Genomic DNA, 461,373 nt, shown 5'->3' with positions numbered 1-461,373 from the left:
CCTGTGCTTGCTGACCCTGATCATCCTGGCCTCGGCGATGATGCGGCTCCAGCTGTACATCGACGTGTTCGGCCTGACCCGGATGCGGGTGGCCGCGGAGGCATGGATCGCATGGAGCGCGCTGCTGTTCGGGCTGATCCTGGTGGCGGGCGCGCTCAACACCCTGGGCCGCCGGACCCGGTGGCTGCCGCGAGCCACCGTCGCCCTGGGCGCCGTGGCCCTGGCCGTGTTCGCCTACAGCAACCCGGACCTGCGCATCGCCGAGAGCCACCACCACCTCGACCTCGAGGCGGTGGACACCCGGTACCTGCGCGGGCTGTCAGCGGACGCCGTGCCGGGGCTGATCGACCTGGAGGGCGAGGACCGCGCCTGCGCGCTGGACCGGATCGGCGAACGCCTGTGGAGTTCCGACGCGTTCGGCGCGCGGAACCTGTCCCGGGAGCGGGCCCGCTCCCTGCTGGCCGAGCACGACCTCTTCGGATCGGTGTCCCCAGACGGCGCCGACCGCTCCCACTGCACGCCCCCGTACCGCTGATGAAAACGCACGGCGGGGGCGCGCCCGGATCGGCACGCCCCCGCTCTCCTCGGCTCCCCTACTTCGCGAAGCGGTCGGTGGCCTCGATCAGCTGGTCGAGAATGCCCGGCTCACTGAAGGCATGGCCGGCGTCGTCGATGATGTGGAACTCCGCTTCCGGCCAGGCGCGGTGCAGGTCGTAGGCGGTACGCACCGGGGTGCACACGTCGTAGCGGCCCTGGACGATCACGCCCGGGATGTGCCGGATGCGCTCCGCGCCCTCGATGAGCTGCTCGGGGGTGAAGAACCCCTTGTTGTGGAAGTAGTGGTTCTCGATCCGGGCGAAGGCCAGCGCGTAGTCCTCGTCCGCGTGGTGCTCGCGCAGCGCCGGGTTGGGCCGCAGCGTGACCGTCGACCCCTCCCACACGCTCCACGCGCGGGCGGCCGCCAGCCGCACCTCCCGGTCCGGGGACTCCAGGCGGCGGGCGTAGGCACCGATCAGGTCGTCGCGCTCCTCCTCGGGGATGGGTTCCAGGTAGGACTCCCACAGGTCCGGGAAGAGGTACGAGGCGCCCTCCTGGTAGAACCAGCGCAGTTCCTGGTCGCGCAGGGTGAAGATGCCGCGCACGATCAGCTCGGTGACGCGTTCGGGGTGCTTCTGGGCGTAGGCCAGGGCCAGGCAGCTGCCCCAGGAGCCCCCGAAGACCTGCCAGGCGTCCACGCCGACCATCTCGCGCAGGCGCTCGACGTCCTCGACCAGCGCCCAGGTGGTGTTGGTGGACAGGTCGACGTCCATCCTGCTGGCGTGCGGGGTGGAACGACCGCAGTTGCGCTGGTCGAACAGGAGGATGCGGTACTTCTCCGGGTCGAAGAGCCGACGGTGGTCGGCTGTGCAGCCGCCGCCCGGGCCACCGTGCAGGAACACCACGGGCTTGCCCGCGGGGTTGCCGCACAGCTCCCAGTAGACGCGGTGTCCGTCGCCGACGTCGAGCATGCCCGAGTCGTACGGCTCGATGGGCGGGTACAAGGTGCGCAAGGCTGATGACCTTTCTTCGCTGTTCGTGGCCGTGTCGGCCGTGGCCGTGTGCATGGCTTTCGCCTGGGACCGGGGTCAGAGCCGGTCCAGGAGCTCGGCCTTCTTCGTGCTGAACTCGCTGTCGGTCAGCAGCCCCTCCGAGTGCAGACTGCCCAGCTCCCGGATCTTGGCGAAGATCGCCGCGCTGTCGTCGGCCGGGCGCGGAGCCGTCAGCTCGGCGGGGGCGCCAGCCGTCTCCTGCGAGGCGCCCCTCCCCGCCAGGGCGATGTGGGTGTTGACGGTGGCCGCCATCAGCAGGCTCTCCTCGCTGCCCTTCAGACCGTGCGAGGCCAGGGTGCAGAAGTCGTTCTCCAGTTCCGGCTTCTCGGGTACGGTCACCCCGCGCGGGACCACACGGAGGTATCCCTCCTCCAGACCGACCGAGGGAAACCACTGGAGGGACTCGATCTCCTCGAAGGGAAACTCGCGCGCCTCCTCCTCACCCTTGGGGATGCTCGCGATCCATCCGTCCCACTGGAGCCGCAGCCGCTCCCCGTTGAAGAAGGCGGACCCCTCTCCCGTCCGTGCGTGGAAGGGGAACCGGGCCACCAGCCCCTTGGCGGCCTGTACGGGGTCGAGCGGTGTTTCGAGGAGCTCGCGGGCATACTGCACGGACTCCGTGAGCCGTTCGGCGCAGTACTCGGCGACCAGTTCCCGGTCGCGCGGCCCGGTCAGGAGCAAAGGCGTGAAGTCCTCGGCGTGGCCCGTGGTCTTCAGGGGAAGATAGGGGTCGGCCCCTTCCAGCAGGCGAAGCCGGAGCCGCCAGCCGTGTTTGCGGTTGCCGGGGTGGAAGTCCACCTCACGCACGGCGGCCAACGGAACCGAGCACTGGCCGAGCGCCCTGAGCAGGCCCGGCACCTTGCGTCCGCTACCGAAGCGGATGCGCAGCGTCTCCAGGTCGAAGCGCCAGGTGCCGTGATGGCCGCGAAGTTCCTCCATGGGAAGCCATTCTAGGCGGCCGATTCACGGCGAACGCCCTGACCGGTTCTCCCCCTCTCCCCAGCCCAGTGCCTCCTGAAGCCCAGGTCCGGGGCGGGTCGCCTCGGGTCGAGGGGTCGGGACGGCGCGGAGCGGGTAGAACCGCAGAGGCACACCCCGTCCAGCCACCCGTCCGGTGGCTGGGGTCCCGTGGGCGGTGCGCCCGGCGCGCCGTCCCCGAACCGGAGGACTTCGATGTCGAAAGAGATGTCCGAGGGGGCACGGGAGTTCCGCGCCGCGCGGGACCTGCTCCTACAGCACCGGGAGGACCAGGAGGCCGCGCACCGGGAGTTCACGTGGCCCCGGCCGGAGCGGTTCAACTGGGCTCTGGACCACTTCGACCACGTGGCGGCCACCCGCCCGGACCGGACGGCGCTGTGGTTGGTGGAGGAGGACGGCACCGAGGTCCACCACACCTACCGGCAGCTGTCGGAGCGCTCCAACCACGTGGCCAACTGGCTCATCGGCCAGGGCGTGCACCCGGGGGACCGGATCATGCTCATGCTCGGCAACCAGGTCGAACTGTGGGAGACCCTGCTCGCCGCGATCAAACTGGGCGCCGTGGTCTGCCCGACCCCCACCAACCTCTCCGAGGGCGACCTGGTGGACCGGCTGGACCGGGGCGACGTCGCGCACGTGGTCTGCTCCCCCGCCGACACCGAACGGTTCGAGCACCTGAGCGGGCACTGGACGCGCATCTGCGTGGGCTACATGGACGGGTGGCTCAGCTACCCGGACTCCGAACACGCCGGGTTGGACTTCACCCAGCCCCACCCCACCTCCCCCGACGACCCCCTGTTGCTGTACTTCACCTCCGGCACGAGCGCGCGCCCCAAACTGGTCACGCACACCCAGAGTTCCTATCCGATCGGGCACCTTTCCACCATGTACTGGCTGGGCCTGCAACCCGGCGACGTGCACCTGAACGTCTCCGCGCCCGGCTGGGCCAAGCACGCCTACAGCAGTGTGTTCGCGCCGTGGAACGCCGAGGCCACGGTGCTGGTGGTCAAGCAGGACCGGTTCGACCCGGCGGCCCTGCTGGACGCGGTGGTGCGCTGCGGAGCCGACTCGCTGTGCGCGCCGCCGACGGCCTGGCGGATGCTGCTCCAGGCCGACCCGGGCGCCTGGAAGGTGGGGCTGCGCGAGGTGGTCTCGGCCGGTGAGCCGCTCAACCCGGAGATCGTGGAGCGGATCCGCGAGGCCTGGGGGCTCACCGTGCGCGACGGGTTCGGGCAGACCGAGACGACCCTGCTCATCGGCAACGGCCCCGGCCAGGAGGTGGTCGCTGGTTCGGTGGGACGTCCCATGCCCGGCTACGACATCGTGCTGCTCGACCCGGAGACCGAGGAGGTCGCGGACTCGGGGCAGATCTGCGTGGATCTGGCCAACGAACCCGTGGGCGCGATGCGCGGCTACTCGGACAGCCCCGAACGCACCCGGGAGGTGACCCGGCTCGGCCTGTACCGCACCGGCGACTTCGCCACTCGGGATTCGCGCGGTTACATTACCTATATCGGTCGATCCGACGATGTGTTCAAGGCCTCGGATTACCGCATCTCACCATTTGAACTGGAAAGCGTTCTGGTCGAGCACGAATACGTGACCGAGGCCGCGGTGGTGCCCTCCCCCGACTCGCTGCGGCTGTCGGTGGCCAAGGCGTACGTGGCCCTGGCCGAGGGCGTGGCGCCCGACGCCGAGACCGCGCGTGCCGTCCTGGAGTACGCCCGCGGCCGCCTCTCCCCGTACAAGAGGGTCCGCCGCCTGGAGTTCACCACCCTGCCCAAGACCGCCTCGGGTAAGATTCGACGAGTGCAGCTGCGCCAGGCGGAGGCCGAGCGCGGCACGGTCACCGACGGCACGCGCAACGCGCGCGAGTTCTGGGAGGAGGACCTCCCGGGGCTGCGGGACTGAGCCCGCACCTCGCGCCGGGTTTCGGCGGGAATGGCCACCGCGCATTTGCGTCTCAACCAATGAGACACACTCTTCGGCAATGCGCGAATGTGGCCTTTCCCATCCCCGGCCCCCGTCGAATTTGCCGACGCGACCGCGTCCGGCGTGCCCGGCCGCGCTACGGTTCTGTTGCCACACGATCGACATGACGGGACCTAGGGGAGACGATGACGAGCACCAACGACACACGGGTGGCGAGCTACAAGCCACTCATCGCCCCCCAGGACCTGCTCGCCGAGCTTCCGTTGGGCGAGGAGAGCGCGACCCTCGTCGAGAGCTCCCGCTCCGAGGTCAAGCGGGTCCTGGACGGCGAGGACGACCGCCTCCTGGTCGTCGTCGGCCCCTGCTCGGTGCACGACACCGAGTCGGCCCTGGACTACGCCCGCCGCCTCAAGGCCCTGGTCCCGTCGGTCAGCGACGAGCTGTGCGTGGTCATGCGCGTGTACTTCGAGAAGCCGCGCACCACGGTGGGCTGGAAGGGCCTGATCAACGACCCGGGCCTGGACGACACCTACGACGTCCACCGCGGCCTGCGCACCGCCCGCAAGCTGCTCATCGACATCGACGCCCTGGGGCTGCCCGCGGGCACCGAGTTCCTCGACCCGATCACCCCGCAGTACATCGCCGACGTCGTCTCCTGGGGCGCGATCGGCGCCCGCACCACCGAGAGCCAGGTCCACCGCCAGCTCAGCAGCGGTCTGAGCACCCCGGTCGGTTTCAAGAACGGCACCGACGGCGACGTGCAGGTGGCCGTGGACGCCGTGGGCGCGGCGGCCGCCTCCCACACCTTCTTCGGCGTGGATCCGGCCGGCGCCGGTTCCGTGGTCGTCACCGAGGGCAACCCGGACTGCCACGTCATCCTGCGCGGCGGCCGCAGCGGCCCCAACCACGACCCCGCCTCGGTCGGCGCGGCCCTGGACGTGCTCGAGAAGTCCAAGCTGCCGCGCCGTCTGATGATCGACGCCAGCCACGCCAACAGCGGAAAGGACCACGTCCGCCAAGCGGAGGTGGCCCGCGAGATCGCCGCCCAGGTCGCCGAGGGCCAGAAGGGCATCATCGGCGTGATGCTGGAGAGCTTCATCGAGGAGGGCGCCCAGAAGCTGGGCGACCCGGCTGAGCTCACCTACGGCCAGTCCATCACCGACAAGTGCATGAGCTGGGACACCACCGAGGGCGTCCTGGAGAACCTCGCCGAGGCCGTCCGCCAGCGCCGCAAGAACGCCGCCTGACGCACGACCGACGCGATGGGCCTACGCGGATACCGCGTAGGCCCATCGCTCGTGCACGGGTTCAGGCCCGGGTGTCCTTGACGACCTCGCCGCCCTGGACGACCAGCACGATGTTGGCGCGCTCGCCCAGCAGGGCGATGTCCGCGAGCGGGTCGCCCTCGCACACCACGAGGTCGGCGAGCTTGCCCGCCTCGACCGTGCCCACCCGGTCGGCCGCGCCCAGCAGCTCGGCGGCGTTGCCCGTGCCCGCCACGATCGCCTGCGTGGGCGAGAGCCCCACGGACACCAGCTGGGCGAGTTCGCGCAGGTTGCGGCCGTGCTCGGAGATACCGGCGTCGGTGCCCATCGCCACCCGCACCCCGCGGCTCACCGCGTGCGCGATGCGCTCGTAGGTCTCGTCCGCCAGGGCGCGCTTGGTGTCGATCGACTTCTGCGACATGAGGTGGATACGGTCCTCGAAGTCGAACGTGGTCAGGGTCGGCACCAGGAACGTGCCGCGCTCCAGCATGAGGTCGATGCCCTCGTCGTCGATCAGGTAGCCGTGCTCGATACTGGCCGCCCCACCGCGCACCGCGTTGCGGATCCCCGCCGCCCCCTGGGCGTGCGCGGCGACCGGTCGCCCGCCGTGCTTGGCGGTCTCGTCGACGATCACCCTGATCTCCTCCTCGGTGATCCCCTCGTCCGTGGGGCCGTCGGAGGGGCTGGACAGCCCGCCGGTCGCGCACACCTTGATCACGTCCGCGCCGTCCCGGACCAGCCGGCGGGTGGCCACCCGGACCTCCTGCGGAGAGTCCGCGATCTCGGCGGCGGTGTGCTCGCAGTCGTGCGAGTTGGCGCCCGAGGGCAAGGTGAAGTCGGCGTGGCCGCCGGTGTGGCTCATCAGGCGCAGCGCCATGCTCAGCCGCGGGGCCCGGATCAGGCCCCGCTCCTGGGCGATCCGGAACCCCGCGTCGGCCCCGCCGAGGTCGCGGGCGCCGGTCACACCCGCATCCAGGGTGAGGCGCATCCGTTCAGCGGACTCGAAGGCGTGCAGGCTGCGCGAGATCCCGGAGTTGTTGGCGGCCAGGGCACGGCCGTCGGCGAACCCGAAGTGCACGTGGGTGTCGATGAACCCGGGCAGCAGCGTGCGCCCGCCCAGGCTCTCCACGGTGTCCTCGGGCCGGGGCTCCGGCGCGCCGGCCGCGGGCCCCGCGTAGGCGATCACACCGCCCTCGACCAGCACCGCGGCGTCCGCGACCGGCGCGGAACCGGTGCCGTCGACGAGGGTGAGGTCCCGGTACAGGGTCCTGGCGCCGGTCATGGAAGGTCTCCTTCGGAGTCGGTGTGGATCAGATGTGCGAGTACATACCCGGGCCGACCGGCAGGCCGGCGAAGTAGAAGACCGCGAGCACGGTGGTCCAGAGCGCCAGGAAGGTCAGCGAGAAGGGCAGGGCCCGCGCGATGACGGTACCGATTCCGGCCTTGGGCTCGTACTGGCGAAGGAAGCCAAGGATGATCACCACGTAGGGGCTGAGCGGGGACATCACGTTCGAGGTGGAGTCCCCGATCCGGAAGGCCGCCTGGACGAATCCGGGTTCGTAGCCGATCAGGGCGAACATCGGCACGAACACGGAGGCGAACAGGGCCCACTGGGCCGAGCCCGAGATGATGAAGAGGTTGATCAGGAACGCCAGCAGGATGAAGCAGACGATGGCGCCGAAACCGGTGAACCCGGTGGCCTCCAGCCCTTCGGCGCCCCGGATGGCGATCCAGGTGGACACACCGGTCCAATTGAACAGTTCCAGGAACTGGGCCATGACGAAGGCCAGCACGATGAACCCGGACATCTCCTTGACGGTGTGGCCCATCATGCGCGCGATGTCGGAGCCCTGGGTGATGGTGCGGGTCATCAGGCCGTAGACGACGGCGGGGACGGCAAGGGTCAGGAAGACCAGGAAGACCACGGAGCTCAGCAGCGGGGACGACGGCAGGAAGGCGCCGTCCTCGTTACGCATGGGAGCGCCCGCGGGCAGGGTCACCAGCAGCACGGCCGCGACGGTGACCAGCAGGGCCACCCCGGACCAGCGCAGACCCAGCTTCTCCGAACGGGTCAGGACCGGGTCCGTCTTCAGGTCGGGGCGGTCGGCGTCGTCGGGGACGTCCTCGACGGCGACCTGTTCACGGGAAGCCCCGCGGCGTTCCAGGGCGGGTTCCAGAACCCTGTCGATGAGCAGACCGCCGACCAGGCTGAGCAGGACCGCGATGGTGAACGTGAGGAAGTGGTTGGAGACCGGGGTGACCTCGGTGCCCATGTCCACCGAGGCGGCCGCGGTCTGGGTGATGCCGGACAGCAGGGCGTCGGTGCTGGTGATGAAGGGGCTGCAGCTGAATGCCGCGGTGGCCACCGCGAACCCGCCCAGGAGCCCGGCGACGGGGTGGCGTCCGGCCGCCTTGAACACCATCGCGGCCAGCGGCGGGATCACCACCATGGCGGCGTCGCTCATGATGCTTCCCGAAACGGCGACGAGCGCCACCACGTAGGGCAGCAACCAGTCGGGGGCTCCGGCGAAGACCTTCCGCACGAGCGCGTTGAGCAGACCGGTGCGCTGGGCCAGACCGACACCGAGCAGCACGGTGAGGACCACGCCCAGGGGCGGGAAACCGATGAAGTTGGCGACCAGGTTGGTGGTCAGCCAGGTCAGGCCCTCGGCGGTGAAGAAGCTGTTGATGCCCTGCTCGCCCTCGTCGCTGCCGGGCACCTCGTAGGTGGTGCCGACCGACGACATCGCCGTGGAGGCCACCGCCACGATCGCGAAGAGGATCAGGAAGAGGATGAACGGGTCCGGGATCCTGTTGCCGACCCGTTCGATGCCGTCCAGCAGCCGCGCGAGGAAACCGGGACGCGGTTCGGTCGACCCGTCGGAACGGGACTTCTGGTTGTCGGTGCTCATGGCGTCACCTCGGGGAGGTGTCTCAGGGGGATCGGGGGGTCAGCGGAAGGTGTCCGCGCGGGGGGCGGCGGTGCCCTTGTGGACCCTGCCGTCCTTGATCACCGCGGTGATGTTGTCGGGGTCGCCGGGCAGGGTGATGTCGGTGAGGGGATCGCCCGCGCAGACCACGACGTCGGCCCGCTTGCCGGGTTCGAGGGTGCCGATCTCGTCGGCCAGGCCCAGCAGCGCGGCGGCGTCGCGGGTTCCGGCGAGCAGGGCGCCCATGGGTGTCATGCCGTGCTCCACCAGCAGGGCGAGTTCGCGCAGGTTGCGGCCGTGTCGGCAGATCCCGGAGTCGGTGCCCAGGGCGACACGCACCCCGGCGCGGATCGCGGCGGTGATGTTCTCGCTCAGGTGTTCCTGGAGCTTGAGCTTCTTGGCGACCGCGTAGTCGGCCGATGTGGCGGGGTCGGGCGGGGTGGTGGCGGTGGACAGCGTGGGCACCAGGTAGGCGCCGCGGTCCAGCATCAGCTCGACGCCGCGCTCGTCGATCTCGTAGCCGTGCTCGACGCTGGTGACCCCCGCGGTGAGAGCGTTACGGATGCTGCGGGCGCTCTGGGCGTGCGCGGCCACCGGCACGTCGTGGCTGGCGGCCTCGCGCACGATCACCGCCATCTCCTCGGTGTTGAGCCCGTCGTGCCAGGGGGTGTCCTGGGGACTCCACACGCCGCCGCTGGCCATCACCTTGATGACCTTGGCGCCCTTGCGCATCACCTCGCGGGTGGCGCGCAGGGCCTCGGCGGGGCCGTCGGTGTTGACCGAGACCGCGCCGTCCGGGCCCAGGACCGTGCCGTAGTCGAAGCCGCAGCAGGTGCGGAAGTCGCCGTGGCCGCCGGTGGGGCCCAGCGCCCGGTAGGCGGTGGTGATCCGCGGGCCGGGGACGATGCCCTCGTCGACGGCGCGGACCACGGCCTGGTCGAGTCCGGCCAGGTCGCGGACGCTGGTGACCCCGGCGTCGAGGGTGGCCTTCAGCCGCGGGATGGCGGTGAAGTAGCCGTAGTGCGGCGGCTGGTTGATCAGGTCGGCGGGGTTCATGCCCTCGCCGGACATGGTCATGTGCACGTGGGCGTCCACGAAGCCCGGGAGGATCGTGCCCCCGTCTGCGTCGACCACGCGGTGCGGGGCGGAGATCTCCGGGATCTCGGCCGCCGGACCGACCCAGTCGATCCGGCCGTCGCGCAGCACCAGGGCCCGGTCCGGGCGGGGACCGGTGCCGGTCCCCTCGACCACGCTTCCGTTGCGGACCACCAGAGTCCTGTCAGCCGAGGCCATCGCCGTCACCCTTCCTCCGCGCACGCCGCTGTTCCGCGAGACCAGACCCCGGGCGCACCGGCGCGCAATCCACCAGAAAAACGCAGTTCAGAGCCGCGTTCTTGATCTTGCGGCAACCTATTGCCGGGTTTGGGTAACCTGCTGGAATCGCCGGAAAACAGTTCTCAGGGGGCAGATGTTGCCGGAATCCAACATGCCCAACGAGTTCGACCTGTCGTTGATCAACGCGCTCCAGCTCGCGCCCAGGGCCACATGGGCCGAGCTCGCGCCCGTCCTGGACGCGGACCCCACCACACTCGCCCGCCGGTGGAAGCGGTTGGAGGACGACGGGCTGGCCCGCATCGCCGCCTTCCCGCGCCGCCGGGTGATGGCCCGCAGGCACCTGAGCTACGTGGAGCTGAGCTGCCGCAACGGCACGGTGGAGCGGGTCGCGGCGATCCTGGCCGAGGACCGCGACACCCTCAGCATCCAGTTCGTGGCCGGGTCCCACCAGCTCATGCTCACGGTGGTCCCCGGCGGCGGACTGGCCGACTACCTGCTCAACTGGGTGGGCGGTATCCCCGACGTGGTCTCCTACCGGGTGCACGTGGTCACCGAGGTGCCCCGTGAGGCCTACCTGTGGCAGGTCCGGGCCCTCTCACCCGGGCAGCGGCGCCGGTTGCGCGCCCTGGCCCCCGCCCGCCGGGACTCCCCCGGCAACGAGCACGTCACCGAACTCGACCAGGGCATCGTGGACCTGCTGTGCGCGGACGCCCGGCTGGGCTACCAGACCATCGCCGAACGCCTGGAGATCGCTCCCACAACCGCCGCGCGCCGGATCAACCGGCTGCTGCGCGACGGCCTCCTGGGGCTGCGCTGCGACATCTCCCGTGCGCACATGGGCTGGCCCAGCGCCGCCACCCTGTGGGGCACGGTCGAGCCCGAGGTGCTGGACAGCGTCCCCGACCTGGGGGACCGCGTCCCCGAGGTACGGCTGTGCACGACCATCGCGGGCCCGGAGAACACCCTTTTCATCCTGTGGCTACGCGACGCCCCCGACCTGACCCGGGTGGAGCGCCGGCTGCTGGAGGAACTGCCGGGGCTGCGCATCGCCGACCGGCGGATGACCCTGCGCACCTTCAAGTTCATGGGCGGGGTCACCGACGCCGACCAGCGGTTCGTGCGCTCGGTCCCGGTCCAGCTCCGCTCCCCCGACGACCGCTGACCGCGTTCGCGGTCCCCGGGGCCCGGGGGCGGTCTACTCCGCGGGCAGGACCTCCAGGGCCACCAGGAGTTCGCGGCCCAGGGACTCGCGCTGCTCGGCGTCGTCCTCCCCCTCGACCTCCAGGCGCAGGGCGAACGTGTGCAGCTCCTCGCCCTGCTCGACCCAGCCGACCCACCAGCCCGGCACCGGGTCCACGTTCACGCCCAGGCCGGTCCGGCCGAAGAGCTCGTGGTCCGGGCCTTCCTCCACCTTGAGCAGCTCGCGCAGGGCCTCCTGGTGCTCGACGTCCACGGGCAGTTCCGCGCGGGCGAGCTCGGCGACGAAGGTGGCCTGTTCCAGCGCGGAGATCTCCAACGGACCCTCCAGCCAGAAGCGGCCCATCTCGCCCTCTTCGCCCACCTGGCGGTTGCCGTAGTCGAAGCGGTCCACCCAGGTGGACATCCGCTCGTGCCCGATCCGGTCGGCGACCTCCTGGTGCACCGGGACGTCGGTGGTGGGCAGGGCCTCGCGCAGGCTCAGCTCCTCGCCGTCCTCGGGGGAGATCACCTCGTCCACGTCGGCCACCTCGCCGGTCTGGAGGGCGATCAACGTGTTCGGCAGCTTGAACGTGGAAGCCGGCACCGCGCGCTCGCGCGCCCCCTCCGGGTTCACCACGACCGCGGAGCGGTCCCCGGCGTCGAAGAGGACGAACGTCCCGGTCACCCCCGCCTCGGCGAAGACCGCTTCCAGGTCCTCGCGTTCCACGGTCTGAACGTCGCCCAGGTGGATGGGGTTGCCGACGGTCCCCTGGTCGGGGCCGTTGTCTTCCTCGGAACCTCCGCAGGCGGCCCCGGCCAGCAGGGTGATGGCACACCCGGCCGCGCCGACGGCGAAGAGGCCGGGGGCACGCCCCGGCCTCGCGGTAGCGCGTTCGGTGTCGGTGCGCACTCGTCTCCTCCACAGGCTGATCGACGGAACGTCCACCCACAAAGCTAACCCGTGCGGTTACCCACTGGGGCTGGGTTCGGTCGGTTGGGCGGCGGTTGCGCGCAACCGGCTGGCCAGTCTTGGGCGCCCTGTGTCGCCGCTGCTAGGCTGAACGTGTTGCTGACCCCGTACGGGAGAGAGTCCGCGTATCCAGCGTGGGCCGCCGAAGGAGCAATCCCTCCCCGATGACAACCTCTCAGGCACACCGGACCGTACGGGCGAGACCACTCTGGAAAGCAGGGACGCGTTCCCTCGCCGAAGGTGCAAACCACGCCGAGCGCGCGGTGAAGCTCTCAGGCACCCATGACAGAGGGGGAGGATGGCAACGCCTATCGCACGACACGACGCCCATCCTCTCGGGAGTGCCCATGTCAGAGCCCAGCTCCGCGCCGCGCCTCACGGCGCTGCACAAGATCCACGAAGAGGCCGGGGCCACCCTCGTCGACTTCGCCGGGTGGCTGATGCCGCTCCGCTACGCCAGCGAGACCGCCGAGCACACCGCGGTCCGTGAGGCCGCCGGGCTCTTCGACCTCTCCCACATGGGTGAGATCCGGCTGGTCGGCCCGCAGGCCGCCGAAGCCCTCGACTACGCCCTGGTCGGTTTCCTGTCCAAGGTGAAGGTGGGCCGCGCCCGCTACACCATGATCACCGCCGAGGACGGCGGGGTCCTGGACGACCTCATCGTCTACCGGCTCGGCGAGCAGGAGTACCTGGTCGTGGCGAACGCGGCCAACGTGCCGGTGGTCGCCTCCGCGCTGGCCGAGCGCGCCGCGGGCTTCGACGTCGAGGTCACCGACGAGTCCGCCGCCTACTCGCTGATCGCGGTCCAGGGCCCGCGCGCGGTGGAGATCCTCGCCCCGCTCACCGACGCCGACCTCGACGACATCCGCTACTACGCCGGATACGAGCACACCGTGGCCGGGGTGCCGGTCCTGCTCGCCCGCACCGGCTACACCGGCGAGGACGGCTTCGAGATCTTCGTCAAGCCCGCCGACAAGGCACCCGAGATCTGGGCCGCCCTGATGGCCGGGGGCGCCCGGCACGGGCTGGTGCCGGCCGGACTCTCCTCCCGCGACACCCTCCGCATGGAGGCCGGGATGCCGCTGTACGGCCAGGAGCTCAGCGCCGACCTCACCCCCTTCGACGCCGGTCTGGGCCGCGTGGTCAAGCTCGACAAGCCGGGCGACTTCGTCGGCCGCGCCGCCCTGGAGGAGGCCTCGCGCACCTCCAGGGAGCGGCGCCTGATCGGGCTCGTCGGCCGTGGCCGCCGCCCGCTGCGCAAGGGCCAGGACGTGCTGCGCGACGGAGCCGTCATCGGAGTCACCACCAGCGGCGCCCCCTCCCCGACCCTGGGCCGCCCCATCGCCATGGCCTACGTGGACGGCGACCTCGACACCTCGACCGGCACGTTCACCGTGGACGTGCGCGGCCGGGGCGAGGAAGTCGACGTGGTCGAGCTGCCGTTCTACAAGCGACAGCCGTAGGAAACGGGGGCCGCCACCGCGCGGCCCCGACGACCTGCACGCACCGACGGCTGGATTCCCACGAGGAACCGGCACGGCCGGGGCGTGACCAGGCGTAGGCCGGGCCGGGCCGCCGTACGGGCGCACGGCAGACAAATGGAACACCTCCAAGGAGAGTTGAAGTGAGCGTTCCCACGGAGCTGGGTTACACCGCCAAACACGAGTGGATCGCGGTCGAGGACGGGATCGCCACCGTCGGTATCACCGCGTTCGCCGCCGAGGCGCTGGGCGACATCGTCTACGTCGAGACCCCCGAGGTCGGCAGCGAGGTCACCGCCGGGGAGACCGCGGGCGAGGTGGAGTCCACCAAGTCCGTCAGCGACATCTACTCCCCCGTGAGCGGAGAGGTCGTCGAGGTCAACGAGGGCCTCGAGAACGCCCCCGAGACCATCAACTCCGAGCCCTTCACCGGTGGCTGGCTGTTCAAGGTGCGCGTCTCCGAGGAGCCCGCGGACCTGCTCTCCGCCGAGGAGTACACCAAGCTGACCGAAGGCGAGAACTAACATGACCAGCGACAACCTGCTCAACCAGACCCTCGGTGAGCTGGACCCCGAGGTGGCGGCGGCGGTCGACGCCGAACTCGGCCGTCAGCGCGATACCCTCGAGATGATCGCCTCGGAGAACTTCGCCCCGCAGGCGGTCCTGGAGGCCCAGGGCACCGTCCTGACCAACAAGTACGCCGAGGGCTACCCCGGCCGCCGCTACTACGGCGGCTGCGAACACGTCGACGTCGTCGAGCAGCTGGCGATCGACCGCGCCAAGGAGCTGTTCGGCGCCGAGCACGCCAACGTGCAGCCGCACTCCGGTGCCCAGGCCAACACGGCCGTGTACTTCGCGCTGCTCAAGCCGGGCGACACCATCCTGGGCCTGGACCTGGCCCACGGCGGTCACCTGACCCACGGCATGCGCATCAACTACTCCGGCAAGATCCTCAACGCCGTGGCCTACCACGTGCGCGACGAGGACGGCACCGTCGACTACGACGAGGTCGCCGCCCTGGCCAAGGAACACCAGCCCAAGATGATCGTCGCGGGCTGGTCCGCCTACCCGCGCCACCTGGACTTCGCGCGCTTCCGCCAGATCGCCGACGAGGTCGGCGCGCTGCTCATGGTGGACATGGCGCACTTCGCCGGCCTGGTCGCCGCCGGGCTGCACCCCAACCCGGTGCCGTTCGCGGACGTGGTCACCACCACCACCCACAAGACCCTGGGCGGTCCGCGCGGCGGCATGATCCTGGCCAAGGCCGAATACGCCAAGAAGATCAACTCCGCGGTCTTCCCCGGCATGCAGGGCGGCCCGCTGGAGCACGTGATCGCGGCCAAGGCGGTCTCGTTCAAGGTCGCGGCGAGCGAGGAGTTCGCCGACCGCCAGCGCCGCACGGTGGCGGGTGCGCGCATCCTCGCCGACCGGCTGAACCAGCCGGACGCGGCCAAGGTCGGCGTCAAGGTCCTGACCGGCGGCACGGACGTCCACCTGGTCCTGGTCGACCTGGTCGACTCCGAGCTCAACGGCCAGGAGGCCGAGGACCGGCTGCACGCGGTGGGCATCACCGTCAACCGCAACGCCGTCCCCAACGACCCGCGCCCGCCGATGGTGACCTCGGGTCTGCGGATCGGTACCCCGGCCCTGGCCACACGCGGCTTCGACGACGCCGACTTCGCCGAGGTCTCCGACGTCATCGCCGAGGCGCTCAAGCCCGGGTTCGACGAGGCCGCCCTGCGCGACCGCGTCAGCGCTCTGGCCGCCAAGCGCCCGCTCTACCCCAACCTGTAGCAGTGCCCGCCGTGTGGGCCGCGAAGGCCCACACGGCGCCGGTCACCACGGCCCCATCCCCTGTGCTCAATGAGGAGGACAGCTATGGCCATCAGCGTCTTCGACCTGTTCAAGATCGGTATCGGACCGTCCAGTTCGCACACCGTCGGACCGATGAAGGCGGCCCGGACGTTCGTGTCCGGGCTGCGTACCGAAGGCCTGCTGTCGCGGGTCTGCCACGTGCGGGCGGAGCTGTACGGCTCCCTGGCGCTCACCGGCAAGGGGCACGGCAGCGACACGGCCGTGATCCTGGGGCTGATGGGGCACACCCCCGAGCTCGTGGACGTGGACTCCGTCCCGCGGCTGGTGGAGGAGGTGCGGACCGCCAGCACGCTGTTCCTGGGCGGCCCGGACGGTCCGCGGGTGGCCTTCGACCCCGCCGTCGACGTGGACTTCCGGCGTAAGGAGAGCCTGCCCGACCACCCGAACGGGATGCGCTTCGTGGCGCTGGACGCCAAGGGCGTCGAGGTGGCGGCCAAGGTGTACTACTCGGTGGGCGGCGGTTTCGTCGTGGACGAGCGGGCCGCGGGCGCGGACCGGATCAAGGCCGACGACACCGAGGTCCCCTACCCCTTCGCCTCCGCCGAGGAGCTGCTGGAGCTGTGCGACCAGACGGGCATGTCGATCAGCGCCCTGATGCTCGCCAACGAGCAGGCCTTCGGCCGCACCCCGGCCCAGATCCGCGCCGAGCTGCTGGAGATCTGGACGGCGATGCGCCAGTGCGTGCGCCGCGGGGTCACCACCGAGGGCAGCCTGCCCGGCGGCCTGAAGGTGCCCCGCCGGGCGCACCGGCTCTACCGCCAGCTCGGCGGCAACTGCGACGACCACGGCCTGCTCGCCCCCACCCACGTGGACCCGGACCCGATGCGCGGCAGTGACTGGATCACGCTGTACGCCCTGGCGGTCAACGAGGAGAACGCCGCGGGCGGCCGCGTGGTGACCGCACCGACCAACGGCGCGGCCGGGATCGTCCCGGCGGTCCTGCACTACTACCTGCACTTCAGCCCGGGCGCGGGCGACGAAGGCGTGGTCCGGTTCATGCTGACGGCTGCGGCCATCGGCATACTGTTCAAGCAGAACGCGTCCATCTCCGGCGCCGAGGTGGGCTGCCAGGGGGAGGTGGGTTCGGCCTCCTCGATGGCGGCGGCCGGGCTGGCCGAGGTCCTGGGCGGTTCCCCGGCCCAGGTGGAGAACGCGGCGGAGATCGCCATGGAGCACAACCTGGGCCTGACCTGCGACCCGATCGGCGGCCTGGTTCAGATCCCGTGCATCGAACGCAACGCGCTGGCCTCAGTCAAGGCGATCAGCGCCACCCGCATGGCCCTGCGCGGCGACGGCAGCCACTTCGTGAGCCTGGACAAGGTCATCAAGACGATGCGCGACACCGGCCGGGACATGCACGACAAGTACAAGGAGACCAGCCGCGGCGGCCTCGCGGTCAACGTCATCGAGTGCTGACCGGACTAGCGGTTCAGTTCAGCGCGTGAAAAGTGCGCAGGGCAGCGGCGATGGCCTCGATATCGCCGAGTTTTCCCTCGGCGACGTCGAGGACGAAATGCTCGGCGCGATCCACATCGACAGGTTCCGCCAGGGGCCACCCGTTCACTTCGAGGAAGGTCGCCGCGGAGTTCCACGCGGCTCGCTTGTTGCCGTCGAAAAACACATGGTTTCTGGCCAGGGAGTGCATCAACGCAGCGGCCTTCTCAAAGATGCCCGGGTAGTGCTCGTCCCCGAACGAAGACCCCATCGGGCGGTGGACCGCACTCTCCAGCAGCCCGGTTTCGCGAACCATGGCAGGGCCCTGGCCTTCCTGGGCCAGGGCCATGGTGGTGATTTCGATGACCATCGCCGAGTCCAGGTAGAAGACGTCGTCCACCTACTTGGCGAGCCTTTCGTTGAGCTCGGCGGAGAGGGTGGTGACGCGCTTTGCCGCAGCCTCGAAGCGGCGACGACGGACATCGGCGAGCACGCTCTCCCGCATCTCCTGGACCAGCTCCTGCGGTGACCGCTGCTCAGCGGCAGCTGTCTGCCGAATCTGTTCCGACTCCGCCTCCGTGAACTCGATACCGAGCGCGGACATGCTCACCCCCTGTAGTACACGTCTGGCTACCAGAGTACACACAGGCGCCGAGAGACGGATCTGATCTTCCCAACGGGAATCACCTGGGGACATCTCGGGTTGTACCAGGCGCACGGTCGACAACCGGGCTTGAGCCTCCCACCCGCTCGCCCCGTCGACCGTCACCCCGGGTCTGGTGGCTTGAGCTCAGCTCGCCACCAGACTCGCCCCTTTGACCGCATCCGGCCATCGCGCTCGGACCGGGCCGTCCGAGTTCGGATTTCCAGCGGATCGGCCTGCCCCGTCCGCCTTTCACGAAGAACGCCGGGGATTTCTCACTTCAATTCCGAAAACCCCGCGAATTCACACCATCCGCGAATGGTATAGATTTCGGCCGTGACCTCCAGAACCCTTTCCCCAGTTATGCGCGTGCTCGCCCCCACCGCCGCGCTGTCCCTGTTTCTCTCCGGCTGCGGCCTCGTCAACGGTTCCTCGGGCGAGGAGGAAACCACCGCGGCCTCGGCCGAGTCCCCCGCCGAGGAAGAAGCCCCTCAGGAAGAGGAGACCGAGGAGGAGTCCGGGGAGGAAGCCTCGGACACGCCTTCCCTGGCCGACCCCGGGATCCTCACGGCCAACTGCGGTGTGCGGGAGGGGTGGGTCGAGTACACCCTGTACTCCGACACCGCCGAGCGGATTCTCCATGCCCGCTTCGACATCCTGGGCGTCGACCGCGCCGAGTCCCCGGACCTCTCGCACGGCCGGGCGGTGGACGCCGGTATCGCCCTGGGCACCTCCTGTCACCAGGACGCGCCGCCGCTGTTCCCCGAGCGGCACCTCGTCCTGGTCACCTTCAGTGAGGAGGTGAACGGTAACGACGTCAAGGGGTTCGGGGTCCTGTCCGAGGACGGCGTGTTCACGGCGCTCAGCCCCGAACAGGAGGTCGGCGACTTCGCCACCCCGATCAACTACGACCACCCGGTGGCCGACCCGGAGCGCGACAGAATCCTCTTCGTGCAGGACGAAGGCGGGAGTGAGCACACCATCCACGCGATGGACCTGGAGAGCGGGGAGATCACCGACCTCGACGGCACCTGCGCCAGGATGCGCTGCGACCAGCTCACGGTCGTGCCGGGGATCGACGCCGCCGTGCTCTACGGGCACCACTTCGTCGGCATGGCCGTGACCGACGACGGCGCGGGGTTGGTCGGAAGCGTCGACTCGCACCTCGCGCACTACTACGACCTCAGTGACCAGGTCGGCGCCGACGTGGTCGATCTGACCCGTGACGGCATCAACTCGAACCGCTCCTCCGACGTGCGGGTGGACCCGACGGCCTCCTTCCAGGCCTTGGACGACGGGACCCTGATCTTCGACGACAACGTGCTGAGCGTCATGGAGTTCACTTCGCAGACCCCCGCGGAGTACGAGGCGGCGAACGAGGGCGTCATCTACATCGAACAGGAACCGCTGCCCGCCGACCGGACCCTGATCCCCGAGGGCACCCGGTCCAACTCCGCCGCCTTCGTGTCCCACGACTCCTCCGAGGTCCTCTTCCGCTCCAAGGCGCCGAACGGCGACACCAGCTGGTACCGGGTTCCCGCAGACGGATCCAGTGAACCTGAGGAGTTCCCCGGGCTGCCCGCGGACCTCAACGCGATCCTGTCCTGGACATAGCACGCGAAAGGGGTCGGCGCGCGGTGCGCGCCGACCCCCGCTGTATCCCGGAGCGCCTCAGGCCAGGCTGCGCCTGGGGTTCTTGGCCGGGGCGGTCATGGACATCCGGATGACCGTGGGGACCTGGTCCAGTTCGAGGGCGCCGCGCAGGTTGGCGATCGCCTCCGAGCGGACCCGCTGCCACACGCTCGCCACGTCGGCGTCGTCCTCCAGGGTCAGCGCCAGCCGCAGGTGCGGCCGGTCGCTGGACTCGGTGAGGCGGGCTCGGGCGCGGCGAACCCCCGGGTAGTCGGCGACTTCCTGTTCCAGGGCGCCGCGGGCCACGCTCTCGGTCATCTCGACGTTGCCCGCGTCGTCGCGCTCCAGGAAGAGCCGGCCCACCGTGTCGTTCATGCCCTGCACCATCAGCCACCGCAGGGCCAGGAAGCCGGCCACGAAGGCGACGGCCACCGCCGCGTAGGGCACCCACCGCTGGGCGAGCAGCTCGTTCACCTGGTCCCCGAGCAGGGGCGAGGCGGCCAGGTCACCCCCGAACAGCCCCTGCCCCACCGCCAGGGCGGACAGCCCCCCGGCCAGCAGTACCGATCCGACGATCACCAGGCCCAGGCGATTGCCCCGGGCCGACCTCCGAGACCTGTCGCGCGCCATGGTCAACCCTCCGCGTATCGAACGTGCGTGGCGATCCGCATGCTGCGCAGCGGTGCCAGTTCCTCCAGACGGTGCTCCACGGCCGCGGTCACCTCGGCGGGCAGCCCGCGTGACTCGCGCATACCGGTGCGCACGTGCACCCGGAGCTTGTTGCCGCGCACGGCCACGTTGACGCTGTCGACCCCGCTCACGTCCTGGGCGGCGGCGGCCACGGCCCGGCGCAGCGCGGGCCGGGTCAGGCCGACCACCAGCGCCGGGTCGTCGGTGCGCAACGCGGTCCACCGGCTCTGTCCGGGGGCCAGCGCGACCACGATCAGGGCCAGGCCGATCAGTGCCAGGACCCCCGAGGCGATCTGCACGGAGGGTTCCGACCAGGTGGTGGCGGCCGCGTAGTCGGTGGCCGCGCCGACCGGGATCAGGCGTAGCGGGTTACCCGCGAGAGCGGCGATGACCTCGGCGGCGGCGACCACGGCCACCACCAGGATCACGAGTCCGGTGAGCACCGCGGGCCAGGAGCGGCGCGGCCGGAACGTGTGGACTGCGACCCGCTTGGCGCGGCGGTCGAGCCCCTGGCTCGGACGACCGAGCACCTCTTCCACGGTGGTCATGTCAGCGCACCAACTCCGCGATCTCGATGTCGATGTGGTGGACCTGTTTGCCGGTGATCCACTCGAGCCGGTTCTTGACGTGTTCGCGTACCGCCTGGGCGACCTGGCGGGTGGGCCGAGGGTAGTCCACCTCGACGCGCAACCGCAGGAGGACGACCTCCCCGCTGACGCGGGCGCGGGCCGCCCTCGAACGCGCGGCCCGCGCCCCGGGGACCTCTCCGACGGCCCTGGCGGCCGCTTTCTCGATCACGGCCCCCGGGATGTCGGTGCGGCCTCCGGGGTCCCGCGTGTGGGCGTGCTTTCCGGGCCCCTCCCACGGGGGCGCGGCCACCCGTTGGCGGGGGACCGTATCGCTCCGAACGCCGACCACGACCTCACCCCTGTCTACGCCGACCGCCGTGTGAACATCTCGGCGAGGTCGATCTCACCCTCCATCGCCCGGCCCGCGACGAACCCGACGAGGCCGAGGACCAGAACCAGCGCGAAGGCGGGGAACCCGCCGAACGCCGCCGCGAGCCCGAGCACCGTCCCGTAGGACAGTCCAACAATGGGCCACATGGCTACCCCCTCTAATCAGAACACCCTGCTTGTAGGTCTGTGTTCAGCTGGCGGTGGTGCGTGCGCCGTCACCGAGGCCGGCGACCACGTCCTCCACGGACACGTGGACGGCGCGGCCGCCGGACAACGGGGCCAGGCCCCGGCGGATCTCGGTGGCGATCTCCGGCAGCGGACGCCCGTAGCGCACGACCACACCGACCTCGACGTAGCCGTCGCGTACCGTCACCCCCCGGATCCGTCCCCCCGGCACGGCCGTGCTCAAGGTTCCGAAGGCCCCGGAGGACAGTTCGACCACGTCGGGAAAGCCCGTGGCCGCCTCGGCGATGGTCCGTGCGGTCTCGCTGCGGGCGTCGCTGCCGGCCACGGCTAGCGGACCCTGGGCTCGGAGTCGCCCTCGTCGGCGGACTCCTCGTCCCCGGGCAGGTGGATGTCGTCCACCTTGATGTTGATCTCGGTGACCTCGAGGCCCGTCATCCGCTCGACCGCGTTGGTGACGTTGCGGCGCACCGCGGCGGCCAGGTCCTGGATGGCGGCGCCGTACTCGACGACCACGTCGATGTCGACGGCGGCCTGGCGCTCCCCGACCTCGACCGAGACCCCCTGGGCCACCGAGCCGGAGGAGCTGCCGCCGCTCACGGCGTCGCGCACGGCCCCCACCATGCGGGCGGTCCCACCGCCCATGGCGTGGACACCGCCGATCTCACGGGCCGCCATCCCGGCGATCTTGGCCACGACACCGTCGGCGATCTGGGTGTGGCCTTGCTGCTCGTCCCGGTTGGCGGCGTTGCGCTTACCGGCGGCCTCGCGGGCGCTCGGCACCGCGGCTTCGGTCTTCATGTCCGACACTGGTCCCCCTACGCAGTGTGCAAAACAGTGTGCAAACCGTCCTGGAGCCTTCTACTTCTTCTTGAAGACGTCCTTGATCTTCTCCCCCGCGGACTCGAACGCGTCCTCGGCCTTGTCCTTGAGCTCCTCGGCCTTGCCCTTGGCCTTGTCCGCGGCGTCCTTGGCCCCGGCCTTGGCCTGGTCGGCCTTGCCCTCGAACTCGGTACCGCGGTCGCCGGTGACCTTGCCGAAGGCTTCCTTGCCCTTGCCAGCGGCGTCGTCGAAGTGCTTGCCCATTTGTGCCCCCTGATCAGAGTCGGTTCGACTCAGGGTTGATGGACCGAAACCCAGGTCGGCCCGGGTCGGGACGACCGGAGAGGTTTCGACCTCATCACACCATATACGCACTCTATGTAGCCAACAAGGTACTGAGAGGCATAAATTGCTGGTAGAGAGGGTCATGGTCTTACCATCCTTGCCCCAAAACCCCCTCCGGAACCCCGCCTGGGCCAGAAAAACGTCAAGGGTGCCAGAAGGCACCCCTGAGCGTCCGAAATCAAGTTGTCCCCGGCCGCGTCGCCGGGTCGTCGGTCCTGGTGGCCCTAGTCGAAGATGACCGTCTTCTCGCCGTTGAGCAGGACCCGGCGCTGGGCGTGCCAGTTGACGGCGCGCGCCAGGGCCACCGACTCCAGGTCGCGGCCGATCGCGGTGAGCTGCTCCGGGCTGTGCGTGTGGCCGACCCGGGAGACCTCCTGCTCGATGATCGGGCCCTCGTCCAGGTCGGCCGTGACGTAGTGGGCGGTGGCGCCGATCAGCTTCACCCCGCGTGAGTGCGCCTGGTGGTAGGGGCGGGCGCCCTTGAAGCTCGGGAGGAAGGAGTGGTGGATGTTGATGATGCGCCCGGACATCTTGGTGCACAGCTGCTCGGAGAGCACCTGCATGTAGCGGGCCAGCACCACCAGGTCGACGTCGTAGGAGTCGACCAGCTCCAGGATCCGCCCCTCCTGCTCGCGCTTGGTCTGCGGGGTGATCGGCAGGTGGTGGAAGTCCACGCCGTAGGAGTCGGCCAGGAACTCCAGGTCGGGGTGGTTGGAGACCACCGCGGCGATGTCGATGTCCAGCAGCCCGCTGCGCTGGCGGTAGAGGAGGTCGTTGAGGCAGTGCCCGAACTTGGACACCATCACGATCATGCGCGGGCGCACGTCCCGGGCCTGCAGGTCCCACTCGACGAACGAGTCGCCGGGGCCGCTGCCGAAGTCCCCGGCCAGGGAGGCGAAGGCGCCGCGCAGCACGTCCTCGTCGACCGCGCCGGAGGTCCCGGACTCGGCCACGAACTGCATCCGAAGGAAGAAGCGACCGGTGAAGTGGTCGCCGTACTGCTGACTCTCGGTGATGTTGCACCCGTGGTCGGCCAGCAGGTTGGCCACCGCGGCCACAATGCCCCTGCTGTCGGGGCAGGCAAGGGTCAGGACGTACTCGCGCTCGCTCATGAAAGGAACCACTCCCGGGGTCGACCGGCCGATCAGCCGTGACGCCCCAGGATATCGAGCGCACGGAACCGGTGAAGTCGTTCCCGGGGTATCCCGTGTCACCTGCGGCTACGGCGGAAGTTCTCCGAAGGCCGCAAAATCGGACCCTTCGGTCAATATGAAAGACATTCATGTTCTGGCATCCTCAAGACATGACTAGCCTGCGTGAGAAGTACGAGGCCGCCACGCGCGAAATCCAGGCCCCCTTCGCCATGGTCGACCTGGCCGCCTTCCGCGCCAACGCGGCCGACCTCACCCGCCGCGCCCACGGGCGCCCCATCCGGGTGGCCAGCAAGTCCGTGCGCTCCAGGGAACTGCTGCGCACCGCCCTGGCGCTGCCCGGCTACGCGGGCGTCATGGCCTTCACCCTGCCCGAGGCGCTCTGGTTGGCCACCGCGGGCCCCGAACCGGTCAGCGACGACATCCTCGTCGCCTACCCCACCGCGGACACCGACGCCCTCACCGAACTGGCCTCCGACCCCGCCGCCGCACGCGTGATCACACTGATGGTGGACGGCACCGCTCACCTCGACCTCATCCGCGCCGCCGTGGCCAAGGCCGACCGCGGCCCCGACGCCCCGCCGGTCCGGGTCTGCCTGGACATCGACACCAGCTGGCAGCCCCTGGGCCCCGGCGTGCGCGTGGGCGCCTACCGCTCCCCCGTCCGCACCCCCGCCCAGGCCGCCGCGCTGGCCCGCGCCCTCGTGCTCCGCCCCGAGCTGGAACTCGACGGGATCATGGCCTACGAAGGGCAGATCGCCGGAGTGGGCGACGCTCCCCCCGGCCGCCCCCTGTACGGGCGCCTGCTACGCGCCGTCCAGCGCCGCTCCGCCCTGGAACTGGCCAGACGCCGGGCCGCGATCACCCGCGCGGTACGCCGGGTCGCCCCGCTGCGCTTCGTCAACGGCGGTGGCACCGGTAGTCTGCACACCACCGGACGCGAACGGGCGGTGACCGAACTGGCCGCCGGTTCCGGCCTCTACCAGCCGCACCTGTTCGACCAGTACCGGTCCTTCAGCGGCCGCCCCGCCGCGCTGTTCGCGCTCCCCGTGGTCCGTCGGCCCGCCCCGAACGTGGCCACCGTCCTGGGGGGCGGCTACCCGGCCTCCGGTCCCGTCGACGCCCACCGCGCCCCGGTCCCGTACCTGCCCGCTGGCCTGTCCTACAGCGCCACCGAGGGCGCGGGCGAGGTCCAGACCCCGCTGATCGGCGAGGCCGCCCGGGACCTGGCCGTCGGCGACCGGGTGTGGATGCGCCACGCCAAGGCCGGTGAGCTCTGCGAGCGCTTCGACACCCTGCACCTGATCGACTCCGACACCGGGACCTACGAGGGCGCGGTGCCCACCTACCGGGGCGAGGGCCAGACCTTCCTCTGAGGCCCGCCTCTGACCGGCAGAGCCCCGACACGACCGAACCGGGGCAACGGGACGGGGCCCGCGCGATCCCTCGCGCGGGCCCCGTTCCGGACTGTCGGGGGTCGGTGCGGTTACTTCCGCTTGCGGCGGACCGCCCAAGCGACGACACCCACCGCGATGACCGTCCCGACCCCGGCCACGAGGATCAGCGCCTCGGGCGGCAGCTGACCGCGTGACTGGTAGGTGGTTACCACCTTGTCGTCACCCTTGATCACGATGCTGCCCTCCTCGGGCCGCACCAGGTGGCTCTCCACACGCACCGCGCCGCCGCCGAGCACGAGCGCCCGGGCCTCGTCGAAGATCCGGGTCCCCCGCTCCTTGGCCTTCGCGACCTGGCGCCGGGCGATGTTGGCCGGGCGGGCCTGCACGCTGAGCTCGTCCAGGGTCTCCGCCAGCCGACGCTGCTCCCGGTTGATCTCAGCCTGGATCTCGTCGGGGGTCTGGCGCGGTTCGGTGTCGCTCTCCGCCATTCGGCTGCCTCTCTCCACTAGCGCACGGTTGTCTGAGAGTCCGAGTCCGAGCCGGTGTCCCGACCCTGTTCCTCCGCGCCGTCGGACGGACCGGAGAATCTCAGCGCGCCATCGATTCCGTCGACCACACGGAAGAAGTCCCGCGTGGACAACCACAGTTTATAGATGATGGCGATCTCGAAGGCGAGCAGCAAAACGCCGACAAACGCCGTGATCCAGCCGATAATCCACGGACCGAAGAGAGCCGCGGCGACCGGGGCGACCATGAAGACCGCCATCTGGAACTCGATCCCGCCGACCAGGTGGGTCCGGATCCGGCGGGCGTTCAACGCCGCCCAGAACCGCTGGTACCAGGGAAAACGAGTCCGGAACTCCTGGTGCAGGTCCACCTTGGGCAGGGTCAGGTCCGGCTGCTTGCCCGCGGTGCGCTGGTTGCGCGCCTCCCGCTCGTTCTGGCTGCGCAGGATCTGCTCCAGCACGCCGATGCCGTGTCGCAGCACCGCCTGCTCGCCGCCGTCGCTCATCGTCCGGCGTCCGCCGCCGGTCGCGTCACCGGTGGCGTCACCACTGGCGTCGCCCTCAGGCTCCAGCATGGACAGCGCCGCGCGGGCCCGCTCCAGGGCCGCCGCCAGGTGCGACCGCATCTCCCGGCGGACCTTGTACACCTGGAGCGCGTTCAGATAGCGCAGCATGTCCAGGAAGACCACGGCCAGCGCCAGCCAGACGAACGCCACGTGCTCGGTCTCCCGGTACTGGCCACCCATCAGGGCGACCACGCACACCAGGACCCGGAAGCGGTCCGAGACGTAGTCCATCCAGGCACCGAAGAGCGATTCGGAGCCGGTGAGCCGGGCGAGCTTGCCGTCCGTGCAGTCCACGAGGAAGCACACGTAGTACAGCAGGGCACCGAGGATGAGCAGCTGCCAGTAACCGAAGGCGAAGCACACGGCCGCGCCCAGGCCCAGGAAGAGGGCGACCACGGTCAACTGGTTGGGGGTGATCGACGTCCGGTTGGCGATCTGCCGCACGAGCCGGACCGCGATCGGGTCCACGAGGTAGACCGTCAGCCAGGAGTCGCGTTCCTTGAGCGTACGAGCCCTGACCTCGTCGAGTGTGAATCCAGGCATCGTGGCGAACTACTCCCAAAGCGAAGCGGATGTGTCCCGGTCGGCGGCCGCCGGACACATCCTGCGGGTCACGGGCGGCCCGCGCACGCTACGCCATGTCCCAGGGGGCGGCCAACCTATAGCACATGGTCAACAATAGGTGATCGAACCGCTGGTCACTCCCAAAGCGGATGAACCGAACCGGAATCGCAACCGAAGAACCACCACCTCGCCGACCAGCGCCGACGAACCGGCCCCCGGCAGCGAGAACGTGAGACTCGGTACTGTGTGCCATGAACATCCGGACCGGTACACCCGGTCCGCCAGCCGCAGACAGCCGTTCCGCCAAGAATAGACAAGAGGGAACAACAGCATCGTGAGCGAGCCCATCCGCCTCGAGCCCGGCGACCAGGCACCCGACTTCACCCTCGACGACGCCGACGGTCGGCCCGTCAGTCTGAGCAAGGTGCTGGCCGACACCGGCAAGAGCGTCGTCCTGTACTTCTACCCGGCCGCCATGACGCCCGGGTGCACCACCCAGGCCTGCGACTTCCGGGATAACCTCACCGAGTTCGCCGCCGCGGGATTCACCGTCCTGGGCGTCTCCCCGGACAAGCCCGAGAAGCTCGCCCGGTTCCGGGAGAAGGAGAGCCTGACCTTCACCCTGCTCGGCGACCCCGACAAGGACACCCTGAGCGCCTACGGGGCCTTCGGTGAGAAGAAGAACTACGGCCGCGTCGTTCAGGGCGTCATCCGCTCCACCGTCATCGTGGGCGCCGACGGCAAGGTCCAGAAGGCCTTCTACAACGTGAAGGCCACCGGCCACGTGGACCGCATCAAGAAGGAACTGGGAGTCTGACCCGGTTGATCGGTCGTCCGGTAACCACGGGGCCGGACGACCGGTCGTCTCCCGAATCCCGGTAGAGTGGCCCCGTCGGGGCCGTAGTCCAACTGGCAGGAGACGGCAGCTTTAGGTGCTGTACAGTGCGGGTTCGAATCCCGCCGGCCCCACGAGAAAGGGATGACCTCGCAGTTCGTGCGAGGTCGTCCCTTCTTACTTGCCGAGCTATGTCTCCAGACCGAAGAGCGCCCACATGACCAGGGCCAGCAGGGCGATGATGCCCAGCCCCACGGCCGCGGCCCGGGTGAGGTGGCTGCGGTCGGAGTGCTTGCCCGACTTGGTCAGGCCCAGCGTCTCGGAGGACTCGCGGATGGACAGCATGATCGAGTTCATCGTCTCCGGGCTGTGCCGCAGCCGTTCGCTGATGGACTCGGCCAGGGCGTGCGCGCCCGCGCGGAAGTGCTCCCGGGCGGACTCGCGCTCCTCGGTCTGCTCGCCCTCGGCCGCGGCGGGACCCGCCACGGCGCCGTCGGGTCCGCCGACCGGGGTCTCGCCGGGGGCGGACTTCTCCGGGGCCCAGGGGGCCAGGGCGGCGATGCGCAGCATCTTGGCGGCGTTCTCCGCGCTCAGCCGCTCACCGGGCTCGACCCGCAACATCCCGGCCAGCACCGGTGCGAGCGGACCGGCGTTGGCGGCCGCCTTCGGCTCGTCCAGCTGTTCCTGGCGCAGGATCTTGATGTAGCCCTTGCGGTCGTAGGGCGGGTAGCCCTCGACGGCGGCGTACAGGGTGGCGCCCAGGGACCAGATGTCGGACTCGGGTCCTACCGGGCCCGCCTTGGCGCGCTCCGGAGGGATGTAGGCGGGTGAGCCGATGATGCGCCCGGAGGAGCTCAGCGCGGACTCGCCGTTCCAGGCGGCCAGTCCGAAGTCGGTCAGCACCACCCGTCCGGCCTCGCTGATCATCACGTTGTCCGGTTTGACGTCTCGGTGGACGATGCCCTCGCCGTGCGCGACCTTGAGCGCGTCGATCAGGTTCAGCCCGATCTCGGCCACCCGCTGATAGGGCAGCGGGCCACCGACCTGGATGATCTCCTCCAGGGTGGAGGCCTCCAGCAGTTCCATGACGATCCACGGCCGCTCGTCCTCGTCCACGACGTCCAGCACGGTGACCAGGCTGGGGTGGGTGAGGCGCCCGGCGACCCGGGCCTCGCGGGTGGTGCGCTGGACCAGCGACTCGCGCTCGGCGCGGCTCAGGTCAGCGGGCAGGCGGAGCTCCTTGACCGCGACCTCGCGCTTGATGACCAGGTCCATGGCGCGCCAGACGGTGCCGACACCGCCGCGGGCGATCTCGGAGGTCAGCTGGTAGCGACCCATCAGCAGCCGCCCGCCAGCCTCCGGCTCAGCCACGGACGCCTCTGGACGCGCGGAATCGGGCGACGTCTGGGGCCGCTGCGTGTGGGGGTTTTCTAGGGAGGACACGGTTATCCACGGGTCCATTCACCGGCCATGGTGGCCTCCTGCGGAGCATTGCGGTCGCTGTCACCACGTAGGTGCACGGATCACTCGTTATACCAGCATGACGCAATGTCCACGCTGGTGGTTGCCTGATGGCTGACACATAGGTTCGGTTTCGTTATGTCCGAGGGAGAGCCACACATGCCGTGACAAGGCTCTCCCTTGCCAATCCTTGACCTGAACCGGGTTTCGTGCACGTGCCTCGGCGCGTGCACGAAACCCCTGGCGGTCAGCTCCAGAGGGACTCGGGAGAGCGCACCTCGACCGGGCCGACCTCGGTCTTGGCGAGTGGTTCGCGCAGGCTGTCGGCGTCGCCGACCACCACCACGACGGCCTCCTCCGGTCGAAGGTACTCGACCGCGGCGCCGTTCAGGTCCTCGGCGGTGAGTTTCTCGTACCCGGCCCGGTTGCGGTCCACGTAGTCGTCGGGCAGGTCGTGCACCACCATGTCGACCAGCGCCCCGGCCATGGCCCGGGCGGTCGAGTAGGTGACCGGCAGGCCCACGGTGTTGGACTCGCGGACCGAGGCGAGCTCGTCCTCGGTGACGCCCTCGTCGCGCAGCTTGTTGATCTGCTCCAGGGAGGAGGTGACCGAGTGCGCGGTGGTACCGGCCTCCACCTGAGTGCTCATGAAGAACACCCCGCTGTCGCGGCGCAGGTCGAAGCGGCTCCCGGCACCGTAGGTGTAGCCCAGGCGCTCGCGCAGCTCCATGTTGAGGCGGGAGGTGAACATCCCGCCCAGGACGTCGCTGACACCCTCGGCGCGCGGCAGGTCCACCTGCGAGCGCGAGGGGGCGCGGTGCGCGATGACCAGGGCCGACTGGACCGAGCCGGGGCGGTCCACGATCAGTACGCGGGGCAGTTCGCCGGGCGGCGGGGCGGGCGCGTTGACCTGCCGTTCGGGCGTGGGCGCGGCGTCACCGAAGACGATCCGGCCCAGTTCCTCGAGGTCGACGTTGGCCAGGTCGCCGACGACCACGAGGGTGCCGGCGACCGAGGCGATCGAGTCGGCGTGGAAGCGGGCGACGGTCTCGGGGGTGATGTCGGCCAGCTTGACCGGGCCGCCGGCCAGGGGCGTGGCGTAGCGGCCGGTGAACAGCTGGCCGCCGAGGCTGCGCATGGCCAGGGTGGAGGCCGAGGAGGCGTCCAGCCAGAAGCGCTCCAGGAGCTGGTCGCGGCGGCGCACGACGTCGTCGGCGGTCAGGGCGGGGCGGCGCACGGCGTCGGCGAACAGGTGGACGGCGTCGCCGAGGCGGCTGGTGGGCGCGTCCAGGCCGGTGATGAAACCGTCCCAGTTGACGCGGGAGATCCACTCGGCGCCGTAGCGCTCCAGGGCCGGGGCCAGGGAGCTGTTGCCGTCGGGGCCGTCTTCCAGGGCCTCGCTGGTCAGGGCGCTGACGCCCATGGCGTCGAGCGGCTCGACGGCACCACCGAAGGGGTGCACGAGGCGGAGGGAGGCCAGCTGCTGGCCGGGCACGTCGATGGCGACGACGGTGCCGCCGCCGACGCTGACGCGCTGCGGCTTGGGAAAGGTGAAGGACGCGGGGGCGCCGAGGTCCGGGCGGGTCTGCTGCATGCTCTGCGGCTCTTTCTGCGCTTGGCGGGAACGGGCGGTGACGCCTGAGGGGCGGTTGCGCCTGCGGGACGGTGGGGCCGGTTCGGCGGCTATCCCCGCGGTGCGTCGGCCGCGGCGTCGGCCTCGGCTTCCACCTCGAGCGTCTCGGCGGCGGACTCGGACTCGGGGTCGAACCGCACGACCAGCATGTTGTCGTCGACCAGCAGGCGCTCGGCCGCGGCCCGCACCTCCTCGGCGGTGACGTCCGCCCAGCGCTCGGGCCAGGTGTAGGCGAGCTCGGGGTCGCCGAGCAGCTGGGTGCAGCTGCCGATGGAGTCGGCCAGCCCGGAGGGGCTGGCGATGGAGTGGAGGTGCTCGCGCTCCAGCACGGCGCGGGCCCGGTCCAGTTCCTCGTCGGTGATCCCGGAGGCGAGCTTGGCGACCTCCTCGCGGATGGCCTGCTCCAGGACGTCACCGGCCACGCCCTCGCGGGCGAGCATGTTCACCAGCAGCAGGCTGTCGGTGTAGCGGAAGGGCAGGATGTCGGCGGAGCCGCCGCCGTCGTCGGCGGCGATGGGCCGGTCCACGACCAGGGAGCGGTACAGGCGGCTGCCCTGCCCCTGGCCGAGGACGGCCGCCGCCAGCTGCGCGACGTCGTGCCCGCGCTCACCGTAGGCGGGGACGCGGAAGCCGATGAACACCCCTGCGGCCGGGACCGTCTCGGAGACCGAGTCCCGCACCGGACCGCCCAGCGGGGCGCGCAGGGTGGGGTCGGGGGTCTCGGGGATGAAGTCGCGGGCGGGGATGGCGCCGAAGTACTTCTCGACCCGCGCCAGGACGTCCGCGGACTCCAGGTCGCTGACGATGGTCAGGACGCAGTTGTCCGGGCCGTAGTGCGCCTTGTGGAAGGACTTGACGTAGTCCAGGTCGGCGGCGTCAAGGTCGGCCATGGAGCCGATCGTGGAGTGGTGGTAGGGGTGGCCCTCGGGGTAGGCCAGGCGCAGGATGCGTTCCAGGGCCGTGCCGTAGGGCTGGTTGTCGTAGCGCTGGCGGCGCTCGTTCTTGACCACGTCGCGCTGGTTGTCCAGGACCTCCTGGGTCATGCCCTCGCGCAGGGTCGCCAGGCGGTCAGCCTCGAGCCACAGGATGGAGTCCAGGGCGTGCGTGGGGACCGTCTCGAAGTAGTTGGTCCGGTCGGTGGAGGTGGAGGCGTTGATGTCCCCGCCCAGCCGCTCGACCACGTCGAAGTGCTCGCCCTTGGCGACGTTGCCGCTGCCCTGGAACATCAGGTGTTCGAAGAGGTGCGCGAACCCGGTGCGGCCGGGCACCTCGTGTCGGGACCCGACCCCGTACCAGAGGTTGACCGAGGCGACCTGGCCGGTGGAGGCCGGAGCCGTCACCAGACGCAGTCCGTTGTCCAGTTCGTACTGTTCGACCCGACCCGACGTTTCCATGGTGGTCACCAGCGCATGCACCCCATCAAGTTCCGTTGACTGCTTGACCGGTTACGAGCCTATGGCCTCAAAGCACCGCGGGGACACTCGGTTCCAGTAATCCACAGGGGTTTTGACGGAGTTTGTCAGGTGATGTCGGAACAGAATGGAATTCCCGGTCGGGCACCGGGGAGGGCCGGAACACCGGGACGGACGCAGGACCGGAGCGCTAGGACGCGTTGCGGTACTCGGTGGTGTCCATGGACGCGGCGATCTCGTCGTAGACGGCGCTGTACTGGGCGTCCGCGGACCACACGTAGAGCATCACGTCGCTCTCGGGCAGGAACCACATGCGCACCTCGAAGGTGTCGTCGTTGTCGCAGGTGACCGACCAGACCGAGTGGTGGGACTTGAGGCCGTCCGCGTGCTCGAAGATCTGTCCGTGGTCACTGGTGAGCGTGGCCTTGTCCACCCCGATGTTGCCCGAGGCGGCGGTGTTGAGGCTGCGGCAGCTGTCGGTGTTGTCCGCCCAGCCGTCGTCGTCGTAGAAGGCGTCGCCCTTCTTCGGCCAGTCCTGCGGGTGGTTGGCCGCCTGTTTGGGGACCAGCTGGACCGAACCGTAGGCGCAGGCGCTCTGACCGGGCGGGGTCATGCACAGCTGACCGCCCTCGTTCTGGACCTCCCAGCCGTCGGGGGCGTCGATGCTCACCCCGCCGACCTCGGCGCTGTCGAAACCCTCGGGGCCGGGCGGCTCGATCGCGGGCATCATGCCGCTCTCGCCGCGCTCCAGTTCGATCTCGCCGGCCGACTCACCGGCGCAGGCGCTCAGCGCCAGCAGGGCCACAGCACTCACCGCGAGAACACGACCACTTCCCGCCCGGTGCCGGACCTCGCCCGTCGTGCGCGCCATGGATCGTTCCGCCCTTCTCTACAGGTCTGCCCCGACCACGCGTCTGACAGATCGGAGCACAGTCGACCATAGCGCCCCCGACACACCCGCCGCACCGGGGAACCGCCGCCACTACCCTGGGCCCATGGTGGACCTCGCGAAGATCACTGAGCCCTTGTCCCTCAACCGGTTCGGCCCCAGGCCCCGGGGCCCGTTGGTGCTGGAACTCGACCTGACGGAGGGTGTGGCCGACGATTCACCGGGCGACCCCCTCAGCCAGATCATGAACCGCCGCAAACAGCAGTACCTGGAAGTACTGGAGGGAATCCGCCGCGGCGCCCGCGACCCCGAGGTGGGCGCGCTCATCGTGCGCGTGGACGCCCGTGCCCTGGGTATCGCCAAGATCCAGGAGCTGCGCGACACTGTCGCCGATTTCCGCGCGACCGGCAGGACCGCCGTGGCCTGGGCGGACACCTACGGAGAGGCCGGAGACGGCAACCTCCCCTACTACCTGGCCACCGCCTTCTCACGGATCGTTCTTTCGCCCACCGGCCTGGTGGGCCTGAGCGGCCTGAGGTCGCGCACCACCTTCCTCAAGGGCGCCCTGGACAAGCTCGACGTGAAGTTCGAGGCCGGGGCGCGCCACGAGTACAAGAACGCGATCAACCAGTACACCCAGACCGAGTACACACCGGCCCACCGCGAGGCGATGGGCCGGATCGTGCAGTCCATGAACGACCAGATCGTCACGGCGGTCGCCAAGAGCCGCGACCTCACCGAGGAGCGGGTACGCGAACTCATCGACACCGCCCCGATCCTGGCCCGGGAGGCTCTGGACGCCGGGCTGGTCGACCAGCTCGCCTACCGGGACGAGGTCTACGCCGAGCTCACCAAGGAGGTGCGCGACAAGGGCGAGGCCTCCCCCGAGCCCGGACTGCAGTTCGTCACCCGCTACCACCGCAAGCACGCCCGCGCGCCCAAGCCGAAGTTCGCCGGCGGCGGCGAGCACATCGCCCTCATCTCCGCCAGCGGCGGCATCACCCTGGGCAAGAGCCGCCGCTCGCCGCTGGGCGGCGCGGTGATGGGTTCGGACACCGTCTGCGCCGCCTTCCGCGCCGCCCGCCAGGACCCCCGGGTCCGGGCCGTGGTGTTCCGGGTGGACAGCGGCGGCGGCTCGGCCATCGCCTCGGACCTGATCCGCCGCGAGAGCCAGCTGACCCGCGAGGCGGGCAAGCCGGTCATCACGACCATGGGCGACGTCGCCGGGTCCGGCGGCTACTACGTCGCCCTGGGTTCGGACGCGATCGTGGCCCAGCCCGCCACCATCACCGGGTCCATCGGCGTGCTCACCGGCAAGCCGGTCCTGGGCGAGCTCAAGAAGCGGTTCGGGATCACCTCGGACTCGGTGAGCGAGGGCGCGCACGCGGGCATGTTCGACCCCGAGCAGGGGTTCAGCGAGTCCGAGTGGGAGCGGATCAACCTGCTCCTGGACACCATCTACGACGACTTCGTGACCAAGGTCGCGGCCGCCCGCGGGCGGACCTGGGACGAGATCCACGAGGTCGCCAAGGGCCGGATCTGGACCGGGGCCGACGCCCAGGAGCGCGGGCTGGTCGACGAACTGGGCGGGGTCGAGACGGCCGTACGGCTGGCCCGGGCCAAGGCCGGGGCCGGGGCGCTGCCGGTGCGTGCCTTCCCGCGCCCGCACCCGCTGGACCGGTTCCGCCAGCACGAGTCCAGTGAGGACCTGGCCTCGTCCGAGCCGCAGACCGTGCTGAGCGCCTGGGGCCCGCTGGAACACCTGGCGGTCCGGATGGGCCTGCCCGTCGGCGGTCCGCTGAGCATGCCGGGTGCGTGGGAGATCCGTTGAGCGTTGACGGTGGCGCCTACCTGGAGGCCATGGCGCTGTTGCCGACCGGGGTGACCGTGGTGACCGTCGCGGACGGCCGCGACGACATCGGGGCGACGGTGAGCGCCCTGGTGTCGGTCTCCGCGGATCCCCCGGTGGTGATGCTGAGCGTGGCCGGGGACGGGTACGTGGCCGAGGTGGTCGAGGAGGTGGGCGCGTTCGCGGTGAGCGTGCTCGCCGCCGACCAGCGCGCCATCGCGGGCCGCTTCTCCGCGGAGGGGCGGCCCAGCGCCCGGCTCCTGGTGTCCGGAGTGCCCCACCACCGGGGTGAGCGCACCAGGGCGATCGTGCTGGACGAGGCGCTGTCCGCGCTGGAGTGCTCGGTGCGGCAGCGCGTGGAGGTCGGCGACCACGTGGTGTTCTTCGCCGACGTGGTGGGCCTGCCCGAGGTGGGTGCGGAGCGGCGCTCAGCGGCGGCGATGGTCCGCTGGGACGGGCGCTACCACGCGGTGGACTGACGGGGCGCAGACAAGGCGGGCCCCGGAACCGAGGGTTCGGGATGCTGCTGGCGAATCCGCAGCGCCGGGGCCCGGAGAAGCGGAGGGGCTGACCCGCGAAGGCTTCTCTGCGTCAGGCTCAGGCTCGGTTAGGGCGTCCGGGGCGGGGCTGTGTGCGGCCTGGGGCTGTGGCTCTGGGGTTCGGGTTGCGGTCGCGGTTCCCCGTTTCCGGACGCTCGATGGTGGCCGTCTGCGCTGCGCGCGTCAAGGTCGTTCGTCCTCGCTTCGCTGCGGGCGCTCCACCTTGACCCGCTTCGCTACGACGGCGTTTGGCGGCTATCGGGAAACGGGGGGAGTGTGGTCGGGGGCGGGGCCCCAAGAGGGCCCAACCACCCCGGCCTTCGGCCGGAGCCTTCCCCAGCCCGGGGCGGATCGGGCCGCGTGTCGCGGCCGGTCACCCGTGCCAGCGAACACCACCAGCAGCCCACCAGCCCCCGGGCACAGTTTCGGCCCCCCTTTCAAAGATGATCTTGCTACCAGGGGCAACTTCGGCGCCGAACTTGCCCCTGGTAGCAAGATCACCGGGAATGAAGGGGTTTCGGAAGCAACGGACCACCCCAGACGCAGGTTACGGACACCCCGGCCTGCCCAGAGCCGACACCGCAGCGCTGAACCCCACCTTCACCACCGCCGCTCCGATGGCACGCATGACCGGCCGCGACACGCACCCCGATCCCCGCAGGGCTGGGGAGACTGCTTCCCTCGCCGCCGCTTGTCCGTTCGGGCGAATGACCGGCCGCGACACGGCCAGGCGTTGCGCTCCGGCCGGGGGAAGGCACCGGCCGAAGGCCACGCAGTTGCCGTTGGGCCCCTTTAGGGGCCCGCCTGCCGCCCCGACCACTCCTCCCCCGTTTCCCGATAGCCGCCCACCGCCGTCGTAGCGAAGCGAGTCAAGGTGGAGCGCCCGCAGCGAAGCGAGGACAATGCCGTTTAGTTAGCGCTTCAGGCCAGATGTCAAGCCTGTAACACCACCCGCAACCACCCAGCACAAAGAACGGGACCTCCGATAGAAGCAGGAAATCGACCAAGATCCACCTGCGCCCGGAGGCCCCGTTGCCCGACCAGTATGCCACCACCACAACCTCTGCCACCCGCACGATCACCGTGGCCGCTGGAATCTACGCCCCCGGCCACCTGGGCGAGCTCACCCGCTACCTCCCCTTCGACCTCATCGACGCCGCCCTGGAACACACCCGCACCCAGCAACAACGACTACGCCGCCTGCCCTCACGGGTCGGCGTCTACTTCGTGCTCGCCCTCACCCTGTTCCCCCACCTGGGATACGCCCGCGTCTGGGACACCCTCGTCGCAGGCCTGCACGGCCTACCCGTGCCCCGCCCCAGCCAATCCGCCCTCAGCCACCTACGCCGACGTTTGGGAGCCGGCCCGTTCAAAACCCTCTTCGAGACCCTCGCGGTTCCTTTGGCCCAACCCGCGACCCCCGGCACCCGCTACCGGCACTGGCGCACCGTGGCCTTTGACGCCTGCCACTCGATCAAAGCCCCTGACAGCGAACGCAACCTCACCTGGCTCCGCAAAATCCACTACCAGCAAGGCGTGGAAGGCTACCCCCGCCTGCAGATCACCACCCTGTGCGAGACCGGCACCCGCTCCCTGCTGGGAGCCACCCTGACCCGAGCCCCCAGCGGCGAACCCGACCAGGCCCGCCCCCTGCTGGGCCTGCTCACCCCCCAGATGCTGGTCCTGGCCGACCAGGCCTACCAAGGCAACACCTTCCTGGGCGAGCTCGCCACCACCGGAGCCCAACTCCTGATCCGTTTGCACCCACGCCGCCGCCCCCGGGTGGAAACCCTGCTACCGGACGGCTCCTACCTCACCCACCTGGACGGGCTCAAACTCCGCGTCATCGAAGCCCGCATCACCGCCACCACCCAGGACGGGCAGCAGGCCAGGGGCGTGTACCGGCTGGCCACCACCCTGCTCGACCACCGCACCGACCCCGCCCCACAGCTGCTGGCCCTCTACCACGAACGCTGGGAGATCGAATCGGCCTTCTACTCCCTGCGCCATACCCTGCTGCACCGTCGCGTGTTGCGCTCCCAGGACCCGGTCGGCCTGGAGCAGGAGGTGTGGGCCCTGTTGGCGCTCTACCAAGCGCTGCGCATGGCCATGGTCGAGGCGGTGGAGTCCCGGCCGGGCACCCACGCCGATCGGGCTGGGTTCACCACTGCCCTGAACACCGCCCGATGTCAGGTCATCACTGCCCAGCAGGTGCTGCCCGACGATGACGATCCCGGCCGGGGCGGAAGCATCGTTCAGGCGGTGTTGGACAACCTGCTCCCGGCCCGCCGTGCTCGGATCAGCGCGCGCAAGGTCAAGTGTCCTCAGTTGCGTTACGGCTACGCCGATCCCGAGCGGCCGCTCGCCACCCACCAGGTGCAGAAAGTGGAGTTGGAGATCTTGGCCCCTGCGCCTGGGGCCGTGGTGGGCCCCAAACAGTCCGCAGCTCAACCGCTGGCACCTGGAATCCGCCCTGGTGGGTCCAAGGAGCGCACGATGCGCCTGTTGGGTTCTGGTCCAGACCGAGGTTGGAGCCCGATCGAGGTGGCTCGGGCTTTGGGTTATCCCCATTACCGGAGTCTGGCCACGCAGATGGGCGTGTGGGTCCAGGAAGGGTTCCTGCAACGGATCGCTCGAGGCCGTTACACCCTGGCGCCACGGTGGGCGAGTTCGGGGTTGACAGCTCAGCCTGTCCCTTAACTAAACGGCATTGGAAGCGAGGACGAACGACCTTGACGCGCGCAGCGCAGACGGCCACCATCACGCGGCGGGAAACGGGGAACCCCAACCCGAACCGCAGACCCCAGGCCCCAGACCGCAGACCCCGGACCCCAGGCCGCAGACCCCAGACCCCAGGCCCCGGACCCCAGGCCCCAGGCCGCACACAACGACAACCGCAGGCCGCACACGGGCCCCGCCCCGGAACCAACCAACAGCCTCCCGAGAGTTCGGTTCCGGGGCCTCTACTGTCATAGCTGGAGGGTCAGGCCGCTGGTCAGGCCAGGCCCTGTTCCTCGAGCCACTCCTGGGCGACGTCCGCGGCGTTCTCGTTCTGGATGATGACGCGTTCGTTGAGCTGGGTGAGCTCCTCCGTGGTCAGGGCCGCGGAGACGGCGTTCAGGGCGGCGCGCGCGGTGTCGTCGACCTGGTCGCTGTTGATGACCGGGGTGATGTTCTGCGAACCGAAGAGGTTCTCCGGGTCCTCCAGGACCACGAAGTCCTCCACCGCGATCTGCGGGTCGGTCGTGAACAGGTTCGCGGCCTGGATGTCGTCGTCCAGGAGCGCCTGGGTCAGCAGGGCGACCTCCAGCGAGCGGAACTCGCCGAACTCGACCCCGTAGACCGACTCCAGGCCCACCACGCCCTGGTGGCGGGTCTCGAACTCGGGCGGACCGCCCAGGACCAGCCCGTCGGCGGCGTCGGCCAGGTCGGCGAGGGTGGTCAGGCCGTACTCGTCGGCGACCTCGCTGGTGACGCTGACGGAGTCCTTGTTCTCCGCGCTGGAGGAGTCCAGGATCTCCAGACCGTCGGGCAGGGCCTCCTCGACCAGGCGGTTGGTCTCCTCGGGGTCGGTGCTGGGCGCGTCGTCGTCGAGGTAGGCCAGGGTGGCACCGTTGTACTCGGGGAAGACCGACAGGTTGCCCGACTCGATCTGCGAGTAGTACACCTCGCGGCTGCCGATGTTGAGCCGGTACTCGACGTCGACGCCCTCGGCTGCCATGGCCCGGCCGTACAGCTCGGCGAGCAGGCTGCTCTCGGGGAAGTCGGCCGAACCGATGACGACCGTGCCCCCTTCGCCGCCCTCCTCCTCGAAGGGGTCGCTGCCACCGCACGCGCTGAGGAGCACCACGAGTGGAAGCCCAATGAGGGCGAGCTTCTTGTGCATGTCCAAACCTTCTCTCTGGGAACCTTCGCTTGTCGGGTGGTGTCCGAAGGCCACCCGGTCAGCGCGCCGCCGCGGCTTCGGAGCGCAGTCCGGGAGCGACGAGGAGCCGTCGCAGCCCGGCGAACAGGAGCGTGGTGACCACGGCCAGCGCCACCACGAGCACGGAACCGCCCAGCATCATCGTCAGGTCCTGGCGGGCCTGGCCGTCGACGATGTAGCGGCCGAGGCCGCCCACCCCCACGTAGGCGGCGATGGTGGCCGTGGCCACCACCTGGACGGCGGCGGTACGCATCCCGATCAGGATGAGCGGTGTCGCCACCGGGAGTTCGAGTTTGAACAGGACCTCGTGGCCGCGCATGCCCATGCCCAGGGCGGCGTCCTTGAGTCGGGGCTCGACGCCGCGCACCCCCTCGTGCGTGTTGACCAGGATCGGCGGTACGGCCAGCGCCACCAGCGCGGCGACGACGGGGACCAGGCCGATCCCGGCGGCCAGCACGATCAGGAACAGCACGCCGATGGTGGGCAGGGCGCGGGCGAAGTTGGCCAGGCTCGCGCTGAAGAAGCCGCCCACCCCGGTGTGTCCGGTGAGCAGGCCGATCGGTACCGCGATGGCCGCCGAGATCAGCAGGCCCAGCAGCGAGTAGTAGACGTGTTCGCCCATACGGGCGGGGATGCCGGCGGGGCCGGTCCACTGCGCGGGGTCGGCGAACCACGCCGCGAGTTCGTTCAGGATGTCCATGTCACTCCCCCGCGGTGGCTTGGTTCGGGCCCTGTGCCGTGGCGGTGCGGGCGGTGGCGCCCCGCACGGCGGCGGCCCTGGCGCCGACGGGGGTCCCGGTGGCCACCACGGCCCGTTGGCGCGAGCGTCCGCGGCCCGGCCGCCGCGCCCGGCCCGATCCACCGTTACCCCGGTTCCAGGGGGTCAGCAGGTACTGGGCGACCACCAGCAGGGCGTCGGTGACGAACGCCAGCAGGACCACCAGGACGATGCCGACCACGATGGGCGCGTCGAACTGGCGGCGGAACCCGTCGCTGAGGATGAGCTGGCCCAACCCGCCCAGTCCCACCAGGGAGGCGACGCTGACCATGCTGATGGTGGCCACCGAGGCCACCCGCAGCCCGGCGATGACCACCGGGACCGCCACCGGCATCTCCACGGTGAGCAGGCGCCGGAGCGGGCCGAAACCCATCGCGACCGCCGCCTGGCGCACGTGGTCGGGGACCTGGCGCAGCCCGTCCACCACGTTGGGCAGCAGGATGACCAGTGTGTACAGGGACAGCGGCACGATCGCGGTCCAGTCGCTGAACCCGGTGTAGGGCAGCATGAGGAAGAACAGCGCGATCGAGGGCACCGCGTAGAGCACGTTCACGCCGGTGAGCACCGGCGGGTACAGCCGCCCCCAGCGCGCGCACGCCAGCCCCAGGGGCAGCGCGACGGCCAGGCCGATGAGGATGGAGAGGTAGGCCAGGCGCATGTGTTCGAGCAGCCGGGGCCAGATGCCCCGGTTGGGCTCGTCGGGGTAGCTCCAGTTGGCCGCACCCCACTCGGTGACCCGGGTGATCCACTCCCAGGCGCCGAGCGCCCAGTTCCCGCCCTCCACGGCGATCACTCGGACACCGACCAGATGGCGGCGCCCAGGTCGTTCTGGGAGACCACGCCGACCACCCGGCCCTCCTCGTCCACGCCGACCGCCCGGCCCGCGGGTGAGAGCACCGCGGCGTCCAGGGCGGCCCGCAGCGAGTCCGCGCCGACGTCGAAGGTGTGGCCGTAGGGCGCCAGGTCCAGCGAGCCCAGGGGCACCCCGCTGGGGGCCCGGTCGAGCTGCTCGGCGCTGACCCACCCCTTGGGCATGCGTTCGGCGTCCACGACCAGCGCCCAGGGCTCGTTCTCCCCGGCGACCAGGGTCTGGGCCCGCTCCACCCGGTCCTCGTCGTCGAAGACCACGTCCTCGCGCAGGGAGAGCCCGCTGGCGGGGAAGAAGGACAGGCGGCGCACTCCGCGGTCGTAGCCGATGAAGGACTCCACGAAGGCGTCCACGGGTTCGGCGAGCAACCGCTCGGGGGCGTCGTACTGGGCGAGCTCCCCGCCGGGCCGGAAGACCGCGATCCTGTCGCCCAGCCGCACCGCCTCGTCGATGTCGTGGGTGACGAACACGATGGTCTTGTGCAGCTCCTGCTGGAGGCGGATCAGCTCGTCCTGGAGGCTGGTGCGCACCACCGGGTCCACGGCGCTGAAGGGCTCGTCCATGAGCAGGATCGGCGGGTCGGCCGCCAACGCGCGGGCGACGCCCACCCGCTGCTGCTGTCCGCCGGAGAGCTGGTGCGGGTAGCGCTTGGCCTGGGCCGGTTCCAGCCCGACCAGGTCCATGAGTTCGAGAGCCCGCGCGCGGGCCCTGGAGCGCCGCCAGCCCAGCAGCAGGGGCACCGTGGCGATGTTGTCCAGGACGGTGCGGTGCGGGAAGAGGCCCGCCTGCTGGATGACGTAGCCGATGGAGCGGCGCAGCTGGGCCGGGTTCTGGTCACGGATGTCGGCGCCGTCGACGCGGATGGTACCGCCGGTGGGCTCGACCATGCGGTTGATCATCCGCAGGGAGGTGGTCTTGCCGCTGCCGGAGGGGCCGACGAAGACGGTGGTCTTGCCCGTCTCCACGGTGAGGTCCAGGTGGGCGACGGCGACGGTGCCGTCCGGATAGAACTTGGCGGCGCCCTCGAATGTGATCATCGCGGGGTCGTCTCCGTTCGGGGGCCGGTGCGTGTTCCCGCTGGGGAGCATGCGCAGATGTGCACTGTTTCCCCCAGGATTGGGGATCAAACGGGCAGCATGGGGAGTCAGCCGCCACTGGGACGTGCTGGGAGGGTACCGGGGAGGCCCCGGGACGGGGCGCGACGACACGCGGGTCAGCCGCGGGCGGTGAGCCAGTCGGCGAGCTGGTGGAGGTCGTCGGCGACGACGTCGGCGCTGCGGGCCTCGGGGGTGGCGGAGTGGCGGTAGCCGTAGATGCCGCGGCGCAGCAGGGCGGTGGCCATCCCGGCCCGACCGGCGGGCAGGACGTCGTTGTCGACGCGGTCGCCGACGTAGAGGATCTCCTCGGCGGCCAGTCCGGGGCGGCTCCGCGCGGCCAGCTCCAGGGTCCGGTCGAAGAACTCCGGCTGGGGCTTGGCCACCCCCCAGTCGTCGGAGATCCCGATGCCGTCGACCCCCAGGTCCATGGCGGCCAGGGCCGGACCTGCCTCGGGCGGCTGGTTGCCCGCGATCACCAGGGACAACCCGGCCGCGCGCATGGTCTTGAAGGCGGAGCGCACGTCGGGGTAGAGGTCGCGTTCGGTGAAGTGCTCGCGCTCACCGTCGGGCTCCTCGGCCCGCCAGCGGGCGCTCTCGGCCTCCAGGTCGAACCCGGGCACGAGCAGGCGGAACCCGTCGGTGAGGGTGCCGCCCGAGGCGATCACACCGCCGATGGTGCCGAAGAACGCCATGTGCGGGATCGCGAAACGGTCCGCCCAGCGCGCGAAGATCCGCGTCTCGTCGATGAGTGTCTCGCCGACGTCGAACACCACAGTACGAATTGCCACGGTTAGGGAGTTTACACAGCGCTCCCGACCGGGGACCCGGGCCGAGGTGAGGCGGTCGCCGGGTCAGCCGTCGGAACCGCCCCCAGGTCAGCCGACCGGCGGGCGCAGCACGGCGAAGGCGTCGGTGACCTCCAGCTCCCGTGCGCGGAAGCGGAAGAGCGCGGCGGGCCGGCCGCCCGAACGCCCCGAGGGCACCGAGCGCCCGGTCTCCTCGATCTGTCCGCGCCGCAGCAGGACCCGGCGCAGGTTGGTGGCGGCCACATCGTGCCCGAGGGCGGCCCGGTAGTGGGCGGACAGCTCCGACATGGTGAACTCCGGCGGCGCCAGCGCGAAACCGAGGTTGGTGTAGCTGAGCTTGGAGCGCAGGCGACGGCGGCCCGAACGGACGATGGAGGCGTGGTCGAAGGCCATCGGGGGCAGGTCGGCGGCGGGGTGCCACCCGGTGTCGTCGGGCACCACCGGGTCGATGTGCGCCGGGACCAGGCCCAGGTAGGCGGTGGCCAGGGTGCGGCGCTGCGGGTCGCGTTCGGGGTCGCTGCGCGTCTCCAGCTGTTCCAGGTGGCTCAGGTCGCGGACGTCGACCTTCTGGGCGAGCTGGCGGCGGATGGAGGCGCCCAGGCTCTCGTCGGCGCGGAGGCGGCCGCCGGGCAGCGCCCATTCCCCCTCGCAGGGCGGCAGGGCCCGCCGCCACAGCAGCACGCACAGTTCACCGCCGCGGATCTGGAGGACGACGGCGAGCGCCTCGTGTGCCGAGAGCACCGTTCCACCTCCCCCTGCGACCGCTCCGGCCCCGCGCGGGGCGGCCGTCGCGGCCACTCCCGCTGCGGTGCCCGTTCCGACCACCGTGGCCTGTCCGTTTGCTTCCGGGATATCCACCCTGTCCCTTCCGTTCCACGACATGTTAAGCTTCACCAGGTTTGTGCCTACAAGACAAAAACTAGTCCACCGCACTGACCTCCCACGGCACGGCGCCCGCACGACGTGCCCACAGCCTCAAGGAAGTAGTAGGACATGGCAACGGTCACCGCGACGGCGGACACCATGACCAGGCAGGAATGGGCCGCTGAGGTCCGCCGCCTGGCAGACGAGCGCGACGCTGTCATCCTCGCGCACAACTACCAGCGTCCGGAAATCCAGGACGTCGCCCACCACACCGGCGACTCCCTGGCGCTCTCCCGGCTCGCCGCGAGCGTGGACGCCAGCACCATCGTCTTCTGCGGTGTGCACTTCATGGCCGAGACCGCCAAGATCCTCGCGCCGGAGAAGACCATCCTCCTGCCCGACCCCAACGCCGGGTGCTCGCTGGCCGACACCATCACCGCCGAGGACGTGCGCGCCTGGAAGGCCCAGCACCCCGGCGCGGTCGTGGTCGCCTACGTGAACACCACGGCGGCGGTCAAGGCCGAGACCGACATCTGCTGCACGTCGTCCAACGCCGCGGACGTCATCCGCTCCATCCCGGAGGACAAGGAGATCCTGTTCCTGCCGGACCAGTTCCTGGGCGCCCACGTCAAGCGGGTCACCGGCCGCGAGAACATCCACATCTGGATGGGCGAGTGCCACGTGCACGCCGGGATCGACGGCCACACCCTGCGCGAGCGGGTCGCGGCCGAGCCCGACGCCGAGGTGTACGTCCACCCCGAGTGCGGCTGCGCCACCTCCGCCCTCTACCTGGTGGGCAGCGGTGCGGTCCCCGAGGACCGGGTCAAGGTGCTCTCCACCGGCGGCATGCTCAGCGCCGCCGAGAACACCAGCGCCAAGAAGGTGCTGATCGCCACCGAGACCGGCATGCTGCACCAGCTGCGCAACGCCAACTCCACCACGGAGTTCGAGGCGGTCAACTCGCGCGCCGAGTGCCACTACATGAAGATGATCGACGCCGACAAGCTGCTGAACTCTCTGCGCCACGGCACCACCGAGATCCTGGTCGACCCCGAGACCGCCGAACGCGCCCGCCGCTCCGTGGAGCGCATGGTCTCGATCGGTCAGCCCTCCCGGGGCGGCGAGTAGCGGCCTCTCAGGGCTTTCGAAGCCTTGCGGGGCCTGTCGGAACCCGCCGGGGGACGGTCAGAGCGCGCGTTCGGAGTGACGCCGGACGCGCCTGGACGGTAACAGAAGTCTCACCTTCCAGATACAGCTGATCGATTCACCCACGCCAGACGCCTCCCCTCGCTAGCGTCACCACAGAAGCGGGGGGAGAATCGTGACCAGAGGTAACGAAACAGACGTACCGGCGGCAGAGGTCGTCGAGGCGCTGCACGACACCTTCGCGCCGTCGCTGTACCTGTACGCGTGGTCCCTGCTGGGCGACCCCGAACGGTACGTCGAGGGCGCGCGGGAAACGGACGCGGCAGAGCCAGGCTCGGGGGGATCGGGCGAGGACCCGGTGACCGACGCCGTGCACGAGGCCCTGGTCGCCGGGGTGGGGCTCCAGGCCAGGCTCACCGACCCCGCGGACCGCGGGCCCTGGCTCTACGCCCTGGTCCGCTCCGCCTGCCAGCGCCGCGGCTTCTCGCTCACCTGCCCCTACACACGCCTGGCCACCGTGCCCGCGGAGGTTCCGGTCGCTCGGATGTTCTCCCGGCTGCCCGCCAGCCACCGCGAACTGGTCGAACTCAACCTGCGCCACGCGCTGTCCACCTCCGCTGTCGCCCGTGTCCTGGGCCTGGATCCGCGGATCTGCGGCGAGCTGTCCCGCTCCGCGATCCGCCGCGCCGCCGAAGGGATGGAGGACCTCGGCGAGGCCGACGCCGGGAGCGGCTCCGAGGCGGACACCGCCACCAACACCTGGCGCACCCAGGTCCAACAGGTCTCCTCCGCCCTGGCCCTGCTGCGGCCACCGGGCCCGCCACCCGGTCTGCGCGCGCGGGTCGTGCACACCTGCACCTCACCCGAGGCGGCCGGGGACCGCAGCCGCATCGCCGCCGCCATGCAGCCGCTCACCGCGGACGGCTACCCGGTCCACCGCTCGCGCCCGCCCGGCGCGCCCGTGGCCGAGACCCCGCAGGAGGGCGGCACGGTCGAGACGCCGCTCCCCCGGGCCCTGCCCGGCGACCGGCTGACCACCGCCGACCACTCCCTCCACGAGGACGTGCGCGCCCCACTGCCCTCCCCCGACCACGACCCGCTCGACGAGGTCACCGGACCGGGACGGCGGCGCTGGCCGCTGCCGGCGGTCTCGGGGCTGGCGACGGTCGCGGTGGCGTTCGGTCTGTGGTGGTGGGCCAGTTCCATGGGCGACCCCTCCACCATGATCGACGCGGGTCCCGCGCTACCGGGGCAGCGTCCGGGCCTGTCGGAGGTGGAGGCGGCCTCGACCGCCTCCGACGGCAAGCCGGGGACCGAGCAGACCGGGACCTCGGCCTCGGGCGACTCACTCCAGGAGGACTCGGAGGCGGCGGAGCCACCGGGCGAGGAGCCCGGCGACCCCGCGGAGGCCCCCGAGGACGAAGGGGTTTCCGCGGGCGAGGAGCGGACCAGCGAGGGTTCGAACGAGCAAGCCCCGGAACAGCCCGGGGACGAGCCGCTTCCGCCCCGGGCCCCCGGGGAGGGCGGCGGCGAACCGGCTCCGGGCGAGCCGGAGGAGACCCCCGAGACCGACCCCGGAAACGGGGGCTCCGGTGGCGGAGGGGGATCGAACGGCCTGCTCGGCGGCCTGCTGGGCCTGCTGTTCGGCAACGGCCAAAGCGACCAGGGAGACTAGGGCGACCGGGCGGGTCGCGGGTGCGGGGAGCGGCTAGAAGGAGACGAGCAGGCGCTCGGCCGCGGTCTGGAGGCGACCCGCGACCTCGTCGACGTCGCGGCGGCCCTTGAGGATCTCGACCAGTTCGAAGATCCACACGCTGGTGAGCGAGCTGACCAGGACGTACCCGGTGCTGCCACGGTCCACCCCGGCACCGGCGCCCGCGGACTCCTCGTCGGCGGCGGTGGTGTCCGCGCCCTCCAGGTTGCCGGTGGCCACCCGCCACACCAGGTCGCTGATGCGTACGTCGAGCTCGATCTTGACCTCGGCCATGATCAGGGAGCGCACCAGGGCGTCGGCGAGCTCGGGCTCGCGCATGAGACCCCGGGTGGCGCGGAGCAGGACGTCGACCGCCCTGCCGGAGGGGGAGTCCGCGGTGGGCGGGCGGCGGACGATGCCGCCTTCCAGGAGGTCGAGCTCCTCGGTGACCACGGCCACGACGAGGTCCATCTTGGAGGGGAAGTAGCGGTAGAGCGTGCCCAGGGCGACTCCGGCGCGCTCGGCGACCGAGCGCATCTGCATGGCCTCCACGCCACCGCGCACGGCCAGGGCGGCCGCGGTCTGGACGATGCGCCGACGACGCTGGGTCTGACTCCGCGTCATCGTTCCGATAGGTGCCTGCACCGCCACAGGGTCTCTCCCATTCGTCACCGGTTCCGCGCGCGCCGTCGAGCGGCGGACCGAGGCCAACTGCGCCGGGCTGGTGCGTACCCCTGCCAGCCAGGCTTACGAGAACACGTTATCCAACGGCTTCCCACCATCGCAGCGCTTCGCGCCCATGATCCGTGCCTCATCGCCCGATGTAGTGAAGGCAATACGAGAACTTGACCCGGGCTTTCAGGTGACCCGTTCGACCTTAGTAGAATATGTTCTATTTTGCTCGGGCGATATGGCCCAGGCCACACCCGGCCACGCAAATCGACCCCGGACCGACCCGAACCGGATCCGGAGCGGACCCGTAGGGCACCCACCGCCCGCAGGCCCCGCCGGGCCCTTCCCTAGAATCGAATCAGATTCGGTTTCCAGTGGAGAGGTCGGCCCAGGATGCGTGAAGTCCCCCCGGTAGAGGACCTAGGCGAGGGATTGTGGAGCATCCCCGTACCCGTTCCCCACAACCCGATCGGGTTCACCTACGTCTACACGCTGTCCGCGCCCGGCGGCCCCGTCCTGATCGACACCGGCTGGGACCACGATGACTCGTGGGACGCACTGGTCAGCGGCCTCAAGCAGGCCGGACACGGCGTCGACGAGGTCCAGGGCGCCGTGCTCACCCACTTCCACCCCGACCACTCCGGCCTGACCGGCCGCCTGCGCGAGGCCTCCGACGCCTGGGTCGCCATGCACCCCGCCGACATCGAGGTCCTGCGGCGGCTGGAGGAGCGCACCCCCGACGAACGCGGCGCCTCCGTCCTGGAGCAGATGACCCGCGCAGGCTTCCCCGAGCAGGACCTCGAGGCCTTCCGCGCCGCCCCCAACGTCTTCCCCTCACCCGCGCTCCCCGACCGCGCGCTCGGCGACGGCGAGCGCCTTGACGTCCCCGGTCTGGACCTGCGCCCACTGTGGACCCCCGGGCACACCCCCGGCCACCTGTGCCTGCACCTGGCCGAACGCGACCTGCTCTTCACCGGCGACCACGTACTGCCGCGCATCACCCCGCACGTGGGCCAGTTCCCCCTCGACTCCGCCGACGGCGACCCCCTCGGCGACTTCATCGCCTCCCAGGCCCGCGTCGGCCGCATGCCCGAGGCCGACCGGCTCCTGTGTCTTCCCTCACACGAGACGCGCTTCTGGGGTCTGACCGCACGCGCCGCGGAGATCGTCGACCACCACGAGGAACGCCTGGACTTCATGGCGCGCCTGCTCGAGCAGGGCCCCACCACCCTCTGGGAACTCACCTCGCGCCTGGAGTGGCGCCGCCCCTGGGCGGACATGCGGCTCCTGGCCAGACACATGGCCGCCTCCGAGACCGCCGCGCACCTGCGCCTGCTGGAGGAGCGCGGCCTGGCGGCCCGGAGCGGCCCGGACGACCTGCCCCGCTGGGCCAGCGTCGCCCAAGCGCAGCACCCCGAATAGGATCCCCTATACCCGAAGCCCGGCGCCGACCCCGAATGAACTCGCGAGTAACATATGGGGGCGCGCAACTATCCCAGCGGCCGCCCCACCAGCGGCTCCGACCACACCGGAGCCCGCAAGGCGCAACGGCGGCGACCGGGCACGCGACCCAACGAAGAGGTGGACTCTTGACCCAGTCGGGCACAAGCACGGAACCGACCCCACGGCCCTCCGGCGACCGCCCCCTGCGCGTCGCCCTCCTGTCGTACCGCAGCAAGCAGCACGTGGGCGGACAGGGCGTCTACGTCCGCCACCTGTCCCGCGAACTGGCCGCGCTCGGTCACGAGGTCACCGTCTTCTCCGGACAGCCCTACCCCGTCCTGGACGAGGGCGTCACCCTGGAGAAGCTCCCCTCCCTGGACCTGTACAACGACGTCAACCCGTTCGTCGCCCCGCCCGTGCGCCAGTGGCGCGACTGGATCGACGTCCTCGAGGTCGTCACCATGTGGACCGCCGGGTTCCCCGAGCCGCTCACCTACTCCCTGCGCGCCAACCGCGAACTCCGCCGCCGCCTGGGCGACTTCGACGTCGTCCACGACAACCAGACCCTGGGCTGGGGCCTGCTCGGCGTCAAGTCCGCCGGGATCCCCCTGGTCACCACCATCCACCACCCCATCAGCGTGGACCGCCGCATCGAGCTGGAGGAGGCCAAGGGCCTCCAGAAGCTCTCCAAGCGCCGCTGGTACGGGTTCGTGAAGATGCAGGCCAGGGTCGCGCGCAAGCTCGACCCGATCCTGGTGCCCTCCCAGTCCTCCGCCGACGACATCGCCCGCGAGTTCGGCGTCGCCCCCGCCACCATGGAGGTCACCCCGCTGGGCGTGGACACCCGCTACTTCCACCCCCGCACCGAGGTCGAGCGCGTCCCCGGCCGCATCGTGTGCACCGCCAGCGCCGACAGCCCCCTCAAGGGCGTCAGCGTCCTGCTGCGTGCCGCCGCCAAGCTCGCCACCGAACGCGACGTCACGCTCACGATCGTCAGCAAGCCCAAACCCGGCGGCCCCACCGACCAGCTCGTCGACGAACTCGGCCTGCGCGATCGGGTGGAGTTCGTCAGCGGCATCGGCGACCGGGAACTGGGCGAACTCATCTCCAGCGCCCAGGTCGCCGTCGTCCCCTCCTTCTACGAGGGCTTCTCCCTTCCGGCCGTGGAGGCCATGGCCTGCGGCACCCCGCTCATCGCCAGCCACGCGGGCGCCCTGCCCGAGGTCGTGGGCACAGACGGGGTCGCCGGCCGGCTCATCCCGCCCGGAGACCCCGAGCTGCTGGCCGCCGAACTCACCTCCCTGTTCGACGACGACGCCGAACGCGAGCGGATGAGCGCCGCCGCCTGGCGCCGCGTCCAGGAACGCTTCACCTGGAAGGCCGTGGCCGAGCTGACCGCCCAGCGCTACGCCTCCACCATCGACGCCGTCAAGGGGACCGGTGCCGGTACCGGCGGCGACACCCGACCCGCGCCCGTGCGGGCCCGCGCGAACGGTGCCTGACCCGGCAGGCCGCGCACTCCACGACCCGCAGCACCACCCCTAGGGAGCCTCCACTGATCACCGTCGACTTCAACCTGTTCCCCGTCGGCCCGGGCGACCGCGTTCTCGACCTCGGCTGCGGCGGCGGCCGCCACGCCTTCGAGATCTATCGCCGCGGCGCCGACGTCGTCGCCTTCGACCAGAACGAGAACGACCTCGCCGAGGTCGAGACCATGTTCGCCGCGATGGCCCACGAGGGTGAGGCGCCCGCCGAAGCCAAGGCCGAGACCGTCAAGGGCGACGCGCTCGACATGCCCTTCGACGACAGCAGCTTCGACCGCGTCGTGGCCGCCGAGATCTTCGAGCACCTGCCGCACGACACCGCCGCCATGAAGGAGCTGTACCGGGTCCTCAAGCCCGGGGGCATCGCTGCCGTCACCGTGCCCAGCTTCCTGCCCGAGCGCATCTGCTGGGCCCTCTCGGAGGAGTACCACACCAACGAGGGCGGCCACATCCGCATCTACACGCGCGCCGAGCTGGAGGCCAAGCTCAAGGCCACCGGCTTCGTGATCGGCCCGCACCACCACGCGCACGCCCTGCACGCGCCCTACTGGTGGATCAAGTGCGCGGTGGGCACCGACAACAACGACCACCCGGCGGCCAAGGCCTACCACGACCTGCTGGTCTGGGACATGCTCCAGGCGCCGAAGGTGACCCGCGTGGCAGAGAAGCTGCTCAACCCGGTCATCGGCAAGAGCGTCATCGTGTACGTGCGCAAGCCGCACACCGACGCGGCCTCCTGATGGCGCCCGCCCCAGAAGCCCTGTACCTGCCAGGAGTCCTGAGCACCGAGCAGCTCCACCTCTCCGCCCACTACATGGCGCGGTCCCAGGAGGCCGAGGGGGTCATCCCGTGGTTCCCCGGCGGCCACGCCGACGTGTGGGACCACGTGGAGTGCGCGATGGCCCTGACCGTCACCGGCCGGCTCGTCCCCGAGCACGCCGAGGCGGCCCGCCGCGCCTACCTGTGGCTGGACGGCAGCCGCCACCCGGACGGCGGCTGGTACGCCAAGTACCGCCAGGGCCGGGCCGTGACGGAGCTGCGCGAGGCCAACCACGCCGCCTACCCGGCGGTGGGCCTCTTCCACCACCTGCTCGTCACCGGCGACACCGCGTTCGCCGAACGCATGTGGCCGGTGGTGGAGAGCGGCCTGGAGTTCGTGCTGGCCCTGCGCGGCGAGCAGGGCGAGGTTCTGTGGGCCCGCTCCGAGGACGGCTCCCCGGGCGACCACGCGCTGCTCACGGTGTGCGCGAGCGTGCACCACGCCCTGCGCTGCGGTGCCGCCCTGGGCGCCCGTCTGGGCCGTGAGCGGCCGGAGTGGTCGGCGGCCGCGGACAGGCTGGCCGAGCTCATCCAGAACGACGAGGGGCTGTTCTCGGACCGCTCCCGGTTCTCGATGGACTGGTTCTACCCGATCCTCGGCGGCGCGGTGCGCGACGAAGCCGCCAAGGCCCGGATCGCCGAGCGCTGGGACACCTTCGTCATGCCCGGCCTGGGCGTGCGCTGCGTGAGCGACCAGCCGTGGGTGACCGCGGCGGAGTCCTCGGAGCTGGTCATGGCGCTGGCCGCGATGGGCGAGACCGAGACCGGGGTGCGCATCCTGCGGGACGTCCAGCACCTGCGCGACGCCGACGACGGCGTCTACTGGACCGGTTACCAGTTCGCCGAACAGGTGCGCTGGCCGGTGGAGCGCAGCACCTGGACCTCGGCGGCGGTCATCCTGGCGGTGGACGCGCTCACCGGCACCACGCCCGGCTCCCGGGTCTTCCTGCACACCTGGGAACAGGAGCCGGTCGGCGTCTGACCCGCCGGAACGGCTTCAGATGAGAACACGAGGAGGGCCTTGGTACCGATTCCGGTACCAAGGCCCTCCTTTCGCTATCCGGCCGTCGTCATCAGCCCTCGTCACCGCGGCCCGGTGGGAAGTCGGGAATCCCCGGATCCTCCGTCTCGCCCGGCCCGCCCGGCTCCTCCGGTTCGACCGGAACCTCGGGCTCCACCGGAACCTCCGGCTCCACCGGGACCTCGGGCTCGGGGTTCTCCGGCTGCTGCGGCTCCTGCGGCTCCCGGGGTTCCTGCGGCTGCTGGGTGGCCGGGTCCGGGGCCCAGTTCTCCGTGTTGCCGCTGAACTCGGGGCCGGGGAAGGACTCGCGTTCGTAGCCCTCCATGGCGCGGCTCATGTACGAGTTCCACATCGAGGCGGGCAGACCGCCACCGGAGATGTTGTGCCCCGGGATGCTGAAGCTCTCGTTGTTACCGCTGTAGACCCCGACCGCCGTGGACAGTTGCGGGGTGTACCCCACGAACCAGGCCGCGACGCCGCCGTCGGTGGTACCGGTCTTACCCGCCACCGGGTGGTCCCACAGCCGCGCGGCCGTACCGGTACCGCCGTTGACGGCCTGCTCCAGGGCGTAGGTGACGTCGGAGGCGGTCGACTCCTTGAGAGCGCGCTCGCCCTCGACCTCGGGCCGCTCGTTCTCGCCCTCCTGGTTCACGACCTCCTTGATGACGTGCGCCTCCATGTGCACACCGCCGTTGGCGAAGGTCGCGTACCCGCTGGCCTGGTCGATCGGGCGGACGCTGGTGGCGCCCAGCGGCATGACCGGGACCAGCTGGTTGTCGTCGATACTGCCGTCCGGCAGGCCCACGTCATAGGCGGTCTGTCGGACCTCCTCGAAACCGACCTCCTGGGCCAGCTCGATGAAACCGAGGTTGTTGGACACCGTCGTCGCCTGGGTGAGCGTCATGACGCCACCCGGGGCGTTGCCCGCGTTCTGCACCCGGGAGCCCGCGATGTCCCTCGGCCCGCGGCCGTCCACCGTGGAGTTGAGGCCGTAGCCCTGCTCCAGTGCGGTGGCCAGCACGTAGGGCTTGAACGCCGAACCCGCCTGCGCGGCGCCGAGGAAGGAGCTGTCGTACTGGTTCTGCACGTAGTCGTGTCCACCGTAGAAGGCCAGCACCTCACCGGTCTTCGGGTCGATGGTGGTCAGCCCGATGTTGACGCCCTCGGGGAGGTCCTCCGGCGGGACCATCTCCTCCACCGCCTCGTAGGCGGCGTTCATCATGTCCTCGTCGAAGGTCGTGACGATCTTGTAGCCCTGGCGCTGGATGTGGTCCTCGGTGAAGCCGAGGTCGGCCAGCTCACCCATGGCCTCCTGGAGCATGTACCCGCGGTACCCGGAGATGTTCTCCACGGTCTTCTCCGGCTCGGGCGCCGGGAACTCCATCGCGTCGGCCTCGGCCTGGCTGATCGCCCCGGTCGTGACCATGCCGTCGACGACGTACTGCCAGCGGTTCTCCATCGCGGGCGTGGTCTCCACGTCCGCCTGGCCGAACCGGGTCGGCTGCTGGATGGCGGCGGCCAGGAACGCGGCCTCCTCCGGGGTGATCTCGTCTACGTCCTTGTTGTAGTACGCCTGCGCGGCGGCCTGGACGCCGTAGGACATGCGACCGAAGTAGATGGTGTTGAGGTACTGCTCCATCACCCACTCCTTGTCCTCGCTCTGATCCACCTTGATGGAGATGATGATCTCCTGGATCTTGCGGGACACGGTCTGTTCCAGGGAGACGCCCTCGTAGTAGTTGCGGACCATCTGCTGGGTGACGGTCGAACCGCCCTGCACCTGCTCACCGGTGACCGTGGACCACACGGCACGCATGGTGCCGCTCAGCGAGACACCGGGCTCGGTCCAGAACCCGCGGTCCTCGGCGGAGATGACCGCTTCGACGACGTGGTCGCCACCGGCCACCATCTCCTCGTAGGTGATGACGTCGCGGTCGGTCCCCCGGTAGGCGAACTCGGTCTCACCGTCGGCGAAGTAGAAGGTCGAGCCCTGCTCCACGGCGTCGGCCTTCGCGGCGTCGGGCACCTCGACGGTGCTGTAAAGGAACGCGAAGGCGCCGCAGGCCAGGATGATGAGCAGGCCGGTGACCACGAGGAAGGCACGCAGCAGCCGCAGCCAGAGCGGCTTCTTGCCCTTCTTTTTCTTGCCGGACTTGTCGCCGGGCCCCTTGGGGCCACCGGGACCACCGGGCGGACCCTTGGGACCGCCGGGGCCACCAGCCGCACCGCCTGCGCCGTGTGCAGCCGCCGGGCCCCGCTGCTGTCCGCCGGAAAACCCCTGAGGGTCACCGGAAGTACCAGGAGGCGTGGCACCGCCTGGCGGAATGGCCGCCGCGGCGGCAGCGCCGGGCACCGATGCACCGGACTCGCTGTCGGAGGACTCGGAGCCCTCCGACGAGGGTCTGTCCGAGACGTAGTCGGACAGCCGCCGGGGCTCGGGCCACAGGGCAGCCGTCTCCGCGTCGGCGCTCTCCCCCGCCGACGCGGACTCCGCGCGGTGCTCGGCCTCGGGAGGAGCAGCCGCGAAGGGCACCGTACCCGGGGCGGGCGCGGGCATGGCCTCGGTCCGGGGCTCGTCGGAGTCCGTCGGGGTGTGCTCCTGGTCGTCGTCCTCGTCCGGGAGCTGGAAGGGCTGGGTCGCGGGTCCGGTCTCGGCCACAGCGGCAGCCGCGGCCACCGGGTCACCGACGGACTCGTCCTGCCCCCGCGCCGGGATCTTCTCCGTGGCGGGCTCGGAGTCCGGCTCAGGTTCGGAGGAGTCCGGCTCAGACTCGGAGTCCGGCTCAGCGGAACCCTGGGGTTCCTCGGCCTGAATCCCCTCCGTCCGGGGCTCCTCGGGCTCGGCACCGCCATCGCTGTCGTCCTCAGCCGCCGCGTCCGCGGTCTCCGGGGTATCGCTCGGCGGAGTCTCCGACTCCAGGGAGCTCATATCACCGGTTTCGAAGCCTTGTTCAGCCAAGGTCTGCGCTACGCGGTCACGGAAGAAGGTGCCACTCGTCTTGAAGGCGATCGGCCCGGCGATGAATTCCGGTTCGGGCAGGCCGTCGTCCTCCTTCTCCTCAGCCGACGCCTCCCCTGTGGATTGATCCTCACCAGCGGTGGGTACGTTGTCACCCTGGGGGGTCGCATGACTGGACAGCTCCTCAGCAGAGGTGTCGTTCGTCTCCGGCGTGTTCGAGTCAGGACGCTGTCCATCCGTCCCGCCACTGCCGTGTGTGCTCTTGCTCAGCTCCCCGCCCCCAAGGCAAATCACGTCCGGCACTGTGCCGTCCTGGTGTTTGACGCGCGAGTGCCCCTGATCGGTTCAGTTCAATTCGGGACTGAAGCGGTATTCACAGGGAAATCGCCACCATCGCTCCACCCTCACCGCCACGATACCCGCACGTAATCGTGTCAAGGTCAGATACGTAACCACGCGGTCACTTCTTACCGAAGGCTTACCCTTCGAAGGCGTGTCTCAGGCAGGGTGTTGAGTCACCCGCATTAGCGACCCCTGACACAACGGTGACCAGGGAAAATCACCGAGCGTACACAGAAGGGGCCGGGGGCGTATGGCAGGCCCCCGGCCCTGGGATCAGGCGACGCGCTCCAGGACCCGCATGGAGCCGACCGCACGAACCTCCTTGAAGTTCCCGGAGTCGAGGGCGCGACAGTAGATGTTGTAGGGCGGACGACCGCCGTCCTCGGGGTCGGGGAACACGTCGTGGATGACGAGAGCACCCCCGACAGCGACATGCGGGGACCAGCCCGCGTAGTCGTTCTGGGCGGCCGTCTCGCTGTGCCCGCCGTCGATGAAGAGCATGCCGAGCTGGGTGCCCCAGACCGCGGCGACGTCGACGGAGGCCCCGGCGATCGCGATGACCTCGTCGTCCAGGCCCGCCTTGGTGATGGTGTGCCGGAAGTGCGGCAGGGTGTCGAACTTCCCGGTCACCGGGTCGATGAGCGAGGCGTCGTGGTACTCCCAGCCCTCCTGGTGCTCTTCGGACCCGCGGTGGTGGTCCACGGTGATGATCTTCGCCCCGGACAGCCGAGCAGCGGCTCCCAGAAACACGGTGGACTTTCCACAGTAGGTACCGATCTCGACGACCGGCCCACGGTCGGCGTATTCCAACGCGGTCTCAAAGAGGGCCAGCCCCTCATCAGTGGGCATGAAGCCCTTCGCGGCCTCAGCAGCAGCCAGCAGATCCGCGGGGATTGTCTTCGTCATACCGAAATTCTCCCACCGCCAGAATCCCCCCTCACCAGCGCCCCAACTCCAATCACCCGCAAGGCCCGATCATGCGCTGCTGTCAGCCGCACCCCACCCCCACCCCCGCATTCACATGTTCACAAACCCCCACAACAAAAAAGGAAGGGGCCCGCTCCGAAGAACGAACCCCCTCCCCTCAAGAAAAACCGTGGCAGCGACCTACTCTCCCACCCCATCACAGAGCAGTACCATCAGCGCAAGGAGACTTAACGACCGGGTTCGGAATGAGACCGGGTGTGACCCTCCTGCTAAAACCACCACGGAAACCAACAACCACCATGACTCAACCCCGAAAGGGAATCACGACAGCCAAGCTTTCGTGAACAAGCGTGCGCGAACATCCAATTATCTGCAGCGGACAAGCCCTCGGCCTATTAGTACCGGTCAGCTCCACCCCTCACAGGGCTTCCACATCCAGCCTATCAACCCCGTCGTCTACAGGGAGCCTTACCCTCTCAAAGGAGGCAGGAGACCTCATCTCGAAGCAAGCTTCCCGCTTAGATGCTTTCAGCGGTTATCTCTCCCGAACGTAGCCAACCAGCCATGCCCTTGGCAGGACAACTGGCACACCAGAGGTTCGTCCGTCCCGGTCCTCTCGTACTAGGGACAGCCCTTCTCAAGTCTCCAACGCGCACAGCGGATAGGGACCGAACTGTCTCACGACGTTCTAAACCCAGCTCGCGTGCCGCTTTAATGGGCGAACAGCCCAACCCTTGGGACCAACTCCAGCCCCAGGATGCGACGAGCCGACATCGAGGTGCCAAACCATCCCGTCGATATGGACTCTTGGGGAAGATCAGCCTGTTATCCCCGGGGTACCTTTTAGCCGTTGAGCGACACCGCTTCCACACGCCGGTGCCGGATCACTAGTCCCAGCTTTCGCTCCTGCTCGACACGTCCGTCTCACAGTCAAGCTCCCTTGTGCACTTACACTCAACACCTGATTACCAACCAGGCTGAGGGAACCTTTGGGCGCCTCCGTTACTCTTTGGGAGGCAACCGCCCCAGTTAAACTACCCACCAGACACTGTCCCCGAACCGGATCACGGTCCAAAGTTAGATGCCCGAAACAGTCAGAGTGGTATTTCACCAACGCCTCCACCGCCACTAGCGTGACAGCTTCACCGGCTCCCACCTATCCTACACAAACCATCCCAAACACCAATGTCAAGCTATAGTGAAGGTCCCGGGGTCTTTCCGTCCTGCTGCGCGAAACGAGCATCTTTACTCGTAGTGCAATTTCACCGGGCCCATGGTTGAGACAGTGGGGAAGTCGTTACGCCATTCGTGCAGGTCGGAACTTACCCGACAAGGAATTTCGCTACCTTAGGATGGTTATAGTTACCACCGCCGTTTACTGGCGCTTAGATTCCTAGCTTCGCCGGGGCGAACCCCAACTAACCAGTCCTCTTAACGTTCCAGCACCGGGCAGGCGTCAGTCCGTATACAGCGTCTTACGACTTCGCACGGACCTGTGTTTTTAATAAACAGTCGCTTCCCCCCGCTATCTGCGACCCCACCCAGCTCAGGATGCAAGATCCGTCACCAGACAGGGCTCCCCTTCTCCCAAAGTTACGGGGACAATTTGCCGAGTTCCTTAACCATGGTTCACCCGAACGCCTCGGTATTCTCTACCTGACCACCTGCGTCGGTTTAGGGTACTGGCCACACACGAACTCGCTAGAGGCTTTTCTCGACAGCATGGGATCACTCACTTCACCGAAAACGGCTCGGCATCACGTCTCAACCTTCACGAGAGGCGGATTTGCCTACCCCTCGGCCTACACGCTTACCCCCGGACAACCACCGCCGGGTAGAGCTACCCTCCTGCGTCACCCCATCACTTACCTACTACAAGCTCGGGTCCCAGACCAGCTCAGAGGCGCTCCCCGAAGGGACCACCAAGAACCAGCGTGGTTAGCATCACCTGATTCGGTACTGGACGCTCGTGCACGGGTACGGGAATATCAACCCGTTATCCATCGACTACGCCTGTCGGCCTCGCCTTAGGTCCAGACTCACCCTGGGCGGATTAACCTGCCCCAGGAACCCTTAGTCAATCGGCGGCAACGTTTCTCACGTTGCTTTCGCTACTCATGCCTGCATTCTCACTCGCACACCCTCCACCACTCGATCACTCGGCAGCTTCACTGGATGCACGACGCTCCCCTACCAACCCAAGTCTAAACTTGGACTTCACAGCTTCGGCGGTGTACTTAAGCCCCGCTACATTATCGGCGCAGAACCACTTGACCAGTGAGCTATTACGCACTCTTTAAAGGATGGCTGCTTCTAAGCCAACCTCCTGGTTGTCTCAGCAACTCCACAACCTTTCCCACTTAGCACACGCTTAGGGGCCTTAGCTGATGATCTGGGCTGTTTCCCTCTCGACTACGAAGCTTATCCCCCGCAGTCTCACTGCCACGCTTCACTTAACCGGCATTCGGAGTTTGTCTGACGTCAGTAACCTTGTAGGGCCCATCAGCCAAACAGTAGCTCTACCTCCAGCAAGAAACACGTGACGCTGCACCTAAATGCATTTCGGGGAGAACCAGCTATCACGGAGTTTGATTGGCCTTTCACCCCTACCCACACCTCATCCCCCAGATTTTCAACTCTGGTGGGTTCGGGCCTCCACGAGGTCTTACCCCCGCTTCACCCTGGACATGGGTAGATCACTCCGCTTCGGGTCCACAGCATGCGACTCAAACGCCCTATTCAGACTCGGTTTCCCTACGGCTACCCCACCCGGGTTAACCTCGCCACACACCATGACTCGCAGGCTCATTCTTCAAAAGGCACGCCATCACCAAAGACAAGCTTCAGCTCTGACGGCTTGACAGCACACGGTTTCAGGTACTATTTCACGACCCCTCACCGGGGCACTTTTCACCTTTCCCTCACGGTACTAGTGCACTATCGGTCATCAGGACGTATTTTGGCTTAGCAGGTGGTCCTGCCAGATTCACACGGAATTTCTCGGGCTCCGCGCTACTCGGGAGAACATCAACACCTAGACTCTTCCTTCACCTACGGGACTCTCACCCACTCCGGTACCGCTTCCCAACGGATTCAGCTAGAAAAATCATCGGCGCTCCAGGCCGACAGACCTGAAAAGATGCATCCCACAACCCCGCACACGCAACGACTGCCGTCTATCACACGCATGCGGTTTAGCCTCTTCCCCGTTCGCTCACCACTACTAGGAGAATCACTGTTGTTTACTCTTCCTACGGGTACTGAGATGTTTCACTTCCCCGCGTCACCACCAACTACCCTATACATTCAGGTAGCGGCAACCCGACACAACTCGGGCTAGGTTTCCCCATTCGGACACCCGCGGATCAAAGCTCGGTTGACAGCTCCCCGCGGCCTATCGTGGCCTCCCACGTCCTTCATCGGCGCCTGATGCCAAGGCATCCACCGTGTGCCACTATCACTTGGCCACTACAGATAATAAGATGCTCGCGCACACTATTCACAAATCAAAACACCAACCACAAACTCCCCTACCTCAAACCACAACCCCGATCCCCACAAGGAGAACCAGAGCCATGGGAGTTACTGGAGGTGGTAGCGGGATGCAACCCACAAAGGATTGCTTCCTCAGATACCCAACAGCGCGCCCCCCGACGCTTCTAGTCGCCAGGGGTCAAGTCCGATTTCACTTCAGCCACTCCCGAGTCGCACCAGACCCTCAAGGCCCGGACGCTCAGGTCCACTTTCGAGTCCGGCCGGCTGTAGAAAAAGCGCCGACCTGTAAAGACTCCTTAGAAAGGAGGTGATCCAGCCGCACCTTCCGGTACGGCTACCTTGTTACGACTTCGTCCCAATCGCCAGCCCCACCTTCACTCATTCCCTCCCCGAAGGGTTAGGCCACAAGTTTCGGGTGTTGCCGACTTTCATGACGTGACGGGCGGTGTGTACAAGGCCCGGGAACGTATTCACCGCGGCGTTGCTGATCCGCGATTACTAGCGACTCCACCTTCATGGGGTCGAGTTGCAGACCCCAATCCGAACTGAGACCGGCTTTAAGGGATTCGCTCCACCTTACGGTATCGCACGCCCATTGTACCGGCCATTGTAGCATGTTTGCAGCCCAAGACATAAGGGGCATGATGACTTGACGTCGTCCCCACCTTCCTCCGAGTTGACCCCGGCAGTCTCCTATGAGTCCCCACCATAACGTGCTGGCAACATAGAACAAGGGTTGCGCTCGTTGCGGGACTTAACCCAACATCTCACGACACGAGCTGACGACAGCCATGCACCACCTGTCACCCACCAACTAAATGACCCTGTATCTCTACAGGTCCACGGGTGATGTCAAACCTTGGTAAGGTTCTTCGCGTTGCGTCGAATTAAGCAACATGCTCCGCCGCTTGTGCGGGCCCCCGTCAATTCCTTTGAGTTTTAGCCTTGCGGCCGTACTCCCCAGGCGGGGCGCTTAATGCGTTAGCTACGGCGCGGAAACCGTGGAAAGTCCCCACACCTAGCGCCCAACGTTTACGGCATGGACTACCAGGGTATCTAATCCTGTTCGCTCCCCATGCTTTCGCTCCTCAGCGTCAGGTAAGGCCCAGAAACCCGCCTTCGCCACCGGTGTTCCTCCTGATATCTGCGCATTTCACCGCTACACCAGGAATTCCAGTTTCCCCTACCTACCTCTAGCATGCCCGTATCCACTGCAGAACCGGAGTTAAGCCCCGGTCTTTCACAGCAGACGCGACACGCCGCCTACGAGCTCTTTACGCCCAATAATTCCGGACAACGCTCGGACCCTACGTATTACCGCGGCTGCTGGCACGTAGTTAGCCGGTCCTTATTCCCCACCTACCGTCAACCCCACGAAAACGTGGAGCCTGCGTTGGTGGTAAAAGAGGTTTACAACCCGAAGGCCGTCATCCCCCACGCGGCGTCGCTGCATCAGGCTTTCGCCCATTGTGCAATATTCCCCACTGCTGCCTCCCGCAGGAGTCTGGGCCGTGTCTCAGTCCCAGTGTGGCCGGTCGCCCTCTCAGGCCGGCTACCCGTAATCGCCTTGGTAGGCCGTTACCCCACCAACAAGCTGATAGGCCGCGAGCCCATCCCTGACCGACAAAACTTTCCACCCGCCACCATGAGGTGACAGGTCATATCCGGTATTAGACGGCGTTTCCACCGCTTATCCCGGAGTCAGGGGCAGGTTGCTCACGTGTTACTCACCCGTTCGCCGCTCGTGTACCCCGAAGGGCCTTACCGCTCGACTTGCATGTGTTAAGCACGCCGCCAGCGTTCGTCCTGAGCCAGGATCAAACTCTCCATAAAGGTCAAACAACCCATCCCGGCGACCGCGAGGGTCAGCCTGGGGTGAGTAAACCTAGAAGAAATCCTGACCGATCATCTTGCGATGACCAATCAAAGGAACCCTACGCACCGAAGTGCGTCGGGGCCAAAACAAACATGGCTTAAAGAAAATCAAACACGCGCTGTTGAGTTCTCAAGAAACAATCACTCTTCCCGTACAAGCGCCGGAACCAGCTGGTTCCGTCTGCTCTTCCGTGGAAGGCTTTTCTTTTCTGCGTCCCGTTCGCTTTCGCGTCCGGCTCGCTTCGTTGTGTCTTTACTTTATCAGGTGTTCCGCGCCCCGCCAAATCGGCGGTTTGTGTTGTTCCTGATCGGGGTAAAGCCCCTTGTGCTTTTCCCAGCCTAGCGTTTCCTCGGCGGTGTTTTCACCGCGTTGTTTCCGCTGGTCTGTTCGAAGCAACTCCCCGAGCCTACATGCTCCGAGTGTGTGCTCGGACCATCTGGCTTGGAAGAGGATGTCTGTGATCGCGGCACGGTGCTGAGCCAGAACCCAAACAGGGCCTGCTCGCCGTCCCGCAGCGACTCAGTGAGTCTAGGTAACTGATCCGAAGACGTCAACTCGGCCCGGACCGTGGGTAAAACCCCGATCTGCCCGGACGGTCCGCGTTGGCCTGGGAGCCCCCGTCAACTGCGGGTTCTCGCCCTGGTCCGCGGAGCGACGCCTCGATCTACCCGGCTCCCACACACGGGAACCAGTGCTTCGCGTGGCTTGCTTGTCAGACAACAGCAATCCTCCCCAAGCGGCGCGGGGGCAAACACGGGGGCGAGGATTTTTTCTCGCCGACCGTCTTGCCGGTGCCCTCGCCGTCTGCCGTCCGCCTGCCGGTGGAACGGCTGAGGGGGTGGGCGCCGGGTCCGGCGCCCACCCCCTCAGCTGTTCAGAGACCACTCAGATCATTCGGGCGAGTTCGCCAGCGAGCTTCCGGAAGGCGATCCCCCGGTGGCTGATCGCGTTCTTCTCCTCGGCCGACAGCTCCCCGGCCGTACGGCTCTCCCCTTCGGGAACGAAGACCGGGTCGTAGCCGAACCCGTTCTCGCCGCGGCGTTCGCCGACCAGCCGTCCACGCAGCACACCCTCGGCGACGACCTCGGTCCCGTCCGGCATGACCAGGACCGCCGCGCAGACGAACTCCGCTCCCCTGCGCTCGGCGGGGGTGTCCGCGAGCTGGTCGAGCACCAGGTCCAGGTTGGCCCGGTCCTGGTCGCCCGCGCCGAAGCGCCCGGCCCAGCGCGCGGAGAGCACGCCCGGCATCCCCCGGAGCTCGTCCACGCTCAGGCCGGAGTCGTCCGCGACCGCCGGCAGTCCCGTATGGGCCGCGATCGCCCGAGCCTTGAGCAGGGCGTTGCCGATGAAGGAGGGCTCGGTCTCGGGGACCTCGGGCGCGTCCGGGAACCCGTCCAGGGACAGAACCTCGGCGTCCACCCCGGCCTCGGCCAGGATGGCGCGCATCTCCGGGACCTTCTTCGCGTTGCGGGTGGCGAGTACGAGCTTCAATGTGCCTCCTCCGGGAACGCCGCCGATACGGTCTCCGGTCCGGAAACCGACGCCGTTCGCGCTCCTCACTCGGACAGGGCCTTCTTCTGGATGGCGGTCAGCTCCTCGCACCCGCCCGCGGCGAGGTCGAGCAGCTTGTTGAGGAGTTCGCGGTCGAAGGCGGCGCCCTGGCCCTCGGCCGTGCCCTGCACCTCGACGAACTTGCCGTCTCCGGTCAGCACGACGTTCATGTCGGTGTCGGCGACCGAGTCCTCCAGGTAGTTCAGGTCCAGCCGGGGCTGGCCCTGCACCACACCGACGCTGACCGCGGCGACCGAGCCGGTCAGCGGGTTGTTCTTGAGCTTGCGGCGCTTGCGCAGGTACTTCATGGCGTCGGCCAGGGCCACGTAGGCACCGGTGACCGCCGCGGTACGGGTACCGCCGTCGGCCTGGAGCACGTCGCAGTCCAGGGTGATGGTGTGCTCCCCCATCGCCTTGAAGTCGACGACGGCGCGCAGCGAACGGCCGATCAGGCGGGAGATCTCGTGGGTCCGGCCGCCGATCTTGCCGCGCACCGACTCGCGGGAGCCGCGGGTGTCCGTGGAGCGCGGGAGCATCGCGTACTCGGCGGTGACCCACCCCTCGCCGGTACCCCGGCGCCAGCGGGGCACGCCGTCCTCGACGGTGGCCGCGCAGAGCACGCGGGTGTCCCCGAACTCGATGAGCGCGGAGCCTTCCGCGTGGCGGAGCCAGTTGCGGTGGATGTTCACGGGGCGGAGTTGGGTCGGAACGCGTCCGTCAGGTCGGGCCATGGACACGAGCGTATATCCGGACGGTGCCGAGCGGTGCTGCCGCGGACCCGCGCCCGGTGGGACCCGCGCCACAGCCTCCAGTTTCCAGCGCCAGTCACAGGACCCCAGCCCACCCCCGGCCCAGACCTCGGCTCCGCCAGCTCAGGCGCCGATCTCGCGGACCTGTCCGCCGCGGGCCAGTTCGATGGGGCCGTCGTAGGTGCTGCGCGCCTCGGTCATCGTGATGTCGTCGTCGTTCCACGGCACCAGATGGGTGAGCAGGAGTTTGCGCGCCCCCGCCCGGGTGGCGTGGTCGCCCGCCTCACTCCCGGTGAGGTGCATGTCCTTGGGGTGTTCGACGTGGTCGTGGAAGGCCGCCTCGCACAGGAACAGGTCGGTGTCCCGGGCCAGTTCGACGAGCGAGTCGCAGGAGCCGGTGTCACCGGAGTAGGTGAGGCTGACGCCCCCGTGCTCCAGGCGGATGCCGAAGGCGTCGACGGGGTGGTTGACCCGGGCCACGCGCGCGGTCATCGGGCCGATCCGGAACTCGCCGGGGGTGAGCTCGTGGAAGTCGAAGACCTCTGTCATCCCGGGGTCCGGCGCCAGGCCGTAGATCTCGGCGAGGCGGTTGGCGACGCCCTCGGGTCCGTACACGGGGATGGGGTCCTTGGACCCGCCGGGCGCGTACATGCGGGCGACCCAGTAGGCGCACATGTCCGCGCAATGGTCCGTGTGCAGGTGGCTGAGGTAGACGGCGTCCACGGAGTAGAGGTCGGCGTAACGCTGGAGGGGACCGAGCGCGCCGTTGCCCAGATCGAGCAGCAGGCGGAAGCCGTCCGCCTCGACCAGGTAACAGGAGGCCGGGCTGTCCGGCCCGGGAAAGCTCCCGGAGGACCCGATAATCGTGAGTCGCACGTCGTCGTCGCCTTTTCGATCGGCCGCACTGCCTGTGGCCCCCTGGGTGACTGTGCGGGGAGAGCGGTGAGCGGCTGGTTCTGCGGATGTCCCGTTGTTACGGGTGTACCCCAATGGCCGCCCAGGTGGTACAAAATGTGGCCCGCATCTCAGGCGACGTGCATCACGTGTGAATTTTTCACACCGATTGACCAGCTTTGACCGATTTCTCGACTCGGGTTCGGGTCACAGCAGGGATCACACGCCACCGTGCCGGAATCGGGTAGGAGGGCCGGGTCGCCCGGCCCTCCCCCCACACCACCGGACATGCGGGCCCGCATCCGGCGGTTCGTCAAACTGATCTCAACCGCTGCCAGGTCGGCTTGAGCATCCGCAGACCAAAGCCCTCCCAGTAGGAGTTGGGCAGCGCCTGCTGAAGGACGACCGAGCCACCGATCCGCCAGTACCCCTTGCTGCTGATCACCCAGTCCCGGGCCACACGATCCGAGATACCGAGCGAGCGCAACATCCGGCGGCGGGTCCTGGCCCGCTTCCATTCCTTCCAACGGACCTGCCGCATCCTGCGGCGGAGCCATTCATCCAACCCCTGGAACACCCTGGGGGTGTCCGCGAGCCGGAAGTAACCCATCCACCCGACGATGAACCGGTTCAACCGGCCGATGCGATACTCCATCGCAACCGACCACCGGCGCGAGGTCAGCTCCCGGATCCGCACCTTCCAGCGCCTGAGCGCCTTGGGATCGACCCGGATACGCACCCCGGCCCGGGTGAAGTAGAAACCGAACCCCAGCAACGTCGCGACGGATGCCGGAACCACCTTCGACTTCTCCCGGTTCACCTTCAGCTTCAACCGCTGCTCGACCACGACCGTGATCGAGTCGAGCACCCTGTGAGCGGCCCGCCTGCTACGCGTGAAGACACGGATGTCATCGGCGTAGCGCACGAACCGGTGACCGCGACGCCACAGCTCCCGATCCAGGTCGTCGAGCATGATGTTGGACAGGACCGGCGAAAGCGGAGACCCCTGCGGGGTCCCCTGCGCGCTCGGCATCTTGACCCCGTCCGCCATGATCCCGGCTTCCAGAAAGGACCGGATCAGTCGCAGCACCCTGCGGTCGTCAACCCTGCGCGCCACCCGGGCCATCAACACATCGTGCTGGACCCGGTCGAAGAACCGGTCCAGGTCGATGTCCACGACCCATCGGTGGCCGTCCTCAATAGCCCGCCGCGCGACCCGCACCGCCTGATGGGCGGACCGGCCGGGACGGAACCCGAACGAAGACCCGGAGAACTCCGGGTCGAAGATCGGGGTGAGGACCTGCGCGATGGCCTGCTGGATCAAACGGTCCAGCACCGTGGGAACACCCAGCATCCGCTCGCCGCCCCCGGGCTTGGGGATCATCACCCGGCGGACCGGCGAGGGCCGGTATCTCCCCGCGTCGAGTTCTTCCCGAACGCCCTCCCAGTGCTCGCGCAGCCATCCCCGCAGATCAGCGGTAGTGACTCCATCCACACCCGGGGCACCCCGGTTGGTCTCGACCCGTTCGAGCGCCGCGGCCAGGTTCGCGCTGGACAGCATTCGCTGCCACAGATCCCCCTGGCCGTGGTGGACATCGTCTCCAGGCCGCGCCGACAGGTCACTACGCTCTACGGCGGTACTCAACGGAAATGCACCGTCCCCTCCCACCGCAGGCCCGCCTTCGGCGGGGTGGCTGCGATCTGTGTGACCAGCACGAGCGGCACCGGTTCCTCTGTCCCATTTGACGTTCGGCCCTTCCCAGCCCACGAGCGATCCCGGCTGGTACTACGACCTCTGCTGACTTCTGCCCGGTCAGCCGCTCCCTTGCGGTCGCGGCCGTCGGCGCGGCGACATACTCAGCACAACCGACACCCGGACAGACCTCCCCAGGTAAGAACAGCTACTTTCCCCCTACGCCTGCCGCATCTACACCCCGGCCGTCTTGGCAGTGACGGGCTTCGCCATCCATGGCTGGCTCACCCCGACCGGACTGCCTTGTATGCGGTTCGTGTTCCTCAGTGCAGGGTTTCGCCTCGGGCTTCCTCCCGACCCCACCTCGCGGTGACGCCGTTGCCTCCGGCTCAGAGTTAGCACTGCCGCTTCCTCTAGCTTGGCGTTTAACCTCGAGCCCGTGACCGGATACCGTCCCGGTCACGGGCTTCGTTGTTTCCCGGACAGCACAACGGCCTTCGCGTGATCATGTGCTTCAACCACGAACACACCTGATCACAACGAAGGCCGTCACCATGAGTCTGCTGCACCAGCACACCCCTGTCGAGCCACTGTCGACATTGGCCCGATTCCGCTCCCAGTTCCACGCCTGCCTGACCACACGTGCTGACGCCCTCTTCGAGGTCTGCGAAGCCCTGGTCAGCACCCCGACCCCCGTGCGCCACCTGGCACAACTCTCCCTGGAGCCCGAACACCACCGCGGCCACGGCTCGGCCTACGCCGCCCTGGCCCACGGAAGCATCGACACCACCCAACTGCGATCGATCCTGGCCTCGCTGCCCCTGCCCCGCTTCCACGGGCGCATCGTGTTGGCCTGCGATGTCTCCCCCTGGCTGCGCCCGGACGCCTGGACCAGCCCTGACCGGGCCTGGTGCCACACCTACGGGCGCGGCACCGGCCAGGCCGAGATGGTCCCGGGCTGGCCCTACTCCATGATCGTCGCACTGGAAGAGGGCTCCACCTCCTGGACCGCGCCCCTGGACCTGCGCCGCCTGCACAGTGACGAGGACCCCACCACCGTCACCGCCCACCAAGTCCGCCAGCTGATCGCCCGATTGATCAGGGCTGAACACCACCAGCAGGGCGATCCCGACATTGTGGTGGTGGTTGACGCGGGCTATGACAGTCCTCGTCTGGCCTATCTGCTCGCTGATCTGCCCGTTCAGGTGGTGGGCCGGTTGCCCTCCAACCGGGTGCTCTACGGCCCAGCCGAGCACCGACCGATCTCAGCCAACGGGCGCCCGCCCAAACACGGGGCTGCCCTACGGATGGCCGCCCCCGATACCTGGCCCGAGCCGGAGACGGTGACCACCGCTGCCACCCGCCGCTACGGCAGTGCCACCGCGCGCTCCTGGGATCGGATGCATCCCCGGCTGACCCACCGCTCAGCCTGGGCCGAGCACCCCGGTGAGCTACCGGTGATCGAGGGCACCCTGGTGTTGTTGCAGGTGCAGGCTTTGCCCTCGCGGCGCGATCCCAAACCGTTGTGGTTGTGGTCCTCAGCCACCGGCATGCGCTCAGAGCAGGTCAGTCAGATGTGGTGGGCTTATTTGCGCCGGTTCGACATCGAGCACACCTTCCGCTTCCTCAAACAGTCGTTGGGGTGGAACGCACCCCGGCTACGGGACCCGCGATCGGCGGACCGGTGGTCCTGGCTGGTCGTGGTGGCCTATACCCAGCTACGTCTGGCCCGGTTGTTGGCGCGTCAGGTCAGATTGCCCTGGCATCGGCTGGTGGAAGCGGACCGGATGAGTCCGGCGCGGGTGCGTCGGGGGTTTCGGTACATTCGCGCTGACCTGCCGGTGTGTGTGGGTGCACCGAAATCCTGCGGGCCTGGTCCGGGGCGTCCGGTGGGGAGCCAGAACAAGCGTCCAGCTCCCCGATACGGGGTTCCCAAGAAGAACAAAACGGGCACTACGGGGCACCCCGGAGCCAAGCAAGCAGGTTAAACGCCAAGCTAGAGGACTTCCACCTCCAAGCAACTGCCCATGCTGGGCACACCACGACGGAGGCCAGCTCCCCGGTGGGGAACCGGCCTCCGCGATGCTTCGGGCCCGGGGCTCGAAGGCCCAGGATCCAAGGCCCGGTACTCAGCGGCCAGGCTCCGGCTCAGGCCCAGAGCTGCCCGTCCAGGCGCTCCTCCGCCTCCTCGAGGGTTCCCTCGTAGGCGCCGGTGGAGAGGTACTTCCAGCCGGCGTCGGCGATGACGAACGCGATGTCCGCGCGCTCACCAGCGCGCTCCGCCTTTCGGGCCACCCCCAGCGCCGCGTGCAGGGCACCGCCCGTGGAGACGCCCGCGAAGATGCCCTCCTTGTCCAGGAGTTCACGGGTCCGCTTGAGCGCGGCGTCCGAGGGCACCGAGAAGCGCGTGGTGAGCACGGACTCGTCGTAGAGCTCGGGGACGAACCCCTCGTCGAGGTTGCGCAGCCCGTAGACCAGCTCGCCGTACCGGGGTTCGGCGGCGACGACCTGGATCCCGGGCCGCTGCTCACGCAGGTAGCGGCCCACACCCATGAGGGTGCCCGTGGTGCCGAGCCCCGCCACGAAATGGGTGATCTCCGGCAGGTCGGCCAGCAGCTCGGGCCCGGTGGTCTCGTAGTGGGCCCGGGCGTTGGCCGGGTTTCCGTACTGGTACAGCATCACCCAGTCGGGATTGGCCGAAGCCATCTCCTTGGCGACGCGGACGGCCTCGTTGGAGCCGCCCGCCGCGTCGGAGTAGTGGACCTCGGCACCCCACATGGCGAGCAGCTGCTTGCGCTCGGCGGAGGTGTTCTCCGGCATGACGCACACCATCCGGTAGCCGCGCAGCTTGGCGACCATGGCCAGCGAGATACCGGTGTTCCCCGACGTCGGCTCCAGGATGGTGCACCCCGGTGAGAGCAGCCCGTCCTTCTCGGCCTGCTCGATCATGAAGAACGCGGCGCGGTCCTTGATCGAGCCGGTGGGGTTGCGGTCCTCCAGCTTCGCCCACAGCCGGACCTCCGGCGAGGGCGAGAGCCGGGGCAGGCCGACCAGCGGCGTGCCGCCGAGGGAGTCGAGCAGGGAGTCGTAGCGCATGGCTTCCTTAGCGGGAGCCGCCGGCGACGGCGGGAAGGATGGTCACCTTGTCACCGTCGGAGAGCTTGGCCTCAAGCCCGCCGACGAAGCGGACGTCCTCGTCGTTGAGGTAGACGTTGATGAAGCGGCGCAGCTTGCCACCGTCCACCAGGCGTTCGGCGATGCCGGGGTGGTTGCTGTCCAGGTCGGCGATGAGCGCGCTGATGTTGTCGCCGGAACCCTCGACGACCTTGGCGTCGCCGGTCAGGTTGCGCAGGATGGTGGGGATGCGGACCTCGATGGCCATGAAGGGGACTCCGTAAACGGTCGTTGTTGTGCGTTCATGTCCAACAGGCGCCTCGTCACTCCCATTCCGGGGACGTCCCGGAGTGTGGCGTGGACAACAGCCCTGCTGGGGTCCTGCCCGGTCGTCAGCGGGACCGGTCGGTCACGCGTGCCTACCGGCCTACCGGCGTGCTGGCCTACCGGCCGCCGTCGGCCCCGACGATCTCCACCGGTTCCTCGGTGACCTCGCCGTCGATGATGCGGAAGGAGCGGAACTCGGCGGTGTCGGCCTCACGGGTGGACACGAGGACGTAGTGGGCCTGGGGCCACTGGGCGTAGGTGATGTCGGTGCGCGAGGGGTAGGCCTCGGTCGCGGTGTGGGAGTGGTAGATCACCACGAACTCCTCGTCCAGGTCCCACAGCTCGTCGTAGACCTTCTTGTACTCGGTCGAGTCGAACTCGTAGAACGTCGGGGAGCGCGCCGCGTTCAACATCTCGATGACCCGCTCCGGACGGTCGGAACCCTCCGGGCCCGCGACGACACCACAGGCCTCGTCGGGGTGGTCGCGGCGCGCGTGGGCGACGATCTGGTCGTGGATGGAGCGGTCGATCCTCAGCATGGGACCAGGGTACCCACAACTTCTTCTCTACCAACCAGGTGGGTATTAATGAACGGCAATGCGGCGGAGGTCACTCCGACAGCCCTCCCGAAAGCCCTCCTCCGAGCCCCGCCCGGCGCAGGTGGGGCACCCGCACCGGCCGTGCCCCGAACACGTAGGCTCGCCCCTATGAGCGAGGACAGCAGCAGCGCGCTGCTCACCGATCACTACGAACTGACGATGCTCCAGGGAGCTCTGCACAGCGGGGCCGCCGCACGCCGGTCGGTGTTCGAGATGTTCGCCCGACGCCTGCCCGAGGGCCGCCGCTACGGGGTCGTGGCGGGAACCGGGCGTTTCCTGGACCTGCTGGAGCGCTTCCGCTTCGGCCGCGAGGAACTGGACTTCCTGTCCGACCACGGCGTCGTGGACGAACCCACACTGGATTGGCTCTGCGAGTACCGCTTCTCCGGGAACGTGTGGGGCTACGGCGAGGGCGAGGCCTACTTCCCGGGTTCGCCGATCCTGGTCGTGGAGGGCACCTTCGCCGAGTCCGTGATCCTGGAGACGCTCGCGCTGTCCGTGTACAACCACGACAGCGCGATCGCCTCCGCCGCCACCCGGATGTCCGTGGCCGCGGGCGACCGCCCCCTGATCGAGATGGGCTCGCGCCGCACCCAAGAGCGCTCGGCCGTGGCCGCGGCCCGCGCCGCCTACGTGGCCGGGTTCGCGACCTCCTCCAACCTGGAGGCCGGGCGCAGCTTCGACGTACCGACCGGCGGTACGGCCGCGCACGCCTTCACCCTGCTGCACGACAGCGAACGGCACGCGTTCAAGGCTCAGCTGGAATCCATGGGCGAGGGGACCACGCTGCTCGTGGACACCTACGACGTCGAGCGCGCGGTGCGGCACGCGGTGGAGCTGGCCGGGCCCGAGCTCGGCGCGGTCCGGCTCGACTCCGGCGACCTCGCGGCGACCGCCTCCCGGGTCCGTACCCAGCTGGACTCCCTGGGCGCGACCCAGACCCGCATCGTGGTCACCGGCGACCTGGACGAGCACTCGATCCAGGCCCTGGCGGTGGCACCGGTGGACGGGTACGGAGTGGGTACGTCCCTGGTGACGGGTTCGGGCGCACCGACCGTGTCGCTGGTGTACAAGCTGGTGGCGCGGGCCCGCGGCCTGGAGCCGCAGGCCCCGTTGGAACCGGTCGCCAAGCGTTCGGTCGGCAAGCCCAGCCGGGGCGGGCGCAAGTGGGCCCTGCGGCGGCTGGACGACAAGGGGATCGCGGTGTCCGAGGAGGTCTATCCGCACGAGCCGGCCGAAACGGTCGGGACCCGCCCGCTGCTGCGGCAGCTGGTCGCCGACGGTGAGGTGGTGGGGCGCGAGACCGTGCACGAGGCTCGCGCACGCCACCGTGCGACCGTGGCAGAGCTCCCCGAGCAGGCACTGCGGATGTCCCGGGGCGACGCCGCGTTGCCGACGGTCTTCCACTAGAACTCCAACCAGACCGCATCCTCTGAGAAGAAGGCAGGTGCCGACATGACCAGGGCACTCATCGTGGTGGACGTACAGAACGACTTCTGCGAGGGAGGGAGCCTGGGTGTGAACGGCGGGGCCCGTACCGCGGCCGCCGTCACCGAGCACGCGCGCACGGGCGGCTACGACCACGTGGTGGCCACCCGCGACCACCACATCGACCCCGGTGCGCACTTCTCGGAGAACCCCGACTTCGTGGACAGCTGGCCCCGGCACTGCGAGGTGGGCACCGTCGGCGCGGAGTTCCACGCCGACTTCGACGCCTCCGTGGCCGAGGAAGTCTTCAGCAAGGGCCAGTACACGGCGGCCTACAGCGGTTTCGAGGGCACGGCCGGGGACGGCGAGACGACCCTGGCCGGGTGGCTGCGTTCGCATGGCGTGGACGAGGTGGACGTGGTGGGGATCGCCACCGACCACTGCGTCCGCGCGACCGCCCTGGACGCCAGCGGCGAGGGTTTCCGGACCAGGGTGCTGCTGGGTCTGACCGCCGGGGTGGCTCGGCCGACGGTGGACTCGGCCCTGAACGAGCTGCGCGAGGCGGGTGTGGAGCTGACGGGCGAACCGCTGGTCGGCTGAGCCCCACCCCGCTCGCACGACGGAGCGGCCGTGACCCGAGGGGTGACGGCCGCTCCGTGCTCTTGCCCGGGAACCGGGAACTAGTCGATGCCGATGGCCGCGCGGACGTTGGTCAGCACCCGGCGGGCCCGCTCGCGGGCGCGCTCGAGGCCGGAGGCGAGGATGTCGTCGAGCTCGGTCTCGGAGGCCATGAGCTCCTCGTAGCGCTCGCGCTTGGGACCGAGTTCGGTGTTGACCGCCTCGAAGAGCTCCTTCTTGAGGTCGCCCCAGCCCATGCCGCCCGCTTCCAGGCGTTTGCGCACGTCGGCCACCTTGTCGGCGTCGGCGAAGTGCGTGAGCAGCTGGAAGGGGATCGAGGTGTCCGGGTTCTTGGGGTCCTCGACCGGGGTGGAGTCCGTGGGGATCCGGTTGATGGCCTTGCGGAGCCTCTTCTCCGGCAGGAAGAGCGGGATGTGGTTGTCGTAGGACTTGCTCATCTTGCGGCCGTCGGTGCCGGGCAGGATGCTCGCTTCGCTGTCGTCGATGACGCCCTTGGGGATGGGGAAGCTGTAGCTGTCGCCGTACCGGTGGTTGAAGTACCCGGCGATGTCTGCGGTGTACTCGATGTGCTGGGACTGGTCGCGGCCCACGGGGACGCGCTGGCCCTCCATGATGAGGATGTCCGCGGCCATCAGCACGGGGTAGTTGTACAGCCCCATGTTGATTCCGGCGTCGAGCTCGGTGATCCCGGCCTCGTTGTTGCGGTCGCGCGCGGCCTTGTAGGCGTGCGCGCGGTTCATGAGGCCCTTGGGGGTGAGGGTGCTCAGGATGGTGGTGAGCTCGAAGGTCTCGGGGATGCTGGACTGCCGGTAGAAGACGGTGCGCTCGGGGTCGAGTCCGCAGGCCAGCCAGGTGGCAGCGCCCGACCGGATGCTCTGACGGAGTTCGTCCGCGTCCTTGATGATGTTGAGCGCGTGGTAGTCCGCGATGAAGTAGAAGGTGTCGTAGACCTCGGCCGCCGCCAGGGCGGGCTTGATCGCGCCGATGTAGTTGCCCAGGTGGAAATCGCCGGTGGGCTTGATCCCGGTCAGATAGGTGCTCGCTGCCATGCGTCCAGCCTATCGACGCCCGCCACCGGATTCCCGCCCGCCGCCCGGCCCCCCACGCCCGGCCGCCTCCGTCCGACCCGGTCAGGCGTTCCACGAGGGCGCCAAGGCGCGCCTGGCGCTCGCTCTCCCACATCCGCTGGTCCCGGGTGAGGGCGGCCAACCCGTGCACGGCGGCACGGGCGTGGCCATGGTCGCGGCCGGCGTGGTCCTGGCGAAGGGCCGCGCCGGCAGAGGCACCGGGCTCGCTGACGTCAGCGAGCCCGTACGGTCGTCATGAAGGCGTGAGCGAGACGGATACCGAGGCAGCGGGGCCCTGGGCCGGGGTACGCGGGTGCAACGCGAGCCCCACCGGAGCGGAACGACGGGCCTACCCGCACGGACGCACCCTTCAGGACGACCTCGCCGACCGGCGGGACGACAGGCTGACAGGGACGGATGCCTGGTAGCTGAAGGCGGCGCCCCCGGGGTTCCGGGGGCGCCGCACTCGTGCGCTCGGATCAGGCGCGGGCGTCGGAGCCGCGGAACGCGGCCCAGTGGTCGATCATGCGGCGGGCCTGGCCCTGGGTGAAGTGGGTCATGCAGAGGTCGTCGCTGTAGTTCATGAAGTTGGTGACGGGGTCCTTGCCCGGCAGGTGGGGGCAGGAGTTCCGGCCCTTGGGGCAGCCCGCCGCGGCCTCACGTTCGTACGGGGTGTCGTCCACGTAGTCGCCCGGGCTCTGGCAGCCGTTCTGGAACGTGTGGAACAGCCCGAGCCAGTGGCCCACCTCGTGGGTGCCGGTGTGGCCCTCGTTGAAGCGGTCGCGCTCACCACCGGGGAGGGTGTCGTACGCGATGACCACGCCGTCCTGCGCCGGGTGGTTCGCGTAGCTCTGCGGGAAGGTCGAGTAGCCGAGCAGCCCGGAGTCGAGTGCGGTGGTGTAGACGTTCAGGGTCTCGGGGCCGCCCTGGCGCAGGCGGGACCGGATGGTCTCGCGGTGCCGGTTGAAATCGCCGAACCAGGCGTTGTCGGCGTGGCGGGTGACGGCGGACAGCTCGAAGCGAAAGCCCGTGTCGGTACCCTCGGAGCCGCGCGCGTAGTCCCCCCGGTAGGCGCGGTTGAGCACGTCGATCTGGTCCCGGATCCGCCGGTCGCTCACGTCACCCCGGCCGTCCTCGGCGGAGATCACGTGGACGACCACCGGAACCGTGTACGGCGGGGCGAGCTCGCGGCCGCGCTGGGCGACCAGGGCCTCGCGAAGCTGTTCCTCGTACTCGGCGGCCTGCTCCGGGGTGACCTCCACCCCCTCGGCGGCGCCCGCGCCGGGGTCGGCGACCCGGGTCTGCGACTCCCGGGCCGCCGTGTCGGCGCTGTCGGGCGCCCGGGGCTCCTGCACGGGAGGGCAGTGGTCGTCGAACGCGGCCACCGCTCCGGGCCCCGGGGGCTCGGGGTCGGCGGGTTCCGGCAGCGTGGTCGCCACCAGACCGGTCAGCGCGAGTGCGCACAGGGTCAGGCCGGACCAGGTCGCGGCTGAGCCTCCGCGCGGGCTTCGTCCAATCACCTGACGGACTGTAGTTGTCCGATTGCTTTGTGATTGGGAGCCTTGCGCGGTCTTGCTAAGTATTTGCCCGATTCGACCAACGGGTGACTACTTTTGGCCCTACCGCCGTCCCCGGCCTCGGAACCTACTTCTGGCCCACGGCCCAGGCACGCAGCTTGGCGATGCGCTCACGGATCTGCGACGGGCTGGCCTGCGCGACCGGCGGCCCCCCGCAGGCCCGGCGCAGTTCGTTGTGGATCACCCCGTGCGGCTTCCCGGTGCGGTGGTGCCAGGCACCGACCAGGTTGCTGAGCTCCTTGCGCAGCTCGGCGAGGACCTCGTGGGTGGGCCCCGAGTCCTCCTCCGGCTCCGCCTTGCCCTTGGCCTTGCGCTGGCTGGCGTGGATGTCGGCCTTGCGCTTGCGCAACAGCTGGGAGACCTGTTCCGGGTCGAGCAGCCCGGGCAGTCCGAGGAAGTCCTCCTCCTCGCTGGAACCGGCCGCGCCGCCGCCGTACTCCAGGCCGTCGTAGAGCGCGCGGTCGAACTCGGCCGCGGACTCCATGGTCTCGAAGGGGAGCTCCTCCCCCGCGTCCGGAGTGTCCTTCTTCTTGTTGGCCTCCTTGAGGAGGTCCTCCTCCGGGTACTCGTCGTCCGAGGGCTGCTTGTCCAGGACGTGGTCGCGCTCGCGCTCCATCTCCCCCGCGTACTCCAGCAGGGTCGGCACCGACGGCAGGAACACCGACGCCACCTCGCCTCGTTTGCGCACGCGCACGAAGCGGCCGATGGCCTGAGCGAAGAACAGCGCCGTGCTGGTGGAGGTCGCGTACACGCCGACCATCAGGCGGGGCACGTCCACGCCCTCGGAGACCATCCGGACCGCGACCATCCACCGGTCGTCGCTCTTGGAGAAGCGGGTGATCTTCTTGGAGGCGGTGGGGTCGTCGGAGAGCACCACGGTGGCGCCCTTGCCGGTGATCTGGCGCAGGATGCGCGAGTAGGCGCGGGCGTTCTCGTGGTCGCTGGCGATGACCAGGCCGCCCGCGTCCGCGTGGGTCTTGCGGACCTCTGTCAGGCGGCGGTCGGCGGCCTGCAGGACCTTCTTGATCCAGTCGCCCTTGGGGTCCAGGGCGGCCCGCCAGGCCTGGGAGAGCGCGTCCTGGGTGAGGGGCTCGCCGAGTCTGGCCGCGAGCTCGTCGCCCGCCCGGGTCCGCCAGCGCATCTCACCGGAGTAGGCCATGAAGATGACCGGGCGCACCACGCCGTCCTCCAGTGCGGGCCCGTAGCCGTAGCTGTAGTCCCAGGAGCAGCGGCGCACCCCCGCGGAGTCCTGGACGTAGTCCACGAACGGGATGGGGTTGATGTCGGAGCGGAACGGGGTTCCGGTCAGCGACAGGCGGCGCGTGGCCGGGTCGAAGGACTCGCGGACCGCGTCGCCCCAGGACAGGGCGTCGCCCGCGTGGTGGACCTCGTCGAAGATCACGAGGGTCTTGCGCGCTTCGGTGCGGTTGCGGTGCAGCATCGGGTGCGCGGCGACCTGGGCGTAGGTGACGGCCACACCGATGTACTGGCGGCCGAGGGCGCCCTGCCCGTTCTTGAAGTCGGGGTCGATGGCGATGCCGAACCGGGCCGCCGCCTCGGCCCACTGCTTCTTGAGGTGCTCGGTGGGGCAGACGATGGTGATCGCGCGTACCGCGTGCTGCCGGAGGAGTTCGCTGGCCAGCGTGAGGGCGAAGGTGGTCTTTCCCGCGCCGGGCGTGGCCACGGCGAGGAAGTCGCGTGGCTGCCTGCGGAAGTACTCCTCGAAGGCCTCCCGCTGCCAGGCCCGAAGGCCGCTCAGGCGATCCTCCGCCGTGGTCTGCGTCACCGTCATTCGTTCCGTCCCCCGTTGCTCACCTGCTTGAGGTTAGCGGCCGCCGGAGACCGATCCGGGAGCCCCGGCAGTGGTGCCGCGCACAACGCCCGTCCCCGGGCGTATCCGGCAGGACACGCCCGTGCCGTCCCGGTACCGGCTGCCGCCTCGCCCGACGGCAAACGGCACGGTGCTTGCCGCACCGCGCCGCGCCGTCGTTCGAGAACCGTCTCGAAAGCCTTGCTCCAGGCCTACCTCAGCCCTCGTCCGCCACGTCCGTTCTAGGCCCCGTCGCCTTCCGCCGACACCTCTTCCGCCCCGGCGCCCTCCTCGGCCCCAGGCTCCCCCTCCACATCGACAGCGTCGGGGGCGACCTCGCCCTCGGGTACCTCGGCGCCGCCGATCCCGGTCGTGTCCACCGCGCCGTCGTTGAACGGCATGTGCGGGGAGATCGCCGGGAAGGCGAAGAACCACAGCAGCGCGGCTCCACCTGCCAGCAGGCCCACCGCCATGATGAACTTGGAGGCCCAGGGGCCGGGCAGGATGCGCCAGATCAGTCCGTACATTCGTGTGTCCCTTCCCCTACGCGTCCGGCGCCATGTGCGCGATGCTGTCGGGCATGCCCTCGGACTTGGGCGTGGTCTCGGTCAGTTCCGCCCACACGATGAGCCGGTGCGTGTTGTTCAGCTTGGGGGCACAGGTGGTGAGGGTGAGCAGGGCCCGGCCGGGCTCCTCCTCGGAGGCCTCCTCGAAGGGGTCCGGGGTGACCACCCAGAAGTCCTCGGGCAGGACGGTCTGCTCGCGGAAGACCTCGTAGGTGTAGAAGTTCTCGCCGTCCTCCAGCACCATGACGTCGCCCTCGTTCAGCAGGTCGAGGTCCCAGAACAGGCCGGGGGTGCGGTGCGCCGCGACCCCGTAGTTGCCGAGTTCGCCGGGCGCGCTGTCGTACTGGGTGTAGCGGCCGGGGCTGTAGCGGATGTCGTCGGGTTCGGTGCCGTTGACGACTACCCAGTCCAGGTCCAGGTCCGGGACGTACAGGCGGCTGTCGGCGCTGCCCGGGAGGGGCTCGGAGTCCGGTCCCCGTTCCTCGGCGGCGGCCCAGGCCTCGTCCAGGCCGTCGGCCAGACCCTGCTGTTCCCGGTCGGTCTCCCACTGGGAGCCGTACACCTCGTAGGCGGCGTAGAAGAGCATCAGCAGACCCGCCGTCAGGAGGATCTCGCCGAAGAACCGGACGAACCCGCGGACGACGTCGCCCGGAGTCGTCCTCGGTTTGCGGGCACGACGCCGTCGGCCCCGGGGGGCCCGCTCCCGGTCCTCGTCCGAGGGGTGGGGCTCATCGTGGAACTGCCGTTCAGTTGTGGACACCAATACGACCTACTCCTGTGGACGCTTTCGTGTGCACCCGGGTGACCGGAGGGGGACGACGAGCGGGACCCCCGTACGCGGATGCGGCAGGACTTCGACCTCGTGTTGGTACACAGCGCTGAGGAGCGACGCACTGAACACGTCGGCGGGGGTTCCCTGCGCGGCGACCTGTCCTCCGGAGAGTACCGCCACACGATGGGCGTACGCGGCCGCAAGCCCCAAATCGTGCAGGACCACGATAACCGCCCCACCGTGGGACGCCAGCGTACGCGCGATGGAAAGCACAAGTTCCTGGTGACGGATGTCCAGCGCGGCGGTGGGTTCGTCGAGCAGCAGCAGGCCGGTGTCCTGGGCCAGGACCCGGGCGAGCATCACGCGCGCCCGCTCACCCCCCGAAAGCGTGGGGAAGCGCCGGTCGGCCAGGTGGGTGACGCCGACCCGTTCCATCGCGGAGCGGGTGAGGGCGTCGTCCTCGGCCGGGGAGCTGAGACCGGCCCAGGGCGCCCGGCCCATGGCGACGAGTTCGGTGACCGAGAACGGGAAGCTGACCGCCGCCTCCTGGGGCAGGACTGCGCGGCGCAGGGCGAGTTCGGGCGGGTTCCACTCCCCCAGCTCGCGGCCGAACAGGCCCACCGTGCCCGAATCCCGCTCGCCCTTGGCGGGGCCGCCGGTAACGTCCCCCGACAGCGCGGAGAGCAGGGTGGACTTGCCCGCGCCGTTGGGTCCGACCAGGGCGAGGAGTTCTCCCGCGCGGACGGTGAGGTCCACGCCGTCGAGCAGGGCGCGTCCGCCCCGGCGGACGGTGACGCCCTCGGCGCGGACCACCTCGGCACCGGGTCCGACGGGTTCGGGGCGGGCCGGCGCCCGGGTCAGCGGCGCGACGGCGGTGCTGAACCGCCGCCGGAGCCGCTGGCGCAACGGCGAGGCGGCCGGGGTGGTGGCGGTGCCGGTCACGACCAGCCTCCTTGCTTGGCGCGGGTGCGGTGCAGCAGGTAGAAGAAGAACGGCCCGCCCAGGGCCGCGGTGACGACCCCGAGCGGGATCTCGGCCGGGGCGGCGACGGTACGGGCCAGCAGGTCGGCGGCGAGCAGCAGCAGGCCCCCGCCGAGGGCGGAGGCGGGCAGCAGAACACGGTGGCCGGGCCCGGTGATCATGCGGATGATGTGCGGGACGACCAGGCCGACGAAGGCGACGATCCCGGCGAAGGCGACCGCGGCCGAGGTGAGCAGGGCCATCGCGCCGATGAGCGCCAGGCGCATGCGCTCGACGTCCACGCCCAGGTGGCGGGCGGGTCCCTCGCCGAGCGCGAGCAGGTCCAGGCGGCGGGCGTAGACCGGGATGACCAGCAGGCCCAGGAAGAGGCACGGCGCGATCGCGGCGACCTTGGGCCAGGTGGCGGTGGAGACGCTGCCCAGCTGCCAGAAGGTGATGGTCTGGATCTCGGCGTCCTGGGAGAAGTTGGTCATCAGTCCGATCGCGGCCCCGGCGATGGCGTTGACCGCGATCCCGGTGAGCAGCAGGGTGACGACCTCGGTGCGGCCGCGCGAGCGCGCGAAGACGTACACGAACAAGGTCGTGGCCAGGCCGAAAACGAAGGACGAGGCGATGATCGTCCAGTGGCCGAAGACGGTGAGTCCGGTGAAGATGACGACGATGGCGCCGACGGCGGCCCCGGAGGAGACACCGATCACACCGGGTTCGGCCAGCGGGTTGCCGAAGACGCCCTGCATCATGGCGCCCGCGCTGCCCAGGGCGGCGCCGACCATGATCGCGAGGACGACGCGGGGCAGGCGCACGTCCCACAGGACGGTGTGCGCGATCTGGTCCGGGGCGGTGCCCACGTCGAGGCCCATGGCCCGCAGGATCGACGCGGCGACCTGGCCCGCGGGGATGGGGTAGGCGCCGACCCCGGCGGCGATGACGGCGACGGCCACGAGGGCGACCGTGAGGCCGCCCAGGAGGAGTCCGGCGCGTAGTCGGCGCAGGGCACGGCCGCCGCTGTCCGGGGCGGGTTCGGTGGTGGTGCCGCTGCTCGCGGAGCGTTCGGAGAGGGCGGTCACGGGGTGTCGTCCTCTGAATCCGTGCCCCCGGCGTCCGGGCCCTCGGCGTTTTCGACTCCGCCGGTGACGGCCGCGAGTTCCTCGGCCATGGCCGTGATGACCTGGGGTGTACGGGGGCCGAAGTTGAGCAGGACCCCGTCCTCGAAGTCGATGACGGCGCCGTTGCGACCGGCCGGGGTCTGGGCGACGCCGGGGATCTCGACCAGCCCCTCGACGCCGCCGACGGACTCCAGGCCCTTGGTCATCACCAGCAGGACGTCGGGCTGGGCCTCGATGAGCGCCTCGGTGGTGATGGGGGTGAAGGCCACGTCCAGGCCCATCTCGACCCCGGCGTCGCGGGCGCCGATCTCGGCGAGCATGGCGTCGGCGCCGGATCCCCGCCCGCCCAGGAGGTAGACCCCCGCGGTACCGCGAAGGTAGAGGAAGGCGACCAGGGGTGAACCGCTGGCCTCGACGGAGGTCTGGCGGACCGAGGCCATCTGCTCCCGGGTGCGCTCGACCAGCCGGGTGCCGGACTCGGGGACTCCGAGCGCCTCGGCGACGCGTTCGAAGCGCGGGTACATCTCGTCGAAGGACCAGGCCTCCTCCACGACCACCACGGGGATGCCGCTCCCCTGGATCTGTTCGATCGTCTCGGGGGGACCGGTCTGGGTGTCGGCGAGGATCACCGTGGGCTGGAGGGCGAGGACGGACTCGGCGGAGACGTCGTGGCCCTCGCTGATCACCGGCAGGTCGGCGGCCTCGTCGAAGGTGGCCGCCACATCGCGGCCGACCACGCTCTCGCCGAGGCCGAGGGTGAAGACGATCTCGGCGAGGCCGCCGGTGAGGGGCAGGATCCGGCTGGTGTCGGTGACCTCCACCTGCTCGTACTCGAGGGGGTCCGAGCTGGTGCGGTAGGGGTCCAGGACCACCGAGTCGACGGTGACCGGGAGCTGGGGGGTTTCGGTCTCATCCAGGACCTGGAGGCGGTTCTCGGAGAGTTCGGGGATGCCCGCGTCAGCGGGTTCGTCCACCGGAGCGACCGCGCCGGTACAGGCCGTGAGGGCGAGGGCGCAGACCGCGGCCAGCGCGGTGGCGGCCTTGCGGCCCGGTCTGGGACGTCCCCGCAGTGGGGGACGGGGGACGGCGTGGGGCATGGCGGTCGCTTTCGGTTGATCCGTGTACCGGGGCGTCGCTGGGGAGCATGGGCGCGACACGACCTTTTATATGACAGATCGTCATCATCTTGACAATCCTGACGGTTCAGTGGTCAACTGTTCCGGCGCGGGATCGAGTTAGGTAAGGCTCACTTCGCCAAGGTAAGCATAACCTAAACCCATTCCCCAGGTCTCGCGGGTGACGGAACGCCGTCTGACCCGCACGAACGCGAAGGCCCCTGATGCACGCAGCGGTTCCCCTCCGTGGGCTTCTCCCACCAATGGCCGCCGTGGCGGCGGCGATGGTTCTGTCCGCCTCCGTCCCCGCGACGGCGTTCGCCGACCCGGTCGACGACACCGTCCACCCCCGCATCACCACCGTGAACCGCACCGACGGGCTCGACCCCGAGGGCGACACCGTCACGGTCTCCGGTATCGGACACGACCCCGGCAGCTGGATCCAGGTCACCACCCGGGCCGTGCCCGCCGAGGCGGCCGACACCGAGGACGCCGACGAGTCCGCGGTCCTGGACACCGAGAACACCGTCCTGACCGAGGTCGACGAGGACGGGCTCTTCACCGTGGACCTCGACACCGGCGTCGGCTTCGCCGCCGAGGCCGGTCTGGACGCGACCGAGGACCCCTTCGAGATCGTCCTGACCGAGGCAGAGGACGGCGACGCCGAATCCGGCGAGGGCTCCGAGTCCGCCCCCGAGCGGGGCGGGTGGGCCGAGGGCGACTCCCCGGTCGAAGGCCCTGAGGAGAGCACGGCGCGAGCCGAGCCCTCCCCGGACGAGGTCGTCTCCGCCCCGGGCCCCGGCCGCAGCGCGCCCGTGCTCGCCCCGGCGGCACCCCGGAACGCTCCGGCACAGGCCGCCCCGGTCGTCGCCGTGGTTCCGGTGAGCTTCGCCGCCCCGGTGAACGCGCCCCAGGCCCAGCCGCCGACCACGAACCCGCCCCAGTCACCGAACGCTCCGCAGACCCAGGCCGCGCCGCAGATGCCGCCGCAGAACCCGGCCAACCTGACGCTGACGGTCTCCAAGACCAGCGGGCTCAACCCCGACGGTGAGAGCGTCACCGTGACGGGCAGCGGTTACGACACGTCCAAGGGCGTCTACGTCGCCCTGTGCGACACCGCCAACGCCAGTGCCACCCAGGCCCCCAGCCCCTGCATCGGCGGCGTGGACATGGACGGCGAGGGCGGGGCCTCCGCCTGGATCTCCAGCAACCCGCCGCCCTACGGCGAGGGCCTGGCCACCCCCTACACCGGCGGCGGCACCAACGGCGGGTTCACCGTCGAGCTGACGGTCAAGGCCTCGGACGAGCACACCGACTGCCTCTCCGCAGCCACCGACTGCGCCGTGGTCACCCGGAACGACCACACCCGGTCCAGCGACCGCGGCCAGGACAAGTTCGTCCCGGTCACCTTCAGCGGCCAGACCGGCGACCCCGGCCCGGGCGGTTCAGGCGGTTCGGGAAGCGGCTCGGGCAACGGCTCCGGTGACTCCGGCAACAACAGCACCGGCAGCGGTTCCGGCGGTAGCTCCAGCGGCTCCGGCGGCTCCGGCAACGGCAGCAGCGCGGGCGGTTCGGGTTCGGGCGGCGGCAGCTCCCTGCCCACCACCGGCGCGGCCCTGACCGGTCTGGTCCTGGCCGCCGCGGTGGCCGCCCTGACCGGCGCCGTGGCGATGTTCGCCGCACGCCGCCGCACCGGCGAGGCCCCGGCCGCCACGGACTAGGCACCCCCTCAACCAGCCGCATCCGCCCCGGTCCCGGGTCCCCTCGTCCCGGGCGCCCACTGGGCACCCTCCGACCGCGCTCTCCCTCGGCGGCCCCACCGCTCCCGTTCCGCACGGGGCCGCCGCCCCACACCCCGCTCGGCCCCGGTGCGCGACCGGGTCCGGCTCCCGTCCATCCCCCGACACGAACAGGAACACCCATCTCATGAACACCACCACCAGCCGTCAGGGCGCGGCCACGGGCAGACCCCGACAGCTGCGCTCCCTCACCGCCCTGGCGGGAGCGGCCGCCCTGGGCGCCTCGCTCGCCCTGGGCGCCGCACCGGCCCTGGCCGACGAGGCCCCCGTCTCCGTCGAAGGCGGCTCCGCCGCCTGGGGTGTCAAGCAGTCCTTCCGCAACTACGTCTCCGGTCCCATCGCGGGCGGCGGCTACGAGGCGGTCGACGGTGCCTCCGTCAACGCCGACGGAACCCTGGCCTTCCCCACCGCGGAGGGCTCGGTCTCCAAGGAGGACTCCTCCGGCGAGGTGAGCTTCTCCGGAGGAGTGGTCTTCACCGGCCACGACTACGGCCAGGGCCCGGTCCTGGAGATCCGCCTCAACGATCCCCGCGTGGAGTTCGACGGCGCGGGTTCGGCCACGGTCTACGCCGACATCACCAGCCGCGAGTTCAAGGGCGCCAACCCGGCACTGCCCCCGGGCGAGCTCATCTCCTACGGCGAGGTCGCGGTCACCGAGCTGACCGGCGCCGAGGTGGAGGTCGAGGGCGACGAGATCGTCTTCACCTCCGCCGCGGGCACCATGCACGCCGACGCCGTGGAGCCGTTCGCGAGCTTCTACGGCGCCGGCGAGGCGATGGACCCGTTCTCCTTCAGCACCCTGGCCGTCGAGGGCACGGACCCGACCGACCCCACGGACCCCGAAGAGCCGGTCCACAACCCCCAGGTCCGGGTCAGCCAGACCACCGAGCTCGACCCCGAGGGTCAGGTCGTCCAGGTCGACGGCACCGGCTTCCGCCCCGGCGCGGGCATCTACGTCGCCCTGACCGGCATCGCCCAGTCGGACAGTTCCCACCCCGCCCACTGGTACGGCAGCGGCGTGTGGCTGCGCGACGGCTCCGCCCCCGCCGCGGACGGCACGTTCAGCACCGACCTCGACGTCGTGGGGGCCTTCGACAAGAGCGGAAACGCCTACGACTGCGTCGAGGACCAGTGCTACGTCGCGGTCTTCAACGACCGCCACGACCTGGCCAACCGCGACCAGGACGTGTGGACCCCGGTCTCCTTCGCCACCCAGGACGGCGACGGCGACGGCGACGGCGAGACCCCCGAGGGCGACCTGACCGTGCACAACGGCCGCGCCGACTGGGGCGTGAAGGAGTCCTTCCGCAACTACATCGTGGGCAACATCGCCAAGGGCGAGATCCGCACCAGCGACGGCGCCAGCAAGAACGACGACGGCACCTTCGCCTTCACCGACGGCAGCGGCACCGTGAACCTGGACGAGTCCGTCGCCCAGATCGACTTCGGCGGCACCGTGCTCTTCGAGGGCCACGTCTACGGCGGCGCCGACCCGCTGCTGTACATGACCGTCTCCGACCCGCGGGTCGAAATCGAGGGCGCAGGTGGCACCCTCTACGCCGACGTGGTGAGCAAGTCCCTGAGCAGCGAGGAGCTCGTCACCTACGAGGACGTGGCCTTCGCCGACCTGGACCTGTCCGGTGTGGAGTACGAGCTGGCCGAGGGCGTCCTGTCCTGGGACCCGATCCCGGCCGCTCTGACCGCTGACGGCGTCCCCGCCTTCGCCGACTTCTACGCCGCGGGCGAGCAGCTCGACCCGATCACCCTGACCGTGAGCGTGGACGAGAACGTCCAGGTTCCCGGCGGCGGCACCGGCAACCCCGGTGGCGGCGACGACAAGCCGACCCCCGGCCCGGGTGACGGCGACGGCAAGCCGACCCCCGGCCCGGGTGACGGCGACGGCAAGCCGACCCCCGGCCCGGGTGAGGGCGGCGGCAAGCCCGGTCTGCCCAACACCGGTGTGGCCCTGACCGGCCTGCTGGCCGCCGCCGCGGTGGCCGTGGCCGCGGGCGGTACCGCTCTGGTCGCCGCCCGCCGTCGCGCGGGCGCCGAAGAGGGCGCGCAGGTCTGATCCTCCGCTCCGGCCCCGGGGGCTCGGCTCCCGGGGCCGGGCTCCCGGCCCCCGCACCGGACACGACAAAGGCCTTGGCTCACCCGGAAGGGTTGGGTCAAGGCCTTTCGCGTACGGCCGAGGGGCCGTTCGACCGCGAGGTCGTTACTTCATCATCTCCTCGTAGGTGCGCTTGCAGTCCGGGCACACGGGGAACTTCTTCGGGTCGCGGTTGGGCACCCAGACCTTGCCGCACAGGGCGATCACCGGGTCGCCGGTCACCGCGCTCTGGGTGATCTTGTCCTTCTGCACGTAGTGGGCGAACCGTTCCCGGTCACCGTCGTCGTGCGAGATATCCGGCCGGGTCTCGCTATCGGGAAGAACCTTGTTCAGGACATCCATCGCCATCGTCCTCACACCTTTCAACGTCTGCGTTCCACGGTATAGGGTGTCGCGCTCCACCCCATCAGTTCATGGTGGGATCGTCAGGATAGGTCGACAACAGGGCCAACTCACCCCCCTGCCGACGCAGCACCCGTGACCAGAGGGTTTCCGGGGAGCCGCCGAAGAGGTCGTCGGCGAGGGCGTCGACCACGAACCAGGCGCCGTCCCCGATCTCGCCCTCCAGCTGCCCGGCGCTCCATCCGGCGTAGCCCGCGAACACGCGCAGGGCACTCAGGGAGGCGCCGAGGACCTCGGTGGGGGCGTCCAGGTCCACCATCCCGACCCCGGCCAGTGCCGGTCCCGGGTCGGCCCCCTCCAACGGGGCCCAGCCCAGCGGCGCGTCTTCCGGGGCGGCGGCGCCGAGGGCGAGCCCGGAGTCGGTGCCCACCGGCCCGCCGGAGAACATCACGGCGGGCGCGCTCGCGTAGGCGCCCCAGTCCGTCACCACCTCGTCCACCGGGAGTTGCAGCGGACGGTTGAGGATCACCCCCAGGGTGCCGTCGTCGGCGTCGTCCACGACGAAGACCACGGAGCGACGGAAGGTGTCCTCCTGGAGAAGGGGGGCGGCCACCAGCAGGCGCCCGGTCAGAGTCGACTGGTCCATGGTCGATCCTTACCCGGAAAACCCGCCGGTGGTCGCCCCCTCGGCACGATCTCCCCAAAATCCCCTGTTCGTCCGTTACTCGGCCTGGCCGCGCTGGGCGACCTCGCGCACGGCGGTGGCCACGTGGTGGGACAGGTCGGAGTGGAAGACGCTCGGGATGATGTAGTTCGGGCCCAGCTCGTCCTCGGTGACCACGTCGGCCAGGGCCTCGGCGGCGGCGACCATCATGTCGGAGGTGACGTGGTGGCTCTGGGCGTCCAGCAGGCCGCGGAAGAACCCGGGGAAGACCAGCACGTTGTTGATCTGGTTCGGGTAGTCGCTGCGGCCGGTCGCGACCACGCCCGCGTGCAGGTGCGCGACCTCGGGGTCGACCTCGGGGTCGGGGTTGGCCAGCGCGAAGATGATCGAGTCCTCGTTCATCTCGGCGATGTCCTCGCCCGAGAGCACGTTCGGGGCGGAGACGCCGATGAAGACGTCGGCCCCGGCCACCGAACCCTTGAGGTCGCCGCTGTAGCCCTGGGGGTTGGTGTTCTCCGCGATCCAGCGCAGGTTGCTGTCCAGGTTCTCGCGGCCCGTGTGTACGGCGCCGTGGACGTCACTGACGATGACGTCGCGCGCACCGGCGTGCATCAGCAGCTTGAGGATGGCGGTACCGGCCGCTCCCGCGCCGGACATGGCGATGCGGACCTCGGACAGCTTCTTGTTCACCACGCGCAGGGCGTTGCGCAGGGCGGCGAGCACGACGATCGCGGTGCCGTGCTGGTCGTCGTGGAAGACGGGGACGTCCAGCAGCTCGCGCAGGCGGGCCTCGACCTCGAAACAGCGCGGAGCGGAGATGTCCTCCAGGTTGATGCCGCCGAAGCCCGGGGCGATCAGCTGGACGGTGCGGACGATCTCGTCCACGTCCTGGGTGTCCAGGGCGATGGGCCAGGCGTCGATGTCGGCGAAACGTTTGAACAGGGCCGCTTTGCCCTCCATGACGGGCATGGCGGCCTCGGGGCCGATGTTGCCCAGGCCCAGCACCGCCGAGCCGTCGGTGACCACGGCGACGCTGTTGCGCTTGATGGTCAGGCGGCGGGCGTCGTCCTTGTTGGCAGCGATGGCCTGGGAGACTCGGGCCACACCGGGGGTGTAGGCCATGGAGAGCTCGTCGCGGTTGCGCAGCGGCACCTTGGACTTCATCTCGATCTTGCCGCCGAGGTGCATGAGGAAGGTGCGGTCGCTGACCTTGTGGACCACGACCCCCTCGACCCCGCCGAGGGCGTCGACGATGGCCTGGGCGTGCTCGGTGTCGCGGGCGGCGCAGGTGACGTCGATGCGGATGCGCTCGTGCCCAGCGGCCGCCACGTCCAGGGCGGTGATCATGCCGCCGACCTGCTCCACCGCGTTGGTGAGACTGCCGACAGCGCTGCCTCCGGCGTCCAGTTCGAGTCGGACGGTGATGGAGTACGAAACGCTGGGAAGGGTGGCCACGTATTGCTCCTTGGCTTTTGCTGATGTCATGCGTCCGCGGGGCACACCGGCGGCCCCTCCCGTGGACGTACGGACCGACGTCGGGACTCTTCCACCGGGTGGTCGGGCGAACGGCCTGCACTCCGTGGCCTGGCCCGGTGGAAGCTCGTCGGCGCCTGCGCGCCGATCGGACCCGGGTCCGTGACGGTTGCGCGTCCCGCCCTGGAACACCCTGTCATCGGGTCTCCGGTACGGGCCTCGGCCAGCGGGCGGGGGCGGTACCTGGAGCCCACGACCGAGTCGCCTCACCTTACCCGAGTCAAGCAGGTATCGTCAGCACAAGGTGACAATTAACGCTTTGGGAAAAAATCGCATAAATTCCCACTAAGGTTCGGTGTCCGCCGGGTGCCTGTCGGGTTCTATCCGCCCCTCGCACCCTGAGCCCGGTCGGTCGCCGCGCGCACCACGACGTCGGCGCAGGCGTCGGTGGAGAGGGCGGTGGAGTCGATCACCAGGTGGTAGTGGTCCGGGTCGGCCGGGTCCGCGCGGTAGAAACGGCGCACGTAGGAGGCACGGGCCCGGTCGTTGTCGTCCAGCAGCCGCAGCGTGGGCGGGTCGGTCCCCCAGCCGTGGCCGCCGCACTCCTCCCGGTCGCCCGTGTCCCACAGCTGCCGCGCCCTGCGCAGCCGGGCCTCCCGGTCTCCGTCCAGCCGCACGTGCAGTGCGCCCGGGTGGTCGGCCAGAACCACCGCGGCGGCCCGGCCCAGGATCACCCCGCCGTCGCGGGCGACGTCGCGGATGACGCGTTCGGTCTGCTCGACGAACTCGTGGTCGTAGAGGAGCCGGCCCTCGTCGTTGGTGGTGCCGATGAAGGCGGTGTCCACACTGCCCAGCGTGACGGTGGGCAGGCGGGCCGCGCTGGACAGGAGCCGTTCGAGCCCGCCGGGGGCGCGGTCGTCGCGCTGGAGGACCTCGTCCAGGGAGCAGCCGATCTCGGCCGCCACAGCACTGGGCACCGCCCGGTTGAGGAAGGGGCACCGCCCGGTTGAGGAAGGGGACGTGCAGCCGGGCGGCGACGGCGGGGCCGACCACGCTCCCCCCGGCACCGAAGGTGGCCGAGATCGTGACCACGGGTTCGCCGCCGTGCGCGCGTGGTGCTTCATTCGTCGCCATGGGGCACCTGCCGGGGTCGCCGTGCGGGCCGGTGGCCCGCTGTTGCGCATCTTGTACCCGGTGAACGGGTCCCTATCCCCGTCATCTTCAAACCAGTAAATACGTGCTGTTTTCCCACTCATGGGCATGAGATGGGATAAAGCACCCCGGAACAACCGGAATCAACCTGGTCGTTCCGGGGCCTGGATGATAGGGCTCAGACCAGCACCGGTCAGAACAGCGCCGAGGTGAGCTTGCGGCGGGCCGCGTTCACCCTCGGGTCGCCCGCGGGCAACAGCTCGAAGAGGGAGATCAGGTGCTCGCGCACCCGGTCGCGGTCCTCGTCAGCGGTCTGCTTGACCGTCTGGATGAGCCGGTCGAAGGCGTCATCGAACTTGCCGCCGTACATGTCGATGTCGGCGACGGTGATCTGCGCGTCCACGTCCGCCGGGTTGTCGGCCGCGGCCTGTCGCACGGCGGGTCCGTCCACGTCCTGGAGGCGGCCGATCAACCGGATCTGGGCGAGCTTGGCCCGCAGGTCGCCGTTTTTCGGGTCGGCCTCGAGCGCCTTCTCGAAGACGGCCGCGGCGGCCTCGAAGTCACCGCGCTCCAGGGCCTCCTGGGCCTGCGCGCTGATCGGGTCCGCCTCGGGCTCGGACTCACCGCCGAAGTCCTCCTCCGGCGCCGCGGAGGGGTCGCCGTCCACCGTGCCGGGGTGCCCGGGGGGCAGCATGCCCTGCTGGGCGAGCGCGCCGAAGACCTGCGTCAGGGCCTCGCGCAGCTGATCCTCGGTGGCCGGACCCTGCATCAGGGGCATGACCTGGCCCTGCACGGCGATGATGATCGTGGGGGTACCGGAGACCCGGAGCGCCTGCACCAGCTGCGGGCTGGCGTCGCTGTCCACCTTGGCCAGGAGCCAGTTTCCGCCGGAGCCCTGGGAAAGCTTGTCGAGGACCGCCTCGACCTGCTTGGACTGCTCGGACCAGCTCGCCAGCACCGCCAGCACGACCGGGGCGGCCATCGACCGCTCCAGTACCTGCTGGAAGTTGGACTCGTCGGCGTTGACGGAGTAGGGGTTGGATCGACCGGCCGACTCCTCGGCGCGCTGCTTGGCCTCACGCTCCAAGGCCGCCTTGCGCGCCCCGAGGTCAACCGCACTGTTCGGTGAAAAGTCCGAAGGCTGCATGTTCCCTATCCTGCCGCATCCCGGGACGGCGCGAGGACCGCCCCGGGGAAGCCCTAGTAGTACTTTGTTAACTCGTGTCGGGTGGGTGCTGCTGTGCGAGTGGCCGTTGGCAGGTGGAACACACGCCGGTCCAGCACAGCAGCACCCCCTGGAGCGCCTCCAGGACCTGGTACAGACTCAGACCGACGTCTGCGTTTTTGGGTCGAGTCTTCGCAGGGTGAGGAAGGCCTGAGCAGCGGTGACCAGGGTGACGTGGTGGTGCCAGCCCCGCCAGGTCCGCCCCTCGTAGTGATCCAACCCCAAACCGTGCTTGAGCTCGCGGTAGTCGTGCTCGATGCGCCACCGGATCTTGGCCAGACGCACCAGGTGCCGCAACACGGTGTCCGCGGGCAGACTGGACAACCAGTAATCAGTCGGGGCTTCGTGATGGGGCGGCCATTCAGCGATCAGCGTCTCGGGCGGCAACACCCCGTCCCACCCCGACCGGCCGCCCGCTTTCTCCAGTGCGGCCTTGTGAGCTGCGGCCCCAGCGGGACGCACCGCCATGACCAGGAACCGGCCCCGCATCGATCCACGAGACCCCTGCCGCCAAGTGCACCGCCGCAACGCACCACGCCCCTGTTCCAGAGCCAGCTCCTTAAGCGAGCGGGCCGGGGTGCGGTAGCGCGGCTGAGGCGGGCATCCCCTGCCTTTGCGCCGTTCAGGGAGGTGGGGAACCGCCTGGCCGGGGTGGGCGTTGACGTCTTCACGCACCGCGACCACGTAGTCCAAACCACGCTCGGCCAGCCCCTCGCGGAAAGCGTGGTTTTGCCCGTATCCCGCGTCGGCCACTACTACCTGGTCCTGGAGCCCCCAGGAGCGGGCCTGGTCGATCATGTCCAGGGCCAGACGCCATTTCTCCCGATGCCCCACTCCGTCGGGGATGCCGGTCTTGGCTCGGCGGGCATCGGCCGGATCAGCCCACTCCTTGGGCAGGAACAACCGCCAGTCCAAGGGGACCGAGGCGGCGTCGGTGACCGCGTGCAGGCTCACCCCCACCTGGCACAACGACTTCTTGCCCAAAGCACCGCACCACTGGCGCACCGCCCCCGCTGAGTGGTTCCCGGCCTTGGGAAAGGAGGTGTCGTCGATCACCCACGCATCGGGGTTGATGGCCTGGCTCACCTTGGTGGCGATCCGACGCCGGACCGGGGTGTGCTCCCAGGGGGAGGAGGCCACGAACTGCTGCAATGCCTGCATATTGCCGTCAGGGAGCCGTTCGGCCATGGGTTGGATGGACTTACGGCGTCCGTCCAGCATCAGTCCACGCAGGTAACACCCGCCCCACTGACGGCTATCACGGCGAGGGATGGAGGCGAAGACCTCGGCGCAGAAAGCGTCGAGGTCTTCGCGGAGTTCTTCCACAGCGTCCAGGTCCACCCGTCCATCATGGCGGAGCCACGCTGGAAAATCAGGTACTTAACAAAGTACTACTAGATCGTTGATGGGGGTTTGGTGTCCTGGTCAGTGGTCGTAGGCGATCAGGGACCGCTTGACCGGGGCACCGATCAACCAGTTGTGCCAGATCGCGGCGTTGAGCGCGCAAATCCTCTGACAGGTGCGCGCCCACAACCCTTCCGTGGTGCGGGCCGCGTGGCGCTCCAACCCCAGCTGGTTCTTCAACGTCCAGATCACCGCCTCAACGCGTTGACGCAGCCAGGACGGGAACACCTCCACCTCGGGTTCGGGCTCATCCTCGCGGATCGGGCGGATGAGTAGATAACCCAGCTCAGCCGCATCAGCCTCGATCTTGGCTCCGGCGAAGCCCTTGTCACACACGATCGGGCCCGGCCCGGGAGCGCAGGCCTGAACGTGCAGCAGGTGCAGGGCCTGAGCACGCTCGTCCAGCTCTTTGGGATGAGCCAGGCTGAACGCGCACACCGCTCCCTCGGTAGTGGTGATGAGCATGAGCTTGGCGCCCCAGTAGAAAGCGTGGTGGGAGACATCGCGTCCATATCCGGCGATCTCGCCCAGCATCGAGCGGTTGACCGTGGTGCGCGAAGCACCGCAGCGCAGCGGGGTGCCGTCCATCAACCGCAGCCGCTCCCACCAGGTAGGCACGGCCCTGGCCAACCACATCGCTGCTGTGAACAGGGCCGGTGCCAGATCACGCAGGTGGCGGTTGTACTCGGACTGGCCGGGCAGGCGGGGGAAGAGGTGGCCGATCCGGGCCGGTGCGGCGCGCAGCCAGTGGCGCTCTGAGTCATGGCGCAGCAGGACTTGCGCGATGGCCACGCACACGAGTTCTGCGTCGGTGAGCAGCCTTTTGGGGCCGCGTTTGCGGGGTTGTTCACGCGAAGGCAGGACGTGGTCGTCCAGATGGACGTAGAGTGCGGTCAGAAGGGCGTCAAGGTTGGTCGTCACACACCGATCCTTGACGCCCTTCGTCATGGGCGCAGGAGTTCCAGAAAACTCCCATCAACGATCTAGGCGAACATCAGAACTGCGGGTCCTCCGTGTAGGTGCCGAACTCCTGACCCATCGTGGCGCAGATCTCGCCGAGGGTGGCCTCGGCGCGGGCGGCGTCCATGATGAGCGGGATGAGGTTGCCGTCGTCGGCGCGCACGCCCTCGAGGAGGCGGGCCAGGGCGCGGTCGACGGTGCCGGTGTCGCGGGCGGAGCGGCGTTCGGCCAGGACGCGCTTCTGCTCGTGCTCGACCTCGTGGCTGATCTTGAGGATGTCCAGCTCGCCGGAGACGGTCTCGGTGTGGCAGTTGACGCCGACGATGCGCTTGTCGCCCTTCTCCAGTGCCTGCTGGTACTGGAAGGCGGATTCGGCGATCTCGGAGCTGAAGTAGCCGTTCTCGATCCCGGCGAGGATGCCGGAGGTCATCGGGCCGATGCGGTGTTCGGCGTCCGCTCCCCCGCCCATCTGGAGGATGTGCTCGAAGATCCGCTCGGCCTCGGCCTCGATCTCGTCGGTGAGGGCCTCCACGTACCAGGAGCCGCCGAGGGGGTCGGCGACGTTGACGACGCCGGTCTCCTCCATCAGGACCTGCTGGGTGCGCAGGGCGATCTCGGCGGACTGCTCGGTGGGCAGCGCCAGGGTCTCGTCGAGGGCGTTGGTGTGCAGGGAGTTGGTGCCTCCGAGCACCGCGGAGAGCGCTTCGACGGCGGTGCGCACGACGTTGTTGTAGGGCTGCTGGGCGGTGAGGGAGACCCCGGCGGTCTGGGTGTGGAACCGCAGCCACTGGGCCTTCTCGGTCTTGGCCCCGTAGGTGTCGCGGATCCAGCGGGCCCAGATGCGGCGGGCGGCGCGGAACTTGGCGATCTCCTCGAAGAAGTCGATGTGGGCGTCGAAGAAGAAGGACAGACCGGGCGCGAAGCGGTCGATGTCCATGCCTCTGGACAGGCCGAGCTCCACGTAGCCGAACCCGTCGGCCAGGGTGTAGGCCAGCTCCTGCGCGGCCGTGGCCCCGGCCTCGCGGATGTGGTAGCCGGAGACGGAGAGCGGCTTGAAGGCGGGGATGTGCTCGGCGCAGTACTCCATCAGGTCGCCGATGAGGCGCAGGTGGGGTTCGGGCGGGTACAGCCACTCCTTCTGGGCGATGTACTCCTTGAAGATGTCGGTCTGGAGCGTGCCGTTGAGGCCGCCGATGTCCACGCCCTGGCGCTCGGCGGCGACCAGGTACATGCAGAAGGCCGGGATGGCCGGTCCGCTGATGGTCATGGACGTGGTGGTCTCGCCGAGGGGGATGCCGTCGAAGAGCAGGTCCATGTCGGCGACCGAGTCGATGGCCACGCCGCAGTGGCCGACCTCGCCGAGGGCCTGCGCGGAGTCGGAGTCGTAGCCCATGAGGGTGGGCATGTCGAAGGCGACCGAGAGCCCGCCGCCGCCCTGGGCGAGGATCATCTTGTAGCGCTCGTTGGTCTGCCTGGCGTTGCCGAAGCCGGCGAACTGGCGGATGGTCCAGGCGCGGCCTCGGTAGCCGGTGGGGTAGAGGCCGCGGGTGTAGGGGTACTCGCCGGGCCAGCCGATCCGCTCGAAGCCGGGGACCTCGGCGCCGGGCCGGGGGCCGTAGGCGGGTTCGAGGGTCCGCCCGGACAGCGTGGTGAAGTCGGCGTCGCGCTTGCGCGCCGAGTCGTAGCGGCGCTGCCAGCGGTCGCGTCCGGCCTCGATGCGGTGGGCCCCGCCGCCGTTGGTGGGGTCTCCTGTGGTGTTCGCCATACCAAGATAGTAGGACGTCCAACTAAATATGTACAGAAGAGGCGCCCGTGGCGCCTGCGCGCCCGGACCGCCCCTGGTCAGCGCCCTTCTGCTGCCCCGGCGACCGGGGCGGGGAAGTCACCGAAGTCCACCCGCAACCGGGTGAACATCTCGTGCATGCGCCAGAGTTCCTCGTCGGAGTAGCAGCCCAGGCCGAAGTCCATGCCCAGGAGCGCCTGGGTGGCCTCCTCGGTGACCTCGCGTCCGGCGCCGGTGATCTCCGCCAGCACGCCGCGGCCGTCGCTCGGATTGGGGCGGCGGAGCACCAGGCCCTGCCCCTCCAACCGGTCGATGGTGTTGGTGACGCTGGTGGGGTGCACCATCAGGCGCTCACCGATCTTGCCCAGCGGCAGCGAGCCGGAGGAGCTGAAGGTGAGCAGGACCAGGGCTTCGTACCGGGCGAAGGTCAGACCGAACGGCTTGAGGGCACCGTCCAGCTCGCCGATGAGGATCTGCTGCGCGCGCATGAGGGAGGTGACCGCCGCCATGGCGGGCGAGGCACCCCATCTCTGACTCCAGTTGTCGTGAGCGCGCTCGATCGGGTCGAACGGAAGGTTCAAAGGGTTTCCCACGCCGTCACTCTAGGCCGTGTTCCGCGGACGCCGAACGGCGCCCGTGTTCGGGACCGGGCTTCGAAAACGCCTTCCACGCACATCAACACCTCCTCGTCAAGAGCTTTCCATGGCCACAAGGGGACAGAAGCCCGCCGAGGCGACTGGTCCGCACCCCCACCTCGGAAACGCCGCTGGTAGCGCACCTCACACGGGTCGAACACGAGGCACACGTGAAAAAAGCCCGGTGGAGCTCATTGACGAGCCCAGAAACTATTAGTTAAGTTTCCTAAAAATTTAATTCCCCATGTCAGAGGCTTCGAGATGACTCAGCGCCCCCGCCGGTCCCGCTCACCGCCCCCGCGTCCGCGGCCATGTCCCTGTGCACCCGAACCCCGCTGTCGGCATCCTCTCGCCGACGGTCGGCACCCCTCCCCCACTGCCGCTCACGCACCAGGAGACCTCACAACGTGAGAACCCCACGCATCAGAAACCCGCTCGCGGCACTGTTCGCCGCGCTACTCGTCATCCCGCTCGCGCTGTTCGCCGCCCCCGCCTCCGCCGACACCTCGGACGTCACGGTCACCTACGTGGAGTCCGGGCGCTGGGAGAGCGGCTACGGCGGCCAGCTCACCATCGACAACGCCTCCGACGCACCGCTGTCCGACTGGACCGTCCGGTTCACCCTCCCCCAGGGCAGCACCATCACCAGTCTGTGGAACGCCTCCCACTCGGTCTCCGGCGGCGTCCACACCGTCACCCCGCCCTCGTGGGGAGCCACCGTTCCCGCCGGAGGCAGCTACTCCATCGGCTGGAACGGTGCGCACACCGGCGGCGAGACCATCCCGCAGGACTGCACCGTGAACGGCAGCCCCTGCTCGGGCGAGCCCGGCGATCCGGACGAGGAACCGCCCACGGCTCCCGGCGACCTGACCGTCACCGGGGTCACCGCCAGTGCCGTCTCCCTGTCCTGGGGCGCGGCGACCGACAACGTCGCCGTGGCCGGGTACGAGGTGATCTCCGACGACGAGGTGGTCCGCGCGGTCGGCGCCCAGACCCTGAGCGCCACCGTCAGCGGCCTGGCCGCCGAGACCGAGTACACCTTCACCGTCCGCGCCTACGACACCTCCAACAACCGCGGCCCGGAGAGCGAACCGGTCACCGTCACCACGGAGGAGGGCGACGGCGGTGGGCCCATCGACCCGAACGAGGACCTGCGGGTCGCCTACTTCACCCAGTGGGGCATCTACGACCGCGGCTACCTGGTGAACAACCTGGAGACGTCGGGCACCGCCGAGAAGCTCACCCACATCAACTACGCCTTCGGCAACGTCAACGCCGGCGGTGAGTGCTTCATGGCCAACCAGCTGGGCCAGGGAGACGCCTGGGCCGACTACGGCCGTTCCTTCAACGCCGCCCAGAGCGTGGACGGGGTCGGGGACGTGTGGAGCCAGGACCTGCGCGGCAACTTCAACCAGCTCCGCAAGCTCAAGGAACTGCACCCGGACCTGAAGGTCAACATCTCGCTGGGCGGCTGGACGTGGTCCCAGCACTTCTCCGACGCCGCGCTCACCCCCGAGTCCCGCGAGCGCATGGTCAGCTCCTGCATCGACCTGTACCTGAAGGGCAACCTGCCCATCTTCGACGGCGCGGGCGGCCCCGGATCGGCCAAGGGCGTCTTCGACGGCATCGACCTCGACTGGGAGTGGCCCGCCTCCTCCGGCCACGAGCACAACGTGGTGCGCCCCGAGGACAAGGAGAACTTCACCGCCCTGGTCCAGGAGTTCCGTGACCAGCTCGACGACCTGGAGGCCGAAACGGGGCGCGACTTCGAGCTCACGGCCTTCCTGCCCGCCGACCCGGAGAAGATCGAGCTGGGCTTCGAGATGGACCAGCTCATGCCCAACTTCGACTTCGTCACCATCCAGGGCTACGACTACCACGGGGCCTGGGAGGACACCACCAACCACCAGTCCAACCTGCTCGAGCACCCCGACGACCCGGGGCCGAACGTCTTCGCCACCGACACCACCATCCAGGCCTACCTGGACCGCGGGGTCGACCCGGCCGACATGGTGCTGGGCCTGCCCTTCTACAGCCGCGGCTGGACGGGGGTCCCGGCCGGACCCAACGGTGACGGCCTCTTCCAGGACGGCACCGGTCCCGCTCCCGGCAGCTACGAGCCGGGCATCGAGGACTGGAAGGTCGTCAAGGACCTGCCCGGCTTCGAGCTGTACCGTGACAACGACCTCGGTACGGCCTGGCTGTACGACGGCAACACGTTCTGGACCTACGACGACGAGATCGCCCTGACGCAGAAGACCGACTGGGCCGTGGACAACGGCCTGGGCGGGGTCATGATCTGGTCCATCGACGGCGACGACGCGGACGGCAGCCTGATGGCCGCCGTGGACGCCGCCCTCGGCGGCTAGACCGCTCACACCGCCTCCCCCGCGTCATCGACCACATGAGAAACCGGAGCCCCGACCACTTCGGTCGGGGCTCCTATCCCTCAAGCCGTCCGAAGTCAAGGCCCTCTGATGGCCGCAAGGGGACAGTTCCGGGCTCAGGCCACTGGTCCAGTCCGCCAACTCGGCAGATCCACTGGAAGGGCGGGGCGCCATCGTGAAAACCCGAGATCCGGCGAAGAAACTTCCCCGCAGGGCGTTGACGCCGCCTCTAATTATTAGTTAAGTTTCCTAAAAATTTATCCCCCCACGTCAGGGCAGCGAGAAGCGCTCAGGCCCCTGACTCTGACTCCGCCCCCCACAGGAGACTCGCGACGTGAGCTCACGACGACTCAGAAACCGCCTCGCGGTGGTGGCCGCCGCCGTAGTGGTGGCGCCGATCGCCCTCTTCGCGCCACCCGTGACCGCGGAGGAGGCCGACGCCGCCGACCTCCGGGTCACCTACGTGGAGTCCGCCCGCTGGAACACCGGCTACACCGGCGAGATCACCGTCCACAACGCCTCGGGCACGGAGCTGTCCGACTGGACCCTGGAGTTCGACCTCCCCGAGGGCAGCGGCGTCCACCAGCTGTGGAACGCCACCCTGGAGGGCTCCGCCGAGGACGGCTACACCGTGACCCCGCCGCACTGGGGCGCCACGATCCCCGCCGGGGGCACCTACGAGTTCGGCTTCAACGGGATCCACACCGACGGCAACAGCCACCTGCTCAACTGCACCATCCAGGGCTCCCCCTGTGCCGGTGAGCCCCACCAGGGCCTCCAGCACGGAGACCTCAGCGTCGCCTACTTCACCCAGTGGGGCGTCGAGGAGCGCGGCTACCAGGTCCGCGACCTCATCGACTCCGGCAGCGCCGAGAAGCTGACGCACATCAACTACGCGTTCGGCAACGTCAGCGCCGACGGCGAGTGCTTCATGACCAACGAGCCCGAGCAGGGCGACGCGCAGGCCGACTACGGCCGGGTCGTCCCCGCCTCGGAGAGCGTCGACGGCGCCGCCGACGGCCCGAACCAGCCCCTGCGCGGCAACTTCAACCAGCTGCGCAAGCTGAAGGAGCAGTACCCGAACCTGCTCGTCAGCGTCTCGCTGGGCGGCTGGAACTGGTCGGAACACTTCTCCGACGCCGCGCTCACCGCCGAGTCCCGCGAGCGCTTCGTCCGCTCCTGCGTCGACCTTTACCTGAAGGGCGACCTGCCGCTGATCGACGGCGCGGGCGGCGAGGGCGTCGGCTACGGCGTCTTCGACGGCATCGACCTCGACTGGGAGTGGCCCGCCTCCGACGGCAACCCGCACAACGTCGTCCGTCCCGAGGACAAGGAGAACTTCACCGCCCTGGTCCAGGAGTTCCGCGACCAGCTCGACGAGCTCGGCGAGGAGACCGGCCGCCACTTCGAGCTCAGCTCGTTCATGCCCGCCGGCCCCTGGCGGATCGACACCGGCTACGAGCTGGACGAGATCATGCCGAACTTCGACTTCATCACGGTGCAGGGCTACGACTACCACGGCACCTGGGAGAGCGTCACCAACCACCAGTCCAACCTGGCCCCGGACCCGCGCGACCCGGGCGACGTGATCTCCACGCAGACCACCGTGCAGGCCTACCTGGACCGCGGGGTCGACCCGGAGAAGATCGTGCTGGGCGTGCCCTTCTACAGCCAGGGCTGGACTGGCGTGGAGCCCGGCCCCGAGGGCGACGGGCTCTTCCAGCCCGCCCAGGGCCCGGCGCCGGGCACCTACGCCGACGGCACCGAGGATTACCGCAACCTCAAGGAGCTCTCCGGCTTCGACCTCTACCGCGACGACGACCTCGGCACCGCCTGGCTCTACGACGGTGAGACCTTCTGGACCTTCGACGACGAGGTCTCCATGACCCAGAAGACCGACTGGGTGACCGACAACGGTCTGGGCGGGGTCATGATCTGGTCCATCGACGGCGACGACGCCGAGGGCAGTCTGCTGAGCGCCATCGACGCGGCGCTGGGGAAGTAGCGCCCACAGACCCCCGTCTCCGGCCTCGGCCGGAGCGGGAACCAGCGGCGTCGGTGCTCTGATCCGGGGAGCACCGCCGCCAAGGCCGGGACGGACCGACGTGCGACGGTCCGCCCCGGCCGCCTTTGTGTCGAAGGCAGTGTCTCCACACCGGAACGGCGCTGGCCCGGACTAGGCTCCCGGGTCGGCGCCCAGTTCCTTCAGTAGCAGGTCGGCGGCGGCGTAGGGGTCGCGCTCCCCCGCCGCGACCTCCCCGGCCAGGCCGTCCAGACCGCTGTCCGCGCCCACCCCGCCCATCCGGGCGCGCAGCAGGTCCAGCACGATCGCCTGTACCTCGTGGCGGGCGCGTTCGCGACGCCTGGTCGCGAGCTCGCCGGACTCCTCCAGGTGGGCGTAGTGGTCCTCGACCCGCCCCCAGAGCTCGTCGACGCCCTCGTCCTTGGCGGCGACCGTCATGACGATCGGCGGTTTCCACTCCGCCTCGTCGCGGTCCTTCATCGCGACCATCTGGCGCAGCTCGCGCAGGGTGACCTTGGCGCCGTCGCGGTCGGCCTTGTTCACCGCGAACACGTCGGCGACCTCCAGCACCCCGGCCTTGGCCGCCTGCACCGAGTCGCCCATGCCGGGAGCGCACAGCACGACGGTCGTGTCCGCCTGACCGGCGATCTCCACCTCGGCCTGGCCCACGCCGACGGTCTCCACCAGGATCACGTCGAACCCGGCCGCGTCCAGCACCCGCAGCGCGTGCGGGGTGGCCCAGGAGAGCCCGCCCAGGTGCCCGCGGTTGGCCATGGACCTGATGTACACGCCCGGGTCGGTGGCGTGCTCCTGCATCCGAACCCGGTCGCCGAGCAGGGCACCGCCGGTGAAGGGCGAGGAGGGGTCGACCGCCAGGACCGCGACGGTCAGGCCCTTGGCCCGCACCGCGCGCACCACGGCGTTGGTGGTGGTGGACTTGCCGACCCCGGGCGACCCGGTGAACCCGACCACGCGGGCCCGGCCGGTGTGGAGCGCCAGCCCCGCCATGATCTCGCGCAGTTCGGCGGCACCGTTCTCGACCAGGGTGATCGCGCGGGCCAGCGCCCGGCGGTCACCCCCGCGAACCCGTTCGACCAGCTGGGGGGCGTTCATGCGACTCCTCGATTGTGACGGGCGGAGAAGAGGAGGGGCGAGGGCTTGTGGCCCTCGCCCCTGTGTTCTACCAGGTACGACTCGGCGTCGGCAGGCACCGGCGCCCCTGCGCGAACTACTTGGCAGGCACCGTGAACAGCAGGGCGTCGCCCTGCCCGCCGCCACCGCACAGGGCGGCCGCGCCGAGCCCGCCGCCACGGCGGCCGAGCTCGTGGATCAGGTGCAGGGCGATGCGCGCGCCGGAGGCGCCGATCGGGTGACCGATCGCGATGGCGCCGCCGTTGACGTTGACGATGTCCTCCGAGACCCCGAGGTCCTTGGTGGACTGGATGCCGACCGCGGCGAAGGCCTCGTTGATCTCGATGAGGTCGAGGTCGCCGATCTCCTTGCCCGCCTTGGCCAGCGCGTGCTTGATGGCGTTGGAGGGCTGGGAGTGCAGCGAGTTGTCCGGGCCCGCCACGTTCCCGTGCGCGCCGATCTCGGCGAGGATCGGGGCGCCGAGCTCCTCGGCCTTGGCGCGGCTCATCACGACCACCGCGGCGGCGCCGTCGGAGATCTGCGAGGAGGAACCCGCGGTGATGGTGCCCTCGCGGTCGAAGGCCGGGCGGAGCTTGCCCAGGCTCTCGGCGGTGGTACCGGGGCGGATGCCCTCGTCGGCGGAGAAGCCGACGGGGTCGCCCTTGCGCTGCGGGATCTCGACGGGGACGATCTCCTCGTCGAACAGGCCCTTCTCGGCAGCGGCGGCGGCGCGCTGGTGGGAGCGGGCGGCGAACGCGTCCTGCTCGGGGCGCTCGATGCCGAGCTTGCTGTTGTGGCGCTCGGTGGAGGCGCCCATGGAGTCGCCCTCGAAGGCGTCGGTGAGGCCGTCGTGCGCCGTGGCGTCCAGGACCTCGATGGAGCCGTACTTGTAGCCCTGTCGCGACTTGGGCAGCAGGTGCGGGGCGTTGGTCATGGACTCCATTCCGCCCGCGACCACGATGTCGAACTCGCCCGCGCGCACGAGCTGGTCGGCCAGGGCGATGGCGTCCAGGCCGGACAGGCAGACCTTGTTGATGGTCACGGACGGGACGTCCATGGGGATGCCCGCCTTGACGGCGGCCTGGCGGGAGGGGATCTGACCGGCGCCCGCCTGCAGCACCTGTCCCATGACCACGTATCCGACCTGTTCGCCGCTGATGCCGGCGCGCTCCAGCGCGGCCTTGATCGCGAAGCCGCCCAGGTCTGCGGCGGAGAACCCGGCGAGGGAGCCGAGGAGTCGGCCGGTGGGGGTACGAGCCCCACCGACGATGACGGAACCGGGCATCTTAACTGGCCTCCAAGTGATGGGTGACGCACCTGGTCTGCAACGATACCCACACACATCACATCGAAGTTCGGGAGGTTCGCCAGTGAGTGACGCACCCAGCCCCACCGGCCCGTTCTCCGGTCTGAGCCGGTTGGACCACGTGGGGATCGCCTGCCACGACCTCGACGCGTCCATCGAGTTCTACCGGAGCACGTACGGCTTCGAGGTGGAGCACGAGGAGGTCAACGAGGAGCAGGGCGTCCGCGAGGCGATGCTCCGGATCAACGGCACGGACGACGGCGGCGCCACCTATCTGCAACTGCTGGAGCCGACTCGGGAGGATTCCCCCGTCGCGAAGTTCCTGGCCCGCAACGGCGAGGGCGTGCACCACATCGCGTTCGGCACCGGTGACGTGGCCGCGAGCGCGAACGGGATCGGCGAGCGCGGGGTGCGGGTGCTGGACGCCGAGCCGCGCACCGGCACAGCGGGTTCGCAGATCGTCTTTCTGCACCCCAAGGACTGTGGCGGCGTTCTCACCGAGTTGGTACAAAGCACCCACTAGGGACACGCCGAAGGCGTGATTCGCCCGATTCACGTCACGGGGACGTTCCGGACACATCACAGCTTGAGTTCCACCGGTGCGGCTGACCATAGACCCCACCGGAAGTTACCCGAAACCCCCTTCCCAGGGGTTCCACGCTTGATAAAGTCGGCTAGCTGCCGGATGTGCTTTTCTTCCGGCGTTGGTCCATGTCTTGCAGTCCGGTCAGTGAGCCGGGCCAGTCGTACCCGCACGTGCCCACCGCACCGGGACGACCGTCGGAGGCGGTCAGGGCCGCTCGAGAGCCCGTCGCACCAATCCGCCTGCGCCTCGGCCCGCACTTCCCGGGCACAACCCGTCCACCGGGGGCACAGCAGCCGCCCTCCTGTCTGCCCCTGGCAAGTTCGCAAGTAGCCGTCTCGCACCCGTTCAGGATTCCGCCACATGTCGTCAAACAACATTGACACCCAGCTCAACAACATCTTCGACGAAGACAACACTCCGCCCGAGTTCGACGTGGTGCTGCGTGGCTTTGACCGCACCCAGGTGCAGGACTACCTGGACGGCCTGCGCAACGAGGTCAAGCAGTCCAACAAGCAGCTCGAAAAGGCCAAGAACGAGCTGAACGCCAAGAACCGTCAGCTCCAGGAGCGGGAGCGCCCCTCCTACTCCGGTCTGGGCTCGCGTATCGAGGAACTGCTGCGCCTGGCCGAGGAGCAGGCCAACGAGCTGGTCCAGAGCGCCCAGATCGACGCCAACGACATCCGTTCGGCCGCTCAGATCGAGGCCGCCGAGATGCGCGCCGCCGCCGAATCGGAAGCCACCGAGGTGCGCACCCTCGCCCAGCGCGAGGCCGACGAGCAGCGCCAGGCCGCCGAGGCCGAGGCCGAGGAGATCAGCACCACCGCCCGCCGCGAGGCCGACGAGCTGGCCTCGACCACCGAGCGCGAGGTGCAGAAGAAGCGTTCGGCCGTCGACCACGAGATCGCCGAGAAGCGCGCCACCTTCGAGGGTGAGATCGCCAAGCTGCGGACCACCACCGAGCGCGAGTGCGCCCAGGCCCGCGCCGCCGCCAAGCGCGAGCGCGACGAGACGATCCAGTCGGCCAAGAGCCAGGCCGAGGAGCTGCGCAAGAACGCCGAGCGTGCTTTCGCCGAGTCCGAGGCGCGCCGCACCGAGACCGAGGACCAGTTCGAGCTCCAGCTGGCCGACCGCCGCGCCGAGGCCGAGCGCCAGGACGCCGAGCGCCTGGCCGCCGCCCAGGCCGCCACGCAGAAGATGGTCAACGAGGCCGAGGAGCGCGCCGCCAGCGCCGAGCAGCGCGCGACCAACGCCAGCCAGCAGGCCGAGCAGACCCGCCGCGACGCCGAGAACCACGCCAAGCAGCTGGTCAGCAACGCCAAGAAGAACGCTGGCCAGATCGAGGCCGAGGCCAAGTCCAAGGCCGAGCACCAGCTCAGCGACGCCAAGTCCGAGGCCAACCGCATCCTGACGGCCGCCAAGAAGGAGGTCGACGAGCTCAACCGCCAGCGGGACAGCATCCAGTCGCACCTCCAGCAGCTGCGCCAGCTGCTCGGCGGTGGCGGCGCCCCGGCGGCTCCGGCCGCGCCCGCTGCCCCCGCGCCCGCCGCGATCCAGCAGGAGGCCCCGGCGGCTCCGGCCGCCCCCGCCATGCCCGCGGCGGAGGAGCCCAAGCAGCCGGCCCACTCCGGCAAGGGCTCCGACGACGAGGACTGGTGGCAGGAGTAACGACCGGCCGTCCCGGCTGAGTCGTTCCGACACGACGAAGGGCCCGGCCCCAGGATTCACTCGGTGGATCCCAGGGGCCGGGCCCTTCGTCATGGCGAGAGGAGGATGGGTCGCGCGGTTCAGCGGAAAGGGCGGCGGACCTGGTCGCGGGCCCACAGGTGGGCGAGCAGGTTGTCCCAGTCCCCCGCCTCGTACAGGCCGCCGCTGGAGGCGACCCAGTAGGACTGGGTGGACTCACCGAAGTAGATGATCAGGTTCCGGTACCGCTGCTGGAGGAGCGCGGCCCGGGTGTGCTCGGTGGAGAACTCGGCGCGGTGGCCGCCCAGGCGGGGCAGGCCCTGCGCCCGGCAGGCCCGGCAGGAACGGTGCGCGCAGGCGGGACAGGTAGCGCCGATCACGCGGTTCTCCTGCGAGGCCCGGGGCATGGGGATAGGATTCATCGTTGATCCTGCTTTCTTACTTTTCAGAGCGTGGAAATCAGGGATTGTGGGGCTCAGAAGACGTGGCAGCGTCTCCTGAGCCCTCTTGCGTTCGCAGTACTTCTCAGGACTTCTCAAGGCTGTTCCAGCGGCTCTCGCTCAGGTCATAGGCGAGGAAGAACCAGACGCTCCGGTACTCCGGGTGCCCGTTGTCGCCCCAGCGGGTGGAGAGGGCGTCGACCATGGCCAGCCCCCGCCCCGCCTCCGAGTCGAGGTCGAGCCCGCCCGGGTGCGGGACCAGCGGCCCGTGCGGGACCGGTCGCAGACTGCCCTGGTCCCGGCAGGTCAGAAGCATTCCGTCGCTGGTGCGCTCGACCACGAGGGTGTAGGTAGCCCCGAACTCACTGGAGCGCGAGTGGGCGACCGCGTTGTTGGCCAGCTCGGCACCCAGGAGGGTGAAGAGGTGGCGGTAGTCGGTGGACTGATCCGCCCCGCAGGTGCTCAGGAACATCCGAACCAGGGGGAGCAGGGACGCGTTCCCGGGGAAGCTGTGCTGACGCTTACGGAAGTAGGCCCCCTCCATGCCCCCGGAGAAGTAGTGCGCGCAGTAGGGCTTGATGAAGCTGGCCAACGGGACCGTGACCTCGCTCCGCGCGAGTTCGGGGGCGAACGTGGGCATAACGAACACACTCCTTGGCATGACAAAGCACGAACAGGGGTGGGGGAAGCTCGCCCGTTGGAAATTTCGTGAACCCACGACGCACGGAACGGGCTGGGCATAGCCTGACCAGTAAGAACCTGAGGATTCTGATGGTGCACTCGTCCTGGCTACAACTTCATCTTGTAACTGCGATTCTCAGTTGTCAACGCATAACTGAGAATCGGCGAACAATTTGCTAGGTTGTCCCATATGCACCGGCCATACAGCCCCACCATCCGACGCAGGCGACTGGGCTTCGAGCTGCGCCGCCTCCGCGAAGAGCACGGCCTGACCCTGGATGAAGCCGCCAAAGGCTCGGGGGTCCCACGGGCAACCGTGGGAAAGATCGAAACCGCCGAGTCTCGCCGAACACGGACCCGTGACCTGGACGCGTTGGCAGACCTCTACCAGGTTGACCAGGAAAAGCGCGAGGCTCTACACCGTCTTTCAGCCGAGTCCAAGATGAAGGGCTGGTGGTCTCGCTACAAGGACGTCTTCAGCGAGCACACCCTTCCCGACTTCGAGGCCGAGGCGTCCGCTTTGCGTACTTATGAGGCACAAGTAATGCCGGGACTGTTTCAGACCCCCGAATACGCAGAAGAGGTCTTCAAGGGCGGTCGAGCCACCAATGACACCGGTATCGCACGTCAGGTTGAGGCCAGAATCGCACGCCAGCAAATTCTGTCGCAGGTCAGAGCTCCTCATGTGACCGCCGTGATCGATGAGGCGGTACTGCGGCGTATCGTGGGGGACCGCAGCATCATGACAGAGCAACTGGAGCACCTTGAGCACCTGGCGCTGCGCCACAACATTGACATCCAGATCCTCCCCTTCACCAGCGGCGCACACCTGGGCATGGCGGGAGCGTTCACCATCTTGGACTTCCCAGAGCCTCGGGACCCCTCGATCGTCTACGCAAGCACAGCGGCTGACGGCCTGTACTTGGATCAGGCAAGCGACATCGACCACTTCAACGTCTCCTTCAGTAACGTGCAGGGGGCAGCGCTATCGTCAACAGCGTCAATGCGGCTCATCGCTGGCGTCAAAGCATCGATAGAAAGCGAAAGCGAATGATCCTGGAGTTCCGGAAGAGCAGCTACAGCGCGCAGGATGTCAACTGTGTAGAGGTTGCTCAGATCCCCACTACCTTCCGGAAGAGCACCCACAGCGGCCGGGACCAGAACTGCGTCGAGGTCGGCTCGCTCCCCGGGGGTGCCGCCCTCCGGGACTCGAAGCACCCCGACGCCGGTCACCTGCCCTTCCCCAAGAGCGAGTGGGCGTCCTTCCTCACCACCGCTCTCACGTAGCCCTCACCCCGAAGACCCGCCAAAGAACGAAGCCCGGCCGCGACCACCTTCAGGTCGCTGCCGGGCTTCGTCGCCGGTAACCCGGCTCAGCCGGGACCAGCCACAATCAAGCAGGATCAGGCACGATCAGGCCGTGTCCTTCTCCCACGGGCCGTCCCACTCCGTCGGCAGCGGGTAGGCCTCGGGGTTGACCACCTTGACGATCTCGTCGAGGACGCGGCGCACGTAGGGCTCACCGACCCACAGGTGCTTGGCTCCGTCCACGCCGATGATCTCGGCCTGGCTGAGCGGCGCGAAGCGTTCGCGGGCCTCCTCTGGCCTGAGGTAGTCGTCGTGTTCGGGGACCAGTGCCACGACCGGCTTGCCCGAGTCCGCCCACACCCTCATGTCCGCCTCACCGGCGCGGTGCAGCGGCGGGGACAGCAGCAGCGCCCCCTGGACCTGCGGGTCGCAGCCCCACTTGAGGGCGAGCTCGGTACCGAAGGACCAGCCCAGCAGCCAGGGTTCGGGCAGGTCCTCGAACTCGGTGAACTCGATGGCGGCGAGGACGTCGTGCTTCTCGGTCTCCCCCTCGCCGAACTCGCCCTCGCTGGTGCCGTGGCGGGAGGTGGTCCCGCGCGTGTTGAAGCGCAGCACCGCGATGTTGGCCAGCGCGGGCAGCCGGAAGGACGCCTTGCGCATCACGTGGCTGTCCATCATGCCCTCGGCGGTGGGCAGCGGGTGCAGGCAGATGATGGTGGCGGCGGGCTTGCGGCCTTCGGGGAGGGCGAGCTCCCCGATCAGTTCCAGACCGTCGGCGGTGTGCAGCGTGACGGGTCGTCGCACGGCGGGCAGCACCGTGGTGGCTCGGATCTGCATGACTCCTCTTCCGTATGGTCCGGGTCAGTGTCTGGGAGACCTGGGAGAGCGCTGGGAACGCCGCTCCCAGCAGGAGGAGTGCCAGTGGCGCCGGTCGCCGCCGTCGCCGTAGGGGCGCCAGGCGACGACGTGGGGCATGCCCGTGGGGATCTCCTGGGCGCAGCCGGGGCAGCGGTAGACCTTGGTGGCGGCGGCGCCGGAGATCCGGCGGGTCACCCACTCACCGTCCGAACCCGTCTCTCTGCGCTGCCCTCCGGTGACGCGCAGCATGAGGGCGTCCTCGTCGGGGGGACCACCGGGGGCGTTGTTGCCCCGGGCGGCTTTGCGGCGGGGGCTGTTACGGCGCGGGCTCACCCTTCAAGGGTAGGAGAAAACAGACAGTGGCCGCCGTCACACCACGAGGGTGTGACGGCGGCCACCGGTCACTCGGAGAGCGAGGAGAACCCTCAGCCGTGGCAGGCGCAGCCGCCGCCACCGCCGTGGGAGGAGTCCTCCTCGGCGTCGGGGAGCATGTCCATGAGCAGCGGGGCGGGCACCAGGACGCTGGTGAGGCTGTACTCGCCCATCGCCACCAGGGTGGTGATGACGCTCTCCGCGCCTCGCTCCTCCAGGAGCTCGGTCGGGCCCTTCGGGTAGCCGCAGCCGAACCGCATGGCGGTGTCGACGTCCTTGGCACTGGCGTAGCCGTCGCCGATCATGCGCATGGCGTCGTCGATCTGCGGCGCGATGAGCATCTCGCCCAGGTCGAGGGTCTCCTCCTCGCGCACGATCTTGGCGAGGCGGCTGGTGCGCGGGGGCTCGGGGGCCTCGTCCCTGCCGCCGTAGAAGCCCTGGCCGGTCTTGCGGCCGAGACGGCCCGCGGTGACCATGCGGCGCAGCAGCGGGGAGGCGGAGTAGCGCGGATCGCGGAACTCCTCCCAGAGCACGTCCATGACGGCCAGGCAGATGTCCAGGCCGACCAGGTCGGCGAGGGTGAGCGGGCCCATCGGAAGACCGGCGGCCTTCTTGACGGACTCGTCGATCTCCTCACGGGTGGCGATCCCGCGCTCGTAGAGGCGGATCCCGTCGTTGATGTAGGGCACCAGCAGCGCGTTGGCGACGAAGCCGCCGCGGTCGCCGATCGTGATCGGCGTCTTGCCGATGCGCTTGGCGACCTCGGTGACGACGTCGACGGTCTCGGGGCTGGTGGAGACGGTGGTGATGACCTCGGCCAGCTTCATGACCGGGGCCGGGTTGAAGAAGTGCAGACCGACGACCTTCTCGGGGCGGTCGGTCAGCGCGGCGATCTCGGTGACCGACAGCGATGAGGTGTTGGTCGCCAGGATCGTGCCGGGCGGGCAGATCCGGTCGAGGTCGCTGAACAGGTCGCGCTTGATCTCCATGCGCTCGGGGACGGCCTCGATGACGAAGTCCGCGTCCGAGAGGTCCTCGCGGGACGTGCTGAACGTGAGGCGGGACTCGATCGCCGAGCGCTCCTCCTCGGTGAGTTTGCCCTTGCTGACCGCACGCGAAAGGGACTTGTCCACGTGACCACGGCCGCGGTCGAGGGCGGCCTGGTCGATCTCGACCCCGACGACGTTGAACCCGGCCCGAGCGAACACCTCAGCGATGCCCGCACCCATCGTGCCCAGTCCTACGACGCCGACCTTGTCAAATTCCTGCACCATGGGCCCCACCTTAGACGCCCCTCGCACCCGGCTCGCGCACCGGGACCAGTTCTTTACTACTGGCCGGTAGCACCGCTTTCCCGCCCCTCGGCCCGGACCGGCACCACGACGACGGCCAGCGCCGAGAACACCGCGCCCACCGCGAACACCGCGGGCAGCCCGGAGAGGGTGATCACGGCGGCCATCAGCACGGGGGTCAGCGTCGTACTGACCGCCTGGAGCCAGTTCTGCACTGCCAGGGCGCGCCCGGCCCAGGCCGTCCCGGCGATCTCCGCGACGGAGAGGAAGGTCAGGCCGTTGTGCCACATCGTCAGAACCAGGCAGAGCAGGACCAGCGGAACGGCCGACCACCCCCAGGCGTTCGGCAGCAGGGTGAGCAGGACCAGGGCGAGACCGGACACCACCGCCAGCCACCGCACCGGCCGCATGCGGTTCCCGGTCCGGTCCGACCACGCCCCGAGCAGCAACCGCCCGGCCGCCCCGGGGACCTGCGCGGCCGCGACCACCGCCCCGGCGGCGGGCGGGCTCCAGCCCTGCTCCTGGACCAGGTAGATGACCGTGTAGACCATCAGGGTGACCTGGGGAACGCCGAGGAGCATGCTCAGGCCGTGCACCCGCCAGATGGTCCACCGGCGGTACGGGGACCCGGACCGCGCGGGAGCGGGCCCTGATACCGGAACGGCCTTCCCGGACCGTTCCGTACGGCCCTCGGCTCCGCCCCGGGGCGGAGCGCTCGCCATGGCCAGGACCAGGGGGACGGCTACCAGTGCGAGCGCCCCGGGGAGCAGCATCGCCCCGACGAAACCCCACGCGTCCGCCGCCCGGGGCAGCACCAGCGCGGAGAGCCCCACCCCCAACGGCAGCGCCGACTGGCGGATCCCCATGGCCAGCCCGCGTTCAGTCCGCTCGAACCAGGTCAGCACCAGGCGTCCGCTGGCCGCGTTGACCGGGCCGCCCACCGCGCCCACGAGGAACAGCACCGCGGCCACGCTCCACAGTTGCGAGGCCGTCCAGAGCAGGCCGAGCGCACCCGCCGTGAGTAGCAGGCTCAGCGCCATGGTGGCCCGCTCCCCCGCCCGGTCGATCACCACGCCCCACAGCAGCAGGGTCAGCAACAGCCCGAACGAGGGCAGCCCGGCGAGCATCCCCGCCTGCGCCGTGGTGACCCCGAAGGCCTCGCGCAGCTGCGGCAGGACGACCGGTACCCCGAACATCGCCGAGACACTGGCCACCTGCGCCACCATGCTGACCGACAGGATCATCCAACGGTTGCGAACGAGCATCCCGACAGCGTAGGGAGAACCGGCCCGGCCCGGCCCTGCCCGCCGCCCCCGCCCCTCCCGGTTCGGGCTCCGGCCCCCGAACCGGCCTCGCGGGCCCGGCGGAGGCGGTAACGTGACGTCCCGTGCGTCTTGTCATCGCGCGGTGCAGCGTCGACTATGCCGGCCGGCTCACCGCCCACCTGCCCATGGCTCCCCGCCTGATCCTGATCAAGGCCGACGGGAGCGTGTCCATTCACGCCGACGACCGGGCGTTCAAGCCGCTGAACTGGATGAACCCGCCGTGCAAGCTGCGCGAGGAGACCGTCGAGGACGGCCCCGACGTGTGGACGGTCACGCACAGCAAGTCCGGCGAGAAGCTCGTGCTGACCATGGAGGAGATCCTCCACGACTCCTCACACGAGCTCGGCAAGGACCCCGGCCTCCAGAAGGACGGCGTCGAGGCCCACCTCCAGGAGCTGCTCGCCGAACACATCACCACCCTCGGCGAGGGATACACCCTCATCCGCCGCGAGTACCCCACCGCCATCGGTCCCGTGGACATCCTGTGCCGCGACGGCGAGAACCGGACCGTCGCGGTGGAGCTCAAACGGCGCGGGGACATCGACGGCGTCGAGCAGCTCACCCGCTACCTCGAACTCCTCAACCGGGATCCCTCCCTGGCCCCGGTGACCGGTGTGTTCGCGGCACAGGAGATCAAACCCCAGGCCAAGGTCCTGGCCGAGGACCGCGGGATCACCTGCGTGGTCCTGGACTACGAGGAACTGCGCGGCATCGAGCCGGACACGCTGCGCCTGTTCTGAACCCGGGCCCGCCCTCACCCCAGGTTTGCCCTCAACCCTGAGCCTGTTCCGGGCCGAACCCCGAGCCCGTGTCCTCCGAGTGGAGGACACGGGCTCGTCTTCGCGGCGGATACCCCCGTTCCCGGCCCCGCGGGAAGCTCGGCGCATGAACCAAGCAAGCGACACCGTGATCGAGGTCAACGGACTCAGGAAGAAGTACGGCGACACCGAAGCCGTCGCCGGGATCGACCTGAGTATCCGACGGGGCGAGATCTTCTCCTTCCTCGGCCCCAACGGCGCCGGGAAGAGCACCGCCGTCGAGATCCTGGAGGGCTTCCGCCACCGGGACGGCGGTAGCGCCCGGGTGCTGGGCGAGGACCCCGGGAAGGCCGGGCGGGCCTGGCGCTCGCGGGTCGGCATCGTCTGGCAGAAGGAGACCCAGGTCCCCAAGTTGCCGGTGCGCGACGTCGTCCGGCACTTCGCGGGTTACTACCCGCTCGCCCACGACCCCGACGAGGTCGTCGAGCGGGTCGGGCTCGGCCCCAAGGCCAAGGAACTGGCCGAGTCCCTCTCCGGTGGGCAGCGCCGCCGCCTGGACGTGGCCCTGGGCATGGTCGGCCGACCCGAACTCCTCTTCCTGGACGAGCCGACCACCGGTTTCGACCCCAAGGCCCGACGCGAGTTCTGGGGCCTGATCCGGGACCTGGCCGACGGCGGCACCACCGTCGTGCTCACCACGCACTACCTGGAGGAGGCCGAGGAGCTGGCCGACCGGGTGTGCGTGATCGCGCGCGGCCGGATCCGGGCCGTGGACACACCCGCCGCGCTCGACGGGCGCGCCTCCGCGCAGGCCACGGTGGGCTGGCTGGAGGACGGTCAGCGCCGTGAGATCCGCACCGACGAACCCACCCGAGCCGTCTCCGAGCTGGCCACGCGCTTCGTCGGGGAGGTTCCGGAACTGAGTGTGCACCGCCCCACCCTCGAGGAGACCTACCTCGGGATGATCCAGGACGACGAGGCCGAGGAGGCCGCGGTATGAGCACCCCCGCCACCGACCCCACCGCCCCCGCCACGGCACCGGACCCGACCGGACCCCGCGCCCGCCGCGCCGCCGTTCCGACCGGTTCGCGGGGCCGCCTGCCCGGCCCGCTCCGGGTGGGCCTGTCCCGCGGCTGGATGGAGATCCGCACCTTCGCCCGCGAGTGGGAGAGCGTGATCTTCACCTTCTCACTGCCCGCCCTGATCCTGGTGATGTTCGCGTCGATCTTCGACGGCCTCTACGACATGGGCATCCCCACGGTCGACTACTACCTGCCCGGCATCATCGCCATGGGCCTGATGTCGGTGAGCTTCCAGACCCTGGGCACGGCCATCGCCGCCGAACGCGAGTACGGCACGCTACGGCGTCTGCGCGGCACCCCGATGCCGCCCAGCGCCTACTTCGTCGGCAAGACGGTCCTGGTGCTGTTCCTCGCGTTCGGCCAGCTGGCCCTGCTCCTGGCGGTGGCCGGTCTGTTCTTCGACGCCAACCTGCCCTCGACCGCGCAGGCGTGGGCCACCATCGCCTGGGTGCTGCTGCTCGGTACGATCGGCTGTTCCCTGCTGGGCATCGCGATCAGCTCGCTGGCCCGCACCGCCCAGGCCGCCTCCGCCGTGGTGGTCGTGCCCTTCCTCATCCTTCAGTTCACCTCCGGCATCTTCGTACCGGTGATGGTGCTGCCGGACTGGGTGCTCAACGCGGCCTCCCTGTTCCCGCTGCTCTGGATGGCCCAGGGCATGCGCGCCGGGTTCTTCCCCGACGAGATGGCCGCGCTGGAGCAGTCCGGAGCCTGGGATCTGCCCATGGTCGCCCTCGCCCTGGGGGCCTGGTGTGTGGTGGGCTTGGTACTGACCCTGCTGACGTTCCGCTGGAAGACGCGTAAGGACGGATGACCGCGATGACGAACCGGGCTCCGGACACGGGCACGGCTCCGGAGCCCGCCCCCGGCGGTGAGGACCGCTCGGCCCCCGAGCCTGCCGGGCCCCCCACGGACCTCTCCGCGTCCGCGGCCTCGGCCCGGCACGCCTTCGACGTGGGCATCTGGTGGGACGTGTACTTCACCTTCGCGATGTGCGGTCTGATCGTGGTCGCGCTGCTCACCGGGCCGCCGGAGTGGCGGTTGACGACAGCGGCGCTGATAGCCTCGGTCATCGCCGTCTACTACGGGGTGGCCAGGAGCTACGTCAAGACCGACGGAAAGCGTCCGGGCTGGGCCAGCCCGCTGGTGCTGGCGTTGCTGCTGCTCGCGCCGGTCCTGCCCGCGGTGGTTATGAACCCCACGCTGACCTTCGTCCTGGTGGCGTTCGGCCCGCTCGCCTTCATGTCGTTGGGCAGTCCGCTCGCGGTGTCCGCCATGGGTACGATCCTGCTCCTGCCCGGCCTGATCCAGGGCTTCCTCGGGAACCGGGAGTGGTCGGATGTCGGACTCAACTTCCTGTTCAACGGGGTGATCCTCGGCTGCGCCCTGTGGTTCGGCACCTGGTTCGAGAAGATCGTCGTGCAGAGCGTCGAACGGTACGAGCTCATCGAGAAGCTGCGCCGCAGCCAGGAGGAGGCCGCGCGCCTTTCCGAACAGGCCGGGGCGCTGGCCGAACGCGAACGGCTGGCCCGCGAGATGCACGACACCCTCGCCCAGGGGTTCACCAGCATCATCACGCTCACCCAGGCGGTGGAGTCCGAACTGGACAGCGACCCGGCGACCGCCCGCCGTCACCTGGCGCTGATGCGCGAGACCGCCGCCGAGAACCTGGCCGAGGCGCGCGCGATGGTCGCCGCCCGGCAGGCGGTCCCGGTGGTGAGCGGCGACCTGGACGGAGCGCTGACCCGGATCAGTGAGCGGCTCGGCCAGGAGCTCGGCATCGAGGTGACCGCGACCGTCACCGGCACCCCCGAGGAACTCCCCAACGACCTGCGGGTGTGCCTGCTGCGCACCGCCCAGGAGGCCCTGGCCAACATCCGCAAGCACGCCGACGCGAGCCGCGCCCGGGTCACCCTGGCCTACACCGACGTCGGGGTCGCGCTCACCGTCGCCGACGACGGTCGGGGCTTCGACTCGTCCGTTCCCTCCGACGGCAACGGTCTGGCCAACATGCGCCACCGCGCGGAGTCGGTCGGCGGGCTGCTGGACCTGGAGAGCAGCCCCGGCCTGGGCAGCACCATCCGCCTCACCATCCCCCACGACGACGCGGACGAATGATCCGCCCGAAGGAGAAGGACCCCGCCATGATCCGTGTCCTGCTGGTGGACGACCACCCCGTGGTCCGCGAGGGCATCCGAGGCATGCTCAGCGCCGAACCCGACCTGGACATCGTCGGCGACGCCGGTTCGGGCCCCGAGGCGGTGGTCCGGGTGGCGACCCTGGCCCCCGACGTGGTCCTGATGGACCTGCGCATGCCGGGCGGCGACGGCGCCCAGGCCACCGAGCGCATCCGCGCCGAGCACCCGGGTGTCCACGTGCTGGTCCTGACCACCTACGACACCGACACCGACATCCTGCGCGCGGTCGAGGCGGGTGCCACCGGCTACCTGCTCAAGGACACCCCGCGGGCCGAGCTGGCGGACGCGGTGCGTTCGGCGGCGCGCGGCGAGACGGTGCTCAGCGGCCGGTTGGCGGGCAAGCTGCTCACCGGAGTGCGGCAGCGCACCGAACCAGAGGGACCCGCGCTCTCCCCGCGCGAGGCGGAGGTGCTGCGGCTGGCCGCGGACGGGCTCACGAACGCGGCGATCGGCCGAACCCTGCACATCAGCGCGACGACGGTCAAGACGCACCTGATGCGGGTGTACGAGAAACTGGGTGTGGGTGACCGGACCTCCGCGGTCTCCCAGGCGATCCGCCGGGGACTCCTTCCGGAGAAGTAGGGGTCGGTTGGGGGACTTCCCCGATGTCCGGCCCCTGCCCCTCGGGGAAGAATCAGAATATGGTGGAACCGATGAGCGAGCTCACCCCCCAAGAAGGCGGGAACGGTCGGATGCGCGCCTCCGACGCCGACCGCGACACGGTCGCGCACCTGCTCCGGGAGGCCCTGGCCGAGGGCCGTCTGGACCCCGACGAGCACAGCGACCGGTTGGACGCGGTGTACCGCGCCAAGACCGTCGGTGAGCTCGTCCCGATCACCGAGGACCTGCCGGACACCGGCTCGACGCACACCCGTGCCCCCGCACCCTCGGACTTCCGCTCGCCCCGCCCGGTGTACGGCGCGAGCCGGATCGTCAACGAGCGCCCCACCAGCCACAGCGCCATCGTCGTCATGGGCGCTGCCGACCGCTCCGGGAACTGGATCGTGCCCAAGCGGTTCGTCTCCCTCGCGGTGATGGGCGGTGCCGAGATCGACCTGCGTGAGGCCCGGTTCACCGCGCGCGAGACCACCATCTGGGTCGGTGCGGTCATGGGCGGCGTGGGGATCATCGCGCCCGACGACATTCAGGTGCGCGTGCACGGGCTGCCGGTCATGGGCGGTTTCGGCATCGACGGGAACACCCCGAGCGTGGTGGACCCGGACGCGCCGATCGTGCACATCCGCGGTCTGGCGATGATGGGCGGGGTCGTGGTCGAGTACCGGGCGCGCAAGCACCAGCAGCAGGACGAGGACGACTAGGGCGTACCCCCCGGAAAACACCACGGCGTCACAACCCGGGCACCTAAGACGTTCTTGACACTTCGGGCCGTTCATCCAATCACATTGCACACCTTTACGTAAGGTCCATGGCTGATTGTGGCAATGTCCCGTGCCATCCCTTGCCGCGGCCCCGGCCTCCTGCGAGGCTTCTCCGGTATCTCGCCCACCCCAGGTGTCCATCCCCCAACACCACGGAGCGATGGACCCCCGTGAACCGGAGGAAGATCGTGCATCCGAGCAACCCTGGGAACCCGCCCGAGAGAGCTGGTTCGTCCCCCACCAGGCGGCGCACCGCCGTCACCGCCGGGCTCGCGGCCCTGCTGATGACCGCGGGCGCCCTGGCGGCCTCCCCGGCCCACGCCGACGAGGTCCCACTGCCCGACCTGGTGACCGCCGAGGCCATCGAGGCGCACCTGGCCAACCTCAACACCATCGCCGAGTACAACGGCGGCAACAGGGCCACCAACACCCCCGGCTACGACGTGGCCGCGCTGTACGTCGAGGACCAGCTCAAGCGGGCCGGGTACGCGCCCTACCGCCACGAGTACGACTACGAGGCCTGGCGGGAGAACTCCCCCGCGGTGCTCTCCCAGACCACCCCGGAGAAGATCGACTACGAACTCGGGGAACACTTCGAGACCATGTCCTACTCCGGGGCGGGCAGCGTCCGCGGCAGCAAGGTGACCGCGGTCAACCCCGACGCCGGGGACAGCGGCTGCACCGCCGAACAGTTCGCCGACTTCCCCGAGGGCAACATCGCCCTGATCAAGCGCGGTAGCTGTCCCTTCGGGGAGAAGGTCCAGAACGCCGCCGACGCCGGAGCCTCCGCCGCCCTGGTCTTCAACAACGAGGACGAGGTCTTCCTCGGCACCGTGAGCGAGCTGTCCGACATCCCGGCGATCGGTGTCTCCGGGGTCCTCGGCGAGGAGCTCGCCTCGCTCACCCGCCACCTGCGCCTCAAGGTCGAGGTGGACTCCGAGGTCAACGTGGAGAGCTCCTACAGCATCCTCGCCGAGACCCCCGGCGGCCGTGCCGACAACGTGGTGGTCGTGGGCGGCCACCTCGACAGCGTCGAGGAGGGCCCGGGCATCAACGACAACGGCAGCGGCTCGGCCTTCCTGCTGGAGACCGCCATCCAGATGGCCAAGCAGGAGGACCCGAACAACAAGGTGCGCTTCGCCTTCTGGGGCACCGAGGAGTCCGGGCTGGTCGGCTCCAACGAGTACGTGGCCGATCTGACCGAGGGAGAGCTCGACGACATCGCGCTCTACCTCAACTTCGACATGATCGGCTCGCACAACTACGGCCGCTTCGTGCTCGACGGCCGGATGGAACTGCCGGGCTCCGGCGGCGCCCCCTCCGGCTCCGGCGCGATCGCCAAGGTCTTCGAGGACTACTTCGAGGATCAGGGCCAGGTCAGCGAACCCGGCGTGCTCAGCGGCCGCAGCGACTACTTCGCCTTCATGCAGGCCGGTGTGCCCTCCGGCGGTCTGTTCAGCGGCGCCGACGGCATCAAGTCCGAGGAACAGGTCGAGTGGTACGGCGGTACCGCGGGCGAGATGTTCGACCCCTACTACCACACACCCGAGGACACGCTGGAGAACATCAACTGGGACTCGGTGGCCGAGCTGTCGGCCGCGGGCGCGCACGGCGTGGAGTTCTTCGCCGAGAGCACCCTTGCGGTCAACGGCGTGCTGAGCCTGTCCGCGGTCCAGGTGGACCTGCCCCGCAAGGGCGACGCCTGGCTCCGCTAGTCCGCCCGCGCGCTTGGGGCCAGCCGTGACGTGAGGTCCCGGAAAGAGGTGTGAGGGCGGCGTGAACCCCCCGGTTCCACGCCGCCCTCATCACGCGGTGCCTCCCCCTCGCAGGCCCTCCCCGGACGTCCCCCCTCAGTTCCGTCCGGGTGTCCATGCGTCAACACCGCTGGCAACTACTGTGTGTAGCTCCCTTGCTCCACAAGGTATCAGTGGTACAGGTCACCTTCACCCCCTGATACTGAACAGTTATCCTCCGTGACGCGGTCGAGTTCAGAGCGGCTGCGATCTCGCCCGCACAGGGCCCTCGAAAACACGCTCTAGGGTGAGGGCATGACCAAAAGGGACACCGACAAGCCGGTAGTGCTGTCGAAGATCTACACCCGCACCGGTGACGCCGGAACGACGGCGCTCGGCGACATGAGCAGGACCTCGAAGAACGACACCCGCCTCATCGGCTACGCGGACACCGAGGAGGCCAACGCCGCCATCGGTGTCGCGCTGGCCCTGGGCGAGCTCCCCGAGGACGTGAGCGCCCTGCTGCGGCGCGTCCAGAACGAACTCTTCGACCTCGGCGCGGACCTGTCCACCCCGATCGTTCCCGACCCCGAGTACCCGCCGCTGCGCGTCCTGCCCGAGTACGTCACGCGCCTGGAGGAGGCCTGCGACACCTACAACGCGGACCTGCCGACCCTGCGCAGCTTCATCCTGCCCGGCGGCTCCCCGACCGTCGCCCTCGTGCACACCGCCCGCATCGTGGTCCGCCGCGCCGAGCGCGCGGTCTGGGCCGCGATCGAGGAGCACGGGGACAGCGTCAACCCGCTCACCGCGCAGTACCTCAACCGTCTCTCCGACCTGCTGTTCATCCTGGGCCGCTACGTCGCCGAGGACGGTGACGAGGTCCTGTGGAGGCCCGGCGGCGAACGGTAGGGCGCGCTACCAGCCGAAAGCCCGGATCACGGGCACCGGGGGCGCGTCCTCTCGTCCGCGAGAACGGGACCGATTCCGGCGAACAGGTGTCAACGGCGGGAAAACGGCTAGGGCTCTGAGTGAGCTACTCCCCTATCAGGAGAGGAAGAAGCCACATGAACACGAGAGCCAAGCCCGGCAGTGTGGTCACCGTTCTGGTGCTGCTGATCCTGATCGCCGTCTACCAGATCTTCTACGGGCTCTTCAGCCTCGTCGGGGCGGCGGCCATCGAGTCGGGAGCCCTGGACGACATGCTGCCGCCGGGTCAGGCCGAACAGATGGAGGAGCTCGGCGAGTACGTCTGGGCCGCCTACCTGGGGGCCGCCTTCGCCCTGGCCTACGGCATCGCCGCCGTCGTGCTCGCGGTGCTGGTCGGCAAGGGCCGCCCCCAGGCCCGAACCGCCTCCATCGGCGTCAACGCCGCCGCCGGAGTCATCATCCTGGCCCTGCTGATCGCCCCCGCCTACAGCCTGGGCGCGATCATCTCGGCCCTCTTCGCCTTCACCGTGGTGGCCCTGCTCTACAACAGGTCCGCGAAGGAGTACTTCACCGCCCGCGCGGCTGATCCCGTGGTGGGTTGATCCGCAAGGGGACGGCACCCGTGCTCGCCGGGTGCCGTCCCCTCTGGTTCGCCAAGGAGCTACTGGAGGCCGTCGAGTTCGCGCTCGACGGCCTCCACCTTGCTGTGCAGGCCGTCGGTGACGCCCTCACGGACATCCACCTTCAGGGTCGCGCTCACCCTGGACGCGCCCTCGCCCGCGGCCTGGACGGCTCGCTTGACCACGTCCATGACCTCGTCCCACTCACCCTCGACGGTGGTGAACATGGCCGAGGTCTCGTTGGGCAGACCACTCTCGCGCACGACCTTGACTGCACGGGCCACGGCCGGGGCGACGGACTCGCCGGAGCCGAGCGGGGAAACGGAGAAAGCCACGATGGTACTCATGGGCCCATGCAAACACACCGCGTGCGCCCCTGTGAACCGCCGCGCCCGGCCGGTCGGACACTCCTGCCCTCATTCACGGGTCAGGCCTCCCAGCGGGTCCCCGGGGGCATCGACTCGATCCAGGACAGGAACCCGGTGAGAGCGCTCTCACCCATGGCGACCTCGTGGGTCGCCTCCTCGGGGTCGCTGCCGTCCGCGGCCGTCCAGCCGATCTCCAGGACCGTGACGTGCGCGGGCAGGTTCGCGTCCGCGGGCGGGTGAACGTCGCCCGGGCCCGGGGAGCGGCGCCCCACAACGACAAGACCGCGGCGCGACAGCCTCGCTGTCGGCCGCGGTCTGAGCGAGAGGATCGGGAACCAGCCGAAGGCATCCGAACCGTACCGGCCGAAGCCGATCCGCCAGGAGCCCCGACGCCCTTTCCCCCCGCGTACACGCAGGTAGCACTCGACGGCACCGCCGCTGCGCAGCAGCACGAACCGCCGCATCACACCGGCGCCCAGCACCAGAGAGAGGGTGACGAGCAGGGCGATGACCACCCACCCCAAGGACTCCAACCACGGCGTTCCCTGAAGCGGTTCCACACCCACGTCCCGTGCCTCCCGGCTTCGCTAGGCGACTTCCTCGCCAATGGCACGCAGGCGGCTGCGCGCACGGGCCGCGGCCTGGCTGTCGCCCGACTCGCCCGCACCCCTCAGCGCCTCGCGCGCACGGTCCACATCGATGTCCTCGGCGAGCTCCGCGGTCTCGGCGAGGATGGAGATCCGACCCTCACCCGAAACCGAGATGTACCCGCCGTGGGCGGCGGCCCGGATCTCTCCGGTCTCACGCGCGCCCAGAACGCGAACGACCGCGTCCTCGGCCAGAAGCGACAGCACCGGGACGTGCCCGGGCTGAACGCCGATCTCGCCCTCGACGGTCTTCGCGATGACCATGTCGCCCTCGCCCGCCCAGACCTGACGGTCCGGAGAGACGATCTCGACGAAAAGCTTCTTCGACACTGCCACAAACTCCTCGGCTAGCGGGTGGGTTCGGCGGAGCCGAGTACGAACCGATACTCGGCCCCGCCCGAGAACTAGACCCGCCCGTCACCCCCGACCGCGCGGCCGACCCTGTCGGTCAGCCGCGCGGTGCGGGGGCATTGACGCGCAGTCCTAGCCTTCCTGCAGCTTCTTGGCCTTCTCCACGACCATGTCGATGTTGCCGACGTCGAGGAAGGCCTGCTCGGGAAGGTGGTCGTACTCGCCGTCGCACAGACCCTTGAAGGACGCGATGGTCTCCTCGAGGGGCACGAACACACCCGGGGTGCCGGTGAACTTCTCCGCCACGAACATGTTCTGGGAGAGGAAGCGCTCCAGGCGACGGGCCCGGTTGACGATGATCTTGTCCTCTTCGGACAGCTCGTCCATACCCAGAATGGCGATCTGGTCCTGCAGGTCGTTGTTGCGCTGCAGGATCTCCTTGACGCGCTGGGCCACCTGGTAGTGCTCCTCACCCACGTACTGCGGGTCGAGGATACGGGAGGTGGAGGCCAGCGGGTCGACCGCCGGGTAGATGCCCTTCTGCGAGATCGGGCGGGAGAGCTCGGTCGTCGCGTCCAGGTGGGCGAAGGTGGTCGCCGGAGCCGGGTCGGTGTAGTCGTCCGCGGGGACGTAGATCGCCTGCATCGAGGTGATCGAGTGACCACGCGTCGAGGTGATCCGCTCCTGGAGCTGACCCATCTCGTCAGCCAGGTTGGGCTGGTAGCCCACGGCCGAGGGCATACGGCCCAGCAGCGTGGAGACCTCCATACCCGCCTGGGTGAAACGGAAGATGTTGTCGATGAAGAGCAGCACGTCCTGGCCCTGGACGTCACGGAAGTACTCCGCCATCGTCAGAGCCGAGAGCGCCACGCGCAGACGGGTGCCCGGGGGCTCGTCCATCTGGCCGAAGACGAGCGCGGTGTCCGGAAGGACGCCCATCTCGTCCATCTCCAGGAAGAGGTCCGTACCCTCACGGGTGCGCTCACCGACACCGGCGAACACGGACACACCACCGAAGTTACGGGCGATACGGGTGATCATCTCCTGGATGAGCACCGTCTTGCCCACACCCGCGCCACCGAAGAGGCCGATCTTCCCACCGCGCACGTACGGGGTGAGGAGGTCGATCACCTTGATGCCCGTGACCATCATCTCGGTCTTGGACTCGAGCTGGTCGAAGGCAGGGGCCTTGCGGTGGATCGGCCAGCGCTCGGTCACACCGAGCTCGGCCGTGGGCACGTCCATGGACTCGCCCAGGGTGTTGAACACGTGGCCCTTGACGACGTCGCCGACGGGCACGCTGATCGGCGCGCCGGTGTCGCGCACCTCGGCGCCACGGACCATGCCGTCCTGCGGGGCCAGGGAGATGGCGCGGACCAGGTTGTCACCCAGGTGCTGGGCGACCTCCAGGGTCACGACCTTCTCCGTGCCGCCGATGCTCACATCGGTGTGCAGGGCGTTGTAGATGGCAGGCAGGGAGCCGACGGGGAACTCCACGTCGACGACCGGGCCGGTGACCCGGGCGATCCGGCCGGTGGCGGTGCCAGCGCCGGCCGTACCTTCAACTGTCGCAGTCACTTCTCTTACTCACTTCCCGCGCTGGACCCAGAGAGTGCATCGGCACCGCCGACAATCTCACTGATCTCATTGGTGATCTCGGCCTGACGGGCCTGGTTGGCCAGACTGGTCAGGTTCTTGACGAGCTCTTCCGCGTTGTCGGTCGCGGCCTTCATGGCCGCGCGACGGGACGCCTGCTGGGAGGCGGCGGACTCGAGGAGGGAGGCGTAGATCCGGTTGACCACGTACTGCGGGAGCAGCTGGTCCAGGACCTCCTCCGCGGAGGGCTCGAACTCGTAGAGCGGCAGCGCCTGGCCACCGTGGCTCTCCTCGAGTTCCTCGGCCTCGACCTCTTCCACCTCCAGCGGAAGGGCGCGAACCGCCCCGGCCCGCTGGGTCAGCATCGACACGAACTCCGTGGAGACCACGTGGATCTCGTCGACACCGCCCTCGGCGGTGTCCTGGGAGAACCTCTCCATGAGAGCGGAGCCGATCTCCTGGGCGTGCGCGTAGGTCGGACGCTCGGTGAAGCCTTCCCAAGACTCCTCGACCTTGCGGTCGCGGAACTTGTAGAACGCCGCACCCTTGCGGCCCACCATGTAGGTGAGGACCTCCTTGCCCTGCTCCCGCAGGAGCTGGGTGAGGGCCTCGGCCTCCTTGATGACGTTGGTCGAGTAGGCGCCGGCCAGACCCTTGTCACTGGTGATGACCAGGACGGCCGCGCGGGTGGGGTTCTCGGCCTCGGTCAGCAGCGGGTGATCCGTCACCCGGCTGGCCAGGGCCGACACCGCCCGCGTGATCTCCCGTGCGTAGGGACCGGCAGCCTCGGCCGCGCGCTGCGCCTTGGTGATGCGCGTGGCGGCGATCAGCTCCATCGCACGGGTGATCTTCGCCGTCGCCTTCGTCGCACGGATCCTCCGGCGATAGACGCGAAGCTGTGCACCCATGGGTTACTTCCCGCCCTTGGCGACCTTGATGGTCTCCTGGCCGACCTTCTCCTCGGTGAGCGCCTCGGTCTCGGCCTCGGTGCCCAGGAGGGTGCCGGCCGAGGTCTGGAAGCTCTGCTTGAACTTCTCGATCGCGGCCTGCAGGGTCTTCTGGCTGTCGTCCTCGAACTTGCCGCTGTCCCGGATGGTGTCGAGAACGGCCTTGTGCTCGCGGTCCAGGTAGGAGAGGAAGTCGTCCTCGAAGCGGCGCACGTCCTCGACCGGGACCTCGTCGATCAGACCGGTGTTACCCATCCAGATCGAGACGACCGTCTTCTCCATGGAGAAGGGCGAGTACTGGCCCTGCTTGAGGAGCTCCATCATCCGGGCACCGCGCTCCAGCTGCTGCTTGGAGACGGCGTCCAGGTCCGAACCGAAGGCGGAGAACGCCTCGAGCTCGCGGTACTGGGCCAGGCCCAGACGCAGCGTGCCGGAGACCTTCTTGGTGGCCTTGGTCTGCGCGGCGCCACCGACTCGGGAGACGGAGACACCGACGTCGATCGCCGGACGCTGGCCCTGGTTGAACAGGTCCGAGTTCAGGAAGACCTGACCGTCGGTGATCGAGATGACGTTGGTGGGGATGTACGCCGAGACGTCGCCCGCCTTGGTCTCGATGATCGGCAGGGCCGTCATCGAACCGGCACCCAGCTCGTCGGAGAGCTTCGCGCAGCGCTCCAGGAGACGGGAGTGGAGGTAGAAGACGTCACCCGGGTAGGCCTCACGGCCCGGCGGGCGGCGCAGCAGGAGGGAGACGGCGCGGTAGGCCTCGGCCTGCTTGGTCAGGTCGTCGAAGACGATGAGGACGTGCTTGCCCTCGTACATCCAGTGCTGGCCCAGGGCCGAACCGGTGTACGGGGAGAGGTACTTGAAGCCGGCCGGGTCGGACGCCGGGGAGGCGACGATGGTGGTGTACTCCATCGCGCCGGCCTCTTCGAGGGCCCCTCGCACGCTGGCGATGGTCGAGCCCTTCTGACCGACCGCGACGTAGATGCAGCGCACCTGCTTCGCGGGGTCACCGGTCTCCCAGTTCGCCTTCTGGTTGATGATCGCGTCGATACCGATCGCGGTCTTGCCGGTCTGTCGGTCACCGATGACCAGCTGGCGCTGGCCGCGGCCGACCGGGGTCATGGTGTCGATCGACTTGATACCGGTCTGGAGCGGCTCGTGAACCGGCTGGCGCTCCATCACGGTCGCGGCCTGGAGCTCCAGCTCGCGGGTCTCGGTCGCCTCGATCTCACCCTTGCCGTCGATGGGGTTGCCCAGGGGGTCCACCACACGGCCGAGGAAGTTGTCGCTCACCGGGACCGAGAGGAGCTTGCCGGTGCGACGCACCTTCTGCCCCTCCTCGATACCGGTGAAGTCACCCAGCACCACGACACCGATCTCGCCGATCTCAAGGTTCTGGGCCATGCCCAGGGTGCCGTCCTCGAACTCCAGCAGCTCGTTCGCCATCGCCGAGGGAAGGCCACCGACACGGGCGATGCCGTCACCGGAGTAGGTGACGGTTCCGACCTCTTCCGCGCGGGTGGCGTCAGGCTCGTACGACTGGACGAAGCGCTGTAGCGCGTCCCGGATCTCATCCGGCCGGATCGTCAGCTCCGCCATCTCTACGTTGTCCTTGCTCTCAAATGGCGCCGGGCTGGCGCCGTGCGTGCTTGCCTTGCGTTTTTCGCGTGTGTCAGCTAGCCAGACGGCGCTGGACCTCAGCGATGCGCCCGGCGATGGTGCCGTCGATGACCTCGTCGCCCACCTGGATGGAGAGTCCACCCACGATCTCGGGGACGACCTCGGTGTTCAGATGGATATCGCGGCCGTACTTGCGCTGGAGGAGCGCCCGGAGACGGTCCTGGTGCGCCTCGCTCAGCGGAACCGCGCTGCGCACCACTGCGACGTAGCGCTGAGCGCGCTCGGCGACCAGCTGCCCGAAGTTGTCGAGCGCCTGCTCCAGGGTACGTCCCCGGGGGCGGGTGACCGCTTCGCCGACCAGGGCCAGCGTCGCGGAGCTCACCTTGCCCGAAAGCAGGTTCTCGATCAGGGAGTGCTGGTGCGAGGCGGCCACGCCGTCACGGGTGAGCGCCGCACGCAGGTCCGGCTGCGCGATGACGATCCGCTGGAAGCGGAACAGTTCGTCCTCGAGCTCGTCCAGGCGGGTGCCCTCGACGGAGGCCACGGTCGCGTAGACCGCGAGGCGCTCCAGAGCGTCCACCATGTCGCGGGGGGCCGCCCACGGCTGGGACACGACGTCGTTGACCACGATGACCGTGGACGGCGACACCTTGCCCTCGAGGATCTGACCGATCAGGCCGGTCTTCTTCTCGACCGGGTTGGCCGGGTCCGCGAGCCAGCGGCGCAGCGAGTGCTCGCCGCCGAGCAGGGCGACGACCTCGAAGAGTTCGCCGCCGAGCGAGACCGCGTGCTGAGAGGCGTCCGCCGACGCCAGGACGTTCTCGTCCAGGCGCCGGGTCGCCTCAGCCAGGGAGTTACGGCTGATACCACGCATCAGCGCACCTCGGCTTGCTTCGCGCTCTCGTCCTGCTCCAGCTCCGCCAGGAACCGGTCAACCACACGCGTCTGAGCGGTGCTGTCGCTGAGCGTCTCGCCGACGATGCGGCTGGCGAGCTCAGTGGACAGGGTGCCGATCTCGCCGCGCAGCTGGACGAACGCCTGCTGCCGGTCGGCCTCGATCTGCGCCTTGGCGGACTCGATGATCCGGGCCGCCTCGGCCTGGGCCTCCTCGCGAGCCTCGGCGATGATCGCCGCGCGCTGCTCCTTGGCCTTCTCGAGTTCCTGTGCGTACTCGCGGTGAGACTCTTCGAGCTTCTCGCGGTACTGCTGGCGGATCTCCTCGGCCTCGGCCTCGGCGCGCTTGGCCCGCTCGATGCCGCCCTCGATGGCGTCGTGACGCTCGTCGAGGACCTTCATGACCTTGGGGACCGCCTTGCGGGCCACAAAGAAGTAGACCACGGCGAGCGCGATCGCACCGAAGGCGGCCTTAACCGGGTCGATCCGCAGAATGTTGTAATCGGCTGCCAGCTCCAACAACATGGTCAGCCCTCCTTCGCGTCAGTTGCCATCAGAAAACGGTTGGCAATGCCCGATTAACCGATGGCGAACGCGAGCACGAAGCCCAGAATGGCGAGGGCCTCGATGAGCGCGAAGCCCAGGAAGATGTTGGTCTGGAGCGGGCCGCGGGCCTCGGGCTGGCGGGCGATGGCCTGCATACCCATACCGAACACGAGACCGACACCGATACCGGCGCCGATGACGCTGATGCCGTAGCCGACGGTGTTGATGCTGCCTTCGATAGCGGCGATGTCCATGGTGTTTCCCTTTACTCGACGTCCGGCGTCGCGCTTGTGCGATGAGTCAGTGCGCCGGGGTGGGCGGGTCTTTACACCTTTACCGTCTCCCGGCGGGATTGCCGGGGTGGGTGAAGGGGTCCTTTAGTGGGCGGCTTCGAGAGACTGGTTGATGTAGAGGCTGGCCAGGAGCGTGAAGATGAACGCCTGGACGACCATGATCAGGATCTCGAAGACGAAGAAGAGGATGTAACCGAGCAGTGCGGCACCGGAGTAGACCACGGACAGGGCGGCCAGGGCCGGCTCGGCAGAGATGTTCAGCATGTACCAGCCGCCGTAGGCGAACACGGCCAGCAGCAGGCTGCCCGCGAACATGGTCGCGAACAGACGCAGGGCGTGCGTCACGGGGCGGATGACGAAGACGGAGAGAATCTCGATCGGGGTGACCAGCAGATAAATCGGCTTGGGCATCCCCGGGGGGAAGATCTGGTTCCTGATATAGCCCCAGCCGCCCTGCCTCTTCATACCGATGATCAGAGTCAGGATGAAGATGAATCCGGCGAGCATCGCGGGGAACGACAGGTCGCTGTTGACCGGGAGACCACCGGGGATCAGGCCGGTGAAGTTCATCAGCAGGATGAAGCTGAAGATCGCGGTCATCAGCGGGATGAAGCTGTCACCCTTGGCACCCATGGTGGGCCGGGTGATCTGGTCCCGGATGAACAGCACGAACATCTCACCGACGCTCTGCCTGCGCCCGGGGACGAGGGTCAGCTTCTTGCTGAACCACGACCACAGGAGCAGGACCGCACCGAGAGCGATCAGCAGCAGAACCAGGTACAGGTCGATACCTGCGGTACCGGGGATGCCGGTGATCCACGGTTCGGGGAAGAACATCCCGATGGTGGGGGCCTCGAACCCGCAGCCGCTGAAAAGATGGCAACCCGGTTCGGCCGCGAGAATGCGCACGTCAGCACTCACGGCGAATCCTTTCGTCGTGACGCAAGAAAGCCTCGTTGATGGTTGTGGCAGAGCTACGCACCACGGTCACCCGTGGTGCCATCGCTCTAGCGGAAGAGTTCAGACCTGGCGGGTCTTGGCGACGATCAGCCAGATCGCGCCGACCAAGCCCAGAACCGCCCCGATGGGCAGGAAGAGCGCTTGGAATCCCAGAAGGTGATCCAGGCCCCAGCCGATCCCGCTCCACACGAGAACGCCCGCGAGGAGGGTGGAGAAGAGCGCCCAGCCGTCGGACTCGCGTGGCACCGAGGGCACGTCCGCTTCCGTCTTCCTGGCTGCTTCGCTGCTCATCTCGCTCCGGAATATAGCATGTGGGGCTGGGCTGGAACGTGGCTGCCCGCCTAACCTGGAACAGGTTATAACGCCCGTTGCCACGGGCCACGGCGGGGCACCCCATCACGTGTTCCCCGAACCTTCGGACGGGTCCACGTGCAGCATCTTGGTCTTGGCGATCCCGCGCATCTGACCCCCGAGCCAGACCAGGACAACAGCCAACGCGCTGTATACGAAGGCGTTGCTGTCGAGGTCTGCGATGAAGGCGCTACGGCCCAGAGTCACCAGGAGAACTCCCAGCACCGCCATCTTCACGACGAAGCCGAGCATGTTCGCAGCGAGGAACAGGTCCTCGTTGCGCCGGGTGACCAGGATGACCGCCCACTGTCCGAGCCCGAAACAGGCAAGGATGATCGCGACCGCGAGGGCCGAGCTGAGAGCTCCGGCGGCGCCGCTGAACAGAGCCGAGACCGCAATGGCCAAGGCCCCGACAACAGCCGCTGGAAGCGCGGCGCCGCGGAAAATCCGGGCGTCGTGTTCCTGCATGACGAAGCTCCGTGGGGTTCAGTGGTTACCTGCTCGTGAAAGCTATCACAAGGTGTTTGGTGCCAAATCCAGGGGTTCCTTAACGCGCTCTTAACGCCTCGCGAAAGGCCCGTTCTGCGGCCGCTTCGGACCTTGTGTCACCTTGACCACACTGGCAGCGGCCTTCACACCAGCGCACATTCGACGACCGGAACGGGACCTCGGTCCCGAACGTGACCGCGCATTTATCCATCGGTTGGCTGATGGTGATCTGACCTCGCCGCGGATTCCCTCTCCCTGCCCCAGGGCAACAGCCCGCGACGGCGCAGTCGCGGCAGGGCGATGAGACCCACCGCACAGGTGGCCACCAGCACCGTGACCGTCAGCACGATGAACGCCGAGTCGAAGATGGACAGCGACACCGCGGCGAAGGCGACGATCCCCGCCCACAGGTACATCAGCAGCACCGCGCGGGTGTGCGTGTGGCCCATGTCGAGGAGCCGGTGGTGCAGGTGTCCCCGGTCCGGGGCGAACGGGGACCGCCCGGACAGCGTCCGCCGCAGCACCGCCAGGACCAGGTCGGCCAGCGGCAGCGCGATCACCAGCAGCGGCAGCGCGATCGGCAGGAAGACCACCAGACCGGAGGAGTTGAACTCCTCGCGGGCGGTGTTGGCGTCGAACTGCCCGGTCACCGTGATGGTGATGGAGGTGAGCAGCAGCCCGAGGAGCATCGAGCCGGTGTCGCCCATGAACACCCGGGCCGGGTGGAAGTTGTGGAAGAGGAAGCCCACACAGGTACCGGCCAGGATGATGGCGATCATCGCGGGGTAGGACTGGCGGACGAAACCCTGCTCGACCGCGACCACGTAGTAGTACGCGAAGAACGCCAGCGACGAGATGCCGACGATGCCCGCGGCCAGCCCGTCCAGGCCGTCCGCGAAGTTGACCGCGTTGATGGTCACCACGATGAGCAGGATCGAGATCATCGCGCCGAGCCAGGGGCCCAGGGAGAGCTGGGTTCCGGGGAGCGGCAGCCACAGCAGCTGCACCCCCTGCCAGACCAGGATGCCCGCGGCGGCGATCTGCCCGGCCAGCTTGCTGAGGGCGTCCATCCCCCACCGGTCGTCGATGACGCCGATGACGGTGATGAGACCGCCCGCCAGCAGCAGTCCGATCCACGTCTTGGCCACGAACACGTTCTGCAGGTGCGGCAGCTGCGCGGAGATCAGCAGCGCCGCCGCGAACCCGCCGTAGATGGCCAGCCCGCCCAGCCTCGGGATGGGTTCGGTGTGCACGTCGCGGTCGCGGACCGCGGGCGCGGCGCCGAAGGCGATGGCCAGGCGGCGTACCAACGGCACCAGCAGGTAGGTCACCGCGGCGGCGATGACGAAGGTGAGCGCGTACTCCCGCACGGCCTGATCCCTCTAGCTCTCGGAGCGGTCGGTGCCCTGGGACCCGTCGGTCTCCGGTTCGGTGGCCGCGGCCCCGGCCTGGTGCGCCTCAGGCTTGGATGCCTCGGACGCGGAAGTCCCGGACGCGGGCGCTTGGGCTCCGGTGGTCTCGGCTCCGGTGGTCTCGGCCGCCTGCTCGGCGTCCTCCTCCCCCTCAGCCTTCTTCGGCCTGGTGCGCCCCTTGCGCAGCTCACCGATCACGGTGCCGCACACCGCGCGCAGCTGCTCGATGGAGATGGCACCGGAGCGCAGCACCCGCGGGACCGCGTAGGTGAGGTCGACGATGGTGGAGGCCACCGGGCTGTCGGTCTCCCCGCCGTCCAGGTAGACCGCTACGTCCTCGTCACCGAGCTGCTCGATCGCCTCGCCCGCGTTGACCGCGGCGGGCTGACCGGACTTGTTGGCGCTGCTCACCGCCATCGGGCCGGTCTCCTTGAGCAGTTCCAGGGCCACCGGGTCCATCGGCATCCGCACGGCCACGGTGCCCTTGGTGTCGCCCAGGTCCCAGGACAGGCTGGGGGTGGCGGTGCACACCAGGGTGAGCGGTCCGGGCCAGAACTCCTCCATCAGGTCCCGGCCGTGGTTGCCGAGGTCGTCGATGAGAGCGGTGGCGGCGCGCATGGAACCCACCAGGACCGGCGGCGGCATGTCCCGGCCGCGGCCCTTGGTCTCCAGCAGGTTGGCCACGGCCTTCGGGTTGAAGGCGTCGGTGCCGATGCCGTACACGGTGTCCGTGGGCAGCACCACCAGATCGCCTCGGCGTACCGCGGAGGCGGCGTCGGCGATGCCGTCCTTGCGGGCGGTCTCGTCCGCGCAGTCGTAGATGCGGCTCACCTGCGTTCACCTCGATCTCGGTCGACCGGCCTCGGCTGCCGGTCCAGCGGTGGGTATGGGGGGCGGGTTTCTACTGGCACGGCGCCGGCTAACCGTCGCCGTCGGCACGGCGCATGACCACGAAGCGGTCGCGCCTGGCCATGTCCTTGCGGTTGAGGACGTCGCGCCAGCCCTTGTCCTCGGGGAACAGCCAGGGGATGTCGATGCCCTGGCCGTCGTGGTGCTCGACGGCCATGGCGCCGCCGGGGCGCAGCAGCCTGCGGCCGACCGCCTCCAGGTCGCGGATCATGTCCAGGCCGTCCGCTCCGGACCACAGGGCGGGCGCCGGGTCGTAGTCGCGCACCTCCGGCGGGATCGCGCCCGCGGCGTCGGTGGGGACGTAGGGCGGGTTGCTGATGAGCAGGTCGACGCGGCCGTTGAGCTCGGGCAGCGCGGTGCGCATGTCGCCCTCGTGGGCGGTGACGCGGTCGGCGTGCCCGCTGGCCTCGATGTTGCGCCGGGCCCACTCCAGGGCAGCGGGGTCGATCTCCACGGTGTGCACCCGCGAGCGCGGGACCTCCTGGGCGATGGAGATCGCGATGGCGCCCGAACCCGCGCCCAGGTCCACGACCAGGGGGTCGGCCACGTCCATGGAGCGCAGGGTCTCGATCGCCCAGTCGACCATGATCTCGGTCTCCGGCCTGGGCACGAAGACGCCCGGCCCGACCTGGAGTTCCAGGTACCGGAAGTAGGCGCGCCCGGTGATGTGCTGGAGGGGTTCGCGGGCCTCGCGGCGGGAGACGCATTCCCAGTAGCGCGCGTCGAAGTCGGCGTCGGCGACGGCGTGGAGTTCCCCTCGACGGACACCGTGCACGAACGCCGCGAGTTCCTCGGCGTCCGTACGTGGTGAGGCCACGCCCGCTTCCGCGAGCCTCAGCGTGGCGCGGGCGACCTCGTCGAGCAGGAAGTTCATGATTGCGCGGCTTCGAGCCTCTCCTTGGTGTCCGCGTCCACCAGGGCCTTGACGACCCCGTCCAGTTCCCCGTCGAGGACCTGGTCGAGGTTGTAGGCCTTGTAGCCGACCCGGTGGTCGGAGATGCGGTTCTCCGGGAAATTGTAGGTGCGCACGCGCTCGGAGCGGTCCACGGTGCGGACCTGGCTCTTGCGCTCGGCGGAGGCCTCGGCGTCCGCGCTGGCCTGGGCCTCGGCGTAGATGCGGGCGCGCAGGATGCGCATGGCCTGCTCCTTGTTCTGGAGCTGGCTCTTCTCGTTCTGGCAGGAGGCCACGATGCCGGTCGGCAGGTGCGTGATGCGCACCGCGGAGTCGGTGGTGTTGACGCTCTGACCGCCGGGGCCGGAGGAGCGGTAGACGTCGATGCGCAGATCGTTGGCGTTGATGACGATCTCGACCTCTTCGGCCTCGGGCACCACGAGGACCCCGGCCGCGGAGGTGTGGATGCGGCCCTGGGACTCGGTGACCGGGACGCGCTGGACCCGGTGGACCCCGCCCTCGAACTTGAGCTGGGGCCACACGCCCGCGCCGGGTTCGGGGGTGCCCCTGTTCTTGAAGGCGATCGTGATGTCCTTGTACCCGCCCAGGTCCGAGTGGGTGGCGTCGATGACCTCGGTCTTCCACCCCTGGCGCTCGGCGTAGCGCAGGTACATGCGGACCAGGTCGCCCGCGAACAGGGCGGACTCCTCGCCGCCCTCACCGGCCTTGACCTCCATGGTGAGGTTCTTGTCGTCGGCGGGGTCGCGCGGGACGAGCAGGACGCGCAGGCGCTCGGTGAGCTGCTCGGCCTGCTCGGTCAGGCGGTCGGCCTCCTCCGCGAAGGAGGAGTCCTCGGCGGCCAGCTCACGGGCGGCGTCGATGTCGTTCTCGACCTCCTTGAGCTGACGGTAGGCCTCGATGATCGGGGTGAGCTGTGAGTAGCGCTTGCCCAGCGTGCGCGCCTTGGTCTGGTTGGCGTGCACCTCGGGGTCGGCGAGCTGCTGTTCCAGCTCGTAGTACTCCCCAAGGAGGTCGTCCAGCTTCACTTTCCCACGTTCCCGTCTTGTCGCTCGCCCTGTCCGTCGTCTCCCCCACCCGAGGGACCGCCTGATCCGGTGGCGCCGCGCACGCCCCCGCGGGGAGGCGGCGCCACCGGACGAAGGGCAGCGCTACTGGCGCTTGCCGAAGCGCTTCTCGAAGCGGGCGACCCGGCCACCGGTGTCCAGGATCTTCTGCTTGCCGGTGTAGAACGGGTGGCACTCGGAGCACACGTCGGCGCGCACCTTGCCCTCGGGGTTCGTGCTGCGGGTCACGAACTTGGCCCCGCAGGTGCAGGTCACCTCGGTCGGGACGTACGTGGGGTGAATGTCGGCCTGCATGTGTGTCTCCTTCTCAGGGCGCGACCGCCGGACGCATGACGACCGCACCACCGTCGGGGGTGGGGCGGTGTGTTGACCATGCGCGAACCGGTGCCGCGGCGATCCAGGTAAGAGGGCGGCGTGCTCTCCGCGAGCGCGGAGGACTGCCGTTCCCTGATACCAGTTTGCCAGACCAACAACCATGCCGGGACCAGTACCTATTCCCGACCCCCTTTCAGTTCCGCCGCGTCGCGCATAGTGCTGGGCAGGGGCTTGTTCGCGTCCGCCCTGCGCATGAGCAGGACCAGACCGGCCAGGGTGGCCAGGAGCAGCGCGAGCACGACCGTTCCCGTGTTGGCTCCGAGCCCGTGGACGAACACGTAGCTCACCGATCCGGCCATGAGTACGTAGTAGGTCATCGGGATGATCGTCTGGCGGATGAGGTCGCCCTCGCGGCCGACCAGGCCGACCACGGCGGAGGCGGCCACGATGTTGTGCACCGTGATCATGTTCCCGGCGGCTCCGCCGACGGCCCCGGTGGCCACGACGGTCTCCGGCGCGATGCCGATGCGCTCGGCGGTGGAGAACTGGAAGAGCGAGAACATCAGGTTGGAGACGGTGTTGGAGCCCGCCACGAAGGCGCCCAGCGCACCGATCCAGGGGGCGAGGAGGGGCCAGTTGGTACCGCCGACCTCCGCGGCTCCGATGGCCAGGGTGAGCGGCATGCTCTCCAGGGCCGTGTCACCGAACCGGGCTCCGGTGTTGATGAAGACCCGGACCAGCGGGACGGCGAAGAGCAGGGCCACGGCGGCCCCGGCCAACTGGGATCCGGCCATCTTCCAGGAGGCGAGGATCTCCCGGCCCTTCATCCGGTGCAGGCCGTAGGTGATGAGGCAGACCAGGATGAAGGTGGCGCCGGGCGAGTAGAGCGGCTCGATGGTCTGGGCCACGGAGGTGCCGAGGATGTCGCCGGACCCGACGGAGATGCCGCTCAGCCACTCCTGGAGGGGGCCGATGGTGCGGGTACCCACCAGGACCGCGGCGACCAGCAGGTAGGGCGCCCAGGCCTGGAGCAGGCCCATACGGCGCCCGGCCACCTCCTCGCCGTTGCCGGATTCGATCTTTCCGGTCCAGCGGGCGAGCCAGTCCTCCCGGGGCGGGAAGTCCCAGATCTTCTTCGGCATCAGGAAGCCCCTGCGGGCGGCGAGGACCACGATGACCAGTCCGGTGAGCCCGCCTAGGAGGCTGGTGAACTCGACCCCGAGGAAGTAGTTGTACAGGATCGACGGGATGGTCATGGCGAAGGCGCTGAACAGGGCGAACTTCCAGACGCCGAGACCGTCGGAGAAGCGCCGGTTATCGCCGTAGAAGCCACAGAGCATGACGCAGATGATCAGCGGGACGAAGGTCCCGGCGACGGCGTGCAGCAGCACGGTCTGGAACCCGATGGTGTTGACGAACTCGGGCAGGGTGAGCCCGAGGACGGAGGCGCGTTCGGCGACCTGGTCGGATCCCTCCAGACCGCCGGCGACCCCCACCAGGATCGGGGTACCGACGGCGCCGAAGCTGACGGGGGTGCTCTGGATGACCAGACCGACCATGACGGCGGCCATTGCGGGGAAGCCCAGGGCGAGAAGAAGGGGTGCGGCCACGGCGGCGGGGGTGCCGAACCCGGAGGCGCCCTCGATGAAGCTGCCGAACAGCCAGCCGATGATGATCGCCTGGACGCGGCGGTCGGGGGTGATGTCGGTGAAGGTGGCGCGGATGGTGGCGACGGCACCGCTCCTGGTGAGGGTCGAGAGCAGGAGCAGCGCGCCGAAGATGATGTAGAGCAGGCCCGCGGCGAGGATCAGGCCCTGGAGGGTGGAGGCGGCGACGACCATCCAGTCGGTCTGCCAGAAGACGACGGCGATCCCGACCACGACGACGTACCCGGCGGGCATCGCGTACATGGCGGGGAGTCGGAACCCGACCAGCAGGATTCCGACGAGCAGGATCGGGGCGAGCGCGAGAAGGCTGAGTAGTGCGAGGTTGTCCATCCAGGCGGCTCCCTGGTCGGGGGGTTGCACTCTGGTTCGCGCGACCCTACGCACGCGGGAGCCCTCCCACCAGCCCCCGAATGTGATCCGAGACATACTGGTGACATGGGGCTTCCGGAAGACGGAAACCAGGCCGGCGAGTGCCCCGGAGAACACGAAAAGGCCCCCTCCCCGGGTGGGGAGGGGGCCCTGGAAGCCTCGTGGTTACCGCTCAGGGCCCACGGTGGTCTTCTGGATCTGCATCAGGAACTCCGCGTTGCTGTTGGACTCCTTCATCTTGTCCAGGAGCAGCTCGATGGCCTGCTGCGTGTCCAGCGCGTGCAGCACCCGGCGGAGCTTCCAGACGACGCCCAGTTCCTCGGGCGACATCAGGATCTCCTCCTTACGCGTGCTGGAGGCGTCCACGTCCACGGCCGGGAAGATCCGCTTGTCCGCCAGGGACCGGTTGAGCTTGAGCTCCATGTTGCCGGTGCCCTTGAACTCCTCGAAGATCACCTCGTCCGCGCGCGAACCCGTCTCGACCAGTGCGGTGGCCAGGATGGTCAGCGAGCCGCCGCCCTCGATGTTGCGGGCGGCACCGAAGAAGCGCTTCGGCGGGTAGAGGGCGGTGGAGTCCACACCACCGGACATGATGCGTCCGCTGGCCGGGGCGGCGAGGTTGTAGGCACGGCCCAGGCGGGTGATGGAGTCGAGCAGGACGACCACGTCCATACCCATCTCCACGAGCCGCTTGGCCCGCTCGATCGCCAGGTCGGCGACGACCGTGTGGTCCTCGGCCGGGCGGTCGAAGGTCGAGTGGATGACCTCGCCCTTGACCGTGCGCTGCATGTCGGTGACTTCCTCGGGACGCTCGTCCACGAGGATGACCATCAGGTAGCACTCGGGGTTGTTCTCGGTGATCGCGTTGGCGATCGACTGCATCACCATCGTCTTACCGGCCTTGGGCGGCGAGACGATCAGGCCGCGCTGGCCCTTACCGATCGGCGCGACGAGGTCGATGATGCGCGTGGTGAGGATGTTCGACTCGGTCTCCAGGCGCAGGCGCTCCTGGGGGTAGAGCGGGACGAGCTTGGAGAACTCCTGGCGGCCGCGGGCCTGGTCCGGCGACATGCCGTTGACCGAGTCCAGGCGCACCAGCGCGTTGAACTTCTCGCGGCGCTCGCCGTCCTTGGGCTGGCGGACCGCACCGATGATGTGGTCGCCCTTGCGCAGGCCGTGCTTGCGCACCTGGGCCAGCGAGACGTAGACGTCGCTCTGGCCGGGCAGGTAGCCGGTGGTCCGGACGAAGGCGTAGTTGTCCAGGATGTCCAGGATGCCCGCGACCGGCAGGAGGACGTCGTCCTCGTTGATGACCGGCTCCGGCTCCTGGCCCCCGCCGCGTCCGCCGCGGCGGTCCCGGCGGTCCCGACGGCGGCCGCGGCGGCGGCCGCCGAAGTCGTCGTCCTCGCTCTGGTTGTTGCCGCCCTGGCCGCGGCCCTGGTTCTGGCCGCCTCCGCCACCGCCGCCCTGCTGGCGGTCCTGCTGGCGGTCGGAGTTGTTGTTCGTGTTCTGGTCGTCACCGCCGCGGTTGCGGTTGCGACGGTTGCGCTGGCGCTCGCGACCCTGCCCGGACCTGGTGTCACGGTCCTCGGAGTCGGGGCCGTTCTTCTGGGGGGTGCTGGATGTCTTGGTCACGCTGCTCGCGGAGGTTGAGGAGTCGGTGCCGTCCACCGAGCGGGGCTGCTCACCGGACTCGTCGCCGCGCCTGCGGGACGAGCGGCGGCTACGGGAGGGCTTGTCGCCCTTCCCACCCTGTGTCTCGGTCACGGCCTGGTCCGACGACCGCTCTCCCGCGCTCTTGCGCGGGGCCTCGTCCGTGCCCGACTGGGCGGGAGACTGGGCTTCGGCCGGGCCGTCAGTTGCCTCGACCTTACCGGCCTTGGGCGCGGTGTCGGCTTTCTTTGCGGTTTTGGCCTTCGCCGGGCCGCCGACAGGGCCGCCCGACTTGGCCTCGATCGCGGCGATCACGTCGCTCTTGCGCATGCGCCCCGTGCCGGTAATACCCATGCTCGACGCGAGCTTCTGGAGCTCGGGGAGCTTCTGGGCGGCGAGACCGGTACCGCGCGAGGCCGTGCGGGGCCGGGTGGCGGACGCGGCTTCGCCGGCCTCCGAGGAGGCGTCGGCACTTTTCTTGCTGTCGACCGCCGCGTCCGTTCGGAGTTCGGTGGTGTCGCTCACTAAGGGTCCTTCCCAAGGAGCGGGCTTCGGCCGTCAGCGGATTGCTTGATCGGCCGGCCCGATGGTGCGAACCGGCAGGGGCCGGGTAGGGCGTGCCCCACGTGGATGTTGGAAACCGGCGAAAACGGTCCCCTACCCAATCGCGGCGGGCTCTGGGTACAGCCAGACGTCGGGGCGGGTGGCTCGGAGGTGATGCCCGTCGACCGCGCTGACACACTCATCCAAGGAGGAGTGGACTGTGGAGACGTGGGCACAGCGGGGATCCCGCTGACTCGACACTTGGGCCACCGCTTCCGACAGGTCGAGAGATCGGACCGCCGGATTATGGGACGCGGAAGCCGTTGTGGCGGATGAGCACACGCCCCGCAACGGGGCATCTGGTGCTTCACCCAGCCTAACATCACCAGAGGCCACGGCTATTCCTCGACACAGATGCTACGGATGGGGAGATGGGGTCCGCACCCCCGCCGGCTCGATGTGCAGGGGGCGTATGTCCCAATCATTACCCGCCCGCTGACGGATCAAATCAATCTGCCGGACGATTTCCGGTGAATCCTCCCGCGCCGAACCCTCCGAAACCGAGCACAGCACGAGCACCGTGGGCCCCGCGCCGGAGACCACGGCCGGAAGTTCCCCGTGTTGACGCAGGTCACCGATGAGCTCCAGGGTTCGGGGCATCGCGGGGGCCCGGTAGGCCTCGTGTAGCCGATCCTCGGTGGCCGCGTACAGGGATTCGGGTTGGCCACAAACGGCCGCCGTCATCAGCGCGGCACGGCCGGCGTTGAAGGCCGCGTCGGCATGGGAGACGGTTTCGGGCAGGAGACCGCGGGCGCGTTCGGTGGACAGCTTCCACCCCGGCACGCACAGCACGGGCAGGATCCGCGCGTGGGGGGTGAGCCGGGCGGCAGCCCAGGAGTCGCCGTCGCGGTAGGCCACGGTGTAGCCGCCGTGGACGCACGGAGCCACGTTGTCCGGGTGGCCCTCGATGTCCGCGGCGATCTGGTAGATCCAGTCCCGGTCCGGCCCACCGCCGGGACCGGTGCGGCCCAGCAGCGCGGCGGCCGCGGCGACCCCGCCGACGATCGCCGACGAGGACGAGCCCAGGCCCCGGGCGTGCGGGATGCGGTTCACGCAGCGCAGGTCCAGGCCGGGCAGTCCCTCCCCGACCCGCTCGAAGGCCTCGCGCATGGCCCGGACGACGAGGTGGCGCCGGTCCAGCGGTACCTCGCCCGAGCCCTGCCCCTCGACCCGGATGCGGAGCTCGCCGTCGGCGCGGACCGCGACGTCGAACTCGTTGTACAGCTGGACGGCCAACCCGAGGGCGTCGAAGCCCGGGCCGAGGTTGGCGCTGGTCGCCGGTGCCCGGACGGACACCCGGTCGGGGCGCGGAGAGGTCACAGTGGGCTCCATACAGGCGATGATCTTGCTACCAGAGGCGCGGTACCTCTGGAACCCAAGGCGCCGAGATCGCCTCTGGTAGCAAGATCATCCGGTGGTCGGCAGTGGTGGCTAGGCGAGGTCGAGGGCCTTGGCGGCGGCCTGGGCGTCGACGGGGACGGTGGTGGCGGAGGAGGCTCCGGCCAGCGCCCAGTCGGGGTCCTTGAGGCCGTTCCCGGTCACGGTGCACACGATCCGGCTGCCCTTGGGGACCTGCCCGGCCTCGACGGCCTGGAGGAGCCCGGCCACGCTCGCGGCGGAGGCGAGTTCGACGAACACGCCCTCCTCGGCGGCGAGGAGCTTGTAGGCGGCCATGATCTGGCGGTCGGTCACCTTGTCGATGAGGCCGCCGGACTCGTCGCGGGCCTGTTCGGCGAGCTTCCAGGAGGCCGGGTTGCCGATCCGGATCGCGGTGGCGATGGTGCTCGGGCTGGTGACCGGTGCGCCGTTGACGATCGGGGCGGAACCGCTGGCCTGGAAGCCGAGCATGCGCGGGGCCCTGGTGGAGATCCCGTCCTTGGCGTACTCGGTGTAGCCCATCCAGTAGGCGGTGATGTTGCCCGCGTTGCCGACGGGGATGCAGTGGATGTCCGGGGCGTCGCCGAGGGCGTCCACGATCTCGAAGGCGGCGGTCTTCTGCCCCTGGAGGCGGTAGGGGTTGACCGAGTTCACCAGGGCGACGGGGTAGTCGACGCTGAGCTTGCGGGCCAGTTCCAGGCAGTCGTCGAAGTTGCCGTCGACCTGGAGCAGGCGGGCGCCGTGCACGAGGGCCTGGGCGAGCTTGCCCATGGCGATCTTGCCCTGGGGCACCAGCACGGCGCAGGTCATCCCGGCGCGGATGGCGTAGGCGGCGGCGCTGGCGCTGGTGTTGCCGGTGGAGGCGCAGATGACCGCCTTGGCGCCGTCCTCGGCGGCCTTGGTGATGGCCATCGTCATACCGCGGTCCTTGAACGAACCCGTGGGGTTGAGGCCCTCGACCTTGAGGAAGACCTCGCATCCCGTGAGTTCGGATACGCGCGTGGCAGGCAGCAGGGGGGTGCCGCCCTCCTGGAGGGTGACGACGGGGGTGTTCTCGTTGACGGGAAGGCGGTCGCGGTACTCCTCGACGATGCCTCGCCACGCCCGTGCCATGCTCACGACGGTGTCCCTTTCGGGTGGATGCGGTTGCGCTTGACGCGCGGCCGGACTCGGCGCGCGCGGGATGCGGGCGGGGCGTCGCGGAGGCGATCCGTCCCCACCAGCTACGAGTCTATGGCCCTGCCCGAGTCGTCTTGCATCCCGGGCATACTTTTCTCACCATGTGGACATTCGGTGGATTTCCCGACCGGCTCACGACCGGGCGCCGGGGCCGTGCGCACACGGGCCCCGGCGGGGTCCGGCTACTCCTGGAAGGTCTCCACCCGCATGACGCTGGCGACGTCGCGGACCATCGGGTGCACGCTGAGCTCCTCGACGGTGCCGCTCAGCGCGGAGTCCGGGGCGGGGTGGCTGACCAGCACGAGCTGGGCGTCGTCCCCGGTCCCCTCCTGGCGCACGTTCTTGATGGACACCCCGTGGTCGGCGAAGATCTCGGCGACCTTGGAGAGCACACCGGGGCGGTCGGCCACGTCCAGCGCCACGTGGTAGCTGGTGATGGTCTGACCCATGTCGTGCACCGGCAGGCCGGTGTCGTGGGCGCCCTCCCCCACCGACGTGTTCGCCAGGCGGTTGCGGGTCACCGCCACGATGTCGCCGAGGACGGCGCTGGCGGTGGGCGTGCCGCCGGCCCCGGCTCCGTAGAACATCAGGCGGCCGGCCGACTCGGCCTCGACGAACACCGCGTTGTAGGCCTCCTTGACGCTGGCCAGCGGGTGCTCGACCGGAAGCATCACCGGGTGGACGCGCACGCCCACCGACTCGCCGTCCTCCGAGCGCTGGCAGATCGCCAGGAGTTTGACGACGCAGCCCATCGCGCGGGCGCTGGCGATGTCGGCGGCCGACACCCCGGTGATGCCCTCGCGGTGGACGTCGGCGGCGGTGACCCGCTGGGTGTGGAAGGCCAGCCGGGCCAGGATCGCGGCCTTGGCGGCGGCGTCGAAGCCCTCGACGTCGGCGGTCGGGTCGGCCTCGGCGTACCCGAGGGCCTGTGCCTCCTCCAGGGACTCGGTGAACCCGGCGCCCAGGGAGTCCATCCGGTCCAGCACGTAGTTCGTGGTGCCGTTGACGATGCCCAGGACCCGGTTGACCCGGTCCCCGGCCAGGGAGTCGCGCAGCGGTCGCAGCAGCGGGATCGCCCCCGCCACGGACGCCTCGTAGTACAGGTCGACCCCGGCGTCACGGGCCGCGGCCTGAAGTGTCTGACCGTCCTCGGCGAGCAGGGCCTTGTTGGCCGTCACCACGGACTTGCCCGCCTTGATCGCGGCGAGCATCAGCGAACGGGCCGGTTCGATCCCGCCGATGACCTCCACCACGACGTCGATGTCCGGGCGGGTGACCAGCGCCGTGGCGTCGGTGGTCAGCAGCGCCGGGTCGACGCCGCGGTCGCGGTCCAGCCGGCGGACCGCGATGCCGCCGATCTCGATCGGCGTGCCGATCCGCGCGGCCAGTTCCCCGGACTGCTCGTTGACCAGGCGGACGACTTCCGAACCCACAACGCCGCATCCGAGCAGCGCCACCTTCATCGCCATTTGGGCGTGACTCCCACTTCTCTCGTGTCCGAACCCTGCCGGGCACCGGTGCGGCGCCCGTGGTGCGGACGGTTCAGCCTACGTCGAGGCGGAGGAGGTCCTCCTCGTTCTCCCTGCGCACGATCACCCGTGCGTTCGCGTCCCGGACCGCCACCATGGCGGGGCGGGGCAGGTGGTTGTAGTTGCTCGCCATGGAGTAGCAGTAGGCGCCCGTGGCGGCGACCGCCACCAGGTCGCCCGGCCGCAGGTCGGCGGGCAGGTAGAGGTCGTGCACGATGATGTCACCGCTCTCGCAGTGCTTGCCGACCAGGCGGGAGAGCATCGGCTCGGCGTCGCTCTCCCGGGACACCAGCTGGCCGGTGTACTCCGAGCCGTACAGGGCGGTACGGATGTTGTCGCTCATGCCGCCGTCGACACTGACGTAGGTGCGGATGCCCTCGACGTCCTTGACGGTTCCGACCTCGTAGACGGTGATCCCGGCCGGACCGGCCACGGCCCGGCCCGGCTCGACCGCGATGCGCGGCATGGGCAGCCCCGCGTCGGCGCACTCGCGGAGCACGATGGCGGTGAGGCTGGCCGCGATGGTCTTGGGGTCGAGCGGGTCGTCACCGGCGGTGTAGGCGATGCCCAGGCCGCCGCCGAGGTCGAGTTCGGCGAGGGTGACGTCCAGTTCCTCGTGGATCCGGGTGAGGAACTTGGTGAGGCGGCGGGCGGCGACCTCGAAGCCCGAGGTGTCGAAGATCTGCGAGCCGATGTGCGAGTGCAGGCCGACCAGCTCCAGGTGCTCGGCGGCCAGGACGCGGCGGACCGCCTCGGCGGCGGCGCCGGTGCTCAGCGCGAAGCCGAACTTCTGGTCGTCGTGCGCGGTGGCCACGAACTCGTGGGTGTGCGCCTCCACACCGGTGGTGACCCGGATGAGCACCTTGGGGCGGGCGCCGGACTCGGCGGCCACGGCCTCCAGGCGGCCGATCTCGTCCAGGGAGTCCAGGATGATCCGGCCGACCCCGGCCTGCACGGCGCGGCGCAGCTCGGCCACCGACTTGTTGTTGCCGTGCATGGCGATGCGGTCGGCGGGGACCTCGGCGGCCAGGGCCACGGCCAGTTCGCCGCCGGAGCAGACGTCGAGCTTGAGCCCCTCCTCGACCACCCAGCGGGCGACGGCCTTGGTCAGCAGGGCCTTGCCCGCGTAGTAGACGTCGGCGTCGGCGAAGGCGGTGGCGTAGTCACGGGCCCGGGCGCGGAAGTCCTCCTCGTCCATGACGAAGAGCGGGGTGCCGTACTCGGCGGCGAGGGCGCGCACGCCGACGCCGCCGACGGTGACCTCACCGTTCGAGCGACGCGTGGTGGCGGGCCAGACCCGCGGGTTCAGCGCGTTGAGGTCCTCGGGCGGCAGCGGCGGGTTCTCCTCCGGCAGGACCTCCGCGTGGCGGGATCCGGCGGGGTGGGCGTAGCGGCTCATGACGGTCTTTCGGCTGGGACTTCGATAGTTCTGGCTGTGCTGTGTTGACCGGCGGTCGGCGCGGGAAGGCGACCGGGGCATGTTCCGGTACTCATTGTCCACTAAGCCGATCGGAACACAGGGGTTGGGCTGGTCCCATCGGGTCCGTGGTGCGGGCCCGCCGCAGCAGGGGTGTCTACAGCCTTGTGGGCGCTGACACCCCGAGCAGGAAGAGTCCGGTGCCGATCACACCGGCGACGGCCGCGGGCAGCGCCGGGTCGAGGGCGGCCCACGTCGGCTCCGGCCCCTGGGCCGGTTCGGCGGCCGTGGTGGAACCCGTCCGCCACTCATCGTAGGCACTGGTCAGCGCCTCCAGGTATCTGACCAGGATATGGGGTTCCTCTCGGCGGGCCGCGGTGTCCAGGACGCTGGGGCCGTCGAAGAGGAGTCCGCGCACCTTCGCCCCGTGCCCGTGGTGGCAGCCGCGCGCGCCGGGGGCGGGGGTCCGGTCCGCCCAGCGCAGGCTGCTCAGGGCGTGCGCGTGGGCGTAGCGCATCCGGAAGGCCGGGTTGGCGTCGGTGAGCCGGACCCAGGCCCCGGGTTTGTCCGCCGAGGGCAGGACCGGCAGGTCGCGCCCGGTGGTCTCGCTCTCGCGGGGGTGTTCGGGAAGTGAGCGGCAAAAGGCCACGCGGGCGCTGTCCTCCCCGATCCGGCCGAGCACGCGGCCCGCGGGGGTGAACAGTTCCGCGTGGCCGGTGTCCAGGTAGCGGTCCCGCCAGGAGGCCTCGCCCTCGGGACCGGGCGGTGGGGCCTGCTCCCCCACGGCCAGGGCGATGCGGGCCCGGGCGTCGGCGCGGGCGTACCGGCGGGCCTGGGCCAGGGGTCCGGCCTCGTGCAGTTCGGAGCGGGGCCACTCCCCCGTCCCGGTCCAGGGACGGCCGGTGAGGTAGCGCGGCCCGTCGGCGGCGGCGCGGAGCAGGTTCTGGCGCTGCTCGCAGGTGAAGGTGACGTTGGTGAAGCCGCGCTTGTCCGCGAGGACCCGCGCGAACCCGGCGTCGGGCTCGCCCTCCTCGGCCATCGCGTCGACCTCGTCGGAGATCCGCTCGCAGACCACGCGCCGGTGGCTGTCCTCCCGGCCCTTGGGGAGGGTGTCGCGGACCCGGCCGACCAGGCGGGGGGCCAGGGCGACGGCGGCGTCGGCCCCCTCGGCCGCGTGGTCGTTGCGCGGCCACACGAAGGGGACGTCCGCCTCGGACAGGTCGAAGGCGCGCAGGGCGGCGCGCCGCAGGACCGCTTCCAGTCCGCGTGGGGTCACGCCGTTCCCCCGATCCCGCCGTCGCCCTCCCCCAGGAGGGCACGGATCAGGTCGACCAGTTCGTCGGGGTCGAAGGGCTTGGTCAGGTACTCGTCCACGCCGATCCGCTCCCCGCGTCTGCGGTCGTCGGCCTGGGCTCGGGCGGTCACCATGACGATGCGGCGGTCGTAACCGTCCGAGCGCAGGCGCTCGACCGTGGACCAGCCGTCGAGCCGGGGCATCATCACGTCCATGGTGATCACGTCGGGTTCGACGTGACCCACGCGGTCCAGGCAGTCCTGACCGTCCATGGCGGTGAACACCTCGAACCCCTCCAATTCGAGGTTCAGGCGGATGAGTTCGCGGATCACCTCGTCGTCCTCGACGACGAGAACCCGTGTGGGAAGGGCGTTCACGACCGTGACACTACCGCCGTCGAGCGCGGCGGCACCACTGGAATCCAGCATCCGGCGGGGTTGGGCGGCGTGTGCCCCCGACGTGTGGTCGAGCGGCCCGCAACCCCTGCTACAGTTGTTCACGCGGCAGCGCGCCCCCATAGCTCAGGGGATAGAGCACCGGCCTCCGGAGCCGGGTGCGGAGGTTCGAATCCTCCTGGGGGCACAGCGAGAACGCGGCGAAAAGGCATCCTACGGGGTGCCTTTTCTGCTTTTCGGTGACTTCTCGCCCGTTGGGCCCCTACGCTCCCCCAGCCTCCCCTGCCTCTCCTTTTCCTCGTTACGGTCCGTCCTGGCGGGCGGATACACCCTGCCCACTGAATCTTTCCATTGACAAGATGAGGGCGTCTCGAGTTGACTTTCCAGTGGAAAGATTTGCGGGCCCGGAGAGGGCCGCACCGAGCTGGAGAGAGGGAGAGCAGTCATGGCACCCCTGATCACCCTGGTCGGCACCACCGCGCTCCTGGCGGTGCTGGGGCTGCTGGGCGTCCGGCGCCTTCGGCCCTGGCCGGTGCCGCTGCGCGGCGGGCTGGCCGCCATGTTCACCGTGACCGGCGTCGCGCACTTCGTGGGGATGCGGGACACCCTGGTCGCCATGGTCCCACCGGCCCTGCCCGCACCGGAACTCCTGGTCACCGTCACCGGGGTCCTCGAACTCGCGGGGGCCGCCGGGCTGCTCTGGCACCGTACGGCGCCCTGGGCGGCGGCGGGGCTGGCCCTGATGCTGGTGGCGATGTTCCCGGCCAACGTGTACGCCATCACCCAGGGCGTCTCGACCGGCCTCACCGAAAGCCTGCCCGTACGCACCGCCATGCAGGCGGTGTTCGTGGCGGCGACCACCATGGTCCTCGTCCCTTGCGTAGGCGCCTGGCGCGGCCGTCGTCGGCAGACGCCCGCGGAACGCCAAGCCGTGCCGCGGGCGTGACCGTGACCGCGGTCTCGGCCGGGAGCGGTCAGCTCAGGTGGCGGGGACCAGCGGCCAGGTGCCGTCGACCACGGCTTCGGGGTTGCGGCGGCGCAGGTACTCCTGGAAGCTGGCGGACTGCTCGGCCTTCCACTTGACCTGGGCCCGGTGCAGGTCCTCGGCGGACATCTCCGCGATCTCGGGGTGGGCGGCGGCGATCCGCCAGGCCAGGCGCGCGGCGGCCAGGGCGTCGGCGGCCGCCCCGTGCGCCTCCTCCTGGGCGAGGGGGACGTCGTAGTGGGCGCAGACGTCGACGAGCTTCCTGGAGCCCCGGCGGTAGGTGTCCACGTGCTTGTCCAGGACGAACGGGTCCACCACCAGGGGCTGGGCGGCCAGGGGCGCACCCGGGCGGTGGAGCGCGATCTCGCGGTCCAGGAGGGTGAGGTCGTAGGGGGCGTTGTAGACCACCACGGGCATGCCCTCGGCGGTCACGGCCTCCAGCGCGGCGGCGATCTCGGTGACCACCTCGGCCGCGGGACGGCCCTCGGCGCGGGCCCGCTCGGTGGTGACGCCGTGGATCTCGGCCGCCTCCGCCGGGATCTCGATCCCGGGATCGGCCAACCAGGTGGTGACCTCCTTGGCGCCCCGCGCGGGGTCGATGCGCCACAGGGCGGCGGTGACGATCCGGTCGCCCTCGACGTCCAGGCCGGTGGTCTCGATGTCGAAGGCGGCCATGGGCCGGGTGTGCCAGGGAGTGTTCACGTGCTTCCTCTGTTCGGTGCGGTGGTGTGGTCGGCGCCGGCGGCGCTGCCTTCGATGGTGGCGCTGGTGCTGCTGGCACCGCTGTCGGTCCTACTGGCGATGTCGGTGAGCGCGGTGACGCAGGCGCGGATCGCCGGGGTCTCGGCGTCGGCCCGCCACACCGCCTCGATGGTCCTACGAAGCGGCGGTTCCGTGGGCAGGAACCGCACACCTACGGGTGCGGTACGCCGCCCCAGGTCCGGGACGAGCGCCATGGCGAGCCCGGAGGCCACCAGCTCCAGCTGGGAGGGGATCTCGGCGAGCGTGTACCTGATGTCGGGCTCCACGCCCCGGGCGCGCAGGGCCTGGAGGATCGCCTCATGGGGTTCGGTGCCCGCCGGGCAGCTCGCCCACGGCAACCCGGTGGGGGCCTGGGAGCCCGGGGGCGCGAGGTCAGCGAGATCGACCGCGCCCCGGTCGCCGAAGGGGTGGTCGGACGGCAGGGCCAGGCACACCCGCTCGTCCAGGAGCCGCACCGTGCGGACCCCGGCCGGGAGCGCGACCGGGCGGCTGGACCAGCTCTCGGCCATGACCAGGTCCAGTTCCCCGCGCAGAAGCGGCGGCAGCAGGGACACCGCCTCGCCGTCGCGGACCGTGGGGGTCAGCCGGGGGTGTTGGGCGAGCAGGGCGGACAGCGCGCCGGGGAGCAGGGTGCGCACCGCGCTGCCCACACCGCCCAGGCGCAGCGGCCCGAGGATCTGGCTCTCCAGGGCGGCCAGGTCGGTCTGCGCCTCGGCGACCTGGGCGAGCACCCGGTCGGCGTGCCCGGCCAGAACCCGGCCAGCGTGGGTGAGTCGCACGGTCCGGCCGTCGGGTTCGAGCAGTCGCTGGCCCGCCTCCCGCTCCAGTTTGGCGAGCTGCTGGGACATCCCCGAAGGGGTGAGGTGTAGAACCCTCGCCGCGCGCGCGATGGAGCCGTGGGTCCGTACGGCGGCCAACGCCCGCAGTCGTTCGATGCTGAACACATCAGCAATGCTACTGAGTAAGTCAGACAAATCATCGCTTTTCTTTCTGAGTCGTGGGCGGCAGGCTGATTCTCAGGAAAACGAGGGGAGCGACGGTGAGGAGCGCGGAGCCGGTGGCGGGCACGGAGGCGAAACGGGAGCCCCGACGGGGTTCGGTGTTGGACCGGATCAACCCCGTGGCCTTGGCCGTGGCGGGTTCGGGCTGCACCTCCGCGACGGGTGTCTTCGTCAAGCTCTCGGGGGCCAACACGGGAACCGCCGCCTTCCTGCGGTGCGCGCTCGCGCTTTTCCCGCTGGTCCCGATGGCCGCCGTCGAACTCCGCCGGGTCGGCCCGCGGGCACGACGGCTGCTGGGCCTGGACGCGGCGGCGGGGCTGCTGCTCGGCGTGGACTACGTGTTCTGGGCGGCGAGCATCCAGCACGTGGGCGCGGGGATGGCGACCGTCCTGCTCAACGTCCAGGTGGTGGTCTTCCCCCTGCTGGCGTGGGTGCTCCTGGGTGACCGCGCACCGCTACGGTTCCTGCTGGCGGTGCCAGTGATGCTGGTCGGGGTCGCCCTGACCGCCGGGGTGTTCAATCCGGCCGGCGCCACGGGCGCGGTTCCCGACGGGGACCCGTGGCTCGGCCTGGCCTACGGCTGCGCGGCCGGGGTCGCCTACGCCGGGTACCTCTTCCTGTCCCGGCTCGCGGGCGGCCAGGGGCACACGGTGACCCCGGTGTGCGTCTCCACCGCCACCGCGGCGCTGGCCGCGGGTGTGCTGGGTGCGCTGTGGAGCGGGATCGACCTGGCGTCACTGGACGCACGGGCCTGGATGTGGTCGGCGCTGTTGGCTCTGACCGGACAGGTACTGACCTGGCTGATGATCGGCTCGGCACTGCCCCGGCTGTCGGCGAGCACCGGCGCGGCGATCCTCGTGCTCCCACCGGTCCTGGCGGTGGCCATGGGCGCGGTCTTCCTCGGCGAGCGGGTCACCCCCGTCCAACTGGCGGGCTGCGTGCTGGTGGTTCTGGCGATCTGGCTGTCCCAACGGCGAAGCCCCCAGTCCGGTCAGAGCACCTGAACCGGCTCCGGGGCGGGGCGGGCGTACTCCCCTCCGCGCAGGCGCACCGCGACCGCGATCACGGCCAGCCCCACCAGGGTGATCAGGGCGCCCGCCCACAGGGGCGAGGTGTAGCCCAGACCGGCGGCCAGGCCGAGGCCCCCGGCCCAGGCGCCCAGGGCGTTGCCGACGTTGAACGCGGCGATGTTGGCGCCCGAGGCGAGCGTCGGAGCCTTGGCGGCGAAGTCCATGATGCGCATCTGGAGCCCCGGCACCGTCGCGAAACCGACGAAGCCCATGAGCAGCAGGGCCACCAGGGCGGCCCACTTGAGGTGCGCGACCAGCGCGAAGCCGGACAGGACCAGGGTGAGCAGGGCGAAGAGCACCAGCAGGGTCCGGCCGAGGTTCCGGTCGGCGGCGCGCCCGCCGACGATGTTCCCGGCGAACAGGCCCACGCCGAAGAGCACCAGGAGCCAGGGCACGGCGGTGGCGGCGAATCCGCTCACCTCGGTGAGGGTGAAGGCGATGTAGGTGAACCCGCCGAACATGCCGCCGAAGCCGAGGACGGTGGCCACCAGGGAGAACCAGACCTGGGTGCTGCGAAAGGCGGAGAGTTCGGTGCGCAGGCTGGGCGCGGAGGCCGACGGAGCGGCTTCGGTCGCGCTGGTGGCGCCCCGAGCGGCGGGCACAGCCGAGGTGGCGGCGGTCTTGGTGGCCGGGACCAGGGCGGCGATACCCGCGAAGGCGACCACGCCGATCACGGTGATGGCCCAGAAGGTGGAGCGCCAGCCGAAGGCCTGGCCGAGGAAGGTCCCGAAGGGCACGCCGAGGACCGTGGCGGTGGTGAGCCCGGCGAACATGATCGAGATCGCGGCGGCCTTGCGGTGCACGGGGACCAGCCCGGCGGCCAGGACCGCGCCGATCCCGAAGAACGCGCCGTGGCACAGGGCCGCGAGGACGCGTCCGGCGAGCATGACCTCGTAGGTGGGCGCGAGCGCGGAGGTCAGGTTGCCCGCGATGAACAGCACCATCAGCAGGAGCAGGGCGCGTTTGCGGTCCACCCGGTTGAGCAGCGCGGTCAGGCCGACCCCGCCGACCGCGACGGCGAGGGCGTAGCCGGAGATGAGGTACCCGGCGACGGTGGGCGTGACCCCGAAGTCGGCGCCGACCTCGGGCAGCAGACCCATGATGACGAATTCGGTGAGTCCGATACCGAAGCCCCCGATGGCGAGGGCGTAGAGCGCGAGCGGCATGAGGAGTACTCCTCGGAGAGAGAAGGGTAGTTGCGCGTGCACTAGTTGCACGCGCAACAGAAATAGTTGCATGCGCGTTCTACATGCGCAAGCTAAGATGATGTGCGACCAGCCACGAGGAGGTGGGGCGGCCATGGGGATCGCCGACGACGCCGTAGAGATCCGCGCGCACGGATGGCGTACGCTCGCCGCCGTCCACGGACTCATCGAGACCGCCCTGGAGCGCGCGCTCCAGTCGGAGCACGGGATCTCCGTCGTGGAGTACACCGTCATGGACGCCCTGAACCGGCAGGACGGCTGGCACATGAGGATGCGCCAGCTCGCCCGCGCCGCCGCGCTGTCCAGCAGCGCCACCACCCGCCTGGTCACCCGGCTGGAGGAGCGGGGGCTGCTCACCCGCATCCTGTGCGCCGACGACCGGCGCGGGATCTACACGGAGCTGACCCCCGCCGGCATGGAGCTCCTCACCCGGGCCCGGCCCACCCACGACGAGGTACTGCGCCAGGCTCTGGACGACGCGGCACAGACCCCTGAACTCGCCCCGCTGGTGGGCGCCCTGCGCGAGCTCACCCCGGAGCCGGGGCAGGTCGCACGGGAACAGGGACCGGCTCAGCCCGCGACCTGACCGCCCAGAGCGCGGCGAGGCGAGGGATCCCGCACAACCGTGGTTCTGGTGGCCGAAATCGGGATCTACTAGCGTCGTGTCATGAAATTCCTGGTACGTGAACGCGTGTTCGACATCGGCGACGATTTCTGGGTGACCGACGAACAGGGCGCCAAGGTGTTCTGGGTGGACGGCAAGGCGTTGCGGGTGCGCACCACCTTCGAGCTCAAGGATCCCAAGGGCGAAGTCCTCATGGTGATCCGCAAGAAGCTCTTCAAGGTCCGCGACCAGATGCGGGTCGAGCACGAGGGCAAGATCGTCGCGACCGTCCGCAGGAGACTGTTCAATCCCATCCGGGACAAACTCACCGTGGAGGTCAGGGGCGGCCCCGACTGGGAGGTGGTCGGGAGCTTCTTCGACAAGGAGTACTCGATCAGCGACAAGGAGGGCACCGTCGCGGTGGTCTCCCGTAAGTGGTTCCGGATGCGCGACACCTACGCGGTGGACGTCAACACCCATCGCAAGGACATCGCCGGGGACCCGGCGCTGGTGATCAGCGTGGCGGTGGCGGTCGACGCCCTCACCAACGACGACGGCGACGGCAGCTAGGCCGTTGCTCCACTCCCCCTTCCGTACCGGACCGGGCTGGGACGGCCCCCAGCGCCGAAGCTCGGCGCGGTCAGGGCGCGCCGCCCTGACCGGGGTGGAGCAGTTCGCGTTCCCAGGGCAGCGGTGGGCGGGTCCCGGGCAGCATCAGCGGGTGGGGCGCGCGGCCTTCACGCAGGCAGGCGGTGATCTCGGCTGCCAGGTACTCGCCGACCGCCCCGAAGGAGATCGGGTTGGAGTCCACGGGGTGCCAGCGGGCGTCGGTGACGCGGACGCGGACGGCATAGGGCGGTCTGGGCCCGTCATCGAGCGTCCAGGCCCTGTGCGCACCGTCGCCCAGGGCTGCCAGGTACTCCTCGGGGAAGCTGTCGCCCTCCACCCGGTGGGTCACCTCGTCGACGGTCTCGACCCCGCTACGGCCGGGCCCGAGTGGCAGGGCCTCCGCCCACACCACGGCGAATTTTCCGCCGCAGCCCTGTCGGATGATCCTGCCGTACAGGCCATGCACGGCGCGGGGCAGGGGGAGCGCGTCAGGTAGCGGGTGGTGGATCGGTGGACGGGTCGGGGGGTCTGCGGGCACGGGGCTCCGCCTTCCTCTCGGGGTCGGTCACACTCCGGTGGCGCCGTCGATGCTCTCTCTCAGCAGATCAGCGTGGCCGTTGTGACGGGCGTACTCGGCGATGAGTTTCACCAGGACCGATCTGAGTTGGATGGGCTCGCCGGAGCGTGACTCCGTCCCCGTCCGTCCAGCGATCCCGCCGCCGCGACGATCTCCCGGGATCGGTCCACCTCGGCCCGCCAGGTCGCGAAGGCCTCGGCCGGGTCGCCGCCGAGGTCGTCGAAGTCCTGGTCGGGGTCGTCGTCGGTGTAGTACGGCAACGGCAGGTCCTCCCCCGCGAACTGGATCCGGAACCACCAGCGCTCCACCCCCGCCAGGTGGCGGACCAGCCCGTGCAGGCTGAGCGTGGAGGCGGGGACGGCCCGTGCGGAGAGCTGCTCGGGGCTCAGCCCTTCGCACTTGGCCTCCAGGGTGGCGCGGCGCCAGTCGAGGTAGGCGGTGAGGACCTCGGCCTCCGTCCCCGCCCGGGGCGGTGCGGGACGGTCGTCGGCGGGCCACACACCCGAGAAGTTCTGCGGCGGGATCTGGTTCATGCTTCCAGTCTGCGCCGGGACGGCGACGAACGGGAGGGTGATCCGCGGGCTGTGGACAACTCCGGACGGAGCGGTGGCCGGGTTCCGGGTTCCGGGTTCCGGGTTCCGGGTTCCGGTAGCCAGCTGTAGTGTCCGGCGCGATCGGGATACCCCAGAATGTTCGGTGTCGACGCAGCCGGGTCGGCGCGAACAAGATCGAGGGGTGCGGGATGCGGGACGTCTGGGGTCGGGCATTACGAGCGTGCGGCTACCTGCTGCTGGCGTTGGGAGCCGGAATGGCCACCCTCCTGGTGCTTCCGTTCACCCTTGTCGTGGCGTTGACCATCCCGGTCAGCGGGGTGGGGCTGTTCGTGTTTCCCAGGTGGCTGCGGCTGGTGGCCGGATGGGCCGACTGGAACCGGCGGCGGGCCGCCCGGCTGCTCGGGGTCGAGGTCCCCGAACTCTCCCTGCCCGCGGAGCGGAGCGTTCTGGCCCTGCTGCGCCGACCGGCGGTGCTCCGACTTCTACTCTGGACTCCGGTGTTCGCGCTGGTGAGCATGGTGTTCGGTCTCCTGGGACTGCTCGGTCCGGGCATGATGCTCAACCCGGTGCAGATGCTGATGTGGTGGGCCTTCCCCCCGGACCTGCAGCCGATGCAGCTCGGGCTCACCATCGACGGTTGGGGGATCGCGCTCGGTGTCGCCGCCGTGCAGCTGGTGGCGGGGACGGTGATCACCGTGTGGGTCGTCCCGCCGGCCGCGAGAGTCCACGCCCGGCTGTGCGTCCGGCTGCTGGCGCCCTCCGAACGGGAGCGGCGGGAGGAGCTGGCAACTCGGGTCGACGAGCTCCAGCGCACCCGGGCCGGTGTGGTGGACGCCCACGGCGCGGAGCTGAGGAGGATCGAACGCGATCTGCACGACGGCACCCAGGCGAGGCTGGTGGCGATCGCGATGCAGCTGGGTGTGGCGAAGGAGGCGGTGGCGGACCCGACGGTCGCCGCTCTCCTGGAACAGGCCCACACGGGCACGGAGGAGGCCATGTCCGAGCTGCGCGACGTCATCCGGGGCATCTATCCGCCCATCCTCGCCGACCGCGGGCTGCCCGGGGCGCTCGCCGCGCTGGCCGGTCGGACCACGCTGCCGGTGCGACTGGACGTCACCGACCCCGGAACGCTTCCGGTGGCGGTGGAGACGGCCGCCTACTACGCGGTCACCGAGTCCGTCACCAACGCGGTCAGGCACAGCGGTGCGGACTCGGTGACGGTACGGCTGTCCCGGGAGGGGAAGGCGGGGGCGGAGGAGAAGCGGGGGGACCTGCTGACGCTGACCGTCACCGACGATGGACGGGGCGGGGTGGACGAGACCGCCGGAAGCGGGATCCAGGGCCTGCGCAGGAGGGTCGCGGCCTTGGACGGACGTGTGTCCGTGCACAGCCCCGAGGGCGGACCGACGGTGATCGGGGTGGAGCTTCCGTGCGGATCGTGATCGCCGAGGACAACGTGCTGTTGTCCGAAGGCCTCAAGCTCTTGCTGTCCACCCGCGGCCACGAAGTGGTGGCGGTGGCCCAGGACGTCCCCGCCTTCGCGGAGGCCGTCGACCGGCACCGGCCGGACCTGGCCCTGGTGGACGTGCGCCTGCCCCCGGACTTTCGCGACGAGGGCATCCACGCCGCCATCGCCGCCCGCAGCGCCCACCCCGGGCTGCCGGTACTGGTGCTGTCCCAGTACGTCGAACGCGACTACGCGGGTGAGCTTCTCTCGGACGGCCAGGGCGGCGTGGGGTACCTGCTCAAGGACCGGGTCGGCCGGGTGAGCGAGTTCGTCGACGCTCTGAGGAAGGTGGCCGAGGGCGGCACGGTGATGGACCCGGCGGTCGTCCAGCAGCTGCTGGCCCGCAGGGAGCGGGACCCGCTGGAGTCCCTGACCGCCCGGGAACGCGAGGTGCTCGCCCTCATGGCCGAGGGGCACGACAACACCGAGATCGCGGAACGGATCGTCGTCACCAACAACGCCGTGCACAAGCACATCGGCAATATCTTCCAGAAGCTGGACCTGGCCCCCACGGACACCGGCCACCGCCGGGTCCGAGCGGTCCTCACCTACCTGAGCCACCGGAGCTGAGGCGGACCTCCCGGGCAGCGGGGCTGGGACGGGGCTCGAAGCCACCGCGGCCGGGTCAGGCGCCTGACCCGGCCCGCCGGGACCGCTGACCGGCTACACGGTCTCCGCCTCGGCCTTGGCCTCCCGGGCGTCGCGGCGGGTCAGCAGGACCCCGGCGGCGGCCGCGGTGAAGAACATCAGCACGCCGTAGACCGCCGAGGGAATCGCGATCTCGGTGCTGCCGAGAACCGTCACGGCGATGGTCAGCGACAGGGTGGTGTTGTGCAGGCCGATCTCCATGCAGGAGGCGATGGCCTCGGGGCGCCCGGTACCGACCGTGCGCGGGGCCCAGTAGCCGATGATCAGGCTCACGATGTTGAAGACGAGGACCATCAGGCCGACCGAGACGATGTACTGCGGCAGGTTGGCCCACTCCGCGGCGATCGCGCCGACGATGACGGCGACGAGGACGAGGACGGATCCGAGTTTGACCGGCTTCTCCATGCGTTCGGCGAAGGAGGTCATCCTCGCGCGGATGAACATGCCGATGGCGACGGGGACGAGGATGACCGCGAAGACCTGGATCATCTTGTCGGTCTGGAGCCCGATGGACCCGCCCTCGGTGAAGTAGCCGAGCGAGAAGCCGGTGATCAGCGGCAGGGTCACCATGGCGGTGAGCGAGTTGATCGCGGTCAGGGAGATGTTGAGCGCGACGTTGCCCTTGAACAGGTAGCTGTACAGGCTCGCGGTGGTTCCGCCCGGGGAGGCGGCCATCATCATCATTCCCACCGCCAGCAGCGGTGAGAGGTCGAAGTAGTTGACGAAGACCAGGACCAGGCCGAAACAGAAGATCGGCAGCAGGACGATCTGGCAGCCCAGGATCAGGACGATGGTCCAGGGCATGGAGATCAGCCGGGTGAAGTCCTTGACGGTGAGGGACAGACCCAGGCCGAGCATGATGATGCCGAGGGCGATCGGGAGGCCGATCGTCGTGAGGGCGGAGTCCATGGGGCACCTTGGGGGACGGGCCGCGGGGAGAGCGGCACGGGCGGTCGGGACAATCGCGGACCGCGTTCGGTGAACGGTGCCTGCGCACAGGTGACCTGTGCCGCCCGGAGTGTCCCGGAAACGCCCGGAGCATCCCGGAGACGTCCGGCAGGGTGACGGAATCGCGCCGATCCGTGACCCACGCCACAAAGTTACCTGTAGGTAGGAAATAGTGGCACGCGTCACGCGCACTGGCAAGGGCGCGAGCGCCTTCGCCCCTGGTCAGGCGGCGGGCCAGGAGCTGCCGGTCATGTCGTAGGCCAGGTGGAACCACACCTTGCGGATACTCGGGTGCCCGTTGTCGCCCCAGGCGGTGGCGAAGCTGTCGATCAGTGCCAGGCCGCGCCCGTCCTCGGCGGTCAGCCTCTCCTCCGGCGGTGACGCGAACAACTGACCGCCCTCGCCCTTGAGCGCGCTGACGGGAGTCCCGTTGTCCCGGCAGGTGACCGTCAGCCCGTTCGGTCCCCGGTCCACGCGGACCACGAAGGTCTGGCCCGGCTCCCCCGATCGGCTGTGCCGGATGGCGTTGGTGGCCAGCTCCGCGCCGAGCAGTGTGAGCACGTACTGGTAGTCCGGGTCCCGCCCGGCCGCGCAGGTCTCCAGGAAGGCCCGGACCATGGGCACGCTCACCGGCTCGCCGTCGAACTCCCAGCGGCGTTTGGTGAACGGGACCGGTACTCGTCCGTTGAAATAGTGCCGGTACTCGTCCGGGACCCGCTCAAGAACTCTGTCCTCGTTCTTGATGAGAGTGGGCACGGCAACGAGCGTGGGCATGGCTGACTCCTTCGGCGGGGCGGCTCAGTGGGCGGGCGAGCCGAAACGGGGGCGGCTGCGGGAGTGTCCGAGGAGGGAGGCTCGAACCGGTATGACCTTACGCGATCACATCGTCTCGGAACAGGGGAGGCCGGTGTGGTGAGTTCCCCGAATTCACCGGTGGACTCTCGCCGCACCGGCTCCGCCTCACGCCCCCGTTCGTTCGGCCCAGGCCAGGGCCTCCTTGGCGGCGGTCTCCGCGAGGTCGCGGTCGGTGTCGACCAGGGCGATCCGGCTCCGGCGCTCCAGCAGGTCATCGGTGTTCAGGGCGCCCTCGCGGCTCACCCCGAAGCGGAGCTCGGCCGGGGTGATGCCGCGCACGACCGGGACCAGCAGGTCGGGGTCTCCCCCGGCGGTGGAGAGCACCTCGGCCGCCTCGGTCCCGTACCTGGCCACCAGGTGGCGCGGGGCGTCCAGGGCGTCGAGCTCCTCGGGGGAGGCGGCTCCCACCAACGGGATCTCGCGGGTGCGGCAGGGCCCGGCGGGCAGGCGGTGTACCGCGGCCAGCGCGTCGACGGCCTCCTCCGCCATCGCCCGGTAGGTGGTGAGCTTGCCGCCGACCACGGTCACCGAACCGTTGGGGGCGACCGAGACCGAGTGCTCCCGGGACAGGTTGGAGCTGTGTTCGTCGCCGCGCAGCAGCGGGCGCAGCCCGGCGAAGGAGCCGATGACGTCCGCCCTGGTCAGCTCGGTTGACAGCGCCCGGTTGAACTGGGCGAGGAGGAAGTCCACGTCCTCCTCGGGGACCTCCGGGACGCGCGCGGCCGGGCCGTCCACGGGTTCGTCGGTGAGCCCGGCGAAGATCCGGCCGTCGGGTTGCGGGAGCGCGAACACGAACCGGCTGGTGCTGCCCTCGATCGGCACGGTCAGCGCGGCCTTGGGACGGCCGAGCGTCGCCGCGTCCAGGACCAGGTGGGTGCCGCGGCTGGGGCTCAACCGGATGCCGGGGTCGAGGGCGTCGGCGTGTACCCCGGTGGCGTTGACCACCGCGCGCGGCCGCACCGGGATGATCCGGCCGGTGGTCCCCTCGCGCAGGACGACGCCGTCCGCGGTGATGCTCTCGGCCGAGCAGCGGGTGATGATCCGGGCGCCCTGACCGGCCGCGGTGCGGGCGATCCCGATGACGAGCCGGGCGTCGTCGACGAGCTGACCGTCGAAGGACAGGATTCCGCCGAGCAGTCCGTCCGTCTTGACGCCGGGCAGGAGGCGGGTGGTCTGGCGGGCGTTGAGGATGCGGGGCGGGCGGAGCACCGAGGCGGGGGTGCGGGACAGCACGCGCAGGAGGTCGCCCATGCCCATCCCGGCCCGGACGAACAGGGCTCGGGCCAGGCCGGTGTCCCGGTGGACGGGGACCACCATGGGCATGGGGCGGACCAGGTGGGGCGCGGTGACGCGCATGAGGACGTCTCGTTCGCGGGCGCTCTCGTAGGCGATCCCGACCTGGCCCTTGGCGAGGTAGCGCAGCCCGCCGTGGACCAGTTTGGAACTCCAGCGGCTGGTGCCGAAGGCGAGGTCCTCGCGTTCGACGAGCACGGTGGACAGGCCTCGGGAGACGGCGTCCAGGGCGACTCCGGCGCCGGTGACTCCCCCGCCGACCACCAGGACGTCCACCTCGGGACGTGCCTCCAGTGCGGCGAGGTCGGCGGTGCGCCGGGCGGTGTTGAGTGAGGTGGACCGGGTGTGCTGACGCATCGGGGCGTCCTTTCCGGAGAGGGTGGGTCAGGGCCGCAGGTAGCCGTCGAGCAGGGCGGACAGCTCTTCGACCAGTCCGTCCTGGTCGAGCACGTCGGTGAAGAGGCGGCGGGAGGTCACGGTGTTCTGCACGGTGACCATGAACAGGTGGGCCAGGACCCCGGGGTCGCCCTCACGGACCGATCCCTCGGCCTGGCCCGCCGCGATGGCGGGTTCGAGCAGTTCGAGGGCGGCGCGGTGGCTGCTGCCCAGGCGGTGGAACGTGTAGGTGGCCAGGAGCTCGGGTTCGGTGTCCACGATGCGGTTGACCAGCGGGTGGGCGAGCATCGCGCGGGCCACCCCGGTGGCGTGCCGGACCAGCCGGGTCCGGGTGTTCTCCCCCGTGTCCGTCTCGCGCTCCGCCTCCACTTCTTCGGCGATGAGGATGCGTCTGAGTTCGCGGGTGAGCAGGTCGGCGACCAGGGCGGTCACGTCCGGCCAGCGCCGGTAGACGGTGGGGCGGCTGACCCCGGCCCGCCGGGCCACGTCGGTCAGGGTGGTCCGGCGCACCCCGAAGGCTTCGACGCAGGCGCGGGCCGCGTCCAGGATCTCGTCCTCTACATTACGTTTTGACGCCATGTGTAAAACTGTAGAGCATGACCCACGATCCTCGCACTGAACCCACCGCCGTCAGCCTCGCCGACACCGCCGGTACCGCGCCGGACATGAGCTGGTTCGCCTGGGGCGACCCCGCCCGGGCGAAGGAGCTCGAACCCGGGCTGCGCGACCTCATCTCCCAGGTGCTACGCGCCCGGACCGAGGACATGCCCCCGGTGGCCGAGGCGGACGTGGCCCTACCCGCCTCCCGCCTGGACGGCGGCCCGCTGGAGGCCTTCACCGAGCTCCTGGGCGCCGAACACGTGCTCATGGACGACGCGACCCGCCTGATCCACAGCGGCGGCAAGAGCACCCCGGACCTGCTCGCCCGCCGGGCCGGCCGGGCCTCCCCCGCTCCCGACGCCGTGCTGTACCCGGCCGACCACGACCAGGTGGAGCGGCTTCTGGAGCTCTGCTCGGCCGAACGCGTGGCCGTGGTGCCCTTCGGCGGCGGTACGAGCGTGGTGGGCGGGGTCTCCCCGCTGGACGGCGGCTTCCATGCCGTGGTCGCCCTCGACCTGCGCCGGCTGAACCGCCTGGTGTCCTTGGACACCACCTCGCTGACCGCGGTGCTCGGCGCGGGCGTGCGCACCCCGCACGCCGAGGCGATGCTGGCCGAGCACGGGCTCACCCTCGGCCACATGCCTCAGAGCTACGAGTACGCGACCATCGGCGGGTACGCGGCCACCCGCTCCAGCGGGCAGGCCTCCGCCGGGTACGGGCGGTTCGAGGACATGGTGGTGGGCCTGAAGGTCGCCACCCCGCGCGGCACCCTGGACGCGGGCGGCCCCCCGGCCTCGGCCGCCGGGCCGGACCTGCGCCGCCTCCTCGTGGGCTCCGAGGGCACGCTGGGCGTGATCACCGAGGTGGCCGTGCGGGTGCGCCCCGTTCCGGAGCGGGTACTGGACGAGGCCTGGTCCTTCCCCGACTACGCCAGCGGGGTGGACGCCCTGCGCGCTCTCGCGCAGTCGGACACCCGGCCCACCATGGCACGGCTCTCGGACGAGACCGAGACCTTCGTCAACGCCGCCATCGGCGGGCGCGAGGCGGTCCCGGGCTGCCAGGCGGTGCTGGGCTTCGAGGGCACCGACGCCGAGGTCGAGGCCCGCGCGGCCGCGGTCCGGAAGGTGATGGAGGCCGCGGGCGGCACCGCGTTGGGCCCGGACCCGGTGGCGCACTGGCGCGAGACCCGCTTCCACGCGCCCTACCTGCGCGACACCCTGCTGTCTGCGGGCATCCTCACCGAGACCCTGGAGACCGCCGCGTCCTGGAGCGACCTGCTGCCGCTGTACACGGCCGTGGTGGGCGCGCTGACCGGCGCCCTGGATGACGACGAGAGCGGCGCCGTGGTGCAGTGCCACATCTCGCACACCTACGCGACCGGCGCCTCGCTGTACTTCACCGTGGCCACGGGTGCGGGCACGGACCCGGCCGCGCGCTGGGACCGCGCCAAGCGGGCGGCCTCGGACGCGATCGTGGCCAACCGCGGGACCATCACCCACCACCACGCGGTGGGCACCGACCACCGCCCGTGGATGGCGGCGGAGCTCGGCCCGCTGGGCGGCGAGGTGCTGCGCGCGGTGAAGTCGGCGCTGGACCCGCAGGGCGTGCTCAACCCGGGCAAGCTCATCCCCGAGGCGTGAGCGCGCGGCCGCTGGCCGGGGTCACTCCCCGGCCAGCTCCGGCAGGCGCTCCACCAGTTCCTCGGCGAGCGCCTCCAGGGCCTCCAGGCTGTCCAGGGGCTCGACCGGCTCAGCGGTCTGGTGGAAGAGGCTCACCCGCACGTTGGCCACCGAGTACTCCAGTGAGGTCCACAGTTCGGGGTCCTCGCCCTCCTGGCCCCGGGAGACCGTGGCGTAACCGCCGTCACCCACCGAGAGGGAGCGCCACTCCACCGCGCGCATGGGCGGGTTCGAGTACTCCAGTTCGAAGTCGTCGGCCTCCCGCTCCAGTTGTCCCTCGGCGACCATGGCCTGCATCCGGCGCACGCCCTCGCGTTCCTCGGGGTCGTACAGGACGGCCTGGAGGCTGAAGTCGGCGGGCCCGCCGTCGACCGGCACCGCCGCCTCGCAGTGCACCAGCCGGAGCACCCCGTCCTCGCCGGGGTCGGCGGCGCCGCCGCGGAGGTCGAAGTCACCGGTTCCGGGCAGCCGGTCGGGCAGGTCGTCCGGGAGCAGGTCCTCGCAGTCCCCGGTCAGGCTGGTGTAGCCCCCGGTCGCCCGGTCCCACACGAACACCCCGCCCGCCACCAGAACCGCGGCGGCCGCCGCGCCCCCGATCAGTGGCAGGACGCGCGACCGGCCGCGGCGTCCTTCCCGCTCCGGGGCCTGCTCTGCCTCGGTCACGCCGGTTCCGCCTCTCGGGTGATCTGTCCGTACAACTGCTCGGAGAGCAGTTCCATGTAGTCGAGGACATCGGACTCCTCGTAGGGGTCGTAGAGGCTGTAGTAGCCCCAGACGGTCAGGTTGTCCGTGACGAAGTTCAGGATCGCCTGGGTGTCACGGCCGAAGTCTTCCGTCCCGTCCTCGTAGAACCCGACCATCCCGCCGTCGCCGGTCGAGGTCTCCCGCCAGCCGCGCCCGTTCCGATCGGGAACGGTGTCGCGCATCTCACCGTCCGCCCAGTCCTGACGGCGCTCCTCCATCTCCCCGACCAGGTACTTGTTGAGTTCCCCGGCCGCCTCCCGGTCCTGGCCGTGGGCCTCGTGCAGGTAGATCGAAAACCGCAGCACCTCGCGGTAGTCCCGGCCGATGGCCTTGCATTGCAGGTAGCCGAGGAGCTCCCTCTCCTCGATGTCCCGCTCGTCCAGGTGGCGCAGCTCCTCCACGTCGACGAACTCACCGGAGACGCTCGGGTTGACCGGGGTGGGCACGACGCCGAGGATCTCCTCGGACACGAGGGGGCCGCACTCGGGCAGTGCGGTGTAGGGGCCGTTGGCGCCCGAGAGCGACCAGACCACCACCCCCGCGGACACCAGGAGCAGGGCCGCGGACCCGATCGCGCCGAGCAGCGGTGCCCGCCGCCGGGGCCTCGGCTGCAGGTCTGGCGGCGGGCACCCCCGCGGGTTCCGCGGAAACGGCTGCCGGGCGTAGGGCTGCCGGGGCGGCAGGAACCCGCCGTGCGGCGGTGGGTTGTGCGGCGGCTGGTCGGGGCGGCCGGGGAACGGCGGCTCTCCCGGTCGCCCGGGGAACCCGTCACTACCAGGGGGATGTCCGGTCATCAGTGTCGCGGCGTCCCTCCCCCACAGACGGGCGGACCCGGGCGGGCCACGGGGAGCTCGCGCCACGCCTCCTTACAGGCAGGTCGAAAGCGGTCGATACATCGACAGAATAGGACTTCCCCATCTGAGACGGCCACGAACCGGACCCGTTCCCGGTACCGAACCGCCCTAGCGCTCGGCCACGCGCGGGATCTGTTTGACGACCGAACCCGCGACCGACGTCACGGTGTCGTAGAGCTCCTCGACGTCCGGCGTCCGCGAGGACCCCGAGTAGTCGACGTTCACCACGATGACGGCGTTGTTCTTCTGGACGATCGCCACCCCGAACTCCGACTGGTAGCTGCGGCCCCTGCCGTCGTCCACCCCGACGGCCATGCTCCGGTCACCGATCGAGGGGGTGTCCCAGTAGCCCCGGGCATCGTCGCCCCCGTAGCCGAAGTCGCGGTCGACGACCTCACCGCGCGGGACGATCCCATCGGTCAGGTCCTCGAACTCCTCCAGGGCCTCCTCGAAGTAGCGATCCACGTCCCAGCTCGACCGTTCGCGGTCGATCAGAAGGGCGGCGAGGGTCAGGTCGACGTCGTCGTTCCCGGCGGCGCAGGCCAAGGCTCCGTGGAAGCTCGCTCCGAAGAGGTCGAAATCGGAGGCGTCCCTCTGGAACGTGCCATCCAGCCGCGGCGGTGAGCCGTCGAAGAGGTCGTCGAGGACGTTGTCACCGACCACCTCGGCGCAGTCCCTGGGCAGGGAGACATAGTCCCGGCCGGAGTTGACGGACACCAGGGTGCCGACGATGATCAGCAGCACCGCGGCGCCGATCGCACCGCCGATGATCAGGCCGGTCTTCTTCTTCGGACCGCCGGGGCCGGGACCCTGGGGCCCGAAACCGGGCGGCTGCTGTCCGGGCGGCTGCTGTCCGGGCGGGAAGTGGCCGGGAGGACCCTGCGGCGGGAACTGCCCGAACCCGGGCGGCGGACCCTGGGGCTGCTGGCCGGGCTGGCCCGGGAAGGGGCCCTGCGGGCCGTGCGGGGGTTGCGACCCCTGCGGGCCGTGCGGGGGTCGCGGCCCCTGGGGGCCGTACGGGGGCTGGGGCTGTCCCATGAATGGTGCCTCGCAGATCCATGTCACTGGAAGATCCGCGTCAACCGACGACCGGAGTCTTCAAAAGAGGAGGAAACGAACCCCCCACTTCTACCGGACACCCGAGGTACCCGAACGACCACAGGCCCCCAACGGCCACTCCTGGCCACCCGGCACCCCTACGGTCCCCGCACGGCCCCGCGGGTCACGTCTCTACTTGTCGGCCACGCGCTTGAGCTGGTTGGCCAGGTCACCGCTGGCGAAGTCGATCGTGTTGAACAGATCCTGCACGTCGCGCCCGCCCTCGCTGTCGTTCACGATGATGCCGCCGGCGATGTTGTCCGTGAGGAAGACGCCCATGGCGAAGTTGTTCGAGGCGCCGGGGACGTCGGAGAAGTCCTCACCGGCGTCGCTGGCCATGGCCAGCGCGATGCTCTGGTCCCCCACGTTGGTCTGGTCCCAAAGGTAGGAGGCGGTCATGCCGAAACCGAAGTCCTCCTCGTGGATCTCACCGGGCTGGGCCTGCTCGTCCATGAACTCGTCGTTGAACTGGGTCCCGTCGAAGACCTCCTCGAACTCCTCCAGGGTCTGCGGGTCCTCGAGGTCGACCAGCTCCGCGTTGATCTCGACGGTGACGCCACCGGACTCACCGCTGCAGCTCAGGGTCCCGTAGGAGGAATCGATGCTGCGGTCGTCCGCGTCGAAGCCACCGCTCAGCGCGGGGGGTCCGTCCTCGAAGAACGGTTCGAGGAACGAGCCGTCGACCGCCTCGGAGCAGTCGTTGGGCAGGGAGACGTACTCACCGCCGGAGTTGGCGAGGACCAGCACACCACCGACCACCACGATCAGCAGCACCGCCGCGGCCGCACCGCCGATGATCAGACCGGTCTTCTTCTTCGGAGCACCGGCACCGGGCCCCTGAGGGCCGTGGCCGGGAGGGTACTGCCCGGGAGGGCCCTGCGGCGGGAACTGCCCGGGCGGGCCCTGCGGAGGCTGCGGTCCGAACCCGGGCGGCGGGCCCTGGGGCGGCTGCTGGCCATATCCCGGAGGCTGCTGGCCGTAACCGGGCGGCGGCCCCTGCGGGGGCATCCCCTGCGGCGGGTACTGCCCGGGCGGGCCCTGGGGCGGCTGCTGTCCGAACCCGGGCGGCGGGCCGGGCTGCCCCGGGTAGGGGCCCTGCGGGCCGTTCGGGGTCGGGGGCTGTCCCATGGGGTTACCTCGTGGTCTGCTCTGTTGGAAAAGGGCCCTTCAGTTTTACCGGACACAAGCCGCGAAGAGTCATCCTCAGTCCTGTTCCGGTCACCTCCCAGTGCACGGATCACGAAGGAACAGGGCCGGGATCACACCGCAACGGCGGCGGACCGGCCCGCCAGGTCCGCGCCGGACCCACAATGGGGACGTGAAAGGAACTCTCCGTATCCACCTGGGTTCGGCCCCGGGCGTTGGAACCACACACCACGCGCTGGCCGAGGCGCGGCGCCGGGCCGAACGCGGGGTGGACGTCGTGGTCGGCGCGGTGCACACCCATCGCCGAATCCACACCTCGGCGCTGCTCGAAGGCCTGGAGACCGTCCCGCCGCTCCCCTCGGGGGCAGTGGACACCGCCGCGGTGATCGCCCGGGGCCCCCGGGTGGTGCTCGTGGACGACCTGGCCCGGCCCAACGGACCCGGCTCCCCCAACTCCGCGCGCTGGCAGGACGTGGAGGAGCTGCTGGCGGCGGGGATCGACGTGCTGTCCACGGTGGGTATCCACCACCTGGACTCGCTCTACGACGTCGTCCACCAGATCACCGGTGCCCGGCCCGAGTACACCGTCCCGGACCGCGTGGTGCGCGGGGCCGCGGAGATCGAGCTGGTCGACGTCACGCCCCAGGAGCTGCGCCGCCGCATGGCCCACGGCGACCTGCACCCGGCGGAGCGGGTCGACGCGGCGATGGCCGACTACTACCGCGAGGGCAACCTGGCGGCCCTGCGCGAGCTCGCCCTGCTCTGGACCGCCGACCGGGTCGAGGAGGGGCTCACCCGCTACCGGGGCGAACACGAGATCCGCAACACCTGGGAGGCCCGGGAACGGGTGGTGGTGGCGCTGACCGGCGGGCCCGAGGGCGAGACGCTGATCCGCCGCGCCGCCCGGGTGGCGGCCCGCTCCAGGGGCGGCCGCCCCCAGCCGAGCCACCTGCTCGCGGTGCACGTGGTGCCGCCGAGCGGGATCGGTGAACAGCCCACCGGGGAGCTGCTGCGGCAGCGGCACCTGCTCGCGGAGCTGGGCGGCACCTACCACCAGGTGGTGGGTACCGACGTGCCCTCGGCCCTGCTGGAGTTCGCGCGCGGCGCACACGCCACCCAGATCGTGCTGGGTTCCTCCCGCAGGCGCCCCTGGCAGTACGTGTTCGGGCCCGGGGTAGGCACGATCGTGTCCCGGGAGTCCGGCGACATCGACGTGCACATCGTCACGCACGAGGAGGTGGGCCGGGGCCGCTGGCCGCTTCCCGCGGTGGGCCGGGGCCTGAACGAGCACCGTCGGCTGTGGGGGTGGGCGCTGGCCCTGATGGCCCCGCCGTTCCTCACCCTGGTGCTGGCGCTTCCGGTCTTCGTACAGGTCGGACCTGCCTCGGACCCCTTGTTGCTGCTGTTCATCACGGTGGCCACGGCGGCGGTCGGCGGTCTGCCCCCGGCACTGGCCTCGGCGCTGTGGAGCGCGCTCCTGCTCACCGTGCTGCTGTCACCGCTGCACGGGCGGCCGTCGATGTCCCTGGACAACTTCCTGGCGATGGCGGCGTTCGTACTGGTGGGCGCGTTGGTGGCGGTGATGGTGGAGACGGCCGCCCGCCGGTCGGCCCAGGCGGTGCGCGGCCGGGCCGAAGCGGACGCGGTCACCCTGCTGGCGGCGAGCGTGCTGTCCGGGAACGAACCTCTCCAGGCGCTGCTGCGGCGGATCCGGGAGACCTTCGGGCAGCGGTCGGCGACCCTGCTGGAGCGGTTGGACGACGGCCGCTGGCACGCGGTGCACAGCGTGGGCGCCCCGGCCTGTGAGACGCCCGAGGAGGCGGACGCCCTGGTGTCGGTCTCGGACACGGTGGCGCTCGGACTGCGCGGCCGGATGCTGCCCGCCGCCGACCGGGGCGTGCTGGGGGCTTTCGCCACCCACGTGGGGATCGCGCTGGAACACCGGCGGCTGGCCTGGGACGCGGCCGAGGCCCGGGGCCAGGCGGCGGGCAACCGGATGCGCACCGCGCTGCTGGCTGCGGTCTCGCACGACCTTCGTACCCCGCTGACCTCCATCAAGGCGAGCGTGTCCAGTCTGCGGGCCACCGACATCCGGCTTTCGGAGGAGGACCGCGCGGAGCTGCTGGAGACCGTCGAGGAGTCCGCGGACCGGCTGAACCGGCTGATCGGGAACCTGCTGGACATGAGCCGGGTGCAGACCGACAGCGTGCGGCCCCACCTCCATGCCGTGGCGCTGGAGGAGGTGCTTCCGGCAACCCTGCTGGGCGTGCCGACCGACGCGGTGGTGGTGGACGTCCCAGGCGACCTGCCCCGGGTCCGGGTGGACGCCGGCCTGCTGGACCGGGCCGTGGCCAACGTGGTCACCAACGCGGTCCGGTACAACCCCGATCCCCGGACCCCGGTACTGGTGGCGGCCAGCGCGCACGGGGACAGCGTGCAGCTGCGGGTGGTGGACCGGGGCCCGGGCGTCTCGGACGAGGCCAAACAGCGGATGTTCGAGGCCTTCCAGCGCCTGGGTGACGCTCCCCAGGGAACGGGGGTCGGTCTGGGACTGGCGGTGGCACGTGGTTTCGTTGAGGCGATGCACGGCACCCTCGCCCCCGAGGACACCCCGGGCGGCGGACTGACGATGGTGTTCACCCTGCGTGCGGTGGACGAGGGCGAAGACGAAGAGGAGAGCCATGCGGGTCCTGGTCGTTGACGACGACGTGCAGATCATCCGAGCGATGCGGATCAACCTGAGGGCCCGCGGCTACGACGTGGACACCGCGGCGAACGGGGCGAGCGCGCTCCGGCTCGCCTCGGAGCAGCACCCCCACGTGGTGCTGCTGGACCTGGGGCTGCCGGACATGGAGGGTGTGGAGGTCATCCAGCGGCTGCGCGGGTGGTCCCAGGTGCCCATCATCGTGCTGTCGGCCCGGCATTCGGCCGGGGAGAAGGTGCGCTGCCTGGACTCGGGCGCGGACGACTACGTCACCAAGCCGTTCGGGATGGACGAGCTGCTGGCCCGGATGCGCGCCGCCGAACGCCGGGCGACCCCGGTCGAGGAGGCCCCGGTGGTGCGCACGGACTCCTTCGAGGTGGACCTGGGCGCCAAACGCGTGGTCCGCGACGGCGAGGAGGTGCGGCTCACCCCGACCGAGTGGCACATCCTGGAGCTCCTGGCCCGCAACACCGGGCAGCTGGTCAGTCAGCGCCAGATCCTGCACGACGTGTGGGGGCCGAGCTACCAGAACGAGACCAACTACCTGCGGGTCTACCTGGCCCAGCTGCGCCGCAAGCTGGAGCCGGATCCGTCCCACCCGCGCTACCTCATCACCGAGGCCGGACGCGGATACCGCTTCGAGCGGGAGGGCTAGTCTCCCGGTGGAGGACGGCGCTTTGAACAACAGCGTGTACGTGGGTAACGCGGGCAGGGACGCGGCCCTGGACCGGGGCTGGCTGCTCGGGCACTTCAAGGATTCCGGCGATCCCCGCCACAGCGGGGATGTCGAGATCAAGTGGGGTGTGCACGAGGCGGGCGAGGAACGGTCCGTCTGGGTCAGCGCGGAGGAGCCGGTGGTGCTGACCGTCCGCTGGCCCTCGGCCCCGGGCTACCGCGTCCCGGAACAGTAGGTGTGGGGCGGCCCCCGCCGGGGCCGCCCCACCGCTCCGGTCGCCCTACACGTTCACCCCGCACAGGCTCATCATCAGATCGAACTCGAAGGAGTCGGTCTGGCCGCGGTTGGCCTTGGATACCGCGAAGCAGGGAGCGAAGGCGCGCACCCACTCCATCATCCGCTCGCCGTCCACCCCCATCACGCTGGAGAGCACACCCACGCGGTGCTCCACCTCGGTGATGCTGTCGGCCTTCCACACGGCCCACTCGACCGCGTCCGCGGCGCTGTCGCCCAGGCAGGCGCGCGGGTCGAGGACGACCAGCCCGCGCGCGCCGCCGTCGATCACGTTGCCGGGGTGCAGGTCCCCGTGCAGCGGGACCACGTCGACCTCACCGATGGCCAGGTCGCGGGCCTTGGCCGCGCCCCGGTGCATCATGGCGGCCGGGACGAGGTCCGCGGCGGGGCCCTCCTCGCGCTCGCGGCCCCACATCTCGAACACGAACTGCACCCGAGCCGAGAGCGGGCGCAGCTCCATCCGCTCGGCCGGACTGACCTGGACGGCGTGCAGCTGGGCGATGAGGCCGCCGATGGTCTCCATCGGCGGGACCACCCCCTTGGCCGAGATCGTGTCGCCCTCGATCCGTTCCATCAGCACGGCACCGCGTTCGGCGTCCACGCCCCACACGTCGGGGACGCGGTGGGAGGATTCCCACATCCGCAGGAGTCCGGCCTCGGAGACGGCCAGGCCGCTGTCCGGGGAGATCTTGAGGACGCCCTCGCCGTGGTCGGTGTGACGGACGTAGAGGACCACGGACGTGCGGCCGTGCGGGGCGGGCCCCTCGATGGTCAGCCCCCACTCGGCGGCCAGTTTCTCGACGATCGCGGGCAGCTCCGCCAGCCACTCGGTGACCTGGCTCCCGAAGCGCCGTTCCAGGCGGCGGCGCTGCCGGTCATCGACGAACTGCGCTGTGACGTCGTTCATACATCCACCTTCGGTTCGCTCACGTCGATGCCTGCCGGAGCTGGCCCCGTCCCGGTTCGGCGGACGGGGAGGTCCGCGGCGGGAGAACGTCTTCGGGGCATGGGCCGGCCGCGGGGGGAGCTCCACACCGGGCTGACATGCACGAACCTTCGCGAAGGGGCGTGCCCGAACCGTCACCGCACCGCGTGTGTGTCGCTACGGCGTCGGATTCCGCACTGTGGGTGCGGGGAGTTCCCGCCCGTGGGGCACATACCCATCCTCGTGGTCCGGGTAACGGTGTCTCGGCTGATCTCGGCGACGAGATCACGGTGGGTTCCCGCGCGGACACTTCAGGTGAGCCGCCCCTTCACCGCCCGGTGCTGGGCGAGGAGTGTGTCCACGACCAGGTCAGAGGGCCACAGCGGGGCCGTGATGGCGGTGGCGTCCAGCCCGCGGAGCAGGTCGAAGTCGGGGCCGTCGACCAGTCGCCACGCGGCGACCGCGACCCGGTCGCGGTCATCGCGGCGCAGCCGGTCGACGGCGTCGAAGACCGAGGGCGCCCAGGTGCGCAGGTAGCCGACCTGGACCGGGGAGGACAGCCGTCGGCTGAGCATCCGGGCCACGTCCATGACCACCTGCCGCTCCTCGGTTCCGGTGGTGCCGTCGGCGGCCAGGACCACCCCGTCCTCGGATTTCCAACCGGAGTCGGCGAGACGGCCGGCGAGGTCGGCCACGATGGAGGGGACAGCGCCCAGGGGTGAGGTCTGGCAGGAGTTCGCCAGGCCGGCGGGGTCGAGCCGGGAGAGCAGGTGGGAGCTGGCCACGTCGCCGCCGGCGACGTAGGCGGGCACGACCACCTTGGGGCCGCGGACGGAGTGGAGCGTGGCGTTGACCTCGTCGGGACTACCGAAGGCCGCCTTCACGGGCGCCTCGCCGCGGTCGGCCACCGCCTCCGCCAGCCCGCACAGGGCCTCACGTCGGTGGGCGTCACGCGAGTCATCGGCTACGAGAACCATCGTGGGGACCATGCACGGCTCCTTGGAATCGCTGAGAGTTCTGCCGTTGTCCATCGAGCGTAAATCTGTGTAGTTTCAGGCGGGTTCCCACGTGTTACGCGGAGGAAAACAGCAGATAATGGCTGGGATGGCTATCACCTGGGGAAGACTTGGTGAACCACCACAATCCCCGAAAAAGTACGGCGTGTCCACTTATCTCGAGGGTGGCGTGCGTCTCCCAACAAGAGCCAGAGAAGATAGACAAAAACCCACTCTTTCCGCACCAGACCCGCTGACCTCGCAGGACCACCCAATTCTCCGTCCAGCTACGCCACCGCCAATGGGCAGAACGCGCCAGAGACCACTTTCCCGGATACCCGGAGCGACAAACCCGCAGAATTCACGGAAGCTCTCCAGAGAAATCCCCTCAGGACAGCCGATGCGAATGCACGCGACAAGTGCACGGGGCAGGTGCACGTGACAGTTGCATGCGGCAGGTGCACGTGCGTCCGAATACGCAACCGCCCGGCGCTCCGGCCGGAACTCCGACGAACGGGAAACCGGAGCGGCGCCCCGAGTGGACTTCGCCGCGCCGTGGCCCGGGGCGCGCACGACCCGAACCACGACCCCTTGCCATACCGCTCACCCCTTTGTCAAGGGTGCGAGCTCCCCCTCCTCCGTATAACCGCACACCACTTGACGTGGGGAGACAGGGTGCGAGTCCGGCGTGATCACTTGCCATCGCCCCGCACCCGGACCACACTTGGAAACCGACGGAAGGGACTTCGGGTCCCACCAGCACCCCGCTGTCCCTCCCGCACGCGATTCGGACGGCCTCCCCACGGCCCCGTCACCGCGCGGCACCGAAACCCACCGAACCGCCCCCCAGACTGGAGTTGAGCATGGTCGTCCACCCTCGGGTGCGGACGCTTACCCAGGCTTTCCTCGCCAACGCTGATCAGGAGGCCCCCGGGCTGGTCCAGGGTCTCTACCTGACCGGTTCGGTCGCCCTCGGCGACTTCCGCCCGCACACCAGCGACGTCGACTTCGTCATCGTGACCGGCCGCCGCTCCGGGGAGGACGTCGACGCCCTGCGCCGCATCCACGCGCGCACCCGCGGCGAGGTCCCCCGCCCCCAGTTCAACGGCGTCCACGTCACCTGGGACGAGCTCAACCAGGCCCCCGGCGACTGCGGTCCCGTCCCCTCCGTGATCAACGGACGCTTCCGCACCAGCGCGTCCGTCGACGTCAATCCGGTCACCTGGCACATCCTGGCCGAGCGCGGCGTGACCGTCCGCGGCCCGCACCCCGTGGAACTGGACGTGTGGGACGAGCCGGAGAGCCTGCGCGACTGGTCCCTCGGCTCGCTCGACGAACACTGGTGCCGCTGGCGCGAGAAGGCCGGTCGGCTGGTCACCCCGCGCGGTCTGGCCGTCCTCGGCTCGCTGGCCCCGTCGTGGAGCGTGCTGAGCGTCAGCCGCCTGCACTTCACGCTCAAGACCGGTGAGATCACCTCCAAGTCCGGCGCGGGCGCCTACGCCCTGCACGCCTTCCCCGAGCGCTGGCAGCGCATCGTCAACGAGTGCCTGCGCGTGCGCCGCGGCGCCCAGACCCCTTCCCTGTACGAGAGCGCCCTGGCCCGCCGCCGCGCCGCCCTCGACTACATCGAGATGGTCCTGGACGATTCCCTGCGCCCCGGCCTGGCCACCTGACCCCTCCCCCGTGCCCCTGTCCACAGGTTGCCCACAAGGACGGGCGAGCCATGACGTCGGGGAACTAATCTGGTTTCATGACCATGCGCCCCATCGTCCGCTTCGGCGACCCCGTTCTCGTGACCAAGACCGCCCCCGTGACCACCTTCGACCAGCGCGCGGAGAAGCTGGTCCGCGACCTCCTCGACACCGTGGACGCCCCCGGGCGGGCCGGGGTGGCCGCCACCCAGATCGGTGTGGGCTCACGCGTGTTCAGCTACGCCGTCGAGGGCCGGATCGGGTACGTGATCAACCCGGAGATCGTCGAGCTCTCCGAGGAGCTCCAGGACTGCGACGAGGGCTGCCTGTCCATCCCGCGGCTCTGGTACCGGACCAAGCGCGCCGAGCGGGCCGTGGTCAAAGGTGTGGACCTGCGCAACGAGCCGGTCACCGTCGAGGGCACCGGACTGATGGCCCAGTGCCTCCAGCACGAGACCGACCACCTGGACGGCATGCTCTACATCGACCGCCTGGACTCCGAGACCCGCAAGCGGGCGCTGCGGGACATCCGCCGCTCGGACTGGTTCCTGCCCTCCGAACAGCCCGCGCCCACCACCTCCGTGCGCCTGCCCAGCGCCTTCGGCGGAAACGGCTGAATCCTCCCGGCCCTGCCCCCGCAGCCCCGCGGCGGCCGACCTGCGGGTGACCGGACCGATCCCTCCCCTTGACGTTCGGTCCGGTCACCCGGTCCGGGTATCTTCTGGACAGATCCCCGCTCAACCCCCACAGCAACGCGAGTCAACTCACTGTGCACGTAACGCCAAGATCTCGTATGGTCTGCTGAGTAACTCCTCTCCCGTGACGGCACAGCCGTCCCCCGGCGATGCGGATGATCTCAGACCATCCACGGAGCAGACATGACTTCCACTCCTCGCAACTCCCCCCGTCGCGGCCGGTTCACCGCGTCCCTCGCCGTCGTCACCGCCGTGATGCTCACCGGCCTGCCCGGTGTCGCCCATGCAGACCCCGACGACGTCGACATCGACGAACTCACCGAGCGCGCGGAGGAGCTCGAGGAGACCTACGACGGCGAGCTGCTCCAGTACACCGAGATCAAGGACCGGGCGGAGGCCGCCGAGGCCGAACTCGAGGAGCTCGAGGAGCGCCTGGAGAAGTCCCGCGGCGGGGTGTCGGCCATCGCCGCCGCCAGGTACAAGGGCGACGGCTTCGACCCCACCCTCCAGGTCGTCTTCTCCAGCGACCCCGAGGACATGTTCGTCGACGCCGCCAACGTCGACTACCTCGGGCAGAACCAGGCCGAGCAGATCTCCGAGCTCATCGCTCTGCGCGACGAGCAGGCCGAGCTCACCGAGGAACTCCAGGGCGAGCTGGCCGAGGCCTCCGATCTGATCGACGAGCTGGAGGAGCAGCGCGAGGAGGTCGAGAAGCGGATCGAGGAGTACGAGGCCGAGCAGGTCCCGGCGGAGCCGGAGACCCCCGGTGCCGGCGGAGGCGGCGGCAACGGCACGGTCCCCGACAGCGCGCGCGGCGGCGGCTGGGAGCAGACCCAGCCCCGGATGGCGGCCATCCGCGACGAGATCATCATGGAGTTCGGCGCTCCCTACCCGGTGGGCTGCTGGCGGCCGAGCAACGACGACCACGGCACCGGTACCGCCTGCGACTTCATGATGAGCGCCAACGGCGCCGCGCCCTCAGCGGAGAACAGGGCCCTGGGCCAGGCGATCTCCGACTACGGCATCGCCAACGCGGACCGGCTGGGCATCAAGTACATCATCTGGGAACAGCAGATCTGGCAGTCGACCTCGCGCCAGTGGACCTGGATGAACGACCGCGGCGACCTCACCCAGAACCACTACGACCACGTGCACATCAGCTCGTACTGATCCACCCGGGGTCAGGGCGGCACAGGGTTCACTTCCGGCGCAGGGCCAGTGGTAGGACCGCGGCCAGGGACACGGCCACGATCGCGAAGGCCGGTCCGTAACCCATGAGCTGGATGACCAGGCCGAGGCCGATCGCCCCGGCCCCGGTACCCGCGTCGTAGCCGATGTTCCACCACGCGCTGGCGCGCCCGTAGCCGGTCGGTCCGGCGCGTTCCAGCATCACGGTGACGGCCTCGTTCTGCACCGCGCCGAACCCGAGCCCGAACAGCGCCGTCCCACCCAGCACCAGCAGGGCCACGCCCGCCCCCGGCGAGCCGTCGCCGTTGGCCCACAGCCCGGCGGTGAGCAGCCCCGTGCCCGCGACCGCCGCGAGGGTTCCGGGCAGCAGTAGGACGGTGCGCCGGTAGCGGTCGTACAGGACCCCGGCGGTCCACCTGCCGGTGACGAGCATCAGCGCGTAGGCGGCCAGTAGTGCGCTGACCAGCCAGGCCGCCTGTTCGAACGGGATGGCCAGGAAGGTGACGACGGCGCTGGCGGCCGAGGACACCACCAGCATGATGATCAGCGGCGCGGCCAGGGCGCTCAGGAGTGGGAGGCCGCGCGGGGCGCTCGGCGCCTCGGCGGTCCCCTTCCCGGCCTCGGGGCCCGCTCCGCGCAGCGCCGCGCGGTTGCGGCCGCCGTCGGCGAACCAGATGCCGGAGGCCAGCGCCGCCGCCAGCACGCCGCAGATCCCGGTGAGCCAGAAGGCGGTGTCGAATCCGATGCTGAGCGCCAGCGCCACCCCGCCGGGCAGGATGACGATCTGCGGGAGCCCGACGGCGAGGCCGTAGTAGCCGGTGGCCCGGCCGACCTGTTCCTTGGCGACCAGGCGGGCGGCGAGCGCCGTCCCTGCCACGGTCACCATCCCGAAACCCACCCCGCGCACCGCCGAGACCGCCACCAGCGGCCCGAGGTCGGTGGTGAGGGCGAACAGCGGCATGGGCAGGCCCATGATGAGGGATCCGACCGGGAACGCCCACCGGTAGCCGCCCGCGTGGTCCAGCAGCCAGGGCATGGCCAGCTGGGTGATGACGGTGGTGAGCATGAACGCGGCGGTGGTGGCGCCCGCCCCGAACTCGCCCGCGCCGCCCCGGCTGGCCCACAGGGGCACGAGGGGCAGGACGGCGGCGAACCCGCACAGTCCGGCCGCGGTGGCCAGGATGAGCAGGGCGAAGCCGCGCCCCCTCAGGCCGGGGAGGTCGGCCTCGGTGAACTCGGGGTCACCTTTCCCGGCGGCGGAGGAGCGAGATCGGATCATCCGTCCTTTCTAGCCGAGTCGCCGTGGCCTGTCGATGCGGGTCACCTGCCCCGGTGGCTGAGGCCTGGTACCCGCACCCGACCCGGTCGGAGCCTCAGGCGGGTCGCTCCCTCTGCGGCAGCCGCTCGCCGAGCCACTCGCGCAGGCGGGCCACCAGGTCGGAGCTGACGGCCCTCTCCGCGTGGCCCATCTCCGGGATGATCCACAGGTCCTTGGGTTCGCGGGCGGCGTCGTAGATGGCGGTGGCGTGCGAGACCGGGAAGTAGGCGTCGGCGTCGCCGTGCACGACCAGCAGCGGGGCCGGCGCGACCTCGCCGGCGATCTCACGGGGTTCGGCCGGAGTGGGGTTCCATCGCTGGTCGGTGACCCGGACCTTGCGGAAGCGCTTCAGGAAGGCGCGGCCGAAGGTCTTGCCGATCCCGATGTGCAGCAGGCGCATCGCCCGGGTGCCCTGGTAGTGCCAGCGGCTGGGCCCGCTCACGGACACCACGGCACTGGTGCCGCCGTAGATGGCGGCGTGCCGGATCGCGACCGCCGCGCCCATCGAGAAGCCCACGGCGGCGATGTGGGTGTAGCCGAGCTCGCGCAGGCGGCTCACCACCGCTTCGAGGTCGTGGATCTCGGCGTTGCCCACCGTGCTGCGGCCTCCGGAGCCGTGGTGGCCCCGGAAGTCGAAGGTCATCACGTCGCCCACGGACAGCAGGCCCTCGGCGATGGCGCGGGTGTGCGGGCTGCGGTAGGTGCCGATGAAGCCGTTGGCGAGGACCACCGCGGTGGTGCGGGGCTGGGCACGGCGCAGCAGCACGGCGTCGATCCCCACGCCGTCCGAGGTGGTCAGCCAGAAACGGTTCTCCTGGGGCTGGGCGATGGGGTGGTCAATGGCATCGGACACCACTCCATCGTGCACGATCAGTCGCGGGGCGGGGAGCCCGGCCCCGGTGTGTCGCCCTCGGGGCCGTGGTGGCGGTCGATCCACTCGTCCGGGTAGAGGCGGTGCCCGCCCTGGTCAGCTGCGGGTCCGGGACCGGAGCGGAAGTCACCGCCGTCCGACGAGGGCGGAGCGGACGGGTGGGGGTAGGCGGGCGGCGGGCCCTGTGGAGGCTGCGGTGGCTGCTGCGGTGGCTGCTGACCGTAACCGGGTGGCGGCCCCTGCGGGAGCCCCTGCGGCGGCCGGTGCTGAGGCGGCTGCTGGGGGGTCGGCCGGTACGGGGGCGGCGATGCCTGCTGGAAGTGGCCCGGCCCGGGCTGGGGCGGCCGGGGGCCCGGGTTGTGGGGGTTCGGGTTGTGGGGCCCCGGATAAGGCGCGGACTGCCCGAACGGCGGGGTACCAGCGGAAGGCGGACCCTGCTGAAGCGGCGGCGCGGGCGGGCCGGCCGGTACGGCGGCGGCCATGGGCTCGTTCTCGGTCCGGTCGGCCTCGACCGCCTCGAACTCCCCCGTCCGACCGTAGTCGTCCTCGCCGTACTCCGTGTCCCCGTGACCCCGGTCCTCGTACCCGTCGCCCTCGTACCCGTCGTACTCGTACTCGTCGTACTCGTCGTCGTAGCGGTCCCCGGAGCGGTAGGCCTCGTGCGCCGCCTCCCGGTCCGCCGCGGGCGGGAACACCACCGAGCGCAGGTTCAGCGCCACGTGGACCAGGACCGGGATGACCAGGCTGCCCGTCCCCAGGTACAGGATGGTGAACAGGGTCCCGGAGAAGCCCGCGCTGAGCAGACCCCACCAGCCCTGGTAGGCGTGGGCCACGGCGAAGACCACGATGGACAGCACGGCGGCGATCCACAGCGGGACCCCCATGCTGGCCACCAGGGTGATGAACAGCCCCCGGTAGAGGAGCTCGCCGAACACGCCTCCGGTGACCGCCATGCCCGCGGCCAGGCCCCGTTCGCGGCCGGTGCGCGGCAGGAGCAAGTACTGCTCTCGGCCGGGTTCGGGCAGGGTCATCGGCTTGGCGGCGCCGCGGCGCCCCCGGTGGCCCTTCCTCCCCCTGCCCTCGGTGCCCTCCGCGTCCGCGTCACCCGGCTTCGCGCGGCGCCCGGGCTTCCCCCTGCCGCCCTTGCCGCCGGACAGCTTGCCCAGGACCGGAAAGCGTTCCCTGGTGGGCAGGCCGTTGACCAGCACCCAGAAGGCGGCCAGCGCGATGAGCCCGCCGATCGCGGCGCCCACGATGGGCCCGAACGCGTCAGGGGTGCGCAGTCCCAGATCGACCAGGTTCAGCGCGGGCGAGACGAGCAGCACCACGAGGACCATCAGGCCCCACAGGACGTGGATCGCCACCGTGACGGCGTACAGCAGTCCGAGGGCTCGCTCGTCGCCGTCTCTGCGGCGTGACAGCCACGAGAACGCACGCCGACCGAGCAGGGGCTCGCCGAACGCCGCGAAGAACAGCAGCAGGACCGTCAGAAGGGTCCCGGCGAGACTGAATTGAGGAAGACTTTCCGACCATGGCACGGGCACAGCCTAGAAGAACATCCCGGGTCATAGATCCCGAAGGGCCCCATCCGGGATATCGACCGGGTGACCTCTTGTTATCGGGGCTGCGAGGAGCGACCGTAGAGAGTGTCACAGGTCACACTTTCGGTGGTCTTGGTCGGCCACCGCCAAACCCCGAAGGGCTGGGCAGGCAAGGATGGTAGACCGAGCCGTAGCCGTACCGAGGGCCGCCAGGCCCCAGGACATCCGCAACATCGCGCTGGTCGGGCCGACCGGCGCGGGCAAGACGAGCCTGGTCGAGGCGCTGCTCCTCGCCGCCGGGGAGATCAAGCGCCCCGGCCGTGTGGAGGAGGGCACGACCGTCAGCGACCACGACGAGGTCGAGGTCCGGCAGAAGCGCTCCGTGCACCTGACCGTCAACCCCGTGATGGTGGGCGATGTCAAGGTCAACCTGCTGGACACCCCCGGTTACGCCGACTTCATCGGGGCGATGCGCGCCGGACTGCGAGGCGCGGACGCCGCCCTGTTCGTGATCTCCGCCCTGGACGGCGTGGACGGGCGCACCCGCATGCTGTGGGAGGAGTGCGCCGCCATCGGCATGCCGCGGGCGGTGGCCGTCACCAAGATCGACCACCCGCGAGCCGACTTCGACGAGGTGGTCGCACAGTGTCAGGACGCCTTCGGGTCCGGGGTACACGCCGCCTACGTCCCCGCGGTGGAGGGATCGGGCGACCAACGCGAACTCGTGGGGCTCTGGGGTCTGGTCTCGGAGCGCTACTACGACTACTCCGACGGGGGCGGGATGGAGTCCGCCCCCGCTTCGTGTCCGGCACCCGACTGGCTGCGTGAGCAGGCGGGACCGCTGCGGGAGACCCTCATCGAGGAAGTCATCACCGAGAGCGAGGACGAGGCGCTCATGGAGCGCTACATGGAGGGCGGCGAGCTGGATCCGGACCTGCTCATCGCCGACCTCAAGAAGGCGGTGGCCGCGGGCGGCTTCCACCCGGTGCTGGCGCTGAGCCCGACCCGCGGCGTGGGCGTGCGCGAGCTGCTGCGCGAACTCCCGCTCTCCTGCCCGGACCCGACCCGGTGCCCGTTCCCGTCGGTGAACCGCCCCGACGGCCACCCGGTCGAGGGCCTGTCCTGCGATCCGGAGGGGCCGCTGGTCGCCGAGGTGCTGAGCACCACCACTGACCCGTACGTGGGCCGGGTCAGCCTGGTACGGGTGTTCTCCGGGACGCTGGTGCCCGACGTCGACGTCCACCTGCACGGCCACGGGGTGCGCACCGGACTGGGCAACTCCGATGAGCTCGACCGCAGCGGGGACGAGGAGCGGCTGGGTTCGCTCTCGGTCCCGCTCGGTCGCCAGGCCCGCCCGGTGGGCGAGGTGATCGCCGGTGACCTGTGCCTGGTCTCGAAGCTGCCCGCGGCCCGGACCGGGGACACCCTGTCCGCGCCCGAACTGCCGTTCCGGGTCCCGCCGTGGCGCTTCCCCGATCCGATGATGCCGGTGGCGATCCGCGCCGCCTCGGCCTCCGACGAGGACAAGCTGTCCCAGTCGGTGTCCCGCCTGGTGGCGGAGGACCCGTCGCTTCGGGTACGGATCAACCCCGAGACCCACCAGATGGTCCTGTGGAGCCTGGGCGAGGCCCACCTGGACGCCGCCCTGGACCGGCTCGAACACCGCTACGGGGTCCGGGTGGAGACCGAGGAGGTCCGTATCCCGCTGCGGGAGACCTTCACCGGCCCCGGCCAGGGCATGGGCCGCAACGTCAAGCAGAGCGGCGGGCACGGCGAGTTCGGGGTGTGCCGGATCCGGGTGGAGCCGCTGGAGTCCGGTGCCGGACTGGAGTTCGTGGACAAGGTCGTGGGCGGCGTGGTCCCCCGCCAGTACGTGCCCTCGGTGGAGAAGGGCGTACGCGCCCAGATGGCAGACGGCGTGGACCACGGCCACCCGCTGGTGGACCTGCGCGTGACCCTGTACGACGGCAAGGCGCACTCGGTGGACTCCTCGGACATGGCCTTCCAGAAGGCCGGGCGCCTCGCCCTGCGCGACGCCGCGTCCACCTCGGAGCTGGCCGTCCTGGAACCGGTGGACACGGTGACGGTGGAGGTCGACGACGCCTACCTGGGCGCGGTCCTGAGCGATCTGTCCGCCCGCCGCGGCCGGGTGGTGGGCACCGAGGCGGCGCCGGGCGGCCGGGTGGTGATCAGGGCGGAGGTACCCGAACTGGAGATCGTGCGCTACGCCGTGGAGCTGCGCTCGGTCTCCCACGGCACGGGGGTCTTCACCCGCGACTACCTCCGCCACGAACGCCTCCCCGAGCAGGTGGAGCGCCGCCTGGCCAAGGAGCGCTCGGAGGCCTAACCCGCCCTCCCTCCCCCGATGACGCTTCTATGTCAAGTGGCGGGTTGAAGACAGACCTCAGCCCGCCCTCTCACCACTTGATCAGCGACCATCGCCCGATACACCACATCCACCAGATGCCGCTTCAAAGCCCGATACGCACCCTTGGTGCCCTTGGCCCCCTCCCGGGAACGCACGAACTCCCGCGCTGGCTCACCCAGCCGGACCTGGACCACCCCGATCGAGTGCAACGCCCGATTCACCTGCCGGTTCCCACCCCGGTGCAACCGGTGCCGATCCCGCCCCGAGGAAAACACCGGAATCGGCGCGCTCCCCGCCCACCGCGCCATCCTCGCCGAGGTCGCAAACCGCGACACATCCCCCACCTGCGCAAGCAACACCGCAGCCCAGACCACACCCACACCACGAATCCCCAACAGGTTCGGCGCCAACGGCTCCACCAACTCCTTCAGGCGCCGCTCCACCTCGGCCGCACGCACGAACAGGGTGTGGATCTCCTCCAACTGCTCCAGCAGAGCCCACCGCACCATCTCGTCCAACCCGGCCCCCTCCACCAGCGCACGCACCCGCCCCACCTTGGCCCGGGTGGCCAACGCCCCCTGGCCCAGACGGTGGTCCAGCTCGATGTGCACCGCCGCCAGCACCCGGTTGGTCAGGGCCACACGCTGATCGGTCAGGTTCTGGCGCAGGTTCACCAGCACACGCACCTGCCGCACCTGCGGGTCGATCCGGTGACGGGCCAGGCCAGGGTCGGCCAGGGCCGCACGCGCGATGGCCACCGCGTCGATCACTGATGTTGCTTCAGTTCGGTAGACACCTGTGAGCTGGGGTTTTACGCGGCCTGAGACAGCGCCGCAAGCCTGTCTTGAGCAACTTCGGTGTGGCGACGTTCATACTCAGCCGGGCTGAGCTGACCATTGGCCGAATGCCGCCGCCAGGGGTTGTAGAACCCCTCGATATAGGAGAACACCTCCCGCTCCGCATCCGCCCTGGTGGCGAAACGGGTGCGGTCGATCAACTCGGTCTCCAACGACGCGAAGAAGCTCTCGGTGACGGCGTTGTCGTAACACGACCCCGTCCGCCCCGTCGAGGGAGCGATCCCTGCCTCTTCGCAGCGGCGACCAAAGGCCAGACTGGTGTATTGCGATCCCTTGTCCGAGTGATGGATCAGCCCCGGACCGGGACGGCGGGCGGTCACCGCCATGGCCAGCGCGTCGCAGACCAGATCGGCGCGCATGTGAGGGGCCATCGCCCAGCCCACGATGCGGCGCGAGAACAGGTCCATCACCACCGCCAGGTACACCCACCCCTGGTCGGTGGGCACGTAGGTGATGTCCGCGCTCCACTTGGTGTTGGGGGCATGGGCGGTGAAGTCACGACCGACCAGATCCGGTGGGGCTGTGGCCATCCGGTCCTGGGAGGTCAGGCTTTTGCGGCCGGTGCGGCGGTGGACCCCGACCAGGCCCTGGCGGCGCATCAGCCGGGTGATGCGGTTGCGTCCAGCGCGGATGCCGTCGAGCTCGGCCAGGTCGGCCTGGAGCCTGGGGGAGCCGTAGGTGCCGCGGGAGCGCTCGTGGTGGCCCTGGATGCGCTCGGACAGGTCAGCGTCGGAGCGTTCCTTGGCCGTGGGGCCGTCCTGGATTCGGTGGTGGTGTTTGTAGTAGCCCTGCCGCGATACGCCGAGCAGCCGGGACATCAGGGAGACGGAGTGGCGTGTCTTTTCTTCGTCGATCAGCCGGAACATCACCGACTGGTCTCCCGGACGAAGAAAGCCGTGGCCTTGCGCAGGATCTCGCGCTCTTCGCGCAGCTGGGCGTTCTCTCGGCGAAGGCGGGCCAGTTCGGCCTTGTCATCGCTGGTGGTGCCCTCTGCCTGGCCGGAGTCGATCTTGGCCTGATTGATCCAGGTGCGGATCGTCTGGGCCGAGGGTTCGAACTCAGCTGCCAGGTCCTCGGGGCTACGGCCGGAGCGGGCCAGCGCGATGATCTGATCGCGGTACTCCGGCGGGTACGCAGGGCGGGTCTTGGGCACTTCAATCTCCTCGTTCAATGACAAAGTATCCGAAAGCGGACACCTGTCCACCGAACCGAAGCAAGATCACACGTCGGACTTGGCGCCCACCGGCCCGCCCAGGCGGCGGTGGGCGGCCATGGCGCGCGGTGGCACCCACACCACCTCCTGGCCCGCCCCCAGCAGAGCGTCGGCCAGGGCCCGGCCCAGGCCGGGGCCGCCCTCGATGGCCCACAGCACCGGGCTGTTTGCGGCCAGGGCACGGATCCAGGCCAAGAGCTGGCCCAGGGCCTGGGGGCCCGTGTTGACCTTCTTGGCCCTGCCCAGGCGGGTGCCGTCCTGGGCCAGCGCGACGGCCTGGTGCATGTCCTTGTGCGGATCGATACCCACTGTCACCATGGTGGTGTCCTGCTTCCTCTTGGTCAGGAACGGGACGACTACCAGGGCCCTGGCCCGGGGGACAGATCTACTGTGAGTTATCGGCTGCACAGGCTTCTATGAGGTCACTCCCGCGGCCAGGGCCTTGGCCTGCGAGCGCTGGTGGACAGGTCATCGATAGGTCCACGCGGGACAGATCTTGCTGGAGTCACCCCAGCGCCGCTGCCGGGCGGCTCCCGTCGAAACCCTCCCGACACCCACCATGGTGAACCAGTAGATCTTGCTACCAGGAGCAAGTTCGGCGCCGAACTCGCTCCTGGTAGCAAGATCACGGGTGTTAGAGGACCCGGCCCGGGGTGGAGCGGTCGGCCAGGGCGGCGAACCTGAACGTGTTCACCGGGTGGCTGGACAGGAGGTTGACCAGCAGCACGAAGAAGCCGGTGTCGGTGTGGGCGCGGGCGGCGATGTCGTCGAAGTCCACGGCCGGGTAGAGGTACTTGCCCGCGGCCAGGACGCGTACGCCCTGCACGCCCTCGGGGCAGAACTCGTAGGCGTGGTTGTCGGCGGTGTACTCCTGGGCGCGGCCCAGGGTGCTGCCCACGCCCGGGATCACCTGGGCGATGGAGATGGCGAACTGGCGCCAGAACGAGGTGTGCCCGGCCGCGATGTGGCCCACCTCGTGGCCGATCACGAACCGCAGTGCGTCGGGGTCCCCCAGGCGTCCGCCCACCTCGAAGAGGTCGCTGTGGATCGCCACGTAGCGGCGGAATCCGTGCCCGGAGGCGAAGGCGTTGATGGTGCCGTTGCCCAGCACGATGTACGCCTCCGGGACGCGGCGCATCCCGAAGGACTCCGCGGCCTCGGCGACCATCCGGTGGGCCTCCGGGAACTGCGCCTCGGTGATGCGCACCCCGTTGACGCGCTGGCGGGCGTAGAGCTGCCCGCGCACGAAGTACACCACCACGGGGATGCTCAGGAGCAGCAGCGGTTGGTTGGGGTCCCCGGACAGGGCCCGGCTGACGGCCCCCACGACAGCGAGCAGCGTCACGAGGACGCAGCCCACCAAAAGGGGGGTTTCCCGGTGATGTCGCAGGGAGCGACGCACACGGGGGTCACCCCATTGCCAAGGGATGTCCCCCACGTGTGGTCAGAGCCGGTACTGGGCGTCGGGCAGATCGTCGTCCGGCCCGGGGGGCGGCGGCGCGGAGTGCGCGTTGCCCGCCGGCGGCGGTCCGCCGTAGGACGGCCCGGCGGGCGGACCCGAAGGTGAGGCGGGGGCCTCGTCCTCGTCCATGATCGCGGCCATGTCGGCGGACAGGGTCGACTCCTCGGCCTTGTCACTGCGCCACTCGTCGCGGATCTCCTGGTCCTGCCGGTCCATCACCGAGTCCATGTCGGCGTCGTGGGTGGAGTAGGCGGACTGGGCGGGTTCCTCCGGCCAGGCGCCGGCGGCCAGGAACGCGCTGTCGTAGGCGTCGTTGGCCTCCTCGGAGAAGCTGGGCTCCGCGGGGCGCGGCCCGGTGAGCGGGTCCGGGAACGGGTCGACCGGCGTGTTCGCGGGTGTGGGCATCGGCGGCGGCACGTCCGACAGCGGGTCGCCGCCGAAGCTCGCGCTGGGGTCGGTGTTGCCCCGCGGGTCCGCGGCCTCGGTGGGTGCCGGCCCCGGGAAGGAGTTGCCCATCGGGGCGGCCGCGGGCGCCGAGGCCATGGCGGCCGGGTTCTTGTTCTCGCTGCCCAGGTAGGACAGGGCGGCCACGGTGAGCGCGGCGAGCCCGGCCCGCAGGGTGGGTTCGCGGTCGGGTGCGAAGAACGGCGAGTGGTTGCTCGGGACGTTGCCCATCTTCTCGTAGGGCGTGTCGCCGGGGGCGTTGTCCCACACGTCGTGCGGGGTGGCTCCGACGAACCAGAACACGTACGGGATGGGCTGCGGGTCCTCGGGCAGGCCGAAGCGGCAGAAGTCCTCGGTCGCCGGGGAGGGGTCCGGCAGGTGGATCACGTAGTCCGGACCGAAGTAGGCGTGGTGGGCGGCGGCCACGTCCCCGGTGGCGATCGGGTCGTTGTGGGTGACCCCGCTGCCCTGGAAGCGCTCGACCTCGGGTTCGCGGCCGGCACCGGAGGCGGCGGCCTCCGCGCGCACGATCCGCTCGATCGACTGCTCCAGCTGCTGCGCGACGTTCTCGTTGAGCGCGCGGGTGCTGATCTCCAGGTAGGCCTCGTCCGGGATGATGTTGGCCTTGGTGCCCGCCTGGATCTTGCCGACGGTCAGCACCGCCATCTCGCTGGGGCTGATCTCGCGAGAGACCACGCCCTGCAGGCGGGTGACGATGTTGGCGGCGATGAGCACCGGGTCGACGGTGGTGTGCGGCTGGGAGGCGTGGCCGCCCTCGCCGAAGATCCGCACCCGGTAGGCGTTGGCCGCGCCGAGGATGATCCCGGCCCGGTGGGAGATGAGCCCGGCGGGCTGCGGGCCCAGGTGCTGGCCGAGGATGACGTCGGGGCGGCCGAAGCGGTCGTACAGACCGTCGTCGATCATCCGCTGGGCGCCGTCGAGGGTCTCCTCGCCCGGCTGGGCCACCACCATGACCGTTCCGGCCCACTCCTCACGGGTCTCCGAGAGCAGGTCGGCGACACCGATCAGGCAGGCGGTGTGGGCGTCGTGGCCGCAGGCGTGCATGACCGGGACCTCGACGCCGTCGGGGCCCGGGGCCTTGGCGGTACTGGCGTAGGGCAGACCGGTCTTCTCCTCCAGGGGGAGGGCGTCCATGTCCGCGCGGAGCATCACCGTGGGGCCGGGGCCGTTGCGGAGGATGCCGACCACACCGGTGCCGCCGACGCCCCTGTGGACCTCGTAGCCGGTTCGGTTCAGCCATTCCGCGACGACGCTGGCGGTGCGCTGTTCGGAGTGGGAGAGCTCCGGGTTCTTGTGCAGGTCGACGTAGACCCCCTCCACGAGCGGGAAGAGCTCGTCGAGGAGTCGCATGACCACGCTGCCGTGCTGAGCTGCACGGTTCGGGTCCACCGCGTGCGGCACGGTTTCCACCGCCTTCTTCGTTCTCGGCTGCGGGCGCTGAAAGGATGAATGGTTGTCAGGGGGTTCAGCCGCCTGGGAGCAGCCTATCGGCGAGGCCGCCGCCGGTTCACACTGCCACATTCGTGCCGTGGTGTCCCCTGGCGGAACCCATGGGTTAGGGTCTGCGCACGGTAAGCCATCACACGCCCGTCCCCACGGGCCCCGAGCCCTCACGAGCCCCGCCCCGGGCCTGAGCGCGCCCCTGGAACCTTTACCTGATTTGTGCGAACTACTGGCATACCGCAATATGTCTCAGTAGCGTAACGGAAGCACGTTCGCCGAACGGCTTCGCCCGGCGCCCCGGGCACCGCCCGGCACCGCGCCACCCGATCCCCGCCCTCGACCGGCCGGACGGCCCCCATCCCGCACGGAGGGTAGCGGAACCCATACCCATAGCCCCGAAACATGATCTCGGAGTCCTCTGTGGCCTCATCCATGACCAGTCCTGCACCGCAGCCCCCGGAGAACGGGTACGGCGCGACCGCCCGGGTCTCCGCGGCCACGGCCAAGGCCGCGCAGGAGAAGCCGCCGGGCCGTGACGCCCGCCTGGACAACGCCAAGTTCATCCTCATCGCGCTGGTCGTCGTCGGCCACGCGATCGAGCCGCTCACCGACCACGGGCCCACCAGTGCCCTCTACTACTGGATCTACTTCTTCCACATGCCCGCGTTCATCCTGATCAGCGGCTACCTCTCCCGGTCCTTCGACGCCTCGTCGAACCGGGTGGAGAAGCTGGTCCTGACGCTGGCCGTCCCCTACCTGATCTTCTGGACCGCGCACCAGGCGATCTACACGGTCGAGCGCGGCGGGCTCCCGGACTCCCTGTCCGTGCTGCAGCCCACCTGGACCCTGTGGTTCCTGGTCGCCCTGTTCCTGTGGCGCCTGAGCGTGCCGGTGTGGCAGCGGCTGCGGTGGCCGGTGGCGATCGCGATCATCGTCTCCCTGTTCGCCGCCACGGCGGACCTGGGCACCACCCTGTCCCTGGGCCGGGTGCTGAGCTTCCTGCCGTTCTTCGTGCTGGGCCTGAGCCTGCGCCGCGAGCACTTCGCCTACCTGGACAAGCTCTGGGTGCGCGTCGGCTCCGTGCTGGTGCTGGGCGTCACGGCCGTCCTGGCCGTACCGATCTCGGACCACCTGAGCCGGGACTGGCTGTTCTGGCGGGACAGCCTCACCGACCGCGACATCGACCCGCTGCTGCCGAGCATCGGTCTGCGGCTGGCCTTCATGGGTCTGGCCCTGGCCATGACCATCGCGGTCCTGGCGCTCACCCCGAAGCGGCAGACCTGGTACACGCCGCTGGGCGCCTACACGCTCTTCGTCTACCTGGGCCACTCGGTGGTCCTGCTCATCCTGAAGAACACGCCCTGGTACGACGTGATGGCAGGCCCGGTGGGGCTGGCCGTCACACTCGCGGCGGGCGTGGGGCTGACCCTGCTGCTGTGCACCCCGTTGGTGCGCGGGTGCCTGCAGTGGGCGGTCGAGCCGCAGCCGACCTGGTTCCTGCGCCAGGACGACAAGGGCCTCGCCAGGAAGGAGGCCGACGCCGGGAAGCGTGCGGCCGGGAGCGGGGCCGAGCGGGAGAAGGGTTCCGTCTAGGCGGACCCCCCCCGACACCTCCCGACCCCCGTGGAAGGCACAGCGGAAGGGGCGTCCCGCGCCGCGCGCGGAACGCCCCTTCCACATGTCAGAAGAGTCGGCCCAGCTCACCTCGGACCGCCTCGGCTCAGCTGCCGCCGCCCGCGGTGGCCGGGGTCGCGGTGGCCAGCTCACGGCGGCGCGCCTCGAAGCGCCTGGACTCCTTGTACAGGCGGGCCACCAGCACGATCTCGAAGAAGGCCAGGGCCAGCACGGAGAACACCGCCACCGGGATGATGAGGCTGTTCAGCGGGGTGAAGAAGGCCACCAGTACCGTCACCGGCGCCACCACGCACAGGAACATCTCGAATTCGATGCCGCTGAACAGGTGCGGGCGCACCCGGTGCCGGAGCAGGAAGTTCCGTACCCGCGGGTAGAGGCCCTCGGGCGCCGGGGTCTCCGCGTTGGCCGGGGCGTCCGACATCTCGTCGTCCTCGGGGTCGGACACGTCGGGGTTGGCGGCCTCCGCGCGCAGCCCGTCGGTGTCGCCCGAGGCGACCGCCAGGGCCTGCTTCATGCTCTTGCGCGTCTTGGCGACCTGCGACCCGTTGAGGTAGCGCAGCAGGTCGAAGAAGACCACCACCGGGGCGACGATCAGGTAGGCGGCGTTACCCGTGACCAGCCACTGGCCGATCAGCAGCGCCATCACGCAGCCGAAGAAGCGGATCCGGTCGAAGACGAAGTCGACCCAGCTGCCGAAGACCGACCCGTTGTGCTTCAGCCGGGCGATCTTGCCGTCCATGCAGTCCAGGACGAAGCTCAGGTGGAACAGCAGCGCGCCGACCAGCAGCCACGCCCAGCCCAGGTCACCCGCCCAGACGGGGGCCGCGAAACAGATCGCGGACAGCAGGCCCAGTACACCGGCGCCCAGGGTCAGCTGGTTCGGTGTGATGTTGGTCCGGTTCGCCGTCCACACCACCAGCCGACCCGCCAGCGGATCGACCAGGAAGACCGTCCACCAGGCGTCCTTCGCCTTGTAGGTCTCTTCCTTGACTTGCGCGAGAGTGAAACGCGACATGCGGGAGTTCTCCTGGAAAGCACAGAGCCCGAGAAAGCCTACGGCGCACTGGATGCGGTCACCGATTCGAGGCAGGGGCCAGGGCCGGGTAGAGGTGGGATCGAGTCATCATGCCAGACGGGGGTACCCCCAACCTAATCGGTGACGGCATACTTGACTGGTAAGAGGGGGATCAACAGGGTGCCGCCAGCGGTGACGCGGCGGAGTGGTCCACCCCCTTCGGTCTCGACCGAGGTAGAGGCATTGCGTTTTCTCAACGACCAGGTCCCCAGCCAGGACCTGACCTACAGCGACGTGTTCATGGTCCCGGGCCGCAGCGCCGTGGGTTCCCGGCTCAGCGTCGACCTGTCGTCCCCGGACGGCACCGGCACCACGGTGCCGCTGGTCGTCGCGAACATGACCGCGGTGGCGGGCCGCAGGATGGCCGAGACCATCGCGCGCCGCGGCGGTATCGCGGTCATCCCGCAGGACATCCCCTTCGAGGTGGTCTCCGACGTCATCGCCTGGACCAAGCAGCGCGACCTGGTCTACGACACCGCCATCACCCTGAACCCGGCCAGCACCGTCGGTGAGGCCCTCAACCTGCTGCCCAAGCGGGCGCACAACGCCGTGATCGTCGTCGACGACGAGCGCCGCCCGGTCGGCGTGGTCACCGAGGCCGACTGCGCGGGCGTGGACCGCTTCGCGCAGCTGCGCGACGTGATGTCCACCGAGCTGCTGACCATCCCCGCGGGCACCGAACCGCAGGAGGCGTTCGGGATACTGCACGACTTCCGGCACCGGCTCGCCCCGGTCGTCGACGACGGGGGCGCCCTGGTGGGTGTGCTCACCCGCACCGGCGCGCTGCGCTCCACCCTGTACAAGCCCGCCGTGGACGGTCGGAACCGGCTGCGCGTCGCGGCCGCCGTGGGCATCAACGGCGACGTGGCGGGCAAGGCCGCCGAGCTGCTGGCCGCCGGTGTGGACACCCTGGTGATCGACACCGCGCACGGTCACCAGGAGAAGATGATCTCCGCGATCGAGAAGGTCCGCGCGCTCTCGCCGGACGTGCCGATCGTCGCGGGCAACATCGTCACAGCCCAGGGCACCCGGGACCTCATCGAGGCCGGTGCCGACATCGTCAAGGTCGGCGTGGGCCCGGGCGCGATGTGCACCACCCGGATGATGACCGCCGTGGGCCGCCCCCAGTTCTCCGCCGTGCTGGAGTGCGCGGCCGCCGCCCGTGAGATGGGCAAGCACGTGTGGGCGGACGGCGGGGTGCGCCACCCGCGCGACGTCGCCCTGGCCCTGGCCGCCGGTGCGTCCAACGTGATGGTGGGTTCCTGGTTCGCGGGGACCTACGAGTCGCCCGGCGACGTCATGCGCGACGCCCAGGGCCGCCAGTACAAGGAGAGCTTCGGGATGGCCTCGGCCCGCGCGGTGCGGCTGCGCACGTCCGAGGACTCCCCGTTCGACCGGGCCCGCAAGGCGCTGTTCGAGGAGGGCATCTCCACCGGCCGGATGTACCTGGACGCCGAGCGTCCCGGGGTCGAGGACCTCATCGACCAGATCATCGCCGGTGTGCGCAGCTCCATGACCTACGCGGGCGCCACGTCGCTGGCGGAGTTCCAGGAGCGCGCCGTGGTGGGCGTGCAGAGCGCAGCCGGGTACAACGAGGGCCGCCCCGTGGAGAACGGCTGGTAGTCCGAGCAGGTCAGGAACCGTGACGGGGAGGGGCTTTCGGGCCCCTCCCCTCTGTTCCGGTGGGCTAGAGGGGCTCGATGCCCTCCACGATCAGCAGGACCTCGTCCGGGTACCCCTCGACCTCGCCGTCGGGGTGCTCCAGCAGTTCGTCCAGCACGGCCTCGTCCATGTAGGAGACCTCGATCACCACTCCGGGTTCGGGGACGAAGAGCGCCCCGGCGCCGTTGTAGTAGCCGGTCCCGTCCGGGAGCTCACTGATGCCCCCGCCGGGCAGTGCCTCCTCCAGCGTGGTGCCGTCCTCGGCCCCGGGGTCCAGGTAGGCGTCGACGTCGGTGAAGTCCTCCAGGCGCAGGACGGTGACTGACACGTCGGAGGGTGTGAACGCCTCGCGCTCGGCCAGAACCTGGCCGTCGTCGTCCACGAGGTGGTCCACGTCAATGGTGTCGGGCAGCCACGACCGTTCGACCTCCTCGTCGTAGGGCAGGGCCGCCCCCTCGCCCAGCTCCTGGATCAGCCACGCGTTGACGTCGTGGTCGTAGGGGGTGCCTTCCACGGCGTCGGGCAGGTAGGTGACCTGGTAGCCGCTGAGGTCGCCCTCGGCCGGGGCGTAGCCCTGGGCCCGCAGGAACGGAGCGGCCTCCTCCAGGGTCATGCGTTCGGACGGCGCGCTGCCGTCCGGGTTCAGCTCGGGGAGCTCCTCCGCGGCGGAGGAACCGGGTTCGATCTCCGGGGCGGTCCCGCACCCTGCGGTTCCGACCATGAGGGCCATCGCGCCGAGGGTCATGGCGAGGACGGGGGTGGAGGGGGTGTACTGCTTCCAGAAGGTCATGCCCCATCTTCAGGGCCGCTGCCCGTGCCGCGCCTGAGTACGAGTACTCAACCTCCCGCCACCGCGGGGATTCAGCCCTCGCCCGAGCCCTCCTGGCGCTCTTGGCGCTCCTTGTGCCGCTTGCGGTACTGGCCGCAGAGGCGGTCCGCGTGCCGGATGGGTTCGGGGATCCGGTACTTGGGCGAGAGCCGCAGGACGAGGTCGGCCGAACCCGCCAGGTCCACGCGGTGACCCACGGACACGTAGACGGGTTTGGTCCTGGCGCGGGTGCGCAGGACCCGGCCGATCACCTCGGCCCCCTCCGCGGCGAGGCTCTCGGTGTCGTCCACGAGCTCGGAGCGCCCGGCGATCATGGGCGTCCATGAACCGCGCTCCTCCCCCGGCATGGAGTTCTTCCCGTAGAGCACGGACTTGGCGGAGCCGACCACCGGAGCGTCGAGGAGGACGCCCAGGTGGCTGGCGATCCCGAACCGGCGGGGGTGGGCCAGGCCGAAACCGTCGCAGACGAACACGTCGGGGGCCACGGACAGCCCCTCGATCGCCCGGAGCACCGGGGGCAGCTCCCGGAAGGCGAACAGCCCGGAGATGTAGGGGAAGGAAGGGGTGTCGGCGACCAGGGAGGTGTCCACGACCTCCAGGGTGCGGGCGTCCAGGACCACGGCGGCCGCGGCGAGTTCGGTGTCGCCCACGCCGTAGCTCACGTCCAGCCCGGCGACGTAGCGCACGGAGCCGGGGTCGAGGGGTTCGGTGCGCACCCGCTCGGCCAGCAGGCGCTGGCGGACCACGGCCTCCTTGGGCTCGGCTGGCCAGTTCTCCGGATCGTCCAGGGCCTTGGCCGCCCGCTCCGCGATGTCGCTCACGCGTTCCCCCCGTTTGCCTGGTCCGTACCCTGCCCGACACCCTCTCAACGCGCAGTCTAGGACGGGGACGCCCCGGTCCGCGTCCCGTCCACGGACGCGGACCGAGGCGGTTCGGAGGGGGCTTCGGTGGGCGCTTCGACGAGCGCGGTCAGCGGGGCGCGGGCTCGGGCGGGGTGAAGGGCTTTCCGGCTCCGGGGACGCCGACCCCGGTCCACCGGAAGGGGATGCCCGTGGCCCGGCGGATCTCGGGGTGGTCCATCAGCTGGAAGTGCAGGTGCGGCTCACTGGAGTTGCCCGAGTTCCCGCACAGGCCGATCCGCTGGCCGACCGTGACCCGGTCCCCCGCCGCGACCTCGACCGAACCCCGCTTCAGGTGCGCGTAGGCGGCGTAGACGCCGTCGCCCAGGTCCAGGATGACGTGGTTGCCGAAGATGAAGCGCCACCCGGCGTTCCCCCGGACGATGCCCTCGACCACGTACATGTAGGCGAGCCCGGGCCAGCTGTTGCGGCTGAGGTGGTCGCGCTGCCCGTCGGACACGTGCACCACGGTGGCGTCGGCGACCGCCAGGATCGGCTGGCCGAAGGCCGGGAAGCCGTCGTCGGGTCGGCGCATGGCGGGCCACCAGCCGTCGATGACCGGTCGACCGGAGTCGACGAAGACGTCGATGGCGTACTCCTGGCCGGAACCGCGCGCCCCGTGGCTGGGCACCTTGTCGGCCGGGCTGTTCACCGCGATCCACTCACCGCTCACCGGCGCGGCGACCTCGACGGCCTCCCGCTCCTGGAGCTTCGGTTTTGGCCAGAACGCCGATCCGAAGACCAGAGCCAGGGAGAGCCCGAGCAGGACGAACGCGGGCGGCGCCGAGAGCTCGAGTGCGGGGACCTGGAAGAGAAGGACCAGGTAGACGACGTAGACGAGCAGGAAGCAGTAACCGAGGGCCGAGAACTTGTGACGCATGCGGGCCTTTCTGGGGCGCGGTGTGGGCACGACACTCGTTCGAATTATTACGTAATTACGTATCAACGTACCTCAAACCCCATCCACGGGAAAGCCCGGACCAAGTTCGACCGCCGATCCCGCCATCCCCTGGTGCGCCTCGTTGTGCCAGAGGCCACAGGCCCGAACGCTCGGGACCACCGCCCCGGGCCAGTACCGTGGAGCCGAGAATTTGTACTGACTGGTCAGTTCAAAATGGGGGAGGCCGCAAGGATGCGTCGGGCCACCGGAGCTCGCGTGCACGCAGAAGGCGTCACACTCACCACCCGCGAGGGGCCCGTCTACACGGGGGTCGACTTCACCGCCCGCCCGGGGACGCTCACCGTCTTCCAGGCCGATTCCGGGGGCGGTCGCAGCGCGCTGCTGCTCACGCTCTCCGGCCGGATGAGACCCACCGGGGGCACCCTGCACGTGGACGGATACACCCTGCCCAAGCAGGCGCGGAAGGTACGGCGGATCAGCGCGCTCGGGCTGATGGACGACGTCAACGCCCTCGACGAACGCCTGCGGGTCAGCGAACACCTCTCCGAGGCCCGCCTGCTGCGGCTGCGGCCCTCGGCCCGATCGGTGTCGGACGCGGCGATGAGCGCCGCCGGGCTGGCCGACCTGGACCGCCGGACCATGGTCAAGGAGCTCTCCATGCTGGAGCGGCGGCGCCTCGGCGTGGCCCTCGCCCTGGTCTGCGAACCCCGCCTGCTCGTGGTGGACAACGTGGACAGCGGGCTCAACGACGAGCACCAGGCGCAGATGTGGCGGTCGCTGAAGGACCTCGCCGACGAAGGGCTGACCGTGATCGCCACCTGCGCGGACTCCCGGGAGCTCGGCGCCGTGGCCGACCGGGACACCCAGGGCCCCCTGCAGATCAGACAGGGCGAGGACGGCAGGGACGCCGAGGGAGACAAGGACAACGCAGCCGGCGAGCAGGACCAGGTCGGAACCGGCGGCGCGGAGACGGAGGGCACCGAGCGCGTGATCGGTATCGACGAACTGCTGGCCCCCGAGGGCTCGGGGACGGAGAACACCGGCGGGGGTGCGCACCGTGAAGACTCGTAGGAAACCCGGCGCCCCCCGCTACCGTCCCCTGGCCGTCCCCCGGCTCGGACTGCTCACCATGCGGTCCTTCCTGCGGTCACCGCTGCCCACCGCGGCGCTCGCCGCGCTCATGCTCATCCCCCTGCTCTACTCCGGCATGTACCTGTGGTCGTTCTGGGACCCCTTCGACCGGATGGAGAACCTGCCGGTCGCCCTGGTGAACGCGGACGAGGGCGCCGAGGTCGACGACGAGGAGGTCAACGCCGGCGACGAGCTCACCGAGACCCTCCTGGACCGCGGGGACCTCGACTGGCACCTCGTGGACGCCCAGGAGGCCGCCGTCGGCCTGGACGACGGCACCTACTACGTCACCCTCACCATCCCCGCGCACTTCAGCGAGGCCATCACCTCGCCCTCCCGCGACCGCGAGGAACCGGTCCCCGCGCTGCTCGTCGCCAACTACAACGACTCCAACAGCTACATCGTCCGCCAGCTCGCCGGGAGCGCCTTCAAGGAGATCCGCGAGGCGGCGGCGACCTCCGCCATCAGCGACTACCTCGACCAGATCTTCCTGGGCTTCAACGAGATCCACAGCAAGACCGAGGAGGCCTCAGAGGGGGCCGACCAGATATCGACCGGCGCCGACGACGCCGAGGCCGGCTCCGGGGAGCTGTCCGAGGGGATCGACAGCGCACACGAGGGCGCGGGGTCGCTGAGCGGCGGGATCGGCCAGCTCTACGAGGGTTCGAAGACCATCGCCACCGGTGCCACCGAGGCCTCCAACGAGGTCAACGAGAAGGTGGGCGCGCTCGACGACCTCGTGGACGAGTGGCTGCCCCAGCTCGAAGAGGACATCCCCGACATCCAGGAGAAGGCCAGGGAGGCCGCGAAGGTCTCCGGTGCGGTGTCCGAGGCCCTGGGCGAGCTGCCCGAGGAGATCGACGTCACCGCGCTGACCGAGGTCGACGGCCGGCTCACCGACTACCTGGGGGACCACCCCGAGTTGGAGGAGGAGCAGCCCGAGCTGTACGAGTTGCTCACCGACCTCCAGGGGGCCATGGCCACCGCCCTGGAGGTGTCCGGGTTCGTCAACGACAACCGCGAGGACATCGATTCCGCCGCGGCCGAGGCGGCCGCCCTCAGCCAGAAGGCGGTGAGCCTGTCCGAGGACCTGCCAGACATCGTCGAGGACGCCGAGGACGCCCGGGAGCAGATCGACGAACTCGCCGAGGGCCTGGCGGAACTGGCGGAGGGCACGCGCAACCTGCGCGACGGTCTCTCCGGCGCCGCCGAAGGGGCCGGAGAGCTCGACACCGGACTGGGCACGCTCAGCGGCGGTGCCGGTGACCTCCATGACGGCCTGGGGCAGCTCTCCTCGGGTACGGACGAGCTCGCCGAGGGTCTGGCCGACGGGGTGGAGGAGATCCCCACCTACTCCGACCAGGGCCGGGTCACCGCCTCCGACATGATGAGCGAGCCGGTCCGGCTCGACAGCGAGGTGGACAACGAGGTGCCCAACTACGGCACCGGGTTCGCGCCGTTCTTCGTACCGCTGTCCCTGTGGGTCGGCGCCATGATGGTGTTCATGGTGCTGCCCGCGCTGTCCAGCCGCGCGCTGGCCTCCTCCGCCGCCTCCTGGCGGGTCGCCCTGTCCGGGCGGATCGTCCCGCTGATCCTCGGCTGGGCCCAGGTGGCGGTCATGCTGACCGTCCTGCGCCTGGCGCTGGGTCTGGACTCCCAGAACTGGCTGCTGCTGATCGCCTTCCTCCTGCTGACCTCGGCCGCGTTCACCGCGACCGTGCAGTACCTGAACGTGAAGTTCAACGCCGCGGGCCGGGTGGTGGCGCTGGTGCTGCTGGTCCTGCAGCTGACCTCGGCGGGCGGTACCTACCCGATCGAGACCAGCCCGGCGTTCTTCCAGGCCATCGGCCCGTACCTGCCCCTGCACTGGGGGGTGACCGCCATGCGGCACCTGGTCGGCGGCGGCGACATGACCGTGGTCGCGCAGGCGTTCGGGGTGATGGCGCTGTGGCTGGTGGTACCCATGCTCCTCACCTGGCGCGCCGTTGCCAAGAAGCGCGAATGGACGATGTCCACGCTCTACCCGGCGCTGAAGATCTGACGGGTGACCCGGTCACGGGCACAATGGGAGGAATGAACGTGAGCACCCCCGAACCGGGGCGGCCCCTCAGCGGCCGCCGTGAAGCCACCCGGCGCAAACTCTTCGAAGCGGCCGTCACCCTGATCTCGGAACAGGGGTACGGCGCCACCACCGTCGACGAGATCGCCGAACGGGCCGGCGTCGCCAAGGGCACCGTCTACTACAACTTCGGGGGCAAGAACGAGCTGTACGCGGCCCTGATGGAGTGGGGCGTGACCCGCCTGGCCGACACGCTTCGGGACTCCGTGCCCGACCCCGGCCAGGGCGCCGCGCCCCGCGAAGCCCTGGCCGAGGTACTGCGGGCCGGGGTGGTGTTCATCAGCACCCACGAGGCGCTGGCCCGGCTGCTCATCGCCGAGGCCTGGCGCACCAACCGGGCCTGGTACGAGGCGGTCCGACAGATCCGCACCGAGGCGATCGGGGTCATCACGGACCAGCTCGACGCCATGGTCGAACGCGGCCTGACCCGGCCGGACCTGGACACCTCCCTTGCGGGATCCGCTCTCTTCGGCATGGTGGTCACAGTGGCTCTGGACTGGCGTACCCTCCAGCCAGAGCGTCCCGTGGAGGACATCCACACCACCCTGGCGCACATGGCCGACGGTCTCATCGGCCAGCCTCCCCGCGCTGATCCCCCGCACGAAGAACCCCGGAGAGGACTCCCCCGCCATGGCTGACCTTTACCCGCTGCTGCCGGTGATCGTCGGTGCCGTCCTGCTGTGGATGGTCACCCGCGACACCCGGATGGAACTGCGCCTGGTCCGCAACGGCGTCCGCGCCAAGGGAAGGGTCATCGGCTACCACGAGACGTCGGTGGCCTCCCGGATGATCGTGCAGTTCCAGACCGAGGACGGCAAGGAGATCCACGCTGAACACGAGAACACCGGCTGGATGGCCTCCCGCGCCGGAGAGATCGTCACCGTCTCCTACGACCCCGAGGTCCCCGAACACGCCCGCATCGTCTCCGCGCCCTGGCTCAGCCACTGGGTCCGCGGCATGTTCGGCTCCCTCGGCCTGCTCCTGGTCCTCATCGGAGCGTTCCTGGGCTACCTCCACTGGACCGTGTAACCTCGCGCCTGCGCCCGCCCGTCGCCCGCCACCACCCTCAACAGAAGCCTTCGGCGCGGCCCTTGCTCCAGCTCGTTCCTCGCTAGCGGCTTGTCTCGTCTCGCGCTGTGTTCCGGAGGATCGGCCGCCCCGGCGCACGAACGGAAGGGCCCCCTGTGGCTCAGGACGGAGCGGGGACGTCCTCCTTGGGCGGGACGTAACGAACCAGGCGCTGGGGAAGGGACCCGGTCAGGCTGGAGCGGGTGCGGACGCGGGTGCGGCAGATGAGGTCGGCCAGGCCTGCGCCGTCCGGGCGGACCACCGCGGTGCAGGCGTGCAGAACGGCCACCGCGAGGGCGAACCACGGCAGGCCGAACGCGACCAGCGCGGTGACCGGGGCGTAGAGCAGTGCCGCGCGGGCCAGGACGCGGCGGCGGACGGCCGGGCGGGGCAGGCTCCACTCGGTCAGGGCCAGGTGGACGGCGGCGCGGCCCAGGGTGCTGCGGTCGCGGCGCAGCAGGGGCAGGAAGAGGCCGAAGAGCAGGGACAACCCCAGGAGGGTGCCGGTGAGGACCTGTTCCTGGGTACCCGGGCGGATGATCCCGTAGGCGTTCAGCAGGGCGACGAGCGTGGCCGCGCCGAACCACCACAGGCCCAGGTCGATCAGGGTGCCGAACATGCGCCGGGCCAGGTCCGGGGCGACCCGGTCGGGGACGGCCACGGGCCAGGAGCGGTGCGGGCCGAACGGCCAGAGGGCGGGCACCCAGCGGGCGAGCAGCCAACCCAGGAGGGTCCCGGCCGCGGCGATCCCGGCGATCTCGAGGGCGGCGGCGTTGTAGGCGCACGGGTAGAGGCCGAGCACACCGGTGGCGCGGACGGCGTGCACCGCCACGGCGAGGCCGGTGCCGATGGCCACCGTGGTGAACACTCCGCGACGGAACCTGGAACGGGCCAAGATCCCCACCGGCAGGAAGATCCCCAGGGCCAGGGCGGCGTCACGGAGTTCCAGTGGCGGGGCGGGGGCGGGTTCGACGGGGCAGAGCCCGTCGGCCGAGGCGGGCAGCGGCCACACCGCGTACACCGCCAGGCCGAGCCCGGCAAGCAGGGTGGCGAGGGTGAGCTGTCCGGGCCAGCCCACCAGGCGCCCGTAGCGCCGGTGCTGACCGCGCAGGTAGAGCGCGGATCCGATGACCATCAACAGCGGTATGGCGGCGACCGCCACCTCGATGGCGGCCTGACCTCCGCCGAACGGTTGCCCCATGGCGTGTGCGTTCCCCTTGCTCGTTCCCGGGGCGCCAGGCTAGTACGCCCCGCGCCGGTGTGGGGAGGGAACGGCGACATCACCTCCCAAGAGCAGTTCGGCGGGTATCCGGTAGCGCCTCGCAAAGCGGAACCGGGAACCACGTGTGACGTTTGCCCTATAGGACACGGGCCTCTCCTGGAACACCGTCCCCACAAACGTCATACGCGCCCTTGGATGAACATTTCGCAACTTCATGGCAGACTGCCAGCGGTACCCGGATAATCCGCTGTTTCCCAGGCGAGATACCACCCCCAACGCCGAAACCCCCGTTTATGGTTACTCTGCGGTAGGCCCGGCCTCGACCACCCCATGACGGGACGAGCACGGCCCGCGGGGTGGAGCCCCCACGTGCGAGCGCGCCGACCGCCCAAGAAGCGGAAACTGGCGGCCACGCGGCACCGCAACCACCCCGAGAAGACTTTGACGCGGATCGACAGGAGAACCGTGCAGGCAGTACCGAAGAAACGTGGGCGGACGATCACCGCCCGTATCCGCGCCATGGTCATGATCCCCACCACCGCGCTGGTCGCGCTGTGGCTGATCCTCACCTTCGCCCTCGGCGGCGACGCGGCCCTGAAACTGATCCGGTCCAAGGCCACCGACGAACTGGTCACCCCGGCCGCCGTCGGCCTCGTGGACGCGATGACGGAGCGGTCCGCGACGATCGCCTACATCGAGAACCCCGACGACGCCGACCTCGTCCAGCAGCTGGAGCAGACCCGGCAGGCCACCGACGACTCCCTGGGCGCCGTCGTCGAGGACCTCATCGGGTTCGCCGACCTCGCCCCCGGCGACGCCGGCATGCACATCGAGATGCTGCACGGCATGTACCAGGAGATCGGCGAGTTCCGCGAAGCCGTGGACAACGGTGACGCCGGCCGCGCCGACGTCCTGGACTACTACAACGAGCTCGTCCTGCACGGCGCCGACAGCTTCGACAGCCAGGGCCGTGAAGGCAACGAGGGTGACGCCGTCAGCCCCGGCTTCACCGCGGTGTACATGTTCCGCACAGTGGACGTGGGCGCCAAGCTGGACGCACAGATCGCCCGCGCCTTCGCCACCGGCGACCTCTCCCTCGAGGACCAGCGCGAGTTCACCGCCCTGCTGGGCGCCTTCGAGACCCTCCTGGACGCCAACGCCCCCTACCTCGCGGGCGAGGGCCACCTGGAGCGCTACGACGCCGTGATGGAGAGCCCCGAGTTCGCCACCCTGACCCGGCTCTCGGACGAGATCGTCGAGCGCGAGATCGAGTCCACCACGGTCACCGACCCGATCACGCTGGCCCCGGAGACCGTCGACGACCTGACCATGCCGGTGGACAAGGCCGAGTGGGACGCCGCCTACGACCACGTGCTCACCGAACTCACCGCTCTGGGCGCGGACGAGGCACTGCACTCGGCGCAGATGAGCCGTGAGGACGCCAACAGCGCCGTGGCCCTCGCTGTCGGCGGCAGCCTCGGTGTCGCCGCCGTCATCGCGGTGGCGTTCTTCCTGGCCCGCCGTTCCTCCCGGAACCTCACCGAGCGCCTGCTCACGCTGCGCACGGAGTCCCAGGACATGGCCGAGAAGCGGCTGCCGGAGATCATGGACCGCCTGCACCGCGGCGAGCGCGTGGACACCTCCACCGCGCTGCCCGAGCTCAAGGCCGGGGACGACGAGATCGGTGACGTCGCGCAGGCGTTCAACACCGCCCAGCGCGCAGCCATCGAGGAGGCCGTCCAGCAGACCGAGCTGCGCCAGGGCGTCAACCGCGTCTTCCTCAACATCGCCCACCGCAGCCAGACGCTGGTCCACCGCCAGCTGCGCCTGCTGGACAAGATGGAGCGCGAGCAGGAGGACCCGGACCAGCTCGCCCAGCTGTTCAAACTGGACCACCTCGCGACACGCTCCCGCCGTAACGCCGAGAACCTGCTGATCCTCGGCGGTGAGGCCCCGGGCCGCACCTGGCACCGCCCCATGCCGCTGATCGACGTCCTGCGCGGCGCGATCTCCGAGTCCGGCGACTACACCCGGGTCAAGCGCGAGCGCATCGCCCGGGTGAACCTCAACGGCCCGGCCGTCGCCGACGTCATCCACCTGGTCGCCGAGCTGGTCGACAACGCCGCCATGTTCTCGCCGCCGCACACCCAGGTACGCCTGAGCAGCGAGGACGTGCCCAACGGTGTGACCATCGAGATCGAGGACCGGGGCCTGGGCATGACCGACGGCGAGCTCGCCTCGGCCAACGCCCTGTTGGCGGACCCGCCCGAGTTCGACGTGATGCGCCTCAACGAGAAGATGCGCCTCGGCCTCTTCGTGGTCTCGCACCTGGCGCACCGCCACGGCATCCGCGTACACCTGCGTTCGTCGCCGTACGGCGGCGTGCAGGCCATCGTGCTGCTCCCGCAGGGCCTCATCTCGGGTGACCGCACCCCGCTACCCGCGGGTGAGGACACCGGCGAGGACATCTGGGAGGTGCGCGAGATCGTCGACCGCACCCCCGGCGCCGCACTGGAGGCGAGCCGCACCAAGCGGCCCGGGAAGCCGCTGCTGACCTCGGTTTCCACGTCGCCGACGCCCGAGGGCGACCGGACCGGCGAAGACAGGGCTGACGCTGACAGGGGCGACGGCGCCAAGGCGCCGTCCCAGGCTTCGACCGCGCCCGAGGCAGCGTCCCAGACCCCCGCACCGTCCCCCGCCCCGGCCGAGGCGCCCGAGAGCGACCTGCTCAGCACCCCCGCCAAGGACGACGACCGCCGTCCCTCCCTGCCCACCCGCAACTCCCGGATCAGCGCGGTTCCGGACTCCCCCGCGGGGTCCCCGGCCGAGGACCCCGAGCCGGCCGAGAAGGTCCAGGCCGGCGGCGGCCGCCCCGCGCTGCCCAAGCGTCGTCCGCAGGAGAACCTGGCCCCCCAGCTGGCGACCGATCCCTCCGACACGGGGAACTTCGGACCCGCGGCCGGTGGCGGTCCCTCCTCCGAGCCGACCCTCGACGGCAAGGAACGGCTGGCCCGGCTGCGCCGGAACATGTCCGCGTTCCAGCAGGGGACGGACCGCGGACGGCGCGACGGCCAGCAGAACACCAACGACACCGACAAGGACGCGTAACCGTGACGAGTACCGAAAGCGCCGAGCGCGGCAGCGGAAACGCCGCGGGCAAGAAGGACATCGACTGGCTGCTCGACGAGTTGCTCGACCGCGCCGTGGGATCCCGCCACGCGATCGTCCTCTCCGCTGACGGCCTGCTCATCGGCCGCTCCCGCGAACTGGTCAAGGAGGACGCCGAGCACCTGTCCGCGGTGGCCTCCGCCTTCCAGAGCCTGGCCCGGGGCACCGGCCGCCACTTCGGCGGCGGCGAGGTCCTGCAGACCGTCGTGGAGATGGAGAGCGCCTACCTCTTCGTCACCGGCGCCGGCCGCGGTGCCTGCCTGGCCGTCCTGGCCGAGGAGAGCTCCGACGTCGGCCTCATCGCCTACGAGATGAACGTCCTGGTCGAGCAGGTCGGCCGTTATCTCGACGCCGCGCCCCGCCACGAGGGCGCTTCCGGGGAAGCCACGCGTTAGGGGTCGGTATGCAAGCGCACAACGAGTTCGATCCGGGCATACCGTCGCACGGCCTGCCGCATCGCGACGCGATCGGCGGCTACGGCGACGACGCCCCGGGAGCCGAGGAGGCGGGACCGCTGGTCCGGCCGTACGTGATCGCGCAGGGCCGCGACCACGCCGACGCCATCCAGCTGGACATGATCAGTGTGGTGATCGCGGCCAAGCGCGCCGAGGTCGACGAGATGGCGCTCGAACCGGAGCAGCTCCGCATCCTGGAACTGTGCCGCCGCCCCCAGTCGGTGGCTGAGGTGTCCGCCCACCTGGACATCCCGGTCGCCGTCGTCAAGGTCCTGCTCAGCGACCTGCTCAACCGCGGCCTGGCCCTGGCCCGCGCCCCCTACACAGCAAAGAGCCCGGTCAGCCGGGACGTACTCCAGGCGGTTCTCGATGGCATCCAGAGACTCTGAACCGGGCCCCGAGGCCCCCGTCCCCTCGGCACTGAAGATCCTGGTGGCCGGTGGTTTCGGCGCAGGCAAGACCACTCTGGTCGGCGCGGTGAGCGAGATCGCCCCGCTGAGCACCGAGGAGGTGATGACCGAGGCCAGCTACGGGGTCGACGACCTGTCCGGCGTGGAGTCCAAGACCACCACGACCGTGGCGCTGGACTTCGGCCGCATCACCATCAGCGAGAGCCTGGTGCTGTACCTGTTCGGCACGCCCGGGCAGGAGCGCTTCTGGTTCATGTGGGAGGAGCTGTCCGAGGGCGCCCTGGGCGCGATCGTGATCGCCGACACCCGACGCCTGGAGACCTGCTTCGCCGCGGTGGACTTCTTCGAGCGGCGCGGGGTGCCGTTCGTGGTCGCGGTGAACTGCTTCGAGGGCGCCCACCAGTACGAGGCGGACGAGGTGCGTGAGGCTCTGAGCCTGAGCCCCGACATCCCGGTGGCGCTGTGCGACGCACGCCAACGCGAGTCCGCCAAGCAGGTGCTGCTGACCCTGGTGAACCGGGTCGCGGAGCGCGTGACCGCGTAGGAACGCGGAAGGCGTCACCGCTCGGCGGAACGTGTCACCGCGCAGGTGTGCGGGCATGGGCGGGTGAGGAGGGTTCCGGAGCCTCTCCTCGCCCGCCTTTCCGTGTTTTTTGGGAACATTCCGGACACGGTTCGGTGCCCGGGGCAGGACAGCGCCCCTCCATCAGCTGTACACACGAAGCGTCCAGGTAAAGTGCCAGGCGGTGAAACGTCTTCCCGGCGGGCGTTTCGCGGTACCGACGACCATGGACCCGTCTCGGGCGGGCCCGGACGAGGTGGAGTTCAGATGAGGCGTTTCGAGTGGCGCGACAGGATCCACAGCCTTGACGCCGAGGCCGACTGCGAGCGGATCGTCCAGATCCTGGGCACGCACGAATTCCCCTGGGACATCGAGCAGGCCCTGGGGCTCGCGCTGTACCGCACCTACGCCGTCCCCTCCATCGGCGAGCTGCTCGGGCACACCCTCGAGTTCACCGAGCGCACCCAGCACCGCTACGACGACACCGCGCTCATCCTGAACGACATCCTGGAGCACGGCTTCGGTCCCGGCCGCGGGCGCGACGCGCTGCGCCGGATGAACCAGATGCACCGGTCCTACGACATCAGCAACGACGACTACCGGTACGTGCTCAGCACCTTCGTGGTCATGCCGGTGCGCTGGCTCAACGACTACGGCTACGGCTGGCGCGAACTGAGCGACCACGAGATCGCGGCCAGCACCAACTACTACCGCAAGCTCGGCCAGCACATGGGGATCAAGGACATCCCCGAGACCTACGAGGAGTTCCGCGAGCTCATGGACTCCTACGAGGCCGAGCACTTCGCCTACTCCGAGGGCGGCCGCGCCGTCTCCGACGCCACCCTCGAACTGATGGTCGGCTTCTACCCGGCCTGGCAGCGCCCCCTCGTGCGCCCCTTCACCCAGGGGCTGCTGGACGACCCGCTGATCAAGGCCTTCAAGTACCCGGAGCCCTCGGCGTTCTGGCGCAAGTCGGGTGATGCGGCGCTGAAGCTGCGCGCCAAGGTCGTACGGCGGATGAAGCCGCGCGAGGAGCCGCGCTGGGCCCGGATGAGCCCCAACATCCGCAGCTACCCGGACGGTTACGCTCCGGACCGCATCGGTACCTTCCCGCAGGGCTGCCCGGTCCCGCACGACCTGCGTACCCGGGGCGTCCCCGGGACCGGCGCCAGGGTTCCCGCCCCGGGGCAGGCCGTCGCCCCCGGTTCCGTCGGCACAGGGCCGGCTGGGACAGAGTCGGCCGGAACCGAGCCGAGCGAGAACTGAGCCGAGCGAGAACTGAGCCCGCGTCCCGACCCCGCACCCCGCACCGGAGCCCCCGCCGAACCCTGCCCCCCGAATCCCCCGTTGTTCACCATCCCCACTTCCCCTGAAGGAACCGCGAATGAAGCGCTTCGACTGGCGCGACGAGATCCACCGCCTGGACGCCGAGGCGGACTGCGTGCGGATCATGCAGATCCTCAACTCCCACGAATTCCCATGGGACATGGGCCGGGCCCTGGGCATCGCGCTGTACCGCACCTACGCCGTCCCCTCCATCGGCGAGCTGCTGGGCGACACCGACCAGTTCACCGGCAAGACCCAGAAGCGCTACGACGACACCGCGCTCATCCTGGGCAACATGATCCGGCACGGCTTCGAGCCGGGTAAGGGCCGTGACTCCCTGCGCCGGATGAACCAGATGCACCGGTCCTACGACATCAGCAACGACGACTACCGGTACGTGCTCAGCACCTTCGTGATCATGCCGGTGCGCTGGCTCAACGACTACGGCTACGGCTGGCGCAAGCTGAGCGACCACGAGATCAGCGCGATCACGCACTACTACCGCAAGCTCGGCAAGTACATGGGGATCAAGGACATCCCCGAGACCTACGAGGGCTTCCGCGAGCTGCTCGACAACTACGAGCGCGACCACTTCGCCTACACCGAGGGCGGCCGCAGGGTCTCCGACGCCACCCTCGACCTCATGGTGACGTTCTACCCGCCGCGCGTGGCCGGGCTGGCCCGCAAGTTCTCGATGGCGATCCTGGACGAGTCGCTGATCACGACCTTCCGGTACGACCCGCCGAGCAAGGCGATGCGCAAGTCCGCGGACATCGCGCTGAAGCTGCGCGCCAAGGTCGTACGGCGGATGAAGCCGCGCGAGGAGCCGCTGTGGGCGGACATGAACCCGAACATCCGCAGCTACCCCAAGGGGTACGACGTGGATCAGCTCGGCACGTTCCCCGCGACCTGCCCGGTCCAGCACAACGTGGACCCGGTGGCCCACGAGGAGCTGTACGGCAAGGAGGGCGACCGACCCGCCGAGGCCGCCGCGGAGTCCTGCCCCGTCGGCACTGGGCCCACCGAGGCCGAGGCGGCCGAGAAGGCTCCGGCCGGGTCCTGTCCCGCCGACGCCGGGTCTGCTGAGGCCGGGACGGCCGAGACCGGCAAGACCCCCGTGGACGAGCGCGCGTGACCACGACCCACCGGGCCCCGTCCGAGGACGGGGCCCCTCGTGTGCCCGGCTCCGAAGCGGGCCCCCGGCCGCTCCCCCGTTCGGTGCACGCCTGGTACGGCACCGGCGCGGTAGCCCTGGGGGTCTTCAACACGGTCCCCGGCCTGCTGCTCCTGATCTACCTGACCGACACCCTGGCGGTGAGCCCCGCCCTGGCCGGTGCGGTGATCTTCCTCCCCAAGCTGATCGACCTTCTGGTCAGTCCGTATATCGGTATCTGGTCCGATAGGACGAGGTCCTCCTGGGGTCCCCGGCGCCCCTGGATGCTGGCCGGGGCGCTCACCCTCCCCCTGCTGTTCGCGGCGGTGTTCGCCGGTCCTCCGCTCCAGGGCGCGGGCGCCGCCGCCTACGTGGCGGCGCTGTTCGTGCTGGCCGCGCTGGCCTCGTCCATGTTCGTCGTGCCCTACACGGCGATGCCGGGTGAGATCACCTCCGACTACCACGAGCGCTCCACCTTCAACACCTGGCGGACCGCCTTCGCGGGCCTGGCCCTGCTGCTGGGCGGTGCGCTGGCCCCGGTCATCCAGAACGTCCCCGAGGACCCGGTGACGGGCTACCGCCTCATGGGGCTGTTCATGGGCGCGGTGCTGGTGCTGTCCATGCTGGGGACGGTGGTCGGCACCCGGCGCGCGCCGCGCCCGGCCTTCCGGCCGCGGTCCGAAGGGCTGCTCGCCCAGCTGCGGGTGGCCTTCGCCCACCGGCACTTCCGGGTACTGTTCCCGGCCAACCTCTTGATGGCGGTGGCCAGCGGCACCATGGTGGCGGGCGTGCCGTACGTGACGGCCAACATCATGGGCGAGCCCGCGTACACGAGCATCCTGATGGTGTGCGTACTGGTCCCGCTGATGGCGGCGGCCCCGCTGTGGAAGTGGCTCTCGCTGCGGGTGGACAAGAAGCGCGCGGCGGCCTGCTCCGCCGCGGTCTTCGCGCTCGGCGGCCTGGGGCTGCTGCTCATCCCGCTGTGGGGCGTACCCGGCGCGGTGTTCTCGTCGGTGCTGGTGGGCGTGGGCCTGTCCGGGACCATGATGCTGCCCGCCTCCATGCTGGCGGACTGCATGGCCGCCGAGGACGGCTCCGGCCGCCGCCAGGGCGGGGTGCTGTCGGGCGTGTGGACGTCGGGCGAGGCGATGGCCCAGGCGGTGGGCACCGGCCTGCTCTCGCTCTCCCTGGCCCTGAGCGGCTACGTGGAGTCCGGCGCGGGCGAGGTCGTCCAGCAGAGCGGGACGGCGCTGCGCGGCATGCTGATCGGGAGCACTCTGCTGCCCGCCGCGGTGATGGTGTGCTGCCTGGTGCCGCTGATGTTCTACCGGCTCCGGGACCCGGGAGCGGGTCCGAGGAAGTGAGCTGGGCTGAGTGCGGGGCGGGGCCGTGGTGAGGACCCCGCCCCTCCTGCTCAGCCCCGGCCCGGGCCGTGGATGCGCAGGAAGGCGTCCACCCCGGAACGGACCACCGCGAGACGCTGCTCGTCGGGCAGCGGGAGCGCCCCGAAGAAGGTCAGGCCGTTGGCCGGACTGCGCACCAGTGCCACGTAGTGCCCGGCGGCGGTCTCCTCGGCGCCCGGACCGATCTCCAGCAGTCCCCGGTCGGCCAGGGTGCGCAGGTGCGCGGCCAGATCCTTGAGGACCAGCTCGGAACCGTTGTCCGACCACGCCCGCGCGGCGTCGGGGAAGTGCGCGGCCTCCCCGATCAGCAGCCGGACCAGGGCCGCGTGGTCGGCGCGGCGGCCCTTCCGCGACAGCCACTCGTCCCCGAACCCCACCAGCGCCTCCCGGGCGTCCCGCGCGTCCCCGAAATGGCGGGCGGCGATCGCGGCGTGGTCCGCGGCCAGGGCGGCGCTGCACCGGGAGACGATCGTGAGGAACAGCGCCCGCTTGTCCTCGAAGTGGTTGTAGATGGTGCGCTTGGAGACTCCCGCGCCGGCGGCGATCGCGTCGACGCTGGCCCGCGCGTAGCCCTCGCTCAGGAACACCCGCAGCGCGGCGTCCGCGATGGCCTCGCGTTTGGCCGCCGACCTGCGGTCACGCCCGTCCCCGCACGTATCGGTCATGAATTCGCCCTGCCGTCGCTCTGTCGTCGGGAACCCTGCCGGGTTCCATCATCCCGTGCCCGTCATCCTGGGAGAACCCGGTTCCCATAGGAAACTGCACCGTGTAGTTTACTTACTATGGCGAAGCAAGACCCCACCTCTCCATCCGCCACTCCCCGGCCTCTGGAACCCGCCCTTCCCCCGGCTCCGGCCACGGTGCCGGCGCAGAACCCCGCACCACACAAGCTCGACGGTCCGCTGCTCAAGCTCGCCGCCGTCCTGCTGGTCGGCGCCATGGCCGCCCTGCTGGACACCACGATCGTCAACGTGGCCGTGGACCACCTCTCCCGGTCCCTGGACGCCCCCGTCTCGACCGCGCAGTGGGTGGCCAGCGCCTACCTGCTCTCCACCGCGTCGGTGATCCCGGTGACCGGCTGGGCGATCGACCGCTTCGGCCAGCGCGCCACCTGGATGACCGCGCTCGCGCTGTTCGGCGCGGGTTCGCTGCTGTGCACCGCGGCCTGGTCGATCGAGAGCCTGATCGCCTTCCGCGTGGTCACCGGTCTGGGCAGCGGCATGGTCCTGCCCCTGGTCATGACGATCCTCGTACAGGCCGCCGGGCCGCAGCGCCTGGGCCGGGCGATCGGCCTGATCAGCGTGCCCATCCAGCTGGCGCCCGCGCTGGGCCCGGTTCTGGGCGGGATGGTCCTGGACACCCTGGGGTGGCGCTGGATCTTCGTGGTGTCGGTGCCCATGATCCTGCTCGCCATGGCCCTGGCCGTGCGCGGGGTACCCAAGGGCGACCCGCGGGCCACCGAACGGCTCGACGTCGTCGGGCTGCTCCTGCTCTCCCCCGGAATCGCCACCCTCCTCTACGGCCTGTCCGTGCTGGGCGACTCCCCCTACGCCCTGGTGTTCGCGGCCGCGGGCCTGCTGCTGATCATCGGTTTCGTGGTGCACGCGCTGCGCGAGCGCCCCAGGGGCCCGGCACCGGTGATCGACCTGCGTCTGTTCCGGGAGCTGCTGTTCCGGCTGGGCGCGCTGCTGATGTTCGTGTTCGGGATCTGCATCTGGGCGGGCATGTTCCTGCTCCCGCTCTTCTTCCAGCAGATCCAGGGAACCTCGGCGATGACCGCCGGGCTGCTGATGGCCCCGATGGCGGCCGGGGTGGCGCTGGTGAACCTGTTCATGGGTTCGGTCACGGACCGGGTGGGACCGCGCTACCTGGTGGTGGTCGGCCTCCTGGTGGGCGCGGCCGCCACCGCCCCGTTCGCCTTCGCCGGGCCGGACACCTCCCCCGCCCTGCTGGCCGGCGCGATGTTCGTCCGCGGTCTGGGGCTGGGCGCGGCGATGGTGCCGATGCTGGCCACCGCCTACCGGCGGCTGCCCTCGGACCAGGTGCCCCGGGCCAGCAGCGCCCTGAACGTCACCCAGCGGCTCGGTGCCGCCATCGGCACCGCCGCCCTGGCCCTGCTGCTGTCCTCCCTGCTGGCCGGGAACGCGCAGCCCGAGACCGCCTTCCAGGCCACCTTCTGGTGGATGACCGGCCTGACCGCCGCGGCGGTGGTCCCCGCGATGTTCCTGCCGAGCACCCGCCCCGACCTCGACTGACCCCGCTCCTCAGCGTGACCTTGCTGCCGGAGGCAGGTTCGGCGCCCTCGGTTTGCGGTGGTACCGCGCTTCTGGTGGCAAGAAGCGTCACGGGGTGGCGGGGCTAGCGGCCGAGGCGGCGCCACAGGGGCCGGGGCAGCATGCGCATCCCGGCGAAGACCGGCTGGAGGACGCGCGGGGCCCAGACCGTGGTCGCTCTACCGCGCAGGCCCTTGGAGACCGCCTCGGCCACCTGGCCGGGGGTGGCCGGGAACGGGGCGGGGTCCACGTGCCGGGACATCTGGGTGGCGACGTAGCCCGGCCGGACCACCAGGACCCGGGCCCCGCTGCCGTGCAGGGAGTCGGCCAGGCCCTGGGCGAACCCGTCCAGCCCGGCCTTGGCCGAGCCGTACACGAAGTTGGCCCGGCGCACCCGGACCCCGGCCACCGACGACAGCACCACCAGGGCCCCGTGTCCCTGCTCGCGCAGGCGGGCGGCGACTGCCAGGCCCACGGACACGTGCCCGGTGTAGTTCACCGCGGCCGCGCGGGCGGCGGCGAGCGGGTCGGCCTCGTACTCGGCCTGTTCCCCCAGCACCCCGAAGGCGTCCACCACCACGTCCAGGTCGCCGACCAGCTCCACCGCGGCGGTCACCGTGGCGGCGTGGGTGCCGGAGGCCTCGGCGTCGAAGTCCAGCGAGTGGGTGGTCGCACCGAGCGCCTTGAACACGCTCGGGGCGTCGCCCGCCCCGCCCCGGGCGGCGAGCACCACCTCGCGGGCGCCCTCACGCACCAGCCGTTCGGCGACGGCCAGTCCGATCTCGCTGCGTCCGCCGAGCAGCAGGACGGTTCGCACGCTTCCCAGCGAGTCACGCATGGCGGGGTCCTTAGGGGTTGGAGGTGTCCGGGACGGAGTCAGCGGGGGTCAGGCGAGTTCGAGGCGGCGGGCGAGGTCGGAGATCAGCACGCCGTCGGGGTCCGCACGTGCGCGCGTGGCCCGCCACGCAGCGAGTCCGGGATACATGGCGTGCACGGTCTCGGGCCGGGCCCGGCTGTCCTTGGCCAGGTAGAGGCGACCGCCCGCCTCGATCACGCGCTCGTCGAACCCGTTCAGCAACCGCGCCAGGCCGGGCAGGTCAGCGGGCAGGTCCAGGGCGAGGGTCCAACCCGGGCGCGGGAAGGACAGCGGCCCCGGGGTGGACTCGCCCATCCGTTTGAGCACGGCCAGGAACGAGGGCGCCCCAGCACGGGAGAGCCCCTCCACCACCGCCCGCAGGGTGTCCTCCGCGCCGAGGGGCACCACGAACTGGTACTGCACGAACCCGCTGCGCCCGTACACCCGGTTCCATCCGGACACCGCGTCCAGCGGGTGGAGGAAACCGCCGATCGGCTGGGCCTGGCCACGTCTGCGGTGCGGAGCGGCGTTGTAGTAGGCGGTGTTGAACGCGCCCACCGTGTACCGGTTGAGCATCCCCGACGGTACTCCGGGCGGAACCGTCATCGAGGTTGCGGTCCGATGCCGCAGGGGGTCGCGGCGCTGCGGTAGGGGCAGGTCGGTGAGCCGGGCGTGGTGGGCGCGGGTCAGTACCCCGCGGCCCAGGGAGGCACCCTTGGCGAGCAGGTCCACCCAGCAGACCGTGTACCGGTAGGCGTGGTCGGTGCGCGCCATGAGCTCCAGGGTGGAGTCCAGGTCGCGGGTGCGGTCGGTGTCCACGCGGGCGTAGGCGGTCTCCACCGGGTGCACGCCGACGGTGGCCTCGGTGATGACACCGGTCAGGCCCATCCCGCCGACGGTCGCCCAGAAGAGTTCGGTGTCGCCGTGGTCCGGGCCGAGTCGGCGCGTCCGGCCGTCGGGGGTGATCAGGGTCAGGGAGCGCACGTGGGCGCCGATGGAGGAGTCCGCGTGGTGGTTCTTGCCGTGCACGTCCGCGGCTATCGCCCCGCCCAGGGTGACGTGGCTGGTCCCGGGCGTGACGGAGACGAAGTGTCCGCGGCGCAGCAGGTGCGCGATGATCCGTTCCATGCTGGTCCCGGCGGGCGCGGTGACCTCCTGGCGTTCGGTGTCCAGGCGGGGCCGTCCGGTGAGTTCGGTGCAGTCGAGCACGAGCCCGCCCGCGGCCTGGGCGGCGTCGCCGTAGGAGCGGCCCAGACCTCGGGCGAGGACTCCGCGCGGTCCGGCCTGGGACAGTGCCTCGGCGACCTGTTCGGCGGAGCGCGGGTGCGTGACGTGGGCGACGGTGGGGGCGGTGCGGCCCCAACCGCTGAGAAGGGTACGGCGGCTCACAGGTAGATCCCCAGTCCGACCAGGAGGCCGAGGGCGACGAGGACGAGCTGGAGCGGGCGGTCCCGCAGCGCGATCTCCTCGGGCTCCTCGCCCGCACCCCGGTCCACGAGCAGGTTGTAGCGGAGGACGAACATGATGAACGGAACGATACTGGCCGCGTGGAACACCGACTGCGGACCGCCGCCCTGATCCAGCGCCCACAGGCAGTAGGTGACGACCATGGCGCCGGAGGCCATCACGCGCATCTGCGAGAGGTAGCCGACGGTGTACCCGTGCAGGGCCGCGCGAGTGCGGCAGACGGAGTGTCCGGCGGGGGCCCCGGGCTCGGCAGGGCCATCCGGCCTGGCGGTCCGGAGCTCGGCCTCGCGTTTGCCGACCACCACCAGCAGGGCGGCCAGTGCGACCACGATGACGAACCACGAGGTCAGCTCCACCCCCGCCGCGTACCCGCCCGCCATCGCCCGGAGCATGTGGCAGGAGGCCACCGCGACCAGGTCGCAGATGACGACGTCCTTGAGATAGTGCGTGTACGCCAGGGTGAGCAACACGTACCCGGCGAACAGCAGGGTCAGCCGCCAGTCGCCCAGGGCCAGCGAGGCCAGCGGGGCGGTGGTCACGAACAGCACGCCCGTGACCACCGCGAAGGGGACCGGAAGGTCGCCCGAGGCGACGGGCCGACGTCGTTTGCGGGGGTGCTCGCGGTCACGGTGCACGTCGCGGACGTCGTTGAGCAGGTAGGTGCCACTGGCGGCGACGCAGAACAGCGCGAAGGCGGCGGCGCACAACAGCAGGGTGCGGGGGTCCCCGAACGCCCCGGCGGTGGCGGGGGCGGCGAACACCAGCAGGTTCTTCAGCCACTGGCGGGGACGGCAGGCCCGCACCAGCGCGCGGCTCAGTTCCCCGACCCGGAGGAGGTGTCGCGGTCCCGCGGTGGCGCTCCGCCCGGACCCGTTCTCGGTCTCGTTGGCGGAGCTCGTGATCGGGGTCATGCGCACCCCCTCCGTGTGTGCCCTGGTTCGTGTCCGTGTGTGCGGCCGGGCCGCCCGCGGGGGTGTCGGGCGGCCCGGACGGGGTGGGTTCCGGGTTCGGGGGTGGATGGGGGAAGGTGCGGGGAAGGCGCTTCGCGTTCGCGGAGACCGGTCCGCGAACAGCGGGCGAAGGCCTCGGTGGTGGTTCTAGTCGTGGTGCTCGGGACGGCGACCGGTGACCAGCAGGACGACCGCGATACCGATGAGCCCGACACCCACGATCAGCGCTCCGATCGGCAGGGTGGTTTGCAGCAGCGGCAGGACCGCGCGAGCCTGCGCGGTGTTCTCGATGGCGGCGGCGCGGGTGGCGTCGTCGAACTTGAGTTCACCGCTGAGCAGGGTCAGGACCTCCTCGCCGTCAACGACGACGGCACGGTGGTGCTCCTCGCTGATGTTGATGGGCGAACCGCTGACCGGCTCGACCCAGTAGGTCCGGACGATCGAGAACATCTCGTCGCCGACCACGTCGCCCTCGCCCTCGAGCCCGGCGACCTCGCGCGGGAGCTCGCGCTCGTCGATCGCGGTCGGCTCGACGGTCTGGACGAACTTGTAGGCCTCGACGCCGTCGATCTCCTCGACGCCCTCGAACACCATGGGGACGTTCTCCTGGACGGTGGTCTCGAAGAAGTCGTAGTCACGCTGTTCGGTGAAGAAGGGGAACTTCCAGCCCTGCCCGGTCTGGGTGACGGACTGGTCGTTGATCATGGCGTCGCAGCAGTCGACGAGTTCCCCGGTGACCCGGTCGTGTCCGGCCCGGCGGTTGGTGGAGCTGATGCCGAAGTCGGTGTCAGCGTCCTTGATCCAGGTGAACTGGTCCCACACCACCACGTCGTCGCTGCTGGAGGCCACGTCGGCCCGGATGGTCGAGTGCGCTTCCACGTCGGCGTCCTCGACGAGCTCGACGTCCTCGATGTTGAAGTAGGTGACCTCTCCGACGTTGACGGTGGGGTTGTAGTAGTCGAGCGGAGTCTTCATCAGGGAACTGGACACCCACGTACGCATCATGGGTGCCAGGGCGAGACAGAAGACCCCCAACGCGATGAGAACAACCGCAACGGTACGGCGCATGTGCCCTCCTGGGCGGATGAGAGTCAGATCTGGAACTAGGTTCAGTTCCGGGTAGAGTACTGCCCAGTAGTGAACGACGTCACCTGGGCGTGTCTGAATTTTTATAACACGTTCTAGTAGAACGCGTTTCGGTTCCCTCCCGTCCTGGAAGGCCCCATGGCGCCCACTCCCGCCGCGCCCGAGGACCCCGCCTCGGCCAGCACCCGAACACCCGCCGTCGACCCCACTCGCCTGCTTCCGCAGGTGAGCGGACGGCACCACGCCCTCGACGGGATCCGCGCCCTGGCCTGCCTCATGGTCCTGGTGGTCCACGTGTCCACTGAGACCGGCGACGCCCTCGCCCCCGGACCGGTCGGCGCCCTGCTCAGCGCCTCCGCCCTGGCGGTACCGCTGTTCTTCGCGCTGTCGGGTGTGCTGCTGTACCGCCCCTGGGCGCGGGCCGCGCTGGACGGCACCCGGGGGCCGGACACCCGCGCCTACCTGTGGCGCCGCGTCATGCGCGTCTTCCCGGCCTACTGGGTCGTGGCCGTGGCCGCCCTGCTGCTGTACGCGGGCGAGCACCTGACCTCGGTCCGGCACTGGGTAGAGGTCCTCACCCTGACGTTCCCGTTCAACACCAGCCCGCACTGGGCCGGTCCGGGACCCGAGGGCCTCGGGCAGATGTGGAGCCTGTCGGTCGAGGTCGCCTTCTACCTCACGCTCCCGCTGTTCGCGGTCTTCCTCAGCCTGTGGGCCAGGGGCGGAAGGACGGTGGACGCGCGCGGCCGCAGGATCATCGGCGGACTGGTGGTGATCACGGCGCTGTCCTACCTGGCGCTGGTCCCCCAGTACCATCCGGAGCCGCGCGAACTCATGCACTCGTGGCTGCCGCGCTGCATGGGGATGTTCGCGGTCGGGATGGCGCTGGCCACCCTCTCGGAGTGGGCCTGGCGGGAGAGCGGCCCCGACGGTCCGGTCCGCCGGTTCTGCCGCACCATCGGCACCTCACCGGCGCTGTGCTGGCTGGTCGCCGCCGCGTTCTACGTTCTGGAGGCCACACCCGCCGCGGGCGGCCGGTTCTTCGAGCCCGGCAACCTGTGGGTGTCCGTCGTCGAGGCGACCACGAGCATCGGTTTCGCGTTCTTCGTCGTCGCCCCCGTCGCTCTGGCCCCGCCCGCCCCGGACGGCGCGCGCCGCCGCCTGCGCTCCGTCGCCACCTGGACCGACGGCGCCTGGCTGGACGGGCTGATGCGGCACCCCGTGATGGTGTACTTCGCGCCGATCAGCTACGGCGTGTTCCTGTGGCAGTTCATCGTCCTGTACCTGTGGCGCGACTTCACCGGGCAGGAGATCTTCACCGGTTCGTTCTGGCTGGACGTCATCCCGGTGCTGATCGGCAGCGTCATCCTGGGCAAGCTGACCTACCACCTGGTGGAGGAACCCAGCCGGAAGTGGTCGCGGAGGTTCTTCAGCGCGGGGAAGGGCTGAGGGCGGCGGGTCCCAGCCCCCTCGGCCCTCCTCAGCCCTCCCCAGGGGCTTCGGTGTCCTCGGTGCCCTCGTCCTCAGGTTCCTCGGACTCGGAACCCTCCTGGGCCTCCTCGTCCTCCTCCGCGACCTGCTCGGCCGGGAACAGGTGGCCGAGCGAGGCCCAAGTCACGCACGTCTTCTCGGCGTCGGTGAACAGGGTGAACTGGTTGTCCCGCTCACTGACCGGCACGTACCAGAACCCGCCGTCGGGCGCTGCGGGGAGCTCGGTCTCGATCTCCGCCTCACCCACGACCACCACCAGGTTGGCGTCCTCCTCCGAGGTGTAGCCGATGGTCGCGACCTGCTCGATCCCACCGACCTCCCACACCCTCCAGGACATCAGGCCGTCCCAGCTCTCCATGCAGTCCTCGTCCTCCGAGGGCCGGAAGGCATTGGCGCGAGCGGTCGGCGCGGCCTCCACGAGGTGTCCCTCCTCGTCGAAGACATAGGCGCTGTCGGACTCCTGCGGCGAGTACATCCGCGCGGCGACACCGCGGTCGGCCAGCGGGGACAGGACGTAGGAGCTGAGTCGGCGGGGCCCGTTCCAGTCCAGGACGATGTCGTCGGGGACCGCCCGGCTGTACAGGCCCGCACCCCTGGGCACGTCCTCCAGGGACGCCCGGACATTGGCCAGGTACTCGCGCTGCCGGTCCCCGCTGAGGGTCTGCGCGTAGGTGTAGGTGGAGTAGGACGCCGAACCCGCGTAGACCAGCGTGACGGCGATCGCGGCCGCCCACACGTTCCGAGGCGGCCGCAGGAGCTGTATCCGACCGCGGCGACGACGCTCCTCCCCCGCGTTGCCCACCCATTCTCGGGCGCGCTCCTCCCGGGTCGCGAGGAAGGCCAGCGCCAGGACCAGGGCGAACACCACCGCGGCGTCGGCGACATAGCGGGGATCCGAACCGACCTCGCCGTACACGGCGCCCCGGGCGATGATGGTGGGGACGACGTCCGCGAACACCAGGTAGCCGAGCAGGATCGCCCAGGCCCGCCAGGCCGCGCGGCGTACCCGCAGGCTCGCGATCACGATCGCGACGAGCACGATCCACGCGCCGAGCAGCACGAATCCGATGGGGTCCACCAGGCCGCCGGCCGGGGTGACCGGCCCCCACTGGAAGGGTCCGCCGAGGGCGACGGTGGGGAACACCTCGCCGATCATCCGCCGCACCAGCTGCCCGGCCACCTCGGACACCGGGACCGAGGCCCCTTCACCGGTGGTGGAGGCGTTCTGCCTTGACAGGTAGAGGAGGAGGTAGCCCGCGCTGACCGCGACCATCGCCAGCCAGAAGGCCCGGTGCCGCCAGAAGGCGTACCGCGCCGCCGAGAGGAGCCCACCCGGGTAGAGGAAGGCGACCGCGACCGCGAGCAGCAGCGGCGGCAGGAACACGGCCTTGACCGAGAACAGCATCCCGAACACGACCGCGCCCGTCGCCCACCAGGCGAAGAGGGAGTTGTCGGTGCGCAGGTAGCGCACGGTCCACAGCAGCGCCAGGACGATCGCCAGCTGGAAGGGCACGGCGTTGAGCGCGGCCGACCACCAGCCCAGGACCGGGATGGTCAGCGGGGCCAGCGCGTACACCGTCAGCGGCACGAGCAGGGCCCAGCGGCGGCCGAACAGTTCCCATACCAGCCGGAAGAAGGCCAGGATCGCGGTGCCCTGCAGGATGAGCATGGTGCCCGCGGCGGACAGCCAGTGGTAGGGGCCGAAGGCGGTCTGGACGTACACCAGGAACAGGGCGCCGGGCATGAAGTGGCCCTTGTGCAGTTCCAGCAGGTACTCGGGGGAGAGGTCGCCCGCGTTCGCGGCGGCGAAGAAGAGGAAGTCGTCCTCGACGAAGTACGACTGGCTCAGCACGTAGACCTTGAGCAGGAGCGCGGCGAGCACGATCCCCAGCCCGATCTGGAAGATCCGGTCCCGCCACAGTCCGCGCAACGAGGCGAGGGAGGCGGCCAGCACGTCGCCGTAGGTGGGGCCCTGGTCGTCCGTCTCGTCGAGCGCCCGGCGTACGCTGGGGGCCGCCCCGCCGTCCACATCTGGCGCCGTGGGGGAATCAGGCGACATGGGTACTCTCCCCGCCATAGGTTGGCCAACCCGGAAAATGGGTGCCAGAATACAACACGTTCCACTTTCTTCCTTGACCGTTGTCGCAGGTCCTGATGGCCCGCGCACCCAGAACAGGAACAAGCTCCAGTCAGGGCTGTTCGAAGTGGTGAGCAACGGGTGGTCACAAGCATTGTGGGGGTGATGTCGGTGGGTCTGGAACAAGTCCGCCGAGACTGGACCCGACTGGGTTCCACCGAGCCGCTGTGGGCGGTCTGCGTGGATCCGGCCAAGCGTGACGGCGGGTGGGACGACGACGACTTCCTCGCCTCCGGCCGCTCGGACATCGACCCGGCCATCGCCCGCCTGGACGAGCTCGGCCTCGCCGCCCGGCGCGGCCGCGTCCTGGACTTCGGCTGCGGTGCCGGGCGGCTCTCCAACGCCCTGGCCGCGCACTTCGACCGGGTGGTGGGCGTGGACATCTCCGCGCCCATGCTCGAGGAGGCGCGCCGCCTGGACCGCTCCGGGGGTCGGATCGACTTCGTCCTGAACGAGCGCCCGGACCTGTCGATGTTCGACTCCGACTCCTTCGACCTGGTCTACACCGACCTCGTCCTCCAGCACCTGCCCACCGACCTCGCCGAGGGCTACCTGCGCGAGTTCGCCCGCGTGGTGCGGCCCGGCGGCGCCCTGGTGGTCGGCGTGCCCGAGTCCGAGCGGCGCACCTTCAAGGGCCTCGTCTTCAAGTACGCGCCCTGGCCGCTGGTCGCCCTCGCCCAGCGGGTGATCCTGCGCTACCCGGCACCGATGCGGATGCACACCCTGCGCACCGAGCGCGTCGCCGAACTCCTCCCCAACGCGCGGATCACCGCCTCCGACGAGTACTGGGGCGGCGACCACTGGCGGCACCTGCGGCACTACATCGAGGTGACCGAGGTGCCTGCATGACCGCCACCAGGCCCGGCCCCGACGGCACCATTGCGTTCCGGGCGACCCTCGCACGCTCCGTGGGGCTGTTCTCGGCCTTCCGCAAGGAACAGACCGACCCGGCGTTCTTCTACGGCGAGCTGGCCCGCGACACCGTCGACCAGCTGCGCTCCTACACGCCCCTGGACGGAAAACTGGTCGTGGACGTGGGCGGCGGTCCGGGCTACTTCGCCGACGCCCTGCGCGCCTCCGGAGCCCGCTGCCTGTGCGTGGACTCGGACGCGCACGAGATGACCCTGCACGGCCGCGAGGCCGACGCCAACGCCGTCCAGGGCAGCGCCCTCGACCTGCCCCTCCAGACCGGCACCGTGGACGTGTGCTTCTCCTCCAATGTCCTGGAGCACGTGCCCGACCGGACCCGCATGGCCGACGAGATGGTCCGCGTGACCCGCCCCGGCGGGCTCGTCTACCTCTCCTACACCCTCTGGCTCTCCCCGTGGGGCGGCCACGAGACCTCCCCCTGGCACTACCTGGGCGGTGCCTACGCGGCCGAACGCTTCACCCGCAAGAACGGCCGCCGCCCCAAGAACGACTTCGGCCGCACCATGTACGCCGCCCACGCCAAGGAAATGATCCGCTGGGCCCGCGCCCAGACCGACGTCGACGTCGTCGACCTCCGACCGCGCTACCTGCCCACCTGGATGAAACCCATCGTGCACGTGCCCCTGCTGCGCGAGATCGTCACCTGGAACCTGCTGATCGTCCTCCGCAAACACTGACCCCGGTCCCCGGCGCCGTACGGGCTGGCCGATCGGCCAACTCGCGAATCCGTGTGCCCGCCATCACCTTTCGTTCTACGGTGGCCGCATGGCCGCATCTGAGTACGTCCCCACCCCCACCGAAGTGATCGCGGCGTGGATCCCCCACGACGCCCGCTGGGGACAGCAGGCACGGGCAGCGGCCCGCCTCGGCATCACTCCCCTGCGCCAGTACGTGACCGGCCTCATCGCCGACTACCGCGACGGCGACCAGGAGCTGACCGACGAGTTCGACCGCCAATCCATCGACGCCGTCGTGCAGGACCTCAACGAGGGAGCCGGCATGCGCTTCGTCCGCTGGGACGCGGTCCACGACGCGATGCTCGTCCCCGACCGCTCAGGTCTCTGGTAGCCCCGGCGCCAAGCCCCAAAACGCGGGGACCGCCAAGCAGCGCCAAGCCGGGTATCACCGGCTCTCTACGGTCCGATCCCCCGTTTCCCGCCGCTTGATGGTTGCCGTCTGCGCTGCGCGCGTCAGGGTCGTACGTCCTCGCTTGGCTCCGGGCGCTCCACCTTGACCCGCTTCGCTACGACGGCGGTGGGCGGCTGTCGGGAAACGGGGCAGGTGCGGTCGGGTGGCAGACGGGGCCGGGCCCCGAAGGGGCCCAACGGCAGCTACCGACCGCGCGGCCTTCGGCCGGAGCCTTCCCCAGGCCTGCGCGCACCGGGTCGCGTGTCGCGGCCGGTCAAGGCCGCTGACGAAAGGCTGCGGCGAAGGCAGCAGGAGGCCGGGGCTGGCGGGAACCGGTCCTGCTGTCGTGGTGGTGGGGGTGGAGGCCGGCCGAGCCCCCGTGCCGGAACCACTCGGGGCGATGAGGGTGCTTCCAACGGGGGTGCTCACGGGCGGCCCCTCCACTTTGGCAACCGGGCTCGCTTCTCCCCGGGAAAGCGCTCCGGAGTCCAGGCCCGTACCCGCCCCCACCCGCACTGCTCACCCCGGACCTTCCCCTCACCCGGGTACGGGTGACCCGCCCCCGCACCCTGCACCCCGCACCCGAAACCCGCTCCCAGGACTGTCCGCTGCGCCCGAAACCCCTACACCCCCGGTGATCTTGCTACCAGGGGCGAGTTCGGCGCCGAACTCGCCCCTGGTAGCAAGATCATCTTCAAACCCAGGACCGAAACAGGCACCCGGACACCATCACCACCGCTGTTGCGTCGCTCTCCTTGACCGGCCGCGACACGCGAAACGATCCGCGCGGGTCTGGGGAAGGCAACGGCCGAAGGCCGAGACAGTTGGCGGTTGGCAGTTGCCGCTGGGCTCCTGGGCCTCCTGAGCCCCTTCGGGGCCCGCCTACCACCCCGGACCCCACCTCCCCCGCCGAGTGACCGGAGGCAATCTCACCCCCGGCCCGCACAGACCCCTACGTGACAGTCTCGCTCTCCGCTACTTCCCTTTCTCGGGGCGGGGCCGGGGGACCACGCCGCCCTCTCTGTCGTCCAGGAGGGAGAGCGCGCGGCGCGGGGATCTGGCGTGCCTGCGCATTCCGGCGAAGGGGCACTCCTGGCGTTCCAGGTCGATGCCGAAGTCCTGGGAGGAGGTGAGCTGGTCCAGTTCCTCCCAGGTCACCGGGGTGGCCACTGGGGCGCCGGGTCTGGCTCGGACCGAGTAGGGCGCGACGGCGAGTTGGGTGGGGCCGTTGCGCAGGTAGTCCACGAACATTCGGCCGTGACGGGCGGCCTTGCGCACGCGGGTGGTCCACTCGTCGGGGGCGCGGGCGGCCACTCGGTCGGCGACGGCCTTGGCGAGCCTTCGCACGTCCTGGTCGTCCACCTCCGGTCGGAGCGGCGAGTGGATGTGCAGGCCGCGGGAGCCGGTGGTCATCACGTACGCGGCCAGGCCGAGCTCGCCCAGGACCTCGCGTACGTTCCAGGCCGCGTCACGGCAGGACTCGAAGGAGTCCTCCCCCGAGTCCACCGGGTCGAGGTCCAGCACCATCCGGTCCGGCAGCCCCAGGCGCGGGGTGCGCGAGGACCAGGTGTGCAGGGTGATGGCGTCCTGGTCGGCGCACCACACCAGGGCGGCCGCCTCCTGGCACTCCATCATCCGTCCCGAGGAGGTCCACACCGTGCGGATCCACTTGGGGTGCGAGGGGTGCTGGACCAGGAACCCCGGGGAGCCGATGCCCTCCACGTAACGCTCCAGCGCCACCGGACGCCCCCGGACCAGCGGCAGCATCAGAGGCGCGATCCTCGCGTAGTAGTCGGCCAGATCGGCCTTGGTCGCCCCGCCGGACCCGAAGAGAGGCTTGTCGGCGTGCCTGACCTCCACCTTGCGCCGCCCCGCCCGCACCGTCGTCCGCATCAACCGAACCTCCTCCGGTCTGGGTCTTCGTGCGCCGGATCTACCCGGACGCATGCCCTGAAAACCACACCTAACGTTTCATATAGTGCAAACCACCTGCTGTGATGCCCGGTGAACGGTTCCGGCGCCAGGAGCGTCGAAAGGAGTAGCCAGAACCCCTGCCCCAAGGAGTCCCATGCCCGAGCGCTACGACATCAGCCACAGCCGTGCGGGCCGGGACGTCATCGCCAAGCAGTTCAACCAGTACTTGGGACCTCCGCCAGCGCCGCTGAACTCCCTGCCCGCCCCGCCCGCCGGCTTCACCGGCCGCAAGAGGGAAATCGACGAGCTCCTGGCCCTTCTCGATCCCTCCGCTCCGAAAGCCTCCGGCGGGGTCATGGTCTCGGTCGTCTCCGGCATGGGCGGCGTGGGCAAGAGCGCCCTGGCCGTGAGCGCCGCGAACACCGCCCTGGAACGCGGCTGGTTCTCCGGTGCCCTCTTCGTCAACCTGCGCGGTTACGATCCCGAGCCGCTCTCCCCCGAACAGGCGCTGTCGTCGTTGCTGCACTCCCTCGGGAAGCGCGACAGAGATGTGGTGGACGCTGGGTCTGTCTACCGTCAAGAACTCACCCGTGCCGCTTCAGAACTCGGCGGCCCGATACTCGTATTGACCGACAACGCCGGTTCAGCGGCCCAACTGGAACCACTCCTTCCCGGTCCGGGTGGGCACCGCGTCCTGGTGACCTCGCGCTCGGGCCTGTCCGCTCTATCAGCCCGGCGTCTTGAGCTCCGACCGCTCAGCGAGGCGAAGTCGTTAGAGGTGCTGGCCTCACTGCTGAACGAACTGGACGACGGCTCGCCCTTGGAACACGAGCCAGAGGCGGCACGGTCGATCGCCCGAGCCTGCGCAGGCCTACCACTGGCTCTCAGCACCTGTGCGGCGCTGATCCGCTCTGTGCCCTTCCCAGACCTCGACCTGACCGGGATCGCAGCGTCGCTCAGCTCTGCGCGGCGTCTGGAGACCCTCGACGACGGGCACCGGTCAATCAACCGGATGCTCGATCTCACGGTCGCGCGACTCGGACCCGAACAGGTACGGTTGCTCACCCTGATGAACGTTGCCCCCGTCGAGAGTGTCTGTCTCGGGGCGGCGGCAGCGCTGGCCGATCTCACCGAGGACAAGGTCCGGTCACTAGCCACCGAATTGGCTGATGCCCAACTCCTCCAGCGATCCTTGAAGGAGCGTTGGTCCCTTCACACGCTGACCTCTGACTACGTTCGGCTCAGGGTTGCCCAGCCCCCGGTAGAGGAAGTCCTCGCCGCGTTGATCAGGCTCATGGAGTACTACGCGGACACTGCCCGCGAGCGCGCTCCGGTGGATGAGGACCGCCACTCACGGGATCTACGGTCCCGAACCGGTTCCTGGTTCTTCGAAGAGGTCGACAACCTTGCCGAAATGGTGCGCTTGGCAGATGCTCTCGGACGCACCGACATCGCGATAGACCTGCCTCTCGAACTAGGCGAGGCCCTCTTCCCTCACTGTGGCATCAGGCCGGGCGAGGCCATGCTCTCTATCGCCCGGGACAACGCCAGCAGAACGAGTGACCGGCGTGGTGAAGCTCAGGCTTCACTGCTTCTCGGTTCCCATCCCGCAGCCTGGCTAGAAGCCGATAGTGCCGAAGTGAACCTCCGGCACGCGCTGAGGCTCTTCAAAAAGGACAAGGACAGGTTCGGCCAGGCCATCGTGTGGGCGGACCTTGCCCAGCTCTTCACCAGGACCGGTGAGCAGCGAAAGATCATTCCTGCCTTCAAGAGGGCACTGGCTCTCGTTGAGGGAACGGGATCGCCCCTGGCCGAGGACATCAGCTCACTTCTCGCGGAGCACCGGCGGCGATGAGCGAAGAGCCAACGCCCGACCGGAGTCTCCTCCGGTCGGGCGTTGGCTTGGATACGCGAAGCGCTCGTACTACTTGCGCTTGTTGATCTCCTCGGTCAGCTGCGGGGCGACCGTGTGCAGGTCACCCACGACGCCGAAGTCGGCGAGCTCGAAGATCGGCGCCTCGGGGTCCTTGTTGACCGCGACGATGTTCTTCGAGGTCTGCATACCCGCCCGGTGCTGGATCGCGCCGGAGATGCCCAGGGCGATGTACAGGTTCGGGCTGACCGTCTTACCGGTCTGGCCGACCTGGAACTGGTTCGGGTACCAGCCGGAGTCGACGACGGCGCGCGAGGCACCGACGGCGGCGCCGAGGGAGTCGGCCAGGTTCTCGACGACGGCGAAGTCGTCGGAGCCCACGCCGCGGCCACCGGAGACCACGATGGCGGCCTCGGTGAGCTCGGGGCGCTCGCCCTTCTCCTGGACGACGCGCTCGACGACCTTGGCGGTCTTGGCGGCGTCGGAGATCTCGACCGAGACGGCCTCCTCGGCGGCGGCGCCGGCGGCGGCCTCCGGGACGACGGAGTTCGGGCGAACCGCGATGACCGGCACACCGGTGCGCACGCGGGCGTGGGTGACGGTGGCGCCACCGAAGATGCTGTGCTCGGTGACGAGCTCGGCGTTGACGTCGACGACGTCGGTGAGCACACCGGAGCCCAGCTTCACGGCGGTGCGGCCGGCGATCTCCTTGTTCTCGGCGGTGGCCGAGACGAGGATGGCGGCGGCGCCCTTGTCCTGGGCGAGCTTGGTGAGCAGCTCGGCCTTGGGGGCAACGACGTAGTCGTTCACCTCGGCCGGAGCCACGTAGACCTTCTCGGCGCCGAACTCGGCCAGCGCGGCCTTGCCCGACTCCACACCTTCGCCGACCCACACCGCGGCGGGCTCGCCGATGCGGCGCGCAGCGGTCAGCAGCTCGGTGGTGACCTTCTTGACCTGTCCGTCGACGTGGTCGACGAGGACGAGGACCTCAGCCATAATCCTTGAACCTTCCTGAGTCTCTCGCCTGACCTACACGAACTTCTTCTCGGCGAGGAAGTCGGCGGCCTTGGTGCCGCCGTCGCCCTCGTCCTTGACGATCGTGCCCGCGGCGCGCGGCGGCGCGGCGGCGAAGTCGACGGTCTCGGTGGTGGCGTTGGCCAGACCGACCTTGCCGGTGTCGATGCCCGCGTCGGCCGCGGACTTCTTGTCGACCGGCTTCTTCTTCGCCTGCATGATCAGCTTGAAGGACGGGTAGCGCGGCTCGTTGATCTTTTCCACGACGGAGACGACCGCCGGGAGCTGAGCCTCGACCACGTCGTAACCGTAGTCGGTCTGACGCTGGATCTTGATGGCGCTGCCGTCGACGTCGACCTTGCCGGCCAGCGTGAGCTGGGGCAGGCCGAGGTACTCGGCGAGCGCGGCACCCATGACACCGGTGCGGGCGTCGGTGGACTCCGAGCCGAGGACGACCAGGTCGAACTCGAGCGTGCCCAGGGCCTGCGCGAGCGCGTAGGCGGACTGGACGGCGTCGGAGCCGTGCAGCGCGTCGTCGTTGACGAAGACGGCCTTGTCGGCACCCATGGACAGGGCCTTGCGGATCGAGTCCGTGGCCTGGTCCGGGCCCATCGTCAGGATGGTGACCTCGCCGCCGTGCTTCTCCTTGAGAAGGAGCGCCTCTTCGATGGCGTACTCGCAGAGCTCGTTGATGACGCCGTCGGACGCTGCGCGGTCCAGCGTCTTGTCATCGGCGTTGAGCTTCCGTTCGGTCGCCGTGTCCGGGACCTGCTTGACCAAAACGACAATATTCATGGCCGGTGGCCGACCTCCCTGCACTCCCATAGCCGCCGTCAGGCGGGTGGGCGCTGGCGCGCCCCGTTACTGCCAACAATGCCGAATGCCGTTCGGCCATCCGACGGCGGGTCCGGTGTACACGTCTACAGCCGCCCCGCTCATGTGCTCATAACACTTATGTTACTCACAAGTAGCTTGAAGGCCAACCCGCGCCCCCACATTCAACTTAGGAAACCCTAACCAAAACGTGCTCGGCGGCCGTCGCCGGGCCGCCGCTACGGCGACAACCAGGTACTACCAGCCGTCGACCGGCCGGGGCGCGGTGCCCCCGCCTCCCACTTTAGTGACAGGACACACGCCGTTCGCTGGCGCACCGCCCCCAAACGCCGGACGCTCCCCCTCCCGGCGGGAGAAGGAGCGTCCGCGCAGCTCGCGCCCGGTGGCCGAGTCCCTGCCTAGTTGTTGAGCCAGTCCGACGGGCCGCCGGGCCCGCCCGTGGTCCAGATCGGCGCCGAGGTGAGACCCGTCGACAGGATCAGCATCATGAACAGGATGACGGCGATCACCACGCCCGCGTACACGTACAGGTTGGTGAACTTGATCCGCTCCACCATCCAGACCGCCTGGTGACGAGCCTCACGCCCGCTGGGCATGATGTAGCTCAGCAGGATCATCACGAACACCGCGAAGGCAGCCGTGTAGTTGGCGCCCTCCCCCGGCGCGTCCACGATCGTCGCGTAGACCATCCCGATGAGGATGCCGCCCAGCAGGTAGATCAGTCCGAACCCGACCGTGCGCAGCGCCATCCGGCCGAAGGCCCAGGGGAAGCTGAGCACCACCACCATGTTGTCGGAGCTCTTCGGGCCCCGCGTCTGGAGGCGTCGCGCGTGCTCGGACTTGACCACGTCCAGCGCGCTCAGACCGGCGATGACGACGATGCCGAGGAAGATACCGATCCACGGGAACCACAGGGCCACACCGGCCAGGGCGAGCATGATCGGGATGAGCACCAGCGGGTGCATCCGCCAGTACTCGTCGTAGTACTCGTCGTCCTCGTACTCGTCGTACTCGCCGCCGTGGCCGTCGCCGCGGAAGTAGTCGCCGAACTTGTCGGTACTACCGCGCCTGAAGCGTCCGAGCAGGCCGCCGCGCTCCTGGTAGTCGTCCTCGTCGAACTCCTGCGTGTTGTTCGACCGGTTGTCCCGGCCGACCGGGGTCAGGATGTCCTGGAAGGCGTTCGGGTCCAGCGGGGAGTTGAAGAACTGGGTGTGCGCGGGGCCCTCCGGCTCACCCTGGTCGCGCTGGTGGCGTCCGGTCTCGGCGGGTCCCATCATCATGGTCCCGGCCGGGTCCTGCCGGGCCAGGTCGCCCGGGTTGATCCGCTGGGTACCCCGCACGTCGTCCTGGACGGGCTGGATCCGCTGAGTGCCCTGGGGGTCGTCGAGGTCGCTCGGGGAGCCGGGGGTGATCCGCTCGGTCCCGGCCATGTTGGACAGGTCGTCGGTGGCCTCGTCGTCGTGGCCCCAGCCGGTGGCGCGCCCGCCGCTCAGGTCATCGGTGGCCTCGTCGTCCTGCCCCCAGCCGGTGGCCCGGCGACCCCCGCCGGTGACGTTCGCGCCGCCCGAGGGCTGGCCGTATCCGGTGGAACGCGCTCCGCTGAGGTCGTCCGTGGCGTCCTCGTCGGCGGATCCCCAGCCGGTGGCGCGCCCGCCGCTCAGGTCATCGGTGGCCTCGTCGTCGACCGAACCCCAGCCACCGGACCGGGCGTGGCTGGTGTGCCCCCCGGACTGGGCGTGGCTGGTCTGGGGAGCCGAGGGGCTGCCCCAGGCGCTCGAGGTGTTGGGGACACCGCCACGCGTGTGCGCGGGACCCCAGCCTTCGGAGGCCCTGCCCGCGAGGTAGCCCCCCGCACCGCCGAGCACGGCGCCCGCGGCACCCGCCGCGGCGGCTCCGCCCCGACCGGGGCCGCCGCCGCGGCCGCCCGAGGCGGCGGGGCTCTGAGTCGGAGCGGGGGCCTGCATGGTGTGCTTGCCGGTCTCCCCGGTGGACGGCGGCGTGCCGGGGGTCTCGGTCCAGGGCAGGTCGAGGTTGAGGCGTCCGGTCTCGACCACCAGCTCCGCGGCGCTCGGACGGGCCGACATGTCCCGGGAGACGGCGCGGTTGACGAGCGGGCGCAGGGCCTCGTGCATCCCGTCCATGTCGATCTCGCCGTTGAGGATCCGGAAGAAGATGACCTCGAACGAACCGGCCCCGTAGGGCGGGCGCCCGGTCGAGGCGAAGGCGACGGTGCCGCCCCAGGCGTGCACGTCGGTGGCCGGGCCCAGGTCCGTGCCCTCGATGACCTCCGGGGACAGGTAGCTGGGCGTGCCGACGAACGTGCCGGTCTGGGTCAGCTTGGCGCCGTCCACGGCGTGCGCGATGCCGAAGTCGATGACGATCGGCTCGCCGTTGGAGATGATCACGTTGCCGGGCTTGAGGTCGCGGTGGATCACCTCTACCGCGTGGATGTCCTTGATCGCTCGGGCCATACCGGTGACGAAGCGGGTCAGAGCGCGGCCGCGCAGGGGTCCGTGGTCGGTGACGGTGGCGTCCAGGGTGGGCCCGGGGATGTACTCGGTGACCACCCAGGGCAGCTCGGCCTGGGTGTCCGCGTCGATGACCTCGGCCACGTTGGGGCTCTGCACACGGCGCATCGTCTCGACCTCGCGGGCGAGCCGGGCGCGTGCGATGTGGTCTCCGGCGACCTCGGGCTTGAGGACCTTCACCGCGACGAACTGTTCGGTCCGGGGGTCCTCGGCCTGGTACACCACGCCCATCCCGCCGGCACCGATGCGACGACGGATCACGTAGTGGCCGATGCGCTCCGGCAGCTCTTCACCCGTGGGGAAACCTGCCGACATTGCCATCGAGAACTCATCCCCTCAAAAGACCACATACCACCACGTCCAGCTTATCGGCCGGGGGATGGGTCAACATTGGCTTGTGTGGCCCCTCCGAGGGGCCCGTGTGGTCTGTTCGGTCCCGCCGGAGAGAGTGGGCGCGACGCACGCCACCGGGGGCTCCGAGCGAACCGTCCGTTCTCGGACGACCAGTGTCGAGTATGACGGAAAAACCGCGCGAGCGGTTCCCCGCTCCTCGTCCTGGCTGGCCGGTTCCGGACGTCTTCCCAGTGTCCCGTATCACCACTTAACGCGACAAAAAGTCAAAGCGATAACAAAGGACAGCAAACCGCAACGGAAGAACGAGGCGGGGCGCCGGGGCGAACGTCCCGACACTACCCGCCTCGAACTGCGTGAACGGCCGTCACGAGCCTCCTCGGGGACGCTGTGGGCCGACCGGCCTCAGCGGCCGTTGAAGGTGGCCTTGCCCGGCCCCTGCTCCACGAAGCTGCGCATCCCGGCCTTCTGGTCCTCGGTCGAGAACAGCCCGGAGAAGTGCAGGCGCTCGATCTCCAGACCGGTGTCCAGGTCGGTCTCCATCCCGCGGTCGATGGCCTCCTTGGCGGCGGCCAGCGCCACGGCCGGGCCGTCGACGTACTTGGCGACCAGGGCGACGGCGGCCGAGTAGACCTCCTCGTCGGCCACGACCTCGTCCACGAGGCCGATCTGCCTGGCCTCCTCCGAACGCACGTGCCGACCGCTGAACACCAGGTCCTTGGCCTTGGCCGGGCCCACCAGGCGCGGCAGGCGCTGGGTACCGCCCGCGCCCGGGATGACGCCCAGCTGGATCTCGGGCTGGCCGAGCTTGGCCTTGGTGCCCGCGACCCGGAAGTCCGCGCACAGCGCCAGCTCGCAGCCGCCGCCCAGCGCGTAGCCGCTGATCGCCGCGACCACCGGCTTGGGGATGCGGGCGACCGCCGTCAGGGCGTTCTGCAGCGACCGCGAGTACTCCAGCATCCGCGCGTGGGTGAGGTCGGCCATCTCCTTGATGTCGGCCCCGGCCACGAACGCCCGCTCACCGCCGTAGAGCACCACCGCGCGCACGGCAGGGTCGGCGGACACGGCCGCGGCCGCCTCCGCGATCTCCTGGGTGACCTGGCCGTTCAGCGCGTTCAGCGCCTTGGGCCGGTCGATCCGGATGACGGCCACACCGGGGTTCTCCGGGTCGGCCTCGACGCGCACGAACTCGCCCACGTTGCACACCTTCTTCACTTCGACGTCAGTGTCAGTTGCTTACCTATCACCCGGGTCAGCCGAACAGCAGCACCAGGGTCCCCAGCCGCGCGGACAGCGCGTAGGCGCCGACCAGCAGCAGGGCGGTGCCCGCGAGCAGCAGGGTGTCGGCCCCGCGCCAGTGGCTGTACCGGGCGTGGGTACGCTTCCCGGTGCCGAAGGCGCGCGCGTCCATCGCCGTGGCCAGCAGGGTTCCGGTGCGGATGGAGCGCACCAGCAGCGCGAACAGCCGCCCGAAGAACAGCGAGACGATCCGGAACGGGTTGCGTCCGGCCTCCAGCCCGCGGGCCCGGCGGGCGAGCGTGATGGTCCGCCACTGGTCGGCGAGCAGCGGAATGAGCCGCAGCGCCGCGAGGACGCCCATGGCGGGGCGTTCGGGCACCCTGAGCCGCTGCACGAGCCCGTCGGACACCTCCGTGGGGTCGCTGCTGACCGCCGCGAGCAGCCCGGGCAGGGCGATGGCCAGCAGGCGCACCGCGGCGCCCACCGCACCCTCCAGCCCGTGCTCGCCGTACAGGTAGTTGACCGCTCCGCTGCTGAGCCCCATCAGCAGGAAGGGCCCGCCCAGCACGAGCAGGGTGCGCCGGTCCACGCCGCTGAACGGTACGGTCAGCAGCACCACGAAGAGCACCACGCCGCCCGTGACGGCGTCCACCGCCGGGATCAGCCCGATCCCGATCGCCAGCGCGGCCAGCAGCTTGGCCGCCGGGTTCAGACCGGTCAGCCAGTAGCGGGCTCCCCCGTCCTCGGGCACGTCCAGGGTGAGCGTGTCCCCGCTCGTCCCGCGAGTGTCGTGTGCCGCCCTCACGCCTTCCCCTCTCGTACCGCGTCGGAGGCGGCCCGCTTGCCCGAACCCTGGTCGTACTGGACCGCCCGCCCGTCCGCCACCCGCACGCGTACGTCCGTCAGATGGCGCAGGAGCAGTTGGTCGTGGGTGGCCATGACCACGGCACGGCCCTCGGCCCGCAGCGCGCCCAGCAGCTCCACCAGCTCCGTCCAGGTGCGGGTGTCCTGACCGAAGGTCGGCTCGTCCAGGACCAGCACGTCCGGGGCGTGCGAGGGGCCCGAACTCAGCGCGGTGGCCACGGACAGGCGCCGCTTCTCCCCGCCGGAGAGCGTGTAGGGGTGCACGTCGGCCAGCCGGGTCAGCCGCAGCCGCTCCATCAGCTCGCCCACCCAGGCGTCGGTCGCGTGCTCGCCCATCCCCGCGCGCAACGGCGCGAAGCGGAGTTCGTCGCGCACGGTGGGGGTGACGAACTGGTCCTCCGCGTGCTGGAAGACCGTGCCCACGTGCCGGGCCAGGCGGCGGGCGGGCCAGCGCACGAGCGGTCTCCGGTCCGCCTGGGCCAGCGGTCCGCGCGGCAGCACCCGGCCCCGGTACGGCTTGCCCAGCCCGGCCAGCATGGTGAGCAGTGTGGACTTGCCCGCGCCGTTGGGGCCGGTCAGGGCGGTGGCCGTCCCGGCGGCCGGCGCCACGTTCACGTCCTCGAGGACCACCCTGCGGGGCGCGGCCCGCACGCCCACCTGGAAGGGGGTGCGCGCGCTGACGTCCACGGCCTCCACCAGGGGCGCCCCGCCGGGGGCGGGCGGGAGCCCGGGTTCGGGTTCGTTCCCGGGGATCCACACGCCCTGGGCGGCCAGCGAACGGCCGTGCTCGGCGAACACCGCTCCCGGGGTGCCGTCGGCGATCACGCCGCCGCCGGGCTCGACCACCACGACCCGGTCCACCAGCTCCACGACCTCGGCGACCCGGTGCTCGACCAGTACCAGCGTCGCCTCGGTCTCGGCGAGCAGCCGGGCGAGCAGCGCGCGGACCAGCTCGGCCCCGGCCGGGTCGAGGTTGGCGGTGGGCTCGTCCAGCAGCAGCAGGCGCGGTCGCATGGCCAGCGCCCCCGCGATGACCAGGCGCTGCTTCTCGCCGCCGGACAGGGCCCCGGTGGAGTGCCGGAGCCCGTAGGGGAAACCGACCTCGTCCAGGGACGCCTCGACCCGCGGCCAGATCAGCTCCGGGTCCACGCCCAGGTTCTCCAGGCCGAAGGCGACGTCGTCCCCGGCCCGGGCCATCACGAGCTGGGTCTCGGGGTCCTGGCTGACCAGCCCGACCCCGCCCCGGCTCCGGTTCGCGGGCTCACCGTCCACCAGCAGCGAGCCCTCGTGGTCGCCGCTGATGGCGGCGTCCTCACCGGTGAGCCCGGCCAGGGAATGCAGCAGGGTGGACTTGCCCGCGCCCGAGGCGCCGAGCAGCAGCACCCGTTCCCCGGGTTCGAGGGTCAGGTCCACCCCGCGCAGGGCGTGGGTGTCGCGGCCGGAGTGCTTCCAGCCCCAGCCGGACAGCTCCACCCGTGCTCCGCTCCCCGGGCTCGCGCTGCTCCCGCCGCGCGCGTTCGGTGCGGCCACGGGTCAGCCCTTGGCCGACGGGAAGGGGGCCAGCGCACCGGACTTGGCCAGCGCGGTGGTGAGCAGGCGCGCGCCCACACCCGCGATGAGCGCGGCGCTGATCACCACGATCACCCCGTAGGTCAGCTGGTAGTGCAGCGGCCAGGTGACGTTGTAGACGATGTTGTCGCGCAGGGCCGGGGACAGACCGGCGACAGCGGCCGCGAGTACGGCCACGCCCATGTTCCAGCGCTTGTAGGCGAAGGCGAGGAAGACCAGCTCGGGCAGGATGCCCTGGAGGGCACCGTCCAGGATGACCTGCATGCCCCACTGGGTGCCCAGGACCGCGGAGACCGAGGCGGCCGCGATCGAGGTGAGCAGGGCGGCCCCGGGCTTGCGGATGACGAGGCCGCCGAGCACGCCGGAGATCAGCCACATGCCGTAGACGACGGCCTGCCCGGGCGGGAAGGCGACGAACAGCGGCGTGGTGACCGACCAGACGATGTTCCACAGCCAGAAGACGACGCCCACGGCGACGCCGATCACGGCGGCCACGACGATGTCGACGGTGCGCCAGCTCCGCAGTCCGGCCTGGACGCCCTGGACGAACCCGATCCGCTCGGGGCCGGTCTCGCGACCGCTTTCGGTACTCATGCTGGTCAAGTCCCTTCGTCGGAGGTGACGAGGGCCCATGTGGCCAAGAGCGCCACCTGTGCGCACGGGGACGCGCGCACGGTGACGGTTTCCTACGACTTCCTTCGCTGGCATGACCCAGATCAGGTGTGTAAGGGTCTGCGGCCGGGTGCCGCACTCTCAGCGCTCACGCGCTCCCCTGTCGGAATGACTCCATTATGAGGCAACGAGGAGGGCTGTGGGGTGTTTCCAACCCACAGCCCTCCTTGTCCTTACTTGGAGGTTCCGCCCAGTGACCTGCGCGCGGTCGTCACCGGGTCAGCAGCTCAGGTTCGATCCCGTGGTGGTGCCGAGGATCTGGGTGAACTGCGTGAACGTGTCGACGCGGCTCTGCACCTGACCGGGATTGCCGCCGTTGCACTCGATCGAGCCGTTGATGGAGCGGATCGTCTCGCCGAAGCCGTGACCGTCGACGATGGCGGTGTGCCCCGACATCGTCCCGGCACCGGACTGGGTGTTCCAGAACCAGAGACCGGTTCGCCAGGCGATGGCCGAGTCCTGTTCGACCAGGTAGGGGTTGTTCAGCAGGTCGACGCCGAGGGCGTCACCTGCGGCCTTGTAGTTGTAGTTCCAGCTCAGCTGGATCGGGCCCTTGCCGTAGTAGGCGTCCTGACCGGCCGGGCAGCCGAAGGGCTGGCTCCAGTCGCAGTAGTGCGGGTAGTTGTCCTCGTTGATCTCCCTGATGTACACCAGACCGCCGGTCTCGTGGCTGACGTTGGCCAGGAACGCGGCGGCCTCACGGCGCTGCACCTCGACGCTCCCGGTATTGGTGAAGCCCGGGTAGGAGCTCAGGGCGTCGACGAGTCCGCCGTAGGTGCAGAAGGGGTTCCGGTTCGGGAACATCTGGTCGAACTGGGCCTCGCTGACGAGGAAGTCGCCCGGCCCCGGCTGCTCGCCGCCTCCGTCAGTGCCGCAGGGCCCCTGGTCGGCCCAGACGTCCGAGGTACCGGGGCGCTCGTTCTGGGTCCACCATTGGGCGGTGTAGTTGCGGCCCTCGTAGGAGGCCTGACCGCCGCCGGTGTAGACGGTGTCAGGGTTCCAGACGCCAGCGCAGGAAGCGGCCTGCGCGACGGCCGTGGGCAGGGTGACGAGCACAGCGGCGATCACGCCGATCGCGGTCAGCTGGCTCAGCAGGCGTCGGATCACGGGAACACACTCCTAGGGTGCGGCGTCGCGCTCGATCGCGCGCCGCGAGGGGGTGACGTCACCCAAGCAAGAGTGGTCTAGACCTGTCAAGGTCCCCAGACACGGGTTACTGAAAACGGTTACGGGGCGACCCGGGCTCCAGGGGCCGCCCCTGCCCCGCTTGCGGGGAACAGCCGCCTAGATCGTTGATGGGGGTTTGGTGTCCTGGTCAGTGGTCGTAGGCGATCAGGGACCGCTTGACCGGGGCACCGATCAACCAGTTGTGCCAGATCGCGGCGTTGAGCGCGCAAATCCTCTGACAGGTGCGCGCCCACAACCCTTCCGTGGTGCGGGCCGCGTGGCGCTCCAACCCCAGCTGGTTCTTCAACGTCCAGATCACCGCCTCAACGCGTTGACGCAGCCAGGACGGGAACACCTCCACCTCGGGTTCGGGCTCATCCTCGCGGATCGGGCGGATGAGTAGATAACCCAGCTCAGCCGCATCAGCCTCGATCTTGGCTCCGGCGAAGCCCTTGTCACACACGATCGGGCCCGGCCCGGGAGCGCAGGCCTGAACGTGCAGCAGGTGCAGGGCCTGAGCACGCTCGTCCAGCTCTTTGGGATGAGCCAGGCTGAACGCGCACACCGCTCCCTCGGTAGTGGTGATGAGCATGAGCTTGGCGCCCCAGTAGAAAGCGTGGTGGGAGACATCGCGTCCATATCCGGCGATCTCGCCCAGCATCGAGCGGTTGACCGTGGTGCGCGAAGCACCGCAGCGCAGCGGGGTGCCGTCCATCAACCGCAGCCGCTCCCACCAGGTAGGCACGGCCCTGGCCAACCACATCGCTGCTGTGAACAGGGCCGGTGCCAGATCACGCAGGTGGCGGTTGTACTCGGACTGGCCGGGCAGGCGGGGGAAGAGGTGGCCGATCCGGGCCGGTGCGGCGCGCAGCCAGTGGCGCTCTGAGTCATGGCGCAGCAGGACTTGCGCGATGGCCACGCACACGAGTTCTGCGTCGGTGAGCAGCCTTTTGGGGCCGCGTTTGCGGGGTTGTTCACGCGAAGGCAGGACGTGGTCGTCCAGATGGACGTAGAGTGCGGTCAGAAGGGCGTCAAGGTTGGTCGTCACACACCGATCCTTGACGCCCTTCGTCATGGGCGCAGGAGTTCCAGAAAACTCCCATCAACGATCTAGGCGTCGGAGTCGGAGTCCTCCTCCTTCTCCTTGGGCGGTGCGGCGTCCGGGTCTCCGAAGGCCTTCGGCGACCCGGCGAAGCCCTCGGCCTCCAGCCCCGCGGTGGCTCCGCGCATGGTCTCCTGCCAGATCGGGCCGGGCAGGGTGCCGCCGTAGACGATGCCGTAGTAGCGGCCGCCGATCGTCACGCCCTGCAGCGGGTTCTGCTCACCACCGCGCACGTCGCCCACCACCACGGCCGAGGCCAGGTTGGGCGTGTACCCGGCGAACCAGGCGTAGGCGGCGCCGTCGGTGGTGCCGGTCTTGCCCGCGGCCGGACGGCCCAGCCCCAGGCCGTTGGCGGTACCGCCGTCGAAGGTCTGCTGCAGCAGGTGGTTGACCCCGTCCGCTGCCTCCCGCTCGACGGTCTGCTCGCACTGGGTGCTGGCCTCGAGCTCCTCACCGCTGTCGTCGTCGGTCACCGTACGGACCGGGTGGGGCTCGCAGTACTCGCCGCGCGCGGCGAAGGTCGCGTAGGAGGCGGCCACGTTCAGCGGGGACACCTCCTGGTCACCGAGGGTGAAGGAGCTCCACACCCCCAGCTCCTCACCGTCGGCGCGGTGCACCCCGGCCTTCTCGGCCATCCTCGCGGTGGCGCACAGGCCCACGCGCTTCTGGAGCTGGGCGAAGTAGGTGTTCACCGACCCCTTGGTCGCGCTGATCATGTTGTGGCTGCCCTCGTCGCTCTCCCCGGCGTTGCGGACGTTCCACGAGGCCATCGTGCCGCCCTCGCAGTTGGCCATGCCGCTGACCGACGTGCTCTTGGGGGAGTTGAAGCTGGTGCCGTACCCCATGCCCCTCTCCAGGGCCGCGGCCAGCGTGTAGGTCTTGAAGGTGGACCCGGCCTGGAAACCGGTGGAGCCGCCGTCGGCCCGGTCCACGGACAGGTTGATGGAGGTCGTGCCGACCTGTTCGTCGTCGAACCCGTAGCGCAGGTTCTGCGCCAGGCCGCGCACCCGGCCGGAGCCGGGCTCGACCAGCGCCTGGGCCGCGAACTTCGTGGAGTCCTCGTGCGGGACCCGCTTGTCGATGGCCTCCTGGGCGGCGTCCTGGGCGGCGGCGTCGAGCGCGGTCCGCACGGTGAACCCGCCCTGGACCAGGCGCTGGTCGCGCTCGTCGAGTGTCTGGCCGAGCAGGTCCGAGCTGCGCAGCCAGCGCATGACGTAGTCGCAGTAGAACGGGTAGTCGCTCTCGGAACAGCTGCCGCCGCGCGGGGTGGCGTCGATGCCCAGGTCCTTCTCCTTGTGCTCGGCTGCCTCCTCGGCGCTGAGCATCTCGGTGGCGGCCATCCGGTCCAGCACGAGGTTGCGGCGCTCCAGCGCGTCCTCGGGGTTGTTGAGCGGGTCGTAGAACGAGGGCCCGCGCACCAGCCCGGCCAGCAGTGCGGCCTGCCCGGGGTCCAGATCGGCGGCGGAGACGGAGAAGTACCGCTTGGCCGCGACCTCGATCCCGTGCGCGCCCGCGCCGAAGTAGGACAGGTTGAGGTAGCCCTCCAGGATCTCGTCCTTGGTGAGGCGTTCCTCGATGTCGATGGCGTAGCGCAGCTCGGTGAGCTTGCGGCTCATGGTCCGGGCGCTGGCCTCCTCGACCTGTTCCTCGTTCTCGGCGGTCTCGATGAGCAGGTTCTTCACGTACTGCTGGGTGATGGTCGAACCGCCCTGCATGTCGCCCTGGGCGGTCCGGGCCGCGGCGCGCAGCACACCGCGCAGGTCCAGGCCGCTGTGTTCGTAGAAACGGTCGTCCTCGATCGCCATGAGGGCCTTGGTCGCCCACGGGCTGATCTCGTCGAGGCCCACGACCTCGCGTTCGCGTTCGGCGACCTCCGCGAAGGGCGTCCCGTCGTCGGTGGTGAGCAGGATGCGCGAGGACAGGTGCGGTACCTCGATGTCGCCGGGCAGAGCCATGAAGCTGGCCGCCGCGTCCCTGGCGACCAGTCCGGTGCTGCCCGCCCAGGGCATGACCAGGGCCGCCGACAGGAGCCCGGCCACGACCCCGAGCCCCGACAGCCGCAGAACCGTGCCGCGTGCGTCGCGTTTGCGGTCGACTTCTTCCAGCATCCCGCGGAACCAGCCCCGGAACCCCTTCGCGGAGAACCCTCCCGGGCCTCCCTGGCTCGCTTCGCTCACGTCGTCCCCCTACGTCGTGCGCGGGCCGCCCCACGGGGGCGGCCACTCCATCGACCACCCTCGCAGGACGCACGCAAAGGGAACTCCGTCAAATCGGGCGTGTCACCGAAAAGCTTCCTCAATCCACGGCAAAGCTCTCAGATCGCCCAAGCACCGCACGAACGGACGCATCGCCCTAAATCCACCGACTCATTTCTTGACATCAAGATGAGCTTCCCAACGAACTCGGCAACCCCGGCGACAGAGCGACCGATTTTGGGGCCAATGCAACGCACGCGGTGTCATCGGACACAAGGGGATGTCCGGAATACGGCCCCGCACCCACGGGGTGCATTCGTTCATCCCTACCCACCCCGGCATCCCCACCAACATCCGAGTGGAATTTTCCGACTTTTCATGAAGGGCAATCCCAAAACAACTACAGAGCCCCCAGAATCAGGTGTTGCCTTATGCCCGTTTTGAGAGGTTCGATAGGGAGAATCCAGGCAAATACCAGGTCTTTGCACTCGCGCCTAGTGTGATGAGGATCACATTAATTATCCGGCCCCGGCACTCCGCCAAACCCCACTAGAGGCCTGACGATAGACAGTGGAGGGCACCGAAGCCGCAATCTGGACAGTTTCTGTTCCAGCTCTCCGTTAACTCCGCCTTGCGTTGGATTAACTTCCGATTATTTCCGCACGCGCCTCACCGCGTGTTACCTCATAACGCCCGAACCACGACAATTACGGTGTAGCCAGTGATCGGACGACTGCCCATCCTCGATATCTCTCCAGACAACGACCTAGGCCCGGTGAAAGCCGTTCCCGGAGAACGCTTCACCGTGGGCGCCACCGTGATCCGCGAAGGCCATGACTCCCTCGCCGCGGGCGTGGTCCTGCACTCCCCCAAGGGCCGCCGCGAGGCCCTGGTCCGCATGCGCGAGAAGGCCCCCGGAACCGACCGCTACGAGGCCGAGATCAGCCTGCCCCGCGAGGGGGACTGGTCGTTCTCGGTCGAGTCCTGGAGCGATCCCTTCACCACCTGGCTCCGCGTCGCCCGGGTGAAACTGCCCCTGGACACCGACACCGAACTCGTGCTGGAGGAGGGCGCCCGGCTGCTGGCCCGCGCCGGTCGCCGCGTCCCCCGCACCCCCGCCCTGACCAGCGCGGCCAAGACGCTGCGCGACACCTCCCGTACCCCCCTGGAACGCTTCGCGGCCGCCGTCACCGATGAGGTCCTGGCGGCGATGGAAGACAAACCGCTGCGCGAGCTGGTCACCAGGTCCAGGCGCACCAAGGTCGCGGTCCACCGCGAACGCGCCCTCTTCGGCTCCTGGTACGAGTTCTTCCCCCGCTCGGAGGGCGCCCAGATCGACACCGCCCCCGGCCAAGAGGTCTCCGGCACCTTCGCCACCGCCGCCAAACGCCTTCCGGCCATCGCCGACATGGGCTTCGACGTCGTCTACCTGCCACCGATCCACCCGGTCGGAAAGACCCACCGCAAGGGTCGCGACAACACGCTCCAGGCCGGACCGGGCGACCCCGGCTCGGTATGGGCGATCGGTTCGGCCGACGGAGGCCACGACGCCGTCCACCCGGAACTGGGCACCCTCGCCGACTTCGACGCCTTCGTCTCCGAGGCCGCCGAGCACGGCCTGGAGATCGCACTCGATCTGGCGCTCCAGTGCTCCCCCGACCACCCCTGGGTGGCCGAGCACCCCGAGTGGTTCAGCAAGCGCGCGGACGGCTCCATCGCCTACGCCGAGAACCCGCCCAAGAAGTACCAGGACATCTACCCGCTCTGCTTCGACAACGACTTCGAGGGCCTCTACAAGGAGTGCCTGAGGGTGGTCCGGCACTGGATCGACCACGGCGTGCGGATCTTCCGCGTCGACAACCCGCACACCAAGCCGGTCGCCTTCTGGCAGCGCCTGCTCGCCGACGTCGCCAAGCGCGACCCCGACGTGCTCTTCCTCGCCGAGGCCTTCACCCGCCCCGCGATGATGCGCGCCCTGGGACAGATCGGTTTCCACCAGTCGTACACCTACTTCACCTGGCGCAACGGCAAGGACGAGCTCACCGAGTACCTCACCGAGCTCAGCCGGGAGACGGCGCACGTGCTGCGGCCGAACTTCTTCGCCAACACCCCGGACATCCTCAACGCCTACCTCCAGGAGGGCGGCCGCCCCGCCTTCGAGGCGCGCGCGGTGCTCGCCGCGCTGCTCTCACCCACCTGGGGGATCTACTCGGGCTTCGAACTGTGCGAGAACACACCCGCCGCACCGGGCAGCGAGGAGTACCTGCACTCGGAGAAGTTCGAGTACCGGCCGCGCGACTGGGCCGCCGCCGACACCGCCGGCGAGACCATCGCACCGCTGATCACCAGGCTGAACGAGCTGCGCCGAGCCCACCCGGCCCTGCACGAGCTGCGCAACCTGCGCTTCCACCGCGTGGACCGGCCGGAGCTGATCTGCTTCTCCAAGCACCGCCCCGGAGCCCCCGGTGAGCCCGACGACGCCGTCATCGCCGTCGTCAACCTCGACCCGCACCACGCCCGCGAGGCGACGGTGCACCTGGACCTGCCGTCGATCGGCCGCACGTGGGAGGAGGACCTCAGGGTGACCGACGAGTTGACCGGCCGCGAATACACCTGGCGAGCGGACAACTACGTCCGCCTCGACCCGGCGACCGGACCCGCGCACGTGTTCACCGTCCACGGCAGATGACGGGCTCGGGCGAGGAGGGGGCCCGGCCGGAGCGCCGCCCCTCTCCCCCGCCCGCGAAGCCTGTGGATCCGACGTCGAACATTCTTGGTGGGGAGAAGTAGATGAGCAACGACGAGCCCGGACTCGGCGCGCCCGAACACGCCGAACACGGTCCGCTCGCCCCGGCCACCGGGGCCGCCACCGGCCCGCTCATGTCCTCCGGCGGCACCAGTGACCCCCACTGGTTCAAACACGCCGTCTTCTACGAGGTACTCGCCCGCGGGTTCTTCGATTCCAACGGCGACGGCACCGGCGACCTCGCCGGGCTCGTACAGAAACTGGACTACCTCCAGTGGCTGGGCATCGACTGTGTCTGGCTGCTGCCGATGTACGAGTCACCGCTGCGCGACGGCGGCTACGACATCTCCGACTACTTCAAGATCCTCCCGGAGTTCGGCAACACCGCCGACTTCGTGGAGCTCCTGGACGAGGCGCACCGCCGCGGCATCCGGGTCATCACCGACCTGGTCATGAACCACACCAGCGACCAGCACCCGTGGTTCAAGGCCTCCCGGGAGGACCCGGACGGCCCCTACGGCGACTTCTACGTGTGGTCGGACACCGACGACCGCTACGAAGAGGCCCGGATCATCTTCGTGGACACCGAGACCTCCAACTGGACCTACGACGAGGTCCGCGGCCAGTACTACTGGCACCGGTTCTTCTCCCACCAGCCCGACCTCAACTTCGAGAACCCGGCGGTGCAGGAGGCGATCCTGGAGGTCCTGCGCTACTGGCTGGACCTGGGCATCGACGGGTTCCGCCTGGACGCCGTGCCCTACCTGTACGAGCGTGAGGGCACCAACTGCGAGAACCTCAAGGAGACCCACGAGTTCCTCAAGCGGGTGCGCGCCGAGGTGGACCGCCTGTACCCGGACCGGGTACTGCTGAGCGAGGCCAACCAGTGGCCCTCGGAGGTCGTCGACTACTTCGGCGACTTCGAGTCCGGCGGCGACGAGTGCCACATGAACTTCCACTTCCCGCTGATGCCGCGGATGTTCATGGCGGTACGCCAGGAACAGCGGTTCCCGATCTCGGAGATCCTCGCCCAGACCCCGGAGATCCCCCGCAACTGTCAGTGGGCGATCTTCCTGCGCAACCACGACGAGCTGACCCTGGAGATGGTCACCGACGAGGAGCGCGACTACATGTACTCCGAGTACGCCAAGGAACCCCGCATGCGCGCGAACGTGGGGATTCGGCGGCGGCTCGCACCGCTTCTGGACAATGACCGGAACCAGATCGAGCTCTTCACCGCGCTGCTGCTCTCCCTGCCGGGCTCGCCGGTCCTGTACTACGGCGACGAGATCGGCATGGGCGACAACATCTGGCTGGGCGACCGCGACGCCGTGCGCACCCCCATGCAGTGGAACTCGGACCGCAACGCCGGGTTCTCCAGCGGCGACCCGGCCCGCCTGTACCTGCCGCTGATCCTGGACCCGGTCTACGGCTACCAGGCGCTCAACGTCGAGTCCCAGCGCGCCAACCCCGGTTCACTGCTGAACTGGACCCGCCGGATGATCCAGATCCGCAAGCGCCACCCCGTGTTCGGCACCGGGGAGTTCACCGAACTGAACGCCACCAACCCCAGCGTGCTGGCGTTCATCCGGGAGCACGGCGACGACCGCATGCTGTGCGTGAACAACCTCTCCAAGTTCCCGCAGCCCGTGGAGCTCGACCTGTCCCGCTACGCCGGGGTGAACCCGGTGGAGTGCGTGGGCGGGGTGCGATTCCCGGAGATCGGTGAGCTTCCGTACCTGCTCACCCTGCCCGGTCACGGCTTCTACTGGTTCCAGCTCCCGCCGGAGCGCACCCGTGAACCGCACCAGGAAGGCCACGAGGGCGCGCCTTCCTACGGACTGCCCGCGGCGGGGGTCAGCACCCGAGACGCCTTCGACACCGGTCACCGAACCACGGCCACCACGAAATCCGGCACCCGACCCGGGGGCGGTGGCGGGAAGGGATACAGGCCTCTCTGAGATGTCACAGCTCGAAGAACTCCTGGCAGTCTGGCTACCCCGTCAACGATGGTTCTCCGGTAAGGGGATCCCGATCCGGCAGGTCCGGATCGAAAGCAGGTACACCCTGGTCTCGGCCGGCCCCGGCGGACCCGACCTGAACATGCTCGTCATCCAGGCGGGGCAGCGCGGCCTCAGCTCCCGTTACCAGGTGCTGCTCGGCTCGCGCCCGCCCCGGTCCCTGCCCCCGAACCTGGCCCGCACCGCCATCGGCGTGTGCCAGGTCGCGGGCGGCCGCCCCCGGGTGGTCTACGACGCCGCGCACGACCCGCAGCTCACGGCGCTGCTGCTGGAACGGTTCACCACACAGGAGACCACCGGCCGACGCGGCCGGGTACGGTTCCGCACTCTGCCGGGCACCACCATCACCGCCTGCGGTCCGGGGCGCCTGCTGACCGGTGAGCAGTCCAACACCTCGCTGGTCTACGGACGCGACTACGTCCTCAAGACCTTCCGCAGGCTCTGGCCCGGCCACAACCCGGACCTGGAGCTGAACATGGCGCTGTCCGGTTCGCCGTACGTGGCGCGCCCGTGCGGGTGGATCGAGGCGGACCTGTCCGGCCATCGCGCACCGACCACGCTGGCCCTGCTGCAGACCTTCGTCCCGGACGCCACGGACGGGTGGGTGCTGGCCACGGAGAACGTCCGGACCCTGTTGGAGGGGGCGGAGGCCGACTTCAGCGAGGAGGCCGCCCGGCTCGGGCGGACCACCGCCGAGGTGCACAGTTCACTGGCGCGGGCACTGCCCACGGACGTGCTCTCGCCCTCGGCGGCGGCCGAGCTGGCCGACGCCATGGTGGAACGCCTGGCCATGGCCAGCGCGGAGGTGCCCGAACTGGCCGAGCACGCGCCCCGGGTGATGGAGGCCTACGCCGACTTCGCCCGGGTGGACGAGCCGCTGCCCATCCAACGCATCCACGGCGACTACCACCTTGGGCAGGTCATCCGGCCCGAGTCCGGGTGGGTGCTGCTGGACTTCGAGGGTGAGCCGACCGTCCCGGTGCGTGAGCGCCAGCGGCTGTCGAGCCCGCTGCGGGACGTGGCCGGGATGCTGCGCTCCTTCGACTACGCGGCCGGGTACCTGTTGGTCGGGCAGGACGAGGACCCTGAGCTGTCGTGGGCCGCGCGGTCCTGGGCCCGGCGCAACCGGGACGCGTTCTGCCGGGGCTACGCCGACGGCGGCGGGGCCGACCCGGAGAAGCACCTGACCGTGCTGCGCGCCTTCGAGTTCGACAAGGCCGTCTACGAGGTCCTGTACGAGGCGCGCAACCGACCCAACTGGCTCCGGGTTCCGCTGGAGTCCATCGCCACGGCGGCCAGCGGCGTCACCGCCGGATCAGGAACCACAGCGGCCGGCGCACCCCGGGTGCCCGGCTGAGTCCGGGGCGGCCGCCGTTCGCGCACGGCGGCCGCCTTCCGCGTCCCCCTGCTCGACCACCGCCCTCCCCGCCATCCGCACACCACAACCACGGAGTCGAATTGTCACCGCGCACGACCAACAAGTCCGCGACAGCCGACGAGCAACCGGCGGCAGCGGAGCCCGCGGCGGCGAAGAAGGCGCCCACCCGGAAGCAGCCCGCCCGGAAGAAGCCAGCCGAACAGAAGCCCGCGGCCAAGGCTTCGGCCGCCAAGACAGCCACCGCCGAGACAGCGACCGCGAAGACGGCGCCCAAGAAGACGGCCCCGAAGAAGGCGGCCGCGAAGAAGACGACGACCGCCACGACCGCGAAGGCGGCTCCCAGGCGGACCCGCACGCCCGCCGGGCTCTCCGCGGGCCTGGTCGCCGAGCTCGACCGGGTGGTGGACGGCTGGCACCACGACCCGCACTCCGTGCTGGGTCTGCACGGCCGCGACCTGCGCGTCCTGCGGCCCGGCGCGGTCGAGGTGGACGCCGTGCTGCCGGACAGCACCCGTGTCGGGCTCACCCACCGCCACCGCGGCGTGTTCGCCGCCCGGCTCCCGCAGAAGACCGAGGACTACCGGATCGCCGTCCGCTACGAGGAGGGCGGGCCCGAACTGATCGAGGCCGACGCCTACCGGGCGGCGCCCACCGTGGGCGAGTTGGACCTGCACCTGATCGGCGAAGGACGCCACGAGGAGCTGTGGCGGGCTCTGGGTGCGCACACCACGACCGTCGAGGGGCCCATGGGCGAGGTCTCGGGCACGGGCTTCGCGGTCTGGGCCCCGGACGCCCGGGGGGTGCGGGTGATCGGCGACTTCAACTACTGGAACGGAATCGCGCACCCCATGCGCAGCCTGGGTTCCAGCGGCGTGTGGGAGCTGTTCGTGCCCGGCGTGGGCGACGGCGACCTGTACAAGTTCCAGGTCCTGGGCGCCGACGGGCACTGGCGGGACAAGGCCGACCCGATGGCGCGGCGCACCCAGATGCCACCGGCGACGGCCTCCGTCGTCACCACCTCCGAGCACGTGTGGTCGGACGAGCAGTGGATGACCGATCGCAAGGGCTCGGAGCCGCACCGCGCGCCGATGAGCGTCTACGAGGTGCACCTGGGTTCCTGGCGGCCGGGGCTGGACTACCGCGAGCTGGCCGACCAGCTGGTGGAGTACGTCAGCGACATGGGCTTCACGCACGTGGAGTTCCTCCCGGTGGCGGGCCACCCCTTCGACGGTTCGTGGGGCTACCAGGTCACGTCGTACTACGCGCCGACCCCTCGCTTCGGTTCACCCGACGAGTTCCGGCACCTGGTGGACTCGCTGCACCGGGCCGGGATCGGGGTCTTCCTGGACTGGGTGCCCGCGCACTTCCCCAAGGACGAGTGGGCGCTGGCGCGGTTCGACGGCACGGCGCTGTACGAGCATCCGGACCCGCGGCGCGGTGAGCACCCGGACTGGGGGACGCTGATCTTCAACTACGGGCGGACCGAGGTGCGCAACTTCCTCGTGGCCAACGCCCTGTACTGGTTGGAGGAGTTCCACATCGACGGCCTGCGGGTGGACGCCGTGGCCTCGATGATCTACCTGGACTACTCCCGGGACTCCGGGCAGTGGGAGCCGAACCTGTTCGGCGGCCGGGAGAACCTGGAGGCGATCGACTTCCTCAAGGAGCTCAACACCACGGTCTACCGGCGCAACCCGAACGTGGCGATGATCGCCGAGGAGTCCACGGCGTACACGGGCGTGACCAGCCCGGTGGACCACGGCGGGCTCGGCTTCGGGCTGAAGTGGAACATGGGCTGGATGCACGACTCGCTGGAGTACGTGAAGAAGGAGCCGGTCCACCGCAAGTACCACCACAACGACATCACGTTCTCGATGGTCTACGCGTACAGCGAGAACTACGTGCTGCCGCTGTCCCACGACGAGGTGGTACACGGCAAGCAGTCGCTGTTCAACAAGCCGCCCGGCGACGAGTGGCAGCGTGCCGCCACGCTGCGGGCGCTGCTGTCGTTCATGTGGTCGCACCCTGGCAAGCAGCTGCTGTTCATGGGTGGCGAGATCGCCCAGGGCGACGAGTGGTCGCACGAGGCCGGGGTGCCATGGTGGTTGCTGCAGTTCGAGCACCACGCGGGGACCCAGAGGCTGGTCAAGGCGCTCAACGACGCCTACCGGCCCCGCTCGGCGCTGTGGTCCCTGGACACCGAGCCGGCTGGCTTCAGTTGGCTGGACGGCGGCGACCACGAGGGGAACACGCTCAGCTACCTGCGCCGGGGCGAGGACGGCTCGGTCCTGGCCTGCGCGGTGAACTTCTCACCGGTGCCCCGCCCGAACTGGCGCGTGGGCCTGCCCGCCGAGGGCCGGTGGACGTCGGTGCTCAACTCCGACGACCCCCGTTTCGGCGGATCCGGGTACGAGGCGCCGACCGCGGTCGAGGCCCAGCCGCAGGAGTGGCACGGACAGCCGTTCTCCGCGGAGATCACCCTGCCCCCGCTGGGCGCGGTCTGGTTCGAACCCGAACGCTGAACTGGGCACAGGCCCTGATCTGAGAGGCCCCGGGACGTTGTCCACAGGCAACGCCCCGGGGCTTTCGCAAGCCCCGCAACACAGGTCCAACCGGATTCGTCAGGGCCTTTCCGGCCCAGTCTCAGAGCAGCTTCTTCAGCTCCTCGTGCGTCCTGATACCCAGGCCCACCCATGAGGCCTAGCCCTGAGAGGACAAACTCCCCCATGCGCAGAATCGCCGCGCCGCTATTCCTTCCCCTGTTCTTGTTGGCCTCCGCCTGTGAAGCGCCCTCCGAAGCGGAACCGGCCGAGGAACCGGCCCAGGCGGCTGAGGCACCCAGCCCCTCCTTCAGCTTCTCCCTCACCAAGCGGGGAGCCCGAGCCTGAGGGTGTGCTCATCCCCGCCGGAATCAACATCAATTGCTCTACCAGGGGCAGCGGTCGTACCCGGGTGCTCGCCTGGGAAGAAGCCTGGCGTCCGGTTCCCCATGTCCGGATCGGAACCCGTGAGGTCATCAACCCGCCACGCGCGAACAAGCTGGAGGAGGAAGCCGCCAAGGTGGCCGAGTACTCCGGCACCCAGGATTACAGCGACCTCTACCTGTTCTGCCTTCGGGACCTGAGCGAGCACGAGATCACCACTGAGGCGCACGCAAAGGAGGTCCTCGGCGCCTTCTTGATCTGCCCGGAGCACCCCGACGCCGAAACGCTGTCAGAGACCGCCCAGAACCACCTGGACAACCCGCCTCCGCTTCCCCTGGGCAACGGCACCTACCGGGTCGGTGAAGACATCGAGGCCGGAACCTACGTCACCGAGAGCGGCGACCGACCCTTCAGAAACTGTTACTGGGAACGCACCGACGCCGACGGTGGAACGATCGACAATCACTTCTCCGCTTCGGCCACGCGCGTCGAGGTGACCATCCAGGCCTCCGACCACACCTTCACCAGTCGGGGCTGCGGTGTCTGGGAGAAGCAGTGATACGTAGGCCCGCCACCGAGTAGCGGGCGGCCGAACGGTTCCCCGTGGGAAAGGCCGGCGCGGGCGGGGCGGGGTTCGGTAGCATGCGGGGCATGACGCGGGTGTGCTTCACCATGATGAGCCGGATGATGATGTCGTCCGGCCTTCCCCGCGTGCTCTGACCAACCCTGTCCGCGGAAAGGCCCCACTGGGCCTTCCCGGCGGAGGGTTCCCGGCGGGGCCGGAAAAGGTTCCCGCCATGGATCGTTACTACGTCACCACCGCCATCCCTTACGTGAACGGCGCGCCGCACGTCGGGTACGCCCTGGAGCTCGTACAGGCCGACACACTAGCCCGGTACCACCGGGAGGCCGGCGACGAGGTACGGGCTCAGACCGGTACCGACGACAACGCTTTGAAGAACGTGCTCAGCGCCCGTGCGGCCGGTCTGGAGACCGCCGAGTACGTGGACCTGGTCTCCCGGCGCTTCCTTGATCTGGCCGGGCCGCTCGGGCTCTCGTTCGACGACTCCGTACGCACCGCCTTCGACCCGCGGCACCGGCCCGGGGTCGAGAAGCTCTGGAACGCCTGTCTGGAGCGCGGCGACCTGTACCGCCGGAGCTACACCGGGCTCTACTGCACCGGCTGCGAGCAGTTCTACTCTCCCGACGAACTCCCCGACGGTCTGTGCCCGGAGCACCGGACCGCCCCGGAGGAGGTCGCGGAGGAGAACTGGTTCTTCCGGCTCAGCCGCTACCAGGACCGGCTCCGGGAGCTGATCTCCTCCGGTGAGCTGCTCGTCGAACCCGACTTCCGCCGCCGGGAGGTACTCTCCTTCATCGAGTCCGGGCTGGAGGACTTCAGCGTCTCCCGCAGCGTGGAGCGCGCACGCGGCTGGGGCATCCCGGTCCCCGGCGACCCCGGCCAGGTCATCTATGTCTGGTACGACGCGCTGGCCAACTACATCACCGGCCCCGGCTACGGCACCGACCCCGAGGGACACGACCACTGGTGGACCCGCGCCGACCAGCGGGTGCATGTGATCGGCAAGGGCATCCTGCGCTTCCACGCGGTCTACTGGCCCGCCCTGCTGCTCTCGGCCGGGCTCGCCCTGCCCACCACGGTGCTGGTGCACGAGTACCTCACCGCCGACGGCGAGAAGATCAGCAAGTCGGCGGGCCGCTCCGTCGACCCCGTCGCCATCACCGAAAGCCACGGCACGGACGCGCTGCGCTGGTGGCTGCTGCGCGACGTCGGCCGCTCCGGGGACACCGACTACACCGAGGCCCGCCTGGTCACCCGGCACGACGAGGACCTGGCCAACACCATCGGCAACCTCGTCAACCGGACCGTGACCATGGTCGCCAAGTACCGCTCCGGGGTGGTCCCCGGGGCGGACTCCCGGACCGGGGAGCCCTCGCTTGCCAAGGCCCGGGCCGCCGCTGCCGAACAGGTGGACGCGGCCGTGCGCGCCTTCGACCTGCGGGCGGCCACCGGCGCCGTCGTCGCCCTGGCCGACGAGGGCAACCGGTACGTGGCCGACCACGAGCCGTGGGTACTGGCCCGCGCCGAGCGCACCGGACAGGCCGGTCCCGAGGCTCTGGACACGGTGCTCGGCGAGCTGGTGGCCACCTGCCGGGAACTGGCCCGGCTGCTGCGGCCCTTCCTGCCCGGCGCCGCCGCACGGCTCACCGCGCAGCTGGGCGGGGACGGCGACCGGCTGCCCCCGGCCGCACCGGTGTTCGGCAGGCTCGGCTGACCGGCCGGGCGGGTCGTCCCCGCCCGGCCGGTCTAGTTCTCGCGCTTGTGCCAGGTGGTCAGGCGGCGGACCGCCTCGTCGAGGACCTCGTCCTTCTTGCAGAAGGCGAAGCGCAGCAGGTGCCGGCCCTCCTCCTGGTGGTCGTAGAACACCTTGGCCGGAACCGCCGCCACCCCGGCCTCGCGGGGCAGGGCGCGGGCGACCTCCTCGCCGTCCAGGTAGCCCAGCGGCCGGATGTCGGCCATCAGGAAGTAGGTGCCCTCGCACACGTTCACGTCGAACCCGGTCGCGGTCAACCCCTCGGCGAGGCGGTCCCGCTTGTCCTGGAGCGCACGCCGCTGTCGCTGGATCCACTCCCACTCGTCGTCCATCGCGTCGGCGATGGCCAGCTGGAGGGCGCCGTTGGCGGAGAACGTGAGGAACTGGTTGACCGTGCGCACGGCGCGCACCAGCGGCTCGGGGCCGGTGACCCAGCCGGTCTTCCAGGCGGTGACCGCGAACATCTTGCCCACGGAGGAGATCGACAGGGTCCGCTCGCGCATGCCCGGCAGCGAGGCCAGCGGGACGTGCGGGCGGCCGTCGAAGGTGAGGAACTCGTACACCTCGTCGGTGACCGCGATCAGGTCGTGTTCCCGGCAGACTCGGGCGATCTCCGCCAGCTCGGCCCCGGTGAAGACCGTACCGGTGGGGTTGTGCGGGGTGTTGACCATGATCAGCCGGGTGCGCGGGGTGATCGCGGCACGGAGTTCGGCGGGGTCGAAGGTGAAGCGTCCGCTGGACGGGTCGCGACGCAGCGCGACGGGGCGGCGCACCCCGCCCGCGAGGGAGATCATCGCGGCGTAGGAGTCGTACATCGGCTCGAAGACGACCACCTCGTCCCCGCGCTCCACCAGTGCCAGCATCGAAGCGGCGATCCCGGCGGTGGCGCCCACGGTCACGTAGACCTCGGAGTCCGGGTCGAAGTCCAGCCCGTAGTGGCGGGAGCGGTAGCGGCTCACCGCCTGGCGAAGCTCGGGGCGCCCCGGGCCGGGCGGGTACTGGTTCACCCCCGCCATGATGTTGCGGGTCGCGCCTTCCAGGAGGGAGCGCGGCCCGTCGGTGTCGGGGAAACCCTGCCCGAGGTTGACGGATTCGGTCTCGACTGCCAGGCGAGTCATCTCGGCGAAGATCGTCTCGCCGTACTCGCGCATTCTCTCGATCAGCGGTTCTTCCACCCGTCGAGCGTATCCACACGCCTGCGCGAGGGCATCCCCCGCACCCCGGCTCCCGGTGGGCTCAGGCGCCGGACACGGCGAAGGCCCCCGGTCTCGTGGCGCCCAGTCCATCGCTGGGTGCAACGAGGCCGGGGGCCCGGCTTTGTCACTACCTACGGCAGCAGGAGGCTCAGCACGATCCAGACCACGGGACCCGCGATGAGCAGCGAGTCGATGCGGTCCATCAGACCGCCGTGGCCCGGCATGAACCGGCCCATGTCCTTGACCCCGAGGTCGCGCTTGAAGAGCGACTCGATGAGGTCGCCGACCGTGGCCGCCAGGACCACGGCCAGACCCAGGACCACGCCGACCCACCAGGGGCCGTCCAGCAGCAGGGTCACGCACAGCGCGCCCGCCACCGCACAGCCCACCACGGAGCCGCCGAAGCCCTCCCAGGTCTTGTTCGGGCTGATCACCGGCGCCATCTTGTGCCGACCCAGCAGGATCCCGGCGAAGTAACCGCCGATGTCGCTGGAGATCGTCACGACGATGAACACCACGAGCCGGTACTGACCGTCCTCGGGATGCGCGATGAGCAGCATCCACGTGGCGAGCAGGAACGGCAGGTACACCAGGACGAACAGGTTCGCCGACGCGTCGGCGACGAACCCCTCGGCCCCTCCCCTCAACCGCCAGGCCAGGCAGGCGATGGCGGTGGCGGCGGTGATGCCCGCCAGCCAGTCCGCCCCGCCGAAGTAGGCCCCGGCCTGCATGGCCACACCGCCCACGGCCAACGGGGCCACGGCCAGGGTCATGCCCTTGCCGCCGAACGCCCGGTTGAGCTCGCGGAGCCCGATCAGCACCCCCAGGGAGGTGATGATCGTGAACAGCTGCGGCCACGGAAAGATCGAGAAGTAGACGAGTGCGCCCAGGGCGCACCCGCTGGCGATGGCCACCGGGAGGTTGCGACCGGTCTTGACCGGTTCACCCCCCGGCTTGTGCAGCACGAAGCGCTGCCCGGCGGCCGTGTCCGCGGCGGGGTCGCCCGCCCCGGACGGGGGATTGTCGTCGGGTCTGTGCTCCGGCGAGTGGTCATCGCCTCCAGAGCCCTTGGAAGGTGTGCTCACCGGCTAAACCTCGAGAAGATCAGATTCCTTGTGCTTCAACAGCTCGTCGATGGCGGCGACGTACTTCTGGGAGAGCTCGTCCAGCTCGGCCTGGGCGCGGTGCGCCTCGTCCTCGCCGAGCTCGCCCGCCTTGACGCCCTTCTCGAAGCTGTCCTTCGCACGGCGGCGCACGTTGCGGATCGAGACCTTGCTGTCCTCGGCCTTGGTGCGCGCGACCTTCACGTACTCCTTGCGGCGCTCCTCGGACAGGTCCGGGAAGACCACGCGGATGACCTGGCCGTCGTCGGAGGGGTTGACGCCCAGGTCGCTGTTGCGGATCGCGTTGATGATCTCGGTGCGCGCGTTGACGTCGAACGGGGAGATGACGACCATCCGCGGCTCGGGCACCGAGAAGGAGGCCAGCTGGTTGATCGGCGTGCGGGCACCGTAGTAGTCGACGGTGATCTTGTTGAAGGTGGCCGGGGTGGGGCGGCCGGTGCGAATCGTCGCGAAGTCCTCCTTCGCCACGGTCACGGCCTTCTCCATCTTCTCCTCGGCCTCAAGGAGGGTTTCTTCGATCATTGTGGCGCTCCCGGGTTCTCGGCTGGGTGTTCGTGGCTTACTGTCGCGTCCGACCGGTCCGCCGCCTAGGCGGGGGCCGGACCGACGATGGTGCCGATCTTCTCACCGCGGACCGCGCGCAGGATGTTGCCCTGGCTCATGAGGTCGAAGACGACGATGGGCAGCCCGTTGTCCATGCACAGGCTGACGGCCGTGGCGTCCATGACCTTGAGGCCGCGGGTGAGGACCTCGTTGTAGTTGAGCTTGTCGAACTTGACCGCGTCCGGGTTGCGCTGCGGGTCGGCGTCGTAGACGCCGTCGACCTGGGTGCCCTTGAGAACCGCCTGGGCGCCGATCTCCAGCGCGCGCTGGGCGGCGGTGGTGTCGGTGGAGAAGAACGGTGCTCCGAGACCGGCGCCGAAGATGACCACGCGGCCCTTCTCCAGGTGGCGGATGGCGCGGCGCGGGATGTAGGCCTCCGCGACCTGGCTCATGTGGATCGCGGTCTGCACGCGGGTGTCCACGCCCAGGCGCTCCAGGAAGTCCTGGAGGGCCAGGCAGTTGATGACGGTGCCGAGCATCCCCATGTAGTCGGCACGGCCGCGCTCGATCCCGCCTTCGGTGAGCTGCGCTCCGCGGAACATGTTGCCGCCGCCGACGACGACGGCGACCTGGATCCCCTCGGAGACCGCCTCCGCGATGGACTCCGCCACGTACTGGACGACCTCGGGCTCGATACCGAGCCCGCCGCCACCGGCGAAAGCCTCCCCCGAGAGCTTGAGCATGACGCGTTTCCAACCGGAATCGTGCATGGCGGGTTGGCTGGTCAACGCTTCGTTCTCCGACACGGCCTGTGGCCTCCCTTGTTCTCCCCGAGTGGCACAGGGTCCCCCGAGTACTCCTGCTGCGGGCGGACGAGGCATCCAGCGCCTCGAATCCGCCCATATCCACCAGAAGGTGCCGGGGAGAGAAGTCTCCCCGGCACCTCCATCATGTCAAAACCCCTAGGCCTGGCCGACCTTGAAGCGGACGAAGCGCTTGACGGTGACGCCGGCCTCGTCGACGACCTTCTGGACCGTCTTCTTGTTCTCCTTGACGAACGGCTGGCCGAGCAGCGTCACGTCCTTGAAGTAACCGTTGAGACGGCCTTCCACGATCTTGGGGATGGCCTGCTCGGGCTTGCCCTCCTCGCGGGTGGTCTCCTCGGCGATGCGGCGCTCGTTGGCCACGACCTCAGCGGGGACGTCGTCCTTGCTGATGTACTGCGGAGCCAGAGCGGCGATCTGCTGGGCGAGGTCCTTGCCGACCTCTTCGTCCTTCTTGTCCAGCTCGACCAGGACGCCCATGGTCGGGGGCAGGTCCGGGTCGGACTTGTGCAGGTAGCTCGCGACGAAGGCGCCGTCGAACTTGGCGATGCGACGGAACTCGAGCTTCTCGCCGATGATCGCGCTCTTGCCCTCGATGTAGGCCTGGAGGCTCTTGCCCGGCTCGATCTCGGCGGCGGCGACGACGGCGATGTCGTCGCTGTCCTGGGCGACGACGAAGTCGGCGACCTCGTTGGCCAGCGCGATGAAGCCGTCGTTCTTGGCGACGAAGTCGGTCTCGCAGTTGAGCTCGATGAGGGTGGCCTTGCCCTCGCTCTGCTGCTTGAGGACGACCATGCCCTGGGCGGCGGTGCGGTCAGCGCGCTTGTCGACGGACTTGGCGCCCTTGATCCGCAGGGCCTCGACGGCCTTGTCGTAGTCGCCGTCGGCCTCGGTCAGGGCCTTCTTGCAGTCCATCATGCCGGCGCCGGTCGCGTCGCGCAGCTTCTTGACGTCCGCGGCGGTGAAGTTCGCCATGACTGTTCTCGGATTCCCTTGGAGTGAAGTCTGATCTGGCAGTGGAACGGCCCGGGTGAGTACCGCGCGGGCCGCCCCGCCCACAGGGGCGGGGCGGCACACAGGCGACGGTCTTCCCGGGCCGCTGAGTTCCCGGAAGGAACCGCTGACTACTCGGCGGCCTTGTCCTCGGCCGGAGCCTCGGGGGCCTGCTCGGGGGCGTCCACCGGGGAGTCCTCGGCGGTGGCCTCGGCCGGAGCCTCAGCGGCGACCTCGGCGGCCGGAGCCAGGGTGGCGGTCTCGGCCGGAGCCTGCTCGGCGGCGGCCTCGGCGGCAGCCGTCTCGCTCTTGCCCTCGAGGAGCTCGCGCTCCCACTCGGCCAGGGGCTCCTCGGCGGCCTTCTCCTCGGTCGCGCCGGAGGCGCCGGAGCGGACCAGCAGACCGTCGGCGACGGCGTCAGCGACGACGCGGGTGAGCAGGCTGACGCTGCGGATGGCGTCGTCGTTACCCGGGATCGGGTAGTCGACCTCGTCCGGGTCGCAGTTGGTGTCGAGGATCGCGACGACCGGGATGTTCAGCTTGCGAGCCTCGCTGATCGCGATGTGCTCCTTCTTGGTGTCCACGATCCACACGGCGCTGGGCACGCGGGACATGTCGCGGATACCGCCGAGGGTGCGCTCGAGCTTGTCCTTCTCACGGCGAAGGTTCAGCAGCTCCTTCTTGGTGAGCGCGGAGCCGGCGACGTCGTCGAAGTCGATCTCCTCCAGCTCCTTGAGGCGCTGGAGCCGCTTGTGCACGGTGGAGAAGTTGGTGAGCATGCCGCCCAGCCAACGCTGGTTGACGAAAGGCATGCCGACGCGGCGGGCCTGCTCGTCGATGGCCTCCTGCGCCTGCTTCTTCGTACCGACGAACAGGATGGTGCCACCGTGGGCGACCGTCTGCTTGACGAACTCGTAGGCGCGGTCGATGTACGCCAGCGACTTCTGGAGGTCGATGATGTAGATGCCGTTGCGCTCGGTGAAGATGAAGCGCTTCATCTTGGGGTTCCAGCGACGGGTCTGGTGCCCGAAGTGGACGCCGCTCTCCAGGAGCTGGCGAATTGTCACGACTGTGGCCATGACCTGGTCCTCCTCGCGGTGGCGGATGCTTTCTCCGCCGTCGGTTGATCCTGACGCCCCGGCCGTACCGCCACCCCGCCGAAGCGGTGTGGACCGTGGGTGCGGCCCCTCCCGGAGGAGGCGGGTGGGCGTGCGTATTGTGGGTTGGCCCTACGGGCCACGGATGATTCTATCCTCCGCCGGACACACCACGGAACAGCCTTGTGTCCAGGCAGATCTCCGAGAGCGCGACACCCGCCCGGAGGGTTCGGGCGGGGGTTGTCCACAGGCCCGGTCCTCCTCTGGCGAAGGGCGCCCGGCGAGCGCATTCTGGACTCATGGGAATCCGCCGCATCTGGCACCTCCTGCTGTCGCTCTCGCTCCTGCTCTTCCCCGTTTTCCCTCACCGAACCGCGCTTGCGGCGACCTCGCCCGAGCCCTCCTGGCGCTGGCCGGTGGACCCTCCCGTGGAGGTCCTGCGCCGCTTCGACCCGCCCGCGCAGCGCTGGCTACCGGGCCACCTGGGCGTGGACCTGGCGGCCCGCCCCGGCCAGCCGGTCCATCCGGCGGGCCCGGGCCGGGTCCGCTTCGCCGGACGGGTCGCCGGTGTGGGCGTGGTCAGCGTCTCGCACGGCGACCTGCGCACCACCTACCTCCCGGTGGACCCCGCCGTCAGCCGGGGGGACCCGGTCGGCGACCAGCCCCTGGGCACCCTGTCCGCCGCCCCGCGGCACTGCCCGCACCGCCCCTGCCTGCACTGGGGCCTGCTCCGCGACACCACCTACCTCGACCCCCTGGGCCTGGTGGGCCAGGGGGAGGTCCGTCTGCTCCCGCTGGGCCCGTCACCGCTGACGCGGGCGGCGCCGGAGCAGCTCAGGCGCGGGGGTGGGCCTGTTGGTAGGCGCTGCGCAGGCGGTCCACGGAGACGTGGGTGTAGATCTGGGTGCTCCGCGGGCTGGAGTGGCCCAGGAACTCCTGGACGCTGCGCAGGTCCGCTCCGCCGTTCAGCAGGTGGGTGGCGGCGCTGTGGCGCAGGCCGTGCGGGGCGCTGTCCAGGCCCGCCGCCCGGAGGTGGGCGTGCACGTCCTCACGGGCCTGGCGCACACCCAGGCGACCGCCGCGGGCACCCAGGAGGAGGGCGGATCCGCTGGTACCGGCGGCCAGTTCCGGGCGGCCCCGGGCGGTCCAGGCGTCCAGGGCGTCCAGGGCCGGGACGCCGACCGGAACCGTGCGCTCCCGGCCCCCCTTGCCCAGTACCCGGACGGTGTTCCGGGAGCGGTCGAGGTCGTCCAGGTCCAGGGCGCACAGCTCGGCGACCCGGATACCGGTGGCGTAGAGCAGTTCAACGACCGCGTGGCGGCGCAGCTCCACCGGGCTCCGCGGCACGAAGCCCTCCAGCGCGGCCGCCGCCTGTTCCTCGTCCAGTACGGCGGGCAGGGAGCGCTGCTGGCTGGGCGCGGCCAGGCGGGGGCCCGGGTCGGTGGCCAGGACCCCCTCACGGTGCAGGAGGCGGGTCAGGGCGCGCACCGCCGCCACCCGGCGGGCCACGGTGGAACGGCTCGCCCCAGTGGACCTCGCCCGGGAGAGCCAGGCGCGGATGAGGGGGACGTCCAGGTCGGCCGGGGTGTGGCCGCGGGAGTCGAGATCACGCAGGAGGGACCTGACGTCGGCCAGGTAGCCGCGCACGGTGTGCGGGGACCGGCCCAGCTCGCTGGACAGGTGCGCGGCGAAGCGTTCCAGGACCCCGACGGAGGGTTCGGGGGCGCTCAAGCGTTCTCCCTGGGCAGGCAGGCGACGGCGTCGATCTCCACCAGGAAGCGCGGGTCGACCAGGCCGCTCACCTCCACCAGGCTGGCCGCGGGGCGGTGTCCGTCGGGCAGGGAGTCCAGGAGCGCGGAGCGGAACTCGTCCAGATCGGCGATGTGCCGGAGGTAGTAGGTCAGTTTCACCACGTGGCCCAGGTCGGCCCCGTGGCGGGCCAGGACGGCCTCCATGTTCCGGAAGATCTGCCGGGTCTGCCCGCCCGCGTCACCGACGACACCGCCGTCGGGGGCCTGCGGGACCTGTCCGGAGACGAACAGGAGCGGGCCGTCGGCCACCAGGGCGTCGCTGTACGGTTTGGCCATGGCTGGACCGTACCCAAGGCGTGCCCCGGGTATCCCCCGGAGCAGCTTCGTCGGCCGAGGCCCGCGCCGCCCCCTCTCGCCACACTCACTGGACCAAGGCCCCGGCCAGCGGTTTCCTGGGAGTCTGCTGCCGGTGGGTGCGCGTGCCACCGGGCGCGGCGGTCCCGCCTGGCGGATCCGTCGACATCCCGGGGGTCTCAGCGGCCGAGCGGAACAGCGCAGAAAACCCGCACCCCTGACAGCGGACGAGAAAGTCCTTTCCCGCGGAGGAAAGGAACCGTGTTAATGGGAAGCGGAATCTTTCGAAACCTTTCAGAAACCATTCGCCCGTGGGGCCGGAGCCGCTCTCAGCCCCACGGGTCGACGGGTCGCGTCCGTTAGGCGGCACTCGGTTCCCAGTGGCCGTCGAGGGCGTCGGAGGTGATCAGCAGGAGCTGGCCGTCAGCCCGCAGGATCGCCTCGTGCAGTCTCCGCAGGACCGAGGTGGGGTCGATGCCCAGTTCCCGGGCGAGCCGGATCCGGGCCGCACGATAGACCTCCAGCGCCTCGGCCTGACGACCCGACCTGTACAGCGCGAGCATCAGCAGCGCCAGCAGCCGCTCACGGTAGGGGTGGGCGGAGGCGAGCTCCGCGAGCTCGGGCACCAGCCGGGCGTGGTGCCCTCTGTCCAGGTCGATTTCGAGCCGCTCCTGACTGGCCATGAGCCTGAGTTCCTCCAGCCGCCTGATCTCGTTCCCCACGATGCCGCTGTTGGGAACGTCGGAGTAGGGCCTGCCCCGCCACAGCCCCATGGCCCGGCTGTGCAGTTCGGCGGCCTGCTGCAGCTCGCCCTGGCTTCGAGCCCTCAGGGCGAGGGCCACGGTGGTCTCGAAATACCTCGCGTCGACCTGGGCGCTGCACAGCTCCATGCGGTAACCGAGGCCGTCCCGCGCCAGACGTCCGCTGTCGCCCAGGGCCTTGCGCAGCCGGTGCACGTACACCTGCAGGGTGCTGCGGGCGCCGCCCGGCGGGTCCCCGTCCCAGAGGGCCTCGGCCAGTTCGTCCAGGGAGAGGCGGTGGCCGCCCTGGCTCAGCAGTACCGCCAACAAACGCCGCAGCATGGGGTTCGGAGGTCAATCGGGACGCCGTCCCGATAAATCACGAGCGGGCCGAGAATGCCGAACTCAATCACGTCGCCTCCTGTCGGGAGATGCTTTACCCAACTCCATGTGTCCGGAACAGGCCAGCCTGCTTATCACTTTCCATGTCCAGTCATCGCCGGTGGTGACGTTTTGCACGTGAAGAAAATATGGCGAATACCCCTTACAGTGCAACCGGGCAGTAATCCAGGTGTAAGTGGTTTCACCCATGCTGGGGCAGCGCCGACCGAATCCCGGGAAGAAAGTGCGAGATGAACGCTAACGGGCGGCCCGCCGCTCCCCCAGAAACATCGGCACCCTCCCCCCTGTGGTTGCCGATGACCTCGATGAACATGTTCGAACGCGGAGGAACCACCCTCGTGTCCGGTGAGGGAGTGCGCGTCCGGGACGACGCGGGCAACAGCTACCTCTCCGCGACCTCGGGCCTGTGGAACGTGACCTGCGGTTGGAACCACCCCGTGATCGTCGACGCCGTCACCGAGCAGCTGCGCCGGTTCTCCTACGGGACGCTGTTCCGTTACGACCACGACGTCGCCCGTACCCTCGCGGCGCGACTGCTGGACATCGCCCCCGGCCGCTTCGACCGGGTCTACTTCTCCAGCTCGGGGTCCTCCGCCAACGAGACCGCGGTCAAGGTGCTGCGCCGTTACCGCAGCCTCATCGGCCAGCCCGAACGACGCCTGGTCGTCTCCTTCGACACCCACTCCTGGCACGGCACCGGCATCGGCGCCATGGCCATGACCGGCGAGGAGCTCGACCAGGAGGAGTACGGGGTCGACCGCCGCTGGAACCGGCTGCTCCCCTTCCCCGACCCGTTCGCCGCCGAGCGAGGGCTGGGACCGGACGAGGCGGCCTGCCGAGAGGCACTGGCTGAACTGGAACGCACCGAGGGCGAGCGGGTGGCGGCGGTCATCGTCGAGCCGATCCTCTGTTCGGGCGGCGTGCTCATGCCGCCGGAGGGCTTCCTGGAGGAGGTCGCCGCGGCCACCGAACGCATGGGCGCCCACCTGATCGTCGACGAGGTGGCGACGGGCTTCGGCCGCACCGGAAGAATGTTCGGGGCCGAGCACACCGGCATCCGGCCCGACGTGGTCACCATGTCCAAGGGGATCAACAGCGGCTACCTCCCGTTGGCCGCCACGCTCTTCCCCGCCGACGTCTACGAGGCCTACGAGAGCTCGGGGGCCTACCTCACCCACGGTGAGACCCAGTCCGGCAACCCCGCCGCCTGCGCCGCCGCGCTCGCGACGCTGGAGGTCGTGGAGAAGGAGAACCTGGTGCGGCGATCGGCCGAGGCCGGGGCCCGGTTGCGCGAGCACCTCGACTCCCTCCTCCAGCTCGACATCGTCGGCGAGGTTCGCGGTGAGGGTCTGGCCCTGGCCGTGGAACTGGTGCGGGACTCCCGGAGCCGGGAACCGCTGTCCCCGATGGAGATGGCGATGGTCAGCCATCTGTGCCAGCGCAACGGCCTCCTGGTCCACCTGAGCCGCCGCTGCCTCCTGCTGTTCCCCCCGCTCGTGGTCACCGACGCCGAGGTGGACGAGATCGCGGCCAGGCTGACCGGAGCGCTGAAGGCGGTGAGGTCGCGATGACCGGTACGGACTCGGGGACCAACCCGCACTGGTGGGTGCCCACCCGGATCGACTTCGGTGCCGGCCGCCTGCGCGACGTACCGTTGGAGGTCGAGCGGGCCGGCCGCCCGGTCGCGGTCGTCGTCGACGAGCGCGCCGAGGCGGCAGCTCCCGGGATCGCACCGCTGTTGCAGCGTCTCTCACCCGAACTGCTCATCCGCCGCGCGGCCAGCACGCCGACCCGGCAGGAGGCGGAGGAACTCTCCGAGCGCCTCCGGGAGTCCGGTGTGCGCTCCGTCTGCGCGATCGGCGGCGGAACGGTGCTGGACCTGGCCAAGGCGGCCGCTGCCGCAGCCGCACTGCCAGGGCTGCTCTCGGGGTGGCAACCCGGCGGTGGATTCGTCCTCCCCCAGCCCGTGACGCGAGGCGGTCTGCCGGTGGTGGCGGTACCCACCACCGCGGCGACCGGTAGCGAGGTCAACGCCAAGGCGAGCCTGGCCGACGGCGGGGACCGCCGCTTCCTGGTCCACTGGTCCCTGTTCCCCAGGGTCGCGGTGATCGACCCGATGCTGCACACCTCACTGCCGCCCGCCCTGACCGCGGAGGGGGCCCTGGAGACGGTCGCCCGGCTCCTGGTCCCCATGGTGTCGGACCCGCCCACCACGGCGCTGCCCGACGAGGTCGCGATCGGCCAGATCAGGGCGGTGGTCCCGGCCGCCGACCGGGCCCTGGCCGACGGCGACGACCTGGAGGCCCGGGGCACGATCGCGCTGGCGGCCAGCGTCAGCACGTTCACCGTTCACCAGATCGGCCGCCACCAGCACTCGTTCTGGATCTGGTACCCGACGAACACGCTCACCGCGCACGGCCTGCGCAAGGGCCCGGCCCTGGGTGTGCTGCTGACCCGGTGGGCGCGCCTGGTCGTCGACGGCGACAAGCTGGCCGGGCACGCGGACCGGCTCGCGGAGCTGGGCGGCCGGGCGCTGGGCCTCACCGGGGCCTCGGCCACCCCGGCGGAGGCCGCCGACGCCCTGGTCGGCCTGCTGCGCCGGTGGGGATTCCCCACCGAGTTCGGGGAGCTGGGCCTGGACGCCACCGCCGAGGAACTGACCGAGCAGACGTGGCGTGCCTGGTCCGAGCCGCTGCAACCGAGGACCAGGGAGCAGGTGCGCTGCCTCTTCGAGGGGGCCTGACGCACCCCGCGCCCGCCGGGGCGTCGGGGTCGGTCATCACCCACCGATCCCCGACGCCCTCCGGCGTGGGCGCAGGAGTTCCGAAGAAGCTCCCGTCAACGATTCAGAGCGGTACCTCCAGCGAGGCACCCACGTGGGCGGCCACACCGATCGGCGCCACGCACATCGTGGAAGCGTCGGGCAATTCCAGGTTCCCCTCGATCCCCGGGCCGTCGTAGGCGCAGAGCGGGAAGGTTCCCAACCCGCGGTCCGCCGCGACCAGCGCCGCGGCCTGCAACGCGGCGCCGATGGCGACGGCCCCGACCCTGAAGGCGCCCGGCCCGTGCTCCCGAACCAGCGCGGGCAGGTCCAGGACCGGTACGACCACACCGGCGAGCGAGAGGTTGAGCCGGTGTCCCGGAGCCCCGATCCGGGTGGCCACCCGCGGATCCTTGGGCGGTACCAGTTCCCCGTACCCACCCAGCGGCGCCAGCACCGAGTCGGCGGCGGCGGCCACCGGCGCGAGGTCGTCGGCTGAGGGCGGCGGCGCCACGAACCCGCCCACCGGACTGCGGCGGCGCAGCATCGCCCGCTCGGGGTCACGGGGCATGGTGATCTCACCGAACTCCAGTTCCGGCCCCGGCTCGGACCGCCGGGCGGCCATCAGAACGTCCTGGGGATAACCGTCCGGCACCGGTGGCACCCGCCTGGGGGCCGGCTCGCTCGCGGGCGCGACCTCGCGGGTCGGTCCGACCGTGACGACCGCGAAGGCGAGCTCGGTCTCCTCGCCCAGTTCCAGCAGGTGCTCGACCTCGTCGTCGGCGAAGGCCAGCCGTGGGGCGCACTCCCAGCCCAGGTCGCGGCCGGCGATCAGCAGCTGGGCCAATGTGTGGCCGGTGTCCAGCAGGTGCAGCCGGTGGGCGAACTTCCCGTACCGGCCGGTGGTGCGCTCCAGCCGGGTCGTCAGCACGATGGTCAGGTCGGAGACAGGTCCGCCCAGGGCCCGCGCCAGCCGGGGCCGCGGATCGTCGGTGGTGACCCGGGTCAGCGCGTGGTGCACGGGGTTGTAGCGATGGGCTCCGGTCGGCAGCCCCGGCACCCCGCCCGAGAGCAGCCACAGGTCGACCGGGTAGGCGGCGCCGCCGCTGGCGACGAGCCGGAGCAGGGTGGTCATCACGTGCTGTTCGTCGAAGCCCCAGCCAGGAGCTCCGGTGGGCAGGAAGGCCCGCGCCCCCGAGACGGTCAGGAAGCGGTGCCGCGCGAGGCCGTTGCCGGTGGCCAGGATGCGGGAGATCCGGTCGACCTGCCCGGCCGGGCGGCGGACGGGCCTGGGCAGGGGGTGCTCGCCGATGCCGGGCCTGCCCGCCCTCGTCGGATAGAGCTGGTACGCCCCCGACACCTGTGGCAGCTCGCGGTCCGCCAGGTAGGCCAGGACGGTGTCCCGGTCGGCGTCGGTCGCGTTCGTGCGCTCGGCCGTGCTCATGAATGCCCTTCTACGAGTTCGGTCTTGCCCGCGGCCACCATCGCCACGGCGTCGACCCCACAGGCCTGCTCCACCGCGTCGGCGACGACGTGGCAGTACAGGAACCGGTCCACCGGGCGGATCCCGATCCGCGCCAGGTGCAGGTACAGCAGGTTCAGCGCCACCCGGTAGCGCAGGAACCACGGGGCCTCCCGCAGGACCTGCTCGAAGTCCCCGGAAGCACGCAGGGTGCGGTGGAAGGCACTGTGGCGCGTCTGTTCCACGGTCGCGCCGCCGCCCTCGCCGCCCCCGTCGGCCGCGATCGGCCCGTCGAGGTCGAGGCGGCCGTCCGCGAGCAGCGGTCGGGCGTCGTCGGCGGCCCGGACGAGCTCCCGGCCCACGGACGCGGTCAACGGGTCAACGTGGGAGGCGGACCCCTCGGCGTGGGCCCGGACACGGCGTACGAGGGGGTCGCGCAGGCGGGTCGAGCGTTCGTCGAAGAGCGACCGGACCGCCCGCGGATCCGGGCTTGCCATGATGTGCGCCTCGGCGTGCGAGCGGTAGGAGACGAAACCGCGTTCGAGGTAGCCGCCCACCCGCTGCGCCATGATCAGCATCAGGTCCACGACGTGGGTGCTCAGCGCGGGACCCTCGCCCACCGCCACGGTGAGCGCGGCGTCGCCGGTCCGCTGTTGGAAGCCCTCGAACAGCTCCACCGCGTCGTACGTACCGAGTACGTGCAGGCGGGGGTCGTGCGGCTCCTCCTCGACGGTGTTGTCGGGCTGCTGGGGTTCCAGCGGGCCGTGCTCCCGTTCCCGTTCGGCCAGTCGCCGGTAGGTCTCCCGGAGCGGCTCGGGGTCGAGCACGGTGGTGGACGGTCGGGCGGCGAGCGCGGGCCGGATGTGGCGTTCCACCGCGGGGCGCACGGTCCGTTCCCAGGCTGCGTCGTCGGCGTCCACGACGATCCTCAGGTGCGGCCCCCGGCGCCAGTGCCGCGTCCAGAAGGCGGGCAGCCCCTCGGCTGCCAGTTGTTCGAGCAGCGGACGCACCCCCTCCCGCAGCAGCGGTGCGGGGTCGGGATCGTGGTAGGCGATCCGGAGCCGCCGGGAGGCCGTCACGGCTTCACCGACACGGTCTCGGCCAGGGCGAGCCTGAGCAGTTCCATCACCAGTGCTTCGCGTTCCATGTGAACCCCGAGTCGGTTGTTGTGCATGTGCAGCGCGGAAAGGGTCACCATTCCCCGGTCCAGGTCTGGGATGTCGTGCGGTGCGGTGCCCTCGGGCGGTTTCAGCAGGCCGTCCGCCGCCACGTCCCCGAGCCCGTCCTGGAGCCGTCGGCAGGCCGTCAGCCACTCGCCCTCGCCGCCTGTCGGCGTCGCGGTCAGGGCGTGCCGGACGAGTTGGCGAACGCGTTCCCCGGAGCGCTGCCACGACTGGTCGACGATCCCCTGCCACCGGGCGCCGGTCCGTTCACCGATCCAGCGCCCGACCATGTGATCGACGAACCCGTGCACCCAGTCCGCGTCGCCGACCGCCGCCAGCCCGCTGGCCACGCACCACACGGCGCGGGCCACCGGGTCGGTGGGGGTTCCGGCGTAGGCCAGGGCGTCACGGCTCGACGCGGTGAAGAACTCCTCGACGTGCTCCATGGCCTCGGGTCCGCCGTACATCCCGGTCTCGGGCCGGTACTCCTCCCAGGTGAGGGTGTTGTCCGGCAGCAGGTCGCCGCCCGACTCCTCGCCCGGCTCACCGATCAGAACGGCGAGCCGCCGGTACTCGGCGGGGTCGGCGGCGGTGCGTGAGGGACTCGTCCGCACCAGTTCCGCGAACCGGTCCCGGACCTCACGGCGCGCGAACTCGCGGTGAGCGGGGTCGGGCACGCGGAGGCGGAACCTGACGTGCGGTCCGCCGGTCCAGTAGCGGACGTAGAACCAGCGCGGGGCCCGGTCGCCCAGCGCCCGCACGGTCGGCGCCACGACGGAGGCGACCACCTTCGACGGGTCCTGGTGGTAGTAGCAGTGAGCGGCGATCCAGCTGCTCATGGGCGGTCCCCCGGTAGTTCGACGGCGTACTCCACGACCCGGTCCGGGCCGAACACGGCTGGCGCGGCCTCCTGGAACAGCAGCAGGTCCCGGCCCCTGGACAGCCGGGCCAGTTCCTCGGCTCCCCACCAGGAGCACAGGTCCAGCGGACGCGGCCTGCGGTCCTTGGCCTTGGCCATGACCCGTCCGGCGGAGTCGACGGTGTCGGCGGCCCGCGCGAAGACGACGTCGGGCAGCCCCAGGTCCCGGACCCCGCGGCGGAGGCGGTAGAAGCGGTCGAAGTCGTCGTCCCCGCCCGGGTCGAGCTCGGCGCGGGGCACGATCCAACTCCGGCGCTCCATGAGGACCCCGCCCACCCGAAGTCGCGGCAGGACCGAGACCCCGGACGGCCGGGGGTCCACGTGCAGAGCGCGGGCCCGGCCCACCAGAGCCCACGCCTCGGACATGGGGGTGGCCAGGTCGAGCAGGAAGCGCAGCACCGGCGGGAACCAGTACCGGCCCATGGTCCCCCGGTGGATGAGGCGCACCGGACGGTCCCCGGGGCGCCACCACAGGTCCGGGAGCCCGGTCCGGTCCAGACGGATCTCCAGGTCGGCGGGGCGCACGCGCCGCTCCGGGGGCAGGGAGGGAACGCACCCCGGCCAGACCAGCTCATGGGTGGCGTGGGGCGCCGCCCGGTTGAGGGAGCTGCGGAACAGGCCCGCCACCTCGACGAGGAGGGGACCGTCCGCGTCGCCGGGCGGAGCGGGCGCGGCGGGCGGTTCAGACCAGCGGCGGACCCGCGAGCCCGCCGTCCCGTGTCCGGGGGCTGCGGCGTTGAAGGCCACGGTGCCGTCGGCCAGCGGCTGGAGGAACAGGGTCACGGGGTGGTCGCGGGGCAGCCAGGCGGGCGGGGAGCCGAGCAACCGGTCCAGGGCGTCGGTGTCCGCGTCGAAGCCGGGTCCGCAGTCCGGCAGCGGGGTGAGGAGATCCCGCAGCCGCGCCTGGAACCGGTGCAGCTCCTCGATCCGGGGCACACCGGTGCCCGCCAGCTGGAAGGGGTTGTCGCGCAGGCCGCGCAGGCCGGGTTCCTCCGTCCGTCCGCCCTGCGGGTTCCCGGGGACGGCGCCCTCCTCCCAGGCCAGCCACGCCTCCAGCAGCCCCACGCGGGCTCCGTCCCCGAACCGGCGGCGGAGCAGCTCCGCGATGGCCAGACGGCCGGGCAGGGCTCCGTCGAACACCGACACCAGGCGCCGGACGCGGTGCAGGTCGCCGTCGAGCGCCGACACCAGGCGCCGGACGCGGTGCAGGTCGCCGTCGAGCGCCGACCAGTCCGGGGTCCGGGGCGGGGCGGACCAGCTGGGCAGGACGTCCTCGTAGCACAGGTACTTGCCGGGGATCAGGGACGGATCGCCCCCGACTGCGGTCATCGCCTCCCCGACCCTCGCGCGCAGCCGGCCCAGGGACCGCCACCGGTCCGCCGGCTCCTCGGCGACCTCGGCCTCGCGGAGGGTAGCGCCGATCCGCCGGACCGGTGAGTCCTCCGGCAGACCGAGGCGGTCGGCCGCGTCGGTCAGCCGGTCCGGCGCCTGGTCCGGCACGCCGAGATCGCCCTGCAGGACCCCGGCCGTGACCAGTCGGCCGAGCATCGCCTCGGCCTCGGCCGCCGCCGCACCGAACCCGGTGGTGAGGAATTCGGCGAGTGCGGCCGGGGAGGCGCCGTCCCGGGCCCGCTGGACCAGCGCCAGCAGCCACGGGCGGGCGGGTACCCCCACGCAGCGCCCGTCCGCGTGCGCGACCAGGACACGCTCTCCGGTCAGGGTCAGGGTCGGGTTGGTGCGCAGGAACAGCGGGCCGTGCCCGGACACCAGCAGGCGCTCCAGCTGGAACTCGACCTCGGCGTTGAGTTCCAGGCGGCGGGCGAGCCGGGCCGGGGCCGGGACCTGGTACGCCGCCGGAGCGCCGGGCGCGCCCGCCGACGGGGCCGGGGCCGGGTCCGCGGCGGAAAACGGCCCGGCGGTGGTCAGGGTGGAGAAGGGGCTGGTCTTCAGGGCGGCCCGAAGCACGTAGTTGACCACGCGCCTGCGGGTGTTGAGGTGTTCGGGCGCGCTCGGCGGGCCGGAGAGCCACGCCTCGACGTCGGGGAACAGGGCGTCGCTGGCCATCGCCAGGGCGCGTCGGAAGTCCGGGTCCCCGACCAGGTCGGCCAGCCGGTGCTCGGCCCGGCGCCTCTCGGCGTGAAAGCACGCCCTGGCCCGCTCACGGACCCGGGCCAGCGCCTCGTGGTCGGAGCCCAGTTGGACGAGGAGCTTTCGTGCCGGTTCCGGCAACCGGGCCAGGGCGTCCCGCGGCAGCGCCCCGGGCGGGCGGCCGTTGTGCACCGCCCGACGGCAGGCCAGCAGCGCACGGCGCACGGACCGGTCCTCGCAGCCGCCCACCGCCGTGTGGATCAGGTCCGCCAACTCCTCGCCCCGGCGTTCCAGGTCCCCCCGGAGCGCGTCGAGGTCGCCCAGGAGGCGGGTGGTGCCGGGCAACTCGCCCACCCGTGCGCTTCCGCTGGGCAGTCCCGCTACGCGTACGACGGTCAAGGCCGCACCCTCATCCCCAGGTGCCAGGGCGCGTTGGGCTCGCCCAATACCAGAAGGAACACCGGTATCTCCCGTTCACCGTCCAGCCCCAGCAGGCGGGCGCACTCGTCGGCGTCGTAGCTGTTGGTCACCCGCGCGGACAGCCCGTGCGCGGCCGCGGCCAGCGAGACCCGCTGCGCCACCACGCCGGTGAGCAGCTGGGTGGCGCGGAAGGCCCGCCTGGGGTGGTGTTCGAGCAGCCGTGCCGTGTCCGCGGTGACCGCCAGCATCAGCGGCGCGGTCCGGGCGTTGATCTCCGTCCGCCACACGTCCATGTCCTGGAAGGGGGGACGCAGGTCCGCGCGGCTCACGGTGCGCAGAGCGCCGTCCACGTAGCGGTAGTGCCCCTGCGGCAGGCCCGTCACCGCTCCCGCGATCACGTGCACCCCCACCTCTGGCGGGGCAGCCTCGTGCCACAGGTCGTCGGCGTCCGGCCGGACCGCGTCGAGCAGGATGTCGGCCACGACCCCCACCGGCACCGGCTTCGCGGTGGGCAGGAACACGTCCGGACCGGAGTCGCGGCGCAGCACCGCCGCCCCCGTGTCGGTTCCGCTCTCCTGCCGCAGCGGCGCCAGCGGCAGGTCGGTGCCGGAGCCCGCCGCCGGTTCGGCGCCGGCCAGCGGGGGGCTGGCCGGTGCCCTGACCGGCTCCAGGTCCGCCGGCTCGTGCAGCCGCGAGGCCCGCTCGACGGCCAGGGTCCGGTGGCTCAGCTCCGGTTCGATGCCGTTGCCGCCCGCCACGGGGACCACGGTCCGCCTGGGCGGCACCGGCGCCGCCGGGCGGTGGCCGGGCTCCGTCGGAGCGTTCTGGCGGTCCCACAGCGGCAGGAGGGCCAGAACGGACTCGGAGTCGTCGTCCGGCAGTGCCAGTAGCCGGGCGAGGGCCTCGTCCAGGAAACGGAACCGGGTGTGACCGCCCAGGCCCAGGGCCGAGGCCACCACCCGGAGGTTGCCCAGGACCAGCCCGGCCTCCTGGGTGGCCAGCCGGTAGGCGTAGTTCCGGTACCTGAAGGCGGTCTTGCCCAGCCTCGCCGTGACGACCAGCACGGCCCGCGCGCCGTCGAACCGTGCCGCCGAGGCGGCGGCCAGCTCGGACGGCCCGACGTCCTCGCGGAGCTCGGAGAGCTCGTGATGGGCCGGGTCGTAACGGTGGACCCCGGCCGGCGCCGCGTCCGACCACACCGCCAGCTCCACCGGATAGAAGCACCTGGCCGAGGCCACCGTCCGGTGCCAGGGCCACTCCACCTGCGGTCCGATGTCCATCCGGGAGAAGCCGTAACCGTAGAACAACAGCTCTCCCAACCGTTCCAGGTCCGACCCGTGGCCGGTGCCGGAACGGTCGGCACCGGCCACGGGAGTCGTCGGCTCCTCCCGGAGCGCTGCCCCGAGCGGGCCGATCCGGTGGCGCGGCCCGGCGGGCAGCGGGAACCTGCGACGCGGCTCGGCGGGGCGGGTGAACAGCGGGGGGCGGGCGGGGTCGTCGAGCCCGCCCTGCCCCTGCGCGTGGATCGCCCGCCACCGGTAGTGCACGTCGTACAGGTACTCGCGCACCAGGGCCGCGTCCCCGTCGCCGGTCACGGGTACCGCCGTCGTGTTCGGATGGGTCCTCGTCATGGGAACGGGTGCGGGTCGGGGTTCACATCGTCGAAGCCCTGCTCAGCGGCGGCCTCGAACACCCGGTCGAGGCCGCGCACGCGGCGGAACCTGTGGCCGAAGGTCATCGGCAGCATCCCCGGGACGATGACCTTCACGCAGAACAGGCCGCCCGCCCGGTGCTCGGGGGTGGTCTGGTCGACCACCACCACCTCCAGGCCGTGCTGCCCGAGGCGCTCGACGGTCTCGTCGAGCAGCGCCTTCAGGTCGGTCGGCTCGCCCGTGTGCAACCGGGGGTCGGGGTCGGCCATCGCCCGCTCGGAGCCGCCGAACAGGAACGCCAGGCGGTCCTGGGCCTCGGGCCGCCCGTTGAGCTGGCTGTGGTGCAGCATCGACGTGCACAGGTCGCCGTCGTCGACCATGCGACGGGCGAGGTCCTGGACCTCGGCCGGCTCGTCCTGGTGCTGGGCGATGATCGGGGCGATCTCCAGGAGCCCGGCCGCCACCGCCTCCTCCATGTCGAAGTGGGACGCGGCCGCGCACAGGAACCGGGCGTACCCGTCGCGTTCCTGCTCGTCGACGACCCCGATCCACACGCTGGGGACGCCGTGCTCGGTCGTGGTGTCCCAGGCGTGCACCGTGTACCCGGTCAGCCGCTCGATCCGCTCCAGCAGCAGCGGCACCGTGGTGCCGCGGGCGGTGCCCAGGTCGATCCGCTCCGGAGTGCGGCGCGAGTACCAGGTCATCAGGAAGGCGTCGCGCTCGATCACCTCCATCAGCCCGTGCAGGATCGTCTCCGGCATCGAACCGCCGACCGCGCAGCCGTTCGAGATCTCGTAGAGGAACCGGGGGCGGTCCGGGCGGACCAGGCGGGTGCGGTAGTAGGCGTAGGTCTCCGGCACGAGCACCGGTGCGTCACGGGTCAGGGACCGGCCCCAGACCCAGTCCAGCTCCGCGTCCTCGGTCCACCGCTGACAGGGGAAACCTTCCTCGTCGTAGCGGTGCTCGTCGTGCAGGCCCAGCCGCCGCAGGTCGAGCGCCTCGGGAAGGTCCCGGTAGGAGCCCGTGACCACGCTCCGGTGGCCGGACGGGCTCATCCCGCCCCAGCGTTCGACCGCCTCGGCGACCGCGGCCGCACCCGACTCGCGGTAGGAGGGGGTGCGACCGATGCCCTGTTCGACGTCGGTGGAGTTGCGCAGGCCCAGCGGCGCGGTCATGTTCGGGAACACGCCGCCGCCGTACTTGAAGAGCGTGCGCACCATGCCCATGTCCCGGTCCACGTAGGTCGGGAGGAAGGACTCGTCGTCCACCAGGGACTTGGTCCGCATCGAACCCGGCTTGCGGGACAGCGAGGCGCTCGGCATGAGCGCCTCGGTGTCCTCGGGGTTGTCCTCGGGAAGCGCGCCGCACACGGCGCACAGCGGATCCGGCAGGAGCACCGCACGCCGCACGCCGAGACCGACAAGCCGCACCACCATCACCGGCAGCCGCTCCCCGGCCTCCCGGTCCAGCTCGACGAGCCTGCCGGCGATCTGGGCCGCGAACCCGGCGTGCAGCCCGGTCAGCGCCGGCGGCCGCCAGCGGCGCAGCAGCTCCGGGTCCCGGCGGTCGATCTCCGCCATGGGCTCAGGGAACTCCCGGGCCAGCAGCAGACGCGACTCCAGGCACTCGGGGCACCCGGGTCGGTCCTCGCGGACCACAGGACCGATGTAGAGCCGGTCCCGGCGCGCGAGCACCGGCAGCACCGGTCCGCTCCCGGCGGGAATCTCCGGCAGTACCCCGGCCTCGCCGACCACCACCGTGTACTCCGGCGGAACCGCGGCACGCAGAGCCTCGGCCAGGACACCGGTCCCGACCACGGTAGGGGCCGCCGTCATCGACTCGGTCACAGCTCCACCACCCTGACCAGGTGCGGCGTCGCCGTCAGCAGGGCAGGCTCGCCGTCCAGTTCCACGGCTCCGAGCCGGAGCCCGCGCGCGGCCAGCAGTTTGACCGCGTCCTCCGCCGTCAGCAGGTGTCCGTCCAGTGCGGCGGCCGTGCCCACCGGTTCGGGGACCCTGTCCGGCGGCGGTGGCGCGGTGCCCGGTCGCGGCGCGCACTGCACCGCCGTGGTGGCCCGGACCAGGGCGAGCTCGGAGGCGCTCGCCAGGTCCCTGCCCGAGGCCCGTGCCAGCGGCTTACCGCCGGTGGCGACCAGGACCGTCGGCAGCTCGGCGTCCAGCTGGAAGAGGCGTACGGTCGACCGGGTCAGCAGGTCCAGCCGGTGCGCCTGTTCGGCGACAGCTTCGGGGAGGTCGTCCCGGCCGATCAGCGGGGCCTCCTCCGGGACCGGCACGGCCCGTTCGGCCGCGTAGTCGAACACCGCCTGGGAGAGCGCGCTCTCACGGTCCAGTGCGGCCCCGATGCCGGGAACGTAGGGGTCCCGGATTCCCACCGGAGCGACCGCCGGGCCCGGCTCGCCGCTGACGAGGTCGCGGGCGGGCCCGCTCGGCTGATGGGCGGCGGCCAGGCGGCCGAGCGCGGCCAGCGTGGCACTGTGCCGGGCCTCGACGAAGGCGTCGGCCGCACCGAGCACGTCGCTGGTCTCACCACCCTTGACCAGGCGCGCCACGGCGACCCGGAGCGGCAGCTGGACCGGGTGCTCCTCGATCTCCAGGAAGGGGCCGGTGAGCGCGTCGAACAGCTCGGCCGCGGCCCGGGAGAACGACTCGCTGTCGACCGGTTCCGACGACTCCCGGGCCCCGCCGGGCGCCGCGGCGGAACCGACCGCGAGCACACGCCCGGTCTGGGACTCGAGGGTCTGCAGGTCGATGCGCTCCACTTCACCGGCCACCGGTTCCGGGTAGGCGCCGGTGACGGCGCGAAAGACCGAGAAGAGCGCGGTGTTGGCGGGTACGCCCACGGCGGGACCGCGCAGCCAGCTGGAGGGGCCCACGGGCAGCGCCCCGGTGTCGGTCAGCCGTACCTTGGCGTCGGCCCAACCGGCGGCGCCGCCCGGAACCGGGCCCACCCACGCCGTGTCCCGGGTGACCAGAACCGGCAGGAGGGGTGCGGAGCAGGCGTCCGCGACGGTGTCGACCAACGCCGGGTCCTCGGTCAGCACGACCACGAAATCGGCGGCGGCCACGCTTGCGGCGAGGTCCGCGGCCGGAGTCTCGACCAGTTCGAGCGAGGGGTCCTCCTCCCGCAGCGCCTCGACGTCGGCGGCGCGCGAGGCGCGTGCGCCGGCGTCCTGAGCGGGGTCGACGACCTCCACCCGGCGGCAGCCGAGGTTCCAGGCGGCGCGCGCGGCGGAGTCGGCGAGCGGGGCCTGACCGACGACCACCAGACGGGTGCCGCGCCAGCGTTCGAACCGGGCGGGCCCGGACTCGCACCGGAAGTCCACGTAGGCGATCTCGGCCTGGTAGCGCGCCAGTTCCGACTCGGTCAGCGTGTGCGGCAGGTCGTCGCCGACGTCCCGTACGAACCCGTTGCGTTCGAGCAGCGCCACCAGGTCACGGGCCATCTTCTGGTGTGCGGGTGACAACCCGGAGACCAGGTCGTCGAGCCGCGTGGAGCCGTCCAGGCTCGGCGCCAGCAGTTCCACCCACTGATAAATCGATCCACCGCGCAGATTCACCGATCGAACGCTGTCGATGATGAAGGCCCCGTCGGAGGTGGGGACGTAGTAGACGTCTGGCCGGAGTTTCGGTCGCATCCGCGCCCTTCTCTTCTCTCTCACCGTTGCGAGGGGACGGCCCCGGCGCTGGGAAGCGCGCCGGGACCGCCCCACCGGGTCAGCTGCAGCAGCAGCACGGGCAGCAGCTGCAGCAGCTGCAGCAACCGCCGCCACCGGAGGCGCCGACCTCCATCATGGCCAGCGTGGAACCGAGCGACTCGATACCGCCCGGGGAGTCAGTACCGAAGCCGAGGACGCCCTCGCTGCTGGTGCTGAACTCCTCGACCGGAAGGTCACCGAGGCCAGCGGAAAGCTGGTCAGCCTTGATCGACATGGAAACCGTTCCCTTTCCTTGAATGAACCGCCGAAACCGAAAGATGTCGGCGTGCAACCATGATCCCCGCACCTACTTACAGCACGCCTACACAGGGTTTGCACCTTCGTTCGGGACGCACGGACAGCATTCGGATAATGGATCCGTGTGTTTGAGAACGCGCCCGGCACATCTGGCCCGCGGCGGCTCCGGTCCCGAACACGGGGTCAGCGGGCCGGTCGGAGAACCCGCACCGACCGGCCCGCCGTCCCTCACTGCGTCAGACCGAGCCGCTCACCGCTGCGACTGCCGAGCAAACGCCCAGCCTGACGTATCAACTGCAGCAGCAGCACGGGCAGCAGCTACAGCAGCTGCAGCACTCACCGCTGCCCGAAGCGCCGATCTCCATCATGGCCAGCGTGGAACCGAGCGACTCGATGCCACCGGGCTGGTTGACACCGAAGCCGACGACCCCGTCACTGCTCGCGCTGAATTCCTCAACCGGGAGGTCTCCGAGGCTGGTGGAGAGGCCATTGACGTCAATGGACACAGCGTTTCTCCTTTCTTCTTCGAAGTATTGAACAGGTGTCGAGTGATCGACGCTTCCACTGTCCCTGATCGCATTTACAGCACGCCTACTGCACGTTTTCTCCGCACTGAATCCGGCCCCGGCGCGTGCTGCCCCACCGCGCTCGGGACCCATCGCCGCTCGCGTCCTCGCCCCTACGCCGGTGCCCCGCGGGGTGCGCGGCGCCGCCGCCGGATCAGACCGGAGGCATCCGCGGACCCCTCGCCGGGCGGCGCCAACCGGCCTCGCAGCGTTCCACCAGGCCCGCCGCGGCCAGCAGGCCCAGGGACCGCATGGCGTCCGGCAGGTCCTGATCACACTTCCTGGCCACCGTGGCGGGGCCCAGGCCCTTGTGGGTGACCGCGGCCAGGACCTCCGCGGTCCCCTGATCCAGCTCGGCCGGGACCCGCAGCGGCCCCGGTTCCTCCGGTTCGGCCTCGCCCAACGGGACGATCTGCTCCACCACCTCGTCCGCCCGGGTGACGCAGACGGCCTTGCCCTCGCGGAACAGGCGGTGGCAGCCCACCGACATCGCGGAGGTCACCGGGCCGGGCACGGCCATCAGCGCCCGGTTCAGTTCGATGGCGTGGGCGGCGGTGTTCAGGGCCCCGCTGCGCCTGCCCGCCTCCACCACCACCGTGCCGGGGGTGAGCGCGGCGATGAGCCGGTTGCGGACCAGGAAGTCCGGGCCGCGCGGGGTGCGGCCCACCGGCCACTCGCTGACCAGCACCCCCTTGCCCGCCACATCGGAGAACAAGGCGGAGTGCGCGCTCGGGTAGTCCACGTCCAGCCCGCAGGCCAATACCACCACGGTTCCGCCCACCGCGTTCGCGGCCCGGTGCGCGGCCCCGTCGATCCCCAGGGCCCCGCCGGAGACGATCGTGAAGGAGCGCCCGGCCAGGTCGTAGGAGAGCTCCGAGGCCACGTGCAACCCGTAGGAGGTGGCGGCCCGCGCTCCCACCACCGACACCGCCCGCAGGCACAGGTTGCGCAGGTCGCCCCGGCCCCGGACCCAGAGCCCGTAGCAGAGTCGCCCGCCCGGAAGCTCGTCGAGCCGCCCGGGCCATTCCGGGTCGCCCGGGGCGACGAACCGCACCCCGGCCTCGGCCGAGGCGTCGAGCAACCGGTCCGGATCCGCCTTCCGGGACCGGGCCGACCAGCGCTGCCAACGCAGCCACAGGCTGCCGGGCAACTCACCCCCGAACGGCGGAGCCCCGGGCGGCGGCCCCCCGGAGACCAGGGCCGACCACACCGCCCCGGCCCCGTGCTCGGCCACCATCGTCCCCAGCCACGGGTCGCTCGGCGGCCCCACCGCCGTCAGACACACCCGCGCCCGCACCTCGTCCTCGTCCCCCATACGACCTCCCACCGCTCCGGCCCACCGACTCCCCCGCACGCACCGGCCTCCATGTCCGGCCCCGGGTCTTCGGGGGTCCTCGTCGTCGTCTCGGGTCCGCGCGGTCATGACCAGACGGACCACGGCCAGGACGAGGACCAGGTCGACCGTCGCCAACGTGAGCACGAGGGTCACGAGCTCCGGGCCGGGGCGCCACAACTCCGTGAGTACGGCGTCCACCGGCGTCACCAGGCCCTTCCGGACCACAGGGCGTAGGCGTAGGCGGTCTCCTCCTCGCCCGGGCGGTCGCGGCCGACGAGATCGGCCAGGGTCCAGGCGACCCGGAGGGCGCGGTCCACGCCCCGGGCGCTGATCTCGCCCCGGTCCATCGCCCGGCCCAGCACGCGCAGGGCCGACGGCTCCACCGGGAAGTCCCGGCGCAGGCGGGCCCCGGGGATGGCCGCGTTGGTAGTCCACGGGGTGCGCTCCAGCCGCTCCCGGGCCCGGTCGCGGGCCTGCGCCACCCGGGCCGCCACGGTTTCGGAGGACTCCGCGAAGGCCCGGTCGGCGAGCAGCTCGGCGCGGGCCACCGGTTGGAGGTCCACCTTGAGGTCGACCCGGTCCAGCAGCGGACCGGACAGCCGGGACAGGTAGCGGCGACGTTCGCCCGCCGGGCAGGTGCACAGGTTGCCCGGTTTGGCGCAGGGGCAGGGGTTGGCCGCCATCACCAGTTGGAAACGGGCGGGGAAGGCCACCGTGGAGGAGGCGCGGGCGATCACCACCTCGCCGCGCTCCAGCGGTTCGCGCAGCGAGTCCAGTACCCCGCGGCCGAACTGCGGCGCCTCGTCGACGAACAGGATTCCGTGGTGTGCCTTGGACACCCAGCCCGGCTGCGGGTTCCCGTGGCCGCCCCCGATGATCGAGGCCCGGCTGGAGGTGTGGTGCGGCGCGGCGAAGGGCGGCACGGTGACCAGCGGGGCGCCCGGCGGCAGCATCCCGGCCACCGAGTGGATCGCCGTGGTCTCCAGCGCCTCGGCCGAGGACAGGGCGGGCAGCACCGTGGGCAGGCGCTCCGCGAGCAGGCTCTTCCCTGTTCCGGGAGGGCCCAACATCACAAGGTTGTGGCCGCCCGCCGCGGCGATCTCCACCGCCCGCCGGGCCACCGGCTGCCCCAGCACGTCGGCCAGGTCCGGGCCCCTGTCCCCCGCCTCCTGCCGGGCCGGTCCCGGTTCCGCGGGGTTGTCCGGTTCGTCTCCCCCGCGCAGCCAGTCGCAGAGCTGCGCGAGGTCGGCCACCGCGGTGACCTCCACCTCGGGGACCAGGCGGGCCTCGGCCGCGTTGCCGGTGGCCACCACGAATCGTTTGAACCCCTGGTCGGCGGCGGAGACCATGGCGGGGAGTACCCCGCGCACGGGGCGGGCCCGGCCGTCCAGGCCGAGTTCGGCCAGGAGCACGGCGTCAAGGAGCCGGTCCGCGGGCACCTCACCGGCCGCGGACAGGACGGCGCCCGCGATGGCCAGGTCGAAGAGGCTGCCGGACTTGGGCAGGCTGGCCGGGGAGAGGCTGATGGTGATCTGCCCGCTGGGCCAGCTCTCGGAGCTGTTGGCCACGGCCGCGCGGATCCGGTCGCGGGCCTCGCGCAGGGCGGCGTCGGGCAGCCCCACCAGGGTGACTCCGGGGTCGCCGCCTCCCAGGTGGACCTCCACCTCGACGATGTGCCCCTGCACGCCCAGCAGGCTGACGCAGTAGGTGCGGGAGAGGGACATCAGGTCATCCCCCGCTCGTGCGAGACGAACACCCGGCCGCCGACGACCAGCACGCAGACCCCGTCGATCCGCAGCGGGAACGGCGGGCAGCGGTACTGTTCGGCCCAGGACCGGGCCAGCGCGCGCAAGCGGCGCCGCTTGTCCGCGGTGATGGCTTCCACAGGATGGCCGTGCCGCAGCGAGGTGCGGGTCTTGACCTCGGCGACGACCAGGACCGGCCCGTCCCTGGCCACGATGTCGATCTCCCCGGCCCTGCCCGGGGCACGCCAGTTACGGGACACCACCCGCATCCCGGCGCGTTCCAGGTACGCCGCGGCGAGCTCCTCGCCGCGGCGTCCCGTCTTCCTTCGGTACTCGGCCCACCGATCCACCGGCGACCACCTCCCGGTTACCACGGTCGGTGATCGGCCCGTGGCGCACCAGGGGTCGGTTTCTTCTGTGGATAACTTCCGGCGCGGAGCGAATCGACAACGGCGGGGGGCTGTGCGCACCCGTCTCAAGGACCCCACCGAAGGCGATGAGCGGGTGCCGCGGCTGGTCGGCGCCCACCTGGGATCGCTGGCCCGCGCCGGTCTCAAGGCCCGCTGCGCGGACGGGACCGGCCACGACCGCGATACGTGGTCGGCGCGCAAACGCCACCTGGCCCCGCTCTCCCCGGCCCGGAGCACGCACACGACGCGCGTACCCGGGCCGAGGGAAGACGGACGCGGGCAACCAGCGCACCCAACACCGTTCGGGGTACGCGCAGAACCGGGGAGTGGCAGCAGCCGTCACTCCTGGACACTGTCTGGGAACGGTCGTTCCCAGGTCACAGCCCTACTCGGCGGAACCTCTACTCACTGGGGCGTCCGCCATCGGTAGGGGGCATCTCGAGATCGGACTTGGTGATCTCCTCGACGTTCACGTCCTTGAACGTCACCACGCGCACGTTGCGCACGAACCGGGCGGGACGGTACATGTCCCAGACCCACGCGTCCTCCATCACGACCTCGAAGTACATCTCCCCGTTCTCGGTCGAGCGGGGCTGAAGGTCCACGTGGTTGGTGAGGTAGAAACGCCGTTCGGTCTCCACCACGTAGCCGAACAGGCCGACGACGTCGCGGTACTCGCGATAGAGCTGGAGCTCCATCTCGGCCTCGTACTTCTCCAGGTCCTCAGAACTCATGTGCGCGCTCGCTTTCGTCAGCACTCTCCGGTCATGGTGTGCCGGTTCCCCTCACCTGGACACCGCGGCCGCCCGGCTTGTTCCCGCCGACGGACCCGGGCCACGTGTTCGAAGAACGCCGATACGATCCGAGATCCATCATGCGTCACGGAACGCACTTTTGTGCCCCGTCGAGCGGATTTCCTTGGACGAATCAATCACCCACGCCGGAGGAAACGTCGTGACCTGCGACGATGATCGAGAGCAAAGTCAGTCGTCGGCGGCGTTCAGCTCGTCGAAGGACGGCGGGACGCTCAGCGACCCGGCCTGGCTGAACGGCCAGATGATGACGAAGGCCCGGCCCACGACGTGGTCGATCGGCACGGCACCGCCGCCGGGGTTGTTCTGGTTGGCCCGGGAGTCGTAGGAGATGGCCCGGTGGTCTCCCATCAGCCACAGGTGCCCCTCCGGCACCTCGATGGGGCCGAACTCGCTGTGGCTCGCGACGCTGTCGGGGAAGAGGTAGGCGCCCTCCTCCAGCGGCACCCCGTTGACCAGCACACGGTTCTGGTCGTCACAGCACTCCACGGTGTCACCCGGCAGGGCGATGACCCGCTTGATGTACTCCTTGCCCGTGGGCGCCGCCCCCAGCTGCTGCTGCACCCACGTGAACCCGCGGCTGACCGGGTTGCTCGACTCCGGGGGCTGCACGACGGTCGGGTCGTCCCACGACCCGTCGCCGTTGAAGACGATGACCTCGCCTCTCTCGATGTCGCGGACCTGGTAGACCACCTTGTTCACCAGGACGCGGTCACCCACCAGCAGGGTGTTCTCCATCGACGACGAGGGGATGTAGAACGCCTGCATCACCCAGGTCCTGATCACGAACGCCAGCACCAGGGCGATCACGATCAGGATGGGGAGTTCCTTCCAGAACGACCCCTTCTTGGCACTGCTATGGGATTTGCTCATGTCGGCGCCCGCCCCTTCCTCCGGCTCCTGACCAGCCGCGTCGGATACACCACTGGCTCCCAGGCGCTGCTGCGTCTGGGAGCCAGTGGCGGAGCTGTGCTCCTCCGGGCCGGGCCGGGCGGAATCCTCGTCCTGAACCCCGTCCGCGCCGAGGTCCTTCTCGTCTTTGCTCATCGGCCGAAGCCTATACCGCCACCCGAGGGAGCGGCGCGGTTCCGGCCGGATCAGGCAAGACCTACTTGTTGATGGGCTCGCGGCGCTCGCGGATGCGGGCGGCCTTGCCGCGCAGGTCGCGCAGGTAGTACAGCTTGGCGCGACGCACGCGGCCGCGGGCGGCGACCTCGTACTTCTCGATGGCCGGGGTGTGGATGGGGAACGTACGCTCCACGCCCACGCCGTAGCTCACCTTGCGAACGGTGAAGGTCTCGCGGTTGCCCGAGCCCTGGCGGCGGATGACAACGCCCTTGAAGACCTGGACACGGGTGCGGTTGCCCTCGGTCACGCGGACGTGAACGTTGAGGGTGTCGCCCGGGCGGAAGTCCGGAACGTCGGTGCGAAGCTGAGCCTTCTCAAGCTCCTGAATGGCGGTGTGCATCTCGCGAATCCTCATCAATAGCGCGCCGCGTCCTGCCCCCCGGCTGTTCCGGAGAGGGGGTGCGCGGGCGAGGCCCTGTTGGGTCTGAACAGTCGAACCACCCGGTGACCAACACAGAGGCCGACGTCGTGCCGCCGGCATGCGGATGCCTTGGGGCCACCAGGGGGGAACTCACCTAGTTTGCCACATGATCCCGGCCGACCCGAACCGGCTGTTCGTCACTGCCCGAACGAGCTAGTCGGTACCGGCCGACTCCGCCGTCTCGACCACCTCAGCAGCACCAGCGGCCCCGGCCGCCTCGGCCTCCGCCACCTCGGCGAGGACCTCGCGGTCGCGCTTGTCGAAACCCTCCACCGGGGTGGCCTCGATCAGGTCGGGGCGGTTGCGCGCGGTCTTGCGCAGCGCCTGGTCCCGGCGCCAGCGGTCGACCGCACCGTGGTTCCCGGAGAGCAGGATCGGCGGGACCTCCTGGTCGCGCCACGTGCCGGGCTTGGTGTACACCGGCCCCTCCACCAGGTGCTCCATCCCCCCGGAGGCGAAGGAGTCCTGGACGTGCGACTCCCGGTTGCCGAGCACGCCGGGCAGCAGCCGGGTGATCGCCTCCACCATCACCAGTGTCGCGGACTCGCCCCCGTTGAGGACGTAGTCACCGATGCTGATCTCCTCGACCGGCATGCGCCGGGCTGCGTCGACGGCCACCCTGGAGTCGATGCCCTCGTAGCGCCCGCAGCCGAAGACCAGGTGCTCCTCCCCGGCGAGCCGTTCGGCGTCGGCCTGGGTGAAGGGGCGCCCGCTCGGGGTCGGCAGGATGAGCCGCGCGGGCCGCTCCGCCACGACCTCGTCGAGGGCCTCGCCCCAGGGCTCGGGCTTCATCACCATGCCGGGACCGCCGCCGTAGGGGGTGTCGTCCACGGTGTTGTGCCGGTCGTGGGTCCATCCGCGCAGGTCGTGGACGCGCACGTCGAGCAGTCCCGCCTCGCGCGCCCTACCGATCAGCGACAGCTCCAGCGGAGCGAAGTAGTCGGGGAAGATGCTGATGATGTCGATCCGCACTGCGTACTCGTTCAGTCGGTGTTCTGGAGGTCGAGCAGGCCGGGCGGCGGGTCGAGCACGATGCGGCCGCCGGCGACGTCGACCTCGGGAACCAGGGCGGCGACGAACGGCACCAGGACCTCGTGTCCGCCGGCCTCGGCGGTGATGACCAGCACGTCTTGGGCGTGGTGGAGGACGTCATCGACGCTGCCCACCGTCTCACCCCCGGTGGTGACGGCGGTCAGGCCGATCAGCTCGTGGTCGTGGAACTCATCGGGGTCGTCCAGCGGGGCGATGTCCGCGGAGTCCACCAGCAGGAGGGTGCCCCGGAGCGCCTCGGCCGCGTCGCGGTCGGCCGTGCCCTCGAAGCGGATGAGCAGTTTGCCGCTGTGCCGGCGGACCGCGGCGAGCTTCAGCGGACCGACGTCCGCCGGGTCCGTCTGGAGCTCGGCGCCGACGGTGAACCGGGCGTTGGGGTCGTCGGTGCGCACCTCGACGGCGACCTCGCCGCGGATACCGTGCGCGCGGCCGATCCGGCCCACCACGAGTCGCATGAGTGCTTTCCTTCGATCGTCTCTGAGTTCTTCCGGGTTCTTCCGGGTGTCGGTCCCCGCTCCGGAAGAAGGGGTGCCTCCCCCAGGGAAGGCCGTGCCCGGGGCCGTTCGCACGGTCCCCGGGCACGGGTGCGGGGCGCCGACCGTCAGCGGTCGGCGCCCCAAGAGGCGCGTCAGCGCACTTCGTTCAGGTCCAACAGGTCCACACGGACGTAACGGCCGCCGGCGAGAGAGCCGACGACGGTCCGCAGTGCCTTGGCGGTCCGGCCGTTGCGGCCGATGACCTTGCCAAGGTCGTCTGGGTGGACCCGGACCTCCAGAACCTTGCCCTTGCGGAGCCGTTTGGCTCTCACCTGGACGTCGTCGGAGTTCGCAACGATCCCCTTCACGAGGTGCTCAAGCGCCTCTTCCAGCACGATTAGGCCTCGCCCTCGGACTTCTTCTCAGCCTCAGCGGCCTCGGCGGGCTTGTCGGCGGGCTTGTCAGCCGCCTTGTCCGCCTTGTCGGCCTTCTTCTCGGCCTTCTTGGCCTTCTTCTCCTGGCCGGGGAGCACGAGCTCCTTCAGCGCGGCCTGGAAGGCGGCTTCCTGGGCCTCGGGGTCCTTGGCCTCGGCGACCTGGAGCGGAGCCGGGGCGGCGAGGCCCTTGAACTTCTGCCAGTCACCGGTCTTGCGCAGGAGGACCTTCACCGCGTCGGACGGCTGGGCGCCCACGGACAGCCAGTACTGGGCCCGCTCGGAGTCGATCTCGATGAGACTCGGGTGCTCCTTGGGGTGGTACTTGCCGATCTCCTCGATCGCCTTGCCGTCACGCTTGTTGCGGGCGTCGGCGACGATGACACGGTACTGGGGCGTACGGATCTTGCCCATACGCTTGAGCTTCAGTTTGACAGCCACTGGAGTGGTCTTCTCCCGATTAACGGTGTTAGGCGCCTGACAGGCGGCCCACGTGGGGTTGTGGAACCCGTCGAGGCAGGACGTGGGTGGCGGGCTAGTTAGAGGGCCGACCCGTCCACCGTTAGTCGACTACTCATTGTGCCAGACGCGGACGTGTTCCTTGGACAGGACACCGCCACTCGTCCGGGCATATCCGAGAACAGACACGGCCCGCCCGGGACTTCCCGGGCGGGCCGTGGTCGGTCTCACTCCCGCCTCGCCGCCCGAGACACTGCTCCGGAGCCGAGGAGGCACTGCTCGAAGCCGCGCTACTTCTTCGGCAGTTTGAAGTTCGACAGGTCCGGCATGTTCGGGCCGCCGAAGCCGGGCGGGAGGTTGGGCTGGCCACCGCCGCCGAGGCCCGGGGGCAGCTGCGGCATCTCCTGCGGCCCCTCCTCCTGGCGCCGCTTGCGCTCGGCCTCGCGCTCGGCCTCCTGCTGGCGGGCCTTCATCGGGTTGCCGCTGCGCTGTTTGCCCTTCTTGGCCTTCTTCGCTTGGGCCTTGGCCTTCTTCTTGTTGGCACCGCCCATGCCCGGCATCCCGGGCATCCCCGGGATGCCGCCGCCGTTCTTCATCTTGCGCATCATCTTCTGCGCCTCGAAGAAACGGGTGACCAGGCCGTTGACGTCGCTGACCTGGGTACCGGAACCGTTGGCGATGCGCAGGCGACGGGAGCCGTTGATCATCTTCGGGTTGGCGCGCTCACCCGGGGTCATCGACTGGATGATCGCCTGGATGCGGTCCAGGTCCTTGTCGTCGATGCCGTCGATCTGCTCGCGCATCTGACCCATGCCGGGCATCATGCCGAGCAGGTTGCCGATCGGGCCGAGCTTGCGGACCATCGCCATCTGCTGGAGGAAGTCGTCCAGCGTGAAGTCGTCGTCCGAGGCCATGGTCGAGGCCATCTTCTCGACCTCGGCCTCGTCGAACGTGCGCTGGGCCTGTTCGATGAGGGTGAGGACGTCACCCATGTCCAGGATGCGCGAGGCCATCCGGTCCGGGTGGAAGAGGTCGAAGTCCTCGAGCTTCTCGCCGGTGGAGGCGAACATGATCGGGCGGCCGGTGAGGTGCCGGATGGACAGGGCGGCACCACCGCGGGCGTCACCGTCGAGCTTGGTGAGCGCGACCGCGTCGTAGCCGACACCGTCGAGGAAGGCCTGGGCGGTGTTGACCGCGTCCTGACCGATCATGGCGTCGACGACGAAGAGGATCTCGTCGGGGTTGACCGCGTCGCGGATGTCCGCGGCCTGCTGCATCATCTCGGTGTCCACACCGAGGCGGCCCGCGGTGTCGATGATGACGACGTTGTGGTTGTTGCGCCGCGCGTGCTCGATGGACTCGCGGGCGACCTCGACGGGGTTGCCCACGCCGTTGCCCGGTTCGGGGGCGAACACGGGCGTGCCCGCGCGCTCACCGACCACCTGGAGCTGCGTGACGGCGTTGGGGCGCTGGAGGTCGGCGGCGACCAGCAGCGGGGTGTTGCGGTCGTCGGAGAGCCACTTGGCGAGCTTGCCCGCCAGGGTGGTCTTACCCGCGCCCTGCAGACCCGCGAGCATGATCACGGTGGGCGGGGTCTTGCCGAAGCGGATCTGCCGGGTCTCGCCACCGAGGATCTGAACCAGTTCCTCGTTGACGATCTTGATGACCTGCTGCGCCGGGTTGAGGGCCTTGGAGACCTCTTCGCCGCGGGCGCGCTCCTTGATCCGCGAGATGAACTCACGGACCACCGGCAGCGCGACGTCCGCCTCGAGCAGCGCGAGACGGATCTCCCGCGCGGTCGCGTTGATGTCCTCCTCGGACAGCCGCCCCTTGCCGCGCAGCGAGGAGAAGACCGATGTGAGCCGGTCGGAAAGCGTCTCGAACACGAGTTTGGCCAGTCCTTCGTCGTCGGAATTGACTCCTTAGCCTACCTCCCACCTGTCACCCGGAACGATATCCGGGCCTGGGGCCCGAGAGAGGGCTCGGGAGGTGGCAGGGGAAGGGGCGGGGACCAGGCCCCCGCCCCGGCTTCGTCAGTGGTTCAGCGACCGAGAACTACTCGCCCCCGGTCTCCTCGGTGCCCTCTTCGGCGCCGTCGGCGCCTTCGCCGTCCTCGGCACCGTCAGCGTCCTCGGCGTCCTCGGTGTCACCCGCGAGGGTGGCCTCGCGCTGCTCGGCGAGGGCGGCGAGCATCTCCTCCTGCTGGTCGGCGCTCAGCCCGCGGGTGGACAGCCGGGCCTCGCCCTGGATGTCCTCGTAGGTCTGCGGCTCGGAGGTGACGATGTTGTAGTTGGCGTCACAGGACAGGGCGAGGGTGCCGCCCGCCTCGAGCGACCCGTTGTCGGAGCACTCCTCCTCGCCGATCTCCTCCTGGCTGAAGGTGACGTCCATGCGAACCAGGACCGTTCCGCTGCCGGAGGCACCGGCGTCGCGCACGGTGCCGGACCAGGTGCAGTGCGGGCCGTCCTCGCACTCCATCGAGGGCTGTCCGTCCCAGCCGACCTCGATCCGAGCGTCTCGGGAGCCGGTGAGCTCCTCCTCGGTGGTGGTGGTCAGGCTGGTGTACAGCTCCTCGGCGGCGGCCTCGTCGGCCTGGGCCAGGTCCAGCCGGACCTGGGGACCGGACTCACCGCCCTCGGGGATCAGCTCCTCGATCTCGATGCGCAGGATCTGGTTGGTCTCGGCGTCGACCCACAGCTGGTTGCGCTCGCCGTTGAGGTCGATCCTGTAGGCGCGGGTGTCGTCGAGGTTCTCCTCGGCCGCTTCGTCGCCCTCCAGCCCGATCTCCTCGAGGATCGCCGCGAGCGCGGGCGGGGCGAGCGTGTTCTGGGGGTTGATACCGGCCTGGCCGGTGCTGGAGCGCACCCAGGTGCCGCCGAACTGGTCGCTGTCGGGGCCGAAGACCCCTTTGTCGAGCCAGAACTCCTCGTCGGCGCGCAGGAAGATCTTGTTGTCCGCGGCGATCATCTCCGCCTCGACGCCGTTGGCGCGGACGGTTCCGCTGGACGCGCCGCCGTCGGCGACGGTCAGGGTGGTCTCCTGGATCTCCCCGCCGACGCTGGCGGCGATCTGCCCGTCCGCGGTGAGCGCGGGGTAGCCGGCCAGGTCGGCCAGGGCCTCCTCCAGCAGGGGCGCGGCGTCGACCGGCTCGGCGGCCTCCTCGGTGGGCTGCGGTTCGTCGTCATCGCCGCCGAAGCCGCAGCCGGCCAGTCCCAGCGCGGCGATCGTGCCCACCGCGACGAGGGCGAGCCGTCCGCCCTGGGGGCCCCTGTTGCGAGTAACCGGCGCCATCTTGCCTCCTGACCCCGAACCTGTGGGGTGCTGATCCGAATGCGCGTGAAGGTTGGGCCATCGGGAGGGTCCCGGGCGGTGCCGTCACCGCCTGGCCTCTCCATGACCTGAGATGCGGCTGCGAGCCTGCCGGTTGCGTCCGATGGGCCTGTCCGCAGCCCTCTCCCGACGCTCTTCGCCGTTCCCCGTAGAACCGGGCCGACTGCCGCATCGCTTCGAAAGAGTATCGAACACGGGCACGGCTCACGGCCAACACCACTCCATGAACACGTACATATGCGCCGATTCCATCGGTTCCGAGCCGGGGCCGCAGGAAGAGGCGGGGAGAACGCGAACGGGGCCGACGGGGGGATTCCCCGTCGGCCCCTGGATCACCTCACCGCGTCAGCGGTGCAAGGCCCGCGGCCTCGCCATTGAGGTCCTAGGACTTGACCTGCGGTGAGGCCGTCTCCCCGCCCGGAGGCGTCGACGAGGAGACCGCTTCTTCCTCCAGCTCGTCGAGCTCGTCGAAGGCGTAGGCCGACTCCGCGTGCAGCTCGTGGTCGAGCCCGTTGGTCTCGACCTCCTCGGCGATCCGGAAGCCGATGAGCAGGTCGATGACCTTGGCGATGATGAAGGTGACGATGAAGGTGTAGATCATCACGCCGACGACCGAGATGGCCTGGGCGGCGAGCAGGCCGATGCCGCCGCCGTAGAACAGGCCGTCGTCGCCGCCGCCGGGCACCGCCGACGCGGCGAGGAAGCCGAGGGCGAGGCAGCCGATGATGCCGCCGACCATGTGGATGCCCACCACGTCGAGGGCGTCGTCGTACTTGAACTTGAACTTCCAGCTGATCGCGTAGGCGCAGACCGCACCGGACAGGGCACCGACGATGATCGCGCCGACCGGGGTGACGTTGGCCGCCGCCGGGGTGATGGCGACCAGGCCCGCGATGGCACCGGAGGCGAAGCCCAGGGCGCTGATCTTGCCGTAGCGGAAGCGCTCGACGAGCATCCAGGCGGCGGTGGCGGCGGCGGTGGCGACCTGGGTGTTGACCAGGGCCAGGGCGGCCTGCTCGTTGGCACCGTAGGCGGATCCGGCGTTGAACCCGAACCAGCCGAACCACAGGAGCGCGGTACCCAGCAGGACGAAGGGCAGGTTGTGGGGACGCATCGACTCGGAACCGAAGCCCTTGCGGCGGCCGAGGACGAGAACCAGGGCCAGGGCCGCGATGCCGGCGTTGATGTGGACGGCGGTACCGCCGGCGAAGTCGATGACCTCGGGCAGGCCGGTCCACTCGTGCATGCTGGCGATCCAGCCGCCGCCCCAGACCCAGTGAGCGACGGGGAAGTAGACCAGGAGCGCCCAGACCGGGGCGAACAGCAGCCAGGCGCCGAACTTGGCGCGGTCGGCGATGGCACCGCTGATCAGGGCCACGGTGATGACCGCGAACATGAGCTGGAAGCCGGCGTCGACGAGCAGCGGGAAGCCGCCGTCGGTGCCGTCGATCGGCTCGACCTCGGTCAGGATGCTGCTCAGGCCGACGTAGTCGAAACCGCCGATGAACATGTCGAGCGCGCCCTGACCGGGTGCGTAGGTCAGTGAGTGGCCGACCAGGACCCAGAGAACGCTGACGATCGCAATGCTGCTGAAGCTCATGAGCATCATGTTGAGGACGCTCTTCGCCCGCGACATACCTCCGTAGAAGAAGGCTAGGCCCGGGGTCATGAGCATCACCAGCGCGGCGCTCATCAGCAGCCACGCGGTGTTGCCGGTGTCAATCATTTCGTCGCCTCCATGGGACGGACGGGGGATTGTCTGGAAGGGCGGCAGTCAGCGAGCGCATCATCGGGCCCGATGCAGATCACCACGGCGACAACTGTCTGACCGGGGTGTTTCTCGGCCGGATGCGACATGTTGCGCGGGCGTAAAAGGACAGACAGAAGTGTTAAGGGGGCGTGAACGGACCGTGCAGGCCGCGCAAATGCTCATGCATCGGCACGGGAGGCACACCTCACATGAGCGGAACGGAGTTCCCGAAACACATGGAGTGAGATCTCACGCCGATAACGACGGCGGTGTCAGGTATGGGCGCCCGGTGTTTCCCCGGGGTTGCCCCCGGATGAACCCGCTGAACCCGCTCGCGGGGCCGCCCGCAGCGATCCGGAGCCCAGTGCCTGTGGCCCAGAACAGCAAACGGCCGGACACCCGGGGGCGGGTGTCCGGCCGTTCTTCGTCGGCGGTTCGGGCTCAGTCGAGGATGGCGTCCACGAAGACCTCGGGGTCGAAGGGGGCGAGGTCGTCGGGGCCCTCACCGAGCCCGACGAGCTTGACGGGCACGCCGAGCTCGCGTTGGACCTGGACGATGATGCCGCCCTTGGCGGTGCCGTCGAGCTTGGTCAGGGCGATGCCGGTGACGTTGACGACCTCGGCGAACACGCGCGCCTGACGGAGGCCGTTCTGGCCGGTGGTGGCGTCCAGGACGAGGAGGACCTCGTCGACCTGGGACTTCTTCTCCACCACGCGCTTGACCTTGCCCAGCTCGTCCATCAGGCCGGTCTTGGTGTGCAGGCGTCCGGCGGTGTCGATGATGACGGTGTCCGCGCCATCCTCGATGCCGCGTGCCACGGCGTCGAAGGCGACGCTGGCGGGGTCGGCGCCCTCGTCCTTGCGCACGACCGGGGCGCCGACACGGCTGCCCCAGGTCTGGAGCTGTTCGCTGGCGGCGGCGCGGAAGGTGTCCGCGGCGCCCAGGACCACGCTGCGGCCGTCACCGACCAGGACGCGGGCGAGCTTGCCGGTGGTGGTGGTCTTTCCGGTGCCGTTGACACCCACGATCATGATGACGGCCGGGCGGTCGCCGTGCGGTTCGGTGCGCACGACGCGGTCGGTGTCGGTCCCGAGCTGCTTGAGGAGCTCGTCGCGGAGCAGTCCGCGGACCTCCTCGGTGTCGCGGGTGCCGAGCACCTTGACGCGGGTGCGCAGGTTCTCGACGATCTGGGTGGCCGAGGTGACACCGATGTCGGCGGTGATCAGGGTGTCCTCGATCTCCTCCCACGTGTCCTCGTCAAGGGTCTTGGCGGAGAGCAGGGTGAGCAGTCCCTGCCCGAAGGAGCTCTGCGAACGGGCCAGGCGGGCGCGCAGGCGGACCATGCGCCCGGCCGACGGGGGCGGGGTCTCGATCTCGGGGGCGGCGGGCTCGGCGGGTGCCGGAGCGGCGGTGTCCCGCGCGGGAGGCGCGTGGGCGGGGGGCTTGCTGACCGCCCCCTCCTCCCGTTCTCGGTCCTCCTGCGGCGGGGCGGCCTTGGGTTCCTGGGTGACCTCGGGCTTGGTCTCCTCCTTGCCCGGCGCGACCGAGCTTCGGGTCCTGACCAGGAAGAACCCGCCAACCGCCAGGAGGGCGACGACGACGATGATGCTTACGAGCAAGGTGATGTCCATAGCGTGCACCAGTCTCCCAGAGTGTCCGACGCGTTCGCATCACGCTGCGGTGGCGCGCCGGGCACGGCCCTGCCCGGCTCAGGTGCCGCGGTGGCGGGTCGTGCGCAGGATCAGGACGAAGAAGGGCGCGCCCAGGAAGGCGGTGACCACCCCGATGGGCAGTTCCGCGGGTGCCACGATGGTGCGCGCCACGATGTCCACCGTGACGAGGAACGCGCCGCCCATCAGCACGGTGACCGGCAGGATGGCCCGGTAGTTGGAGCCCACGAGGCGGCGCACGATGTGCGGGACGACGATGCCGACGAAGCCGATGAGCCCGCTCACCGAGACGGCGGCCGCGGTGGCCAGGGAGGCGGCGGCGATGACGACCATCCGCACGACCCCGGGGTTCAGGCCGAGGCTGACGGCCTTGTCGTCGCCCAGGGCCAGCATGTCCAGCAGGTAGCCGCTGAGCAGCAGGACGACGAGCCCCACGGCCGCGTACGGCGCGATGAGGCGGACGTCGTCCCAGCCGCCGCGGCCGAGTCCGCCCAGCAACCAGGCGTAGATGCGCTGGAGCTGGTCAACGCCCATCTGTTGGACGAGGGTCTGCGCGGCGGACAGGAAGGAGGAGACGGCGACCCCGGCCAGCACCAGGGCGGCGGTTCCCCCTCCCCCGGCGGTGGAGCCGAGCATGTAGGCGGCGGCCACCCCGGCGAGGGCGCCGAAGAAGGCGGCGACGGGGACCAGTGCGCGCGGGTCGGCGGTCAGCTCCTGGCCGAAGACCATCACCATGGTGGCGCCCAGCCCGGCCCCCGAGGCCGCGCCGAGGAGGAAGGGGTCGGCCAGCGGGTTGCGGAAGACACCCTGGTAGGCACCGCCCGCGGTGGCCAGGAGGGCGCCGACGACGGCGCCCATCACCACGCGGGGCAGGCGCAGCTCCATGAGGAGCGCCTCCTGCCGTTCGGTGAGCGGTGATTGCGCCCCGAACGGCAGGAGGCTGAGCAGGTGGCGGAAGATGTCCGCCGCGGAGATCGAGGCGGCACCCGCGGAGATACCGAAGACCCCGGCCACGAACAGTGCGACCGCACCGCCCAGGAGCCAGCCCAGCGGCACCCCGAAGCCCTTCACGCCCTGCTCTCCCCGATCTTCGTGCCGCCGGTTCTCCGGCCGCTGCTGCCGTTACCGCTACTGGTCGGCGGTCTCGCTGACCGCTTCGCCGACGGCCTCGGCGAAGTCGACCACGCGCGGTCCCCACCGGGAGGCGATGTCGGCGTCGAGGAGGTAGACCGAGTCGGTCTCGACCGCGGAGACGGTGTCGAAGGCCGGGCGCTCGGCGACGGCCTCGGCGGCGGCCTCGTCCCCGTAGGACAGGAAGATCAGGTCGGGGTTCTCCTCGACCACGAACTCCGCGGACAGCTGCGGGTAGCCGCCGCTCTCGTCGTCGGCCTGGTCGGCGATGTTGACCAGGCCGAAGGCCTCGTAGATCTGACCGACGAAGGTGCCGGAGGTCGCGGAGAAGAGCGTCTCGTCGAGTTCCTGGTAGAAGGTGAGATCGACGTCGCCGATCTCGGCGAGGGTGGCTTCGACGACCTCGTTGAACTCGGTCTCGACCCGCTCGGCCTCGGCGTCGGCCTCCTCGGTGTTGCCGGTGACCTCACCGAGCAGGCGGATCTGTTCGTAGGCGCCGTCGAGGTCGGCGGCACCGCCCAGGACCAGGGTGGGGATGCCCACGGCGTCGAGCTGTTCCGCGGTCTCGATGGCGCTGTCGGAGAGGATCACCAGGTCCGGGTCGTACTCGCTGATCGCCTCGACGCTGGGTGTGAAGCCGCTGAGGTCCGTGGTGGGGGCCTCTTCGGGGTAGTTGGAGTACTCGTCGACCGCCTCGACCTGCTCCCCCGCGCCGATGGCGAAGAGCATCTCGGTGTTGCTGGGCGAGAGCGAGACGATGCGCTCGGGCTCCTGGTCAATGGTGAGCTCGCCGAGCACGTGCTCCACGGTGACCGGGAAGGCACCGTCACCGGCGGACTCGGTGCCGGAGCCGGAGTCGGGCTCGGGGTCGGAGGTGCCACAGCCGGTGAGGGCGAGTGTGACGCCCAGGAGTGCGGCGGGAAGTGTGTGGGCGATCCGCACGGTGCGGTGCTCCTTCGGTGAGCCGGGGAAGAGCACGGCCCGGTCGGGGACGGCCGGTCCTTCCCACGAGGACGGGTTCGTCGGAACCGACGAGGCGGCCTGGCTCGTCCCCGTGCTCGCGCACGGGGCCTCACAGTTGCGGGACAGCGCCGGGTTGGGCGGCCGGTTGCGGCCGCCGGACCGGACTTCGCTCGTTCGACACCGGTCGTGCCGCCGGGGGGCGGCACAACCCCTCCACTGTACTGGGGGCCACAACGGCACCAGAGGGCGCCCCACGCCCCCGCCCCTCCGTGATTCCTGCTCCGACCTGTGCTTTTCTTGGGCCGACGCACCACGGAACGGGATTCGGAACCGAGTCCCTAATGGGGCCCTTATGCGGAGATTATTACCCGCAAGTACTTTATGTCCGCTTTATTGACCACTGAGCCCTCAGGGGAAACGCGCACCACTAGAACCCACTGCGTGGCCATATTGAGTCTCAATCCACATTGACACCTTTATCGCACACAGCAATGATCTCGTTGCCATGCGCGCCGATTATCCGACTACGGACATCAAGCGGCGTATCCCCCCGTGCGTGTACACCCGTACCACGTGGGGCGTCGTTCCCCCAGTGTCCTGAGGCGCGCACGAGAAGGGATGTGTTGACAAGGTGGCACCCCACCGATCACGCCTGGCGCCGCTCGCCGGGCTGACCATGATCGCGGGCCTGGTAGCGGTCACACCGGCCAGCGCCAACGAGGGCTCGGAACTCGCACCCCTCCACCCGGCCCCGACCGCGGAAAACGGCGAACTGACCCACCAGGCGCAGGACCTGTGGTTCATCGAACTGGAGAGCCCGCCCGCCTCAGAGGGAACGGCCTCCACGCTCATCGACGACGAGCACGCCGAATTCCACGCCGAGGCAGAGGAGTACGGGCTCGAGTACACCGAGAGGCTGTCCTTCAGCGAGCTGTGGAACGGCCTCTCCGTGGAGATGGACGACGCGCAGGTGAGCACGGCCCGGGAGGTCCCCGGCGTCGCCGCCATCCACCCGGTCGTCCGATTCGAGATCCCGGACTACGACGACAGCGAACCGGAGATGGACACCGCGCTCGGCATGACCGGCGCGGACGTGGTGCAGAGCGAACTCGGGTACTCCGGTGAGGGCCTGCGCGTGGCCATCATGGACACCGGGGTCGACTACACCCACCCCGACCTCGGCGGCCCGGGCGGTTTCCCGTCCGAACGCGTGGTCGCGGGGTACGACTTCGTCGGCGACGACTTCAACGCCAACGACCCGAACAACAGCACCCCGGCCCCCGACGACGATCCGCAGGACTGCAACGGCCACGGCACGCACGTCGCGGGCATCGTCGGTGCCGACGGAGAGGTCACCGGAGTAGCGCCCGACGTCGTCTTCGGCGCCTACAAGGTGTTCGGCTGCACCGGCTCGACCACGGCCGACATCATGATCGCCGCCATGGAGCAGTCCCTGGCCGACGACATGGACGTGCTCAACATGAGCATCGGCTCCGCGCACTCCTGGCCCCAGTACCCGACCGCCGTCGCCTCGGACAACCTGGTCGACGAGGGCATGGTCGTGGTCGCCTCCATCGGCAACTCCGGTGCCACCGGCCTGTACTCCGCCGGAGCCCCGGGCCTGGGCGCCGATGTCATCGGCGTCGCGGCCTACGACAACACCCACATCAGGGCCTCCTCGGCCGACGTCACCCAGAGCGGTGAGACCATCGCCTACATGGAGATGGGCGAGGCGACCCCGCCTCCCGCCTCGGGCGAGACCGACGAGCTCGTGTACATCGGCCGGGGCTGCCTGGCCGCCGGCGACGAACTCGAAGGCGACCCCGAGGGCAAGACCGCGCTCATGATCCGCGGCGAGTGCACCTTCGCTGAGAAGTACGACGCCGCCCTCGGCGCGGGTGCCACCGGTGTCGTGATGTACAACAACATCCCCGGCATGTTCGCGGGCGGCGGTATCGTCGACCAGGGCGCCTTCGCCGTGGGTATCTCCGACGAGTCCGGTGCGCACATCCGCGAACTCCTGGCGGACGGCGGCCCGGTCACCCTCACCTGGACCGGCGAGGAGACCACGATCCCCAACCCGACCGGCGGACTGATCAGCAGCTTCAGCTCCTACGGCATGTCCCCCGACCTGGACCTCAAGCCGGACATCGGCGCTCCGGGCGGTCTGATCAACTCCACCTACCCGATGGCCAAGGGCGGCTACGCGACCGTCAGCGGCACCTCGATGTCCGCCCCGCACGTCGCGGGCGGTGTCGCCCTCCTCCTGGAGGCCCGCCCCGACCTGGACGCGCACGACGTGCGCGGCGTCCTCCAGAACACCGCCGACCCGACCGCCTGGTGGGGCAACCCGGGCATGGACGCCCTGGACAACGTCCACCGCCAGGGCGCGGGCATGCTCGACGTCCCCGGATCGATCCTGTCCACCACCGGCCTCTACCCCTCGAAGCTGCCCCTGGGCGCCACCGAGGGCCCGGTGACCGAGACCCTCACCATCGCCAACGACGGTGACGAGAAGGCCACCTACGAGATCTCGCACGAGCCCGCGCTGGGCACGCACGGCAGCACCTTCGCGCCGTCCTTCAACGACGTCTACGCCGAGGCGGCCTTCAGCACGACCGAAGTGACCGTCGAGCCCGGTTCCTCCGTGGACGTCGACGTCACCATCACCCCGCCCGCCCGGGACTACGCGCAGATGCTCTACGGCGGCTACCTCACGGTGACCGAGGGCGGGGGCGAGGCCGTCCGCGTCCCCTACGCCGCCTACAACGGCGACTACCAGGAGATCGAGGCGATGACCCCGATCACCGACGGGGACGGCAACGTGCACGAGCTGCCGTGGCTGACCCGGATCACCGGCTGCGACGTGTTCACCGGTCTGGAGTGCGCCGACAGCAACGGCGGCACCTTCGAGAACCAGCCCGACGGCGCCACCTACACGCTGGACTGGGTGGACGGTCTGCCGGACGTCCCGTACGTGATCGCGCACTTCGACCACCACGTGACCAAGCTCGAGATGATCGTCATCAACGAGCGCACCGGCCGCCCGGTGCACCCGGACCGCAACGTGGCGGTCGACGTGGACTACGTCAACCGCAGCGCCAGCAGCACCGCCTTCTTCAGCTACGCCTGGGACGGCACCGTGGTGGACTCGCGCGACCGCGTCAAGGCCGTGCGCGACGGTGACTACCGGCTGCAGGCCCGAGCCCTGAAGGCGCTCGGCGACCCGGCCAACCCGGACCACTGGGAGACCTGGACCTCCCCGGTCATCACCCTCGACCGGGGCTGATCCACAGCCTCACCTGGGCCGTCCTCCGCAGTTCCGGGAGGGCGGCCCTTCGCGTGCGCGAGAAGGGCGCACCCGGTCAGGACTCCCCGTCCTTGGCGCGGGGAAGCCGGATGACGGCGTAGGCGAAGCAGACCGTCGAGGGCACCGCCAGGGCGAGCGACAGCAGGGCCCGCTGTCGCTGGCGCTCCGAGCAGGAGCTGTCCACCCACTCCTGGCGGAGCACCTGCTCGATGTCCTCGCCCCAGTCGCGGCGGTCGTCCCACCAGGCGGGGCCCACCCACACCACCGGAGAGCAGCGCAACCGGTCCTCCTCCCCCGGCGGGGGCTGCACCCCGTAGGAGGTGCCCAGGAGCAGCATCATGACGAACACCCCGGAACCCCCGGCGACCAGACTGGCCCGGACCGCGCCGGGGTAGTCGCGCATCCGCTGTCGGGCCCACAGCAGGAGGGGAATGAAGAACACGGTGTCCGTTCCAGGAAGGGTTCAGGCCAACCGCCAGGTTAGAGCGCCCGCCCCACCCGAGCCGTCACCAGGGTGCCCGAGTCATGGTGACCTCCGCCACGCGACCGCGATCGCGGCGGCGGTGGGAACCGCCACCAACAGCCCCAGGCCCAGGCGCTGGGTCCGGGCCTGCCCGCAGAGCTCGCGCACCAGGTGTTCGTCCGCCAGGACACGCGCTCCGCGGTCCCACCCCGCGTCCGACGTGGTGAAGGGGTGCCCGGCGACCAGGACCGGGGCGCACCGCAGGTTTCCCTCGGCGGAGCGGTAGGCGGTGGGCGGCAGCGTCAGGATGACGAGCAGCAGAACCACCCCGGTGAAGGAGGCGTACACGGGTGCCCTGCGGGTCGGACCCCAGCTGCGCCGGACGATCCACGTCAGGAGCACGATGAGCCCGATCATCAGCAGCGTGCCGAAGAACAGCGAAGGACTGACTGTCAGCATGGAGCCGCCTCCCTCAGGCCGGACGGTCCAACTTCTGGCTGATCACCTGGGAGATGCCGTCGCCCTGCATGGTGACGCCGTAGAGCGCGTCCGCCGCCTCCATCGTGCGCTTCTGGTGGGTGATCACGATGAGCTGGGAGGACTCCCGCAGTTCCTCGAAGATCACCAGCAGCCGTTGCAGGTTGGTGTCGTCCAGGGCCGCCTCGACCTCGTCCATCACGTAGAACGGCGAGGGCCGGGCCTTGAAGATGGCGGCGAGGAAGGCGACCGCGGTCAGTGAGCGCTCGCCGCCGGACAGCAGCGACAGCCGCTTGACCTTCTTGCCCGGCGGTCGGGCCTCCACCTCGATGCCGGTGGTGAGCATGTCCTCCGGGCTGGTCAGCACCAGCTTGCCCTCACCTCCCGGGAACAGTCGGCCGAAGATCGCCGCGAACTCGCGTTCCACGTCCAGGTAGGCGGAGGAGAACACCTCCTGTACCCGGGCGTCCACCTCGGCGACGATGTCCATCAGGTCCCGGCGGGTCTTCTTGAGGTCCTCCAGCTGCGCGTTGAGGAAGGCGTGCCGCTCCTCCAGCGCCGCGAACTCCTCCAGGGCCAGCGGGTTGATCTTGCCGAGCTGGTTGAGCTGGCGCTCGGCCACCTTGAGCCGCTTGGCCTGCACCTCGCGCACGTACGGCAGCGGCACCGCGTGCTCGTCGGCGTCGGCCGCCGGGGGCACCGGGACACGCGGCCCGTACTCGGCGACGAGGGTGGGCACGTCCACGCCCAGCTCCTCCATCGCCTTGGTCTCCAACTGCTCCAGACGCATCCTTCGCTCGGCGCGGGCGACCTCGCCGCTGTGCGCGGAGCTGGTGAGCTTCTCCAGTTCCACGGAGAGCTCCCGGACCCGGGCCCGCACCGTCTTGAGCTCGCCGTCGCGGGCCTCGCGCTCCTTCTCCGCCGCCACGCGTTCGGCCTCGGCCGCCGCCAGGGACACGGCGATCCGCTCCAGGGACAGCCTGGCGCTCTCCACGACAGCCTGCGCGACGGTGGCCTGGGCTGCCCGGTTACGGCGCCGCTCGGCCTCGCGCTCCACGGCCCGGCGCTCCTGCGCCGCCTGGGCGAGCAGCGCCTCCGAGCGGCCCGCGATCGAACGCGCCCGCTCCTCGGCGGTGCGCACGGCCAGCCGCCGCTCCATCTCGGTGGCGCGTGCCCGGGAGGCCAGGGCGGAGAGTTCGTCGCGGTGGTCGGCGTCGGGTGCTTCCTCCTCCACGGCGGCGGCGATCTCCTCGGCCTCCGCCAGCTCCTCCTCCAGGCGTTCGAGCTTGTGGGCGTCCTCACCGCGCGCGGCGGCTGCCTTGGCGGCGGCCGCGGCGTAGCGTTCGGACTCGGCCTCGGCGGAGCGGGCCTGGCCGCCCAGCTTGCCCAGGCGCTGCGCGGACTCGTTGCGCTTGCGGTCGCTCTGGCGGCGGCGGGCGGTGATCTCGTCCGCGGCGGCGGCGATCTCGGCGCGCTCGCGCTTCTTGGCCTCCAGCTCCACGGCCACGCGCTTGGCGGACTCGGTGGCGGCCTCCAGGCGTTCGGCGGCCTCGTCGACGGCGGCCTGGACCTCCAGCAGGCTGGGCGCCGCGGCGGTGCCGCCGTGGACCATCTCGGCGGCGAACACGTCGCCCTCGGGGGTGACCGCCCGGACACCGGGCAGGGCGCTGACCAGCTCCCGGGCCACCTCCGCGCCAGGGGCCAGGACCACCCGGTCGAGCAGCGCGTGGACGGCGTCGGACAAGTGGGCCGGAGCGGCGACGGCGTCAGCCGCGTAGCGGACTCCGCCGGGCGGGGACGGCCACTCAGCACGGTCAACAGCCGGGATGGCACGCGCGATCACGATCCCGGCCCGGCCCGCGTCCTCGGACTTGAGCAACTCCAGGGCGGCGGTGGCACTGGCCTCGTCGCGGACGGCGACCGCCCCGGCGGCCGCCCCGAAGGCGGCGGCGACGGCGGTCTCGTGACCGGGGTCGACCTGCACGAGGGCGGCGAGGCCGCCGAGCATGCCGGGCAGCCCGGCCTCCAGCAGGGTTCCGGCACCGTCCTTGTGCGCCAGGCCCAGTTCGAGGGCCTCCTTGCGGGCGGCCAGAGCGGCGCGCTCACCCTCCGCCGTGCGCTCGGCATCGCGAAGTTGGTTGAGCTCGGCGTCCACGGCGGACAGCTGGCGGGCGAAACGCTCCTGGGTCTGGTCGAGTTCGGCGTCGCCCTCCTCCAGTCCGGCGGACTCCTCCGCGGCCATCTCGTACTCGGCCTGGGCGGTGGCGGCACGCTCGGCGGCCTGCTGGGCGGCCTCCTCCAACCGGGTGATCTCGGCTTCGTTGGAGGCCAGCCGTCCGCGCAGGCTCTCCGTCCGGGCACTCAGCCTGACGATGCCCTCGCGGCGTTCGGCGGCGGCGCGGGAGGCGGACTCGAGTCGGCGCTCCTCGCGGTGCAGGGCGTCCTCGGCGGCGACCCGCTCGGTGACACTGGTCTCCAGGACCTCGCGGGCCTCCTCCAACCGGCTCTGGAGCTCCTCCTCCTGGGCGGCGGCCTCCTCGGCCTCCATCTCCAGTTCCTCGGGGTCGCGGCGCTGGACGACCTCGCCCTGCACGGCGACCAGGTTCTGGTGGCGTTCGGTGGCCAGGCCGCGGACGGCGTCCAGGCGTTCGGTGAGGCGGGACAACGCGTGGTAGGTCTCAGTGGCCCTGGCCAGGGCGGGGGCGGCCTGCTGGGCGGCCTCCTCCAGCTCGGTCTCGCGTTCCTGGGCCTGCTTGAGGGAGGTCTCGGCGGCTCTGCGGCGCGTCAGGACCTCTTTCTCGTCCGCCTCCTCCTTGGCCAGTTGCTCCGTGAGGGTGACGATGTCGTCGGCGAGCAGGCGCAGTCGGGCGTCACGCAGGTCGGCCTGGATGACGGCGGCCTTGCGGGCGAGTTCGGCCTGGCGGCCCAGGGGCTTGAGCTGGCGGCGCAGTTCGGCGGTCAGGTCCGTGACGCGGTCCAGGTTGCCCTGCATCGCGTTGAGCTTGCGGATCGCCTTCTCTTTGCGTTTGCGGTGCTTGAGGATTCCGGCCGCCTCCTCGATGAGGGCGCGGCGTTCCTCGGGGCCGGCGTGCAGGACGGTGTCCAGCTGGCCCTGGCCGACGATGACGTGCATCTCGCGGCCGATACCGGAGTCGCTGAGCAGGTCCTGGATGTCGAGCAGACGGCAGGTGTCGCCGTTGATCGCGTACTCCGAGCCGCCGTTGCGGAACATCGTCCGCTTGATGGTGACCTCGGTGTAGTCGATCGGCAGGGCGCCGTCGGTGTTGTCGATGGTGAGGCTGACCTCGGCGCGGCCGAGCGCCTGGCGGGTGGAGGTGCCCGCGAAGATCACGTCCTCCATCTTGCCGCCGCGCAGGGACTTGGCGCCCTGCTCGCCCATCACCCAGGACAGGGCGTCGACGACGTTGGACTTGCCGGAGCCGTTGGGCCCCACCACACAGGTGATGCCGGGCTCGAAGCGCAAGGTGGTGGCCGACGCGAACGACTTGAAGCCGCGAAGCGTCAGATTCTTCAGGTACACCCGCGCCTCCCACGACGGTCATCGTTCTCGCCGCGGGCGGTTCGCCTCGGGGCCGACAACAAGGGTGCCATGAAGCGGTGACCGAAGGGGGTCGTTGAGCGCACACAGGGCCGATGAGCTGCGCCACCGTGGCCTCGGCACGGCCCCGGGGCACGGGGAAACGCGGGGGAATGCCCGGAAGGGGATGTCCGGCGGGCACGGAGGGTTGCGTAAAAGCCCGCCGGGTACAAGGGTAAAAGAAGCCGCAAGTGAAGGGAAAGAAAAAGCGGCGGGTCGTCATGTGTTCGGGTAAGCGCCGCTCAGGCGAGCGCTGCGGCAGGTGAACACCGCGTTCTCGGTGAGCACCGGGTGCCGTGTGTCGATCCGGCCAGGGACGCCAGTCGTGCGTTCGGCGTCCCCGTCAGTGGATCATCAACGGTGTGTCGTGTCCGGGCCGATGCCACGGTCCCTCACGACGACACGGTGTCAGGCGAGCGCGGGCTCGCGGTCGGTCGCGCTGGCGGCGACGTCGGTGACGGCCATGCTGAGCTGGTCGTTCTGGGCCTGAAGACGGCTGATCTCGTCCTCAAGGTCGCGTACCCGCTTCTGAAGCCGTCGCATCTCCGAGACCATCCGAGGGTCAGAGCCGCCGACGTGGCCAAACAGAGCCTTCGCCATGATGTGGGTCCTCCACGCTGAGTGACCAGTGGTGGTGCGCGCATACGTGACCCCGTGTTTTTCTCGGCCCCACGGGGGGCCGACTTCACGGGCTGAGGATGCGCGGTGTGCATCCCAGAGTCTCACTCTGCGCGCCACTGGTCAAGATTGGATTACAACAGTCCGCAATGACCACATGCCAGGCAGAACGAACCTGGGCATGTGATATCGCACGGTACGAACGTGATCCACCCCCGGCGGTGACGCCGGTACGCACGGCCCTGACTCGGCTTGCGCGGTGGTCTCCGCGTGTCGCGGCGCCCGTCTACTACCGGATCTCAGCCGCCCCACGGTCGATGCTCGAACCGCGTTACCCTTCCAGCATACTCACCGCTCGACGAAACCGTCGAAGGAACCCCGCGGTGGGCCCCAGTGTTCGACCACGGATTCGACCCTTCCGGGTGTTTTGCCGCTTCTCAGGTGCCCCAGGAGTCGCTCACATCCTTCGCGGGAGCCCTCCGCGACGACCTCCACCCGACCGTCGTCGAGGTTGGTCGCGGCACCCTTCAGCCCTTCCTCAAGCGCGCGAGCCCGCGTCCACCAGCGAAAACCCACTCCCTGGACCCGGCCGCGCACCCACGCCATCAGCCGGACCGGCTCTCCCTCTTGCCCCACTGCCCCAAACTCTCCCTTACCTCACGGAGACACTTTCCTCACCGACACGCCGAGGAGCACCCTCAAGGCGCTTAATCCGACATATCAGGCACCCGAGTGGCCTGTGTGACCATGGTGATCACTGTGCCCTGTGGCCGCTGAGACCTGGTCGTGCCTTGCAGACCCACGGGCCGTGCCGCTGTGCCCGTCGCGGACACTCCCTCCGCGAACGCGTCCGCTGCATCAGCCGCGGGAACGCGGGGCCCGCTGGCATACCGGGCAGCTGAACGACGAGCGGTTCATGAACGCCTCGCGCACGATCAGCGTGCCGCAGCGACCACACGGCCGGTCCCGCCGCCCGTAGGCGTTGAGCCCGCGCTCGAAGTAACCGCTCTCCCCGTTCACGTTCACGTACAGCCCGTCGAAGGTGGTGCCGCCGACCTCCAGGGCCTCGGTCATCACGTCGGTGACGTGGCCGAGCAGCTCCGAACCCTGGGCGCTGGTCAGCCCCCGAGTGGAGCGGGCCCAGTGCCGCCGCGCCCGCCACAGCGCCTCGTCCGCGTAGATGTTGCCCACACCGCTGATCAGCGACTGGTCCAGCAGTGCGCGCTTGACCTCGGTCCGCTTGGCCCGAAGCGCCCGGACGAACGCGTCCGGGACGAACTCGGCGTCCAGCGGGTCCAGGGCGATGTGGTCCACCGAGGACGGCACTTCGGCGCGCTCACCCCGCTGGTCCAGCAGCAGATGGCCGAAGGTGCGCTGGTCGACGAAGCGCAGTTCGTTGCCGTCGTCGAGCGACATGCGCACCCGCAGGTGCTTCTCGTCCGGCTTGCCCTGGGGCTGCACCAGCATCTGCCCGCTCATGCCCAGGTGGACCAGGAGCATGTCGCCGCTGTCCAGCACCAGCCACATGTACTTGCCGCGGCGGCGGACCGCGGTGGGCGTCTGCCCGCTCAGCCGACCCGCGAAGTCCGCGGGGCCGGGCACGTGGCGGCGGACCGAACGCGGGTGCAGCACTTCGACGGCGCCGATGCCGCGCCCCACGGCGTGGTCGCTCAGACCGCGCCGGACCACCTCGACCTCGGGAAGTTCAGGCATCTCTCAGCCCTGCCCCTGGCCGTCGGCCTTGCCCTTGGCCTTCTCCGCGGCCTTGTCGGCGCGCGCCCGGATGGCCTTCCAGGCGGACTCCGCGGCCTGCTGCTCGGCCTCCTTCTTGCTGCGGCCCTCGCCCAGGCCGTAGCTCTGCCCCGCGACCCGGACGGTGGCGCGGAAGGTCTTCTGGTGGTCGGGACCGCTCTCGTCCACGTGGTACTCGGGCACCCCGAGCATCTCGGCGGCGGTGAGCTCCTGCAGGGAGGTCTTCCAGTCCAGCCCGGCGCCCAGCCCGGAGGCGGTGGCGATCAGCGGGTCGAAGAGCCGGTGCACGAACTCCGAGGCCGTGTCGAGGCCGCGGTCCAGGTAGACCGCGCCGATGATGGCCTCCAGGGTGTCCGCGAGGATCGAGGACTTGTCCCGGCCCCCGGTACCCTCCTCGCCGCGGCCCAGCCGGATGTACTCACCGATGCCCAGCCCGCGCGCGACGTCGGCGAGGGCTCGCATGTTCACCACGGCGGCGCGCAGCTTGGCCAGCTGCCCTTCGGGCAGGTCCGGGTGCTTGCGGAAGAGGGTGTCGGTGACCACCAGGCCGAGCACGGAGTCCCCGAGGAACTCCAGGCGCTCGTTGGTGGGCAGGCCGCCCTTCTCGTACGCGTAGGAGCGGTGGGTCAGGGCCCGGAGCAGGATCTTGGGGTCGACCTCGACGCCGATCGCACGGTGGAACGACCTGGCCTCGGAGACGGAGAGTTGGCTTGCCACGCGAGTTCGCTTCCCTGTCGGGCGCGCCGGTGTGCGGCGCGCGGAGGTAGAGGAATCCCCCGGCCCGGCCAGGACGCTCGAAAACGAGGTGATCGTCGCGGGAGCTGGTTCGCTCCCCCGGCGGCCACCACGATCCTCGGGAGCCCTTGCGGGGTCAGGATCACCGGTGTCTCGGAACCGCGGAAAGTGTTCTTCCCGGCGTTTCCCAGAGCACTCTACCGCTCCCCGCCGACAGTGCTCAGGCCTTCGGGCCGCCGCTGCGGCCGGACCCGCACCGCCGTGCCCTCCTTCCGCGGGCAACACAGCGGGGCGGACCCCTCGATGGGGTCCGCCCCGATGGTGTTCGGGAGTGCGGGATCGGGTGCTGGACCCGAAGCCTGTCACTTGCGGGTTAGGCCGGGTTGGTGACCTGGCGGTTGTTGTAGGTGCCGCAGGTCGGGCACGCGATGTGGGGCTGCTTCGGGTCACGGCAGCGCGGGCAGTTGACCAGCACCGGGCGCGACGCCTTCCACTGGGAACGGCGGGTCCGGGTGTTGCTCCGCGACATCTTCCGCTTCGGGACGGCCACTTCAATCCTCCTGGGTCACCCCCGCGCGGTCGCGGGAGGTCGCTTATCTGGTCACCCCGCGCGCTGTGGCGGGGAGGGTGTGCTCCGGTCGTCAGCGGTGCCCGGCGGGTACCGCGCGCGATCGGCGCACTGGTCTTACTGCTGCTCGGGTTTCTCCGCGATCTCGCGGAGAGCTTCCCAACGCGGGTCCACACCGTCGCCGTGCCCGTGCTCGGGTCCGGCGTCGGCGAGTTTGGCACCGCACTCGGCGCACAGGCCGGGGCAGTCCGGGCCGCACAGCGGTGAGAGTGGGAGAGCGAGCACGACGGCGTCTCGAACCACTGGTTCCAGGTCGAGCAGATCGCCCTCTAGATAGTAGTCCTCATCTTCGTCGTTCGCGCCTTCGTCGCCCCCGAGGCTCTCCTCGTCGTCGGCGGCGTAGCGGTACATCTCCTGGAAGCCGGCTTCCAGCTCCTCGGACAGGGGGTCCAGGCAGCGGGAGCACTCCGCGGTGAGGCGGCCACGGACGGTTCCGGTGACCAGGACGCCCTCCATCACCGCCTCGAGGCGCAGGTCCAGCTCGGTCTCCTGCCCCTTGGGCACGCTGGCCATCGCCGTCTCGAACGCGTCGGGGACGGTCACGATTCGGTTGACGGTCCGCATCGACCCCGGCTGGCGGCCCAGCTGGCGGGTGTCGACCACGTACGGGTCACGGGCATCTAGACGAGTCAGGGTGATCGCGCTTTCAGGAGAGTTCCGGGTGCCGGGCACACGCTCACCGAGGCACGTGGCATCGGAGTATCGCGGTGGTGCTGACCGGCCTGAGCGCACGCCGAAGACCGGCGACGCCCATGGTCAAACCCAGATTCTACCTACCATGTCCCCGACCACCCAAATCAGCCCCCGAAAGCGGCTCCGCGTCTGGCTCCGGGGGGTGTCCTCGGGCCGGCGGCGGGAGTGCCGGGTCAGCCCTGGGCGCGTTCGGCGTACTTCTCCTTGAGGCGCCCCTGGACATGGGGCGTGACCAGGCTGGAGACGTCGCCGCGGTGCTGGGCGATCTCCCGGACCAGGCTGGACGACAGGTACGAGTACTGCGGGTTGGCGGTCATGAACACGGTCTCCACACCGGAGAGCCGGTAGTTCATCTGCGCGATCTGGAGCTCGTAGTCGAAGTCGCTGACCGAGCGCATACTGCGCACGATGGTCTCGACGCCGTTCTCCCGGCAGAAGTCGACGAGGAGTCCGTCGAAGTCGCTGACCCGGACGTTGCCGAACTCGGCGGTGCCCTCGCTGAGCATGTCGAGCTTCTCGGGGACGGTGAACAGCCCCCGCTTGTTGACGTTGTTGAGTACGGCGACGATGACCTCGTCGTACTGCTTGGCAGCTCGACCGATGATGTCGATGTGACCGTAGGTCACCGGGTCGAAGGAACCCGGACAGACGACTCTGCGCACGGTGGACCGCCCCTCTCCAGAACTACTCACGGGTACCGCGATGGTAGGGGCTCGCCCTTGTAGCAATTCGGGCAACACCCACTTAGTAACCACCAGTGTCCACATTCACCCCAGGTTCACCCCGGGGAGGACACGGCAGCCCCACCGCTACGACACGTGCGGGTCGTCTGAACCTTCCCGCGTGGAACCTCGGAAAACGTCGCCTATGCCCGGTTTCCGGCTTCCCGGCCCGTGGCCGCCCCTACTCGGTGGTGCGGGCGTACCAGAGGATCGCCTCGCCGTACTTGCGGCTGCGGTCGCGCTCGATCCCCTCGGGCCAGGCCGGTTCCGGGGTCCGCTTGGAGCGCTCCACCACGAGCACCGCGTCCTCGGCCAGCCATCCGTGCTCGACCAGGGCGGACAGCACCGAGGCGACCTCGTCGTCGGTGACCGCGTAGGGCGGGTCGGCCACCACCAGGTCGTAGGGGGCGCCGAGGTTGCCGCGGGCCAGTACCCGCTCCACCCGGTCGGCGGCCAGCTCGGCGCCGGGCAGCCGGAGTGTGGCGATGTTCTCCTTCACCACCTGGGCCGCCTTACGGTCGGCCTCCACCAACAGGGCGTGCGAGGCACCCCGCGAGAGGGCTTCCAGGCCGATCGCGCCGGAGCCCGCGTAGAGGTCCATGACCCGGAGCCCGTCGAGGGGGCCGAGGTCGGACTGGACGGAGGCGAACAGGGCCTCACGGGCCCGGTCGCTGGTGGGTCGGGTGGTGCGGCCGTCGGGGGCGGAGATGCGCCGTCCGCCCGCCGCCCCGGCGATGATGCGGGTCATGGCCACCACGGTAGTGCGGTTCGGGGCACGCACCTGACCACGGGCCCGCTCCCGGGCACGCCGGAGCGGGCGGGAAGCGAAGCTCCCCCGGTATCGGGTCAACACCGGGGGCGACCATCCCGCCGGGGAGGGTTCTCCGCCTGTGGACCACTCCTCCCCGGCGGACGGCTCAGGTCTTGTCGAGGTACTCGGCGCGGTCCTCCGGGAGGAGGGCGGTGAGGGCGTCGGTGAGGGGCGGGTGGCCGGTCAGGTCCGGGTCGCGGGCGACCAGGCGGGTGGCTTCCTCGCGAGCCTCGCCGATGAGTTCCTCGTCCTTGACCAGAGTGAGCATCCGCAGGCTCGAACGTGCTCCGGACTGCGCGTCGCCGAGCACGTCGCCCTCACGGCGCATCTCCAGGTCGGCGCGGGAGAGCTCGAACCCGTCCGTGGTCGAGGCGACCGCGGCCAGCCGTTCGCGGGCGGGGCTGCCGTCCTCGGACTCGGTGACCAGCAGGCACAGGCCGGGCAGCTGCCCTCGGCCGACCCGGCCGCGGAGCTGGTGCAGCTGGGAGATACCGAACCGGTCGGCGTCCATGATCGCCATGACCGTGGCGTTGGGTACGTCCACGCCGACCTCGATGACGGTGGTGGAGACCACCACATCGGTCTGGCCGCAGGACAGGCGACGCATCACCGCGTCCTTGTCGTCGGGGGCCATCCGGCCGTGCAGGGCCTCCACCCGGACGTCGGCCAGCGGGCCGTCCTTGAGGCGGGCGAGCACGTCCAGGACCGCGAGCGGCGGGCGGGCGCCCGGGGGCGCGTCCTCGGCCGGGGCGTCGATCTCGTCTCCGGACTCTCCCCCGCCGGAGCCGTCCGTGCCGTCGCCGATGCGGGGGCAGACCACGAAGGCCTGGCGTCCCTGTCCGACCTCCTCGCGGATGCGCTCCCAGGCGCGGGTGAGGAAGTGCGGTTTCTCGTGGGCCGGGACGACGTGGGTGGAGACGGGCGCGCGGCCCTTGGGCAGTTGGGTGAGGGCCACCACGTCGAGGTCGCCGTAGACCGTCATCGCCACGGTCCGCGGGATGGGTGTGGCGGTCATCACCAGGACGTGCGGGCGGCCGTCCCGGGCCTTCTCGCGCAGGGCGTCGCGCTGTTCCACGCCGAAGCGGTGCTGTTCGTCCACGACCACCAGGCCCAGGTCGGCGAAGGACACGTGCTCCTGGAGGAGGGCGTGGGTGCCCACGACGATCCCCGCGTGCCCCGAGGCCGCGTCCAGCAGGGCCTCCCGGCGGGCGGCGGTGTTCATCGAACCGGTGAGAAGGGCCACCCGGGTGGCGTTCTCGGCGCCGTCGATCTGTCCGGCGCGTCCCAAGGCCCCGAGCATCGCGCCGATGGAGCGGTGGTGCTGCTGGGCGAGGACCTCGGTGGGGGCGAGCATGACGGCCTGGCCGCCCGAGTCCACCACCCGCAGCATCGCGCGCAGCGCCACCAGGGTCTTGCCCGCGCCCACGTCGCCCTGGAGCAGGCAGTGCATGGGGTGGGTGGCGTCGAGCCGTTCGGCCAGGCGGTCGCCGACCTCGCGCTGGCCGTCGGTGAGGGTGAAGGGCAGCTGGGCGTCGAAGGCGTCGAGGATTCCGCCGTCCGCGCCGGGGCGGGGGACGGCGGGCAGTTCCTCGGCCTGCTGGCGGCGCTGGGCCAGAACCAGCTGGAGCACGAACGCCTCGTCCCACTTCAGGCGGCGTTTGGCCGCGCCCGTCTCGGCCCAGTCGGCGGGTCGGTGGATCTTGCGGAGCGCCTCGTGGACGCCGAGGAGCTTCTTGTCGGAACGCAGCTCCGGGGGCAGCGGGTCGGGGATGTCCACCGCGTAGTCCAGGGCCACCCCGACCGAGCGGGCGATGGTGGCCGAGTCCAGGCCCTTGACCGCCGGGTAGACGGGGATGAGCTCGTTGGCGTAGGCGCGGGCGGCCTCCCCCTCCATCCCCTCGTCGTCCAGGAGGACGTACTCGGGGTGGTCGAGCTGGCGGCGGCCCTTGAAGGTGGAGACCCGGCCGGAGAACATGGCCAGTCGCCCGGGGACGAGGGTGTTCTGGTGGTGGGAGCCGCGGTTGAAGAAGGTCAGGTGCAGGCGGCCGGTGCCGTCGGTGACGGTGGCCTCCATCATGTCCATCCGGCGGCGTCCCTGCCGGGCGGGGATGGTGCGCCGCCGGGCGTCCAGGACCTTGGCCTGCACGGTGACGTCCTCGCCCTCCCGCAGGAGTGCGAGGTCGGTGAGTTCGCCGCGGCGGTCGTAGCGGCGCGGGTAGTAGCGCAGCAGGTCGCCGAGGGTGTGCAGGTCGAGTTTGTCGGCGAATGCCTTCGCCGTCCTGCCGCCGAGAGGTCCTTTGCGCAGCGGCTCGTCCCAGGTGCTCACTGTGGTTCCCGTCCTGGCCTCGTGGGGTCGCCCGTCAACGCCACGGTAGACCTCCGGTGCGACGGACGGGGCCAGGAGCGGAGTTGGCGCCCGCCCACCCCGACAGGGGTATACTCGTCAGAGTTCATCGTGTTTTCGCCATGCCCGCGTGGCTGATCTCGATGCTCCGGTGGGTTGGTGCGGCTTCGGCCGCGCCGTGTTCCACCGTTGCGCGTACGGGCGCCTCCCAGTGGTCTGATTCCACCTTCGGGCATGTCCGTCGTGTACTCTTCCACGGTTGGCGTTCGCGCCGACCTGCCCACCCGACCTCTTCCGGTCGGATGAACCTCGCGTGCGGCGACGTGCGCGATCCCGAGCACTTGAATGGAGTTACCGTGGCTTCCGTCTGCGACGTCTGCGGCAAGGGACCAGGGTTCGGTAACAGTGTTTCCCACTCGCACCGTCGCACCCGCCGCCGCTGGAACCCCAACATCCAGACTGTTCGCACCAAGGTCGGTGGCACGCCCAAGCGCGTGAACGCCTGCACCTCGTGCATCAAGGCCGGCAAGGTGACCCGCTAGGGCTCCCTCCCGCCAGTAGTCTTCGAAGCGCCCTCCGACTCCGGTCGGGGGGCCTTCTCGTTGTCCGGGGACCTGTCGTCCGGGCAAGCCCGCGCGAACACGTCTTCACGATGTAGGCCTTCACCGGGACGTTTCCTGTGAATGGTGTGACGCCTGTGCCCGGGGTGGCTCCCGTTGACCGTGAGGCAGCAGGAGCCCGAGGTCGCAGACGCTGGATCACAGATCGCAGACGTGCCCGTTGAGGGAGCAGCGCACGGGGCTCTGGGAGGCGCCGATCGCGTCGAAGGTCAGTGAGACCGACGCACCGGGCTCCAGCTGGCCGTCCGGTCCGGACGCGCGGGCCAGGATTCCGTCCCCCAAGGGCTCCCAGTCGGCGTCGTGCACCGCGGTGACCTCAGCGGTCTCGAAGGCCAGGGCCAGTTCCCAGGTGTCGAGGGTGGTCTGCGAGGTGTTGGTGACGGTGACCCGGCCGGTGAAGCCGACGGACGTGGCCTCCACCACCTGGTACACGACCGTGGTGGGCTCGGCCCCGGCCTGGGTCTGCGGTCCGGTGCTGCCGTCCCCGGCCGAGGCCCCCTCGCGCTCGGGTCCCGGGGACGCGTCATGCGTGGGTTCGACGCCGTCGTGCGGGCCGGGGGCCTCCGTCGCGCCGGGGGTGCCGCCGAACTGGAGGTAGATCTGCGTGGTGCTGTAACCGAACAGGAGCAGCCCGAGGATCACCCCGGAAACGACGAGGACGTTGAGCAGTCTCGGGGGTTCCACCCTTTTGGGAACGGTGCTGCCGAGGAGTCCGCCGATTCGCCGCAGGGCACCGGCGTCTTCCGGTTCGCTGCGGTGGGCTCCACGACGAGGGCTGTACCGTCGCCTACCCATGCCGCCCCATATACCGCCTCTCGCCGCTGATCTTCTGACCTTCCCCATCCCTGGCCCGCTGTTTCCTCCGGTCAGGGGTGTTCCTCGCGCGGATCGTCGCGGACCGGAGTCCCACGAGGCCGGGCGGCCGCCCGAAAGGCAGCGCTGGCCGCGTTGGCAAAGCCTAGCGCGATCACCAAACAGGACAAATCCAAACAGGGCTAATCAAGCCGAAAATGATCCCATCCGCCGTTTTCAACCACGTTTTGGTCCACGGTGACGCGAGTACCGCTGCTTTCCGCCTCGGCTCCCGGAGCGTCACCCACGGTTCCCACCACGTGCCAGTGCTCGGGTAGCCGCACCCGGGGTGGGAAGACCGCCGCGAGAGCGTGGTCCTCCCCGCCCGACAGCATCAGGCGGCGGGCGGCATCCACGGTTTTCCCTTCCGGGGCCCCGAGTACACGGACGGCTTCGAGGAGCGCGGGGTCGGGCCGGAAGGCGTTCGAGTCCAGATCGATACACACCCCGCTGGCCCGGCAGACGTGCCCCAGGTCCTGGACCAGGCCGTCGCTCACGTCGAGCATGGCGGTCGCGCCCAGCCGGGCCGCCTCGGGCCCGGCGGCGTAGGGCGGGCTCGGCCTGCGGTGTTCGGACAGGCACTGGGCGAGGCCGTCGGTCGCCCCGACCGGAAACTCGCCGACCGGAGCCGCTCCGGCCCGCCCGGCCGAGGATTGCCCCACCGGGGTCCCCGCCGCCGCCTCGCTCCGCTCCAGCAGGGCCAGTCCCGCGGCGGACAGCCCCAGGTGCCCGGTGTAGGCGACCACATCCCCCGTCCGCGCGCCGTCACGCCGCACCGGGGAGCGCCCCTCCAGGTCACCGAGGGCGGTGATGGCGATGGTGAGGGTGTCCGAGCCCACCGTGTCGCCGCCGACCACCGCTCCTCCAGCCAGCGCGCACTCGTCGCGCACCCCGGCGGTGAACTCCTCGGCCCAGGCCAGCGGCAGCTCGGGCGGCGCGGCGAAACCGATGAGCAGCCCGGTGGGGCGGGCGCCCATGGCCACGACGTCGGCGTAGTTCTGCGCCACGGCGCGGTGGCCCACGTCCCGGGCGCTGGACCATTCCCGTTTGAAGTGGCGGCCCTCCACCAGCAGGTCCGTGGTCGCGACCGTGCGCCCGTCCGGCGCGGCCACCACGGCGGCGTCGTCGCCGGGGCCGAGGATTACATCGTCCGTCCTGGGGAATTGGCTCGTCACGCGTGCGATCAGAGCGAACTCGCCAAGGCCCCCGATAGTGCTCAACACAGAGATCAGGGTACGGTGACGCTCCGGCGCAGTGGTCTAGACCCCGTGGTCAAGCCCCACGTTCGGCATTCCTCCGCCATCATCTGCGCCTTTTGGCCAGAGATGGCCAGGGATACGTCCGCTCGGCCTCACGCCCGGCACAGCACGAAGGAGAAGACACATGGTGCAGGCATACATCCTGATCCAGACCGAGGTCGGCCAGTCGGCCGAGGTCGCTGAGCGGATCCGCGGGATCGAGGGGGTCGAACAGGCGAACGATGTGACGGGTCCCTACGATGTGATCGTCCAGGCCAAGGCCGACGACATCGACGCCCTGGGGGCTCTGGTGGTGGCTCGGATTCAGCGCTTGGACGGCATCGCCCGTACCCTTACCTGTCCCATCGTCAACATCTGAGGTCGACTGAGTCGACGGAGCGAGGTTGCCCGTGCACAAGCGCTACTTCGGGGCGGCTCTGGCCGTCGCCCTGGTAACGGCTGGTTGCGGAACCCAGACCGTACAGATGCAGCCCCCCGAGACCGACGGCCAGACCGCCGAGGCCTGCGCCGCGCTGGTTGCCGACCTCCCGGACGCCCTCCTCGGCGCGGACCGCGCCACGGTCCAGCCCGAGTCGGAGATCATGGCCGCCTGGGGCGACCCGCCCATCGGCCTGCGGTGCGGGGTGCCGCGTCCCTCCACCCTGAACATGGAGTCGGAGCTGCTGGAAGTCAACGACGTGGCGTGGTTCGGCCAGCCGGAGGACGAGCCCACCCTGTACACGGCGGTGGAGCGCGAGGCCTACGTCGAGGTGACCATCCCGCCCTCCCACGGCGTCCCCGCCGAAGCCCTCCCCGCCCTGAGCGACCTGATCGACGAGCACCTGGAAGAACGCGCCGACAGCGGTATGTGACCGCGTCGGACGCGACCGGTTCCCGAAGCTACTCCCAGGGCCGGTCCCCGGAGCCCCGAACACACGTGTGGGGCCGGAGGCGAATCGCTCGCCTCCGGCCCCACACGCTTTCCGCGGGGTCGTGGGTGAGTACCGACCTCGAGTACCGGGATGCCGCGGGTCAGCCGGTCCCCTGAGGCCTACTCGTCGGCGTCGGCGTCCTCATCCTCGGTGCCCTCAGCGCCCTCGGCGGGCTCGTCGGTGTCCGCGTCCTCGACGGCCCCGCCACCGCCGGCCAGGTCCGCCTCGACCTCGGCGGCGGTCTGGCTGATCGCACCCGAGCAGGAGGCGCCCGGCTCGGGGACGTCGGTGCCGCGCTCGTAGAACTGCACGTAGCGGCTGAGGTTCTCGTCATCGGCGCTGTCCACGGCGATCTGACGGCCCCAGCTGGAGGCGACGATCGGCGCGGGCATGTCGCCCTCGTAGGGGCTGATGACCAGGTAGTCGCCCGGGTTGTAGAAGTTCTGGAGCGCCTGGACCTCTTCTTCCGGCAGCTCGGGGTCGTAGGTGATCCACACCGCGCCGTGCTCCATGGAGTGGACCGCGAGCTCCGGGGTCACCGGGGCGCCGTAGACGCCGCAGTTCTGCCAGCTGGGCCAGTGCTGACCGCCGACCGGCGGGGACTGGTCGTAGTCGACGACGTCGCCGATCTCCACGTGGCTGAAGTCCCCGACGGCGTACTCCTGGACGCCGTCGATGTTGCGCGAACGAATCTCCATGAAGATCGCGGTTCCCAGGAGACCCAGAACAGCCGCGGCGGCTACGCTGATCCCGGTGATCTTGAGGGCTTTGGCGCGGCGTTCCTTCTTGCGCTGCGCTTCCCGCAATGCGGCGGCGCGAGCGCGACGCTCCTCCGCCTTCGTCTTCTTGGCCACAGGGTCTCCTGGGATGCATGTGGTCGAATGGGACTTTCCTATCCTCTACTTTGGCACCAGAGTTGTGCGATTTCACCAGGGTGGTTCCGATGGGGCATATGAGCGGCCCGGCGTCCAGAGACGCCGACGGTGCCGACGAGACGTCGTACGAGGACGGATGGGCCGGGCCCGACGCGTTCTCCGAAAGCGACGAGGGCACCGGGGCGCCGCCCCGTACTGAGCGCTCCGTCCCGCTCTGGATGGCTGTGACCCTGGTCGCGTTGGCGCTGGTCGGAGGGTTCCTCCTGGGCCGTCCGTCCTATCCCCTGGACACCGGGGCCGACGCCGGTTTCCTGCGTGACATGAGCGCGCACCACGCCCAGGCCGTGGACATGTCGATGACCATCCTCGGCAAGACCGATGACGTCGAGCTGCACACGGTGGCCACCGACATGGCCCGGACCCAGCAGGCGCAGATCGGGATGATGCAGGGCTGGCTGACGGCGTGGGGGCTGAACTCGCGCTCGGCGGAGCCCCCGATGACCTGGATGGCGGACCACGAGCACGGCGGCGGCGAGGGCGAGGTGCCCGAGACCATGCCGGGGCTGGCCACCGACGAGGACCTGGTGCGGCTGAGCGACGCCGAGGGCGAGGAGGCCGAGGTGCTCTTCCTCGAGCTGATGATCGCCCACCACATCGGCGGGATCGAGATGGCCGAGGCCGAGGTGGAGCTCGGCAATGAGGAACTGGTCACCAACTTCGCCCAGGGGATGATTGACGCCCAGACCTCCGAGATCGAGAACATGGAACGCATGCTGGACAAGCGCGCGTGACCGGCCGCCTCCGGCGCTGATCTTCCGACCTGGCGTTTCCAGCCTGGCGCTGCCAGGAGACAACCAAGACGAGCACTACGCGCGGCGCGCTCCCGGACCGGGGGCGCGCCGCGTGTGTTCGGTGTCTCAGGGGGCCCACCTCTACTACGACAAGCTGTAGTACTACTGTGTGCAGTACTACCGGCAGTCGGTACCTGAGAGGCGGGCATGGAAGCTCTAGACCTGGCGAGGTGGCAGTTCGGGATCACCACGATCTACCACTTCCTCTTCGTCCCCCTGACGATCGGGCTGTCGTTCATCGTGGCCGTCCTCCAGACCTTCTGGTACCGCACCGGACGGCACGAGTACCTCCAGGCCACCCAGTTCTTCGGCAAGCTGTTCCTGATCAACTTCGCCATGGGCGTGGTCACCGGGATCGTGCAGGAGTTCCAGTTCGGCATGAACTGGAGCGAGTACTCGCGCTTCGTCGGCGACGTGTTCGGCGCTCCGCTGGCGATGGAGGCCCTGCTGGCCTTCTTCCTGGAGTCCACCTTCATCGGACTGTGGATCTTCGGCTGGCACCGGCTCCCCCGCGGAGTCCACCTGGCCTGCATCTGGATCGTGGCCGTGGCCACCAACCTGTCGGCCTACTTCATCCTGGCCGCCAACGCCTGGATGCGCCGCCCGGTCGGCTACGAGATCAACCCCGAGACCGGCCGCGCCGAGCTCAACGACATCTGGGCCGTGCTCAGCAACGACCAGGCCTGGTCCACCTACCTGCACACCGTCTCGGCCGCCTTCGTCACCGCCGGGCTGTTCGTGGTGGCGGTCAGCGCCTACAAGCTGTGGCGCAACACCAGGTACGACGACACCGGCGAGGTCGGCGTCGTCCCGCCCAAGCGCGACTTCGCGCTGTTCCGCGCCACCCTGCGGACCGGCCTGGTCGTCACCCTGGTGGCCGGAGCCCTGACGGTGTTCTCCGGCGACCACCAGGCCAAGCTGGCGGCCGAGTACGAACCCATGAAGCTCGCCGCGGCGGAGGCCCTGTGGGACACCGAGGAGGGCGCCGCCTTCTCCGCCTTCGCGGTCGGCGACACCGAGGCCCGCTACAACCCCATCGACGTCACCGTCCCCAACGTGCTGAGCTTCCTGGCCACCGGGCACTTCGACGGCGAGGTGCACGGGATGAACAACCTCCAGGAGGCCTACGAGGAGCTCTACGGGCCCGGCGACTACATGCCCAACGTGTTCGTCGTGTACTGGTCCTTCCGCCTGATGATGGGCTTCGGGATGTTCGGTATCGCCGTGGCCGCCGCGGGCCTGTGGCTGACCCGGGGCCGGGAGCGGCTGCCCAGGACCCCGTGGTTCTACTACGCGGCGTTCGCCGCCCTGCCCGCCGCCCTGCTGGCCAACATCTTCGGGTGGGTGCTCACCGAGATGGGCCGCCAGCCCTGGACCGTCCACGGCGAACTCCTCACCGCGGCCAGCGTCTCCCCCGGGGTCAGCCTCGGCACCGTGGCGATGAGCCTGAGCCTGTTCACCGCGCTGTACGGGATCCTGTTCGCCGTCGAGGTCGGCCTGCTGTGGAAGTACATCAAGAAGGGCCCCTCCCACGTCGTCCCCGATCTGGAGAACGACGAGGACGAGTCCGAGATCCCGCACTTCAGCTACTAGGAGCCAACCACCATGGAACTGGCCGTCATCTGGTTCGTCGCCATCGCCGTCCTGTGGATCGGCTTCTTCCTCCTGGAGGGGTTCGACTTCGGGGTCGGGGTACTGCTGCCCTTCATGGGCAAGCGCCACTCCGTGGACCGCCGCGTGGCCATCAACGCCATCGGCCCGGTCTGGGACGCCAACGAGGTGTGGATGATCACCGCCGTCGGCGCCATGTTCGCCGCCTTCCCCGCCTGGTACGCGTCCGCGTTCAGCGGGTTCTACGTGCCGGTGCTGCTCATCCTGCTGGCGCTCATCGTGCGCGGGGTGGCCTTCGAGTACCGCCACAAGCGCGACAGCGACCAGTGGCGCGACTGGTGGGACCGGGCGATCTTCGTCGGCAGCGCCGTGCCCGCCTTCCTGTGGGGGCTGATCTTCGCCAACTTCGTCCGCGGAGTGGCCATGGACGCCGACCACATCGTCACGGCGTCACTGCTCGACCTGTTCAACCCCTACGCCCTGCTGGGCGGGGTGATGACCCTGTCCCTGTTCACCCTGCACGGCGCCGTCTTCCTGACCCTCAAGACCGACGGTCCGGTCCGGGGCCGCGCCCGCACGGCCTCCCAGTGGAGCGCCTGGACGGCCGTGCCCGCGGTGGCCGTGTTCCTGCTGTGGACCCAGGCCGCACACGGTGCGGCGTGGACCCTGCCACTCGTCCTGATCGCCGTCGCGGCCCTGGTGGGCGGGGTCGCGGCGGCCCGGTTCCGCCGCGAGGGGTGGTCCTTCCTGGCCACGGCGGTCACCATCGTCCTCACGTTCACCGCGCTGCTGGGATCGCTGTTCCCGAACGTGCTCCCCTCCACCACCGACCCGGCGTTCAGCCTGACCGTCGCCAACGCCTCCTCCGCCGACTACACGCTCACCCTGATGACGTGGGTGGCGGTGGTGTTCCTGCCGCTGGTGCTGGGCTACCAGGCCTGGAGCTACTGGGTCTTCCGCAAGCGGGTCACCGGAGAGCAGATCACCGGGGCCACCGTCACGGCCGGAAGGGGCGAGCCGGACCAGGCCGCCTGAGCCCGGACCAGGGTCCGGCCGGAGAACCGAGAGCACCCCGCCGCCCGCCCCCGCTCCCCCGGGACCGCCCCGGGGAGCGGGGGTCGAGCGCTTCCCGACAGCCTCCCCGGATACTGGGAGCGGCCCGCACCAGACGAGTTCCAGCCCAGAGTTTCGACGCCGAGTTCAGACGCTACGAGGTCGCCCACACATGAAACCGCTCGATCCGCGCCTGGTCCGCACCGCAAGCGCGGTCCGGACGCACCTGGCAGTCACCGTCGTCAGCGGCGTGCTGATCACCGGACTGATCCTCGCCCAGGCCTGGCTGCTCGCCGAGGTCATCACCGGGGCCTGGGCCGGGGAGGGCATGGACGCCCTCGGCTGGATGATCGCCGCGGTGGCCGCCGTCGCCGTGGCCCGCGCCCTGCTGTCCTACGTCGCCGAGGCCTCGGCGCTGCACAGCGCCGCGCGCACCAAGTCACAGCTGCGCCGCGAACTGGTCGCGCACGTGACCGGTTCGGGCAAGGTGTGGCTGGCCGAGGGCGGAGACCGCGAGGGCGGCTCACCCAAGGCCGGCGAACTCGTCACCCTGGCCACCCGCGGCCTGGACGCCCTGGACGAGTACTTCTCCCGCTACTTGCCCCAGCTGGTCCTGGCCTGCATCGTGCCGTTCGCGGTGCTGGCGGTGGTGTTCTGGGCCGACTGGATCTCCGGGATCGTCATCCTGGTGACGCTACCGCTCATCCCGATCTTCATGGCGCTGATCGGCATGCACACCCAGCAGCGCATCGACCGCCAGTGGCGGCTCCTGAGCAGGCTGGGCGGGCACTTCCTCGACGTCGTGGAGGGGCTGCCCACGCTCGCGGTGTTCCGCAGGGCCAAGGCCCAGGCCGCGATCATCCGCAAGGTCGGCGAGGACCACCGGTCGGCGACCATGGGGACGCTTCGGATCGCGTTCCTGTCGGCGTTCGCCCTGGAGCTGCTCGCGACCCTGGCGGTGGCGCTGGTGGCGGTCGAGGTGGGCCTGCGCCTGCTGGGCGGGCACATGGACTACCAGACCGCACTGCTGGTGCTGATCCTGGCGCCCGAGGCCTATCTCCCGCTGCGCGAGGTGGGCGCGCGCTTCCACGCGAGTATGGAGGGGGTGGCCGCCGCCGACCAGGTCTTCACCGAGCTGGACCGCAAGCGCGGGGCCGCCGCCCGGGCTTGCGCGGAAGGCGAGGAGCACGAGCACCGCAAGGCTCCGGCCCCGACCGGGACCGCCTCCCCCGCCGCCGCGGGCGACATCCGCTTCGAGGGGGTCGGGCTGCTCTACCCGGGCCGCGACGTCCCCGCCCTGTCCGGCCTGGACCTGACCGTCCGCGCCGGGGAGCACCTGCTGCTCACCGGGCCGAGCGGGTCGGGCAAGACCACCCTGCTGTCCCTGCTGCTGCGGCTGGGCGAACCCACCGAGGGGCGGGTCAGCGTGCGCGCGCCCGGCGGCGGGTGGACCCCCATGGACCTGATCCCCGCCGACGACTGGCGGCTGGGCATCGCCTGGGTCCCCCAGCACCCCTACCTGTTCGACGTCTCCGTCGCCGACAACATCCGCCTGGGCGCACCCGACGCCGACATGGAACGGGTTCGGGAGGCGGCCCGGCTGGCCGAGGCCGACGGGTTCGTCTCCGCCCTGTCCGACGGCTACGAGACGCGCCTGGGTGAGCGGGGCGCCCGGCTGTCCGCCGGGCAGCGGCAGCGGATCGCGCTGGCCAGGGCGATGTGCCGGGACGCCCCGCTGGTCCTGTTGGACGAGCCCACCGCGCACCTGGACGCGGAGAACGCCGCGTCGGTGCGCACCGCGGTGACCCGCCTGTTGGCGGGGCGGACCGCGGTGATCGTCGCGCACGACACCGGCTGGGCCGAGTCCACGCTGGGCGAGAACCTGCGGACCGCCGAACTCCCGCTGCTGACCCGGGGGGCACACCGATGAGGACCGAGACGAGCGACCCCTTGGCGGTGGACGAGCGGGAACGGCGCCGGAACCCGCTGCGCCGGATGATCGGGCTGGCCTGGCCCCGTGGCGGAAGGTTCGCGCTGGGCGTGCTGCTCGGTGCCGCCGCCACCGGTTCGGGTGTGGCGCTGCTGGGCGTGGCCGCGTGGATGCTGGCCACGGCCGCGAACCACCCCTCGATCACCGCGTTGAGCGCGGCCGTGGTCGCCACGCGCGCGCTGGGCGTGAGCAAGGGCGTGACCCGCTACCTGGAGCGGCTGGTCACCCACGACGCCGCCTTCCGAACCCTGGCCGAGGTGCGGGTGCGCGTGTACGAGCGCCTGGCCCGAACCGAGGCGTTCGGTCGTTTCCGCTCCGGTGACCTGGTCTCGCGTCTGGTCAACGACACCGAGGCCACCCTGGACCTGCTGGTGCGCGGGCTCACTCCGCCGCTGGTCTCCGTTGTCACGGGCGGCGCGACGGTGCTGTTCCTGACCGTGGTGTACCTGCCGGGCGGGCTGCTGCTGGCCTCGGGGCTGCTGCTGGCCGGGCTCGCCGTGCCTCTGGCCGCGGCCGCCCTCGGCAAGGGTCCGGGGCAGCGCGAGGCGCAGGCGCGCGGCAGGCTCTCCACGGCCCTGGTGGACACCCTTCAGGGCGCGCCGGACCTGGTGGCCTACGGCGCCATGGACCGGCAGGTGGAGCGGGTGTACGAGGCCGACGCCGAACTCACCCGGGTAGCCCGGCGCGACGCCGCGACCCTCGGGCTGAGCGCCGGGGCCACCGCGTTGATCACCGGGCTGACCGTGTGGGGCGCGCTGTTCCTGGGCGTGCTCGCCGTGGAGGACGGGGTGATCGGCCCGACCGCGCTGGCGGTACTGGTGCTGACCACGCTCGCCGCCTTCGAGATCGTCGCTCCGCTGCCGGCCGTGGCCGCCAAGCTGGGATCGATCCGGTCCAGCGGGGAGCGGTTGTTCGGGGTCCTGGACACACCTCCCGCCGTCGCGCCGCCTGCGAAGGAGGGACTGGAGATCGACCCGGAGGCCGACGCCACGGTGCGGGTACGGGATCTGCGGGTGCGCTACGGCCCCGAGGAGCCGTGGGCGCTGGACGGGGTGGACCTGGAGATCCCGGCAGGGGCGACCGTCGCGGTGGTGGGACCGAGTGGCGCGGGCAAGAGCACGCTCGCCTCAGTGCTGCTGCGCTTGCGCGATCCGGACGGCGGCCGCGTGGAGATCGGCGGGGTGAGCGTCACCGACTACCCGGCCGACGAGGTGCGCCGGGTGGTCTCCGGGGTCCCGCAGGACCCGCACGTGTTCGCGTCCACTCTCCGGGAGAACCTGCGGCTGGCCAAGCCCGGGGCCCAGGACGAGGAGCTGTGGACGGCGCTGCGCAGGGCGCGGCTGGCCGGGGAGGTCGAGGCGATGCCCAAGGGCCTGGACACCCAGGTGGGCTCGCACGGCCTCGGGCTGAGCGGCGGGATGCGCCAGCGGCTGGCGCTGGCCCGCGCGGTGCTGGCGGCGCCGCGCGTCCTGGTCCTGGACGAGCCGACCGCGCACCTGGACCCGGACACCCGCGACGCGGTGGTGGCGGACCTGCTCGACGCCGCCCGGGGGTTCTCCACCCTGCTCATCACCCACGACCTCACCGGCCTGGACCGGGTGGACCGGATCTACGTGATCCGCGAGGGCCGGGTGTGCCAGTCGGGGACACACGGGGAGCTTCTCGCGCGGGAAGGCTGGTTTCGCGGTGTCTGCGAGCGCTAAGGTGCGGCCGTGAATCCTGTACGTGAGGTTTTCGGTGGTTTCGGCGTCCTGCTGCGCGGTCTGGGCATCGTGCTGCGCAGACCGCGCCTGTTCCTGCTCGGCGCGCTGCCCGCGCTGGTCACGTCGCTGCTGTTCCTGGCGGCGCTGATCACCCTCGCGGTGAACGTCACCGGTCTGGTGGCGTGGGCGACGCCGTTCGCCGAGGACTGGGAGAGCGCCTGGCGGGGGCTGGTGCGCGGCGCGCTGAGCCTGGCGCTGCTGGCCGGGGCGGTCCTGGTCATGGTGGTGGCGTTCACGACGGTGACGCTGGCCCTGGGCTCGCCGATCTACGACAAGATCGCCGAACTGGTCGAGGAGGAGCTCGGTGGGGCGCCCCAGGCCCCGGACGAGGCGCTCCTGGCGTCGGTGACCCGGTCGGCGCGCCAGTCGGTGGGGGTCGTGCTGGTCTCCCTCACCGTTACCGTCAGCGCGTTCCTGCTCGGGCTGGTCCCGGTGGTCGGCTGGATGGTGGCCCCGGTACTGACCGCGGTGGCGGGCGGCTGGCTGCTGGGCATCGAGCTGACCGCGAGCGCCTTCGACCGCCGCGGCCTGCTGCGCGTCCGCGACCGCCGCCACCTCATGGGCGCCCGCCGCTGGCGCGTGCTGGGCTTCGCGGTCCCGACCTACTTCCTGCTGGCGATCCCCTTCGTGGCGGTGGCGGTCTTCCCGGCCGCCACCGCGGGCGGCACCATCCTCGCCCGAGAACTCCTCCCAGAGGACCCTCAGGGCCATCAGGACCCCCAAAATCCCCCCAGCCCCCACCAGACCCCACCTGGGACACCGAGGGGCCGCTAGAGGCCACCTCATCCCCAGGGATTTGAGCACAAGCTGAAGGGGCGGACGATCTCGTGATCGTCCGCCCCTTGGCGTGTGTCCGGCGAAGTACCCCGTCTCCCTTTCAGGAGAAGGAGAGCAACAGGTCAGCGGCTTCGAGTTTGAGGTCGAAAGGCTGAGGAAGTCGCACGGACCCGCCCCGAAGGACACGGGTGACCTCCCTGTACTCGTCTCCCTCTGGCTGACGGAACAGGGCGACCTCGTCCTGCTTCGGGTCAATCACCAGGTAGAGAGGAACCCCGGCCTGCGCGTACCCCTTCGTCTTGTTGGTCCAGTCGTGGTGCGCGCTACTGGGCGAGACAACCTCGACAACCAATTCCACCTCTTCGGCCGGACGAATCCACGACGGACCGTCCCAACCCTGCCCCCGCACGAGAGCTGTCGGCAAGACCACCAGGTCGGGCACGTAGCGATCACCGGTCTTGGCGATCTCCAAGGTGAGCACCTGCACTGCCCGAAGGCCTTTGGCTTTGAGTCCGCTCTCCAGCACCGACTCGTGAACCTCGGTGACGATGTCGGCATGCCTGGCGCTGGGCGTCGGCGACACGGTGATGCTCCCGTTGATGATTTCCACACGGTAACCATCCGGGAGTTCGAGACTTTCAGCCAGAGTGTGGAGATCCATAATCGGCTCATCCGTCCGCTCTTGCACAGCACACGTCATGAAGGCTCCCTGAGGTATCCAGAACGTTTCCGAACGTAGCGGGAACACGTCCTCAGCGTACGCCTTTTCCGGAACAACCCCCAGGTACGCGCCAGGGGCGGACGACCGCGTGGTCGTCCGCCCCTTGGCGTGTGTACGGTGGTTCGGCCGGTGCGACTAGCGCAGGCCGGGGTTGCGGCGCAGGGCCGTGGTGATCATGCGCTCGACGAGCTCGGCGTAGTCCAGGCCGGTGGCGCCCCACATCTGGGGGAAGGCCGACGACGGGGTGAAGCCGGGCATCGTGTTGAGCTCGTTGACCAGGATCCGGCCGTCCTCGGTGTAGAAGAAGTCCACCCGGGCCAGGCCCTCGCAGCCCATGGCCTCGAAGACGTCGGCGGCCATCCTGCGCAGGCGCGCCGTGGCCTCCTCCGGGATCTGGGCCGGGATGGTCAGGCCGCTCGTGGACAGGTACTTGGCCTCGAAGTCGTAGAAGTCGAAGCCCTCCGCCACGTGCACCTCGGCCGGGAAGGAGACGTCCGGGGTCCCGCCGTCCTCCGCCTCCAGGACGCCGCACTCGATCTCGCGGCCGATGACCTGGGCCTCGACCAGGACCTTGGGGTCGTGCTCGCGGGCGGCCTCGACCGCGGCGATCACGGCGTCGGTGTCCTTGGAGTCCCTCACCTTGCTGATGCCGACGCTGCTCCCGGCGCGGGCCGGCTTGACGAAGACCGTCTCGCCCAGCTCGGCGACGTCGTCCAGGACCTTCTTGCGCTCGGTCCGCCAGGTGCGCTCGGTGATCGCCACGAAGTCGCTGGTGGGGATGGCGTTGCCGACCAGGAGGGCCTTCATGAAGACCTTGTCCATGGCGGCAGCGCTGGAGAAGACCCCGGCGCCCGCGTAGCGCACGCCCATCATCTCGAAGAGGCCCTGGATGGTACCGTCCTCGCCGAAGGGGCCGTGCAGCAGCGGCAGCACGACGTCCACCTCGGCCAGGCGCTGGGTTCCCTGCTCCGGGCTCACGGTCATGAGCTGGCCCGCCGCGTCGAAGGGGAGCGCCAGTTCGACGCCCTCCTCGGAGACGGTGGGCAGGGCCTTGGTCGCCGCGTCGATGCGCAGGCTCTCGGGGTCGCCCGAGGTCAGGACCCAGTTGCCGGTGGGGGTGATCCCGACCGGGACGACCTCGTAACGGTCCTGGTCGATGACGGACAGGACGCTGCCCGCGGTGACGCAGGAGATCTCGTGTTCGGAACTACGCCCGCCGAAGACGACGGCGACCCGAATCTTGCGCTGCTCGGACGACATGCTGCCTGACCTTATCTCGCCTGCTGATGGAACCGGTTCGGGGCGGAACGCACCCGTGTGTCACTTTCCCCCGTCGAGTGCCGCGAGGGCGTCCTCGATGAGGTCCTGGGGGTCCTCCAGACCGATGGAGAACCGTACCGCGCCCAGGGAGATGCCCGCGGCGGCCAGCTCCGCCTCGCTCATGCCGCGGTGCGAGGTCGAGGCCACGTGCCCGGCCAGGGTGTGGGTGCCGCCGAGGGAGGCGGCGATGGTGGCCACCTGAAGCCGGTCCGCGAACGCCATGCCCTCGTCGGCGCCGCCGCGCGGGTGCACGGTGACCACCGCGCCGTAGCGGCCCTCCTCGAAGAGCTTGCCGGCGAGCGTGTGCTCGGGGTGCGAGGCCAGCGACGGGTGGTCCACCCGCTCCACGAGCGGGTGCCCGTCCAGGGCGGCGGCGAAGGCAGCGGCGCTCTCGCACTGGCGCTGCACCCGCAGCGGCAGGGTCTCCAGGCCGCGGTGCAGCAGGTACGCCTCGTCCGGGGCCAGGCACGGGCCCAGGTCGATGCGGGCCGTGCGGACGCGGTCGATCAGGTCGGGCGAGGCCACGGCCACTCCGCCGGTGGTGTCGCTGTGCCCGCCCAGGTACTTGGTGGCCGAGTGCACCACGATGTCGGCACCGAACTCCAGAGGGCGGCAGACCGCCGGGGAGGCGAACGTGGAGTCCACCACCAGGGCGGCGCCCGCCTCACGGGAGATCTGCGCCAGCCCGGGCAGGTCCGAGACGGTCATGGCCGGGTTGGACAGCGTCTCGGTGAACACCACGCGCGTCTGGGGCGTGACCGCCGCGCGTACGGCGTCCAGGTCGGTGACGTCCACGAAGTCCGTGCGCACCCCGAAGCGGCGCATCAACCGGTCCAGCAGCGAGTACGTGTTGCCGTAGATCTGGCGGGAGGCCACCACGTGCGCCCCGGCCTCGGTGAGGGCCAGCAGCACGGTGCTGATCGCCGCCATGCCGGAGGCGAAGGCCTGGCCGCGCACCCGGTCCGGGAGCCCCGCGCCCTCCAGCGCCGCGACCGCGTCCGCGAAGGCGTCCACGGTGGGACTGTCGATGCGGGCGTAGGAGTAGCCGCTCCGCGCACCGGCCAGCACGTCCGCGAACCCCTGGGAGGTGTCGAACGCGTAGGTGGTGGCCCGGTGGACGGGCATCCGCATCGGCCGCTCGGCGGGGACCGGAGCCGGCGGGGCGCAGACCGCCCGCGTGTGCTCCCCCGCGCTCCCGGAACCGGGTGTGTGTGTCATCGTGCTCGCTCTCAGACCCCGTAGCGCTCCGGCTTGGTGCTGCGTGACATGAACGCCAGCAGCGCCTGGGCCGGGCTCATGTCGTGGTGCATCATCTTGACGACGGCCTCGGTGATAGGCATGTCGACCCCGTGGGTCCAGCCGAGTTCGAGGATCGACTCGGACGACTTGACCCCCTCGGCCGTCTGCCTGGTCTCGGCGACGACCTGTTCGAGGGTTTTGCCCGCGCCCAGTTTCTCACCGAAGGTCCGGTTCCGCGACAGCGGGGACGAGCATGTCGCCACGAGGTCACCCATTCCGGCCAAGCCGGACAGGGTGTGTTCGTCGGCCCCGAGCGTCACCGCCAGGCGAGTGGTCTCGGCCAGCCCGCGGGTGATCAGCGAGGCCTTGGTGTTGTCACCGAAACCCATGCCCTCGGCGACGCCGACCGCCAGGCCGATCACGTTCTTCATCGCGCCGCCGATCTCCACGCCCACCAGGTCGGTGCTGGTGTAGGGGCGGAAGTACGCGGACTTGCAGAGCCCCTGCAGGAGGACGGCCGTCTCGTAGTGCGGGCAGGCGACAACGGCGGTGGCCGGCTGGCGCTCGATGATCTCCCGGGCCAGGTTGGGCCCGGACACCACGGCGATCCGCTTCTCGGAAAGTTCCAGGACCTCGCCGACGACCTGGCTCATCCGCATGAGGGTGCCGAGCTCGACACCCTTCATGAGGCTGACCACCACCGCGTCCTCGGCGATGTGCTCCCGCCAGGACGCCAGGTTCTCCCGCAGTGTCTGCGAGGGGACGGCCAGCACCACGACCCGGGCGCCGGCCAGCGCCTCGGCCGCGTCCGTGGTGGCGTGCAGCCGCCCGTTGAGCGTGATCCCCGGGAAGTAGTCCGGGTTCTCCGAGGACTCGTTGATCGCGTCGACCACCGCGGCCCGGCGCCCCCACAGGACCACCTCGGCCACGGGGCCCTCGCCGCTCTTGCGCGCCAGGTCCGCGGCGTCGGCGACGATGTTGGCGAACGTGGTCCCCCAGGACCCGCTGCCCAGTACCGCGACCTTCACGCGGCCCACGTTGTCAGCGCTCATCTGGTCGGTCATGCCCCCGTGCTGTTCTTCCCGTTGTCGGCTTCGGTGTCTTCCGCGGTCCTGTCGGCGGTCGGCACCTCGGGTGTCTGCGTGATCTCCTCCCGCTCGGCGTGCTTGGCCTGCGCGGCCCGCTGGCGGGCCTTCCTGAAGTCGAAGGGCTCGGCCGGCGGGGTCTCACCCCGGATCTCGGCCTGCAGGGCGGTGATGTCGGCCATGATCGCCCTGGTGGCGCCGTCCAGGACGGTCGCGGTGATCGGCTTGCCCCGGAACTCGGACAGGTCCACCGCCGGGCCCGCGCGGAACTGGACCTTCTTGCGGGGCGGCAGCAGACGCGGCTTCTTCTCACCGTAGGGCAGGATGTTCTGCTCGCCCCAGTGCGCAACGGGGATGACCGGCACACCGGTGGTCAGGGCCAGCCGGGCCACGCCGTTCTTGGCGGTCATCGGCCACAGCTCGGGGTCGCGGGTGCAGGTGCCCTCCGGATAGAAGATCACCGACGAACCGTCCTCGACGAGCGCCTTCTCGGCCTCACCCAGCGCCTTGACCGCGTCGGCGCTGCCGCGCTTGATCGGGATCTGTCCGGTGCTCCTGGCCACCGAGCGGACCACGGGGATCTTCATGACCGCGTCCTTCATGGTGAAGGTCGGCCAACGGCGCGCACCGATGTAGAGGAAGTGCGCGACGGTCAGGGGGTCGGTCACCGAAAGGTGGTTCGCCGCGATGATGACTCCGCCCTGGGCGGGCACGTGCTCGGCGCCCTTCCACTCGGGCTTGACCACGAACCACAGGACGAACCGGACGATCCGGGACACGACCCACTTGACCCATCGCGATTCTCGTTGCTTGGCCACGGGGGACTCCTCACTTCTCACTCCCGGCCCGGTCCGGACCACGGAAGCTCAACCGACTCAGTCTAGGACGTGTACTGATGTACCGGGGTGCGCCGTTCGGGGCGCCCGGCCGGACACGCCCAGGGCGCCCGCGCCGCGCCGTACCCCGAACGCCTACCCTCATCACTGTCGTGGCCGCATCAACGTCCCGGGGGAACCGTGACCGGCTTTGGAGAGCGAAGCGGGGCTTCGCACGTCGGGGTGCGCTGGTCCCTGATCGTCCCAGTCAAGCACCTCGGCCTGGCCAAGACACGACTGGCCCGGACCGCGGGGGAGCTCCGGGAGGACCTGGCGCTGGCGATCGCCTGCGACACGGTGGCCGCGGCGCGCTCCTGCCCGGCCACGGGCGCGGTGTTCGCGGTGACCGAGGACCCGCGTGCGCGCGCCGAGCTCGCGGGACTGGGCGCGGTGGTGGTGGGCGGTGAGCCGGGCGGTGGTCTGAACCCGGCGTTGGAGCACGGGGCCCGGATCGCGGCCGCCCGCCTGCCGGGGTTCGGGGTGTGTGCGCTCTCCGCGGATCTGCCCGCGCTGCGCCCGGCCGAACTGGAGCGGGTGCTGGCGGCCGCCGCCGCGCACGGAAGGTCGTTTCTGGCGGACTCCCCCGGCGTGGGGACCACTCTGCTGGCCGCTTCGCCCGGGCTGCGGCTCGCCCCGGCCTTCGAGGGGGCCTCACGCGCCCGCCATCTGGCCGGTGGGGCCCGCGAACTGCTGGTCCCGGGTACGGAGTCGGTCCGGCGGGACGTGGACACCCCGGAGGACCTGACGGCCGCGGCGGCCCTGGGCGTGGGGCCTCGCACTCGTGAACTCCTGAAGCGCGTGGCGGCGTGCGCCCCGAGCGACGCCTGCTGACGGTTCCGGAGCGGACCCGGGAGCAATCCCCGAACCGGGCCCGGACAGTGCTCCGCCCGGGCCCCCTTGTGGGGAACCCGGGCGGAACCAGCCGTTCGCCGCAGGGCGAGCGGTACTACTTCTTGTCGCCGTTGACCAGAGCCTTGAAGTCAGCGCCAGCGCGGAACTTCGGAACGAAGCTCGCGGGGACGTTGATCGTGGCGCCTGTGGCGGGATTGCGGGCGGTGCGAGCCGCACGCTCGGACTTCTCGAAAACGCCGAAGCCCGTGATGGCGACCTTGTCGCCCGACGCCACGGTGGCCTGAATGGTCTCAAGCACAGCGTTGACCGCTTCGGTCGCGGTCTTCTTGTCTCCGAGACGGTCGGAGATCGCGTCGATCAGGTCACGCTTGTTCATAAGGTTCCTCCGGTTCCCCCTTGCTCGCACGAAATTAGGGGAAGCAGAGGCCCTTACACAAATACAAACGCCCGTGAGCTAGGCGTGTCGGGCCCCTCCCGACCTGCAAGGTCACCCTCCGCAACGGATGGGGCGCAAGGGGCGGGGGTGGCGACCGGGTCCCTTTTGACCCCTTCTGCGGCCCTCAAATGCCTACGTATAACCGGATTCCGGGCGTGGGACAGGCTGCGGTTAAGGGCACAAAGACCGTAAGCGAACGCTCACGTCAAGTAAAGGTAAAATTATTCGGGACCGAGGGTGCGCTGAGTCACAACGACCCTCGATCCCGCTTCAGATCGGCGTTCCGAAGCCTGTCCGGCGCTAGAGCGTGACCGGCTTCCAGGGCTGGCGAGTCGCCTCGAACTCACCGATCTCGTCCGTGTGACGGAGCGTCAGGGCGATGTCGTCCAGACCCTCCAACAGCCGCCAGCGGGTGTAGTCGTCCAACTCGAACGACTCCCGCACGCCGGGCCCGCGGACCTCGCGATTGACCAGGTCCACCGTCACCTCGGTGGCGGGGTCGGCCTCGACGGCGTCCCACAGCCGGTCGATGACCTCCTGCGGCAGCAGGACGGTCAGCAGGCCGCCCTTGAGCGAGTTGCCGCGGAAGATGTCGGCGAAGCGCGAGGAGAGCACGGTCTTGAAGCCGTAGTCCTGCAGGGCCCACACGGCGTGCTCACGGGAGGAACCGGTGCCGAAGTCCGGCCCGGCCACCAGGACGGACGCGCCCTCGTACTCGGGGCGGTTGAGCACGAAGTCCGGATCGGACTTGCGCCACTCGGCGAACAGGCCGTCCTCGAACCCGGTGCGGCTGACCCGCTTCAGGTAGACGGCGGGGATGATCTGGTCGGTGTCGACGTTGCTGGCGCGCAGCGGGACGGCCCGACCGGTGTGGACGTCGAACTTCTCCATGGGAGGACTCTCCTTACGGGGACGGGACGGGCTACCGGGCGTCCAGGTCGGCGGGCGAGGACAGGGTGCCGCGCACGGCGGTGGCGGCGGCGACCTGGGGCGAGACCAGGTGGGTGCGGCCGCCGCGGCCCTGTCGGCCCTCGAAGTTGCGGTTGGAGGTGGAGGCGCTGCGCTCTCCGGGCTTGAGCTGGTCCGGGTTCATACCCAGGCACATCGAGCAGCCCGCCTCGCGCCACTCGGCTCCGGCGTCCAGGAAGACCTGGCCCAGACCCTCCTCGTTGGCCTGCTCCTTGACCCGCATGGAGCCGGGCACCACGAGCATCCGCACGCCGTCGGCGACCTTGCGGCCCCGGACGATCTCCGCGGCGGTGCGCAGGTCCTCGATCCGGCCGTTGGTGCACGAGCCGAGGAAGACGGTGTCCACCCTGACCTCGCGCATCGGCGTTCCGGCCTTGAGGTCCATGTACTTCAGGGCCTTCTCGGCGGCGGCGCGCGCGGAGGGGTCCTCGTAGGAGGCGGGGTCGGGCACCTCGGCGTCCAGCGGCACGCCCTGGCCGGGGTTGGTGCCCCAGGTGACGAACGGGCTGAGCTCGTCCGCGTCCAGGACCACCTCGGCGTCGAACTCGGCGCCCTCGTCGGTGCGCAGGCTCTTCCAGTGCTCGACCGCGGCGTCGAAGTCCGCGCCCCGCGGAGCGTGCGGGCGGCCCTTGACGTAGTCGAACGTGGTCTGGTCCGGGGCGATCATCCCGGCGCGGGCGCCCGCCTCGATGGACATGTTGCACACCGTCATGCGGGCTTCCATGGACAGGGCCTCGATGGCCTCGCCCCGGTACTCGATGACGTAGCCCTGGCCGCCGCCGGTGCCGATCTTGGCGATCACGGCGAGGATGATGTCCTTGGCGGACACACCCGGCCTGAGCGTTCCGTTGACCGTGACGGCCATGGTCTTGAACGGCTGCATCGGCAGGGTCTGGGTGGCCATGACGTGCTCGACCTGGCTGGTGCCGATACCGAAGGCCAGCGCGCCGAACGCGCCGTGGGTGCTGGTGTGGCTGTCGCCGCAGACCACGGTCATACCGGGCTGGGTGAGGCCGAGCTGGGGGCCGACCACGTGCACGACGCCCTGGTCGATGTCGCCCATCGGGTGCAGGCGGATGCCGAAGTCGGAGCAGTTCTTGCGCAGCGTCTCGACCTGCTTGCGGGAGACCGGGTCGGCGATGGGGGCCAGGAGGTCCATCGTCGGAACGTTGTGGTCCTCGGTGGCGATGGTCAGGTCCGGACGGCGCACGGAGCGACCCGCCAGTCGCAGCCCTTCGAAGGCCTGCGGGCTGGTCACCTCGTGGACGAGGTGGAGGTCGATGTAGAGCAGGTCCGGCTCGCCGTCGGCACGTCGGACGACGTGCTCCTCCCAGACCTTCTCGGCCATCGTGCGTGCCATGGGCGATCGCCTCTCTCATGTCTAGCGTGTCTGGCGCGTCTCGGCTTTGAGGGGTGCTCATCTGGGCCGCTGGCCTCGCGCGCGGATGTGCGGCCGACTTGCATTCCATATTTCGAGACGGCAATATCAAGCCATGGACAACTCTAGCTCATCCAGCGGTGTCGGTGTCCTGGACAAGACGATGTCCGTCCTCGACGCCCTGGAGTCGGGGCCCGCGTCGCTGGCCCAGCTGGTCCAGATCACCGGTCTGGCCCGCCCCACCGCCCACCGTCTCGCCGTCGCCCTGGAGCGGCACCGCATGGTCACCAGGGACAGCCAGGGCAGGTTCGTGCTCGGACCGCGCCTGGGAGAGCTGTCGATCGCCACCGGCGAGGACCGCCTGCTCGCCGTGGCCGCCCCGGTCCTGGTCCAGCTGCGCGACCTCACCGGGGAGAGCGCCCAGCTCTACCGCCGCCAGGGCGACCTGCGCGTGTGCGTGGCCGCCTCCGAGCGCAGCAGCGGCCTGCGCGACACCGTCCCGGTCGGCAGCGAACTACCGATGAACGCCGGTTCGGCCGCCCAGGTACTGCTGGCCTGGGAGGACTCCGACCGGATCCGCCGTTCCCTGGTGGGCGCGCGCTTCACCGCCGCCAGCCTCGCCCAGGTGCGCCGCCGCCGGTGGGCCCAGAGCGTCGCCGAACGCGAGCAGGGCGTGGCCTCGGTCTCGGCCCCGGTCTCCGGCCCGGGCGGGCGCGTGATCGGCGCGGTGTCCGTCTCCGGCCCGATAGAGCGCCTCACCCGCTCACCGGGGCGCATCCACTCACAGGCGGTGGTCTCCGCCGCGGAGAAGATCAGCGAGTCCCTGCACACCTACGAGGGCTCCCACTAACCTGCACCGGCCCGGCCTCGCCGGACCTGCCACCATCCCCGAAGTCGACGGCGGTGCCCACCCAGGGCACCGCCTTTCGCATGTGCGCCGACGTATCCGAGGGGCCCCGAAAACCCACCCCCGCCCGTGGACACTTATTGACACTTTGTCTAACATGACGGAATGTCTCACAAGAACGTGACCGGGGACACAGCCTCCCAGGCCGAACTCGACGCCTTCCGTGAGCTCCAGCAGCTCGCCTACCAGGCCGCCAGCGACGTGGCGGCCACTCTCGAACCCGGTGTGACCGAACGCGAGGCCGCCCGGCGCATCCGCGAACACCTGGAGAGCCGCGGAGTACAGGACTGGTTCCACACCCCCTTCGCCTGGTTCGGCGACCGCACCGCCTTCCGTAACTTCCGGGTGCCCCTGCAGTTCTTCCCGACCAGGCGCAGGCTGGAGGAGGGCATGCCCTTCATCCTCGACTGCGCCCCGGTCCGGGACGGCTACGTCGCCGACATCGGCTACTCCGGCTACCTCGGCGAGAACCCCCTGCACGACCGGCTGATGGACGACCTGCGCGAGCACCGGCGCCTGATCGTCGAGAAGGTCCGCGAGGGCAACACGCTCCAGGACGTCTACCGCGCCGTCGACGCCCTCATCCGCGAACAGGGCTACGACAACCGGCACCAGGTCTATCCCGGCCGTGTCATCGCCCACCAGGTCAGCAAGGTCGAGTCCCGGTTGCCCAAGCGAACAGTCGCGGGCTTTGGCATCCGCTCCCTGCAGACCCTGTTCGGCGACCTCGTCGTCGAGCGCATGCACCACCGCTCCCCGCTGTGGGCGGACGGCGACATCTCCGCGCACCCCGCCACCCCCGGCATGTGGGCGGTGGAACCCCACATCGGCTTCCGCGACATGGGGGTCAAGTTCGAGGAGATCCTCGTCGTCACCTCCGGCGACGCCTACTGGCTCGACGACGACCTCCCCCACGTGACCCGTTGGAGTCAGCGGGCCCTGAGCGGCATCGGCACCAGCGAGGAGACCGCGACCGTATGAGCACGAGCACCCGACCGCACCGCTACGTCACCGCCACCGACGGCCAACGCCTGGCCGTCTACTCCACCGGGCCCACCCGTCTCCCTCCACCACCCTCAACGGACGCCGACGGCGCAGTACCCCCCACCCGTCTCCCTCCACCACCCTCAACGGACACCGACGGCGCAGTACCCCCCACTGGTCCCACTCTTCTGCTCGTCCACGGCTACCCGGACAACGCCGCCGTCTGGGAGTCCCTCGTCGCCGACCTGGCCGCGGACTACCGCGTGGTCAGCTACGACGTCCGGGGCGCCGGACGCTCCACCGCCCCCGACGACCGCTCCGGGTACCTGATGGACCAGCTCGCCGACGACCTGCGCACCGTCGCCGACGCCGTCAGCCCCGACCGGCCCGTACACCTGGTCGCCCACGACTGGGGGTCCATCCAGACCTGGCATGCCGTCACCGAGGCCGAGCACGCCCACCGGTTCGCGTCCTTCACCTCGATCTCGGGCCCCGACCTCGACCACGCCGGCCACTGGCTCCGGCAGGCCCCCGACGGCGTCCGCAACGTGCTGCGCCAAGCCGTGCGCTCCAGCTACATCGGTTTCTTCAGCACGCCCGGACTGCCCGAGGCCACCTGGCTCAGCGGGATCGGCGGCGCCGCCCTGGCCGGGCTGGAGCGCGTCGGCGGCGGCCCCCGGGTCCCCGCCAAGCGCGCCACCCGCGACTACCTCAACGGGCTGGAGCTGTACCGCGCCAACATGTTCCGCCGCTTCACCCGGCCCACCGAGCGCCGCACCAGCGTGCCGGTCCAGGTCCTGGCGCCCACGCACGACGCGTTCATGGTCGAGCAGGTGCAGTCCAACGCCGCGCGCTGGGTCGAGGACTTCCGCTTCCACCGCTTCAAGGGCGGCCACTGGTCGGTCCGCTCCCACCCCGCGCCGGTCGCGCGGCGCGTGCGCGCGTTCGTCGAGGAGATCGAGTCCGGGGCGCCGCGCCCGGTCCGCAACCTCACGGCGCAGCAGGCCCGCCGCCACGGCGGCGCCTTCGCCGGACAGGTCGCCGTGATCACCGGCGCTGGCAGCGGGATCGGCCGCTGCCTCGCCTTCGAGCTGGCCGAACGCGGCGCCCGGATCGTCGCGGTGGACGTCAACGCGCCCGCTGCCGAGCGCACCGCCGAGCTCTGCTCCATGATCACGCCCGGCTCCAGCGCACAGCGGGTGGACGTCACCGACTCCGCCGCCATGGACAAGCTCGCCGCGACGGTGCGCGACGAGTACGGGGTGCCGGACCTGGTCGTGAACAACGCCGGGATCGGCGTGGCCGGGCCCTTCCTGGAGGCCAGCACCGAAGACCTGGAACGGGTCATCGACATCAACCTGTGGGGCGTGATCAACGGTGTCCGCGCCTTCGCCCCGATGATGGTGGAGAGCGGGGGCGGCGGCCGGATCGTCAACACCGCCTCGGCCGCGTCCTACCTGCCCTCGCGGTTGTACGGCGCCTACTCGGCCACCAAGGCCGCGGTGCTCGGGCTCAGCCGCTCCCTCCGCGGAGAACTGGCCGGGAAGGGCGTGAGCGTCACCGCCGTCTGCCCGGGCCTGATCAACACCGGGATCATCTCGAACGCCCGCCTCTCCGGGATGGGCGAGGTCTCGGGCACCAAGGGCAAGCTCAACCGGCTCTACCGGCTGCGCGGCTACACCCCGGAGAAGGCGGCCCGGCGGATCGCGAACGCCATCGAGTCCGGACCGGAGATCGTCCCGGTCACCAGCGAGGCGCACATCGGGCTGGCCCTGTCCCGGCTGTCCCCGGCGGCGATCCGCGGCTACGCCCGGGTGGCCCCGCCGATCTGAGCCGGGCCCGTGCCGACCCGCTCCCCCCTTTTTCTTCCTGACGCCCCGCTACACCCTCGCTCCCGACCAGGAGGCTGACCATGAGCAGCGACCACTCCCTCCTCCCCGCCCGTCCCGGCGTGGACGAACCCGACCGCCTCGTCCTGCACGCGCGTGACGTGCAGTTCGACTGGAGCAATCTGGACCTGCACTGGATCCCGAACGAGCCCTTCGCCACCCACGTCATCAACGTGCTGCACCTGCTGCTGCCCGAGGGTGAGCGGTGGTTCGTGGAGGTCTTCAAGCAGGCCGTCCCGCACATCACCGACGACGAGCTGCGCGAGCAGGTGCTCGGCTTCATCGGGCAGGAGGCCGTGCACGCCGAGGCGCACGCGGGCGTACTCGACCACATGGACGCACACGGCCTGGACCCGCGGCCCTACGTTGAGCAGATCGCCTGGATGTTCCGGGTCGTGCTCGGCGACCGCGACCTCTCCGGGGCCCGCGAGTTCGCCTGGCTGCGCACCCGGCTCGCGGTGATCGCCGGGATCGAGCACTACACGGCCGTTCTGGGCCAGTGGGTGCTGGACGCGAAGAAGCTGGACGAGGCCGGCACCGACCCGACGATGCTGGACCTGCTGCGCTGGCACGGCGCCGAGGAGGTCGAGCACCGCGCGGTCGCCTACGACCTTTACACGCACCTGGACGGCGGCTACCCGCGCCGTGCTCTGGCGATGGGCGTGGCCGCTTTCGCGCTGGCCGCGCTGTGGGTGCGCGGGGTGCGGTTCCTGATCGCCAACGACCCCTACCTGAAGGGGAGGATCGAGGGCCGCCGGCCCAAGGCTTCCTGGGCGCTGCGGGACGGTAAGCGCGGGCTCATCCCGCACCTGGGCCGCCTGGCGCGGGCCGTCCCCGAGTACCTGCGCCGCAGGTACCACCCCTCGCACCACGGCTCCACCAGCCAGGCCGTCGCCTACCTGGCGGTCTCCCCCGCCGCCCGGGCTGCCGACGCCGCCGAGCAGGAGGCGGCGAGGAAGGAAGCGGAGAAGGCCCTGAAGCAGCAGGCCGCGCAGCGGGAAGCGAAGCAGCAGGAGGCCTCGCGGTGACCGGCGAACCCGATCAGGACGGCCCCGGCCGGAGCGAGCGCCCCCGGGAGGTCAAGCACAGCGCCGGGTTCTACGCGAACCCGCGCCCGCCGGTCTCCCTGTACGGCCGTCAGCGGCGCCCGGACCGGTTCATGCTGGGCCTGGGGAAACTCGCGGCGCGGATCGAGCCGCTCACCTCGCGGTGGCGGCCCGGCCACCCGCCTCCCGCACCGGCCGGGGACCTGCCGGTGCGGGTGGCTCGGGTGGAGCGGCCCGCACCGGACGTCGCGGCTATGACCCTGCTGCCCGCCCATCCGGGCGTCGTGCTGCCGTACTGGCAGCCGGGCCACCACGTGGACGTGGTGCTGAGCGGCGGCGTGGTGCGCCAGTACTCGCTCTGCGGCGACCCGGCGGACCGCTCCGGCTACCGGATCGCGGTCCGTCGGATCGAGGGCGGTGTGGGTTCGGGGCTGGTCCACGAGCTCGCCGAAGGGGACGTCATCGGGCTCCGCGGACCGCGCAACGCCTTCCCCTTCGCCCGGGCCCAGAGGTACCTGTTCGTGGCGGGCGGCATCGGGATCACCCCGATCCTGCCGATGGTCCGGGCCGCGCACGCCGCGGACCGGGAGTTCACATTCGTCTACACGGGCCGGGACCGGAAGAGTATGCCGTTCCGGGGCGAGCTACCCGGAGTTGGGGGCGAGGGCGTGTTCGTGCGCCCTGACGACGAGTACGGGCCCCCGGACGTCGAGGAGCTTCTGGCTGATCTCACCCCCGAGACCGCCGTGTACGTGTGCGGCCCGGCCCCGCTGATCAACGCGCTCCGGACGCGGGTGCCCGCGGAGAACCCCTTCTTCTCCGAGCGTTTCTCCCCGCCGCCGATCGTGGACGGCCGCAGGTTCGAGGTGCAGTTGGGCCGTTCCGGACCGGTGCTCACCGTTCCGGAGGACGAGTCGGCGCTGGACGTGGTGCGCCGGGTGCGCCCGGAGACCGCTTACTCGTGCCGGCAGGGCTTCTGCGGCACCTGCCGGGTGGGGCTGCTGTCCGGGGAGCCCGATAACCGGGACCGGCCCACCGGTGGTTCGCCGCGCGGCGCGGAGTTCGCCCTGTGCGTCTCCCGAGCCGAAGAGGACGAGCGCCTCGTACTGGACCTGTGAGCGGAGCGCGATAGCGGGACCCGGGGGCGGTAGTTTCAGAAGCAGAGAGTTGCAGGGCGAGAAGTCAGGGCGAGCGGCCCCGGGAGGTTTCGACAGCGGTGGTGTCCAGCAGGGCCGACCGTCACCAGGCGCGGGTGACGGGCTCGGCGGTCCCGGCCGACCGGCCGGAGACCAGGCGGCGGCCACGCCGCATGGCGCCCCACGAACGCAGGGATGATCTGATCCGGACGGCGCTGCGCGTGTTCGCGCGGCGCCCTCCCGGTGATGTCACTCCGGAGGAGATCGCCGAGGAGGCCGACGTCTCCCGGGCCCTGGTCTACCGCTACTTCCCCAATATGGCGGAGCTGCGCAAGGCGGCTCTGGAGCAGGCCATGGCGGAACTCATGTCCCGCCTGGCCCCGCCCGAGGACCTGCCGCCCCTGGAACAGCTGCGGGTGGCCCTACGCACCTTCATCGACTTCGCGGATTCCTACGCCCCTTCCTATGCCGCCCTGCTCAACGGCGGCTCGGTGATCTCCACCGAGGAGACCGAGGCCGAGATCGACCGCGTCCGCGAGGGCGTGCGCGCCCTGATCCTCCAACGCACCGGCGTCGGGAGCCCTTCGCCCAAACTGCTGCTGAGCCTGCACTGCTGGGTGTCAGCGGTCGAGACCGCTGTGATGTTCTGGCTCCGTGACCGGGGCATGTCCCGCGAGGAACTCGCCGACTGGCTGCTCGACCAGCTGATAGCCATGCTGACCGCGGCCGGCGGCCCCCAGGAAGAACTGGACCGCCTCGCGGCCCACATCACCTGACCTCACAACGGGTCGCCCCCAGGCAGACACTTGTCCACAGGCCACCACGCCTGAGATGGCGCTGCCCCTGCTCGGCGTGTTCTTCTCGATTAGGGGGATGCTTCGTTTCCGCCCGCTTCGGCATGCCCGAATGCGAACAGCGGCGGTGAGGACCCCGGTTTCCCCGGCCCTGTGTCCAGCGCTTGGCCGTGTCACGACCGGTCACGCCCGGCGACGGAACTACGGCGCGAGGGTGGCCGGGGCCCAGTTTCGGTCCTGGGTTTGAAGATGATCTTGCTACCAGTAGCAAGTTCGGCGCCGAACTTGCTACTGGTAGCAAGATCATCGGGGGTATGGGGGTTCGGGGGCAGGGTGCGGAGCTGGAGCCCGGAGCGCTTCCCGGGGAGAAGCGAGCGCGGTTGCCGAAGCGGAGGGGCCGCCCGTGAGCACCCCCGTTGGAAGCACCCTCACCACACACGGCAGAAGGCTCCATCCGTGTGGATGGAGCCTTCTCGCTGGTACCCCCGAGCGGATTCGAACCGCCGTTACCGCCTTGAGAGGGCGGCGTCCTAGGCCACTAGACGACGGGGGCCTCAACCAGTCCCTGGAGACTGATGGCCGAGAGGAACGTGAACCCACGATACCCACTCGAACCGGACACTGGCGACAAGCGCCAGCCAGAGAGAAAGCCTCCACGAAGTGGAAGCGTTCTCCTGTGGTACCCCCGAGCGGATTCGAACCGCCGTTACCGCCTTGAGAGGGCGGCGTCCTAGGCCACTAGACGACGGGGGCGCACTGTGGATCCGAAGATCCGTGCTGATCGCTACGCGATCATGCGCTGGCCTACCAGGACTCGAACCTAGACTAACTGAACCAGAATCAGTCGTGCTGCCGATTACACCATAGGCCAGTGCTCTTGGAGGACTTGGCCGCTTTCGCTGCCCTGTCCCCCTCGGCGACGTGTTTAACTCTAGCGGACATTCTGAGTACTCGCGAACCAGAATCGGGGCGACCGGGCTGTGGCCCCGGCCACCCCGTACAGATCAGGCACGCATCAGCGCCGTGACCGACGCACTGGTCAGCCTTGGTCGGCGGCCTTCTCCTCAGCGCGCAGGCGCTCCAGAGCGGCCTCCAGACGCGCCTGGACGCGCTCGCGGCCCAGCAGCTCCAGGGACTCGAACAGCGGCAACCCGACGGTCCGCCCGGTGACGGCCACCCGCACCGGCGCCTGGGCCTTGCCCAGCTTCAGCCCGAGCGTGGCCCCGGTTTCCTCGGTGGCGGCCTTGAGGGCGTCAGCCGTCCAGTCGAGCTCGGGGTCGGCGAAGCGTGCGAGGGCGGCCTCCACCATCTCCTTGCCGACGCCCGGCTTCATCGCCTTCCTCCAGCTCTTCTCGTCCTCCGCGGGCTCCTTCAGGAAGAGGAAGTCCACGTTGGGGACGATCTCGCTGAGCACCGCCACACGGCTCTGCGCGAGCGGGGCGACCGCGGCGAACGCCTCGGCGTCGTAGTCGGCGGCGTCCCAGGGGGTGCCCTCGCCGGTGAGCCACGGCTGGCAGCGCTCGATGAAGTCCTCGACGCTCAGCTCACGGATGTACTCGCCGTTGAAGGCGCGCAGCTTCTTCTCGTCGAAGAACGCGCTGGAGCTGTTGACGTCCTGGACGCGGAACAGCGGCATCATCTCCGACCACGGCATGATCTCGCGGTCGTCGCCCGGCGCCCAGCCCAGCAGCATCAGGTAGTTGATCATCGCCTCGGCGAGGTAGCCCTCCTCCTGGTAGGACTCCAGGGCGACCTTGTCGCGGCGCTTGGACAGCTTCTTGCGCTGCTCGTTGACGATGACGGGCAGGTGCGCCCACACCGGCGGGGTCAGGTCCAGCGCCTCCCACAGCAACTGCTGCTTGGGGGTGTTGGACAGGTGCTCCTCGCCGCGGATGACGTGCGTGATCCGCATCTCGACGTCGTCGAGCACGTTGGCGAGCACGAACAGCGGCGAACCGTCGGCGCGGGCGATCACGAAGTCCTCGATGGAGGCGTGGTCGAACTCCACGTCGCCGCGGATCTGGTCGCGCACGACCGTGGGGCCGCCCTCGGGCACCCGGAAGCGCAGCGCCCGGCCCGGGCCCGGCTCCAGGCCGCGTTCCCGGCAGAAGCCGTCGTAGCCCAGGTACTGGTTGGCGCGGCGCTCCTGCACCTGCTCACGGGTGCAGTCGCAGTAGTAGGCGCGGCCGGAGCGGTACAGCTCCTGCGCGGTCTCGCGGTGCTTGTCGACGTAGGCCGACTGGAAGTAGGGACCCTCGAAGTGCGGGTCGTTCTCGTCGATGCCGATCCACGACATCGCGCGGATGATGCCGTCGGTCCACTCGGGGCGGTTGCGGGCGGCGTCGGTGTCCTCGATGCGCAGCACCATGCGGCCCTCGGGCTGCTGCTGGGCCAGCGCCCAGTTGAAGAGGGCCGAACGTGCGCCACCGACATGGAACATGCCCGTGGGGGACGGGGCGAAGCGGGTACGAATAGGAGTCTCAGTCACGGGTCCCAGGGTATCGGTGGCCCGGGATGACCTGTGGGAAGTCGGAACAGGCCCCGATCGGTACCGCTAACGCTCAGGCCCGGTTCGACTCGGAGGGCCGGATGGGCAGCGGGCGCGCGAAGGCCGGCCCCAGGCCGAACTCCCGCGAGAGGGCGTCGGCGAAGCCCGCCGCGATCTTCAGCTCACCGCCCGCGTTGGGGTGCGTGCCGTCGTAGGTGTCCGCGGCCGCGTCCCACTTCTCGGCCTCGGCCAGGTCGAAGCTGACTACCGGGGACCGGTCGGTGGACAGGTCCTCGCTCACCGACTGGACGAGTTCGTTGTAGACGTACAGCCGCAGCGCGAACCCCTCGTCGTTGTCGGCCTGGGCGATGCGCGGTGCCTGCGCGATGAGGATCCGGATGTCGGGGTTGGCCGCGCGGGCGCCCAGCACGTAGGCGCGCAGCCGCTCCTCCATGTCCTGGGCGGTGATCGGGAACAACAGGTCGTTGAGGCCGATCATGACGCACAGGATGTCCGGCCTGTGCTCGGCGACGTCCGCGCGGATGGTCTTCGCGGCGTCGTCCAGGGTGCGGCCCCAGCGGGCGTTGTGGTCCTGGTCGAAGTCCGGGTCCCGGTAGGCGACGCTGTCCGGGTCTCCGTCGTCGGGCTCGCCGCCGGCCAACTCGGGCGGAATGATCTGCTCCGGGGTGGCCGGAGCGGTGAACGGCCCGACGAAGTCGAGCTGCTCGACGTGCGGGTCGAGGTGGTTCCACAGGTGGAAGCGCCAGGTCTTGTCGCCGTCGGCCCCGTGGGTCATGGAGTCCCCGGCCGGCATCAGGCGTACCTGCGACAGATCCAGTTCCCTGGCCCGCGGTTCGGACTCCTCCGCGCGGTCGCCCTCCCCGGTGCCGGGCCGGGCGGACATCCACAGCCCGGCACCCACCATGGCCAGGACCAGGGTGAGCACGCCGGCGAGGAACGCGGGGCGCCTGAGAGGGCGTCGAGGTGCCAAAGAGATCGGACCTTCCTATCGGTGGGCGGCACGCGCCGCCCGGAGGGCGGTCGTGCGCGGGAACCCCGCGCACGACCCCTGTGCTTTTCGGCCCCTGTGTTTTTCGCACCCTGTGGTTCTTCGGGTCAGGTCCCGATGTCCGGGATCAGTCCCGGGTGACCACCCTGTTGCTGATGGAGCCCAGGCGCTCCACGGTGACAGTGACCTCCTGGCCGACCTCGACGGGGCCCACACCGGCGGGGGTACCGGTCAGGACCACGTCGCCCGGGAGCAGCGTCATGAACGAGGTGACATGGGAGATGATGCCCGGGATGTCGTGGATGAACTGTGATGTACGTCCCTCCTGGCGCGTCTGGCCGTCCACGGTCGTGGTGACCGCCAGGTCCTGGGCCTCCTCGATGCTCAGCCCGGTGGTGATCCACGGCCCGATCGGACAGAAGGAGTCGAACCCCTTGGCCCGGGTCCACTGCTTGTCCGTCTTCTGCAGGTCGCGGGCGGTGACGTCGTTGGCCACGGTGTAGCCGAAGATCACGTCCTTGGCGCGCTCCCGCGGCACCTCGCGGCAGGGCCGGGAGATGACGATGGCCAGCTCACCCTCGAAGTCCACCCGCTCGGAGGCCGAGGGGTAGAAGATCGGGTCGTTCGGCCCGGTGACGGCGGTGGACGGCTTGAGGAAGACCACCGGCTCGTCGGTGGACTCCCCCGTGATGTCCTTCATCTCCGCGACGTGGTCGGCGTAGTTCTTGCCGATGCACACGACCTTGGTGGGCAGGACCGGCGACAGCAGGCGCACGTCGGAGAGCTTCGCGCGCTCACCCGTCAGCTTGATGTCCCCCAGCAGGGGGTGGCCCGTCAGCCGGGCGACGAACTCCTCCCCGCTGTCCGTGTCCGTGTCGATCAGGCCGAACCCGACCTCGTCACCGGCAGCGAACCGTGCGATACGCACCTGATGCCTCCCAGCAGCCCTGATTTCGCTCGCTCTTGTCCGTCTGAAGCGTATCGGCGCCCAGGTGGGCACGGGGGAAGGCGGGCGGCCGTTGGGGCGGAGCCCCCCGCGACAAACACCCGAAGCCGTGACACACCCACACTTGCCGGGACTCTGCCTGGCCCTTGACGGAGCCGATCTCTGGCATGCTGGGGTGCGTTAGACAAAGCCCTCGGCCAGCCGCCGCTCCGGGGGCTGGCGGTACCGCCCGAGTGGGCGGGAACACCGCCCGGGGCGGCCGTCGCGACACTCGGCCGCTCCCGTGGGGACGCCTCCACCGACCGCCCTGGTCGGAGCGGACCCGCGGCCGCCGGAAGGCGTCGGAGGCCAGCCCTCCCGCCCTCCCTGTTCGGGTCCCGGCGGAACCACCGTCCACTGTCGAGAGGTTGAGCCTCGTGCCCGCTCCCGCTCCCCGCGCCAAGCACCGCCGACGCCGTCGGTACCCCATGGGTCTGGCCCTGGGTCTGTGCCTGGTCTCGGGTGCCTCCGCCGTGTTGATGGTCAGCGTGCCCGAACCCGACTCCGACGCGGGCTCCCCCGAGGAGACCTCCGCCACCGGTCCGATGGGCGACGGGGTCCCCGACGAGGACTCCCGCGGCCACGCCGCTCCCGAGGACGCCCCCGTGGCCGAGTCCAGTACCGGCGCGAACACCCCCTCCCCCACCCCTTCGCCGGGTGAGGAGGAGCCCCCGGTCCTGCTGCGCTCGGTGGTGGAGGAGGTCGACACCGCCGACGGCGACCTCAAGGTGGTCGAGGGCGAGGGCGAGGTCATGGGTGAGGGCCCGCTGACGACCTTCACGGTCGAGGTCGAGGAGGGACTGCCCGGCGAGGACGAGGACTTCGCCGACGCCGTGGAAGAGATCCTGGGCGACCCCCGCAGCTGGGGTAACGACGGAGACCGCTCGTTCCAGAAGGTGGACGGTGACGACGCCGACATCCGGGTGCTGCTGGCCGCGCCGGACACGGTCGACCGCCTGTGCGCCCCGCTGCGCACCAACGGGTACGTGTCCTGCGCCAACGGCAACCAGGCCATCATCAACCAGAACCGCTGGGTCTCGGGCGTCGATCACTTCGACGACGACCTGGAGACCTACCGGATCTACCTGATCAACCACGAGGTGGGCCACACCCTGGGCCACGGCCACGTGAACTGCCCGGGCGACGGCGAGCCCGCCCCGGTGATGCAGCAGCAGAGCCTGGGTCTTCAGGGCTGCGAGGCCAACGGCTGGGTGCACCCCTAGCCGCGGCCCCGCGCCGTGAACGCCCTACCGGGGCAGGCGGTCCAGGATCCACTCGCCCAGGGCCGGGCTCATGTGCGCGTGGGGTTCGTTGGTGTCCGACAACTGGAAGTCGTCGAGCTCGCTCCTCTCCCAGTCGAGCGCGTCGACCGTCACGTACGGATCGTCCAGGCCCCCGATGGCGACGGCGCTGGCCGAGGGCACGAAGCAGACGGACCGGTGGGTGATCTCCGTCGGCCCCGTGATCTTGAGCCGGTCACCGGCGATCCCGAAGGTCTCCAGGGTGCCGCCGGGCACACCGTCCAACGCGGGCAGCCCGGTGGTGCGGACCTCCTTCTCCGCGAACTGGCCCTTGAGCCGGGCGACCAACTGCTTGTCGCCCTCGGCCTGGGTGCGCAGGGTCGTCCCCTTGAACCACCCCCCGATGACCGTGACCGCGTCCTCGCCCGGCGGCACACCGTTCCCGGTGCCGTTGCCGGTGCCGTTGGCCACACCGATCAGGCGCGGGATCCTCGGCCAGGAACCGACCCGGCCCAGCTCGGCCAGGAACTCGGTGCGCATGGGGTCCTCGGCCGGTTCGGCGTCGACGCTCTCGACGTGGCGCCACAGCAACTGCCTGGCCGCGGGGCTGTTGATCTGTTCGGACAGCGCGGGGGTCGCGGTGAGGAAGTGCGCGAACTTCTGCAGCCCGATCGGCACCCACGCCCCGCGGTGCGGGCTGTCGAAGGACAGGTACACCCCGGTCTGGTGGTCCATGCGCTGTGCCTCCAGCTTGGCCAGCGCGTAGCGGGCGAGGAGTCCGCCCATGCTGAACCCGCCCGCGGTGAGGCGGGTGTCCCCCAGTCGCTCGGCGGTGGAACGGAGGACGGCCGCGGTGAAGGTCTCCGCGTTGCGCAGGATCGACGCGCTGCGCTCGTCGTAGCCGACCAGGACGAGGTCGTAGCCGCGGCGGCGGAGCCCGGTGACGAAGGCGTAGTCCCCGCGCTCAAGCCCCGCCCAGAGCCGGTCGAGCTGACTGGGCCCGCTCTCGAAGCCGTCGGAGAGGACCACCGGCCGTCGAAGGCCGGCCTCCGGGGCGCTCAGGTACACCCACGCTGTACCGCCCGGGAGAGCCCAGGTGGCGTCCGGGGCGGGTGCGGGCTCCACGGCGGGCGGGGTCGGGGCGAGGAAACCGAAGGGTTTCACGACGGGCTGTCGCTGGTCGGTCATCAGAGCCGCTTTCGGTCAGAAGGTGAGCTGGCGCGAGCGCCTGGGAGTCGTTCGCGCACGCGGCCCCCGGGATGACGGGGGCCTCGCCGCAACCGTGGGGGCGGGGCGGTGGCGCGCACCCCCTTCCTGTCCACCCGGTCGCCCTCCGAAGACAGACCGGTACCCGACCACCGGAATTCCGTCCGCCGTATACCGGTTCGCGGCTTCCCGCCAGGGGGTAGCGGCCTGTGCCGAACCGGGGTTACGGTGCTGCCGCGCTCCGGGACGGCGCCTGAACCAATCCGGTACGGGGCGCGCGCCGAATGACCATCGGACACGTCAGCGGATTTCCCGGACACGACGGGTATCCACCGTGTTCCATAGGTCCTGGCCCCGAGCGAGCGGGGCCGTCCGTCGCCCGTGCGGGGCCCGCACCCCGCGCGTGAACCCGCCCGCCCCGTCGGGCGAGAGAGTGAGGCCGCATGTGTGACTGCCGCAAACCCCCCGCCGAGTCCGTGTCCGTCGTGCCGGAGGTGAGCAGGCGCTCCGTGTTCGGGGTCGCCGGGGGCGGGGCCGTGGTCGGGGTGGTCACCGCCTGCGGCGGGGGCGATGACACCGCGAACGGCGGGGACCCGACAGACGGCGGGAACGGCGCGGACGACACCGACCCCGCGGACGTCGACGCCCCGATCGCCAGCACGGACGAGGTCCCCGTGGGCGAGGGCGCCGTCTTCAGCGAGCACGAGGTGGTCGTGACCCAGCCCGAGGAGGGCACCTTCCGCGCCTTCTCCACCAGGTGCACGCACGAGGGCTGCCCGGTCGACCAGGTCTCCGACGGGCAGATCCAGTGCCCCTGCCACGGCAGCCGCTTCTCGATCGAGGACGGCTCCCCCGTCGAGGGCCCCGCGGAGAGCCCGCTGGAGGAGATCCAGATCCGCGTCGACGGCGACTCCATCGTGCTGGCCTGAGCGCGCGCTCCGCCCCCACACGAAGGGGCCGCGGGGGATCCGATGGATCCCGCCGCGGCCCCTCACGTCATCGGGTCGGGCTCTACTCGCCGACCGACTCGTTGTACTCCTCAATGGTGCGGGAGACGCTGTCGGCCGCGTTGGACATGGCCTCCTCGGCGGAGGTGTCGCTGGTCAGGGCGGCCTCCCAGCCCTCCTCAGCGGCGACCCGGGCCTCGGACATCACGCCCATCATGCAGCCCGCGGTGTTCTCGTTGATCTCGGAGTCCGCCAGCTGGTCGGCGGCCACGGAGAACTGCGGGAACTCCTCGGCGCGCTCACTGGCCTCCGGGCCGTCGTAGCCCTCGGTGTTGACCGCCAGGTATCCGGTTCCCGCGTGCCAGACCGACTGGGACTCCGGGGTCAGCAGGAACTGGACGAACTCCCAGGACCCGCGGATCTCCTCGGGGGTGTGCCCCTCGCCGTTGATCCACAGCGAGGCGCCGCCGATGATCGAGCCGCCCGGGTCGTCCGCGCTGATCAGCGGGAAGTACCCGGCGCCGACCTCGAAGTCGGACTGTTCGATGAACCCGCCCAGGGAACCGGTGGACTCCAGGGTCATCGCGGCGCGACCGGAGGTGAAGGCGGCCTGGCCGTCGTCGGTGTTGCGGCCGATCTGCACCGCCAGGTCGTCCTCGATCATCTCCTCCCACCACTCGACGAGCTCCACGATCTTCGGGTCGTCGAAGAGCACCTCGGTGGCGCGGCCGTCGCGGCCGTTGGAGTTGTCGCAGTAGGGGGTGGCGGCGCGCGCCATGAACTGCTCGATGAACCAGCCGTACACGGAGGCGCCGAAGCCGTACTGGACCACGGTGCCGTCGTCGTCGGTGACGGTGAGCTGTTCGGCGGCCTCACGGATCTCGGCGAGGTCGGCGGGCGGGGAGTCCGGGTCGAGTCCGGCCTCCTCGAAGGCGTCCCGGTTGACGTACATCAGCGGGGTGGAGTTGTTGAAGGGGAACGACCGCAGCTCGCCCTCGACCGTGAAGTAGTTGAGCAGCGCGTCCTCGATCGGGGACGTGTCGTAGTCGTCCTCGTCGACGAAGGACTGCGCGGGCACGGTCTGCGCGGAGTCGATCATGAACTGCGTACCGAGGTCGTAGATCATGATCAGCTCGGCGGTGTCGCCCTGCTGGATCGCGGCGCGGTGGCTGGCCAGCGCCTCGTCGTAGTTGCCCTGGAAGGAGCCGGTCACTTCGATCCGGCCCTCGTTCTGGGCGTTGAACTCATCGATCAGCCCGTCCAGCACCTGGCCGTTGGTGGCGTCCATGCTGTGCCAGAACTCGACCTGGACCGCCTCGTCCAGGCCGTCCAGGACCTCCGGGCCGGGGGCGGTGAGGTCGCTGCCGCCACCGCCGCCACCGCCGTCGGAGCAGGCGCCGAGGACCAGGCCCAGGCTCGTGAGCAGGGCTGCGGCCTGCGCACCGCGACGTCGGGGGGAACGTTTCATTTGCTATTCGTCTCCACTAGGTGTTTCGCGCCCTACTTGATAGCGCCCGCGGTCAGGCCCCGGACGATGAAGCGCTGCCCGAAGACCACGAGGGCGAGGGTGGGGATGACGGACAGGGCCGCGCCCGCCAGGACGAGGCCGGGGTTGGCCGCCTCCCCCGCTTTGAGGCTGTTCAGACCGATCTGCAGGGTCTGCATCTCGGTGCTGCGGGTGATGATCAGCGGCCAGAAGTACATGTTCCAGCTGGTGATGAACACGTACATGCCGACGGCGGTCAGGGCCGGTTTGCTCAGCGGCAGCAGGATGGTCCACAGGAATCTGAGGTGCCCCATGCCGTCGATGCGCGCGGCGTCGTACAGCTCGCGCGGGAACTGTTTGAAGCTCTGGCGGAGCAGGAAGGTACCGAACGCGTAGGCCAGGAAGGGCAGGACCAGACCGGCATAGGTGTTGCCGAGCCCCCAGCCGGTGAGGGTGAGGTAGTTCGGGATGAAGGTCGCCTCGGCCGGGACCATGAGCGTGGACAGGAACAGCGCGAAGACCACCGCGCTGCCCCGGAAGCGCAGGAACACGAACGCGTACGCGGCCAGGGCCGAGGTGAACAGCTGGCAGGCCGTGATGATCCCGGCCATGACCAGCGAGTTCGTGTACATGCGCAGAAGCGGGACGGCGGCCAGCGCGCCCTGGATGTTCTCGAAGTGCACACCGGTGGGCAGCAGCCGCGGCGGGAACGTGGAGAGTTCGCGAGGCTCCATGAGGGTCCCCACGAACACGTAGTACACGGGGAACAGCACCGGGATGAGCAGTGCGGCCAGCACGAGGTACAGCAGGACGCGGCCGACGATGAATCCGATCCCGCGCCGGTGGCGCGCGCGGGTGCGCGGGGGCGCGGTGCGGGTGAGTTCGTCGGCGGTGGCTCCGCGGGTGTCCGCGGAGCCCGAAACGCCGGACGCGGCGGAGGTTCGGCTCATGAGTAGTGCACCTTCCGCTCTATGACACCGAACTGGACCAGGGTGCACACCAGGACCACCACGAGCAGGACGAGCGCCTGGGCGCTGGCCCGGCCGAAGTCGCTGGTGCCGTAGGCGAAGGCGTCCTGGTAGATGGAGTAGACGAGGGTGGTCGTGGAGCCGACCGGTCCACCCGCGGTGAGGATGTGGATCTGACCGAAGCTCTGGAGGGCGTTGATCGTGGAGATGACGATCAGGAAGAAGAGCTGTGGCCCGAGCATGGGGACGGTGACGTCCCAGGCCAGGCGCGGACCGGTGGCGCCGTCGATACGGGCGGCCTCGTTGACCTCCTTGGGGATCGAGCCGATTCCGGCGGCGAGCACGAGGACGCCGTAGCCGAGGTTCATCCACACCGTGGTGAGGGCGACCGACCACAGGGCCATCTCCTGGGAGGTCAGCCAGGGGACCTGGTCGAGGCCCATGCGGTACAGGATGCCGTTGAGGACGCTGTTGCCCGGACTGTAGAAGACAGCGAAGATGACCGAGGCGCTGGCCACGGAGAACGCGAAGGGCAGCGCGAAGGCGCCGCGCAGGAACCTCTGGCCGCGCAGGACCCCCTCCATCAGGAGGACCACCACGAGGGCGCCGACGACTCCGGGAACCACGACCCCGAGGGTGAACACCAGGGTCGTGAGCAGGATCCGGCCGAACTCGGGCGAGGCCATCTCGGCGAAGTGGCTCAGGCCGACGAAGCGGTTGGGCTGGCCGATGATGTCGTTGCCGTGCATCGACAGGTAGACGGTGCGGCCCAGGGGATAGACCAGGAAGAGCGCGAAGATCACCACGGAGGGACCGAGGAAGCCCCATGCGAGGAGCGCGTCCCGGCCCGGACGGGCGCGTTTGTGTGAGGACCTGGGGGATGGTGGCGACGCGGCGCGGCGTTCGGACACCGGGCCGGCGGTCACGCCGTTCCCCCCGTCCGGTCGGATGGTGGCTGAGGACACGCCCCGAAGTCTTCACGGGGCAGGTGACCTGCGGTTCGCGGGAAGGCGAACTGCACGCCAACGGAAGGGCGCGCATCGGTTAGGGCCGGCATCTATCACCACTCGTACGTCGCGGACTTCCAAAGTTCGCAGTATCGAGTGGCCGGGGTCACACTGGCTATGGCCTCAAAGACAGGTCTGTCTCACCTCCAGGTAAGATCCGGCCGCCTGACCACGGGTTTCGGGTCAGACGGCCGGGTGACAAGAGACGTGTGTTCGGCGGGGTCGCGGGGTCACCCCGAACGGGTGCGGATGACCGGGCAGGGCCCTGGGAACCGGGATCAGCCCTGCGGGTAGCCCTGGCGCAGCAGCCCGTAGGTGATGGCCTGCTCCAGCGCCACCCACGAGGCGTCCACGACGTTCGGGCCCACGCCCACCGTCGTCCACTCCTCGCTGCCGTCGCTGAAGGTGACCAGGATCCGGGTGATGGCGTTGGTACCCGAGGAGCCCTCCAGGATGCGGACCTTGTAGTCCGTGAGCTCCAGCCCGGCCAGCGCGGTGTAGACGCCCTCCATCGAACTGCGCAGCGCCCGGTCCAAGGCGTTCACCGGTCCGTTGCCCTCGGAGGTGGCGATGACGCGCTCGCCCTTCACGTCGAGCTTGACCGTGGCCTCGCTGAGGCTCTCGTAGTCGCTGGCCAGCGGGCTGGACCCGACCGCCGGGCGGCGCTCGGTGATGACCCGCCAGGACTCGGTCTCGAAGTAGCGGACCGGGGCACCGAGCTCCTCGCGCAGCAGCAACTCCAGGGAGGCGTCGGCCGCCTCGAAGCTGTAGCCGGACAGTTCCAGGCTCTTGACCCGCTCCACGACCCGCCCGGACAGGGCGCGGTCCCCGGCCAGGTCCAGGCCCAGCTCCTGGGCCTTGAGCTCGATGGAGGCGCGCCCGGCCATGTCGGAGACGAGCATGCGCATGCGGTTGCCGACCAGCTCGGGGTCGGTGTGCTGGTACAGGTCGGGGTCGACCTTGATGGCCGAGGCGTGCAGCCCGGCCTTGTGCGCGAAGGCCGACACCCCGACGTAGGGCTGGTGGGTGTCGGGAGCGAGGTTGACGAGCTCGGCGATGGCGGTGGCCACCCGGGTCATCTCACCCATGCAGCCCTCGGGCAGGACGTCCATGCCCCGTTTGAGGTTGAGCGCGCCCACCACGGAGAAGAGGTTGGCGTTGCCCACGCGCTCGCCGTAGCCGTTGGCGGTGCACTGCACGTGTGTGGCGCCCGCGTCCACGGCGGCCAGGGTATTGGCGACGGCGCAGCCGGTGTCGTCCTGGGCGTGGATGCCCAGGCGGGCGCCGGTGGCCTCCAGCACCTCGGCGACCACGCGGGTGACGTCGCTGGGGAGCATGCCCCCGTTGGTGTCGCACAGCACCACCACGTCCGCCCCGGCATCGGCCGCGGCCCGCACCACGGCGAGCGCGTACTCGGGGTTGTGGTGGTAGCCATCGAAGAAGTGCTCACAGTCCACGAACACGCGCTGTCCGTGTTCATGCAGGTGGGCGACGGTGTCGGCGACCATGGCGAGGTTCTCGTCGAGGGTCGTGCGCAGGGCACGTTCGACGTGCCGGTCGTCACTCTTGGCGACAAGGGTGACGACCGACGCGCCGCTGTCGCGCAGCGCGGCCACCTGAGGGTCGTCGGCGGCCTTCACTCCGGCCCGGCGGGTCGCCCCGAACGCGGAGAGTTGCGCGTGCTTCAGCGTCAGCTCTTGTGAAGCCCGCTGAAAGAATTCGGTGTCCTTGGGGTTGGCCCCGGGCCAGCCGCCCTCGATGAACGCCACGCCGAAGTCGTCGAGCAGCTTCGCGATGGCCAGCTTGTCGGAGACCCGAAGGTTGATCCCCTCGCGCTGGGCTCCGTCGCGCAGCGTGGTGTCGAAGACGTGGAAACTGTCGTTCCTCATGACTGGAACTCCCGGTCGATGCTGTGTGTGGCGGTCCCGACCAACAAAAAAGACCCCTCGTGGACACGAGAGGTCAGCGCGCTGGCAGGGTCCGGATCCTTCCCTGCGTCTACGCGGGAAGTCGTCAGCCAGCGCGCCCCAAAATAATGAGTACCTGGGACAGCATGAGGCCAGTGTGCCACACGGCCCCCGGAGAGGCGCAGTTCGGGGTCCATGTGTCTCATTCACTGAGACGAAAGTTTCTCAGAACGGACATAAGCACTGGCGGGAGACGTGAGCACAGCGAGGGGCCGCCCCAGGTTTCCGGGCGGCCCACGGCGCCGGAGGCCGGGGGCAGGAGCTGGCGCCGGGGACCACCCCAAGGCACTCCGGGCGGCCGGGCTACGGCACCTCCACGACCGCCTCGGCTTCGGCTGCCTCGCGCAGGGCGTCGAGCTCCTCCTGGGTGATATGCGGTTCCATGGGCGGGCGGTCCTGCGGGGTGTTGAGCGTCTCCTCCAGGATCTCCTTGCGCGGGTCGACCCAGCCCGGTTCGCCCTCGGACGGGGTTCCCGGGGCTCCTCCGCCGGTTTCGGGAATCGTGGCGCCGCCAGGACCCTGTGCCCCCGGAGCCTGCTCCGGGGTGTCCGCGGTGTGCTCCCCCGCCTGATCGGCCTCGCTCTCCCGGTGGACCTGGGCGTCCTCGGGGTCGGCGGTGCCGGTCAGCGGGGTGGTGCGGCGTTCGGGGGGACTCCCCTCCTCGTCCTCGGCCACGCTCGGGCCCGGACTGGGCGGGTTGAGGGCAGCGGCCACCCCGGTGGCGGTGAAGGCCGCACCGCCCACCACCAGTCCGGCGGCGACCGCCAGGGCCGCGCGGGCGGGCCAGGAGAAGGGGGTACGAGGCGCGGTCGCCCCGTCCGCCGCGGCGGCGGGTTCGTCGTTCCCGGGGGCGGAGGGAACGGAGGGTTCAGGCACGGCTGGGCTCCTCGGGGGCAGGGGGATGGCGGGGGTCGGAGCGGGCCCGACCAGGATAGCCAGCGCCCCGGACAGGCGAAGGGCCGCCGTCGGGCGTGCTGACGGCGGCCCCTGCCGGTCACCCGGCTCCTGCGCTCCTAGAAGCGCGTGATCCAGCCGTGCTTGTCCTCACGCAGACCGGTCTGCAGGCCCACCAGCTCCTCGCGCAGGCGCATGGTGACCGGGCCGGGCGTGCCGTCGCCGATGGTGAACTCGCCGTCGTCGCTCTTGACGTGGCCGACCGGGGTGACCACCGCGGCGGTGCCGCAGGCGAAGACCTCGGTCATCTCGCCGGACTCGGCGGCGGCCTTCCACTCCTCGATGGACAGCGGCTCCTCCTCGGCCGGGATGCCCAGGTCCGGGGCGAGGGTCAGCAGCGACTCGCGGGTGATGCCGGGCAGCAGGGTGCCGGTCAGCGGGGGCGTGCGCAGGCGGGCGTTCTCACCCTCGCCGAACACGAACCACAGGTTCATTCCGCCCATCTCCTCGACCCAGCGGTGCTCGCGGGCGTCCAGCCACACGACCTGGTCGCAGCCCTTCTCCACGGTCTGGGCCTGGGCCAGGAAGCTCGCGGCGTAGTTGCCCGCGAACTTCGCGGCGCCGGTACCGCCCGGGGCGGCGCGGGTGAAGTCCTTGGACAGCCAGACCGTCACCGGCTTGACGCCGCCGGAGAAGTAGGAGCCCACCGGCGAGGCGATGAGCAGGTAGACGTAGCTGCGCGAGGGGTTGTTGACCCCCAGGCCCACGTCGGTGGCGATCATGAACGGGCGCAGGTAGAGGCTGAAGTACTCCTTGGACGGCACCCACTCGCCGTCGTGCTCGAGGAGCAGCTCGATGGACTTGAGGAAGAGTTCCTCGGGCAGGTCCGGCATCGCCATCCGCGCAGCGCTGCGGTTGAAGCGGGCCGCGTTGGCCTCGGGTCGGAAGGAGGCGAGCGAACCGTCCGGGTGACGGTAGGCCTTGAGACCTTCGAAGATCTCCTGGGCGTAGTGCAGGGCCGCGGTGGCCGGGTCCAGGCTCAGCGGACCGTACGGCTCCAGCTTGGCGTCGTGCCAGCCCTTGCCCTCGGTGTAGCGGATGGTCACCATGTGGTCGGTGAACACCTGACCGAACCCGGGGTTCTCCAGCAGTGCCTCGCGCTCCTGCGGGGTCTTCCGCTGGTCGGAGAGCTGGATGTCGAACGTCAAGCCAGTGGTGGTGGCGTTGTTGTCCATGTTGTCGGTGGTCCTCTCGGGTGCAACGGGTCGGCAGCGCCGCCGACCTGGGATCTAGTGTGTCGGAAGAGCGCACCCGGTGCCAGGGCGGAACCAGACGGAGCCAAACGGGCAGCGGGCGCGCCGGAGTGTCTCCAGGCGCGCCCGCTGTCGTCACAGGTGGCTTCTCAGTGGCTTCTCGGTCGGCCGCGCCTCGGAAACGGGCAGGGCCGACGGGGGTGGTGTCAGCCCTGCTCGGCTACTCGCGCGGCGAGGTCGTCGCCGATCTGGGTGGTGGACCGGACCGCACCGCCCTGGGCACGGGTCTTCAGGTCCGCCGAGACCGCGGCCTCGATACGGCGCGCGGCTTCGGGCACACCCAGGTGGTCCAGCATGGTCGCGGCCGAGAGCACCGTGGCGGTCGGGTCGGCCTTGCCCTGGCCGGCGATGTCCGGCGCGGAACCGTGGACCGGCTCGAACATGCTGGGGAAGGTGTTGTCCGGGTTGATGTTACCGCTGGCGGCCAGGCCGATGCCGCCGGTGATGGCGGCGCCGATGTCGGTGATGATGTCGCCGAACAGGTTGTCGGTGACGACCACGTCGAAGCGGCCGGGCTGGTTGACGAAGAACATCGCCGCGGCGTCGACGTGGCAGTAGTCCACGGACACCTGCGGGTACTCGGCGCCGACCTCCTTGACGGTGCGCTGCCACAGCTCGCCGGCGAAGGTGAGGACGTTGTCCTTGTGCACCAGGGTCAGCTTCTGGCGGGGGCGGACCGCTGCCTTCTCGAAGGCGTAGCGGACCACGCGCTCGACGCCGAAGCGGGTGTTCACGCTGTCCTGGGTGGCGATCTCGTGCGGGGTGCCCTTGCGCAGCACGCCGCCCGCGCCCGCGTAGGGGCCCTCGGTGCCCTCGCGCACGACCAGCATGTCGATGTCCTCGGGGCCCACGCCCGCCAGGGGGCTCTCCACGCCGGGGTACAGGCGCACGGGGCGCAGGTTGACGTAGTGGTCGAAGTCGAAGCGCAGGCGCAGCAGCAGGCCGCGCTCCAGGACCCCGCTGGGGACGGAGGGGTCGCCGACGGCGCCCAGGTAGATGGCGTCGTGCTCGCGCAGTTCGGCGGCGACGGAGTCGGGCAGCGTCTCACCGGTGCGGTGCCAGAGCTTGGCGCCCAGCTCGTACTCGGTGGTGTCGACGGCCAGGTCGAACTGGGCTGCCGCGACGCCCAGGACCTTGAGACCTTCGGCGACCACCTCGGAGCCGATCCCGTCACCCGGGATGACGGCCAGTTTCACGGTGCGAGCTGCCATAGGACTGCCTCTAACTCAGACGTGACCCGCCATGGAATTCTCACATAGCGAGACGATATGAACAGTAGATGAGACAACTGTACCGGCCCGAAGGACCGGCACAGCCGCCCGCCCGCAAACACCGGCCAATACGCGGCGCGGGCCTCACCAGGCGCGGCACTCAGTCACGACGGTTGATGGCGTCCTGCAGGGCACGGGCGATCTCGTCGTCGGTGTCGGGCGTGGACGGGTACTCGATCATGTCGTACATGTGATCCTCCGGATGCGATCGGATGCTCTGCGTGACGCCGGGAGCGTACGGCTCCGCCGTCAGCGTTCGACGGTGACGTGCGTCCGGGATCGGGCGGCGATCAGGGCCGAACCAACCCTCACGGGCGCGCAACGTGGGCGGCGTTGTCCACGAAAAGGGGACAGGAGCTTCGCCCGGCGGGATCGACTGCCGGAACCGCCGGCGCGGGCCCCGGTGGGGGCGAGCGCAGCGGGGGACCGCGGCATCCGGCGATGAAGCCGACGCCACTGACTCCTAGGACGTCAGAATATCGGAGGTCCAACTATATGACCAGCGATTCTCACATTGTGAGACAATTTTGCGTCATCGCAGGTCAAGTGATTATCAAGAAATCAATAGATCACCGACAAAACATGACATAAGCGCCACGCCTCCGCGACGTGGCGCGCCGAACCCACCGACAGCGCCGGAGCGGCCCTCGCGGCACGGGTCCCGTCCGGTCGCCGCTCACCCCCGCCGCACGGCGAGCAACAGCCGGGACAGCCGCCCTCCGGTCAACGCCCGGATCCGGCGCTCCCACCGCTCGGCCTCCGCCCGCCACCGCTCCTCGTTCCGCTCCGCCTTGAGCATCTTCTTGTGCCAGTCCTTCGGAGGCCGCTCACCCGGCTCCCCGTCCGCGATCAGGACCTCCTCCCGGTCCACCAGGTGCAGCCCCCACAGCTGTGCGACCAAAGCGTCCCGCTCCCCCGCGCTCACACCCAGGTGACGGGCTCGGGCGAAGGCGGCAGTGCGCTCCAGCCGCAGCGCCTCACCCCGGCCGCGGCCCGTGCTCCGGAGCAGGACGAGACCGGCGCCCTCCCTGTCGGCGGCCCCGGTCAGGGCACGCACCGCGCCCGGGCGCGAGAGGGAACCCGGAGAGACCATCAGCCGGAAGGGCACGTCCGGGTCAGGGGCCGGTTCGGACTCGACGAACTCCACCCGGGGCTCGCACCGGTAGTTCTCGTGCACCAACCGCACGTCCACCGCCGGATCGTCGATCGTGCCGTGCCGCCCCGGCGTGACCCGACCCCACTCCCCCACCAACCGGATACGGATGTCGGCGGTGTCCCCGCCCAACAGGGCGTCCACCGTCTCCGAGACGTCGTCGAACCTGCGGCCGACCGTGTCGACCACCACGTCGACGAACGGCACCTGCCAGGTCCGCCGGGGCGAATCCCTACGGCTCCCCTGACGGGGGATCCGGTTCTCCTTGTACGGGCGGCCGAAACGGACCGCCGCGGCCCCTCGCCGCTCCGTGGTCGGACATCCCAGGTGCCATCCGACCGCAACGGGCTCCGGAACGAACACCGCGCCCCGCTGGGACAACCGGTACCCGAGTTCGCTGTCCTCTCCCATTGCCATCGCCGGATCCATCCCTCCGGCGCTCTCGAAAAGCTCACGCCGCACAGAGGCCGTGGCCCCGGTGAAGACCTCCCAGGCCCGGTGCCCCGCCGTACGGAGACCGTCAGTGGACTCCAACACCTCGGACACCCACTCCATGGTGTTCCCCGGCCCCAGGAAGTCCGCAGCCGAACCGTCCTCCACCCGTTCGCGCGTCCGGGTGGCGGTGAGCCCGGTGTCCGGAGCGTCCGTGAAGACGACCCTGCCCATGACGGCGAGGTAGTCGGCCAGGTGGTGCCAGCGCAGGTGCGCCTCCACGTGCTCGCGGTCGGCGACCATGTCGGCGTCCAACCTCATGACGACGGGCGCCTCCGTGGCCTCCACCCCGGCCTGAACCGCGTGTGCGGGGCCCCATCCGTGTGCGGGGGCGGTGACCAGGCGCGTGTTCTCGGGGCGGATCGGCGGGAGCACCAACGCAGGCTCACTACCGTCATCCACCACCACGACCTCCATCAGGTGAACCGGATAACTCTGCGCCGCCAACGACGCCAACGTCAGGTCCAACTTCTCCTGACCGCCATACGCCGGAACCACCACACTCACCGACAGCACCGGATCCCAACCACCCAACGGCGGCGGCTCCAACACCGAATAGTCGTTACACCGAATCAACGGACGCGGACCGCATCCCCTCAACCCGGCACCGGCAGCCCCCGTACCCCGTACCGCTGCGTCACCGATCACCATGCGCTGCCCCGTCCTCAACCAATGATCCGGCACAGGAACCGTCCGGTCCGGCTCCTGGTCAACCAGTGGAACCGGTGCTTGAGCCGCTCCACTCGAACCTTCTGCGCCTCGACCCGGGCACCCGCCCGCTCCAGCTGTTCCCTCCAGTCAGACGGGGTCTCCGGTACCGGGTCCCGCGGTGTGAAGAGCTGGCTCTGGCCGTCGAGCCAGTGGGTGCCGAAGAGCTCGTCCACCATGGTGTCGAGCTCGTGCTCCCCCGCCCCCAGCCGACGCGCGCGGGCGAAGGCCGCGGTGCGCTCCAGCCGGGGGCCGCCGAGGTCGTCTCCGGGGGCGGTGGCTCGCAGCAGTCCCGCCCCCGCCGCATCCGCCTGTTTGACCATGTGTTCCACCGCGTGCCGGGCCAGCGGTTGTCCGGGACCCACCCGTAGCCGGAAGGGCACGTCCGGGTCAGGGGCCGGTTCGGACTCGACGAACTCCACCCGGGGCTCGCACCGGTAGTTCTCGTGCACCAACCGCACGTCCACCGCCGGATCGTCGATCGTGCCGTGCCGCCCCGGCGTGACCCGACCCCACTCCCCCACCAACCGGATACGGATGTCGGCGGTGTCCCCGCCCAACAGGGCGTCCACCGTCTGCGCCACCTCTTCGAAGCCGCGGCCGACCGTGTCGACCACCGCGTCGACCCGGGGCACCTGCCACTGCCGACCGACGCGTTTGCGGTTGTCACCGACCAGGGGGAGGCGGTTACCGACGAACGGGTACCGGAAGCGGGCGCCGTCTTCTTTGCGGGTCTCCATCTGCGGACGGCCCAGATGCCAGCTGCTGGTGTCCAGTTCGGGGACGAACACGGCGCCGTGCTGGGCGAAGCGGTATCCGAGGTGGGTGTCCTCGCCCAGGACGAGTTCGGAGGCCGCCCCGCCGGACTCCTCGAAGAACGCGCGGCGCACCGAGCCGGTGGCCCCGATAAAGTGCCGGAACGCTGTGTGTCCGCCGGTTCTCAGATTCCCCGTCCGCTTGTAGGCCCTGCCCAGCCACTCGAGCTCCTCACCCGGACCCTCGACCAGGGTCTGCGGTTCCCCCCGTTCCACCGCCCCCCTGACCTGGGCCGGGGTCAGGGAACCCGGTGTGTAGTCGACGCAACGCAGATGCCCGGTGACTGCGAGGTAGTCGGCCAGGTGGTGCCAGCGCAGCTGTGCCTCCACGTGCTCCCGGAAGACGATCATGTCGGCGTCGAGGAAGAGCAGAGCGTCCGCGTCCGACGCTGCCGCTCCGGAGCGCACCGCGTGCCCGCGGGCCCAGCCGCCTGGCAGACTCGGTACGATCCGCGTGTTCTCGGGGCGGATCGGCGGGAGCACCAACGCAGGCTCACTACCGTCATCCACCACCACGACCTCCATCAGGTGAACCGGATAACTCTGCGCCGCCAACGACGCCAACGTCAGGTCCAACTTCTCCTGACCGCCATACGCCGGAACCACCACACTCACCGACAGCACCGGATCCCAACCACCCAACGGCGGCGGCTCCAACACCGAATAGTCGTTACACCGGATCAACGGACGCGGACCGGTATCGGCGACCGCGCGCTCTTCGCGCGGACCACCTTGGACAAGGGTCATTGTTGGCTCCTGTACGTCGTCCGAGCAGGCCGGGAGGTCGGCTCGTCCTTGGGATCGGATTCCAGAAGTGCGCTGGGCCGCCATCCTGACCACTGCTGCTGGGGATCCTTCAGGAAGTAGCCGGGGGCTTCCTGCCAGGTATGGCCCTTTCTCCTACGCCGGATGAGGCATCCCAGGCCGTGTGAGCGGTAGATGGAACCGCCGACGCTCCGTGCGTCCTCCAACAGCGCGCCGTCCTCCCCCAGACCCAGCGGTCGAAAGCCGCCCACCTCCTCCAGAAGCGAGCGGTCGGTCATCAGCCCAGCTCCGGTGACGTGTCTGGCGAAACGCTCCGAGGGCACGAACCGCCGCACGGTGACGTCCAGTTGTTCCAGATAGTGGTACTCGGTCGCGCAACCCACCAGGTCGGCGCCGGAGTAGCGGCGGGCCAGCACCAGATCCGACAAGTGCTCCGGCCCGTACCAGTCGTCATCGTCCATCTTCGCGACCAGAAAACCGCTCGCCCGCCCGATCGCCCCGTTCAACACCGAACCGAACACCATGTCCGCGTCCGGCCGCCACACCACCAGGCGCCCACCACCCGCACGGAATTCCCTGATCGCACCTGCCACCCCCGGCGCGTCCGTGTCGAAACCGTGCAACGCCAGCACGACCTCCACCTCCACACCCCGCTGACGCGCCACCTGCCGCAGAGCGAAACCCACCATCTCCGGCCGCCGCGTACACAACACCACCGACACCGACGGATCAGCCAAAGCACCCCGCCCGCGCGCAAACGACCCGTGCAACCGCAGAGCCGCCCGCCGCAACCGGACACTGTGCTCCTCACGCAACTGCGCGTCCTCCAGTTCCTCCCTGTTCGTGCCGGTGAGCAGATCGTGGAGTTCATCTCCCAGACTCCGGGCCCACAACGGCGGTCGATCGCTGACGAGCGGAACCCCGGCCGCGGCGAGAGCGGCCACCACCCGCACCGCCGCCACCGGACCGCTGTGACGCCCCCACTCCACCCGCACCGCACGCAGATCACGCAGACCCGCCACATCCACATCAGTCACCGCACCGTCATCAGGCACCCGCCACCGCGTCCCACCCCCAGCGGCCAACACCCACCGACCATCACGCGAGACCAACCGCCCCACCCCAGCCTTCGACACCCGCGTGAACCCCATCGGATTCACCACCCGCTCATCCACACCAGGCACCTCAGCCACGGACAGGCCGGCCAGGGGGCCCGTTCCGTTGTCGATCAGCGCACCGGGTCGCCCCAGTACCTCCCAGGAGCGTGCGGCAACCGCCCAGCCCGTGCCGTCCGGCAGGGGTTCGGTCGGCCCGCGACGGCCTCCCACTACGGCGCGGGCGACCGCCGCCAGCACGAGTGCGACCTCCACCGGGTCGGTGAAGGAGAGCGCGCATGACCAGCCCTGGTCCGGCAGGCGGCGCACCCTGGCGTCGAGGAGCCCCTGCCACTGACCCAGACCGGGCGGCGTCGGCAACGGCGGATCGAAGTGCGGCGCGGACGCCTTGACCACGATCACGACGTTGGCCGCCGACGGGAGAGCGTCAGCCAGGCGGACGGCGGTTCGCAGGTCGGCCGTGGTCGCCGCGACGACCAGCACATGGTCGAAGGGGTCATCGCAGGGGCGTTCAGCGGCCTGACGAAGGTCGAGGACCTCGGTGCCGGGACCGAGTCGGCGGCGGTCGAGTCCCTCGGCCGCCCGGGCACCGATGTGGGTGACCAGCAGACGTCCCGCGCCACGGGGGCGAAGGACGTCCGACAGGGCCCCCTCCATCACGAAGCTGCCCGGGCGGGCACCGACGCGCCCCCGAACACCTGAGCGTCGGACACCCGGCCGCGGCTCTGCTCGCGCAGTTCGGCCACGGACTCGGCCACCGTACCCAGCTGCTCGGCCAGAGCGTCGGCCCGGCCGAACAGCTCGGCCCGGTTCTCCCCGGCGATCTCGGCGACCTCCCGCGCCTGCCGGTCGAGGCCGCGGCGCAGCTGCCTGATCTGGACCGCGGTGCGCCGCACCTGAATCAGGAGGAGCACTACCAGACCGCAGAGCGCGACCAGGGCGGTGACCTGCACGGCTGACCAGATGTCGATCAGCCCGTGGAAGAGCAGAAATCCGTGCGCCCCGGACACGGCGAGCACCGAAGACGAGAACAAGAGGACCAGACGCCGACGCAGAACTCGCAATTCCAACCCCATTCACGCGGAAATAATGATCGCTTCCGAAAGCCGACCCGCACGAAAGGAGTGCCCGCGATCGGCTTGCGGACAGGGTTCCACCGCCCCCGAGGCGGCGACGGTCCAGTACACCGCGTGTCTCGCGATGTTTACCAACTCCTGAAGCACATTCCAAGAATTGCGGCAGCTATGGTGCAAGAATTCCCATAGGGACATATTTTGGGACCCTCATGCCACAGCAGAAGGGCCGCCCCGCCCAGAAATCCCGTAGGGGATTCGGGAGGGACGGCCCTGCTCCGGCCGATCCGGGGAACTAGTCCTCCAGGTCGATCTGGCGGGTGATCTCGGCGTCGATCTCCGCCGAGATCGAGGCCAGGATCTCTTCCGGAACCGCGGAGTCCACGGTCAGGGCGATCAGTGCCTTGCCGCCCTCCTGGTCCCGGATGACCTGCATGCCGGCGATGTTGACCTGGGCGTCACCCAGGAGCGCGCCGACCTTGCCGACGATGCCCGGGCGGTCCTCGTAGGAGAGGAACACCATGTGCTCGTCGAGGCCGATCTCCATCGAGTAGTTGTTGATCTCCACCAGCTTCTCGAACTGGCGGGGCCCGGTCAGCGTGCCCGAGACCGACACGCGGGTGCCGTCGGCCAGCACACCGCGCACCGAGATCAGGTTGCGCCAGTCGGTGCTGTCGTCGCTGGTGACAAGGTTGACCTCGACCCCGCGCTCCTTGGCGAGCAGCGGCGCGTTCACGAAGGTCACGGTGTCCTCGACCACGTCGGTGAACACACCCTTGAGGGCGGCCAGCTCCAGGACCTTGACGTCGTGCTGGGCGATCTCGCCGCGCACCTCGACGTCGATCCGGGCTGCGAGCGCCCCGGCCAGCGAGGTGAACACGCGGCCGAGCTTCTCGGTGAGCGGCAGCCCCGGCTTGATCTCCTCCGCGACCCCGGTGCCCTGCACGTTCACCGCGTCCGGAACGAACTCGCCCGACAGGGCCAGCTTCACCGAGCGGGCCACCTGCGTGCCCGCCTTCTCCTGCGCCTCCGCGGTGCTCGCACCCAGGTGCGGGGCCACGACGACGTTCTCGAACTCGAACAGCGGGCTGTCCGTGGTGGGCTCCTTGGCGAACACGTCGATGCCCGCACCGGCGACCCGGCCGTCCTTGAGCGCCCGGTAGAGGGCGTCCTCGTCGAGGATGCCGCCCCGCGCGGCGTTGATGACGCGCACCGAGGGCTTGACCTTGCTCAGCGCCTCGTCACCGATCAGGCCCACCGTGTCCTTGTTCTTAGGCAGGTGGATGGTGATGAAGTCGCTGCGCTCGAGCAGGTCGTCCAGGGTGGTCATCTCCACGCCGATCTGGGCGGCGCGCGCGGGCTGCACGAAGGGGTCGTAGGCGATGACCTTGGTGCCGAAGGCCAGCAGGCGCTGGGCGACCAGGGCGCCGATCCGGCCGAGGCCGACCACGCCGACGACCTTCTCGTAGAGCTCCACACCCGTGTACTTGGACCGCTTCCACTCACCGTTGATGAGGGCGTTGTGCGCGGGGGCGGTGTTGCGCGCGCTGGCCAGGAGGAGGTTGATGGCCTGCTCGGCGGCGCTGATGATGTTGGAGGTAGGGGCGTTGACCACCAGGACACCGGCCTTGGTGGCGGCGTCCACGTCCACGTTGTCCAGGCCCACACCCGCGCGGGCGACGACCTGGAGGCGGCCCGACGCGGCGACGGCCTCGGCGTCGAACTGGGTGGCGCTGCGCACGATCAGGGCGTCGACGTCCGCCAGGGCCGGAAGCAGCTGGGACCGGTCTGCACCGTCCACATGGCGCACTTCGAAGTCCTCTTCGAGGAGCGCGATTCCGGCGGGCGAGAGCTTTTCCGCGACGAGTACGACGGGTTTGGTCACAACGGTTCCTTTTCGGGTGGTGCGACCCGACCGCGCAGGTGGAGGCGCTGCCCGGATCGGGTGTGACGGCCGGTCCAAAGTCTACTAGCGGGGTAGGGAAGCCCGTCGGGCGGATGGGTACACCGCCGACGAAAGAAGAGTCACCCTCACAGGTCACCCGGAGAGAGCCCTCCCCGCACACGCCACCGGGGCGGAGCACACGCCCCGCCCCGGTGGTGAAATTCAGAGAACGAGAGCTGAGGTCAGGCCTTCAGCCAGCTCATCAGCGGACGCAGTTCGGCGCCCACCTTCTCGATCTGCTCGCTCTGCTCGGCCTCGCGGCGCTTGGTGAAGGTCGGCTGCCCGTTGTCGAACTCGTCCATGAGCTCCTTGGCGTAGGAGCCGTCCTGGATCTCGCCGAGGATCTTGCGCATCTCCTCGCGGGTCTGCTCGGTGATCAGGCGCGGGCCGCGGGTGTAGCCGCCGTACTCGGCGTTGTCCGAGACGGACCAGTTCATCTTGGAGATGCCGCCCTCGTACATGAGGTCGACGATCAGCTTGAGCTCGTGCAGGCACTCGAAGTAGGCGATCTCGGGCTGGTAACCGGCCTCGACCAGGGTGGCGAAACCGGCCTTGACCAGCTCCTCGGTGCCACCGCACAGAACGGCCTGCTCGCCGAACAGGTCGGTCTCGGTCTCCTCGGTGAAGGTGGTCTTGATGACGCCGGCCTTGGTGCCGCCGATGCCCTTGGCCCACGACAGGGCCAGGTCCCAGGCCTGCCCGCTGGCGTCCTTCTCGACCGCGACCAGGCAGGGCACGCCGCGCCCGGCCTCGTACTGGCGGCGGACGAGGTGGCCCGGGCCCTTGGGGGCGACCATGGCGACGTCGACGCCCTCGGGGGCCTTGATGAAGCCGTAGCGGATGCTGAAGCCGTGCCCGAAGAAGAGGGCGTTGCCAGCCTCCAGGTTGGGCGCGATCTCCTGGGCGTACAGGTCGCGGTGGATGTGGTCGGGGACCAGGATCATGACCACGTCGGCCTCGCGGGTGGCCTCGGCGGGGGTGAGGACGCGCAGGCCCTCCTCTTCGGCCTTGGCACGGCTCTTGGAGCCCTCGGCCAGACCGATCCGCACGTCCACACCCGAGTCCCGCAGCGACAGCGCGTGCGCGTGGCCCTGGCTGCCGTAACCGATCACGGCGACCTTCTTGCTCTGGATGAGCGCGAGGTCGGCGGCGTCGTCGTAGTACATCTGTGCTGCCACTTGGGGTTACTCCTTGTTTCTCATGTTCTTTGGGGGCGGGGGGTGAGGCCGTCCGGCCGTGTCCGGACAGCCTCTCAGTTCGGGTTCGCCTCGGTGCCGTTCTTCGGCGGAACCTCGGGCGTCAGAGCCTCAGGCAGTGACGTCTAGGCGCTGACGCTGCGGTCGACCGCCCGCAGGGAGCGGTCGGTGATCGAACGGGGTCCCCGCCCCAGGGCGACCAGCCCTGACTTCACCAGTTCCCGGATCCCGAAGGGTTCCAGGTTCTTGACCAGGGCATCGAGCTTCTCGGGGTCGCCGGTGGCCTCGATGACGACGACGTCCGGGCTGACGTCCACGACGTGCGCGCGGAAGAGCTCGGCCGTCTGAAGCACATGGGTGCGGCTCGACGCGTCGGCCTTGACCTTGACCAGGAGCAGCTCGCGCTGCACCGACGCGGTGGTGTCCATCTCCACGATCTTGACGACGTTGATCAGCTTGTTGAGCTGTTTGGTCACCTGCTCCAAGGGGTGGAGGTCGCAGTTGACCACGATCGTCATCCGGGACAGTCCGGTGTACTCAGTCGTGCTGACGCTGAGTGAGTCGATGTTGAATCCACGACGGGAGAAAAGGGCGGAGGCCCGGGCCAGGATGCCCGGGGTGTCCTCGACCAGAACGGAAAGCGTGTGACGGCTCATGGTGGTTCGGCCCTACTCCTAGTCCTGGTGTTCCCAGTTCGGCGCCATGTCGCGCGCGTACTGGATGTTGTCGTTGCTGACGCCGGGGCCGACCATGGGCCAGACCATGGCGTCGTGGTTCACGGTGAAGTCGACGACCACCGGGCGGTCGTTGATCGACATCGCCTTCTCGATGGTGGCGTCGATGTCCTCGGGGCGCTCGCACCGCAGGCCGACGCAGCCGTAGGCCTCGGAGAGGCGGACGAAGTCCGGGATGCGGACCTTCTCGTCCAGCGGCGAGGTCTGCAGGTCGGTGTTGGAGTAGCGGCCCTCGTAGAACAGGGTCTGCCACTGGCGGACCATGCCCAGGTTGCCGTTGTTGACCACCGCGACCTTGATCGGGATGCCCTCGATCGCGCAGGTGGCCAGCTCCTGGTTGGTCATCTGGAAGCAGCCGTCGCCGTCCACGGACCAGACCACGCGGTCGGGGTCGCCGACCTTCGCGCCCAGGGCGGCGGGGACGGAGAAGCCCATGGTGCCCAGGCCGCCCGAGTTGACGAAGGCGCCGGGGCGCTCGTAGTCGATGAACTGGGCGGCCCACATCTGGTGCTGGCCCACGCCCGCGACGTAGGTGGCCTCGGGACCGACGACCTGGCCCAGGCGCTGGATGACCGCCTGCGGTGACAGGGTGCCGTCGTCGGGGGCGTCGAAGCCCTTGGGGTAGGTGGTGCGCAGCTTGTTGAGCTTGTCCCACCAGGCCCCGTAGTCGCCCTGGCGGCCCTTCTCCTGGTCGGCGCGCACGGCCACGACCAGGTCGGCGAGGACCTCGCGGCAGTCGCCGACGATGGGCACGTCCGCGTGGCGGTTCTTGGAGATCTCGGCCGGGTCGATGTCGGCGTGGACGATCTTGGCGTCGGGGGCGAAGCTGTCCAGCCGGCCGGTGACGCGGTCGTCGAAGCGGGCGCCCAGGGCGACGATCAGGTCGGCCTGCTGAAGGGAGCCGACCGCGGCGACGTCGCCGTGCATGCCGGGCATGCCCACGTACAGCGGATGGCTGTCGGGGAAGACGCCGCGGGCCATCAGGGTGGTGACGACCGGGACGCCGGTGAGTTCGGCCAGGACGCGCAGTTCAGCCGCGGCACCGGCGCGCAGGACGCCGCCGCCGACGTAGAGGACCGGGCGCTTGGCGTCGGCGATCATCCGGGCGGCCTCGCGGACCTGCTTGCCGTGCGGCTTGGTGACCGGGCGGTAGCCGGGCAGGTCCAGGCGCTCGGGCCAGACGAAGTCGGCGTTGTTCTGGAGGGCGTCCTTGGAGATGTCGACGAGCACCGGGCCGGGGCGGCCGCTGGAGGCGATGTGGAAGGCCTCGGCGATGGTCCGGGGGATGTCGCGGACGTCCTTGACCAGGAAATTGTGCTTGGTGATCGGCATCGTGATGCCGCAGATGTCGGCTTCCTGGAAGGCGTCGGTGCCGATCATCGGGGAGGCGACCTGCCCGGTGATGGCGACCATCGGAACCGAGTCCATGTGGGCGTCGGCCAGCGGCGTCACGAGGTTGGTGGCCCCGGGGCCACTGGTGGCCATGCACACCCCGGGACGGCCGGTGGCGTAGGCGTAGCCCTCCGCGGCGTGCCCGGCCCCCTGCTCGTGACGCATGAGGATGTGGCGCACCTTGGCCGAGTCGTAGAGGGGGTCGTACGCGGGGAGGATGGCGCCGCCGGGAATCCCGAAGACAGTGTCAACGCCGACGTGCTCCAGCGACCTGATCAGCGATTGGGCGCCGGTCATCTGCTCGGTCATCTCAAGATCCTTCAGCGAGGGTCCAGAGCGGTACAGCGGCTCTGGGGATGGTGGTTTTCCGGTTCTCGGCCCTGGTTCGGCAATAAAAAAACCCCCACCGCCCGGTGGCGGTTGAGGGGTGGCGCGCAGCAGAGAAAACTCAGTGGGCTGCGCGCCGACCAAGTACGAGAATCAGGGAGTTGTTCTGCACGTTCACAACATTGGCCGACGGAGTGCTCGCCCGTCAACCAGAACTTAATAATGTCTCACTATGTGAGACGCATATGTCACCATGCGGCCGCGCGGCGCGAAATTCCACTGCCCTGACCTGCACAAACAACAGGAAGACCCCTTGCGCGTGTAACGCAGAACACGTAGCAGGGGCCCGACGCTTCGGCCGTAAGCCGGACTTAACACCCCATCCCGGCCCAGGCTCAGACCTAGGCCTCGAAAAGGTCCTCCGCCTTCTTCGCCCTCACGGCCCGCCGCACCCAGGTGTCCAGCAGATCCAGATCGGTGGCCGCCCCGATCCGTTCGCGGACACCCTCCGAGACAGGGATCCCACGCTCCTCGAGAACTCCCAGGATGGCCTCGGTCCGGCCCTCGGTCCGGCCCTCCTCCCTGCCCTCACGGTAGGGACGCCTCATCGTTTCGCTCTTGTACTCGTAGTCCTTCAGGATCATGAACTTCTCCAATGCTCCAGGAGCCGTGGCCTCCAGGGCCGCGAGCACATAGTCAGAATACAGCGGGGTGGACGAGGCATCGAGGCTCTTCAGGGCTTCGAGCAGGGCGTTCAGCGCGGCCCCGTCCTCGGTCGGATTGTTGGCCATGGCCAGGACGGTCAACACCGGTCGGGCCACCGCCACCTTCGGGTCGGTGACCGGGGTGAGGGTGTCCAGCGCGAGAACCAGGGGGCGGACCTCACCGCACCCCAGGTCGATCGGCTCGGAGAACCGGTCGGCCAACTTCGACGTGGGTGCGAGCACCAGGAGCACCACCGGGCATTCCAGGCGTAACCGGGTGTTGGCCACATACGAGGGCCATCGGTAGTACTTGCGGGGGTCCGCCTTGTTCTGGGGCTCGACAATGATCCCCAGAACCGAAACCGGGCCGTCCGTCTTCTCGTGCGGGTAGGGCGGCCGTTCACAGACCACCACCGAATCCGAGGTCAGTTGGGTCAGTGCTGTGCTCGTGGCTTCGGCCGAGTCGCATCGGACACGGGTGTACTCCGGCAAGGGCTTGCCGGTGATCTCCTTGAGGAGTTCGACCACCGACCCGGGATCGTTGCGGATCAGATCGAGGGGGAACTCGTGCTGATGAGAGGGCATGCCGAAAAATTAGCGACTACATCCGCGCCTTCGCAGGTGAACGCCGCTATATCCACTTTGGACGCGGTATGGCCTACAGGTTGGCTCCGGCCTCGCCGCCCACCAACGACTCCACTCCACCGGCGGGCATCGGGCGGGCGACCAGGAAGCCCTGGCCGTGGTCGCAGCCCATCACGCGCAGCTGTTCGAGCTGTTCGGGGCGTTCGATGCCCTCGGCGACCACCTGGACGCCCAGGTCGCGGCCGAGCTGGATGATGGTGTGCGTGAGCAGCGTGACCGTGTCGTCGCGGCCCAGGTCGGCGATGAACGACGGGTCGATCTTGATGGCGTCCACGCTGAGCTCGCGCAGGTGCGCCAGGGACGCGTAGCCCATGCCGTAGTCGTCGATGGCCAGGCGCACGCCCAGCTCGCGCAGCTCACCCAGGCGCGCCACCGCGTCGCCCTCGTCGTCGAGCAGGACCTCCTCGTCCACCTCGAGGGTGAGGACCTCGGCGGGCAGGCCGGTCTCGGCCAGGACACCCTCGACCGTGCGGACGAACCTCGGGGACAGCACCTGCTTCACGGACAGGTTCACCGACAGGCCGATGTCCCAGTCCGAGAGCCGCCACACGGCGACCTTCTCGCAGGCCTCGCGGAGGATCCACTCCCCCAGCGGCACGATCAGGCCCGACTCCTCGGCGGCGCCCAGGAAGGCGTCCGGGCCCACCTCCTCGCCGTCGCGGTTCCAGCGCACCAGCGCCTCCACCGCGGTCACCTGGGACGTGCCCAGGTCCACGACCGGCTGGTACTCCAGGTAGAACTCGCCGCCCGCCAGCGCCTCGCGCAGCCGGATCTGGAGTTCCAGGCGGGACACGACCATGTCGTGCATGTGGGCGGCGTAGACCTCCACGTGCCCGGCGCCGCGCTTCTTGGCCCGGGTCATCGCCACGTCGGCGTTGCGCAGCAGCTCGCCGCTGTCCGTCGCCGCGTCCGCGAAGGCCACGCCGATGCTGGCGGTCAGCACGATGTCCCGGTCCGCCACCTGGAAGGGTTCGGAGGCGATCACCCGGCCCAGCCGCTCGGCCAGGTCCACCACGCGCTGCGCTTTGGGCACGTTCTCCACCAGCACCGAGAACTCGTCACCGCCCCAGCGCGCCAGGGTGGCGTTGGTGCTCAGCTCGCCGCGCAGGCGCCGGGCGGCCTGTCCCAACATGTGGTCGCCGCGCACGTGCCCGGCGGAGTCGTTGACCGCGGTGAACCCGTCCAGGTCCAGGAAGATCACCGCGACCTCCCCCGAGGGGTCGTCGCTGATCGCCCGGTGCGCGAGCACGTCGCTGGCCCGCTCCTCCAGGTAGGCGCGGTTGGGCAGCCCGGTGACGCCGTCGTGGAAGGTGAGGTGCTCGACCTCGTCCTGAAGCGCGACCTGGGCGCTGATGTCGCTGGTCGTGACCAGCAGGCGGTCGGGCTCGCCCGGCTGCTCGTACAGCGAGATGGTCGAGGAGGTGTGCCGCCAGGTGCCGTCCGCGGCGCGCACCCGCAGCCGCAGGTGCACGCCCTGGCTGGAGCGTTCGGTGAACAGGTCCGTGACGGCCTTGGTGCGGCCCAGGTCCTCGGGGTGGATGAGCGTGCTGACCGGGGCGGCCAGGACGTCGTCCAGCCGGTAGCCGAAGGCCTCGGCCGTGCCCGGGCTCATGTAGAAGACGCCGCCGTCGCGGTCCAGCACCAGGATGACGTCGCCGCTGTTGCGGGCCAGCTCGTTGAAGTGCCCCTCGCGGTTGCGCACCATGCGGGCGAGCGTGGAGTTCTCCTCCAGCATCCCCACCACGCGCAGCAGCAGGACCAGGACCGCGGTGCCCGCGGCCAGCGGCAGTACCGGGGCGACGTCGGGCAGGCGCAGCGCCGCCGCGGTGAGCACGATCGTGGCCGCGAAGACCGAGGCCACCGCCGCGATCTCCGGGGCGAAGCGGTACAGCCCGCGGCCGGTGATCCGGCGCGGGGCGGCGCCCGGCCGGTGCTCCACCAGCCACGGCAGCGCCCCCAGCAGGGCGAATCCCAGGAAGCGCACGGGCTGCTCGATACCGCCCGCCACCGGCGGCCCGGTCAGGCGGGTCACCGCACCGACCATGTCCGAGGCGGCGATGACGATGAGCGCGCCGATCGCCACCAGCACCGCGCGCCGGGTGCTGTGCGGCGACATGAACACCAGCGGGATGAGCAGGCACAGCACCACGATGTCGGCGACCGGGTAGACCAGCGCGAAGCCGAGGAACCCTGCTCCCTCGCCCAGCTCCTCGTAGAGCGGGGAGAACAGCAGGATCCACACGACCGCGAAGACCGCGGCGGCACACACGTAGCTGTCGGTGATGTGCCGCATGGCGGTGCGCAGCCCGCCCGGCCAGGGGGCGAACTTCGTGAAGCCGATCACGAAGAGTGGCAGAGCCGCCAGGGCGAAAAGATCACCCAGGGTGAGCGAAAAGAGCGAGGCTCCGTTGAACGTCCGGGTGACGGCGTGAGTGAGACCACCCGCGCACCAGGCCAGCGAGGCCAGTCCGAGGAAGCGCAGCGCCGCTGGGCCGTCGGCCCCGTCCACGTGGGCTGCCCGGTCCGCGCCGGTCCGGGCCCAGCGTCGCGAGGCGAGGAGCAGGGACGCGCCCGCCGCCCCGGCGGCCACCGCGGTGGGCCACTGGCCCAGCGAGGCGGCCAGCGTGGACTCCCCTGCCGGGATCAGGGTCCCAAGGAGGTAGAGCAGGAAAAGCGCGCCCAACCCGAACAGCCACAAACGGCGTGCCCTGGTGCCCATCACCGACCTCCCAGCGGGTGTGTCGCGACCCGAGGCCGTGTTCGGTGGGCGCTGCCCGTCGCGAGCGGAAGGAAGGCTGCGCCGGAGGCGTCCGTTGAGGGTGGTGGCGGGCGACGGGTGGGCAGTGGTGCTGGCACAAGGCCGACGAAGGAGCGCCCCTGCTGTGCCCGGCTACGCAAGCTCCGCAGTGTCGCACAGCGGGGGCCCGCCCGGGTTTGGCTGTCGACTGAGGAGAACCCCGTGACAGTGCCGCTGGGGCGACGCGCAGCAGGGTGAGTGCTCGCCGAACACGCCCTGGCGGCCCTGGACCGCCGTCGCGCTCTCTCCTCGAACATGGAGCACCCACCTCGTGATCACTCGAATCAGGACGCGGCGCGGATGCCGCACCGCGGGTTGCCGCCCAGGATCTTCGCGGGGCTGGGACGAACGGCAGCGGGGCGGTCCGGCGGACCGCGTGCACCCCGTGCGTGGACACCCTACGCAACCAAGGTCACACAGCGATTGAGGCCCGGACGAGAGATGACGACGGAATACTCACTCTGAGTAGCCAGATTTCATTGGTGTCCCCCGGCAGCGCCTGTCCCGGTAAAGGATGCGGCGCCGCGGGTCCCCCTCAGCCCCCACGGCGCCGCACCAAGCCTAGGAGAACCCGTGTAAGCAGCGGATCAGCCGCCCCGGGTCCGGAACCGGCTCTAGCTGCTCAGCTTCTCCAGGATGAGCTCGCGGGCGCGGCCCGCGTCGGCCTGACCGCGGGTGGCCTTCATGACGGCGCCGACCAGGGCGCCGGCCGCGGCCACCTTGCCGCCGCGCACCTTGTCGGCGGCGTCGGGGTTGTTGGCGATGGCCTCGTCGACGGCGGCACCCAGGGCACCGTCGTCGCTGACGACCTTCAGGCCGCGGGCCTCCACGACGGCGTCGGGCTCGCCCTCACCGGCGAGGACACCCTCCACCACCTGGCGGGCCAGCTTGTTGGTGAGCGCGCCCTCGGCGACCAGCGCGATGACGCGGGCCACCTGCGCCGGGGTGATGGGCAGGGAGGACAGCTCCACCTCCTGCTCGGTGGCGCGGCGGGAGAGCTCGTTCAGCCACAGCTTGCGGGCCTCCGCCGAGGGGGCGCCCTCGACGACGGTCGCCTCGACCAGGCCGATGGCGTCGGCGTTGACCAGGTCGCGCAGCTCGGTGTCGGAGAGGTTCCACTCGGCCGTGACCCGGGCGCGCTGGGCGGCGGGCAGCTCGGGCAGGGTGGCGCGCAGCTCCTCGATCCACTCCGCGGACGGGGCGACCGGGACGAGGTCGGGGTCCGGGAAGTAGCGGTAGTCCTGCGCCTCTTCCTTGGAACGGCCCGACGTGCTGCGGCCCAGGTGCTCCTGGAAGTGGCGGGTCTCCTGCACGACCCGCTCCCCGGCGTCCAGGACACCGGCCTGGCGCTCGATCTCCGAGCGCACGGCGCGCTCGACGGAGCGCAGGGAGTTGACGTTCTTGGTCTCGCTGCGGGTGCCCCACTCGCCGGCGCCGCGCTCGTTGACGGAGACGTTCACGTCGCAGCGCATGGAGCCCTCCTCCATGCGCACGTCGGAGATACCCAGCGAGCGGACGAGGTCGCGCAGCTCGGCGGCGTAGGCGCGGGCGACCAGCGGGGCGAGGGAGTCGGTGCCGGGGATCGGCTTGGTGACGATCTCCAGCAGCGGGATGCCCGCGCGGTTGTAGTCGACGTTGGAGTGGCTGGCGCCGTGGATCCGGCCGGTGGAGCCGCCGACGTGGGAGGACTTGCCGGTGTCCTCCTCCATGTGGACGCGCTCGATCTCCACCCGGAACTCGCGCGGACCCTCGGGGGTGTCCACGGTGACGTCGAGGTAGCCGTCCACGCAGATCGGCTCGTCGTACTGCGAGATCTGGTAGTTCTTCGGCATGTCCGGGTAGAAGTAGTTCTTCCGGGCGAACCGGCCCCAGGGGGCGATGGAGCAGTTGAGCGCAAGGCCCAGCCGGATCGCGCCTTCGACCGCCTTCTCGTTCACCACCGGAAGCGACCCCGGGAACGCCAGGCAGACCGGGCACACCTGGGTGTTGGGGTCGGCGCCGAAGGCGGTGGGGCAGGGGCAGAACATCTTCGAGGCGGTGCCCAGTTCGATGTGGGTCTCCAGGCCAAGCACCGGCTCGTACTTGTCCAGCGCCTGCTCAAAGCTAGGAGTTACCGCGTGGGCCATCGCCGCAAACCCGTTTCCGTAGAGGACATACCTTCCAGGTCAGCCTACCGAGGCTCAGAAGGCCCGGTGACCCCCTTCCCGGATGTGGCCCAGCCAACGGCCCCGATGTGACGTGGTTGACGGATGTCACGGCAAGCACACGATTGGGCCGCTGTAGAGGCGACCTCCCTCGGTAACAGGTGCCGGACCGTTAGTCTTGATCACCCAGGAACACGATTTCGCCGGTTGGGGCCCGCCGCCCTTTCCATCCTTCGCACGGGAGCGCCTGAGCATGTCCGGCATCTTGCGTCGGTGCGCCGCGCTGCTTTCCACCTCCGCACTGATCGGCACCCTGGTCGCCGCTCCAGCGGCGGCCGATGATTTCTCACGCGTGGACCGGGACCCGGTCGCGGGTCTTCCCGTCGTACTCTCCGACGGCGCCGAGGCCGAGACCGCGCTGTTCAGCCTCCGTGTGGCCGACGAGGACTCGGTGCGCGCCTACGCGCTGCTCGCGGACGAGGAGGTGCGCCCGCGCACCGCCTACGTGGAGTCGGCGTGGGCGGACCGTGCGGAGTGGACCGAAACCGTCCGGGCCCCCGCGCCAGCGGAGCGGGCCGGCTGGATCGTGAGCAACTCCTACCCGAACCTGACCCTCCCGGGCCTGGGCCTGGCCTCGGACGTGCTGTACCTGGAGGAGGGGCACGCCATCGCGGCGACCCAGGCCGCCCTGTGGAACGTGCTGGACGGGGCCGAGCTGGACCCGGACGCCAACCACCAGGACGTCGTCACCGTGTACACGTACCTGGTCGAGGGCAGCAGCGGCGCGGAGGGCGGCACGACCGCCCGTTCCGTGGAGGTCTCCCCCCACCACGTCGAGGTGGTCTCGCCGGAGGAGCCGCTGGGCCCGCTGACGGTCTCCAGCGCGGGCCAGGACCCGGTGCGCCTCTCGCTGCGCGGCGCCCCTGCGTCGTGGCTAGTGGATGCCGGGGGCGAGGAGGTCTCGCAGGCCAACGACGGCGACGAGGTCTACCTGGCCGTGGACCCGTCGGTCCCGGCCGGGGTGGCCACCCTGCACGTGCGCGGCAGCCAGGTCCCCCTGGAGGAGGGCCGCCTGTTCACCGGCCGGGAGGGTGTGCGGACGCAGCCGCTGATCACCGCCGAGCCGGGTTCGGCGACGAGTTCGACCAGCGCGACGTTCACCTGGAACCACGAGGAGCCGGAGGAGCAGGCCGCGGCGGTCGAGACCGAGGAGACGGCGGAGCCCGAGGAGCTCGAGACCCGCGAGCCGCCCCCGGCCGAACCCCTGGTCGAGGAGGCCGAGACCCCGCAGGCGCAGGCCCCGGACGCCGAGGGCGGACTGGCGCTCACCGGCACCTGGCTGTCCGGTCTGTTGGTCATCGCGGGGGCGCTGGTCGTGTCCGGCCTGCTCATCCTGGTTCTGGGCCGTAAAAGGCGCGACTGAAACCCTGCTGGGGCGCGGCTGAGGCCCTGCCGAGGCTCGGCCGCTTCTCAGCGGCCGAGAATCACCCGGGAAGCCGCTGGGAACAGCGGAAACGCCCTTCACTGAAACCCGGTTCCATAATATCCGGTCATAATGCGGCTTCGCCTTGTGCAGTTTTGTTCTTGCCCGTAACGCGTCACTTTTTTCGCGAACCGGGTTGGAAGTGGTGAATCGGGTCGCTAGTATCGGCCGGGCGGTCGGCTTTCCCACGACGCACGCGGCCCGCTCCCGCGTCTGCGAGCCCCCAACCGGAAAGACCACGCCCGTCCCCGACCTGTCACAGAGTCCTTGCTCCGAATCGGTGGCACCCGAATCGGGCGGCCCCGCGACGCGCCTCTCCCCTTTCACTGAGGGCGTCCACCACACGTGGCGACCGCATCCGCCGTTCACGGCTCCCCATCGACCTGGGCGGATTCCATCCGGTTACCCCTAGAAGACACCGGGACACAACTTGAGCAACTTCTCCCTCCCCCGTTTCATCGGGCGCACTGGCCTCGCCGCCTCCGCCGCGGCGTTCCTCGCCCTCGGCCTGGCCGCCCCCGCGGCCGCCGACGAGGTGGAGACCTACGAGGGCTCCACCGTCGGCCAGTACACCGGGAACGCCGAGAGCGGCCCCCATGTCTACATGACCGGCGGCGACGCCCCCGCAAGCTTGTTCAACCTCAAGCTGAAGGACCAGGACACGGTCCTCACCGCCTACTGCATCGACTTCCGCACCAACATCCGGCACAACGCCTGGTACAAGGAAGACGACTGGGCCAACTACCCGGGCAAGGGCGACTTCGCCCAGCCCGGCAAGGTCCACTGGATCCTGCAGAACTCCTACCCGAACGTCGACGCTGCCGCGCTGGGCGCTGAGGCCGGAGTGGACGGCCTCAGCAATGAGGACGCCCTTTCGGGCACCCAGGCCGCCATCTGGTACTTCAGCAACGACATGGAGCTGAACCTCGACGACAACAGGAACAGCGACGCCGTCAAGGCCGTCTACACCTACCTGACCGAGAGCGCCGTCGAGCTCCCCCAGACGGACGAGCCCAAGGCCGCGCTGAGCATCACCCCGGACGAGGCCGCCAGCGGCCAGGCGGGCGAGATCGTCGGTGAGTTCCTCATCGAGACCAACGCCGCCGACATCCCGGTCAACCTGGAAGCCCCCGATGGTGTCGAGCTGGTCGACGTCGAGACCGGTGAGGCCGTCACGACCGTCAGCGACGGCGACAAGGTCGGCTTCGGCGTTCCCGGCGACGCCGCCGAGGGTGAGGCCTCCTTCACCCTGGAGGCCACCTCCAGGGTCGAGACCGGGCGTCTGTTCCAGGGCAAGGACCCGAACAAGCCCACCCAGACGCTGATCACCGCCGAGGGCGGCCAGACCAAGGTCTCCGCTTCGGCCAGCGGTTCCTGGACCGGCGGCGAGCCCGAGCCCAGCCCGTCCCCGTCGCCCTCCCCGACCCCGAGCGACAAGCCCACGGAGCCGTCCGACAAGCCGACCGAGCCGAGTGACAAGCCCACCGCGCCGGACGACAAGCCGGCCCCGCCCGCGGACGACCAGCCGACCCTGCCGGTGACCGGTGGCGCGCTCGCCGGCCTGGTCGCGGCTGGTGTGGCCGCCCTGGGCGCCGGTGGCGGTGCCCTCTACCTGAGCCGCAAGCGCAAGGCGGCCGCCGGTGAGGAGACGGACGCCTAAGGGTTGACCCCCGGCTCCGGCTCCCCGCACCGCGAAAGCAGTGCCGGGTAGCACACGAGGGCCCGTCCCGGTGAGAGATCACCGGGACGGGCCCTTCGTCTTCACTCACAAATCCGCAGCTCAGTGGACATACAAGGAGTTTTCTTCCAGGGCGGCTTGGAGGTGACTCCACACATCGCTAATATCGGACAGGCACAAACCATTACTGCTGTGCCACCGGACTCATTCAAGGTCCGAAGCCGCTCCGGCCCCTCCCCGGTGCGTGCTCCTCTTCTTTTTCTTCTCGCCGCCGTACGCCCCCTCGGGGCCGTGTGGCGCAGCACCTCATGACAGGACACGACGTGAAGCTCTCCCCCAACCTCCGGACCGCCGGTCGCGCGGGTCTCGCGGTCTCCGCCGCGGCGCTGCTGACCTTCGGCCTGGCCGCCCCCGCCGCCGCGGACCCCGCTGAGACCAGTGAGGGTTCCGTCCGCGCGCAGTACGTGGGCAACCACCAGACCGGCGATTCCGTCGGTATGACTGAGGGCACGATCGGCACCAACCTCTTCAAGCTCCGGCTTGAGGACGGCAGCGAGCTCATCACGTACTGCATCGACATCGAGACGGGCATCCGCTCGAGTGCCTGGTACAACGAGGACCGCTGGTCCAACTACCCGGGCAAGGGCGACTTCGCCGAGCCCGGCAAGGTCCTCTGGATCCTACAGAACGGCTACCCGGCCAAGACCCCCCAGGAGCTGGCCGGGGTCTCCGACGCCAACGCCGCCCGGATCACCGAGCGCGAGGCCCTGGCCGCCACCCAGGCCGCCATCTGGCACTACAGCAACGGCTCCGACCTGGTCCGCGGCCAGGGCAACGTGAAGGCGGTCTACGACTACCTGGTCGCAGAGGCCCAGGACGAGGCCCAGGAGCCCGCGCCGACGCTGAACGTCAGCCCGAACAGCGCCACCGGCCAGGCCGGTGACACCGTCGGCGAGTTCCTGATCTCGACCAGCGCCTCCGACGTGCCGGTCGTCCTGGACGCCCCCGAGGGTGTCGAGCTGGTCGACATCTCCACCGGTGAGCCGGTCGGCGACACCGTCAACGACGGCGCCAAGGTCGGCTTCTCTGTCCCCGAGGACGCCGAGGCCGGTGAGGCCTCCTTCAGCCTGGAGACCACCGCCACCATCAACCGCGGTCGTCTGTTCAAGGGCGAGGACGCGCACAAGGCGACCCAGACCCTGATCACCGCCCAGGACAGCGACGTCACCGTCAAGGACGACGCCTCCGTCGAGTGGTCCAAGGCCGACGAGCCGGAGCCGACCCCGGAGCCCGAGCCCACGCCGACCCCGGAGCCCACTCCGACCGACGAGCCGGAGCCGAAGCCGACCCCGACCGAGAAGCCCAGCGAGCCCGCTGAGGACGACAAGCCCGCCCCCGGTAAGGACGACGAGCCCACGCTGCCCGTGACCGGTGGCGCGCTGCTCGGTCTCGTGGCCGCCGGTGTGGCCGCCCTGGGTGCCGGTGGCGGCGCCCTCTACCTGAGCCGCAAGCGCAAGAGCGGTGCCAACGGCGCCGACCTGGACGCCTAGGACTCACTGAAGGCGAAGGGCCGGTCCGGCTGACCGCCCTGTTCGAAAGGGCCCGTCCCGCGAGTGATTCGCGGGGCGGGCCCTTTGTCATGCGAACAGCAACAAAAGTCCTTTTTCCAACAAGGCACGCGCATCAGGCCAGGCGGTTTACACCGAGGCCACCGAATGGCTGATATCGGCCAGATTCAAAAAACTCCGTTGTGTTATGTAACACTCTGTGGAAACCTCGCCCAACGGCAGCGCAGCACTCACACCGTGCATTCCACAGCATTCCTGGCGCTCGCTCCGCACCTGGCGACAGCTGCCACCGGGTGGAACACCTCAGGAAGAGAAGTGACGCACTTGTCCCTCCGTAAACCCTCCGGGCGTGTGCCCCTCGCCGCCGCGACCTCGGCGCTGCTCGTATTCGGGCTGGCGGCCCCCGCCGCCGCGGAACCCGCGCCCTACCAGGGGTCGGTGCGCGGGCAGTACACGGGCGTCGCCGAACACGGCCACTCGGTCACCATGCGGGGTGAGCCCTTCACCACCACGGCCACGTTCAACGTGCGCCTGGACGACAGTGACCAGATCCTCACCACCTACTGCATCGACTTCCGTACCGGGCTGGTCGAGGACGCCTGGTACCGCGAGGACCAGTGGGAGAGCTATCCCGGCCAGGGCGATTTCGCCGAACCCGGCAAGGTGCACTGGATTCTGAAGAACTCCTATCCGGTGGTCGACGTCGCGGACCTGGAAGAGGCAGCCGAAATGGCGCGCCTCACCGAGTCCGAGGCGCTCACCGCGACCCAGGCCGCCATCTGGCACTTCAGCAACGAGCTGGATCTGGCGCGGGTCGAACAGAGCCCCGAACTCTCCGACAACGTCAACGGCGGCAACGTCACCCACCTGTACAACCACCTGATCGACAACGCCGAGGACCTGCCCAACGAGCCGGGTTCCGCACTCACCGTCAGCCCGGGTCAGGATTCGGGGCTGGCCGGGGAGGACATCGGCGAGTTCACCGTCGAGACCAGTGCCGAAAGCATCCCGGTACAGCTGAACGCCCCCGACGGGGTGGAGCTGGTCGACGCCGGGAGCGGCGAGACCCTGGACGAGGTCGGCAGCGGGGACACCGTCGCCTTCTCCGTGCCCGCGGACGCCGAGGCGGGCGAGGCCACCCTCGTCCTGGAGGCCAACGCGGCTGTGGAGACCGGCCGCCTGTTCAAGGGCGAGGACGGCGACAACCCGACGCAGACGCTCATCACAGCGCAGGACAGCGAGATCGTGGTGTCCGAGGTCGCCACGGTGGCCTGGGACTCCGCGGGCGGCACCCCGCCCGTGCTGGAGTCCACCGAGGAGCCCAGCCAGTCCCCCGCGGCCGACGAGGCCGCGGCACCCAATCCGGGCGGACTGGCGATCACCGGTAACGCCGTGGTCGCGCTGGTCGTGGCCGCGCTCGTCGCGATCGCCGGTGGTGGCGCCGCCCTCTTCCTGGCCCGCCGCCGTAAGGCCGCGGCCGCCGGGTAGCGGCAGGAACCCGAAGGCGGAGCCGCGAACTGTCCCGGGAGGCCGCCGCACGCCGGGGCTTCGAGATCCCCGAGGATCTGCGCGAGCACATGACCCGCCTGGTCAGCTGACCGGGGACCCGGTCGGACGCGAATGCCCTCCCTTCCCGGTGCGGGAACGGAGGGCGTTTCGCTCGCTGTGTCTGCTGCGCTGTGCCTGCTGCGCTGTGCCTGCTGAACTGGCGAGTGTTACGCGACCGCGTACGGGCTGCGGGCGATCAGCGACCCGTCCCGCTCGGTCAGAGCGCGCTCGACGGCGGCCGCGACCCGGTAGGTGCGGTCGTCGGCCAGCGGCGGGGCCATGATCTGGAAGCCGACCGGCAGGTCGTCCTCCGGGGCCAGCCCGCACGGCACCGACAGCGACGCGTTCCCGGCCAGGTTGGACGGGATCGTGCACAGGTCGGCCAGGTACATGGCCATCGGGTCCTCGGCGCGCTCGCCGATCGGGAACGCGGTGGTCGGGGTGGTCGGCGAGACCAGCACGTCCACGTTCTCGAAGGCGGCGTCGAAGTCACGCTTGATCAGCGTGCGCACCTGCTGGGCGCTGCCGTAGTAGGCGTCGTAGTAGCCGCTGGACAGGGCGTAGGTGCCCAGCATGATCCGGCGCTTGACCTCGGGGCCGAAGCCCTGCGCACGGGTCAGCGACATGACCTCCTCGGCGCTGCGCGTGCAGTCGTCGCCGACCCGCAGGCCGTACCGCATCGCGTCGAAGCGGGCCAGGTTCGAGGAGGCCTCGCTGGGCGCGATCAGGTAGTAGGCGCTCAGGGCGGCGTCGAAGCTCGGGCAGGAGATCTCGACGACCTTCGCGCCCAGGGACTCCAGCAGCTCCACGGTCTCTCGGAAGCGCTGGCGCACGCCGGGCTGGAAGCCGTCGCTGTCCAGCTCCTTGACCACGCCGACGCGCAGGCCCTCGACGTCACCGATCCGGGCGGCGTCGACCACCGGCGGCACGGCGGCCTCGATGGAGGTGGAGTCGCGCGGGTCGTGGCCGGAGAAGGCCTCGTGGAGCAGGGCGGCGTCCAGCACGTTGCGCGCGAACGGGCCCGGGGTGTCCAGGGAGGAGGCGAAGGCGATCATCCCGTAACGGGAGGAGCCTCCGTAGGTGGGCTTGCCGCCGACCAGGCCGCAGACCGCGGCGGGCTGGCGGATGGAGCCGCCGGTGTCGGTACCGGTGGCCAGGGGCGCCTCGAAGGCGGCCACGGCCGCGGAGGAACCGCCGGAGGAGCCGCCGGGGATGCGGTCGGTGTCCCACGGGTTGCGGGTGACCTGGTAGGCCGAGTTCTCCGTGGAGGAGCCCATCGCGAACTCGTCCATGTTGGTCTTGCCCAGGATGACCAGACCGGCCCCGCGCAGACGCTCGGTGACGGTGGCGTCGTAGGGCGGCTGCCAGCCTTCGAGGATCTTGGAGGCGGCGGTGGTGGGCATGTCCTTGGTGGTGAACACGTCCTTGTGCGCGATCGGCACACCGGCGAGCGGGCCGAGTTCGGCACCGGCGGCGCGCTTGTCGTCCACCTCGCGGGCCTGGGCGAGCGCGGACTCGCGGCCCACGTGCAGGAAGGCGCCGATGGCGCCGTCGACCGACTCGATGCGGTCGAGGTAGGCGGTGGTGGCCTCTTCGGAGGAGACCTCACCCGCCTTGATGGCCGCGCCGAGGTCGGCGGCGCTGAGCCCGATGACGTCGCTCATCTACTGTTCCTCCCCAAGGATCCGCGGCACCCGGAAGCGCTGGTCCTCGACCGCGGGGGCACCGGCCAGGGCCTGCTCTGGGGTGAGGCCGGGCTTGGCCTCGTCGGGGCGGTAGACGTTGGTCAGCGGCAGGGCGTGCGAGCTCGGCGGGATGTCGCCCTGGGCGACCTCCTGCACCTTGGCCACGGCGGTGAGGATGTCACCGAGCTGGGCGGCGAGCGTGTCGAGCTCGCTCTCGTCGAGCGCCAGCCGCGACAACCGGGCGAGGTGCGCGACCTCATCACGGGTGATGGCGGTCATCAGTTGAGAACCGTTTCTTCGGCGGACGGGTGATCAGCCCAATCCTATTGGCCCGGCACCGGTACCGGTGCCGGTCCGCGACCAGACGCCCTCTTCCCGGCGTGATCTTGCTACCAGAAGCGAAATCGGCGCCGAGCTTGCTTCTGGTAGCCAGGTCACGGGGAGAGGACCCGGCCGGGGTGGCCGGGGTTCCTGTTCCGAGGGCTGGACCGGCGCACCACGCCGGAGGACTGAGGGGTGGTGCCGTCGCGGACGGCGGCACAGCGGCACGGCTGCACGAGGGTTCGCCCCGGGTGCCGGTGCCACGGGCATGGGAGCGGGCGAGGGCGAGGGGTCAGACCGGGGTTTCGGTGCCGCTGTCGCGGGCTGCCACCCAGGCCGTGACGTCGCGGGCCCGCATCGGTGGGGCCAGGTAGTGGCCCTGGGCGGTGTGGCAGCCGGTTTCGCGGGCGGCCTCGGCCAGTTCGCGGGACTGCACCCCCTCGGCGGTGGGGCTCATGCCCAGCGCCTTGATCAGGGCGATCGCGCCGCGGACGATGGTGCGGCCGTTGGGGGTGCCGTCGACCAGGCGGGCGGTGAAGGACTCGTGGATCTTCACCTCGTCCATCGGCAGTCCGGCCAGCTGGGCGAGGGTGAAGTGGCCGGTGCCGAAGTCGTCCAGGGACAGCCCCACGCCCAGGGAGCGCAGGCGTCTGAGCGCTTCGGTGGCGGCTTCGGGGTCGGCGATGAGGGTGCGTTCGCTGATCTCCAGGACCAGCTGGGCGGGTGGGACCCGGTGCTCGCGCAGGGCCGAGGCGATGGTCTCGGGCAGGTCGGGGTCCAGGAGTTCGCGCACTCCCAGGTTGACCGCGACCGGCAGGGTCAACCCCTCCTTCCGCCACAGCGCGATCCGGGCCAGGGCGATGTCCAGGACCTGCCCGGTGAAGGCGCGGAACAGGTTGGAGTGCTCGATCACCGGCATGAACTCGTCCGGGGTGAGCAGGCCGCGCACCGGGTGCCGCCAGCGGGCAAGGGCCTCCAGGCCCACGGGGCGGTCGTCTGCCAGGGTCACCTTGGGCTGGTAGTGCATCTCCAGGGCGCCCTCGGCCAGGCCTCTGCGCAGTTCGCTGTACATGCTGAGCCGGGCGGTGGAGTTGCGGTCCTTGCCGGGGTCGTAGCTCTCCACCCCGGTGCGGTCGGCCTTGGCGACGTACATGGCGACGTCGGCGCGCTGCATGAGGAGTTCGAAGCTCGGGGCGTCGTCCGGATACAGCGCGATCCCGGTGCTGACCTGTAGGTCGAAGTCCATGCCGTCCAGCCGCACCGGTTCGGCCAGCGCGCCCTTGAGGCGCAGGGCCACCTCGCGGGCCGAGGCGGTGTCGCGCACCTTCGGCAGCAGGATCGCGAACTCGTCGCCGCCCAGCCGGGCCACCAGGTCGCCCGGGCGGATGCTGTGGGTGAGCCGGTGGGCGAGGGTCTGCAGGAGCCGGTCGCCGGTCGGGTGGCCGAGGGTGTCGTTGACCTCCTTGAACCGGTCCAGGTCGAGCAGGAGCAGGCCGACCCGGTTGCCGCGCTGGTGGGCGTCCTCGATCTCCCGGCGGGCGCGGACGGTGAGGAGCTTGCGGTTGGCCAGGCCGGTGAGTTCGTCGTGGTTGGCCTGGTGGTCGCGTTTCACCGACAGCAGGGCGCTGGTGTAGAGGGCGCCCAGAGGGAAGGCGAACAGCGGGACGTAGAGGACCGAGTGGGTCATCGCGAGGACGATCAGCGGGGACAGGCTGAGCAGGACCCCGTTGACGTACACCTGCTGGCCCAGGCCCTTGAACATGACCTGGTACAGGGAGGCGCGTTCGTGCATGGCCACCGCGCACAGCACCAGGACCCGGTTGACCAGGAACGAGGCGGATCCGGCGAGGGCGATGGCGACGAGTTCTCCGCCGGCGGGCACCCAGGGGGTGGCGACGATCTCGGGGAGCGTGAGGCGCAGGACCGCGTCGGCCACGCCCAGGGAGAGGACGTACTGGGCGGCGTTGAAGGCGGTCCGGTGGGGCGCGTGGCCGCGGGCGATCCCGGCGACGACGGTGGCCGCGCACTGGAGGAGGGCGGCGACGGGCAGCCCGTAGAAGATGACGAGCGCGAAGGTGAAGGGCAGTGAGGTGGGCGCGCCGCTGCCCGGCGGTTGGCCAGGCATGGCGATGGGTCTCAGCTCACCGATGATCACCATGCACAGCAGCACCCAGATCAGGGGCTCCTTGGCCAGGTCGACCAGCTGGTCGAGGCCGAGTTCGAGGCTGGAGACGCCGAGCAGGGCCGCGCCCGCGACGGTGGCCGCCGCCAAGTAGAGCCAGAGCGGCGTCCCGACCCGGGGACCGATGTCCCGCGTACCGATGGGGTCCTTCATCCGTGTCCCTTGAACTCCGTGTCCTCTGAACCCTGTGTCTTCTGAACCCTGTGTCCTCGTGGCGCATGACCGATATCCGAATACAGCTGTGTCCGTATCCAGGGGGTAGTTGCACAGCTTACGGGCTTTCGTCACCAAGTGTCGCCCGATAAGGACTATCCGTTAAGCATTTCGTCAGCTGTACGGGCAGGGACCCCTCGGATCCCTGCCCGGCCCACGGGTACGTGCCCGTGCTCGAAAGGTGTGCGGCGGAGCCTACTCGGCCGTGTCCTTCTCCGGGGCCTTCTCGACGGGATTGATCCGCAAGCCCGCCGCGGCCTCCGGACCGTCGGAGAGCAGCACCCGGAAACCGGCCTCGTCGAGCACTGGAACACCCAGCTTGACGGCCTTGTCGTACTTGGATCCGGGGGCGTCGCCGACCACCACGAAGCCCGTCTTCTTGGAGACCGAGGCGGTGGCGCGGCCGCCGAGCTCGGCGACGGCCTCCTTGGCGCCGTCCCGGGTGAAGCCCTCCAGGGAGCCGGTCACCACGACCGTGACGCCCTCCAGGACTCGCGAACCCGGCTCCTGACCCTCGTCCTCCATACGGACACCCGCGGCCGCCCACTTCCGGACGATCTCGGTGTGCCAGTCGACCGCGAACCACTCGTGGATGGAGCGGGCGATGGTCGGGCCGACGCCGTCCACGGACGCCAGTTCCTCTTCGGTCGCGCCCCGGATCGCGTCCATGGAGCGGAAGTGGCGGGCCAGGTCCTCGGCGGCGCGCGGGCCCACGTGCCGGATGGACAGGGAGACCAGCACCCGCCACAGCGGCTTCTTCTTGGCCTCCTCCAGCTGATCGAACAGCTTCTCCACGGTCTTCTTCGGCTCGCCCTTCATATTGGCGAAGAAGGAGACGACCTTGGGTTCACCGGTCTTGGGGTCGGTCTTGGGCTCGGTGGTGTCCGGGTCCAGGACGTGCGTGCGGATCGGCAGCAGCTGCTCGACGGTGAGGTCGAACAGGTCGCCCTCGTTGCTCAGCGGCGCCTCGGCCGGTTCCAGCGGCTGGGTGAGCGCGGTGGCCGCCACGTAGCCGAGCGCCTCGATGTCCAGGGCCTTGCGACCGGCGATGAAGGCGACCCGTTCGCGCAGCTGGCCCGGGCAGGAGCGGGCGTTGGGGCAGCGCAGGTCGACGTCGCCCTCCTTCTGCTGCCCGAGCTCGGTGTCGCACTCGGGGCACCGCTCGGGCATGACGAACTCCCGCTCGCTGCCGTCGCGGCGGTCCAGGACCGGGCCGACGATCTCGGGGATGACGTCGCCCGCCTTGCGCAGGACGACGGTGTCGCCGACGCGCACACCCTTGCGGGCGACCTCCTGGGCGTTGTGCAGGGTGGCGAACTCGACCTCGGACCCGGCCACCACGACCGGCTCCATCACGCCGTAGGGGGTGACCCGGCCGGTGCGGCCCACGCCCACCTTGATGTCGACCAGCGTGGTGGTGACCTCCTCGGGCGGGTACTTGTACGCGATGGCCCACCGGGGCGCGCGGCTGGTGGAGCCCAGCCGCCGCTGGAGGGCGAAGTCGTCCACCTTGGTGACGATGCCGTCGATCTCGTAGGCGGGGTCGTGCCGGTGCGCCTGGTAGTGGGCGACGTACTCGCGGACCTCGTCCATCGTGGCCACGACCCTGTACCGGTCGCTGAGCGGCAGCCCCCACTCGCCGAGCAGGGTGTAGGCCTGCGACTGGCTGGTGAAGGCGACGTCCTCGCCGCCCTGGGCCGCGGGCGTGTAGGCGCCGACGCCGTGCACGATCATCGACAGCGGCCGGGTGGCGGTGACCCTCGGATCCTTCTGCCGCAGCGAACCGGCGGCGGCGTTGCGCGGGTTGGCGAACGGGGCGTGACTGCCGTCGGCGGTGATGCGCTGGTTGAGCTTCTCGAAGTCCTCGACCGGAAGAAAGACCTCGCCGCGCACCTCCAGCAGCTCGGGGGCGGGTCGCACGCTCTCGTCGAGCTGCTCGGGGACCACGGCGATGGTGCGGACGTTGAGCGTGATGTCCTCGCCGACCCGGCCGTCGCCCCTGGTCGCGGCCCGGATCAGCCGACCGCGCTCGTAGACCAGGTCCACCGCGAGGCCGTCGATCTTGAGCTCGCACAAGTAGGCGCTGACGGGCACCTCGGCGGAGGCGCGGTCGGCCCAGGCGTTGAGTTCGTCGGTGTTGAAGGCGTTGCCCAGGCTCTCCATCCGCACGAGGTGCTCGACCTCGGCGAAGTCGACGCTGATCGGCGCGCCGACCTTCTGCGTGGGCGAGTCCTGGGTGATGAGGATCGGGTACTCGTCCTCGGTGTCGCGCAGCTCCTGCATGAGCTGGTCGTACTCGGCGTCGGAGACGATCGGGTTGCCCAGGTAGTACCGGTAGCTGTGGTCGTCCAGCTCACGACACAACTCGGCGTGGCGGGCGCGTACCTCGTCGGGGACGGTGGTGTTGTCGGGCGCGCTCACGGCCTGCCTTTCGTAGTTGCTTTCGCGGGGGCCTGGTCGGGGGGATCCGGGGGCGGGGGCCTACTGGTGTCGGGGGCGCTGGTGTCGAGCTGTTGTCGGCTTGCCGCTGGACGGTTCCCGGGTCACTTGCGGGGTTCGTCCCGCAGGACCCGGGCGCCGTCCCTGGCGGCCTTGAGCGCTGCTCTGGCGTGCCGGGGCGAGGCCCCTGCCAGCCCGCAGGTGGGGGTGTTGACCACCGCGCGGGAGAGCAGGTCAGGGCTGAATCCCAGCCGGTTCCACAACTCCCTGACAGGATCGACGATAGTCGCCGGGTCCGACATTCCGCGGTCCGCGGCAGGCCGTCCGGAGGGGCCGCCCAGCGAGCTGCCCGCCGATCCGCGCGCCGGTCCGGGAGCGGGTGCGGACGCGGGCGGGTCCGTGGCGGGGACCGTGCCGAGCAGGAGGCCGAGCCCGTCCTCCACAGCGGTGCCGACCATCTCGTCGTGCGCCCGCTCCAGCAGCAGGGCGTTCACGCTCAGGGCGCGGGCCCCGCTGCGGCGCAGGAGGTCGATCGGGACACCGGCGGCACAGCAGTGGGCGGCGGGCACGGCGCCGGTCTCGGCGATGGCGGCGAAGAGCGTGCGCAGAACCGCTTCCACCTGGATCCGGTCCACGGCGGGCACGAGCCCGAGGCCGCTGGCGGTGGGCAGGGAGCCGAGCAGGACCGACGGCAGGGAGGGCTCGTCGATCTGGACGATGAGCTGAGCCCCGGGCACCCGCCCGCGCACGTCGGCGATGTGCGCGAGGGCGCCCTCCAGGTGGGATTCGGCGAGGTCGCGGTGGGCCCCGGGGTCCGAGACCACCCGCTGGCCGTTGCGGAGCTCGATCGACGCGGCCAGGGTCCAGGGCCCGGCGAGCTGGATCTTGAGCGGCCCCTCGTAGGCGTGCAGGTGCTCGGTGAGGGCGTCGAGGTCGTAGGAGAGGAAGCTCCCGGCGCGGGCGAGGTCCCGGCCTGGGGTGTCCACGACCCGCCAGCCGGTGGGCTGGACCTCGACGGGGAGGTCCACGAGGAGGCCCGCGGCGCGCCCGATCATGTCGGCGCCCGCGCCCCGCGCGGGGAGTTCGGGCAGGTGCGGCAGGTCGGGGAGCTCACCGACGATGGTCCGCATGGTCTCGTCGGGTTCCTCACCCGGCCAGGAACCGACACCGGTGGCGGACGCGGCGGACCAGGGATAGCGCTGCTGTTGACTCACGTTGCCCAAGGTTAGAGCAATCCGCGCGGGGCTTTCGGGAGCCCGGGGTCCCGGGGCGGCCGCGGCCGCGGGTCAGGGCCCCGGCCGGGGGCGGTTCGAAGGCACGGTCGGGGAGCGGTCAGGGCGTGCACAGGATGAGGCCGTCGGGTCCGGTCTCCAGTTTGCAGAATGTGAGGTTGTCGATGACCTCGGTGGCGCCGATCCCCTCCAGGTCGGTGCGGTTGTGGGAGGTGGCCACGGCCAGGACGGCGGCCCCGGAGGCCAGACCGGCCCGCACCCCGGCGGGGGCGTCCTCGACGACCAGGCAGCGGGCGGGGTCCACGCCGAGCGCGGCGGCGGCCTTCAGGTAGCCCTGGGGGTCGGGCTTTCCCGCGGTGACGTCCTCGGCGGTGACGAGCACCTCGGGCACGGGGAGCTTCGCTGCCTCCAGGCGGGTGCGCATGAGTCGGCGCCCGCCCGAGGTGACGGCGGCCCAGCGGGCGGCGGGCAGCGCGGAGAGGAGTTCGGCGGTGGCGGGCAGGGCGGCCACGCCGCCGAGGTCGGCGAGTTCGAGTTCCTCGAGTTCGGCGGCGGCCTCGTCGATCTGGTCCTCGGGCAGGAACATCGCGATGGTGTCCTCGGAGCGCCTGCCGTGGGAGACCGCCAGGATCTCCTCGGGGTCGATGCCGTGGGCCTCGCCCCACTGGCGCCAGGTCCGCTCCACGGCGCCGGTGGAGTCCACGAGTGTGCCGTCGATGTCGAAGAGAACGGCGTCAACAGAAATGCGCATGTACCCCAACCTAGGGGCGGGGGCGGGGGCGGGGGTCAAGGCGCGGAGGCGGTCTCGGGTTCGGCGGCGGCTTCCCCGGCCTTGCGGAAGCGGCCGGCCAGGCGCGAGACCACCACCAAAGCGGTGACGGCCGCGACGGCGATCACGATCACGCCCACCGCGGTCCACGGCGACTTGAGGAAGAGTTCAAGCCAGGTGCCGACCAGCCCGGCGATCACGGTGCCCCACAGGCCCGCCCAGGCCAGACCGCCGACGAACACCGCGGCGAAGTACCGGGGGAAGCGCATCTTCACGGCACCGGCGGAGAAGTTGATCGCCGTCTGCATGCCCACGGTGAAGAAGCTGAGGGTGACCACGGGCGCGCCGTAGCGGTCGATGCGCCGCTTGGCCGCGTCGAGCTTGGGGCCGAGCCGCTCGCCCATGCGGCCGCGGGTGACCCCGGCGCCCAGGCCGCGGCCGATCCAGTAGGTGGCGGGGGCGCGGAGCAGGATCACCACGAGCAGGGTGCAGTAGATCACCCAGAAGGGTTGACCCTCGAGAAACGCGAACTGCGGCATGGACCGGACCCCTTACACCTTGACCCCACAACTTTGCATTGCCTTACCTAACTTCGGCAAGGGGCATGGGCGAGAAAGTGCGTGTCATGTGTCCTACTGTGACCGTTTTGCCGCCTTGCCAGTGGCTACGGTCACGCCGAGGTCTTCTCCTGCGCGCCCTCCGAGCGCGCGGTGGACCGGATCGTCGCCGACCCCAGCACCGTGTCGCCGTCGTAGACCACCACGGCCTGCCCCGCGGCCACGCCCTTGGCGGGCTCGGCCAGCCGGACCACTAGCTCCGGGCCGTCCTCGGCCTCGCGCTGCACGACCGTGGCCGGGTACACCTCGCCGTGCGCCCGCAGCTGGACGTGGCAGTCGGTGGGCTCGGCCAGCGGCTCGCTGCCGCTCCAGATCGGCTTGGTCCCCACGATCTCGTCCACCCGCAGCGCCTCGCGCGGGCCGACCGTCACCGTGTTGTTCACCGGCTCGATGGAGAGCACGTAACGCGGGTTCGGGGCACCGCCCAGACCCAGGCCCTTGCGCTGACCGATCGTGAACCCGTGGGAGCCCTTGTGGGTGCCCACCACATTGCCGTCCACGTCCTGGATCGGCCCGGGCTTCTCGCCGAGCCGACGGTTCAGGAACCCGGCGGTGTCACCGTCGGCGATGAAGCAGATGTCGTGGCTGTCCGGTTTGTCGGCCACCGAGAGCCCGCGGCGCTCGGCCTCGGCGCGCACCTCGTCCTTGGTGCAGTCGCCGAGCGGGAACATCGCGTGGTCGAGTTGCTCCGCGTTGAGCACGCCCAGCACGTACGACTGGTCCTTGCCCTCGTCGACGCTGCGGACCAGGCGGCCGTCGACCTTGCGGACGTGGTGCCCGGTGGCCACGGCGTCGAAGCCCAGCGCGATGGCGCGGTCCAGAACCGCCTCGAACTTGATCTTCTCGTTGCAGCGCAGGCACGGGTTCGGGGTGTTGCCCGCCTCGTACTCGGCGACGAAGTCCTGGACCACCTCGCGGTCGAACTCCTCGGACATGTCCCACACGTAGAAGGGGATGCCGATGACGTCCGCGGCCCGGCGGGCATCGTGGGAGTCCTCGACGGTGCAGCAGCCCCGCGCACCGGTTCGGTAGGACTGTGGGTTCTTGGAGAGGGCCAGGTGAACGCCGGTGACGTCGTACCCCGCCTCGGCCACACGGGCCGCGGCTACCGCGGAATCGACCCCGCCGGACATGGCGGCCAGTACACGCAAAGTCATAACACCGTCCAGCCTATGCGCCCCGGGGAGGGTGGGGCCACGTGTTTGCCGGGCCGGGGATGTGCTTTGGGACGCTCCTTCGCCGACCCGGGGGTGCACTTGGGGACTTTCCCCGCCGGCGGGGGCGAGGGTGGTCGTCCGCTTCTGCGAAAATCGACGGTATGGCTCTGTTCCGTCGTCGCCGATCCGCCGACTCCTCTGACTCCACCGAATCCACGGCCGCCGTCTCCGCCTTCTGGGACGCCTGGCCCGCCGTGCGCTCGGCCCTGGCCGAGTCCGTCGAGTCCGACGCCCCTGCCTCCGCCGAGGTGTCCGAGCGGGTCTCGGCTCTGGTCAAGGCGATCCACCCGGACATGGACTGGGAGGTGGGCCGTGCGCCCCAGCCCCAGGGCGGTCTGGAGGACCTCGACCTGTCGCCCGACGTCGATCCGGCCAAGCTCCTGGAGCAGCTCGCGGCCCTGGACGACCCCTCCAAGATCACCGGTTCCCCCTCCTACGCGCTGACCCTGCGCCCGGGCGCCTCCGAGGAGGCGCGCATCCAGTCCGAGCGCTGGTCGCGTTCGGCCCTCGAGGACGCCGAGTGGCGGTTCCTCCCGGTCCGCCCCGCCGACCACGAGCAGCTCAGCGGCACGGTGCGCTGGGACGACCACGAGCTGGACCTGTCCCACGTGTCCGTGTCCATGCGCGTCAACCAGGGCACCGGCAAGATCGAGGTGGGCGTCTACCACCCGGACAACATGTTCCTGTCCGGCGAGACCCGCCAGGCGGTGGCCGAGCACGTCACGCTGCTGGCGCTGGGCGAGGACGAGTACGTGCGCTGGATCGGGAAGGTGGCATCGCTGGACGAGCGTCCGCTGGACCCGCTTCCGCCGACCTCCATGCCGACCGTGGCCAAGCAGATGGGCGACCTGCTCGGCGGGACCGACGGCTGGGTGACGCTGCACGGCAGGCTCCCGCTGCAGGGTCCGGTCGAGATCCTGCTGCGCCACCCGGTGACCCGCCGGGACTTCCCCGCGCTGGCGCTGTTCGTACAGGTCCTCGTGCCGTACTCGGACGCGGACTCCGACCGCCTCCCCCAGGAGACCTCGGTGGTGGCGCTGGCCGACCTGGAGGCCCGCCTCTCGGGCATCCTCGGTGAGAACGGCGCGCTGTTCATGCAGCAGACCGTGGCCGGGCAACGGATGTACGTCTACTACCTGGACCCGGACTCCGGCGTGCTGCCCGAGTTCGAGAACGAGCTGATGGACTGGCCCGAGGGCAAGGTGCAGCTGCGCACCCAACTGGACCCGAAGTGGAAGCAGTTCGGGCTGGCCCGCCGCCCCTACATCCGCCAGATCGGACGCTAGCCGGGGCAGGCGTTAGCCGGGTCGGGCGTTAGCCGGGGCGGGGCCAGCCGGGTCGGGCGTTAGCCGGGGCGGGCACCGGCCAGGCCAAGTGCCACATACGAAACCGGCCGGAAGCGATGCTGGCCCGATACTGGTCTGGTGCTGGCCCGAAAATGGACCGACCGGCCCGGACCAGGTCCTGAACAGGGCTTCCATCAGGGTTTGGTCAAGCACAAATCCCTGTTTGCATATCTGGCGCCCAAGCAACAACAGGCGTAACGTGTCGTCCCCGCCCAGGAGGATGATTCAGGTCTGATGGACGGCGTGCTGACGCGAACGCCCACGGGCCGGCCCCGGGCCGCCGCGGTCGGTGCGATCCTCATCCTGTGCCTGGCGGGCGCCCCGTTGATGTCGCTGTTCCCCGTCGCCCTGTGGGAAGTGACCCGGGGGCTGGTCCTGAACGGACTCGGGCTGGAGGCCATGCTGATCGCCCCGGTGGCGGTCGGTGGCATGCTCCTGATGTTCCTTGCGGGCGCCTACTGGCTGCACTGGGCCAGGGTGACCCACCCCGCCTCGTGTGCCGGGCTGGTGACCGGGACGGCACTGGCCACACCCGTGGTGATGGGTTTCCTGGCGCCCGCCCTGCGGCCCTTCCCCGGTGGCCTGTACGTGAACAGCGCGGTGGTGAGCGCGCTCGCGGCCACGGTCGCGATGAGCGTGTGCGTGCTGTTCAGCAGGCGGGCGGGGCTGCGCCAGCCGGGGATCCTGCCGGGTGTGGCGGTGGCCGCGGCCGCGCTGCTGGTGCTCCCGCTGGCCTCCGAGCACATGCGCGACCGGTCCACCGAACAGCGCTCGCTCGCCCAGATCCAGGATTTCGGGTACCCGATAGCGGTCCTGGACCACCCGTCGTGGGTCCCGGTCCGGGTCCACGAGGTGCACGGCGGCCTGCGGATGACCTATGTCTCCGGCCAGGATCCGGACAGCCCGGACAGCCCGGGCGGCACCGAAGACCCCGGTACGTCGGGCCCCGGGGTCGCCCCGGGCACCGGCGACGACACCCTCCCCGCCCTCCCCGCGCACGTCACGGCCGGTGCCGCGGGCCCGGGGGTCGGCTCGGAGAACCCCGAGGAGGTCCGGCCCGGGACCCTGCACGTACTGAGCTGGACCCCGGAGCGGAAGGCGGAGGGCATCCGCAGCGGCTGCGACTTCCCCGGGGTGGAGTGCTCGGAGGCGGAGCCCCTCGTGGCCGTGCACCGGGGCGTGGGCGGGCAGGCCGGAGCCCGGCTGAGCGAGGTCCGCTCCCAGCTCGAGGACGACGTCATCGCGAGCGTGCACCCTGTCGGTACGGTCTCCCCGGACCTGTTGTTCGCGGTGGCCCAGACCCTGCGCGTCGAGCACCCCGGCGAACGCAGCCTCCTGGCCGAGACCATCCTGCACAGCTGAGGCCCCGGGGTCAGCCGGGGCCCGGTGCCCGGGCCCCGGGTACCGGCGCTGGCCCCTCGGAGCCGGGCCCAAGCCCTGGCCCCTGCCCCTGCCCCGGATTCCGGGCCACCCGCACCAATATCCTCTGCTCCGGCCCCAGGTCCCGGGCCACCCATGCGCCGCTCGGCACCGGCCACTACCCTGGTCCGGCACGGTTCCCGAACGCGGACAGGACCCGATGACACCCCCCGGCACCCCGGCAAGCCCCTCCGAGTCGAGAGCGGGCGGGCCGTCCCCTGCCCCGGCCTCGTCCGGCGGTACTGCCGCCGACGGCGCCGTCCCCGGCGGCACGGCTTCCGGCGGCGGAGTCTCCGGCGGCACCGCTTCCCGTTACGCGCGGGCCAACACCGGGCCCGAGGCCCACCGCTGGCAGACCTTCCCGGACACCCCCGTGGTCCTGGCCCTGGCCCGGACCTTCACCTCGGCCGTCCGGGTACTGGAGGCGCTCGCGGTCTTCCGCGGCGACACCCGCGTCCGGGTCCTGTTCGCCTTCGACGACACCTCCGCCTTCAACGCCGGAACCGAAACCCTGCTGGAGGGGGTCGAGGCGGGGCTCATCCCCTGGTCGGACCGGCTCGCCGTCCGCCCCGACCTGGTCGTGACCGCCACCGAGAACGCCGACATGGCCGCCTTCGACTGTCCGGTGGCGGTGCTGCCGCACGGCATCGGCTTCCAGAAGTACGTCCCCGACCACCGCACCCGGCAGGTGCGGCTGTCCGGGGTGCCCCGACCGGAGTTCCACGACGCCGACAACATCCACCTGGTCCTGTCGCACCCGGCCCAGCGCGAACAGCTGCGCGCCGCCCGCATCCCGCTCGCCGAACACGCCCAGGTCGTCGGCGACCCCGCGCACGACCGGCTGGTCTCGGGGTTCCGGCTGCGCGACCACTACCGCTCCCGGCTCGGGGTGCGCCCGGACCAGCGCCTGGTGGTGACCACCTCCACCTGGGGTCCCGGCGGTCTGCTCGGCAGCCGCCCCCGACTGCCCGGAGCCCTGCTCGGCGCGCTCCCCCACGACGACTACCGGGTCGCGGCCGTGGTGCATCCGAACGTGTGGTTCGCCCACAGCCCGTGGCAGGTGCGGCACATGCTCGCCGACGCCCTGGACGCCGGACTGCTGCTGATGCCCCCGGAAGCGGGCTGGGGTGCGGCTCTGGTGTCGGCGGACTGCGTGATCGGGGACCACGGCAGCGTGACGCTGTACGGGGCGGCCCTGGACCACCCGATGCTGCTGGGCGCGCTGGGTGCGGAGTCGGTGCCGGGCACGGCCGTGTCCGAGCTGGTCAGAACCGCGCCCTGGCTGGCGAAGGAGGGGCTGCGCGCCCAGGTGGAGCAGGCCATCGACACCCATGTGCCGGGCCAGCACCGCGAGGCCGCCGACCTCGCCTTCGCCCACAAGGGCCGCGGCGGGCAGCGGCTCACCGAACTGCTCTACCGGCTGCTGGGCGTGGCGCCGCCGGAGGACGCGGGGCACGACGGGACCCAGCGCGCCCTGCCCCAGCCGGAACCGGACCCGTCGAGCGGTATCCCCCGCGCCTTCGAGGTCCACGGGTGGGCGGAGGGGGCGAAAGAGGTGGTCATCGAACGCTTTCCGGCCGCCGCCCGCGAGGTCCCGGACCCGCCTCAGGGGGCCGTCCGCCACCTGTCCGTCTTCGAGTCGGAGAAGCGGCACACACTGGCCGACTCGGCCTCCGTGGTGTGCCGCGAACCGGTCCGGGATCCGGGATCCGCCGGTTGGTTGGAGCGCGCCCTGGAGCGACACGTGGGTGCTTTCGCCAGCGCGGAACCCGTACCCGAGGGCATCGCGGTGCTCCTGCGGGACGGCCGCCGCTTCCTGGTCCGGAGCGAGGCGGGGGCGGACCCGGTCCTGGCCGCGGCCGTGCTCTACACCGCGGTACGCGCCCGGCTCCCGCTCGAAGCCTCCGGAGAGCCCCGTGAGCGGGGAGAAAGCTTCAAGGTCCGGACCGGCTCGACCCGCTGGGAGTGCGTGATCGAGCCCGGCCCGGCGGACCCGGGCGTGCTCGGACCTCAGCCCGATGCTCAAGAAATTGGGGCTCTGGAACCCTGAGTCCGGGTGTCGTGGGCCTCAGGCCTTCTTGAGGCGGTCGGCGCATTCCCGGGCCCGGGGGCTGCCGAGGTCCCGGAAGTGCCGTTCCGCCTCCTCCAGGTGGGTGCGCGCCTCTTTCTTCGCGCCCAGCGCCTCGTAGTGGTCGGCGAGAAACACGTGCGCCTCGGCCTTGTAGTGGTACCAGCCGCCTTCGTCCAGCTCCTTGATCGCCCGGTTCAGGGCGGCCACGGCCTCCTTGTCCCGGTCGGCCGCCGCGTACGCGCTGCCCAGCCAGACCCGGCCGCGCGCCCTCATTCGGTGGTCCGGCTCCGGGAGGGCGGCGAACCGTTCGAGGGCGTCCTCGATGTCGACGACCGCGGCACCAGCCTGCCCGGACACCAGTTTGGCGTGGCCCCGGTAGAGCACGCCCAGCGCCTCGCCGCGCACGGAGGCGGGGTCGTCACTGGCCCGGTTCTCCGCCACGCAGCGGTCGAAGGCGGCCACTGCGGCCTCGGGGTCGGCCGTCGCCAGGTAGCGCCCCTGGAACTCCCACACCGAGGCACGCAGCAGCGAGTGCTCCAGGTCCGCCGCCAGTTCCACGGCCCGGGCGAGCCGCTCGCCCGCCTCGTCACCTCGGCCCAGATCGATCAGCGGCCGGGACGCCATGGAATTGAGCCGGGCCTCCGCCGCCGCGTCCCCCGCCAGGCGGGCGGAGTCCGCGCCGATCGTGGCCGTGGTGGCCCAGTCGTGAACCAGGCGCTGGTCCAGGTAGAGAGCGGTGGCCAGCTCGGCGAACCGGTGCGCGTGGGTGTGCAGCCCCCGGTCGGCGCTGTCCAGGACCACCGCGAGCAGGGTGGCGCGTTCGCCCAGCAGCCAGTTCCTGGCGTGGTCGGTGTCGCCCCGGAAGGGGTCGTCGGCCCCGGCCAGAAGCTCGGCCAGGTCCACGGTCCGGAGCCGCTCACCGCGGGCCGCGAGCTCGGCGAACCCGAGCCGGACCAGGTAGGCGTCCAGCAGGCCTTCCAGACGTCGGCGGCGCTCCTGCGGGGAGTCCTCGGCCGCCGCCCGGTCCCGGGCGTGCGTGCGGATGAGGTCGTGCCGAAAGCGCAGCGCCGAGATCCCGGTCTCCTCCACCACATTGGCCGTGAGCAGCTCGTTCAGGGCCTCCGCGTCCCCGATCCCCGGCAGCAGGGCGCGGTCGAGGACCGGCGCGGGCCAGTCGCCCAGAGCCCGGTAGAGGGCGGCGGCTTCGGGGGAGAGGGCCTGGTAGGCCGTCTGGAAGATCACTTCGAGGTTCCTTCGGGGGTCGCCGATCGCGCGCAGTGTGGAACGTGTGTGCCGGATCTCCGCCACCAGGCCTGCGGCGGTACCCGGGCCGGTCCGGCACAGGCGCCCGCCCACCAGGGCGATCGCCAGCGGCAGCCCGGCGCAGGTCTCCAGGAGCTGGCCGACGGCGCCGGGAGCTTCCCCGGAGAGGTCGTCCGAGGCGCGACTGGCCAGGAGGGCCCGAGCGGGTTCGGGCTCCAGCGGTGTCAGGGGCCGGGACTGGGCCCCGGTCGAGTCCTCCTGGAGTTCCCCGAGGTCGGGGCCGTCACCGGAGACCAGCACCAGGCTGCCCTCCCCGCCCGGGACCAGCGCTCTGACCTGGGCCGGTTCCCACGCACCCTCGACCACCACGAGGAGCCGCTGCTCCTGGGTGCGGGTCAGGTACTCCTTGGCGCGTAGGAAGGGGTCGTTCGGGATGGCGTCCTTGTCCATGCCGAGGGTGCGCAGGAACCCGGTGATGGCCTGGTCGTGGTGGTCGTAGTGGCCGCGGCGGTACTCGAAGCTGAGCTGACCGCCGGTGAAGTACTCCCGCTGGGCCTCGGCCACCTTGCGGATCAGCGTGGTCTTGCCGATACCGCGCGGTCCCTCGCAGACGACCACGCGCGGTGAGGCCGCCGAGTTCAGGGAACCGTTGATCCAGTCCAGGTAGGACTCGCGGTTGACGAAGTCGTGCGGCGGCGAGTTCACCTGCATCGGGCGCGGGGTCAGGGGTGGTGACGGGGGCTGCTGGCCCATGGTGACGTGGACGCCCCCGTTGTTGACGTGGACGCCTCCGTGGATGTCGTCCCCCTGGACCGAGGTCCCGCTGACGTCCCCTCCGACGGAGTTGTGCGCCTTGTCGTGCGCCTCGTGCGAACCGGGGCTGTCGGCGTTCATACCTCTCCTGCGGGGGTCAAGGGAGCGGGTTCGGAAAGTCCCGGTCACCCTATCGACCGGTGTTGGGAACGGCAGACCCGACGGTGGCCGCTTCCGGACAGGCGCAGCCCGCCCGTACCGGCCCCGCTGGTCACCGGGCCGGGTCGCGCTGGTCACCGGGCTGAGCCCGGGCGGTCATCCCTCGGGGCGCACCGGCCGCCCCGCCGGGCCGGGGTCAGTCGAGTGGACCAGGTGGTCAGCCCGCAGGGCCGGGGCGGTTTCGGGGGCCGGGGCGGTTCCGGCGTGCGGAGCGGGCGCGCAGGTGGGTCAGTCGGTCGGTGAACGCCGCGCTCGTAGTCGCCCTGCTCGGGTGAGCCGACCTCCGCGGTGGCGGCGAGCTGCTGGTAGAGGATGCGGACCCGGTGCGCGCCGTTGCGCAGGCGTTCCTGGTCGTGCGCTTGGCGGAAGTGCTCCCGGAAACCCTGGCGCCCCTCCCCCGCGTCGGTGGCCATACCGTCCCCTCCCGGATCGGTCCCGGCCGCCGTATCCGTGGTAGTCGCACCTTCCTATCCGAGCCCGCCGGTGCGTTACCAGTGGACGGGGGCCTGTTGGGGTGGCCGGGTGCGGACATTCCACTGACCTGCACTAACGTGCCCAACCCGCTACTCTCAGCTACTCTTTTCGCGACCCGCGACCGCCCCTTCTCGTCCCCTTCGGAGTCGCCCCCGTGTGGCAGGTGTTGTTCCACGTCAACCCGACCACCATCACCGCAGCGCTGGGGCTGTGCCTGCTGGCCGCCCTGGCCTTCGCCTGGTGGCGCCGCCCGGACCCGCAGCGGTCCCAAGGCGCGATGCGCAAGCTCCTGGCGGTGGCGGGTGCGGTGTACCTGGCGGTCCTGCTCGCCCCGATCGGCGGCTTCGGTTCCATCCATGACAGCGACCGGAAGGTGGTCTGGGACCCGATGCTGTCCTTCCAGGACATCCCGGGGATCGGCCGGACGAGTGGCCTGGAGAGGGAGTTCGGCCAACAGCTGGAGGACGGCCGTTCGGTGCACTACGCCCCCGAGGGTGTGCCCGCCGAGGAGCGTTCGGGGGACGACCTCTATGTCCAGGACGGCCCGGACGGCCCGGACGGCACCCTGATGGTCACCGACGCCGAAGGAGATGCCCCGCCCCAGGAGGACACCGCCGTCGCCACGAGGGTCATCGAGGAGAACTTCGAGCGGCAGACGGACTACGCCGCCCAACTCGAGGCCGAGGGCCCGTGGGGCACCACCGGCGGCCTGGCTCTCCAGGAGCGGGTTCTGAACACCCTGCTGTTCGTCCCGATCGGCGTGGTGGCCTTCTTCGCGTTCAGTTCGTGGGTGGCCCGGCTGTTGTTCGGCCCGGCCCTGTCCCTGACCGTGGAGGCCTCACAGTGGGCGCTCCCCTGGGGCCGCATAGCCAACATCGGCGACCTCATGGTCAACAGCGCGGGTTCGTTGATCGGGACTCTGATCGCTGCGCTTTCGGTGGGAGTAGTGACGGCGATCCGCTCCGCCCCGGTCACCGGAGAAGCTCCCACTGGGGAAGCCGGGGAAGCCGGGGAAGAACCCCTCAGTCCCACGCGAGGATGAGGAAGGGGAAGAGGAGGAGGAAGGAGAAGGGGAAAGGAAGCAGTCTCTCCGGCCCTGCGCGAGACGCCCCTCGTATCGCGGCCGTTCATGGCCCCAACGGTGGGGCGCGGGCAGTTATCCACAGGCAGCCACCCCCAGGGTCGCGCTTTCCCTGCTCGGCGTGTTCTTCTCGATTAGGGGGATGCTTCGTTTCCGCCAGCTTCGGCATGCCCAAAAACAAACAAGGGCAGTGAGGCCCCCGGTTTCCCCGCCCCTGCGCGGACCGGGTCGCGTGTCGCGGCTGGTCACGGTAGGCGACGGAACAGCGGCAGCGGCGGCAGCGAAGGAAGGAGCGCCCCCAGCCCGGCGCTCACCGGTCCCCGTGTCGCGGCCGGTCATTCCCCCGAACGGAAAAGCGGCAGCGAAGACAACAGGGTCCCCAGGCCGGTGGGGACCGGGTCGCGTGTCGCGGCTGGTCGAGCGTGCCATCGGAACAGCGGCGGCGAAGGAAGCAGCACCCCCAGGCCTGCGGGGACCGGGTCGCGTGTCGCGGCCGGTCACGGTGGGCGACGGAACAGCGGCGGCGAGGGCGGGTAGGGGGCCGGGGGCCGGCGCTCCCCGGTCCTCGTGTCGCGGTGGTGGGGTGTGGGGGTGGGGGTCGGCCGAGACCCCGTGGTGGAGTCACTCAGGGCGGTGAGAATGACTCCAACGGGGGTGCTCACGGGGAGGCCTCCTTCCTGATGTGCGTGGGGCGGGGTGTGGGGGCGGGGTGTGGGGGCGGGGTCTGGGGGTTTGCGGTGGTTGGGCGTGCCGGGGTAGGGGCCGGGCGCTCATTCCCGGGGCGGCGGATCCGGTGCGGGATCCGGGGGCGGGGCGGGGTCTGGGGGTTTGCGGTGGCGGTTGTGTCCTTGCCAGGTGGCCCGGTGCGGGTTCTTCTCCCGCCGGTACTTGAGCCGGTTGTGAAAGGAACACAACGGCTGGATATTGGCCGCGCTGGTCTTGCCGCCCTTGGAGTGGGAGTGGATGTGGTCGGCCTCGGTGCCACTGATGGGCACATCACACCCCTGGGGCCAGGCGCAGGTGGAGCGTCCGTGGTTGGCCACGGTGCGGATCTGCTCCGGGGCGCTACGCACCCCGTGGCCCACGTCCAGGGGCTTGCCCGACAGGGGCTCGGTGATGATCCGCCGCAGCACACTGTCCGGGGCCATCTTCCACACCGCGTCCATGGCCATGACCTGACCGTCCTGGGTGGCGGCGAACCCGCCACCCTCCTGCCCCGGCCCCTGATCCTGCTTCTGGGCGGCGGCCTCGGCCTGGGCTTTGCGTTGGCCGTTGAACACGTCCAGCGGAACGGTGATGTTGATCATCGCCAACGGGCCCGGCGCTACCGCGCATTCCTGGTGGCCCAACGCCACCCGCATGATCTCGACGAAGGCGTCGTAGGTGCGCTCGGCCTTGGACACCTCAGGCTTATTGGCGTCGTGCGGCTTGGTGTAAGCGGCCACGGCTTTCTCGATCAGCTCCGCGTCGGCGTCGGGGCCCTGGGTCTGGAAGTAGTGGGCCCCGTCGGGGTTGCGGGCCAGGTCCGCGCGCCGGTTGGCGTAGGCCTTCTTGTGCTGGTCCTCGACCAGGGTGGGGTTGAGCTTGGCCGCCACCTCCCGGCCCGTGCGGGTGAGTTCGTTGGCCGACAGGGTGGGGTCGGCTTTTTTGGCGGCCATGGTTCCGGTGTCCATCATCTTGCGGAAATGGTCCGCGTCCTCGAACTTGGTCTTGTCCCGGTTTTTGGTGGCGTGCTCTACCGCGTTCGCGATCGTCGCGGCCTCGCCTACGGAAAGCGCTCCGGCATCCAGGGCTTTCCTTGTTTCGGGGAGCTTGCCTTCGAAAAGGAGCTTCGCGAGCCGGGCCAGCCGGTGGGCTTCGCTCTGGGGGACGCGTAGGGCGTGGGCGATCCACCCGGCCAGACTGGCCTGCCCGCCGATTTCGGTGAGGTTGCCCGAGGCGTGGGTCTGGGCCAGGCGGAGCATGATGGGCAGTTGGGCCTGGCATCAGGTCCCACAGCTCGCAGACCACGTCCAGCATCTCGGCCACAGCCCCGGCTGGCAGCTCGCGTTCCATGGTCTGGGTGATGTACTCCTTCGCCTGGCGCATCGCGGCCACCGCGGGGGCATTGCCCGCCGATCGGCTGTTATGCGCGTGTGAAGAAGTCATGGTCCAATTGTATGCGAACACGCCCAGGAAAGGCAGCTATCCACAAGGCCATATAACTCTTACCTATTCTCCCAAAAAACTCTCATCCAGGGCCTGTGGATAACTCGGGAAGTGTCGCAGGTGTGTGCTACACAAGGGGGCCGCTTTTGTGTCGGGGAGAATGACCGGCCGCGACACGCGAACCGGTCCGCGCAGGGCTGGGGACCCTGGCGCCGTCGCTGCCGCTTGTCCGATGACACGCTCGACCAGCCGCGACACGTGGGGCGTTGGGCGCCGGACTGGGGACGCTCCCGCCGTCGCTGCCGCTGTTCGTTGCTCACCTTGACCGGCCGCGACACGGCCAAGCGCTGGGCACCGGGCTGGGGAGCCTGTTGCCTCCGGGGCCGCTCTGTCCCAGAGCCCCGGCGCGCCTGGGCAAGGCCCGGAAGCGAAACCCAGAGGGAAGACCCAGAGCAAATGGATACCGGATACGAACCCGGCTGCACAGTCGTGATCCACACCCCCGCCCACTGACCTGGGATAGCGCAAACGATGGGGTTGACTCCCCTCCGTGATGGGAACTGGATCGACCGAAACCCCTTTGCACCCGGGGTTCCCGACTCGCGATCGGGGCATACGACACGTACGAGCACCGGTGGGCGCGCGACTCCCCTCAGACCCCGGGAAGGGTGTGGCTGTTGAGCTCTGGCCACGAACACCGCAATGGAACGGCCGCAGGCGACGACCCCTTCGGCGACCCCCACGGCCGACGGCCCGACCAACCCGCCCCGGCGGACGGCCTCTCCTCCCCGGGGGACGACTTCCACACCAGCCGAAACCCGGTGAACTGGCCCATCAGAGTAGGCCTCATCCCAGAACCCGCCGCGCACCTGCGGCAGCGCACGCTCTCCGATGTCCTCGACGAGGCCCTCAGCGCCTTCGGCAATCCCGCCGCGCACCAGGTGCTGTCCGGGGAAAGCGGGGTCGGCAAGACCCAGCTCGCCGCCCACCACGCCCGTTTCCTGCGCGCGCACCCCGTGCCGAACCAGCGGCCCGAAGTCCTGCTGTGGGCGGACGCCTCCACCCGGGAGGCAGGGCTGTTTCAAAGTCGGGTTCGTGACCCATCAGCGCTGATCACAGCCTCGTAGCGATCCGGTCGAAGCCCGCACCAACGAGCAACGGAGCCCGCTAGAAGATCAGGGACTTCCACATCTCTGACTTCCAAAGGACTCCGTTGCGCCCCCAGTCTGCCATGCCCGCCACCGGCCCCGTCGACCTTCTCGGCAAGCTCGCCCGCCTCGCCGACCCCCGCTCGCCGCGGGGCCGCCGCCACAGCATGGCCAGCGTCCTGTTCTGCGCCCTGTGCGCGATGCTCGCCGGAGCCCGCCACCTACGGGCGATCGGCCAGTGGGCCGACGCCGCACCGCAACACACCCTGGCCCGCCTGGGGTGCCGGATCTCCTGTCCGGCCTTGGGGGTGCGTACCGCTCCGTCCCCGGCGACCATCCGCCGGGTCCTGCTCGCCTTGGACCCCGAGGCCCTGGCCGCCCTGGCCCGGCCCGATGTCCTTGAGGTGGTGGCGGTGGACGGTAAGACCCTGCGCGGATCGGCCACCCCCGCCGAGGCGGCGGTGCACCTGCTCGCCGCCCTGACCCCGGACCGGCGCCTGGTCGCGCAGGTGCGGGTGCCGGCGGGCACCAGCGAGATCGACGCCCTGGCCGTGTTGCTGGACGGTGTAGACCTGACCGGCGTCGTGGTCACCGCCGATGCCCTGCACACCCAGACCGACACCGCCACTCACCTGGTCGAGAAGCTGCACGCCGACTACGTATTGACCGTCAAACGCAACCAGAAGACGTTGTTCTCCCAGGTCAAAGCACTGCCCTGGGCTCAGGCTCCCACGCTGGCCACCACCCGCGAGCGCGGCCACGGGCGCGCTGAGACCCGCACCGTCAAGGCCATCGACCTCGCTGGAAGGACGGATTTCCCGCACGCGGTCCAGGCGGTGCGCCTTCGCCGCCACGTCAAAGATCTGCGTACCGGGAAGGTGTCGTGGACCTTGGCTTATGCGGTGACCTCGCTGGAGGTGGAGCGGGCGGACGCGGCCCGGATCGGCGCTCTGGTGCGTGGACATTGGGGCATCGAGGCCTGGCACCACGTCAAGGACGTGTCGCTGGGCGAGGACGGCTGCAAGGTCCGCTGCGGGCACGCCCCCGACAACCTGGCCGTGCTGCGAGCTCTCGCCCTGGGGTTCTTGGGCCGGTTGGGGCAGGACACCGTGCCCGACGCGATCCGGTGGGTGTCGTATGAGGCGTTCATCCGCCCGCTGGACGTGATCGGTCTTCGCTGACCAGCACGAACATCACCGCTCACCGAGAATGAAACAGCCCTGCCCGGGAGGGGGTCGTCTTCGCCTACGCACAGGCGGCCCGGCAGCTCTTCGCGCGGGTCCCCGGCGACCCCGAGCTCGCCGCCGGGCAGTTCCTGGCCTGGCTGCACGACCCGGTGGACGCCGAGGGCCGCCGCTGGCTGTTGGTGTGGGACGACCTCACCGACCTGGCCGAGGTCGAGGACCTGTGGCCGCCTGCGGGCCGCGAACGGGGTCGGATGATCGTCACCACCCGCCGTCCCGGCCGCCGCTCCGGTCACGACCGCGCCCCCAACCGTGATTCCGGACTCGACCCCGGACGTGAATCCACGCGCGACCCCGCCCGCGAGCTCAGCGGCGCGCTCAATCTCAACGCCCGGCGGCTGGTCACCATCCAGGACTTCTCCCCCGCCGAAGCCGACGGCTACCTGCGGGCCTCGTTCCTGGAAGCGGGGATCGAGTACACCGACGACGAACTCCGCTCCCTCGCCGCCGCCCTCGGGCACCTTCCCCTCGCCCTCGCCCAGGCCACCGCGTACATGGCGGACCTCCAGCTCTCCCCCGCCGCCTACCTGGACCTGTTCCACCGGCGCACGTCCGCGCTGGCCGACTCCTTCCCCCGCTGGGCCACCCGCTCCCCGGTCGCCGTCACCTGGGAACTGGCCGTGGAGCGCGCCGACGCCCACCACCCCGAAGGCGTGGCCCGCCCCCTGATGGGGCTCATCGCCCTCCTGGACTCCGCCGCCACCCCCGAGCAGGTCATCGTCTCCCGCCCCATCCGCAACTACCTGGGGCGGCGTACCTTTCCCGCGCGCACCCTGGCCCGGCACGAGGTCCGGTTGGCGCTGGCCTCGCTGGAGCGGCTCGCGCTGGTTTCCCGGGACACCCCGTTGGTGATCGGCGCCCACCACCTCACCCAGCGCGCCGCGCTCGAGCACACGCGCACCCGGCCCACCCGGGAGGCGGTCCGCTCCATCGCGGACGGGCTGGTGCACGTGTGGCCGGACACCGCCCAGGACTCGGCTCTGGGGCGAAGGCTGCGTTCGAACACCGCCGTGCTGCGCGAGCGCACCGACGGCCGGGTCCGGGTGTGGAGCTGGCTGTGGGAGGAGGGCATCCACCCGGTACTGTTCCGGGCCGACCGCCGCCTGGCCTCCTCCCGCCAGATGGAGTGGGCGGTCACGTACTGGGAAGTCCTGGCCGAGGCGGTCGCGCACACCCTGGACCCCGACCACACCGGGCGCCCGCACCACCCCCGCCACCCTCAGCACCCCCACGATTTCGGCCGCTTCGGCCATCCCGGACAGCCCGAAGCCCCGGCGGGCCCCGGCCCCGACCACCTGGCGTACTGGTCCGGCGCGACCGCGGACCTGTCCCAGGCGCAGCGTTCGTTCGAGGAACTGCACGAACGCCAGCTGCGCGTGCTCGGCCCCGACCACCTGGACACCCTGCGCACCCGGCACGGCCTGGCCTACCTGCGGTCCCGGGCGGGCGACACGACCGGCGCGATCATCCGTTACCGGAACCTGCTGGCGGACCTGGAGCGGGTCGTGGGCATGGACCGGGTGGAGACCCTGAGCACCCGGGGCAACCTCGCGGTCTGCCGGGCCGAATCAGGTGACCTGACCGCGGCGGTCCTGTCCTCCCAGGAGCTCCTCGCCGACCAGCGCGAACACCTGGGCCCGGACCACCCGAACACCCTCAACACCCTGCACAACCTCGCCCACTGGCGCGGTGTCGCCGGGGACGCCGAGGGTGCGGTGGCCGAACTCCGCGAGCTGGTCACCGTCCAGGAGGAGGTGCTGGGGCCCGACCACCCGAGCACTCTGACCAGTCGGCACAACCTGGCCTACTGGCAGGCCCGCGCCCACGACACCACGGGGGCCGCACACGCTCTGGAGGCCCTGGTGGAGGACCGCCGCCGGGTCCAGGGCCCCGAGCACCCGGACACCCTCGCCAGCCTGCGGCAGCTGGAACGCCTGCGCCGCGAGTGCCGGGCCCGCTCCCGGCCCGACCCCAGCGGTCGGCCCTGTGACGACAGCGGCGCCCGGGAGAGCCAGGCGGGAACCAACGGCGGCAACGGCGGTGCGCACGAGGTGGACCCCAACGACGAACCCACCGGGCCCCAGGCCCTCAACCAGTCCTGGGGCTGAGCACGCGAAAGGGCCGTGACAGACGGCAGGGGATCTGCCGGGTGTCTGTCACGGCCTTCACTCGTGCGGAGCGGCCACGGGCCGGGGCGGCCGGGACCGAGTCCGAGATCGGGAGCACCGGGACCGGGATCAGTCGCGTAGGGGAGAACCCGCGACGTCGAACTTCTCGCTGTTGATCCGACCGGTCACCAGCGGCCGTGCCTCGGTGACACCCACCTGGTACAGCAGGCATCCGGTCCCCTCCAGCTGGGAGTTGCGGTGGCTAAGGACCACCACGTCCTCGTCCCGCTGGCCCGGATGCGTTTCCAGGGTCACCGCGTTCGCGAACGTCATGCCCGGCAGCCTACCGGCCGCGTTTCCGGCGTCCCCGGTCCTACATGCTGTGCTGGGCTCTGAGCTGGGCGGCCAGTCTCGGGTAGTCCTCGAGGATCTGGTCCTGCTCGGCCGTGGACAGCTGGGAGACGGTCTTCTCCACCTCGCCGTGGTAGCGCCACAGCCGGTCGAACTCCTGCCACTCCACGGATCCGCGTTCCGCGCGGTGCCGCAGGGCCTGGTAGATCCGCCGCACGTTGGCCACGCACCCGTCGAGTCGATCGCGGCGCTGGACTCTGGCGACGTGCTCCTGGTACTTGCGCTCCCGGTCCCGCTGCCTGGCGGTCCGGCCATCGCCTTCGGGGCCAAGGTCCATAAGTGTCCGTTCTCTCCAAATCCTGGGGGCGGTCGAACAACCCGCTGTCTGGTTGTTCGCCCCTGTCGTTCCTATACCGCTTTCCGCTCGCGGGACAGAGGAAATCAGAGATCGAATCCTATGTGCGACGTCATCGCGACCCTCCCTCGCCCTCCCCTCACCGCATCCCCGCCGGTCCAGCGCCCCGAACCCCGCCCCAGCCCCGCCCCCGCACAGCCCGTGTGCTCTCCGTCACCGGCCGACCGGCCACCCCGGCCGACCCCCTGCGCACACATTCGACCGTGGCAACACCCAATGGGGAAATGGGCCCGGATGCCCGATGCAAAGCACCCCGGCCCGCTCGGTGCCGACACCAATATCAACAGCCCCACATCAACAACCCGACGAACGGAAGAACGCGACATGAAACCCTCGGCTCAGGGCAACCCAACACCCGAGCCCTGCCCAACCGGACCCCCACGCCCCTGAGTATCACCCGGCCACTCCGACTATCTCTCCCCCTGGCAGCTGGGCACCTGAGGATGGCAGGGCACGAGGGCAACCGGTCATGCGGAGCGAGTTCAGGCAGGTATAGCGTTGCCGGGGCCGATAGAGTCACTCTGTGACCACTGTTGACCTGCGAAGCACCACCGATCGCCTGCTCAGCCAGAGGACAAGGCTTGACCGTAACCCGCCGGGAGTTCAATCTCGCCGTCGCCAAGTACTGGCAACTCAAACAGGAACAGAGCGAGCGAGCCAAGAACCAGGACAGAACCAGCCCGGGAACGACAAGTTCCACAAGGGCAGGAAACTACTTCACCGGCGTCGCTGAGCTCATCGGGAAGTTCTTCCTTGACGTCGGCTACCCAAGAGCATCCGTCCAGTTCAGGCAGGATCATGGGCTGGAGGTACTCGGCTACTACCGCCCACAGAAACAGTGGGACGTAATGGTCACTTCAGGAAACACCCTGGTAGCCGCCTTCGATCTGAAGGCCTTGAGCGGCCCCTCCTTTGGCCGAAACTACAACAGCCGATTCCATGAAGCTCTGGGGAACGCGATCGACGTCAACCGGGCGCATCTTGAAGAACTCTACCCAGGCGAGAAACCCTGGATCGGCTACTTCTTCATCATGGAGGAGCACAAGAATCCTCGGCCTACGGGGAGGCCGGGCAAGGGTCCCGAACTTCCGCTTGTTCCGTCCCTGAAGAGAACTTCATATCAGGACAGCTACGCGATCTTCTGCAATCGGCTCCTCGATGAGAGGGTCTACGACACCGTCTGCTATGTCACGTCAGCCCAGGAGAACGATGCCCCCAAGGAGCCGGTGGAGTCCTTGAACTGGGCGCGGTTCGCTGCTTCAGTGAACTCCAGGATCAGCTACCTGAAGGAGCTCGGACATCCTGGATGATGAGGCTCGACCGAGAAACCCAGAGCCCGATCGACTGAATCCTGATGGAACTTTCAGCTTGGCCCAAGGTTTCCCTCAAGCAGCCGGTTGATCCCCCACCCTCATCGCTCCAAAGCGCGCCCGGGGCTTGGCCTGTCGGCTTCGTTCGACGACCGGTCCCGGGTCACAGGTTGTGCTCGCGCTTCAAGCGGTCTGCCAGCTTCGGGGACGCGTCGAGGGCCTGGTCCTGCTCCTCCGGTGACAAGGAACCGATTCTCTTCTGGACGTCGACGTGCTTGCTCCGCAGTCGCTCGGACTCCTGCAGGCCCCCGGCAGCCGGAGTAGAGCTCAGAGGCCGAACCAGGAGCGGCGACGCTCGGCGGGGATGCCCTGCCAGGAGCGGATGATCGGCCAGACGAGGGGCGCGACCAGGAACGGGACCAGGGCCCAGTGGAGGGGCGATTCGGCGAAGAACTCCACGAAGGCCGCGGGCGCGGAGACCAGGAGGGCGATCGCGGCGAATACCGCCGTGACGAAGATCGGGGTGGTGGTGCGCGCTCGGGTCGACAGGGAGAGGGCCAGGCCGATCATCAGCAGCGGGAAGGGCAGGCACAGGCCGAGTGTGCCCAGCAGGACGCTGGGCGGGGCCGGTTCCACGGGCGTGGGATCGAAGTCGAGGCCACCGTCCAGGAGGATGAACAGTATCGCCGCGCCGAGGCAGACGACGGCGTACAGGAGGACCGCGAACCCGGTCGACAGCGCCGGGTAGGGGTCCGCGGGGACGCCGGGGACCTGCCGGGTCGGCGGGCCCTGGATCCGTTCGGTCAGCCAGGCCGCGGCGGCCAGGGCCGACGCGGTCAGCGCCGGTGCGGTGAACAGTACGTACAGCACCGCGCCGCCCGGGAATCCGAGGGGTACGCCGTTCATCAGCCAGTACCCGCTGAGCAGAGCGAGGGCGAACAGGCCCGCCTGCAGGACGGGCACCGCGTGGCCCACCAGCCGCGACCGGTGCACACCGAACCCGAGGGCGGTCGCCGCGCTGAGGAGGAGTACGGCGGTGAGCAGGTTCCCGACGAACAAGGCGCCGGAGAACCGGGTCATGGACAGCAGGCTGTGGGTACCGCCCAGGCCGTACATCACCAAGCCGGTCACCGCGCTGAAGCGGGCGCTCTGTCGCAGGAGGCTGTCGGTCACTACCGCCGGCAACCCGGCGGGCGCGCCTCGGGGCGTTTCGGGGGGCCGGTTGTTCGGGGGTCCGGGGGTGGTCATGGGCTGTTCCTCCGGTCAGGACCGCGGGCGGGGATACTGCTTCCGATCCGCGGGTTTCCGTGCCGGTTCTGCTCAGCGCCGGGGAAGGCCGGAAGCGGCCTCGGGCGAGGAGAAGAGGGAGAGCTGTCCTGCGACGCCGATCGGCGGAGGACGGGGGTGGAGGTGCGGCCGGGGTCCAGGGCTCCAAGGAACCTCAGAGGCCCAGGGGGCTAAGGACACTCCTTGCCACTCTTAATTTATAGCGCACCCCCGGGCTTGCCACAAGACCCCCCTCGTCCCTGAAAATGGTCGACCGTGACCCGAACCAACCACCCGGGAGACGGTGTGAATCCGCAGGCCAAAAGCGCTTTTGACCTTTCCGACCGCCTCTCCCCCAAGGCCGACCCCACGCTGATCGCCGAAGACGACCGGCACTTCTGCGCCATCCGCGAGAGCCTCGACCAGACCATCACCGATCTCTCCGAGCGGCTCAGCGCCCTGCGCCAGGCGCCCACCGGGAAGGTGCGTGAGGTGCTCGACCGGGACATGGAGGTGCACCGGCTGTCCGCGCGCCTGCGCACCCTGCGCCGCTTCGGCTCCGACCTGTGCCTGGGGCGCATGGTCGGCGCGGACGGCTCCGAGCCCGTCTACGTCGGACGCCTAGGCCTCACCGACCGCGACGGCGGGCGGCTGCTGATCGACTGGCGCTCCCCCGCCGCCGAACCCTTCTTCGCGGCGACCCACGCCGATCCGATGGGGCTGGTGAGCCGCCGCCGGTACCGGTGGAACCTGGGCCGGATCAGCGACTACTGGGACGAGGTGTTCACCGAGGAGGGTTTCGAGGGGAACGCGGCGCTCGACGACCAGTCCGCCTTCATCGCCAGCCTGGGCGCGAACCGCTCGGACCGGATGCGGGACGTGCTGGGCACCATCCAGGCCGACCAGGACGCCATCATCCGGGCGGGGGCGAGCGGGGCGCTGGTCGTGGACGGCGGTCCGGGTACCGGTAAGACCGTGGTGGCCCTGCACCGCACCGCGCACCTGCTCTACTCCGACTCCCGGCTCGGGCACCGCCGCGGCGGGGTGCTGTTCGTGGGCCCGCACCAGCCGTACCTGGCCTATGTCGCCGACGTCCTGCCCAGCCTGGGCGAGGAGGGGGTACAGACCTGCACCCTGCGCGACCTCGTCCCCGTCCCCGCGCCCGACCGGGCCATCGCCGGCACCGGGGACGCCGCCACCGGAAGCAGCGCCGCCGTCCGAGGCGACCTGCCTGCGGAGGCCGACCCGGTGACGGCCCGGCTGAAGTCCTCCGCGGAGCTGGTGAGGGCGATCGAACCCGCGGTGCGCTTCTACGAACGTCCGCCCGAACAGGGCATGGCGGTCGCCACCCCCTGGGCCGACCTGCGGCTGAGCGCCGCCGACTGGGCCGAGGCGTTCCGGTCGCTGGACCCGGGCGTCCCGCACAACGAGGCGCGCGAGCACATCCTCGACGAGCTGGTGGAGATCCTCACCGACCAGCTGACCGGTCAGCTGCCGAGCCGGTACTCGGACCGGTACGACGAGGACGGCGACGACCCGGCCGAGGAGGACATCACGCCCGCGATCCTCAAGGCCGCGCTGCTCCGGGAGGGTGAACTGCCGGGTGCCCTGAACCGGGCCTGGCCGCTGCTGGAGCCGACCGACCTGGTCGGTGACCTGTGGTCGGTCCCCGCCTACCTGCGCCTGTGCGCGCCCTGGCTGGGGCCCGACGAGGTTCGCGCCCTCCAGCGCGGGGAGGCCCGCGCCCAGGACTGGACGGTGTCCGATCTGCCCTACCTCGACGCCGCCCGCCAGCGCCTCGGCGACCCGAAGGCCGCACAGCGCCGACGCCGGCGCCAGGCCTCAGCGGCGGTCGAGCAGGAGCGCATGTCCTCGGTGATCGACAACATCATCCAGGCCGACGACGACGGCGAGGGGCTGGTGACGATGCTGCACAACCAGGACCTCAAGGACGCCCTGGTGGACGAGTCCGCGCTGCCCGCCGCCGATCCGGACCTGCTCGCGGGGCCGTTCGCGCACATCGTGGTGGACGAGGCCCAGGAACTGACCGACGCCGAGTGGCAGATGCTGCTGCTGCGCTGCCCCTCCCGGAGCTTCACCATCGTCGGCGACCGCGCCCAGGCCCGGCACGGCTTCACCAACCCTGAAGGTGAGAACGAGTCCTGGGCGGAGCGGTTGGAGCGGGTCGGTTTCGACCGGGTCGGGCTGGCCTCGCTGAGCATCAACTACCGGACCCCGGAGGAGGTCATGGCCGAGGCCGAGCCGGTCATCCGGGAGGTTCTTCCGGACGCCAACGTACCGACCTCCGTCCGCACCAGCGGTGTCCCGGTCAAACACGGGTCGGTGTCGGAGCTGGGGGCGGTCCTGGAGTCGTGGTTGGCGGCGAACGCGGAGGGCACCGCCTGCGTCATCGGCGATCCGGCCTTCCGGCCCACGCCCCGGGTGCGTTCGCTGGCCCCGGAGCTGGTCAAGGGCCTGGAGTTCGACCTGGTCGTGCTCGTCGACCCGGAGGCCTTCGGCGAGGGCATCGAGGGGGCGGTGGACCGCTACGTGGCGATGACTCGCGCGACCAGTCAGCTGGTCATCCTCACCAGCCCTTGAGCCGACCTGTCCGAGCAGGCCTGCGCGCCCGGTCGAGCGCAGCCCGGCCAGACGTAGGAGGTCCAGTTCGCGGGTGCGCCCGGTGACCAATCCGCCGGGCGCGCCCCTGGGCACGCCACCCCTGGTCCATCAGCGGGCGAAGCGCTTGAACGGTTCTGTGTCCAGAAGGTAGAGGTCGATGCCGGTCTCCGCGTAGGCAGCGACTTTCTCGACGCGGTCCCGGGCGTGCGTGTCGGCATCCCAGGAGGTCACTTCGGCCACGGCCAGGACACCTTCGGGGTCGGCCCACACACCAGCATCGTCGAAGTAGCCCGCTGGAGCGAGGACCCCGTCCGGGCGGGCCCGCCCTTCACGACGGGCACCGACCTTGAACCCCGGCCCGCTGGTGATGAGGGCGAGCTCGGTGCGGCGAGCGAGAAACCCGCGCACCAGCCAGGAGAGCATCCCGGTGCGTGCCCCGCCGACCGGCCTGCGAACCCAGACTCTTCCGCCGAACATCTCCATCCGAACACGGTCAGCCGCAAAGGCCTGGGCGGCAAGGCGCTCGAACAGCTCGCTGCTCATCGGGAGCGCCCGGCTTTCGGGCGGTGGACGGTGGGCGGTGTTCGACGACGTTCACACGTCTCCTTGAACAGTGCCGTTGGCCGGCGCCATGCGGATGGCGACAGGCCGGGCGGGGGCGGGGATACCACCAAGGGCCCGAGCTTCAGCGTAGGTCTGCGCGAGGTGATCCGCAGGGCGAGAGTTCAAGGCAGAGCCCAGCCCTCAGTTGGCGGCCTCGCGTGACGTTGAGGGCGCCCCGGGCCACGGAGGGCCGCGCACGGCGCAGGGCAGGCAGGGCCGGGTGGGCGGTTGGAGGCCTGGCCGCCCACCCGGGATCGGGTGCTGGGTCAGTTGCGGGGCTGGGGGATGTGGTCAAGCCCCGGGAAGCGGTGGGTCGGGGCGGTTACCCGGGCTGGTCGTCCGGTGGGAGCCAAGGCTCGGGGAGCGGGGACCGTTCGGTGAGGGCCCCGTTCAGGCGCTCCCATTCCCGGGCCGCCTGCCGGAGCGCGCGCCAGGCGGCCACCACTCCCCCGACCTCCCGCAGCGTCTCGCTCACCGCGTCGTAGCACTGGGTGGCGTACTCGTAGGCGATCCCGCGACGCGACGGCGGCGGAGCCGGGCGCGGGGCCGCCCGCCAGGTGCTCGGCAGCGGCCCGCCGGACCTGAGCTGACGGTCGAGCTCGGCGAACAGTCCGTCCACCCGGGTGAGGGTGCGGGCCGCGTGCGAGGACCGGCCGGGGTTTCGCAGGAGCCGACCGATCTCCGAAACCAGCTCATCGGCGCGGCTGGCAGCCCCCGGGGCGGCCGGCACCGGGTTGCGCAGGCTGGAACCGAGCGGCTGCGGGGCGAGGGCGCCCGGTGCCACTCCTGAGGGTAGGGGCTTCAGGGTGTGGGTGGGGGTGGGGGTGGGGGTGTGGGAGCGGGCATTGGTGGCGGGGCCGGGGGTGCGGGCGTTCATGCGCAGCACCCCCTGACGGCGGCGGGGAGGGTATCCGCGTACCGGCGCACCCGGCGGGAACGGCGGCGGAACTCGGTGACGAGCCCCCAGGTGTAGCCGTAGGAGGAGGCGTGGAGTCCTCGCGTCGGCCGTGCGAGCCGCACGGGTGCAGCGAGCACGCCAAAGAAGGCCAGTAGGATCTGCATTGTCGTCCTGTCTTGCTCAGGTCGGCCATGGCCCCGGGGCGTGTTACCGCACGTCGCCGGGGTTCCTGCGTCCAGGTGTCTGTAACCATACCTTGACCGTGTCATGCAAGTCCATAGACTGACTCGGATTAATCCTGAAGTACATGCCATGGCACCGTCGATCACATGGCAGAAGCGAGCATTCCCGCTGGTTACGGCCCTGACAGCGAGCTAGACCACGAAGGCCCCGACCCCGTGTGGCTTCAGTTGGCCGCTGTCCTCATCGCGCGGATCGAGCAGGGCGTTTACCAACCACAGAGACCCATACCCAGCATCGCAGGCCTCGTCCAAGAATTCGGGGTTGCCCGAGGAACAGCACGCAAGACGACCGCTCTCCTAGAGGAGCGCGGTTTTGTCCGAATCGTCGCAGGAAAAGGAGTATTTGTCCTTCCACGCGACTGATCTTGGTCGAAGAGTCTCAAAAAATTGGGGCGGATTCCCGGGAATCCGTCCCACCACACTCTGCGCTTCCCTCATAATCATTCGTGAGGGCAGGAACAAGGCCCGCCGGGGGTCTTCTACTCCCCCCGGTGGGGCCTCCTTCCATCCGACCCGCCCTCATCGGTTTCCGATCCACCGTGGGCCTCACTACCTGCGACGGGAACTTTGGCGGCGGCCTCCTCCACGCTCTGGCGGCCGCCGCTATCTTCTTGCCCGAGTTGGTTTTGCAGCCGGGCCACCTGCTCGCTGAGCTCCGTCAGACGCTCGATCACCGCGTTGTGCTGAACCAGTTCGAGACGCTGGTCCTCCTCCCAGCGGCCCTTGCCGAACTCCTGCTCCATGGACGTGACGATCACACCGATCACCAGGTTCAGGATGATGAACGCGGTCAGCACCATGTACAGCACGAAGAAGATCCAGCCGTACGGATGGTGCTCCGCCACCGCCTCGGAGACTTCCGGCCAGTCCTCGGTGGTCATGAGCTGGAACATCGTGTAGAGCGTGGTTCCCAGGTCCCCGAAGAACTCCGGGACGCTCTCTCCGAACATCTGCTGGCTGAGGACCGCGGACGCGTAGACGACGATCAGCAACAGTCCGATGACCGTGCCCATACCGGGCACCGCCTTGAAGAGCGCCCCGATGATCTGGCGCATCTGCGGCACCGCCGTGATCGCCCGCAGGACCCTGAGTACGCGGAGGATCCGCAGCACCGCGAAGGGCCCGGTCGCCGGGATCAGCGAGATCACCACGACGATGAAGTCGAACCAGTTCCAGCCGTCCCTCCAGAAGCCGCCGCGCCAGGCGTACAGCTTCAGGAACATCTCGATGACGAACAGCCCGACGATGAGGCTCTCGGCCACCTCGAGGTACGGAAGGGCTGAACCCCCGTAGGTCGCCCATCCCAATATGACGGCGTTGACCAGGATCACGCTGAGCATGGTGTTGGAGAACCCACGGCTCTCGACAAATCTAGTGACCTGATCTCGCCACAAAGCCAGTTTCTCCCTCACGCTCGCGCCTTGAATGAGGACAAGGCGCGCACAAATATATCGAAGTCCTTTCGGACACCCCGAAGCACGTCATAGTTCGCACTCTTCGCACGCCGGGCCCCTCCCCCGGCACACAAACGCCGTCCACACGGCCGCCGGAGCCCAGAAGGCGGTCGGCACACCCGCGCGCGCCCCCACCAGGGACAGCGACCTCCCGAAAGGTACGCTGCCGCATTCTCCGAAGAGTCACAACCGGATAACCGGGAGAGTTCGGACCCGCGTGCGACTTCCCACACACCAGGGGGACCCCGGTTTCGGACCGACCTCATCTGACGCCGCCCAGACTCAGATACAGAGCCAAGCCTTGGCCAGGAGCAAGAATCCGGGGCCAGGATCCCGTACTGAACCCCGTAGCCCCGCTGATATCTTCGCTGCTGGCCTCGGCAGCTGCTGAGCCTCCCCCAGGCAGTGCCCGCGACCGAGTTACGGAAGAGACGATGGCGGAGCTGAAGTACTTCACCGGTTCGATGAACTCGGGCAAGAGCACGATGGCCCTCCAGGAGCACCACTCACGGGGTGGCGAGGGCATCCTGTACACGAAGCAGGACCGGGCCGGGTCAGGGATCATCTCCAGCCGACTGGGCCTGACCTCCCCCGCGATCGAGGTCGGAGACTCGCTGGATCTCTACGACGACATCGCCGACCGCAAGGCCCCGTACGTCATCTGCGACGAAGCCCAGTTCCTGTCGTTCAAACAGGTGGGGCAGCTGGCGGGCGTCGTGGACGGCATGGGTATCGATGTGTACTGCTACGGCATCCTGACCGACTTCCAGGGTGTGCTGTTCCCCGGATCGAAGAGGTTGGTCGAGCTGGCGGACAAGATAGAGATCCTGCCGGTCTACGCGCGCTGCTGGTGCGGCAACCGCGCCACGCACAACGCCCGTGTGGTTGACGGAGTCATGATCTACGAGGGTGAACAGGTCCACATCGGCGGCAACGAGTCGTACACGACCCTCTGCCGCCACCACTTCATGGCCGGCGTCGCGTAGAGCACCGGTCACACCAAAGCCAGCAGTCGTTACTTAGGAATCCTGTTCTCCAGCGTGATCCTAAGCTGCGGGCCAAACTTGCGAACCTCACCAGCGAACGTCTCAGGCGGTACATCGTCAGGGGAAGTCATGCGAACGGTATAGGTCGCGCTTCGCTGCTTGACAACTAGCGCGTAAGTCGCTTCTTGGTTATCTGTGAGAGCCCCGTAGTAATAATAAGACTCGTCCCCCAGATCTCCTACCCCTGATTCAGTGATCACGAGATCCGATCCTTCAATTTCCGATCGAAGCTCAGTCAAATCTCCTGAGGCCAACTCATCTCGATCGCCATCTGGGGAAAAAATAATGGCCCGATACGAGAAATCAAAATCCCACGGCACCAAGCCCTCATCCACCGCCGAGACTTCCCCACTACACCGATCCGACCGAACTAGATCGTTGCTCGCAGGGTTGCCACCATCGACAGAGGTATCCTCGTATTCTCCAGCCCCATGATCATAAATCAGACTAATACCGCTGATTGTCCGCAAAGTACTATGACAAAGATCGAATTTGTCGTCACGAAATTCTTCACGCTGCTTGATGCTCTGATCCGCGACTGGAACAGGGTCACTTCCAGCCGAAAGGCCGCTGGATGCCGTACTGAGCACAAGGCTCAACACACCAACAATAACTCCGAACACACCAAAAGCTGCGAGCGTCCCGCAACCGAAGACCGCAAGCGCAGCCTTCCATCCATGCAGGCCCTTCTTCGCTGGTTCCTTGCGCTTCGAGTTTGCTTCCTTCGTGTCCGCCACGGTTAAGCCTGCGCCTCCAGCTGAGCCTTCACTTCGGGGTGCTCAAGCGGACGGGTGAACCCCACGATGTCCGCACGATTGGGGTCATCGTACTCCCGCACCGCGATCGGTCCACAGTTGGTGCACCAGGCTTCGACCATCAGGCCATCGCCAATAACCATTCCCATATGCCCAGGCCCTGGCGGTTCTCCAGCACGGGTCACATCAAAGAAGACCAGGTCACCGGGCTGTTCCTCGCCCATTGGAATCTCGGGGCCGAAACCCCACTGGTCCTGAGAGACACGGGGCACTGTCACCCCGATGCTCTCGTAAGCCTTCATCGTCAGTCCGGAACAGTCATAACCGTCCGGCCCGGTTCCACCCCAGATATAAGGCTTTCCTCGCTGGTCAAGCGCCCAGTCCACCACCGCCTGAGTCAGCTCATCCGGAGCTCGACCAATCGGTACCCCGTCCTCATCCAGCTCACAGAGCACAGCGGTCCGGATGGAGTCCGAGGTGTTGAAGTCGCCCTCGGCGTACCGGTCGGCCCACTCCATCACGTCATCGACGTACCACCAGGCATGGTTATAACCGTAGATCGCTCGCCGGACATCATCCTCAAGCCCGTGCGCCAGTAGGTAATCAGCAGCGGCCGGAATCGCATCAGCCGGATCATAGACATTAACGATGCCATCGCCGTTGCCATCCACCCCGTAACCCTGTTCCGGACGCTCACCCACCGGCTGGATCGGCTCACCACCCCAGCTGTTCCCAGCTGCCGACCCGTCCAGAGAGCCGAACTGCATGGGTCCAGCCGCACCCCAGTCGTTGTGCCCCTCGGTGATCCCAGGTCCATCCCAGCGACCATGATGAGACTCCACCTGACCGATGCCAGCCAGGATGTTCCACGGGACCCCGCGATCCTCCCCGGCCTCCTGGTAGAGCTCCAGGTAGTTCTCCGGAATGGTGTCCATGGCGTATTCACTGCTACTCGGCTGTTCGGCATCAGCATTGGGAGCGCAGACCACCCCGGAAGCCAGCCAGGACCCCACCTGAGTGTTGTTTGTGATCGCCGGGATCACCATCAGGGTCAGAAAGACCAGCCCAGCCATGACGACAGCGGCCAGCACGCCGACCCTGGTCAGGCAGGAACCGCTTCGCTCATCGGGGGCGGGGGTGCGTAGAGCGGAGATCAACCGGTCACTCCTCCCCGTACTGTCCTGCGCTGGCGGGTTGGAAGTCGAAGACAGCCCAGGAACCGCGCTCTCGAATCACGGTGACGGCGAAGTCCCCTAGGTCCTCGTCGAACTCGGCATCCCCGGTCTCGGTGATGGACTGAGCGGTGACCACAAAGGTGATGGAGTCACTGCCGAAGGTCCGGATCTCCTGGACCTCAGCTCGTCCCTGGGCCACCGCCTCGGCCTCGCTCATTTCCTCCCAGAAAGCCCCGGCACGGTTCACATCGGAGAGCACCTCGGCGTACTCATCGGTCGCCAGAGCTTCCATCGAGGAGTAGTAGGCCTCGGGGGATTCCGAGTAATCGATGGTGCCGTAGGCCTCAGTAAAAGCCTGTGCCGTGGCACCCGCCGCCTGAAACTCCGCTTCGGTGAACGGGAACCAGCCGAGGACGTCCAGGTCTTCGGCCTCGGTGGTCGGAATCGGGCTGGGCGGCACCGTGGCGGAACCACCCGGACTTGAGGGTGGTTCGGCCTCATCCTGAGCAGTTCCCGGCTCTCGCGGCGGGCCAGTGGGCTGCTCCTCCCGATCTCCGCTGACCCCGCCGAGACTGAAATAGATCCCGAACCCAGCCAGGGCTGCGATCAGGCCGATGACGACCAGTCTCTGGGTGCGTTCGGGGAGAGGGTTGGGCATGGTCTTTGGGGTGCCTTGTCTTCGGTCAGTCGTCGTTCAGCCAGAAAGGAACATCGCGCTTGCGGTCCCGGGTACTGGATGACCCGTTCTCACCCCAGAAGGGAGTGATGGGGGCGTTGTCTTTACTCTTGCCGGAACCGGTCAGCCAACCGCCCTCCCCGTCACCGCGCCTGCTACGGTCAGCGGGAGCCGGACGCTGCGGAGCGGGTCGTTCCCGCTTCTCCTTCGGGCTTCCCCAGCGTGAACCCCGGTTGCCGAGGTTCCCCTGAGCAGGGGTGTCCTCGCGGCCGCTGAAGATGCCGCGCCCGGTACTGGGCTCTGCGCGTTCGGAGCTGGCTGCACGGGAGTTACCCGACCCGCCACCAAACGTGCCGCCGCCCGAACCTGAGCCGAAACCACCGCCGTCGCTTCGGTTCGGCCTGTTTCCACCGCCGGTACCGAACACACCAGCCCAACCGCTGTCCCCAGTTCCGGTGTAACCACCAGCGGGTCGGGGCGGGATGGCTCCACCACTGCCCCCAGCTCCCCCGGAACTACTACCTGCCAGATCTGGCGCCTCGCCGCTAGTACGCGGCGCTGAAGTAGACCGTGTGGTACCAGGTCCACCAGTTCGATTGACGTTGAGCGGCGGAGCATTGTTGTTACCTCGGACACGGCCATAACCAGCGGTGCCGCGGACCCGAGCGCCATCACCGCGGGTGACTCCGCTATCCGGTACTTCTTCTGCTCCTTCTACAGCGCTGGTAGGCACACCGCCGTTGGCGGGAACTCCTGCGGCTGTACCAGCGATCATGGCTCCCCTGCGCCGACCCCAGTTCTGCGTCTTGAGATAGGCGACTGGTGGCAGGACCATCGCACTCTTGTCGAGCGCTTGACTACGCGCCGCATCGCTGACGATCCGTGAGGTGAAGGTGTTCGCGTTCACCGAAGAGAAGAGGTAGGCGAAGGTCTTGCGGTAAATGAAGAGCGCCAGAGTGAACAGGGCAAGCAAGATCATCTGCAAGCCCCAACCCAGGGGGGTTGACATAACCAGACCGTAGCTCATGACAAGCAGAGCAATCATCAGGACAACGAAGATCTGTTTGAGCAAGAATCCGACCATTAGCTCAACCCAGCGGAGCAGAACCATGCGCCCGTATCCCGGATGAATCCCGATCAGCAGGAATACCGGAGCGAGCATAAAGAGCAGCATGAACGCAATCTTCAGCACTATAAGCGCCACTGAACCAGCAAGAATCAATCCACCAGCGAAAATTGAAGCGAAGAGCGCGAGCGTCGCAACCCCCAATCGACTCCCCTGATCATCGCCAGAAAAGAGAGGGTAGACACTTGGATAGTATTCCTGAATGTCAGAAGAAATCTCCTGGTAGCTCTCCTGCTTATCAGCAACAAGAGTCGCTGCATCAAGTTCGCCGTCAGCAATTTGCTGCTGCTCGATCCTGCTGATCGCCTGTGCAGCAAGAAGATCTTCCGCGTGCATCTCAGCCGCGTTGATCGCCATGTCGTCATTGCCAAACTGACCAGCCATCCAAGGCTGACAAACCAAGCTTGACCACATCATGTCCGCGTTACGACGAACCTGAAAATCTGACTCAGACTCCCAGGAAGCCCGCTCAGGAGGTTCCGCTCCAACAGGGCAAGAAGTCAATGAAGATCCGTAGGGAACCTGACCAACCGCACTAGTTACAAGCTGAGTTCCAGAGTTCACCAAGGAACTCCCCAGACTCATGACTTGAGACGGGTTAACGAGAATCCACATCCCAAGTGCAGTAGCGGCAACCATCCACACAGATGACTCAAGGGTGAGAGTCATCCTCTTTCGAATGAGCCCGTACCACCCAAGCCAGATAGCCCCCAGAATAATAATTGTCGGGATGAGCGGGCGCCAGATTCCTTCCCGGAGGGCAACAACCACGCTCTCAACCGTGCTAGAAAAACTAGCCAGGAGCCCATCCGAAGTTGCAGCCTGGTAGACAGTGATGGTCGACTGGTTGATGGTCTTGGACAGATCCCAGGCAGAGTTAGCGATGGTTGCCTGAGCCCCAAGTGACATCTTGTCGACGCAGGACTCCGTGATCATGTGCCACTGTTGACCAGCAGTTCCGTACTGGCCGTACATACTGGCGTCCGGCGGCATCCCGTCAGGAGAACCCTCAATGGCGGAACGGGACTGCGGCGGGACCAGAAGACCATCTGAACCACTCCCCGCAGACTCCGGGAGCGGAGCCGGGTTACCCGGACACATCGGGTTCGCCTGGGCCCCCGTCAGTGGCAGCAGGATGAAGCCGCTCAGCATCAGGAACGTCATCAGGGCTCGTCGCCAACCCCGCCGGTGGACGTGCTGATGCCTCATCTGGTGAGCTCCTGCGTCGTGGTTCGTGCGGGGACATCGATGGCACACACCGGGGCCTCCGACCACGCACGCACGCCGCCCCGCCATCAAGCGCGCGACCGCACGCGGCCACAAGGCCCCCGCATGTCTTTACCCCATCCTCTATGGTGCGTCATCACCGGGTTGAGGGAAGGCTGCAACGCGAGCGGTTTTCGGGTTGTCCGTACCCATCCACCCGGAACCCGGGGGGCAAATCAGGATCTACTCCTTGTTTGTGCAGGTAACAGGCTTGATGGGACGGCCGTAACACCCAAAAACCACAAGGCCACAATTTGCTGTCCACATGCGGACTATGAGGGGCGTCACAGAACTTTTCGTGTTGAAAAGTGGACATATGGCGACCAACTGGACTGGCACTCAGTCCCATCCTCGGCTTCCGTGAGACCCGCAGTCTCTATTGCCGTAGGACCGAAACAGCAGCCCTCCCGCCCCTGGGTCAGGTTCCCCACCCGCAGCCCGCCCGCCAGAAGCCCGTCCACAGCAGGCCCGCGCAGACCCCAGCAGGCTTCGGTCATGCGTCATGCGCAACACGAATAGCCCTCTTGGCCCCTGCCCCGGGACATGACGGGAACCTGAGCCGACCCGAGGCGACTACCAACGCCAAGGCCAGCGCCGGGGATCTGGGCGCCCCAGCCCCCAGATCCCCGGGGCAGCCTCCCCCTCCCGGGGAAGCTGCACGATGTCTTGTCTCCGAGGTCCGAGGGAGGGCCAAGACCCCGCCGGGCACAGTGATCCCTCCGCCGCATACCCACCCACCGAATACCCGCCCGCCCGCGGCACCGGCTCGTAGGATCACCGAACCGGTACCGGCGTCAGCGGCGGAAGGGGCCGGGCCGCAGCGCTCAGCCGGAGCCTGAGAGCCCCAGAGTCTGAGAGGCAGGGTTCCGCATCTCACTCGCAAAGGGCCCGGCGGGCACAGAGCCTCAGCACCGCAGTACCCCAGCACCGCAATACCTCAACACCACAGTGCATCAGCGCGGCCCTGGTCCGCGAGCGGCCTTATTCCGCGATCCAGTTGCCGTTGGAGTCGGTCCTCCAGTCGGGCGTCTCGTACTCCTGGATGTACAGCTCACCGTCGCTCCCGGAGCCCCGCATGACGCTGACGTCGGCGCCGGCGATGGGCGTGATCATGTCCTCCCGGGTGTCGATGTAGGTGAGAGTCACGCCCACGACCTCCTCCGGTTCACGCGGCGCGGGCGAGCAGTCCAGGTGCAGCACCGCGGAGCTGTAGTCCTCCTCGACCTCGACCTGCTCGTTCCCCGGCGACTTGTTGGTCAGCAGACTCGACACACGCTCTTCCACGGAATAATCACTGTCGAGGCTCTCCGCGAATTCGACAAGACGGTCTAGCTTGGCGTTTAACCTCGAGCCCGTGACCGGATACCGTCCCGGTCACGGGCTTCGTTGTTTCCCGGACAGCACAACGGCCTTCGCGTGATCATGTGCTTCAACCACGAACACACCTGATCACAACGAAGGCCGTCACCATGAGTCTGCTGCACCAGCACACCCCTGTCGAGCCACTGTCGACATTGGCCCGATTCCGCTCCCAGTTCCACGCCTGCCTGACCACACGTGCTGACGCCCTCTTCGAGGTCTGCGAAGCCCTGGTCAGCACCCCGACCCCCGTGCGCCACCTGGCACAACTCTCCCTGGAGCCCGAACACCACCGCGGCCACGGCTCGGCCTACGCCGCCCTGGCCCACGGAAGCATCGACACCACCCAACTGCGATCGATCCTGGCCTCGCTGCCCCTGCCCCGCTTCCACGGGCGCATCGTGTTGGCCTGCGATGTCTCCCCCTGGCTGCGCCCGGACGCCTGGACCAGCCCTGACCGGGCCTGGTGCCACACCTACGGGCGCGGCACCGGCCAGGCCGAGATGGTCCCGGGCTGGCCCTACTCCATGATCGTCGCACTGGAAGAGGGCTCCACCTCCTGGACCGCGCCCCTGGACCTGCGCCGCCTGCACAGTGACGAGGACCCCACCACCGTCACCGCCCACCAAGTCCGCCAGCTGATCGCCCGATTGATCAGGGCTGAACACCACCAGCAGGGCGATCCCGACATTGTGGTGGTGGTTGACGCGGGCTATGACAGTCCTCGTCTGGCCTATCTGCTCGCTGATCTGCCCGTTCAGGTGGTGGGCCGGTTGCCCTCCAACCGGGTGCTCTACGGCCCAGCCGAGCACCGACCGATCTCAGCCAACGGGCGCCCGCCCAAACACGGGGCTGCCCTACGGATGGCCGCCCCCGATACCTGGCCCGAGCCGGAGACGGTGACCACCGCTGCCACCCGCCGCTACGGCAGTGCCACCGCGCGCTCCTGGGATCGGATGCATCCCCGGCTGACCCACCGCTCAGCCTGGGCCGAGCACCCCGGTGAGCTACCGGTGATCGAGGGCACCCTGGTGTTGTTGCAGGTGCAGGCTTTGCCCTCGCGGCGCGATCCCAAACCGTTGTGGTTGTGGTCCTCAGCCACCGGCATGCGCTCAGAGCAGGTCAGTCAGATGTGGTGGGCTTATTTGCGCCGGTTCGACATCGAGCACACCTTCCGCTTCCTCAAACAGTCGTTGGGGTGGAACGCACCCCGGCTACGGGACCCGCGATCGGCGGACCGGTGGTCCTGGCTGGTCGTGGTGGCCTATACCCAGCTACGTCTGGCCCGGTTGTTGGCGCGTCAGGTCAGATTGCCCTGGCATCGGCTGGTGGAAGCGGACCGGATGAGTCCGGCGCGGGTGCGTCGGGGGTTTCGGTACATTCGCGCTGACCTGCCGGTGTGTGTGGGTGCACCGAAATCCTGCGGGCCTGGTCCGGGGCGTCCGGTGGGGAGCCAGAACAAGCGTCCAGCTCCCCGATACGGGGTTCCCAAGAAGAACAAAACGGGCACTACGGGGCACCCCGGAGCCAAGCAAGCAGGTTAAACGCCAAGCTAGGCCGCCCCTCGCGTAGTCGTAGTCGTACCGCACGGCGCACATCGACGGGTCCTCGGACTCGATCGCCCTGATGGTGATGGAGTCGAAGATGCGGTTGTCCGCGTAGTCCTCGTGCAGGTCACCGAGATCACTGGGGACGCTGAACTTGATGCTGGAGGGCGCCCCTTCCAGGCGCTCGGTGAAGTCGAAGTTCTCCGACGAGGAACAGGCAGTCAGGGTGAGCACCGCGGCCGCGCCCACAGCGGTGAGGGTGGGGATTCTACTGCTCTTGGCGTTCTTCATTCAGCATCCGCGCTTTCGGTCTTCGGCTTCGGGGGAGCCTGCCGCCACTCCCGGCACTGCAGGCGCAGAAAGCTTACCGAAACCCAGTTCCATCGGATTCCGCCTTGCCCCCGTCATTCACCATCAGACCGGAAGAGCCCCCTTGGGAAGACCAAAGAACACCCCCTGAACTGCGAAAATTAAATCCATCCACAGCCCGCACGCGTGTTGCCGATCCCACTCCACGCCGTTCAACACCACGGGGATTTCGAGAGCGAATCCGGAACCATATTCATGTTTCATGTTTTCGCCGCTCCTGCCGAAAACAATCGCGGCCTGCCCGACGAACTGCCCCGGCACCGCCCCGGGACAGGGTAGAGCCCCACCGAGGCGGGTCCGGGCGTACGGCTCGTTCTCCTTCGGCTTGACCCTCACGCGGCGTGAGGCTTCACGATGGGCCGCATGAGCGAGAAATACCCCAACTTCCCGGCCTTCAGCATCAGCCCCGTCCCTCCGCCCGCCGGACCCGACACACCTGCGCCGGAGCAGTTCCGCGGACTGTACGGCATGCCCGTGTTCGTGACCGTGCCGACCGGTGACCTGGCGGCCTCCACCGAGTTCTGGGTCGACGGGCTGGGCTTCTTCGACTTCTTCACCGCGCCCGGCCAGGTCGTGCACCTGCGGCGCTGGGCCTTCCAGGACGTCCTCCTGGTCCCGGGCGAGCGCCCCGCTGTGGTCGCGCCGATGAGCGTCAGCTTCTCCTGTGTGCTGAACCAGGTCGACGGGATCGCGGCCGCCTGCGAGAAGGCTCTGCCGGGCTCCGTCAGCGCCCCCCGGCAGATGCCGTGGGGTTCGGTGGAGATCGAGGTCACCACCCCGGAGAACACCCGGGTGATCATGACCGCCGCCCGCCCCTTCGACCCCGAGGGCGCAGCGGCGGACTACCTCAGGGAGAACGACTTCGACCTCCCCGAGACGACCGGCGCCTGACACCTGGCACCGGGCGCCGAGCACCGGATCAGGCGGAACAGGACGAACAGGGACGAGGGGCGTGCGGCCGATTCGGCCGCACGCCCCCTTTCCAGTGGGCAGCGTCTGATGGGCGGAGTCCAGGCGGGTTCCCCACCGCCCGCGGAGAACGGATCCGGCCTCCACCGAGTCACAGGGGCCGGAGGGACGGCGTCCGAGACCCCCACCCGCCGCGCCTCGCTCCCTGCCCAGTCCTACCGCTCAACTCCACCACTCAACCCCACTGCTCAGCGCTACCTCACTCGCCCGATCATTCCGCCTCGGTCGCCCCGCTCGCCCACCCCCGGAGCCGCCATGTCCACCGCCCGACAGCCCGTGGACCCCACCGGCCCCGACGTTCCCGAGGCTCCGGCTCCCGCCAGTGCCTGGGCAAGACCGCCTTCGTGGCCCTCGGGCTGCTGGCGCTCTTCCTGCCCGCCCTGATTCGCCTCTTCGTATCCATGCCGGTGTTCTTCGTCAGCTTCATGCTTGGGTTCGGGCTCGCCGGCGCGGGAAGCTCCGACTCGACCCCGGCGGTGGTCCTGATACTGCTCACCGCCCTGGTCGGCCTCGGCGCCCTCGGCCGGGGCCATCGCCTGGTCCTGTGCCGCTCCCGGTCACTTCCACACGGCGGTCCGCGGGTCCACGCCGTGCGCGCGGGCGTTGGCGCTGATGACGTCACGCAGCCACACCGCCAGACCGGGGGCGAGGCCGTCGTAGTGGGCGCGAAACCCCGGGTCGTCCACGTGGGTCTGGCCGAGGATCACCTGCATGGAGTGCGTGCAGTCGAAGTACACGCTCATGGACGCCCGGTGCCGCTCGGCCAGCGCGTTCGCTTTCCGGCTCCCCGGTTCGAGACCGGCCCGCAGCCCTTCGGCGAGGTCGGCGTTGAGGGCCCGGACCTCCTCCGCGACCAGCTGCCAGTCCTCGGCGGTCTTCTCCGCGGCGCGTTCGGCGAACTGCGCCCACTGCCGGGTGTCGCCCCAGCGTTCCCGGGCCTGTGCGGCCCAGGAGGGCTGCCAGTCCTCGCCGAAGATCGCGACCTGTTCCTCCGCCGACAGCAGGACACCCTCCTGTCGGGCCCGCGCCATCCGATCCAGGGCCTGCGCCATCCGCTCCAGCTCGTGGATGCGTTCGCGCAGCCGGTCGCGCTGCTGGAGCAGGGATTCGACGGCCTCTCCGGCGTCGGCCTCCAGCAGCCGGGCGACCTCCTCCAGCGAGACGCCGAGCTCCCGGTAGACCAGCACGCGGTGGATGCGGGCGATGTCCGCGGCCGTGTAGATCCGGTAACCGGCGGCGCTGCGCTCACTCGGCCCGGCCAACCCGATCTCGTCCCAGTGGTGCAGCGTACGGACGGTGACCCCGACGAGGGAGGCCACCACCCCCACGGTCCTGGCCCTGCCGCTCACGGCCCCGCCGCTCACGACCGCCTCACCCGCCCCGCTGTCATTCATCACGCCGCCCCTGTCACCTGAATACCCGGCTCACCTGAACACCCGGCCTGACCGGAATCACCCTCACCCAGAGTAGGAAACGGGGCTCTCTGGAGGGGCTTCGGCGGGACGGCGTTCCCACCGGCCCCCTGGTTCCCCGGGTGCCCGGCTCCGGCCGTCAAGCCTTCCGCGAATACCCCCACCTGCGCCCGGGGCCGGGGATCCGCAGAGTGCCGGGCCGCTCCGGAGGAGGCCGAACGCGGGCTGGGGGCTCTGACCGCTATCGGTCACCTTCCGTTGGCGCTGACGCCGCTGTCAGTGGGCAGGCTTACAGTTGGAGTTCGGTCGAAACCGGTTCATTCAACTTCACTCAACGGCGGTTCCCCCACCTCCCGCCCCAAGGCGGCGGACGGACCTTCCACGAAAGACGGTCCGGTCCGTGCAGGCCCCCGCACCGCCAGAAGGGAAGCCAGCCCATGTCGACTCCCGGGCGTACCTCTGTCGGCCGCTACGAGCTCCGTACGAGGCTCGGCGCGGGCGGTATGGGCACGGTCTGGCATGCCTGGGACCCGGCCCTGCAGCGGGACGTCGCGGTCAAGGAGGTGCTCCTCCCCCAGGGGATGGGCGCTGAGGAACGCGCGGAGGCGCACGCCCGGACCCTGCGCGAGGCGCAGGCGACCGCCCGGATCAGTCACACCGCCGTCGTCACCATCCACGACGTGCTCGAACACGACGCCAGCCCGTGGATCGTGATGGAGCTGCTGAGCGGTTCCTCGCTCCAGCACCGCCTGGACACCGAGGGGCCGTTGCCGGTCGAGCGGGTCGAGCAGGCGGCGCGGTCGCTGCTGGGCGGGTTGAGCGCGGCGCACGCGGCGGGGGTGACCCACCGCGACGTCAAGCCCGCCAACATCATGTTCACCGAGGACGACCGGACGGTGCTGACCGACTTCGGGATCGCGAACGTGGACGGGAGCACCGCGCTCACTCAGACCGGTGTGTACATCGGCTCCCCCGAGTACATGGCGCCGGAGCGGTTCGAGGGCGAGCGCGCACTGCCCGCCTCGGATCTGTGGAGTCTGGGCGTGACCCTGTACTCGCTGCTGGAGGGGCGTTCGCCGTTCAAGCGGGACAGCGTCACGGGGATGATCAGCGCGGTGCTGACCGCTCCGATGCCGCCCCAGCTCTCGCGGAACGGGACCGCGGAGGACACCCGGAGTCTGGCGCTGCGCGCGTTGATCGCGGCCCTGCTGACCAGGGACGTGTCCGCCCGGCCGAGCCCCCAGGAGGCTCTGGAGCTGCTGGAGCGGGAGCACCAGGCGGCACAGCCGCACGTGGGGACGCGCCAGGCTTCGCTGCCCGGCCTCGGAACCGGCCCGCGTCCGGGACACCTGACCGGGGCGGGCCCCGGGACTGGCCCCGGAGCTGGAACCGGGATGTGGCACTCCAAGCCGCAGCAGCACGCGCCCCCGGGCGGGCCCGGCCACAGCACACCCAGCCCTTACGCACCCGGCTCCCGTCCACCCAGCCCGCACACACCCAGCCCCTACGGCGGCGCACCCGCGTGGGGGCAGCCGCAGCAGGTACAGGCCGCCCCCACGCCGGCCCCGATGGCTCCCCCGCAGCCGCCGCCACAGCAGCGGGTGCAACCTCCCCCGCAGCCGCCGCCACAGCAGCAGGTGCAGCAGCGGGTGCAACCTCCCCCGCAACCCCAACCCCAACTGCTGCGGCAGCGCCTGAGCGGCCCCCAGCAGCCGCAGGTCGGGGATCCGCAGGCCGGATATCCGCAGGCCGGGTCGTCGGCGCTGTCCGGGAACACCGCGAGCACGGGCTTCGTGCGCGGCGTGGGACACACCGGGACCAACCCCGAGTCGGTGACGGAACCGGTCAGCGGCAGGTCCGGGAAGCCGCCCGTGGACAGACCCTCGGCGGTGCTCACCGCCATGGTGATGCTGGGGATCAACGCCCTGGTGCTGTTCGTGATCACCGCCATCGGCGCGGGGCAGGCGGGCGACACCGCCGCCGGGACCAGCTGGGGCAACGTGGTCTTCCTGGGCCTGTGGGGTGCGGTGTCGGCCTTCGGCTCCTTTGGCCTGCTCACCCGGTCCCGCCTGGTGTTCGCGCTGGTGGTGGTCGTGCAGGGGGTCGCGGCGGTGGCGCTGGCGCTGAGCATGTTCGTCGTGTTCATCTACACGCCGGAGCTCTTGGTGGTCTACGCGCTGATACTGCTGTACACGCTGAGCATCGGCGGGCTGCTGCTCGTCCCCGCCCGGTCCCGCGCCTACTTCGGCCTGGGTTAGCCGCCCTGGCCGTCTCAGCCGCCACGCCCGGCCTGCCCGAGTGAGTCCCTCCGGCCGGTCCGTCAGCCCCGGCCGGACGGACTCAGCCGGCCGGGCCCTGGTGGCGGGGCGGTCGACGCCCAAGCCCTCCGATGGCGGTTCGGGGCGGCGCGGCGGATACGACCGCGCCGGGTTCCCCGAGGGCCGTCCCGGTTCCGTCAATCCCAGGAAACGACACGCACGTCCGGCCTACCCAGCAGTCCCGACGTCCCCTCCTCGGCGAGCTGGCAGAACAGCTCCTCCACCTCGGCGAGAGTGCCCAGCCGGCCGTGTGACACACGCCTGGCGGGGTCCGGAGTCTCCATCCACACGGTGCGGTTCTCCTGCCAGACCATCTGCACGCACACACCGTTGAACGCGTGGGCGACCACGAAAGCGCCCTCGACCGGGGCCACCCTGTACATCAGCGACCGGCACTCCGCCAGGTCCATGGGGACTCCGAGAGCGCTGCTGCCCGCCCCGAGGTGGAAGCCGTCGTCGTAGCAGACGTCGAGGAGCCCGCGCTCGACGGGCCGGGTGTCGCCCTTGAAGGGCAGCGAACCGTCCACCGCCCAGCGGCCGAGGATCTCCTCCAGGTGGCCGAGGGGCAACAGCAGGTCCTCTTCCTCCTTACGGCCCAACCCTTCCAGGCGCTCCGGCTCCATGGTCAGGATCGGTCCCAGCAGGGCGACCGTCCCCAGCACCCGGATCCGGTCGAAGTCGCGTTCCAGGTACAGGGCGTCCCCGGTGATATGGCTGGTCACCTCGACCTGGTACCCCGTGGGCAGCCAGGGCAGGGCGATACGGGAGAACTCCCGGACCGAGGGATCCAGGAAGCTGTGCTCACCCCACCAGGGCACGTACTGATCCTCCAGCGCGTTGGTGAGCCGGACCCGGATCCCCGGTTCCCGCTCCGCGCGGGGGCCCGGGTGCGCGGCCAGGCGGCCCCGGCGCCGGCAGTGCCACTCCATGTCCACGCGGATGCGCCGGACCGACTCGTCCGGCCACACGGCGTCGAGGCCGTGCGCGTGCAGGACCTCGAGGATCTCCGTCGCCGCCGCCTGTGTCCGGTTCTGCTCACGCGCCGCGAAACTCACCCACAGACCCCCGCCCAGCAGCGCGAGTTCGATGTCGGACTCGAAGAAGTACACGACCGAGCGGGCCCTGGCGTCCCGGCGGTCGGCGTAGCGCCACACGAACTCCTCCCCGCCGTGGTGCTCCAGACAGCCGTCGCAGCAGTCGAACGCCTCGAACAGCGGCGTCCCGATCCCGGCCAGGGCCTGGCCCGCCCGTTCGAGCCGTTCGACGTCGGTCCGGGCGGGCCACCGGCGCTGGGTGCGCAGGTGTCTGGCGAAACTCTGGTCCACGAAGTCGTAGACCTCGGTGGCCCGGGCCCGCAGTTCTTCCGCCTCGCCCCTGCCCGCCTCGCCCTTGCCGGAGACCGCGCCGTCGGCCGGGGCCTCGTCCAACAGGGACCGGCCGGTATGCGATCGCAGGTGGTCGAGCAGTCGGTCATAGGCTCTTTCCAGCACCTCGGAGAAACCGAGTCGGCCCACGGCGACCATCACGGCCACCCTTTCCCGAAAGTCGTCGAAGGGACTCTCCCCGCTCGACCAGTCATCGCTCATCCGCCCAATCTCTCAGACCGGCCGAACCCGTGTGGCCCGAACCACACAAGCTGCCGCTGGCCGGTTCCGGCCGGGGCGGACAAGAACCACTCCTACCGGACCGCAACCGCTCCTATCCGCACGGGCGGGGCGTCAAGGCGCAATCCTCGCGAAGACCGACCGGGCAGCTTCGCGAATCCACCGCCGCGCCCGGCACCGAACGGGACTCAGCTCGGCTTGTGGGCACGGTAGTGACGCGCGACGTCCTGCGGCCCGCGCGTGCGTTCCTCCGCTTCCCCACCAGCAGGAGAGACCAGGCCGAGAGGACGCGACTGGATGGCGAAGGGCCCGTCACCGTTCTGGGACCCCACCCTGGATCCGACGTGCACCTCGACCCCGCCCCTCGTTTTCCGTGCCATGGGCACCTGATAGCACGGGAGCCGTGTCCGACGAGCTGCTCTGACCGGACGCGGTCATCGGTAATCTGGTGCGTCCGGCGGTTCGGTGCCAGAGTTGGAGGCGCCGTCCTCCCTTGTCCGAAGGATGCTTCCCGCTGACTCCGTCACCGTTCCTCGATCGAACCCGGTCCGTTCTCGAACGGGTCCTCTCCGCCCGGACACCGCTGAGCGGATCCGCCCTGCTGGCCTTCACCATGTTCGCGCTGGTGGCGATGGTGCTACCCGAGGTGTGGCTGTCGTGGGACCTGCCCAACCCGCAGATCTGGACCGCGGCGTTCCTGCTGCTGTTGCTCCTGCACGCCGAACGCCCCGGGATGCCGCGGGGCGCCTGGCTCGAACTGTGGACCGCCGCGGCCGTCCTCGCGGTGATGCACCTGGCCCTGCTGGTCTGGTCCCGGTGGGAGCCGGTCGTGCACGTCAGGCCCGACCCGGCGGACATGATCCCCTGGTTGGTCGTTTGGGCCTGTGTACTGGCCATGACGGGGCTGCTCGTCGCGGCGGCGTTCCGGTACCGGGCCGCGACCTGGGCGGTGGCGGCCGTGCTGGCCGCCCTGCTGGCGGCGCGGCTGGCCGGGCTCATCAACCTCCAGGACCTGGAGGCGGTGCTCGGCGCCCTCCTGTGCCTGGGCACCGTCCTGCTGGCCGTGCGGCACCGCAGACGCCCCGAACCCCGGGCCGCGCTGCTCCTCGCCCTGTGGCCGGCCGCCCTCCTGTTCGCGGTCTTCCTGGTGATGGACCACCCCGCGGCCTTCCGGTCCTACGGGCTCGTGGTCATGACCGCCACCACGCTGGTCACCTGGGCGTCCCTGAGCCTGCTCACCGCCGCGGTCCTGGTCCGCGCCCGGCAGATCACCCTCGGGCCCGCTGGCGGGACCGAATCGGCGGGCCCGGGCTCCGGGTCCGCGCCCGGAGCCTGAGAAGTCTGCGGGTCCTTCCGGAGCCTTGCGCGGTCACTCCCGGGGGAGCTCCATGAGGCCGGTGACGGCGGCGTGCACCCTGGTGACGCTCTCGTCGCGCACCCGGCGGGCGACCTCGGCGGTGTCGGCGAGCTCGGCGACCTCCGCGGAGTGCACGGACATCAGGGAGGCCTCCGCCCGCAGATCCGTGTAGGCGTCCATCGAGTCCAGGGCCTCCTGGCACTGCTCCCACTCGCGGTGCGCCAGGACCGATGCCTCCACCAGGCGGCCGTACTCGACGATCTGGTCGACCCGGACCCGGATGTGCCCCTCCACCGCGATGAGGTGCCTGCGCTGGGGTTCGAGCACCTCGCGCACCCGGGGCGAGGAGGCCTGCTGCCACCGCCGGATGTACTCCCGGCGGAGTTCGCGCTGACGGGCCAGCAGGGAGGCGATCCGCCACTCCTGCTCCCGCAGGACCGCCAGCCCGCGCGCGGTGTCCAGGGTGTCGGAGCCGCCGGAACCGCCGAGCTCCACCCGGGCGTCGGTGACCTTGTCGATGGTCTGCTGGACCGCCACCAGCAGGCCGTGGTCGGCGGCGCTGATGTCCTCCGGCAGCAGGACCCGGTCACGGTAGTGCTCCTCCGGGGGCTCCTTCACCCGGGCTGTGAGCGTGTCCGCGGTGACCATGCCGACCAGCAGCGCGAACAGCAGCCAGGGGGCACCGGCGGGCGGGTCCGGCGGCAGGACGTCGAACAACCACAGGGGCGCGGCCACGAGCGCTCCGCCGCCGACCGCGGCGCCGACCCCGCGCACCACCGGGTCGGCCTGTTTGCGCAGGGAGAGCGCGGCGACGTAGGCGACCAGGCTGATGCTGGCGATCACCATGCCCAGGTACCAGCCGGCGGTGAGCAGGGCCAGGCCCAGGGTGAAGCCGACCCCGAGCAGCTGGACACCGCCCTCGCGTAAGCGCAGGGCTCGGCTGACGGCCTCCCCGTCGGTGCGCATGCGGTGCGATTCCGGGGCGTTGGCCTCCCGGTAGATGTCCTCGCGGAGTTCCTCTGGCAGAGCGGTGTCGACTACGGGGCGCGGCCGGATGACGTCCTCACTCATGGGCGGTCCCTCGTGAGTGGTGAGTGTCGGTCGGGGGCTCGTGGCGATCGGGGAGCGCGAAAGGTCGGATGGCTGGGGCTGAGGTCGGATGGCTGGGGTCGGATGGCTGAGGCCGGGATCGGATGGCTGAGGCCGGGATCGGATGGCCGGGCCGCGGTGAGACGGGGCTGGTCCGCGGTGAGACGGGGCCGGTCCGGGTAGGGACGGAGTCCGGCCGGGTCGGGATCGGAGAGCGGGCGGTAGTCTCCTTGATCCCCATCCTCGCCGTGCCCGAACCCGGCTCCCCGCACCCCTTTGTCAACAGTTGTCGACAGGTCCGCGACCCGCACCCGCTCGCACGCCGTTGAGCTGCGAGGACGCGACCGCGCGGGAAAGGTTCGCTACTGGTCGCGGCCGTTAGCGGTCACCAGGGAACCGTCCGCGGGCCGTTCTCGGGTGGGGTTGGTGTCCAGCCAGCGCAGCAGCCCCTCGGAGACCAGGTCGACGCCGATGCGGCCGGAGCGGCCGTCGAGATCACGGAAGAGGCACTCGCCGTTGCCGAGGTTGCGCAGGATCGCCATGTGGTCCTCGTTGCTGTCCACGCCGAGCAGCGACATCACGTCGGCGACCTCGTGCGCCTCGCTGGAGCGGAAGGCGAACACCGAGGACAGACAGTTGGTGACCTGCTCGTTGAGCATGTCGCCCGCGTTCTGGGACACCAGGATGAGCGCGGTGTTGCGGGAGCGGCCCATCCGGGAGACCTCGGGGACCAGTTTGGCGCCCTCGGGGGTGGAGGTGACCGCCCAGGCCTCGTCCAGGAAGATCGCCTTGGGCAGGCGCCGGTCCAGGCCGTTCATCAGGCGGCGGGCGAACTGGGAGACCAGGTAGAGGAGCGCGACGGACAGTCGTTGTTCGTAGGAGTAGTCGTCCCGGTTGACCCCGGAGTCGGGCAGGGTGAGCCCGCCCAGGGTGAACACGGTGGTCCACCCCTCGGTGTCGATGCGGGCCTCGCCCTGCGGATCGAAGCACAGCGAGGCCAGCCGCATCTCGGCCATCGAACCGAGGACCGCGCCGAGGTTGCGGGAGGCGGCGTCCTCGGAGGAGACCAGGTGGTCGACGACCTTGGCCAGGGACGGCTGGGGCTGGTTGGCCACCGTGGCCACCGCCTGGATCATCGCGGACTCGCGCTCCTCGCTCATGCGGGGCAGCAGCAGGCGCAGCGTCTCGGTGGCCATGGTCTTCTTCGCGGCGAGGTCGTCACCGAAGGCGAAGGGGTCGAGCAGGCCGGGCTGGGCCGAACCCAGCGACATGATGCGCGCCTTGCGGCCGCGGTGCTTGAGCAGCTCCACGAGGGACTCGGCGTCGCCCTTGGGGTCGATGGCGGCGACCGTGACCCCGCGCAGGGCCAGCTGGTAGATCATCAGCAGCGCGAGGGTGGTCTTACCGCCGCCGGGCTCACCGGTGATGGCGATGGCGGTGGGGCGGTTGCGTGCCGCGGCGACCATGGGGTCGAAGTGCACGATGGAGCGGGCCCGGCCGATGGTCTCGCCGACGTAGGGGCCGACCCAGCCGCCGCCCTGGGCGTCCACGCGGTCGCCGACGTCCACCGTGGCGGTGGGCATACCTCCCGCGATGGTGCGCAGCGGCTGGCGCTGGGCGTAGGCGTTCAGGCGGATGCGGTCGCCGGGCAGGGACTCGTTGAACAGGGAGATCTGGTCGCCGGTGGAGTTGATGACGTCGATGCCGATGTCGCGGTAGTGCTCCACGACCGCCTCGACGTGCTGGACCAGGAGGCGTTCGGTGGGCGCGGAGACCATGAGCCGGTGCCAGCCGTAGACGAACGGCAGGCGCTCCTTGGTGATGCCGTGCTCCAGCATGCGGGCGGCGTCGATCTGCTCGGCCAGCGCGATGGGCGCCTCCACCCCGGCCTCGCGGATGTGGGCGTCCATGTCGCGGGCGTGCGCGAGCTTGCGGCCGACGTCCTTGGAGGCCTTCGCGGGCGGGATGAGCTTCATCCGCAGCGAGATCTCCACGGGGAACGGCAGCGCGTCCGCGTGGTGCAGCCAGGGTTCGCCGTCGGGGAAGGGCATGAGGTCCGGGAAGCGGGAGAACGACAGGAAGGCCACGTAGGTGGACCCGGCGGGCTGTTCCAGGCGCAGCATGGATCGGCCGTTGTGGATCACCCCGTCCACGAGCTGCTCGATCTCACCGCGTCCCCAGGTGCGGCGTCCGGCGGCGGAGGGACGGATCTCCTCGGCGGTTCCGCTGACCGCGTGCCGGATGAGCCAGGCGACCTCGTCGGAGGTGGCGTGCCGGGCGTGCAGGGAGCTCGCGGCCAGGGCGCGGCCCAGGCGCTCGGACTGGTCGGTCCAGCGGGCGATCTCCTTGTCGTCGATCGCGTCGTCGTTGATGCCCAGCACCTGCTCGGTGCGCTGGTAGGCACCGAAGAACTGGGAGAACAGACCGAGCCCCGCGCCCGCGTTGCGCGGCCCCAGGCGCACGCCGAGGTAGACCTCCTTGGTCCAGAAGTCCTTGGCCCACACGTGTCGGTACATCTCGTCGAGGTATTCGTACCAGCCGGGGCCCGCGTCCGCGGTCTCGTCCAGCCGGGTGGCCCACTGCGCGGCCGGGTAGGTGCGGTGCGCGACGCGCAGGTGCACCTCGGCGTCGTTCATCCGGATGGCGGCGAGGGCGATGGTGATGTTCGTGGCGAGCGCCTGGCGCTCCTCGGGGGTGGTGAACTCGTAGGACACCGTGGGGAGGCGGAAGTAGGCCCAGGCCTCGTTGTCGCTGAACAGCACGCGGTCGTCGAAGTAGCGGACCGCGAGACGGGTCGCGCCCCGGGTTCCCCTGGTGCCGGTCATGTCGCGATCGCCTTGCCCTTCTGGTCACGTTGCGGCTGAGGGTGCCGCCTCCATACTGGAGCATCGCACCCGGCGCACAGAAGCAAACCGGGTTACGGCGCGCCAGAATCCCTGAGCGAGGCCGGGCCGCTGCGGCTCGGAACGGCCCGGAACCGAAATGGGGGGAGGCCGGAACGGGGCGGGGCGGACCACAACGACGGGGCGGAGCCGGACGCGGGGGAATGGACGCGGGGTGGGACTGGACGCGGGGGCGGCCCGGCCGGATCCGGGGGGGCCGGGCCGCGTCGGGGTTCGCCGTCAGCGAGCGGTGTCCGCTAGCAGGCGGTGTCGAGGGTGTTCTGGAGGCTGGACTCCTCGGCCGAGGTGACGGTCAGGTCGTAGACGTACTTCACGTTGATCCAGGACTTGGCGTAGTCGCAGTGGACGGCCGTGTTGGGCGGCATCCACTCCGAGGGGTCCTTGTCGCCCTTGGAGCTGTTGCTGGACGGGGTGGCCAGCCACAGCTGGGAGCTGGTGACGTCGTTGGCGAACTCCGTGCGCCGGGCGGTGGACCAGTCGGCGGCGCCGGTCTTCCAGGCCTCGCTGAGCGCGACCAGGTGGTCGACGCTGATGTCGCCGGGGACGTCGTAGACCCACTCGTCGTCGAAGGCGCTCCACCAGCTGCCGGAGGTGGGCTGGCAGTTGGAGTCGGTGACGACGTCGTGGCCGTCGCGCTGGAGCACCACCTGGCGGGAGGTGCAGGGGCTGTCGACCACGTTCCAGTGCGGGAAGAGGCTTCGGTCGTAGCCGTCCTGCGGGCCCTTGGCGGCGACGGTGAGCGAGTTCAGCTGGGTCTGCGCGGCCGAGTCGCTGGGGATGTTCGGGGGCAGGGTGTGGTCGGCGGCGGCCGGGGAAGCCCAGCCGAGAACCATCACCACGGCGGCGGCCGAAACGGTCGCCGCGGCGCGTGCGAGCACGCGGGGGAAGGGGGTCACCTGTTTCTCCTCTTGAGCGGGTCGAGGAAATCCGGACCCCACTACTGTGAAGTAACGATGATCTCGGTGCCAGACCCCGCGCGAGAATTCCCCGTGAATCGGAGGCCGCCCGCGAATAACGACGGCGGGGCGCGAGCGGAACCAAGGCGGGGACCGGGCCAGTTTTGCACCGAGATCTGACTCAGATGCTTGTGAAATAGATCACGCACAAGTCCCCGTGTGGACGGCCCGGGGTTCGGTTGTTCACCGCCGCTCCGGGGTGAGCTGGACGAACAAGAGGGGTGGAGCGGATCGCCCCCGCAGGATCACACTCCGCGAAACCGCGCAGGTGAACGCCGGGGAAGATCCCGAAGGAACGAAAAATCCCGAAGGAAGAACCTCCGGGCGCCATTCGTTTTCGCCTATATAGTATGGCAGTAATACCCAGATGATTAACATGTAAACACCGACAGAAAAGAACAACACGGTCCAGGCCGCCCGGGTTTGTTAAGTTCGCATGTCGTACGAAGGACCCCAGCCGAGAGGAGCACCCCCTCGAGGGGAGCGCCATGACTCTGCAAATGGATCTTCCGACAGCGGACGACTACCCGACCCGTAAGGCACCCGAACCCGCGCTGCTCTACCGCAGGGACCCCGTCGTCTGGCACGGCGGCCCGGGGGATGGTGCCCCGAACGGACCCTTCACCCCCGAGGAACTGGACGACTACGACCGCCGCGGCTACACGCAGGTCGAGTCGGTCGTGAACCCGGTCGAGGTCGAGTCCTACCGCGCCGAACTCCGACGCCTCAGCGCCGACCCCGCCCTGCGCGCCGACGAGCGCGTCGTGGTCGAACCCGGCTCCGACGAGGTGCGCTCGGTGTTCGAGGTGCACAAGGTGAGCAAGGTCTTCCATGACCTCGTGAACGACCCCCGCCTCGTGGAGCGCGCCCGCCAGATCCTCGGATCCGACGTGTACGTGCACCAGAGCCGCGTCAACTACAAACCCGGCTTCGGCGGCGGCTCGTTCTACTGGCACTCGGACTTCGAGACCTGGCACGCCGAGGACGGCATGCCCCGGATGCGCGCGGTCAGCTTCTCCGTGGCACTCACCGACAACTTCACCCACAACGGTGCCCTGATGATCATGCCGGGCTCGCACCGGACCTTCGTCTCCTGTGTGGGCCAGACCCCGGAGGACCACTACCGGGCCTCGCTGAAGAGCCAGCACGTGGGCACCCCGGACCAGGCGTCGCTGAACCTGCTAGCCGACCGGCACGGCATCGACGTGCTCACCGGCAAGGCGGGCGACGTGACCGTGTTCGACTCCAACTGCATGCACGGGTCGGGCGGCAACATCACGCCCTACCCTCGCTCCAACGTGTTCGTGGTGTTCAACAGCGTGGACAACGCGTGCACCAAGCCGTTCAGCGCGGGCGACGCCCGCCCGGAGTTCCTCGCCGCACGGGACACCGTCCCGGCGGGAAGCTAGGGACCCCGGCGGAGGCGAACCGCAGCAGGTGAACCGTCGGACGTGGCCGGGGAGAGGACGCGTCCGGCCGGAACGCTCCTGACGGAGCCGCGCACGCGGGCGGCCCGCACCCGAGCAGGGGTGCGGGCCGCCCGCGTGCTTCACCGCCTGTGCCTTCAGGGGGCGCTGGCGGCGGGGGCGAGGGCGTTGACCAGAACCCCGCCCAGGGCCCCGTGTGCGCGTTTGGTGGCCGGACGCAGGGCACCGACGTCGATCTTCGTGTACGAGGCGCCCAGGTGGTCGTCCCACGGGATGCGCACGATCGCGCGGCAGCGACCGCGGGCCACCCGTTCGGCGGAGTCCACGTCCTGGAGGCTGCGCTTGCTCACGCCGTTGACCACCAGGACCGAGTTGGCCCTGAGATTGGCGTAGCCGTTGCCGTCCAACCACTCGAAGGTCATGGAGACGGCGCGCTCGGCGTCCGCGCTCGCCGGGGCCACCAGGACCAGGCCGTCGGCGACGGGCAGGGCCCTGGCCACACCGGTGGCGGCAGGGTCCAGCAGCGTCACCCCGTAGAACCCGCCGAGCAGGGCGGAGAGCTGGCCGTAGTCGCGGTCGTCCAGGGTCTGCACGTAGGGGTCGTCCAGGGTCTGCACGACCTCCAGTCCGGTCCCGGCCCGACCCGCGTAGGCGCGCATCCGCTCGTACTCGTCCACGGAGTCGGCGTTGGCCAACAGTGCGGTGAGGGTCTCCGGGGCCTGGGCGCCGACCCGGCGGGACAGGCCGTTCGGTCCGGGGTTGACGTCGACCGCCACCACCCGGTCGTCGCGGTGCGCGGCGAGGGTGTGGCCGATCATCAGGGCGGTCACCGTCTGCCCGGCGCCGCCGGTGCAGCCGAGGACGACCAGGGAGCGCGGTTCGGCCAGCGGGGTTCGCAGCCGCTCGATGTCACTGGCGGGCAGATCCGAACGCACCGGCGCCGCTCCCCCGGTGACGACCTTGGCCAGTCGGCGCCAGCCACGGGTACCGCCGGAGACAGCGGAATCCACCGGCTGGGGCTCGGGCTCCTCCGCGCGCTGGACCGGTTCGGGCTCGGGCCGCTGCGAGGGCACCCCGTTGGGGGTGTCGCCCAGCCGGGCCTGTTCGCCGGTGCCGTGGTCGAGCTCGAGGTCGGGTTTGGCCTGGTCGTGGGCGGACTCGGGCCGCCGCGACGGCTCGGGCTCCTCCCCCGGCGTCGGCTGCCCGAAGAGCTGCCCGATCCGCCGCGCGTTCTGCGCGACCCGGTGGAAGACCCCGTCGTGGGAGTCGGGCCCCGCCTGCGAAGCCGGAGCTTCGGACGGGGTGTGCTGGGCGCCGTGGGATCCGCTGCCCTCGTGGGTGTCCTGAGCACCGTGAGACTCGCGGTACCCGTGAGCGTCATGAGACGCGTGAGTGTCCTGAGCTTCGGGGGTTGTGCGGTCCCCGCCCGCCGTCTGGGGGGCCCGGTCGGGTTCGACCGATCCCTTCTGCTCGGCGGTGGTCTCCGGCGACGCTGCCCGCATGGTGCGGGAGAGGTCGTCGGGCCGGTCCGGGGCGTCCTGGGCCTCGGTCCCGGCTGGGGCCCGTCGGGCGCGTAGGGCGGCCGCCTCCGCTTCGGCGAGTTCGGCCTCGGTGGGCCGGACCGGGGCCTGCGCCGCCGGGTGGGTTTCGGTAGCGGCGCCGCCCTCCGGCGGGTGGGAGGCCGCGTTGGTCTCCCCCGACCTGGTGACCGGCGGCGCGGGGTCGGCGGTTTCGTACGCGGTGGCACTGGACCTCGGGGTGGGCGTGCGGGGGTCCTTGCGGACCTCCACGAAGCTCACGAGTTCACCGGTGCCGTGGTCGAGCTGGGTGGACGGCTTGGGCTCGTCGACACGGGCGGCGGCAGCGGCCTCGGCGGCGCGCCGGTCGTCCTCCCCGGCCTCCTTGCGGATGGCCTCCTCGCGGGCCCGCTGTGCTCGTTCCTCCTGCTCGCGGGCCTCCTCCTGCTGCTGGACCCTGAGCTCGCGCTCCGCCTTCTCCCTGGCTTCCTTCTCCCGGGCCTCGGCGGCGGCGCGGCGTTCCTCGCGGATCTCGCTGACCGCGATCACCGGGTTGTCCTTGTCCCCCACCTTGGGCTGGTCCGGGTGGCGGCGCTTGCCGTCGTCGAACCACTCCGAGGGGTCCCGGCGCTCGCTGTCGCGCTCCCGGCTGGGCACCGCGTCGGCGAACTTCGGCCGGGGCGGGGCCGGGGTGTCGGCCGTGATCAGGTGCTGGTCGAGCACGGACATGTGCTCGCTCCACTCCGGGCCGCGCTCGGCGGGGTCCTCCTCCACGGGCTCCACCGGCATCGCCTCGTGCTCGCCGGTGCCGTGGTCCAGCTGCAGCGGCGGCTTGGCGGCGCCCGGCTCGGCGGTGCTCGGCTCGGCGGTGCTCGGCTCGGCAGCGGCCGTACCGGGGTTCCGTGCGGCGGCGGAGGCCCGCTGGCCGGCTTCGGGGCGAGCCGCCAGCTCCTCACCCGGCTCCTCACTCGGCTCGTCCTCGGGGGCGGACGATGCAGGGGGCAGCCACGGTGCGGCCGCCACGTCATCGGCGATCGAGGGCCGACCCGAGGCCGCGGCGTAGCGGGCCGCGTAGTCGGACAGCCCCGGGTAGTCGGCCTGACCGGAGGAGGCCGCGGGCTGTTCCTCGGCTTCGAGGGCCCACGGAGCGGCGTGCGGGCGGCCCTGGCGGCGAGTCCTGGCCGGACGCTCGTCCCGGTTCCCCGTCTCCGGGAGCGCCCGGCCCCTGGCCTTGGAGGTCCGGGCGGGCGGGGTCTGCTGGGCGCGCTCACGAACGGGAACAGACCGCTGGGCCGCCTCGGGCGCCTCCGCGCCCTCCCCGGCCTCGTCGCGCTCGCGGCGGTCGGCGTGCTCCTTGGCCACCTGGATGCCCTGGACCCGGCCGCGCAGGCGGCGGGCGGCGGGGGACCCCTCCCCGCGCTGCCCGGTCGTGCGCTCCTCGGGTTCGGCACGGGGCCGCTCACCCGAGCCCTTCGGGGCGGGTCCGGGTTCTGCCGGGCTGACCGCCTCGGCGAGTTCGGCACTGCTCATGGCGGTGGTGTCACTGGCGGCGTAGGCGCCCTTGGAGGTCAGGCCGAGGGGCGTCTGGCCGGAGGAGGCGCGCAGCTGGGCGAACCACTGGTCGCGGTCGCGCTGCTCGTCCTCCTCGGTGACGTAGAGGGGCTCACCGAAGTCGACGTCCTCGTCGAGCAGGTTCCGCTCCGGGGCCCGGTGGCCGCGGTCGTGGTCGCGCTCGCGGCCACCGCGGCCCTCGTGCTCGCCCGGGCCCTGGTCGTCGGAGTCGGCCCAGTCCGTGTCGGGGCCGAGGGCGAAACCGAAGTAGTTGAGCATGCGGCGGCCGACCCCGCGAGGGCGGTCCGCGGGGGGGTCGGCGGGGAGGTCGGTTGCGTCGGCGGCCAGTTCACGGTGTTCGGACTCGTTCCGGGGCTCCGCCACGGCATCGTCCTCCTGAATCGGAGCAGTACCGGAGCGAGCCGGGGCGTGCGCGCTCGAGGCGGCGGCGACCGGGACCCTCCGGGCGGGGGTGTACTCGACGTCGTCAGGGACGGCAGCGGGTTCGGGTGCGGGTTCGGCGGCGCGGACGGGCTCAACAGCACGGACCGGTTCGGGCTCGGCCGCGGGCACACCGCGCAGCGGCGGCGCGGCCTCGGGCGCGGCGCGGCGGCCGCTCCCACGGACCGGGGCCTCCTCCGCTCCCTCCAGCTCACCGGGGGCGGCGGCCTCCGCTTCCTCGGCCTCGGCGGCGCGCTCCAGGGCGGCCTCCTCCTCGGCCTGGGCCCTGCGGGCCGCGGCGCGGGTCAGGGGCAGCGGCCCGGCCTCCGGGTGCCGGTGCCACACGCGCACCGAAACCCTGACCTCGGCGGGCTCGTACTCGGGTGCGAGCCGGGTGTAGACGCGGGCCTCGGTGAGGAACCGGGCCTGCGAGATGAGCAGTTCCGTGAGGCGCTTGCCCTCGATCACCGGCCGGGTGGCCAGCACGGTGATCACCCCCGGCGGTACGACCCACAGCACCAGGTGCCAGCCGTTGCCGAAGTCGAACGGGGCGTTGACGATGCTGAGCAGCACCACCCACAGCGCGAACACACCCAGCGCGACCCCGAAGGTCCCCACCGGGAGCGGCATGGGCAGCCGGAAATCGTAGAGCTTGTACAGCCGCTTCTCGATACGCCAGATGTTGGTGTACGTGGGCAGATCCACGTTTTCCGGCCTCCCTCGCCTAATCCGTCGATACGCCCATCGCTCGGGCGAGTGCCACCGCGATGACCTCGATGATGCCGGGAACGTAGAAGACGATCCCGATGAAGATCGCCAGGATGATGAACTGCATGAAGCGGGTGATCTCCCTGGTGAACAGGAAGAAGATCGCGACGATGGACACGATGACGAGGAAGAGCGGCCCGAAGAAGCCGCGCAGGAAGTCCGCGAGGCCGCCGGTGTCGGGGGCGTTCTGCGCGGGGGGAGCCTCGACCGCGAGGGAGGTCAGGTCAGTGGAGCCGAGGGCCGTCATGGAGTCGGCCGTGGCGGACAACAGGGGGAGCATGTCAGGCGTCTTCCTCCGCTGTCGTTACTGGTGAGCGCATGGTTCTTCTCGTCTCCTTGCCTACAGGCCCCGTTGTCCGTCGATCAGCCGCCGAACGAGTGCGGGGCACCCTGGATGTCACGCACGTACCACTCGTTACCGGAGTTCACGACCGTGACCAGGTAGTTCTGCACCATCTGCCCGACTTCCCCGGTGCCTTCACCGGTGTCGCCGGAAGGCAGGGCCCAGACCACGGTGCTCGCCACCTGTCGTACGTCATCATCCCCGGTCGAGGACTGGGATGGCACCGTGATATCGGACAGTTCGACAAATTCCACACTGTTCGCCGGAAGCGGGGTGACCGTGGCACCCAGTTCCACATAGCGGTCGAGGTGACCGGCTTCCTCCGCGTAGGCCTCGAAGAAACCGGTGAGCACGCTCTCGAGCTGTTCGGCGACCCGGGGGTCCTGGTCGAAGGAGGGCGCCGCGGGCAGCTCGGCCCGGGCGGGCGCGGCAAGCAGGGCCGGGCCACCGGAGAGCACCAGCGAGGAGCCGTCGCTGTAGACGGGCACCTCCAGGCTCATGGCCTCCCCGTTGACGTCGGCGCGGATGACCACCACGGCGTTGTGCTCGTCGTGGACGTCCACCGCGATCACCGTCAGGTTCTCCCCGGTGAGGCTGTCCGCGGGGAGGTTGAGCCGCCCCGCCTGCCCCTCGGGGACGAAGGTCGCCAGGGCGGCCTGCCGGGTTTCGGGATCGGCGGTGTCGAGGTAGGCGTCGGCGAAGCGGAGCGCGAAGGCGGCCGCGGCTGTCTCGGGGAACTGGACCGTCTCGGTGGCCTCGGGTTCGGCGGCGGAGGTGGGCAGGGAGAAACCGTTGCGGATGGGGAACCAGATGCCGTTGAAGATGACGACGATGACGAACGCCCACAGCAGCACGCGTCCCACACCGACCCACCAGCGTCCACCGGCCCCGGCCCGCAGCTTCCGGGGGCGCGGGGCGTCGAGCTCGTCGTCGACGTCGTCCGCCCGGTCACGCACCCCGGTGTCGCGCCGCGCCGTCTTGGCCATCCCCGCCTCCATCTCCCGCACACAGTGACGCGCCGGCCCCTGCGCCGACGCCCGGTCTTCCTCGCGCCGCAACCGACGCCTTCCGCCATGCCCTTGTCTACCCCATCCCTATAGTGAGGCATTGTGCGGGTTGGGAGCGGCCAGGACGAGTCCGCGTTTCCCCGCCAACGGCACATTGCACCCGGTGAAGAAACCTGACAAAAATACCCAAAGTGCGGCAATTCACCACCGAAGTCATCCAACGGTTGCGCACTTCAACGCATTTCTGGCCTGACCGTAAAGGGATTAGTCACCGGTCGGAGAGCAAGGTGTGTCCTTCACGGCCAGGAAACCGTTGACCGGATGTAACCGGAGCCACACCAAACCCCTCCGTCACACGGGCCACGACAGCCGGGATCGGTACATTGGGAGCATGACCGCTCTGCCCGAATGGATGCGCCCTCCTCGCGAGGAGGGCTGGTTCGCGGAGGATCTGGACCACCTTCCGGAAGCGCCCCGGCACACCGAACTCATCGACGGAGCACTCGTCTTCATGATGTCCCCCCAGCGCTCCTGGCACGGCCGCCTCGTCACCGGCCTGACCACGGCCCTGATGGAACAGGCCCCCGAGGGCGTCGAGGTCGAACGTGAGATGACGATCCGACTCGACTCACGCAGTCGCCCTGAACCCGACCTCCTGGCCACCAGCGCCCCCTACGACCCGGATCGAACGTGGTACGCGCCGGAAGACGTTCTGCTGGTCGTAGAGGTGGTCTCCCCCGAGTCCGCCCACCGAGACCGCAACGTCAAGCTTCGCAAATACGCGGAAGCCGGGATCCCGCACTACTGGTGCATCGAGGAGGAGGACGGGCTTCCGGTCACCCATGTCTACGAACTCGACGAACCCACGGGCGTCTACGCCCCAGCAGGAATCTTCCGGGGACTCCTCCAGCGCCCGGTACCTTTCAAGGTCGACCTGGACCTGATGGGGCTTCTGCCCTCGAGACGGGGCTGAAGCGGGCGGTACTCGAAGCGGCGCCCAGGATGTCCAGGATGACGTGAGCCTCAGGCATCAGTAGTGGTGGCGAGCGGCGACGTGCAGACGGCCCAATCGTGGTCCTCAAAGACCAGCCTCCTCACTCGTCGTCCCCCGCTGTGTCAGGGTCGATCAGCTCTCGCTCAGAGACGGAGCCCGCCAAGGCGTTCTCATAGGACTCCAACAGACGGCGGGCGTTCGCGGGTGAGCGCATGAGGTAGGCGCCCTCGCGCAGAGCGGCGTAGTCCTCCGCGGAGACGAGGAGGGCGCTGCCGTGTCTGGAGACGATCTCCACCGCCTCGTGGTCGTCGTTGACTCGCTTGATCAGAGCTGGAAGGGACCCGCGCGCCTGACTCGCTGTAACGGCCATGGTGAAAACTCCCCGCCCTCGTCGGTAGCGGATGCGGTATCCGCAGGCTACCGGGGTGCGGCGAGGGCGCGGGGCGGCAGAGGGATGACCATCCGGCTCGAGCGGGTCCGGTGGCTAGGATGTCGCGACGATCCCCCACATTCCCCTCACTCGTGTCCTGCTGGTGCTCTTCGGGCTGCTCGCCCTCGTGCACCTGGGAATCCAGTTGCTCGGTCTCGATGACTGGTCGCGGCCGACCCAAGTCCTGCTGATGCCCGCTCTGGCGCTGGTGCTGGTCGCCGCGGTCCGGCGGCCGCGGGAGCGGCTGCTCACGCTTGCGATCGTCGCCCTGGTGTTCTCCTGGCTCGGCGACACCGCCCCGGCCTTCGCCTCCGGCGACGTCGCCTTCCTGCTCATGGTGGGCTTCTTTCTGGTCGCCCAGGTGGTCTACGTGGTGGCCTTCTGGCCCTACAGGGCCCGGAGCGCCCTGTACCGACGCCGGGCGCTCTTGATCCCCTACGTCGGCTTCGTGGCCGTCCTGGTGTGGCTGTGCGCCCCGCACACCGGCCGCCTGCTGGTGCCTGTGCTGCTCTACGGGCTCATCCTGGGCCTGATGGCAATCCTGGCCACCGGCCTGAACCCCCGGGTCGCGATCGGCGGCGCGCTGTTCCTGGTCTCGGACGCCCTGATCGCCCTGCGCGCCTTTGCCCCCGGCTGGGACCTGCCCCAGGGCGGCTTCTGGGTGATGAGCACCTACATCGCCGCCCAGACCCTGATTGTCCTCGGGTTGCTGGCCCACGAACGGAACCGGGAAGAGAGGACCGGCGGAACCGGCACCGGGGCGTAGGGTGCGCCGCATGGACCAAAGACTCTCCCTCATCACCCTGGGCGTGCGCGACGTCGCGGCCGCCGCCGACTTCTACGAGCGCGCCGGGTTCGAGCGCCGCCACGACCTCGGTGACATCGTCTTCCTACCGACCACCGGCCCGGTGCTGGCCCTGTACGGCTGGGAGGCACTGGCGGAGGACGCCGGGGTGCCGTCGGCCGGGGAAGGCTTTCGCGGGGTGACGCTCGCGGTCAACCTGGACAGCGCCGCGGAGGTGGACACCGTTTTCGGCGCCTGGCTCGCGGCGGGCGCCACTGAGGTGCGTGCGCCCGTGGCTAAGGAGTGGGGCGGTTACTCCGGCTACCTGTCCGACCCCGACGGGCACCTGTGGGAGATCGCTTTCAACCCCTCACAGGCTTTGATGCGCATCGATGAGCAGGGGAGGCTGCAGCTGGTCCGGCCTTCGGGTTAAAGGGGCAGTTGGCTCCCGAAAACACGAAACGGGGGCGAGCCGAGGTGGTCGGCACGCCCCCGTGTGGGTTTCGGATGGATCAGACGTTGAAGCGGAACTCCACCACGTCGCCGTCGGCCATCACGTAGTCCTTGCCCTCGATGCGGACCTTGCCCGCGGAGCGCGCGGACTGCATGTCCCCGGCCGCGACCAGGTCGTCGAAGGAGACGATCTCGGCCTTGATGAAGCCGCGCTGGAAGTCGGTGTGGATGACCCCGGCCGCCTCGGGGGCGGTCGCGCCCTGGTCGATCGTCCAGGCGCGCGTCTCCTTGGGCCCGGCCGTCAGGTAGGTCTGCAGCCCCAGGGTGGCGAAGCCGACCCGGGCGAGCTGGGCCAGGCCGGACTCGGTCTGGCCGAGGGACTCCAGCAGCTCCTGGGCCTCGTCGTCCTCCAGCTCGGCCAGCTCCGCCTCGATCTTGGCGTCGAGGAAGATGGCCTCGGCCGGGGCGACCAGCTCCTGGAGCTTGGTGCGCAGGGCCTCGTTGCCGAGCTCGTCGCTGTCGAGGTTGAACACGTAGATGAACGGCTTGACGGTGAGCAGGCTCAGCTCACGCAGCCGGTCCAGGTCGACGTCCTTGGCCTGGGACAGGGAGACGCCCTCGTCGAGGATCTCCTGCGCGGCCCTGGCGGCCTTGAGGAGCTCCTGGGAGTCCTTGTCCTTGGCGTTGCGCTTGGCGTCCTTCTCCAGGCGCGGGATCGCCTTCTCCAGGGTCTGGAGGTCGGCGAGGATCAGCTCGGTGTTGATGGTCTCGATGTCGCGGGAGGGCTCGACGTCGCCGTCGACGTGGGTGACGTCGGCGTCCTCGAAGGCCCGGATCACCTGGCAGATGGCGTCGCTCTCACGGATGTTGGCGAGGAACTTGTTCCCCAGGCCCTCACCCGTGGAGGCGCCGCGCACGATGCCCGCGATGTCGACGAAGTCCACCGTGGCAGGCAGGATCTTCGCCGAGCCGAAGATCTCGGCCAGCTTCGCGAGCCGGGCATCGGGCACGCCGACGACTCCGACATTGGGCTCGATGGTCGCGAACGGGTAGTTCGCGGCCAGAGCGTCGTTCTTGGTCAGCGCGTTGAAGAGGGTGGACTTGCCAACGTTGGGCAGGCCGACGATCCCGATAGACAGACTCACAAGGTCAGAGTCTATGCGGACCAACGGGTCGGCCGTGCCGTTGCCGCCGAAAAGCGGACGACGGCACCAGAAATCAATCATCAAAACACAGTGCACCCAAGTGGCTACACAGAGTAGGTTCGAAGTGCGGCCGGGCACCGCGACACCGTTCACTGAGGGGAAGACACCGTGGTCCAAGACCAGCTACGCGCGCTCGTACACCGGTACCCGTTCGTGCGCTTCGCCACCCGGCAGCTCCGCGCCCACCTCCCCAGACGCTTCGGCGGGCTGGACCCGGACCGGGTTCCGCCGCGCAACCGCAGCGTCCGACTGGACCTGCCCCGCCCCGCGGACGGCCGACGCGAGGTCGGCCCGGACTCGCTCACCCTCCAGTTCCCCGGCTACCTCACCGTTCCCCGCCGCCTGGCCGGCTCCGGGCTGGCCAGGCACGAACCCGACAGCCTCGCCAGCTTCATGGCGATGCTCGACCACACCAGCCCCGGAGCGGTCCTCGACGTCGGCGCGGGAGTGGGGGTGTACTCGATCCTGGCCGCCGCGCGCACCCGCCGCCCCGTCTTCGCCTTCGAACCCACCCCGGAGATCGCCTCGGCCGCGCGCGCCGTCTCCTCCTCCGCCAACCTCGGCTTCACCGTCGTCGACCTGGCCCTGAGCAACCACAACGGCTCCGGGCACCTGCGCCGCGCCCTGCACAACGACATGTGCAACCGGCTGGTCCACACCAGGCGGACGGGGCTCGCGCACATCACCGTGCGCACGAGCACCCTGTCCCGCTGGAACGAGACCGCCGCGACCTTCCCGACCGTGGTCAAGATCGACACCGCCGGAACCGAACCGGACGTGGTCTCCGGCGGACTGGAGGTCCTGCGGCGCTACCGCCCCTGGGTCCTGACCAAGGTGCGCCCCGACCGGGGCGTGGAGGAACGCCTGATGGCGCTCATCGACCCACTGGACTACCTGTGGTTCCCGATCAGCGGCGACCCGCCCTACGAGGCGCGACCGGAGATCTCCGGTCGGGCGTCCCCCGCCTGGGAGCGGATGTGGATGCTCGCCCCGGAGGAGCCGCCGAACGGGTTCTGGGAGTCGGTCGCCATGTGGCGCAGCGCCCTGGCCGCCTGCCAGGGATCACCCCGCTGACCTGGGCGCGGGACGCCTGTTCGGGTGTTCCGGGGGCGGGTATGCCGAGAGCCGGTCAGATCCAGCCGTCGAGGGCGGTGAGCAGGCCCGGCAGATCGTCGCGGTGCACGCAGTGCCCGGCCCCCTCCACGGTGCGGACGGTGAACCCGCGCTCCTCCAGGGTCCGGGCGCCCTCGGGTCCGATCGGCGAACCCACCCCAGCGACCACCGCGAGCGAGGGCACCTCGGCGATCTTGGGGAAGTGGTCCCTGCCCGCGACCTCCCGGGCCAGCCAGTCGTGGAAGCCGGGGTCGACGGCGGCGAAGCCCGCGAGCTCGATCCGCACGTCCTCCTCGCTCCACAGCGGGTGGAGTTCGCGCACCCGGGCGGCGTCGGCGGTGGCGAACACCTCCCGCATCCGCTCAGCGGCCCCGGCTGGCTGGGGCGGGACACGGAAGGCCGGGTCCACGTGGACCGCCCGCACCGGGCGCAGCTGGTCCAGGGCCAGGGACAGCACCACACAGCCGATGGCGTGCCCCATGACCAGGTCGGCCCCGGGCGGCAGGGTGTCGACCAGGTCCTGGCGGAGCTCCTCCATCGAGTACGCCCCGCGCGGGCTGTCCCCGTGTCCGCGCAGATCCACCCCGACCACCCGGTAGCCGCGCCGGAGCAGCTCGCCCTCGACCGCGTGCCAGGTCCGGTGCAGCGCGGCGCCGCCGTGCACGAGGAGGGCGGTGCGCTCACCGTCTCCGCTGGAGTGGGTGGCGAGGCGCATGTCGGGCCTTTCTCCGGAGGGGCCGCAGGTGTCACGGGGGTTCCGGAAAGCGTGGGTGCTCGATCCCGCCCCGGCAACCCCCGTTACTGGCCGGATCCGGTCACCGGACGGCCGCGGACGGGGCCGGTGCCCGGGGCCGGTGCCCGGGGCCGCGCGGTCCGGCGGTCGCGCGGTCCGGCGGCCGCACGGTCGGGCGTCGGCGGACCCGACCTCCCTCCTCGCCGCGCTGACCGCGATCCTGCGCGTTGGAGAGCATCCGGACCCGGGGGGTTGAGAGCATGGCCCCATGGACGCCCTCGCACTCGTACTCGTACTCCTCATCGGTCTGGCCGTCGGCGCCGCCGTGGGATGGATGCTCGCCCGCGGCCGTGACGCCGAGGCCCGCGCGGACGCCCGGGCCGCGCAGGAGCGCGCGGCCTACGTGGAGGAGCAGCTCGCGGACCGGTTCCGCGCGCTGTCCGCACAGGCCCTGGACCAGACCAACCAGCGTTTCCTCGAACTCGCCGAGGGGCGGCTGCGCGCCGTCAGCGCCGAGGCCGGCGGGGACCTGGACGAGCGGCGGCGCGCCGTGGAGCGGATGGTGGAGCCGCTGACCGCGACCCTGAACCGGGTGGAGACGCAGCTGCGCGAAGTGGACGCCGGTCGGGCCGCCGCCCACGCCGAACTGGCCAAGCAGGTCGAGTACGTGCGCGAGGGTTCGGAGCGGCTGCGGGACCAGACGCAGTCACTGGTGACGGCGCTGCGCAGGCCCGAGGCGCGCGGCCGGTGGGGAGAGCTCCAGCTGCGCAGGGTCGCCGAACTGGCCGGGATGGCCGCGTACTGCGATTTCGAGGAGCAGGCGGTGGCCGGGGCGCAGCGACCGGACATGGTGGTGCGGCTGGCGGGCGGCAAGAACATCGTCGTGGACTCCAAGGTGCCGCTGGCCGCGTACCTGGACGCGGTGGAGACCGGGGAGGGCCCGGAGGCGACGGAGCGGCTGCGCGCGCACGCCAAGCACCTGCGCACCCACGTGGACCAGTTGGCGGCGAAGACGTACTGGGCGGCGTTCACCCCGGCGCCGGAGTTCGTGGTGCTGTTCATCCCGGGCGAGGCGTTCCTGGCCCCGGCGCTGGAGCACGACTCGGAGCTGCTGGAGTACGCGATGGGGCGGCGGGTGCACATCGCGACGCCGACGACCCTGATCTCCCTGCTGCGGACGGCGCAGTACGCGTGGCAGCAGGAGGCCCTGAGCGAGAACGCCCGCGAGGTGTTCGACCTGGGCAAGCAGCTGCACGCGCGGCTGTCGACGCTCGGCGGGCACGTGGAGGGGCTCGGCCGCGCGCTGAACCGCACGGTGGGCGCCTACAACCAGACCGTGGGGTCGCTGGAGAGCCGGGTACTGGTGACCGCTCGGCGGTTCGGTGAGCTGGGCCTGGTGGAGGGCGACCTGGACCGGCTCTCGGGGGTGACGGAGCGGCCGCGTACGGTGGCGGCACCGGAGCTCGCGGATTCCTCCCCCGGACTCGGCGTCACCCCGGGGCTCGACACCCCAGCGGGGTTCGACGTCGCCTCGGAGGCCGGTGACGGCTCGGGGCTTGCCGGGCCGACCGCGCCCGAGCCGGACATGTCGGGTGTGGGCGTCGCGGGCACGGCTGATTTCGGCGGTATTCGGCATGGGAGTAACAGCGGCAACGGATCGACCCAAAAGGAACCCAAGGGGGCCGACCACGGAGAGTGACGAATCGGCCATGCGTCCGGAACCGGCCAGAACCAGGCGGGGAGATCTCGGCGTCCAAGGGGTGGAAGCCGCGTTCACCCCGGAAGGGGCAAGTGGCCGAAATGACGACACGATCCCAGGAAAGACCCCCGAAGATTCACGAGAAGTGACACACTAAACACTGTGAGTAACAAACTTGGGAGGCGCACGACCATGCCCCCGCGCAAGTCGGACGGTCCGGAGCCCGGACAGGCCCCGTACTTCGTGCGGTCCAACGGTCGCCGCCGGGAGGTGCCGAGCGCGGACAGGACGGCGCGCAGTCACCCCGACACGGACAAGAAAGCACGCAGGCACCCGAACGCGGCCGGGGCAGCTGGGGCCGCCGGTTGGACCCCACCACGCCTGACCGGGCGCGGCGGAGTCCTGCTGATCGTGGTGTTCAGCTTCGCCGGAACGATGCTCGCCCACCTGACGGCCACTCCGGCCGCCCCGGGCCTGGCCTTCACCCTCGCCTGTCTGCTCACCGCGGCCGTGGTCCGCCCCAGCGACCTGCTGTCGCTCTCGGTGAGCCCGCCCATCGCCTACTTCGTCGCCGTGGTCGCCGCCGAGAGCCTCCTGGCCCTGGGCAACGAGGGGTTCGCCCGGGTCCTCATCCTGGGCCTGGCCTCCCGCCTGGCCGAGGTCGCGCCGTGGCTGTTCCTCGGCACGGCGCTGGTACTGGTCATCTCGGTCTTTCGCGGTCTGCCCGGCAACCTGCGCAACCTCGGCGACGAACTCAACGGCCGCAAGTAGGGCTCACCGACGCAGGTCCGGCCCGACGGGATGCGGGTTCGCTCAGAAGGGTCAGAAGGGTGCGTCGGAGTCCTGGGGCTCGTCGGCGCGGCGTTCGTCCATGGCGGCGGCCAGCTTGGCGCGGGCGCCCTCGAGCCAGCGCTCGCAGATGCGGGCCAGCTCCTCACCGCGCTCCCACAGGGCCAGGGACTCCTGGAGGGTGAGACCGCCCGACTCCAGTCTGCGGACGACGTTGTTCAGCTCCTCACGGCTCTCCTCGTAGCTCAGTTCCGGGGCCTCGGTCTTCTCGGCCATGTCTACTCCCCCTCTGTGGTGTCCGTCGTGCCGGTGGCATCCGTTGTGGCGCTGTCCGCGGCGGTCTTCTTCTCGGCGGCCGCGGACTTGGCTCGCCCGGACTTGGCTCCCCCGGACTTCGCGGCTCCGGTTCTGGTGCGTCTGGGTTTGGCTGGTGCGGGCTCCGCCGCCGCGGACTTCCCCGGGTCCTCCGCTTCCTCCGGATCGACGGCGCCGTCCAGGGAGTCGACCGTGGCGCGCAGGCCGTCCTCGGCGAAGCGCAGGCGCAGGGTCTCGCCCACCGCGGGTTCGGTGGCGGAGCGGACCACGGAGCCGTCCTCGCGCTGCACGATCGCGTAGCCGCGCGCCAGCGTGGTTGCCGGGGACAGGGCGTGCAGGCGGGCCTCGGTGTGGCCGAGTCCCTCCGTGGCGCGGTCCAGCGAGATCGTCAGGCTCCGGCGGGCGCGATCGCGCAGTTCCAGTACCTGTTCGGTGAGACGTTCGGTCTCCCGGACCGGATCGGCCAGGACCGGGCGGGAGCGCACGCTCGCCAGCCAGGTGAACTCCCGGTCCACACCGCCCTTGATGACCCGGCGGCCGCGGTCGCGGAGCTGGCGGATGATCTCCAGCTGCTCGCCCACGTCCGGGACGGTGCGCTTGGCGGCGTCGGTGGGGGTGGAGGCCCGCACGTCCGCCACGTGGTCCAGCAGAGGCGCGTCCTGTTCGTGGCCGATCGCGCTCACCACCGGAGTGGCCGCGGCCGCCACGGCGCGGACCAGGGCTTCGTCGGAGAAGGGCAGCAGGTCCTCCATGGAACCACCGCCCCGGGCGATCACGATGACGTCGACCTCGGGGTGCGAGTCCAGGTCGTGCAGCGCCTCGGTCACCTCGCGGGTGGCGCGGTCGCCCTGGACCGCCACCTGACGGACCTCGAAGCGCACGGCGGGCCAGCGGCGGCGGCTGTTCTCCAGCACGTCGCGTTCGGCGGCGGAGTCACGCCCGCAGATGAGACCGACGGTGTTGGGCAGGAACGGCAGCGCGCGCTTGCGGGCCGGATCGAAGACGCCCTCGGCGGTCAGGGTGCGCCGCAGCTGCTCCAGGCGGGCCAGCAGTTCACCGATACCGACGTGCCGGATCTCCCGGGCCCGCAGCGAGAAGGTGCCCTTGAGCTGGTAGAAGTCGGGCTTGGCGTGCATGACCACGCGATCGCCCGGCCCCGGAGCCGGTTCCTGGCGGCGCAGGACCGAGGTCTCGCAGAGCACGCGGATGGAAGCGTTGGCGACCGGGTCGCGCAGGGTCATGTAGGACATGCGGCCGCGCGAGTTGAGCTCGGCGATCTGGCCCTCGACCCAGATCGCGCCCAGCCGGTCGATCCAACCGCCGACCGCCTGGAGTACGGCCCTGACCGGTTGCGGTGATTCCGCGGAACTCTCCATGCCCATGGCTCCAGAGCCTAGGCCAGGGCGACGACAGTTCCGCGAAGGGTCGACGCCACGGGGTTGCGGCGCGGGCTTGCGGTACCGGTTCGCGGAACCGGAACGACGGAAGGAACACCGCGGCCCCGGAGCCGGTGCGGGCCCGGGCGGGCCGGGCTCCGGGGCGGGATGCGACCTCGGCTGAGCCCGGGGCGTCGCGGCCGGGCTCAGGTCACCGCGGACAGGCTCAGGCCTCGGCCTCGAGCTTGGCGATGCGGTTGTCGTACATCTTGATGAACTCGGAACGACCCTCGTGCGCGACCTCGTAGGCGCGCAGGTCGCGGACCTGCTCGATGGTGAGCTTGCGCAGACGGGCCCGGATGGACGGCAGGGTGAGCTCGTCGTAGGTGGGCACGGCCAGGTCCTCGACGGCGGGAGCCGCCCCCTTGCGGACCTTCTCCAGGACCTCGTCGCTGGTGACGGTGGTGTGCGCTTCGGCGGCCTCGATCTCCTCGGCCAGCGCGGAGCCGTCCTCGGGGACGTCGGCGGTGGCCGGGGTGGAGGCTTCGCCCCTGGGCTCCTCGACCAGCTTGGCGGCCTCGGCGGCCTCCGTGGCGGGGGCCCCGGCGGGGGTCTCGGCTTCGGCGGGGGCTTCCTCCTTGCTCTCGTCCTCGGTCGCCGCCTCCTCGGAAGCGGGCTTTTCCTGGGCGGACTCCGCGTCCGCCTTCTTCACGGGCTCGGCGTCCGACTTCTCGTCGGACGCGTCGGCGGGAGCCTCGGTGGCGGCTTCGGCGGTCTCCGCCGGGGCGTCGGCCTTCTCCACCGTCTCCGCGGTCTCCGTCGCGGGAGTCTCGTCCTGCTTGTCCTGCACGGTCGTGACGACCGGGTCCTTGCGCCCGAAGATGCCCTTGAACAGGGAAGTCAGCTTCGTGACGATGGTCGGGTTCGACATAGGACGGGGGCTCCTGATGCTCTCGGCGTTGGGCCGGCGGCGCGCGTCCAGCAAACCAGGCAAGGCCGAGTTGAGGGCGAACCGCCTCATAACAGATGCGATGGTGAACCAGGATAGAGGAGGGAGTAACAGCATGAGCAGGCGGGAAGTGAACGATTTCGCCACTTCGAAGCCCAACCGGATACGTTCCGTTACTGTGGCGTCACCTGCCCGTGGCCTCTCCGATAGGTATGCCCAGATCGGTGCCCTATCCCACACCCGAACCCACAGCCCCAGATGGCACCTAGGATGTGTTGTATGACTGCGACGACGACTGCCACGAACCAACGCCGTGTGCTACTCGCCAACCCCCGGGGATACTGCGCCGGTGTCGACCGAGCGGTCATCACCGTCGAGAAGGCCCTGGAGCAGTATGGCGCCCCGATCTACGTGCGCAAGCAGATCGTGCACAACACGCACGTCGTGCGCACCCTCGAGGAGCGCGGCGCGATCTTCGTGGAGGAGACCGAGGAGGTGCCCGAGGGCGCCATCGTGATCTTCTCCGCGCACGGGGTCTCCCCGGCCGTCCACGAGCAGGCCGCCGAGCGTCAGCTCAAGACCATCGACGCCACGTGTCCGCTGGTCACCAAGGTGCACAAGGAAGCCCAGCGCTTCGCCAAGGAAGACCGCGACATCGTCCTCATCGGCCACATCGGCCACGAGGAGGTCGAGGGCACCAGCGGCCACGCCCCCGAGCACATCCAGATCGTCGAGAGCCCGGACGAGGTCGACAAGGTCAAGGTCCGGGACCCCAACAACGTCTCCTGGCTGTCCCAGACCACCCTCTCGGTGGACGAGACCAACCAGACGGTGGACGCGCTCCAGAAGAAGTTCCCGAACCTGCTCGCCCCGCCCAGCAACGACATCTGCTACGCCACGTCCAACCGCCAGGACGCCGTCAAGGCGATGGCGCCCGAGTGCGAACTCGTGATCGTGGTCGGCTCCGACAACTCCTCGAACTCCGTGCGCCTGGTCGAGGTCGCCCTGGACGCCGGAGCGGACGCCTCGTACCTGATCGACAACGCCACCCTCATGGACGAGGCCTGGCTCGAGGGCGTCACCACGGTGGGCGTGACCAGCGGCGCCTCCGTGCCCGACATCCTGGTGCGGGAGCTGCTCGACAAGCTGGCCGGCCACGGCTTCGGCTCGGTCAGCCCGGTGACGACCGCCGACGAGACCCTCACCTTCTCGCTGCCCAAGGAGCTCCGCCGCGACCTGCGCGCCGAGTGAGCCAGCGGCGGCCAGTGAGCGGTGAATAGCGAGCGGGCCCAGCCGCATCAGCAGCACCCGGCGAGAGCGCGGACCGAACAAGCACGGGCCCCGCAGAACCACGCAGGTCGTGTCTTCTCCGGGGCCCGTTGCGTGGCCCATGACGAAAAAGGAAGAAGCGGCAGCGAAGGCCCCTGTCTCCTCTGGTCTGCGCGGAACGCCTGACCGTGTCGCGGCCGGTCAAGGTCGGCGACGGACAAGCGGCAGCGAAGGAGGGAGCGCCCCCAGGCCTGCGCTCCCCGGGCCGCGTGTCGTGGGGGTGAAGGCTGCCGAGCCCCTGTGGCGGAGTCACCCAGGGCAGTGCGGGCAGGCCCGATGGGGGCACGGGCGGCCTCCCCGGGCGAGAGCGGGCAGGGCGTGCGGGGCCGGTTTTCAGTGTGGGGGTATGGCACCCGAAACCCGCGCCTGGGGCTGTCCGCTGCTTCCGAAACCCCCCGTATCCCCGATGATCTTGCTACCAGGAGCAAGTTCGGCGCCTTGGGTTTCGGTGGCTCAGCGCTCCTGGTAGCAAGATCATCTTCAAACAGGGGGCCGAAACCGGGCTTGGGCCTCAGACACCACCGCTGACCTCAGCACCGCTTTTCCGTCCGGGCGAGTGACCGGCCGTGGCACGCGACCCGATTCCTGCCGAGGTGGGAACTAGGCGTCCGGGTCCGCGTCCGTGTCTTCGTCGGGGTTCACGTCCGATTCCGACTCTTCGGCCGAGCTTTCGTCCGAGTCCTCCGTCTCCCGGAGGGGGAGGGTCTCCAGGCTTTCAGCCAGGACGGCGAACTCGTCGACGCTGGTGCTGCCGGCGATGATCAGGGTCCGGTCTTCCCCGCGCAGAACGAGGGCGCCCCAGTCCTGGGAGTCCAGGTGCTCCCACTCCTGGTCGCCGACCATCACGGTGCCCACCGGCTCGGCGTCCTGGACGCTCCTACTCACCAGGCTGTCGGGGTCTCCGTCGCTCTGGATCAGCCTCGCGTGGCTGTCCTGCGGGGTGGCGAAACCGAGGGACCACTCGACCGGGCCGGTGGTGTCCAGGGTGGAGCTGGTGGGGATCCAGCCCTCCGGAAGGTCTTCGGAGGGGGCCGTGACCGGGTAGTCGGCGGCGTCCCTGAGCACCTCGACGTCCGGGCGGAACTCCACAGTGGGAATGTGTTCGCCCGATCGCGAGGAGACCACGAACGACATCACCAGAAGGATCCCCACGAGGATCCCGAGCGAGATGGCGTAGTTCTTGAAGGTGGCGTTGGCCCGGCTGTATGAACTCATGACAATGACCAGCTTGCCCCAGGCCCCGGGGCGCTTCGACCAGGGGTGCACTTAGCGCACGTGAGCGGGGACTCGCCCGGAGCGGGAACTCTTCTCGGCCGACTAGTTCCGCAGGCGGTTACGGGGTTCGAGTTGGGTGAGCAGGCCGGTGATGTCGTCAGCGAGGCGGTGGGCGTCGGCGTCGTCACGGCGGACGACCTCGGCGACGGCCAGGAGCATGGAACCGCTCACCACGATCAGCAGCGCCTCGTCCACGGGCTCGTCCGCCTTGCGGAACAGCGCCACGTTGCGGTCGGTCCACTGGGTGAGCCGGGAGCGCAGTTGATAGTCGAAGCCGGGCGGTCCGTCACCGCTGAAGAACAGTCGCGCGGTCTCCCGCTCCTCGATGCAGCCGAGGAGGTAAGCGTGCGCCGCGATGTTCATCAGCCGTGTGGGATCGCTCTCACCTTCGGCTCGCGCGTCGCGGACCGCCTGGTGGGTGCGCTCCTGCTGCCGGTGCTGGAACTCCTCGTACAGGGCGATGTACAGATCCGCCTTGCCGGTGAAGTGGTGGTAGAGGCTACCGACACTGGCCCCTGCGACCGAGACGACCTCGCTCACCCCGGCCTTGGCGAAACCCACGGTGCGAAACACCTGGGCCGCGGCCTTCAGCAGGGCACTGCGGGTGGCCGCGCCACGCGGCGAGACCCGCGCGGGCTTGTCCGTCTTGTCCACTGTCACGCCCTCACTCCTGTCCGGGTCCCCGCCAGGGTAGACCGTAACCGCCCCGGGCGACACGCTGGCGCCCCCGCCCGCCCCTGCGTTCCCTCCGGCCTGGACCACTGGGGGGTCACGTCGGGTGACTACCCTAAGACGTGAATCCCACCCTGTTTCCTGACGGAAGGTGTCACGTCAATGTCGCAGTCCAGTAGCCCGTCCGCGCAGCCCTCGGCGCCCGACCGTAACCTCGCGCTGGAACTGGTCCGCGTCACCGAGACCGCCGCGCTCGCCGCGGCCCGTTGGGTCGGCAAGGGCGACAAGCTCGGCGCCGACGGTGCCGCGGTGCGAGGCATGCGCCACATGATCAGCACCGTGTCGATGAACGGCACCGTGGTGATCGGCGAGGGCGAGAAGGACAACGCCCCCATGCTCTACAACGGCGAGCGCGTCGGTGACGGCGGCGGCACCGAATGGGACGTGGCGGTCGACCCGATCGACGGCACCACCCTGACCGCCATGGGCATGCCCAACGCCATCGCCGTGATCGCGATGAGCCCGCGCAACACCATGTTCGACCCCTCCGCGGTGTTCTACATGGAGAAGCTGGCCACCGGCCCCGAGGCCGCCGACGTGGTGGACATCGCCGCCTCCCCCGCGGAGAACATCCGCGCCGTGGCCCGCGCCAAGGGCAAGTCCCCGCAGGACGTCACGGTGGTGATCCTGGACCGTCCGCGCCACAAGCAGCTGGTCCAGGACGTGCGCGACGCGGGCGCCCGGATCAAGTTCATCAGCGACGGCGACGTCGCGGGCGCCATCATGGCCGCCCGCCCCGGCACCGGCGTCGACCTGATGCTGGGCATCGGAGGCACGCCCGAGGGCATCATCACCGCCTGCGCGATGAAGTGTCTGGGCGGTGTCATCCAGGGCCGCCTGTGGCCCAAGGACGACGAGGAGCGCCAGAAGGCCATCGACGCCGGCCACGATCTGGACCGCGTGCTGAGCACGGACGACCTCGTCTCCTCTGACGACGTGTTCTTCGCCGCGACCGGCATCACCGACGGTGAGCTGGTCGGCGGGGTCCGCTACGAGTCCACCGGTGTGACCACCGACTCCCTCGTGATGCGCGGCCGCAGCGGCACCGTGCGCCAGGTCCGCAGCGAGCACCGCCTGAGCAAGCTGTCGGCCTACAGCGGCGTGGACCTCACCTCCGCCCCGGAGTAACCGGAGCGGTCGGAGCGGCCGGATTGGTCGAAGCGGCCCTGTGCGGCTACCGCGCGTACGCGAACCACTCCGGCCGCACCGGCATCACACTCGCCACTGGCCCCGCGGCCGCGCTTGTCCCCTGAACACCCCTCGTCGGAGGTCCGATGTCCTACCCAGATCCCCCGCAGCAGCCCCAGTGGCAGCAGCCGCAACATCCTGGCCAGGGGTTCACTCCGCCGCAGGGACCCGGTCAGCCGCACTTCGCACCGCCCCAGCAGCCGGGCGGCCAGTACACCGGAGGCCAGTACACCGGCGGTCAGTACCCGGGAGGCCAGCCGCCGCAGGGCCCCGGCGCCCCCATGGGCCCCGGGGGTCCCGGCCAGCCGCCCTACGGCGGTCAGTACTCCGGCGGGCAGGTCCCGCCGTCCGGGGGCGGTCGCAAGTGGCTGATCCCGGCGGCCGCCGGTGTGGCCCTGGTGGTCATGGGCGGCACCATCTGGGCGGCCGCGTCGCTGGTCGACTTCAGCGGCCCACAGCCCGAGTCGGTCCTGCCCGGCAGCTCCGTGGCCTTCGCCAAGGTCGACCTGGACGTCGACGGCTCCCAGATCATCGACCTGCTGCGGTTCGCTGGCAAGCTCCCGGACGAGCTCACCGAGGACACCGCTGAGCTGGATGAGGACACCTCCGGCGCCTTCGCCGAGATGTTCTCGGACGCCTTCGACGTCAACCTGCGCCGGACCGAGGAGTGGATCGGCAACAAGGTCGGCTTCGCCGTCTGGCCCACCGGCGACTCCGAGGCCGCGGTCGCGAACGACATGGCCATGGCGCTGGCGCTGTCCGTCGAGGACGCCGCGGCGGCCGAGGAGCAGTTCGCGGAGCTCCGCGACAGCGACGACGTGTACTTCGAGATGGTCGACGACTTCGTGGTCTTCACCGAGGGTGAGGCCGGGATCAACGACTACAACGACCAGATGTCGGAGCACGGCGACCTGGAGAGCGACGACACCTACAGCGGCGACCTCGGCAACGTGCCCAGGGGCAGCATCGCGCTGGCCTGGACCGACCTGGGCGAACTCGGCCAGATGCCCGGGATCAGCGACGAGCTCTCCCGCGAACTCGGCACCTCCGGCGACTCCCTCGACGGCCGGATGACCGCCTCGGTGCGGGTGGACGGCGACTACCTCGAGGCCCGGATGGACATCTTCGGCTTCGAGGTGGAGAACGAGGACGTGGGCTGGCTGGGGGAATCATCCGGTTCGGGCTTGGACGCCATGGGCGGTCTGCCCGCCGACACCGTGATGGCCTTCGGTGGCAGCGGTCTGGACGAGTCCCTGCGTACCGCCTGGGAGGACGACGAGCTCCCGTTCCTCAATGCTGGCGACCGCACCGAGATGGAGGACTTCTTCAACTCCGTCGGCGCCCCGCTGCCGGACGGCTTCACCTCGCTCCTGGGCACCTCCACGGCCTTCGGTCTGACCGACTTCGAACCGGACTCCTTCAACTGGGATCCGTCCTTCGAGTACCGGGCGGTCGGCGGTGACGAGCGCGCGCTCGAGGGCTTCCTGGACGAGGCCTTCGGCAGCCCCTACTCCGCTCTCCCGATGCCCACCGTCAGCTCGGACGAGGACACGGTGGTGGTCTCCAACAGCCGGGGCGGCTCGGGCCGTCTGGGTGAGGACGACGTCTTCCAGCAGACCATGCAGAACCTGGACGACGCGGTGCTGGCCGGATACTTCGACCTGCGCCAGGTGCTGAGCCGGGACCAGGTGGACTCCCCCGACCAGTGGGGCGCGGTCGGTCTGGGCATGAGCGTCCTCGACGAGGGCCAGCGGGCCGTCATCGAACTGCGCTGGTCGCCCAGCGGCGGCTGACCGAGGATTCAGCACGACGGCGCGGCAGGGGCTCCCTGCCGCGCCGTCGTTGTCTCCGAGGTCTAGTTGACGGCTAGTTCACGACCCTGCGGCGCATCTGGAAGGAGGCCAGGTTCCACATGAGCACGACGAAGCCCAGCAGCACCCCCACGTGCGTCAGCGCCGTGCCCGCCTCCAGCCCGCCGAAGACGGAGCCGCGGATCAGCTCGACCGCGTGGTAGAGCGGGTTGACCATGGCCGCGGTCTGCACCCAGCCGGGCAGTTCGGTGAGCGGGAAGAACGTGCCCGCCATCAGGAACAGCGGGGTGAACAGGCCGCTGAACACGTAGTCCATGGAGCGCACCGAGGTGATCACCGCGGAGATCCAGATGCCGAAGAGCGCGAAGGCGAACCCGGCGAGGAAGGCGATGAGGGGCACCAGCAGCATCCCGGGGCCGGGCTGGAGCCCGAACCCGATCGCCACCAGCAGCGGCACGCAGCCGTAGACCCCGGCCCGCATGGCCAGCCACAGGGCCTCGCCGGTGACCAGTTCGCGCACGTCGACGGGGGCGGCCAGGATGCCCTCGTAGGTGTGCAGGAAGCGGCGTTTGATGAAGGTGTTGATGACGGCGGGCATCATCGACTGGAACATGACCGACACCGCGACGATGCCGGTGCCGAGGAAGTCGATGTAGCTGAACCCGGCGAGGGTGCCGATGAGGGCGCCCATGCCGAATCCGAAACAGAGCAGGTAGAGGGTGGGCTCGACGACGGCCGCGAAGGTCGTGGCCCGCCAGGACTGTCCGTACAGGATCCACTCGCGGGCGACCACGCCCATGACCGCGTCGGCCTCGAAGCGTCCCGGTTTGGCGTGCCTTTCCGGGCGGGCGTCGTCGCGGCTCTGCGTCAGGCTCATTCCACGGACTCCCCGGTCAGGGTCACGAACACGTCTTCGAGGTTGCTGTCCCTGCGGTCGGGGGCGCCCAGGCGGTCGCGGACCGACTCCGGGAGTTCCTCGGCGCGCAGCACGGACAGGGTGGTGCCGGTCCGGCGCGTGGTGAAGCCGTGCCCGTTGACCAGCCGTTCCAGCTCGGCCATGCCGCCCTCTCCGTCGGGCGTGTACTCCTCGACGCTGGCCCCGGCGTACTTGGCGACGAGGTCGGCGGGGGCGCCCCGCTCGACGACCCGCCCCTTGGCCATGAGGGCGACCTCGTCGGAGAGGCGTTCGGCCTCCTCGATGTAGTGGGTGGACATCAGGACGGTGGCGCCCTCGTCGCGCAGGGCGGTGATGACGCCCCACAGTTCCTGGCGCACCTGCGGGTCGAGGCCGACCGTGGGCTCGTCCATGAGGACCAGTTCGGGCCGGTGCAGGAGGGCGCGGACGATGAGCAGGCGCCGCCGCATCCCGCCGGAGAGGTCGTCGACGGGGGTGTCGCCGCGGTCGCCGAGCTGGGCCAGGCGCAAGGTGCGGGCGATGGCCTCCTTGCGGCGGGCCCGCGGGACCCGGTACAGGAACGAGAACATCCGCAGGTTCTGCTTGACGGTGAGTTCCTCGTCGAGGTTGTCGTGCTGGGGGACGACGCCCATGCGGGCGCGGGCCCACTTGGACTCGGCGGGGATCGCGTGGCCGAGGATGCTGATGTCGCCCTCGTCGGCGATGGACTGGGCGGTGAGCATCTTCATGGTGGTGGACTTGCCCGCGCCGTTGGGGCCGAGAAGGCCCAGGACGACTCCCTGGGGCACTTCCAGGTCGAGTCCGTCGACGGCGGCGAGGGAACCGAAGCGCTTGACGACGCCGCGCAGGTGGATGGCCGGCACGGCGGAGACGTCCCGGGAGGTCATGGCAGCGCTCCCGGGTACTGCCCGTCCGGGCTCTGGTGAGGTCATGGGAACACCGTAGACACCGGGTCGGACCTTTTTCCAACCCTTTTTCCGCGCACGCACGACACAGGGAATGCATTCGCGGTGATTTTTCTGCCATCAACCGAAAACAAACCTTATAGATAAGCCGAGCATCCGTCAAACTCGCAGATCAGAACCTTTTATTCCGGAAAAGCTTCCATTTTCGAGCCATGTCTGTATAGTCGCCATCCATACCTTTCGGACGGGCTGGAACCCCCGTCTGGCCCCGTGCCACGGGCTGTCCGAAAGGTAGTCCCTCCAGCCCGGACGGCCGTGCGGACTCGCGAACCGCACGGCTCCCCGCTAGTCCACGACTTGAGGAGAACCCCCTATGAGGTTCGGACGTCTCATGCGCTCCGCCGCCGTCCTGGCGGTCGCACCCGTCGCCGTCGCCGGTCTGGCCGCCTCCCCGGCCAACGCCCACGGCACACTCGGCGACCCGATCAGCCGGATCGCCGCCTGCTACGCCGAAGGCCCCGAGAACCCGCGGTCGGAGATGTGCGTCCGCCTGGTCGAGGAGAACGGCACCCAGCCGCTCTACGACTGGCACGAGGTCAACATCGCCAACGCCGACGGCCGGCACCGCGAGATCATCCCCGACGGCCAGCTGTGCAGCGCCGGACGGGACAAGTACTCCGCCCTGGACAACCCGGGCGACTGGGCGAGCACGGCGGTCACCAGCCTGCCCTCCGGCGGTGACTACACCTTCGAGTACACCGCCGCGGTACCGCACGCCGGCTACATCGAGTACTACGTGACCACCGACGACTGGGATCCGAGCACCCCGCTGACCTGGAACGAGCTCGAGTCGGAGCCCTTCGCCGTCGACGACCAGCCGGTCGCCGAGAACGGCACCTACACCATGACCGCCGAGCTGCCCGCCAAGAGCGGGGAGCACCTGATCTACACGATCTGGCAGCGCACGGACAGCCCCGAGGCCTTCTACACCTGCTCCGACGTCACCTTCGGCGGTTCGAACGCCGAGGTGGCCCGGGCCGCCGCCGACACCGGGCCCTTCACCGTGGACGAGGCCGCCTACGAGGACCTCGACCACGACCACACCGAGACCCACACCGAGACCCACACCGAGGAGGGCGCCGAGGCCGCGGCCGAGGCGACCGCCACCGAAGAGGAGCCCGGCGGCACCGAAACCGCCACCGGGGCCGAGGAGGCCGACGAGGCCGCCGCCCCGCACAGCGACCACGCCGCCGCAGGTGAGGAGCTGGCCAGGACCGGCACCGCGATCACCGCCCTCTTCGGCACCGCCATCGCGCTGATGGCCGCGGGCGCCGCCGCCCTGCACCTGGCACGCAAGCGCCGCGCCACCGCCTAGGACCCCGGGAACACGGCCCCGAGGAACGGCCCCGGACGCGGAGGACCCCGCGTCCGGGGCCGCCTGACGTCCACAGGCGAAGGAAAACCCGTTGCGCTCACATCCGTCCCGTGCCTAGCGTTGTGGGGTCGGAATCGGACACGAGTCGGCCGGGGCGCAACAGCCCTGGCGTTAGGACAGGTGGGTATGCCCCGGAACGCGCCGAGCGCGCCTCACAGCCGCGCGGGATCCCGCATGCCCTCACCCCAGTCGGACGGCTGACCGGACCCGCCCCCGTCGAGATCCGCTCGGCGCTCTTGCTGTTGATCCCTTTCTCACTCTCCAGCAAGGAGTTCCCGGGTTGTCCACCACCGACCCCACAGCCGGTACCAACCTCAGCGCCCACGCCGCGAGCGCCGCTTTCGGCTGCGTGTTCTGCGGTCTGTCCGTGTCCGAACTCGGACCCGACCACCAGCCGCGCGACCACTGCCCCAGCTGTCTGAGCTCCCGCCACGTGCACGACCAGCACGACGGCGGCGCCTCCGACTGCGCCGGGCGCATGACACCCATCTCCGTCGTCGTACCGCGCGACGGCCGCTGGAGACTCGTCCACCGCTGCGTGCGCTGTGACGAGCTCTCCGAGAGCGCCGTGGCCGGTGACGACAATCCGCTCGTCCTGTTGCGCATCGCCGTGCGCCCGCTCGCCGAACCGCCGTTCCCGCTCGAAATGCTCGGGCAGGTGTGAGCGTGGGCCGACGCAACCACCGCGACCGGGGACAGCCGCAGCGCCGCAAGACCGTACTGCGCGCACCCGGGGAACAGGGCCGTCGATCCGGACCGGCAGCGGAGTCCTTCCGCTGCGCCCACTGCCGGCTCGACGTGCCGCTGCGGGCACTGGGCACCGCACACCGCAACCACTGCCCGCACTGCCTCACCAGCCTGCACGTGGACGGCCGGGTCCCGGGCGACCGGACCGCCGACTGCCACGGCCGGATGGAGGCGGCCGGTGTCAGCGCCCGACCCGACGGCGAATGGCTGATCATCCACCGCTGCCTCTCGTGCGGTGAGCTCAGCTCCAACCGGGTCGCGGGCGACGACAACGCCCGCGCCCTGGTCCGGCTGGCGGTGCGGCCGCTCTCGGCCGCCACCACCGCGCGCCGAGCGCTGATGCTCCTGTAAGGAACGGCTGCGGGGCCGGGCCCTCCCGGCCCCGCAGCCGTTCCCCTAGTCTTATGGCCGTGAGTCAGGAAGTCTCCCCCGCCCGGATGAGGGCCTCCAACAACGACCGCGAACGCGTCAGCGAGGTCCTGCGCGCCGCCGTGACCGACGGCCGGATCGACATGGAGGAGTTCGAGGAGCGCCTCCACCGGGCCCAGGAGGCCAGGCTCCTCGGCGACCTGCCCGAACTCACCGCCGACCTCCTGCCCGCCGAGGAACAGCCCATCCAGCTCGCCCCCGGGCCGATGGTCAGCTGGTTCACCACCCTGAGGCGCAAGGGCCGCTGGGTCGCGCTCCCCGACGAACAGGCCGGGGCGGTGCTCGGGCGCACCGAGATCGACATGCGCGAGGTCCTGCTCACACACAACCACCACCGGATGTCCGTGAGCACGTTCCTCGGCAAGGTCGTCATCGACGTCCCCGAGGGCGTCGAAGTCCGGATGAGGGGCTGGTCCTTCCTCGGCAGGCGCAGCACCAACGCCCGCCAGAGCACCATGTCCAACCCGCCGGTCCTGGAGATCGACGGGTTCTGCCTGTTCGGCAGCGTGCGCGTGCGCGCCCCCAGGCGCCGTCTCTTCCTCGGCCGCCGCCGTGCCCGCCGCCAGCTCAACGGCTGACCTCTGACCTGGGGCGATGTCAACATGACACGTGCAACACCGTGAACCCCGGGTGAAGTGCGATGTGCTCTACCGCGTCTGGCAGGCTTTAGGTCACAGGTTTTCCCAGGAGAGATGGGTTGTCATGAGCGAGTTCCGTATCGAGCACGACTCGATGGGTGAGGTCAAGGTCCCCGCCAAGGCCAAGTGGCGGGCCCAGACCCAGCGTGCCGTCGAGAACTTCCCGATCTCGGGGCAGGGGCTGGAGAACGCCCACATCGCCGCGCTCGGCGAGATCAAGGCCGCCGCCGCCAAGGTGAACGCCGAGCTCGGCGTGATCTCCGACGACATCGGCAAGGCCATCCGTGAGGCCGCCCTCGAGGTCGCCGACGGCAAGTGGAACGACGAGTTCCCGATCGACGTCTTCCAGACCGGTTCGGGTACCTCCAGCAACATGAACACCAACGAGGTCGTGGCCACCGTCGCCAAGGAGCGCACCGGCGTCGACGTCCACCCGAACGACCACGTGAACGCCTCGCAGTCGTCCAACGACGTGTTCCCGTCCTCCATCCACATCGCCGCCACCTCGGCCGTGCAGAACGAGCTGATCCCGGCGCTGCGCCACCTGGAGGGCGAGCTCACCCGCAAGTCCATCGAGTTCGCGTCGGTCGTCAAGAGCGGCCGCACCCACCTGATGGACGCCACCCCGGTCACCCTGGGCCAGGAGTTCGCCGGGTTCGCCGCGCAGGTCCGCTACGGCGTCGAGCGCATCGAGGCCGTCCTGCCGCGCGTGGCCGAGCTGCCCCTGGGCGGTACCGCGGTCGGTACCGGCATCAACACCCCGGAGGGCTTCTCCGCCCGGGTCATCGCCGAGATCGCCGCCAACACCGGTCTGCCGCTGACCGAGGCCCGCGACCACTTCGAGGCGCAGGGCGCCCGTGACGGTCTGGTCGAGCTCTCCGGCCAGCTGAGGACGATCGCGGTCGGCTACTGCAAGATCGCCAACGACATCCGCTGGATGGGTTCGGGCCCGACCACCGGTCTGTCCGAGATCTTCCTCCCCGACCTCCAGCCGGGCTCGTCGATCATGCCGGGCAAGGTCAACCCGGTCCTGTGCGAGGCCATGCTCCAGGTCTCCTCGCAGGTCGTCGGTAACGACGCCGCGGTGGCCTTCGGCGGCGCCTCCGGTAACTTCGAGCTCAACGTCCAGCTGCCGATGATCGCGCGCAACGTGCTCGAGTCCATCCGCCTGCTGGCCAACGTCTCCACGGTCTTCGCCGACCGCTGCGTGGCCGGGATCAAGGCCAACGAGGAGCAGTGCCGCGTCTACGCGGAGTCCTCCCCGTCGATCGTGACGCCGCTCAACCGCTACATCGGCTACGAAGAGGCCGCCAAGGTCGCCAAGCAGTCGCTGGCCGAGAAGAAGACCATCCGCGAGGTCGTGCTCGAGCGCGGCTACATCAAGGACGGCAAGCTCACCGAGGAGCAGCTCGACGCCGCCCTCGACGTCCTCAAAATGACCAACTCCCAGTAGACAGCTCACCCAGGGCCAAGGGGCACCTCGCGTACGCGGGGTGCCCCCTCTCACGTGATCAGGTACCGATTCGGTTCCGCACCCTGTCCGGGAGGAACCTTCCCCACCTGGTCGGCGTCGGACATTCTTAGTCAGACCACACCGTTTCACTGCCCGCTTCGAGAGGGCGACAGATGTCGAGTAACAGCCAACAGACCATTGCGAACCGCTACGTGCTGCGCCGTGAACTCGGCCGTGGCGGCATGGGCATCGTCTGGGAGGCACACGACACGGCCCTGGACCGGGTCGTGGCGGTCAAGCAGGTCATTCTCCCTGGCCACTTCACCGACGCGGAACGCGACGACGCGCACGCCCGGGTCCGCCGCGAGGCCCAGTCGGCCGCGCGGATCGCCCACCCCACGGTGATCACCATCCACGACGTGTTCGAGTACGAACACAACCCGTGGGTGGTCATGGAACTGGTCGAGGGCGGGTCCCTCCAGGAGATGCTCGCCGAGACCGGCGCGCTGCCCCCGGACACCGTCGCCGACATCGCCGAGTCCCTGCTCCAGGCCGTGCGCGCCGCGGACGCCGCCGGCGTCCTGCACCGCGACATCAAACCCGGCAACATCATGATGTCCAGCGACGGGCGGGTCATCCTCACCGACTTCGGTATCGCCACCATGGAGGGCGGGCCGAGCATCACGCGGACCGGCGCGCTGATCGGCTCCCCCGAGTACATGCCTCCCGAGCGCTTGGAGGGCGGTCCGGCCGAGCACCGGGGCGATCTGTGGAGCATCGGCGTCACCCTCTACGCCGCCGTGGAAGGCACCTCCCCCTTCCGCCGCGACTCCATTACCGCCGCCATCGCCGCGGTCATCTCCGCCCCGCTGCCGCCCATGACCCGAGCCGGATGGCTGGAACCGGTGATCACGGGTCTGCTGGAGCGCGACCCGGACCGGCGGCTCACCGTGGACGAGGCCCTGGATCTGCTGCGGCGCTGCCGCGGCGGCGACCTACCGGGGGCCGCGGCCGCAGGTGGT

The 461,373-nt window shown here is 70.1% G+C and carries 386 protein-coding genes, 5 tRNA genes, 3 rRNA genes, 3 pseudogenes and 2 riboswitches (2 of these 399 cut by a window edge); of the genes and pseudogenes, 138 read left to right on the top strand and 259 right to left on the bottom strand.

The genetic code is table 11. The annotated features are described in order from the left end of the window. Positions 1-535, top strand: partial view of a DUF4153 domain-containing protein gene (locus tag HNR07_RS33075; RefSeq protein WP_184370672.1) — the 3' end only. The gene continues 1,313 nt to the left of window position 1, outside the view; 535 of the gene's 1,848 nt are visible here — the last part of the coding sequence; its start codon lies beyond the left edge, outside the window; it ends in the stop codon at positions 533-535. Between the two features lie 58 nt (positions 536-593). On the opposite strand, the gene pip is transcribed toward HNR07_RS33075, so the two are convergent. Both pip and HNR07_RS33065 read right to left on the bottom strand, forming a co-directional pair. Then, positions 594-1,550 carry a prolyl aminopeptidase gene (pip, locus tag HNR07_RS33070; RefSeq protein WP_184370669.1) on the bottom strand — a complete coding sequence of 319 codons (957 nt, stop codon included), beginning with the start codon at positions 1,548-1,550 and terminating at the stop codon, positions 594-596. A gap of 75 nt (positions 1,551-1,625) precedes the next feature. Beyond that, positions 1,626-2,528: a DUF4429 domain-containing protein gene (locus HNR07_RS33065; protein WP_184370666.1), complete on the bottom strand. Its 903-nt coding sequence runs from the start codon at positions 2,526-2,528 to the stop codon at positions 1,626-1,628. Between the two features lie 234 nt (positions 2,529-2,762). Between HNR07_RS33065 and HNR07_RS33060 the strand changes: the two genes are divergently transcribed. Further along, a complete protein-coding gene (locus tag HNR07_RS33060; protein ID WP_184370663.1) occupies positions 2,763-4,478 on the top strand; it encodes an AMP-binding protein in 1,716 nt (571 codons plus the stop codon). Between the two features lie 206 nt (positions 4,479-4,684). Beyond that, on the top strand, positions 4,685-5,746 hold the full coding sequence (locus tag HNR07_RS33055) for a 3-deoxy-7-phosphoheptulonate synthase (RefSeq protein ID WP_184370660.1): 1,062 nt from the start codon (positions 4,685-4,687) through the stop codon (positions 5,744-5,746). Positions 5,747-5,807: 61 nt separating this feature from the next. Here the strand turns inward: HNR07_RS33055 and HNR07_RS33050 are convergent, their stop codons facing one another. From HNR07_RS33050 to HNR07_RS33040, 3 genes are read right to left on the bottom strand one after another with little or no spacing between them, the layout of a single operon-like run. Then, the gene (locus HNR07_RS33050) at positions 5,808-7,046 is read right to left on the bottom strand and encodes a metal-dependent hydrolase family protein (RefSeq protein ID WP_184370657.1); all 1,239 of its coding nucleotides are present in this window, start codon (positions 7,044-7,046) and stop codon (positions 5,808-5,810) included. Positions 7,047-7,074: 28 nt separating this feature from the next. Continuing rightward, entirely contained in the window at positions 7,075-8,676 is a 1,602-nt protein-coding gene (locus HNR07_RS33045; RefSeq protein ID WP_184370654.1) for an AbgT family transporter, read from the bottom strand. A 39-nt stretch (positions 8,677-8,715) separates the two neighbouring features. After that, entirely contained in the window at positions 8,716-9,987 is a 1,272-nt protein-coding gene (locus tag HNR07_RS33040) for a metal-dependent hydrolase family protein (protein ID WP_184370651.1), read from the bottom strand. A gap of 193 nt (positions 9,988-10,180) precedes the next feature. Here HNR07_RS33040 and HNR07_RS33035 point away from each other — a divergent pair, with 193 nt between their 5' ends. Next, entirely contained in the window at positions 10,181-11,191 is a 1,011-nt protein-coding gene (locus HNR07_RS33035) for an Lrp/AsnC family transcriptional regulator (protein ID WP_246420613.1), read from the top strand. A gap of 33 nt (positions 11,192-11,224) precedes the next feature. Here the strand turns inward: HNR07_RS33035 and HNR07_RS33030 are convergent, their stop codons facing one another. Further along, a complete protein-coding gene (locus HNR07_RS33030; RefSeq protein WP_184370634.1) occupies positions 11,225-12,118 on the bottom strand; it encodes a class D beta-lactamase in 894 nt (297 codons plus the stop codon). Positions 12,119-12,278: 160 nt separating this feature from the next. Continuing rightward, a riboswitch (glycine riboswitch) is annotated at positions 12,279-12,380 on the top strand. A gap of 145 nt (positions 12,381-12,525) precedes the next feature. Between HNR07_RS33030 and gcvT the strand changes: the two genes are divergently transcribed. The 4 genes from gcvT (at position 12,526) to HNR07_RS33010 (ending at position 16,950) form a co-directional block, all read left to right on the top strand. Then, on the top strand, positions 12,526-13,641 hold the full coding sequence (gene gcvT, locus HNR07_RS33025) for a glycine cleavage system aminomethyltransferase GcvT (protein WP_184370631.1): 1,116 nt from the start codon (positions 12,526-12,528) through the stop codon (positions 13,639-13,641). Between the two features lie 161 nt (positions 13,642-13,802). Continuing rightward, entirely contained in the window at positions 13,803-14,183 is a 381-nt protein-coding gene (gcvH, locus tag HNR07_RS33020; RefSeq protein ID WP_184370629.1) for a glycine cleavage system protein GcvH, read from the top strand. A gap of 1 nt (position 14,184) precedes the next feature. Beyond that, positions 14,185-15,453, top strand: coding sequence for a serine hydroxymethyltransferase (locus HNR07_RS33015; RefSeq protein WP_184370626.1), 1,269 nt, complete (start codon positions 14,185-14,187; stop codon positions 15,451-15,453). 84 nt (positions 15,454-15,537) lie between these two features. Continuing rightward, a complete protein-coding gene (locus HNR07_RS33010) occupies positions 15,538-16,950 on the top strand; it encodes an L-serine ammonia-lyase (RefSeq protein WP_184370622.1) in 1,413 nt (470 codons plus the stop codon). A 13-nt stretch (positions 16,951-16,963) separates the two neighbouring features. On the opposite strand, the gene HNR07_RS33005 is transcribed toward HNR07_RS33010, so the two are convergent. Further along, on the bottom strand, positions 16,964-17,368 hold the full coding sequence (locus tag HNR07_RS33005) for a type II toxin-antitoxin system death-on-curing family toxin (RefSeq protein ID WP_312894040.1): 405 nt from the start codon (positions 17,366-17,368) through the stop codon (positions 16,964-16,966). Beyond that, on the bottom strand, positions 17,369-17,572 hold the full coding sequence (locus tag HNR07_RS33000) for a hypothetical protein (RefSeq protein WP_184370619.1): 204 nt from the start codon (positions 17,570-17,572) through the stop codon (positions 17,369-17,371). It abuts the gene before it with no gap. 375 nt (positions 17,573-17,947) lie between these two features. Here HNR07_RS33000 and HNR07_RS32995 point away from each other — a divergent pair, with 375 nt between their 5' ends. Continuing rightward, complete coding sequence (locus HNR07_RS32995) at positions 17,948-19,225, top strand: hypothetical protein (protein WP_184370616.1); 1,278 nt, start codon at positions 17,948-17,950, stop codon at positions 19,223-19,225. Between the two features lie 57 nt (positions 19,226-19,282). Here the strand turns inward: HNR07_RS32995 and HNR07_RS32990 are convergent, their stop codons facing one another. The 8 genes from HNR07_RS32990 to purU all read right to left on the bottom strand — a co-directional run bounded on the left by HNR07_RS32990 (position 19,283) and on the right by purU (position 23,354). Then, complete coding sequence (locus HNR07_RS32990; RefSeq protein ID WP_184370613.1) at positions 19,283-19,873, bottom strand: Asp23/Gls24 family envelope stress response protein; 591 nt, start codon at positions 19,871-19,873, stop codon at positions 19,283-19,285. A 2-nt stretch (positions 19,874-19,875) separates the two neighbouring features. Beyond that, positions 19,876-20,481 (bottom strand): DUF6286 domain-containing protein, encoded by a 606-nt coding sequence (locus HNR07_RS32985; RefSeq protein ID WP_017584136.1) that lies wholly within the window; start codon positions 20,479-20,481, stop codon positions 19,876-19,878. Between the two features lies 1 nt (position 20,482). Beyond that, positions 20,483-20,851 carry an Asp23/Gls24 family envelope stress response protein gene (locus tag HNR07_RS32980; RefSeq protein ID WP_376769967.1) on the bottom strand — a complete coding sequence of 123 codons (369 nt, stop codon included), beginning with the start codon at positions 20,849-20,851 and terminating at the stop codon, positions 20,483-20,485. A 14-nt stretch (positions 20,852-20,865) separates the two neighbouring features. Then, positions 20,866-21,039 (bottom strand): hypothetical protein, encoded by a 174-nt coding sequence (locus HNR07_RS32975; RefSeq protein ID WP_017546417.1) that lies wholly within the window; start codon positions 21,037-21,039, stop codon positions 20,866-20,868. A 43-nt stretch (positions 21,040-21,082) separates the two neighbouring features. Next, positions 21,083-21,403 (bottom strand): Asp23/Gls24 family envelope stress response protein, encoded by a 321-nt coding sequence (locus HNR07_RS32970; protein ID WP_184370610.1) that lies wholly within the window; start codon positions 21,401-21,403, stop codon positions 21,083-21,085. Positions 21,404-21,405: 2 nt separating this feature from the next. After that, positions 21,406-21,876, bottom strand: coding sequence for an Asp23/Gls24 family envelope stress response protein (locus HNR07_RS32965; protein WP_221319003.1), 471 nt, complete (start codon positions 21,874-21,876; stop codon positions 21,406-21,408). A 60-nt stretch (positions 21,877-21,936) separates the two neighbouring features. Then, entirely contained in the window at positions 21,937-22,161 is a 225-nt protein-coding gene (locus HNR07_RS32960; RefSeq protein WP_184370604.1) for a CsbD family protein, read from the bottom strand. A gap of 305 nt (positions 22,162-22,466) precedes the next feature. Beyond that, a complete protein-coding gene (purU, locus tag HNR07_RS32955; RefSeq protein ID WP_184370601.1) occupies positions 22,467-23,354 on the bottom strand; it encodes a formyltetrahydrofolate deformylase in 888 nt (295 codons plus the stop codon). A 191-nt stretch (positions 23,355-23,545) separates the two neighbouring features. Here purU and HNR07_RS32950 point away from each other — a divergent pair, with 191 nt between their 5' ends. Next, positions 23,546-24,769 (top strand): alanine racemase, encoded by a 1,224-nt coding sequence (locus HNR07_RS32950; protein ID WP_184370598.1) that lies wholly within the window; start codon positions 23,546-23,548, stop codon positions 24,767-24,769. A 110-nt stretch (positions 24,770-24,879) separates the two neighbouring features. Here HNR07_RS32950 and HNR07_RS32945 read toward each other — a convergent pair whose 3' ends face one another. Both HNR07_RS32945 and HNR07_RS32940 read right to left on the bottom strand, forming a co-directional pair. Then, on the bottom strand, positions 24,880-25,278 hold the full coding sequence (locus HNR07_RS32945) for a DUF3618 domain-containing protein (RefSeq protein ID WP_184370595.1): 399 nt from the start codon (positions 25,276-25,278) through the stop codon (positions 24,880-24,882). A 17-nt stretch (positions 25,279-25,295) separates the two neighbouring features. Beyond that, complete coding sequence (locus HNR07_RS32940; RefSeq protein WP_184370592.1) at positions 25,296-26,405, bottom strand: CDP-alcohol phosphatidyltransferase family protein; 1,110 nt, start codon at positions 26,403-26,405, stop codon at positions 25,296-25,298. Positions 26,406-26,760: 355 nt separating this feature from the next. On the opposite strand from HNR07_RS32940, the gene bcp reads away from it, so the two are divergent. Together bcp and HNR07_RS32930 are read left to right on the top strand one after the other, a co-directional pair. Then, positions 26,761-27,243 (top strand): thioredoxin-dependent thiol peroxidase, encoded by a 483-nt coding sequence (gene bcp / locus HNR07_RS32935; RefSeq protein ID WP_184370589.1) that lies wholly within the window; start codon positions 26,761-26,763, stop codon positions 27,241-27,243. A gap of 77 nt (positions 27,244-27,320) precedes the next feature. Then, a tRNA-Leu gene (locus tag HNR07_RS32930) sits at positions 27,321-27,395 on the top strand. A gap of 55 nt (positions 27,396-27,450) precedes the next feature. Here the strand turns inward: HNR07_RS32930 and HNR07_RS32925 are convergent. The 4 genes from HNR07_RS32925 to HNR07_RS32910 form a co-directional block, all read right to left on the bottom strand. Continuing rightward, complete coding sequence (locus tag HNR07_RS32925) at positions 27,451-28,632, bottom strand: serine/threonine-protein kinase (protein WP_312894039.1); 1,182 nt, start codon at positions 28,630-28,632, stop codon at positions 27,451-27,453. 337 nt (positions 28,633-28,969) lie between these two features. Then, positions 28,970-30,316, bottom strand: coding sequence for a M16 family metallopeptidase (locus HNR07_RS32920; protein ID WP_184370583.1), 1,347 nt, complete (start codon positions 30,314-30,316; stop codon positions 28,970-28,972). A gap of 89 nt (positions 30,317-30,405) precedes the next feature. After that, on the bottom strand, positions 30,406-31,749 hold the full coding sequence (locus tag HNR07_RS32915) for a M16 family metallopeptidase (protein ID WP_184373034.1): 1,344 nt from the start codon (positions 31,747-31,749) through the stop codon (positions 30,406-30,408). A gap of 208 nt (positions 31,750-31,957) precedes the next feature. After that, a complete protein-coding gene (locus tag HNR07_RS32910) occupies positions 31,958-32,638 on the bottom strand; it encodes a hypothetical protein (protein ID WP_184370580.1) in 681 nt (226 codons plus the stop codon). 124 nt (positions 32,639-32,762) lie between these two features. Here HNR07_RS32910 and HNR07_RS32905 point away from each other — a divergent pair, with 124 nt between their 5' ends. The 3 genes from HNR07_RS32905 (at position 32,763) to HNR07_RS32895 (ending at position 37,744) form a co-directional block, all read left to right on the top strand. Next, positions 32,763-34,487: a S49 family peptidase gene (locus HNR07_RS32905; RefSeq protein ID WP_184370577.1), complete on the top strand. Its 1,725-nt coding sequence runs from the start codon at positions 32,763-32,765 to the stop codon at positions 34,485-34,487. Next, entirely contained in the window at positions 34,484-34,984 is a 501-nt protein-coding gene (locus HNR07_RS32900; RefSeq protein WP_376769966.1) for a flavin reductase family protein, read from the top strand. Before HNR07_RS32905 ends, HNR07_RS32900 begins: the two co-directional genes overlap by 4 nt. A 1,092-nt stretch (positions 34,985-36,076) precedes the next feature. Then, positions 36,077-37,744 (top strand): IS4 family transposase, encoded by a 1,668-nt coding sequence (locus HNR07_RS32895; protein WP_184360216.1) that lies wholly within the window; start codon positions 36,077-36,079, stop codon positions 37,742-37,744. Between the two features lie 295 nt (positions 37,745-38,039). Here the strand turns inward: HNR07_RS32895 and HNR07_RS32890 are convergent, their stop codons facing one another. The 6 genes from HNR07_RS32890 to HNR07_RS32865 all read right to left on the bottom strand — a co-directional run bounded on the left by HNR07_RS32890 (position 38,040) and on the right by HNR07_RS32865 (position 43,259). Then, positions 38,040-38,930, bottom strand: a complete 891-nt coding sequence (locus HNR07_RS32890) for an ABC transporter substrate-binding protein (RefSeq protein ID WP_184370574.1) — start codon at positions 38,928-38,930, stop codon at positions 38,040-38,042. Positions 38,931-38,988: 58 nt separating this feature from the next. After that, positions 38,989-39,669 carry an ABC transporter permease gene (locus HNR07_RS32885; RefSeq protein ID WP_017584156.1) on the bottom strand — a complete coding sequence of 227 codons (681 nt, stop codon included), beginning with the start codon at positions 39,667-39,669 and terminating at the stop codon, positions 38,989-38,991. 1 nt (position 39,670) lies between these two features. After that, positions 39,671-40,540, bottom strand: a complete 870-nt coding sequence (locus tag HNR07_RS32880; RefSeq protein WP_184370571.1) for an ABC transporter permease — start codon at positions 40,538-40,540, stop codon at positions 39,671-39,673. After that, positions 40,537-41,652, bottom strand: a complete 1,116-nt coding sequence (locus tag HNR07_RS32875; RefSeq protein WP_184370568.1) for a betaine/proline/choline family ABC transporter ATP-binding protein — start codon at positions 41,650-41,652, stop codon at positions 40,537-40,539. Before HNR07_RS32875 ends, HNR07_RS32880 begins: the two co-directional genes overlap by 4 nt. Positions 41,653-41,828: 176 nt before the next feature. Then, positions 41,829-42,485 (bottom strand): HAD family hydrolase, encoded by a 657-nt coding sequence (locus HNR07_RS32870; RefSeq protein ID WP_184373029.1) that lies wholly within the window; start codon positions 42,483-42,485, stop codon positions 41,829-41,831. A gap of 102 nt (positions 42,486-42,587) precedes the next feature. Next, positions 42,588-43,259 (bottom strand): NUDIX hydrolase, encoded by a 672-nt coding sequence (locus tag HNR07_RS32865; protein ID WP_184370566.1) that lies wholly within the window; start codon positions 43,257-43,259, stop codon positions 42,588-42,590. A gap of 252 nt (positions 43,260-43,511) precedes the next feature. Between HNR07_RS32865 and nadA the strand changes: the two genes are divergently transcribed. Continuing rightward, the gene (gene nadA, locus HNR07_RS32860; RefSeq protein ID WP_184370563.1) at positions 43,512-44,510 is read left to right on the top strand and encodes a quinolinate synthase NadA; all 999 of its coding nucleotides are present in this window, start codon (positions 43,512-43,514) and stop codon (positions 44,508-44,510) included. A gap of 193 nt (positions 44,511-44,703) precedes the next feature. Continuing rightward, complete coding sequence (locus tag HNR07_RS32855) at positions 44,704-46,203, top strand: sigma-70 family RNA polymerase sigma factor (protein WP_184370560.1); 1,500 nt, start codon at positions 44,704-44,706, stop codon at positions 46,201-46,203. A 33-nt stretch (positions 46,204-46,236) separates the two neighbouring features. On the opposite strand, the gene HNR07_RS32850 is transcribed toward HNR07_RS32855, so the two are convergent. Continuing rightward, positions 46,237-46,872, bottom strand: coding sequence for a TetR family transcriptional regulator (locus HNR07_RS32850; protein WP_184370557.1), 636 nt, complete (start codon positions 46,870-46,872; stop codon positions 46,237-46,239). 414 nt (positions 46,873-47,286) lie between these two features. Here HNR07_RS32850 and HNR07_RS32845 point away from each other — a divergent pair, with 414 nt between their 5' ends. From HNR07_RS32845 to HNR07_RS32830, 4 genes are all read left to right on the top strand, one after another. Beyond that, a complete protein-coding gene (locus HNR07_RS32845; RefSeq protein ID WP_184370554.1) occupies positions 47,287-48,315 on the top strand; it encodes an MBL fold metallo-hydrolase in 1,029 nt (342 codons plus the stop codon). A 167-nt stretch (positions 48,316-48,482) separates the two neighbouring features. Next, entirely contained in the window at positions 48,483-49,838 is a 1,356-nt protein-coding gene (locus HNR07_RS32840) for a glycosyltransferase family 4 protein (RefSeq protein ID WP_184370551.1), read from the top strand. 53 nt (positions 49,839-49,891) lie between these two features. Next, positions 49,892-50,620, top strand: a complete 729-nt coding sequence (locus tag HNR07_RS32835; protein WP_184373027.1) for a class I SAM-dependent methyltransferase — start codon at positions 49,892-49,894, stop codon at positions 50,618-50,620. Then, positions 50,620-51,681 carry a glucosidase family protein gene (locus HNR07_RS32830; protein ID WP_184370548.1) on the top strand — a complete coding sequence of 354 codons (1,062 nt, stop codon included), beginning with the start codon at positions 50,620-50,622 and terminating at the stop codon, positions 51,679-51,681. The genes HNR07_RS32835 and HNR07_RS32830 overlap by 1 nt, the downstream gene beginning before the upstream one ends. Positions 51,682-51,772: 91 nt before the next feature. Here the strand turns inward: HNR07_RS32830 and HNR07_RS32825 are convergent, their stop codons facing one another. The 9 genes from HNR07_RS32825 to ltrA all read right to left on the bottom strand — a co-directional run bounded on the left by HNR07_RS32825 (position 51,773) and on the right by ltrA (position 66,074). Further along, positions 51,773-54,982, bottom strand: coding sequence for a transglycosylase domain-containing protein (locus HNR07_RS32825; protein ID WP_184370545.1), 3,210 nt, complete (start codon positions 54,980-54,982; stop codon positions 51,773-51,775). 312 nt (positions 54,983-55,294) lie between these two features. Then, on the bottom strand, positions 55,295-55,927 hold the full coding sequence (locus tag HNR07_RS32820) for a class I SAM-dependent methyltransferase (RefSeq protein ID WP_184370529.1): 633 nt from the start codon (positions 55,925-55,927) through the stop codon (positions 55,295-55,297). Between the two features lie 188 nt (positions 55,928-56,115). Beyond that, a 5S ribosomal RNA gene (gene rrf, locus HNR07_RS32815) occupies positions 56,116-56,231 on the bottom strand. A gap of 91 nt (positions 56,232-56,322) precedes the next feature. Further along, positions 56,323-59,416, bottom strand: a 23S ribosomal RNA gene (locus HNR07_RS32810). A 327-nt stretch (positions 59,417-59,743) separates the two neighbouring features. Next, positions 59,744-61,276: ribosomal RNA gene (locus HNR07_RS32805) — 16S ribosomal RNA — on the bottom strand. The 16S, 23S and 5S rRNA genes sit together here, the layout of an rRNA operon. A gap of 928 nt (positions 61,277-62,204) precedes the next feature. Further along, positions 62,205-62,810, bottom strand: a complete 606-nt coding sequence (rdgB, locus tag HNR07_RS32800; protein ID WP_184370525.1) for an RdgB/HAM1 family non-canonical purine NTP pyrophosphatase — start codon at positions 62,808-62,810, stop codon at positions 62,205-62,207. A gap of 65 nt (positions 62,811-62,875) precedes the next feature. Then, positions 62,876-63,601: a ribonuclease PH gene (rph, locus tag HNR07_RS32795; protein WP_083926917.1), complete on the bottom strand. Its 726-nt coding sequence runs from the start codon at positions 63,599-63,601 to the stop codon at positions 62,876-62,878. A gap of 141 nt (positions 63,602-63,742) precedes the next feature. After that, the gene (locus HNR07_RS32790) at positions 63,743-64,495 is read right to left on the bottom strand and encodes an MBL fold metallo-hydrolase (RefSeq protein ID WP_184370522.1); all 753 of its coding nucleotides are present in this window, start codon (positions 64,493-64,495) and stop codon (positions 63,743-63,745) included. A 331-nt stretch (positions 64,496-64,826) separates the two neighbouring features. Next, positions 64,827-66,074: a group II intron reverse transcriptase/maturase gene (gene ltrA, locus HNR07_RS32785; RefSeq protein ID WP_184361336.1), complete on the bottom strand. Its 1,248-nt coding sequence runs from the start codon at positions 66,072-66,074 to the stop codon at positions 64,827-64,829. Between the two features lie 686 nt (positions 66,075-66,760). Between ltrA and HNR07_RS32780 the strand changes: the two genes are divergently transcribed. Then, the gene (locus HNR07_RS32780) at positions 66,761-68,194 is read left to right on the top strand and encodes an NF041680 family putative transposase (RefSeq protein ID WP_184360963.1); all 1,434 of its coding nucleotides are present in this window, start codon (positions 66,761-66,763) and stop codon (positions 68,192-68,194) included. Between the two features lie 160 nt (positions 68,195-68,354). Here HNR07_RS32780 and HNR07_RS32775 read toward each other — a convergent pair whose 3' ends face one another. The 3 genes from HNR07_RS32775 to HNR07_RS32765 all read right to left on the bottom strand — a co-directional run bounded on the left by HNR07_RS32775 (position 68,355) and on the right by HNR07_RS32765 (position 70,186). After that, positions 68,355-69,302 carry a PLP-dependent cysteine synthase family protein gene (locus tag HNR07_RS32775; RefSeq protein ID WP_184370519.1) on the bottom strand — a complete coding sequence of 316 codons (948 nt, stop codon included), beginning with the start codon at positions 69,300-69,302 and terminating at the stop codon, positions 68,355-68,357. 7 nt (positions 69,303-69,309) lie between these two features. Then, on the bottom strand, positions 69,310-69,588 hold the full coding sequence (locus HNR07_RS32770) for a MoaD family protein (RefSeq protein WP_017584649.1): 279 nt from the start codon (positions 69,586-69,588) through the stop codon (positions 69,310-69,312). A gap of 175 nt (positions 69,589-69,763) precedes the next feature. After that, positions 69,764-70,186, bottom strand: a complete 423-nt coding sequence (locus HNR07_RS32765) for a Mov34/MPN/PAD-1 family protein (RefSeq protein WP_184370516.1) — start codon at positions 70,184-70,186, stop codon at positions 69,764-69,766. A gap of 168 nt (positions 70,187-70,354) precedes the next feature. On the opposite strand from HNR07_RS32765, the gene HNR07_RS32760 reads away from it, so the two are divergent. Further along, the gene (locus HNR07_RS32760) at positions 70,355-71,656 is read left to right on the top strand and encodes a nicotinate phosphoribosyltransferase (RefSeq protein WP_184370513.1); all 1,302 of its coding nucleotides are present in this window, start codon (positions 70,355-70,357) and stop codon (positions 71,654-71,656) included. 45 nt (positions 71,657-71,701) lie between these two features. Next, a complete protein-coding gene (locus HNR07_RS32755) occupies positions 71,702-72,274 on the top strand; it encodes a nicotinamidase (RefSeq protein ID WP_184370511.1) in 573 nt (190 codons plus the stop codon). 80 nt (positions 72,275-72,354) lie between these two features. Here HNR07_RS32755 and HNR07_RS32750 read toward each other — a convergent pair whose 3' ends face one another. The 8 genes from HNR07_RS32750 to HNR07_RS32715 form a co-directional block, all read right to left on the bottom strand. Further along, positions 72,355-73,362, bottom strand: a complete 1,008-nt coding sequence (locus HNR07_RS32750) for a tryptophan--tRNA ligase (RefSeq protein ID WP_184370509.1) — start codon at positions 73,360-73,362, stop codon at positions 72,355-72,357. Positions 73,363-73,859: 497 nt separating this feature from the next. After that, positions 73,860-74,900, bottom strand: coding sequence for a zinc metalloprotease (locus tag HNR07_RS32745; RefSeq protein ID WP_184370507.1), 1,041 nt, complete (start codon positions 74,898-74,900; stop codon positions 73,860-73,862). A 124-nt stretch (positions 74,901-75,024) separates the two neighbouring features. After that, on the bottom strand, positions 75,025-76,749 hold the full coding sequence (locus HNR07_RS32740; protein WP_184370504.1) for a DEAD/DEAH box helicase: 1,725 nt from the start codon (positions 76,747-76,749) through the stop codon (positions 75,025-75,027). A 260-nt stretch (positions 76,750-77,009) separates the two neighbouring features. After that, a complete protein-coding gene (locus HNR07_RS32735; RefSeq protein WP_184370502.1) occupies positions 77,010-77,294 on the bottom strand; it encodes a hypothetical protein in 285 nt (94 codons plus the stop codon). A gap of 16 nt (positions 77,295-77,310) precedes the next feature. Next, positions 77,311-78,096 carry a class E sortase gene (locus HNR07_RS32730; RefSeq protein ID WP_184370499.1) on the bottom strand — a complete coding sequence of 262 codons (786 nt, stop codon included), beginning with the start codon at positions 78,094-78,096 and terminating at the stop codon, positions 77,311-77,313. Between the two features lie 6 nt (positions 78,097-78,102). Continuing rightward, on the bottom strand, positions 78,103-79,047 hold the full coding sequence (locus HNR07_RS32725) for a heme ABC transporter ATP-binding protein (protein ID WP_184370496.1): 945 nt from the start codon (positions 79,045-79,047) through the stop codon (positions 78,103-78,105). Further along, the gene (locus tag HNR07_RS32720; RefSeq protein ID WP_184370493.1) at positions 79,044-80,153 is read right to left on the bottom strand and encodes a FecCD family ABC transporter permease; all 1,110 of its coding nucleotides are present in this window, start codon (positions 80,151-80,153) and stop codon (positions 79,044-79,046) included. Before HNR07_RS32720 ends, HNR07_RS32725 begins: the two co-directional genes overlap by 4 nt. Continuing rightward, positions 80,150-81,289: a heme/hemin ABC transporter substrate-binding protein gene (locus HNR07_RS32715; RefSeq protein ID WP_184370490.1), complete on the bottom strand. Its 1,140-nt coding sequence runs from the start codon at positions 81,287-81,289 to the stop codon at positions 80,150-80,152. The genes HNR07_RS32720 and HNR07_RS32715 overlap by 4 nt, the downstream gene beginning before the upstream one ends. Positions 81,290-81,570: 281 nt before the next feature. Here HNR07_RS32715 and HNR07_RS32710 point away from each other — a divergent pair, with 281 nt between their 5' ends. Together HNR07_RS32710 and HNR07_RS32705 are read left to right on the top strand one after the other, a co-directional pair. Next, entirely contained in the window at positions 81,571-83,028 is a 1,458-nt protein-coding gene (locus HNR07_RS32710) for a cell wall protein (RefSeq protein ID WP_184370486.1), read from the top strand. Between the two features lie 205 nt (positions 83,029-83,233). Beyond that, a complete protein-coding gene (locus HNR07_RS32705; protein ID WP_184370483.1) occupies positions 83,234-85,177 on the top strand; it encodes an HtaA domain-containing protein in 1,944 nt (647 codons plus the stop codon). Positions 85,178-85,321: 144 nt separating this feature from the next. Here the strand turns inward: HNR07_RS32705 and HNR07_RS32700 are convergent, their stop codons facing one another. The 9 genes and pseudogenes from HNR07_RS32700 to HNR07_RS32660 form a co-directional block, all read right to left on the bottom strand. Further along, positions 85,322-85,564 carry a DUF3039 domain-containing protein gene (locus HNR07_RS32700; RefSeq protein ID WP_026116563.1) on the bottom strand — a complete coding sequence of 81 codons (243 nt, stop codon included), beginning with the start codon at positions 85,562-85,564 and terminating at the stop codon, positions 85,322-85,324. 58 nt (positions 85,565-85,622) lie between these two features. Beyond that, the gene (locus HNR07_RS32695) at positions 85,623-86,204 is read right to left on the bottom strand and encodes a YqgE/AlgH family protein (protein WP_184370480.1); all 582 of its coding nucleotides are present in this window, start codon (positions 86,202-86,204) and stop codon (positions 85,623-85,625) included. Between the two features lie 75 nt (positions 86,205-86,279). Beyond that, a complete protein-coding gene (locus HNR07_RS32690; protein ID WP_184370477.1) occupies positions 86,280-87,677 on the bottom strand; it encodes an NAD-dependent malic enzyme in 1,398 nt (465 codons plus the stop codon). 398 nt (positions 87,678-88,075) lie between these two features. After that, positions 88,076-88,829: pseudogene (locus tag HNR07_RS32685) on the bottom strand (cytidylate kinase-like family protein). A gap of 211 nt (positions 88,830-89,040) precedes the next feature. Beyond that, positions 89,041-89,994 (bottom strand): tetratricopeptide repeat protein, encoded by a 954-nt coding sequence (locus tag HNR07_RS32680; protein ID WP_184370475.1) that lies wholly within the window; start codon positions 89,992-89,994, stop codon positions 89,041-89,043. A 177-nt stretch (positions 89,995-90,171) separates the two neighbouring features. After that, positions 90,172-91,413 (bottom strand): IS701 family transposase, encoded by a 1,242-nt coding sequence (locus HNR07_RS32675; protein WP_184364603.1) that lies wholly within the window; start codon positions 91,411-91,413, stop codon positions 90,172-90,174. An 84-nt stretch (positions 91,414-91,497) separates the two neighbouring features. Further along, complete coding sequence (locus HNR07_RS32670; protein WP_184370156.1) at positions 91,498-92,397, bottom strand: transposase; 900 nt, start codon at positions 92,395-92,397, stop codon at positions 91,498-91,500. Between the two features lie 73 nt (positions 92,398-92,470). Then, positions 92,471-94,201: an acyl-CoA mutase large subunit family protein gene (locus HNR07_RS32665; protein WP_184370472.1), complete on the bottom strand. Its 1,731-nt coding sequence runs from the start codon at positions 94,199-94,201 to the stop codon at positions 92,471-92,473. Between the two features lie 77 nt (positions 94,202-94,278). Further along, a complete protein-coding gene (locus tag HNR07_RS32660) occupies positions 94,279-94,800 on the bottom strand; it encodes a MarR family winged helix-turn-helix transcriptional regulator (RefSeq protein ID WP_184373025.1) in 522 nt (173 codons plus the stop codon). 461 nt (positions 94,801-95,261) lie between these two features. Here HNR07_RS32660 and HNR07_RS32655 point away from each other — a divergent pair, with 461 nt between their 5' ends. Beyond that, a complete protein-coding gene (locus tag HNR07_RS32655) occupies positions 95,262-97,223 on the top strand; it encodes a glycoside hydrolase family 18 chitinase (protein ID WP_184370471.1) in 1,962 nt (653 codons plus the stop codon). 352 nt (positions 97,224-97,575) lie between these two features. Beyond that, positions 97,576-99,246: a glycosyl hydrolase family 18 protein gene (locus HNR07_RS32650; protein ID WP_184370469.1), complete on the top strand. Its 1,671-nt coding sequence runs from the start codon at positions 97,576-97,578 to the stop codon at positions 99,244-99,246. A 171-nt stretch (positions 99,247-99,417) separates the two neighbouring features. Here the strand turns inward: HNR07_RS32650 and meaB are convergent, their stop codons facing one another. Both meaB and HNR07_RS32640 read right to left on the bottom strand, forming a co-directional pair. Next, positions 99,418-100,377, bottom strand: a complete 960-nt coding sequence (gene meaB / locus HNR07_RS32645) for a methylmalonyl Co-A mutase-associated GTPase MeaB (RefSeq protein ID WP_184370466.1) — start codon at positions 100,375-100,377, stop codon at positions 99,418-99,420. Between the two features lie 115 nt (positions 100,378-100,492). After that, a complete protein-coding gene (locus HNR07_RS32640; protein WP_184370464.1) occupies positions 100,493-101,680 on the bottom strand; it encodes an acetyl-CoA C-acetyltransferase in 1,188 nt (395 codons plus the stop codon). A gap of 85 nt (positions 101,681-101,765) precedes the next feature. Between HNR07_RS32640 and mce the strand changes: the two genes are divergently transcribed. Beyond that, positions 101,766-102,224 carry a methylmalonyl-CoA epimerase gene (mce, locus tag HNR07_RS32635; protein ID WP_184370462.1) on the top strand — a complete coding sequence of 153 codons (459 nt, stop codon included), beginning with the start codon at positions 101,766-101,768 and terminating at the stop codon, positions 102,222-102,224. A 423-nt stretch (positions 102,225-102,647) separates the two neighbouring features. Then, positions 102,648-103,952 carry a DivIVA domain-containing protein gene (locus tag HNR07_RS32630; protein ID WP_184370460.1) on the top strand — a complete coding sequence of 435 codons (1,305 nt, stop codon included), beginning with the start codon at positions 102,648-102,650 and terminating at the stop codon, positions 103,950-103,952. A 119-nt stretch (positions 103,953-104,071) separates the two neighbouring features. On the opposite strand, the gene HNR07_RS32625 is transcribed toward HNR07_RS32630, so the two are convergent. Beyond that, positions 104,072-104,392, bottom strand: a complete 321-nt coding sequence (locus tag HNR07_RS32625; protein WP_184370457.1) for a hypothetical protein — start codon at positions 104,390-104,392, stop codon at positions 104,072-104,074. A 103-nt stretch (positions 104,393-104,495) separates the two neighbouring features. Beyond that, positions 104,496-105,050 (bottom strand): ATP-binding protein, encoded by a 555-nt coding sequence (locus tag HNR07_RS32620; protein WP_184370454.1) that lies wholly within the window; start codon positions 105,048-105,050, stop codon positions 104,496-104,498. Positions 105,051-105,281: 231 nt separating this feature from the next. Here HNR07_RS32620 and HNR07_RS32615 point away from each other — a divergent pair, with 231 nt between their 5' ends. Both HNR07_RS32615 and HNR07_RS32610 read left to right on the top strand, forming a co-directional pair. Next, entirely contained in the window at positions 105,282-106,145 is an 864-nt protein-coding gene (locus tag HNR07_RS32615; RefSeq protein ID WP_184370451.1) for a helix-turn-helix domain-containing protein, read from the top strand. Further along, on the top strand, positions 106,142-106,378 hold the full coding sequence (locus HNR07_RS32610) for a DUF397 domain-containing protein (RefSeq protein WP_184370448.1): 237 nt from the start codon (positions 106,142-106,144) through the stop codon (positions 106,376-106,378). Before HNR07_RS32615 ends, HNR07_RS32610 begins: the two co-directional genes overlap by 4 nt. A 126-nt stretch (positions 106,379-106,504) precedes the next feature. Here the strand turns inward: HNR07_RS32610 and HNR07_RS32605 are convergent, their stop codons facing one another. The 4 genes from HNR07_RS32605 to HNR07_RS32590 all read right to left on the bottom strand — a co-directional run bounded on the left by HNR07_RS32605 (position 106,505) and on the right by HNR07_RS32590 (position 110,186). Further along, on the bottom strand, positions 106,505-107,236 hold the full coding sequence (locus HNR07_RS32605; protein ID WP_184370445.1) for an alpha/beta hydrolase: 732 nt from the start codon (positions 107,234-107,236) through the stop codon (positions 106,505-106,507). 24 nt (positions 107,237-107,260) lie between these two features. Further along, positions 107,261-107,590, bottom strand: coding sequence for an ATP/GTP-binding protein (locus HNR07_RS32600; RefSeq protein ID WP_184370442.1), 330 nt, complete (start codon positions 107,588-107,590; stop codon positions 107,261-107,263). Between the two features lie 92 nt (positions 107,591-107,682). After that, a complete protein-coding gene (locus HNR07_RS32595) occupies positions 107,683-108,903 on the bottom strand; it encodes a 3-hydroxyacyl-CoA dehydrogenase (RefSeq protein ID WP_184370439.1) in 1,221 nt (406 codons plus the stop codon). A 56-nt stretch (positions 108,904-108,959) separates the two neighbouring features. Beyond that, positions 108,960-110,186 carry an MFS transporter gene (locus HNR07_RS32590; protein ID WP_184370436.1) on the bottom strand — a complete coding sequence of 409 codons (1,227 nt, stop codon included), beginning with the start codon at positions 110,184-110,186 and terminating at the stop codon, positions 108,960-108,962. Positions 110,187-110,308: 122 nt separating this feature from the next. On the opposite strand from HNR07_RS32590, the gene nucS reads away from it, so the two are divergent. The 9 genes from nucS (at position 110,309) to HNR07_RS32545 (ending at position 118,925) form a co-directional block, all read left to right on the top strand. After that, complete coding sequence (gene nucS, locus HNR07_RS32585) at positions 110,309-110,986, top strand: endonuclease NucS (RefSeq protein WP_184370433.1); 678 nt, start codon at positions 110,309-110,311, stop codon at positions 110,984-110,986. A gap of 145 nt (positions 110,987-111,131) precedes the next feature. Beyond that, positions 111,132-112,004 (top strand): ABC transporter ATP-binding protein, encoded by an 873-nt coding sequence (locus HNR07_RS32580; protein WP_184370430.1) that lies wholly within the window; start codon positions 111,132-111,134, stop codon positions 112,002-112,004. Beyond that, the gene (locus HNR07_RS32575) at positions 112,001-112,897 is read left to right on the top strand and encodes an ABC transporter permease (RefSeq protein WP_184370428.1); all 897 of its coding nucleotides are present in this window, start codon (positions 112,001-112,003) and stop codon (positions 112,895-112,897) included. Before HNR07_RS32580 ends, HNR07_RS32575 begins: the two co-directional genes overlap by 4 nt. Beyond that, positions 112,894-114,201, top strand: a complete 1,308-nt coding sequence (locus HNR07_RS32570; RefSeq protein WP_184370425.1) for a sensor histidine kinase — start codon at positions 112,894-112,896, stop codon at positions 114,199-114,201. Before HNR07_RS32575 ends, HNR07_RS32570 begins: the two co-directional genes overlap by 4 nt. A 26-nt stretch (positions 114,202-114,227) precedes the next feature. Further along, positions 114,228-114,863 (top strand): response regulator, encoded by a 636-nt coding sequence (locus HNR07_RS32565; protein WP_184370422.1) that lies wholly within the window; start codon positions 114,228-114,230, stop codon positions 114,861-114,863. Positions 114,864-114,922: 59 nt separating this feature from the next. Continuing rightward, complete coding sequence (locus HNR07_RS32560; RefSeq protein WP_184370419.1) at positions 114,923-115,600, top strand: DUF1707 SHOCT-like domain-containing protein; 678 nt, start codon at positions 114,923-114,925, stop codon at positions 115,598-115,600. A 248-nt stretch (positions 115,601-115,848) separates the two neighbouring features. Then, the gene (locus HNR07_RS32555) at positions 115,849-117,375 is read left to right on the top strand and encodes a M28 family peptidase (protein ID WP_184370416.1); all 1,527 of its coding nucleotides are present in this window, start codon (positions 115,849-115,851) and stop codon (positions 117,373-117,375) included. Between the two features lie 333 nt (positions 117,376-117,708). Beyond that, positions 117,709-118,305 (top strand): cob(I)yrinic acid a,c-diamide adenosyltransferase, encoded by a 597-nt coding sequence (locus tag HNR07_RS32550; RefSeq protein WP_184370413.1) that lies wholly within the window; start codon positions 117,709-117,711, stop codon positions 118,303-118,305. A gap of 155 nt (positions 118,306-118,460) precedes the next feature. After that, entirely contained in the window at positions 118,461-118,925 is a 465-nt protein-coding gene (locus HNR07_RS32545; RefSeq protein ID WP_184370409.1) for a hypothetical protein, read from the top strand. Between the two features lie 59 nt (positions 118,926-118,984). Here the strand turns inward: HNR07_RS32545 and HNR07_RS32540 are convergent, their stop codons facing one another. From HNR07_RS32540 to HNR07_RS32420, 25 genes are all read right to left on the bottom strand, one after another. Next, positions 118,985-119,290 carry an MTH1187 family thiamine-binding protein gene (locus tag HNR07_RS32540; RefSeq protein WP_184370407.1) on the bottom strand — a complete coding sequence of 102 codons (306 nt, stop codon included), beginning with the start codon at positions 119,288-119,290 and terminating at the stop codon, positions 118,985-118,987. A gap of 80 nt (positions 119,291-119,370) precedes the next feature. Beyond that, positions 119,371-119,877, bottom strand: coding sequence for a DUF2550 domain-containing protein (locus HNR07_RS32535; RefSeq protein ID WP_184370405.1), 507 nt, complete (start codon positions 119,875-119,877; stop codon positions 119,371-119,373). A gap of 21 nt (positions 119,878-119,898) precedes the next feature. Beyond that, complete coding sequence (locus HNR07_RS32530) at positions 119,899-120,288, bottom strand: F0F1 ATP synthase subunit epsilon (RefSeq protein ID WP_184370403.1); 390 nt, start codon at positions 120,286-120,288, stop codon at positions 119,899-119,901. Between the two features lie 153 nt (positions 120,289-120,441). Beyond that, entirely contained in the window at positions 120,442-121,887 is a 1,446-nt protein-coding gene (gene atpD, locus HNR07_RS32525; protein WP_184370401.1) for a F0F1 ATP synthase subunit beta, read from the bottom strand. A gap of 5 nt (positions 121,888-121,892) precedes the next feature. Next, on the bottom strand, positions 121,893-122,813 hold the full coding sequence (locus HNR07_RS32520; RefSeq protein ID WP_184370399.1) for a F0F1 ATP synthase subunit gamma: 921 nt from the start codon (positions 122,811-122,813) through the stop codon (positions 121,893-121,895). A gap of 3 nt (positions 122,814-122,816) precedes the next feature. Further along, the gene (atpA, locus tag HNR07_RS32515; protein WP_184370397.1) at positions 122,817-124,457 is read right to left on the bottom strand and encodes a F0F1 ATP synthase subunit alpha; all 1,641 of its coding nucleotides are present in this window, start codon (positions 124,455-124,457) and stop codon (positions 122,817-122,819) included. A gap of 73 nt (positions 124,458-124,530) precedes the next feature. Continuing rightward, positions 124,531-125,352: a F0F1 ATP synthase subunit delta gene (locus tag HNR07_RS32510; RefSeq protein ID WP_184370395.1), complete on the bottom strand. Its 822-nt coding sequence runs from the start codon at positions 125,350-125,352 to the stop codon at positions 124,531-124,533. Further along, on the bottom strand, positions 125,352-125,894 hold the full coding sequence (gene atpF, locus HNR07_RS32505; protein WP_184373023.1) for a F0F1 ATP synthase subunit B: 543 nt from the start codon (positions 125,892-125,894) through the stop codon (positions 125,352-125,354). Before atpF ends, HNR07_RS32510 begins: the two co-directional genes overlap by 1 nt. 56 nt (positions 125,895-125,950) lie before the next feature. Next, positions 125,951-126,172, bottom strand: a complete 222-nt coding sequence (atpE, locus tag HNR07_RS32500) for an ATP synthase F0 subunit C (protein WP_184370394.1) — start codon at positions 126,170-126,172, stop codon at positions 125,951-125,953. A gap of 123 nt (positions 126,173-126,295) precedes the next feature. Beyond that, complete coding sequence (atpB, locus tag HNR07_RS32495) at positions 126,296-127,120, bottom strand: F0F1 ATP synthase subunit A (RefSeq protein WP_184373021.1); 825 nt, start codon at positions 127,118-127,120, stop codon at positions 126,296-126,298. A 111-nt stretch (positions 127,121-127,231) separates the two neighbouring features. Beyond that, a complete protein-coding gene (locus HNR07_RS32490; protein ID WP_184370390.1) occupies positions 127,232-127,462 on the bottom strand; it encodes an AtpZ/AtpI family protein in 231 nt (76 codons plus the stop codon). Positions 127,463-127,567: 105 nt separating this feature from the next. Then, positions 127,568-127,990: a hypothetical protein gene (locus HNR07_RS32485; protein ID WP_184370387.1), complete on the bottom strand. Its 423-nt coding sequence runs from the start codon at positions 127,988-127,990 to the stop codon at positions 127,568-127,570. A 224-nt stretch (positions 127,991-128,214) separates the two neighbouring features. After that, positions 128,215-129,381: an MraY family glycosyltransferase gene (locus HNR07_RS32480; RefSeq protein WP_184370384.1), complete on the bottom strand. Its 1,167-nt coding sequence runs from the start codon at positions 129,379-129,381 to the stop codon at positions 128,215-128,217. A gap of 12 nt (positions 129,382-129,393) precedes the next feature. After that, positions 129,394-130,254 carry an L-threonylcarbamoyladenylate synthase gene (locus HNR07_RS32475; RefSeq protein WP_184370381.1) on the bottom strand — a complete coding sequence of 287 codons (861 nt, stop codon included), beginning with the start codon at positions 130,252-130,254 and terminating at the stop codon, positions 129,394-129,396. 88 nt (positions 130,255-130,342) lie between these two features. After that, the gene (prmC, locus tag HNR07_RS32470) at positions 130,343-131,206 is read right to left on the bottom strand and encodes a peptide chain release factor N(5)-glutamine methyltransferase (RefSeq protein ID WP_184370378.1); all 864 of its coding nucleotides are present in this window, start codon (positions 131,204-131,206) and stop codon (positions 130,343-130,345) included. Continuing rightward, the gene (prfA, locus tag HNR07_RS32465; RefSeq protein ID WP_184370374.1) at positions 131,203-132,270 is read right to left on the bottom strand and encodes a peptide chain release factor 1; all 1,068 of its coding nucleotides are present in this window, start codon (positions 132,268-132,270) and stop codon (positions 131,203-131,205) included. The genes prmC and prfA overlap by 4 nt, the downstream gene beginning before the upstream one ends. 123 nt (positions 132,271-132,393) lie before the next feature. Next, entirely contained in the window at positions 132,394-132,603 is a 210-nt protein-coding gene (rpmE, locus tag HNR07_RS32460; RefSeq protein ID WP_017580857.1) for a 50S ribosomal protein L31, read from the bottom strand. 197 nt (positions 132,604-132,800) lie between these two features. Further along, on the bottom strand, positions 132,801-134,621 hold the full coding sequence (locus HNR07_RS32455) for an L-lactate permease (protein ID WP_184370371.1): 1,821 nt from the start codon (positions 134,619-134,621) through the stop codon (positions 132,801-132,803). Positions 134,622-134,825: 204 nt separating this feature from the next. Continuing rightward, complete coding sequence (gene rho / locus HNR07_RS32450) at positions 134,826-136,838, bottom strand: transcription termination factor Rho (protein WP_184370360.1); 2,013 nt, start codon at positions 136,836-136,838, stop codon at positions 134,826-134,828. 435 nt (positions 136,839-137,273) lie between these two features. After that, positions 137,274-138,212, bottom strand: coding sequence for a homoserine kinase (gene thrB, locus HNR07_RS32445; RefSeq protein ID WP_184373019.1), 939 nt, complete (start codon positions 138,210-138,212; stop codon positions 137,274-137,276). 135 nt (positions 138,213-138,347) lie between these two features. Further along, positions 138,348-139,406: a threonine synthase gene (thrC, locus tag HNR07_RS32440; protein ID WP_184370357.1), complete on the bottom strand. Its 1,059-nt coding sequence runs from the start codon at positions 139,404-139,406 to the stop codon at positions 138,348-138,350. A 248-nt stretch (positions 139,407-139,654) separates the two neighbouring features. Beyond that, positions 139,655-140,941 (bottom strand): homoserine dehydrogenase, encoded by a 1,287-nt coding sequence (locus HNR07_RS32435; protein WP_184370355.1) that lies wholly within the window; start codon positions 140,939-140,941, stop codon positions 139,655-139,657. 73 nt (positions 140,942-141,014) lie between these two features. Beyond that, positions 141,015-142,400: a diaminopimelate decarboxylase gene (gene lysA, locus HNR07_RS32430; protein WP_184370352.1), complete on the bottom strand. Its 1,386-nt coding sequence runs from the start codon at positions 142,398-142,400 to the stop codon at positions 141,015-141,017. A gap of 175 nt (positions 142,401-142,575) precedes the next feature. Next, positions 142,576-143,694 carry a DALR anticodon-binding domain-containing protein gene (locus tag HNR07_RS32425; RefSeq protein WP_184370349.1) on the bottom strand — a complete coding sequence of 373 codons (1,119 nt, stop codon included), beginning with the start codon at positions 143,692-143,694 and terminating at the stop codon, positions 142,576-142,578. Beyond that, positions 143,691-144,089: a response regulator transcription factor gene (locus HNR07_RS32420; RefSeq protein ID WP_184370346.1), complete on the bottom strand. Its 399-nt coding sequence runs from the start codon at positions 144,087-144,089 to the stop codon at positions 143,691-143,693. Before HNR07_RS32420 ends, HNR07_RS32425 begins: the two co-directional genes overlap by 4 nt. A 133-nt stretch (positions 144,090-144,222) precedes the next feature. Between HNR07_RS32420 and HNR07_RS32415 the strand changes: the two genes are divergently transcribed. Together HNR07_RS32415 and HNR07_RS32410 are read left to right on the top strand one after the other, a co-directional pair. Further along, positions 144,223-144,294, top strand: a tRNA-Arg gene (locus tag HNR07_RS32415). Positions 144,295-144,552: 258 nt separating this feature from the next. After that, complete coding sequence (locus HNR07_RS32410; protein WP_184370343.1) at positions 144,553-145,053, top strand: DoxX family protein; 501 nt, start codon at positions 144,553-144,555, stop codon at positions 145,051-145,053. Positions 145,054-145,086: 33 nt separating this feature from the next. Here HNR07_RS32410 and HNR07_RS32405 read toward each other — a convergent pair whose 3' ends face one another. Together HNR07_RS32405 and HNR07_RS32400 are read right to left on the bottom strand one after the other, a co-directional pair. Further along, positions 145,087-145,794: an exonuclease domain-containing protein gene (locus HNR07_RS32405; RefSeq protein ID WP_184370340.1), complete on the bottom strand. Its 708-nt coding sequence runs from the start codon at positions 145,792-145,794 to the stop codon at positions 145,087-145,089. Then, positions 145,791-146,798: a LysR family transcriptional regulator gene (locus HNR07_RS32400; RefSeq protein ID WP_184370337.1), complete on the bottom strand. Its 1,008-nt coding sequence runs from the start codon at positions 146,796-146,798 to the stop codon at positions 145,791-145,793. The genes HNR07_RS32405 and HNR07_RS32400 overlap by 4 nt, the downstream gene beginning before the upstream one ends. 95 nt (positions 146,799-146,893) lie before the next feature. Here HNR07_RS32400 and HNR07_RS32395 point away from each other — a divergent pair, with 95 nt between their 5' ends. Further along, positions 146,894-147,859 (top strand): DMT family transporter, encoded by a 966-nt coding sequence (locus tag HNR07_RS32395; RefSeq protein WP_312894036.1) that lies wholly within the window; start codon positions 146,894-146,896, stop codon positions 147,857-147,859. Here HNR07_RS32395 and HNR07_RS32390 read toward each other — a convergent pair. Further along, a complete protein-coding gene (locus tag HNR07_RS32390) occupies positions 147,847-149,091 on the bottom strand; it encodes an MFS transporter (RefSeq protein WP_184370334.1) in 1,245 nt (414 codons plus the stop codon). The two genes, HNR07_RS32395 and HNR07_RS32390, sit on opposite strands and share 13 nt — an antisense overlap. A 133-nt stretch (positions 149,092-149,224) precedes the next feature. On the opposite strand from HNR07_RS32390, the gene HNR07_RS32385 reads away from it, so the two are divergent. Together HNR07_RS32385 and HNR07_RS32380 are read left to right on the top strand one after the other, a co-directional pair. Further along, the gene (locus HNR07_RS32385) at positions 149,225-149,716 is read left to right on the top strand and encodes a MarR family winged helix-turn-helix transcriptional regulator (protein WP_184370332.1); all 492 of its coding nucleotides are present in this window, start codon (positions 149,225-149,227) and stop codon (positions 149,714-149,716) included. 81 nt (positions 149,717-149,797) lie between these two features. Continuing rightward, a complete protein-coding gene (locus HNR07_RS32380) occupies positions 149,798-150,304 on the top strand; it encodes an LURP-one-related/scramblase family protein (RefSeq protein WP_184370328.1) in 507 nt (168 codons plus the stop codon). Between the two features lie 70 nt (positions 150,305-150,374). Here HNR07_RS32380 and HNR07_RS32375 read toward each other — a convergent pair whose 3' ends face one another. Then, entirely contained in the window at positions 150,375-150,881 is a 507-nt protein-coding gene (locus HNR07_RS32375; protein ID WP_312894035.1) for a hypothetical protein, read from the bottom strand. A 27-nt stretch (positions 150,882-150,908) separates the two neighbouring features. Beyond that, positions 150,909-151,453 (bottom strand): annotated as a pseudogene (locus tag HNR07_RS32370) (DinB family protein). 209 nt (positions 151,454-151,662) lie between these two features. Between HNR07_RS32370 and HNR07_RS32365 the strand changes: the two are divergent. After that, positions 151,663-152,916 carry a sensor histidine kinase gene (locus tag HNR07_RS32365; RefSeq protein ID WP_184370326.1) on the top strand — a complete coding sequence of 418 codons (1,254 nt, stop codon included), beginning with the start codon at positions 151,663-151,665 and terminating at the stop codon, positions 152,914-152,916. Beyond that, positions 152,904-153,551 carry a LuxR C-terminal-related transcriptional regulator gene (locus HNR07_RS32360; RefSeq protein WP_184370323.1) on the top strand — a complete coding sequence of 216 codons (648 nt, stop codon included), beginning with the start codon at positions 152,904-152,906 and terminating at the stop codon, positions 153,549-153,551. The genes HNR07_RS32365 and HNR07_RS32360 overlap by 13 nt, the downstream gene beginning before the upstream one ends. 93 nt (positions 153,552-153,644) lie before the next feature. Here the strand turns inward: HNR07_RS32360 and HNR07_RS32355 are convergent, their stop codons facing one another. From HNR07_RS32355 to HNR07_RS32340, 4 genes are all read right to left on the bottom strand, one after another. Further along, entirely contained in the window at positions 153,645-154,538 is an 894-nt protein-coding gene (locus HNR07_RS32355; RefSeq protein ID WP_184370321.1) for a bile acid:sodium symporter family protein, read from the bottom strand. A 261-nt stretch (positions 154,539-154,799) separates the two neighbouring features. Next, complete coding sequence (locus HNR07_RS32350) at positions 154,800-155,351, bottom strand: ATP-binding protein (protein WP_184370318.1); 552 nt, start codon at positions 155,349-155,351, stop codon at positions 154,800-154,802. A gap of 186 nt (positions 155,352-155,537) precedes the next feature. Then, positions 155,538-157,082 (bottom strand): glycerol-3-phosphate dehydrogenase/oxidase, encoded by a 1,545-nt coding sequence (locus HNR07_RS32345; RefSeq protein WP_184370315.1) that lies wholly within the window; start codon positions 157,080-157,082, stop codon positions 155,538-155,540. A gap of 27 nt (positions 157,083-157,109) precedes the next feature. Then, on the bottom strand, positions 157,110-157,700 hold the full coding sequence (locus tag HNR07_RS32340) for a TetR/AcrR family transcriptional regulator (protein WP_184370312.1): 591 nt from the start codon (positions 157,698-157,700) through the stop codon (positions 157,110-157,112). A gap of 17 nt (positions 157,701-157,717) precedes the next feature. Here HNR07_RS32340 and HNR07_RS32335 point away from each other — a divergent pair, with 17 nt between their 5' ends. Next, complete coding sequence (locus tag HNR07_RS32335) at positions 157,718-159,361, top strand: FAD-binding oxidoreductase (RefSeq protein WP_184370309.1); 1,644 nt, start codon at positions 157,718-157,720, stop codon at positions 159,359-159,361. Positions 159,362-159,382: 21 nt separating this feature from the next. Here the strand turns inward: HNR07_RS32335 and HNR07_RS32330 are convergent, their stop codons facing one another. From HNR07_RS32330 to HNR07_RS35340, 4 genes are all read right to left on the bottom strand, one after another. Beyond that, positions 159,383-160,063, bottom strand: a complete 681-nt coding sequence (locus tag HNR07_RS32330) for a hypothetical protein (RefSeq protein WP_184370306.1) — start codon at positions 160,061-160,063, stop codon at positions 159,383-159,385. Then, positions 160,060-160,938, bottom strand: a complete 879-nt coding sequence (locus HNR07_RS32325; protein WP_184370304.1) for a hypothetical protein — start codon at positions 160,936-160,938, stop codon at positions 160,060-160,062. The genes HNR07_RS32330 and HNR07_RS32325 overlap by 4 nt, the downstream gene beginning before the upstream one ends. Before the next feature lie 168 nt (positions 160,939-161,106). After that, positions 161,107-162,036, bottom strand: coding sequence for a hypothetical protein (locus tag HNR07_RS32320; RefSeq protein WP_246420608.1), 930 nt, complete (start codon positions 162,034-162,036; stop codon positions 161,107-161,109). Between the two features lie 192 nt (positions 162,037-162,228). Beyond that, positions 162,229-163,224 (bottom strand): hypothetical protein, encoded by a 996-nt coding sequence (locus tag HNR07_RS35340; RefSeq protein ID WP_246420606.1) that lies wholly within the window; start codon positions 163,222-163,224, stop codon positions 162,229-162,231. Between the two features lie 190 nt (positions 163,225-163,414). Between HNR07_RS35340 and HNR07_RS32310 the strand changes: the two genes are divergently transcribed. The 3 genes from HNR07_RS32310 to HNR07_RS32300 are packed head-to-tail and all read left to right on the top strand — an operon-like array spanning position 163,415 to position 166,857. Continuing rightward, on the top strand, positions 163,415-165,943 hold the full coding sequence (locus HNR07_RS32310; protein WP_184370301.1) for an ATP-binding protein: 2,529 nt from the start codon (positions 163,415-163,417) through the stop codon (positions 165,941-165,943). Next, positions 165,924-166,601: a response regulator gene (locus HNR07_RS32305; RefSeq protein ID WP_184370297.1), complete on the top strand. Its 678-nt coding sequence runs from the start codon at positions 165,924-165,926 to the stop codon at positions 166,599-166,601. The genes HNR07_RS32310 and HNR07_RS32305 overlap by 20 nt, the downstream gene beginning before the upstream one ends. Before the next feature lie 22 nt (positions 166,602-166,623). Continuing rightward, the gene (locus HNR07_RS32300) at positions 166,624-166,857 is read left to right on the top strand and encodes a hypothetical protein (protein ID WP_184370294.1); all 234 of its coding nucleotides are present in this window, start codon (positions 166,624-166,626) and stop codon (positions 166,855-166,857) included. Between the two features lie 45 nt (positions 166,858-166,902). Here the strand turns inward: HNR07_RS32300 and HNR07_RS32295 are convergent, their stop codons facing one another. Then, positions 166,903-167,823, bottom strand: a complete 921-nt coding sequence (locus HNR07_RS32295; RefSeq protein ID WP_184370291.1) for an aminoglycoside phosphotransferase family protein — start codon at positions 167,821-167,823, stop codon at positions 166,903-166,905. A gap of 329 nt (positions 167,824-168,152) precedes the next feature. Then, positions 168,153-168,830 (bottom strand): sirohydrochlorin chelatase, encoded by a 678-nt coding sequence (locus tag HNR07_RS32290; protein ID WP_184370288.1) that lies wholly within the window; start codon positions 168,828-168,830, stop codon positions 168,153-168,155. An 869-nt stretch (positions 168,831-169,699) separates the two neighbouring features. Here HNR07_RS32290 and HNR07_RS32285 point away from each other — a divergent pair. From HNR07_RS32285 to HNR07_RS32275, 3 genes are all read left to right on the top strand, one after another. After that, entirely contained in the window at positions 169,700-170,509 is an 810-nt protein-coding gene (locus HNR07_RS32285) for a nucleotidyltransferase domain-containing protein (protein ID WP_184370285.1), read from the top strand. Between the two features lie 77 nt (positions 170,510-170,586). Then, on the top strand, positions 170,587-171,144 hold the full coding sequence (gene def / locus HNR07_RS32280) for a peptide deformylase (RefSeq protein ID WP_184370282.1): 558 nt from the start codon (positions 170,587-170,589) through the stop codon (positions 171,142-171,144). 261 nt (positions 171,145-171,405) lie between these two features. Then, positions 171,406-172,392 (top strand): coiled-coil domain-containing protein, encoded by a 987-nt coding sequence (locus HNR07_RS32275; RefSeq protein ID WP_184370279.1) that lies wholly within the window; start codon positions 171,406-171,408, stop codon positions 172,390-172,392. Positions 172,393-172,420: 28 nt separating this feature from the next. Here HNR07_RS32275 and HNR07_RS32270 read toward each other — a convergent pair whose 3' ends face one another. From HNR07_RS32270 to HNR07_RS32260, 3 genes are all read right to left on the bottom strand, one after another. Then, the gene (locus tag HNR07_RS32270) at positions 172,421-173,689 is read right to left on the bottom strand and encodes an MFS transporter (protein WP_184370276.1); all 1,269 of its coding nucleotides are present in this window, start codon (positions 173,687-173,689) and stop codon (positions 172,421-172,423) included. Between the two features lie 94 nt (positions 173,690-173,783). Beyond that, positions 173,784-174,581, bottom strand: a complete 798-nt coding sequence (locus HNR07_RS32265; RefSeq protein WP_184370273.1) for an alpha/beta hydrolase — start codon at positions 174,579-174,581, stop codon at positions 173,784-173,786. A gap of 17 nt (positions 174,582-174,598) precedes the next feature. Next, on the bottom strand, positions 174,599-176,137 hold the full coding sequence (locus tag HNR07_RS32260) for a CPBP family intramembrane glutamic endopeptidase (RefSeq protein WP_312894034.1): 1,539 nt from the start codon (positions 176,135-176,137) through the stop codon (positions 174,599-174,601). 178 nt (positions 176,138-176,315) lie between these two features. Here HNR07_RS32260 and HNR07_RS32255 point away from each other — a divergent pair, with 178 nt between their 5' ends. After that, positions 176,316-178,487, top strand: coding sequence for an elongation factor G-like protein EF-G2 (locus HNR07_RS32255; protein WP_184370267.1), 2,172 nt, complete (start codon positions 176,316-176,318; stop codon positions 178,485-178,487). A gap of 32 nt (positions 178,488-178,519) precedes the next feature. Here the strand turns inward: HNR07_RS32255 and HNR07_RS32250 are convergent, their stop codons facing one another. The 5 genes from HNR07_RS32250 to HNR07_RS32230 form a co-directional block, all read right to left on the bottom strand. Continuing rightward, positions 178,520-179,278 carry a transposase gene (locus HNR07_RS32250; RefSeq protein WP_184370264.1) on the bottom strand — a complete coding sequence of 253 codons (759 nt, stop codon included), beginning with the start codon at positions 179,276-179,278 and terminating at the stop codon, positions 178,520-178,522. 41 nt (positions 179,279-179,319) lie between these two features. Next, positions 179,320-180,518, bottom strand: a protein-coding gene (locus HNR07_RS32245) for an IS3 family transposase (RefSeq protein WP_184371482.1) whose coding sequence is annotated in 2 segments (ribosomal slippage) — positions 179,320-180,275 and positions 180,275-180,518 — 1,200 coding nt in all. Because the reading frame shifts where the segments join, the coding sequence is not laid out codon by codon here. Positions 180,519-180,584: 66 nt separating this feature from the next. Further along, positions 180,585-180,896: an IS110 family transposase gene (locus HNR07_RS32240; protein WP_184370261.1), complete on the bottom strand. Its 312-nt coding sequence runs from the start codon at positions 180,894-180,896 to the stop codon at positions 180,585-180,587. 316 nt (positions 180,897-181,212) lie between these two features. Next, positions 181,213-181,980, bottom strand: coding sequence for a M48 family metallopeptidase (locus HNR07_RS32235; RefSeq protein ID WP_184370258.1), 768 nt, complete (start codon positions 181,978-181,980; stop codon positions 181,213-181,215). A gap of 42 nt (positions 181,981-182,022) precedes the next feature. Then, positions 182,023-183,915 carry an amidohydrolase gene (locus HNR07_RS32230; protein ID WP_184370252.1) on the bottom strand — a complete coding sequence of 631 codons (1,893 nt, stop codon included), beginning with the start codon at positions 183,913-183,915 and terminating at the stop codon, positions 182,023-182,025. A 465-nt stretch (positions 183,916-184,380) separates the two neighbouring features. On the opposite strand from HNR07_RS32230, the gene HNR07_RS32225 reads away from it, so the two are divergent. Next, positions 184,381-185,541 (top strand): acyltransferase family protein, encoded by a 1,161-nt coding sequence (locus HNR07_RS32225; protein WP_184370249.1) that lies wholly within the window; start codon positions 184,381-184,383, stop codon positions 185,539-185,541. Between the two features lie 127 nt (positions 185,542-185,668). Here HNR07_RS32225 and HNR07_RS32220 read toward each other — a convergent pair whose 3' ends face one another. Then, the gene (locus HNR07_RS32220; RefSeq protein WP_184370246.1) at positions 185,669-186,598 is read right to left on the bottom strand and encodes a CDP-alcohol phosphatidyltransferase family protein; all 930 of its coding nucleotides are present in this window, start codon (positions 186,596-186,598) and stop codon (positions 185,669-185,671) included. A gap of 243 nt (positions 186,599-186,841) precedes the next feature. On the opposite strand from HNR07_RS32220, the gene HNR07_RS32215 reads away from it, so the two are divergent. Beyond that, the gene (locus tag HNR07_RS32215) at positions 186,842-188,281 is read left to right on the top strand and encodes a GuaB1 family IMP dehydrogenase-related protein (RefSeq protein WP_184370243.1); all 1,440 of its coding nucleotides are present in this window, start codon (positions 186,842-186,844) and stop codon (positions 188,279-188,281) included. Positions 188,282-188,345: 64 nt separating this feature from the next. Here the strand turns inward: HNR07_RS32215 and HNR07_RS32210 are convergent, their stop codons facing one another. The 3 genes from HNR07_RS32210 to HNR07_RS32200 all read right to left on the bottom strand — a co-directional run bounded on the left by HNR07_RS32210 (position 188,346) and on the right by HNR07_RS32200 (position 190,928). Beyond that, a complete protein-coding gene (locus HNR07_RS32210) occupies positions 188,346-189,110 on the bottom strand; it encodes a hypothetical protein (RefSeq protein WP_184370240.1) in 765 nt (254 codons plus the stop codon). Positions 189,111-189,181: 71 nt separating this feature from the next. Continuing rightward, positions 189,182-189,970: an endonuclease V gene (locus HNR07_RS32205; RefSeq protein WP_184370237.1), complete on the bottom strand. Its 789-nt coding sequence runs from the start codon at positions 189,968-189,970 to the stop codon at positions 189,182-189,184. A gap of 148 nt (positions 189,971-190,118) precedes the next feature. After that, a complete protein-coding gene (locus HNR07_RS32200) occupies positions 190,119-190,928 on the bottom strand; it encodes a M23 family metallopeptidase (RefSeq protein WP_184370234.1) in 810 nt (269 codons plus the stop codon). A 252-nt stretch (positions 190,929-191,180) separates the two neighbouring features. On the opposite strand from HNR07_RS32200, the gene HNR07_RS32195 reads away from it, so the two are divergent. The 4 genes from HNR07_RS32195 to HNR07_RS32180 are packed head-to-tail and all read left to right on the top strand — an operon-like array spanning position 191,181 to position 195,228. Next, on the top strand, positions 191,181-192,020 hold the full coding sequence (locus HNR07_RS32195) for an ATP-binding cassette domain-containing protein (RefSeq protein WP_184370231.1): 840 nt from the start codon (positions 191,181-191,183) through the stop codon (positions 192,018-192,020). Between the two features lie 58 nt (positions 192,021-192,078). After that, positions 192,079-194,121 carry a YhgE/Pip family protein gene (locus HNR07_RS32190; protein WP_246421397.1) on the top strand — a complete coding sequence of 681 codons (2,043 nt, stop codon included), beginning with the start codon at positions 192,079-192,081 and terminating at the stop codon, positions 194,119-194,121. A gap of 32 nt (positions 194,122-194,153) precedes the next feature. After that, the gene (locus tag HNR07_RS32185) at positions 194,154-194,837 is read left to right on the top strand and encodes a TetR/AcrR family transcriptional regulator (protein ID WP_017580805.1); all 684 of its coding nucleotides are present in this window, start codon (positions 194,154-194,156) and stop codon (positions 194,835-194,837) included. Next, the gene (locus HNR07_RS32180; protein ID WP_184370225.1) at positions 194,830-195,228 is read left to right on the top strand and encodes a DUF3592 domain-containing protein; all 399 of its coding nucleotides are present in this window, start codon (positions 194,830-194,832) and stop codon (positions 195,226-195,228) included. Before HNR07_RS32185 ends, HNR07_RS32180 begins: the two co-directional genes overlap by 8 nt. Positions 195,229-195,388: 160 nt before the next feature. Here the strand turns inward: HNR07_RS32180 and HNR07_RS32175 are convergent, their stop codons facing one another. Further along, positions 195,389-196,468 carry an RDD family protein gene (locus HNR07_RS32175; protein WP_184370222.1) on the bottom strand — a complete coding sequence of 360 codons (1,080 nt, stop codon included), beginning with the start codon at positions 196,466-196,468 and terminating at the stop codon, positions 195,389-195,391. A 486-nt stretch (positions 196,469-196,954) separates the two neighbouring features. Between HNR07_RS32175 and HNR07_RS32170 the strand changes: the two genes are divergently transcribed. From HNR07_RS32170 to HNR07_RS32140, 7 genes are all read left to right on the top strand, one after another. Then, positions 196,955-199,597: a nitrate- and nitrite sensing domain-containing protein gene (locus tag HNR07_RS32170; RefSeq protein WP_301184316.1), complete on the top strand. Its 2,643-nt coding sequence runs from the start codon at positions 196,955-196,957 to the stop codon at positions 199,595-199,597. Between the two features lie 2 nt (positions 199,598-199,599). Continuing rightward, positions 199,600-200,052, top strand: coding sequence for a roadblock/LC7 domain-containing protein (locus HNR07_RS32165; RefSeq protein ID WP_184370219.1), 453 nt, complete (start codon positions 199,600-199,602; stop codon positions 200,050-200,052). A gap of 8 nt (positions 200,053-200,060) precedes the next feature. Then, positions 200,061-200,501 (top strand): DUF742 domain-containing protein, encoded by a 441-nt coding sequence (locus HNR07_RS32160; protein ID WP_184370216.1) that lies wholly within the window; start codon positions 200,061-200,063, stop codon positions 200,499-200,501. Next, positions 200,482-201,066: a GTP-binding protein gene (locus HNR07_RS32155; RefSeq protein WP_184370214.1), complete on the top strand. Its 585-nt coding sequence runs from the start codon at positions 200,482-200,484 to the stop codon at positions 201,064-201,066. Before HNR07_RS32160 ends, HNR07_RS32155 begins: the two co-directional genes overlap by 20 nt. Before the next feature lie 285 nt (positions 201,067-201,351). Continuing rightward, a complete protein-coding gene (locus HNR07_RS32150; protein ID WP_184370211.1) occupies positions 201,352-202,350 on the top strand; it encodes an oxygenase MpaB family protein in 999 nt (332 codons plus the stop codon). A 118-nt stretch (positions 202,351-202,468) separates the two neighbouring features. Beyond that, positions 202,469-203,545, top strand: a complete 1,077-nt coding sequence (locus HNR07_RS32145) for an oxygenase MpaB family protein (protein WP_184370208.1) — start codon at positions 202,469-202,471, stop codon at positions 203,543-203,545. Between the two features lie 41 nt (positions 203,546-203,586). After that, entirely contained in the window at positions 203,587-204,927 is a 1,341-nt protein-coding gene (locus HNR07_RS32140; protein ID WP_184373007.1) for an MFS transporter, read from the top strand. Between the two features lie 50 nt (positions 204,928-204,977). Here the strand turns inward: HNR07_RS32140 and HNR07_RS32135 are convergent, their stop codons facing one another. Beyond that, entirely contained in the window at positions 204,978-205,631 is a 654-nt protein-coding gene (locus HNR07_RS32135; protein WP_184370205.1) for a TetR/AcrR family transcriptional regulator, read from the bottom strand. Between the two features lie 117 nt (positions 205,632-205,748). On the opposite strand from HNR07_RS32135, the gene HNR07_RS32130 reads away from it, so the two are divergent. Further along, entirely contained in the window at positions 205,749-207,221 is a 1,473-nt protein-coding gene (locus tag HNR07_RS32130) for a DHA2 family efflux MFS transporter permease subunit (protein ID WP_184370202.1), read from the top strand. 103 nt (positions 207,222-207,324) lie between these two features. Here HNR07_RS32130 and HNR07_RS32125 read toward each other — a convergent pair whose 3' ends face one another. The 4 genes from HNR07_RS32125 to HNR07_RS32110 all read right to left on the bottom strand — a co-directional run bounded on the left by HNR07_RS32125 (position 207,325) and on the right by HNR07_RS32110 (position 211,580). After that, positions 207,325-208,077 (bottom strand): SDR family NAD(P)-dependent oxidoreductase, encoded by a 753-nt coding sequence (locus HNR07_RS32125; protein WP_184370200.1) that lies wholly within the window; start codon positions 208,075-208,077, stop codon positions 207,325-207,327. A 48-nt stretch (positions 208,078-208,125) separates the two neighbouring features. Beyond that, positions 208,126-209,484: an FAD-binding oxidoreductase gene (locus HNR07_RS32120; protein WP_184370197.1), complete on the bottom strand. Its 1,359-nt coding sequence runs from the start codon at positions 209,482-209,484 to the stop codon at positions 208,126-208,128. Beyond that, complete coding sequence (locus HNR07_RS32115) at positions 209,481-210,473, bottom strand: decaprenyl-phosphate phosphoribosyltransferase (RefSeq protein ID WP_184370195.1); 993 nt, start codon at positions 210,471-210,473, stop codon at positions 209,481-209,483. Before HNR07_RS32115 ends, HNR07_RS32120 begins: the two co-directional genes overlap by 4 nt. A 186-nt stretch (positions 210,474-210,659) precedes the next feature. Beyond that, a complete protein-coding gene (locus HNR07_RS32110; protein WP_184370192.1) occupies positions 210,660-211,580 on the bottom strand; it encodes a DUF3068 domain-containing protein in 921 nt (306 codons plus the stop codon). Between the two features lie 156 nt (positions 211,581-211,736). Here HNR07_RS32110 and HNR07_RS32105 point away from each other — a divergent pair, with 156 nt between their 5' ends. Then, positions 211,737-213,047, top strand: coding sequence for an acyltransferase family protein (locus tag HNR07_RS32105; RefSeq protein ID WP_184370190.1), 1,311 nt, complete (start codon positions 211,737-211,739; stop codon positions 213,045-213,047). 31 nt (positions 213,048-213,078) lie between these two features. Here the strand turns inward: HNR07_RS32105 and HNR07_RS32100 are convergent, their stop codons facing one another. Further along, the gene (locus HNR07_RS32100) at positions 213,079-215,148 is read right to left on the bottom strand and encodes a hypothetical protein (RefSeq protein WP_184370187.1); all 2,070 of its coding nucleotides are present in this window, start codon (positions 215,146-215,148) and stop codon (positions 213,079-213,081) included. A 159-nt stretch (positions 215,149-215,307) separates the two neighbouring features. On the opposite strand from HNR07_RS32100, the gene HNR07_RS32095 reads away from it, so the two are divergent. The 3 genes from HNR07_RS32095 (at position 215,308) to HNR07_RS32085 (ending at position 217,224) form a co-directional block, all read left to right on the top strand. Further along, the gene (locus tag HNR07_RS32095) at positions 215,308-216,075 is read left to right on the top strand and encodes a class I SAM-dependent methyltransferase (RefSeq protein WP_344076469.1); all 768 of its coding nucleotides are present in this window, start codon (positions 215,308-215,310) and stop codon (positions 216,073-216,075) included. After that, positions 216,072-216,833 carry a class I SAM-dependent methyltransferase gene (locus HNR07_RS32090; RefSeq protein ID WP_184370184.1) on the top strand — a complete coding sequence of 254 codons (762 nt, stop codon included), beginning with the start codon at positions 216,072-216,074 and terminating at the stop codon, positions 216,831-216,833. Before HNR07_RS32095 ends, HNR07_RS32090 begins: the two co-directional genes overlap by 4 nt. A gap of 88 nt (positions 216,834-216,921) precedes the next feature. Beyond that, positions 216,922-217,224, top strand: coding sequence for a hypothetical protein (locus HNR07_RS32085; RefSeq protein ID WP_184370181.1), 303 nt, complete (start codon positions 216,922-216,924; stop codon positions 217,222-217,224). Between the two features lie 1,035 nt (positions 217,225-218,259). On the opposite strand, the gene ligD is transcribed toward HNR07_RS32085, so the two are convergent. Then, the gene (gene ligD, locus HNR07_RS32080) at positions 218,260-219,177 is read right to left on the bottom strand and encodes a non-homologous end-joining DNA ligase (RefSeq protein ID WP_184370179.1); all 918 of its coding nucleotides are present in this window, start codon (positions 219,175-219,177) and stop codon (positions 218,260-218,262) included. A 175-nt stretch (positions 219,178-219,352) separates the two neighbouring features. Here ligD and HNR07_RS32075 point away from each other — a divergent pair, with 175 nt between their 5' ends. Next, positions 219,353-221,053, top strand: a complete 1,701-nt coding sequence (locus HNR07_RS32075; RefSeq protein ID WP_184370176.1) for an NB-ARC domain-containing protein — start codon at positions 219,353-219,355, stop codon at positions 221,051-221,053. A 69-nt stretch (positions 221,054-221,122) separates the two neighbouring features. Here the strand turns inward: HNR07_RS32075 and HNR07_RS32070 are convergent, their stop codons facing one another. From HNR07_RS32070 to HNR07_RS32025, 10 genes are all read right to left on the bottom strand, one after another. Continuing rightward, positions 221,123-222,067 carry an electron transfer flavoprotein subunit alpha/FixB family protein gene (locus HNR07_RS32070; protein WP_184370173.1) on the bottom strand — a complete coding sequence of 315 codons (945 nt, stop codon included), beginning with the start codon at positions 222,065-222,067 and terminating at the stop codon, positions 221,123-221,125. Positions 222,068-222,100: 33 nt separating this feature from the next. After that, positions 222,101-222,880 (bottom strand): electron transfer flavoprotein subunit beta/FixA family protein, encoded by a 780-nt coding sequence (locus tag HNR07_RS32065; RefSeq protein ID WP_184370171.1) that lies wholly within the window; start codon positions 222,878-222,880, stop codon positions 222,101-222,103. 437 nt (positions 222,881-223,317) lie between these two features. Further along, complete coding sequence (locus HNR07_RS32060) at positions 223,318-225,768, bottom strand: protein kinase domain-containing protein (RefSeq protein ID WP_246420603.1); 2,451 nt, start codon at positions 225,766-225,768, stop codon at positions 223,318-223,320. A gap of 435 nt (positions 225,769-226,203) precedes the next feature. Beyond that, the gene (locus HNR07_RS32055; RefSeq protein ID WP_184370168.1) at positions 226,204-227,013 is read right to left on the bottom strand and encodes an enoyl-CoA hydratase/isomerase family protein; all 810 of its coding nucleotides are present in this window, start codon (positions 227,011-227,013) and stop codon (positions 226,204-226,206) included. A 37-nt stretch (positions 227,014-227,050) separates the two neighbouring features. Then, a complete protein-coding gene (locus tag HNR07_RS32050; protein ID WP_184370165.1) occupies positions 227,051-227,842 on the bottom strand; it encodes an energy-coupling factor transporter transmembrane component T family protein in 792 nt (263 codons plus the stop codon). Beyond that, positions 227,839-229,431, bottom strand: coding sequence for an ABC transporter ATP-binding protein (locus HNR07_RS32045; RefSeq protein WP_312894032.1), 1,593 nt, complete (start codon positions 229,429-229,431; stop codon positions 227,839-227,841). Before HNR07_RS32045 ends, HNR07_RS32050 begins: the two co-directional genes overlap by 4 nt. Positions 229,432-229,434: 3 nt before the next feature. After that, positions 229,435-230,064, bottom strand: coding sequence for an ECF transporter S component (locus HNR07_RS32040; protein WP_184370162.1), 630 nt, complete (start codon positions 230,062-230,064; stop codon positions 229,435-229,437). Positions 230,065-230,146: 82 nt separating this feature from the next. Further along, positions 230,147-230,254: riboswitch (TPP riboswitch) on the bottom strand. Between the two features lie 107 nt (positions 230,255-230,361). Further along, the gene (locus tag HNR07_RS32035; RefSeq protein WP_184370159.1) at positions 230,362-231,249 is read right to left on the bottom strand and encodes a glycoside hydrolase family 19 protein; all 888 of its coding nucleotides are present in this window, start codon (positions 231,247-231,249) and stop codon (positions 230,362-230,364) included. A 208-nt stretch (positions 231,250-231,457) separates the two neighbouring features. Beyond that, positions 231,458-232,357: a transposase gene (locus HNR07_RS32030; RefSeq protein WP_184370156.1), complete on the bottom strand. Its 900-nt coding sequence runs from the start codon at positions 232,355-232,357 to the stop codon at positions 231,458-231,460. A gap of 62 nt (positions 232,358-232,419) precedes the next feature. Next, positions 232,420-234,519: a transglycosylase domain-containing protein gene (locus HNR07_RS32025; protein WP_184372999.1), complete on the bottom strand. Its 2,100-nt coding sequence runs from the start codon at positions 234,517-234,519 to the stop codon at positions 232,420-232,422. An 808-nt stretch (positions 234,520-235,327) separates the two neighbouring features. Here HNR07_RS32025 and HNR07_RS32020 point away from each other — a divergent pair. From HNR07_RS32020 to metG, 6 genes are all read left to right on the top strand, one after another. Then, complete coding sequence (locus HNR07_RS32020; protein WP_184370152.1) at positions 235,328-237,295, top strand: alpha-1,4-glucan--maltose-1-phosphate maltosyltransferase; 1,968 nt, start codon at positions 235,328-235,330, stop codon at positions 237,293-237,295. Positions 237,296-237,396: 101 nt separating this feature from the next. Continuing rightward, on the top strand, positions 237,397-239,313 hold the full coding sequence (gene treS, locus HNR07_RS32015; RefSeq protein ID WP_184370149.1) for a maltose alpha-D-glucosyltransferase: 1,917 nt from the start codon (positions 237,397-237,399) through the stop codon (positions 239,311-239,313). 1 nt (position 239,314) lies between these two features. Further along, complete coding sequence (locus HNR07_RS32010) at positions 239,315-240,730, top strand: maltokinase N-terminal cap-like domain-containing protein (protein WP_184370146.1); 1,416 nt, start codon at positions 239,315-239,317, stop codon at positions 240,728-240,730. A 398-nt stretch (positions 240,731-241,128) separates the two neighbouring features. Further along, positions 241,129-243,273, top strand: a complete 2,145-nt coding sequence (gene glgB, locus HNR07_RS32005) for a 1,4-alpha-glucan branching protein GlgB (RefSeq protein WP_221320072.1) — start codon at positions 241,129-241,131, stop codon at positions 243,271-243,273. Between the two features lie 370 nt (positions 243,274-243,643). Beyond that, on the top strand, positions 243,644-244,234 hold the full coding sequence (locus HNR07_RS32000) for a hypothetical protein (RefSeq protein WP_184370143.1): 591 nt from the start codon (positions 243,644-243,646) through the stop codon (positions 244,232-244,234). A gap of 238 nt (positions 244,235-244,472) precedes the next feature. Next, a complete protein-coding gene (metG, locus tag HNR07_RS31995) occupies positions 244,473-245,972 on the top strand; it encodes a methionine--tRNA ligase (RefSeq protein WP_184370140.1) in 1,500 nt (499 codons plus the stop codon). A gap of 32 nt (positions 245,973-246,004) precedes the next feature. Here metG and HNR07_RS31990 read toward each other — a convergent pair whose 3' ends face one another. From HNR07_RS31990 to rpsB, 6 genes are all read right to left on the bottom strand, one after another. Further along, on the bottom strand, positions 246,005-247,186 hold the full coding sequence (locus tag HNR07_RS31990; protein ID WP_184370137.1) for a pyridoxal phosphate-dependent aminotransferase: 1,182 nt from the start codon (positions 247,184-247,186) through the stop codon (positions 246,005-246,007). Between the two features lie 152 nt (positions 247,187-247,338). Next, positions 247,339-248,292 (bottom strand): phosphatidate cytidylyltransferase, encoded by a 954-nt coding sequence (locus HNR07_RS31985; protein WP_184370134.1) that lies wholly within the window; start codon positions 248,290-248,292, stop codon positions 247,339-247,341. Between the two features lie 3 nt (positions 248,293-248,295). Further along, a complete protein-coding gene (frr, locus tag HNR07_RS31980; protein ID WP_184370131.1) occupies positions 248,296-248,853 on the bottom strand; it encodes a ribosome recycling factor in 558 nt (185 codons plus the stop codon). A gap of 65 nt (positions 248,854-248,918) precedes the next feature. Next, positions 248,919-249,644, bottom strand: coding sequence for a UMP kinase (gene pyrH / locus HNR07_RS31975; protein ID WP_221320070.1), 726 nt, complete (start codon positions 249,642-249,644; stop codon positions 248,919-248,921). Positions 249,645-249,836: 192 nt separating this feature from the next. Further along, the gene (gene tsf, locus HNR07_RS31970) at positions 249,837-250,673 is read right to left on the bottom strand and encodes a translation elongation factor Ts (RefSeq protein ID WP_184370125.1); all 837 of its coding nucleotides are present in this window, start codon (positions 250,671-250,673) and stop codon (positions 249,837-249,839) included. Positions 250,674-250,822: 149 nt separating this feature from the next. Further along, positions 250,823-251,770 carry a 30S ribosomal protein S2 gene (rpsB, locus tag HNR07_RS31965; RefSeq protein ID WP_184370122.1) on the bottom strand — a complete coding sequence of 316 codons (948 nt, stop codon included), beginning with the start codon at positions 251,768-251,770 and terminating at the stop codon, positions 250,823-250,825. Between the two features lie 317 nt (positions 251,771-252,087). Between rpsB and HNR07_RS31960 the strand changes: the two are divergent. Further along, positions 252,088-252,483, top strand: a pseudogene (locus HNR07_RS31960) (peptidoglycan DD-metalloendopeptidase family protein); the annotation flags it as partial. Between the two features lie 139 nt (positions 252,484-252,622). On the opposite strand, the gene HNR07_RS31955 reads toward HNR07_RS31960, so the two are convergent. From HNR07_RS31955 to HNR07_RS31945, 3 genes are all read right to left on the bottom strand, one after another. Next, entirely contained in the window at positions 252,623-253,519 is an 897-nt protein-coding gene (locus HNR07_RS31955) for a tyrosine recombinase XerC (protein WP_184370119.1), read from the bottom strand. Continuing rightward, positions 253,516-253,875, bottom strand: coding sequence for a RidA family protein (locus HNR07_RS31950; RefSeq protein ID WP_184370116.1), 360 nt, complete (start codon positions 253,873-253,875; stop codon positions 253,516-253,518). The genes HNR07_RS31955 and HNR07_RS31950 overlap by 4 nt, the downstream gene beginning before the upstream one ends. 377 nt (positions 253,876-254,252) lie before the next feature. Beyond that, positions 254,253-254,975, bottom strand: a complete 723-nt coding sequence (locus HNR07_RS31945; protein ID WP_184370113.1) for an AfsR/SARP family transcriptional regulator — start codon at positions 254,973-254,975, stop codon at positions 254,253-254,255. Positions 254,976-255,331: 356 nt separating this feature from the next. Here HNR07_RS31945 and HNR07_RS31940 point away from each other — a divergent pair, with 356 nt between their 5' ends. Both HNR07_RS31940 and HNR07_RS31935 read left to right on the top strand, forming a co-directional pair. After that, positions 255,332-256,606, top strand: coding sequence for an aminotransferase family protein (locus HNR07_RS31940; RefSeq protein WP_184370110.1), 1,275 nt, complete (start codon positions 255,332-255,334; stop codon positions 256,604-256,606). Next, positions 256,603-257,778, top strand: coding sequence for an iron-containing alcohol dehydrogenase (locus HNR07_RS31935; protein ID WP_184370088.1), 1,176 nt, complete (start codon positions 256,603-256,605; stop codon positions 257,776-257,778). Before HNR07_RS31940 ends, HNR07_RS31935 begins: the two co-directional genes overlap by 4 nt. Positions 257,779-257,881: 103 nt before the next feature. Here the strand turns inward: HNR07_RS31935 and HNR07_RS31930 are convergent, their stop codons facing one another. The 25 genes from HNR07_RS31930 to HNR07_RS31815 all read right to left on the bottom strand — a co-directional run bounded on the left by HNR07_RS31930 (position 257,882) and on the right by HNR07_RS31815 (position 287,133). Further along, a complete protein-coding gene (locus HNR07_RS31930) occupies positions 257,882-259,240 on the bottom strand; it encodes a SagB/ThcOx family dehydrogenase (RefSeq protein WP_184370085.1) in 1,359 nt (452 codons plus the stop codon). Then, positions 259,237-260,337, bottom strand: a complete 1,101-nt coding sequence (locus HNR07_RS31925) for a thiopeptide maturation pyridine synthase (protein WP_184370082.1) — start codon at positions 260,335-260,337, stop codon at positions 259,237-259,239. The genes HNR07_RS31930 and HNR07_RS31925 overlap by 4 nt, the downstream gene beginning before the upstream one ends. After that, a complete protein-coding gene (locus HNR07_RS31920) occupies positions 260,334-261,260 on the bottom strand; it encodes a lantibiotic dehydratase C-terminal domain-containing protein (RefSeq protein WP_184370079.1) in 927 nt (308 codons plus the stop codon). The genes HNR07_RS31925 and HNR07_RS31920 overlap by 4 nt, the downstream gene beginning before the upstream one ends. Beyond that, positions 261,257-263,827, bottom strand: a complete 2,571-nt coding sequence (locus HNR07_RS31915; RefSeq protein ID WP_184370076.1) for a lantibiotic dehydratase — start codon at positions 263,825-263,827, stop codon at positions 261,257-261,259. Before HNR07_RS31915 ends, HNR07_RS31920 begins: the two co-directional genes overlap by 4 nt. Continuing rightward, the gene (locus HNR07_RS31910) at positions 263,824-265,479 is read right to left on the bottom strand and encodes a SagB family peptide dehydrogenase (protein WP_184370058.1); all 1,656 of its coding nucleotides are present in this window, start codon (positions 265,477-265,479) and stop codon (positions 263,824-263,826) included. Before HNR07_RS31910 ends, HNR07_RS31915 begins: the two co-directional genes overlap by 4 nt. Then, entirely contained in the window at positions 265,476-267,347 is a 1,872-nt protein-coding gene (locus tag HNR07_RS31905) for a TOMM precursor leader peptide-binding protein (RefSeq protein ID WP_184370042.1), read from the bottom strand. Before HNR07_RS31905 ends, HNR07_RS31910 begins: the two co-directional genes overlap by 4 nt. Further along, positions 267,344-269,155, bottom strand: coding sequence for an NAD(P)-dependent oxidoreductase (locus HNR07_RS31900; RefSeq protein WP_184370039.1), 1,812 nt, complete (start codon positions 269,153-269,155; stop codon positions 267,344-267,346). Before HNR07_RS31900 ends, HNR07_RS31905 begins: the two co-directional genes overlap by 4 nt. Before the next feature lie 79 nt (positions 269,156-269,234). Next, complete coding sequence (locus HNR07_RS31895; RefSeq protein WP_017580744.1) at positions 269,235-269,450, bottom strand: hypothetical protein; 216 nt, start codon at positions 269,448-269,450, stop codon at positions 269,235-269,237. 313 nt (positions 269,451-269,763) lie between these two features. Further along, positions 269,764-269,973, bottom strand: coding sequence for a hypothetical protein (locus HNR07_RS36255; protein ID WP_376769984.1), 210 nt, complete (start codon positions 269,971-269,973; stop codon positions 269,764-269,766). A 220-nt stretch (positions 269,974-270,193) separates the two neighbouring features. After that, positions 270,194-271,354, bottom strand: coding sequence for a DNA-processing protein DprA (gene dprA / locus HNR07_RS31890; protein ID WP_184372995.1), 1,161 nt, complete (start codon positions 271,352-271,354; stop codon positions 270,194-270,196). A 224-nt stretch (positions 271,355-271,578) separates the two neighbouring features. Then, positions 271,579-273,099: a YifB family Mg chelatase-like AAA ATPase gene (locus HNR07_RS31885; RefSeq protein WP_184370036.1), complete on the bottom strand. Its 1,521-nt coding sequence runs from the start codon at positions 273,097-273,099 to the stop codon at positions 271,579-271,581. After that, positions 273,099-273,470: a YraN family protein gene (locus HNR07_RS31880; protein WP_017580740.1), complete on the bottom strand. Its 372-nt coding sequence runs from the start codon at positions 273,468-273,470 to the stop codon at positions 273,099-273,101. The genes HNR07_RS31885 and HNR07_RS31880 overlap by 1 nt, the downstream gene beginning before the upstream one ends. 461 nt (positions 273,471-273,931) lie before the next feature. Continuing rightward, on the bottom strand, positions 273,932-274,264 hold the full coding sequence (locus tag HNR07_RS31875) for a DUF2469 domain-containing protein (RefSeq protein WP_017580739.1): 333 nt from the start codon (positions 274,262-274,264) through the stop codon (positions 273,932-273,934). Between the two features lie 249 nt (positions 274,265-274,513). Then, positions 274,514-275,389: a signal peptidase I gene (gene lepB, locus HNR07_RS31870; RefSeq protein WP_184370033.1), complete on the bottom strand. Its 876-nt coding sequence runs from the start codon at positions 275,387-275,389 to the stop codon at positions 274,514-274,516. 61 nt (positions 275,390-275,450) lie between these two features. Next, entirely contained in the window at positions 275,451-275,810 is a 360-nt protein-coding gene (rplS, locus tag HNR07_RS31865) for a 50S ribosomal protein L19 (RefSeq protein ID WP_184370030.1), read from the bottom strand. 234 nt (positions 275,811-276,044) lie between these two features. Then, a complete protein-coding gene (gene trmD, locus HNR07_RS31860; RefSeq protein WP_184370027.1) occupies positions 276,045-276,863 on the bottom strand; it encodes a tRNA (guanosine(37)-N1)-methyltransferase TrmD in 819 nt (272 codons plus the stop codon). 11 nt (positions 276,864-276,874) lie between these two features. Next, the gene (gene rimM, locus HNR07_RS31855) at positions 276,875-277,396 is read right to left on the bottom strand and encodes a ribosome maturation factor RimM (RefSeq protein WP_184370025.1); all 522 of its coding nucleotides are present in this window, start codon (positions 277,394-277,396) and stop codon (positions 276,875-276,877) included. Between the two features lie 173 nt (positions 277,397-277,569). Then, positions 277,570-277,812 carry an RNA-binding protein gene (locus HNR07_RS31850; RefSeq protein WP_017580734.1) on the bottom strand — a complete coding sequence of 81 codons (243 nt, stop codon included), beginning with the start codon at positions 277,810-277,812 and terminating at the stop codon, positions 277,570-277,572. A 2-nt stretch (positions 277,813-277,814) separates the two neighbouring features. Next, complete coding sequence (gene rpsP / locus HNR07_RS31845) at positions 277,815-278,291, bottom strand: 30S ribosomal protein S16 (protein WP_184370022.1); 477 nt, start codon at positions 278,289-278,291, stop codon at positions 277,815-277,817. Positions 278,292-278,599: 308 nt separating this feature from the next. Beyond that, a complete protein-coding gene (gene ffh, locus HNR07_RS31840) occupies positions 278,600-280,195 on the bottom strand; it encodes a signal recognition particle protein (protein WP_184370020.1) in 1,596 nt (531 codons plus the stop codon). 169 nt (positions 280,196-280,364) lie between these two features. Continuing rightward, positions 280,365-281,600 (bottom strand): hypothetical protein, encoded by a 1,236-nt coding sequence (locus HNR07_RS31835; protein ID WP_184370017.1) that lies wholly within the window; start codon positions 281,598-281,600, stop codon positions 280,365-280,367. A 421-nt stretch (positions 281,601-282,021) separates the two neighbouring features. Next, positions 282,022-283,365: an ammonium transporter gene (locus tag HNR07_RS31830; RefSeq protein ID WP_184370015.1), complete on the bottom strand. Its 1,344-nt coding sequence runs from the start codon at positions 283,363-283,365 to the stop codon at positions 282,022-282,024. A gap of 465 nt (positions 283,366-283,830) precedes the next feature. Then, positions 283,831-285,021 carry a signal recognition particle-docking protein FtsY gene (ftsY, locus tag HNR07_RS31825; RefSeq protein ID WP_184370012.1) on the bottom strand — a complete coding sequence of 397 codons (1,191 nt, stop codon included), beginning with the start codon at positions 285,019-285,021 and terminating at the stop codon, positions 283,831-283,833. A gap of 78 nt (positions 285,022-285,099) precedes the next feature. Beyond that, the gene (locus HNR07_RS31820) at positions 285,100-286,131 is read right to left on the bottom strand and encodes a FecCD family ABC transporter permease (protein ID WP_184370009.1); all 1,032 of its coding nucleotides are present in this window, start codon (positions 286,129-286,131) and stop codon (positions 285,100-285,102) included. 57 nt (positions 286,132-286,188) lie between these two features. Further along, positions 286,189-287,133, bottom strand: coding sequence for an ABC transporter substrate-binding protein (locus HNR07_RS31815; protein WP_184370006.1), 945 nt, complete (start codon positions 287,131-287,133; stop codon positions 286,189-286,191). A 652-nt stretch (positions 287,134-287,785) separates the two neighbouring features. Here HNR07_RS31815 and HNR07_RS31810 point away from each other — a divergent pair. Continuing rightward, complete coding sequence (locus HNR07_RS31810) at positions 287,786-290,443, top strand: S8 family serine peptidase (protein ID WP_184370003.1); 2,658 nt, start codon at positions 287,786-287,788, stop codon at positions 290,441-290,443. Between the two features lie 76 nt (positions 290,444-290,519). Here HNR07_RS31810 and HNR07_RS31805 read toward each other — a convergent pair whose 3' ends face one another. From HNR07_RS31805 to recG, 12 genes are all read right to left on the bottom strand, one after another. Beyond that, positions 290,520-290,906 (bottom strand): hypothetical protein, encoded by a 387-nt coding sequence (locus tag HNR07_RS31805; RefSeq protein ID WP_184370001.1) that lies wholly within the window; start codon positions 290,904-290,906, stop codon positions 290,520-290,522. An 81-nt stretch (positions 290,907-290,987) separates the two neighbouring features. After that, positions 290,988-291,386 carry a hypothetical protein gene (locus tag HNR07_RS31800; RefSeq protein ID WP_184369998.1) on the bottom strand — a complete coding sequence of 133 codons (399 nt, stop codon included), beginning with the start codon at positions 291,384-291,386 and terminating at the stop codon, positions 290,988-290,990. Positions 291,387-291,399: 13 nt separating this feature from the next. Further along, positions 291,400-294,945 carry a chromosome segregation protein SMC gene (gene smc, locus HNR07_RS31795; RefSeq protein ID WP_184369995.1) on the bottom strand — a complete coding sequence of 1,182 codons (3,546 nt, stop codon included), beginning with the start codon at positions 294,943-294,945 and terminating at the stop codon, positions 291,400-291,402. Positions 294,946-295,410: 465 nt separating this feature from the next. Next, positions 295,411-295,602 carry a hypothetical protein gene (locus HNR07_RS31790; protein ID WP_017580722.1) on the bottom strand — a complete coding sequence of 64 codons (192 nt, stop codon included), beginning with the start codon at positions 295,600-295,602 and terminating at the stop codon, positions 295,411-295,413. A 366-nt stretch (positions 295,603-295,968) separates the two neighbouring features. Next, positions 295,969-296,256, bottom strand: coding sequence for an acylphosphatase (locus HNR07_RS31785; protein WP_312894029.1), 288 nt, complete (start codon positions 296,254-296,256; stop codon positions 295,969-295,971). Positions 296,257-296,478: 222 nt separating this feature from the next. Next, entirely contained in the window at positions 296,479-297,333 is an 855-nt protein-coding gene (mutM, locus tag HNR07_RS31780) for a bifunctional DNA-formamidopyrimidine glycosylase/DNA-(apurinic or apyrimidinic site) lyase (protein ID WP_184369992.1), read from the bottom strand. A 3-nt stretch (positions 297,334-297,336) separates the two neighbouring features. Continuing rightward, entirely contained in the window at positions 297,337-298,089 is a 753-nt protein-coding gene (rnc, locus tag HNR07_RS31775) for a ribonuclease III (protein ID WP_184369990.1), read from the bottom strand. Between the two features lie 391 nt (positions 298,090-298,480). Continuing rightward, a complete protein-coding gene (rpmF, locus tag HNR07_RS31770; protein ID WP_013151268.1) occupies positions 298,481-298,657 on the bottom strand; it encodes a 50S ribosomal protein L32 in 177 nt (58 codons plus the stop codon). A 135-nt stretch (positions 298,658-298,792) separates the two neighbouring features. After that, positions 298,793-299,338 carry a YceD family protein gene (locus tag HNR07_RS31765; protein ID WP_184372991.1) on the bottom strand — a complete coding sequence of 182 codons (546 nt, stop codon included), beginning with the start codon at positions 299,336-299,338 and terminating at the stop codon, positions 298,793-298,795. A 263-nt stretch (positions 299,339-299,601) separates the two neighbouring features. Then, complete coding sequence (gene coaD, locus HNR07_RS31760; RefSeq protein WP_184372989.1) at positions 299,602-300,090, bottom strand: pantetheine-phosphate adenylyltransferase; 489 nt, start codon at positions 300,088-300,090, stop codon at positions 299,602-299,604. Between the two features lie 241 nt (positions 300,091-300,331). Then, positions 300,332-300,898, bottom strand: a complete 567-nt coding sequence (gene rsmD / locus HNR07_RS31755) for a 16S rRNA (guanine(966)-N(2))-methyltransferase RsmD (protein ID WP_184369987.1) — start codon at positions 300,896-300,898, stop codon at positions 300,332-300,334. A gap of 169 nt (positions 300,899-301,067) precedes the next feature. Further along, complete coding sequence (gene recG / locus HNR07_RS31750; RefSeq protein ID WP_184369984.1) at positions 301,068-303,287, bottom strand: ATP-dependent DNA helicase RecG; 2,220 nt, start codon at positions 303,285-303,287, stop codon at positions 301,068-301,070. A gap of 374 nt (positions 303,288-303,661) precedes the next feature. On the opposite strand from recG, the gene rpmB reads away from it, so the two are divergent. Next, positions 303,662-303,847 carry a 50S ribosomal protein L28 gene (rpmB, locus tag HNR07_RS31745; protein WP_026116537.1) on the top strand — a complete coding sequence of 62 codons (186 nt, stop codon included), beginning with the start codon at positions 303,662-303,664 and terminating at the stop codon, positions 303,845-303,847. 216 nt (positions 303,848-304,063) lie between these two features. Here the strand turns inward: rpmB and HNR07_RS31740 are convergent, their stop codons facing one another. Further along, positions 304,064-304,720 carry a cellulose binding domain-containing protein gene (locus HNR07_RS31740; RefSeq protein WP_184369982.1) on the bottom strand — a complete coding sequence of 219 codons (657 nt, stop codon included), beginning with the start codon at positions 304,718-304,720 and terminating at the stop codon, positions 304,064-304,066. A gap of 200 nt (positions 304,721-304,920) precedes the next feature. After that, positions 304,921-306,000: a thiamine-phosphate kinase gene (locus tag HNR07_RS31735; RefSeq protein WP_184369980.1), complete on the bottom strand. Its 1,080-nt coding sequence runs from the start codon at positions 305,998-306,000 to the stop codon at positions 304,921-304,923. Positions 306,001-306,160: 160 nt separating this feature from the next. Here HNR07_RS31735 and HNR07_RS31730 point away from each other — a divergent pair, with 160 nt between their 5' ends. Together HNR07_RS31730 and HNR07_RS31725 are read left to right on the top strand one after the other, a co-directional pair. Then, positions 306,161-306,394, top strand: coding sequence for an Lrp/AsnC family transcriptional regulator (locus HNR07_RS31730; RefSeq protein WP_184369977.1), 234 nt, complete (start codon positions 306,161-306,163; stop codon positions 306,392-306,394). Positions 306,395-306,425: 31 nt separating this feature from the next. Then, positions 306,426-306,887, top strand: coding sequence for a DUF3515 domain-containing protein (locus HNR07_RS31725; RefSeq protein WP_184372987.1), 462 nt, complete (start codon positions 306,426-306,428; stop codon positions 306,885-306,887). Positions 306,888-307,066: 179 nt separating this feature from the next. Here HNR07_RS31725 and HNR07_RS31720 read toward each other — a convergent pair whose 3' ends face one another. Then, a complete protein-coding gene (locus HNR07_RS31720; protein WP_184369975.1) occupies positions 307,067-307,801 on the bottom strand; it encodes a DUF3105 domain-containing protein in 735 nt (244 codons plus the stop codon). Positions 307,802-307,899: 98 nt separating this feature from the next. Between HNR07_RS31720 and HNR07_RS31715 the strand changes: the two genes are divergently transcribed. The 6 genes from HNR07_RS31715 to HNR07_RS31690 all read left to right on the top strand — a co-directional run bounded on the left by HNR07_RS31715 (position 307,900) and on the right by HNR07_RS31690 (position 315,864). Then, positions 307,900-308,613, top strand: a complete 714-nt coding sequence (locus tag HNR07_RS31715) for a DUF305 domain-containing protein (protein ID WP_376769965.1) — start codon at positions 307,900-307,902, stop codon at positions 308,611-308,613. A 207-nt stretch (positions 308,614-308,820) separates the two neighbouring features. Beyond that, positions 308,821-310,266 (top strand): cytochrome ubiquinol oxidase subunit I, encoded by a 1,446-nt coding sequence (locus tag HNR07_RS31710; protein WP_184369969.1) that lies wholly within the window; start codon positions 308,821-308,823, stop codon positions 310,264-310,266. A gap of 12 nt (positions 310,267-310,278) precedes the next feature. Then, positions 310,279-311,319: a cytochrome d ubiquinol oxidase subunit II gene (gene cydB / locus HNR07_RS31705; protein WP_184369966.1), complete on the top strand. Its 1,041-nt coding sequence runs from the start codon at positions 310,279-310,281 to the stop codon at positions 311,317-311,319. A gap of 190 nt (positions 311,320-311,509) precedes the next feature. Continuing rightward, a complete protein-coding gene (gene cydD, locus HNR07_RS31700) occupies positions 311,510-313,267 on the top strand; it encodes a thiol reductant ABC exporter subunit CydD (protein WP_184369963.1) in 1,758 nt (585 codons plus the stop codon). Beyond that, entirely contained in the window at positions 313,264-315,030 is a 1,767-nt protein-coding gene (gene cydC / locus HNR07_RS31695) for a thiol reductant ABC exporter subunit CydC (protein WP_184369960.1), read from the top strand. Before cydD ends, cydC begins: the two co-directional genes overlap by 4 nt. Positions 315,031-315,039: 9 nt before the next feature. Continuing rightward, entirely contained in the window at positions 315,040-315,864 is an 825-nt protein-coding gene (locus tag HNR07_RS31690) for an EI24 domain-containing protein (protein ID WP_184369957.1), read from the top strand. A gap of 103 nt (positions 315,865-315,967) precedes the next feature. Here HNR07_RS31690 and HNR07_RS31685 read toward each other — a convergent pair whose 3' ends face one another. The 5 genes from HNR07_RS31685 to HNR07_RS31665 form a co-directional block, all read right to left on the bottom strand. Beyond that, positions 315,968-316,528, bottom strand: coding sequence for a Uma2 family endonuclease (locus HNR07_RS31685; RefSeq protein WP_246421391.1), 561 nt, complete (start codon positions 316,526-316,528; stop codon positions 315,968-315,970). A 195-nt stretch (positions 316,529-316,723) separates the two neighbouring features. Beyond that, a complete protein-coding gene (locus HNR07_RS31680) occupies positions 316,724-317,848 on the bottom strand; it encodes a D-alanine--D-alanine ligase family protein (protein ID WP_184369953.1) in 1,125 nt (374 codons plus the stop codon). Positions 317,849-317,908: 60 nt separating this feature from the next. Continuing rightward, positions 317,909-319,126, bottom strand: coding sequence for a trans-sulfuration enzyme family protein (locus HNR07_RS31675; protein WP_184369950.1), 1,218 nt, complete (start codon positions 319,124-319,126; stop codon positions 317,909-317,911). Positions 319,127-319,137: 11 nt separating this feature from the next. Further along, the gene (locus HNR07_RS31670; RefSeq protein WP_184369948.1) at positions 319,138-320,211 is read right to left on the bottom strand and encodes an NAD(P)H-dependent glycerol-3-phosphate dehydrogenase; all 1,074 of its coding nucleotides are present in this window, start codon (positions 320,209-320,211) and stop codon (positions 319,138-319,140) included. Beyond that, complete coding sequence (locus HNR07_RS31665) at positions 320,208-321,050, bottom strand: lysophospholipid acyltransferase family protein (protein ID WP_184369945.1); 843 nt, start codon at positions 321,048-321,050, stop codon at positions 320,208-320,210. The genes HNR07_RS31670 and HNR07_RS31665 overlap by 4 nt, the downstream gene beginning before the upstream one ends. Before the next feature lie 240 nt (positions 321,051-321,290). On the opposite strand from HNR07_RS31665, the gene cofC reads away from it, so the two are divergent. Then, positions 321,291-321,938, top strand: a complete 648-nt coding sequence (gene cofC, locus HNR07_RS31660; RefSeq protein ID WP_184372983.1) for a 2-phospho-L-lactate guanylyltransferase — start codon at positions 321,291-321,293, stop codon at positions 321,936-321,938. 115 nt (positions 321,939-322,053) lie between these two features. Here cofC and HNR07_RS31655 read toward each other — a convergent pair whose 3' ends face one another. From HNR07_RS31655 to leuC, 3 genes are all read right to left on the bottom strand, one after another. Beyond that, on the bottom strand, positions 322,054-322,335 hold the full coding sequence (locus HNR07_RS31655; RefSeq protein ID WP_014910144.1) for an HU family DNA-binding protein: 282 nt from the start codon (positions 322,333-322,335) through the stop codon (positions 322,054-322,056). Between the two features lie 360 nt (positions 322,336-322,695). Next, positions 322,696-323,286, bottom strand: coding sequence for a 3-isopropylmalate dehydratase small subunit (gene leuD / locus HNR07_RS31650; protein ID WP_184369942.1), 591 nt, complete (start codon positions 323,284-323,286; stop codon positions 322,696-322,698). A gap of 31 nt (positions 323,287-323,317) precedes the next feature. Next, a complete protein-coding gene (leuC, locus tag HNR07_RS31645) occupies positions 323,318-324,724 on the bottom strand; it encodes a 3-isopropylmalate dehydratase large subunit (protein ID WP_184369939.1) in 1,407 nt (468 codons plus the stop codon). A 181-nt stretch (positions 324,725-324,905) separates the two neighbouring features. On the opposite strand from leuC, the gene HNR07_RS31640 reads away from it, so the two are divergent. The 6 genes from HNR07_RS31640 (at position 324,906) to HNR07_RS31615 (ending at position 331,480) form a co-directional block, all read left to right on the top strand. Beyond that, on the top strand, positions 324,906-325,592 hold the full coding sequence (locus HNR07_RS31640; RefSeq protein WP_281387326.1) for an IclR family transcriptional regulator: 687 nt from the start codon (positions 324,906-324,908) through the stop codon (positions 325,590-325,592). Between the two features lie 162 nt (positions 325,593-325,754). Next, complete coding sequence (locus tag HNR07_RS31635) at positions 325,755-326,630, top strand: M24 family metallopeptidase (RefSeq protein ID WP_184369933.1); 876 nt, start codon at positions 325,755-325,757, stop codon at positions 326,628-326,630. After that, positions 326,627-328,465 (top strand): SDR family oxidoreductase, encoded by a 1,839-nt coding sequence (locus HNR07_RS31630; protein ID WP_184369930.1) that lies wholly within the window; start codon positions 326,627-326,629, stop codon positions 328,463-328,465. Before HNR07_RS31635 ends, HNR07_RS31630 begins: the two co-directional genes overlap by 4 nt. Before the next feature lie 80 nt (positions 328,466-328,545). Further along, positions 328,546-329,550: a metal-dependent hydrolase gene (locus tag HNR07_RS31625; RefSeq protein ID WP_184369927.1), complete on the top strand. Its 1,005-nt coding sequence runs from the start codon at positions 328,546-328,548 to the stop codon at positions 329,548-329,550. Next, positions 329,547-330,686: a PDR/VanB family oxidoreductase gene (locus tag HNR07_RS31620; protein ID WP_184369893.1), complete on the top strand. Its 1,140-nt coding sequence runs from the start codon at positions 329,547-329,549 to the stop codon at positions 330,684-330,686. Before HNR07_RS31625 ends, HNR07_RS31620 begins: the two co-directional genes overlap by 4 nt. Before the next feature lie 191 nt (positions 330,687-330,877). Beyond that, the gene (locus HNR07_RS31615; protein ID WP_184372981.1) at positions 330,878-331,480 is read left to right on the top strand and encodes a TetR/AcrR family transcriptional regulator; all 603 of its coding nucleotides are present in this window, start codon (positions 330,878-330,880) and stop codon (positions 331,478-331,480) included. Between the two features lie 495 nt (positions 331,481-331,975). Here the strand turns inward: HNR07_RS31615 and HNR07_RS31610 are convergent. From HNR07_RS31610 to HNR07_RS31585, 6 genes are all read right to left on the bottom strand, one after another. Continuing rightward, positions 331,976-332,051: transfer RNA gene (locus HNR07_RS31610), tRNA-Glu, on the bottom strand. Positions 332,052-332,175: 124 nt separating this feature from the next. Further along, positions 332,176-332,251: transfer RNA gene (locus HNR07_RS31605), tRNA-Glu, on the bottom strand. A 46-nt stretch (positions 332,252-332,297) separates the two neighbouring features. Beyond that, positions 332,298-332,369: transfer RNA gene (locus tag HNR07_RS31600), tRNA-Gln, on the bottom strand. 168 nt (positions 332,370-332,537) lie between these two features. After that, entirely contained in the window at positions 332,538-333,986 is a 1,449-nt protein-coding gene (gene gltX / locus HNR07_RS31595; protein WP_184369891.1) for a glutamate--tRNA ligase, read from the bottom strand. Positions 333,987-334,059: 73 nt separating this feature from the next. Continuing rightward, a complete protein-coding gene (locus tag HNR07_RS31590; protein ID WP_376769964.1) occupies positions 334,060-334,977 on the bottom strand; it encodes a GDSL-type esterase/lipase family protein in 918 nt (305 codons plus the stop codon). 145 nt (positions 334,978-335,122) lie between these two features. Then, positions 335,123-335,923 carry a fumarylacetoacetate hydrolase family protein gene (locus HNR07_RS31585; protein WP_184369889.1) on the bottom strand — a complete coding sequence of 267 codons (801 nt, stop codon included), beginning with the start codon at positions 335,921-335,923 and terminating at the stop codon, positions 335,123-335,125. A 485-nt stretch (positions 335,924-336,408) separates the two neighbouring features. On the opposite strand from HNR07_RS31585, the gene HNR07_RS31580 reads away from it, so the two are divergent. Further along, a complete protein-coding gene (locus HNR07_RS31580) occupies positions 336,409-337,203 on the top strand; it encodes a DUF3152 domain-containing protein (protein WP_184372977.1) in 795 nt (264 codons plus the stop codon). Between the two features lie 24 nt (positions 337,204-337,227). Here the strand turns inward: HNR07_RS31580 and HNR07_RS31575 are convergent, their stop codons facing one another. Further along, positions 337,228-338,409, bottom strand: a complete 1,182-nt coding sequence (locus HNR07_RS31575; RefSeq protein ID WP_184369886.1) for an esterase/lipase family protein — start codon at positions 338,407-338,409, stop codon at positions 337,228-337,230. A 461-nt stretch (positions 338,410-338,870) separates the two neighbouring features. On the opposite strand from HNR07_RS31575, the gene HNR07_RS31570 reads away from it, so the two are divergent. Further along, entirely contained in the window at positions 338,871-339,356 is a 486-nt protein-coding gene (locus HNR07_RS31570) for a Rieske (2Fe-2S) protein (RefSeq protein ID WP_184369884.1), read from the top strand. 82 nt (positions 339,357-339,438) lie between these two features. Here the strand turns inward: HNR07_RS31570 and HNR07_RS31565 are convergent, their stop codons facing one another. The 18 genes from HNR07_RS31565 to gatB form a co-directional block, all read right to left on the bottom strand. Beyond that, positions 339,439-340,842, bottom strand: coding sequence for an ABC transporter substrate-binding protein (locus tag HNR07_RS31565; RefSeq protein ID WP_184369881.1), 1,404 nt, complete (start codon positions 340,840-340,842; stop codon positions 339,439-339,441). Between the two features lie 32 nt (positions 340,843-340,874). Further along, on the bottom strand, positions 340,875-341,810 hold the full coding sequence (locus HNR07_RS31560) for a carbohydrate ABC transporter permease (RefSeq protein WP_184369878.1): 936 nt from the start codon (positions 341,808-341,810) through the stop codon (positions 340,875-340,877). Beyond that, positions 341,807-342,754 carry a carbohydrate ABC transporter permease gene (locus HNR07_RS31555; protein ID WP_184372975.1) on the bottom strand — a complete coding sequence of 316 codons (948 nt, stop codon included), beginning with the start codon at positions 342,752-342,754 and terminating at the stop codon, positions 341,807-341,809. The genes HNR07_RS31560 and HNR07_RS31555 overlap by 4 nt, the downstream gene beginning before the upstream one ends. A gap of 359 nt (positions 342,755-343,113) precedes the next feature. After that, the gene (gene cimA / locus HNR07_RS31550) at positions 343,114-344,724 is read right to left on the bottom strand and encodes a citramalate synthase (RefSeq protein ID WP_184369875.1); all 1,611 of its coding nucleotides are present in this window, start codon (positions 344,722-344,724) and stop codon (positions 343,114-343,116) included. 381 nt (positions 344,725-345,105) lie between these two features. Further along, a complete protein-coding gene (locus HNR07_RS31545) occupies positions 345,106-345,678 on the bottom strand; it encodes a hypothetical protein (RefSeq protein ID WP_184369872.1) in 573 nt (190 codons plus the stop codon). A 137-nt stretch (positions 345,679-345,815) separates the two neighbouring features. After that, positions 345,816-346,931, bottom strand: coding sequence for a branched-chain amino acid aminotransferase (locus HNR07_RS31540; protein WP_184369869.1), 1,116 nt, complete (start codon positions 346,929-346,931; stop codon positions 345,816-345,818). A gap of 224 nt (positions 346,932-347,155) precedes the next feature. Further along, positions 347,156-348,220: a 3-isopropylmalate dehydrogenase gene (locus tag HNR07_RS31535; protein ID WP_184369866.1), complete on the bottom strand. Its 1,065-nt coding sequence runs from the start codon at positions 348,218-348,220 to the stop codon at positions 347,156-347,158. Positions 348,221-348,956: 736 nt separating this feature from the next. Further along, the gene (locus tag HNR07_RS31530; protein WP_312894028.1) at positions 348,957-350,477 is read right to left on the bottom strand and encodes a glycosyltransferase; all 1,521 of its coding nucleotides are present in this window, start codon (positions 350,475-350,477) and stop codon (positions 348,957-348,959) included. Positions 350,478-350,590: 113 nt separating this feature from the next. Continuing rightward, positions 350,591-352,195 carry a glycosyltransferase family A protein gene (locus HNR07_RS31525; RefSeq protein WP_184369863.1) on the bottom strand — a complete coding sequence of 535 codons (1,605 nt, stop codon included), beginning with the start codon at positions 352,193-352,195 and terminating at the stop codon, positions 350,591-350,593. After that, positions 352,192-353,985 carry a glycosyltransferase gene (locus HNR07_RS31520; protein WP_221318992.1) on the bottom strand — a complete coding sequence of 598 codons (1,794 nt, stop codon included), beginning with the start codon at positions 353,983-353,985 and terminating at the stop codon, positions 352,192-352,194. Before HNR07_RS31520 ends, HNR07_RS31525 begins: the two co-directional genes overlap by 4 nt. Further along, positions 353,985-354,362: a hypothetical protein gene (locus HNR07_RS31515; RefSeq protein ID WP_184369853.1), complete on the bottom strand. Its 378-nt coding sequence runs from the start codon at positions 354,360-354,362 to the stop codon at positions 353,985-353,987. The genes HNR07_RS31520 and HNR07_RS31515 overlap by 1 nt, the downstream gene beginning before the upstream one ends. 334 nt (positions 354,363-354,696) lie before the next feature. Beyond that, positions 354,697-356,286: a phosphoglycerate dehydrogenase gene (serA, locus tag HNR07_RS31510; protein ID WP_184369850.1), complete on the bottom strand. Its 1,590-nt coding sequence runs from the start codon at positions 356,284-356,286 to the stop codon at positions 354,697-354,699. A gap of 242 nt (positions 356,287-356,528) precedes the next feature. Beyond that, a complete protein-coding gene (ilvC, locus tag HNR07_RS31505; protein ID WP_184369847.1) occupies positions 356,529-357,524 on the bottom strand; it encodes a ketol-acid reductoisomerase in 996 nt (331 codons plus the stop codon). A gap of 143 nt (positions 357,525-357,667) precedes the next feature. Beyond that, a complete protein-coding gene (gene ilvN / locus HNR07_RS31500) occupies positions 357,668-358,198 on the bottom strand; it encodes an acetolactate synthase small subunit (RefSeq protein WP_017580668.1) in 531 nt (176 codons plus the stop codon). An 18-nt stretch (positions 358,199-358,216) separates the two neighbouring features. Further along, the gene (locus HNR07_RS31495) at positions 358,217-359,977 is read right to left on the bottom strand and encodes an acetolactate synthase large subunit (RefSeq protein ID WP_184369844.1); all 1,761 of its coding nucleotides are present in this window, start codon (positions 359,975-359,977) and stop codon (positions 358,217-358,219) included. A gap of 419 nt (positions 359,978-360,396) precedes the next feature. After that, on the bottom strand, positions 360,397-361,284 hold the full coding sequence (locus HNR07_RS31490; protein WP_184369841.1) for a hypothetical protein: 888 nt from the start codon (positions 361,282-361,284) through the stop codon (positions 360,397-360,399). 73 nt (positions 361,285-361,357) lie between these two features. Further along, on the bottom strand, positions 361,358-364,063 hold the full coding sequence (locus HNR07_RS31485; protein ID WP_184369838.1) for a putative bifunctional diguanylate cyclase/phosphodiesterase: 2,706 nt from the start codon (positions 364,061-364,063) through the stop codon (positions 361,358-361,360). A 692-nt stretch (positions 364,064-364,755) separates the two neighbouring features. Next, the gene (gene gatB, locus HNR07_RS31480; protein WP_184369835.1) at positions 364,756-366,267 is read right to left on the bottom strand and encodes an Asp-tRNA(Asn)/Glu-tRNA(Gln) amidotransferase subunit GatB; all 1,512 of its coding nucleotides are present in this window, start codon (positions 366,265-366,267) and stop codon (positions 364,756-364,758) included. 271 nt (positions 366,268-366,538) lie between these two features. Between gatB and HNR07_RS31475 the strand changes: the two genes are divergently transcribed. From HNR07_RS31475 to HNR07_RS31460, 4 genes are all read left to right on the top strand, one after another. Beyond that, complete coding sequence (locus HNR07_RS31475; RefSeq protein ID WP_184369832.1) at positions 366,539-367,708, top strand: thioester domain-containing protein; 1,170 nt, start codon at positions 366,539-366,541, stop codon at positions 367,706-367,708. A gap of 490 nt (positions 367,709-368,198) precedes the next feature. After that, entirely contained in the window at positions 368,199-369,428 is a 1,230-nt protein-coding gene (locus HNR07_RS31470) for a thioester domain-containing protein (protein ID WP_184369829.1), read from the top strand. Between the two features lie 326 nt (positions 369,429-369,754). Beyond that, positions 369,755-370,996, top strand: a complete 1,242-nt coding sequence (locus HNR07_RS31465) for a thioester domain-containing protein (RefSeq protein ID WP_184369826.1) — start codon at positions 369,755-369,757, stop codon at positions 370,994-370,996. Between the two features lie 333 nt (positions 370,997-371,329). Then, the gene (locus HNR07_RS31460; protein WP_184369823.1) at positions 371,330-372,502 is read left to right on the top strand and encodes a thioester domain-containing protein; all 1,173 of its coding nucleotides are present in this window, start codon (positions 371,330-371,332) and stop codon (positions 372,500-372,502) included. Positions 372,503-372,729: 227 nt separating this feature from the next. Here the strand turns inward: HNR07_RS31460 and gatA are convergent, their stop codons facing one another. From gatA to mnmA, 8 genes are all read right to left on the bottom strand, one after another. Continuing rightward, entirely contained in the window at positions 372,730-374,226 is a 1,497-nt protein-coding gene (gene gatA / locus HNR07_RS31455; protein ID WP_184369820.1) for an Asp-tRNA(Asn)/Glu-tRNA(Gln) amidotransferase subunit GatA, read from the bottom strand. Then, positions 374,227-374,526 (bottom strand): Asp-tRNA(Asn)/Glu-tRNA(Gln) amidotransferase subunit GatC, encoded by a 300-nt coding sequence (gatC, locus tag HNR07_RS31450; protein ID WP_184369817.1) that lies wholly within the window; start codon positions 374,524-374,526, stop codon positions 374,227-374,229. Between the two features lie 334 nt (positions 374,527-374,860). After that, the gene (locus HNR07_RS31445) at positions 374,861-376,903 is read right to left on the bottom strand and encodes a putative bifunctional diguanylate cyclase/phosphodiesterase (protein ID WP_184369814.1); all 2,043 of its coding nucleotides are present in this window, start codon (positions 376,901-376,903) and stop codon (positions 374,861-374,863) included. A 255-nt stretch (positions 376,904-377,158) separates the two neighbouring features. After that, entirely contained in the window at positions 377,159-379,384 is a 2,226-nt protein-coding gene (gene ligA, locus HNR07_RS31440; RefSeq protein ID WP_184369811.1) for an NAD-dependent DNA ligase LigA, read from the bottom strand. A 122-nt stretch (positions 379,385-379,506) separates the two neighbouring features. Beyond that, entirely contained in the window at positions 379,507-380,616 is a 1,110-nt protein-coding gene (locus tag HNR07_RS31435; RefSeq protein ID WP_376769963.1) for a methionine synthase, read from the bottom strand. A 118-nt stretch (positions 380,617-380,734) separates the two neighbouring features. Beyond that, positions 380,735-381,385, bottom strand: coding sequence for an HAD family hydrolase (locus HNR07_RS31430; RefSeq protein ID WP_184369806.1), 651 nt, complete (start codon positions 381,383-381,385; stop codon positions 380,735-380,737). A 35-nt stretch (positions 381,386-381,420) separates the two neighbouring features. After that, a complete protein-coding gene (locus HNR07_RS31425) occupies positions 381,421-381,942 on the bottom strand; it encodes a DedA family protein (RefSeq protein WP_184369803.1) in 522 nt (173 codons plus the stop codon). A 131-nt stretch (positions 381,943-382,073) separates the two neighbouring features. Continuing rightward, positions 382,074-383,177 carry a tRNA 2-thiouridine(34) synthase MnmA gene (mnmA, locus tag HNR07_RS31420; RefSeq protein WP_246420600.1) on the bottom strand — a complete coding sequence of 368 codons (1,104 nt, stop codon included), beginning with the start codon at positions 383,175-383,177 and terminating at the stop codon, positions 382,074-382,076. Between the two features lie 161 nt (positions 383,178-383,338). Between mnmA and HNR07_RS31415 the strand changes: the two genes are divergently transcribed. From HNR07_RS31415 to HNR07_RS31405, 3 genes are all read left to right on the top strand, one after another. Then, positions 383,339-384,523, top strand: coding sequence for a DUF695 domain-containing protein (locus HNR07_RS31415; protein WP_184369801.1), 1,185 nt, complete (start codon positions 383,339-383,341; stop codon positions 384,521-384,523). 294 nt (positions 384,524-384,817) lie between these two features. After that, a complete protein-coding gene (locus HNR07_RS31410) occupies positions 384,818-385,945 on the top strand; it encodes a hypothetical protein (RefSeq protein WP_184369798.1) in 1,128 nt (375 codons plus the stop codon). Positions 385,946-386,162: 217 nt separating this feature from the next. Then, on the top strand, positions 386,163-388,052 hold the full coding sequence (locus HNR07_RS31405; RefSeq protein WP_246420599.1) for a hypothetical protein: 1,890 nt from the start codon (positions 386,163-386,165) through the stop codon (positions 388,050-388,052). A gap of 18 nt (positions 388,053-388,070) precedes the next feature. Here the strand turns inward: HNR07_RS31405 and HNR07_RS31400 are convergent, their stop codons facing one another. Further along, entirely contained in the window at positions 388,071-390,230 is a 2,160-nt protein-coding gene (locus HNR07_RS31400; RefSeq protein WP_184369796.1) for a tetratricopeptide repeat protein, read from the bottom strand. Between the two features lie 152 nt (positions 390,231-390,382). Further along, positions 390,383-390,721: a hypothetical protein gene (locus HNR07_RS31395; protein WP_184369793.1), complete on the bottom strand. Its 339-nt coding sequence runs from the start codon at positions 390,719-390,721 to the stop codon at positions 390,383-390,385. Between the two features lie 215 nt (positions 390,722-390,936). Here HNR07_RS31395 and HNR07_RS35990 point away from each other — a divergent pair, with 215 nt between their 5' ends. Continuing rightward, positions 390,937-391,824: a VanZ family protein gene (locus HNR07_RS35990; protein WP_184369789.1), complete on the top strand. Its 888-nt coding sequence runs from the start codon at positions 390,937-390,939 to the stop codon at positions 391,822-391,824. Positions 391,825-392,633: 809 nt separating this feature from the next. On the opposite strand, the gene HNR07_RS31385 is transcribed toward HNR07_RS35990, so the two are convergent. After that, positions 392,634-393,827, bottom strand: coding sequence for an HNH endonuclease signature motif containing protein (locus tag HNR07_RS31385; protein ID WP_246420598.1), 1,194 nt, complete (start codon positions 393,825-393,827; stop codon positions 392,634-392,636). An 861-nt stretch (positions 393,828-394,688) separates the two neighbouring features. Here HNR07_RS31385 and HNR07_RS31380 point away from each other — a divergent pair. The 3 genes from HNR07_RS31380 to HNR07_RS35985 all read left to right on the top strand — a co-directional run bounded on the left by HNR07_RS31380 (position 394,689) and on the right by HNR07_RS35985 (position 398,511). Further along, positions 394,689-395,138 carry a hypothetical protein gene (locus tag HNR07_RS31380; protein WP_184369787.1) on the top strand — a complete coding sequence of 150 codons (450 nt, stop codon included), beginning with the start codon at positions 394,689-394,691 and terminating at the stop codon, positions 395,136-395,138. Between the two features lie 86 nt (positions 395,139-395,224). After that, entirely contained in the window at positions 395,225-396,340 is a 1,116-nt protein-coding gene (locus tag HNR07_RS31375) for an ISAs1 family transposase (RefSeq protein WP_246420055.1), read from the top strand. A 155-nt stretch (positions 396,341-396,495) separates the two neighbouring features. Continuing rightward, a complete protein-coding gene (locus HNR07_RS35985) occupies positions 396,496-398,511 on the top strand; it encodes a tetratricopeptide repeat protein (RefSeq protein WP_184369785.1) in 2,016 nt (671 codons plus the stop codon). A gap of 129 nt (positions 398,512-398,640) precedes the next feature. Here HNR07_RS35985 and HNR07_RS31365 read toward each other — a convergent pair whose 3' ends face one another. Continuing rightward, positions 398,641-398,844: a hypothetical protein gene (locus HNR07_RS31365; protein WP_184369782.1), complete on the bottom strand. Its 204-nt coding sequence runs from the start codon at positions 398,842-398,844 to the stop codon at positions 398,641-398,643. 40 nt (positions 398,845-398,884) lie between these two features. Then, positions 398,885-399,199, bottom strand: a complete 315-nt coding sequence (locus HNR07_RS31360; RefSeq protein WP_184369779.1) for a hypothetical protein — start codon at positions 399,197-399,199, stop codon at positions 398,885-398,887. 659 nt (positions 399,200-399,858) lie between these two features. On the opposite strand from HNR07_RS31360, the gene HNR07_RS31355 reads away from it, so the two are divergent. Then, the gene (locus HNR07_RS31355) at positions 399,859-400,587 is read left to right on the top strand and encodes a PaeR7I family type II restriction endonuclease (protein WP_184369776.1); all 729 of its coding nucleotides are present in this window, start codon (positions 399,859-399,861) and stop codon (positions 400,585-400,587) included. 327 nt (positions 400,588-400,914) lie between these two features. Here HNR07_RS31355 and HNR07_RS31350 read toward each other — a convergent pair whose 3' ends face one another. Then, positions 400,915-401,835, bottom strand: coding sequence for a hypothetical protein (locus HNR07_RS31350; RefSeq protein ID WP_184369774.1), 921 nt, complete (start codon positions 401,833-401,835; stop codon positions 400,915-400,917). A gap of 324 nt (positions 401,836-402,159) precedes the next feature. Here HNR07_RS31350 and helR point away from each other — a divergent pair, with 324 nt between their 5' ends. Then, the gene (gene helR / locus HNR07_RS31345) at positions 402,160-404,454 is read left to right on the top strand and encodes an RNA polymerase recycling motor ATPase HelR (RefSeq protein ID WP_184372969.1); all 2,295 of its coding nucleotides are present in this window, start codon (positions 402,160-402,162) and stop codon (positions 404,452-404,454) included. Between the two features lie 129 nt (positions 404,455-404,583). Here helR and HNR07_RS31340 read toward each other — a convergent pair whose 3' ends face one another. The 3 genes from HNR07_RS31340 to HNR07_RS34530 form a co-directional block, all read right to left on the bottom strand. Continuing rightward, entirely contained in the window at positions 404,584-405,018 is a 435-nt protein-coding gene (locus HNR07_RS31340) for a Uma2 family endonuclease (RefSeq protein WP_184369772.1), read from the bottom strand. A 382-nt stretch (positions 405,019-405,400) separates the two neighbouring features. After that, the gene (locus HNR07_RS31335; RefSeq protein ID WP_246420597.1) at positions 405,401-405,955 is read right to left on the bottom strand and encodes a hypothetical protein; all 555 of its coding nucleotides are present in this window, start codon (positions 405,953-405,955) and stop codon (positions 405,401-405,403) included. Then, positions 405,952-406,140, bottom strand: a complete 189-nt coding sequence (locus tag HNR07_RS34530) for a hypothetical protein (RefSeq protein ID WP_221318991.1) — start codon at positions 406,138-406,140, stop codon at positions 405,952-405,954. Before HNR07_RS34530 ends, HNR07_RS31335 begins: the two co-directional genes overlap by 4 nt. 165 nt (positions 406,141-406,305) lie before the next feature. Between HNR07_RS34530 and HNR07_RS31330 the strand changes: the two genes are divergently transcribed. Further along, positions 406,306-406,581, top strand: coding sequence for a GntR family transcriptional regulator (locus HNR07_RS31330; protein WP_184369769.1), 276 nt, complete (start codon positions 406,306-406,308; stop codon positions 406,579-406,581). Positions 406,582-406,697: 116 nt separating this feature from the next. On the opposite strand, the gene HNR07_RS31325 is transcribed toward HNR07_RS31330, so the two are convergent. Then, positions 406,698-407,612, bottom strand: a complete 915-nt coding sequence (locus HNR07_RS31325; RefSeq protein WP_184372965.1) for an ion transporter — start codon at positions 407,610-407,612, stop codon at positions 406,698-406,700. 494 nt (positions 407,613-408,106) lie between these two features. Between HNR07_RS31325 and HNR07_RS31320 the strand changes: the two genes are divergently transcribed. Then, positions 408,107-408,658: a thymidine kinase gene (locus HNR07_RS31320; protein WP_184369766.1), complete on the top strand. Its 552-nt coding sequence runs from the start codon at positions 408,107-408,109 to the stop codon at positions 408,656-408,658. A gap of 29 nt (positions 408,659-408,687) precedes the next feature. Here the strand turns inward: HNR07_RS31320 and HNR07_RS31315 are convergent, their stop codons facing one another. From HNR07_RS31315 to HNR07_RS31295, 5 genes are all read right to left on the bottom strand, one after another. Beyond that, on the bottom strand, positions 408,688-409,455 hold the full coding sequence (locus HNR07_RS31315) for a hypothetical protein (RefSeq protein WP_184369763.1): 768 nt from the start codon (positions 409,453-409,455) through the stop codon (positions 408,688-408,690). 2 nt (positions 409,456-409,457) lie between these two features. Beyond that, entirely contained in the window at positions 409,458-410,630 is a 1,173-nt protein-coding gene (locus HNR07_RS31310; protein WP_184369760.1) for a C40 family peptidase, read from the bottom strand. Between the two features lie 4 nt (positions 410,631-410,634). Continuing rightward, positions 410,635-411,306, bottom strand: coding sequence for a hypothetical protein (locus HNR07_RS31305; protein ID WP_184369757.1), 672 nt, complete (start codon positions 411,304-411,306; stop codon positions 410,635-410,637). A 25-nt stretch (positions 411,307-411,331) separates the two neighbouring features. After that, positions 411,332-413,614, bottom strand: a complete 2,283-nt coding sequence (locus tag HNR07_RS31300) for a type IV secretion system protein (protein ID WP_246420596.1) — start codon at positions 413,612-413,614, stop codon at positions 411,332-411,334. A 1,083-nt stretch (positions 413,615-414,697) separates the two neighbouring features. After that, positions 414,698-414,988: a hypothetical protein gene (locus tag HNR07_RS31295; protein WP_184369751.1), complete on the bottom strand. Its 291-nt coding sequence runs from the start codon at positions 414,986-414,988 to the stop codon at positions 414,698-414,700. Between the two features lie 197 nt (positions 414,989-415,185). On the opposite strand from HNR07_RS31295, the gene HNR07_RS31290 reads away from it, so the two are divergent. After that, entirely contained in the window at positions 415,186-416,619 is a 1,434-nt protein-coding gene (locus HNR07_RS31290) for an NF041680 family putative transposase (RefSeq protein WP_184360963.1), read from the top strand. A gap of 735 nt (positions 416,620-417,354) precedes the next feature. Next, positions 417,355-417,882, top strand: a complete 528-nt coding sequence (locus HNR07_RS31285; RefSeq protein ID WP_184369748.1) for a VOC family protein — start codon at positions 417,355-417,357, stop codon at positions 417,880-417,882. A 635-nt stretch (positions 417,883-418,517) separates the two neighbouring features. Here HNR07_RS31285 and HNR07_RS31280 read toward each other — a convergent pair. Continuing rightward, positions 418,518-419,354: a MerR family transcriptional regulator gene (locus tag HNR07_RS31280; protein WP_221318990.1), complete on the bottom strand. Its 837-nt coding sequence runs from the start codon at positions 419,352-419,354 to the stop codon at positions 418,518-418,520. Positions 419,355-419,809: 455 nt separating this feature from the next. Here HNR07_RS31280 and HNR07_RS31275 point away from each other — a divergent pair, with 455 nt between their 5' ends. Then, on the top strand, positions 419,810-421,630 hold the full coding sequence (locus HNR07_RS31275) for a protein kinase domain-containing protein (protein WP_184369745.1): 1,821 nt from the start codon (positions 419,810-419,812) through the stop codon (positions 421,628-421,630). Between the two features lie 197 nt (positions 421,631-421,827). On the opposite strand, the gene HNR07_RS31270 is transcribed toward HNR07_RS31275, so the two are convergent. Further along, positions 421,828-423,276, bottom strand: coding sequence for a DUF6891 domain-containing protein (locus HNR07_RS31270; RefSeq protein ID WP_184369741.1), 1,449 nt, complete (start codon positions 423,274-423,276; stop codon positions 421,828-421,830). Positions 423,277-423,787: 511 nt separating this feature from the next. Between HNR07_RS31270 and HNR07_RS31265 the strand changes: the two genes are divergently transcribed. After that, complete coding sequence (locus tag HNR07_RS31265) at positions 423,788-424,630, top strand: hypothetical protein (protein ID WP_184369738.1); 843 nt, start codon at positions 423,788-423,790, stop codon at positions 424,628-424,630. Between the two features lie 33 nt (positions 424,631-424,663). Here HNR07_RS31265 and HNR07_RS31260 read toward each other — a convergent pair whose 3' ends face one another. From HNR07_RS31260 to HNR07_RS31250, 3 genes are all read right to left on the bottom strand, one after another. Then, positions 424,664-425,722: a hypothetical protein gene (locus tag HNR07_RS31260; protein ID WP_184369735.1), complete on the bottom strand. Its 1,059-nt coding sequence runs from the start codon at positions 425,720-425,722 to the stop codon at positions 424,664-424,666. Positions 425,723-426,102: 380 nt separating this feature from the next. Then, positions 426,103-428,565, bottom strand: a complete 2,463-nt coding sequence (locus HNR07_RS31255; protein WP_184369732.1) for an ATP-binding protein — start codon at positions 428,563-428,565, stop codon at positions 426,103-426,105. 314 nt (positions 428,566-428,879) lie between these two features. Next, positions 428,880-429,539: an HNH endonuclease gene (locus HNR07_RS31250; protein ID WP_184369729.1), complete on the bottom strand. Its 660-nt coding sequence runs from the start codon at positions 429,537-429,539 to the stop codon at positions 428,880-428,882. 548 nt (positions 429,540-430,087) lie between these two features. On the opposite strand from HNR07_RS31250, the gene thpD reads away from it, so the two are divergent. Continuing rightward, complete coding sequence (thpD, locus tag HNR07_RS31245) at positions 430,088-431,008, top strand: ectoine hydroxylase (RefSeq protein WP_246420595.1); 921 nt, start codon at positions 430,088-430,090, stop codon at positions 431,006-431,008. A gap of 155 nt (positions 431,009-431,163) precedes the next feature. Here thpD and HNR07_RS31240 read toward each other — a convergent pair whose 3' ends face one another. The 3 genes from HNR07_RS31240 to HNR07_RS31230 all read right to left on the bottom strand — a co-directional run bounded on the left by HNR07_RS31240 (position 431,164) and on the right by HNR07_RS31230 (position 436,632). Continuing rightward, on the bottom strand, positions 431,164-435,240 hold the full coding sequence (locus HNR07_RS31240) for a TcpE family conjugal transfer membrane protein (RefSeq protein WP_184369727.1): 4,077 nt from the start codon (positions 435,238-435,240) through the stop codon (positions 431,164-431,166). 19 nt (positions 435,241-435,259) lie between these two features. Continuing rightward, positions 435,260-435,583, bottom strand: a complete 324-nt coding sequence (locus HNR07_RS31235) for a hypothetical protein (RefSeq protein ID WP_017580620.1) — start codon at positions 435,581-435,583, stop codon at positions 435,260-435,262. Positions 435,584-435,666: 83 nt separating this feature from the next. Beyond that, positions 435,667-436,632 carry a conjugal transfer protein gene (locus HNR07_RS31230; protein WP_184369724.1) on the bottom strand — a complete coding sequence of 322 codons (966 nt, stop codon included), beginning with the start codon at positions 436,630-436,632 and terminating at the stop codon, positions 435,667-435,669. Between the two features lie 412 nt (positions 436,633-437,044). Between HNR07_RS31230 and HNR07_RS31225 the strand changes: the two genes are divergently transcribed. After that, positions 437,045-437,626, top strand: a complete 582-nt coding sequence (locus HNR07_RS31225; RefSeq protein ID WP_184369721.1) for a Uma2 family endonuclease — start codon at positions 437,045-437,047, stop codon at positions 437,624-437,626. Between the two features lie 121 nt (positions 437,627-437,747). Here HNR07_RS31225 and HNR07_RS31220 read toward each other — a convergent pair whose 3' ends face one another. Continuing rightward, complete coding sequence (locus tag HNR07_RS31220) at positions 437,748-438,017, bottom strand: type II toxin-antitoxin system Phd/YefM family antitoxin (protein ID WP_184369718.1); 270 nt, start codon at positions 438,015-438,017, stop codon at positions 437,748-437,750. 163 nt (positions 438,018-438,180) lie between these two features. On the opposite strand from HNR07_RS31220, the gene HNR07_RS31215 reads away from it, so the two are divergent. Together HNR07_RS31215 and HNR07_RS31210 are read left to right on the top strand one after the other, a co-directional pair. After that, positions 438,181-438,843, top strand: a complete 663-nt coding sequence (locus HNR07_RS31215) for a lysoplasmalogenase (RefSeq protein WP_312894026.1) — start codon at positions 438,181-438,183, stop codon at positions 438,841-438,843. 10 nt (positions 438,844-438,853) lie between these two features. After that, positions 438,854-439,294, top strand: coding sequence for a VOC family protein (locus HNR07_RS31210; RefSeq protein ID WP_184369715.1), 441 nt, complete (start codon positions 438,854-438,856; stop codon positions 439,292-439,294). A gap of 79 nt (positions 439,295-439,373) precedes the next feature. Here HNR07_RS31210 and ychF read toward each other — a convergent pair whose 3' ends face one another. Continuing rightward, the gene (gene ychF, locus HNR07_RS31205; RefSeq protein WP_184369712.1) at positions 439,374-440,459 is read right to left on the bottom strand and encodes a redox-regulated ATPase YchF; all 1,086 of its coding nucleotides are present in this window, start codon (positions 440,457-440,459) and stop codon (positions 439,374-439,376) included. 168 nt (positions 440,460-440,627) lie between these two features. Here ychF and HNR07_RS31200 point away from each other — a divergent pair, with 168 nt between their 5' ends. Beyond that, positions 440,628-441,593 carry an FkbM family methyltransferase gene (locus tag HNR07_RS31200; RefSeq protein WP_184369709.1) on the top strand — a complete coding sequence of 322 codons (966 nt, stop codon included), beginning with the start codon at positions 440,628-440,630 and terminating at the stop codon, positions 441,591-441,593. 55 nt (positions 441,594-441,648) lie between these two features. On the opposite strand, the gene HNR07_RS31195 is transcribed toward HNR07_RS31200, so the two are convergent. After that, complete coding sequence (locus HNR07_RS31195) at positions 441,649-442,347, bottom strand: alpha/beta fold hydrolase (protein ID WP_184369706.1); 699 nt, start codon at positions 442,345-442,347, stop codon at positions 441,649-441,651. Between the two features lie 286 nt (positions 442,348-442,633). Here HNR07_RS31195 and HNR07_RS31190 point away from each other — a divergent pair, with 286 nt between their 5' ends. Next, complete coding sequence (locus HNR07_RS31190; protein WP_184369704.1) at positions 442,634-444,064, top strand: DNA recombination protein RmuC; 1,431 nt, start codon at positions 442,634-442,636, stop codon at positions 444,062-444,064. Between the two features lie 192 nt (positions 444,065-444,256). Further along, entirely contained in the window at positions 444,257-444,835 is a 579-nt protein-coding gene (locus tag HNR07_RS31185) for a DUF6542 domain-containing protein (protein WP_184372957.1), read from the top strand. A gap of 51 nt (positions 444,836-444,886) precedes the next feature. On the opposite strand, the gene HNR07_RS31180 is transcribed toward HNR07_RS31185, so the two are convergent. From HNR07_RS31180 to HNR07_RS31170, 3 genes are all read right to left on the bottom strand, one after another. After that, the gene (locus tag HNR07_RS31180) at positions 444,887-445,129 is read right to left on the bottom strand and encodes an exodeoxyribonuclease VII small subunit (RefSeq protein ID WP_184369701.1); all 243 of its coding nucleotides are present in this window, start codon (positions 445,127-445,129) and stop codon (positions 444,887-444,889) included. 2 nt (positions 445,130-445,131) lie between these two features. Then, positions 445,132-446,550, bottom strand: coding sequence for an exodeoxyribonuclease VII large subunit (xseA, locus tag HNR07_RS31175; protein ID WP_184369698.1), 1,419 nt, complete (start codon positions 446,548-446,550; stop codon positions 445,132-445,134). Positions 446,551-446,770: 220 nt separating this feature from the next. Further along, complete coding sequence (locus HNR07_RS31170; protein ID WP_184369695.1) at positions 446,771-447,475, bottom strand: hypothetical protein; 705 nt, start codon at positions 447,473-447,475, stop codon at positions 446,771-446,773. 297 nt (positions 447,476-447,772) lie between these two features. Between HNR07_RS31170 and HNR07_RS31165 the strand changes: the two genes are divergently transcribed. Beyond that, positions 447,773-448,744 carry a 4-hydroxy-3-methylbut-2-enyl diphosphate reductase gene (locus HNR07_RS31165; RefSeq protein WP_083926724.1) on the top strand — a complete coding sequence of 324 codons (972 nt, stop codon included), beginning with the start codon at positions 447,773-447,775 and terminating at the stop codon, positions 448,742-448,744. A 678-nt stretch (positions 448,745-449,422) separates the two neighbouring features. Here HNR07_RS31165 and HNR07_RS31160 read toward each other — a convergent pair. Together HNR07_RS31160 and HNR07_RS31155 are read right to left on the bottom strand one after the other, a co-directional pair. Continuing rightward, the gene (locus tag HNR07_RS31160; protein ID WP_184369692.1) at positions 449,423-450,037 is read right to left on the bottom strand and encodes a DUF4245 domain-containing protein; all 615 of its coding nucleotides are present in this window, start codon (positions 450,035-450,037) and stop codon (positions 449,423-449,425) included. A 102-nt stretch (positions 450,038-450,139) separates the two neighbouring features. Further along, on the bottom strand, positions 450,140-450,751 hold the full coding sequence (locus HNR07_RS31155; RefSeq protein ID WP_184372954.1) for a TetR/AcrR family transcriptional regulator: 612 nt from the start codon (positions 450,749-450,751) through the stop codon (positions 450,140-450,142). Positions 450,752-450,931: 180 nt separating this feature from the next. Between HNR07_RS31155 and glpX the strand changes: the two genes are divergently transcribed. Next, positions 450,932-451,957, top strand: coding sequence for a class II fructose-bisphosphatase (gene glpX, locus HNR07_RS31150; protein WP_184369689.1), 1,026 nt, complete (start codon positions 450,932-450,934; stop codon positions 451,955-451,957). Positions 451,958-452,103: 146 nt separating this feature from the next. Beyond that, on the top strand, positions 452,104-453,810 hold the full coding sequence (locus tag HNR07_RS31145) for a hypothetical protein (RefSeq protein ID WP_184369686.1): 1,707 nt from the start codon (positions 452,104-452,106) through the stop codon (positions 453,808-453,810). Between the two features lie 73 nt (positions 453,811-453,883). On the opposite strand, the gene HNR07_RS31140 is transcribed toward HNR07_RS31145, so the two are convergent. Both HNR07_RS31140 and HNR07_RS31135 read right to left on the bottom strand, forming a co-directional pair. Beyond that, on the bottom strand, positions 453,884-454,705 hold the full coding sequence (locus HNR07_RS31140; RefSeq protein WP_184369683.1) for an ABC transporter permease: 822 nt from the start codon (positions 454,703-454,705) through the stop codon (positions 453,884-453,886). Next, the gene (locus tag HNR07_RS31135) at positions 454,702-455,631 is read right to left on the bottom strand and encodes an ABC transporter ATP-binding protein (protein WP_184372952.1); all 930 of its coding nucleotides are present in this window, start codon (positions 455,629-455,631) and stop codon (positions 454,702-454,704) included. Before HNR07_RS31135 ends, HNR07_RS31140 begins: the two co-directional genes overlap by 4 nt. Positions 455,632-456,022: 391 nt before the next feature. Between HNR07_RS31135 and HNR07_RS31130 the strand changes: the two genes are divergently transcribed. From HNR07_RS31130 to HNR07_RS31105, 6 genes are all read left to right on the top strand, one after another. Next, positions 456,023-457,024: a lytic polysaccharide monooxygenase auxiliary activity family 9 protein gene (locus HNR07_RS31130; protein ID WP_184369680.1), complete on the top strand. Its 1,002-nt coding sequence runs from the start codon at positions 456,023-456,025 to the stop codon at positions 457,022-457,024. A 340-nt stretch (positions 457,025-457,364) separates the two neighbouring features. Beyond that, positions 457,365-457,748: an RNHCP domain-containing protein gene (locus tag HNR07_RS31125; RefSeq protein ID WP_184369677.1), complete on the top strand. Its 384-nt coding sequence runs from the start codon at positions 457,365-457,367 to the stop codon at positions 457,746-457,748. Beyond that, positions 457,745-458,182, top strand: coding sequence for an RNHCP domain-containing protein (locus HNR07_RS31120; protein WP_184369674.1), 438 nt, complete (start codon positions 457,745-457,747; stop codon positions 458,180-458,182). The genes HNR07_RS31125 and HNR07_RS31120 overlap by 4 nt, the downstream gene beginning before the upstream one ends. Before the next feature lie 86 nt (positions 458,183-458,268). Continuing rightward, complete coding sequence (locus tag HNR07_RS31115; protein WP_184372950.1) at positions 458,269-458,838, top strand: DUF1707 SHOCT-like domain-containing protein; 570 nt, start codon at positions 458,269-458,271, stop codon at positions 458,836-458,838. A gap of 124 nt (positions 458,839-458,962) precedes the next feature. Continuing rightward, positions 458,963-460,351 (top strand): class II fumarate hydratase, encoded by a 1,389-nt coding sequence (locus tag HNR07_RS31110; RefSeq protein ID WP_017580587.1) that lies wholly within the window; start codon positions 458,963-458,965, stop codon positions 460,349-460,351. A 173-nt stretch (positions 460,352-460,524) separates the two neighbouring features. Further along, positions 460,525-461,373: the start of a serine/threonine-protein kinase gene (locus HNR07_RS31105; RefSeq protein ID WP_184369671.1), read on the top strand. It continues 978 nt past the right edge of the window; the window shows 849 of its 1,827 coding nt (coding positions 1-849); it begins with the start codon at positions 460,525-460,527; its stop codon lies beyond the right edge, outside the window.

Source organism: Nocardiopsis metallicus (assembly GCF_014201115.1).
GTDB classification, from domain to species: Bacteria; Actinomycetota; Actinomycetes; order Streptosporangiales; family Streptosporangiaceae; genus Nocardiopsis; species Nocardiopsis metallicus.
This window is presented reverse-complemented; position numbering and strand designations above follow the sequence as displayed.

Bases quoted from the DNA above. Each gene is read 5' to 3' on its own strand.
- HNR07_RS33065 (WP_184370666.1), bottom strand. From the start codon at position 2,528: ATGGAGGAACTTCGCGGCCATCACGGCACCTGGCGCTTCGACCTGGAG.
- HNR07_RS33060 (WP_184370663.1), top strand. From the start codon at position 2,763: ATGTCGAAAGAGATGTCCGAGGGGGCACGGGAGTTCCGCGCCGCGCGG.
- HNR07_RS33055 (WP_184370660.1), top strand. From the start codon at position 4,685: ATGACGAGCACCAACGACACACGGGTGGCGAGCTACAAGCCACTCATC.
- HNR07_RS33050 (WP_184370657.1), bottom strand. From the start codon at position 7,046: ATGACCGGCGCCAGGACCCTGTACCGGGACCTCACCCTCGTCGACGGC.
- HNR07_RS33045 (WP_184370654.1), bottom strand. From the start codon at position 8,676: ATGAGCACCGACAACCAGAAGTCCCGTTCCGACGGGTCGACCGAACCG.
- HNR07_RS33040 (WP_184370651.1), bottom strand. From the start codon at position 9,987: ATGGCCTCGGCTGACAGGACTCTGGTGGTCCGCAACGGAAGCGTGGTC.
- HNR07_RS33035 (WP_246420613.1), top strand. From the start codon at position 10,181: ATGCCCAACGAGTTCGACCTGTCGTTGATCAACGCGCTCCAGCTCGCG.
- gcvT (WP_184370631.1), top strand. From the start codon at position 12,526: ATGTCAGAGCCCAGCTCCGCGCCGCGCCTCACGGCGCTGCACAAGATC.
- HNR07_RS33015 (WP_184370626.1), top strand. From the start codon at position 14,185: ATGACCAGCGACAACCTGCTCAACCAGACCCTCGGTGAGCTGGACCCC.
- HNR07_RS33010 (WP_184370622.1), top strand. From the start codon at position 15,538: ATGGCCATCAGCGTCTTCGACCTGTTCAAGATCGGTATCGGACCGTCC.
- HNR07_RS33000 (WP_184370619.1), bottom strand. From the start codon at position 17,572: ATGTCCGCGCTCGGTATCGAGTTCACGGAGGCGGAGTCGGAACAGATT.
- HNR07_RS32990 (WP_184370613.1), bottom strand. From the start codon at position 19,873: ATGGCGCGCGACAGGTCTCGGAGGTCGGCCCGGGGCAATCGCCTGGGC.
- HNR07_RS32985 (WP_017584136.1), bottom strand. From the start codon at position 20,481: ATGACCACCGTGGAAGAGGTGCTCGGTCGTCCGAGCCAGGGGCTCGAC.
- HNR07_RS32975 (WP_017546417.1), bottom strand. From the start codon at position 21,039: ATGTGGCCCATTGTTGGACTGTCCTACGGGACGGTGCTCGGGCTCGCG.
- HNR07_RS32965 (WP_221319003.1), bottom strand. From the start codon at position 21,876: ATGAAGACCGAAGCCGCGGTGCCGAGCGCCCGCGAGGCCGCCGGTAAG.
- HNR07_RS32960 (WP_184370604.1), bottom strand. From the start codon at position 22,161: ATGGGCAAGCACTTCGACGACGCCGCTGGCAAGGGCAAGGAAGCCTTC.
- purU (WP_184370601.1), bottom strand. From the start codon at position 23,354: ATGAGCGAGCGCGAGTACGTCCTGACCCTTGCCTGCCCCGACAGCAGG.
- HNR07_RS32950 (WP_184370598.1), top strand. From the start codon at position 23,546: ATGACTAGCCTGCGTGAGAAGTACGAGGCCGCCACGCGCGAAATCCAG.
- HNR07_RS32945 (WP_184370595.1), bottom strand. From the start codon at position 25,278: ATGGCGGAGAGCGACACCGAACCGCGCCAGACCCCCGACGAGATCCAG.
- HNR07_RS32940 (WP_184370592.1), bottom strand. From the start codon at position 26,405: ATGCCTGGATTCACACTCGACGAGGTCAGGGCTCGTACGCTCAAGGAA.
- HNR07_RS32920 (WP_184370583.1), bottom strand. From the start codon at position 30,316: ATGCAGCAGACCCGCCCGGACCTCGGCGCCCCCGCGTCCTTCACCTTT.
- HNR07_RS32915 (WP_184373034.1), bottom strand. From the start codon at position 31,749: ATGGAAACGTCGGGTCGGGTCGAACAGTACGAACTGGACAACGGACTG.
- HNR07_RS32910 (WP_184370580.1), bottom strand. From the start codon at position 32,638: ATGGCGCGCACGACGGGCGAGGTCCGGCACCGGGCGGGAAGTGGTCGT.
- HNR07_RS32905 (WP_184370577.1), top strand. From the start codon at position 32,763: ATGGTGGACCTCGCGAAGATCACTGAGCCCTTGTCCCTCAACCGGTTC.
- HNR07_RS32890 (WP_184370574.1), bottom strand. From the start codon at position 38,930: ATGCACAAGAAGCTCGCCCTCATTGGGCTTCCACTCGTGGTGCTCCTC.
- HNR07_RS32885 (WP_017584156.1), bottom strand. From the start codon at position 39,669: ATGGACATCCTGAACGAACTCGCGGCGTGGTTCGCCGACCCCGCGCAG.
- HNR07_RS32875 (WP_184370568.1), bottom strand. From the start codon at position 41,652: ATGATCACATTCGAGGGCGCCGCCAAGTTCTATCCGGACGGCACCGTC.
- nadA (WP_184370563.1), top strand. From the start codon at position 43,512: ATGGCAACGGTCACCGCGACGGCGGACACCATGACCAGGCAGGAATGG.
- HNR07_RS32845 (WP_184370554.1), top strand. From the start codon at position 47,287: ATGCGTGAAGTCCCCCCGGTAGAGGACCTAGGCGAGGGATTGTGGAGC.
- HNR07_RS32830 (WP_184370548.1), top strand. From the start codon at position 50,620: ATGGCGCCCGCCCCAGAAGCCCTGTACCTGCCAGGAGTCCTGAGCACC.
- HNR07_RS32820 (WP_184370529.1), bottom strand. From the start codon at position 55,927: ATGACGAAGACAATCCCCGCGGATCTGCTGGCTGCTGCTGAGGCCGCG.
- rph (WP_083926917.1), bottom strand. From the start codon at position 63,601: ATGGCCCGACCTGACGGACGCGTTCCGACCCAACTCCGCCCCGTGAAC.
- ltrA (WP_184361336.1), bottom strand. From the start codon at position 66,074: ATGCTGTCCAGCGCGAACCTGGCCGCGGCGCTCGAACGGGTCGAGACC.
- HNR07_RS32780 (WP_184360963.1), top strand. From the start codon at position 66,761: ATGAGTCTGCTGCACCAGCACACCCCTGTCGAGCCACTGTCGACATTG.
- HNR07_RS32775 (WP_184370519.1), bottom strand. From the start codon at position 69,302: ATGCGCTACGACTCCCTGCTCGACTCCCTCGGCGGCACGCCGCTGGTC.
- HNR07_RS32770 (WP_017584649.1), bottom strand. From the start codon at position 69,588: ATGGCCATCGAGGTCCGCATCCCCACCATCCTGCGCAACCTGACCGGC.
- HNR07_RS32765 (WP_184370516.1), bottom strand. From the start codon at position 70,186: ATGCTGAGGATCGACCGCTCCATCCACGACCAGATCGTCGCCCACGCG.
- HNR07_RS32760 (WP_184370513.1), top strand. From the start codon at position 70,355: ATGAGCGAGGACAGCAGCAGCGCGCTGCTCACCGATCACTACGAACTG.
- HNR07_RS32755 (WP_184370511.1), top strand. From the start codon at position 71,702: ATGACCAGGGCACTCATCGTGGTGGACGTACAGAACGACTTCTGCGAG.
- HNR07_RS32750 (WP_184370509.1), bottom strand. From the start codon at position 73,362: ATGGCAGCGAGCACCTATCTGACCGGGATCAAGCCCACCGGCGATTTC.
- HNR07_RS32740 (WP_184370504.1), bottom strand. From the start codon at position 76,749: ATGACGGTGACGCAGACCACGGCGGAGGATCGCCTGAGCGGCCTTCGG.
- HNR07_RS32735 (WP_184370502.1), bottom strand. From the start codon at position 77,294: ATGTACGGACTGATCTGGCGCATCCTGCCCGGCCCCTGGGCCTCCAAG.
- HNR07_RS32715 (WP_184370490.1), bottom strand. From the start codon at position 81,289: ATGCCCCACGCCGTCCCCCGTCCCCCACTGCGGGGACGTCCCAGACCG.
- HNR07_RS32710 (WP_184370486.1), top strand. From the start codon at position 81,571: ATGGCCGCCGTGGCGGCGGCGATGGTTCTGTCCGCCTCCGTCCCCGCG.
- HNR07_RS32705 (WP_184370483.1), top strand. From the start codon at position 83,234: ATGAACACCACCACCAGCCGTCAGGGCGCGGCCACGGGCAGACCCCGA.
- HNR07_RS32700 (WP_026116563.1), bottom strand. From the start codon at position 85,564: ATGGCGATGGATGTCCTGAACAAGGTTCTTCCCGATAGCGAGACCCGG.
- HNR07_RS32695 (WP_184370480.1), bottom strand. From the start codon at position 86,204: ATGGACCAGTCGACTCTGACCGGGCGCCTGCTGGTGGCCGCCCCCCTT.
- HNR07_RS32680 (WP_184370475.1), bottom strand. From the start codon at position 89,994: ATGCAGCCTTCGGACTTTTCACCGAACAGTGCGGTTGACCTCGGGGCG.
- HNR07_RS32665 (WP_184370472.1), bottom strand. From the start codon at position 94,201: ATGGCGAACACCACAGGAGACCCCACCAACGGCGGCGGGGCCCACCGC.
- meaB (WP_184370466.1), bottom strand. From the start codon at position 100,377: ATGAACGCCCCCCAGCTGGTCGAACGGGTTCGCGGGGGTGACCGCCGG.
- HNR07_RS32640 (WP_184370464.1), bottom strand. From the start codon at position 101,680: ATGCCCGGTTCCGTCATCGTCGGTGGGGCTCGTACCCCCACCGGCCGA.
- HNR07_RS32630 (WP_184370460.1), top strand. From the start codon at position 102,648: ATGTCGTCAAACAACATTGACACCCAGCTCAACAACATCTTCGACGAA.
- HNR07_RS32625 (WP_184370457.1), bottom strand. From the start codon at position 104,392: ATGAATCCTATCCCCATGCCCCGGGCCTCGCAGGAGAACCGCGTGATC.
- HNR07_RS32620 (WP_184370454.1), bottom strand. From the start codon at position 105,050: ATGCCCACGTTCGCCCCCGAACTCGCGCGGAGCGAGGTCACGGTCCCG.
- HNR07_RS32615 (WP_184370451.1), top strand. From the start codon at position 105,282: ATGCACCGGCCATACAGCCCCACCATCCGACGCAGGCGACTGGGCTTC.
- HNR07_RS32610 (WP_184370448.1), top strand. From the start codon at position 106,142: ATGATCCTGGAGTTCCGGAAGAGCAGCTACAGCGCGCAGGATGTCAAC.
- HNR07_RS32605 (WP_184370445.1), bottom strand. From the start codon at position 107,236: ATGCAGATCCGAGCCACCACGGTGCTGCCCGCCGTGCGACGACCCGTC.
- HNR07_RS32595 (WP_184370439.1), bottom strand. From the start codon at position 108,903: ATGGTGCAGGAATTTGACAAGGTCGGCGTCGTAGGACTGGGCACGATG.
- HNR07_RS32590 (WP_184370436.1), bottom strand. From the start codon at position 110,186: ATGCTCGTTCGCAACCGTTGGATGATCCTGTCGGTCAGCATGGTGGCG.
- HNR07_RS32580 (WP_184370430.1), top strand. From the start codon at position 111,132: ATGAACCAAGCAAGCGACACCGTGATCGAGGTCAACGGACTCAGGAAG.
- HNR07_RS32575 (WP_184370428.1), top strand. From the start codon at position 112,001: ATGAGCACCCCCGCCACCGACCCCACCGCCCCCGCCACGGCACCGGAC.
- HNR07_RS32570 (WP_184370425.1), top strand. From the start codon at position 112,894: ATGACCGCGATGACGAACCGGGCTCCGGACACGGGCACGGCTCCGGAG.
- HNR07_RS32565 (WP_184370422.1), top strand. From the start codon at position 114,228: ATGATCCGTGTCCTGCTGGTGGACGACCACCCCGTGGTCCGCGAGGGC.
- HNR07_RS32560 (WP_184370419.1), top strand. From the start codon at position 114,923: ATGGTGGAACCGATGAGCGAGCTCACCCCCCAAGAAGGCGGGAACGGT.
- HNR07_RS32550 (WP_184370413.1), top strand. From the start codon at position 117,709: ATGACCAAAAGGGACACCGACAAGCCGGTAGTGCTGTCGAAGATCTAC.
- HNR07_RS32545 (WP_184370409.1), top strand. From the start codon at position 118,461: ATGAACACGAGAGCCAAGCCCGGCAGTGTGGTCACCGTTCTGGTGCTG.
- HNR07_RS32540 (WP_184370407.1), bottom strand. From the start codon at position 119,290: ATGAGTACCATCGTGGCTTTCTCCGTTTCCCCGCTCGGCTCCGGCGAG.
- HNR07_RS32520 (WP_184370399.1), bottom strand. From the start codon at position 122,813: ATGGGTGCACAGCTTCGCGTCTATCGCCGGAGGATCCGTGCGACGAAG.
- atpA (WP_184370397.1), bottom strand. From the start codon at position 124,457: ATGGCGGAGCTGACGATCCGGCCGGATGAGATCCGGGACGCGCTACAG.
- HNR07_RS32510 (WP_184370395.1), bottom strand. From the start codon at position 125,352: ATGCGTGGTATCAGCCGTAACTCCCTGGCTGAGGCGACCCGGCGCCTG.
- atpE (WP_184370394.1), bottom strand. From the start codon at position 126,172: ATGGACATCGCCGCTATCGAAGGCAGCATCAACACCGTCGGCTACGGC.
- HNR07_RS32490 (WP_184370390.1), bottom strand. From the start codon at position 127,462: ATGAGCAGCGAAGCAGCCAGGAAGACGGAAGCGGACGTGCCCTCGGTG.
- HNR07_RS32485 (WP_184370387.1), bottom strand. From the start codon at position 127,990: ATGCAGGAACACGACGCCCGGATTTTCCGCGGCGCCGCGCTTCCAGCG.
- prmC (WP_184370378.1), bottom strand. From the start codon at position 131,206: ATGAACTTCCTGCTCGACGAGGTCGCCCGCGCCACGCTGAGGCTCGCG.
- rpmE (WP_017580857.1), bottom strand. From the start codon at position 132,603: ATGCAGGCCGACATTCACCCCACGTACGTCCCGACCGAGGTGACCTGC.
- HNR07_RS32455 (WP_184370371.1), bottom strand. From the start codon at position 134,621: ATGGACAACCTCGCACTACTCAGCCTTCTCGCGCTCGCCCCGATCCTG.
- thrC (WP_184370357.1), bottom strand. From the start codon at position 139,406: ATGGCACGGGCGTGGCGAGGCATCGTCGAGGAGTACCGCGACCGCCTT.
- HNR07_RS32435 (WP_184370355.1), bottom strand. From the start codon at position 140,941: ATGGCGATGAAGGTGGCGCTGCTCGGATGCGGCGTTGTGGGTTCGGAA.
- lysA (WP_184370352.1), bottom strand. From the start codon at position 142,400: ATGAGCCGCTACGCCCACCCCGCCGGATCCCGCCACGCGGAGGTCCTG.
- HNR07_RS32410 (WP_184370343.1), top strand. From the start codon at position 144,553: ATGGCACCCCTGATCACCCTGGTCGGCACCACCGCGCTCCTGGCGGTG.
- HNR07_RS32390 (WP_184370334.1), bottom strand. From the start codon at position 149,091: ATGCCGCTCGCGCTCTACGCCCTCGCCATCGGGGGCTTCGGTATCGGA.
- HNR07_RS32385 (WP_184370332.1), top strand. From the start codon at position 149,225: ATGGGGATCGCCGACGACGCCGTAGAGATCCGCGCGCACGGATGGCGT.
- HNR07_RS32380 (WP_184370328.1), top strand. From the start codon at position 149,798: ATGAAATTCCTGGTACGTGAACGCGTGTTCGACATCGGCGACGATTTC.
- HNR07_RS32365 (WP_184370326.1), top strand. From the start codon at position 151,663: ATGCGGGACGTCTGGGGTCGGGCATTACGAGCGTGCGGCTACCTGCTG.
- HNR07_RS32355 (WP_184370321.1), bottom strand. From the start codon at position 154,538: ATGGACTCCGCCCTCACGACGATCGGCCTCCCGATCGCCCTCGGCATC.
- HNR07_RS32350 (WP_184370318.1), bottom strand. From the start codon at position 155,351: ATGCCCACGCTCGTTGCCGTGCCCACTCTCATCAAGAACGAGGACAGA.
- HNR07_RS32345 (WP_184370315.1), bottom strand. From the start codon at position 157,082: ATGCGTCAGCACACCCGGTCCACCTCACTCAACACCGCCCGGCGCACC.
- HNR07_RS32340 (WP_184370312.1), bottom strand. From the start codon at position 157,700: ATGGCGTCAAAACGTAATGTAGAGGACGAGATCCTGGACGCGGCCCGC.
- HNR07_RS32335 (WP_184370309.1), top strand. From the start codon at position 157,718: ATGACCCACGATCCTCGCACTGAACCCACCGCCGTCAGCCTCGCCGAC.
- HNR07_RS32325 (WP_184370304.1), bottom strand. From the start codon at position 160,938: ATGACCGGACATCCCCCTGGTAGTGACGGGTTCCCCGGGCGACCGGGA.
- HNR07_RS32320 (WP_246420608.1), bottom strand. From the start codon at position 162,036: ATGGGACAGCCCCAGCCCCCGTACGGCCCCCAGGGGCCGCGACCCCCG.
- HNR07_RS35340 (WP_246420606.1), bottom strand. From the start codon at position 163,224: ATGGGACAGCCCCCGACCCCGAACGGCCCGCAGGGCCCCTACCCGGGG.
- HNR07_RS32305 (WP_184370297.1), top strand. From the start codon at position 165,924: ATGCGGGTCCTGGTCGTTGACGACGACGTGCAGATCATCCGAGCGATG.
- HNR07_RS32295 (WP_184370291.1), bottom strand. From the start codon at position 167,823: ATGAACGACGTCACAGCGCAGTTCGTCGATGACCGGCAGCGCCGCCGC.
- HNR07_RS32290 (WP_184370288.1), bottom strand. From the start codon at position 168,830: ATGGTCCCCACGATGGTTCTCGTAGCCGATGACTCGCGTGACGCCCAC.
- HNR07_RS32285 (WP_184370285.1), top strand. From the start codon at position 169,700: ATGGTCGTCCACCCTCGGGTGCGGACGCTTACCCAGGCTTTCCTCGCC.
- def (WP_184370282.1), top strand. From the start codon at position 170,587: ATGACCATGCGCCCCATCGTCCGCTTCGGCGACCCCGTTCTCGTGACC.
- HNR07_RS32275 (WP_184370279.1), top strand. From the start codon at position 171,406: ATGACTTCCACTCCTCGCAACTCCCCCCGTCGCGGCCGGTTCACCGCG.
- HNR07_RS32270 (WP_184370276.1), bottom strand. From the start codon at position 173,689: ATGATCCGATCTCGCTCCTCCGCCGCCGGGAAAGGTGACCCCGAGTTC.
- HNR07_RS32255 (WP_184370267.1), top strand. From the start codon at position 176,316: ATGGTAGACCGAGCCGTAGCCGTACCGAGGGCCGCCAGGCCCCAGGAC.
- HNR07_RS32240 (WP_184370261.1), bottom strand. From the start codon at position 180,896: ATGGTGACAGTGGGTATCGATCCGCACAAGGACATGCACCAGGCCGTC.
- HNR07_RS32225 (WP_184370249.1), top strand. From the start codon at position 184,381: ATGACCAGTCCTGCACCGCAGCCCCCGGAGAACGGGTACGGCGCGACC.
- HNR07_RS32220 (WP_184370246.1), bottom strand. From the start codon at position 186,598: ATGTCGCGTTTCACTCTCGCGCAAGTCAAGGAAGAGACCTACAAGGCG.
- HNR07_RS32210 (WP_184370240.1), bottom strand. From the start codon at position 189,110: ATGACCTTCTGGAAGCAGTACACCCCCTCCACCCCCGTCCTCGCCATG.
- HNR07_RS32200 (WP_184370234.1), bottom strand. From the start codon at position 190,928: ATGCGTCACAAGTTCTCGGCCCTCGGTTACTGCTTCCTGCTCGTCTAC.
- HNR07_RS32195 (WP_184370231.1), top strand. From the start codon at position 191,181: ATGCGTCGGGCCACCGGAGCTCGCGTGCACGCAGAAGGCGTCACACTC.
- HNR07_RS32190 (WP_246421397.1), top strand. From the start codon at position 192,079: ATGCGGTCCTTCCTGCGGTCACCGCTGCCCACCGCGGCGCTCGCCGCG.
- HNR07_RS32185 (WP_017580805.1), top strand. From the start codon at position 194,154: ATGAACGTGAGCACCCCCGAACCGGGGCGGCCCCTCAGCGGCCGCCGT.
- HNR07_RS32180 (WP_184370225.1), top strand. From the start codon at position 194,830: ATGGCTGACCTTTACCCGCTGCTGCCGGTGATCGTCGGTGCCGTCCTG.
- HNR07_RS32175 (WP_184370222.1), bottom strand. From the start codon at position 196,468: ATGGGGCAACCGTTCGGCGGAGGTCAGGCCGCCATCGAGGTGGCGGTC.
- HNR07_RS32160 (WP_184370216.1), top strand. From the start codon at position 200,061: ATGCAAGCGCACAACGAGTTCGATCCGGGCATACCGTCGCACGGCCTG.
- HNR07_RS32155 (WP_184370214.1), top strand. From the start codon at position 200,482: ATGGCATCCAGAGACTCTGAACCGGGCCCCGAGGCCCCCGTCCCCTCG.
- HNR07_RS32150 (WP_184370211.1), top strand. From the start codon at position 201,352: ATGAGGCGTTTCGAGTGGCGCGACAGGATCCACAGCCTTGACGCCGAG.
- HNR07_RS32145 (WP_184370208.1), top strand. From the start codon at position 202,469: ATGAAGCGCTTCGACTGGCGCGACGAGATCCACCGCCTGGACGCCGAG.
- HNR07_RS32135 (WP_184370205.1), bottom strand. From the start codon at position 205,631: ATGACCGATACGTGCGGGGACGGGCGTGACCGCAGGTCGGCGGCCAAA.
- HNR07_RS32130 (WP_184370202.1), top strand. From the start codon at position 205,749: ATGGCGAAGCAAGACCCCACCTCTCCATCCGCCACTCCCCGGCCTCTG.
- HNR07_RS32125 (WP_184370200.1), bottom strand. From the start codon at position 208,077: ATGCGTGACTCGCTGGGAAGCGTGCGAACCGTCCTGCTGCTCGGCGGA.
- HNR07_RS32115 (WP_184370195.1), bottom strand. From the start codon at position 210,473: ATGACCCCGATCACGAGCTCCGCCAACGAGACCGAGAACGGGTCCGGG.
- HNR07_RS32110 (WP_184370192.1), bottom strand. From the start codon at position 211,580: ATGCGCCGTACCGTTGCGGTTGTTCTCATCGCGTTGGGGGTCTTCTGT.
- HNR07_RS32105 (WP_184370190.1), top strand. From the start codon at position 211,737: ATGGCGCCCACTCCCGCCGCGCCCGAGGACCCCGCCTCGGCCAGCACC.
- HNR07_RS32100 (WP_184370187.1), bottom strand. From the start codon at position 215,148: ATGTCGCCTGATTCCCCCACGGCGCCAGATGTGGACGGCGGGGCGGCC.
- HNR07_RS32090 (WP_184370184.1), top strand. From the start codon at position 216,072: ATGACCGCCACCAGGCCCGGCCCCGACGGCACCATTGCGTTCCGGGCG.
- HNR07_RS32085 (WP_184370181.1), top strand. From the start codon at position 216,922: ATGGCCGCATCTGAGTACGTCCCCACCCCCACCGAAGTGATCGCGGCG.
- ligD (WP_184370179.1), bottom strand. From the start codon at position 219,177: ATGCGGACGACGGTGCGGGCGGGGCGGCGCAAGGTGGAGGTCAGGCAC.
- HNR07_RS32075 (WP_184370176.1), top strand. From the start codon at position 219,353: ATGCCCGAGCGCTACGACATCAGCCACAGCCGTGCGGGCCGGGACGTC.
- HNR07_RS32070 (WP_184370173.1), bottom strand. From the start codon at position 222,067: ATGGCTGAGGTCCTCGTCCTCGTCGACCACGTCGACGGACAGGTCAAG.
- HNR07_RS32065 (WP_184370171.1), bottom strand. From the start codon at position 222,880: ATGAATATTGTCGTTTTGGTCAAGCAGGTCCCGGACACGGCGACCGAA.
- HNR07_RS32060 (WP_246420603.1), bottom strand. From the start codon at position 225,768: ATGGCAATGTCGGCAGGTTTCCCCACGGGTGAAGAGCTGCCGGAGCGC.
- HNR07_RS32040 (WP_184370162.1), bottom strand. From the start codon at position 230,064: ATGAGTACCGAAAGCGGTCGCGAGACCGGCCCCGAGCGGATCGGGTTC.
- HNR07_RS32025 (WP_184372999.1), bottom strand. From the start codon at position 234,519: ATGCTGGAAGAAGTCGACCGCAAACGCGACGCACGCGGCACGGTTCTG.
- treS (WP_184370149.1), top strand. From the start codon at position 237,397: ATGAGCAACGACGAGCCCGGACTCGGCGCGCCCGAACACGCCGAACAC.
- HNR07_RS32010 (WP_184370146.1), top strand. From the start codon at position 239,315: ATGTCACAGCTCGAAGAACTCCTGGCAGTCTGGCTACCCCGTCAACGA.
- metG (WP_184370140.1), top strand. From the start codon at position 244,473: ATGGATCGTTACTACGTCACCACCGCCATCCCTTACGTGAACGGCGCG.
- frr (WP_184370131.1), bottom strand. From the start codon at position 248,853: ATGATCGAAGAAACCCTCCTTGAGGCCGAGGAGAAGATGGAGAAGGCC.
- pyrH (WP_221320070.1), bottom strand. From the start codon at position 249,644: ATGCACGATTCCGGTTGGAAACGCGTCATGCTCAAGCTCTCGGGGGAG.
- tsf (WP_184370125.1), bottom strand. From the start codon at position 250,673: ATGGCGAACTTCACCGCCGCGGACGTCAAGAAGCTGCGCGACGCGACC.
- rpsB (WP_184370122.1), bottom strand. From the start codon at position 251,770: ATGGCCACAGTCGTGACAATTCGCCAGCTCCTGGAGAGCGGCGTCCAC.
- HNR07_RS31950 (WP_184370116.1), bottom strand. From the start codon at position 253,875: ATGGCCAAACCGTACAGCGACGCCCTGGTGGCCGACGGCCCGCTCCTG.
- HNR07_RS31945 (WP_184370113.1), bottom strand. From the start codon at position 254,975: ATGCTGCGGCGTTTGTTGGCGGTACTGCTGAGCCAGGGCGGCCACCGC.
- HNR07_RS31940 (WP_184370110.1), top strand. From the start codon at position 255,332: ATGACCTCGATGAACATGTTCGAACGCGGAGGAACCACCCTCGTGTCC.
- HNR07_RS31935 (WP_184370088.1), top strand. From the start codon at position 256,603: ATGACCGGTACGGACTCGGGGACCAACCCGCACTGGTGGGTGCCCACC.
- HNR07_RS31930 (WP_184370085.1), bottom strand. From the start codon at position 259,240: ATGAGCACGGCCGAGCGCACGAACGCGACCGACGCCGACCGGGACACC.
- HNR07_RS31920 (WP_184370079.1), bottom strand. From the start codon at position 261,260: ATGAGCAGCTGGATCGCCGCTCACTGCTACTACCACCAGGACCCGTCG.
- HNR07_RS31910 (WP_184370058.1), bottom strand. From the start codon at position 265,479: ATGACGAGGACCCATCCGAACACGACGGCGGTACCCGTGACCGGCGAC.
- HNR07_RS31900 (WP_184370039.1), bottom strand. From the start codon at position 269,155: ATGCGACCGAAACTCCGGCCAGACGTCTACTACGTCCCCACCTCCGAC.
- HNR07_RS31895 (WP_017580744.1), bottom strand. From the start codon at position 269,450: ATGTCGATCAAGGCTGACCAGCTTTCCGCTGGCCTCGGTGACCTTCCG.
- dprA (WP_184372995.1), bottom strand. From the start codon at position 271,354: ATGGGGGACGAGGACGAGGTGCGGGCGCGGGTGTGTCTGACGGCGGTG.
- HNR07_RS31885 (WP_184370036.1), bottom strand. From the start codon at position 273,099: ATGTCCCTCTCCCGCACCTACTGCGTCAGCCTGCTGGGCGTGCAGGGG.
- HNR07_RS31875 (WP_017580739.1), bottom strand. From the start codon at position 274,264: ATGAGTTCTGAGGACCTGGAGAAGTACGAGGCCGAGATGGAGCTCCAG.
- lepB (WP_184370033.1), bottom strand. From the start codon at position 275,389: ATGAGCAAAGACGAGAAGGACCTCGGCGCGGACGGGGTTCAGGACGAG.
- rplS (WP_184370030.1), bottom strand. From the start codon at position 275,810: ATGCACACCGCCATTCAGGAGCTTGAGAAGGCTCAGCTTCGCACCGAC.
- rimM (WP_184370025.1), bottom strand. From the start codon at position 277,396: ATGCGACTCGTGGTGGGCCGGATCGGCCGCGCGCACGGTATCCGCGGC.
- HNR07_RS31835 (WP_184370017.1), bottom strand. From the start codon at position 281,600: ATGGCGCCGGTTACTCGCAACAGGGGCCCCCAGGGCGGACGGCTCGCC.
- HNR07_RS31830 (WP_184370015.1), bottom strand. From the start codon at position 283,365: ATGATTGACACCGGCAACACCGCGTGGCTGCTGATGAGCGCCGCGCTG.
- ftsY (WP_184370012.1), bottom strand. From the start codon at position 285,021: ATGGACATCACCTTGCTCGTAAGCATCATCGTCGTCGTCGCCCTCCTG.
- HNR07_RS31800 (WP_184369998.1), bottom strand. From the start codon at position 291,386: ATGCTGACAGTCAGTCCTTCGCTGTTCTTCGGCACGCTGCTGATGATC.
- HNR07_RS31790 (WP_017580722.1), bottom strand. From the start codon at position 295,602: ATGGCGAAGGCTCTGTTTGGCCACGTCGGCGGCTCTGACCCTCGGATG.
- mutM (WP_184369992.1), bottom strand. From the start codon at position 297,333: ATGCCTGAACTTCCCGAGGTCGAGGTGGTCCGGCGCGGTCTGAGCGAC.
- rsmD (WP_184369987.1), bottom strand. From the start codon at position 300,898: ATGACCCGCATCATCGCCGGGGCGGCGGGCGGACGGCGCATCTCCGCC.
- HNR07_RS31740 (WP_184369982.1), bottom strand. From the start codon at position 304,720: ATGGGTAGGCGACGGTACAGCCCTCGTCGTGGAGCCCACCGCAGCGAA.
- HNR07_RS31730 (WP_184369977.1), top strand. From the start codon at position 306,161: ATGGTGCAGGCATACATCCTGATCCAGACCGAGGTCGGCCAGTCGGCC.
- HNR07_RS31715 (WP_376769965.1), top strand. From the start codon at position 307,900: ATGAGCGGCCCGGCGTCCAGAGACGCCGACGGTGCCGACGAGACGTCG.
- HNR07_RS31710 (WP_184369969.1), top strand. From the start codon at position 308,821: ATGGAAGCTCTAGACCTGGCGAGGTGGCAGTTCGGGATCACCACGATC.
- cydB (WP_184369966.1), top strand. From the start codon at position 310,279: ATGGAACTGGCCGTCATCTGGTTCGTCGCCATCGCCGTCCTGTGGATC.
- cydD (WP_184369963.1), top strand. From the start codon at position 311,510: ATGAAACCGCTCGATCCGCGCCTGGTCCGCACCGCAAGCGCGGTCCGG.
- cydC (WP_184369960.1), top strand. From the start codon at position 313,264: ATGAGGACCGAGACGAGCGACCCCTTGGCGGTGGACGAGCGGGAACGG.
- HNR07_RS31685 (WP_246421391.1), bottom strand. From the start codon at position 316,528: ATGGATCTCCACACTCTGGCTGAAAGTCTCGAACTCCCGGATGGTTAC.
- HNR07_RS31680 (WP_184369953.1), bottom strand. From the start codon at position 317,848: ATGTCGTCCGAGCAGCGCAAGATTCGGGTCGCCGTCGTCTTCGGCGGG.
- HNR07_RS31675 (WP_184369950.1), bottom strand. From the start codon at position 319,126: ATGACACACACACCCGGTTCCGGGAGCGCGGGGGAGCACACGCGGGCG.
- HNR07_RS31670 (WP_184369948.1), bottom strand. From the start codon at position 320,211: ATGACCGACCAGATGAGCGCTGACAACGTGGGCCGCGTGAAGGTCGCG.
- HNR07_RS31655 (WP_014910144.1), bottom strand. From the start codon at position 322,335: ATGAACAAGCGTGACCTGATCGACGCGATCTCCGACCGTCTCGGAGAC.
- leuD (WP_184369942.1), bottom strand. From the start codon at position 323,286: ATGGAGAAGTTCGACGTCCACACCGGTCGGGCCGTCCCGCTGCGCGCC.
- leuC (WP_184369939.1), bottom strand. From the start codon at position 324,724: ATGGCACGCACGATGGCCGAGAAGGTCTGGGAGGAGCACGTCGTCCGA.
- HNR07_RS31640 (WP_281387326.1), top strand. From the start codon at position 324,906: ATGTCCGTCCTCGACGCCCTGGAGTCGGGGCCCGCGTCGCTGGCCCAG.
- HNR07_RS31635 (WP_184369933.1), top strand. From the start codon at position 325,755: ATGTCTCACAAGAACGTGACCGGGGACACAGCCTCCCAGGCCGAACTC.
- HNR07_RS31630 (WP_184369930.1), top strand. From the start codon at position 326,627: ATGAGCACGAGCACCCGACCGCACCGCTACGTCACCGCCACCGACGGC.
- HNR07_RS31625 (WP_184369927.1), top strand. From the start codon at position 328,546: ATGAGCAGCGACCACTCCCTCCTCCCCGCCCGTCCCGGCGTGGACGAA.
- HNR07_RS31615 (WP_184372981.1), top strand. From the start codon at position 330,878: ATGGCGCCCCACGAACGCAGGGATGATCTGATCCGGACGGCGCTGCGC.
- HNR07_RS31580 (WP_184372977.1), top strand. From the start codon at position 336,409: ATGGGTCTGGCCCTGGGTCTGTGCCTGGTCTCGGGTGCCTCCGCCGTG.
- HNR07_RS31575 (WP_184369886.1), bottom strand. From the start codon at position 338,409: ATGACCGACCAGCGACAGCCCGTCGTGAAACCCTTCGGTTTCCTCGCC.
- HNR07_RS31570 (WP_184369884.1), top strand. From the start codon at position 338,871: ATGTGTGACTGCCGCAAACCCCCCGCCGAGTCCGTGTCCGTCGTGCCG.
- HNR07_RS31565 (WP_184369881.1), bottom strand. From the start codon at position 340,842: ATGAAACGTTCCCCCCGACGTCGCGGTGCGCAGGCCGCAGCCCTGCTC.
- HNR07_RS31560 (WP_184369878.1), bottom strand. From the start codon at position 341,810: ATGAGCCGAACCTCCGCCGCGTCCGGCGTTTCGGGCTCCGCGGACACC.
- cimA (WP_184369875.1), bottom strand. From the start codon at position 344,724: ATGAGGAACGACAGTTTCCACGTCTTCGACACCACGCTGCGCGACGGA.
- HNR07_RS31540 (WP_184369869.1), bottom strand. From the start codon at position 346,931: ATGGACAACAACGCCACCACCACTGGCTTGACGTTCGACATCCAGCTC.
- HNR07_RS31535 (WP_184369866.1), bottom strand. From the start codon at position 348,220: ATGGCAGCTCGCACCGTGAAACTGGCCGTCATCCCGGGTGACGGGATC.
- HNR07_RS31525 (WP_184369863.1), bottom strand. From the start codon at position 352,195: ATGACCCTTGTCCAAGGTGGTCCGCGCGAAGAGCGCGCGGTCGCCGAT.
- HNR07_RS31520 (WP_221318992.1), bottom strand. From the start codon at position 353,985: ATGGAGGGGGCCCTGTCGGACGTCCTTCGCCCCCGTGGCGCGGGACGT.
- ilvN (WP_017580668.1), bottom strand. From the start codon at position 358,198: ATGAGCCGTCACACGCTTTCCGTTCTGGTCGAGGACACCCCGGGCATC.
- HNR07_RS31495 (WP_184369844.1), bottom strand. From the start codon at position 359,977: ATGACCGAGCAGATGACCGGCGCCCAATCGCTGATCAGGTCGCTGGAG.
- HNR07_RS31490 (WP_184369841.1), bottom strand. From the start codon at position 361,284: ATGCCCTCTCATCAGCACGAGTTCCCCCTCGATCTGATCCGCAACGAT.
- HNR07_RS31485 (WP_184369838.1), bottom strand. From the start codon at position 364,063: ATGGGCACCAGGGCACGCCGTTTGTGGCTGTTCGGGTTGGGCGCGCTT.
- gatB (WP_184369835.1), bottom strand. From the start codon at position 366,267: ATGGCCCACGCGGTAACTCCTAGCTTTGAGCAGGCGCTGGACAAGTAC.
- HNR07_RS31475 (WP_184369832.1), top strand. From the start codon at position 366,539: ATGTCCGGCATCTTGCGTCGGTGCGCCGCGCTGCTTTCCACCTCCGCA.
- HNR07_RS31465 (WP_184369826.1), top strand. From the start codon at position 369,755: ATGACAGGACACGACGTGAAGCTCTCCCCCAACCTCCGGACCGCCGGT.
- gatA (WP_184369820.1), bottom strand. From the start codon at position 374,226: ATGAGCGACGTCATCGGGCTCAGCGCCGCCGACCTCGGCGCGGCCATC.
- gatC (WP_184369817.1), bottom strand. From the start codon at position 374,526: ATGACCGCCATCACCCGTGATGAGGTCGCGCACCTCGCCCGGTTGTCG.
- HNR07_RS31445 (WP_184369814.1), bottom strand. From the start codon at position 376,903: ATGAAGGACCCCATCGGTACGCGGGACATCGGTCCCCGGGTCGGGACG.
- HNR07_RS31430 (WP_184369806.1), bottom strand. From the start codon at position 381,385: ATGCGCATTTCTGTTGACGCCGTTCTCTTCGACATCGACGGCACACTC.
- HNR07_RS31425 (WP_184369803.1), bottom strand. From the start codon at position 381,942: ATGCCGCAGTTCGCGTTTCTCGAGGGTCAACCCTTCTGGGTGATCTAC.
- mnmA (WP_246420600.1), bottom strand. From the start codon at position 383,177: ATGACTTTGCGTGTACTGGCCGCCATGTCCGGCGGGGTCGATTCCGCG.
- HNR07_RS31415 (WP_184369801.1), top strand. From the start codon at position 383,339: ATGGCTCTGTTCCGTCGTCGCCGATCCGCCGACTCCTCTGACTCCACC.
- HNR07_RS31410 (WP_184369798.1), top strand. From the start codon at position 384,818: ATGGACGGCGTGCTGACGCGAACGCCCACGGGCCGGCCCCGGGCCGCC.
- HNR07_RS31405 (WP_246420599.1), top strand. From the start codon at position 386,163: ATGACACCCCCCGGCACCCCGGCAAGCCCCTCCGAGTCGAGAGCGGGC.
- HNR07_RS31400 (WP_184369796.1), bottom strand. From the start codon at position 390,230: ATGAACGCCGACAGCCCCGGTTCGCACGAGGCGCACGACAAGGCGCAC.
- HNR07_RS31395 (WP_184369793.1), bottom strand. From the start codon at position 390,721: ATGGCCACCGACGCGGGGGAGGGGCGCCAGGGTTTCCGGGAGCACTTC.
- HNR07_RS31385 (WP_246420598.1), bottom strand. From the start codon at position 393,827: ATGCTCCGCCTGGCCCAGACCCACGCCTCGGGCAACCTCACCGAAATC.
- HNR07_RS31365 (WP_184369782.1), bottom strand. From the start codon at position 398,844: ATGACGTTCGCGAACGCGGTGACCCTGGAAACGCATCCGGGCCAGCGG.
- HNR07_RS31360 (WP_184369779.1), bottom strand. From the start codon at position 399,199: ATGGACCTTGGCCCCGAAGGCGATGGCCGGACCGCCAGGCAGCGGGAC.
- HNR07_RS31350 (WP_184369774.1), bottom strand. From the start codon at position 401,835: ATGACCACCCCCGGACCCCCGAACAACCGGCCCCCCGAAACGCCCCGA.
- HNR07_RS31340 (WP_184369772.1), bottom strand. From the start codon at position 405,018: ATGAGCAGCGAGCTGTTCGAGCGCCTTGCCGCCCAGGCCTTTGCGGCT.
- HNR07_RS31335 (WP_246420597.1), bottom strand. From the start codon at position 405,955: ATGAACGCCCGCACCCCCGGCCCCGCCACCAATGCCCGCTCCCACACC.
- HNR07_RS34530 (WP_221318991.1), bottom strand. From the start codon at position 406,140: ATGCAGATCCTACTGGCCTTCTTTGGCGTGCTCGCTGCACCCGTGCGG.
- HNR07_RS31330 (WP_184369769.1), top strand. From the start codon at position 406,306: ATGGCAGAAGCGAGCATTCCCGCTGGTTACGGCCCTGACAGCGAGCTA.
- HNR07_RS31320 (WP_184369766.1), top strand. From the start codon at position 408,107: ATGGCGGAGCTGAAGTACTTCACCGGTTCGATGAACTCGGGCAAGAGC.
- HNR07_RS31305 (WP_184369757.1), bottom strand. From the start codon at position 411,306: ATGCCCAACCCTCTCCCCGAACGCACCCAGAGACTGGTCGTCATCGGC.
- HNR07_RS31300 (WP_246420596.1), bottom strand. From the start codon at position 413,614: ATGACGTTCCTGATGCTGAGCGGCTTCATCCTGCTGCCACTGACGGGG.
- HNR07_RS31290 (WP_184360963.1), top strand. From the start codon at position 415,186: ATGAGTCTGCTGCACCAGCACACCCCTGTCGAGCCACTGTCGACATTG.
- HNR07_RS31285 (WP_184369748.1), top strand. From the start codon at position 417,355: ATGAGCGAGAAATACCCCAACTTCCCGGCCTTCAGCATCAGCCCCGTC.
- HNR07_RS31280 (WP_221318990.1), bottom strand. From the start codon at position 419,354: ATGAATGACAGCGGGGCGGGTGAGGCGGTCGTGAGCGGCGGGGCCGTG.
- HNR07_RS31275 (WP_184369745.1), top strand. From the start codon at position 419,810: ATGTCGACTCCCGGGCGTACCTCTGTCGGCCGCTACGAGCTCCGTACG.
- HNR07_RS31270 (WP_184369741.1), bottom strand. From the start codon at position 423,276: ATGAGCGATGACTGGTCGAGCGGGGAGAGTCCCTTCGACGACTTTCGG.
- HNR07_RS31260 (WP_184369735.1), bottom strand. From the start codon at position 425,722: ATGAGTGAGGACGTCATCCGGCCGCGCCCCGTAGTCGACACCGCTCTG.
- HNR07_RS31255 (WP_184369732.1), bottom strand. From the start codon at position 428,565: ATGACCGGCACCAGGGGAACCCGGGGCGCGACCCGTCTCGCGGTCCGC.
- thpD (WP_246420595.1), top strand. From the start codon at position 430,088: ATGACTCTGCAAATGGATCTTCCGACAGCGGACGACTACCCGACCCGT.
- HNR07_RS31235 (WP_017580620.1), bottom strand. From the start codon at position 435,583: ATGCTCCCCCTGTTGTCCGCCACGGCCGACTCCATGACGGCCCTCGGC.
- HNR07_RS31230 (WP_184369724.1), bottom strand. From the start codon at position 436,632: ATGGCCAAGACGGCGCGGCGCGACACCGGGGTGCGTGACCGGGCGGAC.
- HNR07_RS31225 (WP_184369721.1), top strand. From the start codon at position 437,045: ATGACCGCTCTGCCCGAATGGATGCGCCCTCCTCGCGAGGAGGGCTGG.
- HNR07_RS31220 (WP_184369718.1), bottom strand. From the start codon at position 438,017: ATGGCCGTTACAGCGAGTCAGGCGCGCGGGTCCCTTCCAGCTCTGATC.
- HNR07_RS31210 (WP_184369715.1), top strand. From the start codon at position 438,854: ATGGACCAAAGACTCTCCCTCATCACCCTGGGCGTGCGCGACGTCGCG.
- HNR07_RS31195 (WP_184369706.1), bottom strand. From the start codon at position 442,347: ATGCGCCTCGCCACCCACTCCAGCGGAGACGGTGAGCGCACCGCCCTC.
- HNR07_RS31190 (WP_184369704.1), top strand. From the start codon at position 442,634: ATGGACGCCCTCGCACTCGTACTCGTACTCCTCATCGGTCTGGCCGTC.
- HNR07_RS31185 (WP_184372957.1), top strand. From the start codon at position 444,257: ATGCCCCCGCGCAAGTCGGACGGTCCGGAGCCCGGACAGGCCCCGTAC.
- HNR07_RS31180 (WP_184369701.1), bottom strand. From the start codon at position 445,129: ATGGCCGAGAAGACCGAGGCCCCGGAACTGAGCTACGAGGAGAGCCGT.
- xseA (WP_184369698.1), bottom strand. From the start codon at position 446,550: ATGGGCATGGAGAGTTCCGCGGAATCACCGCAACCGGTCAGGGCCGTA.
- HNR07_RS31170 (WP_184369695.1), bottom strand. From the start codon at position 447,475: ATGTCGAACCCGACCATCGTCACGAAGCTGACTTCCCTGTTCAAGGGC.
- HNR07_RS31165 (WP_083926724.1), top strand. From the start codon at position 447,773: ATGACTGCGACGACGACTGCCACGAACCAACGCCGTGTGCTACTCGCC.
- HNR07_RS31160 (WP_184369692.1), bottom strand. From the start codon at position 450,037: ATGAGTTCATACAGCCGGGCCAACGCCACCTTCAAGAACTACGCCATC.
- glpX (WP_184369689.1), top strand. From the start codon at position 450,932: ATGTCGCAGTCCAGTAGCCCGTCCGCGCAGCCCTCGGCGCCCGACCGT.
- HNR07_RS31145 (WP_184369686.1), top strand. From the start codon at position 452,104: ATGTCCTACCCAGATCCCCCGCAGCAGCCCCAGTGGCAGCAGCCGCAA.
- HNR07_RS31140 (WP_184369683.1), bottom strand. From the start codon at position 454,705: ATGAGCCTGACGCAGAGCCGCGACGACGCCCGCCCGGAAAGGCACGCC.
- HNR07_RS31135 (WP_184372952.1), bottom strand. From the start codon at position 455,631: ATGACCTCCCGGGACGTCTCCGCCGTGCCGGCCATCCACCTGCGCGGC.
- HNR07_RS31130 (WP_184369680.1), top strand. From the start codon at position 456,023: ATGAGGTTCGGACGTCTCATGCGCTCCGCCGCCGTCCTGGCGGTCGCA.
- HNR07_RS31115 (WP_184372950.1), top strand. From the start codon at position 458,269: ATGAGGGCCTCCAACAACGACCGCGAACGCGTCAGCGAGGTCCTGCGC.
- HNR07_RS31110 (WP_017580587.1), top strand. From the start codon at position 458,963: ATGAGCGAGTTCCGTATCGAGCACGACTCGATGGGTGAGGTCAAGGTC.